The organism is Rhodococcus pseudokoreensis (genome assembly GCF_017068395.1).
Taxonomy (GTDB): Bacteria; Actinomycetota; Actinomycetes; order Mycobacteriales; family Mycobacteriaceae; genus Rhodococcus_F; species Rhodococcus_F pseudokoreensis.
This window is the reverse complement of the sequence record NZ_CP070619.1, coordinates 1,600,398-2,061,770: the sequence shown is the minus strand read 5'-3', so window position 1 is coordinate 2,061,770 and position 461,373 is coordinate 1,600,398. Positions and strand designations below refer to the sequence as shown.

The following is a 461,373-nucleotide window of genomic DNA, read 5'->3' as shown; positions in this document are numbered from 1 at the left end:
TCGGAGGTCTGGTGCGGCCACAGTGACCGGCCGATCGCGTTGTTCGCCTCGTGGAAGACGATGTCCGCGGTGTCCCCCATCACCAACGGCGCCTCCGGACGGCGAGCCGCGATGAACTCGCGCACCCGCCCCAGGAGCCGATCCATCGCGTCATTGCTCAGCCGCTGCCAGTGGGTATATCCGGGAGAGTCCGGTCCCGTCGGCAACATTCCCCCGAGCTGCGGAGCGAATGCCGACTGGCAGGGCAGGCACTGGCACACCCCCCGGTACCGTTTGGCGTAGTCGACTTCGTTGTAAGTCATCCAGTTGAAGAAGAACCCGTCGACGTCGTATGAGTCGAGGATCTCGCCGATGACCTCGAACAGTTTTTCCTGGTAGTAGGCGCCGCTCGGGCACACACTGGTCAGGCCGTTGTAGACCTGGCGGGAGCCGTCCGGGGCGATGTAGCTCCACTCGGGGTTCGCTTCGGCGATCGGCCGGGCCACTTTGGAGAAATCCATGCGAGCGAGGACGCGGACGCCGCGACGGTGCGCTGCGATCAGGGCATCTCCGAGGAGGTCGCCGGACTGTCGTTGGTCAAGAACAGGATTCGGGCTCTGGTGGTGAAGCTGCGTCGGATAGTTGGAGATGATGCCGCCGACACTGATCAGCCAGGCGTTTGCGCCGTATTCCTGGATCTGGTCGAGGGTCCGCTCGACGTCCAAGCTCGCATCGATCTCCCGGATGTTCGTCTGGAACATCTGGAATGGGTCCTTCCACCACAGGTTATGCCCGGTTGTGTCCGTCGATGCGGCCGCCTGGGCGCGTCGGGCAGAGGTGGAGACCAGTTCCGGCTCGGCGATATTCGTCATGTGTGGTGGCCTTTCTGTTGGTACGGCTGTGCGGATGGCGCGATCACAGGACCGCGATTGCGTTGGCTGGAGATCCGAATGCACCGCGAACGTTCAGGGGCACGCTGATCAGGGCGAACTCGTATCTGCCCGCGTCTCGGGCGCGTCTGACCAGTTCTTCGAGCGCCCACAGTTCACCCAGGTGAATGCCCAGATGCTTGAGGGCTACCGTGTGGAACCGCCCTTCCGGCATCGGGATCGGCTCGACCGACGGGTTGTCACTGACCAACGCGAAGACCTCGGTGTCGGCCCACAAGTCGAGTGTGTCGAGCGTGAAACCAGGTGCGATCGCCTGCCCAGCCTCCCGCAGGAAGGCGCCCGACCGTTGCCGCGCCTCGAAGCCGGTGAACAGCACGACGGCATCACCTGGTTCGGGGGTCAGTTGGTGATGGGCGAGATAGGCCTCGACGTCCCTGCGAGTCACGTCGCGGCCATCGGGCAGATAGTCGGCATCATCGCCGGCCAGGAAGGCGACCATGTCGAGGACGAGCCCGCGGGTAACCACTCCACCGGCGATCAGGTCGATTCCCAGTGTCTTGGCTCCGAATTCGGGGTGGGTCTCCGTCATCGTCCGGCCGCCAAAAAACACGTGATCGTCCGTGGGCTCGATCGCACCCCAGTGGGCTAATGCGTCCCAGTGGCTGGTTCCCTGCATCGCGACCGTGATGACGTCGTCGTTGACGACGACATGCGAGCCGTCCGATCGGGGCCGCACATTGTTATGCATGCGCGCGATGTGCTGCAGCGGAGGCCGCCCCACTGGCGGGTCAACCAGAGGTGGCTCGTCGAGGCTTCGATTCAGGGGAACGATTTCCCCGGTGCGGACCAACGACAACGCGCGCAGGGTAGTGGTCGGCCCGAGGTGGCGCAGCGGCGCGGGCTGGGTGAGCGGCTCGGTCACGGTTGCATCCGACTCTGCTGGAAGGACGGCATCTCTACGTCGGTCGGGATGCGTGCCGCAGGGGTGGTGAGCGGGAAGTGGCAGGCCACCCGTTGTCCCGGTATGACTTCGCGCAGCAGAGGTTCCTGTTGAGCACACACGTCCTGTGCAAGGGGGCAGCGTTTGCGGAACCGGCAGCCCGAAGGCGGGTTGGTCGCCGACGGTAGATCGCCGACGATCGCCTCGGCGGAGATCGTGCGATCCGGGTCGGCGACGGGAGCCGAGTCGAGTAGGGCACGCGTATACGGATGGGCGGGGGCTGAGTAGATCGTCGCGGCGGCACCGACCTCGACCAACTTGCCGAGGTACATGACCCCGATCGTGTGCGAAATGTACTGCACCACTGAAAGGTCATGCGAGACGAAGACGTAGCTGAGGCCGCGCTCGCGTTGCAGGTCCTTCATCAGGTTGAGGATCTGCGCTTGGATCGACACATCGAGCGCGGAGACGGGCTCGTCGGCAACGACCACCTTCGGTCCCAGCGCCAGCGCTCGGGCCAACGCGAGGCGCTGTCGTTGTCCTCCGGACAGTTCGTGCGGGTAGCGGTCCGCCATGGCGCGGGGAAGCCCGACCATGTCGAAGAGCTCGGCGATGGAGAGATTCTGGCTGCCACGTTCCCCGATTCCCTGCACGGCGAAGGGCTCCCGCAGCAGTTCCAGTCCGCGTCGGCGCCCGTTCATCGACCCGGACGGGTCCTGGAACATCAGGTGCACATCGCGGCGCCTGCGGCGCAGCTCTCGACCTCCCAGCGATGTCAGATCCGCGCCCGACACCAGGATTCGTCCGGACGTCGGTTCTTCGAGGGCGACCATCATCCGGGCGAGTGTGGACTTGCCGCAGCCCGATTCCCCGACGAGTCCGAATGTTTCGCCGGCGGGCACGGTCAGGGACACGTCTGCGACGGCGCTGACTCGGCCACGATGTTTGGTGAACAATCCGCCACCTGGCCCGAGGTAGTCCTTGACGACGTGCTCGAGCTGTAGTGCTGGTATCGCCGGGTGGTGGGTCGTGTTTGCCGCGGGTCGTCGCGAGGTCGCGGGGGAGTGGTGGGTCTGGTTCGTGACATCGGTTTCTACCGGGTGGATGCAGGCGTGCAGATGCAGTGGCGTCGTCTCGACGAGTGTCGAATGTGTTTGCGTGCAGTCCGCCGAGGCTTGCGGGCAACGTGGTGCGAAGCGGCAGCCAGGTGGTGGGTCGAGCAGGTTGGGGGGTGTCCCGGGGATGGATCGCAGTGGTTGATCGGCGCCGGTCACTCGGTCGGGCAGGGCTGCGAACAGCCCTTCGGTGTAGCGGTGCCGCGGGTTGCGGAAGAGTTCACTGGTCGGAGCGGTTTCAGCGACCCCGCCGGCGTACATGACCACGACCCGATCGGCATGCCCTGCGATCACGCCCAGGTCGTGGGTGATGAGGATGACCGACATCGACAGTTGGCGACGCAAACGGTCGATGAGGAGCAGAATTTGCCGCTGGATTGTCACGTCGAGCGCGGTTGTCGGTTCGTCGGCGATCAGAAGCTTCGGCCGACACACCAGCGCGATTCCGATCGCTACCCGCTGGCGCAGCCCGCCGGACAACTGATGGGGATAGCTGCGCAGCCGATTGGCAGGATCCGGAATTCCAACCAGTGTCATCGTGTCGATGACACGTTCACGGATCTCGCTGCGATTGAGATCGGTGTGCAACCGAAGCGGCTCGGCGACCTGGTCGAAGATGGTCATCGTCGGGTTCAGCGCGGTGAGGGGGTCTTGGAAGACGACCCCGATGTCCTTGCCGCGGATTCTTCGCAGTTCCCGCTCGTTCAGAGTCGTCAGGTCGCGTCCGTCGAATCGAATATGACCTTCCGATACCCGACCGTTCGGAGGCAGGAGCCCGGCGATCGAGAACGCGGTCATACTCTTTCCGCACCCCGATTCACCAACGATGCCGAGTGCTTCGCCCGGCCCGACAGTGAGGTCGACTCCGCTGACGGCGGTGACGACGCCGGCCTCGGTGTCGAGTTCGGTACGAAGACCGCGGACTTCGAGCAACGGTCCCGATGATGCGTCGGGGTCGGCTTCTGTGTGCTCGAGGACGGTCAGGTTCGATAGCGATGGTTCAAACAACGTCGTCGCCCTTCGTCAGGGAATCGGTGGCGGCTGCCATGGCAGGTACCGGCACCGCGGTGGCCCCTCGGCGGCGAGCCGACGGGCGGCGCTGTCCGACGAGCTTGGTGCGGATGCGGGGGTCGAGTGCATTGGTGAGGCCGGCGGCGAGCATGTTCACCGCGAGCACGAAGACCGTCAGGATCAGGCCGGGTGCGATCGCGAACACGGGTGCGACGGCCAGGTACGAACGACTTTCCTGGAGCATGTTTCCCCAGGACGGCGCCGGTGGTTGGGTGCCGAGTCCGAGGAAGTCCAGCGACGAGGCGATGACGACCGATACCGAGATTGCCGTGGCCATCTGAACCACCATCGAGGCTGCGATGTTGGGAAGGATCTGCCGGCCCACGATCCAGGAGGTGTTCGCGCCCATGCCTCGGGAGGCCTGAATGTAGTCGCGGGAGGTCTCTTCGAACGTCTCGGCGCGGGCCAGGCGGGCAAATAGCGGCATCGTACCGATTCCGACCGCGAGGCCGACGGAAAGCACCCCCGGACCGAGAATGACGACCGTGCACACACCGACCAAGACCAGAGGGAAGGCGAACACGATGTCGCACAATCGCATTACGGCTGCTTCGAACGTGCCGCGGTAGTAACCGGCGAGTACTCCGAGGATGATGCCGATCGAGCCGCCCACCAGAACCGCGACGGTGCCGACGATCAGCGCGGGACGCACGCCATACAACAGCCGACTGAGGACGTCGCGACCGAGATCGTCGGTGCCGAGCCAGTGAGCACCACTGGGACCGGCCAGTGCTTGAAAGGGATCGACCAGAAGCGGGGGGTGGGGTGCGAGCCAAGGTGCGAACAGGGCGATGACAACGAAGAACACGGTCAGCACAGCCCCGATTGCTCCGGCAGGCTGCCGGAGCAAAGCCTTCAGCGTCTCGCGGCCAACTCGCCGCCGCGGACCGAACGGACTTTCCGTGGGGGCTGTGCGCCGCGTCGGGATCGAACTGGTTGTCATCGGGAACCTCCGAGCCGGATGCGGGGGTCAATGAGGGTGTAGCTGAGGTCGACCAAGAAGTTGACGACCACGAAGACCACGACATAGATGAGGAGGACCGCCTGCACCGTCGGATAGTCGTTGGCGGTCACCGACCGCACCATCAGCGAGCCCAGACCGGGCCAGGAAAAGACCGACTCGACTACGACCGCACTACCGAGAAGGCCCGCGAAGCTGACCCCCAGCACCGTCACAATCGGCACCAGCGCGTTGCGGAACACGTGGTCCCGAACAATTCGCAGAGCCCCGGCGCCCTTGCTGCGAGCGAGCCGGATGTGATCACCCTCGAGTATCTCCAGGTAGGACGCTCTCACGAACTTCGACAGGGAACCGCCCACGCCGATAGCCAGCACGATCCACGGCAGTATCAGCGATTGCACACCGCCGATCGGGTCGTGGATCGGGTCGATGAAGCCCCCGACAGCGAGCCACTTCAACGAGACACCGAACACCAGAATCAACAGCAATCCGACCCAGAAACCCGGCATACCGTAGAGAAGTGAGGCGAATCCGGTGACGCCGGCATCGATGCCCCGACGTCGTGGCACCGCCGCTGCGATTCCCAATCCGAAACCGATGGCCACCGACAACACGGCCCCGCCGAGGACCAGCCAGAGGGTCGGTACGATCGTCGGCTCGATCAGGGAGAAGACTGAGGTCTGCGCCGTGAACGATTTGCCGAGATCGCCAGACAGTAAGTTCTGCAACCAGATTCCGTACTGCACCACCAGTGGACGGTCGAGGCCATATTGTTCCCGGACGGCGGCGATCGTGGCCGGAGAAGCGTCCGGGCCTGCCACCGAGACCGCCGGGTCTCCGGGGATCAGACGCAGGATCGCGAAGATGAGGATCGTCGCGGCGAAAATCGTGAGCAGGCCCTGGCCGGCCCGTTTACCGATCAAGTTCAGCATTGGGCGCACACCTCTTTTCGGGATGATTGGCGCGGTGTCATGCCGCGCTGGTGATGGATGTCGCGACGACCATCCCGAACGGATCCACGTCGAATGAGTCGATACCGGGACGCACCGCGTACAGGAAGGGCCTGGTAGCGATGGGGATCACGAAGGCCTGGTCGACGAGGTAACGGTTGATCTGCTGATAGGCGGCCAGCCTGTCATCCGGATCGAGTTCCGTCTGGGCGGCATCGACGATCCGGGCGTACTCGGGGTCGGCGAATTTCTCGAGTGTGGCGCCCGGGGTGAACGTGGCGGTGATGAAGATCAAGGCGGGATCGGCGTTACCCCAGGGGACCCAGTCCGCGGACAACTCGTACTGTCCACCGATGATGTTGGACGAAAACACCGTTCCCGAAACATTTTTCACCTTCAGGCGAACCCCGATTTCGGCGAGGTCCTGCTGCCAGAACTGAGCGAACCGGGTCTGTTCCGGCTGTCGGACCGAGCTCACGTCGATCGTGAGGTCGAGACCGTCGGGGTAGCCGGCTTGCACCAGTAGATCCCTGGCGTGCGCGAGGTCGTGCTCGCACCGCCCGACCTCGGGTGCAAACACCGGTGACGAGGGTGGGTAAATGCTGCGGTTGGGCTGAGTCGTACCGTCGCCGGTGAGCTGCGTGAACGCGTCGCGGTTGATCGACGCCGCCAGAGCTTGGCGAACCTTCTGGTTCGACAAGGGGCCCGACGATGTGTTCACGCGGATCATGAAATTGCCGGGTGCGTCGGTGGAGACAACACGATTTCCCTGCTTGCGGAGCGACGTCACCTGGTCGAACGGGGGAAATGCCAATGCCTGGATCTGACCGCTGCTCAGTGCCGCGGTGGCCGCCGAGACATCCGAGTACACCCGAACGTTGAACGTCGACATCGATGGCCGACGTGTGGCATCCCAGTAGTTCTCGTTGCGGACCAGGTTCAGGTGGTCATTGGGGACGAACTCGGCAACCTTGAAGGGGCCGGTCCCGACGGGTCGAGTCGCGAGATCGGACGTCAGGTCGATGATCGGAACCACGGCCAGGGTGGACAACAACTGCGGAACGGGTGCCGGGAAACGAATCTGAACCGTGTTCGGATCGAGCGCGATCGGTTGGCCGGGCCGGAGCACGGCATTGCCCGCCACCTTGTGCGCCGGATCGGCGGCCCACAGCAAATTGTCGACGACCACCTGGGCGGTCAACGGAGTGCCATTGGTGAAGGTGACGCCGGGGGTGAGATGAAAGGTGTAGGTTCGAGACCCCTCCGCCACCTCCCAGGTCCGGGCCAAACTCGGTTTCGGATCGGGATCGATCGTGACCAAGGTGTCGAACAACGCCTTCTCCCACACCTGAGTCGAGGAACTGAACGGGTGCGGCGACAGGTTGTTGATCGGAGATGTCTGTCCGATCGCGAACTGCCCGGTCGCTGCCCCTGTCAACCCCGTGGACTGTGGGCGACACCCGGAGAGGGCCAGAACGGCGATCAGCGCCGCGACCAGCGCGACGATCAGGGAACCCCTCGACCGAGGGAGGGGAGCTTTCACTGCCATTGCACTCCAGACGCGAAAATTGGTAACCAGGAGTAGGGAGCACACGTGCTTCCGCACCACCCTGCTGACAGCAGGCTGAAGACTCCGGTTTCAGTCGGTGATCTTCAAACCGTTGAGTTCGAGGGCGAGCCCATAGAGGGCCGCGTGGTCCAGACCGGCTCCACCACGTGCCTTGACCGAGGCAACGAGAGAGGACATCAGGCCCGTTGCCGGCAGGACGAGGCCACGACCGCGTACCGCTTCGGATACGATGCCAAGGTCTTTGTCGTGCAACGCAATCCGGAAACCCGGAGTGAAATCTCCGGTGAGCATTGCGGCGCGTTTACGTTCCAGGACTGTGCTGCCCGCGAGCCCGCCTCCGAGCACGTCGAGTGCATTGGGCAGATCAGCCCCATGTGCGCGGAGAAACACCAGTGCTTCGGCAAGCATCTGTAAGTGGCCCGCCACCATCAGCTGGTTGGCCGCCTTGACCACTTGACCTGATCCGGGATCGCCGACATGCACAACGGTGGCGCCCATGACCTCGAGCAGGGAGCGCACCTCATCTAACGTCTCCTGGTCACCGCCGACCATGATCGACAGGGCACCCTCGACCGCTCCCGCTTCGCCGCCGCTGACCGGCGCGTCGAGGCAGCGGAGGTCAGCTTCGGCTGCAGCCGCGTGTACCGCGAGCGATTCCGCTGGAGCAATCGTGCTGTGGTCCACCAGTACAGTGCCCGGGGTCATCGAGGCCACGACGCCGTCCTCGCCGGTCACTGCTTCGAGTACTGCCGGGCCGTCGGGAAGCATCGTGAAGACAACATCGGCGCCCGCACAGGCATCACGAATGCTGTCCACGACAGTTCCGCCCGTGGACTCGGCACGGGCGCGTGACCGGTCGGAGTGTCCGTAAACCCGGACATCGTGCCCAGCTGCGACCAGGTTGGCCGCCATGGGCCGTCCCATGACACCTGGACCTATGAAACCAATCACCGTCATCTGCAATCCATCTCTCATGCGAAGGGAAAAGTGGGGGTGCTCACACTCTGCTCTTTGCGATATTGTCTGTCAAGATTGCATGTCATACAGAAGTTCACGTCGGTCATGAGGAGGGCAATGGAATCCAACCTGCGCACCAGGTCGGTCGCAGATGCCGTCGAAGAGGCATTGCGCGAGCGAATCCTTACCGGAAGAGAAGAACCAGGAGGTGTGGTCACCGAAGTCGGAGTCGCAGAGCGGTTCGGAGTCGGCCGTCCGACAGCCAAAGCGGCAGTCGACCGCCTGGTCACAGACGGTTTGTTGATTCGAGACGGGCGTCGCGGGTGCATGGTGCCCGTCCTGAGCGCTGTCGACCTCGCTGATCTCTACGACAGCCGGCTGCTCGTCGAGCAATTCGTTCATGCCCGACTAGCCAGCCGCGCATCGGTCCCGACGGCGGCGACTGTCGCCAATGCAACCTTGCAGCACGCGGCAATAATCGGTGACGCGGCCTTGGTCGTCTCCGCGGATGTTGACTTCCACCTGGCTCTTGTCGAAGCAGACGGCAGCCCGCGACTACAACGGATGCACTCCACGCTGATGGCGGAGGCGCACTTCTGCATGGCGCGCGTGCAGGCCAACCAACTGCTCAGTGCTGACATCATCGCTGCAGAGCACTCGGAAATTTTGCGATTGATCGCAGCTGGGGACGTGCAAGGTGTCCAGGACGCAACCGCGGCTCATCTCAATAACGCACGCGACAAACTCTTGGCCTCCCGCGACCGATCAGCGAACACCATGATCCGAACGTGACCTGGCCATCCGCCACTCTCACCGACTCCCTACGGCCGTTCGTAGGACGAGGCTGCTGTTGCGCGCGAGCTGCGCGCGGAACTGTCGTTTAGGTATCGATACTCGGCACAACACACGTTCGCGCCGAAGACGCAACACGTAGTTGGGCAGTCAAGTTGCCGGAGCTACCAGAATCCAGTCCAAGGAGAGGTACATGGACTTACATGACCGGGCGATGTTGGATTTCACTAGAGCCTGGCACCCTTATGGTGGTGCCGATGAGCAGATCTTCCCCGAGTTCGGGATCTCTGCTCAGGTCTTCTATCGCCGAGCCCTCAGTCTTCTCAATCGCAAGTTGACCGGACCTGAGCTCGGCGAGACGGAGCGTACGTCGCTACAAACTTTCTGTGAGGAGAAGCTGAGCCAGTACGGCATTTCAGTGGCGAATGGCTGGTCCGGCAGACACGGACTGGCTGTAGGGGATCGGGTCGATGCGGCGCCACGATCGGGTGGTCGTGGACGGTGTGATAGTTCTGGCAATCGCGAAACCGATTGTCGAGTTGGCACGTTGAGTGCCTTCTCTGTCAAGTCCGATGCGTTCGACTGGGAATCGTAGCGAGTGGCTGCGGTGATTAGATGCTTCGAATCCGAGATACTCTGTGGGGTCACCGTTCCGGAGAAATGGTCAGGTGTCGGGCTACTTCTTCACCAGGGTATCGGTTGAGACTTCGTCGAGGGTTTGGCGAAGTTGCTGTACAACATCAATATCCGGCGTCAGCAGTGCTTGGAGCTGAAGTCCGTCAGCAACTGCGATCAGGCGTTGTGCCAGCGACGACGGAAGTACGCTGGAAGCGAGGTGTCCTGATCGCTGACGCTCCTTGATGGCGTCCGCCAGGCCGATTTGGATGCGCGAGAAGCGGGCGTGGAAGTATTCGTGAGCGGGGTGCTCCGGTTTAGCGGCTTCGATGGCGAAAGCGAGGTATAGCTGAACGATCCCCGGAATCTCCGCATTGCGACCGACTGCTTGAATGAACACCTCGATTCGGTCGCCGTCTGCCTTGTCCTCCGCATGCCGCCAGCAGTCCGCATCCCAACGCTCGAGAATTGACACAAGGGGACGCTCATGGGTCTCGAAGTAGTACAGGACATGCCACCTTGTGGAATCACCTGCCGACCGGGGCCGTGGCTTTGGATTCGACCGACATCTCGACCTGGGGGCGGGTGCGGTACCGCAAACCACTCGTCGACGCCGAGCCCGACTCGCCGCCGCCACCCGATTACCCGCTCGCGCCGCCGGACCCGGCGCACCCGCATGCCCGCCGCCGCGGTCATCACCGGCCGGACGCCCCGACCGGCGCCGACGGCCGCTGCCGGTACACCGTCGACCCGGACGCTCGAATGGGATTCGGACTCCGCCGCTACACCCTGCTCGCCGGCTTCACCTTCGCCGCGCTGAACATCCTCAATCTCCACGACTGGGCCACCCGGCGCGAGGTTCTCGGCTCGTGGGGTCGGTTCCTCGGCGAACCGGAACCCGAACGCCGACCCCGTCGGCGGCGTCGCAGCACCCACTCCGCCACGCGGCACGCAGCATCCCTGGCCGCCACGGGACCGGGCAGATAGCGCCCCCGCCCCGGCACCGGAATCCACGGATCCCGGTAGCCGACCTCGCCTGCCTGGCAAAAAGAGCCCATCATCAGGCACGGGTTCACCAGAATTGCTGCTCCCACAGCGTCGAACGTCTCGCAGGCTGACCGAAGATTCGTCGGAAACGGGCGTCACAGCGTCGAATGCGCCGAAATTAGCGTCCGGATCCGATCCCGGGCCAATAGGTGAACCCAACAGGCGCTATTGGGTGAACACCCCATGGAGCCGATGACGGGAATCGAACCCGCGTATTCAGCTTGGGAAGCTGATGTTCTGCCATTGAACTACATCGGCGCGCACGATATTGGGCGCCCGTAGGCAGGCCCAACACCTTGCGGCGGCAACATTATCAGATGGTGATCCGGACTACGCGCGCACACGCGTGGAGTGTCATACGAGGGGTTTGCCGGTCCGCATTCTGCGTCGGAGATCGCGCATGAGCAGGATGTAGGGGAGTTCGCGGATGGTGACGGGGATGCGTCGGCTGACGGCGCCGATGGTGCTCATGGTCCGGTCGAAGCGTCGCTGATCCTTGGCGGTCCAGGTGAGGTGCATCTGGTCGCGGAACAGCGGCGGCAGGAAGCCGGTGGTGAAGAACAGGTTGAGGCGGCCGAACAACCGTGACACGACGGCGGGCATGAATTCGACCTTGGCGAGGGCGACCAGGTATTCGCGGATGGTGTCGTCGATCGACACGTTGGCGAGCGCTTTCTCCCAGTACTCGTCGAAGGCGGCTCGGTCGTCGGGCCACATCTCCTTCGGCACCTGCAGGGTGGTGCCGAACGTGGCGCCCTGCTGGTAGAAGTATTCGCTCTCGGTGGGGGTGAATTCGCCGTGCATGGAGCGGTGGACGTCCTCGAACCCGCGGTAGATGCAGGCCGCGACCCACAGCTGCAGTTCGGGGTCGAACGCGTTGTACTGCACGGGGCTGTCGGGCCCCGACCGCACCTTGGCGTGGGCGCGGTTGACGCCGTTGCGGAACTGGGCCTTCTCTTCCTCGGTGCCGCGCGCGGCGACGACGAGGTAGGTGAGGGTGGTCCGGGTTCGTTTGATCGGGTGCCGGAAGATCTGTCCGCTTTCGACGCGGCTTTCCACGACGCCGTATCCGACGGCGGGGTGGGAGAGCTGCATGATCACGTTTGCTGCACCGGCGAGTAGGCCGGCGCCGTCCATGACCAGTTCGAGTCGGTCCGGCACCTCGAGAGATGTCGACATGTGCACTCCTGTCGCAAGCGGTGAATTCCTATCTGAATACGACCGTACTCACATATATGTGGCGAGTCCAGAGGCAAGTGCGAAGATGTTTCCATGGCAATCGCGTCGGACAGGGTGTACGGCGGCCAAGAGGGTGACCAGCGTCGATCGGAACGACGCGGCCAGCTCATCGAGGCCGGACTCGACCTGCTCGGCAGCGCGGACGGCGACCACGCCCTGACGGTGCGCGGAGTCTGCAAGCAGGCCGGACTCGCCACCCGTTACTTCTACGAGAGCTTCCCCGACCGCGACGCGCTGACCGTCGCCGTGTACGACCACGTCGTGGAGCGCATCGCGACCAGCACCCTGGACGCCGTGACGAACGCCGGGCCGGGGGAGCGCGAGATCGTCCGGGCCGGGGTCCGCAACATCGTGCGGGAGGTCGCCGAGGATCCGCGCCACGGCCGGCTGATGTTCTCGGTGGCGCAGTCGAGCGCGGTGCTGGCACAGCGTCGCCTCGACAGCTCGCGACTGTTCGCGGGCCTGGTCACGAAGCAGACGGTCGGGTACTACGAGGTGGCCGAGAGCCCGCGCCTCGACCTCGCCGCGCACTTCATGGTCGGCGGCCTCGCCCAGACCCTGACGGCATGGCTGAACGGGACCGTGACACTCCCCGAGGAGGAGCTGGTGGATACCTGCACCGAACTGCTGCTCTCGATGGCCATCCACACCCGTTAACCTCTACCTGTGCTCCTCTCCGATCGCGATCTCCGTGCCGCAATTTCCACTGGACGTCTGGGCATCGACCCGTTCGACGATTCGATGGTCCAGCCCTCGAGCGTGGACGTGCGCCTCGACAGCCTGTTCCGGGTGTTCAACAACACCCGCTACACGCACATCGACCCAGCTCAGCGGCAGGACGAGCTGACCACGCTGGTGGAGCCGGCGGAAGGGGAGCCGTTCGTTCTGCACCCGGGAGAGTTCGTCCTCGGTTCCACGCTGGAGGTGTGCTCGCTGCCTGATGACCTGGCCGGACGTCTGGAGGGCAAGTCCTCGCTCGGCCGCCTCGGACTGCTCACGCACTCGACGGCCGGGTTCATCGACCCCGGTTTCAACGGGCACATCACGCTGGAACTCTCCAACGTCGCGAACCTGCCCATCACCCTGTGGCCGGGGATGAAGATCGGCCAGCTGTGCCTGCTGCGGCTCTCCAGCGCGGCGGAGCACCCGTACGGCAGCTCGGCCGTCGGCTCCAAGTACCAGGGCCAGCGCGGCCCGACGCCGTCGAAGGCCTACCTCAACTTCGCGCAGCGCTGAGCGTCGGCGGCCCGCCGAAAAGTTGCAAACCGAGTGGTCCGCTACTCGTGTGTATTGCGGCGAGTAAGAGAAGACTGGGATTCGAAGCCGCCCTCTTATGGGCGTTCGATCCCGGAGGCCATGATGAAAGATGTCGTCGTGTTGTTGCCCGGTATCGGCGGATCGGTTCTCGCGCGTGACGGCAAGGACGTGTGGGCGCCGACACCGGGAGTCGCGCTGGCGAGCGTGCTGTCGCTGGGCAGGAACATCAAACGCCTGACACTCGACGGCGACGACCCGGACGCCGACGACCTCGGCGACGGCGTCGTGGCCACCCGGCTGGTACCGGACTTCCACTTCGTTCCCGGGCTGGACTGGAAGATCGACGGCTACACGAAGTTCCGCGACGACCTGGTCCGCCGATTCGGGGCCGTTCCCGGCGACAACTATTTCGAACTGCCCTACGACTGGCGGCGCGACAACCGGGTGGCGGCCCGCACGCTGGCCCGGCGATCCCACGACTGGCTGGGACGGTGGCGCGAGAAGTCGGGCAACGCGGACGCCAAGCTGGTGCTGGTGTGCCATTCCATGGGCGGCATCGTCGCCCGACTGTTCCTCGAACTGCTGGACGGCTGGCGTGACACCCGCACCCTCGTCACGTTCGGCACCCCGTACTCGGGTTCGGTCAATGCGCTCGACTTCCTCGTCAACGGATTCCGCAAGGGCTGGGGCCCGTTCACCGTGGACCTGGGTGCGCTGATCGGGTCGTTCACGTCCGCCTACCAGTTGCTGCCGTCGTATCGGTGCATGGCGGGCGACGACGGGTCGTGGCGGGCACTCGACGACAAGGCGCTCGACTGGTCGGGGACGGGTCTCGACGCCGGCCGGATGGGGGCGGCGGTGCGCCTGCACCGGGACCTGCGCGACACCGTCGACGCGCGGCTGAAGTCGGGACCCGAGGGCTACGACATCCGTCCGGTGATCGGCGACTTCCAGCCCACCAAGTGGGCCGCCCGGCTCGCCGGGACGAAGGTCGAGCCGATGACCGTCCGCGGGCCCGGGGAGATCGGCGGGGACGGCACCGTGCCGAAGCTGTCGGCCACCCCGCACGAGCTCATGACGGGATGGAAGAACGCAGCGTTCTTCAGCCAGCGGCACGGGTCCCTGCAGAACGACGACCCGGTGCTCGACCATGTGGGCGGGATCCTGACCACCGCAGTTCTCGCGCCCCCGAACGTGTTTCCGGCGGTGAACGAATCGGTGGCGCTGGAGGTCGACGACGTGACGACCGCCGAGCCGCTGGTGATCCGCGCGCGCACCGGTGCAGGGGGTGCTCGGCTGGTCGCGTCGGTCGAGCCCCTCGCAGGCGGTCCGAGCAGGCAGCACCCGTTGTCGCCGGCCGTCGACGGCTGGCAGCAGGCCGTCCTCGACGGATTACCCGCCCAGGACTACCGGATCACCGTGCGCGCGCCCGGGGTGCACCCGGTCACCGACGTCGCGAGTGTGGTCGACCTCGACGAGATCGCCCGGTCCGTGGACGTCTAGGAGCGCGGAAGCATGAGACCCGCAACCGGTTTCGAGGAACTGGAGATCAGCGTCCTCCGGGCGGGCGACCACGTCTGGCTGTCGGCGCAGTCCTGGATGGGCTCCGTGTTCGCGGTGCGGCGAGAGATCCCGGAATGGAAACTGCCGAACGACGTCACAGGAAAGACGATCGACGCGCCGTCCGGGTGGCTGACCGACACCGTCCGGCACGCGCGCACCGACGCCGCGGCCCACGCGCTCGACGTCGGGAAAGTGCTGACGGATCTGGTGTTCGGGATCCCCGAGGTCGAAACGCTGCTGCAACAGAGCCGGGGACTCGCCGGGCGGGCGGGAACTCAGCTGCTCGTGCGGATCCTCGCTGCGCCACAGGAAGTGTGCGCCTGGCCGTGGGAGTTGCTGCTGGATCCGCAACGCCCCGACCAGTTCCTCGCCATGGCGCGCGACGTCCACGTGGTGCGGTCCGGACGGTCGCGCACGTACCCGATCCGGCAGACGCCGATCGTGCCGCCGCTCAATCTCCTGCTGGTGATGTCGAGTCCGCTGCGGGAGGGCCCGGAAGATTCCGAGGCCCCGTTCGACCTGTATGCCGAGAAACGCAGCTTGCTGGCGGAACTGCGGCCCCTGGTCGATCGTGGTCTGCTCCGGGTGGTGGTCGAGGACCGCCCGTCCGTCGAACGTCTCCGCAGTCGAATGGGCATGCAGAGAAGAGGGTTTCACCTCTTCCACTATCTCGGGCACGCCAATCCGGACGGTCTGAAGGTGGAGCGGCGCAACGGGCGCGGGATGCTCCTGCCGAGCCAGGAGTTCGCGTTGCTGTTGCAGCAACTGCCGGACCTCCGGCTTGCGGTGTTCGCGGGCTGCGAGACCGCCCGCGCGCCGGACGGGGCCACCGACGACGACCCGTGGCCGGGGCCGCTGTCGTCGGCCGACATCTGTGTGCGTGATGCGTGCCCGATGGTGATCGGCATGCAGGCGGTGCTGCCGTTCCGGACGGAGCGCCTGCTGACGCGCTTCTTCTACGAGGCACTGACCGCCGGCCAGCCCGTCGCCGAGGCGTTGCGGCTGGCGCGGCTCGCCATCAACGGCGACGAGAACAGCGGCGACCCTCTGCTCGACTGGGCGGTGCCCTGCCTGTTCGTCGGCGGGAGCGAACCCGGCGCGATCATCGACCCGGACGCGAAGGCCCGGCCGGAACCGTCGCCCCGCCGGATCTCGCGGCGGATCGGGATCCGCCAGGGCGAACTCCGCTTCATCTCCCGCCTCGCGGAGTTGCGGGAGGGAGTGGACGTGCTGTCCGGGCGGACGTCCGCCCGGTTGCTCCACGTGGTGGGGATGCCCTCCACCGGAAAGACCGCCCTCCTGGACCGCGTGCTCGAAGAGCTCGAACCGCAGATCGCGAACCTGTTCGTCAGCACGAAACGGCTGCTCGCGAAACCTGACCCGCTCCACGAACTGTCCCGGCTCGTCGCCGAGCTGTTGGACGACGCCGGGGTGCGCACCGCCCGGCAGGGCAGGCTCAGCGCCGGTGACTGGTGGGAGCGACTACTCGACGACCTCACCGAAGTCCCCACGGCGATCGTCGTCGACGACGGAGACCTGCTTGTCGGCGACGCCCCCGGCGCCTCGGACCTCCTCGCCGCCCTGGTTCTGCTGACCCAACGTCGAGGCGACGCGCGGCTCGCCGTGGCGACCACCGGGGAACTCGCCGGACTGACCGACTCGCTCCGCGCCGCCGAAGTGCGCACGATCCGCCTCGACGCCCTGTCCTGGCCCGAAGTGTGGCAATGGATCCGGCGCAATCTGCCCACGCTGACGCGCTACCCGGAGCAGGACCTCTCCCGGCTCTACACCGACGTGCGGCACCTGGAACTGTGGGAGCAACTGGCGGATCTCGCCGCCCAGAACGGCACGTTCGAACCGCGGGACCTGCCGTTGCTCGTCCGGCAACTCGGTGTCGGCGCCGCGAAGCCGGCACCGCCGGTGACGAACGGGTCCGACTTCTTCGGCGCCGGCGCCGGGGCACCCGAGGCAGAGGCGGCCGCCGCGGCGCCGGTGCGGCGCGCACTGCGGTTGGCGGTAGCGGGACCGTTCACCGCCGGTCGCCGTGAGGAAATCGCGGTGGCCGTCACGCAGTGCGCCATCCGGCACGACGTTCCGGGCCGGGTGGTGGCCGGTGAGACGGGGCAGGGCGAATCGGCGCTGGCCGAACTCCTGCCTCAGGAGCTGGCGTTCGCGCACGGCGTCCCGTCCGAGCGCGACGTCTGCCGGTGGCTGGAGGACGCGGCCCGCGCCGACGCGGACATCCTGGTGTTCGACTACGGCAACGCGGTCCCGTCGGACGCGCAGAACACCGTCATCGCGCGCCTGGTCGGCGACGGAAAACTCGTGATCGTCTCGGGCGACCACTCGGACGAGCCGGCGTATCCCGCGTGGAGTGCGGACGCGTTCGCCGTCGGTGCCGTCGAGGACGACGGCACCCTCACCCACGAAACCCCGTACTTCCCCGACGCAGGCAAACCCGACGTCTACGCGCCGCGGACGATCACCGGGACGACGTGCGAGCGGCTCGTCGACCGACCGGAGATGGAGGGCACGACCTTCGCGGCGCTGTACGTGGCCGTCGCGGCGATGCTGGTGTGGGCGACCGACCGCGACCTGGCCGCGCGGGACGTCCGGGCGCTGCTGGTCGGGACGGCGACACCGATACCGACGGCGCGGGGTGACACCGCGAAGCAACTCGACGTCGAGGCGGCACTGGACAGCGCGCGGCGGAAGGTCATCGTCGGAGCCCTCGGGTCGGGCACGCTCGAACTCGGGCAGTTGCTCGCGGAAATCCCGATCCGCCCGGAACTGGCGGTTCCGTTGCTCGACGCCCTGGTGGCCGACGGCACCCGCATCCGGCGGGTCGTCCGGAACGGCGTCGAAAAATACGAACCCGCAGGCGCCGCGGCCGGACCGAGAAACGAGTAGTCGGCTACGCATGACCGGTCGGGCCGCGGCGAGAAGGCTGGCAAGCACACCGAGCCGCCGCCTACGTGAGGACCGAGCCATGACCACCATCGACACGCCCACGGGAACGTTCGAGGCGGAACGGCAACGACAACACGATGCGGCAGAACTACGTGCACGGGAACGGGCACCCCAGCGTGGCGAGCACGTGGACGCACTCAACGGTCCCGGCGGTGTTGCCGCGGCGGATACGCCCGAACGGATTGCGAAGCGGGTGGACCGGCTCGGTCGCTACTACGGCGAGAGTGACGGGGAGTCGGACACCAGGGTTCTCGAGAAGATCCTGGGCACAGCCGATTTCGTCGGCGCCCGCTACCTCGATGCCGGCGTCGCCGCCGCCCGGTCCATCGGACGGGTGAACATCCGCGACGCACGGGGAACCCTGCAGGGCTACGGCACCGGCTTCCTCGTCTCACCTGCCCTGCTGCTCACCAACCACCACGTGCTGCCGGACGCCGACACCGCCCGCAGCAGCGTGATCGAATTCGACTACCAGGACGGCGTCGACGGCAAACCGCGTCCCGTGCAGATGTTTCCGCTGGATCCGGGGCGGTTCTACCTCGCCGACCGGGACCGCGATTTCGCGCTGGTCGCGGTCGGGGCCGAGCCCGGGACGCTCGCGCAGTTCGGCTTCAGCCCGCTGATCCAGGCGGAGGGCAAGGCCGTCATCGGTGAGTTCGTGACCATCGTGCAGCATCCCCGCGGCGAGAAGAAGCAGATCGCGCTGCGGGAGAACCGCATCGTCGACATTCCCGAACGGTTCCTGCACTACTCCGCCGACACCGAACCCGGATCCTCGGGATCACCGGTGTTCAACGACCAGTGGGAGGTGGTCGCCCTGCATCACGCGAGTGTGCGGGCGCCGCAGCACACCGAGTTCGGCGGAGTCCTCAACGAGGGGGTGCGAATCAGCCGCATACTCGAATACGTGCGTGCGCAGAACCTGACCCCGCAGTCGCGGGACCTCGTCGACGAGGTCCTCGGCGCCGAGCGAACGGCACAGGCCGTGCGCCCGGTGCTCGAACACGAACGGGAGGTGACCGTCCGGGTTCCCCTCGAGATCACGGTGCGTCTCGGATCCGTCGAGTCACCGGCCGCCGCGCCGGAAGCGATCTCGATCGATCCGAACTACGGCACCCGGGGTGGGTACGACGAGAACTTCCTGCGGGTGCCGCTACCACTTCCGCGACCCGAGGTGCCTGCGGTGGCGTCGCCGGAATTGAAGTATCACCACTTCAGCGTCGTGATGCACCGCGAGCGGGCGCTGGCGCTGTTCACCGCCGTGAACATCGACGGACGGCAGTCGCAGAGCCCCCGGCGCGACAGCGACAGATGGATTCTCGACCCCCGGCTTCCCGCCGATCAGCAGACGGGAGAGGACGTGTACCGCGACAATCCGCTCGACCGCGGGCACCTCGTGCGACGACTCGACCCGGCCTGGGGACCGCTGGCGAAGGCGGCGAACGACGACACGTTCCACTTCACCAATTGCACTCCGCAACATCACAGTTTCAACGCGGGCCAGACGCTGTGGCTGGGACTCGAGGACTATGTCCTGAAGAACGCGGACAACGCCGATCTCGCCGTCACCGTCGTGACCGGACCCGTACTCGCCTCCGACGACCCGGAGTATCGCGGTGTGGCCCTGCCACGTCAGTTCTGGAAGGCGGTGGCCATGGTGAAGCCGGACGGCAGCCTCTCGGTCACCGGATACCTGCTCAGCCAGGCCGCCCTGCTCGACGAGTTCGCCGAGGGGGAGGAGGCGTTCTCCTACGGTGCGTACCGCACATTCCAGGTACCCGTCCGGCGGATCGCTCAGTTGACCGGTCTGGGCCTGGACCCCTACATCGCGGCCGACCCGCTCGAAGGGATCGAGGCGAGCAGCCTGCCCCGCGAACTGATCCGTCCCCAAGACCTGATCCTCTGAAACCGGAAGGGAACCCGACGTCATGAGCACCAACGAATCAGCGGTCGAACTGCCGGCCCGCCGCACGTGCGGGGCGATGGACGTGCACCGCCGGCTGTTGACCGAGTCGGAGTCGTACCGCATCGCCCGCTCGGAAATCGAAAACCAGAGCATCGAACTGGAACCGCTGCAGTCGATCGCCGCCCGCGGGCCCATACGGATTCCGGTGGTCGTGCACGTCGTGTCGAAGACCCGCGGCGCAGAACATCTCCGACGCGCAGATCGAGAGCCAGATCGCGGTGCTCAACAAGGACTTCCGGGCCGCCAACGACGACATCGACACCGTTCCGCCCGTGTTCGAGCCGCTGATCGGCGACGCCCGAGTCGAATTCTTCCTCGCCGACACCGACCCGGACGGCCGGCCGTCGAACGGAATCACCCGCACCACAACCGAAATCGACTCGTTCGACCAGAACGACGGCGTGAAATCCGCGGAGACCGGCGGCGCCGACCCGTGGCCGACGCAGAGATACCTCAACATCTGGGTCTGCGCGCTCGGCGGTGGTCTGCTCGGCTACGCGCAGTTCCCCGGCGGCCCCGTCGCCACCGACGGCGTCGTGATCACGTACACCGCGTTCGGCACGACGGGCACCGCGCGGGCCCCGTTCAACCTCGGGCGCACCGCGACCCACGAGATCGGGCACTACCTCAACCTCTTTCACATCTGGGGCGACGACGGCACCGGGTGCCGGGGCTCCGACGAGGTCGCCGACACCCCCAATCAGGGCGGGCAGAACGTCGGGATGCCGCGATTCCCGCACATCAGTTGCGGGAACGGCCCGCACGGCGACCTGTTCATGGATTACATGGACTACACGGACGACGCGGGGATGGTGATGTTCACCAAGGGCCAGGGCGCCCGGATGGGGGCGTGCCTGGACGGCGTCCGGAAGGCGCTGTGGACCGGGCAGGCAGCGAGTCCGGCCGTCTCCGCACTGGTCGCCCCGGGCGCCGCGGGACGCTGGCGGCATTCCTTCGAAGAGGACCACGACGGTGTTCGGGTGTACCGGCCCGCCGGATTCGACTTCCCGCGGGCGCGAGGGCGCGGCGGTATCGAATTCCGGCCGGACGGCTCGTTCGTCGACTGGGCGATCGGCCGGGGCGACGCCGACGAACCACGGGAGGGAACGTGGGTGTCCGCGGACGACGACGGGCGGCTCGAGATGACCACGGCGGCGGGCGGCACCCGCACCGTTCGAGTGGTCCGGTTCGACGAGGACCGCCTCGAATTGGACGTCGGTGACTAGCGGCCGGAGGTACCTGCGGAGATATAATTCTCGGACCTGGTATTCACACTCAGTGACGCGGTTCCGCCGTACTCGGGGAGACGGATTGGCGCGCCCCGAAAGGAATTCCGATGTCTACTCGAAAAGTGCTGGGTCGGCTGGGCGCAGTGATCGCCGTCGCGGGCGCACTGTCGTTCGCAGTGCCCGGTGCCGCCTCCGCCGCGCCGTTCGTCCCCGGCTCGATGTCGACGTGCGCCCCCGGAGCCTGGCTCACGTTCAATGCCGAACGGGTCGGACCCGACCGGATCCGGTACACCACCGCCGCGCCGTTCGCGCAGTGGAACGGCGCCGTCGTGCAGTTCACGAACCTCACCACCGGGTTCCGGGGTGTCGCGTTCGTCAACGACCCGGTACCGGCCGCCGTCGGGTTCGGGCCGGTGCTGAGTGAGATCGCCGGGCTGTTGCCGTGCTTCGTCAGCGCGGGCGTCACCATGTCGTAGCCCGCCTCAGCTGGGGTCTGAGCCCCGGATCGCCGCCAACCACACGGCGACGGCCGCGGCCACGCACGTCGCGCCGGCGAATGCCGGAAGTCCGCCGCCCGCGACGTACACCCACAGTGCCCCGGCGAACGGCGCCGCCACCGCGAACTGAGCGTCGAGGACGAGCCTGCGGGCGGGACGGACCGCCACTCGGGCGCGCACCGGACCGTCCGGATCCGGGCGCGACGGGTTGTCGATCAACCGGCCGGGCGGTTCCGAACGACGCGCCTGCCCGGACGGGAGCAGCCGACGGCCGTCCCACACCACCACGGTGCGGCGGCCCGCGTCGTGCACCATCGCCGCGGTCGGGGTCGGCAGGGTGATCAGGGCGGGATCGAAGAACACCGGAATCCACCGTGAACCCGGTTCCTCACGGACCTCGATCCAGGACCTGCTGGTCAGCCGGTGCTGCTGGCGAACTCGGTGCACCGTGGCCTGCCGTCCCGGCCCCGATGCCGCGCGGGTGGCCGCGAACCAGGTGTAGCCGGTGACCCCGAGCACCGCCGCCGCCACGACGACGAGTGCGCTGAGTTGATCGGCGTCGGCGACCACGGCGAACCCGCCGCATACCAGCAGTGCGCCCACGGCGACGGTCACCGGGTAGCGCACGGCCGCGAACCCGCTAATTCAGGAAGCCGATCTTGGTGTAGTCGTAGGACGCGAGACCGGCGGCGCCGAAGTTCGCCAGGTTGTCGCGCACGGCGACGTTGCCCGGCGCCTGCATCAGCGGCAGCGAGAACCCCTCCTCGAACACCTCGGTGTCGACCTCGTTGGCCAGTTCGATCGCCTTCTGCGGGTCGAGTTCCGAGATGGTCCGCTCGATCAGCGCGTTCAGTTCGGGCGAGCCGATCCGGCCGTAGTTGCCCTGCAGGTCGTCGGGGTTGTACGCGTAGATCTGCGGGAGGCCGCTGAGCGGGAACGGATCACCCACCCAGGAGAATTGGGCGAGGTCGAAGTCGCCGGGCTGGATGACGTCGGTGAAGAATCCGGTGCCGCCGCGGGTGTCGATGTTCAGTTTGGCGCCGATCTGCGCGAGGTTCTGCTGAACGATCTGCGCGATCTGGACCCAGGTGGTCGATTGGTACATCACGTCGCGGATCTCGAGTCGGCGCCCGTCCTTCTCCCGGAACTCGCCGTTGAGTTTCCAGCCCAGTTCGTCGAGCCGCCGCGCGGCCTCCTCCGGGTCGTAGGCGACGGCCGCGCTGTTGTCCTGGTAGCCCTGCTGACCGCTGAGGTAGACGTGGTTGTTCAGCGGCTTCGGGTCGTCGACCAGACCGTTCTGGATCGCGGTCGCGATGCCCTGCCGGTCGATGCCCTTGGACAGCGCCACCCGCAATTCCGGATCGGCGAGGATCGATCCGTCCGCGCCGTTGAACGTGATGTGCGAGAACTGGGTTCCCGGCGCCCGGCGGATCGCGATGCCGTCCGATCCCTCCGCCGTCTTCACCTCGTCGATAGTGCCCAGCCCGGACGCGTCGATCTCGTTGTTCTGCAGGGCGGGAATGCGCGCGGAGTCGTCGAGCACGCTGTACGTGATGGTGTCGAGTTTCGGGGTGTTACCCCACCACGCGGGGTTGCGGCCCAACGTGATCCGGTTCTGCGCCCGGTCGATCGACGCGATCTGGAACGGTCCCGACGTCACCGAGATCCCGTCGCGCAGGCTCGTATTGAACGCCGCGGGGGTCGCGGTGACCGATTTCGGGTAGAGCATCGAATTGCCCGCGAACTGGCCCCGCCATTCGGCGTACGGCTCGGCGAACGTGATCACCGCCTGACGGTCGTCGACCCCGCGCTCGACCCGATCCACCCGCTCGAACCCGGACGTGTTCGCGATCAGGAATTCCTTGTTCTTCCCGCTGAGCGCCGCTGCCTGAGACTGGATGTCCTCCCACGTGATCGGGGTGCCGTCCGACCACACCGCCTTCGGGTCGATCGTGTACGTGACCTGCTGCGGATCGGTGCCGGTGAGCGCGACGTCGACGAAGTAGTCGTGGTTCACCGACAGGGCCCCCGACGCGTCGGTGCCGAACGCGCGGGGCATCATCGGCTTCAACATGCCGCCGATCTCGGAATCGTTGCCGTCGTTGGACAGCGTGTTGAAGTTCGGGGGGAAACCCGACAACGCCAACCGCAGGTTTCCGCCGTCGCGCAGTTCGCTGGGGTCGTGCGGATTGATGTCGTTGGTGGTGCCGAGCGACCCGGATCCGGTCCCGGCGCCGGTGTCCGAACCCCCGCAGCCGGCGAGAACGAGGCCGACGGCCAGGAACGATACCGCGAGGCGGGTGCGCGCCGAACGAATCCTCATGGATGTGCCCTTCCTCGAAGTTCGCTGACCCTAGTGTGCCAAATCGGTCGGATCCGGAACGGGGATTGCCGCGAGCAGTGCCCGGGTGTACTCGTGCTGCGGATCCTCGAAAATCGTCTGCGCGGCCCCCGACTCGACGATCCTGCCCCGGTACATCACCGCGACGTCGTGCGCGATGTTGCGGACCACCGACAGGTCGTGGGAGACGAACAGGTACGACATGCCCCGCTGCTCCTGCAGGTCGCGCAGCAGGTTGAGCACCCCGGCCTGGATGGAGACGTCGAGCGAAGACACCGGTTCGTCCAGGAACAGCAGTTCCGGATCGAGGGCGAGCGCCCGGGCGATGCTGATCCGCTGCTTCTGGCCGCCCGAGAAGTCGGCCGGATACCGGTCGGCGTGCTCGTGTCGCAGCCCGACCAGGTCGAGCAGTTCCGGTACCCGGCGGCCGATCTCCTCGCGACCGCGCCCGTCCAGCCGGAGCGGCTCGGCGAGCACGTCGAACACCGGCAGCCGGGGGTCCAGGGACGCCGTCGGATCCTGGAAGACGACGGCCATCTTCCGCCGGAGGGCGCGCCTGCGATGGGCGCTCAGCGCCGCGACGTCGGCACCCAGCACCTCGATCGACCCGGATTCCGGCGCGGACAGGTCGAGGACCTGCGTCAACGTCGTCGATTTGCCGGAGCCGGATTCGCCCACCAGCGCCAGTGTGTGACCCGCCCGGATGTCGAACGTGATGCCGTCGACCGCCCGGATCTCACCGCGCTTGCGGCGGAACACCAGACCACTGGTGAACGGATACGTCTTCACCAGATCGGTCACCTGCAGCACCACCCGGTGCTCGGGTGCCGTCTGCGCAGTGGGGGCGGGGGCCGGCTGATCCTGCCGATACGCCGTGAACAGGTCGCGGGTGCCACTCTCGTCGACGCGGATGCACGCCGCCCGGTGGGCCGGCCCGGTCGCGACGAGTTCCGGTTCGGCGAGCAGGCAGGCGTCCACGGCGAGTGGGCATCGCGGTGCGAACGTGCAACCCGGTGGCAGCGAATGCAGGGCGGGCGGGGCGCCGGCGATCGAGACCAGGCGGCTGCGGATCGGCGCGTCCATCCGCGGAACGGACACAAGTAGTCCTGCGGTGTAGGGCATTCGGGGTTCGGCGAACAGTTCCCGCACCGGCGCGGACTCCACCACCCGGCCCGCGTACATCACCACCACGCGGTCGGCGAGGGTCGCCGCGATGCCCATGTCGTGGGTGATCATCGCGACGCCGGCGCCGGTGAGATCACGCGCCTTGCGCAGTAGATTCAGGATCTGCGCCTGCACGGTCACGTCGAGGGCGGTGGTCGGTTCGTCGCAGATGATCAGCGCGGGATCGTTCGCGATCGCGATGGCGATCACGACGCGCTGGCGCATGCCGCCGGAGAACTCGTGCGGAAAGGCCTTGGCGCGCACCGCCGGATCGGGGATCCCGACCAGGTCGAGCAGGTCGACGGCGCGCTGCTCGGCGTCCTTCTTGCTGCTTGCCCGGCCGTGGACGAGCAACGCCTCGGCGATCTGGTCGCCGACCCGGTACACCGGCGTCAGCGCGGACAGCGGGTCCTGAAACACCATGCTGACCGACTTCCCACGCAGCGCCGACAGTTCCTTGTCACCCATGCCCAGCAACTCGCGGCCCTGCAACCGGATGGATCCGGTGACACGCGCGTGTTCGGGCAGCAGGCCCATCACCGCGAGGGACGCCACCGATTTGCCCGAACCCGACTCACCGACGATGGCGAGCACCTCGCCGTCGGAGACGGTGTAGCTGATGTCGCGGACCGCCTCGATCCGGCCCTCCTCGCTGGGAAAGCTGACCCGCAGGTTCTCGATGTCGAGCAGCGGTTGCCCGGTCACCGCTTCGCCTTTTTCCTGCTCTTGCGGGAGCGGGCCCGCTTGGAGGTGGGGTCGACCGCGTCGCGGAGACCGTCGCCCACCAGATTCGCCGACAGCACGGTGATCACCAGCAGCCCGCCCGCGAACATGAACAGCCACGGATAGGTGAGGGCGGATTCGGTGCCGTCGGCGATCAGCGACCCGAGTGAGATGTCCGGTTTCTGCACGCCGAACCCGAGGAAGCTGAGCCCGGTCTCGGCGAGGATCGCGGCGCCGACATTCAGGGTCGCATCGATGATCAGGATCGACGCGATGTTCGGGACGATGTGACTGGTGATGATCTTGTGCGTCGGTGCCCCCATGTACCGGGCGGCCTGCACGAACTCCCGCTCGCGCAGGCTCAGCGTCATCCCGCGGACCATCCGGGCGGTGATCATCCAGCCGAACACCGCCAGCAGCAGGATCAGCAGGACGATCGAACTCGACGACTTCAGCCGGGGAGTGAACACGGCGATGATGATGAAGCTGGGAACGACGAGCAGCAGATCGACCAGCCACATGATCACCCGATCCGGCCAGCCGCCGACATACCCGGCCAGCGCACCGACGAGCGCGGCGATGGCGGTGGAGAAGAGCGCGACGCAGATGCCGATGATCAGCGACTTCTGCAGCCCGCGCAGCGTCTGCGCGAGCACGTCCTGCCCGATCTGGTTGGTGCCGAACGGATGTTCGGCACTGGGCGGCTGCAGCAGCGCGGTGTAGTCGAGTTGCTGGTAGTCGTAGGGGAGCAGGTACGGTCCGACGAAACTGGCGACGAACAGCAACAGCAGGACGCACACCCCGGCGATGGCGGGTTTGTTCCGGAGAAACCGCCGGAACAGCAGGGTCCGGCGACCGAGGGCCGACACCGCCGCGTCGGTGGACGCGATCTGGATCTCGGTCACCCGACACGCACCCTCGGGTCCAGCGCCGCGTACACGACGTCCGAGAGCAGCCCCGACAACAGCACGATCAGCCCGGTGAACGACGTGATCGCGACGACGATGTTGGTGTCCTGATTGTCGATACCGATCACGATCCACTCGCCGATGCCGTGCCAGCCGAAGATCTTCTCGGTGAACGTGGCCCCGACGACCAGCGCCCCGAACCCGTACGCGAACAGCGTCGCCATCGGGATCAGCGCCGTCCGCAGTCCGTGCTTGAGCAGTGCCGCCCGCCGGGTCAGCCCCTTCGCCCGCGCGGTCCGGATGAAGTCGCTACCCAGAACGTCGAGCATCGCGTTGCGTTGATACCGGCTGTAGCCGGCGATGCTGCCCAGCGCCAGCGCGATGGTCGGCAGCGCGAGATGCTGCACCCGGTCGACGAACTGCGGCCAGAACCCGGTGATCGTGCTGGCCGAGGATTCCCCGGTGTACAGGAAGATCTGACTGCCGGTGGCCGAGTTGATCTGGAGAGCACCGTATTTCAGCAGGGTCGCCACGAGGAACACGGGCGCACTGAGAATCAGCAGCGACACGACGGTGCTGAAGTAGTCGCTGAACTTGTACTGCCGGATCGCACCGGCGGCGCCGATCAGTACCCCCAGCACGGCCCCGATGACGGAACCGAGGATCAGCAATCGCATGCTCACCAGGATCCGGCGGCCCAACTCGTCCGACACCGGCTGACCCGTGATGGTGGTGCCGAAGTCGCCGTGCACCACGCCGCCCAGCCAGTTCACGTACCGCACCGGGATCGGGTCGTCCAGGTGCAGTTCGGCCGCCTTCGCGTCGATCACCGATTGCGGCGGCCGCGGGTTGCGCTGCTCCAGGCTGTCGAGCGGGCGGAAGGTGAGCGAGGTGAGGCTGAACGTCAGGAACGACGCCAGCAGCAACAGCACCACGTAATTGAGCGCACGTCGTAGCAGGAATCCGCTCATCGGTACCCCTCGCAACTAGGGCTCAACGCTACGAAGTATAGGAGCGCGCGCGTCGCGTCGTTGCTTGTTAGCGTGGCGGTGTGACAATTCGTGCCGGCGCCGTCGAACCGGTGACGCGGCGCACGGCACACCACACCGGGTACGACGAGCACACGGTGACGGTCCCGCGGTCCGGTGATCGTGCGCTGGTCGCGGTGCCGCGCGGGGCGACGCCGTCGGCGGTCGCGTACTACCTGCACGGGCGGACCGGGGACGAGAGGGCGATCGACGACCGCGCCGGACTGCGGGACGGTCTGCTCGACGCCGGCTACGTGGTCGCCAGCCCGTACCTGCACGGCGACCGGTGGGGGAACCGGTCGGCGCAGGACGCGGTGGTCGCGCTGGACGCGTGGGTGTCCCAGCGGTGGCCGGTGACGCGGCGGTTCCTGATCGGCGAGTCGATGGGCGGCAACGCCGCCGCCAACGCCGTACGCCTGCGTGAGGTGCCGTGGGACGGTGCGGTGTTCATCGCACCGTCCCTGTCGCTGCGCGCGGTGTGGGAACGAGGCGAGCACGGACGCGACACCGTGCGGGACGCGTTCGGCCTGTCCGCGGACGGGCACGACCTCGAATCGAGGACCGAGCACTGGGACGCCGTCCGGCACCGGCCGGGAGATTATGTGGGAGTACCCATTCGGGTGTACGCGTCGCGGGAGGACGAGGTCGCGAACATCGCCGGCGTCACGGGGCCGTGGGTCGAGATGATCCGCCGCGGCTCGGACTCCGTCGAATTCGTCGAGGTGAGCGGCCCGCACGTGTCGGAAGACCACTTCCGGGCCGCGGAGATCGTGGAGTTCTTCGGGACGATCCGGTGAACGCGGGGAGGCCTTCGCGGCGAAGGCCTCCCCGCCCGTTCACGCCTCGGTGCGGTGCGTGGTGTCGAGACGGAAGATGTTGGTGAAGAAGTCCTTGACGGCCTGGATCTTCTCGTTGGTCAGGTCGAGGGCGTGACGACGCGATTCTTCGAGCGCGGTGGGCATGGCGGCTTCCTTTCGTCGAGGGGGCACAGCATGGCGATCGATAGTCTGCCCCAACATGCTGACGCCCGCATGGCGAACAGGTGTCGCGCGTGCAACTCGAACAGCAAGCGGGGGAGCGTGTTCGGTTAACCTGGCACGATGACGACGAGCAGCGTAGACGGCCGGGTCGCGATCACCTACTGCACTCAGTGCCAATGGTTGTTGCGTGCAGCGTGGATGGCGCAGGAACTACTCGGCACGTTCGGGCAGGAACTCGGTGAGGTCGCACTCGTCCCCGGCACCGGAGGGATCTTCCGCATCACCGTCGACGACGACCTGATCTGGGACCGCAAAGAGCAGGGCGGCTTCCCCGACATCACCGTACTCAAGCAACTGGTCCGCGACCGGGTAGCGCCCGACCGCGATCTCGGGCATAGCGACCGGAAGAGCACCTGACGTCAGATCCCGACGGCACGCTCCAGTGCGCGCAGTTCGTGTCCGAGCCGGGCCGGGATCGACTTCAGGTCGGGCACGGCGCTGCGGCAGCCGGTGACACCGAACGAGATGATGTCGTCGTTGCTGGTGCACGTGATGTTCAGGCCCTGGCCGTCGACGGGCACCGACAGCGGGTAGATGGCGTCGAGCCGCGCACCGTTCCAGTACAGCGGTGAGCTGGGGCCCGGAACATTGGAGATGATGAGGTTGAACGGCGGGCGCACCCGCGAGTTGTGCCCGAACAGCATGCTCGCGCCGATCGGTGCCGCCCCGAGCGCGCTCATCGCGAGGATCTGCGTGGCGGTCATCGAGCCGTACGCTTCCTTGCCCTCGCGCATGGACGTCCGGATGGTCTCGAGCCGATCCGCCGGTTCGCGCAGGTGGGTGCCGAGGTTGCACATGAGCACCCCGATGTTGTTGCCGGTCGCCGCCTCGCGCTGACTCTTCAGCGACACCGGCACCATCGCGATCAACGGCTCGGCGGGCAGGGCGTTCTGATCCTCGAGGTAGCTGCGGAGCGCTCCCGAGGACATCGCGAGCACGACGTCGTTGATGGTGCTGTCGGACAGCTTGGCGACGAGGCGGAGACGTTCGAGCGGCCACGACTGCGCCGCGAACTGGCGGGCGCCGGTGATCGGCACGTTGAACGGAGTCTTGGGTGCGGACAGGGCGAGCGGGCCACCCTGGTCACGGAAGGCGCGGGACACGGTGCCGGCCAGCGCGGGCACGAGACCGGCGACCTCACCGACCGTCTCACGGGCGGTGCGGATGGTGGAACCGGCGAGACCTGACAGGCTGAAGCCCTTCGACGGCGTCCGCTGCGGGCGCGGGCCGCGCGGCTGCCACGGGGCGGGCACGTCCCGATCGTCCGAATTCTCGCTGAGCGCGTTGCGCAGCATCTTCATGGCGGTGACGCCGTCGGCGACCGCGTGGTGGATCTTGGTGTAGACCGCGAACCGTCCGTCGCTCAGTCCCTCGATCAGGTGCATCTCCCACAACGGGCGGCTGCGGTCGAGCAGCGATCCGTGCAGCCGTGAGCACAGGGCCATCAGCTCGGCCTCGCCGCCGGGGGCGGGCAGTGCGTCGTGCCGGATGTGGTGACCGAGGTCGATGTCGTCGACGGTCTCCCAGCTCCACTGGCCGAGCGAGGAGAAGGACCGGCGGGCCCGCTTGGCGAGCCGGGGGGTGACGATTCCGTCGCCCTCGGCGAGCGCGCGGTCGAGCATCGCGCGCATGTCGTACGTGTCGGCGCCGTCGGGGAGCTGGAAGATCTCCACGCCGCCGACATGCATCGGGTGCTCTCGGGACTCGCCGAGAAGGAACATCGAGTCGAGGGGGGACATGGGGAGCGGCATCTATTGCCCTTTCCATCCCGTAGACGACTTCCCGGATCGCAGGAGGGCTCGTCTGTGGTCTGAGGTAACGGGAGATGGTGACGTTCCGTTTGTCAGGGACCACCACCGGATAACTAATTGATATGGGACGGGTCACGAAAGCGTGACGCCGTATTTCTACAGGTTTTGGGTGAGCCATGCCACTAGACAAGCGTCCAGTTGGACGGCTGTCATTCGCCCGATGTACAGCCAAAGTGAACTCTGTGTGAACTGCCCAATTTTGTGCACTCAGTGCGGAATTCGAGTTTCCGAAACTGCCTAGGGCCGAAAGTCCCTACTCGGTAAGAATTGTGGCATGAACAAGCCGTGGGCAGTTGTAAAGCACGTGTCGTTCGAAGGGCCGGCGCTCGTCGGTACTTTGCTGGCGGAGTGGGGATTTCGCTACACCGAGTACCCGATGTACCGAGCGTCCGAACTGCCGGCCGCTCACGACATCGGTGGCCTCGTGGTGATGGGCGGTCCGATGGGCGCACTCGACGACGTTACCCACCCGCAACTTCCGCGAGAGCGAAACTTCATCAAAAAAATTGTGGACGCCGGTCTCCCGATGCTCGGGATCTGCCTCGGCGCGCAACTTCTCGCGGCCTCGTTCGGCAGTCCCATCCGCCGCGGGCCGAGCCCGGAGAACGGTGCCGGGACGGTGACGGTGTCCGACGACGGAACCCGCGATCCCGTGTTCGGTGCCGTCGGCGCCGAGGTGCCCGTCGTCCACTGGCACGGCGACACCTTCGACCTCCCGGACGGCGCGGTCCGGTTGGCGAGCAGTCGCCTCTACGAGAATCAGGCGTTCGCCATCGGCCGCCGCGCATACGGCTTGCAATTCCACGTCGAACTCACCCGCGAGCAACTGCCCGTGATGCAGGCCCACATGCCGCCCGGCACCGCGCCGTCGGGGGAACACATGGACGACGTGGAGGCGGCCGGACGGAACATGATCGGTTCCTTCCTCGACCTCGCCGAGAGCTGACAGAATCGGGCGCGCGGTCGCCGATGAGTTTCGCGCACCGCCGTGGTCTGTATCGATGACTTCCGCACTGGGCGGAACCCGAGAAGGAGAATCACATGTCCCGGATGCTCTTCGTGAACCTGCCGATCAAGAACCTCGACGCGACCAAGCAGTTCTTCGGCGGACTCGGATTCGAGTTCAACGCCACGTTCAGCGACGATTCCTGCACCGCCATGGTGATCAACGAGTCCACGTCCGTGATGCTCCTCGTCGAGTCCCGGTTCAAGGACTTCATCGAAGGCGGCATCTGCGACACCTCGAAGGCCGTCGAGGCGCTGCTGTGCATCTCGGCCGACAGCCGCGAGGAGGTCGACAGCCTGGTCGACCAGGCCATTGCCTCCGGTGGGTCGGCGTGGGGCAAGCTCCAGGACGAGGGCTTCATGTACGGTCGCGCGTTCCGTGACCTGGACGGCCACGTCTGGGAGGTCATGTGGATGGACCCGGCCGCCGTGCCGGCGTAGGGATCAGGCGGGCGGGGTCTCCGGCAGTCCGAACTTCTCGAACAGATCGATGTCGAAGAAGCAGACGACGTGGGAGACCCCGTCGGCCGTCACGTCCAGGACGTGCAGCTGAAACGGACGATGGACCCCGTCCTCCCCGCGCATGTACAGGCCGAGCGCCGGCTGTCCGTTCGACACCGTCGGCATCAGTCGCATGTCGCCCCGCGCCTTGGCCGGGCACTTTTCGCTGACCAGGGTGCCGATCGCGGTCCCGCCGCGGTACCAGCCCTCGAACGGCGGCATCTCCCAGACGGCGTCCTTGGTGAACAGTTCGACGATCCCGTCGATGTCGTAGTTCTCGAACGCGGCCACGTAGCGGTCGAGCAGTTCGCGTTCCTCGGGGGACTCCGGTTCGACGAGCGTGTCCGCCGACGGCGTGGCCAGTTCGAGTTGCGTCCGGGCACGCTGCAGCAGGCTGTTGACCGCCGTCGTGGTGGTGCCGAGGGCCGTCGCGACCTCCGACGCCTTCCACTGCAACACGTCGCGGAGGACGAGAACAGCGCGCTGACGTGCAGGAAGATACTGGAGGGCGGCGATGAACGCCAACCGCACCGACTCGCGCGACGTCACGACGGTGGCGGGATCACTCGCGTCGTCGTCGATGAGACGGTTGGGGAGCGGCCCGAGCCACGGCACCTCGTGCCGTTCGACGAGATCGGCGGTCGGGTCGGAGTCGGGAGCGCCCAGACCGCTCGGCAGCGGACGCTTCGATCTGTTCTGCAACGCCGTCAGGCAGGTGTTGGTGGCGATCTTGTACAGCCACGTCCGCAGCGACGCCTGCTGCTGGTAGTTGTCGTATCCGCGCCAGGCCCGGATGAACGTCTCCTGCATCTGGTCTTCGGCATCGTGAAGTGAGCCCATCATGCGATAACAATGGGCGAGCAACTCGCGCCGGTAAGGGTCGGCGAGTGCGAGGAAATCCCCGTCAAGCGACTGCGCAGCCGTCATGGTTGGAGCTTACTGCGGCCGTCCGACAGATGTCGGGCCCTCGCGCCCGCCGACCCGGAGTTCAGCCCCAGTTCACCATCGGCTGACCCGTCTCGAGCAGCGTCTTCATTCCGCTCAGCACCTCGTTCCAGCCACCGCCCGCGCCCTCGGGCTCGTGCCTGCCCGCGACCATCTGGGCCACGCCCGGTGCGTTGGTGAGGTCGTGTGTGACAGTCAGTTTCGCGACTCCGGGCCTGCTCGACTGCACGATCTCGTAGGTCAGCGTGGTGAAACCCTCCACGTTGTCGGCGTCCATCAGCATCCGCCACGTCTGGACCAGTTTCTTCGGCGGATCGGATTCGATCACCTCGCCGTCGACGATCACGTCCGGGACGCCGGGGTATTCCTTCATCGCGTCGTCCGCCCGCGTGCGGAACGCGCCGCCCGCGCGGAGGTCGTAGTCGACGAGGCCGCCGTACCCGTACTGCTGCGACCACTCGGGCTTCGTGATGGCCTCCCAGATGGCCTCCGGTGTCGCCTTGATGTAGACGGCGTAGATCTGGATTGCGTCGGCGGTAGTCATTTCTCTTCCTCCAGTTGGGATTTCAGCTGAGCGAGCGCCGAAGTGTGACGCTCGGTGTACTTGTCGATCCACCGGTTGTGGATCAGCTGTATCGGCACAGGATTGAGGTAGTGAAGTTTCTCCCGGCCGGAGCGGCGCGTGACGACGAGTCCCGCGTCTTCGAGCACACGCAGATGCTTCATGACCCCGAATCGCGTCATCTCGACCTGCGACTCGAGTTCGGTGAGCGTCTGACCGTCCTGGGCGAACAATCGGTCGAGTATCAGGCGGCGGGTCGGATCGGCCAGCGCCTTGAAGACGTGATCGTCGTCCATGCACCTGAGAATAGGTGACCATTTGGTCACATGTCAACGGTTGTGCGGCTTCGCCGCCCGTGAGTACTTATCAACCGCCGGCGGTTAACAAGTACTCACGGGTGAGAGTTCGCATCCGGTTCATCCGCCCGCCACGGTGCGTCCACGAAGGCGGGCACCGCGGTACCTACCGTCCTGAGGATCCGGTTCGTCACCATGGAGGTTTCACACAGTGTCCACTGCACCACTTAACCGCCGCCGATTCCTCGGTCGCACCGCGCTCACCGGCCTCGGTGTGGCACTCGCCGGAAGCGTCGACGCCCTCGTCCGCCCGGCGTTCGCGTCCGCGGCACCGGGACAGGCGATCGGCTACGGACCGCTCGTGCCGGACCCGAACCGCATTCTCTCGCTCCCGGTGGGCTTTTCGTACACCGTCGTCTCCCGCTCGGGTGAGACGCAGTTGGACGGTGGCGTGCCGGTGCCGAGCGACCCCGACGCGATCGGCGTGTTCGCGCGGCCCGGCGGTTCCACGCTCGTCACCAACCACGAGATCGGCAGCGACGAACCGTTCGGCGTGCCCGCGCTCGACGGACTGACGTACGACACGGGCGCGCGCGGCGGTACCACCACGACTGCGGTCGGTGCCGACGGCGCACGGCAGGGCCAGTACGTCAGCGTCGCGGGCACCGTGAACAATTGCGCCGGCGGCATCACGCCCTGGGGTACGTGGTTGACCTGCGAGGAGACGGAGGCGCGCGCGGGGGAGGGCGGGTTCCTGCTCGACCACGGCTACGTCTTCGAGGTGGACCCGGCGAGCCAGGACGCGAACAGGGGCAAAAGTCCTGTGCCGCTGAAGTTCCTGGGGCGGTACGCGCACGAGGCGGTGGCGGTGGATCCGGCGTCGAGCACCATCTACCTCACGGAGGATGCGTCCGGGCCGAACGGGCTGTACTACCGGTGGACGCCGCCGCAGGGCTTCCGGGGCGGGCCGAACGCGCTGCGTGAACTCGCCGAATCTCCGGGCGGCGACACCGCGGGCGCACTCCAGGCGATGGCCTGCTTCCAGGGGGGAACGCACGTCCCCGACCTGTCGCAGGCCACCGAGCCGGGCACCGTGTACTCCGTGCAGTGGGTCGGGGTGCCGGACCGTGACGCGACGAGCACGTCGGTGCGCAAGCAGTTCGGGAACGACGCCGTCACCCGGAGTCGCAAGCTGGAGGGGCAGTGGTGGGGCGACGGCGGCGCCTACTTCGTCGCGAGCTACGCACGGACCAGCGACGGCAGCGTCGCCGAGCACGACGGCCAGGTGTGGTTCTTCGACCCGGCCAAACAGACGATCACGTTGAAGACCCTGTTCGGTGTCAACCCCGATCCCGCCGTGGACACCGGCAACTACGACGGGCCCGACAACATCACGGTCTCGCCGTACGGCGGCGTGATTCTCGCGGAGGACGGCGAAGGTATCAGCCACCTCGTCGGCGTCACGGCGGAGGGCGAGCCGTTCGCGATGGCCCGGAACGAGTTGAACGACAGCGAATTCTGCGGTCCGGTATTCAGCGCGGACGGCAGGATCCTGTTCGCGAACATCCAGTCGCCGGGGCTGACGCTGGCGATCACCGGGCCGTGGCACCGACCCACGACCTCGATCTTCGGGTCCTGACCCGCCCCCAGCCGTGAGTACTTGTTAACAGCCCGTGGTTAACAAGTACTCACAGGCCGGAGGCAAAAACCCAGCCGCGGAGGGCGAGGAACCGCAGCCCGCCGACGACGGCGCTGACGGCGATGACGAGCGCGACCTGCGCGAGGCCGTCGGCGCCGGGGAAGAGCGTGTGCAGGAGGGCGAGCGCGAGGGAGCTGACGCCCAGCCCGATCAGGGCGAGGGTCCCGCCTTCCCACTGCGCGACGAACCAGCGGACGCGGTCGGTGGCCCGGAACGTGAGCCGCCGGTGGAGTTCGTTGGCCAACATCGAACTGGTCACCACGCCGACCAGGTTGGCGACGAACGACCCGTACACGTCGAGGGTGAAGAACGCGAGAGCGTAGAGCACGTTGCTCGCGCTGCCCACCAGGGTGAACCGGGTCAACTGAGCGAACACGCCGCCGGCCCGCCCACGTAGAGGGGGATACGTGGGCGAGCCGACGGCGTCGTGGAACTGAACGATCATCTCATTCAGCGGATGAGGGCACCGTTGCCGGTGTCCGTCACGTGGCCGCCACCGAGGACGCCGGCCACTTGGTCTTCACTCAGTCCCAGCTCGCGCAGGCGATCCCAGACCTCGTCGAATTCGACGAGCTTGGCGTTGAGATCGTTACGCAGGCGGTTGACCTCGTCGCGGATCTTCTCCGCTTCGTCGATCGCTTCCAGCGTCCGCTCCGGCTGGGGCAGGAGCATGGACAGGAGACGGTCCCGGGCGTCGGCGCTCAGCCCGGCGAAGGGCTGGTGCTGATCGGCGGGTGCCTCGTGCCTGCCGCTGCGGACGTCGGACGACGGGATCGGCGCCGTGTCGGATTCGAGTGCGTAGTCCGGCACGGGGGCGTACTCGGGTTCCTGGACGGGCTCCTGCTCGCTCGACAGGTCGATGGTGCGACGCAGCGGGCGGTTGGGGATCAGGATGACGGCGATCAGGGTGATGACGGCGACGACGGCGGCGATCAGGAAGATCCGCCCCGTTGCGTCTCCGTACGCGGCGCGGATGACTTCCCGGACGGGAGCGGGCATGGACGCCAGGTCCAGGCTTCCGCCGCCGCCGCTCGATCCGGTCGGGATGCGGAGCTTCGCGAACCCCTCGGCCGACAGGTCGGCGACGCGGGTGGCCAGCACCGAACCGAGAACCGAGACGCCGATCGCGCCGCCGAAGGTCCGGAAGAAGGCGACCGAGCTGGATGCCGCACCGATGTTCTGGACGCTGACGGTGTTCTGCACCGCGAGGACCAGGTTCTGCATCAGCATGCCCATGCCGAGACCGACGATCGCGATGTACGTGCCGACCAGGGTGAGGTTGGTTTCGTGATCGAGGGTGCCGAGCAATCCGAAGCCGACGATCATCAGGACGGCGCCGCCGACGACGAACGGCTTCCACTTGCCGAAGCGGGTGATGAGCTGTCCGGATCCGACCGTGCCGATGAGCATGCCGGCGACCATCGGGATGGTGAGCACTCCGGCCATGGTGGGGGTGTAGCCACGCGAGGTCTGGAAGTACTGGCCGAGGAACGTGGTGGAGCCGAACATTCCGACACCGACGGCGATGGACGCGATGATGGCGAGTCCGGTGGTCTTCTCGGTGACGATCTTGAGCGGGATGATCGGCGACTTTGCCCTGGCTTCGACGAGGATCGTCGCGGCCAGCAGGAGCACACCGGATCCGACGTACAGTGCCGTCTCGCGGGAGAACCACTCGTAGTAGCCCGCCTTGCCGGCGAACGAGACCCAGATCAGCAGGATGGACACACCGGCGGTCAGCAGGAGGGCGCCGAGCCAGTCGATGGAGACGTCGTCCTTCTTCTCGGTCGCGAGGTGCAGCGTGCGCTGCAGCAGGAACAGTGCGATGACGGCGAGCGGGACGCACACGAAGAAGCACCAGCGCCAGCCGAGGGGGCTGTCGACGATGACGCCGCCGAGGATCGGGCCACCCGACATGGACACGGCCATGACGGCGCCCATGTAGCCGGAGTACCGGCCGCGTTCACGGGGCGAGACGATGGTGCCGATGATGGCGACGACGAGTGCCGTCAGGCCACCCATGCCGATGCCCTGGATGACACGCGCGGTCAGCAGGATCGGCACGTTGTGCGCGAATCCTGCGATCACCGAGCCGATGACGAAGATGACGATCGCGCTCTGGACCAGGACCTTCTTGTTGAACAGGTCGGCGAGCTTGCCCCAGATGGGGGTGGAGGCGGCATTGGCGAGCAGTGCACTGGTGATGACCCAGGCGTACGCCGTCTGGGTGCCCTTCAGGTCGCCGATGATCGTCGGGAGTGCGGTGGCGACGATCGTGCTGCTCAGCAGTGCGGTGAACAGCGCTGCGAGCAGACCCGTGAGGGCTTCGAGGATTTGGCGGTGCGTCATGGCCGTCGTTTCTTCAACCGGCGGCCGAGTCTGTGTTTCGGTCATACGCTTTGTGTTCCAATCGGGTTCGAGCTCGTGGCGATCCGGTGTTCTGGGTCGACGAGTGTTTCCTTCAGGTGCCTGATCGAGTCGAGGGCGGTTGCTGCCTCGGTCTCGTTCCACCCCGTCAGCAATTTCTGCATTCGTGCGGCGCGCTGGGTTCTGAATTGTTTGACGTACGCCATTCCGCCTTCCGAGACACGTATTCGAAATGCGCGCCCGTCGGCGGGATCGGGATGGCGCGTGACGTAGCCGAACTCCACCAGATCGGTGATCTGGCGACTGAGTGACGACTGGCCGACGCACATCTCCGTGGCGAGTTCGTTCTGCCGGCATTCCCCGCGAGCCGCGAGGACGAGGAGGACCCCCGTCAGCGCGCGTGGCATGTGGTCGTCGGCTTCCGACATCAGGGCCTCCTTGAGCACTCGGCCGAAGAGGAAAACCTCGTCGATGAGCGCTTCGGTGGTGCCCAGCGATACGGAAGGCACGGACGTGACGGACATGGCAACCCCTGAAGGACGACTTACTTGATGCAAGCAACTATATACATCGTTAGTGCAAGCAAGTAAGTCTTTTCGGTGTCTGATGCATCACAACCCGAAGTGGCCTATTATCTGCGTATGAATGCAGATAAGCGCGTTTGCCGGCGCAGACTCGACGACGACCAGGTCGGGCTGGTGGTCGAGGTCTTCCGGATGCTGGCCGATGCCACCCGCGTGCAGGTGCTCTGGCAGCTGGTCGGCGGCGAACTGTCGGTGAACGAGCTGGCCGAACGGGTCGGGAAGCCGGCGCCGTCGGTCTCGCAGCACCTCGCGAAGCTCCGGATGGCCCGCCTCGTGCATACGCGGCGGGAGGGCACGTCCATCTACTACAGCGTCGCCAACGAGCACGTGCAGCAGCTGGTCACCGACGCCGTGTTCAACGCCGAGCACGCAGGCCCCGGCATCCCCGGGCACCATCGCGCGACCGGGGACCTGCAGGTCCTCCACGACGGTGCGGATCTCGCCGCAGAGGAAGGTGCCTCGTGAACGACCACGGCCACGGGCACGGCCACGGGCACGGCCATTCGGGCGGAGTCCGCGGGGCGATCCGCGAGATCTTCGCCCCGCACAGCCACGACTCCGCGGACAGCGTCGACGACGCTCTCGAGGCCAGCGAGATCGGCATCCGGGCGGTGAAGATCAGCCTGGTGGTGCTGGGTGTCACCGCGTTGGCCCAGGTGATCGTGGTGGTGCTGTCCGGTTCGGTCGCGCTCGCCGCCGACACGATCCACAACTTCTCGGACGCGTTGACGGCGGTCCCGCTGTGGATCGCGTTCGCCCTCGGACGGCGGGCGGCCACGCGGCGGTTCACGTACGGATACGGCCGCGCCGAGGACCTCGCCGGGTTGTTCGTCGTGGTGATGATCGCGTTGTCCGCGGTCATCGCGGGCGTGGAAGCGGTCCGGCGCCTGCTCGATCCGGTGCCCATCCAGCACCTCTGGTGGGTGGCGCTCGCCGGGGTCATCGGTTTCGCCGGCAACGAGTGGGTGGCGCTGTACCGCATCCGGATCGGCCGGCGGATCGGCTCCGCGGCACTCGTGGCCGACGGACTGCACGCGCGGACCGACGGATTCACCTCTCTCGCCGTGGTATTGGGCGCCGGCGGCGTCGCGGCCGGTTTTCCGCTCGCCGATCCCGTGGTGGGCCTGGTGATCACGGCCGCGATCCTGCTGGTGCTGCGGACCGCCGCCCGCGACGTGTTCCGGCGACTGATGGACGGTGTCGACCCCGGACTGGTCGACGCCGCCGAACAGGCCCTCGCAGCCGAACCGGGAGTGGTCGGGGTGCGAAGCGTGAAGATGCGCTGGATCGGGCACCGCCTGCACGCGGACGCCGAACTCGACGTCGATCCGTCGACCACCCTCAGCGACGCGCACCGCGTCGCGCACACCGCGGAACACACGCTCACCCACGCGGTCCCGAAGCTGAGCACCGCCTTCATCCACGCCTACCCGGCGCACGACGTGGAGGCGGCAGGCCGGGCGGGGTGACCCGCCGCTACCGCGGGTCGGGGCCGGTGGCGACCGGACGTGCGGGATCCGACGACCACTGCGACCACGACCCCGGGTACAGGGCGGCGTCGATGCCCGCGAGCGCGAGCGCCGCAACCTGGTGGGCCGCCGTCACACCCGATCCGCAGTAGACGCCTACCGGACGTCCGGACTCGGCGCCGACCGCGGCGAACCGTGCGCGCAGCGCCTCGGCGGGCACGAACCGCCCGTCGGGCCCGAGGTTCTCGGACGTCGGGGCGCTGTGGGCGCCGGGAATGTGGCCGGCGCGGGGGTCGACCGGTTCGGTCGCTCCCGAATACCGTTCGGCGGCACGGGCATCGAGAAGGTGTCCGCGGTCGGCGAATTCGGCGGCCTCGTCCGCGGTCAGCGTCGGCAGGTGGCCCGCGGTGAGCACGACGTCACCGGGGACTCGCGCCTGCTCGTCGCCGGATCGGACGGGCCGGCCCGCCGACGTCCACGCGCCGAGGCCGCCGTCGAGCATGCTCACGTCGGCGACGCCGGCCCAGCGCAGCAGCCACCATGCCCGCGCGGCGGCGAGGTTCCCCGTCGCGTCGTAGACCACGACAGTGCTGCCCGCCCGGATGCCCCACCGGCGCGCGGCGACCTGGAGGTCCGTCACCTCCGGCAGCGGATGCCGGCCGAGTTCCGGGCGTCCCGGGGCGGCGAGTTCGGTGTCGAGGTCCACGAACACGGCCCCGGGAATGTGCGCGTCGAGGTAATGCTGCCTGCCCTCGGTGTCGCCGAGGGCCCACCGCACGTCCAGGAGAACCGGGGGAGCGTCGCTGCGCAACAGCGCCGCCAACTCGTCGATCGTCACCACAGGGCTCATCGCACCACTGTCGCACACGGTGGATTCGGGGTGCCGTTGACGCGAGAACCTGGCACCCTGGCAGCAATGACGGGACGTCGCACGACGGCGCTGCTGCTTGCGGCCGCGCTGTTCGCGCTGGCCGGATGCGGAACGGCCGAACCGGCGAAGTCGCAGCCGCCGGTGCCGCGGGTGCAGGCGTCCGCGTCCGGGCTGACGCTCGACGGCCGGCCGTGGTGGCCCGCCGGGCTGAACGCCTATCAGCTGGCCACCGACTGGTCCGTCAACCGCGGGTGCGGTGCGGAGGTGGACCTGGACGGCTTCTTCGGCGGCCTGCCGGAGGGGTCACTCACCCGGTTCAACGCGTTCCAGTGGCTGGCGATCGACAAGACGACCGGGGCGCTGGACTTCACCGGCATCGACAACGTCTTCCGGGCGGCCGAGGCGCACCGCCAGCTGGTGATCCCGGTCCTCGCCGCGCAGGACGGATCGTGCGGCAACGAGATCTTCAAGTCGAGCGAATGGTACGACGGCGGTTGGCGCAGCGTCCCCCCCGGTGCGGTGCTCAGCTACGAGGACTGGGTCGCGACGGCGGTGAAACGGTGGCAGGGCTCCCCGTCGCTGGCGATGTGGGAGTTGATCGGTGAGCCCGAACCGCTGACCCCGTTCCACAGCTGCACGGACACCGCCGGCGAGACGCTGCGGACGTTCGTCGATCAGGCCGGTGGTCTCGTCCGGAGCCTCGACGACCGCCACCCGATCACACTCGGGATGATCGGTGGCGGTCAGTGCGGCACGGCGGGAACGGATTACGAGTTCGTGGGAGCTTCGCCCGCACTCGACGTCCTGCAGTACCACGACTACGGCGCCGACGGCGTTCCCCTGCCCGGCGACCAGTACAACGGTCTCGCCCTGCACATCGAGCAGGCCGAACACCTCCGCAAACCGATCCTCGTCGCGGAGATCGGACAGTATTCGGGGGCGGGATGCGTCTCCGTCGTCGAGCGGGCCCGGGAAGTGGCCGTGAAGATAGACGGCCAGCGTGCGGCCGGGACCGCGGGTGCGCTGCTGTGGGCGTTCGTGCCCGACCCGCGTCACGGCGAATGCACGTACGACATCGGTCCGGACGACCCGGTGCGGGGAGTGCTCCGCGAACGCAACGGCACCCGCTGACGGTCACAGCACCCGGTACAGCCGCCAGGTGGGTTGGTCCTGGCCGTCGTTCGGTATCTCGAGTTGCAGTGTCGCGATGTCCGCGCCGGTCTCGTACAGCGTCGGGTACCGCCGGTTGACGGCGTCGGACTCGCCACGACCGGTGTTGGGGACGGCGAGGACGTACTGGATGCCGTGCTCGGCGGGCCGGTTGACGATCGACGTGAAGTCCTGGTCGGAGGGGATGACGAACGTGCGCGGGTTGTCGGTCGCGGTGTACACGGCGAACCCGTAGACGGTGTCCATGAGCACCGATCCCTCGGGCAGTCTCATCCCGTCGATGTGGCGGGCCAGTTCCCGTTCGGTGCTGAACGAGGCGATGATCCGGCGCTCGGTGCGCCGCTTGTCGGAGGTGTCGTGCGGCGCGGGGAACACCACCGATTCCAGCGCGTACTGCTGATCCGACAGGGTCGGGGACACCATCAGCGCACCGGTGGCGACGGGCGTGAAGACGACCAGGGCCACCGCGAGGGCCGCCGGAACGGATCGGGAGCCGACGACGAGACGGCGGGTGAACCCGTGCGGGCCGTGCCGGCGCTCCACCAGCGCACCACCCGGCGGGACGAGCTGGAACGCGAGCACCGCCATCAGCGGAAGCGCGCAGATGTAGAACCGCAGGAACGGGAACGTCAGTCCACGCATGTAGCTGAGCGTGGCGAACGCGATCACCGAGGCCAGGACGACCACGGCTGCCACCACCTCGAGGTCGCGGCGACGCCAGGCCAGCACCGCGACGATCGGGACCAGCAGCGGGAGCACGGGCCCGAGCACGACGGTCTCCGCGACGGAGAAGATCAGGGCGTATCCGGCGTCGGTGGACCCGCCGCCGCTCTGCGCGAGGATGTTGGCGTTTCCGTAGGTGGACGAGAACTGCTGCAGGGCCTCACCCGTGATGAGCCAGCTGGTGGCCGCCCACGCCAGGAACGCCACCCCGGTGGGCAGCGCCACCAGCACGGCGTCGAGCGAAGCGGGAAACAGCAGTTCCCGCTTGTTCTTCCAGCCCTGCCGCAGCAGGGTCGTCGCGAAGACGAACACGGTCACGGCCAGCCCGGCGGCCAGCGCGTCGTACCGGGTCAGGTACGCGAGTCCGAGGGCGACCGCGACGGCGACGAGGTCGTGGATGTCGTCGGTGGTGCACCACCGGATCAGCCGGCGGGTGGCCCAGCACATCAGCAGCAGGAACGGCGCCTCGCTCATGCCGTTGCCGCCGTAGAACACGATCATCGGGTTGAGCGCGAACAGCGCGGTGACCGCCCAGATCAGCCACGGCGGGCAGCCGCGATCGGCGCCGATCTTGTAGATCTGCACCACCGCGCCCGCCATGAACGGCGCGGACATCACCACCCCCGTCACACCCCACGCGGTGAGGCCGGGCCACCAGTGGCTGAGCAGCACCGTCGGCAACTGCACCACCGCCGTCAGGGGCGTGAACACGAAACCGATCGCGGCGAGGTGCGGGTCGCGGCTGAACAGGACGCTACGTGCGGCGGAAATGCGACTGAGCGCGTCGCCCATCAGAAATCCGTGCCCGACAGTCAGATACAGGCCGATCACCGCGTACAGTGCGGTGCAGCCCCAGAACAGCCAGCGTGCCGGCCTCACGGCGCCGCCCCCGAATTCGATGACGCTGCATCCGTTTCGGTCGCGGTCGGGGTGCTCGCTCCGCTCAGGCCGTGGAACGTCTTCTCCCAGTACGACGGGTTGCGGATCAGCTGGTACGTGCCCTTGATCGCCGCGATGCTCATCATCACCCAGTACAGCGGGGTCGTCAGTCCCGCGATCAGCAGCGCCGAGTTCCGGGTCTCCCGGCACGCGATCAGATTCATGTAGAGCACGGCGACGTTGCCGAACAGCAGTGAGATGAGCGCCGGGAAGTACACGTACGCGGGAAACTCCTCCTGGATCACCTGCGGCTGGCCCAGGATCCAGGCCAGGCTGATCAGCCAGAACACCATGTTGAGGCACGCGATCAGCGGCGTCCCCGCCATGAGGGCCGTGAACCGGAAGAACCCGACGGCGCCGAGGCCCCGCCACAGACCCACGGGCCTGCGCATGTGCACCAGCCACGTCTGCAGGTACCCCTTGTACCAGCGGGACCGCTGCCGGATCCAGTTGATGGCGTCGCTGTTCGCTTCCTCCAGCGTCGTGGAGTCGAGGACCGCGGTGCGGTATCCCGATTCGGCGATGCGCACCCCCAGGTCGGCGTCCTCGGTGACGTTGAACGGATCCCAGGATCCGATCTCGTCGAGCACGCTGCGCCGCAGGTGATTCGACGTGCCGCCGAGCGGGATGGGTGAATCGCTGCGCATCAGTCCGGGCAGGATGAATCCGAACCACAGCGCGTAGTCGGCGGTGAACCACGCGGTGAGCAGATTCTGGGTCCCGTTGTGGAACGCCAACTTCGCCTGCACGCACGCGGTGTTGTCGGGGAGCCGGTCGAATGCCGCGACGACCCGCCGCAGTTGCAGCGGGTCCGGGTGGTCCTCGGCGTCGTAGATGGTGACGATCTCGCCGGTGGAGAAGTGCAGTCCGTAGTTGCAGGCCTTCGGCTTGGTCCGCGGATCGGCGGGCGGAACGAGGAGGATGGTGACCACGTCGCCGACTCCGGCGGCGTTCGCGGCGTCGATGGTGACGTCGTCGTCCTCCTCGAGGAGTAGCAGCACCTGCAGCTTCTCCTCCGGGTAGCTCAGCGCCCGCATCGCCGCGATGAGATCGGCCACCACTTCCGGTTCGTTGTAGGCGGGAACCAGGATCGTGTACGGCGGCAAGCTGTCGTCGGTCAGTGCGAGGGCGTCCTCGTCCGAGATGCTCACGATGGTGCTGCCGTCGAGGCCGCGGAAGAACAGGATCAGCCGGTCGGCCAGCGTCCAGACGTACGCGATGGTGCAGAAGAGGGTGACCGCCACCAGCGTCGGGATCGGGAAGAAGTACGCACACACGATCCCCACGGCCAGAAGGGCGAGCAGCAGGTTGCGCTGCCACGGGTAGAACGCGACCGAGGCGGACGACATCGGATGCTTCTCGCGGAGACCGTTGACGGCGTCGTGGAGGGCGGCGGCCTTGAACTCGGTGTCGTACGTGTCGTCTTCGCGGGTCACCACTGCTGCGCCTCCACGATCTCGCGTGCCAGGGTTTCGAGCATGTCCCGGTCCTTGTACTCCGGTTCCGTGTCGGAGACCGCGGTCTTGCCCCGCAGCAGGACGGCCAGCGAGTTGGCGCCGTTGGATGCCATCGACGGCGCCGGCTCGGGGAACAGCGCGTCGGGGTCGTGATTGTCGACGGTGATGAGGCTGACCCGCTGCGTGAGTCCCGGGCCCCGCACCCACACGAAGTTGAGGTTGCTCCAGGTGAGGAGAAGATCGTCGTCGACGACGGTGTACATCTCCGCGGTGACCCCGCGGCCGACGTCGACGAAGATCTTCGAGCTGACGCGGGCGTTCTGCAGTCGGTACTGGGTGTGACTGGGGTAGACCTCGAGCGTCGTGGGCCTGCGCACCGACAACGTGTCCACCTGCACGGTGCGGGGGCGGTTCTGCACGTCCCACGCCGGGTTGGGTTCGGTAGTGCGGATGGTCTGCCGGGTGAGCCGCGACGTGGAACCGAAGTACTTGCGAGGCCAGCTGTATTCGGTGAAGTCCAGTTCCTGCCAGCCGCCCGGCACGACGATCCCCGCATGAGCGGCGGGGGAGGGTCCGGGTGAAACGGGGGTCAGGTTCTGGTCGGGCAGCGGTGTCACGAACAGCGCCGCGGCCACCACGAACACCGCGACGAACGTGAATCCGCTGTTGATGGTGGTGGGGCGGCGCACGGGACGATCGAACGGCGCCAGGCTGCCGCCGCGCCGCTTGTGCACGTAGAAGCAGGCTCCGACGATGATCGAGGTCGCCAGGGCCGGACCGAGCTGGGTGGCGAACGTGGGCGCCGTCGGGAACATCCTGATCGTCACGTACAACGCGACGCTGCCCAGTGCCACCGAGCAGGCGAAACCGACGGCGGCGCGGCGGTTGCTCCGGCTCACGGCGATGGCGGTGGCGCCGGAAGCGAGGACGACCATGATCAGGCCGTAGTGGAAACGCTGGCCGCCGAGCAGAATCGCCAGCGAACGGTACGTCAGCGGACCGAGCCCAAGCGCGAGCACCCACACCGGCCAGAACCGGCACACCGGGCGGAGCCCGAAGACGAGGACCGCGGAACTGAACACGAACACCCACGCCGCGACGACGTCGATGTGCATCAACTGGTAGTCCTCTGCGAACCGCGGCAGGAGCAGCACCTGGACCGCCAGGGTGACCAGCAGGCCGATGCCGCCCACGATCTTGTCCGTCTGGCGGTCGTGGATGGGGAGTTCGCCCTCCCGCCGCAACGAGATGCCGATCGCCGCGCAGATGCACAGTGCCGGGACGACGAAGACGTAACCGATGGCGGTGCCCTCGGTGGTACTGCGCCACACGTCCTGCCACGTCTTCCAGAACGCGAAGACCGTGGCCGCCACGATGAGGATCCACCGGGCGGTGAGCCGGATCGCGGCGTCGATGGCGACGTTGCCGATGATCATGAGAGCCGCTCAGCGTGGCAGCGGACGGGTCCGGCGATGACGCATCACGACCGCCGCCGCGATCACGATGCCCACCAGCAGCAGGATGCCGGCGATACCGAGCACCCACCCGACCGTCGTGGAGACGCCGGACGAGCCCGCACTCCCCGCGGTGTCCGGTATCGACAGTTCGACGGGGTCGCGGTTCGCGGCGGTGAAGAGGATGTCACCGTTCAGACTCGCCCAGCGATCCGGTGTCGCGCGCAGCCATTCGAGCGTCCGGTCGAGTTCGCCGGGCACACCGGTGGATCCGGCGACCACCACCTGCCGGGTGCCGTCGAACGCGGTCTGCAGTGACGCGAAGTCGATCGGTGCGCCGAACGTGACGGTGGTGGAGCCGTCGGTCCCCGGATCGGTCAGTTCGAACGTGGAGTCCTCGGTGCTCGACAGGGGCAGCGGGACGCCGTCCGGCAGATTCCCGTCGGCCGCGATGAGGATGGCGGGCGACTCCGAACCGACGGCCTCGTCGATCGAGACCCAATGCGGGTCGAGTTCGACGGTGGTCAGCGACTGCAGTCCCGTCACCACGGCCACGGCGCGTGCGGTGTCGTCGAATCCGCCGACGGTTCCTGCGACGTCGACGCTCGGCAGCAACGACTGCGGCAGCGACTCGAAGCCACCCGGATGCGGGGTGCCCGACGGTTCGCTGGTGACCTCGCTGTCGGGGTCGATCGACAGGGTGACGGGTTGTTCGAGTCCGCACTGGTTGGTCGCGCCCGTGGTCTGCAGGGCGACGGTGAGGGTGGTGACCCGGCGCAGCGCGTCGTTCGGCACGTCGATCCACCGGTCGATCGCACCACTGGGTTCGGCTGCCCAGCTGGCCACCTGCCGGTCGCCGGCGGAGACGGAGATCAGGCCGTTCTGATTGCTCGGCAGCGGCGTGTACGTGCCCTGCAGGTTGACTCGCACGGTGTCCGAGGCCCGGCCGAGCCGGGTCTGGTCGAGTCCGAGCGCGACGTCGACGCGGCCGTGCGCGGTGGAGCTGAGGTTGGTCTGGCCGAGCCCGCGCAGCGTGGTCGACGTGGGGGCGAGGATCGGCGGGTTGTCCATCGAGCCGGCCGTCGCGCGGGCCTCCACCGCGATGCTCGCCACCTGGCTGGTGATCAGCCGGCTCTGGTTCAGCAGGGTGCGCTCGTCGCCGGTAAGCCGCAGAGCCGGGGGACCTGTGGGGGCCGGGATCAACTCGGTCCCGGCGGTGCCGCTCTCGCGGATCACCACGGAACGCTCGAACGGGCTGTCGGCGGCCGTCGGCGTCAACTGTCCGTCGGGAAGACGCCGCACGTCGACCCGCACCGGTTGCGCGCCGTAATAGGCGACGACGGCCGCGCCGAGGTCGACGGCCGCCGCACTCTCCGCCGAACTGGGATCGCCGGGAACGTAGAGGTGCAACTGCTGGAGGACCGGCGGCAGGAAGTCCGCGACGACCGTCGGGTTCGCGGGCGTCCCGCTGTACGCGGCGCGGACGTCGCGGAACGTCAGGCTGCGTCCCGTCCAGTCCTGCGGGCAGACGCCGTCCAGCGGCACCAGCGTCGTACGGAGGGTCACCGCGACCGCCTGATCGGTCAACTCCGCGCCCGCGAGGGGAATCGACACCGGCGCACTCTGGGCAGGTGCCCCCGGCAGATCCACCCGGCCGAGCGAACGACCCGCGGACTCGACATCGATCCACGCCCGCCCCACATTGCCCGGAAGATCTACCACCCCGTCGAGCGACGTCGGCGTCAGTCCCTGCGGGACCGGCACCGTGATGGTCACCTCGTCGTGATTGCCGCGGAACGGCACCGCCTCACCGAACCCGAGCGTCCGCGAATCCAGCGACACAGCCCCACTGGGCTGCGGTTCGATCTCCGCGGAAACTGGATCCTGCGCATGCGCCACCGGCAGCGACAACAACGTCAGCCCACACGCGGCGAACACGGCGAGCAGTCGGGAAGTGTGTGAGCGGACAGGTACTGCAACGGGCATCGGCGAATCTTTCGGTGCGGCGTGGCGGGCGAAGTCTCGAATAGGCACAAATGGGACGTTCGTGCATGACGCTACAAGGGAACATGGCCGTGCGTGTGACGAACGAGAGTTGTCCGGCAGCAACGTATCCGCGTGGGCAACTGGATTGGTATGCGGTGATATCGCGCGACGGTGGTACTGAAATGATCTGAAAACTGGATATGGGACCGGTTTTCCGCATGGGTTCGGAGCGCGAGGTCGGCTCGTTCATCGATTCACCGTGAGGGGGCCAGTGGATCAGAAGTTGTTGCTACTCGCCGGTATTCGCGTCGATGTGGTGAAGATTGCCACAGAGTGAGCAGGAGACCGTCCGGTCTGCAATCATCATCACGGCAATAACACCACATACAAGTTCCGAACCCCGAGAGCTTGATCCGGAGGCGAAGCAGAGAATGGCGTCCAGTTCGACCGTTCGTAGCGCGGTGGACGCACATGCCTCCAATCTCGGACCCCACGTGGTCGGGGATGTTCACGGCGTCGTTCGTCGCCGCTGGCAGACTACGTACATCCGGCGTCTCGCGGTCACCGACGCCCTGGTCGTGACGGCCGCGGTCGCCACGGCGCAGTGGTGGAGATTCGGAGGCTCCGACGCCCAGGTGCAGTCGCAGTCTCTCGACAACGTCAGCTACACACTCATTTCCGCAGCACTGGTCGCCATGTGGCTGGGAATGCTCACCGTGTTCCATGCCCGGTCGCCGCGAGTGATCGGTAGCGGACCGGAGGAGTACCGGCGGATCGCGACCGCCACGATGCGCTTGTTCGGGATCATCGCCATCGCAGCGTTGCTCGCCAGGCTCGACCTCGCCCGCCTCTATCTCGCGATCGCGCTTCCGGCCGGGCTGTTGGGACTGCTGGTCAGCCGGTGGATGTGGCGTCGTGTGGTGTCGTACAAGAGGGCACACGGACACTTCCGGACATCCGTTCTCGCCGTCGGTGCCCATCATTCGGTGCGTAGCCTCGCCGAGTCCTTCGATCGTGGCACCGCGGACGGCTTTCTCGTGGTGGGAGCATGTATTCCGGGTCATTCCCGACGAGTGGACGAGCACATCACGGTAGGCGGCCGGCCCATCCCGGTGCTGGGAAGCGAAAACGATGTGGTGGACGCGTTGCGCGAATCGGGTGCAGACACCGTCGCGGTCACGGCCACCGAACATCTCGGACACCACGGATTGCGGCAGATGGTGTGGGATCTCGAGAATCACGAGGTCGATCTCGTAGTAGCGCCGGGGATGATGGACGTGTCGGGGCCGCGCCTCGAGATTCGACCCGTGGCCGGTCTGCCACTGATCCACGTCGAGAAGCCGAGCTACCACGGCGCGAGCAAGTTCGGAAAGACTTCGTTCGACATCGCCTTCGCTCTGTTCGCGCTCGTCCTGGTCAGTCCGGTGATGTTCGCCGCCGCGGTGGCAGTCAAGCTGACCAGCAGGGGGCCGGTGTTATACCGGTCCGAACGGATGGGTCTCGACGGGAAGCCGTTCCAGATGTTGAAGTTTCGCTCGATGGTGCAGAACGCGGACACGCAGGTCGCGTCGCTCATGGAACGCAACGAGGGTGCCGGGATTCTGTTCAAATTACGTGAAGACCCCCGCGTGACGCGGGTCGGACGTGTGCTGCGCCGGTTCAGCATCGACGAACTGCCGCAGTTCGTCAACGTGCTGCGACGCGATATGAGTATCGTCGGACCGCGTCCGCCGCTGCACCGGGAAGTGGAGGCGTACGACGGAGACGTCCACCGCAGACTTCTCGTCAAACCCGGAGTCACCGGACTGTGGCAGGTGAGCGGGCGTTCGGACCTGTCGTGGGAGGAATCGGTGCGACTCGATTTGTCGTACGTGGAGAATTGGTCGATGGTTGGCGACATGCTGATCATCGCGAAGACTCTGAGGGCTGTGGTGGCGAGTGACGGCGCGTACTGACATGCGGGTGTTGCTCGACGGGTACTGGTGGGTCGACGGACCGCCCTCCGGCCGACTGGTCCTCAGGGAGGCCATCGGCCAATGGGCGCAATCCTATCCGGGAGACGAGTTGTTTCTGGCCGTTCCGGCCGGGCGGGCCGCATCGGCGAGAGCAACTGTCCCGGACGGCGTTCGCGTCGTTCCCACTCGTACGAGGGTTCATCCACTGATCAACAGCGTGGAATTGCCGTTCGTCGCGCGCAGGATCGGCGACGTCGATGCCGTGCTGGCGCAGAACTTTTCCCCGGTGGGATCGCCGTCCGTCGTGTACGTGCACGACGTGTTGTTCCAGTCGAACCCGGAGTGGTTCACGCGAGTCGAACGCGCATACCTGTCCCTCATTCCCCGGCTCGCGCGCCGCGCGGGTTCCGTGGTCACGTCCTCCGAGGCGGAGCGGGTGCGGATTCGCACCCACAACCCGGACCTCGGGCGGGTCGCGGCCTCCGGACTCGGCGTGGCACGCGGACTGTTGTCCGCCGAATCCGTGTCGCCGCCCGCAGTCCCGCGCACGGCCGAATTCGTGCTCACGGTGGGCCGGCTCAATGTGCGCAAGAACGTCCAGCGAATCATCGACGCGGGTGTGAACTCCGGGCTGATCACCCCGGAGTACCCGCTGGTCGTGGTCGGCGAAGCCTCCGGTAAGACTGCGCCTGTCGACCCGTCCTCCCGCGCCGCGGTCGACGACGGCAGCGTGATCTTCACCGGGCGCCTGTCCGACGGTGAACTGCGGTGGCTCTACGAGAATTGCGACTACTTCTGCTGCCTGTCTCTCGGCGAGGGGTTCGGGCTGCCGCCCGTGGAGGCTCGGGCGTTCGGCGCACGCGTGCTCGTCAGCGACCTGGAGGTCTTCCGCGAAACACTCGGAGCGGACGCCACCTACGTCGACCCGCTCGACGTGGGACGGATCGCCGCCGCCATGGCGGCACTAACGGAGGCCGGAACGGATGGTCCCCGACCGACTGCCCACCGGGAATCGGCACACGACGACTGGCCGGAAGTGATTCGAGTGCTCCGTGAAGAATTGCGTCACGTCTCCGGTTCGATCGTCGGTGCGACGCGGTGACGGTCAGCCTGCTCGGCAACGCGTACCTGCACCTGCGTGGACGGGAACTTCCCGCGGACGTACCCACGTCGGTGATGGCGGGATTCGCGGTACGCAAGGGAATCGAGGCCGCGCGCGGTCTGGTGCTCGGGGCCCGCTATGCGGGTGTGTCCACCCTGCACTTCCGCGGACGACGCGTGACGGTCACGGGCGGAGCGTTCCTCAGTATGGGCAGGGGCGTCTGCCTCGGTGACGACGTCCGGGTCGAGGCGTTTTCCCGGAACGGAATCGAACTGGGCGACAACGTCACGGTGGGGCGCGGCGCGACCATCGCGGCATCGGGGGTGATCGCGAACCCCGGGACCGGAGTGGTGATCGGCGACCGGACCGCCGTGGGTATGTACAACACCGTCTGGGGTCAGGGCGGCGTCGTGATCGGACGCGACTGCCTGCTGGGCCCGAATGTGGTGATCGTCAGTGAGAATCACATATACGACGATGAGGACATCCCCATCCGTCTCCAGGGTGAAGCGAGGCTGCCGGTAACCGTGGGCGACGACTGCTGGCTCGGAGCGGGGGTGGTCGTCGTCGCCGGGGTCACCATCGGCGCCGGGTCGGTTGTCGGCGCGGGGTCCGTGGTGACCGCTGATCTTCCGCCGGGAAGTGTGGCCGTCGGTTCACCCGCCCGGGTGGTCGGCAGCAGGCGCGAGATGGGTGGTGAGAGCGCATGAGCGAGGAACAGAGAATCCGCGTCTCGGTGCTGGTCGTCACGTTCAACAGCGCTGCCGTGATCGGCCCGTGCCTTCGGCCGCTGGCCGACGAGCCGGACATCGAGATCGTCGTCCTCGACAACGACTCGCACGACGGCACTCTCGACACGGTCGAGCGGGTCGCTCCCCGTGCGCGCATCGTCCGCAATTCCGCGAATCTGGGTTTCGCCCGGGGAGTCAACGCGGCCGCAGCGCAGGCGCGCGGCGAGCATCTGCTGCTGCTCAATCCCGACGCCCGCATCGCCCCAGCCGACGTGCGCGCGCTCAGCCGGGTTCTCGACGACGGCGCAGGCATCGCCGCCCCCGTCCTGGAGAAGCCGGGCAATCGCCTCACCATCCGCGAGGGTGGTCGCCGGCCGGGCCTGTGGCGCGTCGTCTGCCACTACTACGGCTTGTCGCGACTGTCGTCGACGGCGGGGGCAGTCGAGGGTCTCTACCTGCTGAAGCGGAACTCGTTCGTCAGCAGGGACGTCGACTGGGTTTCCGGGGCCTGTCTGATGACGCATGCCGACCTGTGGCGGGAACTGGGTGGGTTGACCACGCGCTGGTTCATGTATGCGGAGGATCTCGAGTACTGCCTGCGTGTCCAGGAGGCGGGCCACCGGATCGTCATGTCCGCCGAGGCGTCGGGTGTGCACACCATCGGCGAGAGTTCGGCGCCGTCGGGGGATAGCAGGCCGAACTCGGCATGGGTGGTCAATCTGTACGACCTGTACAAGTGGAGGCTCTCGCGTTCGCGCATCCAGAATCTGGCGTGGAAGTGCGCAGTCGGTGGCGGACTGCTCGCCCGTTCGGCGGCGTACCGCGTGAAAGCCGTGCAGGACCCGTCCCGCCGGCAGTCCTGGCGGGAGGAGTCCCGAAAGTTCTCCTGGTATGCGCGGGACCTCCTGCGGGTGCCGACGAGCGCGACGACGGACACCGCCAGGGAGGTGATCGATCGTGAGTCTGCCCGTACGTGACGCGGTGGACCGGCTGTCGCCGTCCATGTGCCTCGTCCCCGGGATCCTCGTCCTCGCGTTGCTCCTGCCGTCCCTGGTCGGCACCACGATCACACTCGCGGTGCTTGCGGGTATCGCGATCTCGGTTCTGTGCAGCCGCCAACCGAGGATCGCGCTGACGCTGTGGCTCCTGGTCGTGTGCTTCGTCCCGTTCTGGTTCGGCGCCACCGACCCGTTCTACCTGTCGCCGACCGCGCTGATGTCGGTGTTGGTTCTCGGGGCGATGCTGCTCTTCAATCGGTGGGAGCCGAACAAGATCGACGTGTGCATCCTCGTCTTCTTCGCGTGCTGCGCGATTCTCGTCGTGGTCGGGTGGGCGCGGCCCGGCGACGTGACGAGTGCGTTGTCGCAGTGGCTGCTGTCCTTCCTGGTCGGCAGGCTATTGGTTCAGCGCGTGGGCACCGAGTTCACCTATCGCGTCATCGCTGTTCTCTTCACCGTCGTCGCGGTGTGCGCGGTGGCCGAATTCGTCCTGCGCTGGAACCCGTATTACGACCTGGCGAATGCGACGGTGCAATACCGCCTGTGGGGGCATTCCCAGTTACGGGGCGGAATCGTCCGATCGGAGTGGGCGTTCGGGCACTCCATCGCACTGGCCAACTCGGTCGCACTCGCGATCCCGATCGTATTCGCCACGACGTTCCGGACACGTGTGAAGGTGGTGTGCATCGCGCTGATGCTCGCCGCCGCGGTGGTCTCGTTCAGCCGTTCGGGCATGATCAGCGCCGCGTTCGCCGTGGTCCTGACACTGTTCTTCATGAGGGGCCGTAGCGAATCGCGGAGCGGGATGCTCGTTCTCGCAGGCGGTGTCGTCGGCGCAGCGCTGGCCAGTCCCTGGATCGTCGGCATCTTCGAACAGGCCGGTTCGGAGGCCGAGGACAGCGCCCAGTACCGATCGAAACTGAACGGCCTGATCCCGACGATGAATCCGATGGGAATCGCGAACGGATACGTCGAATCGGACGGAGTTCCCTATTTCAGCGGCTTCAAATCGATCGACAGCACGTTCGTGCTGCTGGGTCTGAGTTTCGGCCTCTTCGTCGCCGCCGCGGCCATCCTCGGTACGGTGTGGCTTGCGGTCCGCGTGATCACCCGCACCGCGACGCCGCCGATGATCGGCGTGGCGGCCGTCGTGCCCGCTCTCTTCACGGTCGCACTGATCACTCAGTTCGGTGCGCTGCTGTGGTTCTTCATCGGGATGGTCTCCCTCACCGGAGCGACACGGCAGGAACAACCCGAACCGCGATTCCGCCACGATCGACAATCGCAACTGACAGGGGCGGACACATGACGAAGGTACTCGTACTCTGGGCGGACACCAGATCGGCCAATTTCGGTGTGCAGGTGCTGGCACGGGGTCTCGCCGAACTGGCGACCCGCGCCTGGGGACCCGAGACCGTCGTCGAGTTCCAGAACTACATGCCGGGAGACTCTCCCGTCTCGTTCACCACCCGATCGATCGCGCGCGATTTCGGTCGACGGAACGGGCCGATCAAGACGAAGCTCCGCGAGTACGACGTCATCCTCGATTCGGGCGCGGGAGACAGTTTCACCGACATCTACGGGCTGAAGCGCCACGCGTTCATGGTGTACGCCAGCAGGTCGGCCGCGAAACTCGGGATACCCGTCGCGATGGGACCGCAGACGATAGGTCCGTTCACCACGGCAGCGGGACGGCGGGGCGGGAAGTACTGCCTCGACAGAGCGTCGGTCGTGCAGTCCCGCGACGACGTCAGTGCCGAGTACTCGGCGACGCTCGGCAGACCCGTCGATGCGCGCGCGACCGACGTCGTGTTCGCACTGCCGCGCACCGAGGTCCCGAAGTCGCGGGACGTGGTGGTCAACGTGTCGGGCCTGCTGTGGTTCTCGGATCGGCACGGCGACTCCGCCGGCTACCGCAACTCCGTGCGCTCCCTGCTCGGCGAGTTGCGCTCGGCGGGACGGCAGGTGAGCCTGCTCGCGCACGTCGTGGATGCGGTCAGCGTCGACGACGACGTGGCGGCCGTCCGGGACCTCGACTCCGAGTTCCGTTCCGGGCTGGAGGTCGTGATTCCCCGCACGCTCGACGAAGTCAGGAACACGGTGGGCTCGGCGGAGTGGGTCGTCGGCGCGCGGATGCATGCGTGCCTCAACGCGCTGTCGATGGGCACACCCGCCATTCCGTGGGCGTACTCGCGAAAGTTCGCACCCCTGATGTCCGACCTCGGCTGGGATCTGAGTGTCGACCTCGCGCACGAGCAGAACCCGGGCGAGGTGACGGCGCAGGTCATCACGACTCGGAAGGCCGCGGATGTCGGCGACCAGGTGAAGGGGGTTCACGACCTCGCGGAGCAACGCCTGAGTGCCGCGGTCGCCTCCCTGCAGACGGTGGGGACGGCGTGACCCGCACCCTCGAGGATGCCGTCCGTCGGGTAGTAGTGAACGGAAATTGCACCGGTTGCGGTGGGTGCACGCTGGTGTCGTCCCGCATCGAGATGCAATTGGACGCGGCGGGATACATGCGCCCGTCCTTCACCGCCGTCGCGAGCGATCCCGGCACCGATCGCGAAGAGCGTGCGCTGTTCGACGCCACGTGTCCGGGAAAGCGGGTCCGCGCACCCGAACTGCCGGGCGGCACCGCCCATGCCGTCTTCGGCCGCCACGTCTCGGTGTGGAAGGCGTGGGCCACCGACGAGAACGTCCGTGAGTCGGGTAGCAGCGGCGGCGTTCTCACCGCCCTTGCCGGGTGGCTGGTGGAGACGGGACAGACGAAGTCGGTCATCGGCAGCAGCCCCGGGGGCGGTCCGACGCGCAGCGTGCCGATCCAGATCGTCTCGAAGGATCAGGCATTGCGGGCGGCGGGATCGCGCTATGCGCCGGTCAGCAATATCCCGTTGCTGGCGGCCGGGGCCGCCGATACTGCACTCATCGGCAAACCCTGCGAGGCGACAGCCGCCCGGCAATACTTCGACGCCACCGGCGCGTCGCAGGCGAACCATCCGATCCTGCTGTCGTTCTTCTGCGCCGGCACCCCCAGCCAGCAGGCGACCGACACTCTCGTCGAGGAACTGGGCTTCACGACGGAGGGGGTCACGGCGCTGCGCTACCGCGGCAACGGATGGCCCGGAACGTTTGCGGTCCACTCGGAATCGGACGTGCGGGAACTGTCGTACGACGAGTCGTGGGGGCAACATCTGGGCCGCAGACTCCAATGGCGGTGCAAGCTCTGCGTCGACGGAACCGGAGGACACGCGGACATCGCCGTCGGTGACTACTGGCGCTGCGACGAGCGCGGCTATCCGGTCTTCGACGATGCGGACGGCGTGTCCGTCGCCATCGCCCGCACCCGTCGCGGTCACGAGTTGCTGCTCGACGCTGAGCGCCGCGGGATACTGCACCTCGAAGAGATCGCCATCGACAGCGTTGTGCCGGTGCAACCGCTGCAGGTCGGCCGCAAGCTGACCCTGGCGGGCAGGTTGCTCGGCCGGCTGGCGGGTGGAAGGCGCGTTCCCCGGTACACGGGATACGGTCTGCTCGCACTCGCGGCCCGCACCCCCGTTGCTGCGCTGCGGTCGGCGGCAGGCACGTTCGTCCGTACCATTTCGGGTTGAGCGGACGGGGTTCGAGAAGATGGGTGGATCGACAGTGCCGACGGAGATGCAGCAGGGTTGGTGCGGACGGCTCGTGGCCCGGCATTTCGCGGCACTGCCGCTGAAACGACGATTTCTCGCACTGGTCGCGCGTAGTGAAGGCGGACAGTTCACGTCACTCTCACTCCGCGCAATCCTCGACCGGCACTACGGCGTGCGAGTCGGAAACTATTCCTACGGGTCACTGCTCGAACCCGGAATGGCAGACAGGGATACCGTCATCGGGTCCTACGTGTCCATCGGCCCCAACGTGCGCAGGCTCGGTGCGGCGCACCCGGTCGACTCCCTCAGCATGCACCCGTACTGGTACAACCCCGCGCTCGGACTCGTTCCGGCGGATGCCGACGTGGAGCGGACGGGGTGCGAGATCGGGCACGAGTCGTGGATCGGTGCCAATGTGACGATTCTGCCGGGATGCCGGCGAATCGGGATCGGTGCCGTCGTGGGAGCGGGTGCCGTGGTCACCAGGGACGTGCCCGACTTCGCGGTCGTGGTGGGCACTCCCGCGCGCCAGATCGCCGAGCGGCTCACGGACGATCAGCGCCGGGGGCTGCTCGATGCCCGTCCCTGGGAACTCGCGCCGGCGGACTGCCGCGCCACCCTGGACCGCCTCGGAGACGGTGTCCGATGACGGCGGCCGCACGGCTCCGCACGCTCGTGGTCGCGGACTCCCCGGTGCAACTGGTGGTGGGGAATCTCGGGGCCGCCGCGCTTTCGCTTCTCAGCGCACCCATCGTCGCGCGGGCGATCGGTCCGGACGGCAGGGGAGAGACGGCGGCGGCGATCGCTCTGTTCTTCATCGTGCCCATCGTTCTCGCGTTCGGGATTCCGCTCGAGGTGCGGAGAGTGGCGGCGACGACGGACGGTAAGGCAGTCCTGCGCAGCGCGCGGGTCTTCTGTGCTCTCAGCGTGTTGTTGTCGGTGCCGGTCGCGGTCGTTGCCGCGCTGACGTTGTTCGCGGATCTCGAGGACTCGGCGCGGGTCGTGGCCGCGGTGGGCCTAGCCGTCAGTCCGCTGGCGATGAGCTGGATGTGCGACAGCAGCGTTTTGATCGCACACCTCCGCTACAGGGCGGTTCTGGTCGTGCGACTTACCTACCCGGCGATCTACGTCTCCCTCGTGTCGGTGTGGTGGATCCTCGGACTCGCGACGACGGCAACCGTTCTGGCAGCGAACGTCGCGGGAACGGTGGGGACGTTCGCCGTGGCTCTGACGCTGACGAAGACGTCCGTCCGGGGCGAGTATCACCCGCTGGGCTCGCTACGGAGAGGTGCGGTGCGATACGCGGGAAGCGCGGTCGCAGAATCCGCGTCGAGCAGGCTCGACCAGGTTCTCGCCCTGCCGCTGCTCGGCGCCGCGCAGGCGGGTATGTATTCCGTCGCGGTGACCGTGGCGGCCGTTCCGCTCGCACTCGGGCAAGCGCTGGGGGCGTCGTTCTTTCCGCTCGTCGCCCGCACCGAGGGTGCGGAGCGGGCGAAGCTGAAGGCGGAGGCCGCGAGGGTCGGTGTCGCTCTTGCCCTGCTGAGTACGCCCGTTCTCGCGGCAGCGTCGTACGTAGGGATCCCGATCGTGTTCGGCGACGCCTTCGAACCGGCGGTCCGAGCGGCCGTGGTGGGCACGATCGGTGGCGGTGCGATGCTCGCCGCTTACGTGTGCTCGATGGCCCTCGCGGCCGAAGGGCGAGGCGTGCGCATGACGATCGCGCAGATCGTCGCCCTGGCTACGGGCATCGGACTTCTGTTCGTGCTGGGGCCGCCGTTCGGTGCGGTGGGCGCCGCGGCGGCATCGTCGGTGTCCTACCTGCTCCTGCTCGCGATCCTTCTGGTGTCGCTGAACGTGCCGCTCGGGAATCTGCGATTGCGGACTTCGGATTTCACGGAGTCGGTGGCGCGTCTGCTGCGCCGAGCCTGACCAATCCGCGGCCTCACCGGGCGAGGTCGAGCAAGGCTTCGTGGTATGCCGCGCACACCCCTTCCCACGTGTAGTCGGTGGCCTGTCGTGCGAGTGTTCTGGTGCTCAGCGTGTTCTGTAGTTCATGATCCGACAGGACCTCCGCCATCCCATGGGCGATGGCGTCGCTGTCCGGCTCGACGAATCGTGCGGCGGTGCCGAGCACCTCCCTGTTGAAGACGGTGTCGCGGGCCACTGTGGGTGCCCCGCACGCCATGGCCTGAACCAGCGCGGGATTGGTACCTCCCACACTGTGACCGTGGAAGTAGGCCCCGGCGTGCTGCCAGAGGGCGAACAATTTGTCGTCGTCACTCACGTGGCCCAGCCAGTGAATGCGCTCGTTGCCCGCCGCGAGTTCGGCCGCTCTGGCGTCGAATTCGCCCCCGTAACCCGAAGATCCGACGATGACCACGTCCCACTCGTCGCTCAAGTCCTGGGCGGCGGAGAAGAACTCGCCGACCGTGTTCTCGGGGACGAAGCGGGCGACCATCAGAGCGTACGACCGGGTATCGAAACCCTCGACCGGATCGAGTTGTGGCGGGACGGTGCCGCCGTAAGGGATGAACAGCCCGTCGCGCCGGAACTCGTCGGACCACCGGCGTTCGAGTTCCTTCGAGTCGTAGACGAGCCGGTCGCCCAGCCTGGCGGTGAGATGGGCGCCGCCTTTGAACACCGACTTCGCCAGCCCACCCCACTTGGCGCGTTCCCATTCGATGCCGTCCACGTTGATCAGGGTGGGAATCCCCCGTGCCTTCAGGAGCGGGAGCCAGTACCCGTTGGCCACGTTCATGATCAACGCGACGTCGGGTCGGCGCCGCGACGCGTGCGCTGCCGAGGTGAGGCCGTACGAGAGCGTGCTGAGTGACTTCGAATCCATGCCGCGGGTGACCACGGTGTCGATCCGCGGATCGGCGAGGGGGTCGTCCGTGCGGGTGGAGTCCTCTCTGCCGTAGACGGTCACCGACCACCCGTGCTCGGCGAGATACGGCGCCAATTGACGGACGAGTGTCTCGAAACCGCCGTAGTAGCTGGGGTAACCGCGAGTTCCGAGAATGGCGACCGACTTCTTCATGAATCCTCTTCGACTGTTGGAGGGAGGGACGGCAGTGCGAGTGTCAGCCGCCGCAGGCGGTGACGTTCACGCTGACCTTCGGGTCGTCCACGAGGGGCTGGACAGGTACGCGCGCCGCACCGGGCGCCGCAGGCTCCGTCAAGGCGTAGTGCAGTTCCACGGTCTCGCCCCGGGGCACGGTGGTCGGAATGCTGAACACGGGGTGCCCGAGTTCGTTGCCGCTGACGGTGAACGCGGGCTTGCCGTTGACCGTGGCCTTGTTCAGTTTCGCCCCTCGTGTTGCGAGCAGGGAGATCATCGCGACGTTGGTCCCGGGCGGGACCTGGCGGTTGTTGTAGGTGCCTGCAACATAGCGTGGATAGTCGCCTGCCGGGAGATTGTTGGTGAGACGCACCGTCACTTCCGAGGTGCGGGTGTCACCGGTGCAGGTCGATGCGGTGTAGTCGATTTCCCGGCTCAGGTAGTAGTCGAGCTTGTTGCCCGCGTTGTTGTTGACGACGACGCTCGCATACGGTGCATCGTCCTCGGGCACCGTGTGTCCTAACGGGGTGCCGGCGAGAATGGCTTGTTCCTCGGGGTGCGCGCTCCACACTGCGATCCGTCGCTCGTTCACCGCCTTGCCGACTGCGTCGAGGAGCAGTGCAGGCGACTCGATGTTGCCGGTCATTTTCTCGACCACCTTCGCTGCAATCGTCTGGAGGTAGGTCTTGCGGGCGACGTTGTTGGCGACGATCTCGGTATCGCTCGTCCCCGCGTACCGAATGTATGCGGTGGATTCGGTGAGCTCGACGACGTTCCCGGCGTCGACCACCTCGCCGTCCGGCATGGTGATCGGTCCCACCGCGCCGAGCACGTAGCTTAGTGCGACAGGGTCGGTGGCGATGGCCCCGTCGACCCTTTCCCCGGATTCCTGTTCCCACAGTGATTGCCAAATCTGCCCGGCGTAAGGAAAGTGGGTACTGAGATTGCTGTTTCGGATGTCGGTCGACGGGTTGTAACTCCCGTAAAGCCCGTTGAAATCAGACCCCAGGTTCAGTGGCTGGTGCTCGTAAGAAACTTCAGTGTTTTTTCCGAGCGTATCGACGTGTGCCTCACCATCGTTCGCGCGAATGATCCCGTATCCACCTACGAGACCGCCGGTTCCACGCGCCTCGGCGTTGGTTTGGAACGCCATGAAGTAGTTGCGTGGTCCGTCCGCACCCAGCATTGCGGGGAGGATGTCCGCCCCGATTGCCGTGTTCTTCAACAGTTTCGCGACATCATCGGTCTGGTTCTGCAGCTCCGAACGCGCGTCGTCGACGAGTCCGAGGTAGCCCGCGTCCGGCACCTGGTGTGCCTGATCGGCGAGCGCGCGTGCGGCGAGAGACGTCTGTTTCAAGGCCGGAGCGGCGTCCCGAAGTGGTTGCAGTTTCACCTTCCCGCCGTCCGAGATCAGGTCTCCCGGAGACAGTGCGGTCCCGGTCTCCACCGCGGGAGCGAGCACGTCCCGCGTGAGTCCGACTACGACGTCCGACATCTTCTGGATCGACCCGAAAGGGGCACCGACCCCGGGTATTCCGGCGAGCTGACGCCACGGCGCAGAATGCAGGCTGACCTGCGCATTCTCCGCCTGATCGGCGGCTTCGGCGGCCGCATTCCGGGCGCCTTCGGTGTCGCCGCTCAGTAGCGAATTCTTGGCAAGTTGGGCGTTGTTCCTGGCTCCGGTGAGGTTGTGCTGAACGTCCCAGGCCGAGTATCCGAACCAGCCGACGACGGCCAGTGCGAGGATTCCTGTACCCGCGAGTACGTATCGCCGACGGCGTCTCGCGGGCCCGGTGACGGGTGAATCTTCCTCGTGCGAAACGCTCTTGTCGTTCGTGCCCATGCAGTGCGGCTCCTATTCTGTCTGTGCGAAAGGATATCTGTGACATAAGTCGCGGCGTGCACCGAACGAATTGAACCAGGGCGGTATCCGAGTATGGTTTCCGATACGGACTCTTCGACACCCATAGGTGTAGTGCCGCTTGGATCGGGTTCTTCAAAACTGTGGCTGGGGGGAATGTAGTGCGTATGCGTGACGATGCCGGTGACCGCGACGCGCGAGCCTTTCCACTCTCGCATGCGCAGAAGGGGCTGTGGTTTGCACAGCAACTCGACCCGACCGTGCCGATCCTGGTGGCCCAATATGTCGAACTTCGGGGCCACGTCGACGTCGGCGCACTCAAATGGGCCTCCGAGCAGGGATCGTTCGATATCGAGTCGCCCGGCATCCGCCTCGTCGAATACGCGGGCGAGCCATATCAGTTGGCTGACGAAACGATCGAGGACGAACTCGGGTACGTCGATCTGCGACTGCACCAGGACCCGGTGGCCGAGGCCCACCGGCGAATGCACGAGCGGCGGCGCAGGCCCCTGGAGGTCTATCGCGACAGGTTGATCTCTGCGGAACTTCTGCACGTAGGCGACGATCACTACTTCCTCACCACGTTCGCGCACCATCTGATTCTCGACGGCTACGGCGCAATGGTTTTGATGAACCGCGTCGCGGAGCTCTACACGCACGCCGTCCGGCGCACCAAGGCGCCGCCGTCGAAAGCGCTTCACCTGCGTCAACTCTACGAAGCCGAGGACGAATACCCGGCCACCCGCAGATTCCAGCTCGATCGCGAGTACTGGGCCGAACGGACCGCAGGGCTTCCCGAACCGGCCCGGCTGACCGACGAGAAGGCGTATCCCGCGGCCGTGTCGCTCCTCGAGAGTGCGGTGATGAAAACCGAGCTTGCCGACAGCATCGGCGCACTCGCCCGCCGGTGGCACTCGTCGGAGGTGCCGGTCGTGGTGGCCGCGTTCGCGGCGTATCTCGCTCGAATGACCGGTAGCACCGACATCGTCCTGAGTCTGCCCGTTTCGGCACGGACGACGGCCGCGGCGCGGCGGTCGGGCGGCAGCGTGGCGAACGTCGTTCCGCTTCGGATCCGAATCGACCCGCGCAGCAGTATCGAGGACGTGGTCCGCCGAGTTCAGCTGGAACTGACCGGCGCTCTCCGTCATCAGCGGTACCGTTACGAGGACATCCTCCACGACATGCGGGTGAACTCGGACGGCCGCAGCAGTTTCGGCCCGATGGTGAACATCATGATGTTTCATCAGGAGACCTGGTGGGGTGATGTTCTCGGAGAGTTCACCGTCCTCACCGCCGGGCCCGTCGACGACCTCACACTCGCCATCTACCCGGCGGTGACCGGGCACAGCATTCGTGTCGACTTCGAAGCCAATCCGGCTCTGTACGAGCAGGACGAACTCGCGCGCCATCATGCACGCTTCATGTCCTTCCTCACCGAGTTCGTCGCCGCTGCGCCTGTGGGCGAGGTCGGCGACGCGGCGCTGCTCACCCGCGGCGAACACGACTCCCTCGTTCCCGCCAGCGGACCCGCCCCCGCCGCCGCGGTGACGTTGCCGGAGCTGTTGGACGCGACCGCCGACTCGAGTGGTGTCGCCGTTCGTGCCGCGGGAGTCGATACCGGTTACCAGGAGCTCCACGATCGGTCCAACCGGCTCGCGCGCCGACTGATCGATCGTGGGATCGGCCCGGAGGATGCGGTCGTAGTCCTCGTGCCCGCCTCGCTGGAACAGGTCGTCGCCGTGTGGGCGGTCGCACGATGCGGGGCCGCCGCCGTTCCGCTCGACCCTGACGTCGACCGTGAGCGGATCGAAGATCTGCTCACGGATTCCGGTGCGGTGGCCGTCCTCGCCGTGGATGAGTCCGACGTGCCGGCGGGCATCGACTGGGTCGACGTGACGGATCAGCCCGGTGATGCGACGCCGATCGCCGATTCCGATCGGGTTCGGACTCTGGCGCTCGATCACACCGCCTGCGTGGTGCACGGCTCCGTCGCCGGATCCCGTGGGGTGACGATCAGCCACCGGGCGCTGGCCGCTCGCGCCGCGGCGCTCGTCCGCGTGTATCGCGCCGACGAGCACTCCCGCATCCTGATGGCCGGTCACCGGTCGTGCGGTCAGGCCCTGCACGCGCTCGTCGCCGCGGTCTGCGGCGGAACCTTGGTGATCGCACCCGGCGATCTACGCGGCGGAGAAGAGCTGTCCCGCTTTCTGCGCCGCGAACGTGTGACGCACTGGGCCTCAGGGCCCTCGGCTCCGGCCGAGACGAACCCGACCGGACTCGACAGACTCGAGGTGCTGGCCCTCACCGGCCGCACCTACGCCGCAGAACTGGTGTCGCGCTGGGGCGCGGGGCGGACCGTGCTGAACCTGTACGGACCGGGGGACTCGGGACTGTGGGCGACGGCCACGGAGGAACGAACACCCGCCTCGCCCGAGTCTCTCGGACGACCGATCGCGGGAGTGTCCGCTGTGGTGCTGGACCGGACGCTGAAGCCGGTACCGGTCGGCGTCGTCGGCGATCTGTACCTGTCGGGGGCCGGCATCGGGCGTGGCTACGCGAGCCGTCCAGCCGACACCGCTGCCCGATTCGTGGCCAATCCTTTCGAGTCCGAACACGCACGGATGTATCGCACGGGCGACCTGGCCAGGTGGACGGACGACCACCTTCTCGAATACGTCTCGCCGCCCGAGGACTCCGCGGTGCACGACGGTATCGCGTGGTGGGCCGGGGCCCTTCGAAGTGTGGGTTCCGCCGCACCGCTGCCGACGGATCTCGCCGGACGCGGTGACGGCGGCCGGGACGTGTACACATTCTCCGTTCCGGCCGAAACCGGGAACGGCTGCAGAGACCTGGCCCGGGACCACGGGACTTCCCTGTTCGAAGTTCTCCACGGGGCGCTGGCGGTGCTGCTCGCGTCGTTCGGCGGCCACAGTGACATCGTCGTCGGTGGGCTGGTGAATCGAACGGGGCGCGCGCACGTCCTGCCCCTGCGCGCAAGCGTCGACCGGGACGTGACGTTTACGACGCTGCTCGGGCAGGTCCACGAGTTCGATTCCGCAGCCTTCGAATACGCCGATGTCCCGTTCGACCCCGAGGGCGAACTGTTCGGCGGTCGCAGGCCGCAGGTGGTCCTGTCCCTTCGGTCCGGTACGGACACGATCGACCGGACGTCGCCGTTCGACCTCGAGTTCGCGTTCGTCACTGCCGGGACAGACGGCGAACCGGAATCGCTGACCGGATCGATCACCTATTCGTCCGCTCTTTTCGACGGCGGGACCGTGCGGTCGCTAGCGGCGGCGTTCGTCCCGTTGCTCGGGGCGGTCGCCGGTGACCCGGACGCCACGATCGGCGAGGTCCCGTTGCCGGGCGCTGCCGACCTCGTCGGCGGAACAGCGATGGAGGCAAGGACTCTCGCGGACATGCTGTCCACGACCGCGGACGCGCACCCCGGCCTCCCTGCGCTCACGGACGGCACCGTGACGCTGTCGTACCGGGAGCTCGCACAGGTCTCCGATTCCCTCGCCCACGAGCTGGTTCGTCGCGGCGCGAGGGCCGGAACCGTTGTCGCGCTGGCTCTACCGCGGTCCGTCGACTACGTGATCGCGTTGTGGGCGGTCGCGAAGACGGGTGCTGCCTTCCTTCCCGTCGATCCGACGCACCCGGCGGAGCGGCTGTCGACAGTCTTGACCGAAGCGGCGGTCCACGTGGGAATTGCCAGGGAGACCGACGAATTCACATCCGCCGCGCCGGGGGTCTCGTGGCTGACCGTCGCCGACGGTGGGTTCGATTCGCCCCGCCCGGAAACTGCACCGGCGGGCCCTGACGACCTGGCGTACGTCATCTACACGTCCGGTTCGACCGGAGCCCCGAAGGGTGTGATGGTCACTCACCGCGGACTCTCCTCACTGATCGACGAGGCGGTGCGCAGGTACGACGTGACCACGGATTCTCGCGTCCTGCACGGGTACAACCCCACATTCGACGCTGCGATGCTGGAGATTCTCCTGGCGTTCGGCTCGGGCGCCTGCCTCGTGGTGGCACCGGCCGACGTCTATGCCGGGCCCGACCTGCAGCGAGTTCTGACCGGTCAGCGTGTCACGCACTACCTGTCGACGCCGGCGGTGCTCGGGTCCCTGGAGTCGTCGGAACTCGACGCACTCAGGGTCGTCGCAGTCGGAGGCGAGGCGCTGACCGCCGAACTCGCCGCCGAGTGGAGTCGCGAGCGAAAGATGCTCAACGCGTACGGGCCGACCGAGTCGACCGTCGTCGCAACCCTCGCGGAGGTCGACGAGCAGGTGACCATCGGTGGCCCCCTTCCCGGCACCACCGCGGTGGTCCTCGACGCACGCCTGCGGCCGGTCCCGGTCGGCGCCGTCGGAGAGTTGTATCTGCGCGGCGCGGGTCTTGCGCGGGGATACGTGGGGGCGTCGCAGCGGACGGCGTCCAGATTCGTGGCCTCCGCAGACGGCTCACGTATGTACCGAACCGGCGACCTGGTCCATCGGCGCGCCGACGGGCGACTGGTCTTCGTCGCGCGCGTCGACAGGCAGGTCAAGATTCGCGGGGTCCGCATCGAGCCGGGTGAGATCGACGTCGCGATCGCCCGCGTCGCGGACGTGGAAAGCGCCGTGACCGTGTCGCGTCCCAACGCAATCGGCGTCGACGCCCTCGTCTCCTATGTGGTGCCGCGCGGCTCCCTCGACGTCGACGTGGTTCGGGAATCACTCGCGCAGGTCCTCCCGTCCTACCTGGTTCCCACCACGATCGTGGTTCTCGACGCGTTCCCCCTCACTGCCTCGGGCAAGACCGATCTGGATGCACTCCCGGTGCCGGTACTGGAATCCCACGAATTCAGGGCGCCGAACTCGGTGGTGGAACAAGTGGTGGCAGGGGTCTTCGCCGAGGTACTCGGCGTGGAATCCGTCGGTCTGGACGACGACTTCTTCGCACTCGGCGGCAACTCGCTGATCGCTGCACAGGTGGCGGCCAGGCTGGGCGCCGCAGTCGACGCGCACATTCCGGTGCGCATGCTGTTCGAGTCGCCGCGGGTGGAGGCGCTGGCGACGAGGGTCGATGCCGAGGCCGGGACCGGCCGCAGGGTTCCCCTCGTCGCGGGAGACCGGCCCGACCGGATTCCGCTGTCGCCGGCACAGCAACGACTGTGGTTCCTGAATCGGGTCGATCCGGAATCGCCCGCCTACAATCTTCCGCTCGCCGTGCGGTTGACCGGTGCACTGGACGTCGACGCGCTGCGGAACGCGGCGCGGGACGTGCTCGGCCGTCACGAATCGTTGCGCACCGTCTTCCCCGCGTTCGACGGTGTTCCCGCCCAGTTGGTCCTGCCGGTCGGTGACGTATCGCTGGATTTCACGCCCGTGGAGGTCCCGCAGCGCTCCGTCGACGGAGAGGTGCTCTCGTTCCTGTCGGCGGGGTTCGATCTGACCGTGGACGCCCCGGTCCGCGGACGACTCCTGAAGGTGGACGATCGCGATCACGTTCTGGTGATGGCGGTTCACCACATCAGTGCGGACGGCTTCTCACTCGCGCCGCTGGCACGTGATGTCGCCACAGCGTACGACGCTCGTACTCGTGGAGCCGCGCCCACGTGGACTGCGCTTCCCGTCCAGTACGCCGATTTCGCGCTGTGGCAGCGTGACACACTCGGTTCCGGCGACGACCCACACTCCCGGGCAGCGTGGCAGCTGGACTACTGGACGCGCACCCTCGCCGGCGTTCCCGACGTTATCGACCTGCCCACCGACCGGCCGCGCCCGTCCGTCGCCTCGTACCGGGGTGCGAGCGTGCGACTGAATGTCGGCGCCGAGACCCACCGAAAGCTCACTCTGATTGCGCAACAGCACAATGCGACGCTCTTCATGGTGGTGCATTCCGCCCTGGCGGTTCTGCTCGCCCGTCTGTCGGGCTCTTCGGACGTCGTGCTGGGCACGGCGGTCGCCGGTCGAGGTGAGCGCGAACTCGACGAACTTGTCGGGATGTTCGTCAACACCCTCGTGCTGCGCACCGGGATCGACCCCGACGAGACGCTGTCCGACGTGCTCGAACACGTCCGGGAGACCGACCTCGGTGCGCTGGCGCATTCGGAGGTGCCGTTCGAGCAGCTCGTCGAACGGATGAACCCCCCGCGTTCGCAGTCCTTTTCGCCGCTCTTCCAGGTCATGCTCGCGTTTCAGAACCAGGTGGACGCGACCTGGGAGTTGCCCGGGCTGACACTGTCTCCGATGAACTTCGACGCTGCCGTCACCAAGTTCGATCTCGATTTCTCCCTGTCCGATCGATACGACGAAGTGGGGAGAGCCGCCGGCTTGTCGGGTCGGCTCACCTATGCGACTGATCTGTTCGACGCTGCGACAGCCGAACGCGTGGCACGGCTGCTCGAGCACGTGCTCGACGTCTTCGCGGCAGATCCCCGGGGCCGTGTCGGCGACATCGGTCTGCTCACGGACGCGGAAGCGCCCGGCATCCTCGTCACGCCGAACTGCACGGCCGTGGAGATCCGGCCGCAGACGGTGGTCGACCTGTTCGACGTCCAGGTTCGGCGTTCACCGGACGCGGTCGCTCTCGTCTTCGAGGGCGAGGTCGTGACGTACGCCGAACTGGACGAGCGCGCGAACCGGCTGGCGCGGCTTCTCATCTGCCACGGAATCGGACCGGACACGCTGGTGGCGCTGGCCGTCGAGCGGTCACTCGACCTGGTCGTCGCGATACTCGCGATCCTGAAGGCCGGTGCCGGATACGTGCCGGTGGATCCGGAGCATCCCGCCGAACGTATTGCCGCCGTGATCGAGGCGTCGACACCGAGGCTGGTGGTGACCCTGTCGACGGTCGAGTTGCCGTCGATGTCGGGCATCCCTCGCATCGAGATCGACACCGCAGACGTATCCGGTTACCGGCCGGACCGGGTCTCCGACGCGGACCGGGTGGCACCTCTGCGCCCGGACAACGTCGCGTACACGATATTCACGTCAGGCTCGACGGGTACGCCCAAGGGCGTGACGGTGAGTCACAACGCCATTGTGAACCAGCTGCACTGGCTCCGGAGCGAGTACCACGTCACCGCAGACGATCGAGGCATTCTGCGGGCACCGTCCACGTTCGACGTGTCCGTCTGGGAGTGCCTGCTCCCGCTGTGTGTGGGGGCCCGGCTCGTGGTGACCCGGCCCGGCGGACACCGCGACGTCGACTATCTCGCCTCGGTGATCCGGCATCAGCGAATCACGATGGTGCACTTCGTTCCCTCGGTCCTGGCGGCCTTCCTCGCGGACGGGCACGGTGACTGCCTCACCTCGGTGCGCCACGTGTTCGCCGGCGGCGAGGAACTCTCTCCCGCACTTGCGGCGAATGTTCTGGCGTTCGCGCCCGGGGCGTTCCACAACACGTACGGACCGACGGAGGCGGCCGTGACGACCACGGCCTGTGAAATCACCGGACGGCCGGAAGCCTCGGTTCCTATCGGGGGCCCGGTCTGGAACACACAGGTATTCGTGCTGGACACGCGTCTTCGGCCGGTACCAGCAGGTATCGCAGGTGAGTTGTACCTCGCGGGCGCCCAACTCGCCCGAGGATACGTCGGCCGTGGGGACCTCACGGCGGGTCGTTTCGTCGCGAATCCGTTCGGGCCCGCCGGAAGCAGGATGTACCGCACCGGAGACCTCGTGAAGTGGGACGGATCCGGGCGGTTGGTACATCTGGGGCGCACGGACTTCCAGATCAAACTGCGAGGACTGAGGATCGAGCTCGGGGAGATCGAGACGGTGCTCGAGCGCGCGGAGGGGGTGTCGCGAGCGGCGGTCGCATTGGTCGACGACGTGCGCGCGGGGGAGCACCTCGTGGGCTACGTGCGGGCCGACGGGAATCGGGCGCTGGATCCGGAGCTGCTCAGGACGGCGGCGAGGCACGCTCTGCCGTCGTACATGGTGCCGACACGAATCGTGGTGCTCGACGAATTTCCGCTGGGTCCCAATGGAAAGCTCGATCGCAAGGCGTTGCCTGCGCCGCAATTCGAAGCGCGCGGCTACCGGGCGCCGGAGACCGCCTCCGCGGTCGCCGTTGCGACCGCGTTCGGTGAGGCGCTCGGCATCGACCGGGTCGGTGCCGACGACAACTTCTTCGAACTGGGCGGCAACTCACTTCTTGCGGTGCGGGTACTGAACCGGCTGGCATCCGATACCGGGGTGGAGATCCCACTGCGGTCGCTGATGTCCGACCCGACACCCCACTCGATCGGACAGCGAATGGACTCGGGGGAGTCCGACGACGAGGAGGCGCTCGGCGTCGTCCTCCCGATCCGTACGGCTGGTACGCGGCCACCCCTGTTCTGTGTCCATCCCATCGTGGGCCTGTCATGGTGCTATTCGGGGCTTGCCCCGCATCTCCATCCGGAGCACCCGATCTACGGGCTCCAGTCGCCCGCCGTCACCGCCGACGGGCCGGCCCCCAAGTCGCTCGAGGAACTCGCGGCCCGGTACGTCGAGGAGATCCGCCGCATTCAGCCCGGCGGGCCGTATCACCTGCTGGGCTGGTCCCTCGGCGGAGTCCTGGCACACGCGATGGCCGTCCAACTCCAATCGGTCGGCGAAGAAGTCGCCATCCTGGTGATGCTCGACAGTCGAACGGAGCACGCCCCCGAAGCGCTCCCGGTCGGTGCCGAGGACCTGCTCGCCGGGCTGGGTTTCGAGGACTCCTTGCCATTCCCGGTGTCGGATCTCACCCCCGAGGCCGCGGTGAACCTCCTGGGCAGGCTGGGTGGCCCGTTGTCGGCGATCACGCCCGCGCATCTCCACCGAATGATCGGCGGGGCCGGGCGGCACCACGAGTTGACGAGGACTCACGAACCCCGTGTCTTCCGCGGTGACGTCGTGTTCTTCGCCGCGGGACGGGAAGAGTCGGGCGCTACTCGCGCGGCGGCGGGCTGGGAGCCCTACGTTGTAGGGAGTATCAGTGAGCACGTCATCGACAGCGGGCACTGGCACATGACGTCGCAGGCGGCGTTGAAAGTGGTCGGAACGGTACTGCGGGATCGTGAAGCGAAGCGGAAAGAGAGGGTGTAAGTGGACATCCAGGACTATGTGCGCATCGTCAAGGAGCGCTGGAAGCTCGTCGCGATCACCGTGGTAGTGGTGACGCTGGGCGCCTTCATTCCGACGTTGTTCACGAAGCCCGTGTATCAGACGTCGACATTGCTGTACGTCTCGTCCACGCAGCCCCGCCTCGCCACGTACGCCGAGTTGCTGACCGGGAAGAAGCTGGCGCAGCGGACGATCGACGAACTCGGTCTCGACATGACGCCGGCCGAACTCGTCGCGAACGTGAAGGCGACCCCGGTGCCCGAACTGCTGCTGCACGTGAAGGTGCAGGACACATCGCCGGAACGGGCGCGCGACATCGCCGACACGCTGTCGGCGCAGTTCGTGTCGATGATGGACGAACTGGCGGCGACCGACATCGAGGCCGCGGCGGCCAACAAGGATGCTCAGCCGCCACAGGTCCTGGCGAATCCCGGTACCGCGGAGTCGGGGTACTCGATCACGATGGAGGACCCGGACCCGAAGCCGGCCCGCGTGTCCATCGAACAGAACGCGACGGTTCCCACGGATCCGCTGCCCACGTCGGAGAACCGGAACGTGGTTCTCGGACTCGCGGTCGGTCTACTGCTCGGCATCGCACTCGCGGTGATCCGCGACTGGCTCGACGCGACGGTGAAGGACCGGCGCGCCGTCGAGGGGCAGATCGGTGCCCCCCTGACCGGCATCACACCGGACGACACCGAATTGTCCCGTGGCGTCGTGGACATGTCGGATGCCACGTCGCCGCTGGGGGCGGCGTACCGGCAGTTACGCACCAACCTGCAGTTCGCCGACGCGGCCAACCCTCCGCACGTCATCGTCGTCGCGAGTCCGTCGCCGGGTGAGGATTCGGATGTGACTGCGCTCAACCTCGGTGTCGCCCTGGCGGCCGCGGGACAGACCGTGTGCGTGGTGGAAGCGGACCTCAGGAAGCCGCTGGTGGCGTCGACCCTGGGAATTCAGGGCGCTACCGGTGCCGGACTGAGTTCGGTGCTGAGCGGCGACGCCGAGTTGGCGGACGCGATCCGGACCACGACGTTCGACCACCTGTCCCTGCTTCCGTCCGGTCCACTGCCGGCGAATCCCAGTGAGCTCCTCGGCTCGGCTACCGCGAGAACCGTTGTGGCGACGCTGCGAGACAGGTTCGACTACGTGGTGTTCGCCGGCGCCCCGCTGCTCCCGGTCACCGATTCCGCGGTCCTGTCCGCGATCTCGGACGGCGCGCTGATCGTCGCCCGGTACGGCAAGACGAAGCGTCAGCACCTCGCCGAGGGTGCCGTCATCCTGCGCGGCGTCGGCGCGACGATCGTCGGCGGAGTACTGGTCGGTGCCCGTGAGGGTACCCGCGGTCCGGACACCTTCCGGGAATACCTGCAACCGCAGTCGGCCTCGACTGTGTAACCGGTCCCGGCTCAGCCGCCGCGACGGGCGGGCGCCCGGCCGTACGGTTGCCGTACGGCCGTGGTGTTCGGCGGATCCGGGATCGGTCGTGTCACCGGGAAGGTGTCGAGAGTGAAAGGGTTCCCGTGGTGGGCGAGTTCGACCGGTTCGCCCGACAGCAGCCGATAGGTTGCGGTCTTCGCCCGGATGTCCACGTGGATCTGGCTGCCCCGCACCGTCATCCGGAACGACAGGTTGACCAGCTGGGGTGGTATCCGGGGTGCGAAGGAGATGTCGCCGTCGTGGTCGCGCATCCCGCCGAACCCTGCGACACACGCCATCCACGTCCCGGCGAGTGAGGCGATGTGCAAACCGTTCTCCACGTTGGAGTGGAGGTCGTGGAGATCGGTCAGCGCGGCCTCGGCGAGGTAGTCGTAGGCGAGTTGGAGTTGACCGACCTCGGCTGCCATCACCGACTGCACACACGCCGACAGCGACGAGTCCCGTACCGTCAGCGCCTCGTAATAGGCGAAATTGGCGATCTTCTGCTCGTCGGTGAAGGCGTCGCCGCGAAGATACATCGCCAGCACCAGGTCTGCCTGCTTCACCACCTGCTTGCGATACAGGTCGAAGTACGGGTAGTTGAGCAGCAGCGGATAGTGCTCGGGCGGGGTGCCTTCGAAGTCCCATTCGGCGTGATGGGTGAAGGCATCGGATTGCTGGTGCACACCGAGCGCGTCATCGAACGGGATGCGCATGTGCTCGGCGGCATCGCGCCACAGCGCCGATTCCTCGTCGTCGACGCCGAGTTCGCGCGCCAGCCCGGGGCGTCGCTCGCAGGCGGCCGCCGCGTCGTGCAGATTCTTCTGCGCCATGAGGTTGGTGAACACGTTGTTGTCGGCGACGGCGGTGTACTCGTCCGGACCGGTGACGCCGTCGATCCGGAACTCGCCCTGCGCATTGTGGTGACCGAGCGACGTCCACAGCCGGGCGGTTTCCACGAGCAGTTCGACGCCGCACTCGGCCTCGAATTCCTCGTCCCCGGTCGCGGCCAGGTACCGGGACGTCGCGGCGGCGACGTCGGCACCCACATGAAACGCCGCGGTGCCCGCCGGCCAATAGCCGGAGCACTCTTCGCCGTTGATCGAGCGCCACGGGAACACGGCGCCGGCCTGCCCCAGTTGCACCGCGCGGTTCTTCGCCTTGTCCAGCGTGGAATGGCGCCAGCGCAGTGCGTCGCGGGCCGAATCCGGCACCGTGTACGTGAGCAGGGGGAGCACGAACGTCTCGGTGTCCCAGAACGCGTGTCCGTCGTAGCCGGGGCCGGTCAGGCCCTTCGCGGGGATCGCGCGCGACTCACCGCGGGCACCCGCCTGCAGCACGTGGAATAGTGCGAACCGCACCGCCTGCTGAAGTTCCGCGTCGCCGTCGATCTCGACGTCCGCCGTCGCCCAGAAGATGTCGAGGTACTCCCGCTGCCGTTTCAGCAGGGTCTCCCAGCCGGTTTCGAGTGCCCCGGCGAGCGCTCCCTCGACCTGGCCGCGCAGCGCAGGCGTCGACCGCCTCGCCGACCACCCGTAGGCCAGGTACTTCGTCACCTTCAGGCGTTCACCCTGCGGAACGTCGACGGCCACGGTGAGCCGGGCCAGATCTTCTTCCGTCTCGATGCTGCACCGCCCGTTGGCGGGGTACTCGATCTCGTGGTCCATACCCGCGGCCATCCGCAGTCCCGAGGCCCTCGTGTGGTGGGCGAGCACCGCACGGTAGTCGTGGGCGGCGGCGAAATCGGGCACCAGCGGACGGTCCAGGGCGGCCGCCACTCTCGGATCGTCCGTGCGGGTGGGGATCTGTTCGTTGGCGAGCAGATCCGACTGCAGGACGAGTTCGATGTCGCCGTCGAGTGGCTCGACCTCGTAGTGGATGGCGGCGACCGCGCGGGAGGTGAAGGACACGAGCCGTTCCGAATGGATCCGGACCCGTCGTCCGGTCGGTGACGTCCATTCGGTGGTGCGGCGCAGGGTGCCCGAGCGGAAGTCGAGGACCCGCTCGTGTGCGGGTGCGCTGCCGTACCGCATGTCCATGGGCTCGTCTTCCACGAGCAGGCGGATGATGCTGCCGTCGGTCACGTTGACGACGGTCTGCCCGTCCTCGGGGTAGCCGTAGCCGGCCTCCGCATAGGGCAGGGGGCGTTGCTCGTAGAACCCGTTGAGGTAGGTGCCGGGGAGACCGCGCGGTTCACCCTCCTCGAACGTGCCACGAATCCCGATGTGCCCGTTGGACAGTGCGAAGGTGGATTCGGTGGCATGCAGTGCCTCCAGATCCAGTCCGCGCCATTTCAGCTGCCACGGCGAGATCTCGTAGCCCTTGTCGTCCATGCTCACCTCTCCAGGAGTTCGGCCAGGTCGTTCACCACCACGTCGGCGCCGTGCTCGCGAAGCGCGTCGGCCTGATCGTTTCGATTCACCCCGACGACGTAACCGAATTCGCCTGCGCGCCCCGATTCCACCCCGGACAGGGCGTCCTCGAACACGGCGGCCTGATCGGGGTGCACGTTCAGTGCGCGCGCGGCCGCGAGATACGAATCCGGTGCCGGTTTTCCGCGGAGACCCTGCTCCCGGATCACCACACCGTCGATGCGAACGTGGACATACCGACTGAGGTCGGCGGCGTCGAGTACGGCCTTCCCGTTCGCGGAGGACGTGACCACGGCGATCTTCAGGCCGGCGTCGTAGGCCGCGCTGATGTAGCGGACCGAGCCGGGGTAGGGGCTGGGGCCCTCCTCGTCGATGACCTTCAGCAGCAGCCGGTTCTTGGTGTTCCCGACGCCGTTCACGGTCTCGGCGCCGGGGGGATCGTCCGGCGTTCCCTCCGGCAACGTGATGTTGCGGGAGGTGAGGAAGGTCCGGACCCCGTCGGCGCGGGGGCGTCCGTCGACGTAGTCGTAGTAGTCCTGGTCGGTGAAGGGCTGGAAGTTCGCGCCCTCCCGGTGCTTCAGGAACTCGTCGAACGTGCGCTTCCACGCCTTCCGGTGCAGTACCGCCGTCGCCGTGAGCACACCGTCGAGATCGAACAAGCAGGCCGAGATCGCATCAGGCAGTCCCATCACCTCCCCGACGGTACCGCCGTCGACCGCCGTTGTGCTGAGGCGCGCGCAAATCCCGGGTCCGGTCGACCGGCACGGGATCGTTGACTTCGAGGCGACGGCGGTCGAATACTGAGAGTTCCAACCGACTGTTGCGGAGTGCACCGTGAACGTGGAGGAACCGGTCCCGTCGGACCACGTGAAATCCCTCGCTGTCCGGTCGATCGAGATCATGGCGAACGGAAGCCGCGCCGATTTCGACACCGTCGTCCACCCGGACGCATTCAACCGGGAGAGCGCGACCGAACCCCCGCGGACGCGAGGACGCGGACCCGACGCGTTCTACGCCACCGCCGAATGGCTTCGCACCGCCTTCTCCGAGCTGCGATTCGACATCGAGGACGTCGTGGTCGAGGGCGACCTCGCCGTCGTCTACACGATCATGAAGGGCAGGCACTCCGGCCCCTTCGTCGTGTACGACGAGCGCGGATCGATCGACCAGGTGTTCGCGCCCACCGGGCGAGTGCTCGCGGTCCGGCAGTCGCACTGGTTGCGCGTCGCAGACGGCCGCGTCGTCGAGCACTGGGCAACGCGGGACGACCTCGGCCAGGCAGTCCAGCTGGGCTGGGTGCCGCCGACCCCGCTGTCGCTGGTGCGCAACGCCTGGGCCAAGCGCACAGCGCGGAAGGCCGCGGGCATGTGAGTGCCGATGCGTGTCCGAGCACGCTTTCCCGCTCACGTTCCCACTGGCCTGGAGGCACCGCATGGCACGCATCCTGTTCGTCACCTGGGACGGCGGCGGAAACGTGCCACCCGCTCTCGGCATCGCGACGGAGGCACGCAACCGCGGTCACCAGGTCCGATTTCTCGGACACGCCCAGCAACGCCGGCGGATCGAAAGTCATGGCTTCCCGTTCACGCCCTACACCCACGCACGACCCTGGCAGTCGACCACCAAACATCCCGGTGTCACTGGCTTGTACCAATCGCTTGCTGTCTTCACCGACGCCGGGCCCGGAATCGATCTGCTCGACACCGTCGCGCGCGAGCCAACAGACGTGGTCGTGGTCGATTGCCTGCTGTATGGAGCCCTGCAGGCCGCCGCCGACGCGCACCTGACGCGTGTGACGCTGGTGCACACCTACTACGAGTTCATGTATCGAGGTGTGACACGTGGTACGACGCCGTGATGGCCCGTCTGAAGGGTCTGCGGCCATTGAGGCTGTGGACGTCATCGGACCTCGCGCTGGTGACGACCGAGAAGGACCTTGATCCGGCCTCCCGCCGAAGCCTGCCCGCCTCCGTCCACTACACCGGGGTGGTGCAACATCCGATACCGTCCACGTTGACACCCGTGTCCGAACGCGATCCGCTGATCCTGGTCAGCCTCAGCAGTCTCAACTTCGACGGGCAACAGCGGGCCTTACGGAACATCGTCGAGGCGGTAGGTGGAATGCCCGCCCATACCGTTGTCACCACCGGACCGTCCGTCGACCCGGCAACCTTCTCGGCGGGCCCGAACACCGAAGTGCACGGCTACGTTCCGCACGATCAGATCTTGCCCACCGCCACCCTCGTTATCGGACACGGCGGCCACGACACCACTATGCGCGCCCTCGCGCACGACTTACCCTTGGTCATTTTGCCGATTCACCCGGCGCTCGATCAGAAGATGATCGGCCGCAGTCTGGAGCAGCGCGGCGTCGCTCGTTGTCTCCGCAAGACAGCCGCGCCCGAGCGCATCCGGTCGGCGGTCGGCGAGCTGCTCGTAGCCGGACCGCACAGGGTGACCGCAGCAACGCTGGGAGCGCGGATCCGCGCTCATGACGGTGCCGTTCATGCCGCGGACCTCATCGATCACCTGCCGATCCGAGAATGACGGAGGGGAGTGCGATGACGACGCAGCCCTCCCACTCCGAAGTCCCTCGGTGCGCCCGGGTGTCAGTCCGAGAGGCTGCCGACGCGATCGGCGAGTAGCTCGCAGTAGGTGCGGTCGGTGCCCGGGGCGGTCCGCACCCAGTAACTGGTGTGGTCGCCCCGGAACAGGTAACCGTTCACGTCATCGATGGCCTCGGAGTACTGCTGCCACACCGTCCACGGTCGCCACCAGTTCAGGATCACCGCCTGCCACCTTCTCGTACGGAGCCGGTCGAGGAGGTCCGCCACCCATGCCGCCGGGTCGGCGAGTGAGAATGCCGCCGACTGGTCCGCGAACGTGCGCAGCGGTGAGTTGCCCGGACAGCAGCAGATGGCATCCAGCGGGTCGGCGATCTGCCACACGGGCATCCTCGTGATCGGGCGCTGGCCCGCAATGCCCCAGCCGGGAAGGTCCGGGGATGCCGGCCGCAGCGGATCGGCGATCAGTCCGACCCCGCGCACGTCCAGGGTGGGGTGCTGCCCCCGTCCGACCTCGGCCGCCACGTTGCCGGCCAGCGCAGCGCCTCCTGAGTAGCCGAGCAGAACAACGGGATTCGGGTCATCGGCGATCATCCGTAACAGGAGTGTGCGTCCTTCGGACAGCGCCTTGTCGAACGCTGATCCGCCCGGATCGGGCACCGGCCCGTAACTCGCCTCCCACGGAACCTGTTTGACGACGAATCGTGCGCGGTTCAGGAGTTGCGTGGTGTTGGTGAGCATGTTGACGTCGACATCCTCGCCGATGCCGCGGCAGCACAGAACAGTGATCATGCAACCTCCCATGTGAGTGCCGATGCGCGCCCGAGGACACTTTCCCACTCACGTGCGGGGGTGTCCTCCGATCGGGGGACTCGAGATTCATCCGGTGTGTGGCCTGATCGTGGGACAGACGTGGGCGCCGGGTCGGGAGAGAGTTGTTCCGTACCGGGATCAGCCGTTCACGTGGACAGGAACTTTCGTCATGTCACCCATCTCCAGCATCGAGGTCGCCCGAGCCCGCCGGTCTCGTCGCGTGTTGTTCGTCGGCAATCCGACCCGCTACAACGACGTGTCACAGTGGGCGATGGTCCGGCAATGGGTGGCACTCCACGGCCTGGAACCGATCCGCGAACTCGACGGTGACGTGCTGTGCGTCATCGTCACCGAGGACATTCTCGACGGGCGCTGTTCCGCGAAGGAATCGGCTGCCGTCCAACACGCCCGCACACTGGGTGTGCCGTGCATCAGCGTCCACGACACCACCCGGATCTGGCAGGTCACGGCCCGTGTGCGGTCGCGGATTCGTGAGTCGGCGGCAGGGGCGCCTGCGGGAGCTCATCGGGGCGGCGCGTAAGGATCCAGCGGGGCCGCGGACGAGGTGCCTCAGTACCGCCTGTTGAGGAGTCGCCGGCGACGCTTCGGGCTCGGCTTCCACGCGCCGGCTTCGCGGAACCCCCACATCGCGATTCCGAGTGCGAGTGCCGACAGTAGGTCGGACACGGTCAAGCCGTGCGCCGAGTTCAGTCGCCACAGGATGGCGCCCTCGAGGGGACCGTTGCCGAAGATCCAGACCACCGCGGCGACGACGGTGGCGCCGGCGGTCAGGTGGGAGGGGCGTGCAAGGCACAGGGTGGTCGCCGCGAAGAGGAAGTTCATGAACACGAGGGGATAGAAGAGCGGCGCCATCCCGCTATTCTTCCAAGCTGCGCCGGGTGTGCGCACGGCGCGGTCAGGCAACCGTGCGGTCGGGAGGGTCGTTCTTGCTCGTCGCGTTCTCGGTGGCGGGCAGTTCGTGCAGATCTTTCTGCCGAATCGCTCGCCCGATGAGGATCGCGAGGGGTACCGACAGTGCTATCCACGCGAGCGCGACCCAGGCAATCCACCACACACTTCGAGTATGCCCGCCCCTGGAGGCCTGCCCAAGGTCCGCTGATCGTCGCCGTTCGTGGGGACTGGTCGGTAGTCGGGAATTCGGAAAAATTACCTGGTCACCGTTGGTTTGCCGTACGAAGTTCGGGGCACCCCCTGGATAGGGAATGGTTCTCTTTTCTAGGAGGTGGGTGATGACGACACCAGGCATGTCGATCGAGAGACACCCTGATATCGCCGAGTTGCGGGCTCGCTACGACCGAGTCTCGGAACAACCGATGACGCAGGTCACCGAGGGCCTGATGTTCATGGCGGGCCTCTACATGGCGGCGTCGCCGTGGATTGTCGGGTTCGCAAGCCAGTCTGGCCTGGCGACGTGCAACCTGCTGTCGGGTCTTGCGGTGGCACTGCTCGCGGTCGGTTTCACGTCGGCCTACTCACGCACGCACGGCATGGCGTTCGTCGCGCCGCTGCTCGGACTGTGGATGATCGTCAGCCCGTGGCTGGTCGTCGGAGTAACCACCACGGCGGGAATGATCTGGTCGAACGTGGTCTGCGGCATCATCGTGTGTCTGCTGGGTCTCGGTCTCACCGCCATGGGAATGGCGGACGGCGGCATGAGGATGAGAAGGAGGTAGACACGCACGTGCCCGCATGGGGATGGGGCACGAGCCGAAGAAGCGCCCGCCGGTATCGGTGGGCGCTTCGACTGCGTTCAGCTGGTTCTGCGTTCGGCTAGTTCTGTTTGAGGAACGCGTCGTGCTCGCCGTGGGCGCGTTTGATGAGGTCCAGGAGTGCGGTTTCCTCGCGGACCATCTTCTTGAATTTCGGGTCGAGCTTCTTGAGTTGTTCTTCCTCGTTGATCAATCTGTCGTACATGCGTTCGCGCTCGGCGAGGTCGGCGGTGTAGTCGAGGTCGAGGTAGTTGACGGCGTGCCGGCGGGCGCCGGCGATGGTGGACTGCGCCCTGCCCTTCTTACTGGCGAGCGACGCGATGACGGTGATTACGAGGATGCCGATGATGACACCGAGGGACACGAACGTGCTGATCTCGATGACGTCGACCGGTTCGCCGCTGTTGACGAACGGCAGGTTGTTCTCGTGCAGTGCATGCAGGATCAGCTTGACGCCGATGAACGCGAGGATTGCGGCGAGCCCGTACGACAGGTAGATGAGGCGGTCGAGGAGACCGTCGAGCAGGAAGTACAGCTGCCGCAGGCCCATCAGCGAGAACACGGTGGCGGTGAATACGACGAAGACGTTCTGGGTGAGGCCGAAGATTGCGGGGATGGAGTCGAGGGCGAAGAGGAGGTCGGTGCCGCCGATCGCCACCATCACCAGCAGCATCGGCGTCATCATCCGCTTGCCGTTCTCGACGGTGAACAGCTTGTCGCCGTCGTACTGCTCGGTGGTGTGGATGAATTTCTTCGCGATGCGGATGATGAAGTTGTCGGCCGAGTGCGAGTCCTCGGTCTCGGGCCGCAGCAGGTTGCCTGCGGTGATCAGAAGGATGAGGCCGAAGAAGTAGAACACCCACGCGAACGAGTTGATGAGCGCGGCGCCGAGGAAGATGAACCCCGTCCGGGCGAAGATCGAGAACACGATGCCGAACAGCAGGACTTTCTGCTGGTCTTCGCGCGGCACCCGGAAGCTGGACATGATGATGAGGAAGACGAAGAGGTTGTCGACGGACAGGGCCTTCTCCGTGACGTAACCGGCGAAGTACTCCGTGCCCATGTCGACGCCGCCGAAGATCAGGACGGCGACACCGAAGAGCAGCGCGAGTCCGACATAGATCGACGACCAGATCGCCGCTTCCTTCAGCGTCGGGATGTGCGCGTGCCGGACGTGGAAGAAGTAGTCGAACGCCAGCAGAGCAACGATCACCACGATCGTCAGAATCCAGGCGAAGGGAGTTACATGCACCATGTCTGCCTCTCCGTCGAAGCGGAACGCTCTGCTCGTCAGCGTAGTCCCGCACACGGCGCGACTTGGCAGAACCGGCGCGGTCGCCGGGACGGCATACACGCTGCCGCCCCGGTGACCGGGCTCAGTGTCGGTCGCCGAACACCGTCCGGTGCCAGTCCTTCCTGGCGGTTCCGGTGATGTCGGACATGACGTGCTTGACGTTGGTGTACTCGTCGAGCGAGTACGTCGACATGTCCTTGCCGTAACCGGACGCCTTGTACCCGCCGTGGGGCATTTCGCTGATGATCGGGATGTGGTCGTTGATCCACACGCAGCCCGCCGCGATGTCGCGGGAAGCGGTCTGCGCCCGGTACAGGTCCCGCGTCCACGCCGACGCCGCCAGCCCGAAGTCGGTGTCGTTGGCCAGCGCGATGCCGTCCGCATCGTTCTCGAACGGCAGGACGACGAGCACGGGGCCGAAGATCTCGCGCTGCACGATCTCGCTCGACTGGTCCGCACCCACGACGAGCGTCGGCTCGTAGTAGAAGCCGGACGCGAGGTCGCCGCCGGGGACGGCACCGCCGCGGACGATCTTCGCCCCGGTGTCGCGGGCGCGGTCGACGAACCCGGCGACGTGCTGCTGCTGTCGCCGCGACACCAACGGACCCATGTCGGTGCCGGGATCGGACGGGTCGCCGAGGCGGACGGTGTCCATGAGCGCGGCGACGCCGGCGACGAAGTCGTCGAACAGCGGACGCTGCACGTAAGCGCGGGTGGCCGCGGTGCAGTCCTGGCCCGAGTTGATGAGGGCACCGGCGACGGCGCCGTTGATCGCTGCGTCGAGGTCGGCGTCGTCGAACACCACGAACGGGGCCTTGCCGCCCAGTTCCAGGTGCAGTCGTTTGCCGGCCGCGGCGGCCGCGATCTGCCGTCCCACGGGAGTCGATCCGGTGAAGCTGACCATGCTCACGTCCCGGTGCGACACCAGCGCCGCCCCGGTGGTCGCGCCGCGGCCGGTGATCACGTTGACGACGCCGTCCGGCATCCCGGCGCGGGTCGCCGCCTCGGCGAACAGCAGCGACGTCAGGGGAGTGATCTCCGCGGGCTTGAGCACGATGGTGTTGCCGGCGGCGACGGCGGGCAGGATCTTCCACGCCGCCATCTGCAGCGGATAGTTCCACGGCGAGATCGACCCGATCACCCCGACGGGCTCCCGGCGGATGCTGGACGTGTGGTCGGGCGAGTACTCACCCGACGCCTTCCCCTCCAGATTCCGGGCCGCGCCGGCGAAGAACGACACGTTGTCGATCGAGCCGGGGACGTCGAACTCGGTCGACAACTTGATCGGCTTGCCGGTCTGCCGGGTTTCGGTGGACGCGAGGTCGTCGGACATCTCGGTGAGTTCGGCGGCCCACCGGGTGAGGACGGCGGAACGCTCACCAGGGCTGGTCGTCGACCACTGCGCGTAGGCGGCTTTCGCGGTGGCGACCGCGTCGTCGACGTCGCCGACCGAGGCCTCGGTGCGGGACGAAACCACCTCACCGGTGGCCGGATCGAGCACCTCGTACCGATCGTCCGCCGCGCCGTCCCGGTAGCGGCCGCCGACGTACAGCCCGGGAAGGTCCTGGTGGTTCACAGCAGCGTCCACGCTTCGGTGAGGACGCTGCGCAGGATGTTTTCGATTTCGTCGAATTCGGTTTGCCCGCAGATCAGTGGGGGTGCGAGTTGGATGACCGGGTCGCCGCGGTCGTCGGCGCGGCAGTACAGGCCGGCGTCGAACAGGGCGGTGGAGAGGAACCCGTGCAGGATCCGCTCGGCCTCGTCATCGCTGAAGGACTCCTTGGTGGTCTTGTCCTTGACCAGTTCGATGCCGTAGAAGAAGCCCTCCCCGCGTACGTCTCCGACCATCGGCAGATCGGTGAGTTTGTCGAGGGTGGCCCGGAACGCCGGCGCCTGCTCGGCGACGTGCGCGTTGAGGCCTTCGCGTTCGAAGATGTCCAGGTTCGCCAATGCGACCGCGGCGGAGACGGGGTGGCCGCCGAAGGTGTAGCCGTGCGCGAACATCGACGTCCCGTCCGCGAACGGTTCGAACAACCGGTCGGAGGCGATCATCGCCCCGATCGGGGAGTACCCCGACGTCAGGCCCTTGGCGCAGGTGATGATGTCGGGGACGTACCCGAAGTCCTCGCACGCGAACATCGACCCGATCCGCCCGAACGCGCAGATCACCTCGTCCGAGACGAGCAGCACGTCGTAGTCGTCGCAGATCTGCCGGACCCGTTCGAAGTAGCCGGGCGGCGGTGGGAAGCAGCCGCCGGCGTTCTGCACCGGTTCGAGGAAGACGGCGGCGACGGTGTCGGGTCCCTCGAATTCGATGGCCTCGGCGATCCGGTCGGCGGCCCAGATCCCGAATGCCTTCGGGTCGGCGCCGAGGGGGTCGGGGGCGCGGTAGATGTTGGTGTTCGGGACCCGGAACGCGCCGGGGGTCAAGGGTTCGAACGGGGCCTTGAGGGCGGGGATGCCGGTGATCGCCAGCGCGCCCTGGGGGGTGCCGTGGTAGGCGATGGAGCGGGAGATGACCTTGTGTTTGCCGGGTTTGCCGACCCGTTTGAAGTACTGTTTGGCCAGTTTCCAGGCGCTTTCGACGGCCTCGCCGCCGCCGGTGGTGAAGAACACCCGGTTCAGATCGCCGGGGGCGTAGCCGGCGAGGCGTTCGGCGAGTTCGATGGCCGGTTCGGTGGCGTAGGACCAGAGCGGGAAGAACGCGAGTTGTTCGGCCTGTTTGGCGGCGGCCTCGGCGAGCTCTTGGCGGCCGTGCCCGGCCTGGACGACGAACAGCCCGGACAGCCCGTCGAGGTAACTCTTCCCGGTGGAGTCGTAGATCCGGGCGCCGTCGCCGCGGGTGATGATCGGCGGGGTGATGTTCTCTCCGTGCCGGGAGAAATGCCCCCACAGGTGGCGGCGGGCGGACGCTTCGAGGTCCGCTGTAGTGCGCGAGGAGGTGGTTTCCGTAGTCATCGGGTTCCCCAATCATATTGCTGCTTGACAAGTTTCAGGTACACCATCGTCTCGGTGCCGAGCACGCCGGGAATGGTGCGAATCTCTTTGTTGAGCACGGTCAGGAGGTGGTCGTCGTTCTCGCACACGATCTCGGCCAGAATGTCGTAGGCGCCTGCCGTCAGCACGACGTAGTCGATGGCGTCGACGTCGGCGAGCCGGGCGGCGATCTCGGTGACGTCACCCGAGCAGCGGATCCCGACCATGGCCTGGCGGGAGAATCCCACTTGCACGGGGTCGGTGACCGCGACGATCTGGGTGACGCCGGTGTCGATCAGCTTCTGCACGCGTTGGCGTACAGCCGCTTCCGACAATCCGACGACCTTGCCGATGGCCGCGTACGACCGTCGTCCATCCTCTTGAAGTTGCTCGATGATCTGCTTGGACACGGGATCGAGAGACGCGGGCTGCTCAGACATGGTCGAATCCTCCCTTGCTCACTGTGTCGAAGACAATCGGCTCGGACATTGTGGAAACTATCGCCTCTTCCCGGTGGCTTCGGCGCTCATTGCTCGGGCACCTTCACTTCCGTGTCGGCGGTGAGGGTGCGTCCGCGGAAGAAGTTCTTGGACCCGGTGGCGAAACACACCAACATCAGGGGGATTCCGACGACCAGCATGCCGACGCCGAGAACGAACACACCACCGAACGGGCCGAACGCGGTGAATCCGTAGTCGGGACGCAGCATGTCGACGGCACTCTGAATGAAGGCCCACGTCATGCAGAGGGCACCGAGCAGCGGGAAGATGCCGCGCATGAACAGATTCCGGGTCGAGTCGAACAGGGTCCGCCGGAAGTACCAGACGCAGGCGTAGGCGGTGATCCCGTAATAGAAGGCCACCGCGAGCCCGAGCGAGGCCACCGAATCCTGCAACGCGTTGGAACTGGCGAACGACAGCACCAGGTAGAACAGCAGCGCCGCCGCCCCCATGACGAGGGTTCCGAAGCCGGGTGTCATGTATCGGGGGTGCACGGACGCGAACCGTTTCGGCAGCGCCTCGTAGACCGCCATCGACAGCGTTCCGCGCGCCGTCGGCAGGATGGTGGTCTGGGTGGAGGAGAGCGCGGAGATCGACACCGTCAGCAGCAGCAACGACGCGGCCACCGGCCCCGCGACCGGCCCGCCCAGGGTGGTCAGCACGTCGTCGACGTTCTCGGGGTTGTTCAGTCCGATCCCGGTGTCGCCGAACCCGGCGAACGACTGGACCGCGTATCCGACCAGCACGTACGTGGCCACGAGGATGACCGTCGTCAACACCGCGGCGCGGCCCGGCGTCCGCTCGGAATCCTTCGTCTCCTCACCCACGGCGAGGCAGGCGTCCCACCCCCAGTAGATGAAGATGCACAGGATGATCGCCTGCGCGGCACTCGACATCGAGACGCCGGTCGGGATGATCCAGTCGAGTTGCGGGGTGACCGCCTGCGGGCCGGCGGTGCCGCCGAACACCTTCGCCAACGCGAGGACGCTGACACCGATGAGGACGGCGAACTGCACGGCGATGAGGACGTTCTGCAGCCGTTCGCTGATGAGGATGCCGCGGAAACTGACGTACGTCATGGCCGCGATGAAGAAGCATCCCAGCAGCACCTTCGCGGCCAGCGATTCGGCCGCCGCGTGCAACCCGAGCACCTCGAACAGGTAGATCGCGGCGATCTCCGCGGTGTTGGCGAGGACGATGATCGCGGATACGGCGAGCCCCCACCCCGCCATCCAGCCGACCCACGGACCGAACGCCTTGGTGCCCCAGGTGAACGAGGTCCCGCAGTCCGGGGTGTCCCGATTCAGCTCGCGGTAGGCGAACGCCGTGAGCAGCATCGGAATGAAGGCGACGAGGAACATCGACGGTGCCTTCTCGCCGACCGCCAGTACGACGTATCCCAGCGTCGCGGCGAGGCTGTAGGCCGGTGCGACGGAGGACAGCCCGATCACCGTGTTGCCGATCAATCCCAGTGCGCCGCTGTTGAGCCCCTTCGCGGGGCCGAGCGGATCGGGGGTCTGGGTCTTCAAGGGTGGAGGTTCGGCAATGCTCAATTCATACTCCCTCGAGGTGTGGCTGTGGGTCTGAGTGCCCGGGCAGGTGTGATTAAGGGGTGCAGCGGTTTTCGGGGCTAGGGGGTCGGCGCGGCGAGGAATACCTTCCGCAGGGTGTCGCGCACGATCCACCGGGTCTTCTGACCGGCCCGCACGCGAACGACACTGCCGGGACCGAGGTCGAGATCCGGGGTGCCGTCCTCGAACTGCACGGTCGCGTCGCCGCTGAGCACCACGAACACCTCGTCGATCTCGACGTCGCACGAGACGCTGGGCTCGATCTCCCACATGCCGACGGTGACGCCGGCGAAGTCGCCGAGCACTCGTTCGCCGACCAGCGGCGCTCCCTCGCCGACGACCTGGTCGGCGGGCAGGCGGTGATAGGTGAGATCGGCGGTCCGAGCCGCGGTGTGGGGTCCGGAAAGCCAGGACTCGTCGGTGTGGACGGCGGTCACGAATCGAATCCCAGGCCGACGGCGTCGAGGGCCTTGAGGAAGACGTTCCGTCGGCCTTCGTTGTGGTCGGCGCGATCGAGCGACCAGCGGGTGGCGTTGATGCCCGCTGCCGCCAGCGGCTCCGGCGGGAAGGGGAGCGGCATGTCCTTCACCAGGGCCAACTCGGTCAGGGCCGTCTTCTCGCCGGCGACCTTGTCGAGCATGACGTTCGCCGCGAACCGTGAGGCGCCGACGCCGAGACCGGTGAAGCCGGCGGCGTAGGCGATGCGGCCCTTCGCGGCGGACCCGAAGAACGAGCAGAAGCGCGTCGACGTGTCGATGACGCCGCCCCACCGGTGCGTGAACTCGAGACCCTCGAGCTGGGGAAACGTGGTGAAGAAGTGCCGCGCGAGCGTCGCATGGGACTCGGGTCGGTCTTCGAGGTCGTGGTTCAGGCCGCGCCCGAAGTGGTAGATGGCGTCGTAGCCGCCCCAGAGGATCCTGTTGTCCCGGGTGAGCCGGTAGTAGTGGAACTGGTTGGACATGTCGGCGATGCCCTGCCGGGCAGACCATCCCACGTCCGCGAGCTGGGCGTCGGACAGCGGCTCGGTCATCAGGACGTAGTCGTACACCGGAACCGTGTGCAGCCGGTACCGCTTCAGCAGGGACGGAAAGGCGTTGGTTGCCAGGATCACTCGGTCCGCCGACAGGGTCGCGCGGGCCGTCCGGACGCCGACCCGGGACGACGAGCGGGATCGGACGAGATCGAGAACCTTGGTGTGCTCGTGGATTTCGACGCCGTGCTCCGCGCAGACCCGGCCGAGTTCGGTGGCGAGCTTGGCCGGATGCACCAGCGCGGTGGACGTCTTGTCCCACACCCCGGCCAGGTACGTCGGCGAGTTCACCTGCGCGCGCATCGCGGGCCCGTCCAGCACCGTGGTCGTGGCGCTCGGCGGGGTGCCGAGCGCTTCCTCGGCCTGGTAGTCGGCGATGGCGACCGAGATGGCGCCGTTCCGTTCGAAATCGCAGTCCAGGCCGAGGGTGTGGACCGTCTTCTCGATGGCGTCGAGGTTCTCGAGCCCGAGCGATTCGAGGGTGTCGATCTCCTCCGGCCAGCGCCGGCGGCCGTTCTCGCTGCCGTGGGTCAGGCTGGCCTCGACGAATCCGCCGTTGCGGCCGGATGCGGCCCACCCGATGGTCTCGCCCTCCACGAGGGCGACGGACAGTTCGGGGTGGCGTTGCTTGGCGAGGAGCGCACTCCAGAGTCCGGTGTATCCGCCGCCGACGACCACCAGGTCGTATGCGGCGTCGGCCGTGGCGGCCGGGTAGGTGGGGGTGTCGGCGACGTCCTCGATCCAGAACGGTGCCAACCGGGTGCGCCGGAGCGCATGGTCGACGACCGTGGCGTTCGGTGGTTGCTTCTCGAACACTGTCTGCAGCATGTAGCACCTTTGTCGATGGACTGACCGAAGGTGACGTGTGAGGCACGTCACCGTGACCCATCCTGACGCGGCGGCGCCACTATTTCAATAGCCAGCGACGAAATTTGTTACCGATTTCGTTGTGTATGTCAGTTTTGGGAACCGAATCGGTTGTCGAGATCGGCCGAAGCGGAACAGCTGGCCGTCAGCGCGCGAGCTTGCCGAGGTGCAGCGACACCGAGCGGACCGGGCTGATCCTCGCCTCGTCGCCGGTCTTGACGGCGTGGATCGTGCCGAATTCGACGGTCTCGTCGGGGTAGCTGCCCGCGAAGGCGTAGGCGTAGTAGGTGCCCGCGACCGCATCACCCGGGACCGTGTAGGTGATGGCCTCCTCGAGGACCTCGCCGGGTTGCAGGTCGACGTCGATCGGCCCGAAGAACGGATCACTCGTCCGGTTGTCGGGCGACACGGCGCTTACCCACACCTGGCCGGTGTACGGGCGATCGTCGGGTGCCTCGACGAGCATGGTGGCGTCGACGGTCCCGCCGTCCCCGGGCAGCGTCGTGTCGGAGTCGGCGCGCAGCGTGACCCGCACCGGCAGATCCGTGTCGGGGTTTGCCGGCCCGGTCGATGCGGGTGAACCGTCGCCGACCTCGGGCCAGCCGTTCGCCCAGACGATCCGGTCGATCATCCCTTCGCGGCGCCGGGCCCCGCTGGGCAGATCGCGGTTGTCGCGCGGAATGGCGTGGTACACGATCCAATCCGCGCCCGCGTCGTCGGAGACCACCGTGTTGTGGCCCGGTCCGGCCCACGGTTCGCTGCCGGCGAGGATGAGGGCGCCGCCACCGTCGTTGAGGTCCTGCCCTTTCCGGTCGAGGTACGGTCCGGTGAGCGATTCGGACCGGCCGACGAGGACGCGGTAGGCGGTGTCGGCGCCGTTGCAGCAGTTGCCGGCCGAGAGGAACAGGTAGTAGTAGCCGTCGTGGAATTCGACGTAGGGGCCTTCGAAGCGTTCGTCGGCGACGCGCACGGGTTCGCCGGCCGCCGCGGTGCCGTCCGCGCTGAGCGGGATGGCGTGGACGCCCTGGAAGTTGCCGACGAACATCGTCTTCGTCGTTCCGTCGTCCCACACGAACGGGTCGATGGTGCCGCCGACCCCGACGTCGTGGGCGCAGAAGACAGGCCGGCCGAGGTCGTTCCACGGTCCGGTGGGCCGATCCGCGGTGGCGAGACCGATGCACGGATTCGCGTCGTCGTAGAGCGAGTAGTAGAGGCTGTAGTGGCCGTCGGTTTCGAGGACGTTCGGTGCCCACGCCAACTTGCCGTCCGGATGCCACGCGGGCCGGTCGGGGAAGACGTCGCCGAGGTACATCCAGTCCATGAGGTCGGCGGATTTGAAGATCGACATGTTGTGCATGCCCTGGCCGTCGCCCCAGTCGTCGGCGGTCGTGTACATGTAGAACATGCCGTCGGAGGCGCGGACGACGCTCGGGTCGGCGGCCACCGGTTGCACGATGGCTTCGGCCGTCGCCGACGGTGCCGGCGCAAGCATGAGGACGAGCAGCGTCAGGGCCGCGGTGATCCACCCGCGCCGCGGCAGGTGCCGGGTGCGGGACGAGTGCAGCCGGGATTTGTGCAGCGCAGCATCGTCAGTGTTCACGTCGTTCCCCAAACCTCGCCTGCCCGGAATGCGCAAATCTATAAGGGTGAGGTCGAGGTTAAGGGCGGATCCGGCTCACAGCGCCGGACTGCAACCGAACCGTGTTCTGCCGGCGGTGACCGGTGTCAGGCTGTGGGTTCGAGCAGAACCAGGGGGATCTCGCGGTCCGTGCGCTTCTGATATCCGGCGTATCCCTTGTAGGCGGCGGTCACCTGAGGCCACAACCGGGCCCGCTCCTCGGGGTTTGCCACGCGGGCGCGCATGGACTGCGCGGGCTGCCCCTGGACCGACAGTTGGACCACCGGATTGGCCTGCAGGTTCAGGAACCATGCGGGGTGGCGGTCGTCGCCGCCGCGTGACGCCACGACGACGTGGGTGTCGCCCTCCGTCACCGGCACGGTGAGCATGACGGTGTGCACCTTCCCGGACTTGCGGCCGACGGTCGTCAACTCCACCGCCGGCATCTTGCCGAAACTCCGCCCGACCCGCCCGCCCGTGACGCGCAGGAGGACGCGATGTGCGGCATTCATGAACTTGAGCGCGCGGTCGGAAGGCATGCAATTCAGCGTAACGGGATCGGCGGCTGTGCGCCGCTGCCCACGAGTTACTGCCTGTCGTGGACGAGTTCGCTCGGGCCGATGCCGGCCTCGCCGGCGATTCCGGCGAGTTCTGCGCCGACCGACTCGTGCGGCTCGTCGGCGGTGGCCTCCTTCTGCGGGCCGGTGAGCAGTGAGGCGATTCCGCCGATCACGCACGCGACGATCGCGAACGCGAATGCCATCGCCAGACCGTCGGCGAACGGCCCCGAGATCAGCTGAGGGAAGAAGTCCAGGCCGGTCAGGTGGGCCTGCTGCTGCTCGCTGAGTGCGGACAGGTTCGGTCCGAGCAGTTCCTGGATCGGGTTGACGCCGAGGAACGCGGCGAACAGGACGGCAACGGCGGGCAGGTTCGCGATCTGGGTGGCCTGCGCCGCGGGCACCCCGTTCGCCATCAGGCCGTCGCTCATCGCCGCCGGAAGGTTGGAGCTGAGGCCGGCGATCATCAGACTGAAGAAGAATCCGATCGACAGCACCATCGCCGCGTTCTGGAAGGTCGTCATCATGCCCGCACCGACACCGCGTGCGTCGGCGGGAAGGCTGTTCATCACCTCTGCCCGGTTCGGCGCGGAGAACATGCCCATTCCGATGCCGTTGATCAGCAGAATCGCGGCGAAGGCCCAGTACTCGAAATCGACGGGCAGGGCGATCAGCAATGCGAAGGTTCCCGCAGTGACGAACATGCCGACGCTGGTGAACCACTTGGTGCCGAACCTGTCGGAGATGACTCCGGACACCGGCGCCGACATCAGGAATCCGATGGTCATCGGCAGCATGTAGATGCCCGCCCACAGCGGGGTGCGGCTGTAGTCGTAGCCGTGCTGCGGCAGCCAGATGCCCTGCAGCCAGATGATCAGGATGAACTGCAGTCCGCCGCGGCCGAGCGACGCGACCAGATTGGCGATGTTGCCCCAGGTGAACGACTTGATCTGGAACAGGTGCAGGTTGAACAGGGGATTCGCGACCCTGGTCTCGATGACGCAGAACGCCGCGAGCACGGCGCCGCCGCCGATGAGGCACCAGAGCACCAGCGGGCTGGTCCAGCCCATCGACGAGGAACCGTACGGCTGGATGCCGTAGGTGATGCCGACCAGGACGGCGATCAGTCCGACGGCGAACGAGATGTTCCCCCACCAGTCGATGTCGGCGTGTCGGCGGACGCCGGTGTCGCGGAGTTTCAGGTACGCCCAGATCGTGCCGACCAGGCCGAACGGGACGGAGACGAGGAAGATCAGATTCCAGTGGATCGGCGCGAGAATGCCGCCGATGAGCAGTCCGAGGAACGATCCGGAGATCGCGGCGACGCCGTTGATGCCGAGCGCGAGGCCACGCTGATCGGCGGGGAAGGCGTCGGTGAGGATCGCCGACGAGTTCGCCATCAGGAAGGCCCCACCCACACCCTGGACGACGCGCCACCCGATGAGCCACAGTGCGGCCTCGGAGCCGTCGAACCACGTCACGGCCAGGAAGATCGAGGCGATCGTGAAGACGGCGAACCCCATGTTGTACATCCGGGCGCGGCCGAACATGTCGCCGAGGCGTCCGAAGCTGACCACGAGCACGGCCGTCACCACGAGGAAGCCCATCATCATCCACAGCAAGTAGCTCGTGTTGCCGGGCTCGAGCGGGTTGAGGTGAATGCCCTTGAAGATGTCGGGGAGCGCGATCAGCACGATCGACGAGTTGATCGTGGCCACCAGCATGCCGAGGGTGGTGTTCGACAACGCAATCCACTTGTAGTGCGGGCCGAGTTCGTCGAGCGTCGTGGCGCGTTCATCGTTCGGGACGGCAGGTTCCTGCGTCTGCGAGACCAAGGAATTTCACCTCTCGGGCTTTCATAGTTTTCAAAAGTAAGTAAATGGAAGCAAAGTGTTCTGTTGTCGTGTGTGCACTTCTGGATGACATTCGGCCGACCGCGACATCCCTCGATCGGAGATGCCCGGTTTGTCTGTTATGTCAGTGTCGCTCAATCGGTTCCACCGAGCGACGTGAATCAACTTTGGATGATACGACGTCTCGATCCACCCCGCAGCCCCAGGCGCTGTGACGTCACCGTCGGCCGATCAGGGGACAACAGAATCATCCGATTCTCGGCCCGATCGGGGGACAGCCGAGGGGTCCGATCCGCGACAGGATGATGTGCATCCGGGGGCCGGCAACAGGATGAGGAAGATGTCGACGATTGCGAGCACGACCCTGGCCGAATTGGCATCCGAGTGGTGCACCGAGGCGGAGATTCAGGTACACCCATCGCCCGCGTCGGGAGGACGGAACGCGACGCGGAGCGTCTTGTTCATCGGCAACCCGTCCACCGTCACCGAGGTGACGCACTGGGCCGCCGTGCGGCACTGGACGGTGGAGCAGGGGCTCAAACCCGTCCGCGACTTCCGTGGCGACGTGGTGTGCGCGATCGTCACCGAGGCCGTTGCCGAGGGCACGTGCCCGTCGGCGGATGAGGCGGTCGTGCAGCGGGTGCGCGCCCGCGGTCTGGACTGTATCCCCGTCTACGACATCGAGCCGTGGGGGACCGCCCGGTTGTCCTGCGTGCGGCCGCCTACGACGGCTCCGTGAGCGCCCGCTGGGCGGCGGGCCAGAACTCGAATCCCGCAGTCATCAGCCCGCCGAGGCCGATGATGACCACGGCGGCGTCGACGCTCGTCCGCCCCTCTTTCGCCCAGTAGACGTCTTCGAGGTCCAGCAGCAGAGCCAATTCGTCGACGATGAGCGCGGTGCCGACGCCGTACGAGATCGGGACCGTCGGATGGCGGCGCTGCTTCTCCGACCCCCGAACCGCCACGGTCCCGACCGCGGCCAGCGCGGCGATCCCCAGGTTGTAATGGTGGAAATGGCGGCCGTGGAGACTCATCCCACCACCCGCCGGCCCGTGTCCGCGCCTGATCCAGTGGGTCAACGCCCGCACCCCGGCAAACGTCGCCGTGAACGCTGCCCACGATACGACCGCCGACTGCTCACTCGGATCGAGCTTCCTCCGCCACGCCGCACGCAGGCGGCGCCAACGACTGCGATGGGGTGCATTGTCGAGCTGCCCAATGGTCACGGCGTCAATCGTGCCACTTATATATGTGGTCCACCTGCAGTTTCGTTGGCTATTCGCATTGGGCAGTCGCCCCGCTTCGGCGCTTCGAATTCGGGCTGAAGCTCGGTGGCGGGAGGTGCCCGCGAAAATTGACCCGCCAGCTTCCGCTCCTTGGACGCTCGTCGGCGGGCATGGCATCCCGGATGCTGACGCGACGGGGAGCCGGGCCGGCGTGTCGGTCGATCATCACATAGATTTCAGATTTCATATCTGACCGAAAAATCGATGATTTCGGCAATGACCCGGCGATTCGTGGTTGGGGTGATTCATCCCCAATGCGTTGAAACTATTTTGAGGTGGGCGCCCAAGAATGGGGTTCGGAACAGCCGCGAGTACAAGCTGGAATGTTGTAACACCCACTGACCGCCGGGTTGGCAACCGCTAATCTTGGATAACCCCAGTGAATTCTGCGCCCGTGGCTGGTATTGCATTTGGCCACACTTCCTCACGGATTCTACTGATGAGATGCTCACTGTCGGCGGGAAACTTTCTCGCAAAGAGCGCTGGGCCAGCTAGATACCCTCGGTTTTCCATCAGTAGGGCGCCTGGTAGAGATAATTGGTCCACGTGCTGAGAGTCGATAATGCTTGGGCGGGGACCGGTTGGTCGATACCAATCAGCGAAGATGAGATTGCGGCGGACTTCCCGCATCTCGGGGCACTGTCCCAAGAGCGTGTGGAAGTAGAACTCGTCGGGTACGAACATGTGCCTGCAGAACCGGGTGAGCTTTTCAGCTGCCACCTGTTCGGCCATTAGCCACTGAAACGCGGCCCCCGTTAGCGCCCACCATTGAGACCCGCAGAAGAGACTCCGGCCATCGACTGCTCTCTTATACGGACGAGGGATCTTCATTTTGTTAATTGCGCGCGGGATCACGTTTCGGCGTTCTGACCGAGGGTCGTACTCCACGTAGAGGCGAGAAAGTCTCGTCAACGGTTTCTCCGCGACGGGAGATGGGAAAGGGAGGGAGTTGATGTACTGGATGCCGTTCCGAGCGTCCGGCAGGAACTTGCTTATCGAAGCCTGGCTCTGAAGTGGGTAGCTGTCGCCGCTGAGAAGTATGACGTAGTCGTCTGGTTCAACGACAGAGGACGCCGCGTGCATCAGGTTGAGTGTCGCCTGGACCAGACTCCAACCACCCCAGCGTACGTTCTCGCGCTTAGCGGTGAAATTGATTCCATCGACGCGGAAGAGTGATTCGTCAGCCTTCGCGTCGACGTGAGCGAAAATCGGTGAGCCGCCCTCGCCAAGTGCCGCAGTGTTTCGTTTGAAATGCGGCGCGTTGTGATGTGCTAGGACGAGATACACGATTTTCACGAGCGCTATGGTGCCACAGTGGATGCAGGGCGGCTTGACCCGCCCGGAATTGTCTGTCATGCCCCTGTATTCACGTCCGAGGGCCGAAGCATTCGCTGAATGCCTGCTCGATGCTGCAGCAGTGGATTGCGTGCGTCAGTCCTGAGGTGGGCAAGGCGAACACTCTCGAGTCATCGTCGACCGCGCCGTCCCATGAGCACGTGTTCCGTTGGTCGTGAGTCTTGCGCAGCCCACCACAGGTCGGCTCATCGGCCTCCTAGTGGTCGAACGTCTCAATTCCATCGATGGCAAACGGGATGCCGGACGACAGAAGTCGGCCAGGCGTTGCGGTGCGCCAGAGGATCCAACCCCACAGGGAAAGGCGCGGGCACGCAATCTCTCGCGGAGGGTGGCCGTACGTGATGGCGTGCGCGCGGGGCCTGACCTCGCCAGCGGCATCCGCACTGTCCTCTAGGCAGGGAAGGCACCTTCATTGTGGCTCACGCGGTTCCATTCCATCGGACTGTCAGACGGTGCATCGATTGCTTAGCGCTTCTGGGAATCGCACGAAACGGAGTTGAACAATCCGGCAAGCCTCGACGATTTGAACTGGGAGTAGCGACCGCGCAAAATACCGAATTCTTGTTCAGCATGCCAGGACCTTCGACCCTATTCTTGGCCCCCTGTGTGGTGTAAACAGTGTCATTCATTCGACGTATAGGGCTATGACCTGCGCAGGAACCTGTTCTCGCGGTTCGGCTATCGCTGTTGTGACTCTCGCCACTCCAGGTGTAACAAAGAAGGTTGAAGATGCGATCATCATCCCGGCAGCAATACAGGGGGGCGGTCGTCATCAACCGCCACACAGTCGCGAGACAGCAGCGCATGCCGACTCAAATTGGTACTTAGGTGGAAGGCACTAAAGGTGACGGCATTCGATGTGCCGTTCGATCCTGCGTCGGGTACGCCGGATGGAACGGTGGTCTCCTCGGAGACGGAAAAACTCGGGAGTCGTCGAGAGTGGCAGGCGGCGTACATACGACGACTGCGAATCTCGGACACCTTGGTGGTTGTCGCTGCTGTCGCATTGGCGCAGTGGATTCGCTTTGGCGACAGCGGTGTTCTGACTACAGGCGAAGCTATGCACAACCTCAGCTACACACTGGTGTCGGCTCTATTGGTGGTCGCGTGGCTGGTGACGCTGGTGATCTTCCGCACCCGAACGATCCGGGTTATCGGTAGCGGACCTGACGAGTACCGTCGAATTTTCGTTTCGACGGTCCGCCTCTTCGGATTCATTGCGATCCTGGCGCTCCTTTTCAGGCTCGATCTGGCACGCCTCTACCTGGCCATCGCGTTTCCCGTGGGCTTAGTGGCGTTGATGGCGAACCGCTGGGTGTGGCGTCAGGTGATCGCGTGCAAGCGTGCGCGTGGAGAATTCCAGACATCTGTCTTGGTGGTCGGCGGGGAACGTTCGGTGCGGAATCTCGCCGAATCGTTTGCTCGCGGAACTGCGGACGGCTATCGGGTGGTTGGCGTTTGCATCCCCGGTCATTCGGGCAGGCCTGGCGACATGATCACCGTAGGCGGCCGCCACATTCCCGTGCTCGGTAGTGAGCGCGACGTTGTCGAGTCACTGGAGTTCTGTCAGGCAGACACCGTGGCAGTTACCGCCACCGAGCACCTCGGTCATGACGGCATGCGGGACCTGGCGTGGGCGCTGGAGCCGCACCATGTCGACCTTGTTGTCGCACCTGGAATGATGGATGTGTCGGGACCGAGATTGTCGATGCGTCCTGTTGCCGGCCTTCCGCTGATCCACGTGGAAAAGCCGCAGTACCACGGTGCGCAGAGGTTTTCGAAACTGTCGTTCGACCTCTTGTTCGCGACGTTGGCGTTGGTAATGATCAGCCCGGTTCTGTTAGTAGTTGCCGTGGCGATCAAGCTGACCAGCAAAGGGCCTGTTTTCTACGAGTCCGAGCGGATGGGTCTGGACGGCACGCCGTTTCCGATGCTCAAGTTCCGGAGCATGGTGGTGGGCGCCGACAAGCAGGTGGCCGCGCTGATGCAGGTCAACGAGGGCTCCGGCGTGTTATTCAAGATTCGTGAGGACCCTCGAGTCACGACGGTCGGCCGCTTCATGCGCAAATTCAGCATCGACGAACTACCACAGTTCATTAACGTCCTTCGTCGCGAAATGAGCGTTGTCGGCCCACGGCCACCACTCCGCCGCGAAGTCGAGGCCTACGACGGGACTGTACGGCGCAGGCTTCTCGTGAAGCCGGGAATCACAGGCCTGTGGCAGGTAAGCGGTCGATCGGACTTGCCGTGGGAAGAGACTGTGCGGCTGGACCTCTCGTACGTGGAGAACTGGTCGATGATGGGCGATTTGCTAATTATTGGCAAAACGATCAAAGCAGTGATTGCTGGCGACGGCGCGTACTGAAGACCTACGCTTTTCAGGAGTCCGATTTCCACGTCTGGTCCTCCGTACTGTGCACCCGTGTTTATTAACGAAGAAGACGAGAGAATATGCAAATTCCTAGGTACGCGTCGACATCAGAAATTCCGCGCGTCGCGGTGGCCGGAATACCATTTGCCGCAACGTCATGCCAGGAAGCGGTGGCTGTCGTCCTGTCTGAAATTCGCCAGCCGAATCGTCAACACTATCCAATTCGCTTCTCCAATGCGTATTGTGTCGCACTTGCAAGCCGCGATCTCGGCTATCGCAGACAATTGCAAGATGCTGGTGTCAATTTCCCCGATGGAGCTCCTATTGCGTTGTATATGCAGAGAAATGGAGGCTCGGAATTTGCGCAATCGCTACGAGTTCGGGGTCCCTCATTCTTTGAACTCGCACTCAGGCGTGGTGTCGACGAAGGGGTCCGTCACTTTTTTCTCGGATCTACCACGGAAACGATGAATCGCCTAGTTGCTGCAGCGCATCAGCGAAATCCAGGAATCAAAATTGTGGGTACGTACGCGCCCCCTTTTGGTCCGGTCAGCGCTGAACTGTTGAACGAAGCGACCAAACGGATCGCAGATTCCAAACCCGATATCGTATGGGTTGGAATGGGCACCCCAAAGCAGGACTGGGTAACCGCGGAACTTTCTCGAATGACCTCAACCACCTGCGCGGGCGTAGGTGCTGCCTTCGACTTTCTAGCTGGGACAGTGCGCGAGGCGCCGCTTTGGATCCAACAATCAGGATTGGAGTGGCTATTCCGGTTGGCCATGGAACCTCGACGTCTTTGGAAGAGGTACCTAATAGGAAATTTCACCTTTGTCTATCACGCGGAGCGATACCTGCATCATGGCCGACGCCGAAGTTCTCAACGGGCCGCCATTGAGGCCGGCGTCGATAAGGAGGCACGAAGGTGAAGAGTCGCCTTGTACACGAGAGTTTCGCTGGGCTTCCATCCGCTGACCTAGTCGTCGTTGAGCACATAGACCCGTTGAAGATCGATCCGGGCGGCATTGACAGTTGCATCGTCGGTCAGATCAAGTACGCCGGCAAAAAGAAGATTTCAATTATTGGCATCACTTCAAGCAGCTCAATTCCGCTCGGAATATGGGGAACATGCCAAATTGGTGGAGTTGAAACGGCGTTTCTTCCCGTTGCCCGGTTTGCTCGATCCGAGAAAGGGGGCGTGCTAAATAAGGTGCCCCACTCGGTAAGGTTTGCTAGGGGACTGATCAGATACAGGAAGGTCATACCCGACCAACTGTGCCAAGCCCATCGCATCGAGACGGGAATGGTTCTGTCTGCTTTGCAGAGAAGGTATGTCCAGTTCTTACACAACGATTCCACGAATCTGGTAGGGAATAATTCAGATTCGAGATGGAAGAATCTAGGACCCCTGTACGCGATTGCCGAGAAAGTAGCGGTCCGCAATGCAGAAGGACTTGCCGTATTTAATCGCACCTATGGACAGCGCCTCCTTCGCGTTCGGTCCGGAGTGATGATTGCGCAAACTTGGTTTGATCCCGAATTATTCTTTACTAACCCACAACGGCCTGAACCGGAGCAGGGTGACATTCTCAGAGTCTGTTGGGTGGGGCGCTTCGAGCAGCAGAAAGATCCGCTTTTGGCGGTACAGACGCTGTTTGAACTTCGACAAGAAATCCCTAACGCGCGTATGACAATGATCGGCTCGGGGAGCCTGTACGACCTAGCAATCGAGCTAGCGCGCAAAATCGGAATTTCTGACGCGTTGGACGCTCGCGGTGCTCAAGCGCGTCCTGAGGTCGCGAAGGAAATGCGATCGCACGATGTCTTCCTAATCACTTCGCATTACGAGGGCTCACCGACGGTAGTAGTCGAGGCACAAGCGGCAGGTCTGCCTGTCGTTGCCACATTCGAGTCTGACCCCGACGAACTTCTCGAAGAAGGGACGAATGGCATACGTGTCAAGTCAAGGGATCCCAAAGTGTTGGCGCGCAAGATTGTGGAATCGCAACGCTATGATTCGGCAGAATGCAGTCGCGCAGTTTTGCATCGATCGGCGGAGGTAATTGTGCCCAAACTCCTTAGAATTGGAATAGGATAGTGGCTCCGATACGCGTATCAGCGGTAATCCCCACGGTTGGCAGACCGACTATCGCCGACGCAGTGATGTCTGCCCTAGCACAGGCCACGCCCGAGTTACTAATGGAAGTCGTAGTGAGTGTCGATGGAACGGATTCTGTGGCATCTGAAATTCGGAAGTCGCTTCCTTCATGCGTAAAAGTAATTTGCTCAAATCGCAAATCGAACGGTAATTCTGCTCGGAACCGGGGAATTCAGGCAGCCACTGGAAGTATTATCGCGCTTCTCGACGATGACGACCTGTGGGTAAAAGACAAGATCAGAAAGCAACTCGCAGCTTCACCAACTGACCATGATTCATGGGTTACTACAAGCGCCGTCGAGACATTTGGAAATTCAGTAAGGGAGCTCTGGCCGGTTCGTCCACCGAATAAGGACGAAGATATTGCAGATTACATGATGGTTAGAGAGCATATCCGATCCTTGCCAAAGTGGCTACAATCTTCGACCTGGTTGGGCCCGCGAGAAGTCTTTCTCAGGAATCCATTCGACGAAACTCTTAATATTCATCAGGATATTGACTGGATTGTTCGCAATAGGAACAATGTCGAGATCTTCTACGTTCCAGAAGCACTAACCCTCTACCGCACCGGGGCCGGCGCCACGATGTCGTCCCAATCGCGGATAACTGACAGCCTGAAGTGGGTACTGCAAAGCGATCTTGAGCTGTCAGCCCGGGCGCGACACGATTTTGCATTGTGCGTGTCGACGGTTTTTTCCTCGCGAAAAGGTGAGGTGGCCAAAACTATTCGGGCGATTAGGGTGCTACGTCAGCATGGATCACCAAGCATCTGCGCGCTAACTGTGTACTCTTTTCGGATTCTTACTGCGCTACTCAATAAGATGCGACAAAAGTAATGCAATACGAACCGACGCGAGACGCTGTGTCTCTCTCACAGGCAGCCACGGTGTCTGGACGGGCGAGGGGACTCAACCGTGTGATGTGGTGTGCTATCGCAGTCACCGCATGTATTAGGATCCCGGGTTTCACATTTGGATTTGGGGCCATTTGGGCCGTACTTCTCGCCCCGGTCGTTATCGGAATTGCTCGATCGAATCGATTATATTTGTGGATTTCCGGAGTTGCCGCCTCGGGGATCATGTTCGGAATGGTCCTCGCTAGTTCTTCGGAATGGTATGACGCGGGCCGAGCGCTTTCGTACGAAGTAGCAGGAGTCCAGCTCACTATTTTAGTAGGATTCGTACTGACCCTCGGAACGGCCTTCTGCTCGATATCAACATTGGGCGTGCCGACAGCAGTTTTCTTTCTGGCAACCGGAATCGCAATTTCCTCATTGTTTCTCTCCTCTCCAGCGGAAGGAAACTATTGGAAATACGGTCTTGGCGTTGCTAGCATTCTTATGCTATTAGCGCTGATTCATTCGGCTCCAGTAGTTGTCCAGATATCCGCCGCAACAGGAGTGGCCGGAGTGAGTCTTGCATATGAGACACGAAGTCTCGCCTTGATTTCCTTGCTGTCTGCGGCTATCCCGGTCGTACACTTGATATTTCGCAAGTCACAATCGCGAGCGCTAAAGAGGGCGGGTGTCCTATTGTGCCTCCCCCTTTCCTATCTAGTGATCGATGAAATTCTGCGACAGATTGCTTCGGGGCGCTTCGGTGAGGTGCTCGCGGATAGGCAGTCCTCACAACTTAGTCGTGATGGTCTGCTTGGTGGTCGTCCAGAATATAGTGCCTTCGTCGAGTTGGTGAAGAGAAACCCGTTCGGGTTTGGTCTAGGTATCAGACCATCCTTCGAAGATATTACTGCCGGCAAAGTCGGTCTGATGAGGGTTGGAATGGATACATCTGGTTGGTATGTTAATCGAAGAATGTTTGGGACCGCCGTTGAACTGCATTCAGTTGCCTGGGACTTATGGGTGCAGATCAGCATCTTTGGGTTCGCACTGGCTGCGATTTTTCTTGTTTGTTACTTAAGAACTATGTTGGCCCTGTGGAACAGAACCTCAAGTCATGGTATTGCGTTGGGGCTATTCGTGGTATTTAACGGGCTTTGGGACTTGGCGTTTTCTCCTCTCTATGCAAATTACTACGTGCTCGCAGTCGGCGTTGCTACCTGTCTATATATAAATCAAGGCAGTGATCGTCGAAATTTGTTCAGGTCAAAATACCGGTTACCGCGATCCAATACCGATTCTCATTCGTTTCTTCAACCCGTGAATGGAGGCACCGATGGCTAACGCACTGAAAGTGACCATCGTGACGATTACCTTTGACGATGATCTCGGGTTGGAAAAGACTCTGTCGAGCGTGGCTGCTCAAACGGGGGCTGTACTGATCGAGCATATCGTCGTAGACGGTGCCGCGAGACAGGAAACGTTTGAGATCTGCTCTGATTTCGCGCACTCACTGGCCATTATTAGCGAAGCTGATCGCGGTCGTTACGACGCAATGAACAAAGGTATCCAGAGATCGTCTGGCGACCTTGTATGGTTCATGCATTCCGGTGATACTTTTGGTTCCCCTAATGCTCTGGAATTAGTCGCTAGTGCCGTGTCGAATCCAAGAACTGAGTGGGGATACGGCCTTGCTAGATTAGTCGATAAGGGCGGAAGCAGCGTTGGGATTATGGGGAGTATGAGATTTGAGTCAGGCCGATTCAGTCTCGGAGGAAGGCCAGTTCCCCACCAGGCAGCATTTTTCGGCAGAGATCTGATTAGTTCCGTGGGGCCTTACGACTTATCTCACGGCCTAGCGGCGGATCAACTCTGGATCTTGGCCTTTTCGCTCGTCTCCAATCCGATTGTTGTACCGGAATTTCTCTGCAATTTCGACACGTCAGGTGCTGGCTCCGTTCGCAGTCCGGTTCGTCACTTTCTTGACATGAGGCGTGCAAGATTGCTTCTAGGTGTGTCGTGCACCGGGTCGCGGTGGATCGATTCTGCGATAACCGCGGTGTTATGTGCTAAAGAGTTGGCTTTCAGAAGTGTCGGCAGAGCAATTCGGTCTTTATAGGTCCGGCTGATGGACTTTTTTTCAATTTTTTAGACAGTGTGCATATTCTGATGGGAGTAGTTGACAGTGCTACTTGCGAGGAAAAAGTTCGGTGAAGATATCACGCGGGTGACGGGTTCTTCACGTCCCACATTCGTTGGTGGACTATTGGCGTGCATGACGAATCCTGGCCTTTTAGCGCTTGCGGTCTACCGTCTACAGGAGGTGGTCCAGGATGCGGGAAGGATGCGGGTGGCGGGGTTCCTGAGAACCTTGAATGTGGTAATGACCGGGGCCGATTTCGTTGTCGGTTGCGAAGTGGGGGGAGGGCTGCTGATGCATCACCCCGTGGGAGTTGTGATAGGGCATGGCGCATCAGTTGGAAAAGGATGCACGATCCTACAGGGTGTGACAGTTGGTGAGAGATATGCCGACGGCAGTGGTGACCACGCTTATCCGGTCTTAAGAGACCGCGTGACGGTCGGCGCCGGGGCAAAGATTTTGGGTCGAGTCGAAGTTGGCGAGGGTGCTGTCATCGGTGCGAATTCGGTAGTACTCGATGATATCCCGGACGGATCCATTGCGGTTGGAGTTCCGGCGCGCATTATTGGAAGTGCCTGATGGCGGCGGCTAATCTATACTGGTTGGCGGACTACTGATGCGCAGTTCTCGAAGCCTTCAGCGGTATGCCGTTGGCAAGAGTGGCTCCGCTGCTACCGGGGCTACATTTCGAATGCTTGAATCTGCCGGCATTAGAGTTCTTCTACTTCCAATAACGGGGCTTTGTGTACTGTTGTCAACCCGCCTGCTTATCGGAGGTTACGGTACGGAGACATACGCTGTCTATACTCTCGTTGCTTCCCTGCCCCTCGTAATCCCTGTATCCGATTTCGGTGTGGGGGCGGCTGTAACCAACGCTTCCGCGCGATTGGCGGATGACGGAGCGGAATTTAGAGAAGTTATACGTCGTTCGCGACGTTTCCTCGTTATCGCTGCGGTTGCGATAGCTTCCCTGTGTGTACTTATCTCGACATTTTTTGGTTGGGGTAATTTGCTCGGCTTACCTCCTGGTCTAAGTGGCAACGTGTTCCCGTGCGTCGCGATGATGATTTTCGCGATTTCGCTCCCCTTTTCGGTCTGGATGCGCGTTCTTATTGGGCTTGGTCGAAATGCGATTGTTGTTGCTGTCCAGAGCTGTATCCCGGTCCTTAACCTTGTTTTAATTTTGATGTGCACGCTTTTTGACGCTAGCGCTACATTGCTTCTGTCGACGTCGACCGCGGGATTTTTGGTGACAAATCTAGTGTGTTTCGGCATTGCGAGGCGGGATAGCCGTGTTAAACGCTCGCTATGCCAAGCTGCCGCTAGTAGTTCGGCCGTGGTTGTTTCGATTGTTGGCACTGCCGTTCCGATGTTGATAATATCTGCTTCGATTCCTTTGACATTCCAAATGGACCGACTCGTCCTGACGCATGTAGCGAAAGTTTCTGACATAGCAGTATATTCCGTGGCAGCAACTGTGTTCCTGCCTGTCTTCTCTGTCGTTCAAGTCGCGGGCCGATCGCTATGGGGGGACTTCGCGTCGAATCGCGCGGATCCAGAAGCGTCGCTTGCCTTGTTGAGAAGATCATTGCTGTTCAGCATCATCCTTGGCGCTGTCGGGTCGGTTTCGCTCCTTCTTATTGGTCCGTTCGTTGCATCTTGGGCTGTTGATGGCTCCATTGATGTGCCCGTTGGACTCTTTCTTGTGTTCGGCGCATTGGTGTTGGTCCAGTCGGTGCATAATCCTTCGGGGAACTTCTTGACGGATGCGGCGGGCTTGAAGTTCCAAGCGATTTGCATGATTCTGATGGCGGTTGTTTCGTTGCCGCTGTCTGTTTTTCTTGGATTTTCTCTCGGCGCAATCGGGGTGGTCCTAGCGACCGTTTTAGCGGTCCTGGTCTTTGCGATGATCCCGTGTTTGGCTCGCAGCTTCTTGGTGCTAAGGGCACAAATTAATTATCTGGTCGAGGTGCGGCAGGATGCGTGATTGTTTCGTTGATTAGTGAGGCTGTTTAACCGGACCAATCTGGTCGCCCATATATCTGAGAATGGCTGAGTGCAAAATGGAAGGATCTACGATGAAGCGAGCTCTAATTACTGGTATCACGGGCCAGGACGGGTCGTACCTGGCGGAGCTACTATTGCGGAAGGGATATGAAGTTCACGGGCTGATTCGCAGGTCGTCGACTTTCAATACGTCTCGGATCGAGCATCTGTATGTAGACCCACATGACCCTAGTGCGAAGTTGTTTCTTCACTACGGTGATCTGAGCGATGGGGCCCGCCTAGTCACATTGCTTTCTCAGATTGAACCTGAGGAGGTTTACAACTTGGCTGCGCAGTCGCACGTTCGTGTGAGTTTCGACGAGCCTGAACACACTGGTAACACGACTGGTGTTGGTTCGGTGCGCTTGCTTGAGGCCGTGCGGCTCGCTGGGTTGAATTGCAAGTTCTATCAGGCATCGAGTTCTGAGATGTTCGGTGCGACACCGCCGCCGCAGAACGAGGAAACGCCGTTCTATCCGCGGTCCCCTTACGGCGCTGCGAAGGTCTACTCCTACTGGGTGACGAAGAACTACCGCGAGGCCTACGGAATCTTCGCGGTCAATGGAATCTTGTTCAACCACGAGTCACCCCGACGCGGTGAGACGTTCGTTACTCGAAAGATCACCCGCGCCGTAGCGCGGATCAAGGCAGGACTCGAGGAGAACCTCTACATGGGTAACCTCGACGCAATCCGCGACTGGGGCTATGCACCCGAGTACGTCGAAGGAATGTGGCGAATGCTGCAGGCTGACGAGCCTGATGACTACTGCCTGGCAACTGGTGGCAGATACTCCGTGCGCGACTTCCTCACAGTGGCATTCGAGCACGCCGGCCTGGACTGGGAAAAGCACGTCCGGTTCGATGAGCGCTACCTCCGGCCCACCGAGGTTGACGCATTGATCGGCGACGCAAGCAAGGCTGAAGAGAAGTTGGGCTGGAAAGCGGCGGTCCACACCCCCGAACTGGCGAAGATCATGGTCGATGCCGACATCAAGGCGCTCGAGCATGAGGGCCGGCCGTGGATTGATTCGCCGTCTCACCCGGACTGGGAAATCCTGTGATGCCCCAGACCTGTGAGGCTCTCGACCGGTCAGCGTCGTTCTTCGTCGCAGGACACCGCGGTCTCGTTGGCTCTGCCATCTGGCGAACGCTGGAGGCCGCTGGCTTCGAGCGTCTGATCGGGCGATCGTCGGGCGAGTTGGACCTGCGAGACCGGACTGCGGTTTTCGCGTTCTTCGCTGAAGCCAAGCCGAGGTACGTCGTGCTGGCGGCCGCCAAAGTAGGCGGGATCCTGGCGAACAGCACCTACCCGGTCGACTTCCTTTCCGAGAACCTGCGCATTCAGGTCAACGTGCTGGATGCAGCTTTGGAGCACGGGGTCGAACGGCTGCTGTTCCTCGGGTCGTCGTGCATCTACCCGAAGCTTGCTCCACAGCCGATCAAAGAGGAGTACCTCCTCACCGGTCATCTGGAGCCCACGAACGATGCGTACGCCATCGCGAAGATCGCGGGGATTGTTCAGATTCAAGCTGTGCGACGACAGCACGGGCTCCCGTGGATCTCTGCCATGCCGACAAATCTCTACGGACCTGGAGACAACTTCTCCCCACAGGGATCGCACGTGCTTCCGGCCCTCATTCGACGGTTCGACGAGGCACGTCGGAGCGGCGCCGAGTCGGTGACAAACTGGGGGACCGGATCGCCGCGTCGCGAGTTTCTGCACGTGGATGACATGGCTTCGGCCTGTCTCCATCTGCTCGAGAACTACGACGGCCCGGACCAAGTCAATGTCGGTACAGGAGAAGACTCCACGATCAGAGAGATCGCGGAGATTGTCGCCGACGAGGTCGGCTACGACGGTCGGATCGAGTGGGACACCACCAAGCCCGACGGCACACCGCGGAAGCTTCTCGATGTCACCAAACTGCGCCAGTCTGGGTGGGAGCCCACGATCGGACTCAGGGACGGAATAGCGTCGACCGTTCAGTGGTATCGCGAGCATGTGAATTCTGTCCGCACCTAGTCGACGATCGAACCCGACACGTCCGCTGTCTTTGATAGGTAACTCGAAATGACAACACGCATAGCAGTGTTCGGCACTGGTTATCTCGGTGCTACCCATGCCGCATGCATGGCTGAACTGGGCCACGAGGTGCTCGGCGTCGATGTCGACGCGGCTAAGCTCGCCAAACTCGAAGCCGGCGAGGTGCCCTTCTACGAACCTGGGCTCGAAGAAGTCCTGCGGCGAAACATCGCCGCCGGGCGCTTGCGGTTCACGTCCTCATACGAGGAAGCGGCCGAGTTCGCCGACATACATTTCCTCGGCGTCGGTACCCCGCAGAAGAAGGGGGAGTTCGCTGCCGATCTCAAGTTCGTCGACGCGGTTATCGAAACCCTCGCACCGCTTCTCACCGGTCCGGCGGTGATCTTCGGAAAGTCGACGGTCCCCGTCGGAACTGCCGAGCGATTGGGTGTGCGCGCTCGTGAATTGTCGCCGGCCGGAGATGCCGTCGAGGTAGCTTGGAATCCCGAGTTCCTGCGTGAGGGCTTCGCCGTTCAAGACACGTTGCACCCGGACCGTCTCGTGCTTGGAGTGGATCGTGATCGACCCGGGCAGGCTGAGTCGGTCGCCCGCGAGGTGTACGCGCAGCTTCTGGACGAGGGGATTCCGTTCCTGGTCTCGGATCTCGCTACGGCTGAGCTGGTGAAGGCCTCAGCGAACGCATTCCTTGCCACCAAGATCTCGTTCATCAACGCGATAGCGGAAGTGTGTGAGGCGTCCGGTGCCGATGTCACGGTACTGGCCGACGCGATCGGCCATGACGCTCGAATCGGTAGGCGCTTCCTCAACGCCGGTCTTGGCTTCGGGGGTGGCTGCCTGCCGAAAGACATCCGGGCATTCATGGCGCGGGCCGGAGAGTTGGGTGCCGACCAAGCGCTCACCTTCCTACGTGAAGTCGACAACATCAACATGCGCCGGCGAACCCGCATGGTCGAACTCGCGCGCGAAGCATGCGGTTCACTGTTGGGCGCCAGGGTCGCGGTGTTGGGTGCGGCATTCAAACCGGACTCCGATGATGTGCGTGATTCCCCAGCGTTGAATGTCGCCGGCCAGATTCAGCTTCAGGGCGCCGCGGTCAATGTGTACGACCCGAAGGCGATGGAGAACTCGCGGGCGTTGTTCCCCACACTCGGATACTCGGACACCGCTCTGGATGCGTGCGAAGGAGCCGATGTTGTCCTGGTGCTGACCGAATGGCCTGAGTTCCAGAAGCTTCAGCCCGCAGATCTGGACGCTGTAGTTCGCAAGAAGGTCCTCATCGACGGCCGTAACTGCCTCGATCCGCAACAATGGCGCGATGCTGGCTGGACCTACAGGGGACTCGGAAGGCCATAGCTGGACGTCGGGCAACCGCCACGCTGTCCGGTTCCGCAGCCTGTGGTGACGCCGTCTACGCTAGGAGCCGTGCAGCGACTGGCGATCCTTGCGGTGAGTGTTTTAGGGGCTGTGGCGGTCGGAATGGCCGGTTTGGGCGGGGTCGGCTATTTCCTCTACTCCAAGTCGCGCGTTGATCCAATGCGGCCTGTCGATGCCATCATCGTGCTTGGTGGTGATCGCGACGGTCGCGAGGAGTACGGCATCGAACTTGCGCGGGACGGACTCTCGACGAATGTGGTTCTGTCGAACCCATACTGGAAGCGCGATCCCAAGATGGCCGAGTTCTGCGCTATCCAGGACCCTCGATTTACCGTCACCTGCGTCCGACCGCAGCCGAGTACGACGCGAGGCGAGGCACTGTTCACGCGGGAGCTCGCGGCCCAGCACGGGTGGACAAGCGTTATGGTGATCAGCTGGCGGTACCACCTGCCGCGTGCGCGGTACATCTTCTCCCAGTGCTTCGACGGCGAGATCGTCATGCGGCCGGTCCCGCGTGACTACGCCTTCAGCGTCGCCCACTGGGAGTACATCTACCTCTATCAGACGTTCGGATTCGTCAAGGCGTTCTTCCAGGGGCGCAGCTGAATTCTCGCTCTCCGTGGTGAGGGGCGCGGACAGCCGCTCTACTCCACCTTCCGAACGTCCAGAGCGCGGTAGTGGTAGCCGTCCTGGGTTCCGCCGATTGTCGACTCGGGCTCGAACGTCACCCGGTGTCCCGGGGTCAAAAAACGAAACCCCGGGCCTTCGACGTAGCTATAGTGCGCCCACGCGCCACCGGGAGTGGCGACGGAATCGATCACACCCCAGCCCTCTTCGTCGCTCCAGGTGCGCACGATTCCGGTAGTGCGGTCTGCGTGAATCCGCGGGGGCGCGGGAGGTAGATCGGCTGCGGTGATCTCCCTCGCCGTGCCGTCGGGAAAGGTGATCCACAATCGGGACGAGTATGGGCTGTCCGGCGGTGGCGCAACGTACGGCTCGCTGCCCGCGGGCCACGCGCGAATCGTGGAGAAGTTGCACCCGCTCATTGGGCTGTCGAGCGCGTCCCACTCGAACTCCACCTGCTGGCCCTCGCGTAGCGCCGGGAAGCCCTCGACCGCGACGCTGTGGAACAACGTCCAGCACCCGCCCGGGGTTTCGTCGGAATCGATGATGCCCTGCATCTCCTCGATGCTCCAGCTACGGACGACCCCGGTAGTTGCCATGCAGTCATTGTCTCGCGACGAGTCGTGCTCACGGGCAAGGATTTACCGGCCATTGACTCGAACTGATGTTCGAACTAGAATTCGAACATGGGAATCGGGGAGGATATCCAGGGGGCGTTGTCGGACGAGATTCTGACAACCGCGGTGGGTGATGCATGGCGGCTGGCCGAAGCGGAGCTGCTCGAATCGGTCGTTCGTATCTCGGACGAGATTCGGCGGCTCGAAGCGCTGCGCGTCAAGCTCGTCGGCGCCGTCGACCACCGCTGCATGGTCGATGTTCTGGGATTTCCCAACGCCAAGATGTGGCTGGCCTCCAAGACGCTACTCGAGGTGGGAGCCGCCGGACGAATCGTGATGCTGGGCAGAGGTTTGCGCTTCCAACCGGAGATCGCGGAACAGTACTTCGGCACCAACATTTCAGCGGAGCACGCAGCGCTCATCATGAAGTTCTGCGAACGGCCGCCCAAAGGTATGCCCGATGAGGCGATGGATGACTGCCGAAATGCATTGCTGCTCGCAGCAACCGGCCCCACCGCCAACACCGACGCACTGCGCGCCGTCATCGCCAGACTGGAACGCATCTTCGAATCCGACGACCCGCCGCCCAGCGAAGACACCGAACTCAACGAATTCCACGCCTGCAAAACACTCAACGGGCGCATCGCCGTCAAAGGCGACCTCGACGCGGTCGCCGGCGAAATGCTGCTCTCCGCTCTCTCCGGACTATCCAAACCGCGGCCCGCACAAGACGGAACCAAAGACACCCGCACACCCGGACAGCGAAGGGCCGACGGGTTCACCGAACTGCTGCGCCGCTACCTCGACTCCGGGATCGCCGGCGAAGAAGGCGGAGAACGACCACACATCTCCCTCCACGTCAGCGCACGAGACCTGGCCGAACACACCGCGAACAGTGAACGAGTCCAGCAAGATGCCGCCGCAACGTCCGACGGCACACTTTTCGACGTGGACGGCGTGGCATGGACCGAGTGGATGGGGCCGCTGAGTCTCCGTACAGCCCGGCTCCTCAGTTGCGATTCGATCTACACACCGATCGTGCTCGACGAGAACGGAGCGCCACTCGACCTCGGCATGTCCACCCGAACCGTCACGAAACGACAGCGAAAAGCGCTGGTGGCGAGAGATCGAGGATGCGCATTCCCCGGATGCGGCGCGCCGCCATCGTGGTGCGAAGGACACCACATCATCCACTGGTCCGAGAGCGGACCCACCGACATGGGCAACCTGGTACTGCTCTGTGGATTCCACCACCGACTGCTCCATCACAGCGACTGGAAAATCGAAATGGGCGCCGACCGGCACCCCACCTTCATCCCACCGCAGCAAGTCGACTGGGAACGAAAGCCGATACCGGCGCACAACCGGACACGGCCCCTAATCGCCTGACCCCGGGCGCCGCACACATAGCCGACTCCGCAACAGGACGAATCCTGTTGCCGAGCCGGCATGTCGGCGTGCCCGGAGAACGGGCACGGCATCACCGCACCGTCGTCCCCATCGACTCCGCAAGCCCACTGCGATCAGCAACATCCAACTTCATACACGCACGGTAAATATGCCCCTCCACCGTCCGCACCGACACAACCAACCGATCCGCGATCTGCCGATTCGACAAACCAGCCGCAACCATCGACCCCACCTCCCGCTCACGACTCGTCAACGGAAGCGGATGAGCCGCCTCCACCAGAGCAGGGGAGGACATGTGGTCACAACGCGCCGACAACGCCTCCGCCGCGGCAGCACACTCGATCGAACGCCGCTTGTCACCGGCACGCGAAAAGGCAATCGCTGCGCGAGCGTAGGCATCGGCCGCATCCGGCAGAGCGCCGATACCCTCGAACTCGGCTGCTGCCGACGCCACCCCGCACCCGTCACTTGCCGCGACCGCCGCCGCATGTCTGGCCGCAATGTCGACGAGTCGGCCGTCGCAGATGCCGGCCAACTCGGCGAGGCGCGCAGCGGTCGTGGTGTCACCGAACCGGGTGGCGAGATGCAGCGCGACCGCCTCGATGCCGAACTGTCCGGTTGTGCACGCGGACTCTGCAGCCGACCGCGACAGAGCAACGGCCCGTGAGGTTTCCCCTCGCGCGGCAGCGAGCCATGCCTGCGACATCACGAGCTGGGGTCCGAACACGGCAACGTGCCTGCCGTTGCGGGCCTGCGCCTCGGTGATAATCCCGTCCGCCTCGTGAATGCGACCGAGTTCCGCATACGCCTGCCCGAGCGCGACATACGCCGGGAAACTCCAGGAGATGGCGTCGGCGGTATCACCGACATTGAGGGCGGCGATCGCCTGCTCGAGGCGACCTGCGGCGTCGGTGAACCGGCCGCGGGCAAGTTCCACCGTCCCGACGAGGATGTTCGCCAGCCCCCACGCAACGTACCGGCCGCTGGATGCCAAGGAGAGATACTCGTCGGCCCGCCGCTGAGCCGCATCGAAACTTCCGGTCAGCGTCAGTGCCAGGATTTCGCCGTGGCCAGCAGGGAAACGCAACAGCCCGTCGATCTGATCGGCCACCGCAGCGCTGCGTGCCGCCAGTTCCGGCACACACCCTCCGCGACCCATCAGCGCGAGGGACAGCCCGCCGCCGAAGAACGCCCACTCGACCGCCCACGGAAGCACCCGATCGGCCGCCAGAATCGCCGTCGCCGCGGCTGCCGCCTCCTCGGGCCGATTCTCGAACACCGCGCACACCGAGCCGATTCCCTCGATGATCGGCACGAGACTGGGGTGCGTGACTTTCTCCCGCAGAACGGCGAGCACCTCGTCGGCCTTCTCCGACTGGCCGCTCGCCCAGAACAGGTTCGCGATCCGCGATGTTCCCCAACGCACCAGCTGCACCTGGTCCAGGCTGTCGGGCGAGAACGACAGCAGCAGCGCTTCGGCCTCGGTGGCGTGTCCCTGCCACAGCAGCGCCCGGGCCAGGAGGTCCGCGGCCTCGAATCCGCCGGTCTCGTCGAGAGCGGCGCGCGCGAGTCGTTCCCCCAACGGGACATTCGCCAAACCGATTGCGTCCTCGGCGGCAGTGACCAGCAGTCCGGGGTCGACGGACCGGTCACTGTCGAGGGCCAACTCGGCTAGGCGAATTCGATTCGAGGGTCCGACCACCGCGCGGCTGCTCAGGGCTTCCACGAGCTGTCCCCGGAGCCGCCGGCCCGCCGCGCGCCCGACCCGTCGCCGGATCACCTCACCGAACAGTGGATGCGTGTAGCGGACGTCGAGCCGGTGCCCGTCCTCGACGATTCTGACGAGGCCGCGTCGCTCGGCTTCCTCCACCGCGCCCTCGCCGGCCAGCTGTCCGAGGGTGTCCAGATCGAGGGGTTCGCAGAAGGTGAGCAGCTGCAACGCCTGCAACACGTCTGCGGGAATTTGATCGATCCTGTGCTCCAACAGCGATGCGAGCTCGGACGAGATGGCGGCACGGCCCCGCAACTGCCAGACGCCGCCCGAACGGCGCAGCGTCCCCGCTTCCAGGGCGCCCTCGACCAGATGCCGGACGAACAACGCGTTCCCGCCGGACGCCTCCCAGATCATGTCGGCACTCAGCCCCTCCAACGGGCCGTCCAGCACGGACTCGATCAACTCGATGCTCTGCTCCCGGCTGAACGGTGCCAGCTCGAGCCGCAGGAGATGGCCGTCTTTCCACAACGACGTGATCGCGTCGGGCACCGTCTCACCGTTGCGGACGGTGGCGACGATGTGCACCGCCCTGTCGAGTGCGAGCTGATGAAGGAACGTCGCCGAAAGCTGATCGAGCAGGTGCGCGTCGTCCACGCCGACCACCAGGTCACGACTTCCGCCGTCGTCGAGGAGTGCCTGCCGCGCAGCGGACAGAAAGGCGACCGGATCTCGCGACGTGGACGCCCCGACCAGATGGGCGAACACACCGAGCGGGATGCTGCGCGCCGATTCGGTGCCTGCCACCCACTTCACTGCACCGGGCAGTGCCTCGGTGGCGAACCGGGCGAGAGTGGTCTTGCCGACGCCGGGATCGCCCGTGAGGACGACACCGCATCCTCCGGACAGAGCCGTGAGCGACGCGGTGATCGCGTCGAACTCGACTTGTCGCTGAACGAGAGGCCACACCGGACCCATAGGTCTGATTCTAGTTTCTCGCGCCCCCGGAAACAGCAGCGCGACGAGGATCGAGCGCGAGTTGCCCAGCGAAACAGCGCAATACGGCCTCGAAGTCGCTTTTCGTCGCAATACTCCTGAAGCATCGACGGGTTGAGCGGTCCGTCACGGGCACGAGTTCGGTTTCGTTCTCGACTGGAGGCGTGTTTCGCGCGTTCGAGTAGGGCGCTACTCGCGAGAGTAGCCGACGTCTCGGCCACGCTGAATACATATCGCGGATAGTTATTGCGTCGAACTACAGGAGAACGTCATGACCGCGCGGCCGGAGCCCTTCTTCAGTTGGACGGCGAGACGGGTCGAACTCCGCGAATCCGAATCCACCGATCTGGTGCTGGACGAACTCGTGCCACTGGGAACCGGCACGGCGCGTCTGATCGCCGCCCGCGACGAGGACGACGATGTCGACTACCTCGCGCTGGTCGTCGGGGATGTCGCGGACGGCCGGGACGTCGCGGTTCGCGTCGTCGAGGAGGAGACCCTCCTCATCGAGGGCGGCCGATCCTGCGCGTCTCCGGAAATCCTGATCGGGCTGACGGCCACGCCGAACATCTGTGGTTGCTCCAGCGCGCGGCACGTCGAGAGCCAATTGTGTGTCGACGGCCCCATCCGTACGATGATCGCATCGGTGGGAGTGCGGTCCGTCGTCGTCGACTGGTATCACCCCACCTCGACGGTGGCGTGAACCGAACTACTCTGCCCGCCGGTTCGGTGCATCCAATAGTCGGGTAGGGCGCCACTCGTGGAATTCGGGACGAATCGACGGAGCGTTGAGGTGTTCGAACACTGATCGCCCTCCTCCGAACACGCGGTCGACGATCGAACCGACCCGCAGCACTCACCCGAATGACTCACCCCGATCAAGGACGACATCGTGATATCACACGGAAATTCCTACGGCGACAACGACGGCGACAACACCCTCGCCGCACCCACCGAGCCCGAAGTCACGGGCAGTCACGTCGTCGTGTTCAGCGAGGGCGGCAACCGAACCGATGCCGCCCAGACCCTCCGCGCCATCGCCGGGCTGTCCGAAGTGGCACGGAGCACCGAATTCGAATCCAGCGCGGTGGATCTGTCCGAGACCCGGGAAGCCGACGCGATCGTGTTCGACGAACTGGGGATCGCGGTGGTCACCGCCGACGCCGACCAGCTTGCGGCATTGCAGGCGGCGGCCGCAGCCGACGACGTCCCCGTGCTCTCCGTCGAGCCCGAGTTGATGCACTACGCCCTCTCGGTCGGCACCGATCCACGGGTGCAGGCCGAAGCGGCGAACTTCACCGACACCGCGGAACTCACGTGGGGACTGCACGCCACGAATGTCAGCGCGTCGGCGTGCAGCGGGTTCGGCGTCAAGGTCGCTGTCCTCGACACCGGACTCGACCTGACGCACCCGGATTTCGAGAACCGCACCATCACCGCCCAGTCGTTCGTGCCGGGCGCCGGCCCGCAGGACGGTCACAGCCACGGCACGCACTGTGTCGGAACCGCGTGCGGACCCAAGTCGCCGAGCGGCACCCGCCGATACGGGGTAGCCCACAAGGCAGACATCTTCGTCGGCAAAGTGCTGTCCGATCAGGGACGCGGCGCCGACCGAGGCATTCTCGCCGGAATCGAATGGGCGATCACCAACGGCTGCCAGGTCATCTCGATGTCCCTCGGTGCGAACGTGGAGGCGGTGTCTGTTGCGTACGAGACGGTGGGCAGCCGGGCACTGGCATCGGGGTCGCTGATCGTCGCGGCCGCAGGCAACAACGCGAACCGCGCGGCAGGGAACATGGGATTCGTGGGTCCACCCGCGAACAGCCCGTCGATCATGGCCGTCGCAGCGATCGACTCGACGCTCGGACTGGCCGACTTCTCGGCCCGCAGCAACCCCGTCATCGGCGGTCAGATCGACGTGGCGGGGCCCGGGGTGGGCGTGTTCTCCACCGTCCCAGTGCCGGCGCGGTACGGCACGAAGAGTGGGACCAGCATGGCGACCCCACACGTCGCGGGCATCGCCGCACTGTGGTGCGAGGCCACCGGACGCACGGGCACCGAACTGTGGGCCGTCCTCACCCAGCAGGCGCGGAGACTTCTGCTGCCGTCCCTCGATGTCGGGTCGGGGCTGATCCAGGCACCGGCATGATCGGGATCATCGTCACCGTCGACGCCGACCACCTCGACACCATCGAGGCGGTCGGCGCCGCGCTGCGGTCGCACGGGATGCGTGTCGATCAGGTGCACGACACGATCGGAATCATCTCTGGTGCCGTCGACGAAGACGATCGCGCCGAACTCGAATCCGTAGCCGGCGTGCAGTCCGTCGAAACGGAGAACACCGTTCAGATACCGCCGCCCGACGCGTACCCGCAGTAGCGGCGGCACCCGAGGAGAATCAGCTACCGCAGTTCGGCACGTCCACCGTGACGTTCGGAGAATCCACCAACGGCTGCACCGGAACCCGTGCCTCACCCGGAGCGGTGGGCTCGGTGAGCTGGAACTTCACCTCGGCGGTCTTGCCCCGCTGCAGCATGGCTCGAATGTTGAACACGGGATGGCCGCGTTCGCTTCCGGTGAAGACGAACTGCTGAGCGCCGTTGATGGTCACCTTGTCGAGGGTCGCGCCCTGGGTGGCGAGCAGCGACAGGTCGACGGCGTTGGTGCCCTTCGGCACATTGCCGACCGTCTCGAACAGTCCCGCAACGTAGTCGGGGAATTCCCCCGCGGGGGTGTTGTTGGTCAGGCGCACCGTGACGGTCGACGAACGGGTGCCGTCGACGCAACTGTCCGCCACGTATTCGATCTCACGGGACAGGTAGTAGTCGAGCTTATTACCGCCCTGGTTGTTCACCACGACTCCCGCGTACGGCGCCGCGTCGTCCGGAACGACGTTGCCGACCTTCGTGCCCGAAAGCACCTGTTGCAGGGCGGGGTCCGCGCTCCACACCGCGATGCGACCTTCGCCGGCGGCCTTGCCCAGCGCGTCGAGCAGAGCCTGCGGGGACGACAGCTTGCCGGTCATCTTGTCGACCACTCGCGCGGCGACAGTCTGCAGGTACTGCTTACGGGCATTGTTGTCGTCGGCGAATCGCGTATACGCGGTCGATTCGGTGAGTTCCACGACGTTGTCCTCGTTGATCACCTCGCCGTCCGGCATCGTGACCGGGCCGATGGCGCCGAGCACGTAACTCAGGGCGACCGGATCGGTCGCAACCGCTCCGTCTACCTGTTCGCCGGATTCCTGCGCCCACAGCGATTTCCAGATCTGTGCGGCGTAGGGAAAGTGGGAGCTGAGGTTGCTGTTGCGGAAGTCGGTGGTGGGCCGGCTGGCGCCGTACCGTGCCTCGAACTCGGGACCGAGATCGAGGGGTTTTTCGGCCAGCGACAGCTCCGAGTTCGAGGCGAGAGTGTCGACCTTGGCCGATCCGTCGTTGGCGCGGACGATGCCGAATCCACCCAGCAGCCCACCGGTTCCACGCGCCTCGGCGTTGGTCTGGAATCCGAGGAAGTAGTTCCGCGGCCCGTCCCCGCCGAGCATCGCCGGCACCACCTTCGCGGCGATCGCGGTGTTGCTCAGTAGCTTCGACAGCTCTGCGGTCTGATCCTGCAACGCCGTGCGCGCCTCGTTCACCACGCCGAGGTAGGTGGCCTCGTCGATGGACTGCGCCTGATCCGACAGTGACTGCGCAGCAACGGATGTCTGATCCAGGACCGGGACGGCGTCACGCAAAGACTGCACGTTGACGCGGCCACCGCCTTCGATCAGCTGATCAGGGGCCAGCGTGCTTCCGGCGTCCACGGCGGGCGTCAAGACGTCGTGTGTGAGCCCCCGCACGACCTCGGAAATCTGCTGAGAAGTTGCTAGCGGGCTACCGAGAACCGGGACGGCAGCGGTGATGCTCCACGGAATCGAGTGCGTGTTGTCGTAGGCCCGCGACGCGTACTTGTCGGCGTCGGCCGCCGACCGCTGGGCAACTTCGGTGTCGCCGTCGAGCAGGGCGTCCTTGGCGATCTGCGCGTGACCACGAGCCTCCTCGAGATTCGCCTTCGCCTCGCGGGCAGTGAAGCCCAGCCACGCACCGAACGCGACGACAACCACCACGGCCACCGAGCCGCCGACGATCACGCGCCGCCGAAGCCGATGCGCCCGCACCTGAGGTTGGTGTGTCCGGCGTTTACGGACACGTCGAACCGGTGTTCCGTCCGCCGCCTGAGCCCGGCCGTCCGACCCGTGATTGTCCGGGCCAGACGTGCCGAAACCCGACGGGCCCGTGACGTTGTCGTCCATTACTGCCTGGCTCCTGTCTGGGGGTGTGCATAGATTATCGTGATGTACCGCTCACAGTCCCCCCTCGTGTGGAGCGGGGATGATTTGCCCAGTATTGTCTAGCCCACGTAACGAACCACGAGGCGCCCACGATGTAAGTCCCGTCGAGGCACTGCCTCATAACTTTCGAGGTACGGCTGAGTGGCGGGACAATTGTGTGTCAAGGCCCTGTGAGGGCGGGGTGGCGGAAGTGACACCATTTCCCCTTTCGCGTGCGCAACAAGCGCTGTGGTTCGCTCAGCAACTCGACCCGGCCGTGCCCCTCAACATCGCGCAGTACGTGGAGGTCCGCGGGCACCTCGATGTCGACGCCTTGGTCGAAGCCACTGATCGCGCCTGCCGCGAACTCGAGTCCGCGGTCGTTCGGCTGGTCGACGGGCCGGGGGAGCCCCGGCAGCTGGTAGACCAGAGCATCAATGACGCTCTGACTTACATCGATCTGCGTGAATCCGACGACGCGAGCGGTGATGCGCGCCACTGGATGACGGAGGCGTACAGCCGGCCACTCGACGTGCTCTCCGATCGAATGATCGAAGCCACGCTGCTACACCTAGGCGACGGCCACTATTACTGGTACTCGCATGTACATCATCTGGTGATGGACGGACACGGCGCGATGGTGCTGATGAACCGCGTCGCCGAGCTTTACACCCACCTGGTGAAGGGGACGGAACCACCGCGCTCCACTGCACTGGGCCTGCGCGAACTGTACGACGCGGAAGCCTCCTACCGGACCAGCAGCAGGTTCACCCGCGACCAGGAACACTGGAATGAGCGCGTAGCGGAGTTGCCGTCCCCACGGCGGCTGACCGAGGGGACAGCGCGCCCCGTATCGAAGGCTCGGCTCGTCACTCAGTTGATGGACTCGGCGATCGCGATGCGGGTCGGAGAACTGGCGAAACAGTGGAACTCTTCCGAGGTACCGGTAATCGTCGCTGCGTTCGCCGCATACGTGGGACGGATGACCGACTCCACTGACGTGGTGCTCACCCTCCCCGTCTCGGGCCGCACCACCGCAACGATGCGGCGCTCGGCAGGAATGGTGTCGAATATCGTGCCCCTGCGGGTGCAGGTCGACCCGGACGTGGATGCTCGCGAGTTGGTGCGCCGGGTGCAATTGGAACTGACCGGAGCGCTTCGGCACCAACGATTCCGGTACGAAGACATGCGGGCCGGAAGCGGTGATTCGGGTCAGCGTAGCTTCGGCCCCACCGTCAACATCATGAACTTCCACAACGAGATCGTTCTCGGCGACCTGGTGGGCGAGTTTGCTGTTCTCTCGACCGGGCCCGTCGACGATCTCTCGCTCAATCTCTACCCATCGGTGGCTGGACGCCTCGTCCGCATCGATTTCGAGGGGAACCCCGGCCTGTACAGCGCTGAGGTCCTCAGCGCTCACTACTCCCGTTTCCTGAGATTCCTCGACAGCTTCGTCAGATCGGGATGGGACGGCCCGGTCGAGGAGCTCCCGATCCTCAATGCCGACGAACAGTCGGATCTCGTCCCGTGCGTGGGGCCTTCGGCTGCAGAGCCCGCGACGTTGGCGTCCTTGCTGCGCTCATCTGATCCGTCGGCGTCGGCGCTGAGATATGCCGATGTGGAGATCACCTACGGGGAACTGGATGCCCGGTCGAACCGGCTGGCGCGCCGTCTGATCGCTCACGGCATCGGTCCAGAGGATGTGGTGGCCGTGCTGCTACCGCGCTCGGTCGAATCAGTGGTCGCGTTGTGGGCTGTGGCCCGTGCGGGCGCCGTCTACCTGCCCATCGATCCCGGATACCCGGCAGAACGGATCGCATTCATGCTCGCCGACTCCGGTGCCTCGACCGCCCTGGCGCTCGATGGCGATGCAGTTCCCCACGGTGTCTCGTGGATCGATATCGGTGACCTGACGGGATCGTCGGCTCCCATTTCGGATGTTGATCGCGTGCGTCCGCTGTCGATAGATCATCCGGCCTACCTGCTGTACACCTCTGGCTCGACCGGTACACCGAAAGGCGTGGTGGTTACTCACCGCGGCCTCGCAGATCTGGCCCGGGCACGCCATGACGTCTATCGAGTCGACGCCTCCTCCCGCGTGGCGCATTTCGCGTCGCCGTCCTTCGATATTTCGATCGAAGAGTTGCTGCTCGCGTTCACTGCCGGTGCCTCCGTGGTGATCGTGCCGCCCGATCTGTTTGCCGGCGACGAACTGGCCGAACTGCTGCGCCGCGAACATGTCACCCATGCCGTCCTCACTCCCGCGGTGGTCGCGTCGATGACGTCCGAGGGGCTGCCCGAGCTTGTGGTCCTCGACGTGGGTGGGGAGGCGCTTCCATCTGAACTGGTCCACCGTTGGGCCGCTGACCGAACGATGGTGAACAGTTACGGTCCGACGGAAGCCACAGTGACAACGCTGGTGAGCGCAGCACTCGGTGCCGACTCGGCAGTCACCATCGGTCGTCCCATTCCGGGCACCACTGCCGTGGTGCTGGACGGCAGATTGCGGCCGGTGCCTGTGGGTGTTGTGGGCGAGTTGTACCTTGCTGGATCTGCTTTGGCGCGCGGGTATGCCGGTGCTCCGGGGCTGACGGCGGAGCGTTTCGTGGCGAACGTGTCTGGTTCGGGGCGGATGTATCGCACTGGTGATTTGGTGCGGTGGAGTGTGTCGCATGAGCTCGAGTTCGTGGGTCGTGTCGATGATCAGGTGAAGGTTCGTGGGTTCCGGGTGGAGCTCGGGGAGATCGACGCGGTGTTGGGGTCGTGTGCTGGTGTGGATGCTGCGGTGACGGTGGTGCGTGGGGATGTGCTGGCGTCGTATGTGGTGGGGGAGCGGTTGGATGGGGTGTTGCTGCGGGAGTTCGTGAGCGAGCGTCTGCCGCGGTACATGGTGCCTGCTTCGGTGGCGGTGTTGGGTGAGTTGCCGTTGACTCGGAGCGGCAAGGTCGATCGTGGGGCGTTGCCGGAGCCGGTGATGCTGTCGGTGCGTGTGCCGCGTGGTCCGCTCGAGGAGTTGGTGGCGGGGGTGGTGGCCGAGGTGTTGGGTGTGGGGGAGGTGGATGCGGAGACCGACTTCTTCGCTCTCGGCGGCAACTCGCTGTCGGCGACGCGAGTGGTATCCACGTTGTCCGCCGCTACCGGCGTGCGCCTCGGAGTGCGGGAGCTGTTCGAGCAGCCGACCGTCGCCGGTCTGGCCTCCGTACTCGCCGAAGGCGGCGAGCGGCGCCCTCCGCTCGAGCATCGTCCTGCCGAGGGGCCTGTGCCACTCGCGCCCGCCCAGCAGCCGCTGTGGGTACTCGACCGGGTCCAGCCGGAATCGTCCGCATACGCGGAGCCGATTGTCGTGGACATCGACGGTCAACTCGACGTGGCTGCGATGACGCTCGCCCTGGACGACGTGCTCGACCACCATCCCCTGTTGCGAACGGTGTTTCCCGAAACCGAACACGGCCCGATTCAGGCGCTCGGAGCCCGGTCGGTCGAACTGGTCTCGTTGAGCGAGAACGAGATATCCGAGTTCACCGCACGCGGATTCGATCTGACTGCCGAGCCGCCCCTCCGGGTGGGCTTGTGCACGCACGAAGCTGGTCGGCACACGCTCGCGGTCGTGGTGCACCACATCGCTGTCGACGGGCTCTCACTTGCCCCACTCGTGCGCGACGTGACGTCGGCCTACGAGGCTCGGTCGAACGGCCGGAGCCCCGACTGGGCGCCGCTTCCGGTCGACTATGCCGATTACAGCCGGTGGCAGCGAGAGCTACTGGGCGATTTCGCAGATCCAGACAGCCTGGGGAGCAGGCAACTCGACTACTGGGCGAACAGTCTCGCAGATCTACCCACGTTGCTGCCGCTGCCGACCGATCGACCCCGGCTTGCCGGTGACGCGCCGAGCGCCGGGCAGGTGCGGTTCACGGTTTCCGCCGAGTTGCACCGCAAGCTGGAAATGCTGGCACGCGACAAGAACTCGACCACCTTCATGGTGCTGCACGCGGCCCTGGTCGTCCTGCTGTACAAGCTCACCGGTACCGACGACATTGTGGTGGGAACTCCCACGTCGGGTCGCACGGACCCCGCCCTGGACGATGTCGTCGGGATGTTCGTCGGCACTGTGCCCCTGCGTAGCCGGGTGAATCCGCGTTCGACGTTCACCGAACTGCTCGCATCGGTGCAGCGCACGGATCTCGCGGCATTCGCGAATTCGGACGTTCCGTTCGACATGATTGTCGATGCGGTGGCACCCGCCCGGTCCGGCGGTCACCATCCGCTGTTCCAGGTCATGCTCGCTTTCGAGAACTTCGCCGATGCCGTCGTCGAGCTGCCCGGGATGAACATTCGGGCCCGCGAACTCGATTCGCGCATCAGCCGATTCGACCTGGAAGTGTCGATAGCTGAACGGCGCTCCGGCGACGGTGCCGCCGATGGACTGGTGGGGTCGATGACCTTCCCCGAGGCGCTGTTCGACCAGAAGACGGTCACACAGTGGTCAGCGCGACTGCTGCGCGTGTTGACTGCATTGACGGATGCGCCGGACACCGCGGTCGGGGCCATCGACGTACTGAGCGCGGAGGAGCGCGCGTTGTCGCCGTCGGGTGGCGACGGTTTGGAATTCGACGCCGATTCGCTTACTGATCTTCTCGACGCGCAGGTGGCTCAGCGTCCGGACGCGGTAGCCGCGACCTTCGGCGACACCATCCTGACATACGCCGAATTGCATCACCGTTCGGAAGAACTCGCCTGCAGGCTGCGCGACGTCGGCGTAACGATGGAAGACGTCGTGGCCGTCGCGCTGTCACGGTCCATCGACGTGGTGATTGCCATCGTTGCCGTCGCGAAGGCGGGCGGCACCTACATGCCCGTCGACGTCGACTACCCGGCCGAACGCATCGGCTACCTGCTGAGCGACGGGTCGCCTGCGGCGCTGCTCACCGACGAGGCCGACGCCGAGCGTCTTCCCTCAGTCGAATGCCCCACCGTGATGGTGACGCCGCCGGTGACCGCTGATTTCTCGCGGAAGGTTGGCAGTCATGCACGGGGGCGCGGCGCCTACCTGATCTACACATCGGGTTCGACCGGACAGCCCAAGGGCGTGCTCGTCTCGCACGCGAATGTGCTGTCGTTGCTGGCCAACACTCGCGGGGAGTTCGGGTTCGGTCCACGAGATGTGTGGACGCTGTTCCACTCGTTGTCCTTCGACTTCTCGGTGTGGGAGATGTGGGGAGCGCTCACCACCGGCGGCCGGTTGGTCGTGGTCGATCACTTCGTGGCTCGCTCGCCGGGCGAATTCACGTCGCTGCTCGAGCGCGAAGGTGTCACGGTTCTCAATCAGACTCCCTCCGCGTTCGGTCAACTCGTCGACCGAGAGTTGCCGCAGAGTCTCCGACTGCTGATCTTCGGCGGGGAACCCCTCGACGCCGCCACCGTGGCGCCGCTGCTCGAGCGACGCCCGGACATTCGAGCCGTCAACATGTTCGGCATCACGGAGACGACCGTTCACGTCACCCGCCACGATCTGACGACCGCAGAAACGCGGCCCTCCGTCGGCCTGCCGCTGCCGGGACTCAGAACATACGTATTGGACGCGTCGCTGCAGTTGGTGCCGCCGGGGACCGTCGGCGAGTTGTACGTCGCGGGTACTCAGGTGTCCCGCGGATACCACCGTCGGCCTGCGCTGACAGCCACCCGCTTCGTCGCCGCGGCGGACGGTGGGCGTATGTACCGCACGGGCGACCGGGTCCGCCGGAGTATCGACGGAACCATCGACTACATCGGTCGCGCGGATTCGCAGGTGGAGATCCGTGGCTACCGAATCGAGCCCGGAGAGATCGAGGCGGCACTGCTGCGACACCCGTCTGTCGACGCGGCCGCGGTAGTGCTGCGGGACACCGCACTCGGCAAACAGTTGGTGGCGTATTCGGTCACGGTGTCCGACGTCGCCACCCTGAAGCGGCATCTCAGGGCAATTCTTCCGGAACACCTGATCCCTGCCGCTGTCATTCCCGTCCCGGAAATCCCGCTGACTGCCAACGGCAAGGTCGACCGCGATGCGCTGCCCGATCCGGGTGTCGTGACCGCGGACGGGCAGGGCACTCACACTCCCATCGAGGACGTGGTGGCGGGCGTGTTCGCCGAGGTGCTCGGCGGTGCCGAGGTGGGGACGCGGCACAATTTCTTCGACCTCGGCGGCAATTCGCTGCTCGCCACCCGGGTGTCCGCACGCGTCAGTGCGGTGTTCGACATCGACGTGACGGTGAAGGACGTCTTCGAGGCCCCCACTGTCGCCGAGTTGGCCGCCCGGATCGAGGAGCGGTCCGGTGCCGGGCGTCGACGTCTCCCGCTGCACCCGGCGTCGCAGAAAAGCCGCATTCCGCTGTCGCCGGCGCAACAGCGCATGTGGTTCGTCAACCAATTCGACACCGGTGCTTCGGGATACAACCTCCCACTCGTCGTGCACCTCGACGGCGAACTGGATGTGCACGCGCTGGAATCCGCCGCACACGACCTGATCGAGCGGCACCGCACGCTGCGCACCGTGTACCCGTCCGATGCCGACGGCGTGCACCAGGTCGTCCTCGACGCCGCGGACGTCGCGCTGGATCTGGCGCCCATCGCACTGCCCGAGGATGCCGTCGACCCGCACCTGCGCGCGTTCGTCGACAGCGGCTTCGACGTGTCCGTCGACGCACCGATCCGGTCGCGGCTGTATCGCGTCGGACCGGGCGCGCACGTGTTCGCCCTCGTGGTGCATCACATCGCCGCCGATGCGTGGTCGCTCACGCCGCTGATCCGCGACACGATGACGGCGTACCAGGCCCGCCTCGGGGGAGGCAGCCACGAGTGGCTGCCGCTGCCCGTGCAGTACAGCGACTACAGCGTGTGGCAACGGGCGGTTCTCGACGACGAGTCCGCCGAGACCCTGCAGCGGTACTGGCTCGACACCCTCACGGACCTGCCCGAGCAGGTCACCCTGCCCGCCGACCACCCGCGTCCGGCGGCGGCGTCCGGTCACGCCGGCACCGTCGGCGTCGAACTCGGCGAACAACTGCACGACGCGGTGCACACGCTGGCGCGGGGCGGCCGGGCGACCACGTTCATGGTGCTGCACGCCGCATTGGCCGCCGTTCTCTCGCGGTACAGCGGCAGTCGTGACGTGCCCATCGGCACCGCCGTCGCCGGGCGCACCGATCCGCAACTCGACGACATGGTGGGAATGTTCGCCGGCACGCTGGTGCTGCGCACCGCGGTCGATCCGTCGGCCACGTTCGCGGAACTGCTCGCTCACGTCCACGAACGTGACATCGCCGCCTACACGCACGCCGACATGCCGTTCGAGGCTCTGGTCGAGTTGCTGAACCCGGCGCGGTCGACGTCCCACCACCCGCTGTTCCAGGTCGCGCTGTCGATGCAGCGCAGCCGGCCGGGCCCGGTGGCCCTGCCCGGGCTGACGGTGACACCCGTCGGCGACGTCGTCGACCGGGCCAATTTCGACCTCCAACTGACCGTCACCGAGTCCGGTCCCGGCGGGCGCCTGCACCTCGACTTCGGTTACGACGCAGACCTGTACGAGCACTCGACGATCGAGCAGTTCGCGTCGCGGCTGGTGCGGTTCCTCGAGGCCGTCAGCGCCGACCCGCTGCTGCCGGTGGGCGACGTCGACCTGTTCGATGCCGCCGAGCGCGCCGCCCTGGTGCCCGCTGTCGGTCCGGCTGCGCCTCCGTCGTCGACGCTGCGGGAAATACTGACCCGCGGCGCCGCTCTCGCGCCGGACGCTGTCGCGGTGTCGGGTGGGGGCGTCGAACTCACCTACCGCGAATTGGATGCTCGTTCCGACGCTCTCGCCCGCGAACTCGCCGAGAGCGGTGTGGGCCGCGGGAGCCTGGTTCCGTGGGCCGAGCCGAGGTCGGTGGACGCGGTGGTGCGGCTGTGGGCCATCGCGAAGACCGGCGCGGCCCCCGTGCTGTTCGACCCCGCGCGCACACCGTTCACCCCACGTGAGTGGGAAAGTGTGCCGGGGCACGCTTTGCCGCTCACGTCGGAGGCGGCGTACGTCGTCTACACCTCGGGAACGACGGGCACACCCAAGGGCGTCGTGGTGACGCACGGCGGTCTGGCTGCCCTCGACGCCGACCTGCGCGAGCGGTATGCGGCCGGTCCCGGTTCCCGGATGCTGCACCGCGGTGCGCCCGGATTCGACATGACGCTGCTCGAGGTCCTGGTCGCGGGGGCGTCGGGGGCCACGCTGGTGATCGCGTCGGACGCCGAATACGCGGGCCCGCCGCTCGCCGACCTGATGGAACGCGACCGGATCACGCACGCCTGCATGACCCCGACGATCCTCGCGACCCTCGGCGAGCGGGACCTTCCGGACCTGCAGGTGCTGATGGTCGGCGGCGAGCGGCTCGGCGGCGAGTTGGTGAACCGCTGGGCCGTCGGGCGTCGCCTATTCAACGCGTACGGGCCCGCCGAGACCACCATGTACGCGTTCAGCACCGGGCCGCTCGTGGTGGGGGAGCCCGTCTCGATCGGCGCCCCCGTGCACGGTGTGTCCGCGCTGGTGCTCGACGCCCGGCTCCGCCCGGTGCCTTCCGGCGTGCCCGGCGAGCTGTATCTGGCCGGCGGCGCGCTCGCCCGCGGCTACGCGGACCAGCCGGGGCTGACGGCGGAGCGGTTCGTCGCGGCCGACGACGGCGCACGCCTGTACCGCACCGGCGACCTGGTGCGGTGGCGGAAGACCGCCGCCGCCCACGAGCTCGAGTACCTCGGGCGCACCGACTCCCAGATCAAGATGCGGGGAGTGCGCATCGAACCGGCCGAAATCGACACCGTCATCGTGCGACTCGCTGACGTCGTCTTCGCCGGCACCGTCGTGCGCACCACCGGCGCCGGCGGCGAGATGCTGGTGTCCTACGTGCTGCCGACCGGCCTCCTCGACACCCACGATCTGCGACGCCGCCTCGCCGAATCGCTGCCGGCATACCTGGTTCCGACGGCGGTGGTGGTGCTCGACGCCGCGCCGCCCACGGTGAACGGCAAACTCGATCTGCGGTCGCTGCCGATGCCGGAACTGGCGGTCGCCGAGAACGAACCGCCGCACACCGACACCGAGTGCGCCGTGGCCCGGGTGTTCGCCGACGTCCTCGGGCACGAGTCCGTGGGCCGCGGGACGCACTTCTTCGACGCGGGCGGCAACTCGCTCCTCGCCACCCAGCTGACGGCCCGCCTCACCGACTCCGTGGGACACGTGGTGCCGCTCCGAACCCTGTTCGCGCACCCCACCGTCGCCGAACTGGCCGAAGCCCTCGACGACGCGGTCCCCGAAACCGACCTGCGTCCCGCGCTCGTCGCACGCCCGCGACCGGAGCGCATTCCGTTGTCCCGCAGCCAGTACCGCATGTGGGTGCTGAACCGCACGGACCCCGGGTCGCCGACGTACAACCTGCCCGCCACCGTGCGGTTGGACGGCGAACTCGACGTCGACGCGCTGACCGCTGCCTTCGAGGACGTCATCCGGCGGCACGAGACGCTACGGACCCGGTACCCCGTCGACGGTCACCCCTGCCAGGAGATCCTCGACCCGGCGCCGCTCGACCTGACTCCGGTCGACGTGCGCGATCCCGACGAGTTCATGGAACAGTTCGCCGCCCGCGGATTCGACCTCACCGAGGACCGGCCCATCCGGGTCGCCTTGTTGCGCCTGCACCCGCAGTGCCACGTGCTGGCCGTGAACATCCACCATATCGCCGCCGACGGATGGTCGCTGACCCCGCTCGTCGCCGACGTGCTCGGCGCCTACGCCGCACACTCTGACGGGGTTGCCCCGCAGGAGAACCCGCTGCCGCTGCAGTACGCCGACTATGCCGTGTGGGAGCGGGAACTGCTGGACGGCGAATACGGGCAGCGCCGTGTCGAGCACTGGCGGCGGGCGCTGGACGGTGTCGACGGCACGGCGCCACTGGCTCCGGACCGGTCGGCGCCAGGTGCGACCCGCGCCGGCGTCGTCGAATTCGCCGTGTCGGCGGACGTGCAGCAGGCCGTGCACCAGTTGGCGGCGCAGCACCACGCGACACCGTTCATGGTCCTGCACGCGGCGCTGTCCGTGGTGCTGTCCAGGCTCGGCGCCCGGGCCGACGTCGTCGTCGCCACCGCCGTTGCGGGCCGCGGGGAACGCGTCCTCGACTCGCTGGTGGGCATGTTCGTGAACACCCTCGCCCTGCGGGCGCAGGTGCTGCCCGACATGCCGTTCACCGGGCTCCTCGCGCAGGTCCGGGACTTCGACGTCGACGCGTTCGAGCACGCGGACGTGCCGTTCGAGGTGGTGGCCGGGCTGCTCGGTGGGCGGACGCCGCAGGTGGCCCTGGCCCTGCAGAACCTGCAGATCCCCCCGCTCGAGGCGGCGGGCATGACGGTGATGGCGCAGGAATTCGACACCGGAACAGCGAAATTCGACCTCCACCTGACCCTCACCGAGACGTCCGACGGCGATGTACCCACGGGCATGCGTGGCACCGCCGTGTACTCGGCGGATGCCTTCGACCACACGACCGTCCACACCGTGGCGACCGAACTCGGACGGGTGCTCGAGGCGATCTGCGCCGACCCCGACCTGCCGGTGGGCGACGTCGCGCTGACCGCAGCGGAGTCCCTCGTCGGTACGCACCCCGGCGGTGAGCGCACCCTGGCCGAAATCCTGACGGCCACCGCCGCCGCGTACCCCGACAACGCCGCACTCACCGACGGCGACGTCACGCTGACGTACCGCGAACTGGACGAGCGTTCCGACGCTCGCGCGCGGAAACTCACGGCGTTGGGCGTCGGACCGGGCGAGGTGGTTCCGATCGACCTGCCGCGGTCGCCGGACTTCGTGATCGAACTCTGGGCCGTCGCCAAGACCGGTGCCGCCTTCAGCCCCGTGAGCGGTTTCGGTGGCCAGGGCTACCAGAAGTGCGCACGAGACGTGGCGTACGTGATCCACACGTCCGGTTCCACCGGCACACCCAAGGCCGTCGCGGTCACCCACCGCGGACTGGGCCCGCTCACCACCGAGGTGGTGCGGCGGTACCGGGTGGGCCCCGGCGACCGTGTGCTGCACGGCTACAACCCCGCCTTCGACGCGGCGCTGCTGGAGATGCTGCTCGCGTTCGGGTCGGGAGCCTGCCTGGTGGTCGCCCCCGCCGACGTCTTCGCCGGCGCCGAACTGCATCGGCTGCTGGTCGAGCAGCGGGTCACGCACTACCTGTCCACGCCGTCCGTCCTCGCCACGCTCGACCCACGCGGGCTCGAGTCGGTGCGCGTCGTGGGTGTCGGAGGCGAGGCCCTGAGCTCTGATCTGGCCGGAACGTGGAGTGCCGGAAGGCTTCTGCTCAATGCCTACGGTCCGACCGAGTCGACGGTGGTCGCGACGCTCACCGAGATCGAGCCCGGATCCGCGACCGGCACGGTGACGATCGGCGCCCCGATCCCCGGGACCACGGCGGTCGTGCTCGACCAGAGGCTGCGGGCAGTCCCCGTCGGCGGTGTCGGTGAGCTCTACCTCGCCGGACCCGGACTCGCCCACGGCTACCTCGGCGCCCCCGACCGGACGGCGGAACGCTTCGTCGCCGCCCCGGACGGCACTCGCCGGTACCGCACCGGCGACCTGGTGCACCGCCGCGCCGACGGCCACCTCACCTTCCTCGGCCGCGTCGACCGGCAGGTCAAGGTGCGCGGCATGCGCATCGAACCGGCACAGGTCGAGGCGGCGCTGCTGGAACTACACGGCGTCGAGCAGGCAGCCGTACTGGTGCAGCGAAACGACCTCGTGGCCTTCGTCGCCGGCACGGACCTCGACTCCCGGACGCTGCGGCAGCAGCTGACGGGCCGCCTGCCCTCGTACCTCGTGCCGCCCCGCATCGTCACGATGGACACGCTGCCGCTCACCGCCAACGGCAAGCTCGACGTCGCCGCGCTGGAGGCCCGGGACGACGACGACGCCGTCGCGGCACCCCCGCGCACCGCGGCCGAGGAGATGGTGGCCGGCGTGTTCGCCGACGTGCTCGGCTCCGCCCGGATCGGGGCCGGGCACAACTTCTTCGACGCGGGCGGCGATTCACTGTCCGCGACGGCGGTGACCGCCCGGCTGTCCGCGACGTTCGGCGTCGACGTGCCGGTGCGGGTGCTGTTCGAGAACCCGACCCCCGCGTCGCTCGCCCGTTGGCTGGACGCCCCCGCGTCGGGAGCCGTGCGGCCGGTGCTCGTTCCCCGCCCGTCCGGGGCGCGCGTTCCGCTGTCGCCCGCGCAGCAACGCCTGTGGCTGCTCAGCCGGGTCAACCCCGACACCGCCCTGCACAACATGGTGTTCGTCACCCGGGTCGGCGCTGACGTCGACGTCGACGCCCTCCGCCTCGCGCTGCGGGACGTGCTGGAGCGGCATTCGGTGCTGCGCACGGTCTTCCCCGTCGACGCCGACGGCCCGTATCAGCGGGTGCTGCCCGTCGAGTCCGTGGCCGAGGATGTCACCGCGGAAGCGGACTTCGCCGTCGACACCTGGAGCGCCCGGCCGTTCGACCTCACCACCGAGACCCCGGTGCGGGTGAAGCTGTGGCGCACCGAGGGCGGCGGCTTCATGCTCGGCGTCGTGGTCCATCACATCGCGCTGGACGGCGGTTCGATGGGACCGCTGCTCACCGACCTCGACACCGCCTACCGGTGCCGCGCCGAAGGTACGACCCCGCAGTGGGCGCCGCTGGTCGTGGACTACGCCGACTATTCGCTCTGGATGCGCGAACTGCTCGGGACCGCCTCCGAACCCGGCAGTGCGGCCCGCGCCCAACTCGAGCACTGGGCGCACGTGCTCTCCGGTGTCGGGGGACCACTCCCGCTGCCGACCGACCGCCCCCGACCGGAACTCCCCAGCCACATCGGGGCAAGCGTCGAATGGACGCTCGACGACGACCTGCGCGAGCGGGTGGTCGCACTGTCGCGCAGCCGCGGAACGACCGTGTTCATGGTGCTGCACGCCGCCCTCGCGGTGCTGCTGGCCCGCGTGAGCGGACAGTCCGACGTGGTGGTGGGCACGGCGGTCGGCGGCCGCCCCGATCCGGTGCTCGACGCCGTGGTCGGCATGTTCGTCGGCACCGTGGCACTGCGCACCGCGGTCTCGCCGGCGCAACCGTTCGAGGATTTCCTCGCGGACGTCCGCGCCGTCGACCTCGACGCGCTCGCGCACGCCGACGTCCCGTTCGACGACGTCGTGACGCACCTCGCCCCACCCCGATCCGCGGCATACAACCCGCTGTTCCAGGTGATGCTGACGTACCAGCGGGCCGTCGACTTCCCGGAACTCTTCCTCGGCACCGAGAAATACCGCCCCGAGACGCAGGCAACGGAGTTCGACCTCGTATGGGACGTGACCGACGCGGCCGAGACCACGACGGTGCGACTCGATTACGCCACCGACCTGTTCGACCGGCAGACCGCGCTCCTGCTGCTGCGCCGGTTCGCCGCCGTCCTCGACGCCGCCCTGACCACCCCGTCGGCGGCCGTCGGCGACCTCGACATCCTCGACGACACCGAACGCGCCCATCTTGTGCAGGGACCCCGCCCGGTGGCCACGCCGCGGACGCTCGGCGACATCCTCGCCACCCGTGTCCGCGCCACCCCGTCCGCCGTCGCGGTGATCGACGGCGACACCCGGTGGAGCTACCGCGAACTCGACGCAGAATCGGACCGCTGGGCCCGCGCACTCGCGTCCTGCGGCGTCGGCCCGGAGGACGTCGTCGCCGTGGCGACACCCCGCGGCCGGCACTGGCTCCTGGCGGTGTGGTCGGTGGCCAAGACCGGTGCGGCATGGATGTCGCTGGATCCCACCCATCCCGCGGAGCGGCTCGACTGGATGCTGACCGACTCGCGTGCGGTGCTCGGTTTGACCGTCGGCGGCGCCGGGGATCTGCCGCGATCCGTCGACTGGTTGTGTCTGGACGAACAGCCCTCCGGGGGCGCGGATTTGGTCGCACCCGACGTGGACAACGCGGCGTATGTGATCTACACGTCGGGTTCCACCGGCCGGCCCAAGGGCGTCGTCGTCACGCACCGCGGACTCACGACCCTCCTCTCCACCCCCGCCTACACGTCGGAGGTGGAGGGCGGCGACGCCGGGCGGGTGCTGCAGTCGACCTCCCCGACCTTCGACGTCGCGGTGTTCGAAATGCTCTGGGCGGTGTCGCTGGGCAGTGCCCTGGTGGCGGCACCTGCCTTCAGCTACGCCGGCGACGAACTGGTGCGGTTTCTGGTGGCGCAGAACATCACCCACTTCACGCTCACCCCGACCGTGCTGGCGTCCCTCGACCCGCGCAGCCTCGCACCGTCGACGGTCGTCGTCGGGGGAGAGGCGCTGCCCGCGGACCTCGCCGACCGGTGGTCGCGGCGGCACCGGCTGTTCAACGCCTACGGTCCGACCGAGTTCACCGTCGACGCGTCCGTTGCGGGTCCCCTCGAACCCGGCCTGCCGATCACCATCGGAAGCGCCCTGGACGGCAACGCCGCCTTTGTTCTCGACGCGCGTCTGCATCCCGTGCCCGACGGCGTGACGGGCGAACTGTATCTGGCCGGCAGCGGTATCGCCCGGGGCTATCTGGGCCGAAGTGACCTCACCGCAGGACAATTCGTGGCACATCCCTACGGCAAACCGGGGGAGCGGCTGTACCGCACCGGCGACGTGGTGCGGCGTGACCCGGTCGGGCGGCTGGAATACCTGGGCCGCAGCGATTCGCAGGTGAAGATCCGCGGAATCCGCGTCGAACCCGCCGAGGTCGACGCCGTGCTCGCCGGGCACCCCGACATCGACGTCGCCGTGACGATCGCGGTACCGACGCCGACGGACACCGTGCTGGCGTCCTACGTCGTCGGCGCCGCCGGTCTGGCGCCCCGGTCCGTCGTCGACTTCGCGCGCGGCCGGCTGCCGCGGCACCTGGTGCCCGCGTCGGTGACGGTCGTCGACACGTTGCCGCTGCTGCCGTCGGGCAAACTCGACCGCGCCGCACTGCCTGCGCCGACGATCCAGGTCGTCGAATCCGCGCTGCCGGCAGGCGAACTCGAAGAGGCGATCGCGGCGGTGTTCGCGGACGTGCTGGGCATTGCGGACGTTCCCGCCGACGAAGCCTTCTTCAGGCTCGGCGGCACGTCGATGGGAGCGGCGTCGGTGGCAACGGAATTGCGTCGCCGGCTGGACCGCGACGTGCCCATCGAATGGGTCTTCACCGACCCCACGGTGCAGCGCCTGGCCGCGCGGATCGACGACGGGGCGCGGTCCGAGAGTTTCTTCGACACCGTGGTGGAACTCCGCTCCGCCGAGACGGGAACGCCCCTGTTCTGTGTGCACCCGGTCAGCGGATTGTCCTGGTGCTTCAGCGGTCTCGCCGATCTCGTCGGCGACCGTCCGCTGTACGGCATCCAGGCGACCGGAATGCCGGACCTGCCCGAGACGCTGTCCGAGCTCGCCGCGCGGTACGTCGACGCGATCCGGGCCGTGCAACCTGAGGGCCCCTACCACCTGCTGGGGTGGTCGCTCGGCGGAACCATCGCCCACGAGATGGCCGTCCAGCTCCGCGACGCCGGCCACGCGGTGGCCGCGCCGGCGCTCCTCGACACGCTTCTGCCGCAGCATCAGCCACCCGAACCGGAAACCCTGAGCGAGGACGAGCTGATCACGCAGTTCGGCGCGTACGTGAGCGTCGACCGGCTACGGGAGATCCGGGCCGTGATCGAACGGCTCGAGCTGATCGCCTCGACCCACCGCCCCCGGCGGTTCGACGGCGACCTCGACCTGTTCGTCGCCGCCCGCGACCTGCACCGGCACCCCGACGTCGTCGACGCCTGGCGCGAGTACGCCGACGGCGCCGTCACCGCACACCACATCGACACCACCCACTCCGAGATGGCAGACCCGGGCCCGCTCGCCGAGATCGGCCGACTGCTTCGGAGATCGGGGGACCACGGCGGACCGTGATGCACGTGACGCCGACAGTGGACCTCATCACTACGATGTAGCGATTCCGTCGGGTCAGAACGATGTGAATGACAGCTCGATCGCGCCGCTGAGCGCGACGCAATTGGAAGAGACTCGATAATGGAAATTCAGGACTACCTGCGAATTCTGCAGTCACGTTGGAAAATCATCGCGATCACCACCGTGGTCGCGATTCTCGGTGCGCTCGGAGCGTCGTTGCTGACCACTCCGATCTACGAGGCGTCGACCCGGTTGTTCGTCTCGACGTCCGCCGGATCGTCGGTGAACGAGGTCTACCAGGGCAACCTGTTCTCGCAGCAGCGGGTGACGTCCTACACCAAACTGCTCACCGGCGAGACCCTCGCGCAGCGGACGATCGACAAGCTCGATCTGGGCGGCACGGCGGCGGCGCTCGCCTCACAGGTGAAGGCCAGCTCCGCACCGGACACCGTGCTCATCGATGTCAAGGTGCAGGATCCGTCGCCGGAACGCGCCCGCGACATCGCCAACGCCCTGTCCGACGAGTTCGTCGTCATGGCCCGAGAGCTCGAAACCCCGGAGAAGGGTGGCGCCCCCGCCGCCCGCGTCGTCGTCGAACAGCAGGCGCAGACGCCGTCGACGCCCGTCTCGCCCAAGACGCTCCGCAACCTCGCGCTGGGCGCGGCGGTCGGGCTGCTGCTCGGTATCGCCTTCGCCGTCCTGCGTGACCGCCTCGACAACACCGTCAAGGATCGGCGCACCGTCGAGGAACTGGCCGGTTCGGCACTGATCGGCACCATCCCGTTCGACAAGGAGCGGCAGACGCAGCAGGCCATCAACTTCGCCGAGGGCAATTCCTCGAGCGCGGAGGCCTACCGCGAACTCCGCACCAACCTGCAGTTCCTCGAGGTCGACAACCCGCCGCGCGTCATCGTGGTCACCAGTTCGCTGCCCACCGAGGGCAAGACCACCACCGCGATCAACATCGCGCTCGTGCTGGCGGAAGGCGGCCAGAACGTGTGCCTCGTCGAAGGTGACCTCCGCAAGCCGCGGGTGTCGAAGTACCTCGGTGTCGTCGGGTCCGTTGGGCTCAGCAGCGTCCTGGCAGGCAAGGCCGACCTCGACGCCGTGCTGCAGCCGACGCAGTACTCGGGTCTGACCGTCCTGGCGTCCGGGCCGATCCCGCCGAACCCCAGTGAGCTGCTCGGAACCGAGACGGCCCGCCAGGCGCTGGCCGAACTGCGCGGACGATTCGACTACGTGATCGTCGACGCGTCCCCGCTGCTGCCGGTCACCGACGCGACCGTGCTCACCGCGATGTCGGACGGCGCCCTGGTGATCGCCCGGCACGCCGAAACCAAGCGGGACCAGCTGTCGCGGGCGGTGGGCAACCTGCAGAGCGTCGGGGCGACCATCCTCGGAACGATCATCACGATGACGCCGAGCCGCGGCCGGGGGGTCTACGAGTACAAGTACTACTACGAGACCGACAAGTCGCTGCCGCAGATGCAGCAGGCCGTCCCCGCGCAGCCTGCCGTCCAGCAGCAGGCACCCCAGCAGCAGGCACCGCAACCGCCGGTGCAGCAGCAGGCCCAGTACGTGCGCGACGAGTACCCGCAGCAGCCGTACGGGGGAGATCCGCAGGAAGTCCCGGCCTACCAGGGTGCCCCCGCCTACCAGGGCGCCTACAACGGCGACCAGGGTCAGCAGTGGTACGGAGCGGCCGACCACTACGGCAACGAGCAGCAGTCGGGCGCACCGGTGCCTCCCACACCGAGGCGCACCCGCCGCTACCGTGACGACCAGGAACCCTGGTCAGAGACGGATGCTCCGCGAGATCACACCCAGTAGATCGGCGATCTCGGACCCGATGGTCAGGAACGTGTCCTCGTCCTGTCCCATCGGGTCCGGCACGTCTTCGGGGGTGTCGTCGGCCTTGTGTCTGGGACGCGCCGCAGCCAGGTCGGCCACCGACTTCGCATCCGCCGCCTCGGCGAGACGAGCGGCCTCCTTCAGCGTGAACGTCTTCTTCAACTGCTCGGGAGCCAGCGCCAGCACCTTCTCGCGCTGGCGCTCGGTCATCGTCAGCACCAGGTCGGCATCCACCGCGAGATCCGCGGTGAGCATCCGCGCGGTGAACTCGGTGGGGTTGCCACCGAGCCCTTCGAGGACTTGCGCGGCCGTCGGTTCCATCGGGCGTCCGACCGCAGCGCGTGTACCTGCGCTTTCGGCGGTCAGATCGGTGATCCCGAGCTCCTCGGCGTATGCCACTGCGAGGCGCTCGGCCGTTGGGGAGCGACAGACGTTTCCGGTGCAGACGAAGAGAACATGCATGGGCGAAGCATAGGGTCTCGCCCCGCACCGTCCGTACACGCACTGTTGGCTTCGAACATCTGCCGGGTAAATATCGCGCTCACCTGCACTGGTTATCAAGGGTGCATGCGCTGCACCGTGTTTGGAACCGGATACCTGGGAGCCACCCACGCCGCCTGCATGGCGGAGCTGGGTCACGACGTCCTGGGTGTCGACATCGACCCCGGAAAAGTGGCGAAGCTCTCCTCCGGAGAGGTCCCGTTCTACGAGCCCGGGCTCGCGGACGTCCTGCGCCGGAACATCGACGCCGGCCGACTGCACTTCACCACGTCGTACCGCGAGGCCGCGGAGTTCGCGGACCTCCACTTCCTCGGTGTCGGCACCCCGCAGAAGAAGGGGGAGTACGGCGCGGACCTGCGGCACGTGCACTCGGTGATCGACACCCTCGCGCCGCTGCTCGACCGTCCCGCCGTCATCGTCGGCAAGTCGACCGTTCCCGTCGGGACGGCGGCCGATCTGGGTGCGCGGGCCCGCGCGCTCGCGCCGGCGGGGGAGGCCGTGGAGGTGGCGTGGAACCCGGAGTTCCTCCGGGAGGGCTTCGCCGTCGAGGACACCCTGCACCCCGACCGGATGGTGCTGGGCGTGGACCGCCTGCGCCCCGGACGCGCGGAGGCCGAGTTGCGTGAGCTGTATGCCCGCCTGCTCGGCGAGGACATTCCGTTCCTGGTCACCGACCTCGCCACCGCGGAACTGGTCAAGGTCTCGGCCAACGCGTTCCTCGCCACGAAGATCTCCTTCATCAACGCCATCTCCGAGGTGTGCGAGGCCACCGGCGCCGACGTCACCCAACTCGCCGACGCCCTCGGCTACGACGCGCGGATCGGCAGGCGGTTCCTCAACGCCGGTCTCGGCTTCGGCGGCGGCTGCCTGCCCAAGGACATCCGCGCGTTCATGGCCCGGGCCGGTGAGCTGGGCGCGAACCAGGCACTGCACTTCCTGCGGGAGGTCGACAGCATCAACATGCGCCGTCGCACCCGGATGGTGGAGTTGGCGGCGCAGGCGTGCGGAGGGTCGCTGCTCGGCGCCAACGTGGCCGTCCTCGGCGCGGCGTTCAAACCGGAATCCGACGACGTCCGCGACTCCCCGGCACTCAACGTCGCGGGAATGATGCAGTTGCACGGGGCCGTCGTCAGCGTCTACGACCCGAAGGCCCTCGACAACTCCCGCAGGCTGTTCCCGACGCTGAACTACGCGACGTCGGCGGTCGAGGCGTGCGACAACGCGGACGCCGTCCTGCTGCTCACGGAGTGGGCGGAGTTCGCCGCCCTGAAACCGGAGGATCTGAACGGTGTCGTGCGTGCGCGGGTGATGGTCGACGGCCGCAACTGCCTCGACGCCGCGGACTGGCGCGACGCCGGGTGGGTCTACCGCGGTCTCGGGAGGGGATAGCTCGCGCAGAGTGCGGAACGCCCCGCGACAACGGGTTTGACGATCTCCACTGCCGGTGGCATCGGCGGACGGTAGCGTCAGCTCAAATCGCAACGGAGGGCTGGGCGATGTCGAAGGCACGTCACGGATCCCTGATCGCAGTCCTCGCTGCCCTGATCTGCGTGCTCGGCGCCGCGCCCGCTCACGCGGCGGAAGTCCCGACGCTGCCGGGGCCCCCGCAATCCGACGCCGGCAGCGCGATCGCGTACGCGAAGCAGCATCCGCATTCCGCGCCGCCCGGCGCCAACGACTTCTCGTGCCACCCCGACCCCGCGCACCCCCGCCCCGTGATCCTCGTGCACGGCAGCGACGGCAGTGCCTATTCGAACTGGGCCGCGCTGAGCCCGAAACTGAAAGCTGCCGGCTACTGCGTGTTCGCCCTCAACTACGGACGGAAACCGGGCACCGAACACTTCGGGATGCAGACCATGACCGAGGGGGCCGCCGAACTCGAGGTGTTCGTCGACGACGTGCTGTCCACGACCGGCGCGGACGAGGTCGACCTCATCGGGCACTCGCAGGGCGCGACGGTGGCCCGGTACTACGTCAACAGGCTCGGCGGAGCATCCAAGGTGCACCACTGGATCGGTCTGGCGTCGCCCACCTACGGGGGAACGTTCTTCGGGATCGCGACGGCGGTGACGTCCGTTCCCGGCGGCACCGAACTGATCGAAACGATCGGTTCGGAGGCGCTCGCCGAGCAGGTGCAGGGCTCGCCGTTCCTCACCGCCCTCAACGCGGGCGGTGACACCGTGCCCGGCGCCGAATACACCACGATCGGCACGCGCTACGACGAGGTGATCCAGCCGTACACGAACGTCGCGCTGCGCGACCCCGGCGCCACCAACATCCTCGTGCAGGACCTGTGCCCGATCGATCAGACCGGACATTTCAACCTGCCGTACGACCCGTTCTCCCAGCAACTGGTGCTCAACACGCTCGATCCCGCCCACGTGGTGGTGCCGCCGTGCACGTTCGTGCCGCTGGGGACGGGCATCGCGGGAGTGATCATCGCGAGCAACTTCTGAGTTGTCTGCCGCCGACCGGTTGCCCGGTTGCCGTGTCGGACCGCTTCGCTAGACTGCGGGCCATGGAGTGGGGGGATTCCGGATCGAACCCGTGCACAGTCGAGTTGGGCGGCCCATGAGTTCGGTTCTAGGTGTGTCGGTCGGTGCGAGCGCTGTGCGCTTGGCACGACCCGACTCCGTGAACCGTGACGACGCCGCAAGCAGGCACCTCCCCGATTTCCGGGCCCAGGTCGTCGCCGCAGGCCGGGATCTGCCGGAGGAACTGGCCGCCGAATCTATCGGCGTCGTTCTCGCCGGAGCACCCGACGCCGGGCAGGTGCATGCCACCGGCGTCGCCTACCGCGACGAAGCACAGGCAGGCGCCGTCCAGGCGGCGATGGCCCGGCAGCAACTCGTCAACTACCAACTCGTCACCGAGGCCTCGGCCGCGCTGAAATTCCTCGACGTCTCGGGAGCCCTGGGCGACCACGCGACGCTCGTGTTCTACGACCTGGGCAGTTCCGGGCTCACCGTGAGCGTCGTCGACCGGGCGACGGGTGAGGTGGTCGAGACGGTCCGCACCGACACGGTGAGCGGCGACGTCTTCGACCGGATGGTCCGGGCCAACCAGTTGGAGAACAACCGCATCGAGGCGCCCCACGACGCGGCCGCCAGCCTGGCGCTCGACCTCCGCTGTCGTGAGGCGAAGGAGCGGCTGTCCACCGGTGGCGCCGTCGCCGTCCCCGGCGACGGCGGCCTGCTGCTGTTGTCGCGTGACGTCTTCGACTCGCTCATCGGTGTCACCGTCGAATCGTCGGCGCGCCTCGCCCGCGACGTGATCACGCGGTCCGGACGAACCCCGGACGCCGTGGTGCTCACCGGTGGCGGTGCGCGCATTCCACTTGTGCGCACGGTGCTGGAGTCGTGGCTCGGATTGCCGGTCATCGTTCCCGATCATCCCGAACTCGTTGCGGCACAAGGTGCTGCGCTGCTCGCCCAGCAGGTGGTGCCGCCCGCCGCCGAAGTTGCCCGCGTCCTCCCGCCGCCGCAATACACGCCTCGCGCCGAGTTCGAGGCGGACGCCTACCGGCACGCCCCGACCGCAGTCGTCGCGCGCAGCGGTGCGCCGTCGAGTACCCCGTCGTGGCTGAGCGCCGCGGCGCCGCCGCCGAGCCAGCAGGTCGCCAAGATCCAGATCCGGGGCGCCGCGCTGGCGGGCACCGCGCTCGCCGTGGTGGCGGTGATCGGACTCGGTCTCGGATACGGCAAGAACCTGCTGTCGCGCACCGAGGGGTCGTCGCAGCCGGCGACCACGCAACTCACCGCCAATCCGCCGGTCGTCACCGAGATGGCCACACCGTCACCGACGACGCCCGCGCCGCCGCCGACGTCCGAGACCGTCGAGGCGCCCGTGCAGACGGCGTCGCAGATCCGGATTCCCGAGGCGGAACCCGCACCGCCGCCGCCTCCGCCCGCACCGATATTTCCCGGTCTGCCGCAGATCCAACTGCCGCCGTTCCAGCTGCCCGAACTCCCCGAACTGCCCAGGCTCCCCGGAACCTAGACGTCGCCGCGGCCCGGCTGCCGATTCGAGGTGCCGTGCCCCGCTCCGCGGGCCTACCATGGGAATGGTTCCGGCGTAGAGAGGATGTGTGCAGTGACTGCAAATCCCGCGGAGTTCCACAGCACTCCCAACGTTTCCCCGTCTTCGGCGGCCGCGCCGGCAGAGACACGTCGGCTCGTGGCGTACACGAAGCCGATCCTGAAGATGTTCCCGCCCACCAGCGAACATGCGGCCAAGGTGACGATGCTGACCGTCTACGCGCTGATGGTCATCGCCATCATCTTCATCGTGCTTCGGGAGGTCGGGCTCTTCAGCTAGCGGTCCGCCCGCTATTTGGAGTGACGGCCACCCCGTGACGGCCTGACCGCGGGCGCCGCGCCGCTGGGCCCTGCGCCGATCGGGCGCGCCAGCATCACGGCGATCGCGGTGGTCAGCGGCACCGACAGCGCCAACGCGATGCCGCCGACCGCCGACCGCACGATCTCGATGGCCACGGCGTCGCTGAGCAGCACGTCCTGGATCGACCGGCCCGCCACACTGAACAGCAACAGCAGCGGCAGCGCCCCGCCGGCATACGCCAGGACGAGGGTGTACACGGTGCTGGCGATGTGATCGCGGCCGACGCGCATCGCGGAACCGAAGATCTGCCGCCTCGATGCGTCCGGGTCGAGCGAGGCCAGTTCGAATGCCGACGCCGCCTGCGTGATGGTGACGTCGTTGAGCACACCCAGCGAGCCGATGATGAAACCGGCCAGCAGCAGCCCGGTGATGCTGACGTGCTGGATGTACGTCTGGACGTTGGTGTTCTGTTCCTCGGACAGCCCGGTCAGGCGGGTCATCTCGATGGTGGCCCAGGAGAGGACGGCCGCCAGGGCCATCGACGCGAGCGTGCCCAGCAACGCCGAACTGGTGCGCAGCGAGACGCCGTGCGCGAGATACAGCACGGCATACAGGATGACGGCGCCGGAGACGAGCGCCACCGGGATCGCCGGTTGCCCGTCCAGCAGGGCCGGGAGCGTGAACAGGACGAGCACGCCGAAAGAGACGACGATGCCGACGAGCGCCCGGAACCCGCGCCACCGCGCGACCGCGATCACGACGGCGGCGAACGCGAGTGCGATGAGCGTGACGGGCAGACCGCGGGCGTAGTCCTCGAACGAGTACTCCGTCGTGCCGTTCACGTCCGTCTGGCGGGAGAGCCGGATGTGCTCGCCCACCCGGAGGTCGGGCTGGCCGGGGCCCGGGATGATCTCGAGCAGCGTCTGGGTGCCGGAGTTGGGACCGGACTCGATGTCGACGATGCTGCGCTGGCACTCGTAGGCACCCGCGGGCGGGGGCAGCGGTGCGCCGGTGAACGCGCGCCCGGCCGACGGACTACCGCAGTCGCCGATGTTCTGCATCGTGACCGTGCCCGACTCCGTGACGACAGCACCGCCCTGGGCGCTCTGAAACGGCTGCTCGACGTCGACGCTCGGCTTGCCGGGCCACAACGCGATGGCGCCGATGAGTACCGCGACGCCGATGGCGACGAGGAGTCCGACGACCACCTTGGCGGCGACGGGTCCCATCGGGGCCGGTCCGTCGCTGTGGCCGTGTCCATGTCCGTGGCCGTGTCCGTGGAATTCGCTCATCGTCCGCTTCGCGTCGGCTGCTGGGGGGATTGTCTCCGCACGCACGACAGGGTAGCCGGAAGGGGACCGGGAACGCTGTGACGGAAGTGGCGTGCGGTGCCGGTGTTGCCGAGCTGTCCGATGCGTATTGCTCTCGTGTCGCTTATATGTCGCCGGTGTGATTAGATATCGGAACATGGCACGCAGCAGTTAATCTGCAGCGAACGCCGAGCTTCACGCAAGGTGGTCCGGAACTCCGAACGAGGGGTGTGTTCCGCGGGCGACAAGCCACTGCGTGGAGAGAAGTGCCGAGCTGGGTGGCGGGGTACAGGGGGGGTTGACCCCGCCACCAACCTGGCGCCCACAGGGGGGGAGGGGCGACAGGTGCTCGCGGCACTCGAGGTGCCGGTTGCCAATCTACCGACACATGAGGGGTATTCGTCAACCGGGTAGGTGAAATCGCCCACATGTCGTGACCTCGAACGCCGACGGCTTAGGATTATTGCCGTTCGGAGGTGTTCCAGTGCGAATCTCGCGGCCGTCGCGACGACCCAGCAACCATCTTCGCCGGATCGTGGCGGAGATGGGTATTCCCGTGCCCTGGAACAGGGATCAGCTGATCGGCAGCGTCGCAGCCCGCCGGGGCCGCCCGATCCACCTGGTCCCCGTCTCGCACGCCCTGGTCCAGGGCGGACATTCCGGACTCTGGCTCGCACGGGCCGACGACGACGTGATCCTCTACGCGACAGGGATGTCGGACGTCCACGCCACCCACATCATCTGCCACGAACTGGCGCACATGGAACTCGGCCACGACCGCGACGCCGTCGGAGACACGTCCGTCGACTCGACGGTGCTGTCGGCGGCCGCGCCGTCGGTCGACACGACAGGTGTGGTCAAGATGCTCGGCCGATCCAACTATTCGAACGATCAGGAATACGAGGCGGAACTGCTCGCCACCCTGATCATGGCCGGTCGCCGCGTGACGACGAGCGGCGTCACTGCCGGTGACGCCCGGGCGTCGCGGATGCTCGGAACGTTCTGACGCCGTGTACGAACCGCCCACCTACGTGAGCTGGCCGCTGCTCGCCGTCGTCTGGGGGACCACGCTCCTGCGCGTGGCCCTGGTCCGGTCGACCGTCGCCGAACGCCGGATGAACGCCGCCCTCGTCTTCGCCTCGCTCTCCCTGGTCCTCCAGCGGTCGCCGGCGCAGCACTGGCTCGACCTCTGGTTCGGGCACGGCTTCGCGAACACCCTCAGCAACGTCTGCATCATCCTCACCGCGGCGTCGCTGATCAGTCTCTTCTCCGCGTGGGCGCTCGGCCCGGCGCGTCTGCCATACATCCACGTCGTGTCGCTGTCGGTGTGCCTCGTCGCGGGGGCGACCCTCATCGCCCTGAGTGCCCCGGCGCGGTCGCGGGGCGTCGCCATCGCGGACGAGGGCGGCTGGCTCTTCGCGGCCTACTGCATCACGTACGCCGTCCCGATCCTCGCCGTCGCCGTGCTCAACCTGTGGATCTCACTGAAAGCTGTGCGCAGCGCGACACCGGGACGCGAGCGCCGGGTGTTTCTCGCCGTCATCGCGCTGTCGCTGTTCGAGGTGTTCGACATGGGTGTCGTCATGACGACCGGGGTGGTCAACGCCGTCAGCGAAGACAACGCCCTGACCGAATCGCACAGCGACTCGGGGGCGTTCATCCGCGTGCTCGTCGTGTCGGCGGGCGCCATCATCTCGGCGGGACCGGTGATCCGGGCGGTCGGTCACCGGTGGCGGTCGCGGCGGGTCATTCGCCGGCTGCAGCCGATGTGGCGGACCCTGACGGGCGCGGTCCCGGAAGTGGTCCTGGAACTGCGTCCGGCCGACCGCCGGGCGCTGTCCGTCCGCGGCCGCCTGGACCGGATGAGCGTCGAGATCCGCGACGCGATCATGATCCTCGACCGGCACGTCGTGTTCGAACTCGGCGACCACACCGGCATCGCACCGCCCGTGGTCACGGCGGCGCGACTGCACCTCGCCTGCCTGGCCCGCAGCGCCGGCCACCGGGCGCACGGCACCGGCGGGACGACGCACCGGTTCGCGACCGACGTCGGCGGCGAACCGTGGGAACTGGCGCGGCTCGCCGACCACTGGAAGGACGGCGAGCAGATGGCGGCCGCGCTGTGGGCGCGGCGCCTCCCGCAGTTCGGCGGGCCCGAGGACCCGTCGGCGCGCGTCCCCGCTCAGGTCTGACGGCGGTCCGGCGACGCGACCGGCAGCGGGCCGTGGCTCCGCCGTAGATTCTCCAGAAGTGGGATCAGCGATTCCATCTCGGCGGTGGTCGGCTCCGCGTTCGCGTCGAGGGATCGCATCGACAGGTGCTGCACCCCGGCGTCGCGGACCGCGATCTTGAACCGGACCAGGGTGTCGTAGTCGTGGTAGCCGTCGGCCGCGAGGTACTGCTCGGGGGCGTGGAAGTGCTGCGCGACCGCCCGCAGGACGTCGGGGTCGGGAGGCTCGTGATCGTTCGTGCGCAGCGACTCGATCTCGGACGGCGCGACGGGGCGCCCGAGGATCCGTGACACCCCCGCGGCGACCGTGTCCTCGTCCGGTTCGGGACCGTCGAGATCGTGGGCGAGGGAGAACAGGCGGTTGACCCGCACCGACAACGGCACCCCGTTCATGCGGTCACCTCCGCGTCTCCGCTGCGTTCAGGATCGTCGGTGGCGACGAGTTTCACCGCGTCCTCCCATCGACGCCAGAAACGCTCCCGGGTGGCCGCGTCGAGATCCTCCCCCCGGCCGTAGAGGAAGCGGCGATACCGCGCCTCCTCGAGTTCGCGGGGGTCGGTAACGGTCGACGGCTCCTCCAGCAGGTGACCGAACGCGAACTCCACCAGCGGCTGGCGGGGTCCGGCGGGGCCTCCGTTGACTTCCAGCAACCGTGTCACGTAGGCGCCGGTGATCTTCGAGACCACACGGCTCAGTTCACCCGCCGCCTCGACCAGCCCCGGGACCTCGGGGTGTGCCACGCTCAGCCTCGTGAGCTGGGTGTGCGGCCCCAGGATCTCGATGATCGTGTCCAGATCCAGCGGAATCTCCGACGGTCCGAGCGTCAGCGGACGTGACGACGGCGCCCGCTCGTCCCCGTCGAGCGCCTCGAGTGGGGTCGGGTGACCGCCGTCGAGGGTGCGGGCAGCGCTGCCCGGCGCCCACCGCAGCGCGACGTCCAGTTTGCGGAGCGTCTCGATGCTCGGATCCGGGCCGGTCCCGTTCTCGGCGCGCGTCTGAGCTGCGTCGGACGGGCCACCGGCGGCCGTGACCTGGTCCTGTGTGAGGTTCAGCAGACGCCGTCGCCGATGGACGAATTGTCCGAAACGCGCGCGGGTGCTGGTGACCATTATTTTCCCCCAGGAGACACGCAAGCGACGCGCGTGTCGCTTGCTGTGTCTCGATCCTACTGCTTGTAGCTGGTGAGGAAATTACCGAACCGCTCGATGGCGACAGCGAGATCCCGCGCCCACGGCAGCGTCACGATCCGGAGGTGGTCGTGGTCCGGCCAGTTGAAACCGGTGCCCTGCACCATCAGGATCTTCTCCTGCAGCAGCAGGTCCTGGACCAGCTTCTCGTCGTCGTAGATCTCGTAGACGTTCGGGTCCAGACGCGGGAACGCGTACAGCGCGCCCTTCGGCTTCACACACGAGACGCCGGGGATCATGTTGAGGCGTTCCCACGCGACGTCACGCTGCTCGAGCAGCCGGCCGCCCGGCAGGATCAGGTCCTCGATGCTCTGGTGCCCGCCGAGCGCCACCTGGATGGCGTGCTGACCGGGCACGTTCGGGCACAGACGCGTCGACGCCAGCAGATCGAGTCCCTCGAGGAAGCCGGCGGCGTGCTCCTTCGGGCCGGTGATGGCCACCCAGCCGGACCGGTAACCCGCGACGCGGTACGCCTTCGACAGGCCGTTGAACGTCAGGCACAGCAGATCCGGGGCCAGCGTCGCCAGCGAGATGTGCTTGGCGTCGTCGTAGAGGATCTTGTCGTAGATCTCGTCCGCGAGAAGCAGCAGCTGATGCTTGCGCGCCAGGTCGACGAGCTGCTGCAGCACCTCCATCGAGTACACCGCACCCGTCGGATTGTTCGGGTTGATGACGAGCAGGGCCTTGGTCTTGTCGGTGATCTTGGACTCGATGTCCGCGATGTCGGGGTTCCAGTCGTTGCCCTCGTCGCACAGGTAGTGCACCGGGGTGCCGCCGGCGAGGCTCGTCATCGCCGTCCACAGCGGGTAGTCCGGCGCCGGGATCAGCACCTCGTCGCCGTTGTCGAGGAGTGCCTGCATCGTCATCGTGATGAGCTCGGACACGCCGTTGCCCAGGTAGATGTCGTCGACGTCGAGTTCGGGGAACCCGGCGACCAGTTCGTAGCGGGTGACGATCGCGCGGCGCGCCGACAGGATGCCCTTGGACTCGGAGTACCCCTGCGCGTACGGGAGCGCGGCGATCATGTCGCGCATGATCACGTCGGGCGCGTCGAAACCGAACGGCGCGGGGTTGCCGATGTTGAGCTTGAGGATCCGGTGTCCCTCCGCCTCCAGCCGGGCGGCGTGGGCATGTACCGGTCCACGAATCTCGTAGAGCACGTTCTGGAGCTTGGTGGACTGCTCCAGCTTGCGATGCGGCATGCGGTGGTGGCCGTGGTCTGGGTTGCTCACGACGGTCATTCTCCCACTCCCGGGCAACCCGATTTCTACTGGTGGGTATCGGACCGTCGTCGTGTCGTCGAAACACGCCGCCCGCGCAGGCGCCCGTCGTACCCTCGAGAGGGGGTCGTGTTCACCGCGCCCGGAGGGATAGACCCACATGGCAGCACCGGTAACCCGCCGTCCCGGCCCCGTCGACATCGCGCACCACAGCCACCTCGTCGGAGTGTTCGAGCCGCAGCGGGAGGAGGTTGACGTCCGGGATCTCGAGGTGATCGGCGAACTGCCCGCCGATCTGCACGGCGCGTATCTGCGCAACGGTCCCAATCCGCGGTTCGACCCGATCGGAACCTACGTGTATCCGCTCGACGGCGACGGCATGGTCCACCGGGTCGAATTGGCCGACGGCGCCGCCCGGTACACCAACCGATTCGTCCGCACCCCCATGGTGAAGGCGGAAGAGAAGGCCGGACACGTCATCTGGGCCGGGGTCACCGACCTCTACACCCCGACCGAGGACGAGGTGGGGCCCGAACTGGCGGGAACGTCGCGGGAACTGCCCGACATCAACATCGTCCGGCACGGCGGGCGACTCCTCGCGATGGCCGAGACCACGCTGCCGTTCCGCCTCGACCCGGCCGACCTGAGCACGCTGGGGCGGGACAACTGCGACGGCGCCATGAGCGTGGGCAGCACCGCGCACCCCAAGATCGACCCGGTCACCGGGCAGATGGTCCTGTTCAACTACATGTTGGAGCCCCCGTATCTGACGTGGTCGGTGGTGAACCGGGACGGTTCGGTGGCGCGGACTCCGACGGCGGTCGAGGGCGTGGACACGCCGCTGATGATTCACGACATGGCGCTCACCGAGCGGTACATCGTGCTGATGCTGTGCCCGCTGGTGTTCGACATCGCCGCGGTGCTGACCGGCGGGTCCGTGCTGGACTGGCGGCCGGAGGACGGCACGCGGATCGCGCTGATTCCCCGCGACGGCGGTCCGGTGCGGTGGACGACGCACGACGCGTACTGGGTGTGGCACTTCGCGAACGCCTTCGATCTGCCCGACGGGAGGGTGAGCGTCGACTACGTGGAGTGGACCTATCCCGGTGGGTTCGCGAAGGCTCCGGCGCCGTCGCTGGGCTCACTGGTCCGCGCCGTCGTCGACCCCGGCAGTGGGCGGGTGGCGCGAGAAGTGGTGTGCGACCGCGACGTCGAGTTCCCACGGGTCGACGACCGGGAACTGACCCGAGGGCACCGCACCGTGGCGACGGTCGGCAAACTCGACCGCAGTCAGGGACGGCAGGAATCGCTGTGGTTCTTCGACACCGCCCGCGGCACCGAGACGCACTGGGACCCGGGCAGTGTGTCGGTGGGCGAACCGATCTTCATGCCCGGCGCCGAGCACGAGTACTGGGGGATGATCGGCACCGATCGCAGCGACCTGACGTCCTGGTTCTTCGTGCTGCCCGCCGACGACCCCGGGTCGGGTCCGATCGGGAAGGTGCGGCTGCCGATTCGGGTTCCGGCGGGCCTTCACGGCGCGTGGCTGCCTGCGGAGTAGCGGGCGGCGGAATATCCTCGGCGGATGACCTCTGCGCCCTACGGTTCCTGGCCCTCTCCGATCGCGGCGGCGGACCTCGCCTCCAGCGGCCACCCCGTCGAGGGTGGCCGGTACGTGGGCGACGACGTGTGGTGGTCGGAACTGCGACCCAGCGAAGGCGGGCGGGTCGCGGTGCGGCGCCTCGGCCTCGACGACGAACCGGAAGACATTCTGCCCGCGCCGTGGAACGCCCGCACCCGCGTCCACGAGTACGGCGGCGGCGGCTGGACCGTCACCGACGCCGGCCGCCTCGTGTTCGCCGAGTTCAGCGACCAGCGCCTGTACCTGCTGGAAGGCGGGACCCCGGTGCCGCTGACACCGGAGCCGCCGCAGCCCTGCTCGCTGCGCTACGGCGACCTGTCGGTGGTCGACGGCGAGGTGTGGGCGGTCCGCGAAACGCACGACACCGAGGGCGGCGTCTCCCGCGACATCTGCGTCGTTCCGCTGGACGGGTCGGCGGCGGACGACCCGCATCGGGTGCGGTCCGTCGTCGCCGGCTCGGATTTCCTGGCCAATCCGCGGCTGTCCCCGGACCGCAGGCACCTCGCGTGGATCGCCTGGGATCACCCCCAGATGCCGTGGGACGGCACCGAGCTCAGGGTCGTGCCCGTCGAGGGCGGCCGCGTCAACGGGAAGGTGCGGACACTGCTCGGCGGTACCGAGGAATCGGTGCTGCAACCGGAATGGGTCGGGCCCACCGAGCTGTACACGATCAGCGACCGCAGCGGCTGGTGGAATCTGTACCGGGTGGGCATCGACGACCCCGCGCCGGTGGCGTTGTGCCCGATGGACGCCGACTTCGGCGGTGCCCTGTGGATGCTCGGCGGCCGCTGGCACACCCGCCGCGACGACGGCACGCTGCTGACCGTGCGCACATTCGGCACCGACACCCTCGCCGTGCTCGATCCGGCCGGCGGTTCGCTGGTGGACATCCCGCTGGACGGGCTCACCAGCATCGGGCTCGGGGATCGCAACGGCAACCGGATCCTGCTGCTCACCGGCGGCGCCCAGACCCCGGCGGGCCTGCGCGAACTCGACCTCGACACCGGTGAACTCCGCACCGTCAGGCTGTCCGTCACCGAACTGCCCGAGGCGGCGTACCTCCCCGAAGCCCGGCAGTTGACGTTCCAGGGCGCCGAACGCGAAGTCCACGCGATCGCCTACCCGCCGCGGCACCCGCGGTACCGGGGCGAGGACGGCGAACTGCCGCCGTACGTGGCGTTCGTGCACGGGGGGCCGACGTCGCGGGTCGCGCCGTCGCTCAATCCCGTGTTCGCGTTCTTCACCAGCCGCGGCATCGGTGTCGTCGACGTGAATTACGGCGGATCCACCGGGTACGGACGCGAATACCGCAACCGGCTGCGGGGCCAGTGGGGGGTCGTCGACGTCGAGGACGTGGTGACCGCCGTGACCGGTCTGGCCGAGGCCGGGATGGCGGACCCCCGCCGGCTGGCGATCGAAGGCGGATCCGCCGGCGGCTGGACCGTGCTCGCCGCACTGACGACGTCGGACGTGTTCGCCTGCGGTGCCTCCTACTTCGGTGTCGCCGAACTCGACGGTTTCGTGAAGGAGACACACGACTTCGAGTCCCGGTACATCGACGGTCTGATCGGCCCGCTGCCGGAGGCCGCCGACCTCTACGCCGAGCGGGCGCCGCTGAACAACGTCGCCGGGCTGAACTGCCCGGTGCTGCTGCTGCAGGGGCTCGACGATCCGATCGTGCCGCCGTCGCAGGCGGAACGGTTCCGGGATGCGCTCGTGGAGAAGGGCATCCCGCACGCCTACCTCGAATACGAGGGGGAGTCGCACGGATTCCGGAAGCTGGCCACCCTGATCAGCTCCCGTAACGCCGAACTCTCCTTCTACGGGCAGGTTCTGGGATTCGAGCCGCCGGACATTCCACGGCTCGAACTGTGGCAGCCCGAGGGGTAGACGGGCTCGTCATCGGGCGAGCAGGGCCTCGCAGGACCGCGCCGCACACGCACACGCCTGCACCGTCGCCGTGTCGATGGTCGGGCGTCCCGCCTGGGACCGCCAGAACCGCATGGCCGTCAGCGCGACGCGTGAGATCTGCTCCGGGGCGGCGTCGGCGGGCAAGCCGAGGCGGGTGTGCGGCGACATGCCCTCACCGCCGAGCACCCGCTCGAGCAGGACGACGTCCGAGTCCCGCAGTTGCAGACCGGTCGAGCGCAGGCCCGACAGCACCCGCAGTTCCCGGAACACGTGGGTGTCCGCGAGCAGGCGATCCGCCGCCCGGCTCAGGCTGCGGCTCGCCGACGACGGGGTCCGGGCCAGCACGGCCTTCAGCGTGCGGAGCGCGGAGTGCGCCTTCAGTTCGGTGCTGCGCTGACCGAACTGCAGGTGCAGCGTGCGGCGCAGATCCTCGAGGCCGCTGTGCGCCGTCAACTCCCGGGCCAGCGCCGGCGCGTCGGTCGCGCCCGAGCGGATCAGCATGACCGCGAACCGGATACCGAACAGGCCGAAACTCTCGAGGAGGTCGCGGCGCTGCCCGGCCGACAGCACGAGGTCGGCGTCCTCCGCCGTGAACCGGGTGATCGAACGCAGCGCGGACTCGAGCACGCTGTCCGGAACGGTGGCGAGCACCGCCAGGTCGTCGAACTCGGTCTGACGCAGAGTGCGGCCGCGCAGCGCGAGGAGACCCGACACGGGCAGCAGGCTGCGTTGCACCCGGCGACCCGCATCGTCCGCGGCGGCCCGGGCCGCGTCGAGGGTGCGTTCGCGGCCGCCCTTCACCTCGTCGGCCCGCGACAGCACCCCGACGATGCCGAGCGGACCGGCGGCCGTACCGACCCGGGTCTGCAGCTGGTCGAGCAACCGCACGTCCGCTCCGTCGGTGCCCCGGGTCAGGTAGACGACGGCGTCGACGTCGCACGGCCCGTCCTCGGGGAGGAGCAGCGCCCGGGTCCGCGCCGACACGTCCCGCGAATTCGACGACGTTCCCGGTGTGTCGACGAGCGTGAACTCGCCGAGCAACGCCGACGGCCACCCCACCTGCAGTCGCTCCACCCGATCCGCGGTCACCGTGCCCAGGTCCAGCGAGAGCCGGCCCTCGTCCCGGTGCACGGGCAGTCGTGTCCGGCGTCCGGCGTCGTGGGTGAGGTCGATGCGTGGCGTAGCGGACTGCTCGAACCAGGTGACCACCCGGGTGCACTCGGTGGCGTCGGTGGGTGCGATCTCCTCGCCGACGAGGGCGTTGAGCAGCGTCGACTTGCCGGCCTTCAGCGTGCCGGTGAGCGCGACCCGGAGCGGCTCCTCGAGGCGGGCGCCGCAGTGCCGGAGTTCGTCGACGGTGGCGGGGTCGCTGCGCAGTTCGTGCCGGGCGGCGTCGATCAGCTGGCGGGTCTGGGAGCCCAGACGGGTGACGCTCATGCCGCCACCTGCCCCGCGAATCCTGCGGCCTGCATTCGGATCTGCCGCAACGTGTCGAGTTCGGTGCGGATCTGCGCCGACCGCGTCGCACGGTGATCGTCGTGCATCTTCGACGCCTCGGTCGCCGCGCGCAGCGAATCGTCGACGGAACGGAGCATCTCGTTCGCCAGGTCGGTGAAGTGGTCGCGCAGGACGCGTTGCACCTCTCGCAGTCGCTGCTTCGATTCCTTCCCCACCTGGAAGATCACGTCGTCCATCAGTCGCGACACCGCCACCTTCGCCTCCGCCTGCCTGCGGGCGGTGCGCGCCTTGCGGTCCTCGCGATACGTGTTGGCGCCGAGCAGTACTCCCGCGCCGATCGAGAAGGGGTTCACCAGGGCCAGGCCGGCCAGGCTCGTGACGAGACCGACCATCAGCACACCGCCGTACGACCCGCGCATGCTGGACAGGACGCGCTGCGTGAAACCCTGTGCACTCTCCAGGGATTCGAGCGTGTTCACGGGTTCGAGCACGTGATCCACATTGTCGATGCGCAGCGCGGGAACCGGGACCTTGCCGTCCTCCGCGAAGCGCCCCGCGACCGACAGCGCCAGGTCCTGCGAACGGGTGTGCGCCATCACGAAGTTCTCCCGCACACACGACGCGATCTCGCCGTCGAGCCAGGAACCGAACTCCTCCCACCGTGGTGCCGGGTCGGACTTGCCGATGTCCTCCTCCGCCGCGCGGATGACGGTGCGCAGCCGATGTCGCAGGTCGTGCTCGATGTCCGTCATCAATTCGATCGCGCCGTCGGCCAGCGTGTACTGCCAGTTCGCGGATCGCTGCCGGAGCTGATCCGCCGCCGCGCGGGCCCGGGTCATCTGTTCGACGAGTGCGGCGCCGCGCTGCGGATCACGCAACGTGTCCAGTTCGGCGCTCAGCGACAGCGACAGGTGGTCGGTGACGGTGCGAACGTCGGCGATCACCGAATTGCGGAGCACGACATCCGCTTTCGCGACCACCTGGGTGCGAAGATAGTCGACCAGCTGAGGAATGCCGGATTCGACGTCGAGCGCGTCGTCGCCCGCCTCGAGAGCGTCCGCGTGCATCAGCGCGGACACCGGCAGCAACGGCAGCGCGAGATCCGCATTCTGCAAGTGCGTGCGGTTGGCCTTCTGGATGTCTGCCCACCGCGGATAGAAATCGATCTTGTTGACGACGCAGATCACCATCGGGCACAGCTTGTGCACCTGCGTGAGCAGGGCGACCTCGGGTTCGGTGTATTCCTGACTCGCATCGGAGACGAACAGCACCGCATCCGCCGTGGGGACCAGTGCCAGCGTGTCCGCCGCGCGCGCCGGGGCGTGACCGGAGAAGCCGGGCGCGTCGACCAGCACCAGACCCTCCGCGAGCAGGTCGTGGGGGAGGGTGACCGTCGAATCCGGATCCGGCGCGACCGGTCCGTACTCGACCACCACCGGTTCGTGCCGCGACCGTGCCGTCGCCGACACGTCCGCGTCGACGAGCGCGCCCGCCACGGAACTGACACCCTTGTCGGTCAGACCGAGCACCACGACCCGCGTCCGCGGATCGGCGAGGCGAGACTCGGTGTGCGACAGCCGGGTCAGGAGATCGCCGCGACCCGCCGTCCGGGTCAGCGCCGCCAACTGCGACAGCAGCGCCGTCATCGACGCAGTGGTCTCGGCGGGAAGATTCGGGCGCACAGGTGCGGTGGCGGCTGAGGATTCGAGGGTGGCGTTCATGATCTCCGCAAGAGTCGGTGACGGGCATTCGAGAGAGGGGAGTGGCGGGCCCGCTGCAGGGGAGTGGGCGGGCCCGCCACGTCGAGGTCAGAACACGTGCTGGTCGACAGTCGTCGTCGCAGTCAGGCTCTGATCGTGGGTGTCGAGAGTGCTGCCGGAATCGGCCGTCAACCCCGACGAGAGGCTCGTCGCGCTCGTCGCGTCGAGTGATGTGCTGGTGTCGAGCGCGGTGCCCGAGTCGTATGCGGTGCTCGAGTCGTATGCGGTGCTCGAGTCGTACGAGGTGGTGGTGTCGAACGTCGTCGCGGTATCGGTGGTGGCGTTGTCAGTCGTTGCGGTGTCGGTGGCTGCGGTGTCATGGCTGAGGCCGGTGTCCGACGTCGTGTCCGTGAGCGTGCTGACCGCCGAACTGTGGTCCGTCGACGAGACGTCATTGCTCGCCGCCGTCGTGGTGGTCGGGGTGGACTGGGTGGCCGCCTGGGTCTGGCCGAGATCGGCGGCGGGTGCTGTGGCCGTGGTTGTCGCCTCTTGTGCCGTTGTCGTTGGGGTTGCCGTTGTGGTCGCCTCCGGTGTTTGGGTCGAGGTCGTTGACGCATGGTTGTCGGTGGTGCCGGTCGTTGCCGTTGCCGTTGCCGCGGTCGCCTCGGTTCGGCCGAGATCCGCGGTGGGTGCCGTCGCGCTCTGGGTGGTGGCGTCGGTCTGGGTGGAGTTGTTCGGGGTGGTGTCCGTCGACGCTGCCCGCGTTCCCTCGTCGCCGGTGACCGAGGCAGTCTCCGCGCTCCGCGTATTCTGCTGGTCCGCAACCTGATTCTGATTCCGGTCTGTGTCGGATGTCGTCGCCGAGGCAGGTTCGGTGTTCGTCTGCCGAATCGTCGTGTCGAGAGGCTGCGACGTCACCGCCGAATCGGAATGGGTCGACACCGGGGTCGCCGTGATCGGCTGGGCCGCGGACGCCGCCGTTGCCGGCGCCGCACTCGTCGCCTGACCGGCCGCGGCAGGCTGCACGGCCGACGACGTCTGCGCGGACACCGACGTGGGCGCCAGCGTCGACGGCTGCGTCGCAACCGCGTTTCCCTGGCCGAACACGGGCTGGGACGCGGACGCGCCGCCCGAGTTCACGGCCGACTCACCGCGGCCCGGGTTGCCGAACGACGTCGATGAGTTCGAGGAGGCGTTCTGATGGCTCGCGACGTTGTTGCCGTCGGTGCGTCCGTCGTGGTTGATCGTGCCGTTGTTCTCGTGGGCCTGGTTGCCGGGGGCGGTGGTGTGGCGGCCTGCGTCGTCCTGGTGGTTGGCCTCGTTGCGGCCGTTGTTCTGCTGGGCGGTGTTCTGATGATTGTCGGCGCGCGAGGCGTCGGCGGCGCTGTTCTGTCGGTCGCCCTCGGTGTGGTTGTCGTGGCCGGGGTTGGCGGTGTTGTTCTCGCGGACCTGGTTGCCGGTGTCGTGGGGGTCCTGGATTCCGGGGGAGGTGTGGCCGGTGTTCTCGAACCCACGACTGTCGTTGTCTCGGGGGACGTCGTGCGAATTCTGGTGCTGCTCATTGTGCTGAGTAGGACGCTCGCCGGTCGAGTTCGCTGGGCGGAGGTCGCGCAGGAGACCGTCGAGTCCGTCGCGCAGTAGGTCCGCCGCATGGGGCGCGCCGCCCAGGTCGGGCTGCGGTGCCCGTGCGCCGGTCGCGGCGTGCAGGGCGGGGACGTCGTGTTCGAGGACGGCCGACGGGTGGATTTCGCTTCTCGTCATGAGTGCTCCTTCATCTCGGTTAGCCCCTTCGAGGCGACTGCCGACGACGTTATGGACCATTCCTGGGAAGACCATGGGAGGACGCTGCACCTTCGCTAGGGGCGTTCGCCGCCATGCACACAGGAACATCGCAGGAAGCGCACAGCGGTCGGTACAGGAAGGCGGTCTAGCGTTTCGACCGGCAGGAAATCCGCCTGCCGTACCACGGAATGGAGATCACGACATGCGGACATCGATGGGGATCAGTATGGGTTCCGACTCGTTCGTGTCCGCACAGATGCACGGTGAATCGCAGGGGCACCACGAGCACGACGGATTCACGGTGGTGCGGCGCTCCGCCGAACTCGCGCTGTCGTCCAGCAGCGCTCCCACCCTCGGGCCGCACCGTGCGGGGCTGCTTCCGCAGGGCAGCATCGTCTTTCGTGACTTCATCGACAGAGTCGGTGACCCCGTTCCGGTGATCGGCGACGACGGGACCCGCACCCCGGCCGTGCAGTTGGTGACCACCGCGCTCGACTGTTTGATCCGGGGCCGCACCCCGGCGCCCGACCATGTGGTGGTCGCGGCTCCGGCGGGTTGGTCGGGGTATGCGGTGGAGGAACTCGAGGACGAGATCCGTCGCTGGGGCCTGCTGCAGAACCGCACCGTCACCGTGATGTCCGAAACCATTGCGGCACTCACGTGGGTCGCCCGAGTCGAGAAACTCGACGACTACGACACAGTGCTGCTGTGCGACGTCGGAGCCCACTCCCTCGACCTGACCGTGGCCACCAGGCAGGGCGCCGAATTCGCTGTGCGCCCATCGACGCGGAGCACCGACTTCAGCGGAGACCACGCCGACCGGCTGCTGATGGGGCATGTGGTCGCGCTGGTACAGAACGCGAACCCGGACTTCGACGTCGACGAACCCGCGCACCGCGCAGCGCTCGCCGAACTCGCGGCCCGCTGCCGGATTGCGAAGGAGCGGTTGTCGCAGGACACCTCCGCCGTGGTTACCGTCGAACTTCCCGGCGTCCGCCGCCAGATACGTGTCATGCGTTCCGAATTCGAGGACGTCATCCGTGGCTCACTCACCGACGCCGCGAACGCGGTGGCACGTGAACTCGAACGTCTCGCCGAGACGGGAACTCCCGTCGACGCGGTCGTGCTCCTCGGCGGCGGAGCGGCGGTACCGCTCGTGACGGAACTGATGTCGACGGCCGTGGACGTCCCCCTCGTCGTCTCGCCCGAGCCGGCGACGGCGTCCGCCCGCGGCGCGGCGGTGATCGCCGAGCGGGCATCGCTCCGGCAGTCGGGTTCCCGGGTGATGTCGGCGCCGGGGCCGCGGGTGAAGCCACTGGCGGCGCCGCGACCGATCGCGGCGGCAACGTCGCGTGTACTGCCTCCCTCCGCATCCGCCGGAGTGCCGACCAGGCCCGTTTCCCCGCCCACACCGGCTGTCACACAAACCGTCGCCCCGGCCGCGAAGACACCGAAGTCGGGTATCCGGGGCTGGATGGTCGCGGCGAGTGTCGCCGCCCTCGTCCTCCTGGGCGGCGGCGCGGCAGCGACCCAGCTGATCGGCCAGGACGACACGCCCTCGGCAACGACAACCACCACCACTTCGTCCGTCGAACAGGCATCGTCCGCCGACCAGACCGCGCAGGACGACACCGCGGGTAATGACACGGTGCAGGAATACACAGTGCAGAACCCGGCGCCCGCTCAGCCGATGGGCGGCGGAGCGGGCGGACGCGGCGGCGCCGGACCGCGGTAGAAAACAGCAACGCCCCCACCGATCACGGTGGGGGCGTTGCTGTTCACTGCTGTCGGCTAGCTCTTCCGGCCCGGTGCCTTCGCGCCGGCCTTGAAACCGAGCCCACCGGGTTTGGCCTGCGGCGGGGCCTGCGCCGTCTCCGGTGCCTTGCCGTTGGACCCGTCGCCGTTCGACTCCTCTACCTTCGGAGCCTCGGCCGCGGGTGCTTCGGCTTTCGGTGTCTCGGCCTGGGGTGCTTCAGCCGGGGAAGCCTCGGGTGCCTCGGCCTTCGGTGCTGCGGCCTTGGGAGCCGCAGACTTGCGGGCCCCGGGAGCCTTGGCACCGCTCTTGAAACCGAGTCCACCGGCCTTCGCCACCGGAGGAGCCTTCGGAGCCTCGGCCGCGGGAGCTTCCGAGGCGGAGGAGGTGTCGACGACCTCCGGTTCGGCAGCCGGGGGTGCGACAGCCTGGGATTCGGCGACCGCCGGCTCGGCCGGAGCGGCGGCCTTCGCGCCGGGAGCCTTCGCCTTGCCCTTCATCTGCAGGCCCTTGCCCGGTGCCTTGGCGCCGGACGCGAGTCCGAGCCCCTTCGGCTTCGCTGCCGGCGCGTCCTGAGCGGGCGTTTCGGCGGCGGGAGCCTCAGCGGCCGGTGCGTCGGCGGCCGGAGCGGCGGCCTTCGCGCCGGGAGCCTTGGCGGCACCCTTCATCTGCAGACCCTTGCCGCCCGGTGCTTTCGCACCACCGGCGAGCCCGAGGCCCTTCGGCTTGGGAGTCTCCGCTGCCGGAGCCTCGGAGCCTGCGTCAGCCGCCGCGGCGGGAGCAGCCTTCTTGGCGCCGGGAGCCTTCGCCCCACCGGCCATGCCGAGACCCTTGCCGGGCGCCTTGGCGCCGGGAGCCTTCGCTCCGGGTGCCTTGGCCAGGCCCTTCATCGCCAGGCCCTTGCCCGCGGGAGCTTCCGTGGCGGCCGGAGTTGCGGCGGCCTCCTCGACCTCTTCGACGCGTTCCTTCTCGACCACCGCTGCCTTGGCCTCGGCTGCCACCGGTTCGGCCGGCTTCTCGCGGGGGACGACCTTGATGTTCTCGGTCAGCTTCTCCGGCTCGAGACGCGTGATGGACGAGAGCATCAGCTGGGCGACGTCGACGACCTCGACACCCTCACCCTGGCCGGACTCCTGGCGAGCCGTGACACCGTCGGTGAGCATGACGCGGCAGAACGGGCAGCCGGTCGCGATCTTCTTCGGATCGGTGCTGAGCGCCTCGTCGACCCGGTCGATGTTGATGCGCTTGCCGATGTTCTCTTCCATCCACATGCGGGCACCACCGGCACCACAGCACATGGACCGTTCGCCGTGCCTCGGCATTTCCTTCAGCTTCGCGCCGGAGGCTTCCATCAGCTCGCGGGGAGCGTCGTAGACCTTGTTGTGGCGGCCGAGGAAGCAGGGGTCGTGGTAGGTGATGTCCTCACCGACGGACGCGACCGGAATCAGCTTCTTCTGGCGGACCAGGCGGTTGAGCAGCTGAGTGTGGTGCACCACCTCGTAGTCGCCGCCGACCTCCGGGTACTCGTTGCCGAGCGCGTTGAAGCAGTGGGCGCAGGTGACGACGATCTTGCGCTTGCGCTGCTCGACGCCGTCGAAGACCGAGTTCAGCAACTCGATGTTCTGCATGGCGAGCTGCTGGAACAGGAATTCGTTACCTGCGCGGCGAGCAGAGTCGCCGGTGCACGTCTCGTCGGCGCCGAGCACCATGAACTTCACGCCTGCGGTGGCGAGGAGTTCGGCGACGGCCTTCGTGGTCTTCTTGGCGCGGTCCTCGTAGGCGCCGGCGCAGCCGACCCAGAAGAGGTACTCGTAGTCCTCGAAGCTGTCGGCGTCCTGGCCGAACACGGGGATCTCGAAGTCCATCTCACTGATCCAGTTGAGACGGTCCTTGGAGTTCTGACCCCACGGGTTGCCCTTGTTCTCGAGGTTCTTGAACAGGCCGGCCAGCTCGGACGGGAACTCCGACTCGATCAGCACCTGGTAACGGCGCATGTCGATGATGTGGTCGACATGCTCGATGTCGACGGGGCACTGCTCGACGCACGCGCCACAGTTGGTGCAGCTCCACAGCGTCTCGGCGTCGATGACCGGGGCCAGCTCGCCTTCGACGGTCTCGCCGACCAGCTTGCGCTCGGCCTCCTGGCGGGCTGCCTCGGGGATCGCCGCCAGCTTGGCGTCGTCGACGGCGCCTTCGCCGTTCACCAGGCCGACCTCGTCGCCGCCCATGTCCTTGCGGCCACCGGCGAGCAGGTACGGAGCCTTCGCGTAACCGTGGTCGCGCAGCGACGTGATGAGCAGCTTCGGGGACAGCGGCTTGCCGGTGTTCCACGCGGGGCACTGCGACTGGCACCGCCCGCACTCGGTGCAGGTGGTGAAGTCCAGCCAGCCCTTCCAGGAGAAGTCCTCGATGTTGCCGGCACCGAACGTGTCGGTGTCGGGATCGGCGTCCTCCATGTTGATGGGCTTGCCACCGGACATCATCGGCTTGGCGGCGCCGAGTGCGACGTCGCCGTCGTCCTCACGCTTGAAGTAGATGTTCGCGAACGCCGCGAACCGGTGCCAGGCGACACCCCAGGTGATGTTGCGGCCGACGACGTAGAGCCAGATCATGCCCGACATCAGCTTGACGAAGGCGAAGAACGCGACCATGTTCGGGCTCGCGGGCAGCAGCTTCGCGAGGTTCATCGTGAAGAAGTCGGTCCACGGGTTCGAGTGGCCGTAGGTGGCGATCTTCCCGGCCTTCACGAAGATCATGCCGAGACCCTCGATGAGGACGACGGCCTCGACGAAGTACGCGGCCTTGAAGTCGGAGCCACCGAAACGGGACAGCCGCGCGGGCACGCGGGGGTGGTTCAGCTGGCGGATCACGATCAGCGTGGTGATACCGATGACCGTGCCGAGGCCGAGGATCTCGTCGACGAAGTGGTAGACGGCGGTGTTACCGACCAGCGGCCAGTGGAACTCCGGGTTGAACGTCTGGCCGTACGCCTCGAACCACACGACGGCTCCGAGCATGAAGCCGACCATGACCAGCCAGTGGGCCCAGCCGACGGTGCGGAACTTGCTCATGCGCGTGTGGGCGATGAACTCGACACACATCTGCTTGAAGCGCGGGAAGAAGGGGTGCCATCGATCCGGGGCCGACTGGCCGATCCGGACGACGTTGACCATCTTCAATGCGCCAGTGATGAAGGAGAACCAACATACGAGGCTCAGCAGCACGCCGATGGTGCCCAACGTGATCGTCAGGGCATTCATGTCGCGGCCTTTCGTTTCAGGGCGGCAGGGCGGCCACCTCGGGACTGCTCGTGATCCTAACGCTTGCTAAGTTACCCGCTGGTAACTTATTAAGGCTACCTGCGGGTAACTTACCGGGCTAGAGCGGGATATCTGCAGCTGGGGCGCCGATGGAGCATGTGGTGCATGCCACAATCGGACTTTCTGTTCGCCACGTTAAAGGTTCGAATTTGCGGCGTTCACCCAAGGTCGCCCTAACTTCTGCGGACGGGCCGCGCGGGGCGTCCCAGGAGTCTCTCGCGTGTGCTCCGGCCGCCATTTCGGTCACGAATGCAGCGCGGTTGCATTGCGGTGGGATAACGGCGGGCAAATATTCCGTGCGTCGATGTCGGCCGTGCCGAAAATCCGCCCGGCGGGCCTAATTCACGCCATGTAATTCGTGCGAATTATGTTGCAATCGACCAACTTGCGACCGGGGCCTTGTCGCTGCGATGAATTTTTCGTCAATGGACATTTCCGCCGTGATTCCGCTGTTACTCTGAGCGTGTTTTCCGGCCCTGGTCAGCGGTCGCAACGGGGGTCGTGCAGTGCACTTCGATCACATCAGTACTTCGTCGCGTCGGTCCTGAAATGAGGCATCAATGATCGTGAGAAGAGCTGCAGTAACGGCAGGCATGGCGGTCGCCGCCATGGGTCTCGCTGCCGGGGTTTCCCACGCGGGGCCGGCGGCGGCGCCCGCCCCCGTCGCGCCCGCGCCGACAGTGGCGGCACCCGCCGTACTCCCGCTGCCGTTCCACGACGTCGCGTCCCGCGAGGAGAACGACAGGGCGTTCGGCCAGTTCGGCGCGCAGGTAGGCATCGCCGTCACGGTCGGCAGTCTCGTCGGAACCATTGCCGGAGCCGGAATCGGTTGTATCGCAACACTTCCTGCCGGGTGTGTGCCCGGTCTCGTCACGGGAGCGGGTATCGGCGGGGTTGTCGGAACCATCGTCGCCGGCGGTCCCACGCTCGGCGTCAGCGCCTACCAGTTGTGGGAGACGTACAACGCCGCCCCGGGGACCTCGATCTACGCCGACAGGGACGAGTAGAACCCTCGCCTCGGTCACCCGGCCCCGTCGTGTCACGCACGGCGGGGCCGGGTCGTGTGCGGGCGGCCTCCGCGAAGAAACCGACCGGTTCCCCGCTTTCGATGGGAATTACTGCATGAAGGACTGGTGCAATTCTTGGAATTCGGTCCCGGCGCCGTTCCTGATGCGAACTTCCATAGCCCTTCGTCGACTATTGGTGACGAGCCTTTTCTCGAGTCGAAACTCAATTGGGATCTGTCGGAGCAGCAAGTTACTGTTTAGCGGCGGATGGGGTTGAAACCTTAAGGGGATGGAATGAAGTTGCGTCGTTTCGTTACGACTTCGGCACTTTTGGTGGGTGCCCTCGCGGCCGGATCCGGGGTGGCGGTCGCGGAACCGGCGGCCGAGCCCGGAGCCGACATCGCATACGAGACTCGCGTGGAGGATCGGGCAGTCGTCACGAAGATCGATGCGGGCGCGTTCGTTGTGTCGTCGGATCGCAAATCGGTGTCACTTGAAGACGGCGCCGGAAACGCAGTCCTCTCGCTGCCCCTCGCGTACCGCTTCGACGATCTGCAGTTTCCCTTCGAGGAGAAGGTCAGCGAGGACGGCAAGACTCTCACGTTGACTCCCGTCGTCGATCGCGCGAAAGCGACGCCGATCGCAGACACCGATCTTCCGCTGAGCGATGTTGCTTCGGTCGAGGAGAACACGCGCGCGCAGGCCAATTTCGGTCAGCAACTCGCACTGGCCTCGGCGGTCGGTGGACTGGCCGGCACCGTCGTCGGTGGCGCGATCGGGTTGGTCGGCCTGATTGCGGGGCCGGTCGCCCTGGCGACCGTCCCGGTGTTCGCGGCGGTCGGGGCAATTGCCGGAACCGTCATCGTCGGTGGGCCGACCCTGGTCATCGCAGGTATTCAGCTTGCGCAGACTCTGACGGCGCCCGATGGCACCACGATCTGGGCGAAGAACGACAAGGGCGCGAAGTAGCCAGTTTCAGAGGCGCGTGCGCCCAAGGGAAGGTGTGAATATTCATGGCGGAATTGTTCGGAATCCTGGCCGACATCTTCGGCTACGTGATCACGATCGTGACTGTCGGTCCCAAGCTGCTCTGATGTCGGTCCGAAAGATGTGCGACACCACGACATGGGTGATCTAGCCGCACGGCTGCAAGACCACTGATCCGCCCGTCTCCTCCCGGAGGCGGGCGGTTCGTCGTCGTATGGACTTTCCGAAAGTGAACCTCGTCACAGCGGCGGAGCTGACGTCCCGGGTTTGCCAATGCTTAGGCTAACCTTCGTCCGTCACAGCGCTGCTCTTGAAACGGGTCTCGATGAACCTCCGACGGTTTACTGCCACATCCATGCTTGTCGTCGCGGCGATGGGAGTCGGGGCTGCCACGTCATACGCCGATCCGGCCCCCGCACCCCAGCCGGCAGTGGAACACGGCATCCCGAATATCAACTACCTGACCGCGCGTGACGGTGACGCCGCTGTGGCCACCCTCGACGCCGGCGCCTTCGCGATCAACGCCGCGAACGACACCGTCGACGTGGTCGACGACAGTGGCCGTGTCGTCGCGTCCATTCCCACTTTCTTCCGGGTCGACGACCTGCAGCATCCGTTCTCCGTGGCGGTCGACGAGTCCGCGCGCGTCCTGCGACTCGTCCCGAACATGGATCCGTCCGCAGCGACCCCCGTCCCGGTGTCGGAGCGGATCACCCTCGACGACGTGGCCGCACCGCAGGACAAACAGGAACGCGACGACCGCGCGCTCGACGACTTCCAGCAGCAACTCGGCATCACGAGTGCGATCACCGCGATCGTCGCCGCCATCATCGGCGGGGCCATCGGCTGTGCGATCGGCATCATCCCCGGCACCGCTGCCCTGGTGATTCCGTTCCTCGGCCTCGCCGGGCCGGTGGCAGGGTGCATCGGGGGTGCGCTGATCGTCGCGCCCGTCGTCGCGCTCGCGGGCACCATCGTGGTCGGCGGCGGCGCCCTGGTCGTCCTGGGCATCCAGTACCTGAACACGATCAACAGCCCGTTCGTCGCGCCGGAACCCACGGCATGAGCGGCCGGTTCGCGCGGAATCTGCGGGCTCTCACCGGAGCAGCGGTCCTCGTCGTCGCGGCGCTCGGCATCTCTGCCGGAACCGCACACGCGGCCCCGATGGCACAGCAGGAATCGTCCGACATCGGCTACGAGGCCCACGCCGAGGGCGAGTCCGTGATCACGTCGATCGACGCGGGCGCCTTCCGGGTCACCGACATCGGTGACGCGATCGAGGTGGTCGACGACAGCGGCAAGGTGGTGGCCGCACTGCCTCTCACGATTCGTGTCGGCGACGCCGTCTACCCGATCGACGCCGACCTCGACGGGCGAACGGTGACGCTCACCCCGCACGTCCCCGAGGACGTCGCGTCTTCGCTGAAGTCGGTGGCGCAGGACGGATTCGACACCCAGAAGGAGCGCGACGATTCGGCGCTGGCCGACTTCAACAGCTACCTCGGGTACGCGACGCTGATCGGCGGCCTGATCTTCGGTGTGATCTTCGGTGTCGTCGGTCTCGTGGTCGGGTGCGGACTGCTCGCCGTGACCGTGGTCGGCGCTCCGGTCGGCTGCCTCGGCGGACTGCTGGCGGGATTCGCCGCAGGCGGGCTGGCCGGAACCATCTTCGTCGGCGGCGCCGCACTGGTGATCCTCGGAATCCAGTACCTCGTCACCGTCAACACCCCATTCGTTCCGCCCGCGCCCGAACCCACCTCCTGATCGGTTTCGCGCACACGGTAGTCAGCGCGAAATGGTGTGCGGCCCTGCAGGGGTCGCCGATGTCGCACTGACGCAAAGCTCGTCGTGATCCGTCACAGACGACTACGGCCCGCCTCCCCGAAGGGAAGCGGGCCGTCGTCGTCGGTGGGTGCGTTACGAGGTGCGCACGCGCAGACCCGGGTTCTCCGCCAGCACCTCGTTGATCGGCGTCGCGAACAACTCGGGGCTCTCGCCGAGGACGAACGTGACGACGTCCGCGACCTGGCAGATCGGGTACTGCCCGACGTTGGAGGCGCTCGAGATGCCGAGGGCCAGCGTGCCGGTCACGATGGTGCCGCCGCTGTCGCCCTGCAGGGCACACATGCTCGTCGAGAAGCTGTCGGCCAGCGTGCGCTCACCGACCGCGACGGTCTGCGCGACGGACGTGACACGACCGCAGGTGAAGCCGGTCGTCAGACCCGACTTGCACACCGGGGCGCCGACGACGGGGTCGGCGGTTCCGGTGATCGCGACCGGCGCCGCACCGGGCACCCGGACGCCGTTGTTCTCGAACCGTCGGGCGGCGTCGTCGTCGGCCCGGATGATCGAGTAGTCGTGGATGTCCAGGCTGGTCTTGGCGAACGTGCCGATCCGCGGACCGGTGCCACCCTGGACCAGGGAGAATGCCTCCGAGGCCTCCGAGGTGCCTGCAGCGCCCCGGTTGGGGTCGCAGTGCCCTGCCGTGATGTTCACGGGCCGGCCCGACCCGTCGGTGCCGTTGAACCCGAGCGAGCAGCGCAGCCCCACTCCGCCGCCGAGCGAGCCGTACGCGTCGCCGCCCAGCAGGGCGTCGGCGGGCAGCGGTTCGGCGATGGGGGTGAGGTCGGTGGAGGGCAGCGGAGCGGCCGTCGCAGGCGACTGCACGACGCGGGCGCCCTTCAGGAAGTCCGGAAGCTGCAACCCACCCACGTTGTCGGCGCGGAGCACGAGATCGTTGTTGACGATGTCGATGGCGACGCCGCGAACGAGATCGGCGACCGCGGGCGGTTGGGTGTCCAGCCAACCGTCGAGCGATTTCACCTGCGCCTGCAGGCTGCTCTCGCTCTGTGCCACATCCTTCACCTGGAAGCCGGCCTTGTCGGCCGCGGCGACCGCGGCCTCCTTGTCGGCGCCGTCGGCGAGCCCCACGATCGGGGTGCCTGCGTTGTCGAGCCACGTTCCGGCGAACGCGTCCGGGAACTGGGTGCGGGCGATCTTCGCGAACTCGGCCAGCTTCTGGCCCAGCTCGGCGTGCTCCAGGTACTGATCCGGGCTCAGCGACAGATCACGCGAAATTGCGTCGATCAGTTCCGCGGGAAGCTTGGCGGCCTGGCCGGACACTCCCGGCTCGACCGGATCGGCCTGAGCAGAGGCGGTGACCGGACCGAGGAGCAGCAGCGCGGCGGAGCCGAACACGGCGGCACGACGTGCGATGGAGCTTCGCATGGGGGCCTTTCTATGTTGTTTGTTCGCAGTTGCCTCGCGGGCGCACGCGAATACGACCCCCCTGACGGGTAAGGCCGTACACAGTCGGAGTCGACTATATGGGTTCGCCCCGTCTATTCCCACCTGTAACACTCTCGGCGGGCGACGCAGCTGGACAAAGCGGACACCGGACCGTCGCGGCACCCTGCCGTACACACACCTGCGCCCGGTGTCCGTGACGAAACGGGCACCGGGCGCAGGGTGAAAGCGGTGGCGAACTAGTCGGAGATGGTGCGCACGTGCATCCCGGATCCGACCGTGTCCACGATGTCCGCGACCGGGATGCCGAGGCTGGCCGTGCCGCCCTCCGGTGCCAGCACCAGGTTCGCCTCCGTGCAGTTGGGGGCGCCGGCGGCGTTGGAACCACTGGTGATGCCCAGCGCGAGGGTGCCGGTGACGATGGCGCCGCCGCTGTCACCCGCGAGAGTGCAGGCGGTGCCCGCGAAACCGTTGATCACGCGGCTCGAACCGTCGGCCACGAACAACTGCGTCTCGACGTGATCGGCGGCGACCACACCACACGTGAACGACGACGTCTGACCCGACTTGCAGATCGGGGCGCCGACGACGGGACGGGCGGTGCCGGTGATCTCCAGGGTGGTGCCGTTCGCGCCGCGCACCGCGGGACGGTCCAGACCGGCCTTGACGCCCGCGTCGTTCAGCTTGATCACCGAGTAGTCGAGCTTGTCGGCCGGGTTACCCACCGACGACTTCGAGAACGCGCCGATCTGCTGGCTGTCGTCGACGTTCTGATGGTTGGGGAGGAACACCGGCGACGGCTGGCCCTCGACGGGGTTGCAGTGCCCGGCGCTGATGTTGACGGCCTGGCCGCTGTCGTCGACGGCGTTGAAGCCGAGCGAGCAGACGGAGATCTCCGAGATCGGCGTCTTCGGCAGTTCACCCGCGGTGGTGATGTACGTGTCGCCGGCGAGGGGACCCCGCTCCACCGGACCGCCGCCGCCGGGGCTCAGCATCACCTTGACGTTGGCGAGCAGCGTCGGCAGGTTCAGCGCCTGGCCGACGGGGCTGTTGACGACATCGATGACGACGCGGTTGTCGAGAACGTCGATCGACGCGGAGTTGACCTGGGAAGCCACGTCCTTCGGCAGTCCCGCGATCCAGCCGTTCACGTCGGAGAGGGTCTTCTCCAGGCCGTTCGCGGACACCGGCGCAATGCGGGTGTCGTACCCGGCCTTGGCTGCGGCGTCGGCGGCCTCGTTCGTGGTGACCGCGACGACGGGGTTGCCGTCGAGGCCGATCCACGCCCCGGCGAAGTCGTCCGGATGCTCCTCCCGGAAGTCCGCGGCGTAACTACCCAGCTCCTGTGCCTTCGCGGCGCGGTCGAGGTATTCCTGCGGGCTGATCTTCAGGTCGCGGGTAATGGCCTCGACGAGTTCGGCCGGCAACTTGTCGGCGCTCAGCTGCGTGGTGTCGGGCTGCGTAACAGGGTCGGCCTGGGCGGCAGTGGAAAACGGAAAGAGAAGAAGCATTGCCGAGGCGCCTACAACAGCGGCGCGGTGCGCCAGCACGTTACGCATGAAATCCCTTCTGCACGGAATCCGTTCACTGAGGATTCCTTCTGGGGTGGGTATCAGCGCCCCACCTTAAGCTACGGACGGGTCGACCTGTCCGGGAGGTGTGATCGAAGCCTCACTGACCTGGCGTTTTCAGCGCGGGCCGCACCGGAGTCGTCGTGGTGGTGGTCGCGGCCAGCGGTTGCGTCGTCGTGGTGGTGGTCGTCTCCGACGAAGTCGTCGTGGTCGTTGCGGCAGTCGTCGTCGTGGTGGTCTGCGGGACCGTGGTGATCGAGGGAAGGGTGATCACCGGCGTCGTCGTCGTCGTGGTCGTCGTCGTCGGCGGGGGCGGGGGCGGGAACACGGATGTCGTCACGACCGGCGCGGGCGGGGGAGCGACCGGGATCGGGGCCTCCACCTCCGTCGTCACGGCCACCTCCTGCGTGCTCGCCGTCGGGAACACCGCAGGCGCGACCGGTGTGGGTCGCGTGGTCGTCGTCGTCACCGCCGCGGTCTGGGCGTCCTGGATCGACGGGACCGCGGTGCTGCCGTTGCCGGTGAGCGCGAACGCGACCGCCCCACCGGCCACCACCAGTGCGGCCGCGGCGACGCCGGCGATGATCAGCGGCCGACGGTCGGGGCGCTTGGCGGGTGCGGTCGGCGTGCTCGCCGGAGTGGACGCCTCGGTCTCGGCCGACGGAAACGCGTCCGCGGATGCAGCAGCAGCGGCCGCCGGCACCGCCGTCACGGCGGAATACGCGGTGTGCAGCGGGGCCTCGACGACGGGAATCGACTCCGTGTCGGCGCTCGTGTCCTCGTCGGTCAACGCCAACCCGGCCGCCAGCAGCGCCGCGCCGTGGGCCGGGGACTCGGGCGACGCGGCGAGCGCCACCGACTCCGGGATGAGCGTCGCCTCGCCCAGACCCATGTAATCGAGCGATTCACGCAGCTTGGTGACGATCTCCGGCGCCCAGTCCGACGGATGGGTCGCGGTGACCTTCACCGTCCCGGACAGTCCGTCCGACGCCTCCCGGAACAGGCAGAACATCGCCGTCGCGACGAGGTCCTCGGCGCGGGTCAGGGAACCCGCGTACTCGATGCCCGCGGGCTCGCCCACGCGTGCGAGGAAGTCGCGGACGGCGCCCGTCGACTCCGTGCCGGGGTCGCCGAGCTGCACGGTGCCGTCTGGGGCCGTGAACAGGACGGACGGGTGTTCGATCGTCCTCACGTCGGTTCCGGAAGCGGTCACCACCGCCGTGGAAACCGAATCGCCGACGGTGAGTCCGACTCCGGTGGTCATGGAAGATCCTTACTGGCACGGTTCAGAGGGGTGCATCATCGCACCATGTGCACAGTGTGTCGCCTCCCGCGGTCGAATGGTTACATCCGGCACCCGTGAGTACTTGTTAACCGCCGGCGGTTAAGAAGTACTCACGGGTGGCGAAGCCGCAGACCCGTGGCCCATCGCACGCAGCATCGACAACAGTTCCGAGCGCGACCCGGCGCCCAGTCGCCGCCGGATCCGGGCGACGTGATGCTCGATCGTCTTCGCGGAGATGTAGAGGCGCGACCCGATCTCCCGGTACGTCAGCCCCTGGACGAGCAGGTCGGCGACCTCCGCCTCGCGGTCGGTGAGCGACCCCGGGGTGTTCGGGCTCGGCACGACCGCGGAGTCGGCGCCGTTGCCGGCGGACGTCGGCTGGCGCAGGGCCCGCGCGACCTGCAGCAGGGTGGTCGCCACCCTGGTGTCGGAGGCGCGCAGCGCGGCCTCACCGGCGAGGCGCGCGCCGTCCCACGGCAGGCCGATCCGGTCGAGGGTGCGGGCGGCGTCCTCGACGGAGGCGGCGTCGATGTCGCCCTGCAGCACGCGCAGCCAGGCGCGACCGGCGGTGGCGAGCCCGGACGCGTACGGGCTGACCTTGGCGGCCTCACCGAGTGCGCGGGCGTGCGGCATCAGATCGGCGGGGCATTCGGCGAGGATCGAGGCCTGCACGCCGTACCAGTGCAGGGCCGATCCCCACATCGCCGGTTCGCCGAGGGTCCGCAGCAACGACCGGGCGTCCTCGACGAGGTGGGTGATCCGGCCGGGTTCGCCGACGCGGATCGCGGTGAGCCACAGTTCGCCGAGCGGCAGCAGGCTCAGCAGGTCCACCGAGTATTCGGCGAGCACCCCCTGCGCGCCCGCCCACGCCTGGAGCAGCGCCGCGTTGTCGCCGGTGCGCCGCGCCAGCCCAACCCGCAGGCCGTGGACGAACAGCAGATCGCGCTGGTGCATCGTCGCGGCGTCGAGACCGTCGAGCCGGGACTGCGCCGACGTGAGGTCGCCGCGGACCATCGACGTCCACGCGGTGAGCAGTTGGTGCCGGTTCGCGGTGACACTGCCGGGGCGCTCAGCGTCCCGGGCGCGGATGAGGACGGCGTCCGCGTGGGCGAGTTCGCCGCAGTGGAGTGCGGCGAGGGCGGTGATCGCGGCGGGGGAGTCGGGCAGCATCCGCGGCCGCGACGCGCGGCCGGGCAGCGACAGGGCGCGGGTCAGTGAGTTCAGTGCCGCATTCGCGGACGCGGACACCGACTGCACGAGTCCGGTCGCGACGAGGGCCGCGCCGGCGGTGGCGGCGGTGGGGGGTGCGCCAGCGCTCGTCGCGAGGACGGCTTCGGCGTCGTCGAGCCGGCCCGCGACCACGAGGACGGAGGCGGCGACGGAGGCGTCGGCGCCCGCCCGGTCCGCACCGAGCCAGGCATACAGTTCGGCGCTGCGGTCGATCATGCCGCAGAACGCGGCGCCCGCTGCCGAAATGCGCACGGCCGCAGCGAGTTCCGGACCGTCGACGGTCGCGGATCGTTCGAGGACGGAATCGGCCAGGCCGACGGCGGTGTCGAGGTCACCGTTCAGGGCGCTCGCCTCGGCATGCGCGACGACGGCGCCGTCGCGGAGCCTGCCGACCCGTCCGGCTTCGGCGTACAACGCGACGGCGACGGCCGGTTCGGCGAGTTCGGCCTGGGCGCAAAGGAATTGGCTCAGCTCGTCGCTGGGTGTGCCGGTCGCGGCCACCGCGCGGGCGACGGGCAGCGTGAGCGTTCCGCCGTCGACGTGATGGGCGAGCAGGCGGCGGGCCAGCGTGTGCAGGCGGTTCTCGCCGAGCGTCGTCGTGAGATGCGTGCGATCGAGAACCAGCGTGTCCCGTTCGTCGACCCAGCCGTCCGAACGGAGCGCGTCGACTGCGGCGCGGGCGCGGTCGGGTTCGACATCGAGTACCCGGGCGACCACGGTCTCGTCGAGGTCGCTGCCGAGCAGAACCAGTGCGAGAGCGGAGAGTTGCGGGCCGTCGAGGTCCGCGAGTTCGGTGGGAGGAAGCGGTGAGGGCAGCGAGGACACCGGCGCTCTATCCGCCGTTGCCGAGGACGCCGGGCACCAGTCCGGTGACTCCGCCGACGACGCCGCCGACCGTGTCGCCCACCCCGGTGACCGTGTCGCCGACCGCGCCGGCACCACCGACGATGGTGTTGGCGATCGCGGCGCCGCCGTCGGACGGAACGCTCGGTGCCGGAGCGGGCGCAGGTGCCGGTGCGGGAGCAGCGGGTGCCGGTGCCGGTGCAGGCGCCGCGGCGGCGGGGGCCGGGGCGGTGCCGGGCGCCGCGGCAACCGGTGGGGCCGCGGCAGGTGCGACGGTGCCGGGTGGGACGGTGCCGGGTGCGGCGACCGGAGTCGCGACGCCGGCCGCGGTGCCGGGAACCCCGGTCGCGGCGGCGACACCCGCGGCCTCGGTGCCGGGTGCGACGGCGCCCGTCGCGGCGGCCTCCGCCGGAACACCGGACGTGGCGGCCGCACCCGCCGACGTGCCCGACGACTGCGAGGTGGTCGAACCCGAACTGGACGCCGGTGCGACGTCGAAGGCCGTGCCGAGCGACAGCCCGCCCGCGGCGAGCAGGGCGATGGCGGCGACGGACGCGGAGATGATCCCGGCCTTCTTCTTGCGCGACATCCCGGTGGGGGCGGGGTCGACGGGTCTCGGTGCGGGCGGCCGGGCGGGGAGGACGACGGTGTCGGCGTCCGACTCGACAGCCGGGGCGGCGGCGGGCGCTGCCGACGCGGGCGCGGCGGTGGGAACGACGACCGGCATCCGCGCGACGGTCGGGGCGGCGGCGCGTCCCGCATCCCGGTCGGCGGCGAGCAGCGCCGCACCCAGGGCGGCGGTGTGGCCCGGACGTTCGGCCGCGACGACGGGAACCCGCAGCTCCGCGGACAGGAGTTCGGCGACGAGCGGGATGGCGGCGCTGCCACCGGTGAGCACCACCTGGGTGACGTCGCTGGATTCGAGACCGGCGGCGTGGATGCTCTCGCGGACCAGGGTCACCGAGTCCTGCAGGGGTTCGCGGATGAGGTCTTCGAGTTCCGAGCGGACGAGGCGCACATCGGTGGAGATGCCGGGCAGTTCGATGCCGATGGTGGCCTCGGTGTCGGAGGACAGTGCCTCCTTCGCCGCGGTGCACCGGGTCCGCAGGCGGGTCAGCGCGGCGACGGTGTCGGGGGCGAACGGGTCGATGTCGCCGAACTCCTCGGCGACGTTGCCGAGGACGTACTGCATGGTGGCGTGGTCGAAGTGGGCGCCGCCGAAGTCCTCGGACCGCACCGGCTTGCCGAGGACGCCGGTCTCCGTGCCGTGTGCGTCCGAACGGAACAGGGTGATGTCGAGTGAGGTGCCGCCGAGGTCGTAGATGACGGTCAGCGCGTCGCCGAGGGTGCCGCGGGTCCGTTCGAGCCACGTCATCACCGCCTGCGCCTCCGACACGAGGGTGGCGTCCGCGACGCCGGCCTCCTCGAGCGCGTCGGCGAGGACCCCGACGGTGTACGGCGGCCAGACGGTCGGGTGGGCGACGACGGTGGCCGGGAGACCGTGCCTGCCGGATGCCGCCTCGTGCACGATGCAGCTCACGGCGGTGGCGACGAGGTCTTCGCCGGAGTAGGTCGAGCCGTCGTCGGTGAGGATCCCGACCGGGTCGCCCACGCGGTTCGCGAAGTCGGACACCGTCACGGCGTCCGGTTCGCCGCCGTCGCCGCCGAGGAGGGGTGCGCGGTCGGGGGAGAGGTGCAGAACGCTTGCGCGGGACAGGACGGTGAGGTCGGCGGCATCCGTCACGCTCGCCCCGTCCGTGTCGACGGCGGCCACCGTGTTGACCGATCCGACACCGATGCCGAGCGCTGCAGCCATGTTCCACTCCTGTGGTCCGGGCGGGCGTCACGCCGCCTGTGTCAGACGGACGGTGCCGCCGTCGTATGTGACGGCCGGGGCCGTCGTGGTCACTCGAATTGTCGCGTGCGGCGGCCGTTTCGTTACGCCGATGCGCAGGTCGACGGCAGTTACGGGGCCGATCCCCTAATGCCCCCCTACCCCCTAACGGCGGGGGCCCGACCCCCGATGGGAGATCCCCGATACCGGGGCCGGTGAGTAGGGGGCGCCGCCCCGTTGGGAAGGGGGCCGCCGATCCATAACGTGTATTTCACTCGCCGTCACAGCAGTTGTGGTGGCCACCCGAACTCCCCGAACCTCGACCACAGGAGAGATTGCCATGGCTACCAACGCCGTCCTCGACTTCATCCTCGGCCTTCTTCGCGACGAGCAGGCTGCGGCGGCCTACTGCGCCAACCCGACCGACGCGCTGTGCGCTGCCGGCCTGCAGGGTGTGAGCCACGCGGACATCGTCTCCGTCGCTCCCCTGGTCGCGGAGTCGGGTCTGTTCGCGGGCAGTGGAGCCGATCTGGCGGCGATCGTCAACGCCGGTGCCGGCGTCGTCGGTGACGTCGCAGGCGGTCTCGGCGCGGGTGTCGGCGGCGGACTCGGTGGCGGCCTGGGCGCCGGCCTCGGTCTCGGTGGCGGCCTCGGCGGTGCGGTCGGTATCGGTGCCGGCGCAGGCCTCGGTCTGGGCGCCGGCCTGGGCGGCGACTTCGACTTCGCCGCGGAACTCGCGGCCGGTCTGAGCGCCGCGCTCGGTGCCGCACTGGAGATCGGCGGCGAGATCGGTGCGCAGCTCGGTGCCGCGCTGGGTGCGGCTCTTGACGCGGCACTCTCCCTCACCGGTGGCCTCGACCTCGGCAGCGCACTCGACCTCGGCGCCGTGATCAGCGGAGCCCTCGGCGGAGTGCTCGGTCTGGGCACCGACCTGACGGCCCAGCTCGGCACCACCCTCACCGCGGCGATCACGGCCCTGCCGGTGGTCGACGTGGCAGGTGGTCTCACCGGGATCCTCGCGCCGGCACTGTCCATCGGCGGCGACCTCGGCGCCGAGCTGGGTGCGGCTCTCGGTGCCGCCCTCGGAAGCGTCGTCGACCTCGGTGGCAGCGTGGACGGTGACATCCTCGCCGGACTCGGTGCCGGCCTCGACCTCGGTGGCGTGCTCGGAACGACCCTCGGCAGCGTGCTCGGTGTCGACGCCGGTCTCGGTGGCTCGCTGGGCGGTGCCCTCGACGCGGCAATCGGCGCCGGCGGCGGACTGGGCGCGACCCTCGACGGCCTGCTCGGCGGTGACCTGCTCGGCGACGTCGCCGGTTCGCTCGGCGGAGTCCTCGGCACCGACCTCAGCGGGGTCCTCGGTGGCGCGCTCGGCGGTGTCCTCGGTGCGGGCGGCGACCTCGGCGCAGACCTCGGCGGCGCGCTCGGCGCGACGCTCGGTTCGATCGCGGACCTGGGCGGCGGACTGGACCTCGACGCGATCCTCGGTGCGGGCGGCAGCCTCGGCGGTGCCCTGAGCGGTCTGCTCGGCGGCGAACTCGGAGTCGGCGGCGACCTCACGGCCGGTCTCGGCACCGCGCTGGACGCCGTGCTCGGTGCCGGCGGCGGACTCGACCTCGGTGCCGTGCTCGGAGCCGACGGCGGCCTCGGTGGCGCGCTGAGCGGCATCCTCGGCGGCGTCCTCGGCGCCGGCGGCGACGTCAGTGGTGACCTGGGTGGAGCCCTGGGCGGTCTGCTCGGCGGCGCCCTCGACCTGGACGGCGGCCTCGGCGGCGCACTGTCCGGTGCACTCGACAGCGGTCTGGGACTGGACGCCGCACTCGGCACGGTCCTCGGCGGCGCCCTCGGGCTGGACGGTGGCCTGGCCACGCAACTGGGCAGCACCCTCGACGCCGCACTCGGCGCCGGCGGCGTGACGGGCATCGACCTCGGCGGTCTGCTGGACGGCGGACTGGACCTCGGTCTGGGCGGCGACCTCGGCCTCGGCGGCGAACTGACGTCGGAACTGACCACGGCGCTGAGCGGTGCCCTCGGTCTGGGCGGCGACGCAGGCGCGAACCTGGGAACGGTCCTGGGCGGCGCGCTGGAGAGCGGCCTCGGGCTGGGCGGTGTCCTCGACACCGGTGCCGATCTGGGAACCACGATCAGCAGCGCGCTGGGTGGAGTGCTCGGAGTCGACGGTGACGCCACCGCAGGCCTGGGTGCGGCGCTCGACGCGGTGCTCGGCGCGGACGGCGGAGTCGACCTCGGCGGGGCGACCGATCTGGGTGGTCTGCTCGGCGGCGCGTTCGGTGCCGGTGGCGCTGCGGGCGCCGATCTCGGCGCGGCCCTCGGCGGAGTGCTCGGCGGTGCGCTGGAGACCGGCGGCGCCCTCGACCTCGACAGCGTCCTCGGCGCGGAGGGAAGCATCGGCAGCACGCTGGGCACCGCTCTCGGCGGCGTCCTCGGCGCGGACGGCGACCTCAGCGCGACCCTCGGTTCCGCACTGGAAACGGCACTGGAGGCCGGTGGCGGCCTCGATCTCGACTCCGCTCTGGACGCCGACCTCGGACTCGACGCCGCAGCCGGCGTGGGCGGCGCCCTCGACGGTGCGCTCGACGCGGGCACCGGTCTCGCGGGTGGCCTGACCAGCGGCATCGACGGCGCGCTGGGCGGGCTGCTCGACGTCGGCACTGACGTCACGGGCAACGTGGGCGGCGCCGTCGGCGGCGGTGTGGCGGGCGGCGCGGACGCTGCGGCCGGCATCGGTGCCGGTGTCGCGGCGGGTGTCGGCGCGGTTGCCGACGCCGGAGCGGACCTGGGCGGCAGCCTCGGAACCAACCTGGTCGGCGGACTGGACACGGCCGGTGGCCTGGGCGCCGGTCTGACCAGCGGCCTCACCGGTGGTCTCGGCGGAATCTTCGAAACCGGTGCGGGCCTCGGCTCGGCACTGACCGGCAGCGTCGGCGGTGCCGTGGACGCGGTCGGCGAGGCAGGCGCCTCGGTCGGCGCGGTCGCCGACGCCGGTGCGAGCCTGGACGCGAACCTCGGCGGTGCCCTGGACACGGCCGCCAACCTGGGCGGCACGGTCGGTGGCGCCCTGGATACGGCCGCCAACCTGGGCGGCACGGTCGGTGGCGCTCTGGACACGGCCGCGAACGTCGGCGGAAGTCTGGGCGGCACCGTGGACGCCGCTGCCGGAATCGGCGGCGACGTGGCAGGCGGACTCGAAGGCAGCGTGGACAGCGCCGTCGACGCCACCGCCGGTCTTACCGGTGGCCTGGACGCCACCACCGACGCGGCCGCCGACCTCGGCGCCGGACTGTCCGGTGGCGTGGGCGGTCTCGGATCCCTCGGCACCTCGGTCGGCGGCGCCCTCGACGGTGCCGTCGGTGGAGCGGTCGACGGCGGAGCCGCAGTGGGCGGTGCCCTCGACGGCGCAGCGTCCGCCGGTGGCTCGGTCGCGGGTGGCGGATCTGCCGGCGCGGATGCCGGTGCGGACGCCGGCGCGGACGGTTCCGCGGACCTCGGAGCGGTCGGCGGCGCAGTCGCCGACACCACCGGTTCGATCGCCGGCGGCCTGGGATCCACCCTGGGCGGTGCCGTCGACACCGGCGCCGACACCTGGTCGTCGATCGACGCGGACAACGCGTTCGGCGCCGACTCGGGCCTGCACGCAGACACCGACGGTTCGCTGTTCGGCGACACCGACTCCTCGGTGGACCTCTCGCACGACGTCACGGGCGTGGTCGATCACCTCGAGCCGTGATGAAACGGCGGTTCCGGCATCCCCCAGACGGGGCGGCCGGGACCGCCGTACGATGTAACGAAATCAGCCCCGGACGCGTTATGCGTGCGGGGCTGTTTCACACAGTCGGGTGTCGGGGCACCGAGCAGGTGCCCGCACGAGGTCGGAAGAATTGCGGGTCAACGAAGCTCATGGACAGTGCAGCCGCCGAGAAGAGTCCAGCCCGGTCGCAGTCGATGACGGCACTGCTCGAGCAGGCCCTGGACGTGGCGAAGCGGTTCGGTCGCGGCGACCTGGCGCAGCGCCTCGATTCGGCCCGCAGCCGGGTGCAGGACCCGCGGATGCGGATCGTGGTGGTCGGGCCGCTCAAGCAGGGGAAGAGCCAGTTCGTGAATTCCCTTCTCAATCTCACCGTGTGCTCGGTGGGCGACGACGAGACCACGGCGATCCCCACCGTCGTCCAGAACGCGGAGACCGCGTCGGCGGAACTGGTCCTCGCCGATCCGGGGGCCGACCCGATCCGGGTGCCGCTGCCGCTCGACGAGCTGAACGGCATCACCCCGGCCTCGCCCCGAGCCGGAGGCCGGGAGGTGCTGCGGGTGGAGGTCAACGTCCCGAGCCCGCTGCTCGCCGACGGGCTGGTCCTGGTCGACACCCCCGGGGTCGGCGGCGCGGGCAACCCGCACGCCGCGAGCACGCTCGGTCTGATTCCGGCGTCGGACGCCGTGTTCGTCCTCTCCGACGCCAGCCAGGAATTCACCGAGCCGGAACTCGGTTTCATCCGCCAGGTCACGAGCCTGTGCCCGTCGGTGGCCTGCCTGATCAGCAAGACCGACCTGTACCCGCACTGGCGCGAGATCGTCGAGGCCGATCGCGGGCACCTCGCACGCGCCGGTCTGGATGTTCCCCTGATCCCGATCTCCTCGGTGTTGCGTTCGCATGCGCTGCGACTGCAGGACGAGGAACTCAACACCGAATCCGGTTTCGTCGAGCTGTACGCATTTCTGCGCGACCGGGTGGTGGCGCGTGCGGAGGCGAACACCCGCCGGGCCGTGTCGCTGGACGTGTCGTCGGCTGCTGAGCATCTGACCCTGGGGATCGGCAGTGAGCTTGCCGCCCTGCGTGATCCGGCGAAGGGCGTCGCAGCGGTCGCGGAACTGCAGAAGGCGAAGGCCGCCGCGGAGGAACTGCACAAGAAGACGTCGCTGTGGCAGCAGACGCTCGGCGACGGCATCGCCGACCTGGCCGCGGACATCGACCACGACCTGCGGGACCGGTTGCGCCGCGTCACCCGGGAGGCGGAGGAGACCGTCGACGAGGGCGATCCCGGCAAGGACTGGGACGCGCTGGGGCAGTGGCTCGAGCAGGAGTTCGCCACCGCGATCGGCGACAACTTCGTGTGGGCCCACGACCGGGCGCTGTGGCTGGCCGAGGTGGTGGCGCAGCACTTCGCGGAGACGGGTTCCGTCGAGTTGCCGCACCTGGACGTCGCGGACGTGGACGGGGTCCTCGAACCCGTGGCCTCGCTCGCCGACCTCGAGGCGGGGCGCATCGGGATCACGCAGAAGGTCCTCGTCGGGATGCGCGGGTCCTACGGTGGCGTCCTCATGTTCGGTCTGATCACCACCATGATGGGGATGGCCCTGGTCAATCCGATCTCGATCGGCGCCGGAGTCCTGCTGGGGACCAAGGCGTACCGGGAAGACCGGGAGAGCCGGATCCTGAAGCGGCGGGCCGAGGCGAAGACCGCGATCCGCCGGTTCGCGGACGACGCCAGCTTCCAGGTGGGCAAGGAGTCGAAGGATCGGCTCCGGTCGATCCAGCGGTTGCTGCGTGATCATTTCACCGCGATCGCCGAGCAGGCGCTGCGGTCGATCAACGAGTCGCTGCGGGCCGCGCAGGAGGCGGCGAACCTCGAGTCCACCGAGCGGACCCGCCGCATCGCGCAACTCGAGAAGGATCTGCACGTCGCCTCCGAGCTGAAGCAGCAGGCCGCGCAACTCGTCGCAGGCGACGCGGGAGCGGTCACGGCATGACCGCCGCTCCGCTCCACGAGGCCCGGGCACTCATCGCGTCCGCCCGGCAGTTGTACGCGGGCCGCCCCGAGATCCGGGATCAGCTGACCGAATGCGCCCGGCGACTCGAACAACCGCTGCGGGTGGCGCTGGCGGGTTCGCTGAAGGCCGGCAAGTCCACGCTGCTCAATTCCCTGGTGGGGCAGGACATCGCCCCCACCGACGCCACCGAGTGCACCCGCGTCGTCACCTGGTACCGGAGCGGGTCGACGCCCACCGTGACGGCCTGGTACCAGCCCGACCCGGGCACCGGCGGCCAGCGTTCGGCGAACGTCCCGGTGCTGCGCCGCGACGGACATCTCACATTCGACCTCGGTCACCTCACCGCCGACCAGGTGGACCGCCTCGACGTGGAGTGGCCGTCGTCCGCGCTGGCGCACACGACGATCATCGACACCCCGGGCACGTCCTCGCTGTCCCGGGACGTCTCGGCCCGCACCCTCGAGATGCTCACCCCGGACAACGAGGCGTCCGGCGCCGACGCCGTGGTCTACCTGCTGCGCACGCTCAACGCGACCGACGTCCAGTTCCTCGGTCAGATCGGCGACCACGTCGGCGACGAATCGGGACCGCTCGGTGTGGTCGGGGTCGTGTCCCGGGCCGACGAGGTGGGTGCCGGACGCCTGGACGCCATGATGTCGGCGAAGGAGGTGGCGTCCCGGTTTGCCGGCGAACTCGAGCGCACCGGGCTGTGCCAGGCCGTCGTCCCCGTCGCGGGTCTGCTGGCGCTCGGGGCCCGCACGATGCGCCAGGCCGAGTTCACGGCGTTCCAGCATCTCGCCGAGGTGCCGGTGGACGATCTGAACCTGGCGATGCTCTCGGCCGACCGGTTCGCACGGGAGGACAGCCCGCTTCCCGTGGACGCCCGGATGCGGGCCCAGCTGGCAGACCGCTTCGGGCTCTTCGGGATCCGGATGGCCGTCACCCTGATCCGGCTGGGCACCAAGGACTCGCCGACGCTGGCGGCCGAACTGGTGGAACGCAGCGGGCTCGACGAACTGCGTCAGGTGATCGACATCCAGTTCGGGCAGCGGGCCGATCAGTTGAAGACCCACTCGGCGCTCGTCGCACTCAAGCGGGTCCTCACGGCGCATCCGGTGCCGGGGGCGGGCGAGATCCTGATGTCGGCCGAACGACTGCTGTCCGACGTGCACGGCTTCCAGGAACTGCGACTGCTCGGGCGGCTGCGGTCCACCGAGGTGGGGCTGCCCGCCGACGACGTCGCCGAACTGCAACGCCTGATCGGCGGTTTCGGAATCCAGATCCCGGAACGACTGGGCACCGACGGCGACGACTCCGTGGAGTTGCAGCGGATGCGGGCGCTCGCCGCGGTGCGGAAGTGGCGTGAACGCGCACGGCACCCGTTGCTCGACCAGTTCACGGCGCGGGCCTGCACCGTCGCGGCCCGCAGCGCGGAAGGTGTTCTGGAGGAACTGAACACCGTCCGCCTGTAGCCGGGTCAGGTCGCGGACACGCCCGCGATCTCGCCCTCCCGGAACGCGTCGACGAACAGCTGGTGGTCCTTGCGGCTGACCTCGGCGTAGGCGATGCCGAAGTCGACGATCTCGCCGACGAACTCGTCCAGCCTGCCGTCGACGACGTTCCGGATCGCGTCCTCGGTCTGGAACGTCACGAGGGTCTGGTCGCTGTCCTCGTCCGAGACGCAGTGCACCTTCGCCGTCGCCCGGCCGAGGTCCTCGAGCAGCGGCGCGATGTCCTCGGGTTCGGTGAGGTCGGACCAGTCGAGGTCCAGTTCGTACGGGGAGAGTTCGGCGACGACGAAGCCGGTGCCGTCGATCTCCGTGTAACCGAGCAGCGGATCCGTGTGGACCTGCAGGGCGCGCTGACTCACCGCGGTGCGGTGACCCTCGTGCTCGAAGTACTCCCGGACACCGGGTTCGTCGACGATCCGGCTCGGAGCGGCGACGTTGCCCTGTTTGAGGGACAGCACGATGTCGTTCTCGAGCGCCTGGGACGCCCCTTCGATGAGCACGTTGTACGCGGGCAGGCCTGCGCTGCCGATCCCGAAGCCCTTCCGGCCCACCACGTCCTTGATCCGATAGAACACCGGGCGGGTGGACCGCTTGCTGCGGGGGACCCGCTCGACGTACTTCTCCACCGCCTCGCGGACCGTGGCGCGTTCGGCCTCCTCCAGTTCGCGGACCCCGCGCCCGCGGCGGAAGTGCCGGTCGTAGTCCTCGAGCACCGTGACGGATTCGAGCAGGCTCACCCGGGTGGCGAGGCGCGCGCTCAGAAGGAGGTCGTGAATGGCGCCGCGCGAGTTGTCCAGGCGCAGCGCATACGCCTCGTCCTCCTCCTCCCGCGCGTACTGCAGGACCTGCTCGACGTAACTGCGCAGGTACGTCTCGGCGAGTTCCCGGACATCGCTCTCGGGGAGCGCCTTCTGCCAGCCCATCAACGCCAGACTCGCGACGAAGCGCCGCAGATCCCAGCTGAAGTGCCCCACGTACGCCTCGTCGAAATCGTTGACGTCGAAGACGAGCGTGCCCTCCGAGTTCATGTACGTGCCGAAATTCTCCAGATGCAGATCGCCGTGGATCCACACGCGGCCGGTGCGCTCGTCCGCCCACGGGTCGTCGAAGTCACGCAGATCGTCGTAGAACAGGCACGCGCTGCCCCGGTAGAACGCGAACGGGTTGGCGGCCATCTTCCGGAACTTGGTGCGGAACGCGCTCGGGTCCGCTTCCATCAGGTCGGCGAAGGTCTCGACGAGGACCTCCACGATCCGCCTCCGCCTCGTGGAATCGGCGTCGTCCACAGCAGCCTCCTTCTCGCGGCAGAACCGTCACGACCGCACCGCACCACGGTAACGCTGCCGTCCGGCCGGCGACTGCAGATACGCCCACGCATCGGCCACGATCTCGTCGAGGTCGGTGTGCCGTGGCTGCCAGCCCAGTTCGGCCTGCACCCGGGCGCCGGACGCGACGAGGACCGCCGGATCCCCGGCGCGGCGCGGGGCGTCCCGGGTGGCGACGGACCGCCCGGTGACGCGTTCGCAGGACGCGATCACCTCCCGCACGCTGAACCCGGTGCCGGTGCCGAGGTTGTAGATCCGGTGAGTTCCGGGCCGGGCGGACTCGAGCGCGAGGACGTGCGCCTCGGCCAGGTCGCGGATGTGGATGTAGTCGCGGACGGCGGTGCCGTCGGGGGTGGGCCAGTCGGTGCCGAACACCGAGATCTCGTCGCGGTGCCCGGCCGCGACCTGCAGCACCAGCGGGATCAGGTGGGTCTCCACCGCCCGGTTCTCGCCGAGCCCGGCGTACGCTCCCGCGACGTTGAAGTAGCGGAGGCTGCACGCCGCCAGCCCGTGGGCGTGCGCGTACGACGTGATCGCGTGGTCGATCGCCAGTTTGGTGGCGCCGTACGGGTTGGTCGGCCGGGTGGGTGCGTCCTCGGTGATCGGCACGGAATCCGGGGAACCGTACGTCGCCGCGGTGGAGGAGAACACCAGCCGGGGGGTACCGGACGAGCGCATCGCCTCCAGCAGGGTCAGGGTCGTGACGACGTTGGCCTGCCAGTACGTTTCCGGTGTCTCCACCGACTCGCCGACGAGGGAGCGGGCGGCGAAATGCAGCACGCCGTCGACATCCCCGGCCCCGAGCACCCGGTGGGCTGCTTTCGCGACGTCGTCCTCGTCGAATTCCGCTCCCGCGGGCACCGCGTCGGCGTTGCCGGTCGAGAGGTCGTCGACGATGACGACCGTGTGGCCGCACTCGAGCAGTCGCTGCGCGCAGACGCTGCCGACGTAGCCGGCGCCGCCGGTGACGAGAAGTTTCACTGTCCGCCTTCCCGTTTCAGTCGCCGAGCCGGGCGCCGGTGGTGGGCGAGAAGAAGTGCAGGCGGGCCGGGTCCGGTGCCAGCCGGATCACGTCGCCCTTGGCCGGGGTGGCGGAGTCGCTGACGCGGGCGACGATGTCGTGGCCGCCGAGGTCGCCGTCGCGGACGAGGCGTCCGTAGATGTAGGCGTCGGCGCCGAGTTCCTCGACCACGTCGACCTTCACCGCGGTGCCCTGATCGGACACGGTCCACGCCTCCGGGCGGACACCGACGACGACCCGGCCGGTGTCCAGGGCGCCCAGCACCGACCGCTCGATCGGCGTCGACAGCGAACCGATCCGGGCGGCGCCGTGCACGACGTCCACCTCGAACAGGTTCATTGCCGGTGATCCGATGAACCCGGCGACGAAACTGTTGACCGGCTTCTCGTACAGCGTCTTCGGGCTGGCGCACTGCTGCAGGACGCCGGCCTTCATGACGGCGACGCGGTCGCCCATCGTCATGGCCTCCACCTGGTCGTGGGTGACGTAGACGGTGGTGGTGGCCAGTCGGCGCTGCAGCAGCGAGATCTGGGTGCGGGTCTGCACCCGGAGTTTCGCGTCGAGGTTGCTCAGCGGTTCGTCCATGAGGAACACCTGCGGGTTGCGGACGATCGCCCGGCCCATCGCGACCCGCTGGCGCTGCCCGCCGGAGAGTGCCTTCGGTTTACGGTTCAGGTAGTCGCCGAGGTCGAGGATCTTCGCGGCCTCCTCGACGCGGCGCCCGATCTCGCTCTTGTCCATGCCGGCGATCGCGAGGGCGAAGCCCATGTTCTTCGCGACCGTCATGTGCGGGTACAGCGCGTAGTTCTGGAACACCATCGCGATGTCCCGTTCCTTCGGGGCGAGCGCGGTGACGTCGCGTTCGCCGATGCGGATGGCGCCGTAGTCGACGTCTTCGAGACCGGCGAGCATCCGCAGCGACGTCGACTTGCCGCAGCCGGACGGGCCGACGAGGACGAGGAATTCGCCGTCCTCGATGTCGAGGTTCAACGAATCCACTGCCGGCACGTCCGAGCCGGGGTACATCTTGGTCGCCGCGTCATACGTGACTCGTGCCATGGTCTTCTCCTCGTTGTTCGAGAAATCAGTTGTTCGAGAATCGGTAGGGAAATTCAGAGTCGGTGGGCCGAGCCCGACGGCTCGGCGGACAGGAACTGCGGTGTGGGCAGGGACGCGGATTCGGCCCGGCGGACGATGTTTTCGGTGACGGCGTCGACCCGGTCGAGGGGGACGAGCGCGATCGCGGAACCGCCGAAGCCGCCGCCGGTCATCCGGGCTCCCCAGGCGCCTGCCTCGACCGCGGCGTCGACGGCGGAGTCGAGTTCGACGGAACTGACCTCGTAGTCGTCGCGCAGGGAGGCGTGCGAGCGGTTCAGGGCGTCGCCGAGGTCCGCGATCCGGCCTCGGTCGAGCAGGTCGGCGACCTCCCGGACGCGGCCGATCTCGCCGAGCACGTGCCGGGCCCGCTGCGCTGCCGGGGAACTCAGCGCCGCGACGGCAGCGTCGGCGTCGGCGACGTCGCGGAGGGTGGCGACACCGAGGTCGGCGCAGGCCTTCTCGACGGCGGCGCGCCGGTTGCCGTACTGGCCGTCGACCAGCCGGTGCGGGGCGTTGGTGTCGACGACCACCAGCCGGGCGCCCGCGGAGCGGAAGTCGAGCGGGACGTGCCTGCTCGCGCCGTCCCGGCAGTCGAGGAGCAGTGCGTGGCCGGGGCGGGCGAGCATCGCGACCGACTGGTCCATGCCGCCGGTGGACGCCCCGGCGATCTCGTTCTCCGCGCGGATGGACGCGTCGATCAGCGGCCGGCGGCCGGACTCGTCCGTGGGTAGCCCGGCCAGGTCGGCGACGGCGAGAGCGAATGCGCACTCGAGCGCGGCCGAACTCGACAGCCCCGAGCCGACCGGGACGGTCGAATGCACTGCCACCTCGAAACCTGTTCCGGCCGTGAGAAGTCCGGACCGGCGCAGCGCCCACGCCACCCCGGCGACATACGCGGCCCAGCCGGACGGGTGGCCCGGGGCGACGTCGGCGAGCGCACCCCGCCAGGATTCGCCGGTATGGGTGGACACGGCGTGCAGGATCCCGTCGTCCCGCACGCGGACGGCGACGACGGTGACGTAGGGGAGGGCGAACGGCAGGACCAGCCCGCCGGCGTAGTCGACGTGCTCGCCGATGAGGTTGACCCGGCCGGGCGCCGCCCAGACACCGTCCGCGGCGCCACCGAACGTGCTGCGGAACAACGCCTCCGCGGTGTCGGCGACCGTGCGCTCTTCGGCAGGGACCACCCACCGTGCGGCAGTCACGACGCCACCTCCCGCAAGCGGTCGGCGATGCGCTCGGGTGTGGTGTCGTTGACCCACGCACCCATCCCGGATTCCGAGCCGGCCAGGTACTTCATCCGGCCGGGCGACCGCATCATCGAGAACAGTTGCAGGTGGAGCCGTCCGAGCGGGCGGTCCTCACCGACGGGCGCCTGGTGCCACGCGGCGATGTACGGCACGGCGTCGACGCCGTCGAAGAAGCGGTCGACCCGCCGCAGCAGTTCGAGATACACCTGCGCGAGTTCGTCGCGTTCGGCGTCGGTCAGTTCGGCGAGGTCGCGGACGTCGCGGTGCGGTGCGAGGTGCACCTCCAGCGGCCAGCGCGAGGCGGCGGGAACGTACGCGGTCCAGTGTTCGCCTGCCAGGACCACCCTTCTGCCGGAGCGTGTTTCGGCGTCGAGGACGTCGGCGAGCAGCAACCGCCCGGTGCTTTCGAAGTGCTCGCGGGAACGCCGGATCAGCGCGTCCGTGCGCGGCGGCAGATACGGGTAGGCGTAGATCTGCCCGTGCGGATGAGTGAGGGTGACACCGATTTCCTTGCCCCGGTTCTCGAAGCAGAACACCTGCCGCACCCCGGGCAGCGCCGACAGTTCGGCGGTGCGGTCGGCCCAGACGTCGACGACGGTGCGGACCCGGTCGACGCTCAGGGTGGCGAACGCGGCATCCGGGTTGCTGGTGAAGCACACTACCTCGCACCTGCCCGCTCCCGGTGCCAGCGGCCACAGCGCTTCACCGTCGACGCAGTCCGGGAGGTCCTGCTCCGCGGCGGCCGTGGCCAGCGAGGGGAAGCGGTTCTCGAACACCACCACGTCGTAGTCGTCGGCCGGAATCTCGGTGGGCGCCTTGCCCGGCCGGCTCGGCGCGAGCGGCGACGCGTCCGGCGGCGGCAGGAACGTGCGGTCCATCCGCTGCGCGGCGATGACCACCCACTCCCCGGTGAGCACGTCGAAACGCATCTGCGACTGCGACACCGCGGGCGGCAGCGGACGCGAATCCACCAGTTCCCGGGTGGCGCCGCCCGACACGTACGGCTCGGAGTCGTCGAAGTAGAGGAGTTCGCGGCCGTCCGCGAGCGTCGTCCGGGTCTTGCGCATCCGGACCCGCGCGGGGGCCTCCCGCGCCTCCTGTTCGTCACGCACGGTCATCGTCAAGTCCTTCCGCGTTCTCCCGTGTCACCACGAGATCGCCGACGTGATCGGCGAGGGCTTCCTGGGCGGCGCGCTCGAGGCCGGCGTCGGTGATGAGGATGTCGACGTCCGACAGCGGGATCGTGTTCGCCAGCGCGGTCACCCCCCACTTCGTGTGGTCGGCGAGCACCACGACGCGACGCGACGACGCGACGAGCGCCTGATTGGTCTGGGCTTCCATCAGATTGGGGCAGGTCAGCCCCGAGTCGATCCCCATGCCGTGCGTACCGAGGAACAGCATGTCCACGTGGATGCCGCGCAGGGCGGCGACCGTGAGCGGTCCGACGAGGGCGAACGACGGGGTGCGCTGACCTCCGGTGAGGAGGATGGTCTGGTCGTCGCGGCCGCCCTCGTGGAAGGCGTCGGCGACCGGCAGTGAATTGGTGACGACGGTGATGTCGGGGACGTCGAGGAGTTCGCGGGCGAGGGCATGCGTGGTGGTGCCGCCGGAGATACCCACCGACGTGCCCGGCCGCACCAGCCTGGCCGCGGCGCGGGCGATGGCACGCTTGGCCTCCCGGTCGAGTTCGGACTTCGCCGAGAACCCCGGTTCGTGGACGCTCGCCGAGCGTGGCAGTGTCACCCCGCCGTGCACCCGCTCGACGAGACCCTGCTCGACGAGTTCGTTGATGTCACGCCGGATGGTCATGTCGGAGACCCCGAGCGTCGCACCGAGGTCGACGACTTTCACCGCACCGTGCGCGGTGACCTCGTCGAGGATCACCTGCTGGCGCTGACGAGCGAGCATCATGCGTCCGCCTTTCGTGTCGGGGCGCCGGTGCCGGCGCTGTCTTCGCGAATCACAGCACAGTTGCCCGGTTCCAGCGTGAGCGGTCCGTCCACCACCCGTTCGGTCACGAGGTCGGTGCCGGACACGTCGATGGTCACCTTCTCGTTCGTGTGATTGAGGACGAACAGCCACGACCCGTTCTCGCCCCGCCTCCGTACGATCTCGACGTCGGAGTGCCGTCCCAGGTGCTGGCCGAGACCGGCTGCGGCGCAGATTGTCTCGGCGAGCCGCTCCAGGCCCCGTGCGTCGGGGACGGTGGCGAGATACCAGGCGGCGCCGTCGCCGACCGGGCGCCGGGTGACGGAGGGCACGCCCTGCAGGTGTCCCGCGGTGTGGCGGGCGAGAACGTCCACGTCCTCGGAGACCGTGAGGTATTCGGTCCAGACGCGGGCCGACGTGCCGTCGTCGAGGGCGACCGTCTCGTCGGCGCCGAGCGGGAAGAACTCCTCGGTCCGGACGCCGAGCAGGTCTCCGAACGCTCCCGGGTAGCCGCCGAGCCGGACGTGGTCGTCGCGGTCCGCGATCCCGGAGAACGCCGTCACCAGAACGTGCGCGCCTGCGCGGGCCGCCGCCGAGATGCGGTCCGCCTCCTCGTCGCTGCACAGATACATCGCGGGCACGACCAGAACCGAGTACCGGCCGAGGTCGGCGTCCGGGGGGACGACGTCGCAGGTCACCCCGGCGAACGCGCGGTGCATCTGCTCGGCGATCGTCATCGGCTGCATCAACCGCGACGGGTGCCCGTCCTGCTCGCACGCCCACTGCGACTCCCAGTCGAACAGAATGCCGACCGGGGCCTCGACGCGGCTGCCGAGGACCGGCTGCAGCCGGCGCAGGACCGCCCCGAGTTGGACGACTTCGCGCCACCGGGCGGAGTCGGTGCCCGCGTGCGGCACCAGCGCGGAGTGGAACTTCTCGGCGCCGGCCTGCGAGGCGCGGAACTGGAAGAACGCGACACCGTCCGCGCCGCGCGCCACGTGGGCGAGGGAGTTGCGCAGCATCTCGCCGGGCGCCTTCGCCCGGTTGACCGGCTGCCAGTTGACGGCGCTCGTCGAGTGTTCCATCAGCAGCCACGGCTGTGAGCCGGCGATGCCGCGGGTGAGGTCGGCGGAGAACGACAGCCGGTGGTGGGCGGCGCCGTCACCGGTCGCGGGTCCGACCAGATAGTGGTCGGTGGAGACGAGGTCCTGTTCCGGCGCCCACTGCGCGTAGTTCATGTCGCCGGCGAGGGACTGCGGCGAGCCCATGCCCACCATGAAGTTCGTCGTCACCGGGACGTCGGGAGTGATGCGCCGCAACACCTCCCGCTCCGCGAGGTACTGGTCGAGGAGCGCGTCGGAGCAGAAGCGGCGCCAGTCCAGCAGATGGGTGGGGTTGCCGAACGTCGTGCTCGCGGCGGGCGGCACCACCTCGTCCCAGGCGCTGTAGTGCTGGCTCCAGAACGTCGTGCCCCACGCCCGGTTGAGTTCGGTGAGGTCGCTGTACCGCCGCTGCAGCCACCGCCGGAACGCCCGCGCGCTGTCGGGGGAGTAGCAGCGCGAGTTGTGGCAGCCGAGTTCGTTGGACACGTGCCAGAGGGCGAGTGCCGGGTGGTCGCCGTAGCGGACGGCCATCTTCTCGACGAGGGCGAGGGAGTGGTCCCGGTAGATCGGGGAACTCGGGCTCCACGTCTGCCTGCTGCCGATCTCGTACCGGTAGCCGCGTTCGTCGACGGGCCGGATCTCGGGATGCGCGGCCGTGAGCCAGGGGGGTGGGGACGCGGTCGCGGTGGCCAGGTCGACGCGGACGCCGCCGTCGTGCAGGAGGTCGAGGACGCGGTCGAGCCAGCCGAAGTCCCAGGTGGAGGGGGTGGGCTGGAGTCGCGCCCAGGAGAAGACGCCGACGGTCGCGAAGTCGACGCCCGCCTCGCGCATGAGTTCGACGTCGTGCTGCCAGACCTCTTCCGGCCACTGCTCGGGGTTGTAGTCACCGCCGAAGGAAATGCCCCGGGTCGGCCACCGCCGGTGCCGCCCGCCGGAATCGCTCGCTGTGTGCATGCTCACAATCTGTCCGATCGCTGCTCAAAAGTCAACACGAATGAACATTTCTGCACTTGTGCAGGTAAACGCACTATGTTGCGGTTGACAATGCGCAACGCAGCGTGGTTTTGTAACCTGCATCACGTAACGGCGTGAGGCGTCACCACTGAATTGTGATCGAAGTTGTTCGATTTCGATCGGATGGTGAGCGACTCCGCCCCACCCCGCTACTCGAGCGAAAAGGGCACCATGAACCGAAACGAGCTGCCGCACCCGTGGCAACCCTCCCGGCGGACCTTTCTCAAGGCCGCGCTCGGCGCCGCGGGCGCCCTGTCGACGGCGGGCCTGCTGTCCGGGTGTACCGGCGGCGTCGACCCCCACGTGATCACCCTCGGATCGCGGCTGTCGGACAAGAACGCCAAACTCGGCGTGCAGGACGTCGTCGGGATGTTCCAGCAGCAGACCGGCGGCGCGGTGCGCATCAACTCCGTCGACTCCACCTCGTTCCAGGAGAACGTCAACAACTACCTGCAGGGCACCCCGGACGACGTCTTCACCTGGATGTCGGGATACCGGATGAGGTACTTCGCCGACAAGGGACTCGTCGACGACGTCAGCCCGGTGTGGCAATCGCACGGCAGCGGCTTCAGCGACAGCTTCCGCGAGGCGTCCACCGGAACCGACGGAAGGCAGTACCTGATCCCGTTCTTCTACTACCCGTGGGCCGTGTTCTACCGCCCCAGCCTCTGGCAGCAGCGTGGTTACGTGCCGCCGAAGACGTTCGACGAATGGGTGGCCCTGTCGAAACGCATGCAGTCGGACGGGCTCACTCCGATCGGTTTCGGGGTCCGGGACGGCTGGTCGCCGTTCGGCACGTTCGACTATCTCGATCTGCGCCTCAACGGCGTCGACTTCCACCGCTCCCTCCTCGCGGGCGACGTGAGCTGGACCGACAACCGCGTCCGGTCGGTGTTCGATACCTGGCGCGAGATCCTCCCGTTCCACCAGCCGCAACCGCTGGGCCGCAAGATGTCCGAGGCGCAGCAGGCGCTCCTCAACAAGGAGGCCGGGATGCTGGTGGCCGGCATGTTCGTCGCGCAGAGCTTCCCGGCGGGCCCCGACCGCGAGGATCTGGACTTCTTCGCGTTCCCCGAACTCGACTCCGCGGTCGGCACGTCGGCGGTCGAGGCGCCGATGGACGGATTCATGATGCGCAAGGACCCGCGGAATCTCGAAGGGGCGCAGCAGTTCCTCTCCTTCCTCACGAACGCCGACGCCGCCGTCGCGTACGCGAAGCAGGACCCCCAGGCGATCCCGGCGCACCGCGACGCCGACCTGTCGAGTTTCCCTCCGCTCGTGCAGAAGTCGGCCGCCCTCGTCCAGGGTGCGGGGTCCATCACCCAGTTCCTCGACCGGGATACCCGCCCCGATTTCGCGTCCGTCGTGATGATCCCGGCGATGCAGCAGTTCCTCGGCAACCCGAACGACGTGGACGGCCTGGTCCGGAGCATCGAGCGGCAGAAGGCGGCGGTGTTCGGGCAATGAGCGCACACGAGAAGACAACGACCATCATCGCGGTCCCGACAGGTCAGGTGAATTCATGACCAGCACAGTTCCTTCCCAGGCCGGAACCGAACCCAGGGTCCCGGCGCCGAAGATCCGACGCAGTCGCGGCGACCGGTGGACCATCGCCGTCATGCTCGGGCTGCCCGCCGCGATCGTGATCGGGCTGGTGTGGATTCCCACCGTCTTCACGGTGATCCTGTCGTTCGCCCGCTGGGACGGGATCGGCGGCACATCGTCCATCGAGTGGATCGGCCCGCAGAACTACGTCGACGCCGTCCAGGCGTACCCGCCGTTCCAGCAGGCGCTCCACAACAACGTCCTGTGGCTGGCGTTCCTCTTCGTCTTCCCGACGATCCTCGGCATCTTCCTCGCCGTGCTGCTCGACCGGGGCCTGAAGGGAAGCCGGCTGTACCAGAGCATCTTCTACATCCCCGTGGTGCTGTCGATGGCCCTCGTCGGGTTCGTGTGGCAGCTCATCTATTCCACCGACGGCGGCGTGCTCAACACCATCCTCGGCACGGACGTCGACTGGCTCGGCAATCCGGACGTCAACATCTGGGCGGTCATGGTCGCCGCGAGCTGGCGGCACACCGGCTACATCATGCTGTTGTACTTGGCCGGTCTCAAGGCCATCGACCCGTCGGTGCGCGAAGCCGCCCTGATGGACGGTGCCGGGCCGATCCGCACGTTCTTCCGGATCGTGTTCCCCCTGATGAAACCCACCAACCTGCTGATCATCGTCATCACCGTCATCGAGGCCCTGCGCGCCTTCGACCTCGTGTGGGTGATCAACAAGGGCCGCAACGGACTCGAACTGATCTCCGCCCTCGTCACCGCGAACGTCGTGGGTGAAGCGGGCCGCGTCGGATTCGGTTCGGCCCTGGCGACGATCATGCTCGTGATCTCGCTGGTGTTCATTGCCCTCTATCTCTGGATCGTGATGCGGAGCGACGACTGATGACCATGACGACACCCCTCGCCGACCGCAGTGCGCCCGCCGATCGGACCGGGCCCCGCAACAGGTCCGCGGTGGCCAACCGGCGCCGGCTCAGTGCCGCGCACGCGGCGATGTACCTCCTGCTCACCGCGCTCGCGCTGTTGTGGATCTTCCCGCTGCTGTGGGCGCTCTACAACTCGTTCCGCGACTACGACTACGTCCTCACCCACGGCTACCTGTCCGTCGGCGGCTTCACGCTGAGCAATTACACCGAGTCGTGGGAGGTCGGCGGGATCCCGCACTACTTCCTCAACTCGATGATCATCACCATCCCGGCGGTGCTGCTGATCCTGTTCATCGGGTCGATGGCGGCGTTCGTGCTCGCCCGGTTCCCGTGGAAGTTCAACGTGATCATGCTGGCGGTGTTCATCGCAGGTAACCTGCTGCCGCAGCAGACGCTGCTGACCCCGTTGTTCCGTCTGTACAACGCGATTCCGCTGCCGTACTGGATGAGTTCGTCGGGCTCGCTCTACGACAGCTACTGGGGACTGATCCTGGTGCACGTCGCCTTTCAGACCGGCTTCTGCGTGTTCGTGCTGAGCAACTACATGAAGACCGTTCCCCCCGAACTGCTCGAGGCCGCCACGGTCGACGGCGCCGGACTGTTCCGCCAGTACTGGCAGGTGGTGCTGCCGCTGTGCCGACCGGCGCTGGCCGCGCTCGCGACGCTCATGATCACCTGGATTTACAACGATTTCTTCTGGGCCCTCGCGTTGATGGTCAGCGGCGACAAGCTGCCGGTCACCACCGCGCTGCAGAATCTGCAGGGCAGCTTCTTCACCGACACCAACCTGCTCGCCGCCGGATCGGTGCTCGTCGCGCTGCCGACGGTGCTCGTATTCGTCGCGCTGCAGCGACATTTCGTTTCCGGACTCACGATGGGAGCCAACAAGTGAGCGCCACCGTCTCACCGCACGCGTACGTTCACCTCACCGCCGGCGGCGTGTCCGTCGTGCTCGACGTCACCGGGGGCCGGTTGCCGGCGATCGTGCACTGGGGTGCGGCGCTCGGCGACCTGAGTGTCACCGACACGCAGGCCCTGGCGCAGGCGAACGTCGAGCCCCCTGCGGGCAATGTCGTCGACCTCCCGGTGAGGCTGTCGATCCTCCCGGAACACCACACCGGGTGGGTGGGCAAACCCGGGATCGCGGGCCACCGGGACGGCACCGACTGGTCGCCGCTGTTCACGACCACCACGCTGATCGTCGACGGGGCCGAGCACCGGCCGTCGCCGGACCCGGAACTCGTCTCCGTCGGTGCGGGCACCGTCCAGGTCACAGCGCACGACGCCGTCGCCGAACTCGGGCTGACCCTCGACATCGAGTTGCTGCCGAGTGGTCTCCTGCGGGCGCGCGCCGAGGTCACCAACACCGGCAGCTCCTTCTACGTCCTCGACGACCTCCAGCTCGCGTTCCCGGTCCCGCCGCAGGCCCGGGAGATCCTCGACTTCGCAGGCCGGTGGGGGAAGGAACGGACCCCGCAGCGCCGCGAACTCACCGTCGGGATCCACGAACGCGAAGGGCGGAAGGGGCGCACCGGCCCGGACGCGGCGACGGTGCTGTCCGTCGGCGTGCCCGGTTTCGGGTTCGGCCGCGGTGAGGTGTGGGGCACCCACGTCGGGTTCAGCGGCAACCATCGCCACTACGCCGAGCGGCTCTTCACCGGCTTCCAGGTGGTCGGCGGCGGAGAACTGCTGCTGCCGGGCGAGATTCGGCTGTCCGACGGCGAAAGCTACGAAACCCCCTGGATCTACGGCGCCTACGGCGACGGGCTCGACGCCCAGGCGCACCGCTTCCATGGCCATCTCCGGTCGCGGCCCACTCACCCGCGGCGCGCGCGCCCGGTCACGATCAACGTGTGGGAGGCCGTCTACTTCGATCACGACCTCGCCCGGCTGAAAGACCTGGCGGATCGGGCGGCGAAGCTCGGCGTCGAGCGTTATGTGCTCGACGACGGCTGGTTCCGGTACCGGCGCAACGATCTGGCGGGGCTGGGGGACTGGCACGTCGACGAGACGGTGTGGCCGGACGGACTGCACCCGATCATCGATCACGTGCGCTCGCTCGGCATGGAGTTCGGCCTGTGGTTCGAACCGGAGATGATCAACCTCGATTCCGATCTCGCGCGGGAACATCCCGAATGGGTCATGGCGACCGGCGGGCGCACGCCGGTGCCGTCCCGGAACCAGCAGGTGCTCAATCTGGGGATCCCGGAGGCGTACGACCACATCCTCGAGCGGATGTCCGCGATTCTCGCCGAGTACGACATCGCCTACATCAAGTGGGACCACAACCGCGACCTGATCGACGCGGGCACCGCCCCGCACGGGCGTGCCGGGGTCCACGACCAGACGCTCGCGACGTACCGGCTGATGGACGAGCTGAAGCGCCGGTTCCCCGGACTGGAGATCGAATCCTGCTCCTCGGGTGGCGCGCGGGTCGACCTCGGCATCCTCGAACGCACCGACCGCGTCTGGGTGTCGGACTGCATCGATCCGCTCGAACGCCAGCAGATGAACCGGTGGACGATGCAACTGCTTCCCCCCGAACTGCTCGGCTCGCACATCGCGTCGGGAATCTCCCACACGACCGGCCGGTACCACCGGCTGTCGTTCCGGGCGGGGACGGCGCTGTACGGGCACCTCGGGATCGAGTGGGATCTCGCGACCGCCACCGACGACGAGAACGCACAGCTCGCCGTGTGGATCGACCTGTACAAGCGGCACCGGGAACTGCTGCACACGGGGACGATGGTGCGCGCCGACGAGATCGACCCCACCCTGCTGGTCTACGGTGCCGTCGCCGGCGACCGGGCGGAGGCCCTGTTCTTCCTCGCGTACGTGGGGCGGTCCGACGTGTCGCCGCGCGGCCGGTTCACGCTGCCCGGGCTCGACCCGGACCGGCGGTACCGCGTGCGACCCGTCTTCGCCGGTGAACCGGACGAGGGCCTGAAACCACCCGCGTGGTTCAACGTGCCACCGCAGCCTCAGCCGACCGTCACCACCCCGCCCGGCGGCGGACGGACCGACGGACTGTCCGCGGGCAGCGAGGTTCCCGGCGTCTCGATGACGGGACGAGCCCTCGCCGTCGTGGGTCTGCAGACGCCCGCGTCCTTCCCCGACGACGTGGTGGTGCTGTCCGTGACCGAGGAGGCGTAGCCACACACCGAGACGAGAAACACCTCACCGGAACCCGAAGCCGGTGAGGTGTTTTCGTCTGTGCCGACAGGCGGGTCAGAACTCCATGCCCGCGTCGGCGCCCATCTGCCTGGTGGTGTTTCCGCCGTCGAGGGATTCCCGGATGATGTCGGCGTGACCGGCGTGGTGGCTGGTCTCCCGGATGATGTGCAGCAGGGTGCGGCGGACGGTCCACCACTGCCGCTCGGGCGCCCAGGGGGCCGTGGGCAGCGGAACGAGCACGTCCAGGTCGTCGAGTCCGGCCACCGCGGCCTCCGTTGCGCGGGCCACCTCGGCGTACTCGGCCAGCAGTCCCTCGAGGGTTTCGTCGTCGCGCATGTAGTACTGCTGCATCGACCACTCCATGTCGAACTCGGCGTTCTCGTCGGGTTCGAGAATGGTTTCGATCCAGTGCTTTTCCGTCTGGGACACGTGCTTGATCAGACCCCCGAGCGTCAGGTCGCTGACGGTCGAGCGCTTCCGTGCCTGTTCGTCGTCGATGCCGCGGATCGTGATCAGCAGGGTGGCTCGCTGCTCCTGCAGGATCTGGAGGAGGTCGGCGCGTTCGCCGGTGGCCGGGGACTTCTGCGAAGTGGTCATGAGAAGAACGATAGAAGCGATTGAGGTCAGAAACGGTCCTCATTAGGAAGGGCTTCTCAGGGTTTTTCCCGGGGACCGAGTTGGGTGCCTTCCTGGATGTGCGGAAAGCGCTCGCCGAGAAGGATTCTCGGTATGAACTTTCCCTCGCAGGCACCGGCAACTCGTTCTCTCGAGGAGGTGCCCGGAACACTTTTCACGCGCCTCGATCTGGGTACCCCCTCGGTGACGCGCCACGAAGTCGTGGAGCGCGGCGCTGCAGAGACGAGGGAAGTTTCCTTCTCCGTCCACTCAGCCCACCGATGAAAGGACTCACCATGATCCGCACGACGATGACCGCACTGGCAGCAGTGGCTCTCGTGTTCGGCGCCGCGTCCGTGACCCAGACCGCTGCGGCCCACCCGGCGTGCAACTCCTCCTACGAGGGCACCACCAACGACGAGTACGACCCGGACCCCGACTTCACCGGGACGACCAACGACGAATACGACCCCGACCCCGAGTACCACGGCACGTCGAACCGCGAGTACGACCCGGATCCGGAATTCCACGGCAGCACCGCTCCGTGTCAGGTGTGACTCCGGTCGGTGAGTCCGGTCAGCGACTCGGGCGCAGCCACGGCGACACGCCGGGAGCGAACAGCGCGAGCACTCCCACCACGACGAGGGCGCTGTAGGCGAGCGGCGCCCACTGCAGCACTCCCGCGGTCGCGTCGCCGGCGTCGGACAGCAGCATCCACAGGCCCACCCCGCCTGCGGCGCTGAGGGCGCCGACGACGGCGAGGGTGATCCGCCCCGCCGTCTTCCGGGCGCGCAGCAGTTGAATCCCCAGCAGTCCGAGCAGGATCAGTACGACCGCGATTGCGCCGCTGCCGATCAGCGTCAGGTTCACAGTGTCGGTGATGTCCGTCGCCGAGTCGCCGGGATTGTCCGCGGCCACCGACGCCTCGAGGGCGTCGCGGACCGCGCCGAGGTCGAGGGCGATGGCCCCCGCGATGCCGGCGAGAACGACGAACGAACCCACCCAGGCGGACAGCGACACCGCGACGGCCTTCGGGGTGGCGTCGGTGGGGGTGGCGCGCAGCGGGGTGACCGCGAACTCCGGACGCGGCGGTACGGGTCGCGGCGGTGCCGGCCGGCGTGGCGGCTGTTCGGGTGTCGTCACGCTGCGATCCTATCGACCGGTCGCGTGTAGGTTGGCCGACGCGCACGGGACCGCGCCGGCGGCGGCGAAAGAAAATTTGGGCGGCCGGGAACAAATCTCCTCACCACTCCGTTGAGCCCTACGACAAGATTGAGCGTGCTCGACTCAAGTTCGAATTGACTCCCGACGGTGTCGGAGTGCAAACTTGAGCGGAGGGCGCTCACTAAGCGCCAACATCGCAGTTCAGTACTGAACAACCTGCCCACAGGACTGCAAAACGGAAGTGAGGAACACTATGGCTCGTGCCGTCGGTATCGACCTCGGTACAACGAACTCGGTCGTGTCTGTGCTGGAAGGCGGCGAGCCCGTAGTGGTCGCCAACGCCGAAGGTTCACGCACCACCCCGTCGATCGTCGCCTTCGCCAAGAACGGTGAGGTGCTGGTCGGCCAGCCCGCCAAGAACCAGGCCGTCACCAACGTCGACCGCACCATCCGCTCCGTCAAGCGCCACATCGGCACCGACTGGAACGTGGAGATCGACGGCAAGAAGTACACGCCGCAGGAGATCAGCGCGCGCACGCTCATGAAGTTGAAGCGCGACGCCGAGGCCTACCTGGGTGAGGACATCACGGACGCCGTGATCACCGTCCCCGCGTACTTCGAGGACGCCCAGCGTCAGGCCACGAAGGAAGCCGGCCAGATCGCCGGCCTCAACGTCCTGCGCATCGTCAACGAGCCCACCGCGGCCGCACTGGCCTACGGCCTCGACAAGGGCGACAAGGAACAGACCATCCTGGTCTTCGACCTCGGTGGCGGCACGTTCGACGTCTCGCTGCTCGAAATCGGCGACGGCGTCGTCGAGGTCCGCGCCACGTCCGGCGACAACCACCTCGGTGGTGACGACTGGGACGAGCGCATCGTCACGTGGCTCGTCGACAAGTTCAAGGCTCAGAACGGCATCGATCTGACCAAGGACAAGATGGCCCTGCAGCGTCTCCGTGAGGCTGCCGAGAAGGCGAAGATCGAACTGAGCTCGTCGCAGAGCACGTCGATCAACCTGCCCTACATCACCGTCGACGCGGACAAGAACCCGCTGTTCCTCGACGAGCAGTTGTCCCGCAGCGAGTTCCAGAAGATCACGTCCGATCTCCTCGACCGCACCCGCGCGCCGTTCCAGGCCGTGATCAAGGACAGCGGCATCGCCGTCAAGGACATCGACCACGTCGTGCTCGTCGGTGGTTCCACCCGTATGCCCGCCGTCTCCGACCTGGTGCGCGAGCTGACCGGTGGCCGTGAGCCCAACAAGGGCGTCAACCCGGACGAGGTCGTCGCCGTCGGCGCCGCGCTGCAGGCCGGCGTGCTCAAGGGCGAGGTCAAGGACGTGCTGCTCCTCGACGTCACCCCGCTGTCCCTCGGCATCGAGACCAAGGGTGGCGTGATGACCAAGCTCATCGAGCGCAACACCACCATCCCGACCAAGCGGTCCGAGACCTTCACCACGGCTGACGACAACCAGCCCTCGGTGCAGATCCAGGTGTTCCAGGGTGAGCGCGAAATCGCGTCGCACAACAAGCTGCTCGGCTCGTTCGAGCTGGCCGACCTGCCGCCCGCCCCGCGTGGCGTGCCGCAGATCGAGGTCACCTTCGACATCGACGCCAACGGCATCGTGCACGTGACCGCCAAGGACAAGGGCACGGGCAAGGAAAACACGATCAAGATCCAGGACGGCTCCGGTCTGTCCAAGGAAGAGATCGAGCGGATGGTCAAGGACGCCGAGGCGCACGCCGAGGAAGACAAGGCCCGCCGCGAGGAGGCCGAGGTGCGCAACCAGGCCGAGTCGCTGGTGCACCAGACCGAGAAGTTCATCAAGGACAACGAGGACAAGGTGCCCGCCGACGTCAAGGAGAAGGTCGAGGCTGCCATCAAGGAAGCCAACGACGCTCTCGCAGGCACCGACATCGCGGCCGTCAAGACCGCGGTCGAGAAGCTGGCCACCGAGTCGCAGGCCCTCGGCCAGGCGATCTACGAGGCCAGTGCCGCCGAGGAGGCCGCCAACACCGACGGCTCCGGCGCGAATGGTGCCGACGACGTCGTCGACGCCGAGGTCGTGGACGAGCCGTCCGACGCGGAGAAGAAGTGACGTCCGACAACACCGAGCAGGAACCGGTCACTTTCGTGGACAAGCGGAAGATCGACCCCGAGACCGGTCTCACACGGGACTCGGAGCCGGTAGTGGAGCCCCTCGCGGGCACCGCTGCCGCTCCGCAGCCCGGCTCGGTGGACGAAGGGGCCCTGTCGGAGACGGCGGCACCGGAGACGGACGAGTTGGCGGAGCGCACCGCCGACCTGCAGCGACTGCAGGCGGAGTACGCGAACTACCGTCGGCGCGTCCAGCGCGACAAGCAGTCCGACATCGCGAACGCGAAAGCGTCCGTCGTCGGTGAGCTCATCGCGGTGCTGGACGACCTCGACCGTGCCCGCAGCCACGGCGACCTCGACTCGGGGCCGCTGAAGGGTGTGGCGGACAAGCTCACCGGCACCCTCACCTCGCTCGGCCTGAGCGAGTTCGGTGCCGAGGGCGACGCATTCGATCCGGCGCTGCACGAGGCAGTGCAGCACGAGGGCGAGGGTCACGACCCCGTTCTCGGCACGGTGATGCGAAAGGGCTACAAATTCGGTGATCGCGTCCTGCGGCATGCGATGGTAGCTGTGATCGACCGCGCCGGCGATGCCGACGCGAACACCCCCGACGGGGCAGCGAAGCCCGCCGCGTCGGAACAAGAGTAAGAGCGAGAGGAGGAGACGCCCAGTGAGTCAGCGGGAGTGGATCGAAAAGGACTTCTACAAGGAGCTGGGCGTCTCGTCCAACGCATCCGCGGACGAGATCAAGAAGGCGTACCGCAAGCTCGCCCGCGACCTGCACCCCGACGCGAACCCCGGCGACACGAAGGCCGAGGAGCGTTTCAAGTCCGTCAGCGAAGCACACGCCGTGCTGTCCGATCCGGCCAAGCGCAAGGAATACGACGAGGCGCGGCGGCTGTTCGCGAGCGGCGGATTCGGTCAGGGCGGCGGCGGATTCAACCCCGGAGCCGGCGGTTTCGGCCAGGGCGGATTCGACATCAACGACCTGTTCGGTGGCGGCGGCGCGGCGGCCGGTGACGGCGGCCTCGGCGACATCTTCGGCGGCTTGTTCAACCGGGGTGCCGGCGCCGGTGGCGGCGGCGCGACCCGCACCACGAACCGGCCCCGCCGGGGCAGCGACGTCGAGACGGAGACGACCCTCGAATTCCGCGAGGCCACGCTGGGCGTCACGGTTCCGCTGCGACTGACCAGCCCGTCGCCATGCACCACCTGCCACGGCAGCGGCGCCAAGCCGGGCACCAGCCCGCGAGTCTGCCCGCGCTGCAACGGGACCGGGATCGTCAGCCGCAACCAGGGCGCGTTCGGGTTCAGTGAACCGTGCGACGACTGCCGCGGCACCGGATCCATCATCGACTCGCCGTGCGAGGTCTGCCACGGCAACGGCGTCACCAACCGGACCCGCACGATCACCGTCCGCGTCCCCGCGGGTGTCAGTGACGGACAAAAGATCCGGCTGGCAGGCCAGGGCGAGGCGGGCCTGCGCGGCGCGCCGTCCGGCGACCTGTTCGTGACGGTCCGGGTGCGTCCCGACAAGGTGTTCGGCCGCAACGGCGACGACCTCACCCTCGTCGTCCCCGTCAGTTACGGCGAGCTCGTGCTCGGAACCACCGTCTCCGTCCCCACCCTGGAGGGCCGGGTCGGTGTGAAGATTCCGGCGGGCACGGCCGACGGCCGGATCCTGCGTGTACGCGGCCGGGGAGTCCCCAAGCGTGCCGGTGGCGCCGGTGACCTGCTGGTCACGGTCAAGGTCGCGGTTCCGCAGAAGCTCGACGACCCGGCCACCGAAGCACTGAAGACCTATCTGGAAGCAGAGAAGGCCAGCGGATTCGATCCGAGGGCCGGGTGGGCTGGTGCCTGATGAGCGACACGACCGGGGATCCACGCGAAACCGCCGTTGATCCGGATGCCCAGATCTTCGTGATCTCGGTGGCCGCGGAACTCGCGGGCATGCACGCCCAGACGTTGCGCAATTACGACCGGCTCGGGCTCGTCACCCCGCACCGTACGTCCGGTGGTGGGCGACGCTACTCGCCGCGGGATGTGGCGTTGCTCCGCGAGGTGCAGCGCCTCTCCCAGGACGAGGGTGTCAATCTCGCCGGGATCAAGCGGATCATCGAACTCACCAACCAGGTGGAGGCTCTGCAACACCGGGTTCGCGAGCTGGCGGAGGAGATCTCGAAGGTCCACGCCGGTTACCGTCGCGACCTGGTGCCGATCCCGCGGAGCAACGCGCTCGTCGTCTGGAAGCCGCGGCACCAGCGCTGACCGACCTTCCCGCCGTGTGAACCGGAACCGGTGTCGCACTGATCCTGTCGGAGTGAATCAGTGCGACACCGCGTCCCCAGCCCCCCGGCTTATCGGTCGCGGCTGCCCCAGCGGGGCCCGCGGCGGGTGTGTGAGCGTGGAATGTCCATCTGCTCGAGTCGTGCCTTGATCTCCTCGGTGCTCCACAGTGCCTTGGAGACGGTGGGAGTAGGCGTGGGGGTGACGTGCATGATCATGGTCTCGGTCTTTCGGGGAGTGTTCGGTGGAAGGTTGTGGTCGTCGATCAGGGCTGTCCGTACAGGTGGTAGCCGGCGTTCATGTTCGGGTAGCCCGAGTCGATCCAGCTGCTGATGCCGTAGCCGTGGCCGAAGTTGCCGTCGATGCGGGTCCCGTCGACGTCGGTCATGTTGTTGTAGTTGTCGGCGCGGAACACGGCCTGGGCGCCGCCGGGCAGTGCGTAGGTGGCATCCACCTCGACGCCGTTCGGGTCGTTGGAGTATGCCTTCACGATCTGGCTGCTGTGCGGGGCGAGGTAGTCCGACGGCGCCTGCATCCACTGCCCGTAGGGGTTCGACGATCCCGCGAGGACCATCGGCAGGTCGGTGTCGTTGCTGATCGTCATCGCGATCGTCGGTCCCGACGTCGGCATCGTGCCCGCGGTGGCGACTCCGGCGGCCGCGACGGCGAATCCGGTGACGGCCAAGGCGGTGGCGGGCAGTGCGATGAATAGGGCGATGCGGCGGCGGGCGTTGGTGCGCATGATGGCTTCTCCTGAGTTGTGACTCTTGGGGGGAACGTCTGGGGCCGTGGGGTTTTCGTTTTCCGATCTCCCCGTTTTCCGGTGTGCACCAACTATGTCGCGAATGTGCGCCGCAGTCTGTCCACCGACAGGACCGAGGGCGGGATGAATCCGGTGTCCCCCGATCGGGGGACACCGGCGCCGCGAAGTGCTCCGCGCGGGCCCGGTCTCGTGAGAAAGTGAGCAATGGACTTCGCCGGAGCCGACCCGGATCGGACCGCGCCGTGACCGCCGTGCGGGTCGTGGTGGGCGACGATCACCCGATCTTCCGGGACGGCGTCGTGCGGGCCCTCCTCGCGAGCGGCGACATCGAGGTCGTCGGCGAGGCGGACGACGGTGCGGCGGCGCTCGCCCTGATCCGTGAACTCGCCCCCGACGTCGCGCTCCTCGACTACCGGATGCCGGAACTGGACGGTTCGCAGGTGGCGGCGGCCGTGCGGCGTGCCGAACTCGCCACCCGGGTGCTGCTGCTGTCGGCGCACGACGAGTCCGCGATCGTCTACCACGCGCTGCAGGAGGGGGCGGCGGGATTCCTGCCGAAGGAGTCGACCAGGGCGGAGATCGTGAAGGCAGTCCTCGACTGCGCTCAGGGCCGCGACGTCCTGCCCGCCTCCCTCGCCGTCGGGCTGGCCGGCGAGGTGCGGCGCCGCAGCGAACCGGTCGGGCCGGTGCTGAGCGGCCGGGAGAAGGAAGTGCTGGCGCTCATCGCACGCGGCCAGAGCATCCCCACGATCGCCGGGGAGCTGTACCTGGCGCCGTCGACGGTCAAGACCCACGTCCAGCGCCTCTACGAGAAGCTCGGGGTGAGCGACCGCGCGGCCGCCGTGGCCGAGGCGATGCGACGCGGTTTGCTGGAGTGACGTGCGCGAGACGTCGCAGAGTCGCGTAGTCCGGCGCTACACCACCGAGGCGGTCCGGGTGACCGCCATTCTCCGGCTACCGCTGATCGGGCTGATGGCGCTCCTCGGGCCGGTGATCAGCGTGACGCACTGGCAGCCCGACGTGTTCGCCGGGCTCCTGATCGGATATGCGCTGCTCGCGGCCGGCTGGCTGATCTTCGTCCTCGTCCGGGACGTCGGTCCGTGGGCGGGCTGGGTGTCCACCGCCGCGGACGTCTCCGCCGTGGTGGCGTTGTGCATCGCGTCGGGCGGCGCGACGTCGGTGCTGCTGCCGGTGTTCTTCCTGCTGCCGATCTCGGTGGCGTTCCAGTACCGGCCGCGGCTGACGGCGATCGTCGGGGTCTGCACCGCCGTCGGGTACCAGGTGGTGTGGATCGTGTACTCGAAACGCGACGACCTCGTGGGTTTCCCCGACGAGGTGTACCTCTACTTCGGATTCCTGTTGTGGCTCGCGGCCGCGACGACGGCGTTGTCGTACGTGCTGGTGCGACGTTCCGCGACGGTCATCTCGCTGATGGACGTGCGCAGGCAGCTGATCGCGGAATCGATGGGCGCCGAGGAACGCGAGCGGCGGCAACTCGCCGAGCACCTCCACGACGGGCCCCTGCAGAATGTCCTCGCAGCGCGGCTGGATGTGGAGGAGGCGCTGGAGCGGCACCCGGACGCGCAACTCGACGCCGCCGAAACCGCTCTCCGCGAGACCGCGGCGCAACTGCGCTCCACCGTCACCACCCTGCACCCGCAGGTACTCGCGCAGCTGGGTCTGACCGCGGCGCTGCGGGAACTCGCGGACCACTTCGCCCGGCGCGGTGAGATCGAGATGTCGGTGAGCCTCGACGACGTCGGTCACCCCGACTGCCAGGAACTGCTGTACCGGGTGGCCCGGGAACTGCTCACCAACGTCACCAAGCACGCGCGAGCCACGACGGTCGAACTCGCGCTCACCCGCGCCGGTGGGCTGACCACGTTGACGGTCGCCGACGACGGCACCGGATTCGATCCCGCCGTCGTCCCGGAACGGGTGGCGCAGGGGCACATCGGGTTGGCGTCGCACATCGTGCGGGTCGAGAGCCTCGGCGGCACCTTCGACGTGACCTCCTCGCCCGGATCGGGCACCCGGGTGGTGGTGACGGTCCCCGATGCCGGATGACGACACCCGGTTAAATCACCGCGGGTAGCGACCCTCGGCGAATTCCTCGACGATCTTCGCGCAGAACGCGGGGAGGTCGCCGGGATTGCGGCTGGAGACCAATCCGTTGTCGACCACCACTTCCTCGTCGACGACGGTCCCGCCCGCGTTGCGGATGTCGGTGCGCACGCTCGGATACGACGTGAGCGTGCGGCCGCGGACGACATCGGCCTCGACGAGGGTCCACGGTCCGTGGCAGATCACGCCCACCGGTTTGCCCGAATTGACGAAGTCGCGGACGAATCCGACGGCCGACTCCATCCGGAGGTGGTCGGGGTTCGTGGTGCCGCCCGGCAGGATCAGTGCGTCGAAGTCGGCGGCGGACACGTCGCCGACGACGGCGTCGACGGCATAGGTGCCTGTCGCGTTCACATCCGAGCTCATCGCCTGGATCTTGCCGGGGGACAGCGAGATCAGGCGCACCTGCGCACCGGCCTTCTCGACGGCGGCACGGGGTTCGACGAGTTCGACTTCCTCGACGCCGTCGGTGGCGAGGATCGCGACCTTCCGGCCGCGCAGTGTGTCTGCCGATGTCATGGGCAATTCCTTTCGACGGGAGAGTGTTACGGCTTCAGGAGGATCTTCACCGCGCCGTCCTGCTTCTTCTGGAAGATCTCGTACGCGTGCGGTGCGTGGTCCAGGGGCAGCTCGTGAGTGGCGAACGTGTCGACGCCGAGGGGGTCGTCGTCAGTGAGCAGCGGCAGGATGTCCGGGGCCCACCGCTTGACGTTGGCCTGGCCCATGTGCAGCTGAATCTGCTTGTCGAACAACGTGAGCATCGGGATCGGGTCGGCCATCCCGCCGTACACCCCGCTGAGTGAGATGGTGCCGCCGCGCCGCACGATGTCGATGGCCGAGTACAGGGCGTGCAGGCGATCGATTCCCACCGTCGACATCAGCGGGGCCGCGACGGCGTCGGGAAGAAACGACGTGACCTGCTGCAGGAGTTTCGCGGTGGGGGAGCCGTGCGCCTCCATACCGACGGCGTCGATGACGGAATCGGGACCGCGGCCGTGGGTCATGTCCCGGATGAGGCCGCCGAGTTCGCTCCCGGCGTCGTTCAGGTCGACCGTCTCGATCTGCCGCGCCTTCGCGCGGGCGAGACGCTCGGGCACGAGATCCACACCGATGACCCGAAAACCCTTGTGCGCGGCGATGCGTGCCGCCATGTCGCCGATCGGACCGAGCCCGAGAACGACGACGGAGCCACCGTCGGGCACGTTCGCGTATTCGACGGCCTGCCATGCCGTCGGCAGCACGTCGGACAGGTACACGAACCGCGAATCCGGTGGGCCCTCCGGGACCTTGATGTGGGTGTTTTTCACATGCGGCACCCGGAGATACTCGGCCTGACCGCCGGGGACGCTGCCGTACAACTTCGAGTAGCCGAACAGTGCCGCGCCCATGCCCTCGTCCCGGATCTGCGTGACCTCGCACTGGGTGAACAGCTTCCGGTCGCACATGTGGCAACTGCCGCAGGATATCTGGAACGGGATGACCACCCGGTCACCGACCTTCACGTCGGTCACCTCGGACCCCACCTCGCGGACGATGCCCATCGGCTCGTGCCCGAGGATGTCGCCCTCGCTCATGAACGCGCCGAGTACCTCGTACAGGTGCAGGTCGGAACCGCAGATGTTGGTGGTGGTGATCTCGACGATCGCGTCCGTCTTCTGTTCGATCACCGGGTCGGGCACGGTGTCGACGCTGACCTTCTGCCTGCCCTGCCAGGTGACGGCTCTCATCGTGCTCTCCGGTTGGCCTTGACGAGGGCCTCGACGAGTTCGTCCTTGGTCATGGTCGATCGGCCGTGGATGTCGAGTCGCTGCGCGAGGTGCATCAGGTGCTCCTTGCTCGCGTTGGCGTCGACGCCCTCGGCGGTCTCACCGGACGGGTTCGGGCCGCCGCTCTCCGCCCGCTCGTCGGAAGGGCCCTTCTCGGCCTTGGCCTCCCAGTGGTCGCCGACCTTCTCGTAGCTGTGTTTGAGGGCGTCGAACGCGACGCGGTGCGCTCGTTCCTCGTCCCCGTACTGGTCCATAGCGGAGTCGTACACCTTGGCGAACGTGCGCTGCGCCTTCTCGGGCGACTTCTTCAGGGTCTCGGGGAGTTCGCTCTTCTTCGGCTTGCCGCTCTCGGTGGTCTTCGGCACGGAAATCCTCCTCGGGTGTGGCGGTGCCCTCGCGGACGATTACCCGGCTCCCGGAGATTTACGCGACGGGTGGAGGCACGCGGCCCGGCACCGAGGTCAGCGCCTGCTCGAGCAGGACCAGTGCGTGTGCGGTCGTGGCCGTCACGACGTCCTGCGGTTCGCCGTCGAAGCGGTGCATCTCCGTGTCGATGCGGCCGTGGGCGAAGAGTCCGAACCAGACGGTGCCCGGGGGTTGCCCGTCCTGGGGGTCGGGCCCGCCCGCCCCGGTCACCGCGACGGCGATGTCGGCTCCGAGCAGTTCCGCGACCGCCCCCGCCATCGCGCGGGCACTGGCCTCGCTGACGACGGGACCGTCGGGCACCTTCAGCACCCGATGTTTCACCTCGCTGGAATAGGCGACCACGCTGCCCCGGTACCAGTCGGAGGACGCCGGTGCCGCGCCGAGAAGGCACGAGATCTGCCCGCCGGTGAGGGATTCCGCCGTCGCGAGGAAGACGTGCGCGTTCCGGGCCGCTGTCGAGATCCGTTCGGCAACCCGATCTTGCGGAGTCATGGATCTCACGTTATCGGACGTGACCCGGCCGGGAGCGGTGATCGCCACCCGCGACGTGAGTGGAACAGGTTTCAGTTTTGCCGGTTTCCGGTTAGGGTGTCGGTGACCCAGGACACAGAAAATCCAGACCGCCGGACGACGCACCCCGGCCTCGCGGGAGTAGAAGGATCACAGATGACCGACGAGTTCGCAGATCTGCATCGACCCGCCTTCGCTGCAGACCTCCTCATCACTGCACTGGACCGCAATTCCGACAAGCCGGCGCTCTACCTCGGCGACGTCGTTCTCACCGGCGGTGAGATGCGCGATCAGATCAGTTGCTTTGCGCAGGCACTGGCTTCGCTCGGGATCGGCAAGGGGACGAGCACCGCCATGCTGTCCAAGAACCGGCCCGAAGTGCTCATCAGCATGGGCGCCACCATGATCTCCGGATGCCGCGCCAGCGCACTGAACCCGATGGGCTCGCTCGACGACCACCTCTACATCGTCGGCGACGCCGAGATCCGGACCCTGATCTTCGATCCCACCGCCTTCGAGGGGCGCGCCGCCGAACTGGTGGCGCAGTCGCCGTCGATCGAGAACGTGTTGTCGTTGGGACCGTCCGAGGTGGGCACCGACATCCTGGCCCTCGCCGAGACGTTCACCCCGCAACGCCTGCGGGCGGCGGACGTGGCCGCCGACGACAACAGCAGCATGGTCTACACCGGCGGCACCACCGGCAAGCCGAAGGGCGTCGTCGGCTCCTACCAGTCCGGCGCCACCCTCAATCAGATCCAGATGGCCGAATGGCAGTGGCCCGACGAACCGCGTTTCCTCATCTGCACGCCGCTGTCGCACGCCGGCGCGGCGTTCTTCATCCCCACCCTGCTGCGCGGCGGCGCGCTGATCGTGCTGCCCGCGTTCGAACCCGGCGCCGTGCTCGAGGCGATCGAGAAGCACAAGATCTCCGCGACGATGCTCGTCCCCACCATGATCTACCTGCTGATGGATCATCCCGACCTGCCGAAGCGGGACGTGTCCAGCCTGCAGACGCTGTTCTACGGAGCGTCGGCGATGTCGCCGGCCCGGCTGAAGGAGGGCATCGAGAAGTTCGGCCAGATCTTCTTCCAGTTCTACGGCCAGACCGAATGCGGAATGACCATCGCGGTGCTGCGGAAGGAGGAGCATCTGCCGGACGATCCCAGCCGCCTCGCGACGTGCGGACGTCCCGTGCCCTGGCTGAACGTGGCACTGCTCGACGACGACCTGAACGAGGTCCCGCAGGGCGAACTCGGCGAGATCTGCGTCCGCGGCCCCCTCGTCATGAAGGGGTACTGGAACAAACCCGACGAGACCGCCGAGGCGTTCCGCGGTGGGTGGCTGCACACGGGCGACGTCGCGCGCAAGGACAAGGACGGTTTCATGACGATCGTCGACCGCAAGAAGGACATGATCGTCACCGGCGGATTCAACGTGTTCCCCCGCGAGATCGAGGACGTCATCTCGGCGCACCCCGCCGTCGGCTCGGTCGCGGTGGTCGGCGTCCCGGACGAGAAGTGGGGCGAGGCCGTCAAGGCGTGCGTGGTGCTGCGGGCGGGGCAGACGGTGGAGGCCGCCGAACTCGTCGAACGGGTCCGGGCCGCGAAGGGGTCGGTGCACGCCCCCAAGTCGATCGATTTCGTCGACACCCTGCCCCTGACCCCGCTGGGCAAACTGGACAAGAAGGCGTTGCGCTCCCGGTACTGGGAAAGTGCAGACCGAGCGGTCGGATAGCACGACTGGGGCGAGAAACAAGGGACCTGGTCTGCGGCGTGGCGCCCACGCCTATAGTCTGCCCAAGTACTTCGCGGCGGGGCCGCGTTCGGTCGGTGACGAGGATGCGCGGTGGATTCACAGGCAATATCGCTGGTCCGGTCGAGTTTCAAGGCTATCGCGGCAGTGCCGGACGGGCCTCAGACTCTGTCGCGGTCCTTCTATGCCCTGCTGTTCGCCCGGTATCCCGAAGCCCGTGACTTCTTCCCCGCCGCCATGGACGAGCAACGCGACCGGCTGATCGCCGCCGTCCAGTACGTGATCGAGCGGCTCGAGGAGGACTCCGGGCAGATCCTCGCCTACCTCGCCCAACTCGGCCGGGACCACCGCAAGTACGGGATCGAGGACGCGCACTACGTCGCCGTCGGCAACTCCCTGATCGCCGCCGTCGAGCAATTCCCGTCCACCGAGCCGTGGACCGACGAACTCGAGCAGGCGTGGCGCGACGTCCTCGCCGTCGTCGCCGCCACCATGATGGACGCGGCCAACGCCGAGAGCGGCCCGCCGGCCTGGGGTGCGACCGTGATCGAGCACCTGCAGGTCCGCAAGGACGTCTCGATCATCCGACTGCAACTCGACGAGCCGATGATGTACACCGCAGGTCAGTTCGTGAGCGTGCAGGTGCCGTCCCGGCCCCGGATGTGGCGGTACCTGTCGCCGGCGAACCCCGCCAACGACCAGGGCATCATCGAGTTCCACGTCCGCCGGGTGTCGGGCGGCTGGGTGAGCCCCGCCATCGTCACCCAGACACTCGTGGGCGAGCGGTGGGTGGTCGGATCCCCGCTCGGCGACCTCGGAATCCGCTACGAGAACGGTCGCGACATTCTCATGATCGGATCGGGGACCGGCATCGCCCCGCTGCGCGCACAGATCCTCCAGATGTCGCAGCGCGGCCAGGACCGGCGCGTCCACCTCTTCTTCGCGGGCCGGTACCCCTGCGACCTCTACGACCTGGGCACCCTGTGGGCGCTCGCGGAGCAGAATCCGTGGCTGACCGTCGTCCCGGTCACCGAGGAAGACGAGGACCCGTGGTGGTACACGGGCCCCGGCAGTGCCGGGATGCCCGGCATGCACCGCAGGCTGACCGGCAAGGTCGGACAGGTCGTCGCCGACTTCGGGACGTGGGCCGAACGCGACATCCAGCTCGTCGGCTCCGAGGCCATGATCAACACCACCAAGTTCCGGCTGCACGCGGCAGGCACGCCGCCGGAGAACATCCGGCACGACCCGTCCTACTGATCGGACCGCTCAGTACGGGTCGAACTGAATGTTCTCGGTAGGGGTCCCGGTGTCGCGGAGCCGGTCGAGGGTGGCGCGGACCATCGCCGCCGAACCGCACACCAGCACCTGGTGCTCGGTGAACGCGCCGTAGGACGTGACGACGTCGGGCAGCGAGCCCTCGATGAGGTCGTCCTCGGTGAACCCCACATCCACTCTGGTGCGCTCGTACCATTCGTCGGTCCAGTCCGGATTCGCGACGTTCTCCACCACCGGAATGACGGTGAGCCACGGCAGATTCTGCAGCAGCAGGTACAGCATGTCGGACGCGTAGAGATCGCGCGGTGTCCGATCACCCGTGAACAGGAACACCCGCGGCGGATTCGGCCTGCGCGACAGGTCCAGCAGGATCGACCGGAACGGGGCGAGGCCGGTGCCGCCGGCGATCATGATGACGTCCGGTCCGTCCTCGTCGACGGACATCGTGCCGCGCGGTTCGAGGATCTGCCACTGGTCGCCCGGCGAGGTCCCCGTGACGATGTCGCCGCTGACCCAGCCACCCGGCACCGTGCGGACGTGGAATTCGAGTTTGCCGTCCAGCGACGGCGGAAGGGCGGGGGAGAGCCTGCGCAGCAGCCGCGGATTCTGGGGCACGCTCACGTCCACGTACTGCCCCGGCTCGAACGGGACGAAGTCACCGACGAGGCGGACGACGGCGAGGTCGTGCCGCAGTCGGTGATGTTCGACGACGGTGCTGGTCCAGGTGGTCTGCGTGGCTTGCATGGCGTGATGCTCTCCCGACGGTCGAACCGGATGGCGGATGGGCAGGGGCTGGCTGCGCGACTAGATCAGGGGGTCGTGGCGGATCAGTTCGGGCGGGGTGCCGCCGCCCTGCAGGGCGTACACGGTGGTCTTGATCATCGCCGGTGAACCGGAGATCTGGATCTGCCGGTCCGCCCACGACCCGAACCGCGCGACCACCCGGCCCAGCTGGCCCTGGAGTCGCTGATGCAACCCCGGCGGCGCCTCGGGGGCGGGACTCGTGTGCCACCACGGGTCCTCGTCCTCCTCGGAGACGGGAACCACGGTCAGCCACGGATTGCTCAGCGACAGGTGCCACAGTGTCTCGATGTCGTACAGGTCGCACGGGTACTTGCCGCCCACGAACATGTGGACGCGCGGGTTGTTCGACCGCATCGCCATTTCCATCACCTGCGCGCGCAGCGGCGCAATGCCCGTCCCCGAACCGATCATCAGGACGTCCTGACCGCTCTCGCGGTCCACCTCCAGCCCGCCGAGCGGCGAGCTGAGCAGCCAGCGGTCGCCGACCTGCGTCTCGTTCACGATGGCCGGACTGACCCACCCGCCCGACACCCGGCGGACGTGGAATTCGAGCTGTCCGTGCGGGTTGGCGGGGATGGCCGCCGACAGGTACCGCCACATCCGGGGGCGCTGCGGGATCTGGACGCTGAGGTACTGGCCCGCGCCGTAGGGGATGGGGGAGTCGGTCTCGAGCCGGACGATCGCGAGATCGTCGAGGCGGCGTTCGTGATCGACGACGGTGGCGCCCCAGGCGGCGGGCAGGTCGTCGTTGTCCGCGGCGTCGGCCATCGTGTTCAGGAGTAGGTCGAGCAGTTCCGTCCACGCCGCGGTCAGTGACGGCGTCCAGATGGCCTGGGTGAAGGAGCTCTGCACGGCGACCAGCAGCGCATGGCCCGACGCGAAGTAGTGCCTGCCCTCGACGCCGTACTTGCGGTGGTCGCGGCCGAGCTGGCTCAGGAAACCGAGGATCCGGTCTGCGTCCTCGAGGTTGTCGATGACGTACTGCAGCGCCTGGAACAGGCGATGACTCTGCTGATCCATCGCCGCCGGGAAGAGCGCGCGGAATTCGGGGTGTTCGGCGAACAGGGTGGCGTAGAACGTGGTGGTGAGCCGGTTGTGGCCGTGTTCGGTGGACACGATCGACGAAAAGCTGGCGCGCAGACGCGAAATCACGAGTGGGTCGAGGCAATCTCGTGTCAAGCCGTCCCCTGCCTCCGTGCCTGCTGATTCGAACACCCGCATTCTAGCCGTCCTCCGCGCAGTACCCCGGGTTACGGCGCCGGCCGGTTCGGCCTCCGACCCCGGCATTTCGGCGGGTCGCTATTGAGCCGTGACCACCGGCAGGGCACGATGTGCATCGATAATCGGACCGGGTTACCGAGGGGGGCTCCATGCGAGTTGGTGTTGCGCGGAATCGGGGTCGGTTTCGCCAGGGGATGCGCAGCGCCGGCTCGGTTCGACGCGTGGGCGCCGTCGTGCTGGCGGTCGGCGGCCTGATGGCGTCGAGCATCGGAACGATCGCCTCCGCGGAACCCCGGGCGACGGTCGAGTCGATCACGGCCGACGAGGCGCCCGACGGTTCGCGGTTGGTCGAGGTCACCCCGGTCGGCGAATCGCAGATGAACTTCACGGTTCACTCGACGGCCATGGACAAGGACGTCACCGTCCGGGTCATCCGCGCCGCGTCCGGGAAACGTCCCACCGTCTACATGCTCGGCGGCGTCGAGGGAAACTCCGAACAGTTCGGCTGGGAGCAGAAGGCGGACGTCGAGAAGTTCTTCTCCGACAAGGACGTCAACGTGGTCATCCCGTTCGGTGGCCAGTCCAGTTACTACGCCGACTGGCAGCGCGACGATCCCGAACTCGGGCGGAACAAGTGGCAGACGTTCCTGACGAAGGAACTGCCGCCCATCGTCGACTCGGCGCTCGACACGACCGGCAGGAACGCGATCGCCGGGCTGTCCATGTCGGCCACCAGCGTGCTCAACCTCGCGATCTCCAAGCCCGGGCTGTATCAGAGCGTCGGCGCCTACAGCGGGTGCGCGATGACGAGCGACCCGGTGGCCCGCCGATTCGTCGAGATCACGGTCGCGGACTTCGGCGGCAACCCGGAGAACATGTGGGGTGCTGCCAACGATCCGCTGTGGGCCGCGAACGATCCGTACGTCAACGCCGAGAAACTCCGGGGGACCACCCTCTACATCTCCAACGGCAGCGGACTGCCGGGGCCGTACGACACCCTCGACGCCCGGACCGTCGGCGGCGACCGCCGCGCCCTCGCGACGCAGGTGGTGGTCGGCGGTGTCATCGAGGCCGTGACCAACGACTGCACGATGCGGCTCGCGGAGAAACTCCGGGCCCTCGACATTCCCGCCACCGTCGACCTCCGGCCGGTGGGCACCCACTCGTGGGGATATTGGCGTGACGACCTCACCACGTCCTGGCCGATGATGGGTGCCGCGATCGGGGCGTGATTTACCGCCCCGCGGAGTCTCGGGGGGCGAGATGATGGGGGTAGCCAAAAAAATTCAAAGTTGAGCGGAACAGACTCAACTCTTCGTGCGTTAAGAAGATGACAGCGTCGCCACGTGCCACCCGGCCCCGGCGGCGAACCGCTCTACAACGCCAGAAGAGGTGACCAGTGGACTCGTTCAATCCGACCACCAAGACCCAGGCCGCGATGACCGCTGCGCTCCAGTCGGCGTCGTCGGCCGGTAATCCCGACATCAGGCCCGCGCATCTGCTCGTGGCCCTGCTCGACCAGACCGACGGCATCGCCGCCCCGCTGCTCAAGGCGGTCGGCGTCGACCCCGCCGCGGTCCACCGCGAAGCGCAGAATCTCGTCGACCGGCTGCCCAAGACGACGGGCGCCACCACCACACCGCAGCTCGGCCGGGAGGCCCTCGCCGCACTCACCGCAGCACAGCGCCTCGCCACCGAACTCGACGACGAGTACGTGTCGACGGAACACCTGATGGTCGGGCTCGCATCGGGTGAGTCGGACGTGGCCGGGCTGCTCGGCAGGCACGGCGCCACCCCCGAGGCGCTGCGCGACGCGTTCACCACCGTCCGCGGCAGTGCTCGTGTCACCAGCCCGGATCCCGAGGGCACGTACCAGGCGCTCGAGAAGTACTCCACCGACCTCACGGCCCTGGCCCGCAACGGCAAGCTGGACCCGGTGATCGGCCGCGACAACGAGATCCGCCGCGTCGTGCAGGTCCTCAGCCGCCGCACCAAGAACAACCCGGTGCTGATCGGTGAGCCCGGCGTCGGCAAGACCGCCATCGTCGAGGGGCTGGCGCAGCGCATCGTGCAGGGCGACGTCCCCGAATCGCTGCGCGGCAAGTCGGTGATCTCCCTCGACCTCGGATCGATGGTCGCCGGAGCCAAGTACCGCGGCGAGTTCGAGGAGCGGCTCAAGGCCGTCCTCGACGACATCAAGAACTCGGCCGGTCAGGTCATCACGTTCATCGACGAACTCCACACCATCGTCGGTGCGGGTGCCACCGGTGAGTCGGCGATGGACGCCGGCAACATGATCAAGCCGATGCTCGCCCGCGGTGAGCTGCGGCTCGTCGGCGCGACCACCCTCGAGGAATACCGCAAGTACATCGAGAAGGACGCCGCCCTCGAACGCCGCTTCCAGCAGGTGCTCGTCGGCGAACCGTCCGTCGAGGACACCGTCGGCATCCTGCGCGGGCTCAAGGAGCGGTACGAGGTGCACCACGGGGTGCGCATCACCGACTCCGCGCTCGTCGCCGCCGCCACGCTCAGCGACCGCTACATCACGTCCCGGTTCCTGCCGGACAAGGCGATCGACCTCGTGGACGAGGCCGCGTCCCGGCTGCGGATGGAGATCGACTCGCGACCCGAGGAGATCGACACCGTCGAACGCATCGTCCGCCGCCTCGAGATCGAGGAGATGGCGCTGCAGAAGGAATCCGACGCGGCGTCCAAGGACCGGCTGGAGAAGCTGCGTCAGGAACTGGCCGACGAACGGGAGAAGCTCAATCAGCTGACCACCCGCTGGCAGAACGAGAAGCAGGCCATCGACTCCGTCCGCGGAGTCAAGGTGCAGCTCGAGACGCTGCGCGGTGAGGAGGAACGCGCCGAACGCGACGGCGACCTCGGCCGGGCCGCGGAACTGCGCTATGGGCGGATCCCGCAGCTCGAGAAGGAACTCGAGCAGGCTGCCCGCGAGTCCGGTGCCGCCGCCGACGGCGACGTCATGCTCAAGGAGGAAGTGGGGCCCGACGACGTCGCCGACGTGGTCGCAGCATGGACCGGCATCCCCGCCGGCCGCATGATGGAGGGCGAGACCGCCAAGCTGCTGCGGATGGAATCCGAACTGGGCAAGCGGGTCGTCGGACAGGAAGAGGCCGTCGTCGCCGTGTCGGACGCCGTCCGCCGCGCCCGCGCCGGCGTCGCCGATCCCAACCGGCCCACCGGATCGTTCCTGTTCCTCGGACCGACCGGTGTCGGTAAGACGGAGCTCGCGAAGTCCCTCGCGGACTTCCTGTTCGACGACGAACGCGCCATGGTCCGCATCGACATGTCCGAGTACAGCGAGAAGCATTCGGTGGCCCGGCTCGTCGGCGCGCCGCCCGGCTACGTCGGGTACGAGGCGGGCGGGCAGCTCACCGAGGCAGTGCGACGGCGCCCGTACACGGTGGTGCTGTTCGACGAGGTGGAGAAGGCGCACCCCGACGTCTTCGACATCCTGCTCGCCGTCCTCGACGAAGGCCGGCTGACGGACGGTCAGGGGCGGACGGTCGACTTCCGCAACACCATCCTGATCCTCACGTCCAACCTCGGTGCGGGCGGATCGCGGGAGCAGGTGATGGATGCGGTGCGGCACGCGTTCAAGCCGGAGTTCATCAACCGGCTCGACGACGTCGTGATCTTCGAACCGCTCACCGAGGAGCAGCTCGAGTCGATCGTCGACATCCAGCTCGACCAGTTGTCCCGCCGGCTCGCGGCGCGGCGGCTGACGCTGGACGTGTCCGACTCGGCCCGCTTCTGGCTGGCCGTCCGCGGCTACGACCCCATGTACGGGGCCAGGCCGCTCCGCAGGCTGATCCAGCAGGCGATCGGCGACCAGCTCGCGAAGCTGCTGCTGGCCGGCGACGTCAAGGACGGTGACACCGTCCCTGTGAAGGTGTCCGAGACCGGGGACGCGCTCGTCCTCGGCTGATCCCCCAGGTGAGTGGCACGGTGTGCTCCCGCACGCCGCGCCACTCACCTGTGTTTTCACAGGGGAGTCTTAAGTTTCGCCGTTACCCTGGATCGTCCGTAACCGCAGGACACCGGCCACACGAACCCGAGGGAGGGGCCGATCATGACGAACCCCGACGATCCGCGCACCCCGCAGGAGCGCGCGTACGACGGCACGGAGTCGTGGACGACCGACGATTCGGAGTCGTGGACGACCGACGATTCGGCGTCGCGGGCGCATGACGATTCGGCGTCGCGGGCTCGTGACGAGGACCCGACGCAGGCGTGGTCGCGGCAGGACCAGCCTACCGAGCACTTCGGCTCGTCGGACCAGGACCACCGCACCCAGTACCTGGGCTCCGCCGGCGGACCGACCGAGCAGTTCTACACGTCCGACCCGACCGCGGCGTACGGGCAGAACCAGCCCAATCCGACGCAGGCGTATCCGACCTACGACCCGCGGTTCGACCAGCAGGCTCCGCCGCCGAACGCCACGCAGCCGTATCCGCCGTACGAGGCCCAGCAGTACCAGGGCGGGTATCCGACGGGGCAGTACCCGAACGCCCAGTACCCGGGATCGCAGTACCCGCCGGGCAAGTACCCGGGATCGCAGTACCAGGCGCCGGTCGCGGAGGCCACCGAGGACAAGAAGCCGCGCCGGATCGGCACGTGGATCGCGGCCGCCGCTGCCGCGCTGCTGCTGATCGCGGTCATCGGCTTCGGCGTCGCCCTGTTCACGACGGCGCCGAACAACTCGTCGAGCACCACCGCGGCGGGTCCCACCACGTCCCGCCCGCCGGCCACCACCGCGCCGCCGAAGACGACCACGCCGCCGCCGTCGAGCACCACCGAGTCGCCGCTCGATCAACTTCCCGGCGGAATCGGCGAGGCCATCGGGGCTGCGGGCGCCGCGTTCGGAACGATCAGCGCCAACGACGGTTCCACGCTCACCCTCGACGCCCTCGGTGGTTCGAAACTGACGGTCCAGACCAACGCGCAGACCAACGTGATCGCACTCGACGGCACCACGGTCGCCGATCTGAAACCCGGATTCACCGTCATGGTGCAGGGGACGAAGGTCGAGAACGGCACGATGATGGCCGAGACGATCATCAGCACCGAGCTGCCCAAGCTCGGTGGCAACTGAGCCCACCCGTGCCGGCGGACACGGCCGCCGGGCCGGTTCGGGCAAAACCGACACGGGGTGTCCCGGCACCGCCTACCCTCGTTACGCCCTCGACTCGCTAGGCTGATCATCGATGACCGGAATGTGGTTCGTACTGGCGTTGATCGCACTCGCAGGCGCGTGCGCGTTGCTCTATTTCGATCGCTCGCGTCGTGATCAGACGGGTCGTGTGCGGCAGATCTGGGCCAAGGCCCAGGGCTACACGTACGACAACGTCGAAGAGCGGCTGCCCGCCCAGTTCCATCGGGCCGCGCTGGCCAAGCAGGAGTACCTCAGCGCCATCGACGTGGTGAAGGGCGAACGCCGCGGCGAGTCGTTCATCCTGTTCGACCTCGAGGAGACCGCGACCATCGTCGCGGTGCGCCGCCGGGTGGGTTCGGACGTCGACATCGACCTCCGCCTCAAGTCGACCCCGCCGCCGAAGGATTCGGACCTCGACCTCCTCGGCGCCATCGGACCGCGCGTCGTATTCGCCACCGACCTCGAGATCGCCCGCAGGGTCTGCGATCAGCGGATGGTCGCGTTCACCGAGTCGGTGCCGCCGCACGTGAACATGCTGTGGAGCGAGGGCGAGTGGACCCTCGGTTCGCTGCCCATCGGCAGCAGCGGCCGGGAGTGGGATTCGGCCATCGAGGCCGTCGCCCGGCTGTCCGGCATCCTGCACGTCCTGCCCCCGGTCACCGAGCCGAGCGGACTCGACCGTGGCCATCACGACCCGAGCAGGCCGCGTCTGCGTGACGGCGCCCCCGTCGAATCGCGCCCCGCACCGGAGAAACGCCCCGCACCGGAGAAACGCCCCGCACCGCAGGGACGCCCCGCACCGCAGGCGCGTCCCGCATCCCAGGGACGTCCCACCCAGCAGGGTCGTCCCGCACCGCAGGCGCGTCCCGCATCCCCGGGACGTCCGGCCCCGGAAACGCGCCCGGCCACACCGCCGCGTCCCGCGCCCCAGGACCGTCCCGCACCGCCGCCGGGCGCTCCGCGCTCGTGAGTGCCTGACGAGTCCCTGGACTCGTTAACCGCGCACAGGCGCGCAGCGCCTTGCTACCGTCACCGGTATGTCGACGCCCCCCAGCTCAGCCCGACCCGTTGCCCTCGTCACCGGCCCGACGTCGGGGCTCGGTGCCGGTTTCGCGAGGAAGTTCGCGTCCCTCGGTTACGACCTCGTGCTCGTCGCGCGTGACGACACCCGCCTGCACGCCCTCGCCGACGAGATGAAGGCGCTGTTCGACACCGAGTCCGAGATCCTGCAGGCCGATCTGGCGACGGCGTCCGGGCGCGAGGAGGTGGCGCAACGCCTCGGGAAGGGTGTCGAGGTACTGGTCAACAACGCCGGATTCGGCACGTCGGGCGAATTCTGGACCGCGACGCCGGAGCTGTTGCAGTCCCAGCTGGACGTGAACGTGACCGCCGTCATGCAGCTGACCCGCGCGGCGTTGCCCGGCATGATCGCGGCGGCGAACGGCACCGTCATCAACGTGGCGAGCGTCGCGGGACTGCTGTCCGGGCGGGGGTCGACGTATTCGGCGAGCAAGGCGTACGTGATCTCGTTCTCCGAGGGATTGGCGAACGGGCTGGGCGGCACGGGTGTGCGGATCCAGGCGCTGTGCCCGGGATTCATCCGCACCGAGTTCCACGAGCGCGCGGGCATCGAGATGAGTTCGATTCCGAATGCGATGTGGCTGAGCGTCGACCAGGTCGTCGCGGCGTCGCTGTCCGATCTCGAGGACGGCAAGGTCGTGAGCATCCCCGGCCTCCAGTACAAGGTGCTGACGACCGCCGGGCGTCTCGTCCCGAAGAGTCTGGTCCGGCGGCTGACCAACGTGTTCGGCCGGGGGCGTGCCCGCACGTAGAGGTGGGTAGGGTTTCGGGCATGAGTGATCGCGAGGATCTGGCCGCGTTGGTGCGCGAGCTGGCTGTTGTGCACGGCAAGGTGACGTTGTCTTCGGGCAAGGAAGCCGACTACTACGTGGACCTTCGCCGCGCCACGCTGCATCACGAGGCGGGCCCGCTGATCGGGAAGTTGCTGCGTGAACTGGTGGCGGACTGGGATTTCGACGCAGTCGGCGGGCTGACGATGGGCGCCGACCCGGTGGCGATGGCCGTCATGCACGCGCCGGGCAGGCCGATCGACTCGTTCGTGGTGCGCAAGGCCGCGAAGGCGCACGGGATGCAGCGGCAGATCGAGGGACCGGACGTCGTCGGTAAGCGTGTCCTCGTGGTCGAGGACACCACCACCACGGGCAACTCGCCGCTCACCGCGGTGAAGGCACTGCGCGACGTCGGGGCGATCGTCGTGGGTGTCGCGACCGTCGTCGACCGGGCGACCGGGGCCGGCGACGTGATCGCGGCCGAGGGTCTCGAGTACCGTTCGCTCCTCGGACTTCCCGACCTGAACCTCTGACAGGTGAGTGGCAAAGTGTGCTCGCGCACGCTTTGCCACTCACGTCGGGGAGTCAGTCGGCGTCGCCGGCCGTGACGGCCAGTGCCTCGTCGACGCTGTGCGGTTCGGGATCGTGCTCGTCGACGTGGGCGAGGACCTTGCGGCCGGTCGCGAGGACGAGGATCGCGGCGGCGGTGCACACCGCGCCGACCCAGAACGGCAGGTGAATGTTGCTCTCACCGAGCTTGCCCGCGACCCACGGTGCCGCGGCCCCACCGACGAAGCGGACGAAGCTGTAGGCCGCGGACGCCGTCGACCGCTCGACGGGGGCGGAGATCATCACGGTCTCGGTGATGAGGGTGTTGTTGACACCGAGGAACAGCCCGGCGAGGACGACGCCGACGATGAGCACGGTCTTGTTCTCGGTGAACGCGGCCATCATGGCGAGGTCGAGGGCGAACAGCGCGAGGGCCACCATCATCATCGGCAGCGTGCCGAAGCGCCGCTGCAGGCGCGGGGCGAGGAACACCGACGCGACGGCCAGTGCGAGACCCCAGCCGAAGAAGATGAACCCGATCGAGTACGTGCCCATGTCCAGCGGGAACGGCGTGTACGCGAGCAGGGTGAAGAAGCCGTAGTTGTAGAGCAGCGCGGTGATCGCGACGGTGAGCAGGCCGCGGTGGCGCAGGGCGAGGAACGGCGCGGCGATCGACGTGCGGTGCTCCGGCTTGGGAGCGGACGGCAGCATCACGACGATCAGGATGAACGCCACGGCCATCAGGGCTGCGACGCCGAAGAACGGTGCGCGCCAGCTGATGTTGCCGAGGACACCGCCGACCAGCGGGCCGACGGCGATGCCGATGCCCAGCGCGGCCTCGTAGAGGATGATGGCCCGCGCGACGCCGCCACTGGCCGCGCCGACGATGGCGGCGAGTGCGGTCGCGATGAACAGGGCGTTGCCCAGTCCCCAGCCGGCGCGGAAGCCGACGATCTGGGCGATGGTGCCGGAGCTTCCGGCCAGCGCCGCGAACACGACGATGACAGCGAGACCGGTCAGGAGCGTCTTCTTGGCGCCGATCCGGCTCGACACCACACCGGTGATGAGCATCGCGACCCCGGTGACCAGCATGTAACTGGTGAACAGCAGCGACACCTGGGAGGGGGTCGCGTCCAGCTGTTCGCCGATCGGCTTGAGGATGGGGTCGACGAGGCCGATGCCCATGAACGCGATGACGCTGGCGAAGGCGACGGCCCACACCGACTTAGGCTGGTGGAGGAGGCTCGGTGGCGCCTCGCTGCTGTTCGTGACGGTTGCGGTCGTGGTGCTCACGGCCACCTCCTTCGATGTGTTTTCGGGGTGGATGGGTCGTCAGGCGCGGGCCGACGACTTGACGATCGAACGCAGTTCCGACAGGCCCTGCGCCAGTCGTTCGAGCTGCTCGGGTTCGAGGTCCGCGAAGTGCGGGGCGAGGGCGCCCGCGATCTCGCCCCGGGCCACGGTCAGCCAGTTGCGTCCGGGATCGGTGATGGACACCCGGACTGCCCGGGCGTCGTCCGGATCGGGCCGGCGGGCCACGTATCCGCGATCGGCGAGCTTCTGGAGCAGGGCGGTCGCGGACGGTTGCGAGCAGCGGTCGATGCGGGCGAATTCGCTGATGCGGAGTTCGCCGTGGTCATCGAGCAGGGCGAGGGCACGTACCCATGGCCGGGGATGGTCCTCGGATCCGAAGGAGCTCGCGAGCCTGGTGAATCGGTGAGAATTCGTGACCAGGTCGACGAGCAGGCTCTGCAGCCGCGTGTCGTCGTCCATGCAAAACATATTACATAGGCTAACTAACTATGTACACAGCGCCGGCTGTTCCATCTGTCACACGAGGGTGAACGGCGGGCGCGCAGTGAGTCAGGCCGACCGGCGCGCGACTTCCTCCACCTGACGCCGCAGCGTGGCGTCGGTGTGGCGGATCGCCTGGGCGACGAAGGGCTCGATGATCCTGCCGAGCGCCTTGCCCGCGAGCCCACCGGGCAGGTCGTAGCGGAAATCGACCGTCAGGCGGGTCTCGGTCTCGCCGACGGCCTCGAACTGCCACCGCGAGTGCGTGTACAGGCCGTCGATCGATTCGAGCTCGATCAGCGAATTCCGTTCCCACCCGGTGACCTTCACGACCGAACCGAGGGTCTTGGGGCCGATCTTCATCGCGGCGTCGTAGACGGCTCCGAGCCCGCGATCCTGTTCGCCGATCGGGTCGAACTTCGTGATCCCGAACATCCAGGACGGGACGTGGCGATAGTCGTCGACGTAGTCGAACGCGCCCGCGACGGGTGCGCCGGCGACAGCAGTGTGATGGATCTCGATCATCGTGACTTTCCTGACGGGTGAGGGGAGGGGGACGGCTGTGTCCGGTACGGCCGGACGGCGTAGTTCTCGAGGTCGAAACGGGCGAGGCGGCGGCGCAGGGACCCGGTGGACCACGGCCACGCGGCGAAGTTCCTGCCGTCGGCGTCGAGGTAGTAGCTGCTGCACCCGCCGTTGTTGAACACGGTCGGCTCCAGGCCCTTCTGCACCGCGTCGTTGAACCGGCGGAACGGCTGGTCGCGGACCTCGAGCACTTCGATGCCCTGCCGCTCCGCCTTGGTGATTCCGTCGATCACGTAGTCGAGCTGGGTCTCGGCCAGGCCGAGGAACGAGTTGTACACCAGGATGTTCGGTCCGAGCATGATGTACGCGTTCGGTGCGCCGGGTGTCGTGGTGGCCAGATAGGCCTCGGGGCTCTTCGACCATTTTTCGGACAGCAGTGCCCCGTCGCGTCCGCGGATCCGGCTCGCGATCGGCGGATGGCTCACGTCGAAACCGGTGCCGAAGATGATGACGTCGACCTCGCGCCGGGTGCCGTCGGCTCCCACGACGACGCGTCCGTCGACCTCGGTGAGGGCGTGCGGGATCAACTCGACGTTGCTCTTCGTCAGGGCCGGGAGATACGTGTTGGACAGCAGGAGTCGCTTGCATCCGAGCGTGAAGTTCGGGGTCAGCGCCGAACGGAGCGCCGGGTCCGGCACCTGCCGGGCGAGCCAGCGGGTGCCGAGGGGGTTGAGGAGCCGGGCGGTGCGTTCGCGGCGCATCGCCCACGAGAGGGTCCGCAGGACGACGTCGAGGATCTGTCGCAACGCGCGCTGCACCGCGGGGACCCGCGAGAACACCGACTGCGCGAGCCGCGGGAACGGGAAGTCCAGGCGGGGCACCACCCAGGCCGGCGTGCGCTGGAACACGTACAGCGCCTCGACGTCCGGCTGGATCTCGGGGATGAACTGCACCGCGGACGCGCCCGTGCCGACGACCGCGACACGCTTTCCCGTGAGATCGACGTCGTGGTTCCAGCGGGCCGAGTGGAAGATGTCGCCGCCGAAACCGTCGATGCCGGGTACCGCGGGAGTGCTGGGTTCGGTGATGGGTCCCGCCGCGAAGATCACGTGCTGGGCGACGATCGTGCCGCGACTGGTGTCGAGAATCCAGCGTCGGCGCTCGTCGGACCACACTGCTTCGTGGAGTTCGGTCTGCATCGAGATCCTGGACTGCACGTCGAACTCGGCGACGGTGTCCTCGATGTAGGACAGAAGTTCCGGCTGGAGTGCGAAGTTGCTGCGCCATCCCGGGTTGGGGTTGAACGAGAACGAGTACACCGGTGCGGGAATGTCGACACCGCACCCGGGGTACGTGTTCTCGCGCCACACGCCGCCGACACGATCGGACTTCTCCAGGACGGCGAAGTCCGTGATGCCCGCGCGTTCGAGTTTGACCGCGGCCGCGATCCCCGACAGGCCGGCGCCGACCACGACGACGCGCACGTGCCGCTCGTCTCCGCTGCTCTCGTGCGCTGCGGCGTGCTCGGAGGTGGTCGCTGTCATGGTCGCTTCCCTGAATGGATACGGAACCTTCGCCGTCAGTCCATTTAACTGAGACGTGATGTCACAGTAAAAGGAGTGGAGCGCCTTGGCAAGTGATGGGCAATCATTTGCGTCTTGACTTATATAAGCGAAGGATGAAATATGATCGACATGCACGCCTTCGACGTACTCGGCGATCCGGTCCGACGCCGGATCCTCGAGCTGATCGCGGACGACGAGAAGACGTCCGGTGCGGTCAGCGACGTCATCCGTGCCGAGTTCGGCATCTCGCAACCCGCCGTGTCGCAACATCTGAAGGTTCTGCGGGAGAACGGTTTCGCCACCGTCCGGAGCGACGGACCGCGAAGGCTGTATGCGGTGGAGACCGAACCGCTCCGCGACATCGACGCGTGGCTCGGCCAGTTCCGGCGGTTCTGGACGCCGCGGCTCGACGCGCTGGCCACGGAGATCGCGCGCGGGCGACGCGAGCAACGACTGTCGGGCGAGGACGGCACAGACCCGAAGCAAGGGAGCGATCGATGATCGAAGTGACGGAACAGATCAACGCGGTACGCCGGTCGGTGGGCAGCCGGACGCTCGAGGCGGGCGAGGCCCGCATCGTGACGATCGGACGCACCTACGACGCCACGGTGGAGGAAATGTGGGAGGCCTGCACCACCGCCGAGCGGATCCCGCGGTGGTTCATGCCGGTGACGGGCGACCTGCGGCTGCACGGTCGCTACCAGCTGGAAGGCAACGCCGGCGGCGAGATCCTCACGTGTGATCCGCCGAACGGATTCACCGCGACCTGGGAGTACGGCGGCGACGTCAGCTGGATCGACGTGTCCGTCACCGCGGATCCGGCCGGGGGCACCCGCTTCGAGCTTCGGCACACGGCGCACGTCGACGACAAGTTCTGGGACGAATACGGGCCCGGCGCGACCGGCGTCGGCTGGGAACTCGGGGTTCTGGGGCTGTTCCTGTATCTGGGGACGGGGAAGTCGATGGACCCGAAGGAGAGCGAGGCCTGGTCGGCGAGCGAGGAAGGCAAGGAGTTCATCACCGCGAGCAGCGAGCGGTGGCGGGACGCGAGCATCGCGTTCGGGACTCCGGAAGCCGCGGCGACCGCGGCAGGCGATCGGACCACCGCGTTCTACACGGGAGCCGAGCCCCCGGCAGGCTGAAGCAGGTTTTGGAACAATGGCGTGCGTGACCGAGCGCAAACCTCCCGGGGTGAGCTTCGAGAGCTGGATCGACAAGCAGATCCGGCTCGCTCAGGAGCGCGGCGACTTCGACGATCTCCCCGGCGCGGGCAAACCGATTCCGGCGGGCGACGTCGACGACGAACTGTGGTGGGTGAAGAACTACCTGCGGCGCGAGAATTTGCCCACCGACTCGTTGCTCCCCACGCCGCTGCAGCTGCGCAAGGAGATCGAGCGGCTGCCCGACACGATCCGTGGAATCCCGTCCGAGCAGGCAGTGCGGGACGTGGTGGCGCAGCTCAACCTGCAGATCGTCGAGTGGTTGCGGGCGCCGTCCGGTCCGAGGATTCCGGTGAGCCCGGTCGACGCGGACGAGGTCGTCGCGACGTGGCGGCAGCAGAAGCAGTACGTGCGGAAGCCTCAGCAGACAGCGCCCCCGAAATCACAACCGGAGCCGGTACCGGACCCGCCCCCGGCGGTCAGGCGGTGGTGGCGGCGGGGACGGTGACCGGTCATCCCTTCCGGAAATCACCCGGTTCCATCACCCGGGACACGAGCAGTCCGGCGATCAGTCCCCAGAAGGCCGCGCCGATGTTGAGGAACTGCACGTTCGAGACGGTCACGAGAAACGTCACGAGCGCACCGAGCGTGTATCGGGAGCCGAACGCCGCGACGAACGACCCCTGCAGGGCCCGGAGCATCGCCAGGCCGCCGAGCGTCGCGACGAACGCGGCCGGGGTGGCCAGCATCAGCTGAACGAACAGCGGGGCGAACAGGCCGACGACCACGGCGAGCAGTCCGCAGACGACGGCCGCCGTGTACTGGCGGGTGCGCTGCCCCGACGCCACCAGCAGGGCGTTGGTCGGCCCCGTCAGGCACGTCGACACGGCACCGACGGCGGCGGTGGCAAGCGACCAGATCCCGCACAGCACGGTGCCGACGTTCATGGGCGGCTTGTGGCCTGCGGACGTCAGCACGGCCGCACCCTGGCCGTTCTGCACGACGATGACCGTGATCGCCAGCGGGACGACCAGTTCGGTGATCGCCTGCCAGGTGAACTGCGGGGCCTGGAACATCGGCGCCGCGATCCACGGTGTGCCCGCGCCGGTGGGGTGGAAGCGGCCCGTCACCGCGACCGCGGTCGCCCCGACGAGCAGCGCGCCGAGGATAGGGGGCATCCACCGGCCGAGCGCGGCGCGGGACGCGAGGAGGACGAAGGCGACGACCATCGGAACGGCCACGGCCGCATCGGTTCCCACGGCGTGAACGAGGTCGGTCCCGAACTTCAGGAAGACGCCGGCGACCATGGCCATGACGATCGGCATCGGGAGCATCGCCATGACCTGGCGCACCCGCCCGGTCAGGCCGAGGGCGAGGATCAGGAGTCCGGTCACGAGGAACGCCCCGAGCACCTCCGGCCACGACAGGTGGGTGAGCGAGCCGCCGACGATGATCGTCCCGGGGATCGTCCAGAAGAACGCGAGCGGCTGACGGTACAGCCAGCTGGCGAGGACGGTGAGGATGCCGTTGAGGAAGAAGACGCCGAAGATCCACGACGCCATCTGCCCGGGCGACAGTCCGCCCGCGGAACCGGCGGCCAGGATGACGGCCACGGGACCGGTCGCGGAGAAGATCAGCCCGATCAGCCCGTTGGCGGCGTAGGCGCCACCGAGGTCGCGGAGCAGGCGGCGGGGGCCGGCGGGCGGCCACGGCGGTCGTTCGAAGCGAGGGGGGCGCGTCTGCGCGTCTTCGCTGCGGGTCGGTTCCTCGGTGGTCGTCATGAGGCCTTCCTGCTCGGGCGATGCTCACGATGTACGCATAGCGGACATAATCTCCGCTCTGCGTACACATGGTGTGGTCCGGATCATAACCACTCGCGCCGGGCCGTCCAACCCTGGGTGGAGTGCATTCCATCCCTGGGGGAAGCGACACCCGGCCGCCGCCGCGACAGACTCGTAAGCGTCGACCCGACACCATCCGCACGACCGATCATGCGAAGAAGGGCCACATGGTGGAACTCAGCCGAAATCCCCGAGAACGAAGGGCCGTGTACGCGCGGCGCACCACGATGGCACTGGAGGGCGAACCACGATCAGCTGTCGAACGAACGTCGACGTTCCTGGCCTACGGCCTGCTGGCATTGTTCGGCGGCCTCGGCATCTTCGGAACCATCTGCTCCGTCGACGCGATTCCGGACGGCGCCCGCATCGCCGTCGTCCAGCCGGCGCCGACGCAATCGCATCCGCTCGACCTGCCGCAACCGGCGCCGGACGGTCCCGAGGAACCCGCCCACACCGGCGTCTGAGTCAGGACGCGACGTCGTCGCGCAGCGCCGCGAGTTCGAGCAGGCGCGGCAGTATGTCCGGCGACGCGATCGAGGGCAGCAGCAGCCCCCACATCTCGGCCAGCCGCTCGTACAGGTCGGCACGCCCGGTCAGCGCCTCGGACACCAACTGCATGCCCGTGAACGAACTGACCAGGAAACGGGCCAGTGCCGCGGGATCGACGGTCGCGCGCAGTTCCCCCGCCTCCCGCGCCTTGCCCGCGAGTGCGACGAGGGTGTCGGTCCAGTCGATGTAGGGATCGGTGGCCGGGCCGCGGGACGTCCCGAGTTCCAGGGTCAGTCGCACACCCGCCCGCACTATCGGCTCGGTCAGCAGCTGGCGCGCCATCTCCTTGGCGCACAACAGGATCGCCTCCGTCGGTGACTGGGCCGTCGCGAGCACGCGCTGCGCCGCCAGCATCGCCATCGCGTGCTGTTCCTTGATCACCGCCCAGGCCAGCGCCTCCTTGGACTCGAAGTGAAAGTACAAGGCGCCCTTCGTCACGTCGGCGTAGGAGAGGATGCCGCTCAGGCTCGCGCCGCCGTACCCGAGCTTCTCGAAGCTCAGTGCCGCACCCTCGAGTACTTGATGGCGGGTGGCCGCCGCGCGCGCCTGTTTTGCCATCAGCTGTGCCTCACAATCGCGGATTCTCCGTCGCATCCACTCTCCAGTCAACCACTGTTCGGACCGGTAACCTCGGCACATCCGAAAGCGTGGGAGGAAGACGTGAAGTCGAAGAACAACTGGGGTGTCGAGCACGCGGTATTCGCCGGTGCGACGCTGGCCACCGTGGTCGGAGCCGTCACCGGTCGGGAACGGTTGCAGCGGGTGGCGAAACCACTGATCGCGCCCGCGCTCGCCGCCCGGGTGCTGCGGCGGCGCGCGGACACCGACCCCGCCGACGTCGCGCTCCTCCTCGCCGGTCTCACCGCCGCGACCGTGGGCGACGTCTTCATGATCGACCCCGACGACGATGCCCGTCTCGTGCGCGGCGCGTCCTCGTTCGCCGTCATGCAGGTCGGCTACTCGGCGCTGCTGCTGCGCCGCGGCGCCCGGCCCACCGTCCCCGCGTTGCTGCCCCGGCTCGCGGGATGGGCGGGCGCGGCAGCGCTTCTCCGCGGTCGCGCGAAGGAGGTCGCCGGACCGTTGACCGCGTACGGCGCGCTGCTCGGCACCACGTCGACCCTCTCGGCCGACCCGTCTCTTGCGCCCGGCGCCGACGTTGTCGCGAATGTGGCCGTGCCGGGAACCGACCGGCGCAGCTGGCTCGGCGTGGGCGGGATGCTGTTCACCGCCTCCGACGGTCTGATCGTGGTGCGGCGCTTGTTCATCCGGGGAGAACGGGCGAGGGCCGCGGCCGAAGGAGCGATCCTCGCCAGCTACGCGGCAGCCCAGCTGCTGCTCGTCGAGGGGATGCTCGCGCTCGGGCGCCGCCGGATCACGGGCAGAGCATGATGTGGTCCCGGTCCTCCGGGTCCACCAGGATGGTGATCGTCTCGCCGGGCACGAATCGTGTCGCGTTCTCCCGCCGCACCTCGTAGACGACCCGTCCGGCGTAACTCTCCGATCCGGGCACGGTCAGCCGGAGGTCCAGTTCGGTGAGCTCTCCGTCGTCCGGGGTGCGCCGAAGCGGGGTGACGTGCTCGATGCGGGCCCAGCCCTCGAGGCCGTGGCGTTCGAGTTTGCGGTCGGCGCGGCTGGGCCGCCCGGCCGCCATCATCCCGAATCCCAGCGCCGAGCCGAAGGCCGCGACCAATCCCATGATCTGGTAGGGGATGGTGGCCGGCGGGGTGTGCTGGATCAGCCATCCCAGCCAGACGGCGAGGACGACGACGTAGCCGACCGTGACGAAGCAGACCGTCCGCACGATGCGCTGATGATTCATCGAATGCCTCCACCTCCAGGTTAACCCGTCCCGGCCTCGCCGAAGGGGCCCCGCCGCCGCACTGCCGTTAGAGTGCAGTGTCGGCAGCAGGTAAGTATGTGTGGAGGTGGCCGTATGGCGTGGCGTCGGGTGTCGTTGGTGTGTCTGAGCATTGGCTCGGCCATGATGCTCGCAGGGTGTGGTGGGTCCTCGGACGCGGTGGCTCCGCCGGCGTCGACGACGACGGCCGCGGCCCCTGTGACCACCACCACGACGACGGTTCCGCCGACCACCACGACCACGACCGTTGCGCCGCCGCCGCCGACGACGACGGAAGCGCCGACCACGACGCTCGTCGACGTCCCGTACGAGCACAACGAGTCGTACTTCTTCACGTCCCCGGACGGCGGGTTCCAGTGCGGCATCATCAAGCTGCCGAACCGCACCGAGGCCGGTTGCCAGGGGTCGACGAGCCCGGTGCCGCCGCGCCCCGACGACTGCATGGTCGACTGGGGTCACGGCATCCGCGTCGAGAACGACGGCGAGGCGTCGTTCATGTGCGCCGGCGGCCTCGTGTACACCTCGGGCGGCGACGAACCGGACGCGGCACTGCCCGCCGGGTCGAAACTGACCAAGCTCGGCTACACCTGCGGCACCACCGCCACGGCCGTCACGTGCACCAACGACGAGACGTCGCACGGGTTCACCGTCGCCCCCGATTCGAACAAGACGTTCTGACGTCGTGAGCGGAGTCGAGACGGGCGCGGTGGAGGTCGAGGTCGAGGTGGCCGAGACGGGCCCCACCGAATGGGGGGAGAACCCGAACGGCGTCGGCCCGTGGACCGAGGAGCACGGCACTCCGGCCCCCACCGACCCGCGGTACGACCCCGACCTGCTGGCCGGCGGCGATCGCCGCAACGTGGTCGACGCCTACCGGTACTGGACGCGGGAAGCGATCGTCGCGGACATCGACAGCCGTCGCCACCCGCTCCACGTGGCCATCGAGAACTTCGGGCACGACGCGAACATCGGGACGGTGGTCCGCACCGCCAACGCGTTCGCCGCCGCGGCGGTCCACATCGTGGGACGTCGACGCTGGAACCGGCGCGGCGCCATGGTCACCGACCGGTACCAGCACGTCCTTCACCACACGGACGTCGACGGCCTCGTCGACTTCGCACGTGAGAGAGGTCTCACCATCGTGGCCGTCGACAACACGCCCGGGTCGGTGCCGCTCGAGACGGCGAACCTGCCGCGCGACTGCGTGCTCCTGTTCGGCCAGGAGGGGCCGGGAGTCACCGACCAGGCGAAAGAGGTTGCAGCGATGACGGTGTCGATCGCGCAGTTCGGTTCCACCCGCAGCATCAACGCGGGTGTCGCCGCGGGAATCGCGATGCATGCGTGGGTTCGTCAGCACGCCGACCTCGGTCGTGCGTGGTAGCGGAACCCCCGGCGAATAGGCAAGATCAACTCTTATGCAGGACTCGTGGTCGGCGCGCGCGGACGCCGCTGAAGAAGCGGTGGTGAGCAGGCACCTTCGCCGGCTGTGGGCGCTCCCGGGCACCACCCTGGGCGTCGTCGCCTGGCCTGCGGTGCGGCGCGAGCGGCTGTTCTTCAGCTGGCACTACTGGTGGCAGGCCCACCTGCTCGACTGCGCCGTCGACGCCCTCGAACGCGACCCCACGCCGCGCCGTCGTCGCCGCATCGTGAAACTGGCGCGCAGCCACCGTTTGCGGAACATCTCGGGCTGGACCAACAACTATTACGACGACATGGCCTGGCTGGGGATCGCCCTCGAGCGTGCCCAGCGAATGCACTTCATAGACAACAGAAGTGCGGTGCAGGCGCTCGAATCCCAGTTGTTCGACGCCTGGGCGCCCGAGGCGGGGGGTGGAATCCCGTGGCGGAAGGGCTCGAATTTCTACAACGCGCCCGCCAACGGGCCCGCCGGGATCATGCTGGCCCGCACCGGAAAGCTGTGGCGCGCCCAGGCCACGGCCGACTGGATCGACGACACGCTGCGGGACGTGCACACCAACCTGATCGCCGACGGCATCCACCCGGGCGGCGAGATCGAGAAGAACATCTACTCCTACTGTCAGGGCGTCGTGCTCGGGCTCGAAACCGAACTCGCCGTGCGCCTCGGCTCGCCCCGGCACCGCAACCGGACGCACCGGCTCGTCGACGCCATCGACGAGCACCTCGCACCCCACGGCGTCATCGACGGTGGCGGTGGGGGAGACGGCGGCCTGTTCAACGGGATCCTTGCGCGGTATCTGGCGCTGACCGCGGTGATGCTGCCGTGGGAGTCGCCCGCCGACATCCGGGCCCGGGAGATCGCCGCCCAGCTCGTGCTGACCTCCGCGGAATCGGCGTGGGAGAACCGGCTGCAGATCGAGGGGCAGCCGCTGTTCGGCCACGACTGGACCCGGCAGGCGCAGCTGCCGGGGATGGGCGGGGGAATCGCCACCTTCACCGGGGGCACCGTCCGCTCGTCCGGGATCCCGGAACGGGACATGTCCGTCCAGCTCGGTGGCTGGATGCTGATGGAGGCCGCCCACATGGTCTCCGCGGCGGGGTATCCGCGACGCTAGGCGACGGTTCGAATCACGCGAAAATTAACCGTATCGCCCCGGATTCGGCGCTGTTAGACAGTTCGTTATGTCAGATCAACAGCGGCAGCTGAGTCTCAATGCGTTCATCTACCCGGCCGGGCACCACGAGTCGGCGTGGCGGCACCCGCTCACGACGCCCGAGCGGCTGTACGACGTCTCCTACTTCCAGGAGATCGCGCGGACAGCGGAAGCCGCGAAGTTGGACGCGATCTTCTTCGCCGACGGCCCCGCACTGCGCAGCGACGTCGAGCACGGCGCCGCAGGAGCACTCGAGCCCATCACGCTGCTGACGGCCATCGCGACGGCCACCGAGCGGATCGGGCTGATCGCGACCGCGTCCACGACGTACTTCGAGCCGTACAACCTCGCGCGGCTGTTCGCGTCCCTCGACCACATCTCCCGCGGCCGGGCCGGCTGGAACATCGTGACCACCGGAACCGACGTGGCGGCCGCCAACTTCGGACTGTCCAGCCATCCGGACCACGCCGACCGCTACGCGCGGGCGCGGGAATTCGTCGACGCGACCGTCAAGCTGTGGGACAGCTGGGAGGACGACGCCATCCTGATCGACAAGGCCGCGGGCATCTACGCGGACCCGTCGAAGATCCACGAGATCAACTACGTCGGACGCCACCTGCGGGTGCGGGGACCGTTCAACGCGCCGCGCTCCCCGCAGGGGCACCCGGTGCTGGTGCAGGCGGGTGCGTCCAACGAGGGCCGTGCGTTCGCCGGACAGTACGCCGAGGCCATCTTCACCGCGCACCAGCGGCTGTCGGACGGGCAGGCGTTCTACGCGGACGTCAAGCAGCGCGCGGTGCAGTTCGGCCGCAACCCGGAACACGTGAAGATCCTTCCCGGCATCAGCCCGTTCCTCGGCGACACCGAGGCCGAGGCCCGGGACCTGGAGCGGGAATTCAACGAACTGACCTCGCCCGAGTACGGGATCGCCCAGCTCGAGGCGCTCACGGGATCGAGCGTGCGGCACCTCGATCTCGACGCCCCCGTGCCTGCCGGACTGTTCGGGGACGCCGGCGACGTCACGGACAACAAGCAGAGCCGTCTGCAGGTGATCGCCGGCATCGTCGAGCGGGAGAACCCGACGCTGCGCGGACTGCTGCACCGTCTCGCCGGGGCGCGCGGGCACCGGGTCGTCGTCGGGACGCCGGTGCAGGTGGCCGACACCATCGAGGAATGGTTCACGCAGGGCGCCGCGGACGGTTTCAACGTCATGCCGCCGTACTACCCGGGCGGTCTCGAGGTGTTCGCGCAGAAGGTGGTCCCGATCCTGCAGGAGCGCGGGCTGTTCCGCACCGAGTACTCGGGCACCACGCTGCGCGACCACTTCGGGTTGCCGCGCCCCGAGAGTCAGTACGCAGACGCGCCGGGCACCGTCGCGCTGTAGTCGCAGGGGCGGGGAAGACTTGAGGTTAATGGAAACAGTTATCATTTTCGTATGACTGTCCTCCGGCCCCTCCCCGTCACCGTCCTGTCCGGCTTCCTCGGCGCGGGCAAGACCACCCTGCTCAACCATCTGCTCGCGAACCGGGACGGCAGGCGCGTCGCTGTCATCGTCAACGACATGAGCGACGTCAACATCGATGCCGCTCTCGTGGCCGGGCAGGGGCACCTGGACCGGACGGAGGAGAAACTCGTCGAGCTCACCAACGGCTGCATCTGCTGCACCCTGCGGGAAGACCTCGTCGAGGCGGTCGCGCGGCTGGCCCGGGAGAGCCGGTTCGACCATCTCGTCATCGAATCGACCGGCATATCCGAGCCGATGCCCGTGGCCGCCACGTTCGACTGGGAGTTCGAGGACGGGTTCAGTCTCGGTTCGGTCGCCGCCCTCGACACGATGGTGACGGTCGTGGATGCGTCGACGTTCCTCGGCGAACTGGCCAGGGGCGAGCGCCTCGACGACCGGAACCTCGAGGCCGGGGACGGCGACGAGCGCAGCATCTCCGACCTCCTCGTCGATCAGGTGGAATTCGCCGACGTCATCCTGCTCAACAAGACGGATCTGGTGAGCGAGAGTGCCGCCGGCGCCGTCGAGGCGACGCTGCGCAGACTCAACCCCACCGCGACACTGCTACGCACCACCCGCGGCGTCGTCGATCCCGGCGAGGTACTCGGAACCGGCCTGTACGACCCGGAGGCGTCGGCCGAGCTGCCCGGGTGGGCGGAGGAACTGGCCGGGAGGCACACGCCTGAGACCGAGGAATACGGGATCCGCAGCGTCACCTACCGGGCGTCGCGCCCGTTCCACCCGGCCCGGCTCGAGCGGGCGCTGGGAACGTTCACGGGACTGCTCCGGAGCAAGGGCTTCTGCTGGATCGCGAGCCGCCCCGACCTCGCCGCCGTGTGGTCGCAGGCCGGACCGAATCTCGTGATCGAACCCGCCCAGCTGTGGGCGTCCACGGACGAACGTCCGGGGCAGGAGATCGTGTTCATCGGCGTCCGACTCGACCCCGACGGCCCGCGGCGGATCCTGGACCCGGCGCTGCTCACCGACGAGGAACTGGGGTCAGGACCGGCGGCGTGGATTCGGTTCGACGACCCGCTGCCTGCGTGGGACGCGGTGCACTCGCACTAGTCCAGTACTTCCTCGACGGCCACATCTTCGGGCGGCCGCGCCATCTCCTGCCGGTAGTGCCACACCCCGAGGGCCGTGCCGATCACCAGCAGTGTGACCATCCCGGCGAGCACCGCCGGCATCAGCCACGACACCCGGTCGAGGAACGAGCCGAAGTAGAAACCGATGAGCAGCAGGACGGGCGCCCAGAAGATGGCGCCGATGGTGCTGGCGATCGTGTACTTGGTGTGATTCATCTTGGCGGCACCGGCGACCAGCGGGCACAGAGTGCGGATCCACGGAATCCAGCGCGCGACGAGAACCGCCCAGAAGCCGTGCTTCTCCAGCAGAAGGTTGACCTTGTGGAGGTTGGCGTAGTTGAGATACTTCCCGCCCTTGCGGGCGTGGATGCGGTTGCCGGTGCGGTGACCGATGACGTACCCCACCTGGTTTCCGCAGATGGCGGCGATCATTGCGCCGACCGACAACGCCCACACGTGGCCGGTGCCCGACGCATGGTTGGCCAGCACGATGCCCGCGGTGATCAGCATCGAGTCGCCGGGCAGGAACAGGCCCAGGATCACCGCGCACTCGATGAACACGAATGTGAGCACGACGACCCAGACCAGCGCTGGGCCGGCCGAGACGAGAGGCCCGAAGCTGCCTGCTGCCGTGGTGACCATCGTCAGTGCGCTACCCCGATCGGATTCAGGAGGTGGGATCGGTGGGGGTGGTGACCGGTTGCGGGTCCTCGGTCGCGGCGCCCGCGCTCTGGCGGGACTTCACGATGCGCTTGCCCACCTCCACGATGATCGGCAGCACGGACACGAAGACGATCAGCAGGAAGATCACGTCGACGTTGTCGCGGATGAACTCGATCTGCCCGAGCAGGTAGCCGAGCAGCGTGACGCCGGCGCCCCAGAGGATGCCGCCCACGATGTTGTACGTCAGGAACAGGGGGTACTTCATCCGCGACGCACCCGCGACGACCGGCGCGAACGTGCGCACGATCGGAACGAACCGGGCCAGGATGATGGTGATGGGGCCGTGCTTCTCGAAGAAGGCGTGCGACTCGTCGATGTACTTCTTCTTGAAGAACCGCGCGTCGTCACTCTTGAACAGGGCGGTGCCACCCTTGCTGCCGATGAAGAAGCCGACCTGGTCGCCGAGGATCGCGGCGATCGGGATCAGAACCAGCAGCACCCACAGGGGGGCGAACGGTTCGATCTCCGTGGACTTCGACGCCGCGATGAGTCCCGCGGTGAAGAGAAGAGAGTCGCCGGGGAGAAGGGGGAACAGCAAACCCGACTCGATGAAGACGACCAGGAGGAGTCCGACGAGCACCCACGTGCCGAAGGAGTTGAGGAGGTTCACCGGGTCGAGGAATCCCGGCAACAACGCGAGGTTGGTCACGGAATCCGATGCTGCCTGCACAATCACGGCCCTCAGCGTACCGGCGTTCTGGTCGACTGTCGGAATACTGCAGGTCATGGAGTTTCGGCCCGGTCGTGGACCGGCTCAAACCCAGGTCGCGGACCGGCCCGAACGAGGTGCCACGACAGCCACCGGGAGACGTACGCTAACGGTATTGCCATACTGCTAGGACCACATCGCGCGCTGCGCTGATCGCGCGCGCCGAAATCGACTCTTTATGGAGGACTGCCGCCGTGCCAATCGCGACTCCCGAGGTCTACGCCGAGATGCTTGGTCGAGCCAAGGAGCACTCCTTTGCCTTCCCCGCCATCAACTGCACTTCTTCCGAAACGATCAACGCCGCCATCAAGGGCTTCGCGGACGCCGGCAGTGACGGCATCATCCAGTTCTCGACCGGTGGCGCCGAGTTCGGTTCGGGCCTGGGCGTCAAGGACATGGTGACCGGCGCGGTCGCACTCGCCGAGTTCGCTCACGTGATCGCTGCGAAGTACGACGTCACGATCGCCCTGCACACCGACCACTGCCCCAAGGACAAGCTGGACACGTTCGTCCGCCCGCTGCTCGAGATCTCGCGCCAGCGCGTCGAGGCCGGCCGCAACCCGCTGTTCCAGTCCCACATGTGGGACGGTTCGGCCGTTCCGATCGACGAGAACCTGGAGATCGCCCAGGAACTCCTCGCGAAGGCGAAGGCAGCCAACATCATCCTCGAGGTCGAGATCGGCGTCGTCGGTGGTGAAGAGGACGGCGTGGAAGCCGAGATCAACGACAAGCTGTACACCTCGCCCGAGGACTTCGAGAAGACCGTCGACGCGCTCGGCACCGGCGAGAACGGAAAGTACCTGCTGGCTGCCACGTTCGGCAACGTGCACGGCGTCTACAAGCCGGGCAACGTGAAGTTGCGTCCCGAGGTGCTCGAGACCGGCCAGAAGGTCGCCGCCGCCAAGCTCGGCCTGTCCGACGGCTCGCAGCCGTTCGACTTCGTCTTCCACGGCGGATCGGGCTCGCTGAAGTCGGAGATCGAGGCCGCGCTGAACTACGGCGTCGTCAAGATGAACGTCGACACCGACACCCAGTACGCGTTCACCCGTCCGCTCGTGGGCCACATGTTCGCCAACTACGACGGCGTGTTGAAGGTCGACGGCGAGGTCGGCAACAAGAAGGTCTACGACCCCCGCAGCTATCTGAAGAAGGCCGAGGCCGGCATGACGGCCCGCGTCATCGAGGCCTGCAACGACCTCAAGTCCGCGGGACGCTCCGTCTCCGGATAGGCCCTTCGGGCTCGTGCGCCTTTCCGGTAGCTACCGCTACCGGAAAGGCGCACAGTCGTTTACCGGGGGTCGCAGATCTTCCAGGTGCCGTCGACCTTCTCGAGGTTGAACGTGCGCCACGACTGCTCGCCCGGGTTGGCGGCCGTGTGGGCCTTCACCTGGGCGATGGCCGTGTCACCGGTGATCTGCACCGCGTCGACGCCGCCGACCACCGGAATGTTCTGCTGCGTCACGGCGACCTGGTGGACCTCCGCGAAATCCTGATCGGAAATGCCCTGGTAGTACTCGGCGAGGCTGCCGCACGTGCTGGTGCGCAGCGTCGCGAGGTCGCCCTGGGTGAGTGCCGCGACGAACGTGTCGATCGTTCCCTGCACCTGAGCTTCGGGTGAGTTCTCGGCCTGGTTGTTGTTGTAGACCACGATCCCGGCGACCGCGATGGCGGCGACGACGATGACGCCTGCGGCGATCGCGGCGAACAGCCACGCCTTCCCGTGCTTCTTCGAGGGCTTCTCGGCTGCGGCGACGCGCTGCGGCGCGCTCTGCTGCGGCGGCAGCACCCGCTGCGGTGCGGCCTTCGGCGGTGCGGGCGCCGGGCGCGGGGGAGCGGGCGGCGGCGGAACCGGCCGCCCGTTCTGCGGCTGCTGAGGCCGGTTCGCCTGGGGTGCGGGCCGGGGTGGCGGCGGTGTCGACGGGACGGCGGGCCTCGTCACCGGGATCGCGACCGTCTCGTCGCCGGACGGCGCCTTCGCCTGACCCTGCGGGTTCGGCGTCTTCGGGTTCTGCGTGTTCGGGGTGCGGCGCATCTGCACCGTCGCGGCCTCGGGTGCGGCCGGTGTGCCCGTCTGCGTCGGGATCGCGGTGGTGGCCGCCTCGGACGCCTTCTCCTCCGGCTTCGCTCCGGGAGCCGCGCCGCCCTGAGGTGCCTCCGCCCGCGGGCGGGGCGCCGGGGGCTTGGGCAGTTCGGACTGCGGCTCGACGGGCTTCTCCGCCGCCTTCTCGGGGGCCTTCTTCTGCGGGGGCTTCGGCTCGGGCGATTTCGGCGCGGTGGGCTCGGCCTCCGCAGGCTTCGCGGTCGCGTCGGCCTTGCCGGCGGCGGTGCCCTTGCCGGCGGTGGTGTCGGCCGCAGCCGGGCCGGACGGTGTGTCCGTGGCCTGCTTCTGAGTCGGATCGTCTTTCTTCGGGTCCTGCACGCGCTGCCCCTCGGTCTGCAGAGAAATGAACGTTGGAGGCAGCCTAACGACATCGCGAGTCATCGGAGACCACGACAGGGCGCGTCGCGGACGCGGGCCGACGCAGTGACGGCTCCGCGGCGGGGGCACAATAGGCGCATGACGTCTTTCGGTGACCTTCTCGGACCACAGCCCACGCTGCTTCCCGGGGACGACGAGGCCGAGTCGGCCCTGTTGAACCACGAGGATCCGGCTTCCGTGGCAGCCGCCCATCCCACCGCATCCATCGCATGGGCCTACCTGGCCGAGGCCGCCCTCGACGCAGACCAGACCATCACGGCCTACGCGTACGCACGCACCGGGTACCACCGTGGCCTGGACCAGTTGCGTCGCAACGGCTGGAAGGGTTTCGGCCCGGTTCCCTACGCCCACGAACCCAACCGCGGTTTCCTCCGCTGCGTCGCCGTCCTGGCGAAGGCGGCGAAGGCGATCGGCGAAACGGACGAGTACGCGCGGTGCCTCGACCTGCTCGAGGACTGCGATCCCCGAGCCGCCGAAGCGCTTGGCGTCGGTTAACGCCCTCAGCACGGCGAAAGTCCGTGGCCGGGACGGGCTGAACACCTCGGTCCACCGGCTGCGGGTGTCGGCGCTGCCCATCCTGCAGTGCGCGATCGCGGCCGGTGCCGCGTGGTGGGTGGCGACGGTGGTGATCGGTCATCCGACGCCGTTCTTCGCTCCCATCGCCGCAGTGGTGTCGCTGGGGTTGTCTCTCGGCGCCCGCCTGCGTCGTTCCGTCGAGTTGGTGGCCGGTGTCACGATCGGGATCGGGGTCGGCGACCTCATCGTCTCCGTCATCGGGAGCGGCGCCTGGCAGATCACGCTCGTCGTCATACTGGCGATGTCCGCGGCGGTGCTGCTGAACAGCGGCCCGATCTTCTCGATGCAGGCAGGCAACTCCGCGGTGCTCGTGGCGACGCTGCTGCCTCCCGGCGGTGCCGCGGGAATCAACCGCATGGTGGACGCCCTGACCGGTGGTCTGGTGGGGATCGCCGTCGTCGCGCTGATTCCCACGCATCCGGTGGGACGGGCGCGCAAATACGCCGCGAACGTCCTCGGGACGGCGTCCGAGGTCATGCAGTTGGTGGCCGACGGATTGGTGGCCAACGACGACAAGCCCATCGAGGAGGCGCTGCAGAAGGCGCGGGCGACGCAGGCGTCCATCGACACGCTGCGGACGCACCTCGCGGGCGGCCGCGAGATCAGCCGCATCTCGCCGCTGTACTGGAACACCCGCGGCAGACTCGAGCGGCTCACCGCAGCCGCGGACCCACTCGACAACGCGCTGCGCAACATCCGGGTTCTCGCGCGGCGGTCGCTCACGCTGGTGCGGGACGACGAGATCCTCAACCCGCGGCTCGTCGACCAGGTGGAGAAGCTCTCCCACGCGTTGGAAACCCTTCGGCAGATGGCGCTCGCGGACCCCGGTCAGCAACCCGACCAGGCCGAGGCGGCGCGGGTGCTGCGGTCGGTGGCGTCCGGCTTGAAACCGGAACTGGTGGAGAACGCGGGCCTGTCGGCGACCGTCGTCTTCGCGCAGATCCGGTCTCTGACCGTCGACCTTCTGCAGGTCGCAGGGCTGAAACGCATCTCGGCCATCGCGACGCTGCCGCCGACGGTGGAGAAGCCGGCGTATCGTCCCGAACTCTGACCGCCCGAGCACGCTGTTGAACATATGCGCATGTACGCATATGATCGGCACAACTCGGGAGGAGGCTCGCGCATGGGAGTCGGTCACGGACATTCGCACGGCCACACACAGGGTGCCGGCGAGGTAGGCCCGTCGCGGGGGCGGATCCGCCGAATGGTGATCGCTCTCGTCATCCTCCTCGCGTTCCTGGTCCTCGAGGTCGTCGTCGGTCTGACCGTCAACTCGCTGTCGCTGCTCGCCGACGCCGGGCACATGCTGACCGACGTCGTCGGAATGTCGATGGGACTCGTCGCCCTCCTCCTCGCTCGCAAGGGCAGCGCCACCGCCGCCCGGACCTTCGGCTGGCACCGCGCCGAAGTCCTCACGGCCATGGCCAACGCCGCGATGCTGCTCGCCGTCGCGATCTGGGTGTTCTACGAGGCCATCTCCCGGATCGGCGACGTCCCCGAACTTCCCGGCATGGCGCTGATCCTCACCGCATCGGTCGGTCTCGCCGCGAACCTCGTGGTGATGCTGATGCTGCGCGCCGATTCCAGGGACAGCCTGGCCGTCCGCGGCGCCTACCTCGAAGTGCTCGCGGACGCCGTCGGCAGTGTCGGCGTACTCATCGCCGGCGCCGTCGTGCTGGTGTTCGACTGGCCCTACGCCGACATCATCGTCGGTGTCCTCATCTCGCTGTGGGTGGTGCCGCGGGCGATGAAACTGGCCGCCGCGTCGCTGCGCATCCTCACCCAGGCCTCACCCGAGGACGTCGACGTCGAATCGGTGCAAGCCGACCTCGAAGCGCTACCCGGGGTCACCGGCGTGCACGACCTGCACGTGTGGACGCTCACCACGGGAATGGACGTGGCCACCGTCCACCTCACCACCGAGGCCGACTCGTCCGCCGTCCTCGAAGCGGCGCGGACCGTCCTGGAGAGCCACCACCTCTCGCACGCGACCGTGCAGGTCGAGTCCACCGCCAACGGACGCCACTGCGCCGAGAACGTCACCTGGTAGACCCTGTCTGTTTCGTCCGGTATCGCGGCGGGAAATCGTTGTGCGACGACTCACGGAAGGGAACACCATGTCCACTCTCGCAGCGTTCGCACGACCCGCCGCCGTTGCCGCACTCGGTGCGGCCGCTCTCTTCGCAGCACCCGCCGCCGCCTCCGCGGCGCCGTTCATGCCCGACCCGCTCGCGAACTGTAAGCCGGCCGCCACTTTGGGTGTCGAGAAGGATGGCAACCAGGTCGAGTGGGAGTTCGAGGGACCAAAGGATGCCACGACCGACGCTCAGGTGACCTATCTCAACTTCGGTGGCCAGGCGCCGACGATCGGCACGTCGGGCCCGCTGACGAACGGTGAGGGCGTCGAACGGGATCTGCCCGGGCTCACCGCCCATCTGATCCCGGGCGGCAGCTATGACGCCGATGGTGCGAAGGGGCCGCTGGAGCCCTGCGCGCTCGGCTTCGGGTTTGGCGTCACGCAGTGACCGTCACTTGGTGAACCGGGTGACACCCGCGCCCGGCCGCCACAGATCGACGTACAGGTGCTCGCCGTCGACGGTGGTGTGCACCACCTCGTCGAGGTCGAGTTCGAAGACGTCCGCCTCGGGGATCTCGTCGGGGTAGCGATCGACGATCTGCTGCTTCCGCTCCCCGAGGATTTCCCGGGCGCGGCCGCTGATCTTGGCGTCGCCGCCCTCCATCGTGTGGTGACCGGGGTTGCTGTGGAGGGAGTACCGCGGATCGCGTTGCAGGTCCTGCACTTTGCGTGCGCCGACCATCGAGCCGAGCAGCAACGCGCCGTCGTGGAACTCGACCTCGGTGCCGCTCACCCGCGGGGAACCGTCCTTGCGGAGCGTCGCCAGCACGTGGTGCTTGTGCGCCTCGAAGCGCGCGGCGACGGCCTTGGCGAGGTCGGGTGCTTCTGTCTCGAACTGTGCCCAGTTGGTCATGCCGACCAGTGTGCGCCCCTATCCCTGACATCTACTGTCAGGGATTCTCTCTAGACTCGGAGGATGCGTTCGAGTCGGCTCGTCGAGGTGATGCTCCGTCTGGAGGGCAGTCGCGGGGCCACCGCACAGCAACTCGCGGACGAACTGGGCGTCTCGGTTCGCACCGTGTACCGCGACGTCACGGCGTTGTCGGCGGCCGGGGTCCCGTTGTGGACGGAGAGCGGACCCGGGGGCGGGATCCGGTTGCTCGACGGCTGGCAGTCGAAACTCGGCGGCATGACAGGGGAGGAGACGTCCGCGTTGATGTTGCTCGGGGTCCCGTCGATCGCCGAGGACCTCGGTCTTCGCGACGTCACCGCGGCGGCGCAGTCGAAGTTGCTGGGGGCGTTGCCGGTTCCGCTGCGGGCCGGGGCGCAGCTGTGGCGGGACCGGCTGTACGTCGACGCCCCCGGCTGGTTCGACGGGCCACGCGACAACGGCGATCTTCCCGTCGTCGCGTCCGCGGTGCTCGAGGGGCGGCGTCTGGGCATCCGGTACCGCAGGGGGAACCGTTCGGCGGCAAGAACACTCGACCCCCTGGGTTTGGTGGCGAAGGCCGGCGTCTGGTATCTCGTCGCGCAGCACCGGGCGCGGACGCTGTCGTACCGCGTGTCACGGATCAGTGATGCGACCGTGCTGAGTCAGCCGGCGGTGCGGCCCGGCGATTTCGATCTCGGCGCGTGGTGGATTGCGTCGGTGGCCGAATTCGACCGTGCCCTCCTGCGATTCCGGTGCCGGGTGCGGCTCTCGCCCGCGGCGTGGCGCCGACTGCCCCGGGTGGTCGGGGTGGAGGCCGCTCGCGTCGAACCCGGCCCGTCCGACGACGACGGCTGGGTCACCGTCGACCTGCTGCTCGAGGCCGAGGACGTGGCTCTCGACCAACTGACCGTTCTCGGCGGGGGAGTCGAAGTGCTCGAGCCGCAGTCGCTGCGGGACTCGCTGCGCGCGGTCGGTGAGGCGATCACCCGCCGGAACGGCTGAGGGTCACCCGAGTCGTTCGAGCACCGTGGCGTTGGCGAGTCCGCCCGCCTCGCACATCGTCTGCAGGCCGAACCGTGCCCCGCGCTGCTCCATCGCGTTCACCAGTGTGGTCATGAGCCGGGCGCCGCTGGCCCCCAGCGGATGTCCGAGCGCGATCGCGCCGCCGTGCACGTTGACGCGGTCCAGATCGGCTCCGGTCTCCGCCGCCCAGGCCAGAACCACCGGCGCGAAGGCCTCGTTGACCTCGAACAGGTCGATGTCGGAGATGTCGAGGCCGCTGCGCTGCAGCACCTTGCGCGTCGCGGGAATGACGGCGGTGAGCATCATCAGCGGGTCGTCGCCGACGACGGCGAAGCTGTGGAGCCGGGCCAGCGGGCGCAGTCCGAGGCGTCCCGCGATCTCGCTCGTGGTGATCATGAGCGCCGCGCTGCCGTCCGACAGGGGACTGCTGTTGCCGGCGGTGATCGACCAGTCGATCTGCGGGAACCGCTCGCCGTAGACGTCGCTGCGGAAGGCGGGCCGCAGGCCGGCCAGTGCGGCCGCCGTCGTGTCCGGCCGGATGGCCTCGTCGACGCCCAGTTCCGGGAGGACGGCCAGTTCCTTCGTGAAGTTCCCGGCAGTCGTTGCCGCGGCGGCATTGTGGTGGCTGCGCAGCGCGAACTCGTCCAGTTGGGTACGCGAGAGTCCCCACCGGGCGGCGATGAGTTCGGCGCTGATGCCCTGCGGGACGAGGCCGTCGGGGTAGCGGCGTTCGAAGCCCACGCCCATCGACTCGCGGCCGATGCTGCTGGACCCCATCGGGACTCGGCTCATCGATTCGACACCGGCGGCGACGACGATCTCGTAGGCGCCGGACAGCACGCCCTGCGCGGCGAAGTGGACGGCCTGCTGGCTGCTGCCGCACTGCCGGTCGACGGTCGTGCCGGGGACGGACTCGGGGAACCCGGCGGCGAGAAGCGCACTGCGGGTGATGTTCTGGCTCTGGTCGCCGACCTGGGTGACGGTGCCGCCGATCACGTCGTCGATCAGGGTGGGATCGATTCCCGTGCGCTCGATGAGGGCCGACAGGCTGTGGGCGAGAAGGTCGACGGGATGCACTCCGTGCAGGGCGCCGGAGGGCTTACCCTTGCCGATCGGTGTGCGGACGGCCTCGACGATGACGGCGTCTCTCATGGCTCTTCCTTTCGCTGCCCGTGAGTACTTGTTAACCGCGGGCGGTTAACAAGTACTCACAGGTGGTGGACCTGGCTTTTGATTGCCATAGTCAGCAATGTACACCTGGCTATGGTTATCGCAAGTCAGGTGTGACCAATGCCTCGGATCGACGGTTTGCGCTGCGAAGATCCGGCGGCGGTCCTAACGTGGGGCATGGCTGTTCTGACCCCCGGCTTCCGCGGCAGACCGCGCAGCGAGCACGCCCTCCCGCCCGGTCAGTACGAGGTCACCGATTTTCCGGTCCTCTCCGCAGGGCCGACGCCCCGCGTCCCGACCGACACGTGGACCCTGACCGTCACCGACGAGACCGGCCGGCGCCGCGAGTGGTCGTGGGCCGAATTCACGGCGCTGCCGCAGGAGCGCCCGACGGTCGACCTCCACTGCGTCACGCGATGGTCGAAGTTCGGCACCTCCTGGAAGGGCGTCTCCCTCGACACCCTGTTCGCGGACGTCGAGACGTCCGCGGGATTCGTCCTCGTCGGGTGCGACGGCGGCTACACCACCAACCTCCCCGTCTCCGACCTCCTCGGAGGCAAGGCGTGGATCGCGCACACCTACGAGGGCTCGCCACTCGCACCGGTGCACGGGGGTCCGGCCCGCCTGCTCGTGCCGCACCTCTACCTGTGGAAGTCCGCGAAATGGGTTCGGTCGATCCAGCTCGTCACCCAGGACGTGCCCGGCTTCTGGGAACAACTCGGGTATCACGATCGCGGCGACCCGTGGCGGGAGCAGAGGTATCAGGGTGACCAGTGAGCTCGTGGGCCGCGCGGTGCTCGGCTGGCGGGTGGCCGAACTCGTCGAGTCGTGGCCGGAGACGGCGAGTGCGCGTGCCCTGGTCCTCGGGGTACCCGACTGGCCGGGCCATCGCGCCGGGCAGCATGTCGATCTCCGTCTGACCGGACCCGACGGGTACACCACCGAGCGAAGCTACTCGCTGGCGTCGCCTGCCGCGCGCTCGCCCGGCGGGTGGCGACTGCAGTTGGTCGTCCAGCGGGTGCAGGACGGTGAGGTGTCTCCGTATCTGACCGACGTGTTCGCCGCGGGCAATCTGATCGAGGTGCGCGGACCGATCGGTGGCTGGTTCGTGTGGTCACCGCGCGAGGGTGGCGGCGCGCCTGTGCTTCTCGTCGCGGGTGGGTCAGGCATCGTGCCGCTGATGTCGATGATTCGGGAGCGCCGGTTCCGCCGCGATCGCACACCGTTCCGGCTCGTGTACTCGCTGCGGACGCAGGCCGACGAGTTGTTCGCGGACGAGCTGAACAGACCCGGGATCGGCGACGGGGGAGTCGAGACGTTCGTCGTCCGCACCCGTGAGGACTCGCCCCGGTCCGGGCGTCCGGCGGGTCGGATCAGCGCTGCCGATCTCGCGGCGTGGGGATGGCCCGCGGACTTCGCTCCGCGCTGCTTCGTCTGCGGGCCTACCGGTTTCGTCGAGGAGGTGGCTCGTCTGCTGCTCTCGCTCGGGCACTCGCCGGACGACATCAAGACCGAGCGGTTCGGTCCCTCCGGGCCGTGACCGGAGGAAGGGGCTTTCGATGAGTACGTTGCAGGGCAACGATTTCGAGGACGGAAACGTTCTCGGTGGGCCGTTCGCGGAGATCTTCGTCCACGACCTCACCGCGGCGACCGGCCGGTGCCGATTCTGCGGTCTCGACGGCCCGATGGCCGCCGTCCACGTCTATGCGCGTGCGCCCGGTGTCGTCGTGCGATGCCCGGGGTGTCAGGAGGTGCTAATGCGGCTCGTGTCGACTCCGCGTGGCCTCGAACTCGACGCCAGCGGTCTCGCGCACCTGTCCTGGAGGCTGTAGCCGCTGACTATGGAATTTGCAAGTCAGCTAGGCTGAGGTGCATGGATGCGGCACGGTTGGACGGCTTTCTCGCGGATCGCGACACGTGGCGGGCCACGCACTGCTCGATCGGCAAGGCGATGGACGTGATCGGTACGCGCTCGGCCGTCCTGATCCTGCGCGAGGCCTACTACGGCACCACGCGATTCGACGACTTCGCGAAGCGGGTCGGCATCACCGAGGCCGTGGCGGCGTCCCGGCTGCGGGAACTGACGGCCGAGGGCCTGTTCGAGCGGCAGCCCTACAAGGAGCCCGGGCAGCGCACCCGCTACGAATACGTGCTCACCGAGAAGGGCCGCGACCTCTTGCCTGCCGTGCTCGCGCTGATGCAGTGGGGCGACAAATACCTTCAGGGCGAGTACGGACCGCCGATCGGGCTGCGGGACGACACCACCGGCGAACCCGTCCGCGTCGAGGTCCGCAGTGCGGGCCGGGAGGTGCCGCTGGCGGAACTGCGGCTGACCCCCAACTTTGCGGAGGAGGACGCCCGCCCGTGAGTACTTGTCAACCGCCGGCGGTTAACAAGTACTCACGGGTCAGAGCCAGAAACGCATCAGATAGTTGCCGAACTGCGCGTAGGTCTCCGGCACCCCGGACAGTTCGAACAGCCGGTAGATGACGTCGAAGAACACCACGTTGATCGACGGCACGAACAGCAGCGCCACGAGGATCAGCAGTCCGTACGGTTTGAACTGGTCGACGGACCTGCGGGTGCGGGGCGGCAGGAACGGCTCCAGTGCGGCGTACCCGTCGAGTCCCGGGACCGGGAGGAGGTTGAGGACGGTCGCCATCACCTGCAGGAAGGCGAGAAAGCTCAGGCCCGTCCAGAACACCAGGTGGTCGCCGCCGAGCCCGAACCAGCGGATCACCGCGAGGAGAACGACCGCCGACAGCAGATTCACAGCGGGCCCGGCGAGGGACACCCGTGCCTGCACTTTCGGCGGGAACAGTCCGGTGCGCAGGTACACGGCGCCGCCGGGCAAGCCGATCCCGCCGAGCGCGATGAACAGCACCGGCAGGCCGATCGACAGCAGTGGGTGGCTGTACTTCAACGGGTTGAGCGTGAGGTAGCCGCGCACCTCGACGTCGGTGTCGCCGTGCCGCCACGCCGTGTACGCGTGCGCGAACTCGTGCAGGCAGAGCGTCACCACCCATCCCGCGACCACCAGCAGGAACACCCCGACGTGCCCGAGGGCCGATCCCCGCTCGGCGCGCCAGGCGAGGACACCGCCGGCGACCGCGACCGCGACGACGAGCAGGAAGACCGGACTGGGACGGACCGCGGTGGTCCGCGCCCTGGGCAGGTTCATCGGACCAGCAGCCACTCTTGGTCGTGGCGGTAGAACGTCGAACGCTTGACGTCGCGCGGGTTCGGCACCCCGTCGCGGGTGAGGGCCGCGGCGGGCGACCCCAACTGCACCGCGCGACCCTCGACCCAGCGGCGCGGCAGCCAGCGCCTGCGGGGTTCGACCGACGCGCGCAGGCCGGGCATCCGCGGCGTCGGGGTGATGTTCATGTTCGTCGTCGTCCCCGAGAACAACCGGGTGTCGTCGACGTACGCCTCGCCGACGAGCGGGCCACCGTCCGGGCCCGTGACAGCGGCGCATCCGACGAGCGCGATCCCCGCGTCGTCGCGGATGAGGGGGACCGGTCTGGCCGTGCCCTTCAGCGCGGTGCGGGCGCCACGCGCGCCGGCGGACAGGTGGTAGGCCTCCGTCGCCTCCGAACGGTGCTCCGCGACGTAGGCGAGTTCGATGTGCAGCCGTTCGGTGCGCATCAGCCGGGTCAGGGTGGCGGCGAGGGCGGCGTCGCTGCCCACCACGATCAGTCGCGGATCCGCGACCACCTGCAGTTTGGAGAAGACCTCGTCGAACTCGTCCTTGTCCGGAACAGTGGGTGCACTCGAGGCCGAAATGGAGCCCAGAGGTAGGGGAAGCGGCGCGTCGCCGCAAATGAGCACTACGGGGGTCAACGCCACTCCTCGCCCGGATGTCCCGCCGCGATTTCCGCAGCTTCCCTTTCGGATCATCCTAGTGGCACGCCCGAGTTGGCCTCCTCAGCCGTACTGTGGGGTCTGTTCTCCGTGCCCTCGGCTAGACTGTTCCCCCGGCCACTGCCTACGAACGGCAGGACCACGCAGTCGGATACGACTGTACGTCGACCGTAGGAGACAACGTCATGCCGGCAATCGTCCTGATCGGCGCCCAGTGGGGCGACGAGGGCAAGGGCAAAGCGACCGATCTACTGGGCGGACGCCTGCAGTGGGTGGTGCGCTACCAGGGCGGTAACAACGCCGGACACACAGTGGTACTTCCGAACGGCGACAAGTTCGCACTGCATCTCATCCCGTCCGGAATCCTCACTCCGGGAGTCACGAACGTCATCGGAAACGGTGTCGTGGTGGACCCGGGAGTGCTGCTCACCGAACTCGCCGGACTCGAACAGCGGAGCGTGGACACCAGCCGCCTGCTGCTCTCGGCCGATGCGCACCTGATCATGCCGTACCACGTTGCCATCGACAAGGTCACCGAACGCTTCCTCGGGGCCAAGAAGATCGGCACCACCGGCCGCGGCATCGGGCCCTGCTACCAGGACAAACTCGCGCGTGTCGGCGTCCGCGTGCAGGACGTGCTGGACGAAAAGATCCTCACCCAGAAGGTCGAGGCGGCACTCGAGTTCAAGAACCAGGTGCTCGTCAAGATCTACAACCGCAAGGCCCTCGACCCGCAGCAGGTCGTCGACGAGGTGCTCGAGCAGGCCGACGGTTTCAAGCACCGCATCGCGGACACGCGTCTGCAGCTCAACGAGGCGCTCGAACGCGGCGAGACGGTGCTGCTGGAGGGTTCGCAGGGCACGCTCCTCGACGTCGACCACGGCACCTACCCGTACGTGACGTCGTCCAACCCGACGTCCGGTGGCGCAGCGGTCGGTTCGGGCATCGGCCCCACCAAGATCACGACGGTGCTGGGCATCCTCAAGGCGTACACCACCCGCGTCGGTTCGGGCCCGTTCCCGACCGAACTGTTCGACCAGAACGGCGAATACCTCGCCAAGACCGGCGGCGAGGTGGGTGTCACCACCGGCCGTGCCCGGCGCACCGGATGGTTCGACGCCGTGATCGCCCGCTACGCAACGCGTGTCAACGGCATCACCGATTACTTCCTCACCAAGCTCGACGTGCTCAGCAGCCTCGACACCATCCCGATCTGCGTCGGCTACGACGTCGACGGTGTGCGGCACGACGAGATGCCCATGTCGCAGACCGACGTTCACCATGCGAAGCCGATCTACGAAGAAATGCCCGGCTGGTGGGAAGACATCTCCCACGCCCGGACGTTCGAGGAGCTTCCGAAGAACGCGCAGAACTACGTCCTGCGTCTCGAGGAACTGTCGGGTGCGTACATCTCCTGCATCGGCGTCGGCCCCGGCCGCGACGAGACCATCGTCCGCCGCGACGTGGTGCGGTAGTCCGTTTCCTCGCGCCGAATGTGGCATCGGTCCAGTTGAATTCAACCGATGCGACATTCGGCGATCCGCGATACATTCGAGCCGATGATCAGAACTGTCGCAGCGAGCACCCGGACAACGGCCGACCGGTGGTACGACAGCTTCCACGCAGCGGCCACCGTCCTGGAGTCGTTCGGTTCCGGGCACGATCCGGTGGACGCCTGCCGGTGCGTGGCGGTGGTGTCGACGGATCTCGGTGCCTGGGTCTTCGAGGGCGATCCGAGGTCGACGGTGGATGCATTCATCCATGCCGTGGAGCGGGCGATCGTCGCCGGCGGGCAGGCGTTCGTGCTGGGATGTGCCGTTGTGAACGCGGATCAGCGGGTCGTGCGGACCCTCCGGGTTCCCGGCGGCGACAGGATGGCCGCGGCCGCCGCGATGGCGCGCGAACTCGTCGCCGATACGCAGGAGCCGATCAGAACAGCACCGGGTCGTCGAAACCGGGAGTGTGCTCGAGGGCCAGCAATTCGCGTTTGGTGAGGGTGCCGCCACCGGCGGAGAAGCCGCCCACCTGCCCGCCCGCGGCGAGGACGCGATGGCACGGGATCACGACCGGCAGCGGGTTGCGGCCCAGCGCCTGACCGACGGCCTGCGCGGCGCCCGGCTTGCCCAGTTCCGCCGCGCGATGTCGCCGTAGGTGAGGGTGGTACCCGGGTCGATCGCGCGCGTGATGTCGTATACGTGGCAGTCGAATTCGGGGACACCCTCGAAGTCGAGGTCGATCCACCGCAGATCGTCGAGTGCGCCGCCCAGATGTTCGCGTATTCCGTCGACGGCCTGCTGGACCGGCGTGGGCGGCTGGTGCTCCACCGCGTCCGGGAAACAGTGTTCGAGCCGCTGCCGGGTGGACTCGGGTGAACCCTCGGGCAATTGCACACCCACGATCCCCGCGGCCCGCCACGCGATGGCGCAGGTGCCGAGGGCGGTGTCGAACAGGGCGATTCCTGTGGTCACCAACCCAGTATGCCTCCGACCTCCGACACATACCGTCCGTGAACCGTGGTCGGCGGAAGGTCGATCAGCTGCTGCGGCCGTCGGGGCGCCGAGGTCCCGGATCATGCCAGTCCGGATCTTCTGGACTGCTCGACCGGTCGGGGAAGATGCCGCCGAGAGGGGCTCCGATCCGGAACTGCTCCAGGCGAAACATGCCCTTACCTCCCTCTTTGGGGCCGTAATGCGCGACCGCGGCGGCCAGGAGGGCCATGCACAGGAGCGTGATCAGTGTCGTCATGGATCCGAGCTTCGCGAGAACTGGCTTGGAGTTGAATAGCCAAGAGGGTGATACTGGACTGCATGATGACTCGTGTACTCGGAGCACGCTCCCTGGCCAGGGACCTCGGCAACTGGCAGGACGACAGCGGCCGCCGCTCGGCGGCGCGACCGGCCTACCGGGCACTGGCCGAGAGCATCCGCCTGCTCGTGCACGACGGACGCATCCCGTTGGGTGTCGCGTTGCCGAGCGAACGCGAACTGGCGTCGGTGCTGGAGTTGAGCCGGACCACGATCACGTCGTCGTACTCGGTGCTCCGGGACGAGGGGTATCTCATCAGCAGGCAGGGGTCGCGCAGCACGGTCGCGTTGCCGCTCGGGGCGCGGCAGAACGGGCTGATGTTCCGGGCGCACCAGCCCGGGTCCGACGGCGCGGTGGTCGATCTCAGTTACGCCGCGATGGCCGCGCCCGCCGAAGCGGTCGAACAGGCCTACGCCTATGCGCTGCAATCACTTCCGCAGTTCCTGCCGACGCACGGGATGGAGCCGGTGGGGATCGGCGCGTTGCGGGACGTGATCGCGGCCCGCTACCGGGCGCGGGGACTGGAGACGTCGCCCGAGCAGATCATGGTCACGTCCGGTGCCCAGCACGCGCTGCGGCTGCTCCTCAACGTGCTGACGGCGCCGGGGGAGCGGGTGCTGGTCGATCACCCCACGTACCCCAACGCGCTGGAGGCGATCCGCAGGGTCGGCGCGCGTCCGGTCCCGGTTCCCGTGCGGCCGGAGGGCGGTGCGTCGGGGGCGTGGGATCTCGACGGAATCCGCAGCGCGGCCCGGCAGACCGCGGCCCGGATGGCGTATCTGATTCCGGACTTCCACAACCCCACCGGACTGTGCCTGGACGCGTCCGGGCGGGCCGAGCTGGCGCGGATCGCGCGCGACACCCGCATGACGCTGGTGGTGGACGAGACGATGGTCGACCTGTGGCTGGACGAGCCGTCACCGGGGCCGGTCGCGGCGTACGCCAAGGGGGCCGCGAAGTCGGAAGTCGTGACGATCGGGTCGGCGGCCAAGTCGTTCTGGGGTGGGCTCCGCGTCGGCTGGATTCGCGCGGATCCGGCGCTGATCACCCGGCTCGCCGGGGCGCGGGCGGCGGTCGATCTGGGGACCCCGGTGATGGACCAGCTCGCGGCGGCGCATCTGCTCACCGACGACGAACTCGTCCTCGCGCGTCGCCGGGCGGAGCTGCGGGAACAGCGGAGCGCGATGCTCGACGCGCTCGCCGACCGCCTCCCGGACTGGGTCCCGACCATCGGCTCGGGAGGGATGTCGCTGTGGCTGCGCATGCCTGCGCCGGTCTCGACGGCGCTGGCCGCGACGGCCCCCAACTTCGGGGTGCTGCTGGCGGCGGGACCGCGGTTCGGGGTGGAGGGTGCGTTCGAGCGGTTCGTGCGGCTCCCGTACGCGCGGACGTCGGACGAGTTGCGCCGCGGCGTCGACGGCATCGCGGCGGCGTACGAGACGCTGGCCGTCGACCGTGAGCTCGCGGAGCCGTCGCTCGTCGTCTGAGCACGTGAGTGGCAAAGCGTACTCGAGCACGCTTTGCCACTCACCTGCCGTCAGGTCCAGACGGTGTCGATGTCGACGCCCCGCCGGGCCGGCGGGGTGGGAGCACCGGCGGGGGTGCGGGAGAACCGGGGTGCCGGGGCGTGCTGGGTGACGCCGTCGAGGTCGATCAGCGACCCGCGGGCGGCGATGTGCTCGTTGGACGGCGCCTCCGAGAACGTCAGCACCGGCGACACGCAGGCGTCGGTGCCGAGGAAAATCGCAGCCCACTCGTCGCGCGTCTTCGACAGGAACTTCTCGGCGAAGACCTTCTTCATCTGCGGCCACGCGGACACGTCCATCTGCTGCGGCAGTTCGGCGGGGTCGAGTTCGAGGCCCTGCAGCAGCAGGGCGTAGAACTGCGGCTCGATCGAGCCCACGGCCATGTACTTGCCGTCGGACGTCTCGTACGTGTCGTAGAACGGCGCACCGGTGTCGAGCAGGTTGACGCCCCGCTCGTCGGACCAGACGCCGCGGCCGCGGAACGCCCACATCATGTGCGACAGCGCCAGCGCGCCGTCGACCATCGCCGCATCCACGACCTGCCCCTTGCCGGACGACTGGCGTTCCACCAGCGCGGACAGGATCCCGAAGATCAGGAACATCGAACCGCCGCCGAAGTCGCCGACCATGTTCAGCGGCGGCACGGGACGCTCACCCTTGCGGCCGATGGCGTGCAGTACGCCGGTCAGCGAGATGTAGTTGATGTCGTGGCCGGCGGCGCTGGCCAGTGGACCTTCCTGGCCCCAGCCCGTCATCCGTCCGTACACGAGTCGCTCGTTGCGCTCCAGACAGACGTCCGGGCCCAGGCCCATGCGCTCGGTGACACCGGGCCGGAAGCCCTCGATCACGACGTCGGCGCGCTCGATCAGCCCGAGCACCTTCTCGACCTGTGCGGGGTCCTTCAGGTTGGCCTCGACGACGCGGCGGCCGCGCTGGATCTGGTCGTACGGACCGTCCGACGGGATCACTCCGGGGCGCTGGACGCAGACCACGTCGGCGCCCAGATCGGCCAGGAGGGCGGCGGCGTGCGGGCCGGGTCCGAGGCCTGCGAATTCGACGACGCGAATGCCCGCGAGGGGGCCCTTCTTCTCTGAAACTGGAGCAGACACGCGAGTTCCTCATTCCGGTGCGAGACGACCTGTCGAATCGACGTTAACTTGCGGTCCCCGGGCCGTGTGCCCCGGGTCACGGGATGCCGCCGCGGGTGACCCCGCACTCTTGCCTGTCCACGGGTGCGCGGGGCACAGTTGATTCATGAGTCTTCAGGGTGAGCTCGTGAGTTTCGTGGCCAGCACCGACCTGGACGTCTCGGAGATGTTCTACGTGGAGACCCTGGGGCTGACGCGCGTCTCGCGGGACGAGTTCGCGTTGGCCGTCGACTGCAACGGTGCCCTGCTCCGGGTCACGCTGGTGCAGGCGAAATCAGACACCGGGTACACGGTGCTGGGGTGGAAGGTCGCCGATCTGAACGGGGTCGTCGATTCGCTGCGCAGCAAGGGCATCGAGTTCACCGAGTATCCGGGGATGGATCAGGACGAGCACGCGGCCTGGCTCGCACCGGACGGCATCCGGGTCGCGTGGTTCCGGGATCCGCACGGCAATGTGCTGTCGCTGTTCGAGGATCCGAACTGACGAGCGTCAACCGCGGCCGGCGAGCAGTGCCTCGGTAGCGTCCCACAGCCGCGCGGCGAGCGCCGCGTCCCGTGCGTCCTTGCCGGGCTGAACGACCTTGCAGCCCTTGACGTATTGGCCGGTGAATTTGCCGCTCTCCGTCGCGGTGGCGGTCCACACCGCGGTCTCCGCTGCCTTGGCGACCTCGGCCATGAACGGTGTCAGGAGTGTGCCCACCACCTGGTGGCCGAACGGCAGACCCCGGCCGAGGGCGGTGCCGCGGACGAATCCGGGGTCGGCGCAATTGACGACGAGCCTCGCGGGATCGGACCGGCGCGCCAACTCTCGGGTGAACAGGGTCAGGGCGAGCTTGGAGTTGTTGTACGCGCGCTGGCCGTGGAACGTGTCCTTCGCGCCGTCGAGGTCGTCGAAGTCGAGGCTGCCGCCGCGATGTCCCGACGAAGTGATGTCGACGATCCGCGACGGACGCCGGTAACCGGCGGCGTCGGCAGTCGACGCCCGCGCCATCGCCGGAGCCAGTGTCGTCGCCAGGACGAACGGCGCGAGGTAGTTGACGGCGAACGTCTCTTCGATTCCGTCCACCGTCAGCCGGCGCTGCCCCACGTCGACGCCCGCGTTGTTCACCAGCACGTCGATTCGCGGGAACCGATGCAGCAGTTCCCCGGACAGCTTGCGGACCCGGTCGAGCGAGGACAGATCCGCCAGCGCCGAGTTCAGCCTGTCGCGGTCCGCGCTCTCGGACAGGTCGGCGATCGCCGCGTCGATCCTGTCCTGGTTCCGGCCGACCAGGACGACGGTGGCGCCGCGCTGTGCGAATTGGCGGCAGGTCTCCAGGCCGAGGCCCGAGGTGGCGCCGGTGACCACCATGGTGCGGCCTGCGAGGTCGTTCGACTCGGTCATTCTCGCCTCCCGAATGCAGGTCTCTACGAGAGTAGGGCAACCGGGAGGGGCGCAACGGGGAACGAGCCGACGGTCCCGCTATCGCCGGTGCTCGTAGCCCAGCCAGGCCCGCCGGCGCTCACCGAGCGGATCGTTCTCCACCCTGCTGGTGTCATCGATGACCAGCGTCTCCCGGCGCTCCGGCGAGTACCGCGGCCAACCGGATGCGGGCGTCCCGTGGCGGGCGAAATGCAGCCAGTGCGACTGGACGGTGTCGGTGACGGCCCGCAACCCGCGGCGTCCCCCGAGCGCGGTGAGCAACCGCGACCACGGCCCGGTCAACCCGAACACCGCGTACAACTCCGTGGCGTGGGTGGCGCCCAACCCGAGGACGTGGAGCAACCGGGGTGCGAAGTCGTACCGGTAGCTGTACGTCGGGGCGACGGTCGTGTGGCCCTGCGCGCACAGGACGGACGGTTCCCAGAACGTCACGTCGCCGCCGAGGTCCGCGGCCGCCCGCCGGCGTGGATAGCCGGGGTAGGCCGCGATGGCCCGCTCCTTCACCGACGCGTCCACGTGCGAGAACATCTTGTCGATCCGGGTGGGATCGGTGGGCAGGATGTTCAGGAACCGGGGAAAGACCCTGCCCTCGTGGCGGTTCGTGCCGATGATCAGCGGAACGGGATGCCCGGATCCGGTCGCGAAACTGTCGAGCGGGTGGGTGGGAAGGAAGAAGCCGTCGACGACGGGCGCGAACGCGCGGGTTCCGGGTTCCTCGTCGGCGCCCCGGTGCGCCAGCGTCGTCCCCGCCGCGACGAAATCGGCCGGGTCGGCGGTCTCGAGCCACGTTGCGGCCTCGGACAGCGGGACCCCGGCGATCTCGAGGAATTCGCGCGACCACCGGGCCGCCCGGTCGGGGTGGTAGGCGGAGGCCACCGGCGGGCTCTCGGCAATGGCCCGCGCGAACAGGCCTTTCGCGGCGGGTGTGGTCATCAGGGTGGTGACGGCGTTGGCGCCCGCGGATTCGCCGAAGACGGTGACGTTGCCGGGGTCGCCGCCGAATTCGGCGATGTTGCGCTGCACCCATTCGAGTGCGGCCACCTGGTCGCGGAGGCCGAGGTTGGAGTCGAAAGGTCTTTCGGGGGTGGAGAACTGGGTGAAGTCGAGGTATCCGAGGGATCCGAGTCGGTAGTTGATCGACACGTACACGATGTCGCCGCGGCGGACCAGCGACTGTCCGCCGTACAGCGACGAGGACGAGGTTCCGCCGGAGTAGGCGCCGCCGTGGATGAACACCATCACCGGTCGCGGCGTGGCGGATGGGGAACCGGGGGCGAGCACGTTGAGGGTGAGACAGTCCTCGTCGGTCCCGCTGCCCTGCGGTGCGGGGGACCCGAAATGGAAGGCCCGCCGGACTCCTGACCACGGTTCGACCGGGTGCGGGGCCCGCAACCGCAGCGGCCCGACCGGGGGCGCGGCGTAGGGGATTCCCCGCCACGCCGCCAGGTCGTCGATCCGGCGCCCTCCGACGGCGCCGGCATCGGTGTGGACTTCCAGAGCGGTCACAGGCCCTGCCCGTGGTAACCCGCGTACCCCTCCCATGCCAGCCTGCGCTCCCGGCGCGGGTCGTCCTGGACGGTGGAGACGGTGTCGAACACGAGTGTTGCCCTCCGGTCGGTGTCGTACTTCGGCCACGACACCAACGGTGTTCCCCGCGAGGCGAAGTGCAGCCAGTGTCGCTGCACATTATCCGTCACGTCCTTCAGGCCACGTCGTCCGCCCGGCAGGGTGAGGCCGCGGCCGATCAGCGTGTCGGCGACGTCGAACACGGCGAACAGTTCGAACCCGTGCGTGGCGTCCAGGCCGAGCCACTTCATCGCACGCGGCGCGAAATCGAAGCGGTAACTGAAGGTGGGGGCGTACGCGGAATGGGCCTCGGCCAGTTCGATCGACGGCCTCCAGAACGTCAGGTCGCCGCCCAGGGCGACGGCGGCGTCCGGTGCCGGGTAGCCCGGATACGCCGCGGTGACGCGGGCCTCGGCGGCGGGGTCGGTGAGTGCGAACATCCGCCCGATCCGGTCGGGGTCCGTCGGCAGTGCGTCGAGGAATTTCGGGAACAGGGTGCCCTCGCTGGCGTTGGTGCCGATGATCAGCGGAACCCGGTGCGCCGAGCCGTCGGCGAACGCGTCGAGCGGCGGCTTCGGCAGGAAGTCGCCGTCGATCACGGGTCCGAACGGGTGCAGTCCCGGCGTCTCCGAGAGCACCTTCGCACCGAGACGGTTCCCGGCCCGGCCCAGCGCGCCGACGGGTGACGACGCGAGTGCCTCTGCGGCAGTGCCGGGTTCGGCTCCGAGCAGCATCACGTAGTCGGATGCCCATCGGGCGGCCCGGTCCGCTGTGGTGACGAGGCCGGGCGCGGAACTCTCCGAGATCGCCCGCGCGAAGAGGCCTTTCGCGGCGGGTGTGGTCATCAGGGTGGTGACGGCGTTGGCGCCCGCGGATTCGCCGAAGACGGTGACGTTGTCGGGGTCGCCGCCGAATTCGGCGATGTTGCGTTGCACCCATTCGAGTGCGGCCACCTGGTCGCGGAGGCCGAGGTTGGAGTCGAAAGGTCGTTCGGGGGTGGAGAACTGGGTGAAGTCGAGGTATCCGAGGGATCCGAGTCGGTAGTTGATCGACACGTACACGATGTCGCCGCGGTGGACCAGCGACTGGCCGCCGTAGAGCGCGGTGGCCGACATGCCCAGCGTGTACGCGCCGCCGTGGATGAACACCATCACCGGGCGCGCGCCGGACGTGCCGGGCCTGGCGAGCACGTTGAGCGTCAGGCAGTTCTCGCTGCTCGGCTGATATTTGCCCGGCCGCAGCGCGGTGAACTTCTTGTGTTGCACGGCGGCGTCGCCGAACTCGGTGGCGTCGAGCTCACCGGACCACGGCGTGACCGGCCGGGGTGCGCGCAACCGCAGCGGACCCACCGGGGGAGCGGCGTAGGGAATTCCCCGCCACGCGACCAGGTCGCCGACGCGCCGGCCCCGGACCACCCCCGCGGTCGTCCTCACCAGCGTGTCGGTCGTGAGAGTGTCAGACGCCATGCCGGCGACTATACGGAGACCGCCTGAGGAGACGCTGTCATCCGCCGGGGTGTTCCGGTCCCGGGTCAGCGCCGCGCCTCCAGCAGTCGCAGCCACACCTCGCTCACGGTCGGGTACGACGGGACCGCGTGCCACAGCGTGTCGAGCGGCACCTTCCCGACCAGCGCGACGGTGGCGGCGTGGACGAGGTCGGCGACATCGGTGCCCGCGAACGTCGCCCCGACCAGGGTGTCGGTGGCCCGATCGACCACGAGTTTGGCGTGACCGCTGAAATCGTCGCGGGACAGGGACGAGCCGGCGACGGCGATGTCGACCTCCACGGTCTCGACGTCCACGCCGGCGTCGCGCGCCTCCTGCTCGGTGATCCCGACGGCCGAGACCTCCGGATCGGCGAACACCACCTGGGGGACCTGCCCGTGGTCGGCGGTGGCCCGGAATCGGGAGCCGTTAAGCGGCCTGCCCTCGGCGCGGGCGGCGATCACGTCTCCGCACACGCGGCCCTGGTACTTGCCCATGTGGGTGAGCAGCGCGCGACCGTTGGCGTCGCCGACGGCGTACAACCACTCGTCGGCCGTCGTCAGATGGTCGTCGGTGGTGAGGTATCCGCGGGAGTTCAGCAGCCGCGCGTCGAGGCCGAGCGACGACGTTGCCGGCGTGCGTCCGGTCGCGACGACGATCTCGTCGACGACGAGCGGGTCCTGCCCCGCCACGTCCAGGGTGACCGGACCGCCGTGGATGCGGCCGATCCCGGTGTCGCGGGCGTCGGCCCGTTCGACGCCGCGAAGGTCCGCGCCGAACAGGATCCGCGCACCCTTCTTCTCCAGGTTGCGGGCCACCCGTTCGCCGGCGAACGGCTCGTTCTTCGGGAGCAGCGCCCGGCCGCGGACCACCATCGTCAGTTCCTGGGCGCCGAGGTCCAGCAGCCACGTCGCGCTCTCACAGGCCACGACGCCGCCGCCGATCACGGCGACCCGGCGCGGAATCTCCCTCAGGTTGGTGGCGTCCCGCGAGATCCACGGCAACGCCGCCCGCAGGCCGGGGGTGTCCGGGACGGTAGCGGTCGTCCCGGTGGCGACGACGACGGCGTGCCGGGCGCGCAGCTCGCGGGAATCGCCGACCGTCACCGTGCGGTCCCCGGTGATGCGTGCCGATCCCCGGATGACGTCGATCCCCGCCGCGTCGGCCCACATCACCTGCGACGAGTCGTCGTGGTTGTTGGTGAACGAGTCGCGGCGTGCCAGCACGGCGTCCACGTCGAGCGGACCGGCCGACACCCCGGGCATGTTGCGGGCCGCGCCGAGGACCTCCCCGGGACGCAGCAGCGCCTTGCTGGGCATGCAGGCCCAGTAGGAGCATTCGCCGCCGACGAGTTCGTGCTCGATCAGCGCCGCGGTGCGGTCGCTGCCGGCGATGGCGTAACTCGCCGCGTTCTCACCCGCGGGACCGCCGCCGATCACGATGACATCGAACTCTTCCGCGCCGCTACCGGAGTCAGTCATACCTGTAACCGTAAGCCGGTCGGTGTGCGATGTCAGAGGTTCCGGCGGGCCTCCCGCGTAGTTACCGCCGAGTAGATACTGTGTCGGGATGACACGGCAGAAGATTTTGATCACGGGTGCGAGCTCCGGGCTCGGCGAGGAGATGGCCCGCCGGTTCGCGGCGCAGGGCCGGGACCTCGCACTGTGCGCGCGCCGCGTCGAACGACTCGAGGCCATCCGCGACGAATTGCGGGCGTCGCATCCCGAGATCGCCGTCGCCGTCCGCGAACTCGACGTCACCGACCACGACGCCGTCGTGCGGGTCTTCGGCGAACTGCGCGACGAACTCGGCGGGCTCGACCGCGTCGTCGTCAACGCCGGTCTCGGCAGGGGCGCCAGGATCGGAACGGGCCGGGCCGACGCCAATCTCGCCACCGCCCGCACCAACTTCGTCGGCGCCCTGTCGCAGTGTGAGGCGGCGCTCGGCATCTTCCGCAAGCAGAACTCCGGGCACCTGGTGCTCGTGTCCTCGGTCAGCGCGGACCGGGGTCTGCCCGGCCCGAAGGCGGCGTACTCGGCGAGCAAGGCCGGGGTGTCGGCCCTCGGCGAGGCGCTGACCGCGGAACTGGCGAAGAGCCCGATCGTGGTCACCACGCTGCTTCCCGGGTACATCGCCACCGACATGTCGAGCAAGGCCGGCGACAGTTCCGCGCTGACGGCAACCCTCGGCGACGGCGTCGACGCGATGGTGTCGGCCATCGAGAAGGAGACGAACCGTGCTGCGCTGCCGGGCATCAAGTGGCGGGGAATCGACGTCGCGTTGCGGTTCCTTCCTCATGCGTGGACATCCCGGTTCGTGTAGGACTGACCTATGACGACCGCCCAGGAATCCTCGTCCCTCGGCCTGCAGCGTTCGCGACCGCGGGTCGTCATCGTCGGGGGAGGGTTCGGCGGCATCTACGCGGCCCGCCGGCTCCGCGGCGTCGACGTGGACGTCACCCTGCTCGACCGCGGAACCAGCCACGTCTTCCAGCCGCTGCTGTACCAGTGCGCGACTGGCCTGCTGTCCGAGGGCGAGATCAGCAGCCCGCTGCGCCACCTGCTGCGCGGGGTCCGCAACGTGCACGTCGCCCTCGGCGAGGCGCAGGGCATCGACGCGGTCGGCCGGGTCCTGACCGCCAGCCGATTCGACGGCTCCACGTTCGAACTTCCCTACGACTACCTGATCGTCGCGGCGGGCATGCGGCAGGCGTACCACGGGCACGACGAGTACATCCAGTGGGCGCCGGGGATGAAGACCCTCGACGACGCACTCGCCATTCGCCGAAAACTGATCTGCGCCTTCGAGATGGCCGAATCGCTGCCCACCGCGGAGGAACGCAGGCCGTGGCTGACGTTCGCCGTCGCGGGCGGGGGACCCACCGGCGTCGAACTGGCAGGCCAGATCCGGGAACTCGCAATGCACGCCCTCGCCAACGAGTTCCAGTCCATCGATCCCTGCGAGGCCCGGGTGCTGCTGTTCCACGGCGGCGACCGCGTTCTGCAGTCGTTCAACCGGAAACTGTCCGCGGCGGCGCAGCGGACCCTGGACAAGGTCGGCGTCGAAACGCACCTCGGCGTGCACGTCACCGACGTCTGCGAGACCAGCATCGAGACCACCGCCAAGAACGCGGCCCGCACCAAGAAGCGCTACGGGGCCCGCACGGTCCTGTGGACCGCGGGCGTCGAGGCCGTGCCGTTCGCCGCCGCTCTCGCGAATGCGCTCGGCGTCAAGCAGATTCAGGGCGGGCGCATCGCCGTCGAACCCGACCTCACGGTGCCCGGACATCCGAACGTCTGGGTGATCGGCGACCTGATGTCGCTGAACGACCTCCCCGGTGTGGCCGAGGTCGCGATGCAGGGCGGCAGGCACGTCGGAGGGTGCATCGCCCGCACGATCGAGGGCGGAACACCCGACCGCAAACCCTTCAAGTACCGCGACCTCGGCAGCGCCGCGTACATCGCCCGCAGGCATGCACTGCTCCAGGCCGGCCCGATCCGGATGTCCGGGTTCCTGGGCTGGGTGTCCTGGGGTGCCATCCACATCGCGTTCCTCGCCGGGTACCGCAACCGGTTCGGCACCCTGCTCAACTGGGCGGTCACGCTGGCGTCGCGGACGCGACGGGAGCGGGCGATCACATACGGCGATCCGGAGTCGGCGCGGCAGCCGTACACCGATCTCACGACCGAGTCCATAGCCGTTACCAGGCCCGAGCGGTGAGCCCGTGCCGGGCGAGGACCTCGCCCGCCCGCTCGCGGAGGGCCGCGCGGTCCGGGCTGTCCAGCGACTCGAGCGCGAGGGAGTAGCTGCCGCCGAAGCGGCTGAGATAGGCGGACAGCCGGGTGCGGCTGGTCACGACACCCGGGTGCACGGCGCGGGTCGCGATGCCGGTGGTCCGGTGACCACCGATCGTGACGAGCGCGTCGGGCAGCGGTCCGATGTTGGAACACAGCACGTCGCGCTCGCCGGGGTTGCCGGTGAGGGCGTGCGCCACCCGGTCGGGCACCAGTTGCAGCATTTCCTCCGGGAAACCGGCCGGGCTCGTCATCGCGGGTGCGGAGAACGCCGCACGGCTTTTCGCCCGCACGTCCCCGACGGTGTCCTTCGGGGACATGTCCACCTCGACCAGGGCGACGGAGTTCGCGGTGCCCGTCGGGTCGCCTTGGCCGCGCAGATCCATCGGAACGCTGATCGTCAGCGGCCGGGTCTCGCCGTCCCGCCGCGCCAACTCGGCCACCACTGCCAGGAAGAGGCTGTTCGGGGTGCCGCCCGCCTGCTCCGCGACGGCGTCCCACCGCTCGGCGTCCACGTCCAGCACCACCCCCACAGGTGAGTGGCAAAGAGTGCCGGGGGACGCTTTGCCACTCACGTGCAGGAAGCGGCGCAGTTCCGCGCGACGGGACCCGCTGACCACCAGACCGGCGACCGCACGGGCCGTCCCCTCCGTCACGCGGCGCGCGAGCCGGGTGGCGTCCCACATGTCCGCGACCGCGCCGTCCGCGCCACTCGCGTCCGACGTCGGCACGCCCTGCAGGGCCGCCGCGATCGCGGCCGCCAGTCCGCGTGCGTCCGCGATCACGTGGGAACACACCAGCGACAGCACCGTGCCCCCGCCGGCCGGACGTGCGCAGGCCAGCCGCCAGCCCGGACCGCGCTCGGGGTCCACCGGCAACGAGGCCTGCTCGTCTGCCCAGGCCAGGACCGCGCCTGCCTCGATCTCCGCGTATTCGACGGGAAAGGCGTCCGCGCTCGGCTCGAACCGGGGCCGCGCGCCGGGGACCCGCGGGCGCACCACCCGCCTGCCCAGCGGTCCCCGCGTGAGGTCGGCGATCAGGGAATCGAGAGTCGCGGCGTCCACCCTGCCGTCGGTGCGCCACAGTCCCTGCATCACGATCGGCGTTCCCCACCCCCGGTGGGTGCGCAGGAACATCTCGTCGACGACGCTCAATCGGGCGCTCACCAGCGAAGTGTACGACCGGTTGCGTCGGTCGCCGGAGGTCGGCCTCTGGACAACCGGCGCATACTGGAAGTGCAGCGCTGTACGGGACCGCACACGGAGAACACCATGGTTAGCGTCGAGAAATGGAAGGTGTGGGGTTCCGTCGTGGAGGTCGACGTCACCGAGGGCGCTGCCCTTCCGGAGGCCGCAGCGCTGATCGCGGCCGTCATCGACGAGGCCGAATCGGTCTGCGACATCCACCGCGGCGACGCGGAGATCCACGCCGTGAACCTGTCCCAGGGTGCGCCGGTCAAGGTCAGCAGGCGGATGTCCGCACTGCTGCGTTCTGCGCTCTGGGCGGCCCGGATGACCGACGGGGTGGTGAACCCGCTCGCCACCGAATCCCCCGACGAGGACCTGATCCCCACCGTGCACCCGGAACCCAGTTTCCTCGACGTCCAGATCGACGACGACGTCGTGTTCGCGCCGTGGGGCGCGTCGTTCGACATCACCGACACCGCCAAGGCCGACACGGTGGATCGGGCGGCGGAACTGGTCGCCCGGCAGCTAGAGTGCGGGGCCGCCGTGCGTATCGGCGACGTCATCGCGACGGCCGGGCACTGTCCCGCCGGCGGGTGGCAGATCCCGGTGCCCGGCGACGGCGAGGTCGAACTGGTGAACGGGACGGCGATGGCGACGGCGGTCGCGCCGCCGGTCACCGAACCACCCACCGCCACCGAATGGGAGACGGTGACGGTGATCGCTGACGACGCACTCTGGGCGTATGCGGCCAGCGTCGCCGCCCTCGCCCGCGGCATCGGCGCGATCCGGTGGATCGAACAGCACGAACTGCGCGCCCGGCTGGTGGACCGCTCCGGCCGGGTCTACACCACCGAGAGCTGGTGAGTCAGGCCCGTCCGCGCTGACGGCGGTACCAGCGCACCAGGCTGTCCGTCGACGAATCGCTCTGCGCGGCGGGCTCTTCCGCGGCGGTGAGCACCGGCTGCAGCTCCACGGCCTGGGTTTTGCCGAGTTCGACACCCCACTGGTCGAACGAGTCGATGCCCCACACGACACCCTCGACGAACACCTGGTGCTCGTACAGGGCGATCAGCTGCCCGATCACCGACGGCGTGAGCTTCGGCGCGAGGATCGTCGTGGACGGCCGGTTGCCGGGCATGACCTTGTGTGGCACCAGCTCTTCCGGGGTGCCTTCGGCCGCGATCTCCTCGGCCGTCTTGCCGAACGCCAGGACCTTCGTCTGCGCGAAGAAGTTGCTCATCAGCAGGTCGTGCATGCTGCCCGTGCCGTCGGCGGTGGGCAGGTCGTCGGTGGGCTCGCCGAAACCGATGAAATCGGCAGGCACGAGCCGCGTGCCCTGGTGCAGGAGCTGGTAGAAGGCGTGCTGACCGTTGGTTCCGGGTTCGCCCCAGAAGATCTCGCCGGTGGACGCGGGGACGGGGGAGCCGTCGGCGCGGACCGACTTGCCGTTCGATTCCATCGTCAACTGCTGCAGATAGGCCGCGAACCGCACGAGGTCGTTGGAATACGGCAGCACGGCACGGGATTCGGCGCCGAAGAAGTTCGAGTACCAGAGTCCGATCAGGCCGAGCAGGACCGGCGCGTTCTCCTCGAGCGGCGCCGTCCGGAAATGCTCGTCCACGGCGTGGAATCCGGCAAGGAACTCTGCGAACCGTTCCTTGCCGATCGCCGCCATCACCGACAGTCCGATGGCGGAATCGACCGAGTACCGGCCGCCGACCCAATCCCAGAATCCGAACATGTTGGCCGTGTCGATGCCGAACTCCGCCACCCGGTCCGCGTGGGTCGAGACTGCGACGAAATGCTTTGCGACCGCTTCGTTTCCGAGGCCCAGGCCGCCGAGCAGCCACCGCCGGGCGGCCGTGGCGTTGGTGAGCGTCTCGAGGGTCGAGAACGTCTTGGACGCCACGATGAACAGGGTGGTGGCCGGGTCGAGGCCGTTCAGGCTGCGCACCAGGTCGGCGGGATCGACGTTGGAGATGAACCGGACGCTGATGCCGGCGTCGGCGTAGTGCCGCAGCGCGCGGTACACCATCACCGGACCCAGATCCGATCCGCCGATGCCGATGTTGACGACGGTCTTGATTCGCTCGCCCGTCGCGCCGCGCCATTCGCCGGAGCGCACCCGATCGGTGAAATCGCCCATGCGATCGAGGACGTCGTGGACGTCGGCAACGACGTCCTGACCGTCGACGACGAGAGACGCGTCGGCAGGCAGCCTCAGCGCGGTGTGGAGGACGGCGCGGTCCTCGGACGTATTGATGTGCTCGCCCGCGAACATCGCGTCACGGCGGGCCTCCAGGTCGACGCTGCGCGCCAACTCGAGCAGCAACCCGATCGTGTCGCGGTCGATGCGGTGCTTGCTGTAGTCGATGTACAGGTCGCCGGCCGAGACGGTGAGTTCCTGTCCGCGTGCCGGGTCCTTCTCGAAGAGCTCTCGAAGATGGACGGTCTGAATCTGGGCGTGATGATCACGCAATTTCTGCCAGGCCGCGGTTCCGGTGATGTCTGAGCTCACGAGATTCGAGCTTAATGCCCGCGCGTCGAAACTTCCGTGCGAACTTCGGTGCGGCGCATGATGGACGTCATGGATGCTGTCGAACTCATGCGAACCGTTCCCACGACCCTCTTCCTCGGTGGCGAGAAGCGCGACGCCGAGAACGGTGCCACGTTCACCGTTTTCGACCCGGCCACCGGCGACGCCCTCACCGAGGTGGCGGATGCCAGTCCGGGCGACGCGATGAAGGCGCTCGACGCCGCGGTGGCGGTGCAGCGGGAGTGGGCGGCCACCCCGGCACGGGAGCGCGGGGAACTGCTGCGCGCGGTGTTCGAGAAGATCACCGCCCGGGCCGACGACTTCGCGCTGCTGATGACGCTGGAGATGGGCAAGGCGCTGCCGGAGAGCGCGGCGGAGGTCAAGTACGGCGCCGAGTTCTTCCGGTGGTTCAGCGAGGAAGCGGTGCGCATCGCCGGCCGCTACACCCCGGCCCCAGCGGGCAACGGGCGCATCCTGGTGACCAAGCAGCCCGTCGGGCCGTGTCTGGCGATCACGCCGTGGAACTTCCCGCTCGCGATGGGCACCCGCAAGATCGGGCCCGCCCTGGCCGCCGGCTGCACGATGATCGTCAAACCTGCCTCCGAGACGCCGCTGACGATGCTGCTGCTCGCCGAGGTCATGGCCGACGCGGGACTGCCGAAGGGCGTCCTGTCCGTGCTGCCGACGTCGAAGTCGGGCGAGGTGACCGGTCCGCTGATCGACGACCCGCGACTGCGGAAGCTCACGTTCACGGGCTCGACCGGGGTGGGGCGGATGCTCGTCGAGAAGTCGGCGAAGGGGCTGCTGCGCACCTCGATGGAACTCGGCGGGAACGCGCCCTTCGTGGTATTCGACGACGCGGACGTCGACAAGGCGGTGGCGGGCGCCCTCCTCGCCAAGATGCGCAACGGTGGCGAGGCCTGCACCGCGGCCAATCGGTTCCACGTCGCGAACAGTGTGCGGGAGGAATTCACCGCCAAACTCGTCGACAAGCTGTCCTCGTACAAGCTGGGCCCCGGCACGGACAGCGACACGACGCTCGGCCCGCTGATCAACGCGGACCAGCTCGAGAAGGTCGGGGAACTGGTACAGGACGCCGTCGGCGCGGGTGCCCGGGTGCGGCTCGGTGGCGTCGCCCCGGAAGGTCCCGGCTACTTCTACCCGGCGACGGTGCTGGACGAGATTCCCGCCCAGGCGCGGATCCTGAAGGAGGAGGTGTTCGGGCCGGTGGCCGCGATCGCCGGGTTCGACACAGAGGAGGAGGGGATCGCCGCCGCCAACGACACGGAGTTCGGGCTGGCGGCGTACATCTTCACCCGCGACCTGGATCGTGCGCTCCGGGTGGCCGACGCCATAGAATCGGGCATGGTCGGCGTCAACCGCGGGGTCATCTCGGACACCGCTGCCCCCTTCGGCGGCGTCAAAGCGTCAGGCTTCGGGCGCGAAGGGGGCAGTGAAGGCATCGAGGAGTACCTGGAGACCAAGTACGTGGCACTCGAACCGTGACGACCGCCATCGGGGGACGGGCAGCCGTTTCGGGAAACTCAGTGACCGAGGCGGCCGCGCCCGAGGCGCAGCAGCAGCATGGCGAGCGTGTGGCCTTCCTGGCCCAGCTCGTTGAACCGCTCGAGCACCTTCATCTCACGGCTGTGGACGAGGCGGGGACCGCCGGACGCCATCCGGGTGCGCCCGATGAGCTGCGAGACCTCGGCACGGCGCTTGATCGCGGCGAGAATCTCGGCGTCGAGCTTGTCGATCTCCTGGCGGAGAACCTCGATCTCGGCCTCGCTGGTGGGCACAGCGGTTTCCTTGGCGGCTGAAGCGACGGTCTGAGTGCTCATTGGTTCGTCTCCCTCTTGTCAGAACTTGGATCGTTGTTTTGGCTCGAGTCGTTACCGATCCAGGCTCATTTGACGAAAAAAGCCCCGGATCCGGTGCGGACCTCGGGGCTCGTGAGCTGTTCAGTTCACGGGCACCGGAGGCCGGTACCCGTAAAAAAATCGCCACAGGGGGCGCGACGGCGGACTGAACATACGTACCAGTTTGCCATGGCGGCACCGCGCAGGCCAAGCCGCTGTGACGCTGTCGGTACACGCCGGTAAGTTGGATACCTGATGAACACTATCTCCGGCACCGCTTCTCCCCTGAGCGCCGAGTCGACTCCGCCCGCCGCCGCGCCGGCGCGCACGGGGTCCGACGCGCTCCTCCAGGGCCTCAACCCACCGCAACGGGAAGCGGTCGTGCACGCCGGATCTCCGCTGCTGATCGTCGCCGGCGCGGGCTCGGGCAAGACGGCTGTGCTCACCCGCCGCATCGCCTATCTGCTGGCCGAGCGGGGGGTGATGCCCGGGCAGATCCTGGCCATCACGTTCACCAACAAGGCCGCCGCCGAGATGCGGGAGCGGGTCGCCCACCTCGTCGGCCCCCGGGCGAACAGCATGTGGGTGTCCACGTTCCACGCGAGCTGTGTGCGGATCCTCCGGGCCCAGGCGGCGCTGCTTCCGGGCCTCAACTCGAACTTCTCCATCTACGACGCGGACGATTCGCGGCGACTGCTGACGATGATCGCCAAGGATCTGAACATCGACACCAAGCGCTACTCGGCGCGGCTGCTCGCCACCCACATCTCGAATCTCAAGAACGAGTTGATCGACCCGGAGCAGGCGAGCGCCGACGCCGACAAGGAGCCGGCGGAACTGCCGCGGCTGATCGCCAAGGTGTACGGCCACTACCAGCAGCGGTTGCGGTCGGCGAACGCACTGGACTTCGACGACCTGATCGGCGAGACGGTCGCGATGCTGCAGGCGTTCCCCCAGGTGGCCGAGTACTACCGCCGACGGTTCCGGCACGTGCTGGTCGACGAGTACCAGGACACGAACCACGCCCAGTACATGCTGGTGCGGGAACTGGTCGGCGGCATCGCGGACGGCGAGGACGCGGACCATCGGGTCACCCCGGCCGAGCTGTGTGTGGTGGGCGACGCGGATCAGTCGATCTACGCGTTCCGCGGCGCCACGATCCGCAACATCGAGGAGTTCGAGCGCGACTACCCGGACGCCCGCACCATCCTGCTGGAGCAGAACTACCGCTCCACCCAGAACATCCTGTCGGCGGCCAACTCGGTGATCTCGAAGAACACCGGCCGGCGCGAGAAGCGGCTGTGGACGGATTCGGGCGAGGGTGAGCTCATCACCGGGTACGTCGCGGACAACGAGCACGACGAGGCGTCGTTCGTGGCGTCCGAGATCGACAAACTCGTCGATTCGGGCGATGCCAAGTTCGGTGACGTCGCCGTCTTCTACCGCACCAACAACTCGTCCCGCGCGCTCGAAGAGATCTTCATCCGGCTCGGCGTTCCGTACAAGGTCGTCGGCGGGGTGCGGTTCTACGAGCGCAAGGAGGTGCGCGACATCGTCGCGTATCTGCGGGTTCTCGCCAACGAGGACGACACCGTCAGCCTGCGCCGGATCCTCAACACCCCGCGCCGCGGCATCGGCGACCGCGCGGAGGCGTGTGTGGCCGTCCACTCCGAACAGCGGGGCATAAGCTTCGCCGAGGCGCTGCGGGACGGTGGGGAGGGCCGGGTGCGGCTGCTCAACACCCGCTCCCAGAAGGCCATCGCGTCGTTCCTCGAGCTGATGGACGGACTGCGGGTGCTGATGCCGCCCGAGACCACGGCCGACGACATCGTCCCCGACCAGCTCGGCGACATCGGCGACGTCGTGGAGGCGGTTTTGGAGCGGACGGGCTACCGCGCCGAACTCGCGGCGAGCAGCGACCCGCAGGACGGGGCGCGCCTCGACAACCTCAACGAACTCGTCAGCGTGGCGCGGGAGTTCAGCTCCGACGCGCGGAACGCCGCAGGGCTGGTGGAGCCGACGGAGGACGGCGACGTCGACGCCAGGGACGGCGAACCCGACCCCGGTTCCCTCGCCGCGTTCCTCGAGCGGGTGTCCCTCGTCGCGGACTCCGACCAGCTGCCCGACAACGACGAGGGCGTCGTCACGCTGATGACCCTGCACACCGCGAAGGGGCTCGAGTTCCCCGTCGTCTTCGTCACCGGGTGGGAAGACGGCCAGTTCCCGCACATGCGGGCGCTCGGCGACCCCGCGGAACTGTCGGAGGAGCGGCGGCTCGCCTATGTGGGCATCACCCGGGCCCGGCAGCGGCTGTACCTGACGCGGGCCGTCATGCGATCGGCGTGGGGTCAGCCCATCCAGAACCCGGAGTCGCGGTTCCTGCAGGAGATCCCGTCGGATCTCGTGCACTGGCGCCGCGAGGACCCGGGCCCCCGCATGGGTTCCGGTGGTGCGATCGGCGGTGGCCGCGCGCGCGGATCGGGATACGGGCAGGGGTTCGGCGGCGGTTCCGGTTACGGCGGCGGGTCGGCGAGCACCCCGAGCTTCGGCGCCGCGCGCTCCCGCAACAACAACCTGGTCCTCGCGGTCGGCGACCGGGTCAGTCACGACAAGTACGGCCTCGGCACGGTCCTCGAGACCAAGGGAGCCGGGCCGACCGCGACGGTCACCATCGACTTCGGCAGCGCGGGCAAGGTCCGGCTGATGCTGATCGGTGGCGTCCCGATGATCAAGCTGTAGAGACACGAAACACGACTGCGGCGCATGCAATGCATGCGCCGCAGTCGTGTTGTGTTCGGGGGTGGTGCCGAGATCAGTCCATTTCGGGGCCGAGGCTGATGCCGCGGGAGGCCAGCCAGGGCAGGGGATCGATCTTGTTCTCGCCGGCGAGGTGCACCTCGAAGTGCAGGTGCGGGCCGGTGGAGAAGCCGCGGTTGCCGACGGTCGCGATCTGGTCGCCCGCCATGACCTTCTGGCCGACGGTGACGGTGGAGGTGTTGATGTGGCCGTAGACGGTGATGGTGCCGTCGGCGTGCTTGAGGCGGACCCACATGCCGAACCCGGAAGCCGGACCCGAGTCGATGACCTCGCCGTCGGCGACGGCCACGATGGGGGTCCCGATAGGGGCGGCGATGTCGACGCCCGCGTGCAGGGTGCCCCAGCGGGTTCCGAAGTTGGAGGTGAAGGTTCCCACGGCGGGGAGGAGGAACAGGGGGCGGCGGGCAGCGGCTTCGCGGGCGGCGCGCTCTTCGCTGAAACGCTGTCCCTTGGCGAGCAGGTTGCTGAACTGCGACAGGTCGGTCGGGTTCGCGATGTTGAGGACCTGCGGGGCGCTCGAATCGGCGGCGGCGGTGTCGGCGACCGTGGAGTACTGCGCGGCCTGCGGCTCTGCGGTGGTTCCGATGGCGCTCGACTCGTCACTGGCGAGGGCGACCTCGGAGTGATCGGAGGAGCTGGACGATCCGCTGGTGACTGCGGCCTGGCCTGCGGCGACTACGGCGCCCGCTGCGACTGCGAGGACAGCGGCGCGGCCTTTGAGAGCTGAGGGGGGAGTCGGGATGCGGTGGGCTCCGCGGCGGGAATGGGAGGGTGCGCCCTCGAAGGACTCGGAACCGCTGCGGGGGATGAAGCCGGGGATCTCGGACTCGGTGTCGACGGTCTCGATGCCGTTGCCGGTGTCGACGCTGTCGTGGGTGGAGCGTGTGGACTGCGAATTGCGGAAGAACATGCTGGAAATCTCAGAACTAGCGGTCTCGGGATAATGCTCGACCGACTGTGGGGGATACGTGGGCTCGACTTCGTCGTTGTGACCCCGCAACTCGTCATCGTGGTGACTCACAAAACGGCTGGCCGTGAACTGGCTGCGATGGTGCATACGCCCGTCCGTCCTCCTGCTCGTGACCTGCCTGTGACTAAGACCTTGGCGACGGTAACGAAACGGTTGCGATGCGCGCAACCTGTAACGCAGAGGAACGGCTACATGTGACCGGCATCACAAACTGAGCTGGGGAAACGTCGAACGCGCCTTTCGTCTCGGTTCAATCTCGCCCGTGCGCACGCGTGTCACAACCCGGGGGAAGTGGTGGGTAAGGGCTAGCGTCGGCCTGTGGCGTCATCAACTCGATCCCCGGACGGGCGCAGGGCCGAGCCCGAACGCATTCCTTCGTCCGGCGGCACCGGCTTGACGGCCGTCGACGAGCCCGATCCCGTCCGCGCGCGCCGGGGGACCGTGCTCGCGGTCGTGCTGGGCATCGTCGGCGGTTTGGGAGTGGCGTCGGCGCCCGTCCTGCAGGCCGTCCGCGCGGTCGACGGGGCGGCAGCGCCGTCCGCGATCGGCGCGGCAGCGGTGTGGGCCGCCGTCTTCGCCGTCGCGGCACCGGTTCTGGCCGTTCCCGCGGTTCTCGCCCGCCGCACCGCGGTGGCCGGGGCATTGCTGGCCGGTGCAGGCGCCGTGTCCGTCGGCGCCGCCGTCCTCGACACGCAGCTGTGGTCGGATGCCATCGACGCCAACCGGCTCGAACTGTTCCGGCCCGACACGGCAGCCGAATTGGCCGCCGGGACCGGCGCCTACGCCGCCCTCGCCGGGCACACGTTGATCGCCTTCGCGGGCCTGCTCGGCATGGTCGCCGTGCACCGGGCTTCCCTGATGGACGGGTACGGCGACGCTCGCAGCGCCGAACAGGTCGGGCGCGCGACGGGCGCCCGCATCGGCTTCCTGCCGTCCGCCGTCGCGGTGGCCGCCGCCGTCGTCCTCGTCGGCGCGCTGTTTGCTCCCGCCTTCGTGTCCGAGGACCCCGTCATCCTCGTCCCGACCGTCGTCGAGTCGGACCTCGCCGCGTCCGCGGGCGCCGGGATCCTGGCGGCGTCCGTCCTGATCGTCGTCGCCTCGGCGCTGGCCTCGATTTCGCCCCCCGTCGCGTCGGGTGCGCTCGTCGGGGCAGGCCTGGCCGCGCTCGGCGTGGTCGGGACGCGTCTGGTCGCGGGACTCGCCGCCGGCGAACGGATCCAGCCCGGTCCCGGCGCGGTGTGGGGGACCGTCGGCGCCGGGCTCCTGGTGCTCGTCGGCGTCTGCATCCCGATGATCGACCGGACCCGCGACGGCAGGATCCTGAAGACGCTCGCCGCCTCGCCGTCCGCGCCGGCGCAGGGCGGCCCGGCCAAGCCGGGGGCGGTCACCCCGTCCGCGAAGGGCGTCGCCAAGGCGGCGCTGCGAGCCGAGGCCGCCGCGGCGCGCGCCCGGATCGCGCGATGGCACGTCGCCGCCGGGGTCACCGGAATCGTCACCGCCCTACTGGCCGCCGCCGGGGCGCTGCTCCCCGTCCTCGACATCCCCGGCGACACGGCACGCCCCGACGTCTACGCCACCCGGGTCGTGCTCGTCGCGGCCCTCGTCCTCGTCGTCGGCTGCGTCTGGCTGCTGCTGTCGGAGTTCGCGTCGGCCGTCCGGCCGGCGGTCGGTGTGCTGTGGGTGACGATCCCCTACTCCGTCGCCGCCGTGTCGCAGTCCGTGGTGCTCGCCACCGACGTGCCGGGCATCGGCGCCGGAATCGGTGCCGTGCTGCTGTGGTGCGCAGCCGTCACCGCGGGTGTCACCGGGGTGCTGACGTGGTTCGCGGGCTCGGCGGAACGCGAGGAGATCGACACGTCCGAGGAGCCGTCCACCTCGATCGCGGTCCTCGCGGTCGGCGGCCTCGGTGCCGTCGCCGCGTTCGCCGGACTGGGACTGCCCCTCTTCCACGGGACCGACGCACGCGGCGACGAGTACGCGCCGGCGTCGTTCGCGGAGGTCCCGTGGAACCTCGACGTGTGGGGGCGGGTGCTGCTCGGCGTCGCGGTCGTCCTCGCAGTGATAGTTGCCTCACGTGCCCGGCCCGCCAGGGCGGTCGCGTTGTTGCTCGGTTCGGCCGTTGCCGTGGGCGTATACCTCGTGTCGTGGCCGCTGACCGTCGCCCGGGTCACCGACCCCGAAATGGGGGCCGGTGTCGTCCCGGCAACGGTGGGCATAGTGTTGATTGCGGCTGCCGCGGCCCTCACTGCACGCCGCAGAAATCGGTGAGGTCCGCCCCGTTTGCAGCGGTGAGGCCCGCCTCAGTGCGTGATATCGCGTGATGTGGACCACATAGCAGACACGCGGGCGCAGAGCGGGCCCGGCAACTGGTTAAAGTCCAAAACAGACCCGCTCCTACCCCTCGAGCGGGTGTCAACGCAGACGAGACGGTGAGCAGATGGATCTCTTCGAATACCAGGCGAAGGAACTCTTCGCCAAGCACGAGGTGCCGACTTCGGCTGGGCGTGTTACCGACACGGTGGCCGGCGCACGCGAGATTGCCGAAGAAATCGGCAAGCCCGTGATGGTCAAGGCGCAGGTCAAGGTCGGCGGCCGCGGCAAGGCGGGTGGCGTCAAGTACTCCGCCGACGTCGATGCAGCGCAGGCCAACGCCGAGGCGATCCTGGGCCTCGACATCAAGGGTCACGTCGTCAAGAAGCTGCTGGTCGCAGAGGCGAGTGACATCGCCGAGGAGTACTACATCTCCTTCCTGCTCGACCGCACCAACCGCACCTACCTGGCCATGTGCTCGGTGGAGGGTGGCGTCGAGATCGAGGTCACCGCCGAGGAGAACCCCGACGCACTCGCGAAGATCCCCGTGGACGCCGTCAAGGGCGTCGACCTCGCGTTCGCGCGCAGCATCGCCGAGGCAGGAAAGCTGCCCGCCGAGGTGCTCGACGCTGCGGCCGTGACGATCCAGAAGCTGTGGGAGGTCTTCATCAACGAAGACGCTCTCCTCGTCGAGGTCAACCCGCTCGTCCGCACGCCCGGTGACGAGATCCTCGCGCTCGACGGCAAGGTCACGCTGGACGAGAACGCCTCGTTCCGTCAGCCCGGCCACGAGGCGTTCGAGGACCGGGACGCCACCGACCCGCTCGAGCTCAAGGCCAAGGAAAACGACCTCAACTACGTCAAGCTCGACGGCGAGGTCGGCATCATCGGTAACGGCGCCGGCCTGGTCATGTCGACCCTGGACGTCGTCGCCTACGCAGGTGAGAAGCACGGTGGCGTGAAGCCCGCCAACTTCCTCGACATCGGTGGCGGCGCCTCCGCAGAGGTCATGGCGAACGGCCTGGACGTCATCCTGAACGACGCGCAGGTCAAGAGCGTGTTCGTGAACGTTTTCGGTGGCATCACCGCGTGTGACGCGGTCGCCAACGGCATCGTCGGCGCCCTGAAGACGCTGGGTGACGAGGCCAACAAGCCGCTGGTCGTCCGCCTGGACGGCAACAACGTCGAAGAGGGTCGTCGTATCCTCGCCGAGGCCGCCCACCCGCTGGTCACGGTCGTCGGAACCATGGACGAGGCTGCCGACAAGGCCGCCGAGCTGGCCTTCGCCGCAAAGTAAAGGGACTTAAATCACATGGCTATCTTCCTGACCAAGGACTCCAAGGTCATCGTCCAGGGCATCACCGGTGGCGAGGGCACGAAGCACACCGCGCTGATGCTCAAGGCCGGCACCCAGGTCGTCGGCGGTGTCAACGCCCGTAAGGCCGGCACCACCGTGACCCACGACGGCGGCGTCGAGCTGCCCGTCTTCGGCACCGTTGCCGAGGCCATCGAGAAGACCGGCGCGGACGTCTCCATCGCGTTCGTTCCCCCGGCCTTCGCGAAGGACGCCATCGTCGAGGCCATCGACGCGGAGATCCCGCTGCTCGTGGTCATCACCGAGGGCATCCCCGTGCAGGACTCGGCGTACGCCTGGGCGTACAACGTCTCCAAGGGCAACAAGACCCGGATCATCGGACCCAACTGCCCCGGCATCATCACCCCCGGCGAGTCGCTGGTCGGCATCACCCCGGCCAACATCGCAGGCACCGGCCCGATCGGCCTCGTGTCGAAGTCGGGCACGCTGACCTACCAGATGATGTTCGAACTGCGTGACTTCGGCTTCTCCACCGCCATCGGCATCGGCGGCGACCCGGTCATCGGCACCACCCACATCGACGCCATCGAGGCGTTCGAGAAGGACCCCGAGACCAAGGTCATCGTGATGATCGGTGAGATCGGCGGCGACGCCGAGGAGCGTGCCGCCGACTACATCAAGGCGAACGTCACCAAGCCGGTCGTCGGCTACGTCGCGGGCTTCACCGCCCCCGAGGGCAAGACCATGGGCCACGCAGGCGCCATCGTCTCCGGTTCCTCGGGCACCGCGCAGGCCAAGAAGGACGCCCTCGAGGCTGCCGGCGTGAAGGTCGGCAAGACGCCGTCCGAGACCGCTGCGCTCGCTCGCGAGATCCTGCAGAGCCTGACCGTCCAGGCCTAGGCCCTCCGGGCCCCGTGCGCCTTTCTGGTTGCTCCGGCTACCAGAAAGGCGCACGGGTCGTTCAGGCGTCGACCCACATCTCCCCGGCCGGATCGAGCGTCCCCGTCCCCGACGTGATGGCAGCGACCAGATCGGCCAGCTCCGCAGAGTCCCGCGCCGCGAGGGTGAGGACCGCGGATTCCGCGTACGTCGTGTCCACCACGACGACGCCCCGCCCCCGTAGTTCCGACTCGACCCGTCCCGCCTCGGCATGACCGACGGCGAGAGTGTGCAGATGGCGGCGTTCCCTCCGCACGAGCGGTGCGGCATCGACTGCGGCCGCCACCGCGCCCGAGTAGGCGCGCACCAGTCCGCCCGCCCCCAGCTTGATTCCCCCGAAATACCGGGTCACGACGACCGCGACGTCGACGAGGTCGCGGGCCTTGAGCACCTGCAGCATCGGAATGCCCGCGGTGCCACCGGGTTCGCCGTCGTCGTTCGCGCGCTCGACCCGGTCGGACGGCCCGTTGCCGACGATGAACGCCGAACAGTGATGTCGCGCATCGGGATACGCGCCGCGTCGGTCCTGGACGAAAGCCTGCGCCGCCTCGGCGTCCTCGACGCGCCGCAGCGCCGCGATGAAGCGCGAGTGCTTCACCTCCGTCTCGAGGGTGAGATCGGCGGCGCGGGGAGCGAGGGTGTACGGCACCGGACCATTGTCTCCTGCGCAGTTTCCGGCCCCGCACACGTGACCGACAGCGGTGACCGACGGGTATCCGTAGGCTAGCGTCGGAAGAGCGCACGCAGACGACCACTTGTCGACTAGGAGAAGTCATGACGTTCACGCCCGGCGGGCCGAATTACGGTCCGCCCGCGCAACCGACTGCAGGGGGAGAATCGAAAGGCCTGGGCTTCTTCCTTCTGATCGGTGTCGCGGTTCTCGGTGTCCTCAACCTGCTGCTCGGATTCGCGCCGTACGCCACGCTGGCGCGCGAATCCGTGAACTCGTTCGAAGCCAACACGGACGGGCTCGGACTGCTGTTCCTCGGTGGTCTGCTCGCCGCGGCGTCCCTCCTGCCGAAGCAGTCCTACGCGGGTGCGGCCGCGGCGGCGTCCGTCGCGGGCTGGGTCGTCGCGTTGTTCGTCTTCCTGAACGTCGACGCGGATTCCGGTTGGGGCGCAATCCTCATCCTCGTTCTCGGTTTCATCCAGTCGGCCGTCGCCGTCGCGGCCGTGCTGTTCGACATCGGCCTCCTCAAGCAACCGGCGCCCCGGCCCGCCGCGGCCGCGGGCTTCGGTCAGCCCGGCCAGACGCCGCAGGGGTACGGCCAGAGCGCACCGCAGGGATACGCGCAGGGTCCGCAGCAGTCCTACGGACAGCAGCAGCCGCAGGGCTACGGCCAGAGCGCCTCGCAGGGCTACGGGCAGCAGAGCCAGTCGCAGCCCGGCTACGGGCAGCAGAACCAGCCCGGTTACGGCCAGCAGGGTTACGGCCAGCAGGGCCAGCCCTCGCAGAGTCAGCCCGGCTACTCCCAGGGCTACGGGCAGCCCCAGCAGCCGGGCTACGGAGCGGCGGGTGCGGGTGCCGGCTCCGCGTCGTTCGACGCCCCGACCACCGCCTACCAGCAGCCGCAGTACCAGGGGTACTCGCAGCCGTCGACGCCGTCGCAGCCCACCGGAACGCCCAGCTCGCAGTACCCGGCCGGGACCAGCTACGGATCGGCGCAGCACGCGGCGCCGGCGTACGGGTCGCAGCCCGAATCCTCGCCCGTGGAGCGCACGCTGGAGTACGGCGAGCAGCCCTCTACCGAGGCGAAGCCGGCCGAGTCGGCCGAGAAGTCCGAATCGGAGGGGTACAGCGCGCCCACGCAGGCGTTCGACACGCGCGCCGACAGGGACGACAAGTAGCGGTCCATCCAGCAGGTGGCCTCTGACCGAACCTGGTCGGAGGCCACTTCTGTGCGGCGCGCCTGACCGCTGTCGCGGCGTCGGAGTGCCACTCTCGAGGGGATGAGTTCTTTGGTTGATCGTGCTCAGCGCGTCGCACAGGGTGCACGACGGCGAGCCGTCCGTGATGACGAGCGGCGAGCCGTCCGCGATGACGAGCGGCGAGCCGTCCGCGACGACGGGCGGCGAACCGTACGTGATGATGCGCGGCGCGCCCCGCGACAGCGTCCGGTGCCCGACGCCGACGAGATGCGGGCGCTGCTCGGGGTCGCGTTCCGGCCCGCGGGGGTCACGGTCGTCCTGCTGTCCGCGCTCATCGTCGTCACGCTGGTGGCGGCGAACAGCGACCTCACGGGAACGTTCGGTGCCATCGCGGCGTCGTGGCTGGCGATTCACCAGGTGCCGTTGACGATCGACGGCACGACACTCGGTGTGCTCCCGCTGATCCCGACGGCAGGGATGATGTGGGTGGTCGCCCGCGGGTGCGCGGCGGTGGTGCATCCGGCGTCCTCGCGGCGGCACGCTCTGCAGGTGATCGGCGCTGCGGTGGCCGGACCGCTGGTCGTGACGGCTATCGCCCTCGCGGTCATCGCGGACGCGTCGGCGGTCATCCCGCTGTCCTCCCCGAATGCGCTCGCCGCGTTCGGGTGGGTGCTGGTGGTGCACCTGCTCGCGGCGGGGATCGGGGTGACGGTCGCGATGTGGCCGACGCTCGGTGCGCAGGTGCCGTCGTGGGTCCGGGACGCGGTGCGGCCGGGACTGCGCGCGTTGGCGGCGATCGTCGGTGCCGGTGCGGTGCTGGTCACGATCTCGCTGCTGCTGGAGTGGTCCACGGTCGGGGCGCTGCTCGAACGCGGCGACGGCGTCGTCGGGCTGCTCGGACTGACGATCCTGTCCGTGCTGTACCTGCCGAACGTGGTGGTGGGCGCGGCGGCCGCCGTCGTGGGCGGGACCGCGCAGATCGGGGACGTCTCGGTCAGCGTGTTCGGGAACGTCGGTGGTTCGCTGCCGCCGTTGCCGCTGCTCGGCGCGGTTCCCGACGGGGTGTCGGGCGGCGCCTGGCCGGCGTTGCTGGTGGTTCCGCTGCTGATCGGTGTGATGCTCGGACGCGACTGCGGACGTCGCGTCGCCGGGCAGGAAGCGCTGTTCACCGTGCTGACCGCCGCCGCGGGCGTCGGTGTGGTGACGGCGGTACTCGGACTCGTGTCGGGAGGCAGGCTCGGCGCGTTCGGAACGGTCGAGCTGAACTGGTGGGCGTTCGGGCTGCTCACGTTCGCGTGGCTCGGACTCGCGGGCGCGGTGACGGCGGTGGTCGTCGCCTGGCACCGGAGCCGGGGCGAAGACGACGAGGCCGACACGGAGGACGAGGAACCGCACCTTCCCGGCGCTGAGGAGGTTCCCGCGATCGCCGCCCCGATCACGGAGGAGCCGGAGGTCCCGGCAGCCGCTTCCGGCCGGGTGATCGAGGCCGAACTCGTCGACGACACCGAAGCGCCCGCGGCCCCCGTCGCACCGCAGGACACCGACGCCGAGGCCGAGGTCGTGGTGGATGCCGAGGTCGAGGAGGACGCGGCGACGGCAGAACCCGAGGGGTCCGGGAAGGCGGGCGAGGCCCCGGAAGCCGACCTGCCCCGCGGGCCCGCAACGCCCAGCGACTAGGCTCTTGGTCGGTCGACGATGCGACCGCCCCCTTTCGATTCGATTGTTCAGGAGTAGAGCGCTGACTTCCTCGCGTGACCACCTGGGGCCCACGACCACTTCGCCGGTCGCGTCCGCGCCGGCGCGGATCGTCGTACTCGCCTCCGGTGCGGGAACCCTCCTGAGATCGTTGATCGACGCGACCCACACCGACGGGTATCCCGCCGAGATCGTCGCCGTCGGCGTCGACCGCGACTGCGACGCCATCCGGCACGCCGAGTCCGCGGGCATCACCCATTTCCGGGTCGGGCTCCGCGACCACGCCGACCGGTCCGCCTGGGATGTCGCGCTGACGGAGGCCGTCGCGTCGCACCAGCCGTCGCTCGTGGTGTCGGCCGGATTCATGAAGATCCTCGGCCCCGCCTTCCTGGACCGCTTCGGCGGTCGCATCATCAACACGCACCCCGCGTTGCTGCCCGCATTTCCCGGCGCGCACGCGGTCCCGGATGCGCTGGCCTACGGCGTCAAGGTGTCGGGATCGACGGTCCACCTCGTGGACGCGGGCGTCGACACCGGACCGATCCTGGCGCAGGAGCCCGTGCCGGTGCTCGACGGCGACGACGAGTCGACCCTGCACGAGCGCATCAAGACTGTGGAGCGACGGTTGTTGGCGGACGTCATCGCCGCTGTCGCCACCCGTGGAGTTGTTTCCGATGGACGAAAGGCCGTGATCCCCAGTGAGTGAACGCAAGGCAGTACGCCGAGCGCTCGTCAGCGTCTACGACAAGACCGGTCTGGTCGAACTGGCTACGGGCCTGCACAAGGCAGGCGTCGAGCTGGTGTCGACAGGGTCGACCGCAGCGAAGATCGCCGACGCCGGCATCCCGGTCACCCCCGTGGAGGCGCTGACGGGCTTCCCCGAATGCCTCGAGGGCCGGGTCAAGACCCTGCACCCGCGGGTGCACGCCGGCGTCCTCGCAGACACCCGGAAGCCGGAGCACTTGGCGCAGCTCGAGGAACTCGGCATCGAGGCGTTCCAGCTGGTGGTCGTGAACCTGTACCCGTTCACCCAGACCGTCGCCTCCGGTGCGACCCCCGACGAATGCGTCGAGCAGATCGACATCGGCGGTCCGTCCATGGTGCGCGCCGCCGCGAAGAACCACCCGTCGGTGGCCGTCGTGGTCGATCCCGCCCGCTACGACGACGTGCTCACCGCGATCGCGGACGGCGGTTTCACGCTGCCCGAGCGCACCGCCCTCGCCGCGCAGGCGTTCCAGCACACCGCGTCGTACGACGTCGCGGTCGCGAGCTGGATGACGTCCACGCTGGTGGACAGCGGCGACTCGCAGTTCCCCGAGTGGGCAGGCGCCACCTGGGACCGCTCGGCGGTCCTGCGGTACGGCGAGAACCCGCACCAGGCCGCGGCACTCTACGTGAACTCCGCCGCCCCGGCCGGTCTGGCGCAGGCCGAGCAGTTGCACGGCAAGGAAATGTCGTACAACAACTACACCGACGGCGACGCGGCGTGGCGTGCGGCGTTCGACTTCAGTGAACCGGCCGTCGCGATCATCAAGCACGCGAACCCCTGCGGCATCGCGGTCGGCGCCGACATCGCCGAGGCGCACCGCAAGGCACACGCCTGCGACCCGGTCAGCGCGTACGGCGGAGTCATCGCCGCGAACCGCGAGGTCACCGTCGAGATGGCCGAGCAGGTCGCCGAGATCTTCACCGAGGTGATCATCGCCCCGTCCTACGCGGACGGCGCGCTCGGTGTGCTGCAGCGCAAGAAGAACGTCCGCGTCCTCCTCGCGAAGGCGCCCACCGCGACGGGAATCGAACTGCGTCCCGTGTCCGGTGGGGCACTCCTCCAGGAGCGCGACGTGCTCGACGCCGAGGGCGACGACCCCGCCAACTGGACCCTGGCCGTCGGCGACGCCGCCGACGAGCAGACCCTGAAGGATCTCGAGTTCGCGTGGCGCGCGTGCCGTTCGGTGAAGTCCAACGCCATCCTGCTCGCCTCCGACGGTGCGTCGGTCGGCGTCGGCATGGGCCAGGTCAACCGCGTCGACTCCGCGCACCTCGCGGTGCAGCGGGCCGGTGACCGGGTGGTCGGGTCGGTGGGCGCGTCGGACGCGTTCTTCCCGTTCCCCGACGGACTGCAGGTGCTCGCGAACGCCGGCGTCAAGGCCGTCGTGCAGCCGGGTGGTTCCGTCCGCGACAACGAGGTGATCGATGCGGCCAAGGAAGCCGGCATCACCATGTACCTGACGGGTGCGCGACACTTCGCGCACTAGCGTTCGGCTTTATCTCGAACGGGTCTCGGCATCGCGCCGGGGCCCGTTCTGCGTTGTCAGGCGGCTGCGGCCCCGTGCACGCGGCCGGTGCCCTCGAGTTCACGCGGCGAACCGGTGATGACCACACGGGCGGCACCGCGACTGCGGACCTCGCTGATCAGTTCGCCCAGGCCGGCCTCGTGGGCGGCGTCGCAGTGCGACAGGTCGAGGGTCACGGCGTAACCGGTGAGGTCGTCCGGCAGGTCCAGATACGGGGGAGAGGTGGACAGTTGGTTGATGCGAAGTTTCATGTGGTGCTCCTGAAGGTGAAAGGTAAAAGAAAAGGCACCCGAGGGGTTTGCCCTGGGTGCCCGAGAACGACTTGGTTGAGTCTCAACGTTCTCGGGGTGCGCCGTACTTGGTGATGTGCTTGTCGGCGGAGCATCGACGCCATGCGGGTACGGACGCGAAGAGCGCGTGAAGCTGCATCATGGCCGTACCTTTCTGCGTGTCGTTGCTGGTTGGTAGATGACCGTACAGCACCGGTTGAGGGTTTGCACCTCCATTATCCGGCCACCGGGCAGGAATGTACGGTTGAGCAGCGAGTCTTCGCCCAGAGTTGCCGTCCCGTTCACATCCGCACCTCGTCCGTCGAATCCCACCACTTTGGTTACAGGTTGCTTTCGATCCGGACTCGAGCAGCACGAACGTGCGGTGCAGCTGATTCACTCGGGGCTGATGTGACTCGAGTGGCACCTGTGGAAGGAGAGTGGCGCCCGGACTGCGACGGTGCGCCCATCCCCGTTATGAACCGTTTTGCGATCAAGGCCGGTCTCGGCGCCTGCGTCCTGGGTGCGTCCGTGCTCATCCCTGCTCAGGTGTCGGCGGAACCCGCGGCGACGGCGACGGGCACCGAACTGTCCGGGATGACGGTGTTCCTCGACCCCGGACATCAGGGTTCCAGCGAGGGCCACGACCTCGCGCAGCAGGTGAACGACGGCCGCGGCAACACCAAGGACTGCCAGACGAGCGGCATGACGTCGCTGGGCGGGGTGCCCGAGCACACCATCAACTGGAACGTCACCCAGCTGGTGAAGAGCAGCCTCGAGAGCCTCGGCGCGAAGGTCGTCCTGAGTCGTCAGGACGACACCGGCTGGGGCGGGTGCATCGACGAAAGGGCTCGTGCGGCAAGCGAATCGAACGCCGATCTGGCGGTGAGCATTCACGCGGACTCGACGGCGCAGGGTGAGGACGCGGGCAAGCACGGGTTCCATATGATCATCCCGTCGCTGCCCATCCCCGACGAGAAGGCGGACGCGGCGCAGTCCGGCGGCGGGCTCGAGGCGTCGAAGATGATGCGCGACGCCTACAAGTCCGACGGCTTCGTTCCCGCCAACTACGCCGGCGTGAACGACGGCCTCCAGACCCGCGCCGACGTGGCCGGCCCGGCACTGACCCAGGTCCCGCTGGTGTTCGTCGAGATGGGCAACGGGTCCAACAAAGAGGACTCCGCGCAGCTGGAGAGCTCCGACGGCCAGTTGAAGCACGCCATCACCATCACGACGGGCATCGTCACCTACCTGTTGACGGGGTCGGAGACGGCGCCTGCCCAGGAGCTGGCGGCCGCTCCGGCCGCGACCACGGAACCCGAGGCGAGCAAGGACAGCGCGTCGTCGACGACCACCACGACCCCGAAGGCGACCACCCCGAAATCCACGAACCCGAAGTCGACGGCGCCGGACTCGACGCAGCTGTCCGAGCTGATGGACATGCTCGCGCCGCTGCTCGAAGTCCAGGGGCTGGACGGGCTGCAGGACCTCGTCAACGACAAGAACCTCGGGCTCGTGTCCGACCTGGCGAGCACGTTGCTGGCCGTGATCACCGGGGCCGGTGGGGGCAACTGATCACAGCGACGCGATCCACCTGCCGAACGGTTCGGTGAACTCCGCCGAGTAGGGCAGCGGTTCCACGTAATCCGGTCCGGTGGACGGACGGTCGCCGACGTCCTTGAGGACGTGATTGGCGTTCGTCATCCGCACCGGCGTCAGCGCGGTGTGCGCGAGGGCGTCGTTCAGGCCGTCGACGTCCGCGAGTTGCACCTGAATGTCCTTCGCGGAGCAGCTCGTGAGGACCGGGAAACCGGCGGGCAGCCGGCCGGCCAGTGCGCGGGGGTCGAGGGCGTCCTCCTCCGCGAGCGCCTTGGCGTTGGCATGGACCAGCCCGGCGTTCTGCAGGGGCTCCGGCAGGTCGTCGGGGATCGTGCCCGACGTGCGGAGCGATTCGACAGTGTCCGCGAGCGCGAGCCGCAGTTCGTCGGCCAGTTCCACCGGCAGCTGCCCGGCGCCGACGACGGCGTCGAGCTGTCCGTGGATCTGCGTGGTGAGCAGGTCGAGGAGCCGGACGCTGAGCGGTTCGAGCAGTCCGACGGCGCGGACCCGCGACTCGTTCTCCGCGGTGGCGAGCGCGAGGGCGACGAGTCCGCCGTCGCTGTGCCCGATGACGATCAGCTGCGACGGGTCGACCCCGGGCTGGGCGGCCAGGAAGTCGAGGCCGGCGGACGCGGCGTCGACGAAGGTGGTGAAGCCGAGACCGCCGACCTCTTCCACCTCGTACGGACCGAGGGCGGTTTCGCCGCTGCCGATCTTGTCGTAGCGCAGGCTCGCAATGCCGTGCTGTTCGAGCACGTCGGCGAGGTGGCGCAGGGTTCCGATGTCACCGGGGAGCAGGGCGCTGTCGCCGTTGCGATCGGTCGGACCGCTGCCGGCGAGCAGCAGTGCGGCGGGCGCCGACCCGTTCACGTCGGCGGGGATGCGGAGGCTGCCGTAGTAGGTGACGGCACCGCTGGCGAAGGTGATCTCGGTGTCAGGCATGGGGACTGTCTACCAGTTCCCGTCGCGCGCAGTCGCCTGGTCATGGCACGCGGGCATCGCGGCCGAGATCTCAGAGAAGCATCACAGAACTCACAAATTCGGCGATTAGCGTCAGCATCACCAGTTGTTCCAACGGATTACGTCCGAGAAGAGCTCCCGACTCCAGGAAGGTGCCGCATCATGAACGTCGTACAGCTGACCACCGGTGATTTCGTCGCCGCCATGTTCTCCCTCGACTTCGTCGACGGCGGGTTCCTCCGGGAGGCCGTCGAGCGGATCCACCGGGGCGCGATCGACGAGTGGGTGACTGCGGTCACCGGGTCGGGTCTGTTCTCCAACCGCGCGGTCGCGAACGTGGTCCGGGCGTGGCGAGCCGATCCGCGACTCCTGCTGGACTCGCTTCTGACGGCGGCCGACCCGGTGACGGTCGAGCAGTACCGCGCCGCGTGGAGCGAGTTGGACGCCGTGTCGTCGTACGCGGTTGCGGCGTAGGCGCGCAGTGCTCAGGCGGGTCGGCGCGCATTAACCGCGTGCCGATTCGCCCGAACCCTCGTAGCGTGGAGTGGTGACGTCATCGGAACACAGACCTTCCACCGTCGGCGAGCTCCGCGAGTCGGGCCACGTTCAACGCACCGTGAAGGAAGAGATCCGCGAGAATCTGCTCGCGGCCCTACGCGACGGTCGTGATCCGTGGCCCGGCATCGTCGGTTTCGAGGAGACGGTGGAACCGCAACTCGAACGGGCACTCATCGCAGGTCACGACGTGGTGTTGCTCGGCGAACGAGGTCAGGGCAAGACCCGCCTCCTCCGCACCCTCAATCTGCTCCTCGACGAATGGACCCCGGTGATCGCCGGTTCCGAACTCGGGGAGCATCCCTATGAGCCCATCACCCCGGCGTCGATCCGCCGGGCGCAGGAACTGGGCGACAGCCTCCCCGTCGCGTGGCGGCACCGCAGTGAGCGGTACTCGGAGAAGCTCGCGACCCCCGACACGTCGGTGGCGGACCTCGTCGGCGACGTGGATCCGGTGAAGGTTGCGGAGGGTCGCAGTCTCGGCGACCCGGAGACCATCCACTTCGGTCTCGTTCCCCGCGCGCACCGGGGCATCGTCGCCATCAACGAGCTGCCCGACCTCGCCGAACGCATCCAGGTGTCGCTGCTCAACGTCATGGAGGAACGCGACATCCAGGTCCGCGGGTACACCCTCCGGTTGCCGCTGGACGTCCTCATGGTGGCGAGTGCGAACCCGGAGGACTACACGAACCGCGGTCGCATCATCACCCCGCTGAAGGACCGGTTCGGCGCCGAGATCCGGACGCACTACCCGACCCGTCTCGACGACGAGGTCGCGGTCATCCTCCAGGAAGCGCACCTCACCGCCGAGGTGCCCGAGTACCTTCTCGAGATCCTGGCCCGGTTCACCCGTCTGCTCCGCGAGTCGACGTCGGTCGATCAGCGGTCGGGGGTGTCCGCCCGCTTCGCGGTGGCGGGCGCCGAAACCGTCAGCGCGGCCGCGGTGCATCGCGGCGCCGTCCTCGGTGAGGCCGACCCGGTCGCGCGGCCCGTCGACCTCGAGACCGTCGTCGACGTGCTGCGGGGCAAGGTGGAATTCGAATCCGGTGAGGAGGGGCGCGAAATCGAGGTCCTCGAGCACCTGCTCCGGCGGGCGACGGCCGACACGGTCCGCACCCGGCTCGGCGGCATCGACCTCGCCGAACTCGTGGACGCCGTCGAACAGGGCGACCCGGTGGTCACCGGCGAACGGATCACGGCGAAGGCGCTGCTGAACGAGCTGCCCGAACTCGAGGTCCTCGACGTGCTCGCGGAGCGGCTGGGCGCGGAATCCGACGGCGAGCGGGCCGCGGCGGCCGAGTTCGCCCTCGAAGGGCTGTACCTGGCGCGGCGGATCTCCAAGAACCCGGACATCAACGGGCAGACGGTGTATTCGTAATGTCCCGCAAGGCGGAACGCGGGCCGCACAATGCGCGGTACGGGCCGTACGAGGGCGGTGATCCGCTGGCGGCGCCGGTGGACCTGCGCGAGGCCCTCGCCGCGATCGGCGACGACGTGTTCGCGGGTAGTTCGCCGCGGCAGGCGTTGCGCGAGATGCTGCGGCGCGGCAACCGGGACATGCGCGGGCTGGACGAGCTTGCGGCCGAGGCCAATCGGCGCCGCCGCGAGCTGCTGAAGCGGAACAACCTGAACGGCACCCTCGAAGAGGTCCGGGAACTCCTCGACCGCGCGGTCCTCGAGGAACGCAAGACGCTGGCCCGCGCGCTCGACGACGACGCCCGCTTCTCCGAGATGCGTCTCGAGGAACTGTCGCCGTCCACCGCGCAGGCCGTGCAGGAACTCGCCGACTACGACTGGCGTAGTTCCGAAGCCCGCGCCGACTACGAGAAGATCCGCGACCTGCTGGGCCGCGAGGTGCTGGACCAGCGGTTCGCCGGCATGAAGCAGGCGCTCGAGGGCGCCACGGAAGAAGACCGCGAACGCATCCGGGAGATGCTCGCCGATCTCAACGACCTGCTCGACAAGCATTCCCGCGGCGAGGACACGCAGGAACAGTTCGACGAGTTCATGGACAAACACGGGGAGTACTTCCCCGAGAACCCGCGCAACGTCGAGGAACTGCTCGACTCGCTGGCCCAGCGCGCAGCGGCGGCGCAGCGGCTGCGGAACTCGCTGTCGCAGGAGCAGCGCGACGAACTCGACGCGCTGGCGCAACAGGCGTTCGGCGATCCGTCGCTGATCGGACAGCTGGACCGCCTGGACCAGCACCTACAGGCCGCGCGCCCGGGCGAGGACTGGCAGGGCGCGCAGCGGTTCCGCGGCGACGACGGCATGGGCCTCGGCGAGGGCACCGGCGCGTTGCAGGACATCGCGGAACTCGAGTCGCTCGCCGAGCAACTGTCGCAGCAGTACGCGGGCGCGCAACTCGACGACATCGACGCCGAAGCCCTGGCCCGGCAACTGGGCGACGAGGCGGCGGCGGATGCGCAGACCCTCGCCGAACTCGAGAAGGCCCTGCGGGACCAGGGATTCTTCGACCGCGGGGCGGACGGTCAGTGGCGGCTGTCGCCGAAGGCGATGCGCCAACTCGGTCAGACGGCCCTGCGGGACGTCGCGCAGCAACTGTCTTCGCGTGGCGGGCAACGGGAGACGCGGCGCGCCGGGTCGATGGGCGAGCCGACGGGGGCGTCCCGCGAGTGGGCGTTCGGCGACACCGAGCCGTGGGACGTCACGCGCACCATCACCAACGCGGTGCTGCGGGCGGCGTCCGATCCGGTCGAACGCGGTCGCGTCCCGGTCCGGTTGTCCGTCGCGGACGTAGAGGTGATGGAGACCGAGCAGCGGTCGCAGGCGGCGGTCGCTTTGCTGGTCGACACGTCGTTCTCGATGGTGATGGAGGGGCGGTGGGTGCCGATGAAACGCACCGCCCTCGCGCTGAACCACTTGGTGAGCACCCGGTTCCGCAGCGACGAACTGCAGCTCATCTCGTTCGGCAGGCACGCGCAGGTGCTGACGCCGTCGGAGCTGGCAGGCCTGGACGGCGCCTGGGACCAGGGCACCAACCTGCACCACGCGCTGCTGCTGGCCGCCCGGCATCTGCGCAGGCACCCCAACGCGCAGCCGGTGGTCCTGATCGTCACCGACGGGGAGCCGACGGCGCATCTGGAGCCGGACGGCTTCGCGTATTTCGACTACCCGCCGAGCGCCCGGACCCTCGGTCTGACGGTCCGGGAACTCGACACGCTCGCCCGGCTCGGCGCCCATGTCACGTTCTTCCGGCTCGGTGAGGATCCCGGTCTCGCGCGGGTGGTGGACCGGATGGCCGAACGGGTCGGCGGACGCGTCGTGGCGCCCGGTCTGGACGGTCTCGGCGCGGCCGTCGTCAGCGATTACATGCGTCGCAGGCGCTGACCCGTGAGTACTTCTTAACCGCCGGCGGTTAACAAGTACTCACGGGCGCGTCAGCGCACGGCGGCGGGCTGGTGCTGGGTGATGCAGTGGATGCCGCCGCCGCGCGCGAAGAGCGGGCGGGCGTCGACCGGCACGACGGTGCGTCCGGGGTAGGCGGCCGACAGGATCGCGACCGCTTCCTCGTCCGCGGGATCGTCGAAGCTGCACGCGATGACGCCGCCGTTGACGACGAAATGGTTGATGTAGCTGTAGTCGACGAAGCCCTCCTCGTCGCGCAGGACCTGCGGCGCGGGGACGGTGATGATCTCCCAGGATTCACCGCGAGCGTCCGTGGTCTGCTTCAGTACGTCGATGACGGCCTTGCTGACCTCGAAGTCGGGGTGCTCGGGATTGCGCTGATCGTGCACGAGGACGACGCCGGGCGACGGGATGGCGGCGACGATGTCGACGTGCCCGCGGGTGCCGTACGTGTCGGAGTCACGGGTCAGCCCCCGCGGCAGCCAGATCACCTTGGTGGCACCGATCGTGCGGGCGAGTTCCGCCTCGATGTCGGCCTTCGACAGGTCCGGGTTGCGGCCGGGGTCGAGTTGCACGGTCTCGGTCACCAGCACGGTGCCGAGGCCGTCGACCTGGATGCCGCCGCCCTCGTTGACGATCGGCGAGTCGACGAGTTCGGCACCGGACCGCTCGACCACCAGGGCGCCGATCTTCGAGTCCTTGTCCCACTGGGCCCAGTCCTGGCCGCCCCAGCCGTTGAAGATCCAGTCGACGCCGCCGAGGCGTCCGTCCTCGGACAGCACGAACGTGGGTCCGATGTCGCGCATCCAGGCGTCGTTCAGCGGTGCCTCGACGATGTCGATGTCGGCGGACAGGTACTCCTTGGCCGCGGGCACCTCACCGGGGTCGACGACGACGGTGACGGGTTCGAATCGGGCGACGGCGTGCGCCACCTCGGCCCACGTGGTGCGCGCCTCGTGCTGCTCCTCGGGGGTGTCGCCCAGGGAGTAGCCCGCACTGGGGTAGGCCATCCAGGTACGTTCGTGCAGTTCGCCTTCCGCGGGCATGCGCCAGGTCATCAGTTCCTCCCGAACGGGGACGCGTGATCGACGGGCTCGGTGAGGACGCCGTACGTGTCGGGGCGCCGGGTGGCCAGGAACGGGAACAGCGCCAGCCAGTCCTCGCGCTGCTGAAGGTCGAGGTCGGCGACCAGCACCGCGGATTCGTCGCGCGGGGCCTGCGCGAGGATGCGGCCGTAGGGGTCGGAGATGAACGACGAGCCGTAGAACGTGATGAGGCCTTCGCCGCCGTGGCGGTTGGGCACCACCATGAACGTGCCGTTCGCGATGCCGTTGCCGACGATCACCTGCTGCCACAGCGGCTGGGTGTCGAACTGCGGGTGGTCGGGCTCGGAGCCGATCGCGGTGGGGTACACCAGGATTTCGGCGCCGCCGAGCGAATAGGCGCGGGCGACCTCGGGGAACCATTCGTCCCAGCAGGTGGGGAGTCCGAGCTTGACGCCGCCCAGTGCCTCGGCGGTATGGACGGGGTACGGGTTCTCGGCGGGACCGCCGCGGAAGTAGGTGTCCTCGTAGTAGCCGGCGGTGACGGGGATGTGCAGCTTGCGGGTGCGCGCGAGCAGTTCTCCGGACGGTGCGACGAGGATGGCGGTATTGAACCCGAGTCCGTCCTCGTACTGGACGCCGTTCTCGGAGTCGTTGCGCTCGTACAGGGACGCATGGACGAGGACGCCGTGTTCGGCGGCGGCCTTGGCGGCGAATGTGAATGTGGGTCCCGTGAGGAGGTCCTCGGCCTGGCGGCCGGGGTTGTCACCGCCCTCGACGAAGGCGGGGTACCGGCTGAGGGTGAGTTCGGGGAGGAACACCACGCGCGCCCCGAGCTTGGCTGCCGCGGCGATGCCCTCGTCGAGTTCGGCCCGCAGATCCTGCTCGTTCTCGTGCCAGCGGTGCTGGACGAGGCCGACGCGGAGCGGGGTGCGTCCGGTCTCGCGCGTCCTCGACAGGGACTCGGGAGGGGTGAGGGCGGTGATCGTCAACATTGTGATTCCTCGGATGTTCGGTTCGGCGAGCGCCTAAAACGAATTGAATTCGTTAAGTATGGTGGGTAAACGCTCGGCGATCAAGGGGCGGGGAGCGAAGATTTCGATTCCTTCGGTATCTGCCCTGGTCGCCGCTACGGCGGCGCCGAGGCGCGCGTCGCCGGTGACACACCGACCAGGAGGGCACCCATGCCACGGCCATCACAGCGACTGCTGTCGCCGGAGATCATCACCGAAGCCGCGATGCGCATGGTGGACCTCACGGGTGATTTCACGATGCCGGGTCTCGCCGAACGGCTGAAGGTCCGGCCCTCCTCGCTGTACAACCACGTGTCCGGGAGGGCGGAGATCATCGAACTGATGCGTGCCCGAATGATGGCGGGCATCGTGGTGGCGGACCCCGACGGCAAGTGGAGCGAGACGGTGGCCGGCCTGGCGCGCGAATATCGGCGCAACTACGCCGAGCATCCTCGGCTGATTCCTCTGTTCACCGCGCACACAGTGCAGTCCGGTGTGGCATTCGCTCTGTACAACGCTCTGGCGCAGGCGTTCTCGGACGGTGGCTTCACGCCCGAGGAGACTCTGCACGCCATCACGACGGTCGACAGTTTCGTGCTGGGGTCGGCGCTGGACCTCGCCGCACCCGAGGTGGTCTGGGCGACCGCCCCGGAGGCGAACGAGTCCATGCGGGCCGCCCTGGCCACGTCCGGGCCGAACCCCGGACGGGCGGATGCAGCATTCGAGTTCGGGCTGCGGACGCTTATCGCTGGCTTGGTGGCGCAGGCTCCGAACGAGCCGTGAGATCGCCCTCGTCCCGCAACGCCGAGGTGTCGCGGTTCAGCGTCTTGCCCTCGAAGAACGCGGGGCTGCGGAAGCGCATGATCATCATCAGCACGGCGCCGAGCAGGAGGATGCCGAAGCCGAGGAAGAAGACGAGCCCGATGCCGCCGATGGAGGCGCCGCTCGCGTTGTCCGGGTTCATGCTCTCCTCGATCGAGATCACGAACACCGCGAGCAGCATGAGGCCGCCGAGGAGCGGGAACGCGAACCGGAAGACGATGTTGCGGAAACTCGTGAACAGGCTGTCCCGGAAATACCAGACGCACGCGAACGCCGTGATGCCGTAGTACCAGCAGATCATGATTCCCAGAGCGGCGATCGTGTCGAGCAGCGTGCGCTCGGACAGGAATGTGACCACCGTGTAGAACACCGCGGTGACGACACCGGCGACGACCGTGGCATACGACGGGACCAGGAACCGGGGACTCACGTCGGCGAGCTTCTTGGGGAAGGCGCCGTAGGCGCCCATGGCGAGCATGGTCCGCGCGGCCGGCAGGAACGTGGTCTGCAGGCTCGCGACCGAGGAGACGAACACCGCGAGGAACAGCAGCATGCCGCCCCAGTTGCCGAGCACCGGATCGGCGAGGGCGCCGAAGACGTTCTCCGAGTTGTCCGGGTTGCCCAGTCCGAGACCGTCCTCGCCGACGCCGGCGTACATCATCGCGGCGACCGACACGAGCAGGTAGGTCAGCAGAATCGTGATCACGCACAGCAGTCCGGCGCGACCGGGGGTCTTCTTCGGGTTCTTCGACTCCTCGCCCAGTGTCAGGCACGTGTCCCAGCCCCAGAACGCGAAGATCGAACCCGTCAGGCCGATCACGAACGCGCCGACGGCCAGTCCCGTGAACGGGTTGAACCAGCTCAGATCGAACGACAGACCGGCGGGGGCGTCCCCGTTGCCGACGTGGACCAGTGCCACCACCGCGAACGCGATGAGCAGGACCATCTGGAAGCCGACGAGCGCAAACTGCAGCTTCTCGCTGGTGGTGATGCCGCGACTGGCGATCCACGTGGCGAGTGCGATGAAGAGCAGGGTGGTGCCCACATTCACGAATTTGTTGCCGGGCAGGTCTGCGATGCTGGGGGCGTCGAACAATTTCGCGATGAACAGATAGAAGAACTGCACGGCGATCGCCGCGAGGTTCGAGAGCACGATGATTGTGGCGATCACCATGCCCCAGCCGCACATCCAGCCGACGTACGGTCCGAACGCCTTCGTCGACCACGTGAACGACGCACCGCAGTCGGGTGATTCGGAATTGAGCTCGCGGTAGGCGTACGCCGTGAGGAACATGGGGATGAAGCCGGCGATGAAGATGGCGGGCATCTTCAACCCGACCGCCGCGACGATCAGCCCGATGCTGGCCGTCAGCGTGTAACCCGGTGCCACGGAAGAGATCCCGAGGATCGCCCCGGCAAAGGTCCCGACCGCACCGGTGGCCAGCCCTTTGGTGCTCACGGCAACGCCGGCCGACGCCGGTGCGCCTTCGCTTTTCGTCATGTCTGAACCTCCGGTCGGGAACGATCGTGGATCCGGGGCGGGTGTCGCGGACGGTTTACTCACTGTTGGGGAACTCCTGCTTGGGGACGACGACCATGGGCACCGGCAGGACGCGGAGCATCTTGGCCGCGGTGGATCCCAGGAACAGTCGACGAGGTTGGGCGAGACGGCTGGAGCCGACCATGACGAGGTCGCCGTCCTGCCAGTCGAGTTTGCGGACGGCCGATTCGACGGCGTCTCCGTCGGCGATCGTCACGGAGACGGGGAAGTCCTCGGGTAGTGCGGACTTCGCCTCGTCCAGGGTGGACTGCGCATGGGCGACCGCACGCTCGCGGACGCTCTCGGAGGTGTCCCGATGATCGCGAAGGTGGTGGTGCGGGTCCAGTTCGACGAGGGACACCAGTCGGAGCGGGGTCTCCATCCGCTTGCTGGTCCGCACGGCAGTTCGCAGCAGTACGTCCGCGCCGACGCGCGTCCCGAGTGCGCACGTGACCTCGCGGATCTTCTTGGCGGAGGAATGCCGATGGCCGCGAGGCGCGAGGCAGATGGGCACGTGCGCGGAGTGCAGCAATTCCGTCGACACGGATCCGACCGAGTGCCTGCCGAGCAGGCCGTCACCCGCGGCGCCGACGACGATCGCGTGCGCGCCGAGGCGGGTGACCTCGTCGAGGAGGCCCTGCGCGAACGAGTCGTGGAAACTCAGGTGCACGTCCACGTCGATGTCGCTCGGCACCGACGACTTCGCCTCGTCCAGCCAGCGCTGCGCGCGGGACGCGAGGATGTCGTCGTAGCCGGTCTCTGCCGGAACTCTCGCCGGGACCGTGCGGTCCGGCGGGAGAACCATGCAGATGTCGAGCTGTGCCCCGAGACTACGGGCGAGCTGCGCCCCGAGGGCCAGACCGTCCTCCCCGCTGGGAGTGGCGAGATATCCAACGACCAATCGCATGGTGACGGTTCCGTTCTGTCTCGGGGCGGGGGGTTTACGCGAAGCCGACGTACTTGGTCTCGAGGTACTCCTCGATGCCTTCGGTGCCGCCTTCGCTGCCGAGTCCGGACTGCTTGACTCCACCGAACGGCGCGGCGACGTCGGAGATCACTCCGCGGTTGACGCCGACCATGCCGCTTTCGAGCTTGTCGGCGACGCGGAATGCGCGGTCGACGTTCTGCGTGTAGATGTATGCGGCGAGACCGTATTCGGTGTCGTTCGCGGCGGCGACGCCCTCGGCCTCGGTGTCGAACCCGGTGATCGCGGCGACGGGTCCGAAGATCTCCTCGCGGACGATGCGCGCGTTGGCGGGCACCTCGTCGAGGACGGTGGGCTGGAAGAAGTAGCCGGGACCGTCGACGGACTTGCCGCCGGTGCGGACCCGGGCGCCCGCGGCGACGGCGTCGTCGACGAGGGACGCCACGTTGCGGCGTTGCTTCTCGTTGACGAGGGGACCGACGTTGGTGCCGTCCTCGCTGCCCGGTCCGACGGTGAGCGCGGCGATCCGGCCGGTGAGCTTGGTGGTGAACTCCTCGCGCACCGAGTTCGCGACGATCAGGCGGTTGGCGGCGGTGCACGCCTCGCCGCCGTTGCGCATCTTCGCGGCCATCGCGCCCTCGACCGCGGCGTCGATGTCCGCGTCGTCGAACACCACGAACGGCGCGTTGCCGCCGAGTTCCATCGATGTGCGCAGAACCTGCTGGGCGGACTGCTCGATGAGGATCTTGCCGACGCGGGTGGATCCGGTGAACGTCACCTTCCGCAGCCGCGGGTCGGCGAGCAGCGGTTCGGTGACGGCGGCGGCGTTCGACGCAGGCAGCACCGACAGCACACCGGCGGGCAGCCCTGCCTCGGCGAAGATCTCGGCGAGCAGCAGCATGGTGAGCGGGGTGTCCTCGGCGGGCTTGACGATGATCGTGCAGCCTGCGGCGAGTGCGGGGCCGATCTTGCGGGTGCCCATCGCGAGCGGGAAGTTCCACGGCGTGACGGCCAGGGTGGGTCCGACGGGCACCTTGGTGACCATGATCCGTCCGCTGCCCGACGGCGACGTGGTGTAGCGACCCTGGATGCGGACGGCTTCCTCGCTGAACCAGCGCAGGAACTCGGCGCCGTAATTCACCTCGCCGCGGCTCTCCGGCAGGGCCTTGCCCATTTCCATCGTCATGAGCAGCGCGAGGTCGTCGGTGCGCTCGATGACCTTCTCCCACGCCGACCGCAGGATGATCGACCGCTGCCGGGGTGCGGTCGCCGCCCATTCCTCCTGGACCGCCGCGGCGGAGTCCAGTGCGCGCATCGCGTCCTTGCCACCCGCATCCGCGACGTCGGCGATGAGGGTGCCCGTTGCCGGGTCGTACACCGGGAAGGTGCCGCCGTCGATCGGGTCGGTCTGGGCGCCGTCGATCCACAGACCGGTGGGCAGGGTGGCGCGGAGCCGTTCGAAATCAGTCATCGGAGTCCTCGTGGTGGGGATGGTGGTGATCGCACGCCTCCGGGGTGGGGGCGACGTCGAGGGCGGGGTTGCGGTCGAAGAATCCGGCCGGCTTCAGCCAGAAGGACACGGTGTCCGCAGGCATGATCGGCCAGTCCTCCGGCCGCGGAATGTGGTGGATCCCGAACGTGTACCAGAGCACCACGTCGGTGTTCTCGATCGGGCGGTCGGCCGCGGTCCAGGCGGGGAGTCCGTGATCGACCTTGCTCTGGTTCACGAATTCCCCGGCGGGCCAGCGTTCGTCGGGGGAGTTGGGCGTCACCCAGACGGTGTGGCCGATCGCGCCGGTGCGCTGGAAGATCGGGGACGCCGGGTCGAACATCGACGGGATCGCACCGCCGGGAACGAGTTTGTAGGCGGGGGCGGTGCCGAGTCCGGTGGTCGTGTTGTCGTTGACGACCTTCCACGCCCGTTGGCTCTGCCAGTCGAAGTCCTGCCTGCCCTCGAGTTCGGTGCGCAGCGGGGTGTTCTTCTGGCGCAGTGCCAGACCCAGGGGATTGTCCGGGCCCATCGGCACGATCTCGGTCTCGGTCGCGTACACCGTGTTCTCGGTGCCGTCGACGTCGAGGTCGAGCCGCGCGACCAGGAAATGCTGGTGGAACGGCGCGTACGTGCGGGTGTCGACCAGCGTGCCGCTCGGATGCTCACCGCCTTCGGGGAAATGGCTGACCACCATGATCCCGGTGGCGCGGACCTCGCACTCGATGTTGCCGTCCTGGTAGAACCGCCAGTAGACGAGGTACTCGTAATTCGCGACCGTCACGTGCGTCGACACCGTCAGCCGCCGCATGCGGCGCACCTCGGCGCCGTCGTGGTCGACGTGCTTCCAGAGGACGGCGTTGTCCTCCTCGTGGATACAGATCGCGTTCTCGATCGTGAACGGCACACCGTGGCTGTCGTGGAGGACGGCGTCGAGGTACCGGATCTCGCCGAGGCAGTCGCAGCCCAGGGTGAGTGAGGTGGTCATGAACCCGATGCCCCACTCACCGATGTCGAAGGCGGTGCGGCGGTAGTGATCGGTGCTGGTGTCGCGGTACGGCACCGCCATCTCCGCGAACGACATCCGGTTCGCGATCGAACGCACCCGGCCGTTGTCGTTGTACGTCACCGCGTGCAGGGTCATGCCCTCGCGGTAGTTGAATCCCACCCGCAGCGACCAGTTCTGCCATTCGAGTTTGTTGCCCTCGAGGGTGAACGACGGTCCCTCCGGCTGGACGATGTCCAACGGCTTCAACGGCGGCCGGGTGCTCGCGTTCCGGATCCGCTCCGGGATGTGCCGGGGCACGTACTCGCCCATGACCTCGGGACGTTCGACGCTGAACGTGTCCTCGATCTCGAGCAGTTCCATCTTGTTGACGTCGATCACGCAGTGGAAACCGTTGACCGGGCCCGCATACGGGTTGGCGCCCTCGGCCGACCGCACCCAGGTGTCCGACCACCCGAGCCGGCGGCCCCTGTACTTCTCCGGGGTCACCGCGTCGCCGTACGTCCACACGTCCATGAACACCAGGCTCATGTCCGTGATCCCGCGCTTCGCGAGCGCCGCGATCACGTCGGGGTGTCCGCGGAGGAAGGCGTCGGCCTCTTCCCATTCGTCGACCGTGAAATTGGCCTGGACGTCCGGGATGTGCTGCCAGGAGACCACGTTGTCTCCGGTCAGCGAGACGAGCGCCTTGTAGGTGTCTCCGCTGCCGCGGTCGAAGCACACGACGATCGCCCGGCGGTCCGGGACGGTGCCCGACGTGTCGAACGCCGACACCGCGGCCTTGTCCGGTTCGGCGAGTTCGATCGACGCGAACCGCCAGCCGTCCCCGACCCCGTGTTCCCGGGCGAGGACGGCCGCGGCCTTCGCGAATTCGTCCGCCCCCAACGGGTCCAGAGGATGGAACGTGCCGGTGGTCGTCCGGGTCATGATGTCTCCTCTGGTCGATGGGTGGGCGGGTTCGTGCTCGTGCGCCTTTCCGGTAGTGGTGGCTACCGGAAAGGCGCACGGGTCAGACGAGCGAGCGCACGATCTGCTCGATCACGGTCAGGGCGTCGTCGAGCAGGTCGTCGCCGATGACCAGCGGCGGAAGCAGCCGGATGACGTTGCCGTACGTACCGCATGTCAGCAGAATGACACCTTGTTCGAGCGCACGGGCGGCAATGGCCTTCGTCAGTTCCGCATCCGGCTCGGTCGTGCCGGGCTTGACGAACTCCATCGCGAGCATCGCGCCGCGTCCACGCACGTCACCGATGACCCCGACCTCGGCGGCGAGGGCCTGCAGCCGCGGCAGGGCCAGGTCGCTGATGTGCTGTGCACGAGCGGGCAGGTCGAACTTCCGCATGCTGTCGATCGCGGCGAGCGCGGCGGCACACGCGACGGGGTTGCCGCCGTACGTGCCACCCAGTCCGCCCGGGTGCACCTTGTCGAGGAGTTCGGCGCGGCCCGTGATCGCGGACAGCGGCATTCCGCCCGCCATGCCCTTGGCCATCGTGATGATGTCCGGGACGATCTCCTCGTGCTCGCACGCGAACCAGGCGCCGGTGCGGGAGAAGCCGGTCTGCACCTCGTCGGCGATGAACACGACGCCGTTGGCGCGGGCCCAGTTCACCAGGGTGGGGAGGAATCCCTCGGCGGGAACGATGAATCCGCCCTCGCCCTGGATCGGCTCGATGATGATCGCCGCGAGCGAATCGGCGCCGATCTGCTTCTCCATCTGGCTGATGGCGCGCTGAGCGGCCTGCTCGCCGGTCAGTCCGTCCTGGTCCCGGTACGGGTAGGACATCGGGAGCCGGTACACCTCGGGCGCGAACGGGCCGAAGTGGGCCTTGTAGGGCATCGACTTGGCGGTGAGGGCCATCGTCAGGTTCGTGCGACCGTGGTAGGCGTGGTCGAATGCGACGACGGCGTCGCGGCCGGTGGCGAGGCGGGCAACCTTGATCGCGTTCTCCACCGCCTCGGCGCCCGAGTTGAACAGGACGGTGCGCTTCTCGTGGTCGCCGGGGGTGAGGGCGGCGAGTTCCTCCGCCACCCGGACGTAGCCCTCGTACGGGGTGACCATGAAGCAGGTGTGGGTGAAGTGCCCGACCTGCTCCCGGACCGCCTCGGCGACGGCCGGATCGGACGCGCCCACACTGGTGACGGCAATGCCCGAGCCGAGGTCGATCAGGGAGTTGCCGTCGACGTCGACGACCACACCACCGTCGGCATCCGCCGCGTACACGGGGACGCTGGAGCCGACGCCCGCGGCCACGGTGGCGCGGCGACGTGCGGTGAGGGCCGCCGACTTCGGGCCGGGGAGCTCGGTGACCAGGGCGCGCTTCTGCGGCAGCCGGTACTGGATGTCGTTCATGATGGTGCAGTCCTCAAAGGTCGTGACGTGGATGGGATGGGGGGGAGCGACGTCAGTCGTTGGAGCTCATGACGTGCTTGATGCGGGTGTAGTCCTCGACGCCGTAGCCGGAGAGGTCCTTGCCGTATCCGGAGTACTTGAATCCGCCGTGCGGCATCTCGGCGACCAGCGGGATGTGGCAGTTGATCCAGACGGCACCGAAATCGAGTGCGGCCGAGAGTCGTTGCGTGACGCCGTGATCGTTGGTCCACACGCTCGACGCCAGACCGTACCGGACGTCGTTGGCGAGGGTCACGGCCTCCTTCTCGTCGGAGAAGCTCTGCACGGTGAGGATGGGACCGAACGTCTCCTCCTGCACGATGTCGTCGCGCTGGTCGACTCCGGTGATCACGGTCGGTTCGAAGAAGAAACCCTGCTCTCCCGAACGCTTTCCGCCGGTGACGATCTTCGCCGACGCGGGGAGCTCGGCGATCTTGGAGCTGACCGCGTTGAAGTGGTTGACGTTGTTGAGCGGGCCGTAGAACGTGTCCGGGTCGTCGGGCAGGCCCGGCTCGAGCGTCTCGGCCTTGCGGACGAGGGCGTCGACGAGCTGGTCGTGGATGGACTCGTGGACGAGGACGCGGGTGGCGGCGGTGCAGTCCTGACCGCCGTTGAAGAAGGCGGCCTCGGCGATGCCGCTCGCGGTCTTCTCGATGTCGACGTCGCCGAAGACGATCGCGGGCGCCTTGCCGCCGAGCTCGAGGTGGGCGCGCTTGAGCTGGCGTGCGGCGGAGACGGCGACGGCGATGCCCGCCCGCACGGAGCCGGTGATCGACACCAGTCCGAGGGCGGGGTTCTCCACGAGGGTGGCGCCGGTCTCGCCGTTGCCGAGGACGACGTTGAAGACACCGTCCGGGAGGATCCCCTTGGTCAGCCGGGCGAGGACGAGCGTGCTGTTCGGGGTGGTGTCGCTGGGCTTGAGGACGATCGTGTTGCCCGCCGCGAGCGCGGGGCCGATCTTCCACAGGGCCATCATGAACGGGTAGTTCCACGGGGTGACCTGACCGACGACGCCGATCGGCTCGCGGCGCACGTAGGACGTGAAGCCGTCCATGTATTCGCCGGCCGCCTTGCCTTCGAGCATGCGGGCTGCGCCCGCGAAGAAGCGGAGCTGGTCGGCGCCCACCTTGATCTCTTCGTCGGCGATGACCTGCTTGGGCTGTCCGGTGTTGCGGCACTCGGCCTCGACGAGTTCGTCGCTGTGCGCCTCGATCGCGTCGGCGAGCTTCAGCAACGCGGTCTGCCGCACGCTCGGAGTGGTCTTGCCCCACGTGACGAACGCCCGCTCGGCAGCCTCGACGGCCGCGTCCACATCGGCCTTGGTGGAGACGGGCGCCCGCCCGACGACGTTCTCGTCCACAGGGTTGATCAAGTCCAGCGTCTCCGTCGCGGATGAGGCGACGAACTCACCGTTGATGTAGTTCTCGAGTACGTCGATCGACATCGGTACCGGTTCCTCTCGTGGGGTCGAAACTCGTGGTCCGCAGCGGTCCGTCGGTGGAACGGTCCGACCGGGGCCCGGAGTTGCAGAACATCTGAAAACAAGTGTGCGCTGTCTCACAAGCCAGAGGCAGCTGACAAAATGGTGAAAGACGCGCCCCCCGCCGCGCCGAGTTGTCCACTCCGGCGTCACCCGTGCGAGCAGGTGTGCCCGTCCGCCCCGGAACCGGCGAACGGAACGTCCGCGGGGACGCTCGCGACGGCGGCGTCGTGCACGACCTCGCCGCCGACGAGGGTGAGGTCGGCCCGCTGGTCCAGCAGATCGCCGGGTTCGAGCGTGTACAGGTCCGCCGACCAGACGACCAGGTCGGCGTGGGCGCCGGGACGGATCACCCCGAGGTCGTCCTCCGCGTGCCAGGCCCACGCGCCGCCGCGGGTGTACGCCCGCAACGCCGAATCCAGATCCATCCGTTCGCGCGGAGTCCAGTCGGTGCGGCCGTCCAGACCCGAGCGGGTCAGGGCGGAGTAGAGGCCGACGAGCGGATCCATCTCCCCGACCTGCCAGTCGCTGGAGAACGCCAGCGCCGCCCCCGACTCGGCGAGCGAACGGAAACGCCACGCCCGGTCCCACCGGTCCTCGCCGACGTTCTCCATCCACGTTCCCGCAACGAGGTCGGGCGAGCAGTGCCGCGGCTGCATCGCCGCGACGACCCCGAGGTCCCGGAACCGGGGAAGGTCCTCGGGATGCAGGCACTCGACGTGGACGATGCCGTGCCGCCGGTCGGTGGTGCCGTTGACGCGGGCGGCGTGCTCGATCGAGTCGAGCGCCAGCCGGATGCCCCAGTCGCCCGTCGCGTGCGTGTGCGTCTGGAAGCCGAGGCGGTCGAGTTCGGTGAGCATCGCGGTGAACTCCTGCGGCGGCAGGCTCGGCGCCCCGCGGTGGCCCGGCCGGTTCGCGTAGTCGGCGAGCATGGCGGCGGTGTGCGGCTCGATCACGTCGTCGGCGTACAGCTTGACCGGCCCGAGCCGGAGCATGTCGTCGACCGGCGCGCCGTCGACGGCCTCCCGCAGGTCCCGGCGGAACGCGGCGTCGGCGCCGACCGGGTGGAACAGGGCGGTGATCACCCGCGACTGCATCCGCCCCTCGGCGCGCGCACGGTACATCAGGTCGAGTTCGGCCAGCGGGACCTGCGGTTCGACGACGGTGGTGATGCCGCACGCGGTCGCCATCTCCAGGCTGGAGGTGATGCGGCGGTACCGGCGGTCGGGGGAGTACATCGGGATGTCGCGCTGCAGACCGGCCAGGCCGGCCCGCGTCATCGCGCTGGTGTAGAAGTCTGTGACCCAGCCGGTCGGCGCGCCGTGGTCGTCGAATTCCGGACGTCCCCAGGGGATCCTGGTGCCGCGGTCGATGCCGAGCTTCCGCAGCGCGGCGTCGTTCAGCCACACCGAGTGCTGGTCGTAGGTGGTGATGAAGACCGGGCGGTCCGTGAGGCCGCGGAGGTCGTCGGCGTTCGGTCTGCGCCCGGTCACCACGGAGTAGACGGCGTTCTCGGCGCAGATCCAGTCGAGGTCGGGGCGGGCGGCCGCGTGCGCGCCGATCCGCCGCCGGACCTCCGTGAGGTCCTGTGCGCCTTCGAGACTCACCGCGTCGGGGTCGAATCCGAGAAGCAGGTGGTTGTGGCTGTCGATGATGCCGGGGGTCACCAGCCGGCCGCGCAGGTCGATGGTCCGCCGGGCCGCCGGAGCGTCCTCGGTGGTCCCGACGTACCGGATCCGGCCGTCCGCGATGCCGACGGCCTCGGCCCGGCCGGGCGCGTCGAACGTGCGGACGACGCCGTTGTTCAGCAGCAGATCGAGCATCAGCGGGTCTCCTCGGGGGCGGCGTCGAGCAGCAGCAGGTGGGTGTTCCTGCGCGGTCGCAGGTACAGGGCGAAGTAGACGAAGCCGGCGGCGACGAGTCCGAGGGAGATGCCGAGGCTGAGCCACTGCGCCGGGTCGAGCAGGGTGACGACGAAGACGAGACCGAGTGCGGCGATGCAGATTCCCGGGGCGAGCGGCCACAGCGGCATGCGGTAGCCGGATCGGGTGGTTCCGCCGCGGCGGTGGTTGATCGCGGCCAGCGCGATGAACAGGTACGTGAACGTCAGGGTCGACCCGGTGGCGGTGAGCAGGACGTCCAGCGGGACGAAGCACGAGGCGAACGCGATGGCGCCCATCACGACGGTGGCGAGCACGGGGACGCGGCCCTTGGTGCTGACGGCCTGCAGCGGCGCCGCGACGGTCTCAGGGAGGGCGCGATCGCGCGCGGCGGCGTAGAGCAGCCGGCCGGCCTGCAGCGTGATGGCGATGATCGCGTTGATCACGGCGAGGGCGATCGAGAGCATGACCACCATGGCGACGGCGTGACCGGCGCGTTCGGTGAGGAAGGCCTCGACGGGGAGGTCGGATCCGAAAAGTTCGGTCTGCGAGCGGGCGCCGACCATGATGGCGATCAGCGGGACGAGTTCGGTGGCGACGGTGATGACGGCGCTCCAGATCACGGCCTTCGCGATCGAGCGGGCGGCGTTCCTGGTCTCCTCGGCGAAGTACACGGCGCCGCCGTACCCGTTGTACGCGAAGATCCCCTGGGTGACGGCGAGCATCAGTCCGGAGATCGCGAGGGGTGCGAGCTGGCCGGTGGACGGGTCGAGGACCTCCGGGCTGAGCAGGCTCGACAGCGGCCGTTCCATGTGGACGAAACCGAGGACGGTGAGCAGGGCCAGCGCCGCCATCTCGACGCCCAGGAAGACGCCGGTGAGCCACGCGTTCGTCCGGATGTCGAAACATGCGGTCACGGTGGTGATCACGACCACGACCAGTGCGGTCTGCTGCGGCGACAGTCCGTGGATCGCGACGCCCAGGTAGTCGGCGACCCCGAGGGCGAAGACCGCGATGATCAGCGGCAGCGAGATGAGACTGATGAAGAACGTGGCGACGCCGAAGGCCGGTCCGAGTGCCCGCGACACCAGCGAGTAGTCGCCGCCGGCAACGGGATACGCGGAGGCGAGTTCGGCGTAGCAGAAGGCGATGAGGATGCTCACGATGCCGGCGATGAGGAATGCCCAGAAGACGCCGGTGCCGAACAGAGCGAGGGCGGAGCCGCCGAGGATGAAGACGCTCGACGCCGGTGAGATCGACGACAGGGTGATCAGGATGTTCCCGCCGACGCCGATGCTCCGCGAGAGCGAGGCCTCGTAGGCGCCCGGGGCGGCGGGGGGAGTGGCCGTGGGCGGCCGGGCGGTCTGGTCCATGAGCTGTCCGTTCGGGGAGGGTGAGGGGGTGAAATAGTTTTTTGACGGATCCGTCAAACAACTGGGCCGAGTGTCACAGATCACGTCGGCTACTGTCAACGCCATGGCACGACCGAACACTCAGAAGCAGCGGCGTTCCGAACTCGTCGAGGCCACGCTGCAGGCGGGATCCGCGCACGGACTGCGGTCCTTGTCCCTGACCGACGTGGCGAAGCGGGCGGGTCTGACACGCGGTGCGCTGCTCTACTATTTCGACGACCTGGATGCGCTTCTCGTCGAGGCCCATCGGGCGGGCACCGAGCGCTACTGCGATCAGCGAGACGAGGCGGTGGCCGTCCAGACGTCGTACGCCGCCAAGCTGAGGACGGCCATCGATGCGGGCCTGCCGAGCGGGCCCGACGACACCCTGATGCGGCTGCTCTACGAATTCGACTTCATGTCGGGCACTTCGGAACTGCACGACGAACTGGTCCGGAAGATGTATCTGCGCCAGCTCGCGACGTACCGCGCGATCCTCGGCGACGGGCACGCGTCGGGGGAGTTCGCCGTGCGCGGCGACCTCGACCAGGCGGCCATGAACCTGGTGGCCCTCGAGGACGCGTACGGTCTGCACATCGTCGGGGGAAACAGCCTCATCACCGTCGACGCCGCGCGCACGGCCATGCTGGGATTCTGCGAACAGATCGGCTGCGGCGTCGCGAAAGACGCCGCAGCCGAACGGGACTGACCGGAGCGGCTACGCCGGGACGCTGCCGGCCACCTCTGCTTCGTGGCGCACCGCACCGGCCACCACGGTCAGCTGCACCCGTGCGGTGAGCAGGGAATCTGCGCCCGCGGTGAACGGATCCCCGTCGAGGACCACGAAATCGGCGGCCTTGCCCTCGACGAGCTGACCGGTGAGGTCGTCCCAGCGGCACGAGTAGGCGGCGTCGCGGGTGGCGTGCGCGAGCGCGTCCGCCATCGGCAGCGCGTACTCCGGCAGGTTCGGCGCGAGCGCCGGATCGATCGCGGACTTGCGGGTCGTCGCGATGTACATGTTGGGCAGCGGGGGATGCGGTGCGGTGGGGGCGTCGGACCCCAGCGCGAGGACGGCGCCCGCCGCCGTCATCTCGGGCCACGGGAACGCCCGCTCGACCCGATGGTCGCCCAGCATCGCCCGCCAGTTCTCCTGGATCGCCGGATCGGCGTGCACCGGCTGCATCGAGGCGACGACGCCGAGCCGCGCGAGCCGCTGCACGTTGTCCTCCGTGATCGTCTCGAGGTGCTCCATCCGGTGCCTGCGCGGGCGAATCCCGTTGGCGGCGACCGCGTGTTCGAGCGCGTCGAGCGCGATCTCCGACGCCTCGTCGCCGATGGCGTGCATCGCCACCTGCAGTCCGGCGGCGTCCGCCGCGGCGACCACCGGTGCCAGCGAGGCGAGGTCCCAGATCGGTTCGGCGTTCGTGCCGTCCGAGTAGGGTTCCTTCATGGCGGCGGTGCAGCTGTCGATGACGCCGTCGATGATGACCTTGATCCCGGCCATCCGCAGCCAGGGGCCCTGCAGGCGCTGCTGGAATTGCGCCGCCTCGTGCACCTGGCGGACGTTGTCCTCTTCCGAATCGGTTCGTTCGATCAGCCAGTGCCCGGCCACGCGGAGCGGCAGGGTGCCGTCGCCCGCGGCCAGTGCGCGTTCGAGCGCCGCGACCTCGTCCGCGCCGAGCGCCATGTCGACCGCCCCGGTGACGCCGTCGGCGAGATACTGCTCGAATGCGGCCGCGAGGGCGGTGTCCCGTTCGTCGTTGCTGATCACCTTCGCGAGGGCGGGCCACACGATCTGGGTCACCGCCGTCTCGAACAGCATGCCGGTGGCCTCGCCGGTGACGGGATCGCGCTCGATGCGGCCGCCGATCGGGTCGGGGGTGTTCGCGTCGATGCCGAGTTCGCGCAGCGCGGCGGTGTTCACCCACGCCGAGTGCACGTCGTTGGAGTCGAGGTAGACGGGTCGGTCGGCTTCGGCCGCGTCGATCATCTGCCGCGTCGGCGGGTGCCCGTCGAGTGCGGAGAACAGCCAGCTGCGGCCGAGGAGCCGGGGCGCGTCCGGGTTCTCGGCGGCGAACCGGCGGATGCGGTCCTGGATGTCGGTCAGGTCGGCGGCGCTCTGCAGGTCCACCTTCTGCAGGGCCTGTCCCATCATCAGCAGGTGGGTGTGGGCGTCGATGAAGCCGGGCAGGACGAACGCCCCGCCGAGGTCGACGACGCGGGCGTCGCCGGACAGCGTGTCGGCGGTCGCGGTGTCGCCGACGTACGTCAGGCGGTCGCCCCGGACGATCATCGACTCGGCCCAGGCCGGTTCGGCGGCGGTGAAGATCCGGCCGCCGCGGTAGTGGGTCGTGTCCGTGTTCATGGTGTTCTCTCTTTCCGTCAGACGACGACCGAGGTGGTGTACCGGTCGGTGTGATCCTGTCCGGGTAACGCGGAGGCCTGCTCGGTGCGCGTCGACAGGCGGGCGATCCAGACGATCGGCACGAGCAGGACGAGGCTGATGCCCGCCAGGACGAAGCCGAACGCGACGTACCCGACGGCGCCGGTCACGAGCGTGCCGAAGAGCGGGGCGAACGCCGACCCCACCAGATAGGTGCCGAGGAGTGGGGCCGACCAGCGGCCGGACGGGTCCAGCGCCGCGGCGATGGCCACCACGTAGATGAAGGCCGCGGCGTACACCGTGTTCCAGGCGATGATGAGCACCAGGTACGTCGTCGAATCGGTGGCCAGACACGAGCCCAGTTTGAGGGCGGCGCCGAGTCCGAGGAGGACGGCGGTGGGGACGGTGCGGCCGAGGCGCGAACCGAGCGCCGTGAGGACGAGGGCGGCGCCGATGCCACCCGCGGTGGACAGGCTGAGGGCCAGGCCCATCTGCTGTTCGGTCAGCGACGCGTGTTCGGCGCCCATGATGCCGGACACCGCCCACAGCGAGTCCTCGCCGATCGCCCAGATCGCGAAGAGCACGAGGAGGGAGAAGCCGGCGACGGCCAGTTTCTTCTCGGTGACGCCCTCGGGCAACGGGGTTCGGGTGTGCGCCGCGCTCGGCTCGTCGTCGTCCTCGTTGACGGCGTCGGGAGCGGACGGCAGCCACGTGATCGTGAACACCGTCGCCAGCGCCAGCACCGCGACGATCCCGAAGGCGTTGGTCATGTGCAGGCCGAGGATCGGGATCAGCGCGAGGACTCCCGTGACCGCGGTGCGGTTGACGAGCCCGTTGATCCCGGACACCCGGTTCGGATTGTTCAGCGCGGCCAGGGCGGCGCCGCCGACCGCGACCGCGCCGCCGGCGCCGATCCCGCCGACGATGATGGCGGCGCACGCGATCGGCGCGGAGTGGATCAGGGCGGCGACGCCGAAACCGGCGGCCATCACGACGAGGCTGACGCGGCCGAGCAGGTGGCGCGAGCGGCCGGCCGCCCACCGGGTGGTCGCGAGGCAGACGAGCGCGGTGGCCAGCAGCGAACCGGTGAGGACGGCGCCGGCGACGGTCTGGGTGACGCCGAGGTCGTCGACCATCGCGATGATCATGAGCGGGATGAGATTGGCCGTGATGTAGCCGACGACGAAGACGCTGAAGGTGGCGATACCGCGGCCGAGGGTCAGGGGGACGCGGACGGCGGCGGTCACGTGGGATTCCTGGGGTGGGACAACGACAACTCCGGGTCTCGGGTGGCGGCCCGCGTGAGACGTGGGTCACTTAGCGAATGAGATTCGTTAAGTATGCGGAGGGTGCGCCGCGGGCGCAAGGGGGCAAACGAACTTGATTCGTTAATGTTGCGTTTCGGCGTTGTTCGAGGTCGGCGTCTGACACAATGGAGTAGTCGTCCGTGCTCAGCTGGCCAACTTGTCCAGCGCCATCCCGATTCCGACAGGTCAGGGTGGCACGGACCCGACCGCACACTGCGCAGGAGCCGACATGACCGTTCCCGTTCGCTGGATGTTGTCCCAGCCGGACCTGGCTCTCGAACTGAAGGGTGGCGCCGCCGGTCTCGGCAACGAGATCACCTTCGCCCACACCACCGAACTGCAGGACCCCTTCCGCTGGCTCTCCGGCGGTGAACTGCTCCTCACCACCGGTATCCGGCTGCCGCTGACGGCCGCCGACCGGGGGCGGTACCTGCGCGGACTCGGCGAAGCCGGGGTGGCGGCCGTCGGGTTCGGCACCGGACTCTCCCATCCGGAGGTGCCCGAGGATCTGGTGATCGTCGCCGACGAGATCGGGCTGCCGCTGCTCGAGATTCCGCTGCCCACCCCGTTCGCGGCTGTGGTCAAGAGGGTCATGAACCGTCTCGCGGAGCAGGAGTACGAGGCGGTGCTGCGCGCGTCCCGGGCGCAACCGCGGATGACCCGCGCCGTCATCCAGGGCGGCACCGGCGCCACCGTCCGCGAACTCGCCGTCGCCACGGCGTCCACGGTCCTGCTCCTCGACCTGTCCGGCCGGGTGCTGGAGGCGCATCCGGCGCAGCCCGCGGAGGACGTCCTCGGGGAACTGCGGGACGTGCTCGAGGCGGGCACCGGCGGAGCGTCGAGCAGTGTGTCGCTCGCGCGGTCGGGCGCGTCGATCACGGTGCAGCAGATCAGCGTCGGCAGCACCCCGCACGGCCACCTCGCCGTGATCAGTCCCACCGCGCTCAGCCATGTGGACCAGATCCTGCTCGGTCACGCGAACTCGTTGCTCGCGTTGGATTTCGAGAAACCGGTGCGGCTCCGGACGGCACAGAACCGGCTCAATTCGCACGCCCTCGGCCTGCTGCTCACCGAGGACCGCGACCTCGCGCCCGCGTGGTCGCAGATCCGGCACGCCGCGGACGCGGACGGGATGATCCGCGGACTCACGGTCGTGGCCGAGACGCCCGCGCTCGCGGAACGGGCCGAGTCGGCGGTCGCGGTGGCCATGAACAAGGCCGGACGGCAACTGTTCTCGCGCAGGCACGACGCGCGGGTCACGGTTCTGCTGCGGGGAACCGACGACGTCGACTTCGCGCGGTCGATGCTGCGCAGTCTGTCCGCCCCGGAGCGGAAGGCGATCCGGGCCGGGCTGAGCGGGCGGCGGGAGGTCGCCGGACTCGTCGCGGCCATCGAACAGTCCCAGCTGGCCGCGTCGGCCGCCGAGGCGGGCGCGGATCCGCTGGAGTTCGCGGCGCTGACCGGCAGCGCGCTGCTCGCGTTCAGTTCGACGCGGGAGGTGCTGAACTCGCTGGCGGACACGATGATCTCGCCGATCGACGACTACGACCGCACCAACGGCACCGAACTGCTGGGGTCGCTGCGGGCGTTCCTCGAGGCGAACGGGCACTGGGAGTCGGCGGCGGCGGCGATGGGCGTGCACCGGCACACGCTGCGCAGTCGCATGGCGCGGATCGAATCGCTGATCGACTGCAGGCTGGATGTGGCGCGCGTGCGCGCCGAACTGCTGCTCGCGATCATCGCCCGGCAGTCGTGACTGCCGGGCGATGACCGGACGGGATTACTTTCCGAGGCGGGCGACGATGTCCGCGGCGGTGCGCTGACCCATCCGGACGGCGCCGTCCACGTGCTGGTAGCCCTCGGCGGCGATGTCCGAGCACGAGAAGTGGAACGGTCCGACCGGTGTCCGCGTGTCCTTGCCGTACCGGTGCAGGCCGCCGAGATCGAAGCTCGCGGCGTACGCGCCCCGGGTCCATTCCTCGGAGCCCCAGTCGGACTCGTAGTACACGACCGGTTCGGCGGCCTTCGGTCCGAGGTAGCGGGCGAGGGAACCGACGATGGTGGCGCGGCGCTCCTCCTCGCTCAGTGCGAACATCGCGTCGGCCTTCTCGTCCGACACGAACGCGACGAGGGTGCCGCGGGTGTCCTCGTGGTTCGTGTTGTCGTACACCTCCTGCACGACCTCGGAGGCGCCGAATCCGGTGCCGGACAGGCCGTCCGCGCGCCAGAACGGGGTCTCGTACACGGCGTGCACCTTGATGACCAGTCCCAGCGACTGATGCTGGTGCATCTGGTGCTGGCGGCGCGGCAGCGGCGGGTCGTAGGAGATGCGGGAGTACAGGTTCGGCGGGACGGCGAGGATCACGCGGGAGGCCTCCACGCGAATGTCCCCGTCCGCCAGCACCACCGCGCCGTCCTCGCTCCACCGGACGGTGCGCACGGGGGCGTTGAGGAAGACGTCGTCGCCGAGGGCGGCCGCCATCCGGATCGACACCTGCTGCATGCCGCCGATGACCCGCTTGTCGAGGATGAAGTCCTCGTCCACCAGGTGCGAGAACGATCCGGCGGACGCGGCCATCAGCACCGCCTGCAGCGCGGAGAACGCGTGCGCGGGCTTGGTCAGCATGCCGCCGGCGATGAACAGGCCGATGTTGTCGCGGGCCTCGGCGTCGTCGGACTGCTCGATCAGCCAGTGCTTGAACGAGATCGTGTCCAGTTCGCGGGCCAGCGGATGCGCCCACGGCTCCTCGGCCCCGATCTGCGCGGCGAGGTCGTCGAGGATCTGAACCAGGCGGTCCATCTCCTTGCGGGTGGTCTCGTCGACAGGGAACGACTCCCCGGTGTAGCGGGTGCGGTCGCCTGCGGCCGAGATGTAGACGGATTCGCCCTCGCGGTACCGGTCGAACGTCTCGAGTCCGAGTTCGTCGAGCAGCGAGATCAGCGCCGTCTGGTCGGGGGACACCCACTGGCCGCCGATCTCCAGCATCGCGCCGTCGATGGTGTCGGTCCAGGTGCGGCCTCCGACGCGGTCGCGCGCCTCCAGGACGGCGACGGACAACCCCGCCTTACGCAGCGCCGTCGCTGCGGCCAGGCCGGACGGGCCCGCGCCGACGATGGCGACATCACGTTGGAGAGTAGGCACTTTCGAGCTCCTTTGGTTGAAGTGCTGATCGGTTCTTGAAAGGTGGTTCGGTAGGGCATGTCTCCCAATCCCCGTTTCGGCGCCCCTGGCGCCCAACCGCCGCCCCGCTGCGTTGTCGTCGGCGCCGATACAACAGCGGTATCGGCTTCTCCTCCGCCTTGCCGGACGACGATTGTTTCGCCAGGTGCATCCGAGAGGGATTGGGAGACACGCCCTAGCAGCGGGTGAGCGCGAGCGACAGTTCGGCGTCGATGACGCAGATGCTCGAGTTGTCCACGCGGTCGAGGCTGCGCAGTTCGCCGAGCATCTGTGCCAGGCGGTCCGCGGCGGTGGTGTGTTCGGTGAGCCAGTGGGCGACGGCGTCGGCGGCGGTCGTCGCGGGCGAGGCGCCGCGCAGGACGAGCCCGATCAGGCCGTGCCAGTGCTCCTGGAGGTTGTCGACGAGGACGGCTCCCGCCATCGCCTCCCAGTAGGCGGTGCCGGTCTCGCCGACGGAGAACCGTTCCGACAGCCAGTCGAGGCCCACCACGCGGCCGAATTCGCGGTACGTCTCGGCCACCTGGGTGATCGGCACGTCCAGCGACTGCGCGGTGGTCTCCAGCGCGAAGGCCTGCGCCAGGATCCGCAGCGTGCCCAGGTCCTGCGCGGGCGCACCGGTGAGGCGGGGCAGCGCGGCCGCGAGTTCCTGGACCGGCTTCGCGAAACGCTCGATCAGCTCCTGCGCATCCGTGCCACGGTGCCGCAGCAGCCACGACGTGGTGCGCTCGATCAGGTCCTGGATGCCGAAGTGCAGGTTCAGCCGGGTCCGGTGCGACGCGCCGGGCAGCGTGAGGACCTCGTTCCACAGGCGGTCGATGTCGAATACCTGCCGGACGACGGCGTACGCGACGGTGATCTCGGGGGTGCCGACGCCGAGTCGCTCCTCCAGCCGGTGGATCAGGCCCGGTCCGACACGGTCGATCATGTCGCCCGCCACGATGACGGCCACGATCTCCCGGGCGAGCCGGTGCCCGCTGATCTGGCGGGGGACGCGTTCGCGGATGGGTGCCGGGAAGTAGTCGGCGAGCACACCGTCGAACACCGCGAAGTCGAGCACGGGGGAGGCGAGCAGTTCGGTGACGACGAGGTTCTTCGACTGCGCGAGCAGGACGGCGATCTCCGGCCGGACCAGTCCGTTGCCTGCGCGGTGCCGCGCCGACAGTTCCGCCGCGGACGGCAGGACCTCCGCGGCCCGGCTGATGCCGGCGTCCCGCTCGAGGTTCTCGATCAGCCGCTCGTGGCGTCCGAGCAGGAACGGGGCGTGGACCTCGGCGAGGCTGATGGCGAGGGTCTGGGAGGCGGCGTCGGCGAGCACCGATTCGCCGATCTCGTCCTGGACCCGGGCGAGCAGCGTGTTCCGTTCCGCCGCGGGGAGTTCGCCGACCGCGACGGCGGCATCCAGCGCGACCTTCAGGTTCACCTCCCGATCCGACGTGGCGACGCCGGTGGCGTTGTCGATGAAGTCGGCGTTGATCCGGCCGCCGTTCAGCGCGTACTCGATCCGGGCGCGCTGGGTGAGACCGAGGTTGCCGCCCTCGCCGATCACCGCGGCGCGCACATCGCTCGCCTCCACGCGGACGGCGTCGTTGGCCGGGTCGGCCGCGTCCGCTTGCCCCTCGGTGGACGCCTTCACGTACGTGCCGATTCCGCCGTTCCACAACAGGTCCACGTCCGCGGTGAGCAGCGCCTTCACCACCTCGTGCGGGGGGAGTTCGGTCGCGGTCACGCCGAGCCGTTCCCGCACCTGCGGCGACAGCGGGACCTTCTTCGCGGTCCGCGGCCACACACCGCCGCCCGCCGAGACGAGGCTGCGGTCGTAGTCGTCCCAGCTGCTGCCGGGCATCGCTGCGAGGCGCTCGCGCTCGCGGTAGGACGCCTCGGAATCCGGTTCCGGATCGAGGAAGATGTGCCGGTGGTCGAATGCGCCGACCAACCGGATGGCGCGGCTGAGCAGCATGCCGTTGCCGAACACGTCCCCGGACATGTCGCCGATGCCGACCACGGTGAACGCGTCCGTGTCGACGTTCTTGCCCATCTCCGCGAAATGCCTGCGCACCGAAACCCATCCGCCGCGCGCCGTGATGCCCATCGCCTTGTGGTCGTAGCCGGCGGACCCGCCGGACGCGAACGCGTCACCCAGCCAGAACCCGCGTCGCGTCGCGATGCTGTTGGCCAGATCGGAGAACCGGGCCGTGCCCTTGTCGGCCGCCACCACCAGATACGGGTCGGACTCGTCGTAGATCACCGTGTCGCGGGGGTGCACGACCTCGCCGTCGACGATGTCGTCGGTGACGTCGAGCAGTCCGTCGATGAAACTCGTGTACGCCGCTCGGACCGCGTCCGGGGTCGTCTCGGTGCGCACCACGAACGCGCCCTTCGCACCCATCGGGACGATCAGTGAGTTCTTCACGTGCTGCGTCTTCATCAGACCCAGCACTTCGGTGCGGAAGTCGTCCTTGCGGTCCGACCAGCGCAGGCCGCCGCGGGACACCGGACCGCTACGGACGTGGCTGCCCTCGACGATCGGCGAGTGCACGAAGATCTCACGGTACGGCGTCACGGCCGCGGACAGCGACAGCATCGACGGGTCGATCTTGAAGGCCGCGGGGGCGGCGCTGATCGTGCGGTCGTGGCGGAACCAGTTGGTGCGCAACACCGCCGAGGTGAACGACAGCAGTCCGCGGAGCAGCCGGTCCTCGTCCATTGTCGCGGTGCGGTCGATCGCGGCGAGCAGCACCCGCTCGGCGTCCGCCGCGGCGCTCGCACGGTCGGAGGCGGAAACCGCGGGATCGAATCGGGCGGTGAACAGGTCGCGGAATCCGCGCACGAAATCGGTGTGCCGCAACAGGATCGCGACGATGTTGGGTTCCGACAGTCCCAGCCCCACCTGCCGGAGGTACCGGCACGCCGCCCGGACCAGGACGGCGTCCGTCCACGTCAGGTTCGCCGCGGCGACGAGGCGGGTGAACCCGTCGACCTCCAGATGTCCGGCGGCCGCGGCCTCGAACGCGTCGGAGAGCAGACCGGGAGTTGCGGCGTCCCAGGCGAAGTCGCCGGTGCTGAAGTCGAACCGGTGGACCAGCGGGCTGCCGGGCTCGCCGTCGGGCAGCTGCTCGTGGGACGCCACCCGCAACCCGAGGTCGGCGAACAACGCGACCAGCTCCGCGAGCAGCGGGGTGCCCTGCGGCCACACCATGACGGCGGCCGGCTCGGGCCGTGCATCCGCGGTGTCGACGAAACGCAGCCGCGGGGTGGTACCTCCGGACGCCAGGACCGCGCTCGACACGGCGGCCTCGTCCCGGCGTGGACCGGGTGTGTCGGTCGTGCTCGGAATGACACCGGTATAGCTCATCGTGTGGCTCCTGACCCCTGATCCGACAAACGCGTGACTGGGAACCAGTGTGTCGACGAGAGACGCACGCCACATCCGACGAAGTGGAGCGTCGTGTGTCGGTGGGCGCGACGTTTCGGCACCCGTGAGTACTTGTTAACCGCCGGCGGTTAAGAAGTACTCACGGCTCGCCACGTCGACACCGCGGCGGTGCCGAGCAGGCCGCCGGTGATCACGAAGATCGACGACGTGCCCGCGACCCCTGCTGCGGCGCCCGCGGCCAGCGGGATCAGGACCTGCCCGAGCCGGTTGCCGGTCAGCCGCAGCGACAGCGCGGCGGCTCGGTTGGCGGCGGTGACGAGCCCGGCCACCCACGTCATGGTCAGGGGTTGGCCGATGCCCCAGAAGAATCCGGCGACGACGAGCAGCAGTGCCATCACGGCCGGGTCGGGGACGAACGGCAGCAGGGCGGTGGGCAGCGCCGAGCACAGCGTCGCGGAGACCAGCAGCCTCGACCGCGGTACCCGGGTGAGCAGCCACGGCAGGAACGCGCGCGACACGATCGACGCCGCGGTGCGCGCGGTCAGCAGCAACGTCACCAACAGCACGCTGAAACCGAACTCGTGCCCGAGGACGGGGAGGTAGGCGACGACGACGTCGACGGACGCCAGCACGATCAGGCTGCTGAACACGGCCGGCCGCATCCCCGTCGTCGAGATCATGCTGAACACGGACTGCCGGTCGCCGGGCGACGGTGGTCCCGCCGGCTGTGGGCGTTCGCGAATCGGCCAGGCGAACGGGACTGCGGAAAGCGCCACCACACCCATCACCGTCAACGCCAGGGTGGTCTCGACGACGCCGTCGCCCGAGCTTCCCGCCGCGATCACACCGACCAGCGGTACCCCGACGGCCTGGCCGACCGAGACGCCGAGCGTCAGTCCGGCGAAACCGCGGTCCAGTTCACCCGGTGGGGAGAGGAGCGTGATGAATCCCTGCCCGGCGACGGTCACGAGGATCTGCCCGAACCCGAGGATCACGTTCCCGAGCCCGAGGACGATCAGGTCGCCGCTGACGGCGATCACCAGGACACCGAGGGAGGTCAGCAGCACACCGGTCCGCAGGACCGCGGCCGCGTGCCGCCGGTCCACGGCGCGTCCGATCCGGACGGCCACGAGCAGCGGCGCCAGCGAGAACAGGGCGGTGACGACGCCGATCGTGACGGCGTCGCCGCCGAGAGCGAGGACGCGGTAGGAGACGAGGACGCGGACGGCGTGATAGACGGCCTGGAGGAGAGCAGTGGCAACGCAGACGTTGACGAACCAGTGCTTCACCAGGTCATCCGTTGATCACCCGACGATTGCCGAGCGGCGCCTGCAACTGGACCTCGAGGGTGCCGAACACGGCGACGAGGATGCACATCTTGTCGGCCGCCTCCGGGAGGGTGCCGGTGCGCAGCGAGATCGTGACGGTGGTGTCGGTCTCCGTGACTGCCGCGTCGGCGCCGTAACACTCCGGGGTTCCGGTGACGAAGTGGATCGCCACCTTGTTGCCGTCCGCGCGGGACCACGACTCGAACGGGGTCGGATTCGCGCGGACGATGTCGGGCCGCGGTTCGAAGACGGTGCCGAAGTCCTCGCCGGGCACTTCGGAGGGAATGGGCATCCCCGACGACGGATTGGTCGGGCTGGGATCCACTGCGGACGCGATCTCCGGGGGAATCGTCGGTTCGTCGGTGCTCGAACCGGACCCGCATCCGGCGACGGCGAGGCAGGCCAGCACTGCGAGGGCGATTACGCGCATAAGCCACGGTAACCTCATCCCGCAAGCAGGCCGGAGACCAGCGCAATCCCCGGAATCGCAGCCAGTGTCGTGACGAACGCGGTGTCCCGGGCCAGGACCGTTCCCACCCCGTACCGGCTGGCGTAGACGAAGACGTTCTGCGCCGTCGGCAGCGTCGCCACCACCACGATGGCGAACAGTTCGTGGCCGTCCAGCCCGAGCAGATAGCGCGCCATCACGTAGGCCAGCACCGGTTGCACGACAATCTTGAGCACCGACGCCAGCGCGACGTCGCGACGCGGACTCGTCCCCTTCTCCAGCACCCGCACCCCGTACAGCGAAATGCCGAACGCGAGCAGCGCACCCGGCACCGACGCGCCACCCATGAGCCGGAACGGCTGCATCAGCGCCTCCGGCGGGGTCCAGCCGAGCAGTGCGATCAGCAGTCCCGCCGCGCCCGCCACGACGATCGGGTTCTTGAACGGCGCGGTGATCGTGTCGAGTCGCGACGCGCCCCGCCGGAGCGTGGTGACGTCGAGGATGGTGAGGGCGATGGGGGAGTACGCGATGATCTGGAACAGCAGCAGCGGCGCCACGAACGAGGCGTCCCCGAGGACGAACACCGCGATGGGAATGCCCAGATTCGCGGAGTTCACATACGAGGACGACAACGCGCCGATGGTGAGTTCGGGAAGGGACCTGCGTAGCCACACCCTCGCGACGACCATGTACAGTGCGCCGACCGTCAATGCCGTGACAGCCGCGACGGCCAGTGTGGGCGAGAAGATCACGGAGAGGTCGGACGATGCGAGCGATTCGAACAGCAGCGCCGGTGTGGCAACGAAGAACACCAGCCTGCCCAGGACGGATTCGCCCTCCGCGCCCAGCGTCCCGCGCCGGCCGAGAATGTAGCCGATCGCGATGATCACGAATATGACGGTGAATCCCGCAACAACTCCCGACACGCTGCGGGGCACCTCCTCGACAGGGATGCCTCCTGTCGGCAAACCTTCCGAAGTCTAGTGCCAGGGGTTCGGGTGAGTGACAATAGCGTCCGGTCGGGGACATCGTCTGTGTGCGCGTTCCGTCGCGCTCGAGGAGTCGCAATGCTGCGTCGTACGACCGTTCTCTGCGCGCTGTTCTGCGCGTGGACCCTCGCGTGGGGTGCCGCTCCCGTGGCGTCGGCGCTGGCCCCGCCGTCGAGCGGGGATCCGGCGCTGATCGCGCTCGCCGGGCAGGTCCTCGGGCGCAGTTACCGCGAGAACGCGAGCGTCGCGTACATCGACGCCTCCGGCACCCGGTTCGCGAACTTCGGGGCAACCGAGGACACCGACTATGAGATCGGTTCCGTCACCAAGACGTTCACCGCGGCGCTGTTCGTCGACGCCGTCGCCCGGGGTGAGGTGCGGGAGGACACGAAGGTCGCGGACGTGCTGCCGCTGCAGGGCGCGCCGGTCGGCGACGTGACACTGCTCGAACTGGCGTCCCACACGTCCGGGCTGGCGCAGTTCCCGATGAGCACCGACACCGTGGTCGCCGTCGGCAACTGGGTGGTCGCGTCCAACCCGTTCACGTACGACCCGGACACGCTGCTGGAGCAACTGCGGTCGGCGCCGCTCACCACCCGCGGCAGCTACTCCTACTCGACCGTCGGCTTCGCGCTGCTCGGCCAGGCGCTGGCCGCGGCCGCGCACACCGACTACCCGTCGCTCCTCCGCGAGCGCATGCTCGTCCCGCTCGGACTGTCGCAGTCGTGGATGCCGCTCACCGCCGCCGACCTGCCCGTGGACGTCACCCGCGGATTCGACGTCCTGCACCGGTCGCAGGACCCGTGGCCGCTGGACGCGTACGCCCCGGCCGGCGGGTTGCGGTCCACGGCGAACGACATGTCGACGTATGTCCGGGCTCTGCTCGACGGCACGGTCCCGGGCGGCACCGCCATGGACCCGCGCTGGGTCGGCGACAGCTACCGGGCGCTGACGTGGTCGATCGTCCCGTTCGAAGGTCGGGACTACACCCTGCACGGCGGCGCGACAGGCGGTTTCCAGTGCACCGTCGTACTCGACAGGGCGAACGACCGCGGGCTCGTCATCTTGACCAATACGATCGGCGGCCTCGAGCAGCAGGGTCTGGAGATTCTCGCGCACACCCCCATGTGAGTGCGAAAGCGTCCCCCGGCACACTTTGTCACTCACCTGCCCGACGTCCCCCCACGTGAGTGACAAAGTGTCCTTGGGCACGCATTGCCACTCACGTGCGCAAGTACCCCCGCCGGGTATGTCCGGTTACAGCGGGGCCGTGGAGACGGCGACCGGACGGAGGCGCACAGTCGTGGCGCGTGCCGCGCTGCTGATCGCCGTCGTTGACGTCGGCGATGCTGCTGTGGTGGGCACCGAATTCGACCGGCAATGGCGTGAATGACGAAAGGCCCCGTAATCCGAGGATTACGGGGCCTTTTCGGTGCCTTGCGAGTTACCGGCTCGTGAAGGGCAGCAGAGCCATCTCGCGAGCGTTCTTCACGGCGACGGCAACCTGACGCTGCTGCTGCGGGGTCAGGCCCGTGACGCGGCGGCTGCGGATCTTGCCGCGGTCCGAGATGAACGTGCGGAGGAGGTTGATGTCCTTGTAATCGACGTACTCGATCTTGGCCGCGAACAACGGGTTCTTCTTGGGCTTGCGGCCCTCGACGGGACGCGGCTTCTTCGACGGTGCTCTCTTGACTGCCATCTTCTTCCTTTACCAGCTCGACTTGTGGACGCCTGGCAGCTCCCCGCGGTGCGCCATCTCGCGAACACGCACGCGAGAGAGCCCGAACTTCCTCAGGTGGCCGCGCGGACGTCCATCCGCAGCGTCTCGATTGCGCAATCGTACCGGACTCGCGTCGCGGGGCAGACGCTGCAGTGCCGCCCGGGCTTCCGCGCGCTCGTCTGCGCTGCTCGACGGACGGCGGATGGTCTCCTTCAGCTCCGCGCGGCGCTCGGCCCAGCGCGCCACGACGATCTTGCGTTGCTCGTTCTTCGCGATCTTCGACTTCTTTGCCATGGGCGGTGTCTTCTACTTCTCTTCTCGGAAATCGACGTGCTTCCGCACAACCGGGTCGTACTTCTTCATCACCAGACGGTCCGGGTCGTTGCGGCGGTTCTTGCGGGTCACGTACGTGTATCCGGTGCCCGCCGTCGACTTCAGTTTCACGATCGGGCGGATCTCGTTGCGGGCGGCCATCAGACCTTCTCCCCGCGGGCCCGGATCCGGGCGACGACGGCTTCGATGCCGTCCCGGTCGACGGTCTTGATGCCCTTCGCGGAGAGCGTGAGGGTGATCCGCCTGCCCTCGCTGGGCAGGAGATACGTCTTCTTCTGGATGTTCGGATCCCAGCGCCGGTTGGTGCGCTTGTGGGAGTGGGACACGGACTTGCCGAATCCTGGCTGGCGTCCGGTCACCTGGCAGTGCGCCGACATGGGCGTTCCTCTCTGCCCTCTGCGATAACTACGCGAGAAGGTTATGACAATCATTTTCGACAACGACGAGATTCCAATGTAGCGTTCGGGCCACATAATGACAATCGTTATCGAAAGGGTGCTCGTGAACGAGATACTCGACGGCCGGACGCCGCTGATCCTGGTATCCGGCTGGAACGGCCCCACCGAGGACGCGGCGCGCTCGCTGCTCCGCGACGGCACCGTCGTCGTGCATCACGACCTCGACCTCGTGCACGAGGGCGTCGTGCGCCGCACCGTCACCACGATGGAGTCGGGGGCGCCACGCGAGCGACTCCGCATCCTCGAACTGGCACACGGCTGCATCTCCTGCACGCTGCGCGAGGATCTCCTCCCGCTGATCCGCCGCCTGCACACCCGCAGTTCGGTGCAGCGCATCGTGTTGCACCTCGACCGCAGGCTCGGACCCGAGGCCGTCTGCTGGGCGGTCGAGCACGTGTCGGTGTCCGGTGTGGTCGGGCAGATCGACGGTCCGGCGTCGCGGGACGTGCGCGTCGACGGCGTCATCACCTGCCTCGACGCGGGGTCGTGGCTGGCCGACGCCACCGGCGACGACGCGCTCGACGACGACCGCACCGTGGCGCAGGTCGCGGTCGGGCAGGTGGATTTCGCCGACGCCCTCGTCGTCTCGGGCAGCGCGGGCGACGGCTGGCAGCAGGCAAGGCTCCACGCCGTCCTGGCCCGGCTCGCACCGGGCGCACCGATCAGCTGGGGCGGGGACACCCCCGACGTCGAGCGACTGCTCCTCGACATTCCGGCCGGCGCGCGACGCGGTGAGCCGTCCCATGCCCACTCACCGCTGCTGCGCGGGCAGCCGCCGCTGTCCCACGACTGCGGCGTGATGCTCGTCGAGTTCACCGCCACCCGGCCGTTCCACCCGGAGCGACTGCACGAGGCCGTCGACGTCCTCCTCGACGGCGTCGTCACCGCGCGCGGACGCGTGTGGGTCGCGACTCAGCCGGACGAGGCGCTGTGGCTCGAGTCGGCCGGTGGGGGACTGCGGGTGGCGGCCGCCGACCGCTGGCTGGCCGCCATGACCCCGGAGGAACAGGAACAGGTCGGGGTCGCGCGTCGTGCGATGGCCGCGCTGTGCTGGGACGAACGCTTCGGCGACCGGCACACGTCGATGGTGGTGCTGGTGCATGCCGCCGACCCCACCGAGATCGACCGCACGCTGCAGTGGGCGCTCGTCACCGACGACGAACTCGCGGACGAGGCCGGATGGCAGTCGTGGCCCGACCCGTTCGGGCACTTCCACGAAGACCCCTGCGAGAGCAGCGAATCACCCTATGCAGAACCCGAATCGAGAGAGGGACACGAATGAAACCAGGAATCCATCCCGACTACCACCCCGTTGTGTTCCAGGACGCGAGCACCGGAACCACGTTCCTCACGCGGTCGACGCTGACCAGCGACCGCACTGCCGTGTGGGAGGACGGCAACACCTATCCGCTGGTGGTCGTGGACGTGACCAGCGAATCGCACCCGTTCTGGACTGGGGCGCAGCGTGTGATGGACACCGCGGGTCGCGTCGAGAAGTTCGAGCGCCGGTACGGAGTGCGCCAGCGCCCGTGAGTACTTGTTAACCGCCCCACGTTAATAAGTACTCACGGGCCGAAGGCACGCCGTGCGAACCTTGGCGGGTGCTGCTGTACATCCTGGAACTGGTGGGCATCGCGGTGTTCGCGGCGTCGGGCGCCCTGGTGGGGGTGACGAAGCGCCTCGACATCTTCGGTGTGTGCGTGGTCGGTGTCTTCACCGCCCTGGGTGGCGGCATCGTCCGCGACGTCCTGCTGGGCATCCACCCGCCGACGTCGCTGGGTAGCTGGCCGAACCTCGGCACGTCGTTCGGCCTGTCGTTGCTGGTGTTCTTCCTGCATTCGACTGTCGGAAAACTCCGCCGGGAGATTCTGGTGCTGGACGCCCTGGGGATGGGCCTGTTCGCGAGCACGGGCGCGGTGATCGCGCTCGACCACGGGGCCAGTCCGCTGGCGTCGTGCCTCATCGGCGGCACGGCGGCGATCGGCGGCGGCATCCTGCGCGACGTGCTGGTGAACGAGGTCCCGTTGCTGCTGCAGCGGGACTTCTACGCGGTGCCGGCGCTGCTTGGTTCGGCGCTGGTCGTCGCGGTGAGCGAGTGGGGTTCGGGGACCGATGTGGCGCTGGTGGTGGGGACGGTGTTCGCGTCCGCGCTGCGACTGGTGGCGCTGTGGCGGAACTGGGGTCTGCCGGGTCCGCGCGTCGTCGAGTGACCGGCGACATCCCCATTAGAGGTCCCTTCTCAGACATATCTCAGTTGATCGGGCCAAACTGTCGGGTATGCGCATTTTGGTGGTCGACGACGATCGCGCCGTGAGGGAGTCCTTACGGCGGTCTCTCAGCTTCAACGGGTACTCGGTGGAACTGGCCGTCGACGGTATCGATGCTCTCGAGAAGGTCGCGAACGCGCGCCCCGACGCGCTGGTGCTCGATGTGATGATGCCGCGACTGGACGGTCTCGAGGTGTGCCGCCGGTTGCGGAGCACCGGCGACGACCTGCCGATTCTCGTCCTGACGGCGCGCGACTCCGTGTCGGAGCGGGTGTCGGGCCTGGACGCCGGAGCCGACGATTACCTGCCGAAACCGTTCGCCCTCGAGGAGCTGCTGGCCCGGTTGCGTGCGCTGCTGCGCCGCGCCGCCCCGGAGCCGGGCATCGATTCGGAGAAGATGACGTTCGAGGACCTCACGCTCGACCCGGTCACCCGCGAGGTGACGCGCGGCGAGCGGTCCATCAGCCTCACCCGCACCGAGTTCTCGCTCCTCGAGATGCTGATGGCCAACCCGCGCCGGGTGCTGACCCGCGGCCGCATCCTCGAGGAGGTGTGGGGTTACGACTTCCCGACGTCCGGCAACGCGCTCGAGGTGTACATCGGGTATCTGCGCCGCAAGACGGAGGCGGACGGCGAGACCCGCCTGTTGCATACCGTCCGCGGGGTCGGCTACGTGCTGCGGGAGACTCCTCCGTGATGGCTGTTCCGTTCCACAGAACTGCCCCCAAGTCGGGGGCGGCGAAGCACGACACGCACCACATTTCCCGGCACCCCACAGGACCGATCCCGTTACCGCCCGAGATGCGGCCGCCGATGCCGTTGACCCGGTCGGTCTCGTTGCGGTGGCGGGTGACGCTGCTCGCGGCGTCCGTGGTGGCCATCGCGGTGGCGGTGATGGCGATCGCGGCGTACGCCGTGGTGTCGCGGGCCCTGTACGCCGATGTCGACAACCAGCTGCGGAACCGCGCGTCCGCGCTGATCGACAGCAACCTCGTGACGTTCGATCCGCGCTACATCGCGGGCGCGACGCTGTACACGACGGACATCAGTGTGGCGCTGGTCTTTCCGGACCTCGACACGTACACGCCCCCGGGTTCCAATGTGCCGATCGGCGAGCCGGAGCTGTCGGTGGCGCGCGGCGAGCAGGAGACGTCCCTGCGCACCGCCGACAATCAGCGGGTGCTGGCCGAGCGGACCCAGGACGGCAGCACGCTGGTGATCGCCCAGCGGCTCGCGCCGACGGGGGCGGTGCTCGACCGGCTGGCCTGGGTGCTGTTCATCGTCGGCGGGTGCGGGGTGGTCCTCGCGGCCGCCGCCGGAACGACGGTGGGACGCACCGGTCTGCGTCCGATCGCCCGGCTCACCGCCGCCACGGAACGGGTGGCCCGCACCGACGACCTGACACCGATGCCGGTGACGGGCAACGACGAACTCGCACGGCTCACCGAAAGTTTCAACACCATGCTGAGGGCGCTCGCGGAATCGCGGGAGCGGCAGAGCAGGCTCGTTGCCGACGCGGGACACGAACTGCGGACGCCGCTCACGTCGCTGCGCACCAACATGGAGTTGCTGATCGCATCGAGTCGTCCTGGTGCGCCGCACATTCCGGACGAGGACATGGCCGAACTGCGCACCGACGTGGTGGCGCAGATCGAGGAACTCTCGCAGCTGGTGGGCGACCTCGTCGACCTGGCCCGCGAGGATGCACCGGAAACCGTCTTCGAGAGAGTCGATCTCAGTGAAGTGGTGGACCGCAGCCTCGAGCGCGCGCGACGCAGGCGCAACGAGATCGACTTCACCGCCGTCACCGTTCCCTGGTTCGTCTACGGCGACCACGCGGGATTGTCGCGGGCGGTGCTGAACGTCCTCGACAACGCGGCCAAGTGGAGTCCGACCGGCGAGCAGGTGCGGGTGGCCATGAGACCGGCAGGCGACGGACTTCTCGAGCTGACGGTCGACGACGCGGGCCCGGGCATTCCGGAGGAGGACCGGGAGCTGGTGTTCGACCGCTTCTACCGGTCCACGGCGTCACGCTCGATGCCCGGCTCCGGGCTGGGCCTGGCGATCGTCCGGCAGGTGGTGGTCAAGCACGGCGGCACGATCGCGGTGGACGTCTCCGAACGGGGCGGTGCGCTCATCCGCATCGTCCTTCCGGGGGAACCCGAAGCGGAATAGGCTCGAAGCTCGAGGTCTCGGCTAACTCAAAGGCCGGTCTCAGGACCCTCTCAGTCCCACCGGGCACTCTCGTAGACAGAGACGGTGCGACTGCCCCTGCGGGTGGTCGCGGGAGATGGAAGTGATGCGATGACCGAGGATCGAAACAGCCACGACGGCGACAGCCGCGAGAACGCCGGTGGCGACCGGGGCGGGCGCCCCGACCAGCCGGCCAACCCACAGCCGCAGCCGCCGACACAGGGGTACCACCCGACCGAGCAGTTCCCGACCACTCCGCACAACCCGGCGGGCGGTCCGGCGGGGCAGCAGGCCTACGGCGCCGGGTATCCCCAGGGCAATCCGTACGGTCCGCCGCCCCAGCCCACCCAGCAGTTCGGGCACCCCCAGCACGGGGCTCAGGGACATCCGGGTGCCCAGCATGCGGCCGGGCAGCCCGGGACGCCTCAGGGCCCGTTCCCCGGCCTGCAGGGGCCCGGACAGGCCGGAGCGGGATCGACCGTGACCGCGACGAAGCGTCCCGCGCGCACGGCGATCGTGGTGGGCGCCGTGGCGCTCGCCCTCGTGAGCGGCGGCATCGGCGGCGTCGTCGGTTCCCTGGCGACGGATCGCAACGGCAGCGGCGCCGCGGTGACCAACTCCCTCGACGCCCCCAAGAACAACACCGCGACCCCGGCCGCGAATGCACCGGCGGGGTCGGTGCAGGCGGTCGCGAACAAGGTGGTCCCGAGCGTCGTCCAGATCGAGGTTGCGACGGCAGGCGGTTCCGGCGGCGAGGGATCCGGCATCGTCATCTCGTCCGACGGCATGATCCTCACCAACAATCACGTCGCGGGCGCGGCCGCCAAGGGCGGCAAGCTGACGGTCGCGTTCTCGGACGGCAGCACGGCCGACGCCAAGCTGGTCGGCGCCGACCCGGTATCCGACCTCGCGGTCATCAAGGTGGACGGCAAGACGAACCTCACTCCGATCGAGCTGGGCACTTCGGGCAACGTGCAGGTCGGACAGCAGGTCGTCGCGATCGGTTCGCCTCTCGGGCTCGCCGGGACCGTCACCGAGGGCATCATCTCGGCGCTCAACCGCCCGGTGTCCACCAGCGGTGAGTCCGGCAACCAGAACACCGTCATCGATGCCCTGCAGACGGATGCGGCGATCAACCCGGGCAACTCCGGCGGCGCCCTCGTCAACATGGACGGTCAGCTGATCGGCATCAACACCGCCATCGCGAGCATCGGCGGTTCCGGCGCGGGCGAGCAGAGCGGTTCCATCGGTCTCGGCTTCGCGATCCCGGTCGACCAGGCGCGGCGCATTGCGGACGAGTTGGTCAAGACGGGCAAGGCCACCCAGGCCGTCATCGGGATCCAGGTCCCGTCGCAGGACGCCGCCAACGGTGCCACCGTCGTCGAGGTCACGTCGGGCAGCCCGGCGGAGAAGGCGGGAATTCCGAAGGGCTCGGTGATCACCAAGGTCGACGACCGGGTCATCACCAGCGGCGACGCGCTGATCGCCGCCATTCGATCGCACGCACCGGGAGACAACGTGTCCATCACCTACACCGACGGGAACGGGTCGAATTCCAAGACCGTCGACGTCACGCTCGGAACCGCCGAACAGGGCGGCCGCTGATGAACACGGGGATTCTCGGGCAGGTCGAGTCCGTTCTGAACGGGGCCACTACGGTAGGGACCATGGACATCGAAGCCTCGCTGGCCGGCCGCGCGCTGGTGGTAATCGTCGACGACCGCACCGCTCACGGTGACGGCAAGGACTCCATCGGGCCTCTGGTGACGGAACTGCTGAACGAGGCCGGCTTCATCGTCGACGCCATCGTCGCGGTGGCGGCCGACGAGGTGGAGATCCGTAACGCGCTCAACACCGCCGTCATCGGCGGCGTCGACCTCGTCGTCTCCGTCGGCGGCACCGGCGTGTCGCCCCGCGACGTCGCCCCCGACGTCACCGCCGAGGTCCTCGACCGCGAGATTCCGGGAATCTCGGAGGCCCTCCGGTCGTCGGGTCTCGCCGCCGGTTCGCTGGACGCCGGCCTCTCCCGCGGGCTCGCCGGTGTGTCCGGCAGCACACTCGTGGTAAACCTCGCGTCCTCGCGCGCCGCGGTCCGGGACGGCATGGCCACCCTGACGCCGCTCGCGGCACACGTGATTTCCGAATTGTCCGGTCTGGAAGGCTGAGACGATTTCTCGTTCCGACGAGCCGGGTTCGCGCAGCGAGCCCGACGAGCAGGCAGTTCCGAGCCGGGCCCCGATCGACAGGGCCCGGCTCGAGCGCATCTTCGGGGACGTCTTCCCCGACACCACCGCGGACGAACGCGAACCCGGCGAAGGGTCCTCCTCCGGCACCGCCGGCGACGAGTGGCTGCGCCGCCAGCGCCCCCCACATCACGGGTAGTTATCTTCGAAACCCTCACCTTAAGCAAATCGTGATCTGCGGTCGTGGGTTGCGATCAGCGTGAGTTTTTGTGCTATGACCCAGTGGAATTTTTCTGGGCGAGGAGCCGTTCCCAGCGTTCTTTCAGGTGTCACATTTCGGTCAGAACAGACATCCTTCGAGCTCGTGAACCGAATGTAAACGTTACCGAACTTAACGTGAACGGCCAGTGAACCTGCTGGTCACAGAGTTGTCGAGTGGTCGGAATTCTCTCTCAAATCCCACACGTTGGACACGTTTCGGGGTGTGGCATACATCACGATTCTGTTTCGGCAGGAATTAATTGCATAGGCAACCACCCGCCGGTTACTGTCCTCGGCGAGTCAGTACTGGAGATGGAGGGCAGGGTCGATGTGCCGTTGCCCAGTCGGAACTCTGACGTTTCGTCAGTGATTTCGTCTTCAGCGCGGTTATCGAGCTGTGATCATCCGTAGTTCACTCTGCGGACATCACAGCTCTGGATACTGCGCTGGGCCCGACATGGACCACTCCTCAGTCTCGAAGGTCGTGACTGGGAACCAGCAGAATCCTGATGAGGGGAACGAATGAGCGAGAACCGAAAGACCGGCCTGCGCCGTGGAGCCCGCATTGCCGGCCTTGGTGCCGCTGCGGCTGTAGTCCTCGGCCTGATGTCCACGGGTGCGGCCAACGCCGACACCTTCGTGCCGCTGCCGGGTGGCGAAAAGGTCGTCAACGCGGGAAGCGTCACGGCCAAGATCGCCCGCAACGCGGAGAGCGCTCTGGTTTCGCCGTCGCTGGCCGCCAACGGCGCGGGCCGCGTTGCGTGGGTTTCGGGTGACGTGTTCGCCGAGCTCGGTGGCGAGATCCCGGAGGAAGGCGCCACGCTGACCACCGGTTACATCGTGGGTTGCCAGCTCGACATCACCGGTCTCGAGGGTGGCATCAGCGGCAGTATGTCGCTTGACGGTCCGAGTGCCAGCGGTTCGCTGAGCCTGCCGATCGCGCCGGGTGAGGTCAAGTTCGCGAAGATCAAGTCCAAGACGGACCTGAAGCCGGGTGTGTCGGCGATCCAGTACCGCGATCAGCAGATCGAGGTCCAGGGCTGCGGCGGTTACGCCCAGGCCCGCGCGTACACGATCGTGGAGGTTCCGGGGAACCACTACGTCAAGACCACCCTCTACGGGCAGCCCTTCAGCATCGGCTGATCGCTCGTAAGCAGATCTCACTTCACGACTTCTCGCATAAGCGACATTCACCCTAGAGGGGAACAATGAACAGCAAGACCCTGCGCCACGGCGCCAAGGCTGCCGGTGTGGTTGCCGCGGCCACCGTCGCGATCGGCCTTCTCTCCACCGGTGCGGCCAACGCCGACACCTTCGTCCCGTTGCAGGACGGCACGATCACCCAGACGCTGCTCGACGGCTCCGTGGTGACTGTGCGTACGACCGGCAACTCCGCGAACATCAGCCCGTCGATGGGTTCGACTCCGCTGCACCGCAACGTGTGGGCGTCCGGCACGATCGACGTGTCCATCGAGGGTGGTACCGCCAAGGGTGGCACCATCGACGCCGGTTACATCGTGGCCTGCCAGCTCGACTTCGGCGGTAGCGCAAGCGGTGGCGCCTCTGCCAGCGCCGGGTGGGACGACATCCAGGCCGGTACGGTCGGCGATCCCGTCAGCCAGACCGGCACCAAGGTCGGCGGTGGAATCTCTATCGCTCCGGGCCAGGCCACCAACGTGCCGATCCTCGACATCGAGTACACCGACGACTACGGCGCCGAGGCTCACAAGAGCAGCTTCAAGTTCACCGGCAAGAGCGGTGGCTTCACGTACTCGGACGAGACGTTCGGTGTGTCCGGTTGCGCCGGTTACGCGCAGGCTCGCTCCTACGCGAAGGTTGCGGTCTCGACCGAGTCGGTCGACGGCACCGTCACCCTGTGGGGACAGCCCTTCAGCCTCGGCTGACGCATGACGCCGAAAAAAAATTGAACAATGTAGTACCTCGGGATTGGGGGCGTACGGCACTTCCGTACGCCCCCAACCTCGCTCTATGCACTGTTACGCATGTCACAGTTCGGACACGGAGCCGGGACCGGAGGCCGATTCGGACACGTAGCTATAACATTTGGACGTTGTTTCAGCTAACTTTATCCCGTCAATAGGTAAAGACTGCCTACTCGAACGCCGGGTAGGTGGTACCTGATGAGGGGAAAGAATGAGCGAGATCCGTAAGTCAGGCCTGCGCCGTGGGGCCCGCGTTGCCGGCCTTGGTGCCGCTGCGGCTGTAGTCCTCGGCTTGATGTCCACCGGCGCTGCCAATGCCGACACGTTCGTGCCGCTGCCGGGTGGCGAAAAGGTCGTCAACGCGGGAAGCGTCACGGCCAAGATCGCCCGCAACGCGGAGAGCGCTCTGGTTTCGCCGTCGCTGGCCGCCAACGGCGCGGGCCGCGTCGCGTGGGTTTCGGGTGACGTGTTCGCCGAGCTCGGTGGCGAGGTGCCCGAGGAGGGCGCCACCATCACCACGGGTTACATCGTGGGCTGCCAGCTCGACATCACCGGTCTCGAGGGTGGCATCAGCGGCAGTATGTCGCTCGACGGCCCGAGTGCGAGCGGCGCGCTGAGCCTGCCGATCGCTCCGGGTGAGGTCAAGTTCGCGAAGATCAAGTCCAAGACGGACCTGAAGCCGGGTGTGTCCGCGATCCAGTACCGCGACCAGCAGATCGAGGTCCAGGGTTGCGGTGGCTACGCCCAGGCCCGCGCGTACACCATCCTCGAGATCCCGGGGAATCACTACGTCAAGTCGACCCTCTACGGGCAGCCGTTCAGCATCGGCTGATTGCCGCACCCGAACAACCAACCTTTTCGATCCTGTGGGCCGCCCCGGGTGGGCCCGCAGTAAGCAACCCTAGAGGGGAACAATGAACAGCAAGACCCTGCGCCACGGCGCCAAGGCTGCCGGTGTGGTTGCCGCGGCCACCGTCGCGATCGGCCTTCTCTCCACCGGTGCGGCCAACGCCGACACCTTCGTCCCGTTGCAGGACGGCACCATCACCCAGACGCTGCTCGACGGCTCCGTGGTGACTGTGCGTACGACCGGCAACTCCGCGAACATCAGCCCGTCGATTGGTTCGACTCCGCTGCACCGCAACGTGTGGGCGTCGGGCACGATCGACGTGTCCATCGAGGGTGGAACCGCCAAGGGTGGCACCATCGACGCCGGTTACATCGTGGCCTGCCAGCTCGACTTCGGCGGCGAGGCCAGTGGTGGCTCCGCCGGTGGAGCGTCGTGGGACGACATTCAGGCCGGTACGGTCGGCAACGCGATCAGCACCGGCGACACGTCCGTCGGCGGTGGAATCTCTATCGCTCCGGGCCAGGCCACCAACGTGCCGATCCTCGACATCGAGTACACCGACGACTACGGCGCCGAGGCTCACAAGAGCAGCTTCAAGTTCACCGGCAAGAGCGGTGGCTTCACGTACTCGGACGAGACGTTCGGTGTGTCCGGTTGCGCCGGTTACGCGCAGGCTCGCTCCTACGCGAAGGTCTCGGTCTCGACGGCTTCGGTCGACGGCACCGTCACCCTGTGGGGACAGCCCTTCAGCCTCGGCTGATATTCGTTCCAGACAAGACTCCGGGCCCGTGCAAGCAGCTGCTGCACGGGCCCGGAGTCGTCGCAGCGCTATTCGCGGGTCTGCTCGAGCTTCGCGGCCTTCTCTGCCGGCATGGCGTGCGCTCCGTCGGAACTCGCTGCGGCCCCGTCGGTTTGGAGGCTCGCTTCGAGGATGTCGCGGATCTGGATCAGCAGGTCGGCCTCGCTGGCCTTCTTGTCTGCGGGTTCGGTGATGAACCGCTTCTTCGCGGCGTTGGCCGGGACGATGAGAATGAAGTACACGACCGCGGCGATGATCACGAAGTTGATCACGGCCGTGATGACGGCACCGATGTTGATGAAGGTGGCCGGGTTGTCGGCGATGATCTGATAACCCCAACCCAGGTCGTTGGCGCCGCCGGCAACGGCGATCAACGGATTGATCACGTTGTTGGTGAACGATGTGACGATGGCGGTGAACGCGGCTCCGACTACGACCGCGACGGCTAGGTCGAGGACGTTCCCCCGGAGCAGGAAGTCCTTGAATCCCTTGAGCATGTCGGCGTCTCCTCGAGTGGGTGGCAAGTCATCCAGCACTGTCTCCCGGAAAAGCCTAGATCAGCCCGGCTCAGCGTGGCGGGTCACTGAAAGGTCACGGTGATCGCGCTCGTGAGGGATGCCGCGGCCACCGTCGTGGCGTCCGAGGCCGGAAGCGCCAGCATCACCACCCGTTCGCGCTGGTCACGTCCGTTCTCGGACGGAGTCACCAGCACGACGACCGCGCGGGACGCCAGGACGGTGGCGCCGGACCGCCGGTCCGGATTCGCTGGTGTGTCGGGATCGACTGTCAGCACGTCGACGCGATCGCCCTCACGGAGGAGTTCCGTGACGGCGGGGTCGGCGAGCCGGACGGGGACGATCCGGGCGTCGTCCATGCCCGCTGCGGCAGCGGCCAGACGGGGGCCCAGTACCCGGATGTCGGTGAGGGCTTCTCCGGCGCGGGTCGGTCCGGCGAGGGTGCGTCCGTTTACGTCCGCCAGAGCGGTGACAGCCCCGTCGGGGAGGCTCCCGGCCTCGAATTCGACCAGGTCCACGTCGGCGTCCGTGAGGACGACTCCGGGTTGCAGATCACGTGCGGCCACCACGACCGCGGAGCGGGCAGAGCCGGGATCCCCGCGGGCGAGGAGGGCCAGTGCGAGGCAGACGAGCGCGGCGGCCAGGATGCGTCTGGCGGCGAGGGTGCGGGCCCAGCCGGGGTGGGTGAGATCCGACAGCCGGTCGGCCCATGACGGGCTCAGGCTTCGGTGTGCGCGGTTCGACCGGTGGTGACCGGTCTGGGCAGGGTCGAACGACATGGTTCGACGCTAGGAGACCGGGAGGCCCGTAGGTACGCCGAACGGGCCCGCCTGTGGATGGACGAGAAGTTGTGGATAACTCGCGGAAGCGCGAGAACTAGCTGGCAGCAGCCTTGGCGGGTGCGGCGGTCGCGGTGCTCGTGGAGCTGGACGAGGCCGTCGACGAACTTTCCGACTTGGCAGCGGGAGCAGAGTCGGTCTTGGCCGGCTCGCTGGCCGCTCCGGACGTGCCGCGGCTGTCGGTGCGGTAGAAACCGCTGCCCTTGAAGACGATGCCGACGGAGTTGAACAGCTTGCGCAGCTTGCCCGAGCATGCGGGGCAGACGGTCAGGGAGTTATCGCTGAACGACTGGACGATGTCGAAACGGTTGTCGCATTCCGTGCACGCATATGAATAAGTGGGCACTGGGTTCCTCCGCACTGTGTAGTCAAACCGCAGGTTTTAGCACTCTACAGTCGACAGTGCCAACAACGCTAATCAGGGAACTATTCCGGGCCCCGTGTGCCCTCGCTATTCGCCGAGCGCGACGAGTCCCGAGCCGGGCGTGAGGGCCCATCCCATACGCACGTCGTGGGGATCCTCCGGCAGTTCGGGCACCAGTTCCTCGTCGCGGACCATCGTGATCAGCCGCGCGCCGGGGGCGGCGAGTCCGAGGGTCCGGTCGTAGAAGCCCGCGCCGCGGCCGAGTCGCACGCCCCGCCGATCGACGGCCAGGGCCGGAACGAAAATGGTATCGGCCGAACGGATCTCGCCGGGTTCGTGTACCGGTCCGGTGGGTTCGCGCAGGCCGTAACTCGCGTCGGCGAGATTGTCCGCGCCTGTGAACTCGGACCAGTAAAGCGGGCCGGGACCGCGGGTGACGGGCACGAGGACGCGTCCAGAGACCCGCCGGAGCGCGTCGAGGAAGTCCAGCGACCCCGGCTCGAGCGCGGTGGGAACATAGGCGCAGACGGTCGATCCGCCGGCGACTTCCTGTGTGACGAGCGCGACGATCGCCTGGTCCTCGGCTTCGCGGAGTTCGGGGGTCAGCGCACGCCGCCCTGTGAGCACCAGTTGCCGCCACTCGTCCTTCGTTCGTGCGTGCATGCCCCAACCTTAGAGCCGGCCGGAGAGCGTCTCCGACGGGTTCCGGGAGGTAGCTGACAGGATCTTGGTGACTGACTGGTAGGTCCGCACAGTTAAGGTGTGGGCATGACAGACGCCGCCCCGCACACCGCCACTGCCTTTCGCACGGCTGTCGTGCCCGCAGCGGGAATGGGGACGCGATTCCTCCCCGCGACCAAGACCGTGCCGAAAGAGCTGCTCCCGGTCGTGGATACCCCAGGTATCGAACTCGTGGCCGGAGAAGCCGCCGATTCGGGTGCCGGCCGGCTCGTGATCGTCACGTCGCCCGGTAAGGACGGAGTGGTCGCCCACTTCGTCGAGGACCTCGTCCTCGAGAGCAAGCTCGAGGCCAGCGGCAAGTACCACCTGCTCGAAAAGGTGCGTAAGGCTCCCGGCCTGCTCGAGGTGGAGTCCGTCGTCCAGGACCAGCCCCTCGGCCTCGGCCACGCGGTCGGCTGCGCGGAGTCGGTCCTCGACGACGACGAGGACGCCATTGCCGTGCTCCTCCCGGACGACCTGGTGATGCCGCGCGGTGTGCTCGAGACGATGTCCCGGGTCCGCCGCAAGCGCGGCGGCACCGTCCTCTGCGCCATCGACGTCCCCAAGGACCAGGTGAGCGCGTACGGCGTCTTCGAAGTCGAAACGGTGCCCGACGCCACGAACCCGGACGTCCTCAAGGTCACCGGCATGGTCGAGAAGCCGGCCATCGAGGACGCACCGTCCACGTTCGCGGCCGCCGGTCGCTACCTCCTCGACCGGGCGATCTTCGACGCGCTCCGGCGGATCGAACCCGGCGCCGGCGGCGAACTCCAGCTCACCGACGCCATCGCCCTCCTCATCAAGGAAGGCCATCCCGTTCACGTCGTCGTGCACCGAGGCACGAGACACGATCTCGGAAATCCCGGCGGCTACCTCCGTGCTGCGGTTGACTTTGCGTTGGACATGGAAGAGTACGGCCCGTCGTTGCGCGAATGGCTGATCGACCGATTGAAGCGGACGGAATCCTAGAAGCTCGGGAGGCAAGAACTTGCGGTCGGTCGAGGAGCAACAGACGATCGTGACCGCGGCCGCGGTGGCGCCGCGGCCGGTCCGTGTGGCGATCTCCGAAGCCCAGGGGCTGCTGTGTGCCGAAGAAGTGGTCACCGAGCGGCCGCTTCCCGGGTTCGACCAGGCCGCCATCGACGGTTACGCCGTCCGTAGCGTCGACGTCCAGGCTGCCGGAACCGACATCCGGGACGACGAGGGCGCGCCCGTGGAATTGTCCCTTCCCGTGGTCGGCGAGGTCACGGCCGGTTCACGGCAGCCGATCCGGCTGCAGCCCCGTCAGGCTGTCAAGGTCGACACGGGCGCTCCGCTCCCGACGCTCGCCGACGCCGTCCTCCCGCTCGACCGCACCGACGGCGGCCGGGCCCGCGTCAAGATCTACAAACCGGTCCGCTCCGGCGACTACGTGCGCCGCGCAGGCGACGACGTGCAGCCCGGCGACGTCGCCGTCCGGGCAGGCACGATCATCGGCGCCGCTCAGGTCGGGTTGCTGGCCGCGGTGGGACGCGACAAGGTGCTCGTCCATCCTCGTCCCCGGCTGTCCGTCATCTCGGTCGGTGGCGAACTCGTCGACGTCGACCGCACCCCGGGGCCCGGTCAGGTCTACGACGTCAACTCCTACGCGCTGGCCGCCGCCGCCCGCGACGCCGGCGCCGACGTCAACCGGGTCGGTATCGCGAACGCCGACGCGCGCCGTCTGCGCGAGGTGGTGGAGGGTCAGCTGATCCGGTCGGAGATCGTCGTCATCGCGGGTGCGGTCGGCGGCGGCGCCTCCGAGGACGTGCGGGATGCGCTCGCCGATCTCGGCAACCTCGAGGTCGACCGGGTCGCGATGCATCCGGGATCGGTCCAGGGATTCGGCCAGCTCGGCCGGGACGAGGTTCCGACGTTCCTGCTCCCGTCCAATCCGGTGAGCGCCCTGGTCGTGTTCGAGGTGATGGTGCGCCCGCTGATCCGCATCGCACTGGGTCGCAGGCAGCCGATGCGCCGCGTCGTCACCGCCCGCACCGTCGCTCCCATCACGTCGATCGAGAACCGCAAGGGTTTTCTCCGTGGTCAGCTCATGCGCGACGAGGCCACGGGGGAGTACCTCGTCCAAGCTCTCGGCGGGGCGCCGGGCGCGTCCTCGCACCTGCTCGCCACGCTGGCCGAGGCCAACTGCCTCGTCCTCATCGAACCCGAGATCACCGAGGTGCGGACGGGTGACCAGGTCGATGTGGCGTTCCTGGCGCAGCGTGGCTGATGACACTGCGGCAGTGTGAGACGAAATGACACAGCATCCGGGTTGGCCTCCGCATCTCGGGCCCCTGCGGGTGAAGGGTGGCGTCGTCACGGTGCGCGCCATCAGGTTGCGTGACGCGGCCGCATGGAGCCGTCTGCGCACCCGCGACCGCGCGCACCTCGAACCGTGGGAGCCGACGGGGGAGGCGCCCTGGGAAGCGCGCCATCATATTTCGGGATGGCCCGGACTGTGCAGCAGTCTGCGTTCGGAGGCGCGGAAGGGCCGGATGCTGCCGATGGCCATCGAACTCGACGGCAATTTCTGCGGCCAGATCACGATCGGCAACGTGGTGCGGGGTGCGCTGCGCTCCGCGTGGATCGGGTACTGGGTGGCCAGCGACGTCAATGGGCTCGGCGTGGCCACCGGTGCGCTCGCGCTCGGGCTCGATCACGCCTTCGGCCCCGTGGGTCTGCACCGCGTGGAGGCCACCGTGCGTCCGGAGAACCTGGCGAGCCAGGCGGTACTCCGCAACGTCGGCTTCCGTGAGGAAGGTCTGCTCGCGCGTTATCTGGACGTCGACGGGCAGTGGCGCGACCACATTCTGGTCGGCATGACCGTCGAGGACGTGCCCGGCACCGTCGCGGATTCGCTCGTGCGGAGTGGCAAAGCCACCTGGGCGTGACCGCCGGCGCCGTCTGGGCGTGACCGGTGAACCACCCGGATATGTCCGCCGAATCGGACATGGACAAACGTCCAGCTACGTGGCAGTTATTTCACGGTATCAAAGCTCCCCGACCGGGACTCCGCTTTCGGCGAGTCTTTGCCCGATCGTTTCCTTCGTCTGTCCGGGGCATGCCGAGCGCCACATTTTCGCGTTACGCATGTGACACCTGAGTATGGTGAGATCGGCGCGTCTGCGAAGATGTGCGTGTTCATGCGGTTAGCCTGGATGGGTCAACAGCGGTATCCATGCTGGTAGACGATTGGGAGGAGGTCGCCGAATGCCGAACTCGTTTCTCTGGATCGGGCTCGTCGTCGTGTGGCTCTTCGTCCTGGTCCCAATGCTGGTGAACAACCGCCCCCGAATTCGGCAAACCAGTGACGCAGCACTCGCGACGCGCGTGCTGCACCGCGGCGACGAACGTCCCGTGCAGCGTGGACCCGCGGCAGGGCACCGCAGCGACCCGTACTGGCAACCGGAACCGGACCACTACGGCTACGACGCGGAGGACCTTGTGGACACTCACGCAGAGGAAGACGATTTCGACGGTGAGCGGGCCCCGGTCGGCGAGTACGTGCCGGTACGCCGGGGACGCGGCGGCTTCGATCCCGAGGCCGACGCGATCGCGCGCGAGGCACGCTACGGGTTTCGGCAGCGATCGCTTCTCGGGCTGGTGTTCGCGACGATCATGTCGGCGGCGCTCGGCCTGATCATCTCCCCGCTGATGTGGTGGGCGTTCGCGGCCGGCGTGGCCGGTCTCGTCGCCTACATGGCGTACCTGCGCCGGCAGGTCCAGATCGAGCAGGAGATCCGTCGGCGGCGGACCGCGCGTCTCAATCGCTCGCGGCTGGGTGTCGAGTCCCGGAGCGACGACGAACTCCGGCTCATCCCTGCCCGGTTGCGGCGTCCGGGCGCCGTCGTCCTCGAGGTGGACGACGAGGATCCAGAATTCGATCATCTCGAGCACTTCGACGACGAGCCGATGCAGCAGGCGACGATGCGCCGGGCTGCCGGTGAGTAGCCCTCGGATCCGGGCCGAAAGCCACGTCGGTGCAGGCGATTCGCTCCCTCCGCGGGTTGCCTGCTAGAGTTTGCCGAGCGGATCGCAGGATCCGCGCGGGGCTGTGGCGCAGTTGGTAGCGCGCTTCGTTCGCATCGAAGAGGTCAGGGGTTCGATTCCCCTCAGCTCCACCACAGAAGAGGCACTCACTCCATCCGGAGAGGGTGCCTCTTCTGCGTTCCGGCCCAGGTAAGTGCCGTCGTCGGGCGGTCGGGGCTCCTGGCATTCCGGTCCAAATTTGCCAAAAGGTAACTGAATGCTGTGTACTGTCCGTAGGTCATCAAGGGGTCGATCGCACGGGGTGGAAATACATGCAGGCAATGCGCAAGATCTCGAAGTTTCTCGAGCCGGCGACAGTGGTCGCGACCATCACCGCGACGATGTTGCTGGTGAACGTTCTGTGAACTCCCGCCGGCTTGACGGCGTCGCGAAGACCCTGACCGATCAGCACCTCCAGGCGGTAACGCCGAGCCCGTAGGGGTTCACCGAAGCTGCTCGAGTCCCACCTGACTCGGGCATCGCTGGTGGTGCCGGTTCCCCGACACCGGCACCACCAGCACCTCCGCTCGATTCGCTCGTTACCATGACAGCGGCGATGTCGCCGTGAACGTGGTGTCGTGTCGTGAATACGAGGGGGGTGCATGGTGAGCGCGCGTCGTGTCTTGCGAAGGCTGACCGTGGTCGGGTTGGCTGTGGCCTTCTTGTCCGGGCTCGCCTGGATCACTGTGTCGGCGTTCCCGTCCGACGCCGTCGCGGGCCCCCAGTACCACGAATGCGACGGCGGCCGCTGCGAAGGCGGTTCCACCGGGTCTCCCGGCGGCGGCAAGCCCGATCATCCCCATCCACCGTGCGAGAGCCGGCGCGGATGCGGTGGCGGAGAGCCCAGCGAGACACAGGAACCCAGCGAGACGGCCGAGCCCACCAAGCCATCCGAGACGGCCGAGCCCACCAAGCCGTCCGAGACCGGGGAGCCGTCCGGGACCACGGAACCGTCCGAGACCGTCGAACCCACGGAAACGTCGAGCCCTTCGACGTCCCGCGCCGTGGTCGCTCCGCCCCGTCCGATCCAGTTGCCGCCCCCGGCCGAACCGAAGGTCCTGCGCCCGGACACGTCCGGAGGCGACGATTCCGGTGACGTGGGTTCCGGAGACGTAGGTTCCGACGCTGCTGCCGCCCCGGGCGCGGAGAGTCCGGCCGCGCCCCCGGCGTCCGGGGGAGCCTCGGCAGGAGGGTCCGGTCCCGGCGCCGCGGCAGGCCCGGGTGCGAGCGATTCCACGGATTCCGCGCCACAGGACCGGCCCGCGGGGGAGACGCCCGGTAGCGACGCTCGGGCGCCCGGCGCGCAGGCGCCTGCCCAGGGCGATCCGGATGCCGCGCCGCCGGGAATGGTTCCGGTGGTCCACAGTGAGCCGTTGCCCGCGATCACCGTTCTCGGTGGGGTCGGCGTGCTGCTGTGCTGCGCCGGCGGAGCGGGTGCGCTGACCTTCAAGGGTGCTCGCGCACAACAGGCGCGCATCGCGGCCGCTCGGGCGGAATTCTTCCCGCCCGCTTCGAATGGAGGGGTGTAGTCGTGGGGGCGAACAGATCTCATCGTCGGGTGGCGGCGGCCGTGGACGCGGTGTGTGACGCGGCGGCCAGAGCCGAGGCAGTGACGCTCCGGCACGTGGTGGACGCGGTGGCCCGTGAACGGCAGCGTTCCATCGAACTCGATTTCACGAAGCCGATGGCACCCGGGGTCTGCGGCCAGCGACGTGCCTACCCGGACCGGGACGTGATCGTGCTGGCGCCGGGCCTCCCGGACCTCGACCGCACGCTCGCGCACGAGTTGGGTCACATCGTGTTTCGGCACGAAGGCGCAGAGATCGTGGCCGCGACCCTCGAGGCCGGCGACGATCTGATCGCCTACATGCTCAGCCAGCGGTCGCGACGGCGGGGAGAAGAACAGCCGTCCGACGAGGTGGCCGAGTGGGAGGCCGAGACGTTCGCGTCGATGCTGCTCATCCGCTTGAAGACGATGCAGGGGCGCGGTACTCCCGTGTCCGTGCTCCGGTACGACGAGGCGATCGGCTGATGGGCTGGCTGATTGCGCTGGTCGTGTGGACGGCGGCGGGTGCCCGGATCGGCCGGGTCGCCGCGCGTCAGCCGACGCCGCTGCGGGTGGCGATGGTGGTGGCTGTGTCCAGCGCGGCAATCGCGTCGACGCTGGCCGTTCCGGACGTCGCCGGTCGACTCGACACCCTGGCCCCGACGGCCGGCCTGTCGGAGATCGTCCTCGAACTGGCATGGACGCTGTTCGCCGCCGCGAGCGCGGTCGGCGCGGTCTCCGTGTGGCCGATACTCCCGCGTCCGGCGCTGCGTGCGGTTGCCGTGATCGTCTACACCGTCGCCCTCGTGCTCGGAATCGGGCTTGCCGGTGGAGTTCCCGTTCCCGCGCTCGTGTTCATCGTGATCGCGCTGACCGCGGTGGTCGTGACCGGCGGCAGGCACGTCGCGTGGACCCCGCTCGGCCGGGGAATCTCGCTGATCGTCGTCGGATCCGCGACGGTCCTCGTGGCAGCCGTCGTGGGACTGGTGCGTGAGCTGTCGGGGCAGAGGTGGATCGTCGGCTCCTCGCCTGCGTACACCGTCGCGGCCGTGATCGTGTCGGTCGGCACCGTCTGGGTGCTCGTCGAAACCTGGCTGCGCGCACGGCAGGACCTGCGCCGCACGGACACTCTGCATTCGGTGCTCGTCACCCGGTTCCCCGAAGTGGTCGAGGGCGACGGCAAGGGCAGCACGACCGTCCTCCGCGCCTCCGACGCCGTCGCCCATGTCATGGACGCGCTGTACCTGCAGGCGGGCGCCGGCATGCTCGACGCGGACGAACCGAAACTTCCGGAATCGACGGCCGAGCGCGCCCAGATTCTCGCGCGCTGGATCCACGACCCGGTCGCCTCGGACGTCCTCGACACCGAATGGATCGCGCCGCCTCAGGGCATGTCGCCGCGCCGATGGGTCCTCGAACTCGCGGATGCGTACACCGAGTTCGGCACGTCGGCCCCGGCTCCCGCGCGGGCGGACACCGCGGATTCGGCCGCGGACTAGGCGGAGCGGCCCGTGACGCCGGTCAGTCCGGCGAACCGGTGACGAGCCACCCGCAGGGCGCGGCGAGGTCCTCGGCCTCGGGCGGTCCCATGGATCCGGCGGGGTACGGCTTGGCCGTGGGAGGGTCACGCAGGAGCGCGTCGGCGACGGTCCAGACGTGGGCCAGGCCGTCGGGGCGCGTGAAAAGCGACCGGTCGCCGTGCAGGACGTCGAGGATGAGCCGCGAATAGGGTGCGAGGGCGTGGCCGAGTGGCACCGTGTCGAGGGGCAGCCCCAGGTGGCCCACCGACAGGCTGTCGTCGGGGCCGGGTTCCTTGACGACCATGGCGATGTCGATCTCGCCGTCGCCCTTCAGATCGAAGGTCAGGACTGCGCCGTCCGGTGGAATGTCGGTGAGTGGGCCCTGCGGACTGCGGAAGACCAGGCTGACCCGCTGCTTGCTGACGCCCAGCATCTTTCCGGTGCGGAGGAGGAAGGGCACTCCCCGCCAGCGGTCCGTGTCGACCCACAACCGGGCGGCGACGAACGTCTCCGTCGTGGAATCGTCCGCGACGCCCTCGACGTCGCGGTACCCCTCGTATTGGCCGAGCACCACGTCGGCGGTATCGAGGGGACGGAACGTCCCGATCACGGATTCCCGGGCCGATTGGAGATCGTCGGCGTCCAACGTCTCCGGCGGTTCCATCGCGATCTCGGCGGCGACCTGGAACAGATGCGTCACCAGCATGTCCAGGACGGCGCCGGTGGCGTCGTAGAACCGGGCGCGGTCGTCGATGTCGAGTGTCTCGGGCACGTCGATCTGTATCTGCTCGACGTGTTCCCGGTTCCAGACGCCCTCGATCATCCCGTTGGCGAAGCGCAGGATGTGCAGGTTCTGGGTGCTCTCCTTGCCGAGGAAGTGGTCGATCCGATAGATCTGCTTCTCGTCGAGGACGTGGTGCACGGCTTGGTCGAGTTCGGTGAACGCCTCCTGGGAAGTCCCGAACGGCTTCTCGTACACGACGCGTGCGCCGCGGGCCAGATCGTGAGCGCCGAGCGCACGGGTGGTCTCGGCGAACGTGCTCGGCGGCAGCGCCAGGTAGTGCACCAACTGTGCATCGGCCGCGCCGAGGTCCTGCCGCGCCTGCTGCACGGCCGTGGGGAGTGATCCCGGGTTGTCGGGAGTGAACCCGCCGCCGGCGAATCTCAGCCGCCGGGCGAACGGTTCCCAGTCGGCGTCGTCGTGCGGCACTCCGAACTGGTTCACGACGTCGTGCACGTGGTCGCGGAACTGATCGTCGGAGACGTTGCCGCGCCCGGTGCCGATCAGCATCCACTCGGAGTTCAGAAGCCCCGACAGGGCGAGCTGGAAGAAGGCGGGGAGGACCATGCGTTTGGACAGATCTCCGGTGGCACCGAAGAGGACGAAGATCGTGGGACCGAGCTGCGGTCTGTCAACCATTGCTCCATCATGCGCCACCGAGGCACGCCGGGCAGGGCAATCCGGCGGTGTCGTCGGGCCCGCGTCCGTGAGTCCTACATGGATCTCCGAAGCGATCTCCCGCGAACTCGTTGCCGCCCAACGGCTCTCGTCGTCAGCGGGACGCGTCCGGCGGAACCTCCGGCAACCCCTCGCTGGCGCGGAGTTTCTCGGCCATCGTCGTGAGCAGATTCTGCGATTCTTCGGAGAGGTCGAACGCGCGGCTGGAGAGCTTGCGGAGTCCGTATCCCTGGAGTTGCGAGAGAAGCTCGAGATCGTGGTCGATCTTCGCGGCGTAGATGTCGTTGAAGAAGTAGTCGGGCTTCACCTTGAAGAAGCGGGCGAATGCCGCGACCGTCTCGTCGGAGGGATTGGTGCGTTGTCCCGATCGGAGCTGGGAGATGTAGGGCTTCGAGATCTGATGCCCGTCCTCGATCAGCGCCGCCGCGACCTCGGCGTTGGTATGCGGTTTACGTCCCGGAGGGTGGACCGTGTCGAAAAGCTTGTTCAACCGCGCAGCAAAATCTGCCATTGTGAGCCGCCGGGTCCTCTCTCGTGCGCGCGTCAGTCGTGTGAACGACACCGTACCACGATGATAACCGATTGATAACTCACGGACATAGAGGCAAAACCTCGTTCGTTCGAGCGAGGTTTATCTCATATATGTTTCAATCATCGCGCGCCGCCCGCTCGGGAATCGTCGGCTTTTCGGGCGCTCTCTGTGCTCGTCACGCACGTTCTACCGTTGAAAGTTCAAGGGTGGCGTCGGTGCGGGCTGGGATGTGCTCACGTCGGCATCCGCGGTCGAGGGTGTGGCCGCATGGTTGCCGTTTCAATCACTGAGAGTTTGCTGGCACTGTCGCAGGGGTGTGCGCCGTGAGGCGGAAGTGCCCATCGCCCCTGTTCAGGGCCGAAGTGTTGCGTTGCGCATCGCAACGACCAGAGGTCGCTCGCGGCCCGCGGGGCTTGGTGAACACTACTGTGAACCGGTGCCTTCTGCACGGGCGGCGGGCCGCGCGCCGTCGATCCGGCTCTCGGCCGCCGCGAATGACTGGCGGCCCCACCTCGGCAATCTGGACGATAGTCCAGATCAGGTGGGGTTCTGCAGCCGCGGCAGACCTCCGAGTCTGGTCAAATCCGAAGCCGTCAGGGATGATTGTGATATGGAACACAGAATGAGTGACGCCGAGCTTCGGAAGGCGATTCGAGTTCTGCGCGAGCGCGCCGACGACGCCCGGCACCGAGGAAACGACGACGACGCCAATGGGATCGAGAGGACGATTCGTACTTATCAGGAAGAAATGACCCAGCGGTTGTGAACCGTCACGAACCGGCCCGCCGCGGGCCGGTTCGCGTCTCTTCCGGGCAATTGCGCCGCCGCAGTTGCGTGCGCGCAATCAGATTGCGTGCGTAGACTTCCAGCCGACACGGATCGGTGACGACGGGGGCGCACACGGCTATGGCGATCAAGACGCTGGACGGCAAGAAGTGCCTGATCACGGGTGCAGGTAGCGGAATCGGGCAGGCAACCGCCCTGGCTGCCGCGGCGGAGGGCGCCGAACTGTTCCTCACCGACATCAACGAAATCGGCCTGGCGCAGACGGTCGAGCAGGTCGGCAGCGGTGGGGGCACCGTGAGTTTCTCGCGTGCGCTCGACGTGTCCGACTACGACGCGGTTACCGCATTCGCCGCCGACGTCCACGAACAGTTCGGCAGCCTCGACGTCGTGATGAACGTCGCCGGCATCTCCGCGTGGGGGACGGTCGAGAATCTCGAACACCGTCACTGGAAGTCCATGGTGGACGTCAATCTGATGGGTCCGATCCACATCATCGAGAGTTTCGTGCCTCGGATGGTGCGGGCGGGACGCGGCGGTCACCTGGTCAACGTCTCTTCTGCCGCCGGTCTCCTGGCGCTTCCGTGGCATGCGGCGTACAGCGCAAGCAAATTCGGGCTCCGCGGAGTCTCGGAGGTTCTGCGGTTCGACCTCAAACGGCACGGCATCGGCGTGAGCCTCGTGGTTCCCGGCGCGGTCAAGACACCGCTGGTGGGCACCGTCGAGATCGCAGGTGTCGACCGCGACGATCCGCGCATCCGGAAGGCGATCCACCGCTTCGAGAAGCGGGCCGTCACGCCCGAAAAGGTGGCGTCCTGCATCATCGCCGGCGTCAAGAAGGACCGGTACCTGGTGTACACGTCGCCGGACATCCGGTTCGGCTACTGGTGGGCCCGCAAGTTCTCGCCGCCGTACGACTTCGTGATGCAGCGGGCGAACGACCAGTTCAGCAAATTCCTGTAGCGGCTACGCCTCGCCGGCGCGGAGCACGGTGCCGTCGGTGAATCGGACGCCGTCCGTGCACCGGCACTCGACCTGCCCGGCGCCGAACTGCTCGGCGTGGAGGCGCGCGTACAACCCTTGCCGCGCAAGGAGTTCGGTGTGCGTGCCGCGCTCGATCAACGTTCCTTCGTCGATCACGAAGATCACGTCGGCGTGCTGAATCGTGGACAGCCGGTGGGCGATCGCGAGGGTGGTGCGTCCGCGCATCACCTCGCCGAGGGCGCGCTGGACGAGTCGCTCGGAGACCGTGTCGAGCGCGGACGTCGCCTCGTCGAGGATCAGCACGCGAGGATTCTTCAGCAGCACCCGGGCGATGGCCAGGCGTTGCTTCTCGCCGCCGGAGAGGCGGAATCCTCTTTCCCCGACCAGGGTGTCGTAGCCGTCGTCGAATCCGAGGATGCGGTCGTGGATGTTGGCGGCCGCGGCGGCCGCCTGCAATTCGGTATCCGCCGCGTCCGGTTTGGCGTACCGAAGGTTGTCGGCGATCGAGGCGTGGAACAGGTACGGGTCCTGGGTGACCATTCCGACCGCCTCGGCGAGTGAACTCATGGTCAAATCGCGCACGTCGTGGCCGTCGACGAGGACGGCGCCGCTATCCACCTCGTACAGGCGCGGCACGAGGTAGCAGAGCGTGGTCTTGCCTGCGCCGGACGGTCCGACGAACGCGGCGAGCTGACCGGGTTCGATCTCCAGTGACGTGCCCGCGACCGCCCAGCGCCTGCTGCGACGTTCCGCCGGTGCGGTGTCGGGTGCCGCCGCGGCCGGGAACCGAGACGCGACGGTCGTGACGCCGCGCATGCCGCCGCCCCCACCGCCGCGGCCCAGGCTGCGCAGAGCCACCGGGTCGGGATCCGCGGTGGCCAGGCGCACGGGCGCGGGGTACGCGAAATACACGTCGTCCAGTTCCACCCGCCCGGGGGAGTCCGCGGGCAGTTCGACGGCGTCCGGCCGGTTCACGATCGCGGGTTGCAGGTCGAGGTACTCGAAGATGCGGCGGAACAACGCCATCGACGTCTGGACGTCGAGGGTGACCCGCATCAGCGAGACCAACGGTTGCAGCAACCTGGCCTGCAGCGTCGAGAACGCGACGAGCGTGCCCGCCGAGAGCGCCGCGGACCCGCCGCTGACGAGATACCCGGCCAGCAGGTAGACGAGGGCGGGCGTGATCGCCATGAACGAGCTCACGACGGCGAAGAAGCCCTGCCCCGTCATGGCTTGGCGCACCTGAAGTTCCGTCTGCCGGGCGTTCTCGGTCCGATACCGGTCGAGTTCGGTGTCGGCCTGGTTGAACACCTTCGTCAGCAGCACACCCGACACGCTCAGCGCTTCCTCGGTGATCGCGGTCATGTCCGACAACGACTCCTGAGTCTTGCGCGCCAGAACCCGCCGCCGGGCGCCGACCCGCCGCTGCAGGTAGACGAAACCGGGGAGCAACGCCACCGCGAGCAGCGTCAACTGCCACGACAGCAGCAGCATCGCGACGAGCGACGCCGTGACGGTGACGACGTTCGAGAGGATGCTCGACGCCGTGGATGTGAGGACGGACCGCACCCCTCCGACGTCGTTGGCCAGACGCGATTGGATCGAGCCGGTCTTGGTGGAGGTGAAGAAGGCCAGTTCCATCTTTTCGAGATGGGCGAACAGGCGTTCCCGCAGATCCGCCATCGACAGGTTGCCGACCTTGGTGGTGAGGTAACTCTGACCGACGCCGATCACCGAACCCGCCAGCGTCACCACGATCATGGCCACCACCAGCCACAGCAGCAGCGTCAGATGCACGCCGCTGCCGTCGGTGGGGAACAGTGCGCGGTCGAACACGGCTTTCGTGAGGAAGGGATTCACGATGCCGAGCAGCGAAGAGACGACGATCGCGGCCGCGACGAGTGCCAGCCACCCGCGGTAGGGGCGCAGGAGCGCCCAGATGCGGGGGAGCAGCGAAGGCTCGGGCGCCTGCTGTGTGGATACGGGACCGGTCGCGGACATCTCCCCATCGTGCCCACCGAGCGGAGCCCTGGCGAGCCGATTCGGTCCGGTTACGGCCGGTCACCGTGCCCGGGGATGCCGAGCTCGCCCCGCACTGCGGCGAGGAAGTCTTCCTGGGCACTCTTCCCGGACTGGAAGTGGTCGGCGAACTGCTGCTGGCGCGTGGACAGGGCGTCCGCCGACACGACATCATCTGCCGCGAAGTCGTTGCTCAGCCAGCCGATCGTCTCGGCGCCGGCCAGATACTCGACCACCATTCGCCGTGCCGATTCCACTACCGCCTCGGATCCGATCAACTCCACCGCCGCGAACTTCGAGCCGAGCACGATATTTTGCCGCGGTAGTGGCCCGAGGATTTCGAGCATCACGCCCGAGAGGTCGGGGCCGTCGAAGTTGTCGAACGCCACCGACACGGAACTCGCGGTGGTGCACACCTCGTTGGCCGCGGTGAGGAACTCCGAATAGATCTGCTGCCGCTGCGTTCGCAGGAACTCGTTCGAGGACTGGTTCACCGTTGCCTCCACCTGATTCGACGTGTTCAGCAGCGTGAACACCCCTCCGGCCACGGAACCGATCAGGGTACCGGCGACGGCCATCGTGGCGACGAGCATGCTGAGCCGAAATTGGTGACGCCGCACAGCTATTCGGTCGAGAGGTTCGGCGCTCTTGGTCTCGCTCATCGTCCCGCTCCAATCGACGCTCCACCGGTGTACCTCGACTCTCCCGCACGGCCCGCGACCCGTCGCGCGTAGTCGACTACGCAGGTTGTGAAACTTTTCGAGGGGGTCGGAACGATATGCGTAGTAGGTCGGGACTCTCCGAAGGTGAAGGTCGGGGACTCTGTGAATCGAAGGTGAGCACAATGAACAAGATCGCACTCCGCACCGCAATCGCTTCGGCCGTCATAGCCCCGGTGATGCTCGTCGGAGCAGGAACGGCGACGGCAGCACCCACGCTCAGCACGGGCGTCACTGGTGGGATCGTCGTCAATGTACCGAGCGGGGAAAGCTGGAACTGCTTCGGGCTGGATTCGAACTTCGGACTCAAAGCCGGTGTGGGACCAATCGGTGGTTTCACCAAGGGATCCAACGTGACCGTGTTCTGCTTCGGCACGTCCGCGCCGTTCTTCTTCACCGGCAGTGTGAGGGCCGGAACGTAGAACTTTCTTCGAAGAATTTCTCAGCGGTGCCCGCCGTGCAGGCAGTCCTCGAACAGCGTGCGCACCTCGTCGACGTGCCGGTCGAGATCCGCGAGGTCCCAATCGTCGGTCGGCACGGGCGTGAGGACGTCGACGTCGACGGTGCCGGGGTGCGCGACGAGCGAGTTCCGCCACATCCGTTCGCCGGCGTTGTGGATGACGATCGGCACGATCGGCACCCCCGCCTGCATGGCCAGGTGGAATCCGCCCTTCTTGAACTTGCCGAGACGCGGGGTCGGTGATCGGGTGCCCTCGGGGGCGATCGCGATCGAGATGCCGGACTGCAGTTTGTCCACGGCCGGGCGGAGGGCCGCCCGCGCCTTGGTGCTGTCCGACCGGTCGATGTAGGCGACGTCGAGGAGGGCACCCACGGGAATGAACCGGGGGTCGCGCGCGGCCTCCTTCTTCGCGACGCCGGTGACGTCGCGCCGGATGACGCTGCCGATCACCAGCATGTCGAGCGAACTCTGGTGGTTGAACATGAAGACCGCGGGCCTCGCCGACCACGCGTTCTCCCTGCCCTTGATGCGCACGTTGATGCCGCAGATCGCGAGCGCGAGATCCGGTCCGAAGCTGCCGACCAGGTTGGCGCCGGTCTGCCGGTTCTGGGTGAGCAGGCCCGCGGAGACGCCGAACGCCGCGGCGCCCATCAGCGCGCCTATCGCGGTGGTGGTGCGGGCGATGGACATCGGGTCGGCGCCGCTCTCGGGAGGTCGCAGATTCACCGACGGCCACCCGTTCTGCCGCGCGGTGGCCGCCAGCTTGCGGTCGGGGTTCAGCGCCACCGGATGTCCCACCGACTTCAGCATCGGAATATCCTCCGCGCCGTTGGAGTACGCGAAGCTGTCACCCAGATCGGCGTCGTGCTTGACGGCGTACTCGCGCAGTGCCTCGGCTTTCGCCGGTCCCCACAGTGGTGCCGATTCGAGCTTCCCGGTGAGCATCCCGTCCAGGATCGCGGGCCGGGTGCACAGCACGTCCTCGGGTTCGATGTCGAGGTCGGCGGCCACCGACAACGCCTGATACGGGGTGGCGGACGTGGCCATCACCACCCGGTGGCCGGCGTGCCGGTGCGCGGCGAGCAGGCCGCGGACCTCCGAGAAGATCATCCTCGCGATCTCCTGCCGGAACAGCCGCTGCCCCCACTCCTGCATCTCGTCCTCCATGCGTCCGGCCAGGCTCTCCACCCCGATGCGCATCAGGTTGCCGACGTCGGCGCCCCGGAAGCGGGTCTCCACCGCGGCGTTGGTGGTGCGGAGAAGTTCGGCCACACTGATGTCGAAGCGCCGCAGGCGGTCCCGGTAGACGACGCTCGCGGAGTACCCGCTGATCAACGTGCCGTCCAGGTCGAACGCCGCGAGGGTAGCCGGACCGGGGACGGCGGCCGCGATGTCGTCGTGGAGACTGCGGAGATCGCTCATCTACTCACCTACCACCCATCTGGTCGAGATTCTCGTGTGCGATGGCCCGGATGCGGAGCACCTGGTCGATCAGGGTTTGGAGTTCGGCCTCGAACTCGACCCGCCGGGCCGCCATGTTCTCGGCGTTCGGTTCGACCAGGCCCCGGTTCCGCGCCAGCTTGAGTGCAGTCGTGAAGAGTTCGGCCGAAATTGACTCGCTGCTCCCGATCTGCTGCCGGAGTCGTCGCTGCTCGGCGAGCGCGAGGCACGCCGTCATGAATGCCTTCTCGTCGAACTTCCGGTCCACGGGGGTGCGCAGCAACTGAGCCGCGACCACCGCGTACGCCTCCAGGAACGGCTGCAGAACCCGGTGCGCCAGGTGAATGCGCATCCCGGACAACAGGTTCGCCGCATGCTGGGGGTCACCGAGGTTCGACTCCCAGGCCGGGTCGATCAGGTCCAGTTCGGCGCGCAGTTCCTTCCGGAAACTGTCTTTTTCGCTGAAGAAGAATTCGAACTTGAGGAGGTCGCGGATGCGGAGCGCCGCATTCCATCCGTCCTCGAGTGGGTCGGTGAACTGCTGATCGACGGCGGCGCGCAGCACCATCTCCGCGATCGCCCGCATCACCAGGAAGTGAATGGTGTTGTTGCGGTAGAACGCTGCCACGAGATGCTGATCGCGCCCGAGGTAGAACACCCGCTCGCTGCCCTGGTCGAAACTCTTCAGGACCCCGGAGTCGAGATGGGTGCGCACGGCCTTGCGGATCACCTTCGGATCCGTCAGATCCACGTCGCCCGCGGTGGGCAGCGAGCGCGCCGTGATGTAGTCGACGAGCGGTCCGAGGATGCCGCCGACCTCGGCGACGGTGAGCGCCCGGTCCTCGATGCCGAGGAACGCGAGCATGACGAGTGACGACGCCGTGACGGGGGTGACCTCGTTGATGCGGTGACACACCTCGAACGCCGTCTTCTGCACAGCGAGCCGCAGGTCGTCCTCCTGGCCGAGGTAGTCCGCCAGCGACATCGGCCTGCCGACGTTGACGTGCGCGACGCCGTGCCGTTGACCTTGCGCCCGAACGTATCCGAAGAGCCAGCGCAGACTCTCCTTGCTCTTCGCCTGGCCGTGCGCCTCCGCCGCCATCGCGCCGACCTCGTACAACTGGTCGTAGGTCAGCGACACCGGGACGAGGTACACGTCGGACATCCCGCTGTCCCGGAACGCTTTCGCGAGATAGTTCAGCAGGCCGAACCGCGGCGGCCGCAGTTTGCCTGTCCGGCTCCGCCCGCCCTCGATGTACCACTCGAGGTTGAACCGCTTCGTGAGCAGGTAGCGCATGTACTCGCGGAGCGTCCACTTGTAGATCTCGTCGCCCTCGATCTTCCGGCGGATGAACACGGTGCCGCTGCGCTTGCCGATCGGCCCGATCGGCCAGAAGTTGATGTTCAGCCCGCCCATCACGTGGTTGAGCGGAAGGTCGTTCGCGATCAGCGCCGGCCGCAGCACCAGCGGGTCGAGGTACGAGCGGTGGCTGGGCAGGAACACCAGGGAATGTTCCTTGTTCAGCTCCCGCAGTTGGTCGAGCCGGGTGGTGTCGACGTCGAGACGGTACGCGCGGGAGAAGTAGCGGCCCAACTGATCCCACAGCGCGATGGCTCGCCGGCTCTGAGCGGCGACCATCTCGTCCAGCGCCCCGCGGGCACGGCGATCCACCTCGGCGACGGGGAGATTCAACTGGGCCGACAGTTCGTGGGTGCCGTCGTGGTACCGACTGGCGTCGGTGATCTCGTCGACGACGAACCTCGACACCTTGTACTGCGTGCCCAGCACCGTGCGCTCGGCCCGCTCCAGGGTCAGTGCCGCCTGGCGGCGGATGAAATCCGGAAGCGACCCGCCGCCGTTCTCGGCGAGCCGCCGTTCGAGGTCGCTGAGCGGGGCCGGGTCGCCCTCCAGGACCTGGCACCGGGCCGGGTCGTCGCGCATCACCCGGCGCTGCATGTTCTGGCCCGGGTGCAGCGGATCGCGCAGCGACAGCGTCTCCCGGAATCGCTGCGCGCCGTCCGGATGGGTCTCCTTCGGCAGCCACACCACCCGGAGCGGGGTGAGCAGCGGGTCGTCCTTCCGGCGTGCCAGATCGGCGAGGGCCTGATCGGTGACGCGGACGGTGGGCGGCGGCTGACCCGAGTCGTTCGCCTGCCGCTCCAGCCACGTGCGGAGAACGTCGTCCTCCATCTCGCTCATCGTCTCGATGAGATATACCCGTGGCCGTGTCGTCTGCTCGTCCATCGCGCCAGCCTTTCCTTTCACCCGCGGCCGAGTTCGACGATCTCGTCGAGACTCTCCTGCAGGCACGACATGAACCGCGCCGGTTCGGTCACGGCGGCGGTGTCGAGATTGACACCGATGCAACACGTGCCGACGTGGGAGACCAGAGTTGCCATGACCGCGCAGCCGGGGGCGGGGCCGAACGGAAACATCCGCTCGATCCGGGCACCCGCCAGATACACGGGCACGGGCACGCCCGCGACGTTGCTGGCCTGCAGGTCGAGGCCCGTCGACTGCGAGAGATACCAGTTGGCCAGCACCACCGTCGGGATCCGGACCAGGATCGGGGCGGCGGAGTCGAGCAGGCCGAGTGCCGGTTCCTGGCGCAACCCGAGAATGATTGTGCGTACCTTCTTGATCCGCGCGATCGGGTCGCGCTCACCGACCGGTCCGGCGAATCGGGCCGCCGCGAACCGGTTGCCGCCGGTCGGATCCGACGCCGAACGCATGCTCACCGGCATCCCCACCGGAATCGTCTCCAGGTCGTGGCCGAACGATTCGTGATAGCGGCGGAACCCGCCCAGCAGCGCCGCCACGTACGCGTCGTTCAACGACCCGCCCGCGACGTGGGCGGCGGAACGCAGTTCGTCGACACTCACCTCGAGCACCCCGAACCAGCGTCCGAGCCCCCGGTCGCGCAGTAGGTCCGAACCCGTGGTCGGGGGAGGGGTCACCACCCTGCGGATCGAGTTCGCGTAACCGGCGACCTCCGTGACACTGCCCACCGGGTCGCCGACGACGGTCATCGCCGTCCGCACCGCGCCGCGGATCAGGCCGCCGAGACGGCCGGGGGCGCTGCGCACGTTGTCGAGCGCCTGCTCGAACAGGGCGCCGCCACCCGACATCTGCTCCGGCAACGGCGCAGGCCGATCCGGTTTGTCCGGTGTCGGTTCGGGGCGCCTGCTGTGCAGCAGCGTCATCAACTGGATGCCGCCGAGACCGTCTGTGATGCTGTGGTGCGTCTTCACGACGTAGACGGCGCGGCCGTCGTCGAGCCCCTCGATGAGCATCGCGCTCCACGGCGGCCGGGCGCGGTCGAACGGCTCCGTTGCCATGTGCCTGCACATCCGCAGCGCGTGGTCGAACGTCGCGGGCTCCGGCAGCCGCACCCGCGACAGGTGATAGTCGAGATCGAACTCGGGGTCGACCGACCACATCGGGTTGCCCAGCCGCAGCGTCGGCTCCACCACCCGCATCCGGATGCGCGGCACCATGTGCGACGCCCATTCGTGGGCGCGCACGAGCCGCTCCCAGTCCGGCGGCTTGTCGAGGACGTCGACCGCGACGATCGGTGAGCGCAGCTTCGGCTGCACCTCCTCCATCCGCCACATCCCGGTCTCGAAGTCGGACATCGTGCGGTCCGCTCCCCAGGCGACGTCGGAGAAATCCACGTCGACGGCACTCGGTGGTATCAGAGGTTCGCCGTCGGCCATGCCCACCCTCATTCGGTTGCTCGAGTTGCCCTCAGCTGCTGCTTTTCCAGTGTGGACCCGCCCCGCAGATCGCGTCCCTGGTTCCGGCGGATTCGCGCTCCGCGCCCGTGCGCGGCTGGCGAGTCCCTGGACTCCTTCGCCACGCACGGGGTTGTCGTAGGCTGCCGTCATGGCGAAAAGCTTCGACTACTCCGAACAGATCGCGTACCCGATCGACCGCGTGCACGGGACGGTGACGGACCGGGCGTTCTGGCAGCACCGGTTCGAGGAGGCGCCGGAGAAGCTCACCCTCGACGACAGCCGCGGCCCCGGCACGCTGACGGCGACGATGCGCGACACCATCGGCGCATCCTCCCTCCCCGGGCTGGTGCGCAAGGTCGTCTCCGGTGAACTGAAGGTCGAGCGGGCCGACGAATGGGGCGCACTCGACGGCGACCGTGCCGACGGCAGGATCAGCGGCAGCTCCACCGGGATCCCCGTCAAGATCGACTGCACGTCGGTGCTCCGCGCGTCGGGCGACGTCACCGTCCTCGACGTCTCCGGAACGGTGCAGGTCAAGATCCCGCTCGTCGGGGGACAGATCGAATCCCTCGTCAGGAAGCTGATCGGCGACATGATCGGGCAGGACCGCGACGCGATCGAGAAGTGGCTCGGCGACAGCTGACGCTCACGCCCCGGGCGCGGGGCCGTCCAGTTCGACGTCCAGCGTGCGGGCACCCGGTCCCGCCGTGCCCAGCCGGTCGTGGCTGTTGACGATCGCGCAACTCCCCAGCGACAGGCACCCGCAGCCGATGCAGCCGGTCAGGTTGTCGCGGAGCCGGATCAACTGCTCGATCCGCTGATCCAGATCCGCGTGCCACCGCGTCGACAGCTTCTCCCAGTCCTTCCGGTTCGGGGTGCGGCCCTCGGGGAGGGTCGCGAGGGCGTCCCGGATCTCGGCCAGCGGAATCCCGACCCGCTGGGCGATGCGGATGAACGCGACCCGCCGCAGCGTGTCCCGGCGATACCGACGCTGATTGCCGGACGTCCGCCTGCTGGTGATCAGCCCCTCGCGCTCGTAGAAATGCAACGCCGACACCGCGACGCCACTGCGCTCCGACAGCTGTCCCGGCGTCAGTTCCTTCGCTCTCCACTCGGGCATCTCCACGACAGGCAACCTTTCACCGGGTTACCTGAACAATACTCGAGGTCAGTCGCGGCGGAGATGACCGTGGAGGTGGTGCGTGAGCGGAGTCAGGTCGTGCGCCATCCACAGGTCGTAGGTGAGGTCGCCGCCGCGCACCGACAACTGCCGCCGGATGCTGTGCACCGGTTTGGCGTCCGGGGACGCGCTCAGCGCCACCATCGACAACTCGATGATGCCCTCCCGGATCTGACCGCGGTGGATCTCGGTGAACCCGGTCGGCTGGGCGACGAGCAATTCCGCCTCGTCCTCGGCGACGAGCCGCAGAAACCCGGACTCCGAGTGCAACGGCCGCCCGGTGCCCGCCTCCCACGTCCGAGACCGGTACGCCAGGAACGGTTTACCACTGGGAGCGAATTCGATCTCCTCCGTGTACGCGAAGTCGTCGATCGTCGGATACGCGCCCTCGCCCTCGCCGCGCCACAGACCGGCGAACGGCGCCAGGGCGGGCGGGACGGACCGAACCGGTGGTGCGGTCGCAGACGAACTCGCCGTCGCATCCGTGTGCGCCGGCGAGAGAGTCGAGTTCTCGTCCATGAGATACCTCCGCCGCTTCACGGTACTCGCCTGCGGGGCCGAGGGACACGGTCGGCGGCGGAGCGTTTGAGCGTGCCTGCCGGGCCCGCCGGCATTACCGTCTAGACATGAACGCGTCGGGTTCTGCACCGCTGGGGGCCAACTCCGAAGTCGGGCAGCTGCGTGCCGTCCTCCTGCACCGGCCCGGGGACGAACTGAAGCGGCTGACACCCCGCAACAACGACCAACTGCTGTTCGACGGACTGCCCTGGGTCGACCGCGCGCAGGAGGAGCACGACGCGTTCGCGGACCTCCTGCGCAGCCGCGGCGTCGAGGTCCTGCTGCTGTCCGACCTGCTCAGCGAGACACTCGGCGCCAGCGGGGCCGCCCGCATCCAGGGCATCGGCGCGGCCGTCGACCCCCGCAAACTCGGCCACACGCTGGCGCAGGAACTCGCCGCGCACCTCCGCCGCGTCCCGGCCCCCGAACTCTCCACCATCCTCACCGCAGGCATGACGTTCGACGAACTGCCCGTCGCCGCGAACACGGCGTCGCTGGTCCGTCGCATGCACCACGGCGGCGACTTCGTCATCGACCCGCTGCCCAACCTGCTGTTCACCCGGGACTCGTCGTTCTGGATCGGACCGCGTGTCGCGATCACGTCGCTGGCACTGCCCGCCCGCGTCCGCGAAACATCCCTCACCGACATCATCTACGCCCACCACCCGCGTTTCCGCGGCGCCCGGCGCGCCTACGAATCCCACACGGCCCCCGTCGAAGGCGGCGACGTCCTGCTCCTGGCACCGGGTGTCGTCGCTGTCGGAGTGGGGGAGCGCACCACACCGGCCGGTGCCGAGGCGTTGGCGCGCAGCGTCTTCGAGGACGAACTGGCGCACACCGTGCTGGTGGTGCCCATCGCGCAGGCCCGGGCGTCGATGCACCTCGACACCGTGTGCACGATGGTCGACCACGACGCCGTCGTGATGTACCCGGTCATCCAGGACACGCTGTCGGCGTTCACCATTCACCGCGAGGACAAGGGCGTGTCGATCCGCGGCGCCGACCCGTTCCTCGCCGCCGCCGCAGAGGCCATGGGCATCGGCAAGCTGCGCGTCATCGATACCGGACTCGACAATGTCACCGCCGAACGCGAACAGTGGGACGACGGAAACAACACGCTCGCACTCGCACCCGGCGTCGTCGTCGCCTACGAGCGGAACGTCGAGACCAACGCCCGGCTCGAGGCGTCGGGCATCGAGGTACTGCGGATCGCCGGTTCCGAACTCGGTTCGGGCCGCGGCGGTCCTCGCTGCATGTCCTGCCCGGTGGCCCGCGACCCGCTGTAGGCGGCTCCGCCGCCCGTGCGTGGTTGACGAGTCTCTGGACTCCCTAACCACGCACGGGCGCGAAGCGCCTACAGGATGTCGCTGACCTTCGCGGCCGGGCGGGCGAGGACGGTGCCCTTGTCCGTCACGACGATCGGTCGCTCGATGAGGATGGGGTTGTCCACCATCGCTTCCAGCAGTTCGTCCTCGGACGCCTCGGCGAGCCCGAGTTCCTTGAACACGGCCTCCTTCTTGCGGATCGCCTCGCTCGGCTTCAGGCCTGCGTCGTCGAGAAGTTTGCGCAATCCGTCCCGCGAGGGCGGGGTCTCGAGGTACTTCACGACGGTCGGCTCGATGCCCGCGTCCCGGATCAGTCCGAGGACGGTGCGGGACGTGCTGCAGCGCTGGTTGTGGTAGATGGTCGCGGTGTTCGCCATATCCGACATTCTGCACCCGGGGAACAAATGCGCCCGCACCGAGCGCTGAACCGGGGGTAGTAACTCGTGACTAGTCGACGAAAGAGGGAGAGATCGATCATGGTCGAGCACAGGGACGCGACTCCGCAGCGCATCGTCATCGCGGGTGGACACGGGAAGATCGCCCGTCACCTCATCAAGATTCTCACCGCCCGCGGTGACCGTGCGGTCGCGTTGATCCGCAACCCCGACCACGAGCACGAGGTGGCGGCGCTCGGCGCCGAACCGGTGGTGATCGATCTGGAGACGGCGACCGCGGACGAAGTCGCGAAGACCCTCGCCGGTGCGGACGCCGCGGTGTTCGCGGCCGGTGCCGGCCCGGGCAGCGGAATCGCGCGGAAGGACACCGTCGACCGCGGGGCCGCGGTCCTGCTCGCCGATGCCGCCGAGAAGGCGGGGACGAAGAGATTCGTTCAGATCGGTTCGTTCGGGGCGGGTGAGCCGATCCCCGAGGGCACCGACGACGTGTTCGCCGCCTACCTGGTCGCGAAGACGGCCGCCGAGGAAGATCTGCGCGCCCGCACCCACCTCGACTGGACGATTCTCCGTCCGGGCGGTCTCCTCGACGACGACCCGACCGGCCACATCACGCTCACCGCGCCGCCCCTCGAACGCGGCACCGTCACGCGCGCCGACGTCGCAGCGGTGGTCGCGGCACTCCTGGACCACCCGAACACGGCGAAGAAGACGCTGATGCTGACGTCCGGTCCGACGCCGATCGAGGACGCCGTCGCCGCGCTGTAACCGTTGCGGCGCCGCAACCGCGCAACTACGGTCTGATACAACGCGTGGAACAACGGAGGTGGCGCCGGCCGTGGACATCGACATCGACCCCGATTCGTCGACCGCCCCGTTCGACCAGTTGCGATTACAGATCATCGAGCAGGTCCGCAGCGGGCAGTTGATCGCGGGAACGAAGATCCCCACGGTCCGCGCACTCGCCGTCGAGGTCGGCCTCGCACCGAACACGGTCGCCAAGGCGTACCGGGAACTCGGCGAGCAGGGTGTCATCGAAACCCGGGGCAAGCAGGGCACGTTCATCGCGAGCGGCGGTGACCCCATACGCGCCGGAGCCGAGAAGGCCGCAACAGGGTATGTGCAGGAACTGCGGAAGCTGGGGGTGTCCGACGAGGAGATCCTCGGCTTCGTGCAGTCCGCTCTCCGCGGCGCCGAATGAGGACGGCGCCGCATCCAGAAGGTGTGACCCCAGACGGTGTGACCCCAGACGGTGTGACCCCAGACGGTGTGACCCCAGACGGTGTGACCCCAGACGGTGTGACCCCAGAAAGGTAGACGCTCGGTATGGCTTCTGCACTCTTCCGTGACTTCGCACTACTGATCGCCCGGATCGGGCTCGGCGTGATCTTCGTCGCGCACGGCTGGCAGAAGTTCTTCGACTACGGAGTGAAGGCCACCCAGGCGTCGTTCGCCGACATGGGCGTCCCGCGGCCCGACATCTCGGCTGTTGCGGCCGCCACTGTCGAACTCGCGGGTGGATTTGCTCTCATCGTGGGCGTCGCCACACCGATCGCCGGAATCCTGCTGTTTTTCGACATGCTCGGGGCGCTGATTCTGGTGCACGCGGACAAGGGCGTCTTCGTCGCGAACGGCGGGTACGAACTCGTCGTCGCACTCGGCGCCGGGTCGCTGCTTCTCGCTGTGATCGGTGCCGGACGCCTCAGCATCGACGGGCTCCTCGGAAGAGGCTCGGGATGGGGCAAAACCGCAGCGTAACGATACCGTTCGGTGGGTCTCGATTCGGTGTGAAGCGGTGGGCTAGCTTGCTTTTACCATCGAAAATGACCAACGTAGTTGTTCATGGCAATGAATACTGATCTGCCTGATCAAGGTTCCGACACCGCTGACGCGGCCGTCGGCGGAGGGCTCAAACGGGTCGGTGTTCGCACCGATCACGTCGTGTTCTCGGCCGCCGCCGCCGCGGTGTCGGCAATCGTCGTCTGGGGGCTCGTGGCCCCCGACAATCTCGACACCACGACGGGTAAGGCGCTCGACTGGCTGGTCACCGACATGGGCTGGTTGTTCGTCCTGTCGGCGTCCGGGTTCGTCCTCTTCTCACTGTGGCTCGCGTTCAGCAAGTTCGGGCACATTCCGCTCGGCAAGGACGGCGAGAAGCCCGAGTTCCGGACCGTCAGCTGGATCGCGATGATGTTCAGTGCCGGAATGGGCATCGGACTGATGTTCTTCGGTGTCGCCGAACCGCTCGCGCACTACGTGACACCCCCTCCGGGTTCCAGCGGTGGCATCGGAACTGCGATGGCCACCACCATGTTCCACTGGAGCCTGCACCCCTGGGCGATGTACGCGGTGGTCGGACTGTCGATCGCGTACGGCTCGTACCGCAAGGGTCGCAAGCAGTTGTTCAGCTCCGCGTTCATCCCGCTGCTCGGCCGTCGCGCCGAGGGGCCGATCGGCAAGTTCATCGACGTCCTCGCGATCTTCGCGACACTGTTCGGCACTGCCGCTTCGCTGGGTCTCGGCGCACTGCAGATCGGTTCCGGATTCCAGGTCGTCGGGTGGATGTCGGAGGTCAGCACGTTCCTGCTGGTCGCGATCGTCGCCCTGCTGACCCTCGCGTTCGTGGCCTCCGCCGTGTCGGGTGTCGCCAAGGGAATCCAGTGGCTCTCCAACACCAACATGGTGCTCGCCGTCGTCCTGGCGCTGTTCGTGTTCGTCGTCGGACCGACGGTCCTGATCCTCAACCTGCTGCCCACGACGATCGGCGCCTACGCCGCGCAGCTCGCGCAGATGTCGGCCCGCACCGGCGCGTCGTCCGATCCGGCGACCGGCGAATGGTTGTCGTCGTGGACCATCTTCTACTGGGCGTGGTGGATCTCCTGGACCCCGTTCGTCGGCATGTTCCTGGCCCGCATCAGCCGCGGCCGCACCATCCGGCAGTTCGTGGTCGGCGTGATCGTGGTGCCGAGCGCCGTGAGCCTCGTGTGGTTCGCGATCTTCGGCGGTGCGGGAATCAACGAGCAGCGTGACGGAATCGACCTCGCCGGGCAGGACACCCAGGAGGGGCAGCTGTTCGGGATGCTCAACCACCTGCCGCTCACCGGCATCACGACCGTCCTGGTGATGGTCCTCGTCGGGATCTTCTTCGTCTCCGGCGCAGACGCCGCCTCGATGGTGATGGGCACCCTGTCGCAGCGCGGTTCGCTGGAACCGCAGCGCTGGGTGGTCGTGTTCTGGGGTGTGCTCACCGGTGGCGTGGCCGCGCTGATCCTGTGGACCGGCGGCGACACCGCACTGGACGGACTGCAGACGATGACGATCATCGCCGCGGCTCCGTTCGTCATCGTGATGATCGGGTTGTGCTTCTCGCTGTACAAGGATCTGTCCCGGGACCAGATGATCGTCGACGGCCGGGAAATGCGGAGGGAGATGCGGAGAGTGGCGGCGAAGCGTCGTCGCGACCGGATCTCGTCCCGCTAGAGGAACAGTCTGCGAGCCGTCCGGGTCCCACGGGACCCGGACGGCTCGACTCGTCTACGGCGTCAGCGCCAGCTGGGCAGCCACAGCTGGTGCTGCCACGTCTCCGGGGTGATCGGGACGGCGGTGAGGATCGGCCACAACCAGATGAAGTTGGCGACCACGAGCCCCACATACAGGCAGACGGCGAGCAGGCCGGTGGTGCGGCGCTCGAACGACGCCCGCGCGCTTCCCAGGACGTCACCCAGCACCAGCGCGAAACCCATCACCATGAACGGCGCCAGCGCCACCGCGTAGAAGTAGTACATCTGGCGGTCCAGGGTGGTGAGCCACGGCAGGAACGCGGCGCCGTAGCCGGTGAGGACGGTGGCGTACCGCCAGTCCTTCCGCACCACGGACTGCCACAGGGCCCACGCGAGCATCGGCAGTGCCAGCCACCACATGGCGGGCGTCCCGATGAGCATGACGGCCTTGACGCAACTCGACGCCCCGCAGCCGGTGACGTGATCGCCCTCGGCGAAGTAGTACAGCATCGGACGCAGACCCATCGGCCACGTCCACGGCTTCGACTCCCACGGGTGATGATTGCCCGCCGAATTGGTGAGGCCCGCGTGAAACTGGAGGACGTTGCCGCTGTAGTACCACAGCGACCGCAGCGCTGCCGGCACGAACGACCACGTGCCGCCGGTCCCGATCTCGTTGCCCACGGCATGCCGGTCCACACCGGTCTCGCTGGCGAACCACGCCCAGTAGCTGGCGAGGTACACGAACAGCGGCACGACGACGAGCGCGTACAGCGCGGGGCCGACGTCGCGGACGCCGGCGCCGAACCACGGGCGGCGCACCCCGTAGGCGCGCCGGGCCGCCACATCGAAGGCGACGCTGAGCAGCCCGAAGAACACGATGAAGTAGACGCCCGACCATTTGGTGCCGCACGCCAGACCCAGCATGATCCCGGCGCCGAACCGCCACCAGCGCGCACCGAGCCGCGGACCCCACTCGCTGTCGCCGATCCGGCCCTCGGCGTACACCCGGGCCATCCGCTCGCGGACCTGGTCGCGGTCCACGATCAGGCAGCCGAGCGCCGCCACCGCGAACAGCGCCAGGAAGATGTCGAGCATGCCGAGCCGGGACGAGACGAACGTCACCCCGTCCGCGACCAGCAGGATCCCGGCGAGACCGCCGATCAGAGTGGACCGCGTGAGCCGGCGGACGATCCGGATCACCAGCAGAACCAGAATCGTGCCCGCCATGGCCGAGGCGAACCGCCAGCCCCAGCCGTTGTAGCCGAAGATGGCCTCGCCCATCGCGATCAGCTGTTTCCCGATCGGCGGATGCACCACCAGCCCGTAGCCGGGGTTGTCCTCGAGCCAGCCGCCGGTGAGCACCTGCCAGCCCTGCGGCGCGTAGTGCTTCTCGTCGAACACGGGAGTGCCCGCGTCGGTCGGGTAACCGAGCATCGTGAACCGGGTGATCGCCGCGATCGCCGCGACGAACAGGGTCACCACCCAGCCGCGCGCGCGGTCGACGGGACCGAAGTCGGGGGGCGGCACGAGGGGCGCCGGTCCGACCAGGGACGGCTGTCGTGCGGAGGGCGTCGGTCGCTCGTCCGTCAGCATCGTCACGCCGCAATCGTAGGCTGTGGGTCATGACTGGTCGCCTAGTGCTCGCCGCAACACCGATGGGGGACGTGGGTGACGCCTCGCCGAGGCTGCGTACGGCGCTCGGGACGGCCGACGTCGTCGCCGCCGAGGACACCCGCCGCACCAAGGCCCTCGCCTCCGCGCTCGACGTGACGATCACCGGCAAGGTCGTCAGCTTCTACGACCAGGTCGAGACGGCCCGGCTGCCCGCCCTCGTCGCCGACGTCGCGTCCGGCAAGACCGTCCTCCTCGTCACCGACGCCGGCATGCCGTCGGTCAGCGACCCCGGGTACCGGCTGGTGTCGGCGTGCGTGGCCGAGGATCTGGCGGTGACGTGCCTGCCCGGACCGTCGGCGGTGACGACGGCGCTCGCGCTGTCCGGGCTGCCCGTCGAACGGTTCTGCTTCGACGGCTTCCCGCCCCGCAAACAGGGTCAGCGCAAGACGTGGTTGCAGGCCCTGGTCACCGAGCAACGCGCCTGCGTGTTCTTCGAGGCCCCGCACCGGCTCGCCGACTGCCTCGCGGACGCCGCCGACGTGCTCGGCGGCACCCGCCGCGCCGCCGTCTGCCGGGAGCTGACCAAGACGTACGAGGAGGTGCGCCGCGGCACCCTCGCCGAACTCGCCGAGTGGGCCGCCGAGGGGGTCCGCGGCGAGATCACCGTCGTGGTGGAGGGCGCCACCCTCGTCGCGTCCGACCCCGCCGACCTCGTCGACGAGGTGGAGCGACTGGTCGCCGACGGCACCCGGCTCAAGGACGCGTGCGCGCTCGTCGCCACCACCGGCGTCTCGAAGCGGGAACTGTACGAAACGGTGCTGGCGTCCCGGAAGGACTAGACGGGCGCTACCGCCGGAGGGCACGCTCCCCGGGCGCCAGCGACGCGTCGTCGGCGGCCGCCTGCCCGGCGTACCAGCCGTTGGCGTCGACGGCCCGGCCGCGAGCCTTCTTGGTTCGCGGAAACAGGCGGTCGAACTCGGCGTCGACGGCCTCGGACTTGGTGGCCAGGATCGGCAGCAGGTCGGCGACCGGGATCGACGCCTCGTCGGCGGCGTCGGCCGTGGCCCGGCTGTCGGCGTCGCGTAACCGCTGCCCGATGCGGCTGGCGAAGCCCGCCAGGAATCCCTTCCGGAAGGACGTGGTGCGCGCACCGCTGCGACTGTCGGCGTCCGCGAATTGCATTGCGCGCGTGGCCTGCACCAGCAGTGAGGTGAAGAGCATGTCGACCTGCTGGAGGTCGAGGGGGGTGCCGACCACGGTCGCGATGGCCAGGGAGCTGAACCACACGGTGCGCACCCGGTTGGAGTCGCCGATCTCGGTGAGAAGGTGCACCTTCTCCTTGACGTACGGATTCTCCAGGTGGATGCGGCGACTGTGCACCGCGGTGTTGCCCACCCCGTTCTGGGTGTGGAGGAGGGCGGCGTTGATCGCGTAGCGCGTCATCAACTCCTGCGCCTTCGCGGTGAAGATCTCCGCCTCCTCCGCGAAATCGGTGGCCTCGGCCTTGGCGAGGAGCCCGCGAATCCGGTTGAGCACCTTCGCGTCGGCCTCCGCCTCGCCCGGCATCGCCGTGGACAGGTCGGCGACCCGCACGACCGGCCACGTCGACGGCGGGGGAGTGAGCACCGTCCAGCCGGGCAGATTCGTCCACGACAGCGACAGGTCGGTCAGCTGGTAGACGGAGTGGTACGGGTCCTCGAACAGCAGTCCGGCGGCCAGCGCCCGAACGTCGGGACCGTCGACCGGAATTCGCGCCGCCAGGTGGGACGCGCCCGGGTACTGCTCGCCGATGGTGCGCAGTTGCTCCACCCAGTCCCGCGGCGCCCGGTGCGCGGCGCGGGTGCGCTCCGCCTCGTGCAGCACCAGGGCCGCCGCCAGCGCCGCGTCGGACGGCTCCTTCGATCTCCGCGCCAGATGTACGACGTCGGCGGGCTGCCACCCGCGCTCGTACGCGCCCGACAACTCACCCATCAGGGTGTGGACTGCCGCGGCGGCCTGGGGGCTCACTTCGTCGTCGAACACGCGCGCTCCGTTCCCGAATCCACGGTGATGAGATCGAATGTATGTTCTAGTCGGCGTCATGGGGAGAGTGTGCCTGCGGGGTCCGACAAGAACGGACCCCGCTCGTGTCAGTCCTCCACGTAGCGAGGGAACACGCCCGACGGAGCAGGCAGCGGTGTGCCCGCCACGATGCGCGTCGGAAGGTCGCTGAACTGCCGTGCGTCGCTCTTCTGACCCAGTAGATCCAGGATCTTCTCGGCGGCGCCCGGCATCACCGGCTGCACGAGCACGCCCACGATCCGGACCACCTCGAGCGTCACGTACAGCACCGTCTCCATCCGCGCCGGATCCGTCTTCCGCAGCACCCAGGGCTCCTGCTTGGAGAAGTACCGGTTGGTCTCGCCGAGCACCGACCAGATCGCCTCCAGTGCGAGATGCAGTGCCTGGACGTCGTATTCGGCGCGCACCCGCTCCAACAGCGCGTCGGCCTGCGCGAGCATCGCCGTATCGTCCTCGGTCAGCTCGCCCGGCGTCGGGACCTGCGCGTCGCAGTTCTTCGCGACCATCGACAGCGAACGCTGGGCGAGGTTGCCGAGTTCGTTCGCCAGGTCGGCGTTGATCCGGGTCACGATGGCCTCGTGGCTGTAGCTGCCGTCCTGGCCGTAGGAGATCTCGCGGAGCAGGAAGAAGCGCACGGCGTCGAGGCCGTACTGCTCCACCATGGCGACGGGGTCGACGACGTTGCCGACCGACTTCGACATCTTCTCGCCCTTGTTGTAGAGGAACCCGTGCACGAAGACCCGCTTCGGCAACTCGATTCCCGCCGACATCAGGAACGCCGGCCAGTACACGGTGTGGAACCGGGTGATGTCCTTACCGATGATGTGCAGGTTCGCCGGCCAGAACTTGCCGAACTGTTCGGAATCCGTGTCCGGGTATCCGGCGCCGGTGAGGTAGTTGGTGAGCGCGTCCACCCACACGTACATGACGTGCTCGGGATGGTCGGGCACCGGAACGCCCCAGTCGAACGTCGTCCGTGAGATCGACAGGTCCTTGAGGCCGCCCTTGACGAAGCTGACGATCTCGTTGCGGCGCGTCGCGGGCGCGATGAAGTCGGGGTTCTCGTCGTAGAGGGCCAGCAGCTTGTCCTGGTACTCGGACAGCTTGAAGAAGTAGGTGGACTCCTCCGTCCACTCGACCGGGGTGCCCGTCTCGGTGGACAGTCGCGAACCGTCCTCCTGCAGCGTGGTCTCGGCCTCGGTGTAGAACGCCTCGTCGCGGACCGAATACCAGCCCGAGTACGTGTCGAGATAGATGTCGCCGTTGTCGAGCATCTTCTGCCAGATCGCCTTGCTGGCCTCTTCGTGGTCGGCGTCCGTGGTGCGGATGAACCGGTCGAAGGAGATGTTCAGCGTCTTGTCCATCGCCTCGAACACATCCGAGTTCCGCGCGGCGAGTTCACGGACGTCGATGCCTTCCTTGACCGCGGTCTGCTGCATCTTCAGACCGTGCTCGTCGGTTCCCGTCATGAAGAAGACGTCGAACCCGTCCAGGCGCTTGAACCGTGCGAGGGCGTCGGAGGAGATGTACTCGTAGGCGTGACCGATGTGCGGGACGCCGTTCGGGTACGCGATCGCCGTCGTCAGATAGAAAGGTGGCCGCGAGGCGGTGGAATCAGCAGCATTCATGGTGCGACCACTCTATCTGCGCGCCGCCGTTTCGTGACGCGCAGATTCGGGATCTAGCCCGGGCCGGCGCCGTCCTCGCCGGTGACGGTGCGCGACTCGTACGCCGCGCGGGCCGACTTGTCCGTGGACCGCACCTGGTCGGGAACCATCCGCCGGACCGCGAAGTCGCGGGCGAACTGCGGAAACACGGTGACCAACCGGAACAGCGGGCCGATGTACCGGGGGATGGTCACTTCGAACCGGGGACGCCGGATCACCGCGACCACCGCCTTCGCGACGTCGGCCGGCGCCAGCAGCTTGGCCGCGCCCGTCGCCGTCCCGGCCGCGAGTTCGGTGTCCACGACCCCGGGCATGATCACCGAGATCTGCACACCCGACCCACGCAGTTCCTCGCGGACGCCGGTCAGGTAGCCGAGGACGCCGTGCTTCGTGGCGGCGTACGTCGACTCGCCGGGCGGTGCGACCTTCGACGCCGCCGACGCCACCGTGACGATCTGGCCGCGGCCCCGCTCACGCATCGCCGGGGCCGCCAGCCGCACTCCCCGGATGACCCCGTGCAGGTTCACCGCGAGCTGCCGGTCCGTCGCGGACTCGGGCTCCTCGTCGAAGCGCCCGACCCACATGACGCCCGCATTGTTGACGAGCACGTCGAGCGGGCCCCAGTGATCCTCCACGGCCGCGAGGAACGCCGAGAACGACCCGGTGTCGGTGACGTCCAGTGCGAGGCCCTCGACCGTCCCGCCCGCCCGCCCGAGTTCGTCCGCGGTCCGGCGGGCCGCGGCGCCGTCGACGTCACCGATCGCGACCCGTGCGCCTGCGACCGCCAGCTGTCGGGCGATTTCCCTCCCGATTCCCCTCGCACCGCCGGTCACCGCGATCACGCGGCCGTTCATCGAGCTCGAAGTCATGGACACGGCTCCCTCCCCGTCGGGGTGAAAGTACCGCATGTGACACGTGCGGCGGCGGCGTCGACAATGTCCGCATGAGCAAAGACCGTCCCGCCCCGGAAGCCCCTGCGCCGCTGTTCCCGCTCGTCGACTCGCACACCCACCTCGACGCGTGTGGAGCGTCGGACGCCGCGAGTGTCACGGCGATCGTCGACCGGGCGGCCGCGGTGGGGGTCGAGCGGGTGGTCACGGTGGCCGACGACCTGGCGGCCGCGCGGTTCGCCGTCGATGCGGCCCACTGGGATCCCCGCGTCTACGCGGCCGTCGCCATCCACCCGACCCGGGCGAACGTGCTCGACGACGCGACCAGGGCGGAGATCGAGCGGCTCGCCGGTGATCCCCGGGTGGTCGCGGTGGGGGAGACGGGACTCGACTTCTACTGGCCGGGGAAACTCGACGGCTGCGCCACGGTCCCCGAACAGACTGCGGGCTTCCGCTGGCACATCGACCTCGCGAAGCGCCTCGGCAAGACGCTGATGATCCACAACCGGGAGGCCGACCAGGCGCTGCTGCAGGTGCTGCGCGAGGAGGGGGCGCCGGAGACGGTGATCTTCCACTGCTTCTCCTCGGACGCCGAGATGGCCCGCGAATGTATCGACGCCGGTTACGTCCTCAGCTTCTCCGGCACCGTCAGCTTCAAGAACGCGAAGGCCCTGCGGGAGGCGGCGCCGCTCGTGCCATCGGATCAGCTGATCGTCGAGACGGATGCGCCGTTCCTCACGCCGCATCCGTTCCGGGGTGCGCCCAACGAGCCGTACTGCCTGCCGTACACGGTCCGGGCGCTCGCCGAGATCCGCGGCGAGGACCCGGACGATCTGGCGAAGGCGTCCACCGCGACCGCCGAGCGTGTGTACGGCCTCCGGCCCGTGAGTGGGTAGCGAGTCCCTGGACTCGTCGGGCGCGCACAGGGCCGCAGGCCTTAAGTTGAAGTTTCAACTTAGAGAACTTAGGATCGTTGCCTGTTCAACCAATGGTCGTCCCGGTCGCGCGGGGACACCTCGATGAAAGGCGCATCCATGAACAACCCCGCAGTTCGGAACCTGGGAATTCTCGTCGCCCGCCTGGGCATCGGCGTCATCTTCCTCGCCCACGGCTGGCAGAAGGCGTTCACCAACGGCCACGCAGGCCAGACCGCAGGCTTCGAGGCCATGGGGGTGCCGCTCCCCGGCGTCTCCGCATTCGTCGTGACCTGGCTCGAGGTCATCGGCGGCCTCGCGCTCATCGTCGGCGCCGCAGTCCCGGTCTTCGGAATCCTGCTGTTCCTCGACATGGTCGGCGCCTTCTTCATCGCGCACATCGACAAGGGCATCTTCGCGAGCGACGGCGGCTACGAACTGGTGCTGGCGCTCGGCGTCGGATCGCTGCTGCTCGCCGTCGTCGGATCGGGCCGCTTCGGTGTCGACGGACTGCTCGGTGGCAAGCTGCCGTGGGCCGCGAAGGAACCCGCCACCGTCTGACCCCCAGGTGAGTGGCGAAGCGTGCCCCGGCACGCTTCGCCACTCACCTGTCAGAGGACCTTGTTCAGGAAGTCCTGGGTGCGGGACTGCTGCGGGTCGCCGAAGATCTGCTCCGGAGTTCCCTCCTCCACCACGTACCCGTCGGCCATGAAGATCACCCGGTCGGACACCTCGCGGGCGAAGCCCATCTCGTGGGTGACCACGACCATCGTCATGCCGCCCTTCGCGAGGTCGCGCAGAACCTGCAGCACCTCGCCCACCATCTCCGGGTCCAGCGCGCTGGTGGCCTCGTCGAACAGCATGATGTCCGGGCTCATCGCCAGGGCCCGCGCGATCGCGACACGCTGCTTCTGCCCACCGGACAGATTCGCCGGCTTCGCGTCCGCCTTCTCCGCCAGCCCGACCTGCTCGAGCAACCGCACGGCCGTCGCCCGCGCCTCCTCCTTGGAGGCCCGCTTGGTCTGCACGGGCGCGAGCATCACGTTCTCGATCGCCGTCATGTGCGGGAACAGGTTGAAGTGCTGGAACACCATCCCGATGTGCTGGCGCACCCGGTCGATGTCGATCTTGGGATTGCTCACGTCGAAGCCGTCGACGACGACGTTGCCGCCGGTGATGTCCTCGAGCCGGTTGAGGCAGCGCAGGAACGTGCTCTTGCCGGAGCCCGACGGCCCGATCACGCACACCACCTCGCCGCTCGCGATGTCGACGTCGATGCCCTTGAGCACCTCGTTGTCGCCGAACGACTTCTTCAGGCCCTTCACCCGGATCTTCGGGTCGGCGGCCTCGGCCTTGTTGTCCGTCGCCGGTGTCTCGGTCACTTGTTGATCCTCTTTTCGAGCCGGTTCGACAGCTTCGTCAACGCCATGATGATGATGAAGTACATCGCGCCGATGATCAGCCACATATTGAAGGACTGGAAGTTGCGGGCGATGATGATCCGCCCGGTCTGAGTGAGCTCGGCGAGCCCGATCACGGACAGGATCGACGTGTCCTTCAGTGTGATCACGAACTGGTTGATGTACGACGGGATCATCGTCCGCACGGCCTGCGGCATCACGACCTTCTGCATCGACTTCAGGTAGCTGATGCCGAGGCTCCGGGACGCTTCCATCTGGCCCTTGTCGACGGACAGGATGCCGCCGCGCACGATCTCGGCCATGTAGGCGCCTGCGTTGAGGCTCAGCGTGATGATGCCTGCGGTGAACGCCGACATCTGGAAGTCGAGCGCCGCCGGGATGCCGAAGTAGATGAAGAAGGCCTGCACCAGCAGCGGAGTCCCCCGGAACACGTCCACGTAGGTGGTGCCGATGCCGCGCAGGACGATGTTGGTCGATACCCGGAACAGGCCGAAGATCGCGCCGAGCACGAGCGCGATGGCGATCGAGACCACGGTGAGGACGATCGTCAGCCACAGGCCCTCGAGCAGCAGCGGGTAGGTGCTCTTGATCAGGCCGAGGATCGAGTTGTCGTCGTCGGAGGCGTCGGCGTTGAGGTAGGTGTCGAGGATCTCGTCGTACTGGCCGCTCGCCTTCACGTTGGCGAGACCGGCGTTGAACTCCTGGAGGAGCTGCGCGTTCTGGCCCTTCGCGACGGCGAACCCGTAGCTGGCGCCGGGGACCTTGTCGGTGACGGTCTTGAACCCGTTGCCCTGCTTGATGCCGTAGGCGAGGACGGGGTAGTCCTCGAACACGGCCACCGAGTTACCCGTGCGGACCTCGTCGAACATGCTCGACGAGTCGGCGAAGTACTTGGTGGTGAATCCGTACTGGTCCTTGATGGACTCCGCGTACGTGGCGCCCTCGGTGCCGTTCTTGACGGCGACGGACTTGCCGCGCAGGTCCTCGTACGAGGTGATCGAATCGTTGGATTCGAGCACGCCCATCTGCACACCCGATTCGAAGTACGGGTCGGAGAAGTCGAACGTCGCCTTGCGGGCGTCGGTGATCGACATGCCGGCGATCATGCCGTTGGCCTGGCCGCTCGTGACCGCCTGCAGTGCGGCGTCGAATCCGACGGCGTTGACCCGGTAGGTGAAGCCCTGGTCCTCGGCGATGGCGGCGAGGAGGTCCATGTCTATGCCGACGAGCTTGCCGCTCTCGTCCTGGAACTCGAACGGGGCGAACGTGATGTCGGTGGCGATGGTGTAGTCGTTGCCCGGAGCGGGCTGCTGCGCGCCGGCGATCCCGGGCGCGACGAGTGTGACGAGCAGCGTCAGCGCGGCGATCACCGCGGGCACTCTCGGACGTCTGACGAGTCTCAGAAGTCGATCGGATCTGCTGCGCACGGAACCCCAGCTTTCTTGTCAGTAGTGCCCGGTCGCTTCCGGGCTTCTTGGTGCATGTCGCAAGATACTGCGTTTCGAGGGTGGTCCGGACCAGAAGCGATTGATGCGGTAAAGCGAAAACCGTCCCCGATCTCAACCTTTTCGTGATCTAGGACGCAGGTCGTAGCGGCAAAGTTGCCAGACCATCGCCTATTCGTTACCGTACCGTGATCAAACGTCCGCCAGCCTTGGGAATTCATGTGTCGCCTCTAGCCAGAATCAACAACGCCAAATCGCCCCTTCTCTACGTAGTCGTCGCGGCACTGCTCGCGACGCTCGTCGTGGGCGGTGCGTTGGCGGTGGCACGGCACAAGACCGTCACGCTCGACGTCGACGGCGAGACCATCTCTCTCGGCACGATGGCGTCCGACGTCAGCGGCGCGCTCGACGACGCCGGATACACCGTCGGCGAGCGTGATGCGGTCGCTCCCGCGGCCGACGCGTCCCTCTCCGACGGCGACACCGTGGTGTTGCGGCGTGCCCGCGAGATCGACCTCACCGTCGACGGCCAGCCCAAGACCGTGTGGACCACCGCGCTCACCGTCGACGACGCGCTGAAGCAGTTCGAACTCGCCGACGACGTCCACGTCTCGGCGTCCCGCTCCGAGCGCCTGCCGCTCGAGGGCACCTCGCTCGAGGTCGTCAACGCCAAGCTCGTCAAGGTCGCCGACGGCGGCGCCCCGCTCACCGACGTCCGCCTCGCCGCACCCACCGTCGGCGAACTCCTCGCCGCCAACGGCGCCCCGCTCGAGCAGGCCGACACCGTCGTGCCCCCGGCCGACGCCCCCGTCGTCGAGGGCGCCGAGATCCACGTGACCCGCGACCGCACCGAGACCCGCACCGAGACGTTGCCGATCGCGCCGCCCGAGAACCGCGTCGACGATCCGGCGCTGGACAAGGGCAAGACCGTCGTCGAGAACCCCGGCGTTCCCGGCGAGCGCACCGTCACCGCCTCCGTGAAGACGGTCAACGGTGTTGAGGCCGGACGCCAGGAGCTCAGCTCGCAGGTGCTCCGCGAGCCCGCGCCCGCGCTCGTCAAGGTCGGGGTGAAGGAACTCGCCATCTCCAACGCCTCCACCTGGGATTCCATCGCGCACTGCGAGGCCACCGGCAACTGGGCCATCAACACCGGCAACGGATTCTTCGGCGGACTGCAGTTCACCCAGAGCACCTGGGAGGCGTTCGGCGGAACCCAGTACGCCTCCCGCGCCGACCTCGCCTCCCGCGAACAGCAGATCTCCGTCGCCGAGAAGGTCCAGGCGGCGCAGGGCTGGGGCGCCTGGCCCGCCTGCACCAGCAAGCTCGGACTCCGCTGACGATCTGAAGTAAAGGAACCCGATGTCACCCTTCGCGAAGATCAACTCGGCTCGCTCGCCACTGCTGTACACCGTGGTGGCCCTGCTTCTCGCCACGCTGATCGCCGGCGGAGTGATGGCCGTGGTCCGGCACAAGAACGTCACTCTCGACGTGGACGGCGAGACGATCTCGCTGAGCACCATGACCACGAGCGTCGACGCCGCCCTGGCCGACGCCGGGTACTCGGTCACCGACCGCGACGTGGTGGCGCCGGAACGCGACGCGACCCTGTCCGACGGGGACACCGTGGTCTTGCGCCGCGCGCGCGAGGTGTCGCTGACGGTGGACGGGCAGCCCAAGACCGTGTGGACCACCGCGCTCACCGTCGAGGACGCACTGAAGCAGTTCGATCTCGGCGAGGACGTGCACGTGTCGGCGTCCCGTTCGCAGCGACTGCCGCTCGACGGCGCCGCACTCGACGTGCTCAACCCGCTCGTCGTCAAGCTCGCCGACGGTGCCCTCCCGGTCGCCGACGTGCGCATGGCCGCGCCGACGGTCGGGGACTTCCTCGCCGCGCACGGCGCGCCGCTCGAGCAGGCCGACACCGTCGTCCCGGCAGCGGACACTCCGCTGACCGAGGGGATGGACGTCACGGTCACCCGCGACCGCACCGAGACGAAGGTCGAGACGCTGCCGCTGGCTCCGGAGGAACAGCGCATCGAGGACCCGACGATGAACAAGAGCCGCACCGTGGTCGAGAGTCCCGGACTGCCCGGCGTCCAGGACGTCACGTTCGCGGTCAACACCGTCAACGGCGAGGAAGTCGGACGCAACCAGGTGTCCGCGACGGTCACGACGCCGGCGCAGCCGAAGGTGATCCGTGTCGGCGCGAAGCCGGGTACCGAAGTGCCGCCCGTCGAGAACGGTTCGGTCTGGGACGCTCTCGCGCAGTGCGAGGCCACCGGCAACTGGGCCATCAACACCGGCAACGGATTCTTCGGCGGCGTCCAGTTCGACCAGAACACGTGGGAGCGGCAGGGCGGTCTCAAGTACGCACCGCGCGCAGACCTCGCGTCCCGCGAGGAGCAGATCGCCATCGCGTCGCAGACGCAGAGGACACAGGGCTGGGGAGCGTGGCCGACGTGCTCGGGCAGGCTCGGCGTGCGTTAAAGTTCGGTTGGTGTCCGACGCCGAAGTACCCCCCGCCGCTCGAGGTCAGGCCGCACTGCTCGGCCCCGCCGAAGTGCGTGCGTTAGCCGAGGAATTCGGCGTGCGCCCCACCAAACAGTTGGGGCAGAACTTCGTGCACGACGCCAACACGGTCCGGCGCATTGTCGCGACCGCCGGAGTGGGACGCGACGACACGGTCCTCGAGGTCGGCCCCGGGCTCGGTTCGCTGACGCTGGCGCTGCTCGACGTCGTCGACAAGGTGATCGCCGTCGAGATCGACCCCAACCTCGCCGCCCGGCTCCCGGTCACGGTCGCCGACCGTGCCCCGGAACTCGCCAACCGGCTGACCGTCGTCGGCGCGGATGCGATGCGGGTCGCGCCGTCCGAGATCCCCGGCGAACCCACCGCGCTCGTCGCGAATCTGCCGTACAACGTGGCGGTGCCCGTGCTGCTGCACCTGTTCTCCGAACTGCCCAGCCTGCGGACCGCGCTGGTGATGGTGCAGGCCGAGGTCGCCGACCGCCTGGCGGCGTCCCCGGGCAGCAAGATCTACGGCGTGCCGAGTGTGAAGGCCAACTTCTTCGGTGCCGTCCGCCGCGCCGGCGCCGTCGGCCGGGCGGTGTTCTGGCCCGTACCGAAGGTCGAGTCGGGTCTCGTTCGCATCGACCGCTACGCCGAACCGCCGTGGCCCGTCGACGACGAGCACCGCCGCCGCGTGTTCGCCGTCGTCGATGCGGCTTTCGCTCAGCGCCGCAAGACTTTACGGGCCGCGCTCGGTGGCTGGGCGGGATCACCCGCCGAGGCGGAGCGACGGCTGCTCGAGGCCGGCATCCCACCGTCCGCCCGCGGGGAGACCCTCGACGCCGCGGCGTTCGTGCGTCTCGCCGCCACCCACCCGTGAGTACTTCTCAACCGCCGGCCGTTAACAAGTACTCACGGGCCGGGGGAGACAACCGACCGGATGTGTGGTTCACTATTGGAGGTCGTAAGTTTTGTGTTTGTGTTTCCCACGCTCGCAAATCGATGGTTGCGAGCGTTTGGACGTCCTCCACAGGAATTGTCGTAGACGGTCGTGTCAATGACCCTGGTAACCGAGCCGGTTACCTGAAGAAGTTACTGTGTTAGAGGAGATTTACATGGCAGAGGGCATCGTGAAGTGGTTCAACTCCGAGAAGGGGTTCGGCTTCATCGCCCCCGAGGACGGCAGCGCTGACGTGTTCGTCCATTACTCGGAGATCCAGAGCGGCGGCTTCCGCACGCTCGAGGAGAATCAGCGTGTTTCGTTCGAGATCGGCCAGGGCAACAAGGGCCCGCAGGCCACCGGCGTCACCCTGATCTGAGAACGGCCATGACTTCCCGGTTCGCCGGGACATGACGTTCGAGCAAGGCCCCACTCGTCACGGAGTGGGGCCTTGTCTCGTCTTCACACGCTGTCGCGGCTAGGTCGATCTGAGGTGCGCGGCCTGGTACCCGAGATTCATGGCGCAGACCAGCCAGAGTTGCAGCGCCGAACTCTCGGACGGCCCGAACAACCCGATCACCGCAGCGGCGCCGAGGGCCGCGGCGACGAAGAACGTGGCCGTTCCGAGTGCCCGCCGGGGTCTCGACGAGAAGATCACGGTTCCCGTCACGAAGAGCGCCCACAGCGTGGTGGAGACGATGGCGGCGGCGACGAACCAGGCCGCAGAATACCTGCCCGGCCACGTCCACGGCTGCGTTCCGTTGTCCAGTGTGCACACGAACGCCAACGAGAACGCCATGATCACGACGGTGGCGCCCCCGAGTGCCAGATGGCCCCCGACGAGCACCTTCCCGATTGGTCCCGCCCCCGCAGGCGCCCGCGCGCGCCCCTCCTCGACAATCGTGTGCTGCATCCCCGACTACCCCGACCTTTCGTTGTCGTCACCTGGTTGGACGCCGCGCAGGACCGTTCGGTTCCACGGGCTTTTCGGTCCGCGGTGACGGCTGAACGGCGTCTCGGTCAGGCGTTACCGTAGCGGTCGGCGAAGAGACGGTGACGCTCACCCACCCGTCGGCACTCTTCGCGCAGCTCAGGGGGGTCGAGGACGGTGAAGTCGACGCCGAATGCGCTGAGCCAGTTGGCTATCGACGGCACGGAGTCGCCGCCGAGCGCCACCGCGCACTGTCCGTCGGGCATTTCTTCGAGAGTTCCCCAGTCTTCGTGCACCAGGACGGCCATGTCGTCGATCGACGCGTGCAGCAGCACCCGTGCGCGGATCCGGGTGACGGCCCGGTTGATTCCGCGCGCGACGAACTCGGCGGCGCCGCCGGGCGGCAGTTCGCGGGGTGCGAACCGCGGTCCTGTCGGGATCTTGGGTGTCAGGCGGTCCACCCGGAACGATCGCCAGTCGGCGCGGGCGAGGTCCCAGGCGACGAGGTACCAGCGCAGTCCGGAGCGCACCAGCCGGTACGGTTCCACTTCGCGGCGGCTCTCGGTGCCGTCGTGGGTGCGGTAGTCGAACCGGAGTCGTTCGTGGTTGTGGCACACCGATGCGACGGCCGACAGGACCTGGGCGTCGACGGCGCTCTTGGCGGGCTCGCGGTGGACGACGTCGACCTGCAGTGCCTCGAGGCGGTGCCGCAGGCGGGACGGCATCACCTGCCGGAGTTTGGTGAGTGCCCGCATCGACGCCTCGCCGATGCCGACCACGGATCCGGTCGCGCCGGATTGGAGGCCGAGCGCGACGGCGAGTACCTCCTCGTCGTCGAGCAGCAGGGGCGGCATTTCCACGCCGGCGCCGAGTTGGTACCCGCCGCCGACCCCGACCGTCGCGTCGACCGGGTAGCCGAGGTCGCGGAGTTTCTCCACATCGCGCCGGACGGTGCGCGCGGTGATGCCGAGCCGGTCGGCGAGTTCTGCCCCGGACCAGTCCTTTCGGGTCTGGAGCAGGGAGAGCAGCCGGAGGAGTCGTGCCGAAGTTTCCCGCATGCACCTCAGGATGCCATCGATAGAGGACATCTTCTGTCCTCTATCGGCAGGAGATAACGGTAAGTAACGATTTTCCCACCAGCCCCACGAGTGTCACTACACTGGCGCCGACGCTCCACGGACCATCGCATATGTACTTCGTGAAAATCCGACGGAAAGGTCTCAGCGTGACGCACTTCCGTGCTCGACCCATCTCTTCGGCGGTCAGGGCGCTGCTCGCCGCAGTCATGACCACCGCTTTCTGCCTGACGCTGGCGGTCTCGACCACCGCCACGGCATCAGCCTCGGCGGCCGACCTCTTCAACAGCGCGCAGGGCAGATTCGCCGCGGGGGACACCCGTGGTGCCCTCGCGGACATCGGCGGCGCCGTCGCCGGCGAGCCCGGCGACACGAACGCGCTGGCGTTGCAGGCCATCTACGCCGACGCCGCCGGTGATCTGATCACCCGTGAGGCCGCGCTCGCCCGGCTGGGCGCGGCGGACGGCGGCATGCGCGCCGGCGTCGACGGGATGCTGAACGCGATCAGAATTGCCTCGTTCACGCCCCCGAACCCGCTCCCGGCAATCCAGGGTCCGTCCACCGCGATCATCGTCCTCGGGTTCGGTCTGCTCCCCGACGGCACGATGCGTCCGGAATTGGTCAACCGCCTGCAGGCCGCGATGGTGCAGTCGTGGGTCTCGCCGATGTCGCCGATCATCGTCACCGGCGGCAACCCGCAGAACGGCGTCACGGAGGCGGCCGCGATGCAGGGTTGGTTGCAGGCACACGGTGTGCCTGCGCAGCGCATCCACCCCGAGCATCGTGCCGGATCGACGGTGGGCAACGCGCTCAACTCGGTTCCGCTCGCCCGCTCGCTCGGTGCGGGCGGCGCGATCATCGTGACGTCGGCCAACCACATCCGCAGGGCAACGGTCGATTTCAACGTCGCCGGACTGCCGGTGGTCGGGGCGATGAGCGCGGTCACCGGTGCCGGTCAGCTGATCGCCGAATTCATGCCCCTGACCAAGGACCAGCAACTCGGCATGTACCGCGACGCGATCAGGGTGTTCGGCATCCCCGCCGGCTATTGATGCGACCACCCGTCGCGGTCGGGCGGCGGGGGAGTCGGTCATGGGGAGACGCTAGAAGGGCGCTGTGACGGGTTCGTGTCACGCGTGTTTCCGCGGTGAGAACGGTGGCCGTTCCGGGCGTGGGCGGTGGCACGGTGCAGTTCGTGGCAGTATTGCGACGCACCGACCGCAGGAGGACACATGCGCTTGTCGCCCCACGAACAGGAGCGTCTGCTCCTGAGCTACGCCGCGGAACTCGCGCGCAGGCGCCGGCAACGCGGACTCGTGCTGAACCACCCGGAGGCCGTGGCCCTCATCACGGATCACATCCTCGAGGGGGCCCGCGACGGCCGGTCGGTGGCGGAGTTGATGGTGTCCGGCCGGGAGGTGCTCACCCGCGCCGACGTGATGGAGGGTGTCCCGGAGATGCTGCACGACGTGCAGGTGGAGGCCACGTTCCCGGACGGCACGAAGCTCGTCACCGTCCATGATCCGATCGCGTAGGAGTGACCGTGATTCCAGGTGAAGTCTTCTGCGCCGAGGGTGTGATCGAGCTCAACGAGGGTTCTCCCCGCACGGAACTCGAGGTGGTCAACACCGGTGACCGGCCGGTGCAGGTCGGCAGTCACGTTCATTTTCCGCAGGCCAACCACGCCCTGCGGTTCGACCGTTCCGCCGCCCACGGGCTGCGGCTGGACATTCCCGCGGGCACCGCGGTGCGTTTCGAACCTGGTATCGCGCAGACGGTTTCACTCGTACCGCTGCGCGGAACCCGGGAAGTGCACGGGCTGAGCCTCACTCCTCCCGGAAAGCTGGACGCGTCATGACCGATCTCAGCCGCGCACGGTACGCGGAGCTGTTCGGTCCCACGACCGGCGACCGCATCCGGCTCGCCGACACCGACCTTCTGATCGAGATCACCGAGGACCGCAGCGGCGGGCCGGGAATGGCCGGCGACGAAGCGGTGTTCGGTGGCGGAAAAGTGTTGCGCGAGTCCATGGGGCAGGGCCGCGCGACCCGCGCCGAGGGCGCACCCGACACGGTGATCACCGGCGTGGTGGTGGTCGACCACTGGGGAATCATCAAGGCGGACGTCGGTATTCGGGACGGACGCATCGTCGCGCTCGGCAAGGCGGGCAACCCCGACACGATGTCGGGCGTGCACCCCGATCTCGTGGTAGGACCGTCCACCGAGATCATCGCCGGGAACGGCAAGATCCTCACCGCCGGCGGTATCGACTGCCACGTGCATTTCATCTGCCCGCAGATCATGGACGAGGCGCTGGGCGGCGGCATCACGACGATGATCGGCGGCGGCACCGGCCCTGCCGAGGGCAGCAAGGCCACCACCGTCACGCCCGGTTCCTGGCACACCGCCCGGATGCTGGAGGCGCTCGACGGCTGGCCGATGAACATCGCCCTGCTCGGCAAGGGCAACACGGTCAACTCCGAGTCGATGTGGGAGCAGTTGCGCGGCGGTGTCTCCGGGTTCAAACTGCACGAGGACTGGGGTTCGACTCCGGCGGCCATCGACGCGTGCCTCACCGTCGCGGACGCCGCGGGAGTGCAGGTGGCGCTGCACTCGGACACGTTGAACGAGGCGGGATTCGTCGAGGACACGCTCGCGGCGATCGCCGGACGTGCGATCCACGCCTATCACACGGAGGGGGCGGGCGGCGGCCACGCGCCGGACATCATCACGGTGGCCGCGCACCCGAACGTCCTGCCCAGCTCGACCAATCCGACCCGGCCGCACACCGTGAACACCCTCGACGAGCATCTCGACATGCTCATGGTGTGCCACCATCTGAGCCCCAAGATCCTGGAGGACCTGGCGTTCGCGGAGAGCCGCATCCGGCCGTCCACCATCGCTGCGGAGGACCTGCTGCACGACCTCGGCGCCATCTCCATGATCGGCAGCGACTCGCAGGCGATGGGACGGATCGGTGAGGTCGTGCTGCGCACCTGGCAGACGGCGCATGTGATGAAGCGCCGGCGGGGTTTCCTGCCCGGCGACGCCGGTGCCGACAACCAGCGCGTCCAGCGCTACGTCGCGAAGTACACGATCTGCCCCGCCGTCGCGCACGGGCTCGAGGACGAGATCGGATCGATCGAAGTCGGCAAACTCGCCGATCTGGTGCTGTGGGATCCGGCGTTCTTCGGTGTCCGGCCGCACGCGGTGATCAAGGGCGGGATGATCGCGTGGGCCGCGATGGGAGATGCCAACGCGTCCATACCGACTCCGCAACCGGTGCTGCCGCGCCCGATGTTCGGGGCGGCCCCCAAGGCGGCGGCGGCCACGTCCGTGCACTTCGTCGCACCGCACGCCCTCGAGGACGGACTGGCGGATCGGCTGGACCTGAACCGGCGACTGGTGCCGGTCGCGAACGTGCGGTCGCGGGGCAAGGCCGACATGCCGCGCAACGACGCGCAGCCGCGGATCGAGGTGGACCCGGACACGTTCACGGTCCGCATCGACGGCGAGGTGTGGGAAGAGCAACCGGCGACGGAACTGCCCATGGCCCAGCGATACTTCCTGTTCTGATGCGCCTCGCTCACCTGATGTCGCTCGCCGACTCGAGGCTGCCCACGGGCGGCCACGTGCATTCGGGCGGCATCGAGGAGGCCGTCGCCGGCGGTGTGGTTCGCGACGTCGCCACGACGGAAGCGTTCCTGCGGCGGCGGATCCGGACCGCCGGGCTCGTCGGGGGATCGGTCACCGCGGCGGTGTGCGCGGGCGGGCTCACCGCCGAACGGGCCGACGCCGAGATGGACGCGCGCACCCCGTCCCCGGCGGCGCGGTCGTCTTCGCGGGCGCAGGGGCGAGGGCTGCTGCGGCTGGCCCGCACCACGTGGGCCGGGCACGACTGGTCGCCGCTCGGACCGCGTCCGCACCTGCCGGTGGTGTCGGGGATGGTCGGAGCCGTCACCGGGGTCGGACCGCGGGAGGCGGCGCTGGTCTTCGTGTACACCACCATGACCGGGTCCGCGATCGCCGCGCAGCGTCTGCTCGCTCTCGATCCCGCGCAGGTCGCCGCGTGCACGTTCGCGCTGGCCGACCTGTGCGACGACATCGCCGACCGTTGCGTGACCGGACTCGCGAGCGTGTCCGACCCGTTCCTGGACGTCGTCGCCGAACGGCATGTTCTGCGGGACCGCCCCCTGTTCGTGTCGTGACAGCGTTGTACCCAGTGTCGTGACAGCCGCTGCACCCAGTAAGGAGAAATCAACCATGCCACCACATTTCATCGACGGAGAACCGCACGACCACCACCACGACCGTCCCCGCCGGGTCCGGGTGGCGGGGGAACCGGTCCGCATCGGGATCGGCGGCCCGGTCGGGTCGGGCAAGACGGCGCTCGTCGCCGCGCTCTGTAGGCAACTGCGCGAGGAGTTGTCGCTGGCGGTGCTGACCAACGACATCTACACCACCGAGGATGCGGACTTCCTGCGCCGCCACGCCGTGCTGCCGGACGAACGCATCGCCGCCGTGCAGACCGGTGGCTGCCCCCACACGGCGATCCGCGACGACATCACCGCCAACCTCGACGCCATCGACGACCTGATCGCGGCCAACCCGCCGCTCGACCTGATCCTGGTGGAGTCGGGCGGCGACAATCTCACCGCGACGTTCTCGTCGGGCCTCATCGACGTGCAGATCTTCGTCGTCGACGTCGCCGGCGGTGACAAGGTTCCCCGCAAGGGCGGTCCCGGTGTGACGTTCTCGGATCTGCTCGTGATCAACAAGACCGACCTCGCACCGATGGTCGGGGCCGATCTCGGGGTGATGCGCCGCGACGCCGAGCGGGTTCGCGAGGGCAGGCCCACCGCACTGATCTCGTTGACGGAGGACCCGTCGTCCGGACCGGCGCTGGAGTGGGTGCGGGAGCAGGTGCGCACGCTCGCCGCCGTGCACCAGTAGTGCGCACCGAACTGACGATTCTCGCGTCCCCCGATCGCAGTCCGCGAATCTCCGCGGCCGGGGGACTGGCGGCGCGGATCACCGGCCGCGACACGGTCCACGTGATCGGCACCGCCGCGACCCCGCTCGGCGGCGACCACTGGGACATCACCGTCCGGGTGCTGCCGGGTGCCCGGTTGACGCTGCGCAGCGTCGCGGCGTCGCTGGCCCTGCCCGGCCGCGGTGAGGTGCAGTCCACCGCGCAGTGGTCGGTGGAGGTCGGGGACGACGCCGTGCTCGACTGCGCACTGGAACCCACGGTGGTCGCGGGTGGCGCGGAGCATCGCGTCGAGACGACGGTGTCTCTCATGGAGTCGGCGACGTTTCTGCTGCGTGAGCGGGTGCAGATCGGGCGGGCGGGGGAGAGCGCGGGACGCTGGGTCGGGGTCACCAACGCCGATCTCGGCGACCTGCCGCTGCTCCGGCACCAGTTGGAACTCGGCGTCGGCACCGTCTCGCACGACATGCTGGACGGTCCGGCGGCCGTCACCAGCGAACTGCGGTACCCGGACGACCGGCCGGCGGAAGTCGCAGGTGACATCCGGTCGGCGCGGACGCGTCTGCCCCTCGCCCGCGGCGGCAGCCTCACCACCCGGCTCGGCCCGCGCCTGTGACGCAGGTGAGCGGCAAAGTGCGTGATGGTGCGCATTTCCGCACCCGTACCGGGAGCGCCTAAGCTCTACCCTTGTGCTTTCCGTCGTTCCTCGCCCCGTCGTCGTCAGGGCCCCGTCCAAGGTCAATCTGCATCTGGCCGTCGGGGACCTGCGGGACGACGGCTATCACGAGCTGAAGACGGTGTTCCAGGCGCTCTCACTCGGCGACACGGTGTCCGTGGTCCCGGCGGAGACGCTGTCGGTGAAGGTCCGCGGTGAGGACGCCCGCGTCGTGCCCACCGACAGCGGCAACCTCGTGTGGCAGGCCGCCGAGATGCTCGCCGCCGAAGCGGGGCGGCGTCCCGACGTGGAGATCGCCATCGACAAGGGCATCCCGGTGGCCGGCGGAATGGCCGGCGGCAGCGCCGACGCCGCCGCGACGCTGGTCGGTCTGAACGCGCTGTGGCAGCTCGACCTGTCGCGGGAGGAACTCGACGGGTTCGCCGCGAAACTGGGCAGCGACGTGCCGTTCTCCCTCCACGGCGGCACCGCGGTCGGGACCGGACGCGGCGAGCGACTGCTGCCGGTGCTCTCCCGCAGCACGTTCCACTGGGTGCTCGCGCTCGCGAAGGGCGGCCTGAGCACCCCGACCGTGTTCCGGGAACTGGACCGGCTGCGTGCCGACGGGAATCCGCCACGACTCGGCGGACCCGAAGACCTGATGCACGCCCTCACGACGGGCGACGCCGCCACGCTGGCCCCGTTGCTGGGCAACGACCTGCAGTCGGCCGCCCTGTCGCTGAATCCGGGACTGCGGCGGACGCTGCGTGCCGGGGTCGCGGCGGGCGCCCTGGCCGGCATCGTCTCCGGGTCCGGCCCGACCTGTGCCTTTCTATGTGCTGAAGCGGATGCCGCGGTCCGTGTCAGCGCAGAACTCGCAGGTGCGGGGGTGTGTCGCACGGTGCGAGTCGCCAGCGGACCCGTACCGGGCGCCCGAATAATCAACGACGCGGCGGAGGGATCGCACTGATGGCGAATCTGATCAATCTCGAGCAGGTATCGAAGTCCTTCGGCATCAAGCCGCTGCTCGATTCGGTATCCCTCGGAGTGCAGGAAGGCGAACGCATCGGCGTCGTCGGCCTCAACGGCGGTGGCAAGACCACCATGCTCGAGGTGCTCGCAGGGGTGGAGGCTCCCGATTCGGGGCGTGTCAGCCGGGTCGGCGGCCTCCGGATGGCGGTCGTGACCCAGCGAGGCGTCCTGCCGCCCGGGTCGAGCGTCGGCGACGTGGTGCTCGGACCGCTCGGGGTCGCCGACCACGAGTGGGCGGGCGACGCCCGCATCCGGTCGATCCTGGCAGGCATCGGCATCGACAACCTCGGTCTCGAGGTGTCGGTCGACGGACTGTCGGGTGGTGAGCGGCGACGCGTTGCGCTGGCGGCCGCGCTCGTCCAGGACCTCGATCTGCTGGTGCTCGACGAGCCGACCAACCACCTCGACGTCGAGGGTGTGCAGTGGCTGGCGGAACATCTCGTCACCCGTCGCAGCGCGCTGGTGGTCGTGACCCACGACCGGTGGTTCCTCGACACGGTGGCCAACCGCACGTGGGAAGTGGTGGGCGGCAGGGTCGAAAGCTACGAGGGCGGATACAACGACTGGATCTTCGCCCGGGCGGAACGCTCCCGGCAGGCCGACGCGTCCGAGGAACGCCGCCGCAACCTCGCCCGTAAGGAACTGGCCTGGCTGCGGCGCGGCGCACCTGCCCGCACGTCCAAGCCCAAGTACCGGATCGAGGCCGCCGAGGCGTTGATCGCGGATGTCCCGCCGCCCCGCGACAACGTGGCGCTGGCGTCGTTCGCGCAGCGCAGGCTCGGCAAGGTCGTCATCGAACTCGAGGACGCGCGCCTGGAGACGCCGGACGGCCGGGTCCTCGTCGACGACCTCACGTGGCGGCTGGCGCCCGGCGAGCGTGTCGGTCTGGTCGGCGTCAACGGCTCCGGCAAGACGACGCTCCTGCGCACGCTCGCCGGGGAGATCTCGCCGGCGTCCGGCAAACGCATCCAGGGGCAGACGGTGCACATCGGCTGGCTCCGTCAGGAACTCGACGACCTGCCGACGAACATGCGGGTGCTCGAGGCCGTCAAGGACGTCGCCGAGCGGATCACGTTGGGCGACAAGGAGGTGTCGGCCGGGCAGCTCGCCGAACGGCTGGGCTTCACCCCCGCCCGGCAGCGCACACCGGTCGGTGACCTGTCCGGTGGCGAGCGTCGCCGGCTGCAGCTGACGCGGGTGCTGATGTCGGAGCCGAACGTCCTGCTGCTCGACGAGCCGACCAACGACCTCGACATCGACACCCTGCAGCAACTCGAGGACATCCTCGACGGCTGGGCGGGCACGATGGTCGTGATCAGCCACGACCGGTACCTGATCGAACGCATCTGTGACACCACCTGGGCGTTGTTCGGCGACGGCAAGCTGACCAACCTGCCCGGCGGCATCGAGGACTACCTGCGTCGGCGCGCGAAAATGGTCGACACCGGCGCGCCGTCGGTGGCGTCGACGGCGACCGGTGCGTCCGCGCCCAAGCAGGTGCGGGACGGGGCGGCCGAACGCGCCGCGCGCAAGGAACTGTCGCGGCTCGAGCGTGCGGTCGCGAAGCTGGACGACCGGGAACGGACGCTGCACGAGAAGCTGGCGGAGGCCGCCACCGATCCGGACAAGCTGCAGAAGCTCGACGCCGAGCTCAAGCAGGTCGTCGCGGACAAGGAAGCCACCGAGGAACAGTGGATGGAGCTGGCCGCCGACCTGGATTAGCCGACCTGGACCAGCTCCGTCAGAATCGCAGGGACAGGACGCCGTCGCGATCGGTGACGTGCACGGACCGCCCGATCGCCGACCGCGCCGGGGTCTGCGCGAAGGCGGACAGTGCGGCCGCCACCTCGGCGCCCGTGTGGCCGGCGAGACGCCGGCCGTCGGGGGTGTGCGCGACGACGAACCCGGTCGCCGGGGCGCCGTCGCGGCCGTATTCCACCGTGGAGGTGACGATGTCGGCTCGGCCTTCGTATCCGGCGACGAGTTCCGGTGCCTGCGCTGTGAGGTGTGCCGGCTCCGGATCGCCGACGTATCCGCCCGGATGCGGGGCGCCGGCCAGCAACACGACGTGCTGGTACGTCAGATATCCGCCGTTGCCGTGGACCAGGGCTGTTCCCCCGTCCTCCCGGAGCCTGCGGGTGACCTCGGCGATCGAATGCAGCGTGTAGCTGTTGAGGGGGCCGCCGAAGAAGGAGTGGCCGCCCGTCACGCTCGGCACGAGGTCCCCGCGGCCGAGCGTGCGGGTCAGGAGCTTCGGCACCACCGGGAAGCAGCTGTAGGCGTCGACGATGTCCAGTGCCGCAGTGTCGACCGAGGCCCGCGACAGCGCCCGCTGCACCGCGTCCGTCATCGCCGCCGAGGTGCCGAAACCGTTGCGGCTCAGTACGTCCACGGGATCGGTGGCACCTGCGCCGCCCCACAGGTACACCGTGCGTCCCTCGGGGACACCGTGGTCGCGGGCGACGGCGAGGGAGCACACCAGCACCGCGGCGGCCTGATCGACGAACGGCATGGCGTTGAGCATCAGCGGATACGGTTCGCACACCATCCGGTTGCCCGGACCCACCGCGGCGATGTCCTCGGCGGAATGCACCTCGGACGTCCACGACGCCGGGTTCTTCGCCGCCAGTTCGGAGAACGCCGCATACATCCGCGCCGATTCCGTCAGGGATTCGCCGGGGCCGAGACCCGATTCGTGCGCCACGCGGTTCTCGAACAACGGGTACACCCGGGTCGGCACGATCAGGCCGGCGCGCTGCATCGCCCGGCTCCCGAGATCCGCCGGGTCGAACGCTGGCGGGCCGCCCGGCGCCGACTCCCAGCCCAGCGACGCCGGATCGGTGCCCGACTTCCGGAGCGCCGTCATGGTCGCCTGCGATTCGCCGCCGACGAGGAGCGCCGCCGACGACCGGCCCGCGGCGATGTCGTCGCCGATGCGGTCGAGGAGTGCCGCGGGCCAGTGTCCGCCGATCGGGGACGTGCTCGACCGCGGTGACGGCAGCGTCAACCGGGCGGCCAGCAGTCCGGGGAGGTCGTCGTACGACCAGCTGACGGTCTTCACCGCGTGGATCGCGTCGATCCGGGAACCGAGGGCGGGGGATCCGCTGTCGGCGAGTGCGGCGCGCGCGGCGTCGGTGATCAGGTCGAGCGGTTCCCGTGGGCCTGCCGGTTCGCCCGCGCGGCCGGAGCCGACGTCGCCGACACCGACGATCACCGGTATACGGGCCGGATCCATGGAGTCCCCTCTCGTGTGACCTCTCGGCGTCACGGTAGCGCGGGGCGAGGTATCTGTGGAGGCGGGGTCACAGCAATCGTGTCCGGCGTTCGGTGTGGTCGCCTCTTCCCGTATGACCCGATACGATAATGATCACTGAAAATCTTGTGCGGCAAAGAGATTCGGGCATCGCAGTTCCGGGAACGCCCGCCAGACCGCGCTACTGTCAGGTGAGGGTTGCCTAAGGTAGTGTGGAGTGTGTGCTGGAGCGCAGGCCATGCAGTCATTTCGTAACCTTTTCGTGTCCCGGATCACGGCCTGAATATGCATGATCCGGGCAAAACGGGGGAATCCAACGCGAACCTGCAGATTCTCGGACTAATCTGCAGTCCAGGGTTTGCATGTCGCTGCACAGGAGGCGGGGGTCATGGATCTCGAAGCGATCAAACAGATCGAGCAGCTCAAGCACCGTTACTCACGTGCACTCGACACGAAGTCGTGGGTGGAGTTCGCCGACACGATGGTCCCGGACGTCACCGCGACGTACAGCGAATACCTCACGTTCGACTCCCGTGACTCGTTCGTGTCCTTCCTCGAGAACACCCTCGGGACACACGTCATCACCGAGCATCAGTGCGGCCAACCCGAAATCACCGTCACCGGCGACACCGCCGTCGGCGTGTGGTTCCTCGCGGACACCACGCTGATTCCCGAGGACGGCATGCTGCTGCGCGGGTCTGCCTATTACCACGATCGTTACCTTCGGTGCGCCGACGGCAACTGGCGGATCACGCACACCGGATACGAACGCACCTGGGAATCGGTTGCGGCGCTGTCCGATTTCCCGAGTTTCCGGCTCACTTCCAACAAATGGGCGATGTTGCAACCTCCGGCGTCCGCCTGAGAGGGCAGACTGGGACTCGACGCATCACGGACACTGGGAGGTGACGACGTTGCCGGAAGTCCCCGTTCCCGGCGCGCTGCCGTACCTGACGGTGCGGCGCGGTGTCGAGGCGATCGAGTGGTATTCCAAGGTGTTCGGCGCCCGGGTGGTGGGTGAGCCGATCGTCATGGACGACGGCCGGGTCGGTCATGCGGAACTGCGGTTGCCGACCGGCATGATCTATCTCGCGGAGGAATTCCCCGAGATGGGTCTGACCGCGCCGGAGTCCGGTTCGACGTCCGTGAGCCTGATGTTGTCCGTCGACGACCCCGATGCCGTGCTGGTGGGTGCCCGCGACGCCGGCGGCACCGTCGAACGCTGGATCTCGGAGGGCCACGGACACCGCAACGCCACCCTCATCGATCCGTTCGGTCATCGCTGGATGCTGGTGGGGCCTGCCGATCCGGCCGTGTCCGACTGAACGATCCGGCCGCGGCTAGTGTCGGCTCATGCCGAACATGCCGACTGCACCCGACCGCTCGTCGTTTCCGGACACCCGCGCCTGGATCCGCGCCCTCCCGGCGCTCGGCGGCGCGACACCTGCGCCCGCCGACACGCTGCCGGATTCACCGACGGCGCTGTTCCTCGACTGGATCGAGGAGGCCGCGGACGCCGGTGTTCCGGAACCGCACGCCGCTGCGTTGTCGACGGTCGACGCCGACGGGAATCCGGACGCGCGTTTCCTGCTCCTCAAGGACGTCACGGAGCAGGGCTTCTGGTTCTCGGGTGACACTCGCTCGCCGAAGGGTCGCGACCTGGCCGCGAATCCCGTTGCGGCACTGTCGTTCTACTGGCGCGAACAGGGCAGGCAGGTGCGGGTGCGCGGCACCGTGGTCGAGGGGGAGCCGGCACTGTCGGCACGCGACTTCCGCGAACGGTCGGTCACCGCGCGGGCCGTGGCGGCCGCCAGCAGGCAGAGCGAGGTGCTGGACGATCCCGCCGAATACGAACGCACGGTCGCGGCGGCGGTGGCCCGCATCGAGGCCGACCCCGACTTCGTGTCGGAGAACTGGCGGGCATGGTGCATCGTCCCCGACAGTGTCGAATTCTGGCAGGCGGACCCCGGACGCAGGCACGTGCGCCGGCTCTACCGCCGGGAGGCGGACCGGTGGATCCGTGAGGTGCTGTGGCCCTGACCGCACCCGGCGGCAGGGGTCAGCGCGCGGTCGAGGGCGAACGCAGGTCGACGACGATCGACTGGCCGTTCAGTTTCGCGTGGATCTCGGGGCGTTCGAACCCGGCCGCGACGAGGTACTCGCCGAGCAGCGCCAGCAGTTCGTCGGCGTCCACGGTCGGATCGGCGGAGTGACTGCTCGCCGACGCGAGGTGCTCCTCGAGGAGTTCGGTGTGTGCAAGACGGCCCGCGACTCGCACGGCTGCCACTCCCATCGCGTTGCGGCGCATGACGGTGCGTCCACGAGATTCCAACGACGCCGTCGTGTCGGAGGCCTCGGCCGGCTCCTCGGTGCTGTGCGAACCCGAGCTGCGCGTGGGCAGCGGGAAGGTGAACGTCTCGGCGGAGCTGGTCGTGGACTTGCCGTTGCCGTTGCTGCTGCCGGTCAGTCCGCCCGTGCCCGGTTCGGCGAAAGGGGACCCCGTCGCCGGGCTCGTGCCCGCGGAGCCATTGCCGCCCGATCCGTTCGTGGAAATGCCGTTCTCCATCGTTTCGCTTCCTGCTCGTGGCCAAACGGGTACCGCGCAAAGCCCGTCAGTGTGCTCGATTCGATCTGAAAGCTACCAGCAGCGTCCGGCGGGCCGCACACCTCGACGGCGCACGACACGGCCCTGTCGCCGCCGGACTCTCGGAACGCCGCGTCAGCGGACCCCCTCCGCCCTCAATTCCCGGGCCCATGCGGACGCGTGCCTCGTCAGCACACCGGCGATCCGCTCCAGCTCACCCGGGTACGACGCGACCTCGGCGGGCATGGACACGCTCAGGGCGTCAGTGGCGGGGATCCGGTAGGGCACAACAGTGGCGATGCACACCACGCCGACCGTGCCCTGTTCCCGTTCGAGGGCCCACCCCCGGTTGCGGACCTCGCCGAGTTCGGTGACGAGGTCGTCGAGATCGACGATGGTGTTGTCGGTGAACCGTTCGAGTTTGGCGGGAAGCAACTCCCGGACCTCGCCGGTGGTGAGTTCGGCGAGAAGCGCCTGCCCGAGTGCGGTGACGTGGCACGGCAGTTTGCGGCCGACGCGATGCATCCGCCGAACCTCGACCTTCGATCCGCGGCTGGCGAGGTAGATGACGCTTTCCTCGTCGCGCCGCGCGAAGTGCACGGTGTGGCTGACTTCCGACCGGAGCGCCTCGAGCACCGCCGCCGCCCTCGACACGACCGAATCCTTGTCGAGATACGACGTGCCGGTGAGCAGCGCGTGGGTGCCGATGCCGTAGCGGGAACCCGACTCGTCCGCCTCGATCCACCGCAGATCCTTGAGCGTACGCAGGAGCGCGTGCAGACTCGAGCGCGGATATTTGCACGCTTCCTGCAGCTCGCCGAGGCTCATGCGGGTCGGCGACGCGGCGAGCGTCTCGAGGATGTGGATGGTGCGTTCGGCGGATTTGACCGGTTGGGATTCCGGGGCCGCCCCACGCGTGTCTTCTGTCACCATGAAGACACTATCTCTCATTCTGAACGCGATATCACCTACTGACCCGTGCCCGGTGGCGGCGAGGGGTCGCACTCAGTACTCCGCGACGAGGTTGGCCGCGATGTACTCGAGATCGATGTCCTCGCCGAGACCCGGTCGCTGTGGCATCGCCACCATGCCGTTCTCATCGACGGGGTCGACGATGGACTTCAGGTGCGGCGGCACCCAGTCGTAGTCGACGTGCGGGTGCAGAAGACCGCGCTCGTACCACTGGACGTTGTTGGCGGCGCCGACGAGCGCGAGGTTGGGGGCGCCGTTGCCGTGGATCTCGCACTCGAGGCCGAAGCCCTCGGCCATGTGCATCGTCTTCAGGGCCGGGGTGATGCCACCGCCGTTCATGGCCCCGACGCGCAGGATGTCGCACGCGTCGTTCGCGATCCAGTCGGCACGGGACCGGTGCCTGCCCGGCGTCGTCTCGGGGCCGATCACCGGGGTGTCGATCTGGTCGGCGAGCCACTTGTACGAGCGCAGCGAGAACTCGTCCATCGGCTCCTCGAACCAATCGAACTTCAGCCGGTCCAGTTCGCGCCCGAGTTTCAGGGCGTCGGTGCGTGAATACCAGTGGTACCCGTCGAGCATCAGCGAAAAGTCCTCGCCGACGGCGTCGCGGACCGCGGCGCACGCGTCGATGTCACGGCTCAGGCTGGGGGCGTCCGGAAGCGGCGGCATCCAGGTGTGCAGTTTGATGCCCTGGTAGCCACGCTTTTTCAGGTCGACGGCGAAGTTCGCGTAGTCCTCCGGCGTGGCGAGGCCGCCGTCGATGTCGTCACCGCACATGGTGCTGGCATACGCCTTGACCTCGGTGCGCGCGCCGCCGAGCAGTTTCCACACGGGTGTGTCGAACTTGTTGCCCGCGAGGTCCCACAGCGCCTGGTCCAGATAACTGCACGTGTGTTCGGGCAGCTCGACCGCCCGCGTCCGCTGCCGGATCGCCCACTTCTTGTCCGCCGCTTCCCGCGCCAGCGGGTCGGAGCCGAGCAGGACGGGCCGGAAATGCTGCTCCACCTGGTCCTGCCGAAGGTAGTTCGGCTTGCCCAGGACGTACCCGCTGACGCCGTCGGAGTCGGTGATCCGCAGGAGCGCCCCGGTCGTCGGCACGGACGGGCCGGGATGGCGATGACCGTACGAGTCGACCGAGGTGCGTGCCTCCGTCTTGAAAACCTGCACGGCGACTTCTGTGATCACGCTGGACATGATGATTCGCTTCCTCTTCGAAATGTCTTATTTGCCCTGGCGGGCGACGTACTTGGCCATGGAGCGGTCGAGTTTCTCGGCGAAGTCGTCGGCGAAGTCCTGCGCGCTGAGCTGCCCGATGAGCACCTTCTGCCACTGGCCGAGCATCTGCACCTGAACGATCTTGCCGAAGTCGGGCAGGTAGTCCGGCGGCGTGACCAGCACCGTTTTCGGGTCGTCCAGTGCCGCGAGCGCGGCCTGCACCGACGGCATGCTCGCGAACTCCGGTGCGGAGCGGGCAGCCTTGTTGACCGGGATCTGCCCGACCCGCTCGTTCCAGTACGCCTGCGATTCCTGGGACGTCATGAACTCGAGGAACTTCCACGCCGCGGCCTGGTGCTTGCTGCTCTTGAAGACGGTGTACGACGGGAACGGGTCGGTCATGACGGTACGCTTTCCGTCCTCGTTGCGCGGCAGGGCCACGGCGCCGGCCTTGTCGCCGAGTGCCTTCTCGTGGTTGCTCAGCGAGCCGAGGTTGTGCTGCATCATCGCCACCGATCCGCCGCCGAAGCTCGCGACCATCTGCGGGAAGCCGTTGTTGACGTCGGCGGTCGGGGTGGCGACGTCGTAGAGCGCGGCGAAGCGTTCGATGGCGTCGACCATCTCGGGACGGTTCAGCGTCGACTCGCCGTCCTCGAAGAAACTCTCGATTCCGGTGCTGGCGAACATGTACTGCAGCAGCGGGTAGATCGATCCGGCGCCGCCGCGAATGGTGAATCCGTAACGGCCGTCGTCCTTGTCGGTCAGATCCTTCGCGGCCTCGAAGAATTCGTCGTAGGTGTCCGGCGGTTCGATCCCGGCCTCGGCGAACCAGTCGGCGCGATACCAGAGGGTGGCGTTGTTGCTGGTGTACGGGAGCCCGAACAAATGCTCGCCGCCGCCGGATTCGCGTGCCGACTCGAGAATTCCGGCGTCGTACTCGTCGCGCTGCGGTGACGCCGCCATGAAGTCGTCGAGTGAGATGACGGCGTCCTGGGCGACGAGCGGCGCGAGGTAGGCGGTGGACACGATACCGAGGTCCGGTGCCGAGCCGCCGGCGAGCGCGGTCTGGTACTTCTGCTGGGCGCTGTCCGACGGAAGGCCCACGTATTGGATGTCGATGCCGGGATTGGCGGCCTCGAACCGGCGGATCAGCTCCTCGTACAGCGGAGTGCGGTCCGGTCCGGCGTTGTTGTCCCAGAACGTGAGCTGGGCGTTGTTCGGATCGCCGAGGGCGCCGTCGGGCAGCGACGTCTCGGAACTGCAGGAGGCGAGCACGAGCGTGGCCGCCGCCCCGACCAGGGTGGAGCGCAGGAGCGTTCGCCGGTTCATGTGGATCCTCTTTTCGAAAGTCATGATCAGCCCTTGACGGCGCCGGCGCTCAGGCCCTGGACGAGGTACTTCTGGATGACGGCGAAGACGGCGACCACCGGCACGGCGGCGATGAGACCGCCCGCGGCGAGAACTCCGAAGTCGACGTTGTAGGAGCCGATGGTGTAGCTGAGGCCGACCGGCAGCGTGAATTTGTCCTGGCTACTGATGAACATCAGGCCGAACAGGAAGTTGTTCCAGCTGCCGATGAAGGCGAACGATCCGACGGCGATCAGGCCGGGCCGCAGCAGCGGCAGCATGATGATGCGGAACGCGCGCAGGCGTGAGCAGCCGTCGACCATCGCGGCTTCCTCCAGTTCGACCGGGATCTGCGCGATGAAACCTGCCATGAGCATGGCGGCCAGCGGAAGCTGGAAAACGGTGTCGGCGACGATGAGTCCCGTCAGGTTGTTGACGAGGTTCATCTCGCGGAACACCTGGAACAGCGGGATGAGCAGCATGGCGCCGGGCACGAACTGACTGCACAGCAGGGCCATCACCAACGGGATCTTGGCGCGGAACTTGAAGCGGGCCAACGCGTATCCGGTGGCCAGCGCGACGAAGGTGGTCAGGACGAGCGACAATGCGGCAACGATGAGGCTGTTCTTGAAGAAGAAGCTGAAGCCGAGGGTGTTCCACACGGTGTCGAAGTGCTCGAATGTGAGGGGCCAGGGGAGCATCGAGTTCGATCCGGCGGGCCGGAACGCGAACACGATCATCCAGTAGAACGGCACGAGTGTGAACAGCAGGTACAGGGCGAGCGGCAGTCCGACGCTGAACAGGCGCGGCTTCTTCGTGCGCACCCGCGGCGTCCCGGTGGTGTCCGGCTCGGGCAGCACAACGGTGGGGCGATCGGTGGTGGTGGTCACGGCGGTCAGACCTTCTCACTGTTGAACTTGCTCAGGCGCAAGTAGAGGATCGAGCAGAACAGCAGGATCACGAATGCGACCGTGGTGAGTGCCGAGCCGTATCCGAAGTCCTGGGCGGTGGTCGCGAGTTGTGAGACGTACAGCGGGAGCGTCGTGGTGACGTCGGCGGGGCCGCCCGCCGTGAGGGTGTAGAGCAGATCGACGTTGTTGAACTCCCACACACCGCGCAGCAGCGTCGACAGGATGATGACGGCCTTCAGGTGCGGGAGGGTGACGAAGCGGAACCGCTGCCAGCGGTTGGCGCCGTCCACGTTGGCCGCCTCGTACAGGTCCTTGGGGGCGCTCTGCAGTTCAGCCAGGATGAGAATGGCGAAGAACGGAACACCGCGCCACAGTTCCGCGACGCCCGTCGCCCAGAACGCGGTGTCCGGGTCGGCGATCGGTGCGGCGGTGCCGTCTCCGATGCCCATGTTTCCGAGAAGTTTGAACAGGCCCGTGGACGGGTTGTAGATCAGCAGCCAGATGCCGGTGGTGAGGACGCCGGAGACCGCCCAGGGGGAGAACACCAGGGCGCGTGCCAGGCCGCGGCCCCGGAACACCTCGTTGACCAGCAGGGCCAGCCCGAGGCCGAGGATCAGCTGGAACACGACCTGAAATCCCACCCACTTCGCGGTCGTGACCAGGCTCGTCCAGAAGAGGGAGTCGGCGAACATCAGCCGGAAGTTGTCGAGGCCGGCGAAACCGTTGTCCCACGGCGTCGTCGGGTTGTAGTACTGCAGGCTGTAGTAGAAGACGCTGCCGACCGGGTAGAAGATGAAGACGGCCAGCAGGATGACGACCGGCGCGATCAGGATGTAGGGCGCTGCAGCCCTGCGCCAGGCCGGTCTGCGGCGAATGCGACCGGGAGAGGCCGGCGGCGCGGCCGCGGACTGCCCTCCTGGCCTGTGGGAGGTGGTGGTGACCATGGTGCACGCTCCGAAGTTCGGTGCCGGTCGCGCCGGCGGGTCAGGGGATTGTGGCTACTGCTGCTGTCGCGAGATCACGGAGGTGGCTCGTCAGCGGGGAAGGTGAGGGGAACGACTACGGCCTCCGGCCTTCCCGTAGAGCCCGGTGTGCTCGGGGGCTCCGGTGGCGGCGCGTCCGTGTCGTTCATGTATGTGAACTCACGTTCTCTATGTGAATTGTCGAACTCACTATGACGGCAGTCACAAGGTCCTGTCAAGCGTGATCGGTTAGACGGTGCAGAGGAGCCAGTCGGCGGCATCGACCTGCATTTCGGCCGAAAACCGATGTCCGCCTGCGAACCACTGCGTGGTCAGCGCATCGGACCCGTCGTACGCGCGCCGCAGCAGGCTCTCGGAGTCCCGCATCCCCTGCAGGCCGAAGTGCGAATCGTTCCGCGCGAACTGGACCAGCAGCGGCCGCGGCGCAGCGCATGCGGCGACCTCCGGCCAGTCGCACACCGCCGGCAGGCCCGGCGTGATCATCAGCCACGTCGTATCGTCTGCCCTGCCGTCCGCGACATCGGCAAAAGTGCTCATCATCGCGGTGATCACCCCTGCTCGCGGGCGCGTCGAACACGCCAGCAGGTGCGCGACGCGAGCCCCGCCGCCCGAGAATCCCGCCGCGGCCACCCTGTTCGGGTCGACGCCGTCGGTCGCGAGGAGAACGTTCAGCGCCCGCAGGTCCTCGGCGACGATCCGGGCGGCGAGCGAGGTGCCGGTCAGGGTCGCTGCCTTCGCGAGGCCGTTCTCGTGCTCACGGGCCGCCGCCTCGTATCGGCACCGGCGAACATCGGGGGTGTCGGGCCCGGGTGGGTATGCGGTGAAACCCGCCGACCTGGCGCGGCCCGGTAGTTCGGGCCAGGGCACGCGCCGGCTGCCCCAGGGGAAGACGTCGTGCACGAGTACGACGAAACCTGCCTGCACCAGCCCTGTTGCGACGGCCAAGCCGTCGTACCCCCGTGTCCGGAGTTCGGCGACGCCCGGTGGGACTCCGTCGGGGCCGTCGGCGACCTTCTCCCTGCCGTAGAACTTGACGCCGTCATGGGCGTGCATCAGCAGAACCGCGGGACGCGCCGCGGACTCGGCCGGCCGGTCGGGGCGCAAGAGCCAGGCCGCGGTACTCGGACCGTCGTCACCGGCCGCCCAGGAGAGTTCGCGACCGGCGACGCCGTCTCGGTTCCACGACCTGCCGTGTCGCACGTCGGGTGTGATCGCCGCCTGTTCATCGTCCACCCCGAGGACGTCGCGAACGGCGTCGCGGCGCCGATCGGCAGGGGTCGATCGTGGACAGTGGGGTGAATCGTGTGTTCCCATGTGTGAACTCCGTCTTGTCTACCGAATTCTGTTGCCAAATTGTCGAGGGGTTTCACATGTCCGAAAGAACCGTCGATCGCATCGTCGCCCACGCCTATCCGTGGGACGTGCTCGGTGATCCGCACTTCGTCGACCGTGCGCGCGCCCTCGGGGTCGCCGAGATCTCGCTCGCCGCCAGCTATCACTCGACCCGCGCCGCGACGCCGCTGCATCCGGCGCACAAGGTGGTCGACGCCCACCACGCCGCGCTGTACCGCCCGATCCGGCCCGCTGCGTGGGACGGTCACGCGGTCACGGCCAGGGCGGCGACCTGGGCCGGATCCGAGGATGCGTTCGCGGATGCGGCTCAAATCCTGATCGACGCCGGCATCGAGGTGAACGCGTGGATCGTGCTGTCCCACAGCACTGTTCTCGGACATGCGCATCCGGCCGCCACCGTCGTCAACTGCTTCGGGGACCGCTACCCCTACGCGCTTGCGCCCGGGCACCCGGACATCGTCCGGTATGCCCGCACCCTCACCGCGGAGGCGGTGCGCGGCGTCGCCCTGCACGGTGTGTCGATCGAGGCGTGCGGACAACTGGGTATCGCGCACGTCGGTCCACACGAGAAGACCGATGGTGCCTATCCGGGTATCGGCGACACGTTGATGTCGATCAGCTGCACCGAACGGGAACGGGCGCTGTGGGCGGATCGGGGCGTCGATCCGGACAAGCTGGCGGCCAAGCTGCGTGCCGGCGTGGACGCGCTGACCCGGAGCATGCTCGCTCCGGACGCCGTGATCACCGACGTCCTCGACGAGGCGGAGGCCGAGGCCGTGCTGTCCGTGCGCCATGCGGAGGCCGACGCCCTCCGGGGTGCGGTGCTCGGCGCCGTGCGGGCCGAGATTCCGTCGGCCCGCGTCACGCTGCACGGTCATCCGAACCCCTGGAAGACCGGGCCTTCGCCTGCGCTGACGTCCGCCGCTGCGGGAGGCGTCGATGCCGTGCTCGTCTCGGCCTGGCCGGGGACCGCGGAGACCGTCGCCGTCACGAAACAAACCCGGGCGATCGTCGGTGATGCCGCCGACGTCGGGGCCTACGTGTCGGTGCTGCCGCCGAAGAACCTCGACGACGTGAGCGGCCACGTCGCGGCCACGGTCGCGGCCGGAGCCAACGAGCTGCACCTCTATCACCTCGGGTTGGTCAACGCGGTGCAACTCGACGCGCTGGGCCGCATCATCCGCGACTTCTCGGTCTGACGCATTCGAGGTGGGCGCCCACGGCGCCCACCTCGGGACGTCACCGCATCCGCTGCCCGAGCGGGTGGTCGCAGAACGCCCCGCCGACCCGCTGGAGGATCGGGTCGTCGAAGGACCACTCGTGGTCGGCGAGGAACTCGTCCGCGAACACCTCCGCGTCGTCCTGGGGTTCGTAGCCGATGGCGGCGCCCTCCGCTGCGGACCACCAGCTGCGGGTGTTCCGCGAAATGCCCCACACGGTGTGAAATCCCTTGGCGGAGTCGGACAGTGCGGCCTCGATCAGGCGTGCGGTGTCGGCAGGCGACATCCAGGACGCGAGCCCGCGGTAGTTGGGCGGCCGGTCGAAGCTCGAGCCGATGCGCAGGTTGACGACGTCGATGCCGAAACGGTCGTGGTACAGCCGGCCCAGTGCCTCGACCGCGGCCTTGCTCCAGCCGTAGAACCCGTCCGGGCGCGGCGGAACGTCGCCGGGCAGCGGGTCACCGCCGGCCTCCGCGTGCGTCCAGAAGCCCACGGCGTGGTTGCTCGACGCTGCGATCACGCGCGTCACGCCATGCGCGACGGCGGCCTCGAACACCGCCTGGGTGCCGTCGACGTTGACGGACAGAATGTTCTCCCACGAGTCCTCGGTGCTGAGTCCGCCCAGGTGGAGCACGGCGTCGACGCCCTCGACCGCGGCGGCCACGGCGGCGCGGTCGGTGACCGAACCCTGTACGTACTCCTCGTGTCCGGGGTCGATGTCGGTGATGTCGGCGATGTCGAACAGGCGGAGGGTGCGGCCGGGTTTGCGGAGTAGCGGCCGCAGCATCTTGCCCATGTTTCCTGCGGCGCCGGTGATCAGCAGACGCGAGGTGGTGTCGGTCATGTCTTCTCGTACCTCTCTGGGAGTAACTCTTGTAATGCACATCACGGTAGTACATACTTCGAAACGAAGTCACTACCTTGGCGCAGATTCACGTATGTGAACAAGATATGGGGATCGGCCGTCTACTTCACACTCCCACTCGGATCGTCCGGCACGTTCCTGCCGGTGAAGGGACCTCCCACCATCATGGCAACAGTCGCATTCCACGGCGTCACCAAGTTGTTCCCCGGCGGCGACAAGGCCGCCGTCGACCACCTGGACCTCCACATCGACGACGGCGAGTTCCTCGTCCTCGTCGGACCGTCCGGATGCGGGAAGTCGACGTCCCTGCGCATGCTCGCGGGACTCGAGGACGTGGACAAGGGCACGATCGCCATCGGCGGCAACGACGTCACCGAATTCCAGCCGAAGGACCGTGACATCGCCATGGTCTTCCAGAACTACGCCCTCTACCCCCACATGACGGTGGGGGAGAACATGGGCTTCGGCCTCCGGATCGCCGGCGAGGACAAAGCGGAGATCAAGCGGCGCGTCCAGGACGCCGCCAGGATCCTCGACCTCACCAAGTTCCTCGACCGCAAGCCCAAGGCCCTCTCCGGTGGTCAGCGGCAGCGAGTGGCCATGGGGCGCGCCATCGTTCGCAAGCCGCAGGTGTTCCTGATGGACGAACCGCTGTCCAACCTCGATGCCAAGCTCCGCGTGCAGACCCGTGCGCAGATCTCGGCGCTGCAGCGCAGGCTCGCCACCACCACCGTCTACGTGACGCACGATCAGGTCGAGGCCATGACGATGGGTGACCGCGTCGCCGTCCTCAAGGATGGAGTGCTCCAGCAGTGCGACACTCCGCGCCGCATGTACGAGCACCCGAACAATGTGTTCGTCGCCGGGTTCATCGGCTCGCCCGCGATGAACCTGCTCGAACTTCCCCTCGTCGACGGCGGTGTCAGCTTCGGCGGCTCCGTGGTCCCCGTTCCCCGGGCCGCGATTGCCGGGATCGGGGAACACTCGGTCACGCTCGGTGTGCGTCCCGAGGATCTCGCGATCACCACGGGCAGCGGGCTCGACGTCACCATCGATGTCGTCGAGGAACTCGGCGCCGACGCATACGTCTACGGCCAGGCGGACATTCACGGGCGCAGACAGCCCATCGTCGTCCGCGCCGACGGTCGTATCCCGCCGAAGCGCGGAGAGGTGATCACGCTGTCGTACGCTGCCGAGCGCACCCACCTGTTCTCCACCGTCACCGGTGAACGACTCGTCGACTAGCGGCGACCCCGCCCTCCCCGACGGACATCCGACCACATCGATCAAGGAGCAAGACCATGCTTGACGGAGTTCTCTTCTTCCCTGTCACCCCGTTCGACGACAACGGCGACGTCGATCTGCCCGCGCTGGCACAGCACATCGAATCCGGTGTCGCGGCCGGACCGGGCGGAGTGTTCGCCGCGTGCGGCACCGGCGAATTCCACGCACTGTCCGCGGCCGAGTTCCGGACCGTCGTGGAAACGGTGGTCACGGCAACCGGCGGCCGAGTCCCCGTCTTCGCCGGCGCCGGAGGAGCGCTGCCCGTCGCGAAAGAGTTCGTGGCCGCCGCCGCGGACGCCGGAGCCGACGGCATCCTGCTCCTGCCGCCCTACCTCGTCGGAGCGCCTGCCGACGGCCTCGTGGAGTACGTGAGGCAGGTGTCGGAGGCGAGTGACCTCCCGGTCATCGTGTATCACCGCGCGAACGGCCAGTTCACCGAGCAGAGCGCTCTCGCGGTCGCGCGACTGCCGAAGGTCGTCGGATTCAAGGACGGCGTCGGCGACCTCGACCTGACGTCGCGCATCGTGCGCACACTGCGTGATTCTCTCGGCGACAAAGAATTTCAGTTCTTCAACGGCCTCCCGACGGCCGAGGTCTCGCAGCAGGCCTACCGGAGCATCGGCGTCACCCTCTACTCGTCGGCGACGTTCGCGTTCGCCCCGGACGTGTCGCTCGCCTACTACCGGGCGCTCGAGGAAGACGACACCGAACTGGTCGACTCGCTCAACCGGGAGTTCTTCCATCCGCTGGTCCGGCTCCGCGACACCACCCCCGGATACGCGGTCGCGCTGGTGAAGGCGGGCGTGACGTTCACCGGCCTCGACGCCGGTTCGGTGCGGGCGCCGCTCGTCGACGCCAGCGCCGAGGACCGGTACGCATTGGAGCAGATTCTGGCAGCGGGGCGGAAGGTGCTGGCGCAGTAGCCTCTTCGATCATCGGCGGGTCGGAGAACCCGCCGATGACCGAAGCGCGTCGGCACTAGCCTCGGGCTTTCACGCTGGTCATGCCCCGGCCGCGTGTTGATCATGAAGAAAGGTGCTCTGAACTGCAAGAATATGGCTTGCTGAGGGCCGATATTCACTTCGTTCGAGGAGCACCTTTCTGGTGGGCAAGTCTACTTCGTGGTACCCGTCGCTGTCCGTTGACCCCGCCGGAACCGGTGTCGTGTCGCACGCCGGGGCGGTGTTGTTGCTACGCACCGCAGAGAAAACTGGTCTGACGACCGCGTTGTCGAGTGCGCTCGAGCCGTGGCGTAAACCGACGACCTCCCACGATCCGGGCAAGATCATCGCCGATCTGACGATGGCACTCGCCCTGGGCGGCGACTGCCTGGCCGATATCGCGCTGCTGCGGGAAGAACCCGCAGTCTTCGGCCGGGTGGCGTCCGATCCCACCGTCTCGAGACTGATTGCCGCATTGGCCGCTGACGCTCCGAAAGCGTTGGCGGCAATCAACTCCGCCCGTTCGACAGCCCGACGGATCGCCTGGAACGCCGCCCGTGAACAGGCTCCCGACCATGCCATCGACGCCGGACATCCGCTGATCATCGACCTCGACGCCACACTGGTCACCGCCCACTCGGAAAAGGAAAACGCTGCCGCCACCTACAAGAGAGGGTTCGGTTTCCACCCGCTGTGCGCGTTCGTCGACCACGGACCGGACGGCACGGGCGAGCCGTTGGCAATGATGCTGCGCCCCGGCAACGCCGGCTCCAACACCGCCGCAGACCACATCGAACTGATACGGCAAGCATTGCGGCAGTTGCCGTTCACCGCCAAGGGCGGCCGGGTCGGCCGCAAGGTACTGATCCGCACCGACGCGGCCGGCGGCACCCATGCCCTCATCGACTACCTGACCACACAGAAGTTGTCGTACTCGATCGGATTCGGTCTGACCGACACCATCGTCGCCGCTATCGAAACCCTTCCCGAGCAGGCCTGGATCCCCGCCGTGGACGCGGACGGGCAACCACGCGACGGCGCCTGGGTCGCCGAAGTAACCGGACTACTCGAGTTGCCGGGCTGGCCCGACGGGATGCGGGTTATCGTCCGCAAAGAACGCCCACACCCCGGTGCACAACTGCGCTTCACCGACCGTGACGGGCTGCGGTTGACTGCGTTCGTCACCAACACCGAAGGTGGACAATTGCCCGATCTGGAACTGCGGCACCGGCGCCGGGCACGCTGCGAAGACCGGATCCGCATCCTGAAAGACACCGGCCTCGAGAACCTTCCGCTGCACGGCTTCGATCAGAATCGGATCTGGCTCGCCCTCGTCGCCCTCGCCGTCGAGGTCACCGCATGGATGCAGATGCTCGCGCTCACCGACGACCCAGCCAGTCGGTGGGAGCCGAAACGGCTACGACTACGCCTATTCGCGACCGCCGGTCGCATCGCCCGTCACGCACGGAAGGTGCATCTGCGGCTGTCCGCTCACGCACCCTGGATCGACTTGCTGATCACCGCATTGGCCCGTCTCAACGCAATCCCCGACCCCCTCTGACCAGCGCCAATCCGGCGATCGAGACGAAAGGGAATCAACTTCGGGGCCCTGGACCCCGACGACCACCCGACCGCGTCGGGCGTACGCGCGTTGCCGGGCACCGAATCCACGCCCGAAATACCCAACCTGAAACTGATCAGAGCGACACATCAGACGCATGCAAGATCGAGGCTATTCGGCGGCGGCGACGAGGGGTTCGAGCGTGAGGTCGGGCAGTTCCTTCTGGATGTACTGCAGCCGCCACTTGTCGCTGACGAGGGCCAGCATCACCCCGTCCGAGCGGGTGAACACCTCGACACCGCGCTGACGGTTCAGTTCGTCGGCGGACTCGGCGTCGGTGCGCCGCGCCAACGCGTAGCCCAGCGGTTCCATCCGGGCCTCGACGTTGAACTCGGCCTTCATCCGCGCCGCGACCACCTCGAACTGCATGGGGCCGACGGCGGCCATGACGGGGGAGGCGTCGCCGCGGAGGTCGTTGCGGAGGATCTGCACGACACCCTCGGAATCGAGCTGATCGACGGCCCGCCGGAACTGCTTGTACTTGCCCGCGCTCTCGGCCCGCAGGATGGAGAAGTGTTCCGGCGCGAACGACGGGATCGGCGGGAACTCCACCTTCTTCTCGAAGAACAGGGTGTGCCCGGGGGCGAGCGCGGTGGCGTTGACGAGTCCGACCACGTCGCCGGGGTACGCCGATTCGACGGTCGAACGCTCACGGCCGAACACGGTCTGCGCGTACTTCGTCGTGAACGGCTTACCGGTCTGGGCGTGGGTGACCACCATGCCGCGCTCGAAGACGCCCGACACGATGCGCATGAACGCCAGCCGGTCGCGGTGCGCGGTGTCCATGCCTGCCTGGACCTTGAAGACGACCGCGCTGAACGGGTCGGCGACGTCGCGGGGGGTGCCGTCGACGTCGTCCCGCGCGCGCGGCGGCGGCGCCAGCTCGACGAGCGTGTCGAGGATCTGGCGGACCCCGAAGTTGAGCATCGCCGACGCGAAGATCACGGGCGACGTCTGGCCGCCGAGGAACAGTTCCTGGTCGTGGTCCTGACCGGTGGCCGACAGCAGTTCGCTCTCCTCCGCGGCGGTCTCCCACTCGGAGCCCTCCTTCGCGAGGGCGGCGTCGGCGTCCATGACCTCTTCGGGGGCGATCTTCGCGCCACCGGCGGTGCGCGTGAACCGGATGTACTCCCGCGGGGCACCGTCCTCGCCGCGCCGGAGCAGTCCCCGGAAATCGCCGGCGATCCCGACGGGCCAGTACAGGGGAGTGGGGGTGAGCCCGATGCGTTCCTGGATTTCGTCGAGAAGCTCCAGCGGCGTCTGGCCCGGCCGGTCCCACTTGTTGATGACGGTGATCACCGGAATTCCGCGATGACGGCACACCTGGAACAGCTTCAGCGTCTGCGGTTCGAGACCCTTCGCGGCGTCGATCAGCATGACGGCGGCGTCGACCGCGGTCAGGACGCGGTACGTGTCCTCCGAGAAGTCGGAGTGGCCGGGCGTGTCCACCAGGTTGATCACGTTGTCGACGGGCTCGTCCGCCGACGCCTCGGTGGAGCGGTAGTTGAACTGCAGGGCGGTGGAGCTGACCGAGATGCCGCGGGCCTTCTCCATCTCCATCCAGTCGGACACCGTCGACTTGCGGCCCGCCTTGCCGTGGACGGCGCCCGCCTCGGAAATGACCTTCGCGTGCAGCGCGAGCGCCTCCGTCAGCGTCGACTTACCGGCGTCGGGATGCGAGATCACGGCGAACGTGCGGCGACGCGACGCCTCGGCCCGGACACCCTTCTCGGATTTCCCCTCCGGTGAGGCGGATGCCTCGGATTTCTCCACCGATGAGCCGGACGCGGCGGCAGGCGCCGCCTCGGCTGGAATGGTGTCGGCCGAGTCGGACGGGGTAGTCAACGAAGAACCTCTCGGGGGACGGGATGCGTGCGGGAAGGCCGTATGGCCGCATACCAGGTTACTCGGGTGCCGAAGACGAACTCGCAGCACAGTCATATCCACGGGCGCACAGCCAGGGACGAGTAACGATCGACGGCCGGTCACGTATTAATCAGTGAGTCGTCGGGGCGCTCCGGAGTTCACCGTTTCTGCTTTCGGACACCCGTATGTGCAGGAGGAAGACAGTGAGCAAGTTCACCGACGAGATGTACGCGACCGCGGCGAGCAGCACCCGTGGTCTCAACACGGGTGAGCCCGACGCGCCACTGCGACAGCCGTGGGGTGAGATCCACAAGGCGGCGCGCCGCATGGCGGGCGCGCTGGCCGACGCCGGCATCGGCCACGGCGACGCCATCGGCATCCTCGCCGGTCAGCCCGTCGACATCGCACCGTCCTGCCAGGGCGCCTGGATGCGCGGCGCGTCCGTCACCATGCTGCATCAGCCGACCCCGCGGACCGACCTGGCCGTGTGGGCGAAGGACACCGAAACCGTCATCACCATGATCGAGGCCAAGGCCGTCATCCTCGGTGCGCCGTTCGACGCCGCCAAGCCGCTCCTGGAGGAGCGCGGCATCACCGTCGTGACGGTGGCCGAGCTGAACGAGGGCACGCCCATCGACCCGGTCGAGACGTTCGAGAGCGACATCGCCCTGCAGCAGCTCACGTCGGGTTCCACCGGTTCGCCCAAGGCCGTGCAGATCACGCACGAGAACTTCTACACCAACGCCTACGCCATGATCGACCGCATCAAGTTCTCCATCGAGGACGACGTGATGATCAGCTGGCTGCCGCTGTTCCACGACATGGGGATGGTCGGATTCCTCAGCGTGCCCATGCAGGTCGGCGCGGAGGTCGTGAGCATCACCCCGATGGACTTCCTCCGCACGCCGCTGCTGTGGGCGGAACTGATGGGCAAGTACAAGGGCACCGTCACGGCCGCCCCCAATTTCGCGTACTCCCTGCTGGCCCGCCGCCTCAAGCAGGCGGAGGACGGCGCCGTCGACCTCAGCACCGTCCGGTACATGTGGAACGGCGCCGAACCCGTGGACCCCGACACCATGAACGCTCTCGCCGAGGCAGGCGCCCGGTTCGGGCTGAACCCGTCCGCACTCGCCCCCGTCTACGGGATGGCGGAGACCACGCTCGCCGTCTCCATCCCCGACCCGGACCAGGGGCAGGTCCTCGACCACGTCGACCCGGATCTGCTCGAGGCGATGCAGCGTGCCGTCCCGTCGCACAAGCCGAACGCGCGCGCCCTCGCCACCCTCGGGAAGATGGTGCCGAACCTCGAGGGACGCGTCGTCGACAACGAGGGGGAACTGCTCCCCACCCGCGGTGTCGGCATCATCGAGGTCCGCGGCAAGGCGGTCACCCCCGGATACATCACCCTCGACGGGCACAAGCCCGCGCAGGACGCGGACGGCTGGCTGAACACCGGCGACGTCGGCTACTTCACCGAAGAGGGCCTCGTCGTCGTGTGCGGTCGCGTCAAGGACGTCATCATCATGGGCGGCCGCAACATCTACCCGACCGACATCGAGCGGGCCGCGGGCACCGTCGCCGGAGTGCGCCCCGGCAATGCGGTGGCCGTGCGCCTCGACGCCGGGCAGAAGCGGGAAAGCTTCGCCGTCGCGGTCGAGACCAACGACTACCAGGATCCCGAAACGGTCAAGCGCATCGAGCACGAGGTCGTGCACGCCGTGTTCTCCGAGGTCGGTGTGCGACCCCGCACCGTCGCCGTCCTCGGCCCTGGCAGCATCCCCAAGACGTCGTCGGGCAAACTCCGCCGCGCCACGTCCGCGAACCTGGTCGGGTAGGCGCTCCGCGCCCGTGCGTGCTCGAGGAGTCTCTGGACTCGTTAACCACTCACGGGCGCGGAGCGCCTAATGCAGGCGGTTCTGCGCGGCCTCGAGCCCCACGCGCAGGACCAGTTCGACGGCGTCCGCGGATTCCTCGCAGACGAGGTCGAGTTCCTTGCGTTCCACCGACGAGAACGGCTTGAGCACGTACGACGCCGGATCCATCCGCCCGGGGGGACGGCCGATCCCGACGCGGGTGCGCAGATAGTCCTTGGTGCCGAGCGACTGCGAGATGGACCGCAGTCCGTTGTGCCCGCCCTCGCCGCCGCCCTGCTTGAGGCGGATGGTCCCGAAGTCGAGGTCGAGTTCGTCGTGGATGACGACGATGTTGCCCGGGTCGACGGAGAAGAAGCGGGCCAGCCCGGCGACGGCGGAACCGGACAGGTTCATGAACGACCGCGGTTTGGCGAGGATCGTCGGACGGCCCTCGAGCCGGCCCTGGACGATCTCGGCGCCGCTCTTCTTGTGCACGCTGAACTTGCCACCCATGCGCGCGGACAGCACGCCGGCCACCATGAAGCCGACGTTGTGCCGGGTCTTCTCGTACTGCGGTCCGGGGTTGCCCAGACCCACCACCAGGGCGGTGTCTTCACTCACCGACAGGGTCCTTCCGTGCGTGAGGGGGTCGTGTCAGACGACAGCGGCGCGTCACCCCGGGACAATCCGGGACGACGCGCCGCCGACATCAGTGCGGTTGCGAGAGGATCAGCTCTCGGAGCCCTCTTCGGCCGGAGCCTCGGCGGTCTCGGCCGCGGCTTCGCCGGTCTCCTCTTCGAGGTCGGCAGCGGTCGGGGCCGCGACGACGTTCACGATGAGCAGTTCCTCGTCGGCCTGCAGAGTCGAACCCTTGGGCAGCTCGAGCTGGTTGGCCAGGATCTGGGTGCCGACCTCGAGGCCCTCGACCGAAACCTCGATCTGCTCGGGGATGTGCAGCGCGTCCGCTTCGAGGGAGACGGTGGCGGCGTCCTGCGCGACCAGGGTGCCGGAAGCGGCCTCACCGGTGACGACGACGGGGACGTCGACGGTGACCTTCTCGCCCTTCTTGATGACGAGGAGGTCGGCGTGCTCGATGTAGTTGCGGATCGGGTGAACCACGACCGACTTGGTGAGCGCGACCTGCTCCTTGCCCTCGATGTCGAGGGTCAGGATGGCGTTGGTGCCGTGCGCGCGCAGGATGGCGGCGAAGTCGCGGGAGGGCACGTTCAGGTGGCGGGGATCCTCACCGTGGCCGTACAGGACTGCGGGGACCTGGCCGTCGCGGCGTGCGCGGCGGGCGGCGCCCTTACCGAACTCGGTGCGCACGGCGGCTACGAGGCGATTTTCGTCAGACATGGTGAAACGGCTCCTACAACTCACGGTGGTAACTGGCGGGCGGTTCGAGTCGACGAGGGACGAACGCGCGACGGCCAGGAGCGAAACGCTCGAGCAGAGCCGTAGCCGCGTCGATCACGGTGAGCCAGCCAATTGGAACTTCTGGTTCACCCTCGCCGAGACAACTTATGGAACTCTACCGGATGGGCCGCTGACCTGCTAATCGGGTGTCCTCGGGCGGGTGGTGCGGCCACCGCGGTCCGGCGGCGGGCAGTGGTGTGGCTCACAACGCTGCGGGTAGCCTCGGCGGTGTGAGCGCTGAACGCCCGACCGCCGACCGGCTGACCGCAGTGGCAACCGGTGTGGATCTGCCGCGGCATGCGCGGCTGCTCAGCCAGGTGCACGACGCCGTGCTCTCCGGGCAGCAGCCGCCGGCGCTTCCGCGGGGCGTGGTGGCGCGGTCGTGGTCCCGTCTGCAGGCGGGCGGTGTGAGCCCGGACCACTGCGCCGACGTGGAGCCCGCCGATTTCTCCGAGATCGAGGCGCGGCGCACCCGGACGGCGCTGCGCACCGTGCTCCCGGAGTTGCGCAGCACGCTGACGCAGGTCGCGGAGGACGCGAATTTCATCGTCGTCATCGCCGACGCCGACGGTGTCCTGTTGTGGCGGGAGGGTTCTCGCGGGGTGCGGAAGGCGGCCGACGCGCTCGGGTTCACGGAGGGCGCGCGCTGGGCCGAACAGGCCGTCGGCACCAACGCGATCGGCACAGCTCTGATCGAAGATGCTGCGGTGCAACTGTTCTCGGCAGAGCATTACGCGCCCACGCACCACGGCTGGTCCTGCACCGGGTCGCCGGTGCACGACCCGCGCACCGGCGAGATCCTCGGCGTGGTCGACATCAGCGGGTCGGCGATGTCCGTCCACCCGACCACCGTCGCGCTGGTCCGCACCGCCGTGCGACTGGCCGAGGCGACACTGTGGCGTGAGCACACGGCGCAACTGGACAGGCTGCGCGGCCGGGCGGCACCGCTGCTCGCGTCGGCGGGAGGTCCGGCGCTGGTCGTCGACAAGCACGGGTGGGTCGCGGAGGCGAGTGGCATCGCGGCGCCGGAGCGGGTCGCGCCGCCGAGCCTCGACAAGCCGCTGCTCGTTCCGGGGCTCGGGCTGTGCGTGCCCGAACCGCTCGGCGACGGCTGGCTGGTGCGCCGACGCGTCGACGGCGCGGCCATCGAACTGGAACTCGACCTCGGCGATGCGCCGCAGGTGACGGTCCGGGGCGACGTCAACTGGACGCGGGCGCTCTCGCCGCGGCACGCCCAGATCCTGCGGGTGCTGTCGGCGGCCGGAACGGCGGGCGTCGACGCCGCCTCGCTCAGCGCAGCGCTGTTCGGCGACCGCGACCACGTGGTGGCGGTCCGCGCCGAGGTCTCGCGTCTGCGCAAGAGTCTCGGCGCGGTCCTGAGCACCCAGCCGTACCGGTTCGCGGCCGGTGTGACGGTCCGGCGCGTCGGGTAGGTCCGGTCAGGGGGTGGCTCCGGTCAGGCCTGCTTCGCCGCGCTGATTCCGGCGCGGCGGCCGTAGAAGCTGCCGTCGCCGAGGGAGGTGCCGCTGGCGTAGCCGCCGGCGCACACCCCGGACGTGCACCGTCCCGCCGCGAACAGGCCGGGAATGGGTTCGCCGGAGACGTGCAGGACCTCGGAGTTCACGGTGGTCCGCAGGCCGCCGAGGGTGAAGCCGAGCGTGAACCCGCGCAGGTCGAGGGCGGCGACGGGGGAGCCGATCGGCTTCACCCATTCGGGCTTCTTGTGCAGCAACGGGTCCGACCCTTCGACGGCGTGCTTGTTGTACACCTCGACGGTCGACTGGAGTGCGCCGGCGGGCAGGCCCATGTCGGATTCGAGTTCCTCGACGGTCTCCGCAGCCCACTTCGGCTGGGCGCGCAGGAATGGCGTTGCCGTGGTCGCGGCCGCGCCCTCCTCGTACGACGCCTCGTCGATGACGAGGAACGCCTGGTTGTCCTGGTGGAACAGGGTCATCTGGCCGATCCGACCGGAGTAGGTGTCCTCCGGGACGTAGCGCTGCCCCCGGCCGTTGACGAGGATGCCGCGGACGACCAACTGGGGGTCGCAGAGGAACGCGACCTCGGTGGCGTCCATGTGGGCGAGATCGGCGCCGAGGGCCTGCGCCATGAGGATCGAGCGCCCGTCGTGCTCCTCGATGGCGGCGCCGGGGCGGCCGATGAGCCGCGGCGCGTGGGCCTCGATCATCTTGTCGTTGTACGCGAAGCTGCCGGTCGCGAGGACGACGCCGCGACGCGCCCGCACGGCCACCTCCTTGCCGTACTGTTTGGCGACGATCCCGACGACGCGTCCGGTGTCGTCGGTGACGAGCGTCTGGACGCGCATGTCGTATTCGGCTCGGACCCCGAGCTTTTCGGCGGTCTCGACGAGCGGCTTCATCAGCATGTAGCCGCCGCCCTTCTCGCCGGTCCGCTTGCCGTCCATCTGCGGAACGTGCCCGCGTGGTGCGGGGGTGGCGATCTCGTTGAACGGTGCCGCGTTCTCGCCGCCGGAGTACATGAGCCCGTCGTCGAACGGCGGCTCCCAGCCGGGTTCGCCCCAGAAGCTCTCCTTGAACGGGACCCCGCAGTCGACGAGCCAGTTGTAATGCGCGACGCTGCCCTCGCAGTAGTCGGTGATCTTCTCCTCGTCGGCGCCCGGTCCGAGCGCCGCCATCATGAACGTCTTCATGTTCTCGGGGGAGTCGTCGAACCCGCACGCCTTCTGCAGCGGCGTCCCGCCGCCGAGGTAGATGAAGCCGCCGGCGAGTGCGGCGGCACCGCCCCATCCGCTGGTGCGCTCGAGGACCAGGACGTCGGCGCCGGCCCGTGCCGCCTCGATGGCGGCGGACACCCCGGCGATGCCGTAACCCGCGACCACGACGTCGGCCTCGTAGTCCCACTCGGTGACCGTTGCTGCGGACCGGGGGCGGATCGGTGTGGCGTCGACCATGGGTGGAAGTCCTCTCGGGCGGTCACGGGAGAATGTGACGTGGGTTACCCCCAAACTGTAACCTGTTACAAAACCCGATTCGGTGGATCTCCCGGTGAGTGGGACGCGGTGCCGGGAGGCTGTTGCCCGGCTATTCGGGCAGGTCCGTGACGCCGGACAGCTCGTAGTGCAGGGTCGGCGTCCGCGCGAGACGGTGCGCGAGATGAACCCCGATCCGCTGCACCACGGGATACTTCTTGTCGATCAGCGCAGCCGCGGCCCGCGCCTCCTCACCGGACAGCAGTCGCGCCGTCGCCTGCGCCGGCGGGCCCGTCGGCTTCCCGGACCACGTGCACGGGCGGATCTGGACGTCCGGGAAATTGCGCAGCCGCTTGTTCTTCGACGCCCGGCCCGGGGTGCGGAAGTACGCCCGATCGCCCTTCACGGCGATATTGACCGGGGTGTCCACCCACGACCCGTCGCGTTTGCGCGTCTGTAATTGCACGACCTTCTCCGCGGCGAAGCGGTGCAGCGCCGGTGATCCCTGGTCAGTCATCACGAAGTCCTGAATCTCGGGTGCATTCCAGCGTACTGCGCTACTTCGCGAGTGTCCGGACCTCGGCGAGGAACCGGTCGAGATCGTCGGGGGAGCAGAAATAGTGGGGCGACGCGCGCACCACGGCGTCCAGTCCGCGGGCGCTCATGTCCAGCAGCGTCGAACCGCGGAGGCTGGCCGTGACGGTGACGTCGCGGGCGGCCAGCAGTTTCCGGACGTCGCCGGGATCGAACCCGTCGACGGTGAACGAGACGATTCCGCAGCGGCGGGCGCCGAGGTCGCGCACGGTGACGCCGGGGATCGCCGCGAGCCCCGTCCGGAGATGCTCGGCCCCGGCCGCGACGGCCGCCTCGACCTCGTCCATTCCGAGGGCGAGGAGATAGTCGGCCGCCACCCCGAGTCCGAGGCGGGCGGCGACGTCGCACTCCCAGAACTCGAACCGGCTGGCATCGGTCGCCAGCCGGTACGCGTCCGCCGCGGTCCACTCCGCGCTGTGCAGGTCGAGGGCGGCCGGCTCGAGTGTCGCGGCCAGATTGGGCCGGACGTACAGGAACCCGGTGCCCCGCGGCGCGCGCAGCCATTTGCGTCCCGTGGCGGAGAGCGCGTCGACGCCCAGTTCGCCCACGTCGAGGGCGATCTGGCCGACGGACTGGCACGCGTCGAGCAGCACGAGCGCGCCGTGCGCGTGCGCCAGTTCCGTCACCTCGCGGACGGGGTTGACCAGGCCGCCGTTGGTGGGCACGTGCACGAGGGACACGAGACGGACCCGGTCGTCGAGGAGCGTCCCGAGGGCGGCGACGTCGATCTGGCCGGTGGGGTCGCTGGGAATGACGTCGACCGTCGCGCCGACGGAGCGGGCCCGCTGCAGGACGGCGATGGCGTTGCTGGCGTACTCGACCTCCGAGATCAGCACCCGGTCGCCGGCCTCGAGCGGGACGGCGTGGAAGAAGTCGTTCCAGGCGGTGGTGGCGCTGTCCACCAGTGCGATGCTGTCGGCGCTCGCCCCGATCAGGCGGCCCAGTGACGACTTCACGGCCGCGAGATCATCGGCTCGTTCCGCCGCCGCGACGTAGCCGCCGACGTCGGCCTCCCGGCGCAGGTGCGCGAACACCGCGTCCAGGACCGGGGCCGGAGGAAGCGAGGAGCCCGCGCTGTCCAGGAACACCTTGTCGAGGCACCCGGGGGTGTCCCGTCGCGCCTGCTCGAGGTCGAGCATGTCCGATACCTCCCGTTTTGTGGTAATTGGACTCGAACGTACCCGTGAGGTTCCTCGAAAAGTATGCCGATGGGGCGTGCATCGACGGCCGAGGCGCTCTAATGTCGATAGCGACGTTCAGGCGGCGCCCGAAGGGGAGGGTCGAATGGCTACTGCAGTTCAGTCCGTCGAAGCAACGTGTCTCACGTCGCGACCGGCGGCAGAGGCGTATCTGGGTGGTGTGTGCTTCAAACTCGGGCCACCACAGTTGATCGGCGCGGAATTGGAGTGGCTGACCGCGCAACTGCCGGAACACGTGCGTCCCGACCTCGCCGCTCTCGCCGAAGCTCTCGGGCCGCACACCCCCAGAACCATCGATCCTTCTTCTCCTGCCCAGCCCCTTCCCGGTGGCAGCGCCGTCACGGTCGAACCTGGCGGACAGATCGAACTGTCCAGCGCCCCCTATCACTCCGCACGGGAATTGTGCGACTACCTTGCCGCCGATCAGGCGGTACTCGCCGATCTTTTGTCGGCGCGGTCGATTCGGATGTCGCCCGAGGCCGCGGACACCCGCAGACCCGCCCAGCGTCTCCTCCAGTCACCGCGGTACTGCGCCATGGAATCCCGCTTCACGGGCATCGGGCCCTTCGGCAAACTGATGATGTGCAATACCGCCGCGACCCAGATCAGCGTGGATGCCGGAGTCGATCCGGTTGCGGTGGAGAAGCGGTGGCACCTGCTGCATGCGGTCGGACCCGCGTTGATCGCGGCCTTCGCGTGTTCACCGCGGCTCTACGGGGTACCCGACGGGCAGTGGGCGTCGCAGCGGATGCGGACGTGGCTCGAACTCGATTCGCCGCGGACCACCGGAACCCCGCACAGCGCGGACTACGCGGCGTGGGTGCTGGACGTGCCGTTGCTGTGCATCCGCAACGACGGACCTGACTGGACGGCGCCCGAAGGCGCAACTTTCGCGGACTGGGTGGAGGGGGCGCTGGACGACGTGATCGGCCGCCCGACGTCCGCCGACCTCGACTATCACCTCACCACCCTGTTCCCACCGGTTCGCGCTGCCGGACATCTGGAGGTGCGTTACCTCGACGCTCAACCAGGCGATCAGTGGCGGGTTCCGATCGCGGCGATCGACGCACTGCTGTCGGGGCCGGGAGCCATGGCCGAGGCGCTCGCCGCGGCACTGCCCACCGCCGAACGCTGGCGGGACGCCGCCGAGTTCGGCCTAGCCGACCTCGAACTGCGTGCTGCGGCAACAGCTCTGCTGTCGCTTGCGGCGGCGTACTCGCCCGACCCCGAATTCGTCAGACTGCTCGACACCGCCGCCGAACGATGTTGCCGGGGCCAGGCCCCGAGCGAGGAACGCTGATGGGTACCCGCGAAAAGATCGAGACCGTGCTGACCCGGGCGCGGGAGCGTACCGCCGGATTGACGGACTGTGTCGACGGGGAAGACCTCGTCGCGCAGCATTCCCCGCTGATGAGCCCACTCGTGTGGGATCTCGCGCACATCGGCAACCAGGAAGAATTGTGGCTCGTGCGGGACGTCGGCGGCCGCGAACCCGTCCGCCGCGACATCGACGAGTTGTACGACGCATTCAAACATTCCAGGAACTCCCGGCCCTCCCTTCCGCTGTTGAACCCGGACGAGGCCAGGGAATACCTCCGTACCGTTCGCGACAAGGCGTGGGACGTCCTCGACGGCAGCACGTTCCGGGGCCGCCCGCTCGAGGAGGGCGGATTCGCGTTCGGCATGATCGCGCAACACGAGCAGCAGCACGCCGAAACGATGCTCGCCACCCACCAACTACGTTCCGGTGCAGCGGTGTTGACCGCGGAGAGTGCGCCGCGTGTCGGAGGGGCGATCGCCGAGGACGAAGTGGTCGTTCCCGCCGGCGAATTCACGATGGGAACGTCGGACGATCCGTGGGCGCTCGACAACGAGAGGTCCGCACATCCGGTGCACGTTCCGGCGTTCGTGATCGACGCCGTCCCCGTCACCAACGGCCGCTACCTCGAGTTCGTCGACGACGGCGGGTACGCGCGCCCCGAGTTGTGGAGCGAGCGGGGATGGGCCCATCGCTTCGACGCGGGGCTGGAAGCACCCCAGTTCTGGGAGAACGACGGCTGCGGAACGTGGTGGCGCCGCAGGTTCGGGGTCTCCGAGCCGATCCATCTCCAGGAACCGGTGGTGCACGTCTGCTTCTTCGAAGCCGAGGCGTTCGCGCGCTGGGACGGCAAGAGGCTGCCGACGGAGGCCGAATGGGAGAAGGCGGCGCGATGGGATCCGTTCAGCGGCCGTTCGCGCCGATTCCCCTGGGGCGACGGCGAACCCGACGCGTCGCTGGCCAACCTCGGGCAGCGCCACCTCGGACCCGCGGTGGTCGGCGCATATCCGTCGGGGGCGTCCCCGCTCGGCGTGCATCAGCTGATCGGCGACGTGTGGGAGTGGACGTCGTCGCCCTTCGAGCCCTATCCCGGTTTCGCGGCGTTCCCGTACCGCGAATACTCGGAAGTGTTCTACGGCGGCGACTACCGCGTGCTGCGCGGCGGTTCATTCGGCACCGATCCGGTGGCGTGCCGCGGGACGTTCCGCAACTGGGACCACCCGATCCGCAGGCAGATCTTCTCCGGATTCCGCTGTGCCCGGGACCTTCCGGGAGACGACTGCTGAGATGTGCCGACACCTGGGCTATCTGGGACCGGAACGATCAGTGGGCGACCTCGTCGGTTACGGCGAGAACTCGCTGCTGCACCAGTCCTACGCGCCACGCGACATGAGGGGCGGCGGAACCGTCAACGCCGACGGGTTCGGCGTCGGATGGTGGGGTGCGGACGGATTCTCCCGCTACCGCAGTGCCGCGCCGCTGTGGTCGGATCCCGTCGTGCGAGAGACGTTGCCGAACATCCGCTCCCGCGCCGTGGTGGCTGCTGCGCGGTCGGCGACGGTCGGAATGCCCGTGCAGCACACGGCCTGCGCACCGTTCTCCGACGACACCTGGGCGTTCAGTCACAACGGGGTGGTGCGCGGCTGGCCGGAGTCGCTCACCGGGCTCGCCGCGGAACTGCCCGTGGCCGAGCTGCTGCAACTCGAGGCGCCGACCGATTCGGCCGCGCTGTGGCTGCTGCTGCGCCGGGCGCTCGGCGAGCAGGACCCCGAGAAGGCCATGTGTGCACTCGTCCAGTCCGTCGTCGCTGCCGCCCCGGACTCGCGACTGAATCTGCTGCTGGGCAACGGCACAGAACTGTGGGCCACCACCTGGCATCACTCGCTGTCGGCGCTGGTCGACGACGAACGGGCCATCGTGATGTCCGAACCCTACGACGACGACCCCGCATGGCAATCGATTCCGGACCGTCATTTCGTCAGCGCACGTCCCGGACACCTGATCGTCACCCCGCTCGAGATGGGAGCACGATGACCACCACGCCGACCCTCGAGGTGTACCTGCAGCCCGAACAGCTGAAGGCCGCACTCCGTAAGGACGCCACCGTCGGGCTCACGTCGAGCCCGAAGTGGCTGCCGCCCAAATACTTCTACGACGCCCGCGGCAGCGAACTGTTCGAGCAGATCACCGCGTTGCCCGAATACTTCCCGACGCGCACGGAACGGGAACTGCTCAGGCGATATTCGGGGGAGATCGCCGCGGTCGCGGCGCCGGAGATTCTCGTGGAACTCGGATCGGGGTCCTCGGAGAAGACCCGGCTGCTGCTCGACGCCGGCACCCGGCACGGAACCCTCCACACGTATGTGCCGCAGGACGTGTCGGTGTCCGCACTCGAGGGGGCCGCGGAGCAGATCGGCACGGAGTTCCCGAACCTCACCGTGCGCGGTGTCGTCAGCGACTTCACCGAGTCGTTGCACCACCTTCCGCGCGGCGGTCGCCGCACGATCGCGTTCCTCGGGGGCACCCTCGGAAACATGGTGCCCGCCGAGCGCGCGGAGTTCCTCTCCGGGATCGCCGACGTCCTCGAACCCGGGGAGCACCTCCTCCTCGGTGTCGGACTGGTCGTCGATCCCGCCGTTCTCGTCCCGGCATACGACGACGCCGCCGGGGTGACGGCACAGTTCAACCGCAATGTGCTGCAGGTACTCAACTCGCAGCTCGACGCGGACTTCCCGGTCGACGAGTTCCGGCACGTCGCGCTGTGGGACGCCGGCAACGAGTGGATCGAGATGCGGCTCGAGGCCGAGCGTGCGATGTCGATTCGCATCGCCGAGCTTGATCTGGACGTCGAGTTCGCCGCGGGTGAGCAGCTGCGGACGGAGATCTCCGCCAAGTTCACCCTCGACGGCATTCGACTGGAGTTGGCGGAGGCGGGATTCGGCATCGACCGTGTCTGGACCGACCCGGACGAGCGTTTCGCGCTGGTGTGCGCCGCGCGGACGTGACCGACAAGATCAACTTCGGGCGTCGGCGCGCTTATAGTTGCCGCGTAGCGCGTCAACGACCCGAGGAGAACTTGTGCGTCAACCGAAGCTCGCTGCCCTTGCTCTCGCCACCACGGCCGTGATCGGCCTCCCCGCCGCACAGGCATCCGCTCAGCCGCTGCCCATTCCGTTCGACACGGGAAGTCTCGGCTCGAGCAGCGACGACCCGGGAATTCCGACGGAAGACACCCTTCCGGCTCTGACGGTCACGCCGGTCCTCGACGGGCTCGACCATCCGTGGGATGCGGTGCAGGCTCCGGACGGTGCGGTTCTCACGGGCCAGCGGTCGGGCGGGTTCTTCGTCCGGCGTGCCGACGGAAGCACCGGACCGGTCACCGCCGACCTCTCCGACCTCTACGCACAGTCCGAGACCGGGCTGATGGGGATCGCACTCGCGAGCAACTTCGCGCAGTCCCGCACCCTGTACACCTGCCAGGGCTTCCAGGGCGGCGGTGTCACCGACATCCGAATCCAGTCGTGGACCGTCGACGCCGGCTGGACGGCGCTGACCCGTGGCGACGCGATCCTGACCGGGATCCCCGTCAACGAGGGACGCCACGGCGGCTGCCGGATCCTGGTGGCCGCCGACGGCACCCTGTTCGTCGGCACCGGCGACACGGCGCAGCCGACCGTGTCGCAGGACCCGAACTCTTTGGGCGGCAAGACCCTCCACATCAACGCCGACGGCACGCCCGCCGCCGGAAATCCGGACCCGGCGAGCCCTGTGTACACCCTGGGACACCGGAACGCGCAGGGTCTCGCGCAACAGCCGGGAACGGGTCGCGTCTACGCCGTCGATCAGGGAACATCCCGGGACGACGAGGTGAACCTCCTGGTCGCCGGCGGCAACTACGGGTACAAGCCCGACCGGATTCCCGGCATCTACGACGAAACCGTGCCGATGACGGACCCGGTGCGCGTGCCCGGCGCCGTTGCCGCGGCGTGGAGTTCGGGCAGCAGCACTCTGGCTACCGGAAGCGGCGCGTTCGTAACCGGCACCGGATGGGGTCCGTGGGACGGCGCCCTCGTCATGGGCGGACTCAAGTCGCAGCAACTGATCTTCCTGCGCTTGGCCGCGGACGGGCAGACGGTGACCGCTCAGACATTCGGTCTGCAGAATCAGCACGGCCGCCTCCGGTCCGTCACCCCGATCGCCGACGGCTCGTTGCTCGTCACCACGGACAACGGTTCCACCGACCAGGTGCTGCGGGTCACGCCCCAGGGCTGACCCGTCAGAACCAGGCGAGGATTCGGCACGGTCCGCCGGATCCTCCCGCGTGGGTGGGGGCGCCGACCATCACGGTTGCCCCGGACGTCGGCACGCTCGACAGGTTCGCCAGTACCTCGACCGCGTACTTCCCGGCACCGAGCGCCGCGAGATGCGCGCCGTACGTGGTGCTCCGTCCCGCGTCGATGCTGAGAGTGTCCGATCCCAGCGCGACGATGTCGCGTTCGCGGACGAGGAATTCGACGGCGTCCGGATCGAATCCGGGAGTGTGCTGCACACCCGCGTCGTCCTGGTTGGTGAACGTCGCGGGCTGTGCGGCGCGGACGTCCCATCCGGAGTTCATCGCCACCAGGCAGCGGTCGGGGAGCGGCCCGTGATCGGACTCCCAGTCGAGGATGTCCTGCCGGGTCAGCAGTGTGTCGCTGTCGTCGCGCGCCCGGCCCGAGATGTCCACGACGGCGAGCGGTACCACCAGGTCGTGGGGTGGAATCTGCTCGACGGTCAGGCCGTTCACGCTCGCGTGTGCCGGGGCGTCGACGTGAGTGCCGGTGTGCTCGTCGTACCGGAGTTCGTTCTTGTAGAACACGCTGGGAGCGCCGATCCCGACGGACCCGAACGGGGTCGGGGCGTCACCGATGCGCGCCACCGGTCGCATCGCGAACTGCTGGGCGCCTGGCCACACCGGAAAGTTCGGTGTGAGCACGTGGGTGAGATCGACGATCGACGCCCCCATCGCCGGGGCGGCGGTCGCCTTCGCCGGCGCGACCGTCGCCGCCAGCGCTGCCGCCCCGACCGCGCCGAACAGCGACCGTCGACCGATCGGGGCGCCGCGACTTTCGATGGTTCCGTAGACGTGAGTCATGATGCGGGGTGAGCACATACGAGGCTCCTTCGCCAGCCGGTCGCGGTTCGCTACATCCTAGGGTCCGGCGCGCTGGTTTCCGGGAATGCTCCCTGCCCCGGAAGAACGGGACGCTCATTGCGTCAGATCGAACGAGCGTCCCGTTCGTTCAGCGTGGCAGCTGCTTCCGGATCTCCTCGGCGGCACGCGCTCCGGAGGAGATTGCTCCGTCGATGTAGCCGTTCCAGACGCTCGCGGTTTCCGAGCCCGCCCAGTGGATGCGGTCCGCGGGAGCACGCCAGCCGGCGTGCCCGTGCGCGAACCAGGTGCCGGGGGTGGGACTGGCCGCGTAGCTGCCGCCCTCGACACCCTCGCCGAGCACAACGACGTCGGGTGGCTCGGCTACGTGATCGACATCGGTGTCGCCGTCAGCTTCTTCGGATCCACAATGGGCGTCATGGCAGGTACTAGCCGAACCGTGTACACCCTGTCCCGCGACGGTCTGCTGCCCGCTCGCCTCGGCAACGTCAGCGCCCGCCACGGCACCCCCGTCGGCGCGGTCGCGACCCTCGGCGTCATCTATCTCGTGGCCGGGCTGCTCGGCGTGATGGTGACCGCGGCCGAGACGTCCTACGGTCTGCTCGGGACGTACGCCGGCTACATGTTGATCGCCGCATACGGTCTCACCGCCTTGGCGGCCGGCTATTGCGCGGTCCGGTCGCGGTCGCTGCGGCTGGGCATCGGGCTCGCGACCGTGCTCGCCGCGATCGGATCCGCGCTCGTGTACTGGTACAGCTTCAACCCGTTCCCGTCCGGAGCGCGGGGAGTCGTCGCGTGGATCTTCTTCGCGACCGTCCTCGGCTACATCGCGCTGTACTGCTACCTGCGGCTTCGCAAGCCGCTCGTCTTCGCGCGGATCGGTGAATCCGACCGGAAGACGACGCTCGAGGTCGACGCGGACGAGCGGGCCGGCGCGACGCGCTGACCCCCACGTGAGTGGCGCGGTGTGCCGCCACACGCTTTGCCGCTCACCTGCCCGGGCGAACGGGACGCTCATTGCGTCAGATCGAACGGGTGTCCCGTTCGGCCAGTGCAGGTGCGACGAACTGCTCGAGCATCGTGCGTTCGTCGGTGTCGTCGATGCCCGGGACGGTCAGCAGGGAGACGATGATCCGCACGATCCACCGAGCCTTCCGTGATGTCTCCTCTCCGGAGAACCCCGCCTGCCCCAGGAAGGCGGTGCCCAGCGACTCGATGACAGCCGACGAGTGCGCGAGCTGCGCGGCCAGGCCCGAGTCGCCGAGCTGAAACCAGGCGGCAAGGGCCGGGTCGGCGCGCACCAGCCGGATCGCCGCCAGCATCGCGTCCACGATCGCGTCCTTCGGGTCGGCGGTCCCGGACACCTCCTCCGCGACCAGCGCGCCGATGCGCCGGGCCTCGCGGTGGACGAACGCCAGCTGCAACGCCTGCCTGCTGTCGAAGTAGCGGTACAGCGTGGCGCGGGAACACCCGGCCGCGCGGGCGACGTCGGCCATGCCGACAGCGGTGATGCCGTTCTCGACGTACAGCTGCGCGGCGACGTCGAGGATTCGCTCGGCGGCGAGGCGGGGGCGCTCGTCGCGCATCCAGTCGGCGTTCATTCGCGCACCCGGAACGGGATGCTCGTCGGGCGGCGCACGTAATTGCCCTCGGCGTAGACGACGGCGTCGACGTCGACGGTGAAGTCGGGGCAGCGGGCCAGCAGTTCTTCGAGCGCGACCCGGGCCTGCATCCGGGCAGCGGCCGCGCCCAGGCAGTGGTGGGCCCCGTGACTGAACGTGAGGATCTGCGTCGGTCTGCGGCGCACGTCCAGCTCCTCCGAATCCGGGCCGAACCGGCGCGGGTCGCGGTTCGCGGAGCCGTACAGCAGGAACACTTTCCGGCCCTCGGGGATGACGGTGCCCTCGATCTCGACGTCGCGGGTCACCGTGCGGGCGAGGCCCTGGACGGGGGCCGTGAGCCGCAGCAATTCCTCGACGGCGTCGCCGAGTAGCTCCGGTTGGTCGATCAGATCGCGGCGCTGATCCCGGTGTTCGGTGAGCAACTGGACTGCGCCGCCGAGCATTCCGGTGGTCGTGTCGTTGCCGCCGGTGACCATCGTGAACGCGAAACCGAGGATAGAGAGCAGGCCGGTGAGATCGCCGTCGGCCCCCATCCCGCTCGCGACGAGATGTGAGACGGTGTCGTCTCCGGGGTCCGTGCGCCGCCGCTCGATCAGTCCGCCGAAGTAGCCCATCAGGTCGGTGACCGCACTCGTCGCCTGCAGCGTGTCGCCCAGTGCGTTGGCCGCGACGATGGCGTCGGTCCAGCCGTCGAATTGCGCCCGGTCCTCCTCGGGGACGCCGAGGTAGTGGGCGACGACCATGCTCGGCAGCGGCTTGAACAGCTCCTTCACGACATCGCCCTCGCCGGCCTCCCGTAGTCGTTCGAGGCGCTCCACCACGAACGCCCGGACCTCCGGTTCGACGGCCGTGACCTGCCGCGGGGTGAATCCCTTCGACACGAGACGGCGGAACGCGGTGTGGTCGGGCGGGTCGAGCATCACCAGCGGTGGATTGTCCTGCAGGCCGATCTTCTCCAGCTCGCCGTACGTCGTGGTGAGGCCGGCGGCGGACGAGAACGTCTCGGCGTCGCGGGCGGCGGCGTAGACGTCGGCGTGCCGGGACAACACCCAGTAGTCGTTCCCGGGTGCGTCCTCGGGGACGACGTGATGGACGGGGTCGTGGTCGCGCAGCGCGGCGTACATCTGCCACGGGGCGCGCCACGTAGGTCCGGACCTCGGCACGAACGAGACGCTCGACACATGTGCGGTCATGTATCGATGGTGAGACACATCGGAAGAAGTGTCAATGGTGCGACGCCGGTATCTAGCCGAACAGGGCGAACGCCACCACGGCGAGGATCACGACGAGCACCGGGGTGAGAATGAGCAGCAGCCCGAGCAGGCCGGGATTCTTCACCGGCCGATGATCGATGGCGCCCTTGCTGAAACTGCTGAACGGCGACGCGTAATACACCGGGGGAGCCGGATGATACCGGTTGTCGACGGTGATCTGCGCCTTGCCCTGCTCCCAGATCCACGGGACCGCGATCTCGATGTGGTGCACACCGGGAGGCGCCGGAATGACGTTGTGACCCCACCGAAGCGGCACGGGAAAACCGTTGATCCGGGCGTTGGGCGTCACCAGCATCGGGCCCATCGGCGGTTTCTTCGCGTCGATGACCAGCGCGGTGGAAGAGGAGACGGGCTGCACGAAGGGCGACGGTATCACCCTGCGGCAGTCCGGGCAGTGTGGCCTACTGGCCGGCCGCGATCCGGGCCTTCTCCAGTGCCGCGAGGGTGCGGAGCACAGTCGCGCGCTGCTTCTCGAGGTCGCTGATCCGGGCGCGTGCGGCGAGGCCGGCGGGCTCACCGATCAGATTCATCTGCGCGTCGATGGTCGAGAGCTGATCGAGCAGGCCGGTGACGCGCGATTCGAGCGCGGCGACGTCGACGGCGTCGGTGCGCACCGGTGCCACCGGTGGCGTGGCGGACGTGCGGGACGCGCTCGGGCGAGACGCCGCGGTGGCCGACGACGTTCCGGCATGGGCGCTGCTGCGCGGCTCCGACACCACGCTGGCAGCCCGGGGGCGGAGCGCCTTGCGCACGGCGGCCGGGTCCGGGAGTTCGGAGAGTTTCGTGTCGTTGAGGTCGCGGCGCGCGTCGCGGGCGTTGACCCGGTGCTCGCGCTCCTCGTCGTCGTCGGACTGCAACGTGCCGCCGAGCGGACGCAGACCGTACATGCCCAGGAAGCGGCGGGCCTCGTCGATGACCGTTTCCTTCTCGCGGCAAGTGCCACACCGAGGTTCGTTACGGAACATCTCGACTGCGTTGTCGTCTCCGCACCATACGCACGCTCCCGGCGACCAACGCCGGACGTTTCGAATTGCAGCGATATCGATAGGGCCGGAGAGAGTCTGCGCGTCGATCACGACGAGCCACAGTAGGGGAATTCGCGCGTGCGAGTCACATCGCCGTAAGTACGACCTGCGGTTCTGCGGGCAAGCGTGACGAAGATCATGCCAACGCCCGGAAAATGCCGAGGAAACGCTGTGTGCCACACATGTTTTCCCGACCGGTAAGTTTCATTCTCCGGCGCCGATCACGGTGGTCAGCCAGTCGACGAGCGGACGCATCGAACGCCAGGCAGTGCGCACTTCGTCAGCGGCGCGGGGTGTTTCGATCCAGTCGGGGGAGAGGTAGCTCCGGCTGGCGGTGAGCGATTTGTGCCGCATCAGGTCGAGGCGCGGGTGGTCCTCGGCGACACCGCGGGGACGCGTCTTCAGCGTGTCGCCGCCGATCTCGAAACCGGACGACCGGACCTTCTTCACGAGCCGGACGAGTTCGCGGCCCCTGCGGTCGTCGTCGACGGCGTCACGGAAGCGCCCGACCTGCAGCGGGGTGTGCGAGTAGAAGCCGCCTGCGACGAACAGCCCGGCAGCATCGATCTGCACGTAGAAGCCCACGCCGGGGCGGGTCTCGACGAACCCGCCCTGGTGGGTCTTGTAGGGCGTCTTGTCCTTCGAGAACCGGACGTCGCGGTAGGGGCGAAACACCTTGCCCGCGCCGAACTCCGATTCGAGTTCCGCGAGCAGGGCGGTCATGGGTGCGCGCACCGAGTCGTCGTAGACGGATTTGTGCGCGGTCCAGAAACTCTTGCTGTTGTCTGCCTCGAGGTCCTCGTAGAAGTCGAGAGCAGCGGTGGGGATCCCGGTGAACACACCGGCAAGGCTACGCCTGTGAGTGGTTGACGAGTCCCTGGACTCGTCAACCACTCACAGGCGCGAAGCGCCTAGGCGTTGCCGTTGAACAGCGACGTGACCGAGCCGTTCTCGAAAACTTCCTTGATGGTGCGAGCCAGCAGCGGCGCGATGGACAGCACCGTGAGGGTCGGGAACTTCTTCGACTCGTCGATCGGGAGCGTGTTGGTGACGATGACTTCCCGCGCACCACACGCGGCGAGGCGCTCGGCCGCCGGGTCGGACAGGACACCGTGGGTGGCGGCGATGATCACGTCGCCCGCGCCGGCCTCCTTGAGGATCTTCACGGCGCCGGCGATGGTTCCACCGGTGTCGATCATGTCGTCGATGAGGATGCAGGTGCGGCCTTCGACGTCACCGACGACGCGGTTGGACTTCACCTGGTTGGGCACCAGCGGGTCGCGCGTCTTGTGGATGAACGCCAGCGGCGCGCCGCCGAGGGTGTCGGCCCACTTCTCGGCGACCCGGACGCGGCCGGAGTCGGGGGAGACGACGGCGATGTTGTCGGTGCCGTAGTTGCCGCGGATGTACTCGGCGAGCTGACCCTGTGCGTGCATGTGGTCGACGGGGCCGTCGAAGAAGCCCTGGATCTGGTCGGTGTGGAGGTCGACCGTGATGATGCGGTCGGCGCCGGCCGTCTTGAGGAGGTCGGCGATCAGGCGAGCCGAGATCGGCTCACGGCCGCGGTGCTTCTTGTCCTGGCGGGCGTACGGGTAGAACGGCAGCACCGCGGTGATGCGCTTGGCCGATCCGCGCTTGAGTGCGTCGATCATGATCAGCTGTTCCATCACCCACGTGTTCAGCGGGGCCGGGTGGCTCTGCAGCACGAAGGCGTCGGAGCCGCGGACCGACTCCTCGAAACGGACGAAGATCTCGCCGTTCGCGAAGTCACGGGCAGTCTGCGGGGTGACCCGCACGTCGAGTTCCTTCGCGACCTGTTCGGCCAGCTCCGGATGCGCGCGACCAGAAAAAAGCATGAGGTTCTTCTGGTTGTCGATCCAATTCGCGGTCACTGCTCTATGCCATCCTTTAAATCTTGCTTCTCGGTTTCGTGCAGATCTGAACTGTGATGCGGTCCCGCGGCGGACGCCGCCTCGGCGGCGGCGGTACCGGGCCGATTTCGTTGCACCCAGCCGTCAATATTGCGCTGCTTCCCTCCGGAGACCGCGAGTGCCCCCGGTGGTACGTCGAAACGCAGCACCGTGCCGGCACCGGTGTAAGCACCGTCACCGACCTGTACCGGAGCGACGAACATGGTGTCCGATCCGGTCCGGACGTGTGACCCCACCACCGTACGGCTCTTGGCGACGCCGTCGTAATTGACGAACACGCTCGACGCACCGATGTTGCTGTACTCGCCGATCGTGGCGTCGCCCACGTAGGTCAGGTGAGGAACCTTGGAGTGCGCCCCGATGTCGGCGTTCTTCGTCTCGACGAACGCGCCGAGCTTGCCGGACGCACCGAGGACGGTGCCGGGACGCAGGTAGGTGAACGGACCGACGGTGGCGCGTGCGCCGATCGTCGATTCGGAGCCGTGGGTACGCACCACGCTGGCGCCTTCGCCCACCGACACGTCGGTGAGGGTGGTGTCGGGACCGATGACGGCGTCCTCACCCACGGAGGTGGTGCCGAGCAATTGCACACCTGGGTGGATGGTGACATCGCGGGCCAGCGTGACGCCCACGTCGATCCAGGTGGTCGACGGGTCGACGACGGCGACCCCGGCCCGCATCCAGTTCTCGACGGTGCGGCGGTTGAGCTCGGCGGCGAGCCTCGACAGCTGGACGCGGTCGTTGGCGCCTGCGACCTTCGCGGAGTCGGCCAGGTGGGCCGCGAAGACGGGGGCGCCGGCCTCGCGGGCGATCTTGACGACGTCGGTCAGGTACAGCTCGCCCTGCGCGTTGTTCGCGTTGAGCTGCCCGAGTGCCGAGCGCAGGAACTCGGCGTCGAACGCGTACACACCGGCGTTGACCTCGGTGATGGCCGCCTGCTCCTCGGTGGCGTCGGCCTCCTCCACGATCTCGGCGATCTCACCGTCGTGGGGGAGACGGACGATCCGCCCGTAGCCCCGGGGCTCGGGGGCGGTGAACGTCAGCACCGTGACCGCCGCGGGGGTGGGTTCGCTGCGGTGCTCGTCGACGAGAGCGTGCAGGGTGCGGCCGTCGAGAAGGGGGACGTCGGCGGCGGTGACCAGCACGGTCCCGCGGAAGTCGGCGGGCAGGGCGGCCAGGCCGCATTCGACGGCGTGCCCGGTGCCGTTCTGCTCTTCCTGGACGGCGATCGCGATCGGGCGGCCCAGTTCCGTCTCGAGAACGCCGACGGCATCGCCGACGCGTTCCTTGTCGTGACCGACGACGGTGACGAGGTGTGTCGGATCGACCTCGGCGGCGGCGTGCAGCGAATGCGCCAGCATCGTGCGTCCGCCCAGGGTGTGCAACACCTTGGGGGTCTTCGACCGCATCCGAGTTCCCGCGCCGGCGGCGAGGACGACCACGGCGGTCTGCACTGGCATGAAGCTCCCTCTGGGTCGTTCCGCTCTTGCTGTTCTCGACAGCTCCACCTGCAGGAATTCTCTCCGCAGGCTTCTGCTCCGCCGCCAGGACTCGAACCTGAACTATCTGAACCAAAATCAGAGGTGCTGCCATTACACTACGGCGGATTGCCACACACACGGGGTGTCACGCCCGTTTGCGCGAGAGAATCCTCGCATGCCGACCCGCCGCCCGTCGAACCGCTCCGGAAATTTGTCTCGGTCGTCCCGATAGAGTGGGTGCTACCTGCAGTGTTTCCGCGCTGCCCGCGGCACTTCGTCGTCGCGAGTGTCAGGAAAGGATGGTGCCTCGGTGCCCCGACCCACGGACGTGGACGCGACCCCCGAGCGGGCGGTCCGCACCCGGATGACCGGTACGCAACGCCGGGAACAGTTGATCGAGATCGGTCGTGCCCTGTTCGCCGAGCGCGGTTACGAGGCGACGTCGATCGAGGAGATCGCGCAGCGGGCCCACGTCTCCAAGCCGGTCGTATACGAGCATTTCGGGGGCAAGGAAGGCCTCTACGCCGTGGTCGTGGATCGGGAGATGTCGCGCCTGCTGGAGATGGTGACGTCGTCGCTGAAGCAGAACCGCTCCCGGATCCGGGTCGAGCGGGTGGCGCTGGCGCTGCTCACCTACGTGGAGGAACACACCGACGGATTCCGCATCCTCGTCCGCGACTCGCCGGTGGCGGCGCCGGACGGAACGTATTCGAGCCTGCTCAACGAGGCCATCGGTCAGGTCGGGCACATCCTCGCCGGCGACTTCTCGCGACGTGGCTTCAATCCGGATCTGGCCCTGCTGTACGCGCAGGCGCTGGTCGGAATGGTCTCCACCACCGCTACCTGGTGGCTGGACGCGCGGACGCCGCCGAAGGAGGTCGTCGCCGCGCATCTCGTCAACCTGTGCTGGAACGGGCTGACCAATCTCGAGGCGGATCCGCAGCTGGGCACCGATCTGCCCCGCACGACCCCCCGGTGAACGTGTTCTCGTTTTCCGACTCGCGGTTCAACTTCCGGAGGGCGGAGCCTGTCAAGTGCTAGATGATTGATTCCTTGAAGCGTGTCGCGGAGGAGGAGTAGGCGGAGGGTTTCCAAGATCAAAGCGTGACCAAAGAACTGGAAACCCTCCTGACCGAACTGTATGTGCTCATCGACGATCATGTCGTCGAACCCCGCTCCGGTCGGGGTCGGCGGCCCGTGCTCAGCGATGCCGAACTGCTCACCCTGGCCGTGGCACAGATGCTGCTCGGGTTCGATTGTGAACGCCGGTGGATCCGGCACGCCCACCACAGCGTCGAGTTGCGTGCCCTGTTTCCCTACATTCCCGGACAGTCGGACTACAACAAACGTGTCAGGGCGGCACGAGGGTTGCTGTGCAAGGCAATTCAGACGCTGGCGCGGATCTCACCATCCTGGTTCGACGACCTGTGGATCACCGACGCCACCCCGGTGCCCTGCGGGATGTCTCGTGAAACGGTGAAGCGATCGGACCTGGCCGGGCACGCCGGGTACGGCTATTGCGCTTCCCATTCGCGCTTCTACTGGGGGCTGAAGCTGTATCTGGTCTGTGCGGGCGACGGGATGCCGATCATGTGGTGCCTGGCGAATCCGAAGCTCGGTGAGCGTGAGGTGGTGACCGCGCTGCTCGAACGCGATCATCACCTGATTCGGTCGGGGCAGATCTTGCTCGCCGACAAAGGCTTTTCCGGCGCACAGTTCGCCGATACCACCGCCGCGATGGGTCTGCAGCTGCTGCGACCGGACCGTAAGGACGAAACGTACAAGAACGGCAATCTCGGCGGGGTGCGGCAGTGGATCGAATCGGTCAACCACACGTTGAAAGGGCAGCTTGGCCTGGAGGAACACGGTGGCCGTACCACGCACGGGGTGTTCGCCCGCGTCGCCCAGCGTGTGCTGGCGATGGCCGCCGGCATCTGGCACAACTGGAACATCGGCGCCACTGCCAAGCGATCACTGATCGCCTACGACCACTGATCCGTTCAAGGAATCAATCATCTAGGGTTCGCTGGAGTTTGCGCGCCCCGTCGGGGGGGTTGTTCGGGAGGCAGTCGATGGCGAGACAGGTTCGAGCAGAGGTAACTCGGGCTTCGGTCCTCATGGCGGCGGCCGACGTGTTCTTGAGGCTCGGCTACGCCAATGCGGGTCTCAACGAGATCATCGAGCAGTCCGGTGTGACCAAAGGTGCGTTGTACTTCCACTTCAGTTCCAAGGAAGATCTCGCCCGCGGTGTCATCGACGAGGGGCAGATCCGTCTCACAGCAGGCATGACGTCCGTGAGCGACGGGCCGACGCCGGCGATGGAGGCGCTCGTCGCCCTGTCCTATGTGGCGATCGAGGCGGCAAGTTCCGATCCGATCGTCGCGGCAATGTTGCGGCTGCAGCACGAGATCGGCGACTACCAGGGAACGCACGGCAACGTCGTGGCGTCGTGGCAGCAGGGTTTCGAACGACTCGTCGCCCGCGCGGTCGAGGAGGGCGACATCCTCGCGGAGGACGACGTCTCGACGACCACGCTGTCCACGTTCCTGCTCGGATCGCTACTCGGGGCCCACGTGGTGGCGAGCGCGACCGGTGCGTTCGACGAACTTCCGCGCCGCATGGAACGGGTCTGGTACTTCATCCTTCCGGGTCTGGTCGAGCCGTCGAAGCTCGTGTACTTCCGGCAGTTCGCTTCGCGCCGTCTGCTGCGCTGAGCGAATTCGCCTCTCGGGGGAAGAGGCTCGTCGATCGACCCGCATTGTCGAGTGCTTCAAGGGAGGGATTCGGGCATCCGGGTCAAACACACCTCAAAACTAATAAAATCCTCAAAAAGAGACTTCGGGTATGTACTTTGCGAGACAAAACGGTTTCGGAACCCTTGTTGAAAGGAATGCGTGGGTACCGCAATGGTTTGCCCGGTTGGGCGCGGGGCATTACGGGACCAATGACGCGGTCTCCCGATACCAGAAGATGTATTGTGAAATCTCGCCCCCCGAATTCCCGGGCGGTCGAAAGATAACTGCCATTGCAAGCCCAATGAACCGATGACATCGGAGGGTGCCCGATGCCGTTCGTCATTGTCGAACGCGAAGAGACGCTGGTCGCTGGACTGGCCGTCCGCAGCCCCAAGAGGGCGCTTGGGAAAGCGCGCGACAAGGATCTCGAGAAGACGTGGTCCACCCTGCTCGCGCAGAACGTGGACAAACCTTTGGCGTCTGCCTATGTCGACCACGCTCCCGAGATCAATTCGTACTACACGCAAATCGTGGGCTACGAGTGCACGTCGCTCGATCAGGTCGCGCGCGGGCACCTGGTCTCCCGGATTCCTGCGGGAACCTATGCGAAGTTCTCCTCGGTCGGCACCTTTCCTGACCTCTTCGATGCGCTTTGGGGGCAGATTCGTGACGCGGAGGAATCGCGGCAGATTCAACGGTCGTACACTGGCGACTTCGAGTTCTATCCGCACGCTTTCGGGATCGATTTGTATGTGGCGATAGTGCCACCCGCCACGATGCAGGGGCCGCAATGAGTTTCGAGATCGTCAAGCGTGAGTCCGCCGACTTCGGGGGGCTCGTTCTGCCGCGCACGGAGCTCAGTTCGACGGCGCATTCGACCGATCTGATGAAGTTCACTCGCGAGCGCATCCAGCAGCGCGGCACCGCGGAGCTGATCACCGTATATGTTGCGGTCCCGGATCTGGGATGGACCGCCGTGATCGGATATCGGTGTACCGACCTCGGTCAGCTCGCGGTCGGTGACGTGCTGGTGCGTGTCCCGGCCGGCTACTTCGCCAAGTTCACGCCCGACGGGCGGTCGTCCGACCCGATCGAGGACGTGTGGATTCAGGCCGAGCTGGCGGAGAAGGAAGGGCGCATCGAGCGCGCCTACGCGGAGGAGATCGAGGTCTTCCTCGCTCCGAGCAACGTCGAGCTGTTCATTTCCCTCGCTTAATTCCAGGTCGGCAATTACAGACCTGAAGTTTGTTTTCGAGCGCATTTGTGGCATCTCAGGTGACAAATCCGGTGTAAACGCGGAAAATAAGTAGCCGCGGGGCTGTGACCGGGTTCGTGTGTCCAGTTCTTGGGGTCTTTACATAACCCGTGAGTCCCCGGAATTGCCGCACCGACTCCGATGGGAAAGCCAATGCCAGTTGAACAGCTGTCGCGTCCGCAGGTCGACACGCAGTCGACAGATACCCTACTCGACCGAACTCTGAGCGTGTGGGATCCACGGTCGGAGTGTCGCTTCGTCGTGGCCAGGCCCTCCGAGGAGCCTGAGCTGTGGGAAGCATATCTCGAGGGGGCGGTAGCGGGCTATCGCAAGTACGGCGCCGAGAAGGCGCTCGAGTACCGCCGGATTCAGGACGGTGACAGCACCGCGATCTTCTTCGTCGCGATCGAGTCGAACGGCTCCGTCGCAGCCGGTGTTCGCGTGCAGGGACCGTACCTTTCTGCTGGTCAGGCACATGCGATCACGGAATGGGCAGACGATCCCGGAGCGCCCGCCGTCCGCCGGATGATCGAGGACCGGCTGCCGTTCGGTGTCGTGGAAGCGAAGGGCGCATGGGTGTCGGGCACCGCCGCCCGGCGCGGTGAACTCGTCGGCGCACTGGGCCGCTTCGCCACCTTCTCGATGGATCTGCTCGACGTCCAGTTCATGCTCGCGACCGCCGCATCCCACGTCCTGGACACGTGGCGAACCACCGGTGGGGTGGTGGCCGACCATATTGCTCCCGTGCCCTATCCGGATGACCGGTACGAGACGCGGCTGATGTGGTGGGATCGGAGTATGCGCAGGGGCCGCGCCGAAGCCATGCAACTGGCCCAACTGTTACTCACGGCGTCCCGACCGACACCGTCGGCAGCCACCGCGACGGGGACGGGAGGAGACGTCGTCCGGCCGATGCGGAGCGTCTCGTGAATGAAGCCCACGGTGAGTACACCGCGATGCTGCTCGATGAGGGCCACTCCGGGGACGCGGCGGTACTCGACCGCCTCCGCCGCGACCCCGCGGTAGTCTTCGTCGATCGACTCGACCATCAGCGGGACGCTCTGCGTTCCCTCGTTCCCACGCCGGGCCCAGATGTACTGGACGAGGCTCCGGTGTGGGCGTACTACTCGTGGCGACGGACCGCGGTGCGTCTGCTCGGGCCCACGTCGTTCCGGCTGTTGCGGCTGGACCGGAATCGGAACAAGATCACCGCGCAGGAGCAGGAACGCCTCAGGGACGTCACCGTCGGGATCGTCGGTCTCAGCGTCGGTCACGCCGTCGCGTTGGCTCTCACGCTGGAAGGTGCGTGCGGTGGCCTGCGGCTTGCGGACTTCGACACCCTCGACCTGTCCAACCTGAACCGGGTTCCCGGCACCGTTCTGGACCTCGGCGTGAACAAGGCCGTGGTCGCCGCCCGCCGTGTCGCCGAGATCGATCCCTACGTCACTGTGACGTTATGGAAGGACGGTGTCGACGTCGACTCGGTCGCCGAATTCCTGGACGGCACGGACGTGGTGATCGACGAATGCGACTCCCTCGACGTCAAGGTGTCCCTGCGGCGGGAGGCCCGGCGCAGGGGATTGCCGGTGCTGATGGCGACCAGCGACCGGGGTCTGCTGGACGTCGAGCGTTTCGACGTCGAACCCGGTCGACCCGCTTTCCACGGCGTGATCGGTGACGTCGACGTGGAATCGCTGGCGGGTCTCGGCTCGCGGGACAAGATTCCGCTCGTATTGCAGATTCTCGACGCCGGACAGTTGTCGGCGACGATGGCGGCGTCATTGGTCGAGGTCGACGAAACCATCTCCACGTGGCCCCAGCTCGGGGGCGAGGTGCTGCTCGGTGGGGCGGAGGTCGCGGCGGCGGTGCGGCGCATCGGGCTCGGGCAGCCGCTCGCGTCGGGTCGTTTCCGGATGGATCTCGACGAGCATCTCGATGCCCTCGCCGATCCACCGCTGCCGCAACACCTGCCGGAGCAACCTGTGAACCGGGCCGCGGCCCCGCCGCAGGACGCTGTCGACGCCGTCGCCGATGCCGCGGCCCGCGCGCCTTCCGGTGGCAACGTCCAGCCGTGGACGATCGCGGCGGACGACGCGGGACTGACCATCACCCTGGCTCCGGAGCACACGACGGCCATGGACGTCGGGTACCGCGGCAGTTGTGTCGCGGTCGGCGCTGCGCTGCACAACGCCCGGATCGCCGCGTCCGCCGCCGGGCTTCTCGGCGCCGTGACGGTCCACGACGGCGATCCAGGGCTTCCCGTCGCCACGATGACGTTCGGCAGCGGGAACGACCGGGAACTCAGCGACCGCTACCAGCAGATGCTCGACCGGACCACCAACCGCAGGCTGGGCGTCCCCCGGCCGTTGGACGACGCGCAGGCCGGCCTTCTCGCGGAGGCCGCGGCTCGCGAAGGCGCCCGACTCTGCCTGGTTACCGACCGAGACGACATCGCGGCGGTCGGCGCCATCCTGGCGGAGTCGGACCGCATCCGTTTTCTCACGCCCACCCTGCACCGCGAGATGATCGGCGAGTTGCGGTGGCCACCCCGGGATTCGGTCGACACCGGCATCGACGTGCGCGCGCTGGAACTCGACTCGGCGGAACTGTCGACGCTCGCGCTGCTGCGCAGACCCGAGGTCATGGAACGACTCGGCGCACAGGATGCGGGCCGGGCGCTGGGCAAGTCCACCGCGGACCGCATCGCCTCGAGCTCGGCTGTCGCGGTCGTCGCGATTCCGGGCAGCACCGCTCGGGACTATGTGCGCGGCGGTGAGGCGACCGAAAGCGTGTGGATCCACGCGCAGGCGCTCGGCCTCGCCGTCCAGCCGATTTCGCCGGTGTTTCTCTACGGTGTGGAAAGTGCCGAACTCGAACAACTCTCACCGCGGTATGCGGCACCATTGGAGAGGCTGCGGGAAGAATTGTTCGACGTCGTCGGAGCGAAGGCAGGTGAGGCGCTCGCCATGGTGTTACGGCTCAGTCATGCGCCGGGCCCGTCGGTTCGGAGCGAGCGCCGCGCCGACCGGGTGCGAAGGCGGATATCGTAACGACAGGAGGGCCCGTGAACACCGAGAAGCAAACCGAAAAGCTCGACACCCTGGTGACAACCGTGGCGTCCCGGCTCACGCCTGTCGACGCGGTCTCGTTCAAGGCCGTGGCCACCCGCGTGCTGCAGGATCTCGTCGAACACTTCGAGGTCGACACCAGCTTTCTCCGGTTCACCGACCATGAGATCGCGGCGACGGTCCTGGTCGCGGAATACCCCCTTCGGCCCTTCATCCCCGACCCCGACCCACTGGGCGTCGTCTACTTCAAGGATGCCGATCCGACATTCGCCCAGATCGAGCACCAGAAGGAAGTCGCGATCTTCCGGCCGGAGGTGTCCGGTCCGGATTACAACGAACGGGTCCGCGAGGCGTCGGGGGTGCCGCAGGTGTCACTCGCCGCCGTTCCGCTGCTGTCCGGTGAGACGACGACGGGCACGCTCGGATTCATCAAGTTCGGCGACCGCGACTGGACGCCGCCGGAGCTCGACGTCCTGAAGGCGATTGCCGCCCTGCTCGCCCAGGTTCAGGCCCGCATCGTCGTAGAGGAGCAGTTGCGCTACTCGGCCGATCACGATTCCCTCACCGGACTCAGCAACCGGCGCGCCCTCTACCACCACCTGGATACCCGCCTGGCGTCGACCGAGCCCGGGCCGGTTGCCATTCTGTTCCTGGACCTCGACCGCTTGAAACCCCTCAACGACTTCTTCGGTCACGGGGCGGGCGACGGGTTCATCTCGACCATTGCGGACCGGCTCAGATCGACCAGCCAGGCCGACGATCTCGTCTCGAGGCTGGGCGGCGACGAGTTCGTTCTCGTGCTCGGAGGATCGGTGGGTCTCGAGGAGGCGGAGAGGCGGGCGCAGCACATCCGCGACGTCGTGACGGAACGGGTGCGTCTCGGCCGTGAGGTGGTCAGCCGCAGTGTCAGCATCGGCGTCGCCGCGGGGCGTCCGGGCAAGGCCACCACGAGTTCGCTCCTCAGTCAGGCCGACCAGGCCGTCATGGTTGCGAAGACCAAGGGCGGAAACGCTATCAGCGTTTTCACCGACGAGATGCAGGAGGAGAGCGAGAAGCGCAACATGATCGAGCTCAGTCTGCGTGCGGCCATCGCGGACGAGTCGCTGTTTCTCGAGTACCAGCCCGAGGTCGACCTGCGGACCGGCCGGATCGTCGGGGTGGAGGCACTGGTGCGGTGGAATCATCCGTTGCTCGGGCTGCTGCAGCCCGGCTCGTTCATCGACGTCGCGGAGGCGACGAACGTCGCGGGCGAACTCGGGCGCTGGGTCATCCGGAAGGCCTGCGGGCAGTGGGCCGACTGGCGGTCGCAGGCGCCCGAGCTGGATCTGGATCTCAGCGTCAATGTCTCACCCGGCCAGCTGGCCGGTCTGGACTTTCTCGACGTCGTCGCGAACGCGTTGACGGAGTTCGACCTTCGCAAGGGCGCACTGTGCCTGGAGATTACGGAGAACGCAGTGCTCAGTGACCTCACGTGGACGCGTGAAGCGCTCGAGGGACTGCACGCGATGGACGTGGAGGTCGCGATCGACGACTTCGGCACCGGATACAGCTCTCTCAGTCACCTCAAGGCACTGCCGGTGGGGACATTGAAGATCGACAAGGGGTTCGTGATGAACTTGGATACCAATCCCGAGGACCGGGCGATTGTGAAGTCGATCATCGGCCTCGCGGAGTCGTTCGGCCTGGAGTTGGTGGCGGAGGGGGTCGAGAACGTGGAGTCGGCCCGGCAACTTCTGGACATGGGATGTCATCGGGCGCAGGGATTTCTGTTCAGCCGTCCCGTCTCGGCGGAGAAGATCGGCAAGTTGCTGGCGGCCGGAGCTATCGAGGTCGGGCTGTAGGTCGTCGCGGCCCGGCACCCCAGTAGTCGTTCGTACGTGGATTTGCTGCTTCAGTGCGTCGAGAAGACAGCGTTACAGACTCGGGGTATGTTTATGCCCACACTGAAGAACCTCTTGTCTTTAATTGGCAAAGTACGGTAACTTCTCGAAGGGTTTGCTGGAGAGTCGCTGAGAGTGGCTTTCCGCACGGAACGTGGGACTGTCGAAGACTGGAGCAGGGGGATCGATGTCTGGTGGTTCGGTCTCGTCGATTCCCGAGTCTCGCATCGGGTGCGACGTGATGACGGTCGGGCACGTGCGAAGCAGCGTCGAGCGGTTCGGCGACCGCTATCTGAGCAGAATCTTCACACCCCACGAATTGGAAACCTGCGCAGGACCTGCGCGGGTCCAACGGCTGGCCGCCCGATTCGCGGCCAAGGAGGCCGTGGTCAAGGTGTTGCGCCCCGGCGACGTCGCCTTGCCGTGGCAGTCCATCGAGATCCGGCGCGAGAGCTGGGGCGGATGCGGAGTGCGACTGTCCGGCAATGCTTCGGCACTCGCCGAGCGTCAGGGACTCGGCGGGTTCGACGTCTCGATCTCGCACGAGGCCGACGTCGCGATCGCGATGGTCACCGCATCCCGGCTGGGCACGCCCCCCGATCACGAAGGAGAACGCCACCCATGAGCGAGCACACCATCCGCAAGGTTCTCGGCGACCATGCCCGGCTGTCCGTCGACGCCGGGAGCATCGCCGTCGGCGCCGATCTCTACGAACTCGGTCTGACGTCCCACGCGAGCGTCAACGTCATGCTGGCGCTGGAGGATTCGTTCGACATCGAATTCCCCGACGAGTTGCTGCGCAAGAGCACATTCGCGAGCGTCGACTCCATCCGGGGTGCGCTCGTCGAACTCGGCGTGGCATGAGCACCGCCCTCGCGGGCGACACGGGGATCGGGTCCGCCCCGGTTTCCGGGCCGTCGGCAAGGGCCGCGAGTGTGGCCGAGGTGGCCGCCCGGTGGGCCGTGGACGTCGACCGTGACGCACGCTTTCCGCGGGAGGCCGTGGACGCTCTCCGGGACCAGCGTCTGCTCTCGTGCGCCGTACCCGCGGAACTGGGTGGTGAAGGCGCGACACTGTGGGAACTGTGCACGATCGCCCGGACCCTGGGCCGCGAGTGCGCCGCGACCGCGATGGTCTTCGCGATGCACCAGACCCAGATCCTCTCGCTGGTACGGCATCCGGGTGGCGACGGAGTCTCCGGCTTCCTGCGCGACGCGGTCGCCGGTCAGTACCTGCTGGCGTCGGCGACGACGGAACTGGGCATCGGCGGCGACGTCCGGCGCAGCACCTGCGCGGTGGAGCGGTCCGGTGGCGTGGTGTCGCTGGTCAAGAACGCCCCGGTCATCTCGTACGGCGAGTACGCCGATGCGATCCTGGCGACTGCGCGGCGCACCCCCGACAGCCCGCCCAGCGACCAGGTGCTCGTCATCTGCCGGCGTGCCGACGTGACGCTCGAGCGGACCGGTGACTGGAACACGCTGGGGCTGCGCGGAACCTGCAGTCCCGGGTTCGTGCTGCGGGCCACCACGACCTCGGATCTCGTCGTCGCAGACCCCTACTCGGAGATCTCGGCGGCGACCATGCTCCCCGTGTCGCACTCGGTGTGGTCGGCGGTGTGGCTCGGCATCGCCGACGCCGCGGTGGAAAAGGCACGCCGGTACGTGCGTGCGGGCGCGCGTAAACAGCCGGGTGTGGCCTCGCCCGCCGCCCTGCGCCTCGCCGAGGCTGCCGCTGTGCACCAGCAGTTCGCGGATGTCGTGTTCGCGGCGGCCCGCCGGTTCGACGACGCCGACGCGGCTCCGGCCGGTTCGCCGGAGGCCGAAGTCGCGTGCGGCGTCGGTTATTCGCTGGCGATGAACAACCTCAAGGTCACGGCGTCGACCCTGGCCGTCGATCTCGTCGGCAGGGCCCTCCTGATCTGTGGGATTGCCGGCTACCGGGAAGACACGGAGTACTCGCTCGGCCGGCACCTGCGTGACGCGCACGGTGCGGCCATCATGGTCAACAACGATCGAATCATGGCCAACTCGGCGCAGATGGCCACGGCATACCGGGGGACGATATGAGCACGGACATCGCAGTGGAGCAGGAAGAGACGAGCGAACTCGAGCGCGCCCGGCGCGCGTTCCGGGCGGAACTGCTGGGGGCCGGGCTCCTGGTGGACACGTCCGTCGCCGGCCTCTACGGACGGTCGGGGTTGTTCGAGGACATCGTCGACGGCATCGACGCGGTCGTGCGGGCAGCGGGCCCGGGCGCGTCCGCGGCCCGATTCCGGTTTCCGCCGGTGTTCCCGCGCACCAGTTTCGAGCGCACCGACTACATAGCGTCGTTCCCGAATCTGACCGGTGCCGTCAACACGTTCACCGGCACCAACGCCGAGCACGCGCAACTGCTGGCGGCGCGGGCCGAGGGGGAGAGCTGGGACCGGTGGCTCGAGCCCACCGACACGATGCTGGTGTCGGCGGCCTGCCACCCCGCGTACCCGATGTTCACGGGAGTGCTGCCGGACGGCGGTGCGCTGCTCGACGTGTACGGCTACTGCTTCCGGCACGAGCCCGCGTTCGATCCCGCCCGGATGCAGGCGTTCCGGATGCACGAGTTCGTGCGGATCGGCACCGCGGACCAGGCTGCGGACCACCGTGACTCGTGGATCGAGCGCGGGCTGGAGGTGTTGTCCGACCTGTGGCTGGACGCGACACCGGTGATCGCCAACGATCCGTTCTTCGGCAGGGCCGGACGCATGCTCGCCGCGAACCAGCGCGACGAGAATCTCAAGACCGAGCTGACGGTGCGCCTGTACGGCGACCTCGACGACGGGACCGCGGTTGTGTCGTGCAACTGCCATCAGGACCATTTCGGTGTCACGTTCGACATCGCCACCGCGGACGGCGGTGTCGCGCACAGTGCGTGTGTGGGGTTCGGGATGGAACGTATCGCGCTCGCGATGCTGCGGACCCACGGCATGGACCCGTCGCGCTGGCCGAGCGCGGTGAAATCCCGGATGTCGCTGTGACGTCCCGGCTGATCGACATCTCGCCGGACGGCTACGAACCGCACCCCATCCACTCGGACGGACGGACCTGGACCGAGACCAACTGCTACCTCGACCTGTGGGTGGAGGTACTGCACTCGCTCGGGCTCGATCCGGTGCCCGCCGCCGCGTGCGCGTTCGGTGCCCGGTTCGACGGATCGCAGTGGACGTTCCTGAAGTTCAAGCCCGAGGATCTGTTCGCCCTGTACGGGATCGACGTGGGGGAGATGAACGTCTGGCGCGGTGTCCTCGACCATGTGGAGGACAATCTCGCGGTCGGGATGTTGTCGACCGTCGAGGTGGATGCGCACTGGCTCCCGGACACGGCAGGCACCGGCTACCGCGAGAGCCACACCAAGACCACGATCGTCGCGAACTTCGTCGACCGCGAGTCCGGTGTGCTCGAGTACTTCCACAACAGTGGGTATCACCGGCTGGCCGGGGACGACTTCCGCGGGCTGTTCGGACTCGGCCTCGCCGGATCGGCGACGTTCACGCCGTACGTCGAGCAGGTCCGGTTCGACGGGGACCCGGAGTACCGACCGGGCCGCTTCGACGCGGTGCTGCGGCATCATCTCGCGACGCGGCCCGACGGAAATCCGGTGCGCGCTCTCGGTGACCGGGTGGTCGCCGACGTGCCCTGGATCCGCGGCGCGGGCATCGACACGTTTCATCTCTGGACGTTCGGGGTGTTGCGGCAGTGTGGCGCCACCGCGGAACTCGCCGCCGACGTCTGCGAGTACCTCGAACGCAACGGGTTCGCGGGGGCCGCGGCGTTCGCGCCGGGCTTCCGGGAGGTGGCGCAGGGCGCGAAGAGCGTGCAGTTCCAGATGGCGCGCGCCGCTCGCGGACGCAGCGTCGACCCGTCGGCGCAACTCGACGGCATGGCCGAGGCGTGGGAACGATCGGTGGACGGCGTGGTGCGCGTGGTCGGACGCGCGTAGTGGATCTTCTCGACGGCGCCCGGTGGCGTTGCGTGGCAACGGAACCGGGTTCGGTTACCGATCCGCCGGGGTTGGCTTGTGTGCCGGGCCCGTGGTATTCCGCGCAGGTTCCGGGAACCGCGGCCGGCGCGATCCGGGCGGCCGACGGCGTCGCGGCGGCGCGCACGGTGCAGACCGATGCGGTGGACTGGTGGTTCGTCACCGAAGTGTCCGGCGGCGGCCCCGGTCCGTGGCGGCTCGAGCTCGACGGCCTCGCGACGCACGCGGAGGTGTGGGTAGGTGACGACGTCGTCCTGTCCTCGGAGTCGATGTTCGTGCCTGCCTCGGTCGAAGTGGACTCTCGCCCCGGCACGGTCACGCTGGCGATCCGATTCCCGTCGCTCGACGCGGCGCTGCGCCGACGGCGGCCCCGCGGACGCTGGCGTTCGTCGCTGGTGAGTGCGCAGGGGCTGCGCTGGATGCGGACGAGCCTGCTCGGTCGCGCTCCGGTCTTCGGCGGCGTGCCCGCCCCGGTCGGGCCGTGGCGGCCGGTGCGACTGCACGACCGCGCGGCGCCGGTGCTGTCGGACCGTCACGTGGTCACCACCGTGCAGGACGGGGCGGGCGTGCTGGATCTGGCCGTGCGCGTGCACGGCTCGGCAGGCCCACCCCCCGTCGTCCGGCTCGGGGACGTCGCCGCGGAGGCGACCGTCGTCGACACCGGCACCGGCGCGCAGGACGTGCGAGCTCACCTGCGCATTCCCGACGTCCGGTTGTGGTGGCCCCACACCCACGGCGTCCCGGTGACGTATCCGCTGAGCATCACCTTCGGCGAGCACGTCGTCGACCTGGGCGCCGTCGGATTCCGCACCGTGAGCGTGGCGCGCGGTGACGGCGGGTTCCGGCTGGCGGTCAACGGGGTCGACGTGTACTGCCGCGGGGCCGTCTGGACCCCGGTCGATCCGATCGGGCTGGGCGGCCGGTCGCAGACGCGGGAGACGCTCGAGCGGGTGGTCGAGGCCGGGCTTAACATGGTCCGGGTGCCGGGCACGATGCTGTACGAGGATTCCGCATTCTGGGACGACTGTGCCGAACTCGGCGTCCTGGTGTGGCAGGACGCCATGCTGTCGACGTTCGACCCGCCCGACGACCAGCCGTTCCTGGAACTGCTGACCGCGGAGATCGAGTCGGTGCTGCGACCTCTGTCGGGCAACCCCGCGCTCGCCGTGTTCAGCGGCGGCAGCGAAACGGAACAGCAACCCACGATGCTCGGACTGCCTGCGCCGCACATCCCGGCGGTGCACGACGTGATCCCGGCGGTGGTCGCGCGGACCGCGCCGGGGGTGGTGTCGGTCTCATCGTCGCCGTCCCCGCCGCCGAGCGGCGACGCACTCGCAACCCACGTCGGGACGGGTGTCGCGCACTACTTCGGCGTCGGCGGCTATCGGCTTCCGCCGTCCGACGTCCGCCAGGCCGGGGTGCGGTTCGCCGCCGAATGCCTGGCGTTCTCGATCCCCCCGTCGGACGCGACGATCGAGACCGAGTTCGGCAGCCTCGCCGCCGCAGGCCACCACCCGCGGTGGAAGGCCGCCGTGCCCCGCGACAACGGGGCGTCCTGGGACTTCGAGGACGTCCGCGATCACTACGTGCGGACGCTGTTCGGTGAGGAGCCGTCGTCGGTCCGCTGGACCGACCCCGAGCGGTACCTCGCGCTCGGTCGCGCCGCCATCTGCGAGGCCTTCGCGGCGGCCCTCGGATACTGGCGACGGCCCGATTCGGGTTGCGACGGCGCGCTGGTGCTCGCGCTCCGCGACCTCGAACCCGGCGCCGGGTGGGGCCTGCTCGACTCCGACGGAAGGCCGAAGGCGCCGTGGTTCGTGATGCGGCGGCTGTCCCGGCCGGTCGCGGTGCTCCTCGGCGAGGACGGAATGGACGGACTGCGCATCGACGCGGTCAACGACTCCGCCCGCGCGATCGCGGGGGAGTTGCGGGTCCAGGTGCACACCCGCACGGGTACGCGGGCGTTCGACGTCACCGAACCGGTGACCGTCGCCGCGCACGCGGCCCGCCGGTGGTCGCTCGACACGCTGCTCGGGCGTTTCACCGACGCCACACACGTCCACCGTTTCGGGGTCCGCGGCTACGAGAGCGTGACCGTCACGCTGTCGGGCGAGGACGGTGTCGTCGCCGAGGCCGTGCACCTCTTCGGCGGTCCGGCGCGCGCCCTCGAACGCACCGTCGGCCTGACGGCGGCAGCGCGGGAGGCGGCACCCGGCGACTGGGTGGTCGACGTCGCCACCGACGGCGCCGCGCAGTACGTCCACCTCGAACTCGGCGGATTCGAACCGGCCGACTCCTGGTTCCATCTGCCGCCCGGCGGCACCCGGATCGTGCCGGTGCGCAGGACCGGGACGGCCGAGTCGGTGACCGGGCAGGTGCGGGCGCTGAACTCGGTGAGCGTCGCCCCGGTGGTGCGGGCCACCACCTGATCCGGACCCCGGTTCGTCGATGTGCGATATCGACTAGGCTTGCTCAGTCCGCAACTGGCCGCTCGTCCCGGCCCGAGCTGTTCGCCGGCAGTTCGTCATCACTGCTCAGGAGTGCGTCGTTGTCTTCCCCGCTCATCGCTGCCGAGCCCTCGTCCGACACCCCGCTCGCCGGGCTGGCGAAGATCGCGCTGGGCGACGCCGTCGTCGCGCGGGTGACCGAGGCCCTCGGGCGGCATCACCTCGACATCGTCGCGCCCGCACCCGTCCGGCCGTTCGTGGCCGCGGCCCTCGCCGAGCGCACCCATCTGCTTCTGGTCACCGCGACCGGTCGCGAGGCCGACGACCTCACCGCCGAACTGCAGGAGATGATCGGCGACGCGGTGGCGCAGTTCCCGTCGTGGGAGACGTTGCCGCACGAACGGCTGTCGCCGAGCGCCGACACGGTCGGTCGCCGGGTGGAGGTGCTCCGCAGGCTCGCGCGGCCCGACGACCGCTCGTACGGGGCGCCGCTCCAGGTCGTCGTCACCACCGTCCGTTCACTGGTGCAGCCCATGGCGCCCGGTCTCGGTGAGATCGAGCCCGTCACGCTGCGGGTGGGGGTGGAGCACGACTTCGACGGGCTGATCCAGCGGCTCGTCGAAATGGCGTACACGCGCGTCGACATGGTCGGCAAGCGCGGCGAGTTCGCCGTCCGCGGCGGCATCCTGGACCTGTTCTCGCCCACCGCGGATCATCCGGTACGCGTCGAGTTCTGGGGCGACGAGGTCACCGAGTTGCGCGCGTTCTCCGTCGCCGACCAGAGGTCGCTGGCCGAACTCGACATCGACGCCGTGATCGCCCCGCCGTGCCGCGAACTGCTCCTCACCGAGGACGTCCGCGACCGGGCCGCGCAGCTCGCGGTCGACAACCAGGCCGACGCCGCGCTCGTCGAGATGCTCGACAAGATGTCCGCAGGCATCCCGGTGGAGGGCATGGAGGCACTGCTGCCCGTGCTGCGGCCGGGGCAGCTGCAACTGCTCACCGACGTGCTGCCCGAGAGCGCGCACGTGCTGCTGTGCGATCCGGAGAAGATCCGGACACGCGCCACGGACCTGGTGCGCACCGGTCAGGAGTTCCTCGAGGCGTCGTGGACGGCGGCCTCGATCGGCGGCGCCGCCCCCCTCGACACGTCGGTACTGAAAGGCGACGGCATCGACCTCGGCGCCTCCGCCTACCGCTCGCTCAGCCAGGTCCGCGAATCCGCGGAGACCGCCGGTCTGCCGTGGTGGACGCTGAGCCCGCTCGCGTCCGGCAACGGCGAGGAACTGGAGCTGGCGGTCACCTCGGCACCGCAGGTCCGCGGTTCCGACGAACTGCTGTCCGAACTGTTCGTGAGCCTGCGCGCCCACGTCAGCACGGGCGGGCGCGCGGTCATCGTGGTCGCAGGCGCCGGTACCGCGCATCGTGTGCTCGAGCGTCTCCGCGAGGCCGAGGTGCCCGCGGCGGAACTCGCGCCCGGTGCGGAGCCCGCCCGCGGTCAGGTCGGGGTGCTGCGCGGTTCGCTGCACGACGGCCTGGTCTTCCCCGGCGGCGACACCACCCCCGGGCTCGTCGTCGTCACGGAGTCCGATCTCACCGGCAACCGGGTGGCCGCGGTCGGCGACGGCAAGCGGCTGCCGGCCAAGCGCCGCAACCAGGTGGACCCGCTGGCCCTGACGGCCGGCGACATGGTGGTGCACGACCAGCACGGCATCGGACGCTTCGTCGAGATGGTCGAGCGGACCATCGGCGGCGCGCGGCGCGAATACCTCGTGATCGAGTACGCCGCCAGCAAGCGCGGCCACCCGGGCGACCGGCTGTTCGTCCCGATGGAGTCGCTCGACCAGCTGTCGCGGTACGTCGGCGGCGAACTGCCCGCACTGAGCAAGCTCGGCGGCTCCGACTGGGCCAACACCAAACGCAAGGCGCGCAAGGCGGTTCGGGAGATCGCCGGTGAGCTCGTCCAGCTGTACGCGGCGCGGCAGGCCGCGCCCGGTCACGCGTTCGGCCCGGACACCCCGTGGCAGAAGGAGATGGAGGACGCGTTCGCGTTCACCGAGACCCACGACCAGCTGACGGTCATCAGCGAGGTCAAGGCCGACATGGAGAAGGCGGTGCCGATGGACCGCGTCGTCATCGGCGACGTCGGCTACGGCAAGACGGAGATCGCGGTGCGGGCCGCGTTCAAGGCCGTGCAGGACGGCAAGCAGGTGGCGGTCCTGGTGCCGACGACGCTTCTCGCCCAGCAGCACCTGCAGACGTTCACCGAGCGGATGGCGGCGTTCCCGGTCAAGGTGCGCGGGCTGTCCCGTTTCACGGATACCGGCGAGTCCAAGGAGATCGTCGCCGGGATGGCCGAAGGCGAGATCGACGTCGTCGTCGGCACGCACCGGCTGCTGCAGACCGGGATCCGGTGGAAGGACCTGGGCCTCGTCGTTGTGGACGAGGAACAGCGCTTCGGTGTGGAGCACAAGGAACACATCAAGGCGCTGCGCACCCACGTGGACGTTCTCACCATGTCGGCGACGCCGATCCCGCGAACGCTCGAGATGAGCATGGCGGGCATCCGTGAGATGTCCACGATTCTCACGCCGCCGGAGGAGCGGCACCCCATCCTCACGTATGTCGGCGCGTACGCCGACAAGCAGGTCGCCGCGGCCATCCGACGGGAGCTGCTCCGCGACGGGCAGGTGTTCTACGTCCACAACCGGGTCAGCTCGATCGACAAGGCCGCCCAGAGGATCCGCGAACTCGTCCCCGAGGCGCGTGTCGTCGTCGCGCACGGCCAGATGAACGAGGACACGCTCGAGCGGACCGTGCAGGGCTTCTGGGAACGGGACTACGACGTGCTGGTGTGCACCACCATCATCGAGACCGGCCTCGACATCTCCAACGCCAACACGCTCATCGTCGAACGTGCCGATTCGCTGGGCCTGTCGCAGCTGCACCAGTTGCGTGGTCGTGTCGGGCGCAGCCGTGAACGCGGCTACGCGTACTTCCTGTACCCGCCGGAGAAGCCGCTCACCGAGACGGCCTACGACCGCCTGGCGACCATTTCGCAGAACTCCGACCTCGGCGCGGGCATGGCGGTCGCGATGAAGGACCTCGAGATCCGTGGCGCCGGAAACGTGCTGGGCGCCGAACAGTCCGGTCACGTGGCGGGGGTCGGGTTCGACCTGTACGTGCGGCTGGTGGGGGAGGCGGTCGAGGCCTTCCGGGCGGCGGCCGACGGCAAACCGATCACCACGGAGGACGCCCCGAAGGAAGTGCGGATCGACCTTCCCGTCGACGCGCACATCCCCCCGGACTACGTCACCAGCGACCGTCTCCGGCTCGAGGGGTACCGCAAGCTCGCGGCCGCCACCGAACTCGACGGCATCACCGCCGTCGTGGACGAACTCGTCGACCGGTACGGCCCGCTCCCCGAGGAGGTCCGCCGGCTGGTGTCGGTGGCCAAACTGCGCCTGCTGGCGCGCGAATACGGCCTCGAGGAAATCGCCGTCGTCGGGACGCAGCTGAAGATCGCGCCGATGGCCCTGCCCGACTCGAAGCAGCTGCGCCTCAAGCGGATCTACCCGAGTGCGCAGTACCGCGCCACCACCGGCATGGTCCAGCTGCCGCTGCCCCGGGCAGGTTCGGGCGGGATCGGAGCCGAGCGGGTGCGCGACGTGGAGTTGCTGCAGTACATCGCGGACTTCGTGCTCGCGCTGGACGGCAAGGCCGCCGGGTCCGTGGTGATGGAGGCCTGACCCGATGACGGTGGTCCTGCTCGACCCGTTGCGGCCCACGACGTTCCCGATGGAAGCCGTCGGGGTGGTCGGCGGCGGAGTGGAGTTCACCGACGAGGTACCGGAGGCCGTGCGGACGCTGCTGTCCGCAGCACCTGGCGCCGCCGTCCTGATCAGTACCGATCCCGACCATCCCACCGTGCGCGAATGGGTCGCGTCGGGGTCCCGCGTCATTGCGGCACCGAAGGTCCCGGGCGACAACCTCGTCGAGGCCGCCGAGGTGATGGACCGGTTGTGGAGCTACGGCGGCTGGGAAGTGACGCAGACACACCGCACGTTGTCGCACTACCTCGTCGAGGAAACGTACGAGGTCCTGGACGCGATCGAATCCGCCGAGCCCGCAGACCTGCGCGAAGAGCTCGGAGATCTGCTGCTGCAGGTCCTGTTCCATTCGCGCATCGCCTCGGCGTCGGGCAATTTCGACGTCGACGACGTGGCCGCGACACTGGTCGCCAAGCTCGTGCACCGCAGCCCCCACCTCGGTGAGGACGTCGTCGGCCCGATCGACATCGCGGAGCAGGAACGGGCCTGGGAGGTCCGGAAGGCAGCTGAGAAGGCCCGGAGCTCCTGCCTCGACGGTGTCGCGATGAGCCAGCCCGCGGCATCCCTCGCCGCGAAGGTCATCGCCCGCGCGAGCAAGGCAGGCCTCCCGCCCGAGCTGGTGCCCGCGGAGATCACGGCGGACAGCGCGGCGGTCGTCGCCGCCGAGTCGAGGTTGCAGGCGGCGACGGCCGATCTGATCGCCCGTGTCCGCGCGGCCGAGGATGCTGCGCGCGCGGCGGGGAAGACCGAACTCGCCCCCGCGGACTGGCTCGGGTACTGGACGTCCTGATACCGGGCGATCGGCGCTATCGTTCGGGTTTGCCAAAATGTAACTGAGGGATGAATCACTCCCGTGTCCGTAGTGCGAGAAAAACAAACCTGAGGTAGTTTAAAGCGCGCATAGAAGACCAGTTGGTTGAAAACACGCGTTTCGAAGTACTGCGAAGTCCTTCGCTTCGGGTGTTTATGGGCTTCGCGCACTGCACGTGGTGGGTATCCGAGCTCCCGGTCGGGCGAGGGCCGGTACCCACAGGGGACCACACATAGTGATGCTTCCGGGCCGAGTCGATTGCCCGACGATGAGAGACGGACACATGAGCCTGTACACGCCTGACCGCCTGGAACCTTCCGACGAGACAGACGCGCACGACATCGACGAGACCGGTGCCGTGGACCGCGCGCCCGGCCGCCCGACGGTCACCGTCGTCGTGCCCGCGATGAACGAAGCCAAGAACCTTCCTCATGTCGCCGCGCGCATGCCGGCAGACATCGACGAAATCGTCTTCGTGGACGGCCATTCCGTCGACGACACGGTCGCGGTGGCGCGGAGCCTGTGGCCGGACGCGAAGTTCGTGACGCAGAGCCGCAAGGGCAAGGGCAACGCCCTCGCCTGCGGTTTCCGTGTCGCGACCAGCGACATCGTCGTGATGATCGACGCCGACGGCTCCACCGACCCGGCGGAGATCCCGTTGTTCGTCGGTGCGCTCGTGGCCGGCGCGGACTTCGCGAAGGGAACCCGTTTCGCCGACGGCGGCGGCAGCTCGGACATCACCTTCAGCCGGAAGCTCGGAAACAAGGCGTTGAACGCCATCGTCAACCTCAAGTTCGGGGCCGCGTTCAGCGACTTGTGCTACGGCTACAACGCATTCTGGCGCCACCACGTCCAGGTAATGGCACTGCCCGCGGTGGAGGCGACCGAGGCGCAGTGGGGCGACGGGTTCGAGATCGAGACTCTCATCAACGTGCGGGTCGCGAACGCGGGCCTGAAGATCACCGAGGTGCCGAGTTTCGAGCAGGATCGCATCCACGGCGAAAGCAACCTGAACGCGGTGCGGGACGGACTTCGTGTGTTGCGCACCATCAGGAGCGAACAGCGCACGACCGCAACGCACCTGTCCCCGGCGCCTGTCCCGCAGGGCTGAGCGGCCATGACAGTATCCACGCTCGTCTCCTGCTCCGTCGTCATCTGCGCCTACACCACCGAACGGTGGAGCGACCTGTGCGCCGCGGTCGATTCGGTGCTCACCCAGAGCGTGCCGGTCCTCGAGGTGCTGCTGGTGATCGATCATTCGGAAGAGTTGTTCTCCCGTGCCGAACGGCACTTCGCAGCGGAATCTCGTGTGACCGTGCTCCGCAACTCCGAGTCGAGGGGCCTGTCCGGCGCCCGTAACACCGGCGTCCGCGCGTCGAGGGGCGACATGATCGCGTTCCTCGACGACGACGCCCGCGCCGAACCCGACTGGTATCGCGTGTCCGCCGCCCACTACTCCGATCCCGACGTGCTCGGTGTCGGCGGATTCGCGAGCCCGGCGTGGCCCGCCGACCGCCCCGTGTGGATGCCCGCCGAGTTCGACTGGGTGGTCGGCTGCAGCTACGTCGGCCAGCCGACGCGCATCGAACCTGTGCGGAACTTCATCGGCTGCAACATGTCTCTGCGGCGCACGGTCTTCGACGCAGTCGACGGGTTCAGCGACGGAATCGGCAGGGTCGGGAAGACTCCGGTCGGGTGCGAGGAGACCGAACTCTGCATCCGGATCCGAACTCACCAGCCCACCGCACGGTTGCTGTTCGACCCCGCGATGAAGGTGGTGCACCGCGTCAGCGACGACCGCACCACGTTCCGCTACTTCCTCTCGCGCTGCTTCCACGAGGGCGTGTCGAAGGCGCTGGTGTCCGATCTCGTCGGGGCCGGCGACGCGCTGAGCAGCGAACGGGCGTACACGGCCCGTGTCCTGCCACGAGCCGTCGTCACGGGGATCACGTCCCCGCGGCACGGCGGACTGTCCCGAGCGGGTGCCGTGATCGCGGGGTTCACGGTGACCGCAGCCGGATACGCCCGAGGTCTCGTCGGTCTGCGATCCAAGCGGGTGACGGCATGACCGGGACACTCGATCGCAGGATCGACCTGGTGCCGGCTCTCGAAAGCGATCACGCGCCGACGTGGGACGGCGCCGTCTGGGTCGGCGAACTTCGTGGACCTGTCCGGGAGGACACCGAATACCGGCTGGACCGAGCCGAGGGCTATCGGCGCGCCCGGCTGCTCGTGCGAGAGGATCGCACCCTACTGGGATTCGTCGAGGTGGACGTCGAGGACGGCAGGCTCGAGACCGCCGCACTGCGGCACGCACTGGACGGGCTCGTGCCGGCGACGGTGGCCGACAGCGCCGTCGAGGCCGACGCCGACGCATCCGGCCCGTCCGTCACCGTCGTGGTGTGTACCCGCGACCGGGTCGACAGTCTGAAGATCGCACTCGACTCGATCCTGTCGCTCGACCATCCCGGCTACGAGGTGATCGTGGTCGACAACGCATCCCGCACGGATGCCACCCGGCGCTACGTCGCCGACCTCGGTGACCCCCGGGTGCGCATCGTGACCGAGCCCCGGCCCGGACTGTCCCGGGCGCGTAATGCGGGCGTTCGCGCGGCGACCACCGGGATCGTCGCGTTCACCGATGACGACGTCGTCGTCGACCGGCACTGGCTCACCGAACTGGTTGCCGGCTTCGGCGCAGGGAATGCGGTGGCGTGCGTGTGCGGGATCGTCCCGAGCGGTGAGATCCGCACACCCGCGCAGGCGTACTTCGATCAGCGGGTGGGGTGGGCGAGTTCCTGCGTCCCGCGGTTGTTCGACCTCGCGCACCCACCGGCCGATGTGCCGCTCTTCCCCTTCCAGGTCGGGATCTACGGCACCGGCGCGAATTTCGCCGTCGATCGGCAGGCCGTGTTCGCGCTCGGCGGTTTCGACGAGGCACTCGGAGCGGGAGCCCCCACCGACGGCGGTGAGGACCTCGACATGTTCTTCCGCGTACTGCACTCCGGGCGGCAGCTGGCGTACCGGCCGGGGGCCGTCGTGTGGCATCGGCACCGCGCGGACAACGAGGCGCTCGCCGTTCAGGCTCGCGGCTACGGACTCGGGCTCGGCGCGTGGCTGGCCAAGATCGCGGCCAACCCGCGCACCGCGTGGCTCGCGGTGCGGATCGCCGTGCGGCAGGCGCCGACGTTTCTCCACCTGTCGCGGAAGATGTCCCACGTCGCCACCCCTCCGGACGGCCTCGCAGGTCACCTGCCCACGGGGATCGGCGCCACCGAGCTGCGCTCCATCGCACGCGGACCGTTCGCCTATCTGAAGGCCCGCATGGAAGGCCGGGATCCGGCGCCGATGAGAGGGGTGACCCATGACGGCCCGTCCTGATCTCGTAGGTACCGAGTCCGGCGCGGGTCGCGCCGACGGTACCCGGTTCGCCAGCTGGTTCGGACCGGACGACGCACCGCTGTTCGGTGTCGTCGACCTACCGGCCGACGGCCGGTGCCGCGGTGCCGTCGTGCTCTGCCCGCCGATCGGCAAGGAACAGGTCGACTCGTACCGAGCAATGGTGTATCTCGCACAGCAATTGCGCGCCCGAGGGTTGCTGGTGTTGCGGTTCGACTACCGCGGCACCGGTGATTCGCCGGGCGCCCAAGACGATTCCGACGCGGTCGCCGGATGGCTCGACAGCATCCGGCGAGCGGTCGAGTACGTCCGCAGCTGCGGCATCACGGACATCGGGTTGGTCGGCCTCCGGGTCGGTGCCCTGCTCGCCGCGCAGGTTGCCGCGGCGTGCGGTCCGGTGCGGGCCGTGACCTTGTGGGATCCGGTGGTTCGTGGCCGCACCTACCTGCGCAAGCAGACCGCGCTGCACCAGATGGTGGTCGGTCCCGAGGGCACGGACGATCCGCGGGTCACGCTCATCGGTGCCGTGCTCGCACCGGCCGCGGCGTCGGCCCTGTCGGCGATGAGCCTGCGCGCGGCGACCCCGCCGCCCGGTGCGAAGGTCCTGATGGCATTGCGCGAGGGCGAGGTCGATTCCGTCGGGACACGTGAAACTGTCGCCGCCTGGAACGCCGAGACGTTCACTGTCCACGACTACGAATCGTTCCTCGAGCCGGCGGACTTCGTGGTCCGGCTTCCGTTCGGCGACGCCGACCGGATCGCCGCATGGATGTCCGCATCCTTCGGCGACCACCACACCGGTGCCGCACTCGATCTCCGACCCACTGCCGTGGTGGATCGCACCGTCGACGGCAGGCAGGTCGTCGAGACGCTGGAGTTCGCCGGAGCGTCCGAACTCTTCACGATCCGCACGTCCATCGCGCCCGCGCGGGGTGCGAGGCCCGACGCTGCGGTACCGACGGTGATCTTCCACGGCACCGCCAACGAGCACCGTGTGGGACCGGTCCGGCTGTGGGCCGAGACCGCGCGCGAGCTGGCGGCCCACGGGATCGTCAGCGTCCGCTTCGATCGTCGCGGCACCGGCGACACCGGCCTGGTGCAGCACGGCGAAAGCACGACCCTCTACACGGACGAATCACGGAACGACGCCGTCGATATCATCTCCGCCAGTGGTGCGCAGCCCGAATCGGTTGTGCTCGCCGGGATGTGCTCGGGGGCGTGGAATTCGAGCTACGCCGCCATCCGGCGTCCCGTCCGGGCAGTGGTCCTGGTCAACATGGCGGATTGGACCATCACGCGGAAAGCGTTCGTGAAGCAGTCCACGATGGACGCGGACAGGAAGTCCCTGAAGGGTGCAGCGCTCGCGCTGCTGCACCGGCACGCGGCGACGGCGAAGAAATACCTGCGGGTGTGGTTGCCCTACCGCGGCTGGTTGTGGCTGGGCCGGGCAGGCCTGCTGCAGGTGCCGGAAGTCATGCTCGCTCCGCTCAACGGGCGCGGCGTGCACACCACCGTCCTCCTCTCACCGGTCGACTACGCCGCGTTCGTCGAGAACCACGGCGAGCGCAGCCTTCGCCGGCTGCGACGTGCCGGCTGGAACGGACGCCTGGTCACGTATCCGACCGGCGACCACTCGCTGTACAGCACCGCCTTGCGGGACAAGGTTCTCCGGGACGTCCTCGCCACTGCGCTCGGTGAACTGACCGTGGACCGTGTCGACGGCGCCCGCGACGATTCCCGGCCGGTGTTGGTCGGATAACCATGGGAGCCCCGACAGCGACGCAGTCGCAACTACATGCCAGACATCGCGCCGAGCAGCCCACGCGCTCCGCCGGGCGGAATCTGCAGCTCAACTCGATGGCACTGATGCTGTCGAGTGTGGTCACCGGTGTCCTCGGCCTCGCCTTCTGGGGCGCGTCGGCGCGGTTGTTCCCCGCCGACCAGGTGGGGGTGGCGTCGGCGCTCATCTCGACGGCGATCATGCTGTCGACGCTGTCGAATCTCAGTCTCGGCTCGATGTTCGAGCGCTTCCTGCCGGTGGCCGGTCATCGTGCGGGACCGTTGCTGATCAAGGGTTTCGCCGCCGTGGCGACACTGGCCTTCGTGTCGGCTGTGGGGCTCATCGTCCTCGGCCCGCGGGACACGCTGTTCGAGAACAAACTGGAAATTGCGATCTATCCGCTGTTCGTCGTAGTCCTCGCGCTCTTCGCGCTACAGGACCAGACCGTTTCCGGTCTGGGCGTCGCCCGCTGGGCGGCGTCGAAGAACGTCTTCCACGCGCTGGCCAAATTGCTGGCGGTCGTGGTGCTCGCGGCATCGGGTTCGGCGCTCGCCATCGTCGCCTCCTGGGGAGTCACCGCGGCGATCGCCGTGGTGGTCCTGCTGACGTCGATGGGGCTGCGCATCCGGTCCGACCCGCGATACCGGCAGGCACCGGCGCTGCCCTCGAACAAGGAGCTCGGGGTGTACTTCGGTTCCTCGTACGGCATTTCGGCGCTGGGGGCCATTGCCCCGCTCGTCGTCCCGCTGATCGTCGTCACCCGGGTCGGTACCGCGGCGAATGCGTACTTCGCGGTGACGTGGTCGATCGTCAGCGCCCTCTACATCATGGTGAACCTCATGGTGGGCCCGTTCGTGGCCGAGGCCGCCGCGCATCCGGATAAGATCGTCAGCCTGTCCCGCCGGTTCGTCCGCACCATCGCCGTGATCGCGGTGGTGGGCGGGTTCGGTCTGGCCTTCGTCGCGCCGTTGGCGCTCGGATTCATCGGTGCGGAATACCGGGCGGAGGGAACACCTCTGCTGCATCTCGCCGCGGTGTTCGTGCCCCTTGCCGTCATCGGCGCCGTCTACGACGGTCTCGCGCGGGTGTACCGCCGACTGACCCTCGCCGTCGTCACCCAGTGCCTGGCCACGGTGGTGATCATCGTCGGCAGCCTGGTCTTCAGCGCGTCTGTCGGCGTCGCGGGGGTGGGCTGGGCGTATCTCGCCGCCGAGACACTCACCGCCGTGATCCTCGCCGGTCCGCTCATCTCCTGGCTCCGCCGACTCCAGAACCGCGCCAAGTGGGAGCGGTGGCTGGCGAAGAAGAGCGCGAACCAGAATCCGATGTGGCAGGTATCCGATGTCGATGCATAGAGCGAGTTCCCGCGACCTGATGCGCAGCGGCAGTCGCATGATCACCGCGATCGGTCCCGTCCGCCTGCCGAGCGTCGGCGAGATCCGGGACACGCTGACCGTGCTCGCGCACGCCGGTGGACATCACACCCCGATCGGGCTCGTCCCGACCACCGAGTCACGCAGGTGGGAGCACCGACCGCAGGACTTCCTCGGGAACGTCCGGCAATTCGGGCCGTGCACCCGGGAGGAGGTGCCTCGGCTGCTGACTCGGCTGGCACGCGCCGGTGCATCCGCGCACCCGCTGAACGTCGCGGTCGCGGGTGACTTTCTCCTCCTCGACATCTCGCACGGACTCGGTGACGGACGGCTCGCACTGGCACTCGTCCGTGCTGTCGCCGGCGGACGCACCGGGACGCCGGTCCCCGAATGGGCCCGGACACGCGACAGCGCACTGCCGCTCGCACGCGCCCTGACCCGGGCCTTCGCGACGTCCCCCGCCCGTGTCGCTCAGCTCCTCGAACGCCGGCCCCCCGTCACACTCGACGCCGGTCCCGTCGAGACCGTGCCCTGGCGCAGGTCACCCACGGCGGTGGTGGAGTCCGCCGTGTCCGGCACCACCGCGGAACTCCGTCGCTGGCGGGATCGGGAACTGCCCGGTGCGTCGGTGTCGTCGTTGCTGTTCACGGCAGTCGCGCGGGCGATGCGCAGTCGTGGTCTGACGGTCGACGACAAGGTCGACGTCCTCTTCGACTGTCGCCGTTATCTCCCGGACGGTGCGACGGTGAACGGAAATTTCGCGGCCGGAGTGCGGTTCGCACTGTCCGACCCGGGTGATGCCGCCGAGATGAGTGCGGCGATCGCGCAGGCCACCGCGTCGGGCAGGCCGCTCGCCTCGCTCGCACTCAGCATCGCCAAGTTCCGTAGGCGCATGCGTGCCGGCACGGCGCACACCGAGGCCGCGCACGTCGCGGCGACGCCCCGGGCGAGGCTCGTGTACTCCGACATGGGGGAGGCCGCGCTGCTGGCCGATCTCGACTGGACCGACGAGCCCGGCCGGCGGGTTGTCACCGCACTGAGCGAGCCGGCCGATCCGGCGTCGATCGTCTTCACCTCGGTGCGCCGCGGTCCCGAACTCGACGTGTCGGCGTCCCTGCACGACAACGTGTTCGACCCCGAACTCGTCCGCGATGCACTCGCGGACGCCCTGTGCGACCCACTGTCTCTCCTGTCTCGAAGGATTGTCTAGCCATGCCCTCACACGTCCTGGAGACATCGAAGCGAACGCCGCTGTACCTCACCGTCGCCGCGCTGCAGTTCTTCGTCGTCGAATTCCTCGTCGCCGGAACCTGGCGCGGTCACTACAGCTACTCGACCAACTTCATCAGCGACCTCGGTGTCCCGTTCTGCGGCACCGACGGCACCGCGCCGTGCAGCAGGACGTCGCTGTTGATGGACGCGGCCTTCGTCGTGGTCGGTGTCGCGTATGTGGTTGCCGCCGTTCTCTGGTACCGAGTCGAGCGGGTGCTCCCACTCGTTCCGGTGGTCTTCCTCGTGGTGGCCGGAATCGGCGGAGCGGTCGTCGGTCTCGCGCCGTCGAACACGCACTGGGAAATTCATTCGCTCGGCGCGACGCTGTTCCTCATCTTCGGCAGTCTCTTCACGCTGACGACGGCACTCACCGTGTGGCCGCAGATGTCGGGGCCGGCCACGTACGTCGCCATCGTGCTGGGGGTGCTCGGACTGGTCGGATACTTCTGTTTCACGTACTCCTGGGACCTCGGTCTCGGTGTCGGCGGCATCGAACGGGTCGCGGCGTACTCGGCGATTCTCGGCTTCGTCGTGTGCGTCCACCTCGTGACACAGCTACAGGCCGTTCGACGTTCGGTCGCCGTCCGGGTCGGAGACAAAGCCGGTGCATAGACCGCTGAACCGTCCACGCAGAGCCCGTGCCGTGTCGTCGGCCGCGGTGTTCCTCGCGCTCGCCTGCGTCGGCGCCACCGGGTGGTACGCGTCGAACGATGTCGCGCAGGCATCCGGGAAGGGCGAGAACGTGCTCATGTTCGACGATTTCGTCGGGGCCGCCGGAACGTCGCCCGACTCCCGCTACTGGGGGCACGCAGTCGGGGGAGGAGGCTGGGGAAACGACGAGGCGCAGGTCTACACGGACGATCCCGCCAATTCCCGGCTCGACGGCGAGGGCAACCTCGTCATCGAAGCCCGCCGCGACGGATCCGGCTACACGTCGGCACGGCTGGTCACCCTCGACCGCTTCGCCTTCCAGTACGGACGTGCCGAGGCCCGCATCAAGCTGCCGAAGGGGCAGGGCCTGCACCCGGCGTTCTGGTTGCTGGGCACGGACGTCAACCGGGTGGGCTGGCCGCAGTCGGGGGAGATCGACGTGATCGAGACGATCAACGACGCGTCGTTCTACCACAGCGCGCTGCACGGACCGTCCGCCGACGGCACACCCTGGGCTCTGAATGCCGAAGGCAGCGAGGACGTGTCGGACGATTTTCACGACTACTGGGTGGAGCGGTCGCCGGACCGGATCACGTTCGGCATCGACGACGCCGTGACGGGCGAGTTCTCACGCACGGACCTGGATCCGGGGCAGGAATGGGTGTTCGGCAAGCCGTTCTCCCTGTTGCTGAACGTCGCGGTCGGCGGACGGTGGCCCGGTGAAGTCGGAGCCGGCACGACGTTTCCGGCCACGATGTTCGTCGACTGGGTGAGGGTGACCGATGAGTGATCTCCTCACGGCGGAGCGCCTCGACACGCGAACTCCGGAGCTGCCCCGGTACTACGACGTCGCCGCCCTGGCGTCGGCGGTCGCGGGACTGACATCCCTTGCCCCGCTTCCGTCACCGGTCAGCGCCGTGCTGCTGACGGTGTTCGTGCTGAGCGGCCCGGGTCTCGCGATCGTGACGTGGTTGCGGATACCGGTCGCCGCGTCGGTCGCGGCCGTCCCCGTCCTCGGACTGTCCGTGGTCACTGCCGCCACCACAGTCCTGGCCTGGTTCTACCGCTGGCCCGCCACCGGTCTGCTGCTGGTGATGGTCCTGGCCGTCGTCGCGTCCGCGCTACGGCATCGGTGGCACGACACCGGCGCCGGCCCGGTTCGCGTGGTCACCCTGCGGCAGGCGCGGTTTCGCCTGGCGCAGTGGGCGCACGACGCCCGCCGTAATCGACCCCTGATCCTCGTCGCAGCGACACTGGCTCTGTGGGTGGCCGTACTCTTCGGGCTCGGCACCACCGAGTACTCACAGTTCGGTCTGCTGTTCGTCGGAAGCGGGCCCGGGCTGGTGGTGTGCGCGCTGATGCTGCTCGGCGCGTTCGTCTGGGCTGTCCGCACAAAGGCAGTCGGAACAGCGGCCACGGCTGTGCTCGGTGTGATCGTGGTGGAGCGGCTCACCCCGACACTCGTCACCGACGTGCCCATCTACGGCTGGACGTACAAGCACCTCGGCGTGGTCGACTACATCCAGCAGTTCCAGACACTGCCGCCCAAGGGCGTCGACATCTACGGTGAGTGGCCGGGCTTCTTCACCGCGTTCGCGTGGTTCGGTGACATCACGTCGGCGGACATGATGTCCATCGCCCACTGGTTCGCGCCGGTGATCCACGTGTTGCTGGCGGTCGTGATCGCCGCGATCGCCCGGCTCCTCGGGTTCGACATGCGGGTGGCACTGACAGCTGCGATGGTGGCGGAACTCGCCAACTGGGTCGGGCAGGACTACTTCTCGCCGCAGGCCATCGCACTCGTCATGGCGCTGGGTGTGGTGGCGCTGCTCGTCGTGTCAACAGAGCACCGATCCGCGGCATACCTGTCGATCCTCGTCTTCGCTGCCCTGGTACCCACCCACCAGCTGACCCCCTACTGGCTGTTTGGAGTGACGGCGGCCCTGACGGTGACGCGGAAGATCCGACCGTGGTGGCTTCCCGTGCCCTACTTCGCGATCCTCGTCGCCTATCTCGTGCCGCGGCTCGACATCGTGGCACCGTACGGGCTGTTGTCCGGTTTCAACCCGGTCGACAACGCCGCCAGCAACGTGACTGCGGTCGGCACGTTCGGGAAGATCTTCACCTCCGCCGTGTGCCGTTCCCTGTCCGCGGGCATCATCCTGCTCGCCGTGGTCTGCGCGATCCTCCTCTGGCGGAGCAAGCGTCCCGCCTGGATCGCGACCGTCATGGCGTTCAGTTCGTTCGCGCTGCTGGCGGGCCAGAGCTACGGCGGTGAGGCGATCTTCCGGGTCTACCTCTACGCCGTGCCCGGCTGCGCGATCCTCATCGCTCCGATTCTCGTGGACGCGCTCACGTTCAGGTTCCGGTCCGGATTGCTCCGCCGAGTCGTCCCCGTCGGACTCGCGAGTGGACTGGCGTACGTGACATTCGCGGGCCTGCAGGGCTATTACGGGCTGTGGTCGCTGGTCGTCGGCTATCAGTCCCAGGTGACGTTCGCGGAGGACATCCTCGCGAACGAACAGCCACCGGCGATGATCATGTCCATCTATCCCGCGGGTCTTCCCACTCGGGTCAGCGCCGACTACATCAAGTTCGCCGTCGTCGACAAGGATTTCGATCAACCCCTACTGGCCTTGCCACCCGCCTTGCTGGAGGGTTTCCCGCACGGCGGCCAGATCGAGATGCTCACCGCGGATGCGGCGAAACGCGAAGGCGACACGTATCTCGTGTTCAACACTCAGGGCACTGCCGCCATCCGCTACTACGGTTATCTACCGGACGGATCCGTCGACAACTTCGAAGACCAATTGCGTTCCAGCCCCGACTGGTCCGTGTCGGCGCAGGACGTCGACAGCACCATTTTCCGGTACACGGGCCCGAGGAGGTAACGGCTACCTGGCGTATTCGGTCACGAACGGTCGCGGCGGGCGCTTAGCATCGGCACATGCAGCGGATGCGCTCGGCCATGTTCGACATGGCGTTGACGTGCTCGGTGGCGCTCTGCGCGCTGTCCCTCACCCCAGCTGTGGCCGTCGCCGTTCCCGTCGCCGGAGGTGCCCGGACCGCCTACCCCGGGTACACCGTGATCGGCAGCGACGAATTCGACGGACCCGCAAATGCTGCACCCAATCCACAGTTCTGGGGGTACGACCTCGGCGGCGGCGGGTGGGGCAACAACGAGAAACAGGTGTACACCGATTCCAGGCAGAATTCGCGACTCGACGGCAGCGGCCGCCTCGTGGTCGAGGCGCGCAGAAACGGTGGCGGGTTCACCTCGGCTCGGCTCGTGACCCGCGGAAAGTTCGACTTCACGTACGGCGTGATCGAGGCACGGATACAGGTGCCGGCCGGCCCGGGAATCCATTCGGCGTTCTGGACGCTCGGGACCAACATCAACAGTGTCGGGTGGCCCGCCTGCGGCGAGATCGACATCCTCGAAGTGATCGGGGATGGTTCGCGGTACCACGCGGGAGTACACGGCCCCACCGTCAGCGGCGGCCACTGGGAGCGCTCGACGGACGGCTCGATCGGCGCGAACCTCAGCGCAGGTTTCCACGACTACGCGCTGATCAAGGCACCCGGACGCATCTCGGTGGGGATCGACGGGAACATCGTCGGCACCGTCACCACCGCGGACCTCCGACCCGAGGAACGCTGGGTGTTCGACGCCCCCGCGTACCTGCTGCTCGATGTGGCCGTCGGCGGAAACTGGCCCGGTCCGGTCACTCCGTCCACACGCTTTCCCGCCACCATGCTGGTGGACTGGGTGAGGTTCTCCCAGTGACGCCGGAGACCGGCTGATTTCAAGTGTGAATAGAATCAACTTCATGGCCGTGTCGAACTCCGAGTGCCGTTGCGGCCACACATTCGCCGCTCACGAGCACTACCGCAAGGGCACGTCCTGTGCGATGTGCGACTGTCCGAAGTTCCGGCGGCCGTTCCCGCGGTTGATCGGGAAACTCGTCGGCCGCTGACCGCGCACACAATTCGTCCGGATGGTTCCACATCCCTCGGGCGATTGCCGGGATAGATGTACCGTGCGACGCACTGAACGCGTTGAAAGCTCCATTCGCGCTGCCGTCTCACCGTGCGACGGCATAACATACTTCAAGTATGTATAGGGCTGTATTACAGTACATGCAGCGTGTAAAAATAGTGTTATCAAAACTTTGAATTCACATACGCATGAACGGTGTATGCGCAGTTGCGGCAGACGGCAGTTCGGGTGGTGACGATGGAACGTCGGACAGCCGAACGCGTGGAGACGTCGTCGGGTGTAACGGCGGTCCGGCTGCGCGATGCCCTGTGGCTGATCCTGGTGATGATTACCGTACCGGCGTTGCTGTTTGCGCCGGCTCTGTGGCGAGGGTGGGATCGGCCGTTCGCGACCACGGTGGTCGTCGACGTGGGCTTGCTGGTGTTCGCTCTTCTCGCAACCGGGTGCGCCGGGTGGGCGGCCTGGAGAGGACGGGGCGGAAGCCGTCGCAGTTGGCTGGCGCTGGCGGGTGGGCTGGCGGCCTGGTCGGTGGGCGAAGCCATCTGGTGCTACTACGAGGTGTGGCAAGGGCTCGAGGAGGTCCCGTTCCCCTCGCCGGCGGACGCGGCTTTCCTGCTGTTTCCGGTCGGTGCAGGCGCGGCGCTGTTGCTGTTCCCGGCGGGTGACGGCGGACAGTCCCGTACCCGGTTGATTCTGGACGGAATCATCGTGGCCGGTTCACTGTTCGTGGTGTCGTGGGTCAGCGTGCTGGGCAGCGTGTACCGCGCGGGAAGCGACACACCGCTCGCCCTCGTGTTGTCCCTCGCCTACCCTGTCGCGGACGTGGTGACCGCGACGATGGCGATCGTGGTGCTGGCCCGGGCGCGGTCCGGGCAACGTCTGACCCTCGGGTTGCTGTGTATCGGGATCATCCTGATGGCGCTGTCCGCCAGCGCATTCACGTACATGACCGCAATGGGCACGTATCACTCCGGAAGTGTGATCGACCTGGGCTGGGTCGTCGCCTTCGCCGCATTCGGGCTGGCTGCGCTGTCGAGTACGCGCGAGCCGTCGCGCGAACCGGTTCCGGTGCAGATTCCGTCTCGGACACGGTTGTGGTTGCCGTACCTCCCGTTGGTGCTCGCTGCTGCGGTCGGCCTGCAGCGGGAGCTGCCCGGTCTGGGATCCGGCCCGATACCCGCGGTGATCATCGTCCTGGTGGTCGCGCTGCTTGCGCGGCAGTTCATCGTGCTGGCCGAGAACCGACGGCTCTTGCTCACCGTGGCCAGGCAAGCCTTTCGCGACCGGCTGACCGGATTGGCGAACCGCGCGTTGTTTCTCGACCGGCTCGAGCAGGCCGTACAGCGCCGGCGCCGGGAAAAGACACCGATCGTCGTGCTGTGTGTGGATCTCGACGACTTCAAGACTGTCAACGACAGCCTCGGCCACCCCGCCGGGGACGAATTGTTGATTCGCGTCGCCGAACGGCTCACCGGCTGCATGCGGAGCACCGACACCGTGGCCCGGCTCGGAGGTGACGAGTTCGCGGCACTGGTAGAGGGCAGCGTCGAGGATGCACTGTCTGCCGCGGATCGGGTACTCGAGGCATTCACCCCGCCGTTCATCATCGACGGTGTCGTCCTTTCCATCCGTCCCAGCATCGGGCTCACCATCGCCACGTCGGAGGTCCCCGACGCGACGACCGAGAGCCTGCTCAAACAGGCCGACCTCGCGATGTATGCGGCGAAGCGCTGTGGTGGCGGCTGCCTGCGCAGTTACATCCCGGACCGAGCCGACGTCGAAGAGATCGAGGCGCTGACCGACGTCGACCGCCCGACCCACAGCCCCGTCGTCACCAGACCCGGAGAAGCCGCACACACACCGCGGCACGCGCGTCCACTGGCGGTATCCGACAGCGTGCCGGGGTCGACGACGTCGCACCACCTGCCACGGCAGGCCCGGACGAACTGGGTGGCACCGTCCGACCCGTTGCGGTGCGGTGTCACCGTCAGGCTCGGGATTCTGCTGATCGGTGTGGCCCTGTTGGGGATCTCGATCGGGTCGGAGGATCAAGCAGGTTGGATGGTGCTGCTCGAGGTGCTCTACGACGCACTGGCTCTGTCTGCCGCGCTTCTCGTCTCTGCTCGTGCATGGTGGGTGCCGGCCGAGAAGAGGGCGTGGGCGCTGATCGCGCTGGGGATGACGAGCTGGGGTGTGGGTGATGTCCTGGCGACGTCGTGGGTGCCTGACGGCCAGTCGCCCTCGGTGGCCGATCCACTGAAGTTGGCGTTCTACCCACTCGTGTATGCCGGGTTGGTGGTGCTGCTGCGCACACGGGTGCGGCGGGTGCCGACCGAGATCTGGTTGGACGCGGTCACCGCAGCGTTGACGCTGGCGGCACTGGCGGCCGCCCTCGCATTCGGCCCGGTCGACTCGGTGGCCGACGGATCGCCCGCCACGGTGATCGTCGGGTTGGCCTATCCGGTGGGAGATGTGCTGCTGCTGGCACTCACAGTCGGGGCGCTCGCGGTGCTGGGGTGGCGCGCCGAGCAGCGGTGGGTGCTGCTGGCCGCGGGGTTCGTGCTGTTCGCGGTGGCCGACACCGTGTACCTGCTCCGAAGTGCCGCCGGTCATGACGTGGACATGTGGGTCGATGCGATCCCGCACGTCGCGGTGATGCTCGTAGCCGTGGCGAGCTGGCGGGCTCCGGGCCGACGGAAAACGGGTCAGCGACCGGGACCGGTCATCTGGGTTCCCCCGCTGGTGTGCACCGCCGCTGCAGTCGGGCTGCTGGTGATCGACCACGATGCGCGCCTGCCGAGGCTCGCGGTCATGCTGGCGGCGCTCAGCCTGGTCGCGGTTGCCACCCGATTCGCGGTGACGTTCCGGGAAGTCGTCGTCCTGGCCGACAGTCACCGCGAGGCGATCACCGACGACCTCACGAACCTGGCCAACCGGCGGGCGATCGTGGCCGCGCTGACGGCGGCGTACGACGACCGGGCGGCAGAGCCGGCCGGGTACCACAACCGTCCGGGTCCGGGTCTGCTGCTGATGGATGTGGTCCGCTTCAAGGAGATCAACGACTCGTTCGGACGTTACGTGGGCGATCAATTGCTGTGCCAGGTGGCGGACCGGTTGTCACGGTCGGTGGGACCGGGCGATCTTCCGGCACGCCTCGACGGAGACACGTTCGCGGTCCTGCTGCCTGCAGGGACCGATCTCGCAGGAGCCCGGGCGTTGGCGGGCCGTCTTCTCGAGGCATTTCGTGAGCCGTTCGACCTCGACGAGGTCACGGTGCGTATCGAGGCGTGCATCGGGATCGCCCTCTGCCCACAGCACTGCACCAATCCCCAGGACCTGCTGCAATGCGCGGGAGTGGCGGTGTATCGCGCGAAGGGCTCCCGCCGCACGATCGCCGTGTACGACGCCACCGAATACCAGCGCAGCATCGAGGAGCGGCAGACCGTGGAGGAGTTGCGCACGGCGATCACCGGTGGTGAGCTCACGTGCTACTACCAACCCAAGGTCAGCGCCTCCGACGGCCGAGTGCACGGCGTCGAGGCGCTCGTCCGGTGGGAGCATCCGCTCCGCGGCCTACTCCTGCCCGACGAGTTCCTTCCTCAGGCCGAACAGTCCGGACTGATGCGGCCACTGACGACGAGGGTGCTCGAGCTTGCGCTGGGTCAGGCGCGGAGCTGGCTCGATCGCGGGATATCACTGACCGTCGCAGTGAATCTGTCGGTCACCAATCTCCTCGACGTCGACCTGGTCGCCGAGATCAACCGACTCCTGGACGACCTTCGGTTACCCGCCGACACGCTGATCCTCGAGATCACCGAAAGCGTCCTGATGACCGATTACATCCGCGCCAGGAGGGTGGTCGAAGCGCTGCAGGGACTGGGAATCGGACTGTCGATCGACGACTACGGCACCGGCTGGTCTTCCCTGGCGTACCTGCAGGACCTGACCGTAGACGAGCTCAAACTCGACCGGGTCTTCGTCGCGCGCCTCGCGAGCGACCCCCGGTCGGTCGCGATCGTGCGTTCGACGGTGGAGCTCGCGCACAGCCTGGGTGCGTCGCTGGTGGCGGAAGGTGTCGAGGACGAGGACACCCTGCGGGCGCTGCGCCGGTACGGCTGCGACGTCACCCAGGGCCACTACCACGGCCGGCCGTTGCCCCCCGACCAACTCGACCTTCGGTTGATCGGCGGGCACCGGTGACGCGAAGCGCCGTGCGGGCTACGTGAACAGACCCTGACCCCAGTACTGCCCCTCGGCGAGGCCGGGCGGGCAGACGAAGAGTGCGGAACCGACGTGCTGGATGTACTCGTTCATCGCGTCGTTTCGCGACAGGTTCAGCTGCATCGGCACGAACTGTTCCTGCGGGTTGCGACAGTAGGCGATGAAGAACAGTCCGGCGTCGAGGTGGCCGAAACCGTCGGAGCCGTCCGTGAAGTTGTATCCGCGACGCAGGATCTGGATGCCGCCGAGTTCCTGCGCGGACGCCAGGCGCACGTGCGCGTCGACGTCGATCACCGGGTCGTGCCCCTTCTTGGAATCGAGGTCGAGTTCGTCGAACTCGGCCTTGCCGCTCAGGGGGGCGCCGCTGCCCTTGGACCGCCCGATCACGCGTTCCTGCTCGCCGAGCACGGTGCGGTCCCACTGCTCGATGAGCATGCGGATCCGCCGAGCCACGAGGTACGTGCCGCCGGCCATCCACGGCTGGTCGTCGCCGTAGGCCACCCAGACGTTCTCGTCGACGACGTCGGTCTCCTCCGCCTTGATGTTGTTGGTCCCGTCCTTGAACCCGAACAGGTTCCGCGGGGTGTCCTGAGTGGTGGACGTGGACGACGTGCGGCCGAAGCCGAGCTGCGACCAGCGGACCGAGGCCGTCCCGAACGCGACGCGCGCCAGGTTGCGGATGGCGTGGACGGCGACCTGCGGGTCGTTGGCGCACGCCTGGATCGCGATGTCGCCGCCGCTGCGCGCCGGATCCAGATTGTCCGCCCGGAAGTGCGGAAGTTCTTCGAGCGCCGCGGGTTTCTTGGATGCGAACCCGAAACGGTCGTCGAACAGGGAGGGTCCGAACCCGATGGTCAGGGTCAGCTGGGACGCCGCCAGGCCGAGCGCCTCCCCGGTGTCGCTGGGCGGAACGTAGAGCCCGTCGCCGATGGCCCCGTCCGGGGTGGCCTCCTCGCCGGCGGTCATCCGCTCGGCCATCACGGTCCACTTCTTCAGCAGCGCTTCGAGTTCTTCCCGGGACTTCGTGGTGACGTCGAACGCCACGAAGTGCATCCGGTCCTGGGCAGGCGTTACGACCCCCGCCTGGTGCTCGCCCCGGAAGGCGACGACGTCGGCATGCGAGAACGGCGGTTCGGCGGCGGTGGCGCGCCCGACCAGTGCACCGGCGCCTGCCAGGGCGGCTCCCGCCCCGACGGCGCCGAACAGACGTCGCCGGGACACGCCTTTGCGCTCGTCCACCGTGGTGGTCGTGTCGGTCGTACCGGTCGGATCAGTCATGATTATGCGCCTGCTACCACGCCTTGAACCTGGCTGACCTCGGCCGAGAGGGCGTCGATCTTACGCGACAGTTCCTGGCGCTGTTGTTCGTTGACAGTGTCGTAGAAGACGAACCCGTCACCCTGGCGGTACTGGGCGAGTTCGGCATCGAGGTCCGCGAAACGCTGGGTGATGTTCGCGGCCAGTTCGGGATTGCGTTCTTCGATGATCGGCTGCAGTGCGGCGACCGCGGCCTGCGAGCCGTCGACGTTGGCCTGGAAGTCCCACAGGTCGGTGTGCGAGAAGATGTCTTCCTCCCCGGTGATCTTCGACGTCGAGATCTCGTCGAGCAGCCCCTGTGCGTCGCCGGCGATCTTGGTGGGGTCGATCGTGTAGTCCTCGGCGTTCACCTGGTCGGCGAGGTACTGGACGTCGACGACGAGTTGGTCGGCGATCGCGTTGGTGTCGGGCTGGGGACCGGTCACCCACAGGTCCTTCTCCAGCCGGTGGAAACCGGTCCATTCCTGCCCGGGCTCGAGGTCGGCCTCCCGCAGATCGAGTTTGGGGTCGAGTTCGCCGAAGCTCTCCGCCTCGGGCTCGATGCGCTCGTAGTAGGTGCGGGCGACGGGGAACAGGGCCTTGGCCTGATCGATGTTGCCGGCCTTCACGGCGTCGACGAACTGCTGCGTGGTGTCCTGCAGGGCGACGACCTGACTGCGGATGTAGCGGCGGTAGCCGTCGGCTGCCTCGGCGAGCTGTCCGCTCTCGTCGGAGGCGCTCGTCGAGTCGCCGGTGACGGTGAACTCCTGGCGGATGCCGTTGCCGACCATGCCGGGCTTGCACGCGAGCTGGTAGGTGCCTGCGTCGGGCAGCGACACGATCAGCTGGCGGGTGAGCCCGGGACCGATGTTCTCGACCTCACCCATCGCCCGGTCGCCCTCGGCGTACACGTAGAACTCGGTGACCTTGCTGCCGTTGTTCGTGACCTGGAACGTGCTGGTACCGGTGGCCCCGGACTCGGCGCTGACGTCGCAGGTCTCGTCGCTCGCGGTGACGGTGATGTCGTCGGTGCTCGCCGTCGACTTCTCGGTACAGCCTGCGAGGGCCAGTGGCAGCACGGCGACCGAGGCGAGGGCGAAGGTGGATCGGCGCATGGTCTTCATGGGCGGAAATTGCCTTTCACGAAACTGTTTCGTCGGGTGAGGGGGAGGCAGTGCGCTCGGGGGCCGCGGAGGCCGTCGGGGATGCGGAGGGCTCGGGTGCGCGTTTGGGTGCGGAGACGGGCCGGAGAAACAGGAACAGGACCACGACGAGGTACCCGGCCCAGGCGACCGCCTGCAGGACGGTCGGGTCGGGCCGGAAGTTGAAGACGCCGGCCAGGACGGTGCCGTACCAGCTGGAGGCGTCGTATCCGCCGGAGATGTCGAACGCGAGTGCGGAACCGCCGGGCAGGACACCACCGACCTGCAGTGCATGGACGCCGTACCCGAGGATTCCGGCGGCGACGATGATCAGGAAGATGCCGGTGTACTTGAAGAATTTCGCGAAGTCGAGCCGGACGGCGCCGATGTACAGCAGGACGGTGAGGACCGCGGCCGCGACGATGCCGAGTAGGAGGCCGACGAGGGGCCACGCACTGCCCGCGGTGTTCTCGGCGTACCCGACCATGAGGAGCGCGGTCTCGACACCTTCTCGGCCGACGGCGAAGAACGCGAGTGTGAGCACCGCGATCGGACCGGCGACCAGTGCCTTCTCCATGCCGGCCTTGAGGTCGTGGGAGATGGTCCGCGCGGCCTTCCGCATCCACAGCACCATGGTGGTGACGATCGCGACCGCGACGAGTGATGCGACGCCGGCGATGATCTCGGCGGTCAGTCCGGTGACGGTCGACGTTCCGTAGTGGATGACGAGGAAGATCGCCGCCACCATCGCCACGGCGATTCCGACGCCGAGCCAGACCCATTTGAGTGCGTCCCTGCGTTCGGCTTTCACGAGGAACGCGGCGAGGATCATGACGACGATGCCCGCCTCGAGGCCCTCTCGCAGACCGATCAATCCACTGCCGAACAGCTGGGTGGCGATCGACGGCGCGGTCCCTGCGGCGAGGACGGACATGCACACTCCTGGTCGAGACGACGTCGAGCTGACTGATCAGCAAGGTTGGGTAGGCAACCTTGCTGTAGGCAAGGCGAACCTTAGCCCTGTGGAAAAACATACACCGGGTGAACGCGTCCGAAGAACCCCTCACCAGCACTTTTATAACTCTTTACCTTCGGTCTGTTGCGGTGTCGTGACCCGTGTTCGGTGTGGACGCCGTCTCGCCTGGCCGGGATCGACGAGTTCGGTGTGGATGATGGAGACGTGAACCGATATCCCGCGCGGCCGAAACGTCGTTCCCGATGGCCCGGACCGCTGTTCGCCCTCCTCGCGGCGACGGTGGTCGTGGTTCTCGCCTACGGCGCGTGCTCGCGGGAGCAGCAACCGAGGATCGCGATCCCGGAGGGCATCCCGCCCGGTCCCGGCGCGGCGACCCCGCCGATCGACATCAACGCACCCGGACGATCCGCGGATCAACTGCACGAGTGGTCCGCCGGACTGGCCGACTCGATCGGCATCGGAAATACCGCGCTCGAGGCGTACGGCTACGCGTCGGCGGTGATGGCCGAGACGAAACCCGAATGCGGGATCGGGTGGACCACCCTCGCCGGAATCGCCAGCGTCGAGAGCAGGCACGGCACGCACGCCGGTTCGACGGTCGGGCCCACCGGGCAGGTGACGCCCGAGATCCGGGGCATCCCCCTCGACGGCGGACCCGGCGTCGCCGAGATCCCCGACACCGACGGCGGCGCGATGGACGGCGACCCGGTGCACGACCGCGCCATGGGTCCCCTGCAGTTCATTCCCGAGACGTGGAAGAGGTGGGGTGTCGACGCGAACGGTGACGGCGTGGCCGACGCCGACAACATCGACGACGCGGCGTTGACCGCCGCCCGCTACCTGTGCGACCGGGGCGGCGACCTCACCACGCCGGACGGCTGGCAGTCGGCGCTGATGGCCTACAACCTGTCGGGGGAGTACCTCACCCTGGTGCGCGACCGGGCGTCCGCCTACTCCGTCGGGGTGCGCCCGTAATCCTTCCACCACCGCTTCGTGACGTGATCGACGCTGCATCGACAGGTGTCGCGCGGGCGGATCGCCGTCGGCGGGGCGCGCCATCCCGCGCGGGTTTCGGTGTGCCGTTACGCTGTGTCCTGGCACGATCTGGTGTCCTGGCACGATCGGACCGGTCGCT

395 protein-coding genes, 3 tRNA genes and 1 pseudogene (1 of these 399 cut by a window edge) are annotated in these 461,373 nt (G+C 67.8%); 219 read left to right on the top strand and 180 right to left on the bottom strand.

All coding sequences use genetic code 11. The annotated features are described in order from the left end of the window. From JWS13_RS14815 to JWS13_RS14785, 7 genes are all read right to left on the bottom strand, one after another. Nucleotides 1-851, bottom strand: partial view of an alpha-amylase family protein gene (locus tag JWS13_RS14815; protein ID WP_206006291.1) — the beginning only. Its footprint begins 1,237 nt before the window's first position; 851 of the gene's 2,088 nt are visible here — the first part of the coding sequence; the start codon lies at nucleotides 849-851; the stop codon falls past the left edge of the window. Between the two features lie 43 nt (nucleotides 852-894). Then, nucleotides 895-1,791: a cyclase family protein gene (locus JWS13_RS14810; RefSeq protein WP_206006289.1), complete on the bottom strand. Its 897-nt coding sequence runs from the start codon at nucleotides 1,789-1,791 to the stop codon at nucleotides 895-897. Further along, a complete protein-coding gene (locus JWS13_RS14805; protein WP_206006287.1) occupies nucleotides 1,788-3,932 on the bottom strand; it encodes a dipeptide ABC transporter ATP-binding protein in 2,145 nt (714 codons plus the stop codon). The genes JWS13_RS14810 and JWS13_RS14805 overlap by 4 nt, the downstream gene beginning before the upstream one ends. After that, nucleotides 3,925-4,938: an ABC transporter permease gene (locus JWS13_RS14800; protein ID WP_206006285.1), complete on the bottom strand. Its 1,014-nt coding sequence runs from the start codon at nucleotides 4,936-4,938 to the stop codon at nucleotides 3,925-3,927. Before JWS13_RS14800 ends, JWS13_RS14805 begins: the two co-directional genes overlap by 8 nt. Beyond that, nucleotides 4,935-5,888, bottom strand: a complete 954-nt coding sequence (locus JWS13_RS14795) for an ABC transporter permease (protein ID WP_206006283.1) — start codon at nucleotides 5,886-5,888, stop codon at nucleotides 4,935-4,937. Before JWS13_RS14795 ends, JWS13_RS14800 begins: the two co-directional genes overlap by 4 nt. 37 nt (nucleotides 5,889-5,925) lie before the next feature. Continuing rightward, the gene (locus tag JWS13_RS14790) at nucleotides 5,926-7,455 is read right to left on the bottom strand and encodes an ABC transporter substrate-binding protein (protein WP_206006281.1); all 1,530 of its coding nucleotides are present in this window, start codon (nucleotides 7,453-7,455) and stop codon (nucleotides 5,926-5,928) included. A gap of 90 nt (nucleotides 7,456-7,545) precedes the next feature. Then, a complete protein-coding gene (locus tag JWS13_RS14785) occupies nucleotides 7,546-8,433 on the bottom strand; it encodes an NAD(P)-dependent oxidoreductase (protein WP_206006279.1) in 888 nt (295 codons plus the stop codon). Between the two features lie 117 nt (nucleotides 8,434-8,550). Between JWS13_RS14785 and JWS13_RS14780 the strand changes: the two genes are divergently transcribed. After that, on the top strand, nucleotides 8,551-9,225 hold the full coding sequence (locus JWS13_RS14780) for a GntR family transcriptional regulator (RefSeq protein ID WP_206006277.1): 675 nt from the start codon (nucleotides 8,551-8,553) through the stop codon (nucleotides 9,223-9,225). Nucleotides 9,226-9,418: 193 nt separating this feature from the next. Beyond that, on the top strand, nucleotides 9,419-9,820 hold the full coding sequence (locus JWS13_RS14775) for a hypothetical protein (protein ID WP_206006275.1): 402 nt from the start codon (nucleotides 9,419-9,421) through the stop codon (nucleotides 9,818-9,820). 81 nt (nucleotides 9,821-9,901) lie between these two features. Here the strand turns inward: JWS13_RS14775 and JWS13_RS14770 are convergent, their stop codons facing one another. Next, complete coding sequence (locus tag JWS13_RS14770; RefSeq protein WP_206006273.1) at nucleotides 9,902-10,315, bottom strand: TetR family transcriptional regulator C-terminal domain-containing protein; 414 nt, start codon at nucleotides 10,313-10,315, stop codon at nucleotides 9,902-9,904. A gap of 71 nt (nucleotides 10,316-10,386) precedes the next feature. Here JWS13_RS14770 and JWS13_RS45510 point away from each other — a divergent pair, with 71 nt between their 5' ends. Further along, entirely contained in the window at nucleotides 10,387-10,827 is a 441-nt protein-coding gene (locus JWS13_RS45510; RefSeq protein ID WP_241032197.1) for a hypothetical protein, read from the top strand. 244 nt (nucleotides 10,828-11,071) lie between these two features. Here the strand turns inward: JWS13_RS45510 and JWS13_RS14760 are convergent. Together JWS13_RS14760 and JWS13_RS14755 are read right to left on the bottom strand one after the other, a co-directional pair. After that, nucleotides 11,072-11,145, bottom strand: a tRNA-Gly gene (locus JWS13_RS14760). A gap of 96 nt (nucleotides 11,146-11,241) precedes the next feature. Further along, nucleotides 11,242-12,066, bottom strand: a complete 825-nt coding sequence (locus JWS13_RS14755) for an oxygenase MpaB family protein (protein ID WP_206006272.1) — start codon at nucleotides 12,064-12,066, stop codon at nucleotides 11,242-11,244. 93 nt (nucleotides 12,067-12,159) lie between these two features. Here JWS13_RS14755 and JWS13_RS14750 point away from each other — a divergent pair, with 93 nt between their 5' ends. The 7 genes from JWS13_RS14750 (at nucleotide 12,160) to JWS13_RS14720 (ending at nucleotide 21,587) form a co-directional block, all read left to right on the top strand. Beyond that, nucleotides 12,160-12,783 (top strand): TetR/AcrR family transcriptional regulator, encoded by a 624-nt coding sequence (locus tag JWS13_RS14750; RefSeq protein ID WP_015889189.1) that lies wholly within the window; start codon nucleotides 12,160-12,162, stop codon nucleotides 12,781-12,783. Between the two features lie 9 nt (nucleotides 12,784-12,792). Beyond that, nucleotides 12,793-13,362 (top strand): dCTP deaminase, encoded by a 570-nt coding sequence (gene dcd, locus JWS13_RS14745; protein WP_087555169.1) that lies wholly within the window; start codon nucleotides 12,793-12,795, stop codon nucleotides 13,360-13,362. Between the two features lie 120 nt (nucleotides 13,363-13,482). Continuing rightward, complete coding sequence (locus tag JWS13_RS14740) at nucleotides 13,483-14,886, top strand: lipase/acyltransferase domain-containing protein (RefSeq protein ID WP_241032196.1); 1,404 nt, start codon at nucleotides 13,483-13,485, stop codon at nucleotides 14,884-14,886. A 12-nt stretch (nucleotides 14,887-14,898) separates the two neighbouring features. Further along, entirely contained in the window at nucleotides 14,899-17,856 is a 2,958-nt protein-coding gene (locus JWS13_RS14735; protein WP_206006270.1) for a CHAT domain-containing protein, read from the top strand. A 79-nt stretch (nucleotides 17,857-17,935) separates the two neighbouring features. Next, nucleotides 17,936-19,822 carry a DNA/RNA non-specific endonuclease gene (locus tag JWS13_RS14730; RefSeq protein WP_206006268.1) on the top strand — a complete coding sequence of 629 codons (1,887 nt, stop codon included), beginning with the start codon at nucleotides 17,936-17,938 and terminating at the stop codon, nucleotides 19,820-19,822. Nucleotides 19,823-20,100: 278 nt separating this feature from the next. Then, nucleotides 20,101-21,108 carry a zinc metalloprotease gene (locus JWS13_RS14725; protein WP_241032195.1) on the top strand — a complete coding sequence of 336 codons (1,008 nt, stop codon included), beginning with the start codon at nucleotides 20,101-20,103 and terminating at the stop codon, nucleotides 21,106-21,108. Between the two features lie 110 nt (nucleotides 21,109-21,218). Beyond that, nucleotides 21,219-21,587 carry a hypothetical protein gene (locus JWS13_RS14720; RefSeq protein WP_206006266.1) on the top strand — a complete coding sequence of 123 codons (369 nt, stop codon included), beginning with the start codon at nucleotides 21,219-21,221 and terminating at the stop codon, nucleotides 21,585-21,587. Nucleotides 21,588-21,593: 6 nt separating this feature from the next. Here the strand turns inward: JWS13_RS14720 and JWS13_RS14715 are convergent, their stop codons facing one another. From JWS13_RS14715 to JWS13_RS14695, 5 genes are read right to left on the bottom strand one after another with little or no spacing between them, the layout of a single operon-like run. After that, nucleotides 21,594-22,199, bottom strand: coding sequence for a hypothetical protein (locus JWS13_RS14715; protein ID WP_206011600.1), 606 nt, complete (start codon nucleotides 22,197-22,199; stop codon nucleotides 21,594-21,596). A gap of 49 nt (nucleotides 22,200-22,248) precedes the next feature. Beyond that, nucleotides 22,249-23,931 (bottom strand): ABC transporter family substrate-binding protein, encoded by a 1,683-nt coding sequence (locus JWS13_RS14710; protein ID WP_206006264.1) that lies wholly within the window; start codon nucleotides 23,929-23,931, stop codon nucleotides 22,249-22,251. A gap of 30 nt (nucleotides 23,932-23,961) precedes the next feature. Next, nucleotides 23,962-25,818, bottom strand: a complete 1,857-nt coding sequence (locus JWS13_RS14705) for a dipeptide ABC transporter ATP-binding protein (RefSeq protein ID WP_206006262.1) — start codon at nucleotides 25,816-25,818, stop codon at nucleotides 23,962-23,964. Next, a complete protein-coding gene (locus JWS13_RS14700; protein WP_206006260.1) occupies nucleotides 25,815-26,741 on the bottom strand; it encodes an ABC transporter permease in 927 nt (308 codons plus the stop codon). The genes JWS13_RS14705 and JWS13_RS14700 overlap by 4 nt, the downstream gene beginning before the upstream one ends. Continuing rightward, nucleotides 26,738-27,715: an ABC transporter permease gene (locus JWS13_RS14695; RefSeq protein ID WP_206006259.1), complete on the bottom strand. Its 978-nt coding sequence runs from the start codon at nucleotides 27,713-27,715 to the stop codon at nucleotides 26,738-26,740. The genes JWS13_RS14700 and JWS13_RS14695 overlap by 4 nt, the downstream gene beginning before the upstream one ends. Before the next feature lie 80 nt (nucleotides 27,716-27,795). Between JWS13_RS14695 and JWS13_RS14690 the strand changes: the two genes are divergently transcribed. Further along, nucleotides 27,796-28,569 carry an alpha/beta hydrolase family protein gene (locus JWS13_RS14690; protein ID WP_206006257.1) on the top strand — a complete coding sequence of 258 codons (774 nt, stop codon included), beginning with the start codon at nucleotides 27,796-27,798 and terminating at the stop codon, nucleotides 28,567-28,569. 39 nt (nucleotides 28,570-28,608) lie between these two features. Here the strand turns inward: JWS13_RS14690 and JWS13_RS45985 are convergent, their stop codons facing one another. Then, on the bottom strand, nucleotides 28,609-28,734 hold the full coding sequence (locus JWS13_RS45985; protein ID WP_256974091.1) for a hypothetical protein: 126 nt from the start codon (nucleotides 28,732-28,734) through the stop codon (nucleotides 28,609-28,611). Nucleotides 28,735-28,872: 138 nt separating this feature from the next. Here JWS13_RS45985 and JWS13_RS14685 point away from each other — a divergent pair, with 138 nt between their 5' ends. Next, complete coding sequence (locus JWS13_RS14685; RefSeq protein WP_206006255.1) at nucleotides 28,873-29,169, top strand: Rdx family protein; 297 nt, start codon at nucleotides 28,873-28,875, stop codon at nucleotides 29,167-29,169. A gap of 2 nt (nucleotides 29,170-29,171) precedes the next feature. Here JWS13_RS14685 and JWS13_RS14680 read toward each other — a convergent pair whose 3' ends face one another. Continuing rightward, complete coding sequence (locus JWS13_RS14680) at nucleotides 29,172-30,563, bottom strand: WS/DGAT/MGAT family O-acyltransferase (RefSeq protein WP_124390438.1); 1,392 nt, start codon at nucleotides 30,561-30,563, stop codon at nucleotides 29,172-29,174. A gap of 334 nt (nucleotides 30,564-30,897) precedes the next feature. Between JWS13_RS14680 and JWS13_RS14675 the strand changes: the two genes are divergently transcribed. After that, nucleotides 30,898-31,569 carry a type 1 glutamine amidotransferase gene (locus JWS13_RS14675; RefSeq protein WP_206006253.1) on the top strand — a complete coding sequence of 224 codons (672 nt, stop codon included), beginning with the start codon at nucleotides 30,898-30,900 and terminating at the stop codon, nucleotides 31,567-31,569. 95 nt (nucleotides 31,570-31,664) lie between these two features. Then, on the top strand, nucleotides 31,665-32,069 hold the full coding sequence (locus tag JWS13_RS14670; RefSeq protein WP_206006251.1) for a VOC family protein: 405 nt from the start codon (nucleotides 31,665-31,667) through the stop codon (nucleotides 32,067-32,069). Nucleotides 32,070-32,072: 3 nt separating this feature from the next. Here JWS13_RS14670 and JWS13_RS14665 read toward each other — a convergent pair whose 3' ends face one another. The 3 genes from JWS13_RS14665 to JWS13_RS14655 all read right to left on the bottom strand — a co-directional run bounded on the left by JWS13_RS14665 (nucleotide 32,073) and on the right by JWS13_RS14655 (nucleotide 33,932). After that, nucleotides 32,073-33,056: a sigma-70 family RNA polymerase sigma factor gene (locus tag JWS13_RS14665; RefSeq protein ID WP_206006249.1), complete on the bottom strand. Its 984-nt coding sequence runs from the start codon at nucleotides 33,054-33,056 to the stop codon at nucleotides 32,073-32,075. Between the two features lie 61 nt (nucleotides 33,057-33,117). Beyond that, nucleotides 33,118-33,618 carry an SRPBCC family protein gene (locus JWS13_RS14660; protein ID WP_206006248.1) on the bottom strand — a complete coding sequence of 167 codons (501 nt, stop codon included), beginning with the start codon at nucleotides 33,616-33,618 and terminating at the stop codon, nucleotides 33,118-33,120. Beyond that, the gene (locus JWS13_RS14655) at nucleotides 33,615-33,932 is read right to left on the bottom strand and encodes an ArsR/SmtB family transcription factor (protein ID WP_160101218.1); all 318 of its coding nucleotides are present in this window, start codon (nucleotides 33,930-33,932) and stop codon (nucleotides 33,615-33,617) included. The genes JWS13_RS14660 and JWS13_RS14655 overlap by 4 nt, the downstream gene beginning before the upstream one ends. A gap of 211 nt (nucleotides 33,933-34,143) precedes the next feature. Here JWS13_RS14655 and JWS13_RS14650 point away from each other — a divergent pair, with 211 nt between their 5' ends. Continuing rightward, nucleotides 34,144-35,571: an alkaline phosphatase PhoX gene (locus JWS13_RS14650; RefSeq protein ID WP_206006246.1), complete on the top strand. Its 1,428-nt coding sequence runs from the start codon at nucleotides 34,144-34,146 to the stop codon at nucleotides 35,569-35,571. 49 nt (nucleotides 35,572-35,620) lie between these two features. On the opposite strand, the gene JWS13_RS14645 is transcribed toward JWS13_RS14650, so the two are convergent. From JWS13_RS14645 to JWS13_RS14635, 3 genes are read right to left on the bottom strand one after another with little or no spacing between them, the layout of a single operon-like run. Next, entirely contained in the window at nucleotides 35,621-36,076 is a 456-nt protein-coding gene (locus tag JWS13_RS14645) for a GtrA family protein (protein WP_206006244.1), read from the bottom strand. Nucleotides 36,077-36,081: 5 nt separating this feature from the next. Next, nucleotides 36,082-38,025: an MFS transporter gene (locus tag JWS13_RS14640; protein WP_206006241.1), complete on the bottom strand. Its 1,944-nt coding sequence runs from the start codon at nucleotides 38,023-38,025 to the stop codon at nucleotides 36,082-36,084. Further along, entirely contained in the window at nucleotides 38,022-38,522 is a 501-nt protein-coding gene (locus tag JWS13_RS14635) for a MarR family winged helix-turn-helix transcriptional regulator (protein ID WP_206006239.1), read from the bottom strand. Before JWS13_RS14635 ends, JWS13_RS14640 begins: the two co-directional genes overlap by 4 nt. Nucleotides 38,523-38,639: 117 nt before the next feature. Here JWS13_RS14635 and JWS13_RS14630 point away from each other — a divergent pair, with 117 nt between their 5' ends. Together JWS13_RS14630 and JWS13_RS14625 are read left to right on the top strand one after the other, a co-directional pair. Continuing rightward, nucleotides 38,640-39,047: an ArsR/SmtB family transcription factor gene (locus JWS13_RS14630; protein WP_206006238.1), complete on the top strand. Its 408-nt coding sequence runs from the start codon at nucleotides 38,640-38,642 to the stop codon at nucleotides 39,045-39,047. Continuing rightward, the gene (locus tag JWS13_RS14625; RefSeq protein ID WP_206006236.1) at nucleotides 39,044-40,051 is read left to right on the top strand and encodes a cation diffusion facilitator family transporter; all 1,008 of its coding nucleotides are present in this window, start codon (nucleotides 39,044-39,046) and stop codon (nucleotides 40,049-40,051) included. The genes JWS13_RS14630 and JWS13_RS14625 overlap by 4 nt, the downstream gene beginning before the upstream one ends. Before the next feature lie 7 nt (nucleotides 40,052-40,058). Here the strand turns inward: JWS13_RS14625 and JWS13_RS14620 are convergent, their stop codons facing one another. Further along, nucleotides 40,059-40,892, bottom strand: a complete 834-nt coding sequence (locus tag JWS13_RS14620) for a sulfurtransferase (RefSeq protein ID WP_206011599.1) — start codon at nucleotides 40,890-40,892, stop codon at nucleotides 40,059-40,061. Nucleotides 40,893-40,967: 75 nt separating this feature from the next. On the opposite strand from JWS13_RS14620, the gene JWS13_RS14615 reads away from it, so the two are divergent. After that, nucleotides 40,968-42,053: a beta-mannosidase gene (locus tag JWS13_RS14615; protein WP_206006234.1), complete on the top strand. Its 1,086-nt coding sequence runs from the start codon at nucleotides 40,968-40,970 to the stop codon at nucleotides 42,051-42,053. A 3-nt stretch (nucleotides 42,054-42,056) separates the two neighbouring features. Here JWS13_RS14615 and JWS13_RS14610 read toward each other — a convergent pair whose 3' ends face one another. Genes JWS13_RS14610 through JWS13_RS14595 form a run of 4 tightly spaced genes read right to left on the bottom strand, consistent with a single transcriptional unit; the run spans nucleotide 42,057 to nucleotide 48,651 of the window. After that, a complete protein-coding gene (locus JWS13_RS14610; RefSeq protein ID WP_206006232.1) occupies nucleotides 42,057-43,694 on the bottom strand; it encodes a glycosyltransferase family 39 protein in 1,638 nt (545 codons plus the stop codon). Next, nucleotides 43,691-45,190, bottom strand: coding sequence for a glycosyltransferase (locus tag JWS13_RS14605; RefSeq protein WP_206011598.1), 1,500 nt, complete (start codon nucleotides 45,188-45,190; stop codon nucleotides 43,691-43,693). The genes JWS13_RS14610 and JWS13_RS14605 overlap by 4 nt, the downstream gene beginning before the upstream one ends. After that, nucleotides 45,187-46,647: a hypothetical protein gene (locus JWS13_RS14600; RefSeq protein WP_206006230.1), complete on the bottom strand. Its 1,461-nt coding sequence runs from the start codon at nucleotides 46,645-46,647 to the stop codon at nucleotides 45,187-45,189. Before JWS13_RS14600 ends, JWS13_RS14605 begins: the two co-directional genes overlap by 4 nt. A gap of 9 nt (nucleotides 46,648-46,656) precedes the next feature. Further along, complete coding sequence (locus JWS13_RS14595) at nucleotides 46,657-48,651, bottom strand: hypothetical protein (protein ID WP_206006228.1); 1,995 nt, start codon at nucleotides 48,649-48,651, stop codon at nucleotides 46,657-46,659. A 431-nt stretch (nucleotides 48,652-49,082) separates the two neighbouring features. On the opposite strand from JWS13_RS14595, the gene JWS13_RS14590 reads away from it, so the two are divergent. The 9 genes from JWS13_RS14590 to JWS13_RS14550 are packed head-to-tail and all read left to right on the top strand — an operon-like array spanning nucleotide 49,083 to nucleotide 58,995. Next, nucleotides 49,083-50,606 (top strand): sugar transferase, encoded by a 1,524-nt coding sequence (locus JWS13_RS14590; RefSeq protein WP_206006226.1) that lies wholly within the window; start codon nucleotides 49,083-49,085, stop codon nucleotides 50,604-50,606. After that, the gene (locus JWS13_RS14585) at nucleotides 50,590-51,708 is read left to right on the top strand and encodes a glycosyltransferase family 4 protein (RefSeq protein WP_241032194.1); all 1,119 of its coding nucleotides are present in this window, start codon (nucleotides 50,590-50,592) and stop codon (nucleotides 51,706-51,708) included. Before JWS13_RS14590 ends, JWS13_RS14585 begins: the two co-directional genes overlap by 17 nt. Beyond that, nucleotides 51,705-52,418, top strand: coding sequence for an acyltransferase (locus tag JWS13_RS14580; protein ID WP_206006224.1), 714 nt, complete (start codon nucleotides 51,705-51,707; stop codon nucleotides 52,416-52,418). Before JWS13_RS14585 ends, JWS13_RS14580 begins: the two co-directional genes overlap by 4 nt. Beyond that, the gene (locus tag JWS13_RS14575) at nucleotides 52,415-53,416 is read left to right on the top strand and encodes a glycosyltransferase family 2 protein (RefSeq protein WP_206006222.1); all 1,002 of its coding nucleotides are present in this window, start codon (nucleotides 52,415-52,417) and stop codon (nucleotides 53,414-53,416) included. The genes JWS13_RS14580 and JWS13_RS14575 overlap by 4 nt, the downstream gene beginning before the upstream one ends. Further along, nucleotides 53,397-54,746 carry a hypothetical protein gene (locus JWS13_RS14570; protein WP_206006221.1) on the top strand — a complete coding sequence of 450 codons (1,350 nt, stop codon included), beginning with the start codon at nucleotides 53,397-53,399 and terminating at the stop codon, nucleotides 54,744-54,746. The genes JWS13_RS14575 and JWS13_RS14570 overlap by 20 nt, the downstream gene beginning before the upstream one ends. Beyond that, nucleotides 54,743-55,837: a polysaccharide pyruvyl transferase family protein gene (locus JWS13_RS14565; protein WP_206006219.1), complete on the top strand. Its 1,095-nt coding sequence runs from the start codon at nucleotides 54,743-54,745 to the stop codon at nucleotides 55,835-55,837. The genes JWS13_RS14570 and JWS13_RS14565 overlap by 4 nt, the downstream gene beginning before the upstream one ends. Next, nucleotides 55,834-57,045: a Coenzyme F420 hydrogenase/dehydrogenase, beta subunit C-terminal domain gene (locus JWS13_RS14560; RefSeq protein WP_206006217.1), complete on the top strand. Its 1,212-nt coding sequence runs from the start codon at nucleotides 55,834-55,836 to the stop codon at nucleotides 57,043-57,045. The genes JWS13_RS14565 and JWS13_RS14560 overlap by 4 nt, the downstream gene beginning before the upstream one ends. 19 nt (nucleotides 57,046-57,064) lie before the next feature. Continuing rightward, nucleotides 57,065-57,715, top strand: a complete 651-nt coding sequence (locus tag JWS13_RS14555; RefSeq protein ID WP_241032193.1) for an LbetaH domain-containing protein — start codon at nucleotides 57,065-57,067, stop codon at nucleotides 57,713-57,715. Next, complete coding sequence (locus JWS13_RS14550; protein ID WP_206006215.1) at nucleotides 57,712-58,995, top strand: oligosaccharide flippase family protein; 1,284 nt, start codon at nucleotides 57,712-57,714, stop codon at nucleotides 58,993-58,995. Before JWS13_RS14555 ends, JWS13_RS14550 begins: the two co-directional genes overlap by 4 nt. 13 nt (nucleotides 58,996-59,008) lie before the next feature. Here the strand turns inward: JWS13_RS14550 and JWS13_RS14545 are convergent, their stop codons facing one another. Together JWS13_RS14545 and JWS13_RS14540 are read right to left on the bottom strand one after the other, a co-directional pair. Beyond that, on the bottom strand, nucleotides 59,009-60,106 hold the full coding sequence (locus JWS13_RS14545) for a glycosyltransferase (RefSeq protein ID WP_206006213.1): 1,098 nt from the start codon (nucleotides 60,104-60,106) through the stop codon (nucleotides 59,009-59,011). Nucleotides 60,107-60,149: 43 nt separating this feature from the next. Beyond that, nucleotides 60,150-61,970: a DUF4012 domain-containing protein gene (locus JWS13_RS14540; RefSeq protein WP_206006212.1), complete on the bottom strand. Its 1,821-nt coding sequence runs from the start codon at nucleotides 61,968-61,970 to the stop codon at nucleotides 60,150-60,152. Nucleotides 61,971-62,155: 185 nt separating this feature from the next. On the opposite strand from JWS13_RS14540, the gene JWS13_RS14535 reads away from it, so the two are divergent. Then, nucleotides 62,156-71,056, top strand: a complete 8,901-nt coding sequence (locus JWS13_RS14535; protein WP_206006210.1) for a non-ribosomal peptide synthetase — start codon at nucleotides 62,156-62,158, stop codon at nucleotides 71,054-71,056. Continuing rightward, nucleotides 71,057-72,472, top strand: coding sequence for a tyrosine-protein kinase domain-containing protein (locus JWS13_RS14530; protein WP_206006208.1), 1,416 nt, complete (start codon nucleotides 71,057-71,059; stop codon nucleotides 72,470-72,472). Nucleotides 72,473-72,483: 11 nt separating this feature from the next. On the opposite strand, the gene JWS13_RS14525 is transcribed toward JWS13_RS14530, so the two are convergent. Together JWS13_RS14525 and JWS13_RS14520 are read right to left on the bottom strand one after the other, a co-directional pair. Continuing rightward, complete coding sequence (locus tag JWS13_RS14525) at nucleotides 72,484-74,826, bottom strand: glycoside hydrolase family 65 protein (RefSeq protein WP_206006207.1); 2,343 nt, start codon at nucleotides 74,824-74,826, stop codon at nucleotides 72,484-72,486. Between the two features lie 2 nt (nucleotides 74,827-74,828). Further along, complete coding sequence (locus JWS13_RS14520) at nucleotides 74,829-75,554, bottom strand: HAD family hydrolase (protein WP_124391964.1); 726 nt, start codon at nucleotides 75,552-75,554, stop codon at nucleotides 74,829-74,831. 145 nt (nucleotides 75,555-75,699) lie between these two features. Between JWS13_RS14520 and JWS13_RS14515 the strand changes: the two genes are divergently transcribed. From JWS13_RS14515 to JWS13_RS45500, 3 genes are all read left to right on the top strand, one after another. Further along, nucleotides 75,700-76,236 (top strand): ester cyclase, encoded by a 537-nt coding sequence (locus JWS13_RS14515; protein WP_241032192.1) that lies wholly within the window; start codon nucleotides 75,700-75,702, stop codon nucleotides 76,234-76,236. Nucleotides 76,237-76,297: 61 nt separating this feature from the next. Continuing rightward, a complete protein-coding gene (locus JWS13_RS45505) occupies nucleotides 76,298-76,723 on the top strand; it encodes a glycosyltransferase (protein WP_241032191.1) in 426 nt (141 codons plus the stop codon). After that, a complete protein-coding gene (locus JWS13_RS45500; protein WP_241032190.1) occupies nucleotides 76,723-77,412 on the top strand; it encodes a glycosyltransferase in 690 nt (229 codons plus the stop codon). Before JWS13_RS45505 ends, JWS13_RS45500 begins: the two co-directional genes overlap by 1 nt. A gap of 62 nt (nucleotides 77,413-77,474) precedes the next feature. On the opposite strand, the gene JWS13_RS14505 is transcribed toward JWS13_RS45500, so the two are convergent. After that, a complete protein-coding gene (locus tag JWS13_RS14505) occupies nucleotides 77,475-78,221 on the bottom strand; it encodes an alpha/beta hydrolase family protein (RefSeq protein WP_206006205.1) in 747 nt (248 codons plus the stop codon). A 190-nt stretch (nucleotides 78,222-78,411) separates the two neighbouring features. On the opposite strand from JWS13_RS14505, the gene JWS13_RS14500 reads away from it, so the two are divergent. Then, complete coding sequence (locus tag JWS13_RS14500; RefSeq protein ID WP_206006203.1) at nucleotides 78,412-78,783, top strand: hypothetical protein; 372 nt, start codon at nucleotides 78,412-78,414, stop codon at nucleotides 78,781-78,783. 29 nt (nucleotides 78,784-78,812) lie between these two features. On the opposite strand, the gene JWS13_RS14495 is transcribed toward JWS13_RS14500, so the two are convergent. After that, a complete protein-coding gene (locus JWS13_RS14495; RefSeq protein WP_206006201.1) occupies nucleotides 78,813-79,115 on the bottom strand; it encodes a hypothetical protein in 303 nt (100 codons plus the stop codon). 43 nt (nucleotides 79,116-79,158) lie between these two features. Next, entirely contained in the window at nucleotides 79,159-79,317 is a 159-nt protein-coding gene (locus JWS13_RS14490) for a hypothetical protein (protein ID WP_206006199.1), read from the bottom strand. Nucleotides 79,318-79,492: 175 nt separating this feature from the next. On the opposite strand from JWS13_RS14490, the gene JWS13_RS14485 reads away from it, so the two are divergent. Beyond that, a complete protein-coding gene (locus JWS13_RS14485; protein ID WP_087559713.1) occupies nucleotides 79,493-79,936 on the top strand; it encodes an SPW repeat protein in 444 nt (147 codons plus the stop codon). Nucleotides 79,937-80,033: 97 nt separating this feature from the next. Here JWS13_RS14485 and JWS13_RS14480 read toward each other — a convergent pair whose 3' ends face one another. The 10 genes from JWS13_RS14480 to JWS13_RS14435 all read right to left on the bottom strand — a co-directional run bounded on the left by JWS13_RS14480 (nucleotide 80,034) and on the right by JWS13_RS14435 (nucleotide 92,220). Then, nucleotides 80,034-81,224 carry a TerC family protein gene (locus JWS13_RS14480; protein WP_124392013.1) on the bottom strand — a complete coding sequence of 397 codons (1,191 nt, stop codon included), beginning with the start codon at nucleotides 81,222-81,224 and terminating at the stop codon, nucleotides 80,034-80,036. Between the two features lie 124 nt (nucleotides 81,225-81,348). Beyond that, a complete protein-coding gene (locus tag JWS13_RS14475; protein WP_206011594.1) occupies nucleotides 81,349-82,842 on the bottom strand; it encodes a gamma-aminobutyraldehyde dehydrogenase in 1,494 nt (497 codons plus the stop codon). After that, nucleotides 82,839-84,224, bottom strand: a complete 1,386-nt coding sequence (locus tag JWS13_RS14470; RefSeq protein WP_206006197.1) for an aspartate aminotransferase family protein — start codon at nucleotides 84,222-84,224, stop codon at nucleotides 82,839-82,841. The genes JWS13_RS14475 and JWS13_RS14470 overlap by 4 nt, the downstream gene beginning before the upstream one ends. Continuing rightward, the gene (locus JWS13_RS14465) at nucleotides 84,221-84,682 is read right to left on the bottom strand and encodes an Lrp/AsnC family transcriptional regulator (RefSeq protein ID WP_124391986.1); all 462 of its coding nucleotides are present in this window, start codon (nucleotides 84,680-84,682) and stop codon (nucleotides 84,221-84,223) included. Before JWS13_RS14465 ends, JWS13_RS14470 begins: the two co-directional genes overlap by 4 nt. An 86-nt stretch (nucleotides 84,683-84,768) precedes the next feature. Further along, a complete protein-coding gene (locus JWS13_RS14460; protein ID WP_206006195.1) occupies nucleotides 84,769-86,295 on the bottom strand; it encodes an APC family permease in 1,527 nt (508 codons plus the stop codon). Between the two features lie 77 nt (nucleotides 86,296-86,372). Then, on the bottom strand, nucleotides 86,373-86,750 hold the full coding sequence (locus tag JWS13_RS14455) for a cupin domain-containing protein (protein ID WP_206006193.1): 378 nt from the start codon (nucleotides 86,748-86,750) through the stop codon (nucleotides 86,373-86,375). After that, on the bottom strand, nucleotides 86,747-88,171 hold the full coding sequence (locus tag JWS13_RS14450) for an NAD(P)/FAD-dependent oxidoreductase (RefSeq protein WP_206006191.1): 1,425 nt from the start codon (nucleotides 88,169-88,171) through the stop codon (nucleotides 86,747-86,749). Before JWS13_RS14450 ends, JWS13_RS14455 begins: the two co-directional genes overlap by 4 nt. Nucleotides 88,172-88,355: 184 nt before the next feature. Next, the gene (locus JWS13_RS14445) at nucleotides 88,356-89,810 is read right to left on the bottom strand and encodes a family 43 glycosylhydrolase (protein ID WP_206006189.1); all 1,455 of its coding nucleotides are present in this window, start codon (nucleotides 89,808-89,810) and stop codon (nucleotides 88,356-88,358) included. A 125-nt stretch (nucleotides 89,811-89,935) separates the two neighbouring features. After that, the gene (locus tag JWS13_RS14440) at nucleotides 89,936-90,367 is read right to left on the bottom strand and encodes a nitroreductase/quinone reductase family protein (RefSeq protein ID WP_206006187.1); all 432 of its coding nucleotides are present in this window, start codon (nucleotides 90,365-90,367) and stop codon (nucleotides 89,936-89,938) included. Nucleotides 90,368-90,414: 47 nt separating this feature from the next. Further along, entirely contained in the window at nucleotides 90,415-92,220 is a 1,806-nt protein-coding gene (locus JWS13_RS14435) for an MFS transporter (RefSeq protein ID WP_206006185.1), read from the bottom strand. A 358-nt stretch (nucleotides 92,221-92,578) separates the two neighbouring features. On the opposite strand from JWS13_RS14435, the gene JWS13_RS14430 reads away from it, so the two are divergent. Beyond that, complete coding sequence (locus JWS13_RS14430; protein ID WP_206006183.1) at nucleotides 92,579-92,977, top strand: hypothetical protein; 399 nt, start codon at nucleotides 92,579-92,581, stop codon at nucleotides 92,975-92,977. Here the strand turns inward: JWS13_RS14430 and JWS13_RS14425 are convergent. Both JWS13_RS14425 and JWS13_RS14420 read right to left on the bottom strand, forming a co-directional pair. Beyond that, nucleotides 92,961-93,464 carry a hypothetical protein gene (locus JWS13_RS14425; RefSeq protein WP_206006182.1) on the bottom strand — a complete coding sequence of 168 codons (504 nt, stop codon included), beginning with the start codon at nucleotides 93,462-93,464 and terminating at the stop codon, nucleotides 92,961-92,963. The genes JWS13_RS14430 and JWS13_RS14425 overlap by 17 nt on opposite strands. A 420-nt stretch (nucleotides 93,465-93,884) precedes the next feature. Continuing rightward, on the bottom strand, nucleotides 93,885-94,880 hold the full coding sequence (locus tag JWS13_RS14420) for a beta-1,6-N-acetylglucosaminyltransferase (RefSeq protein WP_206006180.1): 996 nt from the start codon (nucleotides 94,878-94,880) through the stop codon (nucleotides 93,885-93,887). A gap of 844 nt (nucleotides 94,881-95,724) precedes the next feature. Here JWS13_RS14420 and JWS13_RS14415 point away from each other — a divergent pair. The 12 genes from JWS13_RS14415 (at nucleotide 95,725) to JWS13_RS14360 (ending at nucleotide 108,454) form a co-directional block, all read left to right on the top strand. Further along, on the top strand, nucleotides 95,725-97,245 hold the full coding sequence (locus JWS13_RS14415) for a sugar transferase (protein WP_206006178.1): 1,521 nt from the start codon (nucleotides 95,725-95,727) through the stop codon (nucleotides 97,243-97,245). Nucleotides 97,246-97,421: 176 nt separating this feature from the next. After that, nucleotides 97,422-98,180, top strand: a complete 759-nt coding sequence (locus tag JWS13_RS14410; RefSeq protein ID WP_241032189.1) for a WecB/TagA/CpsF family glycosyltransferase — start codon at nucleotides 97,422-97,424, stop codon at nucleotides 98,178-98,180. 74 nt (nucleotides 98,181-98,254) lie between these two features. Beyond that, nucleotides 98,255-99,349 (top strand): glycosyltransferase family 4 protein, encoded by a 1,095-nt coding sequence (locus JWS13_RS14405; protein ID WP_206006174.1) that lies wholly within the window; start codon nucleotides 98,255-98,257, stop codon nucleotides 99,347-99,349. After that, nucleotides 99,349-100,245, top strand: coding sequence for a glycosyltransferase family 2 protein (locus JWS13_RS14400; RefSeq protein WP_206006172.1), 897 nt, complete (start codon nucleotides 99,349-99,351; stop codon nucleotides 100,243-100,245). The genes JWS13_RS14405 and JWS13_RS14400 overlap by 1 nt, the downstream gene beginning before the upstream one ends. A gap of 389 nt (nucleotides 100,246-100,634) precedes the next feature. Then, nucleotides 100,635-101,588: a hypothetical protein gene (locus tag JWS13_RS14395; RefSeq protein WP_206006170.1), complete on the top strand. Its 954-nt coding sequence runs from the start codon at nucleotides 100,635-100,637 to the stop codon at nucleotides 101,586-101,588. Next, nucleotides 101,581-102,363 carry a glycosyltransferase gene (locus tag JWS13_RS14390; protein ID WP_206006168.1) on the top strand — a complete coding sequence of 261 codons (783 nt, stop codon included), beginning with the start codon at nucleotides 101,581-101,583 and terminating at the stop codon, nucleotides 102,361-102,363. The genes JWS13_RS14395 and JWS13_RS14390 overlap by 8 nt, the downstream gene beginning before the upstream one ends. Before the next feature lie 156 nt (nucleotides 102,364-102,519). Continuing rightward, the gene (locus tag JWS13_RS14385; RefSeq protein WP_206006167.1) at nucleotides 102,520-102,963 is read left to right on the top strand and encodes a serine O-acetyltransferase; all 444 of its coding nucleotides are present in this window, start codon (nucleotides 102,520-102,522) and stop codon (nucleotides 102,961-102,963) included. A gap of 481 nt (nucleotides 102,964-103,444) precedes the next feature. Then, the gene (locus tag JWS13_RS14380) at nucleotides 103,445-104,371 is read left to right on the top strand and encodes a polysaccharide biosynthesis protein (RefSeq protein WP_206006165.1); all 927 of its coding nucleotides are present in this window, start codon (nucleotides 103,445-103,447) and stop codon (nucleotides 104,369-104,371) included. A 91-nt stretch (nucleotides 104,372-104,462) separates the two neighbouring features. Continuing rightward, nucleotides 104,463-105,491, top strand: a complete 1,029-nt coding sequence (gene gmd / locus JWS13_RS14375; RefSeq protein WP_206006164.1) for a GDP-mannose 4,6-dehydratase — start codon at nucleotides 104,463-104,465, stop codon at nucleotides 105,489-105,491. Continuing rightward, on the top strand, nucleotides 105,491-106,453 hold the full coding sequence (locus JWS13_RS14370; RefSeq protein ID WP_206011593.1) for a GDP-L-fucose synthase family protein: 963 nt from the start codon (nucleotides 105,491-105,493) through the stop codon (nucleotides 106,451-106,453). Before gmd ends, JWS13_RS14370 begins: the two co-directional genes overlap by 1 nt. Nucleotides 106,454-106,501: 48 nt before the next feature. Then, nucleotides 106,502-107,827, top strand: a complete 1,326-nt coding sequence (locus tag JWS13_RS14365) for a UDP-glucose dehydrogenase family protein (RefSeq protein WP_206006162.1) — start codon at nucleotides 106,502-106,504, stop codon at nucleotides 107,825-107,827. A gap of 69 nt (nucleotides 107,828-107,896) precedes the next feature. After that, nucleotides 107,897-108,454 carry a YdcF family protein gene (locus JWS13_RS14360; protein ID WP_241032188.1) on the top strand — a complete coding sequence of 186 codons (558 nt, stop codon included), beginning with the start codon at nucleotides 107,897-107,899 and terminating at the stop codon, nucleotides 108,452-108,454. A 38-nt stretch (nucleotides 108,455-108,492) separates the two neighbouring features. Here the strand turns inward: JWS13_RS14360 and JWS13_RS14355 are convergent, their stop codons facing one another. Beyond that, on the bottom strand, nucleotides 108,493-109,071 hold the full coding sequence (locus tag JWS13_RS14355) for a cold-shock protein (protein ID WP_241032187.1): 579 nt from the start codon (nucleotides 109,069-109,071) through the stop codon (nucleotides 108,493-108,495). Between the two features lie 87 nt (nucleotides 109,072-109,158). On the opposite strand from JWS13_RS14355, the gene JWS13_RS14350 reads away from it, so the two are divergent. Next, the gene (locus tag JWS13_RS14350) at nucleotides 109,159-110,478 is read left to right on the top strand and encodes an HNH endonuclease signature motif containing protein (protein ID WP_206006160.1); all 1,320 of its coding nucleotides are present in this window, start codon (nucleotides 109,159-109,161) and stop codon (nucleotides 110,476-110,478) included. A 91-nt stretch (nucleotides 110,479-110,569) separates the two neighbouring features. Here JWS13_RS14350 and JWS13_RS14345 read toward each other — a convergent pair whose 3' ends face one another. Further along, nucleotides 110,570-113,188: a helix-turn-helix transcriptional regulator gene (locus tag JWS13_RS14345; protein WP_206006158.1), complete on the bottom strand. Its 2,619-nt coding sequence runs from the start codon at nucleotides 113,186-113,188 to the stop codon at nucleotides 110,570-110,572. A 289-nt stretch (nucleotides 113,189-113,477) separates the two neighbouring features. Here JWS13_RS14345 and JWS13_RS14340 point away from each other — a divergent pair, with 289 nt between their 5' ends. The 3 genes from JWS13_RS14340 (at nucleotide 113,478) to JWS13_RS14330 (ending at nucleotide 115,585) form a co-directional block, all read left to right on the top strand. Further along, entirely contained in the window at nucleotides 113,478-113,909 is a 432-nt protein-coding gene (locus tag JWS13_RS14340; RefSeq protein ID WP_206006157.1) for a GTP cyclohydrolase II, read from the top strand. Nucleotides 113,910-114,098: 189 nt separating this feature from the next. Further along, on the top strand, nucleotides 114,099-115,355 hold the full coding sequence (locus JWS13_RS14335) for a S8 family serine peptidase (protein WP_206006155.1): 1,257 nt from the start codon (nucleotides 114,099-114,101) through the stop codon (nucleotides 115,353-115,355). Next, entirely contained in the window at nucleotides 115,352-115,585 is a 234-nt protein-coding gene (locus JWS13_RS14330; protein WP_206006153.1) for a hypothetical protein, read from the top strand. Before JWS13_RS14335 ends, JWS13_RS14330 begins: the two co-directional genes overlap by 4 nt. Nucleotides 115,586-115,604: 19 nt before the next feature. On the opposite strand, the gene JWS13_RS14325 is transcribed toward JWS13_RS14330, so the two are convergent. After that, the gene (locus tag JWS13_RS14325) at nucleotides 115,605-117,497 is read right to left on the bottom strand and encodes a DUF4012 domain-containing protein (protein WP_241032186.1); all 1,893 of its coding nucleotides are present in this window, start codon (nucleotides 117,495-117,497) and stop codon (nucleotides 115,605-115,607) included. A gap of 79 nt (nucleotides 117,498-117,576) precedes the next feature. On the opposite strand from JWS13_RS14325, the gene JWS13_RS14320 reads away from it, so the two are divergent. Both JWS13_RS14320 and JWS13_RS14315 read left to right on the top strand, forming a co-directional pair. Next, on the top strand, nucleotides 117,577-133,494 hold the full coding sequence (locus JWS13_RS14320) for a non-ribosomal peptide synthetase (RefSeq protein ID WP_206006150.1): 15,918 nt from the start codon (nucleotides 117,577-117,579) through the stop codon (nucleotides 133,492-133,494). Nucleotides 133,495-133,614: 120 nt separating this feature from the next. Beyond that, nucleotides 133,615-135,324, top strand: a complete 1,710-nt coding sequence (locus tag JWS13_RS14315) for a tyrosine-protein kinase domain-containing protein (protein WP_206006149.1) — start codon at nucleotides 133,615-133,617, stop codon at nucleotides 135,322-135,324. Here the strand turns inward: JWS13_RS14315 and JWS13_RS14310 are convergent. Beyond that, nucleotides 135,289-135,807 (bottom strand): arsenate reductase/protein-tyrosine-phosphatase family protein, encoded by a 519-nt coding sequence (locus tag JWS13_RS14310; RefSeq protein WP_206006147.1) that lies wholly within the window; start codon nucleotides 135,805-135,807, stop codon nucleotides 135,289-135,291. The genes JWS13_RS14315 and JWS13_RS14310 overlap by 36 nt on opposite strands. 105 nt (nucleotides 135,808-135,912) lie before the next feature. Between JWS13_RS14310 and JWS13_RS14305 the strand changes: the two genes are divergently transcribed. From JWS13_RS14305 to JWS13_RS14290, 4 genes are all read left to right on the top strand, one after another. Beyond that, entirely contained in the window at nucleotides 135,913-137,235 is a 1,323-nt protein-coding gene (locus JWS13_RS14305; protein WP_206006145.1) for a UDP-glucose dehydrogenase family protein, read from the top strand. A 107-nt stretch (nucleotides 137,236-137,342) separates the two neighbouring features. After that, nucleotides 137,343-138,302 carry an esterase/lipase family protein gene (locus tag JWS13_RS14300; protein WP_206006143.1) on the top strand — a complete coding sequence of 320 codons (960 nt, stop codon included), beginning with the start codon at nucleotides 137,343-137,345 and terminating at the stop codon, nucleotides 138,300-138,302. Between the two features lie 115 nt (nucleotides 138,303-138,417). Further along, nucleotides 138,418-139,845 carry a DUF7159 family protein gene (locus JWS13_RS14295; protein WP_206006141.1) on the top strand — a complete coding sequence of 476 codons (1,428 nt, stop codon included), beginning with the start codon at nucleotides 138,418-138,420 and terminating at the stop codon, nucleotides 139,843-139,845. A 93-nt stretch (nucleotides 139,846-139,938) separates the two neighbouring features. Then, nucleotides 139,939-140,163 carry a hypothetical protein gene (locus tag JWS13_RS14290; RefSeq protein WP_206006139.1) on the top strand — a complete coding sequence of 75 codons (225 nt, stop codon included), beginning with the start codon at nucleotides 139,939-139,941 and terminating at the stop codon, nucleotides 140,161-140,163. 11 nt (nucleotides 140,164-140,174) lie between these two features. Here JWS13_RS14290 and JWS13_RS14285 read toward each other — a convergent pair whose 3' ends face one another. Continuing rightward, nucleotides 140,175-141,476, bottom strand: a complete 1,302-nt coding sequence (locus JWS13_RS14285) for a YibE/F family protein (RefSeq protein ID WP_206006137.1) — start codon at nucleotides 141,474-141,476, stop codon at nucleotides 140,175-140,177. A gap of 562 nt (nucleotides 141,477-142,038) precedes the next feature. On the opposite strand from JWS13_RS14285, the gene JWS13_RS14280 reads away from it, so the two are divergent. Further along, nucleotides 142,039-142,500 (top strand): hypothetical protein, encoded by a 462-nt coding sequence (locus tag JWS13_RS14280; protein WP_241032184.1) that lies wholly within the window; start codon nucleotides 142,039-142,041, stop codon nucleotides 142,498-142,500. 4 nt (nucleotides 142,501-142,504) lie between these two features. After that, entirely contained in the window at nucleotides 142,505-143,686 is a 1,182-nt protein-coding gene (locus JWS13_RS14275; RefSeq protein ID WP_206006133.1) for an MAB_1171c family putative transporter, read from the top strand. Here JWS13_RS14275 and JWS13_RS14270 read toward each other — a convergent pair. From JWS13_RS14270 to JWS13_RS14260, 3 genes are read right to left on the bottom strand one after another with little or no spacing between them, the layout of a single operon-like run. Next, nucleotides 143,677-144,117, bottom strand: a complete 441-nt coding sequence (locus JWS13_RS14270; protein WP_206006131.1) for a hypothetical protein — start codon at nucleotides 144,115-144,117, stop codon at nucleotides 143,677-143,679. The two genes, JWS13_RS14275 and JWS13_RS14270, sit on opposite strands and share 10 nt — an antisense overlap. After that, nucleotides 144,114-144,833, bottom strand: coding sequence for a helix-turn-helix domain-containing protein (locus JWS13_RS14265; RefSeq protein ID WP_124395729.1), 720 nt, complete (start codon nucleotides 144,831-144,833; stop codon nucleotides 144,114-144,116). Before JWS13_RS14265 ends, JWS13_RS14270 begins: the two co-directional genes overlap by 4 nt. Nucleotides 144,834-144,889: 56 nt before the next feature. Next, entirely contained in the window at nucleotides 144,890-146,152 is a 1,263-nt protein-coding gene (locus tag JWS13_RS14260) for a pyridoxal phosphate-dependent aminotransferase (RefSeq protein WP_005253480.1), read from the bottom strand. A 139-nt stretch (nucleotides 146,153-146,291) separates the two neighbouring features. Here JWS13_RS14260 and JWS13_RS14255 point away from each other — a divergent pair, with 139 nt between their 5' ends. Together JWS13_RS14255 and JWS13_RS14250 are read left to right on the top strand one after the other, a co-directional pair. After that, on the top strand, nucleotides 146,292-147,692 hold the full coding sequence (locus JWS13_RS14255; protein WP_206006129.1) for a carotenoid oxygenase family protein: 1,401 nt from the start codon (nucleotides 146,292-146,294) through the stop codon (nucleotides 147,690-147,692). 24 nt (nucleotides 147,693-147,716) lie between these two features. After that, the gene (locus JWS13_RS14250) at nucleotides 147,717-149,663 is read left to right on the top strand and encodes a S9 family peptidase (RefSeq protein WP_206006127.1); all 1,947 of its coding nucleotides are present in this window, start codon (nucleotides 147,717-147,719) and stop codon (nucleotides 149,661-149,663) included. Between the two features lie 9 nt (nucleotides 149,664-149,672). Here JWS13_RS14250 and JWS13_RS14245 read toward each other — a convergent pair whose 3' ends face one another. The 3 genes from JWS13_RS14245 to JWS13_RS14235 all read right to left on the bottom strand — a co-directional run bounded on the left by JWS13_RS14245 (nucleotide 149,673) and on the right by JWS13_RS14235 (nucleotide 154,603). Further along, nucleotides 149,673-151,121 (bottom strand): dynamin family protein, encoded by a 1,449-nt coding sequence (locus JWS13_RS14245; protein WP_206006126.1) that lies wholly within the window; start codon nucleotides 151,119-151,121, stop codon nucleotides 149,673-149,675. Further along, nucleotides 151,118-152,863, bottom strand: a complete 1,746-nt coding sequence (locus tag JWS13_RS14240) for a P-loop NTPase family protein (protein WP_206006124.1) — start codon at nucleotides 152,861-152,863, stop codon at nucleotides 151,118-151,120. Before JWS13_RS14240 ends, JWS13_RS14245 begins: the two co-directional genes overlap by 4 nt. A gap of 87 nt (nucleotides 152,864-152,950) precedes the next feature. Next, the gene (locus tag JWS13_RS14235) at nucleotides 152,951-154,603 is read right to left on the bottom strand and encodes a hypothetical protein (protein ID WP_206006122.1); all 1,653 of its coding nucleotides are present in this window, start codon (nucleotides 154,601-154,603) and stop codon (nucleotides 152,951-152,953) included. 223 nt (nucleotides 154,604-154,826) lie between these two features. Between JWS13_RS14235 and JWS13_RS14230 the strand changes: the two genes are divergently transcribed. After that, the gene (locus JWS13_RS14230; RefSeq protein WP_241032183.1) at nucleotides 154,827-156,359 is read left to right on the top strand and encodes an Hsp70 family protein; all 1,533 of its coding nucleotides are present in this window, start codon (nucleotides 154,827-154,829) and stop codon (nucleotides 156,357-156,359) included. A 56-nt stretch (nucleotides 156,360-156,415) separates the two neighbouring features. Here JWS13_RS14230 and JWS13_RS14225 read toward each other — a convergent pair whose 3' ends face one another. Then, entirely contained in the window at nucleotides 156,416-159,637 is a 3,222-nt protein-coding gene (locus JWS13_RS14225; protein WP_206006120.1) for a (Fe-S)-binding protein, read from the bottom strand. 620 nt (nucleotides 159,638-160,257) lie between these two features. On the opposite strand from JWS13_RS14225, the gene JWS13_RS14220 reads away from it, so the two are divergent. From JWS13_RS14220 to JWS13_RS14205, 4 genes are all read left to right on the top strand, one after another. Continuing rightward, nucleotides 160,258-160,704, top strand: coding sequence for a hypothetical protein (locus tag JWS13_RS14220; protein WP_206006118.1), 447 nt, complete (start codon nucleotides 160,258-160,260; stop codon nucleotides 160,702-160,704). A 294-nt stretch (nucleotides 160,705-160,998) separates the two neighbouring features. Next, on the top strand, nucleotides 160,999-161,673 hold the full coding sequence (locus JWS13_RS14215; protein ID WP_206006116.1) for a DUF8020 domain-containing protein: 675 nt from the start codon (nucleotides 160,999-161,001) through the stop codon (nucleotides 161,671-161,673). 373 nt (nucleotides 161,674-162,046) lie between these two features. Beyond that, nucleotides 162,047-162,757, top strand: a complete 711-nt coding sequence (locus tag JWS13_RS14210) for a DUF8020 domain-containing protein (RefSeq protein ID WP_241032182.1) — start codon at nucleotides 162,047-162,049, stop codon at nucleotides 162,755-162,757. Further along, nucleotides 162,754-163,455: a DUF8020 domain-containing protein gene (locus tag JWS13_RS14205; protein WP_206006112.1), complete on the top strand. Its 702-nt coding sequence runs from the start codon at nucleotides 162,754-162,756 to the stop codon at nucleotides 163,453-163,455. Before JWS13_RS14210 ends, JWS13_RS14205 begins: the two co-directional genes overlap by 4 nt. Nucleotides 163,456-163,608: 153 nt before the next feature. Here JWS13_RS14205 and JWS13_RS14200 read toward each other — a convergent pair whose 3' ends face one another. The 5 genes from JWS13_RS14200 to JWS13_RS14180 all read right to left on the bottom strand — a co-directional run bounded on the left by JWS13_RS14200 (nucleotide 163,609) and on the right by JWS13_RS14180 (nucleotide 171,682). Then, nucleotides 163,609-164,919, bottom strand: coding sequence for a S1 family peptidase (locus tag JWS13_RS14200; RefSeq protein WP_206006110.1), 1,311 nt, complete (start codon nucleotides 164,917-164,919; stop codon nucleotides 163,609-163,611). 257 nt (nucleotides 164,920-165,176) lie between these two features. Then, nucleotides 165,177-166,496 (bottom strand): S1 family peptidase, encoded by a 1,320-nt coding sequence (locus JWS13_RS14195; RefSeq protein ID WP_206006109.1) that lies wholly within the window; start codon nucleotides 166,494-166,496, stop codon nucleotides 165,177-165,179. Between the two features lie 112 nt (nucleotides 166,497-166,608). After that, nucleotides 166,609-167,772 (bottom strand): hypothetical protein, encoded by a 1,164-nt coding sequence (locus JWS13_RS14190; protein ID WP_206006107.1) that lies wholly within the window; start codon nucleotides 167,770-167,772, stop codon nucleotides 166,609-166,611. Nucleotides 167,773-167,892: 120 nt separating this feature from the next. Then, nucleotides 167,893-169,848, bottom strand: coding sequence for a LuxR C-terminal-related transcriptional regulator (locus JWS13_RS14185; RefSeq protein WP_206006105.1), 1,956 nt, complete (start codon nucleotides 169,846-169,848; stop codon nucleotides 167,893-167,895). A 7-nt stretch (nucleotides 169,849-169,855) separates the two neighbouring features. After that, on the bottom strand, nucleotides 169,856-171,682 hold the full coding sequence (locus JWS13_RS14180; RefSeq protein WP_206006103.1) for an Hsp70 family protein: 1,827 nt from the start codon (nucleotides 171,680-171,682) through the stop codon (nucleotides 169,856-169,858). Nucleotides 171,683-172,040: 358 nt separating this feature from the next. Between JWS13_RS14180 and JWS13_RS46080 the strand changes: the two genes are divergently transcribed. The 3 genes from JWS13_RS46080 (at nucleotide 172,041) to JWS13_RS14165 (ending at nucleotide 178,956) form a co-directional block, all read left to right on the top strand. Then, nucleotides 172,041-175,448, top strand: a complete 3,408-nt coding sequence (locus JWS13_RS46080; protein ID WP_206006101.1) for an IniB N-terminal domain-containing protein — start codon at nucleotides 172,041-172,043, stop codon at nucleotides 175,446-175,448. Between the two features lie 170 nt (nucleotides 175,449-175,618). Then, nucleotides 175,619-177,463, top strand: a complete 1,845-nt coding sequence (locus JWS13_RS14170; protein WP_206006099.1) for a dynamin family protein — start codon at nucleotides 175,619-175,621, stop codon at nucleotides 177,461-177,463. Then, a complete protein-coding gene (locus JWS13_RS14165) occupies nucleotides 177,460-178,956 on the top strand; it encodes a dynamin family protein (protein ID WP_206006097.1) in 1,497 nt (498 codons plus the stop codon). The genes JWS13_RS14170 and JWS13_RS14165 overlap by 4 nt, the downstream gene beginning before the upstream one ends. A 5-nt stretch (nucleotides 178,957-178,961) precedes the next feature. On the opposite strand, the gene JWS13_RS14160 is transcribed toward JWS13_RS14165, so the two are convergent. The 7 genes from JWS13_RS14160 to JWS13_RS14130 are packed head-to-tail and all read right to left on the bottom strand — an operon-like array spanning nucleotide 178,962 to nucleotide 187,675. Continuing rightward, nucleotides 178,962-180,281: a DUF2252 domain-containing protein gene (locus JWS13_RS14160; protein ID WP_206006095.1), complete on the bottom strand. Its 1,320-nt coding sequence runs from the start codon at nucleotides 180,279-180,281 to the stop codon at nucleotides 178,962-178,964. A gap of 27 nt (nucleotides 180,282-180,308) precedes the next feature. Continuing rightward, entirely contained in the window at nucleotides 180,309-181,301 is a 993-nt protein-coding gene (gene galE / locus JWS13_RS14155) for a UDP-glucose 4-epimerase GalE (protein ID WP_206006094.1), read from the bottom strand. 16 nt (nucleotides 181,302-181,317) lie between these two features. Beyond that, entirely contained in the window at nucleotides 181,318-182,400 is a 1,083-nt protein-coding gene (locus JWS13_RS14150; protein WP_206006092.1) for an ABC transporter ATP-binding protein, read from the bottom strand. Between the two features lie 53 nt (nucleotides 182,401-182,453). Continuing rightward, the gene (gene galK, locus JWS13_RS14145) at nucleotides 182,454-183,644 is read right to left on the bottom strand and encodes a galactokinase (protein ID WP_206006091.1); all 1,191 of its coding nucleotides are present in this window, start codon (nucleotides 183,642-183,644) and stop codon (nucleotides 182,454-182,456) included. Beyond that, complete coding sequence (galT, locus tag JWS13_RS14140; RefSeq protein WP_206006089.1) at nucleotides 183,641-184,807, bottom strand: galactose-1-phosphate uridylyltransferase; 1,167 nt, start codon at nucleotides 184,805-184,807, stop codon at nucleotides 183,641-183,643. The genes galK and galT overlap by 4 nt, the downstream gene beginning before the upstream one ends. Next, on the bottom strand, nucleotides 184,794-185,600 hold the full coding sequence (locus JWS13_RS14135; protein ID WP_124389128.1) for a DeoR/GlpR family DNA-binding transcription regulator: 807 nt from the start codon (nucleotides 185,598-185,600) through the stop codon (nucleotides 184,794-184,796). The genes galT and JWS13_RS14135 overlap by 14 nt, the downstream gene beginning before the upstream one ends. Continuing rightward, nucleotides 185,597-187,675: a beta-galactosidase gene (locus tag JWS13_RS14130; protein ID WP_206006087.1), complete on the bottom strand. Its 2,079-nt coding sequence runs from the start codon at nucleotides 187,673-187,675 to the stop codon at nucleotides 185,597-185,599. The genes JWS13_RS14135 and JWS13_RS14130 overlap by 4 nt, the downstream gene beginning before the upstream one ends. A gap of 231 nt (nucleotides 187,676-187,906) precedes the next feature. On the opposite strand from JWS13_RS14130, the gene JWS13_RS14125 reads away from it, so the two are divergent. Genes JWS13_RS14125 through JWS13_RS14110 form a run of 4 tightly spaced genes read left to right on the top strand, consistent with a single transcriptional unit; the run spans nucleotide 187,907 to nucleotide 193,377 of the window. Beyond that, nucleotides 187,907-189,202, top strand: coding sequence for an ABC transporter substrate-binding protein (locus tag JWS13_RS14125; RefSeq protein WP_206006085.1), 1,296 nt, complete (start codon nucleotides 187,907-187,909; stop codon nucleotides 189,200-189,202). A gap of 55 nt (nucleotides 189,203-189,257) precedes the next feature. Then, nucleotides 189,258-190,181, top strand: coding sequence for a carbohydrate ABC transporter permease (locus JWS13_RS14120; RefSeq protein ID WP_206006083.1), 924 nt, complete (start codon nucleotides 189,258-189,260; stop codon nucleotides 190,179-190,181). Further along, the gene (locus JWS13_RS14115; RefSeq protein WP_206006081.1) at nucleotides 190,181-191,116 is read left to right on the top strand and encodes a carbohydrate ABC transporter permease; all 936 of its coding nucleotides are present in this window, start codon (nucleotides 190,181-190,183) and stop codon (nucleotides 191,114-191,116) included. Before JWS13_RS14120 ends, JWS13_RS14115 begins: the two co-directional genes overlap by 1 nt. Beyond that, complete coding sequence (locus JWS13_RS14110) at nucleotides 191,113-193,377, top strand: alpha-galactosidase (protein ID WP_206006079.1); 2,265 nt, start codon at nucleotides 191,113-191,115, stop codon at nucleotides 193,375-193,377. Before JWS13_RS14115 ends, JWS13_RS14110 begins: the two co-directional genes overlap by 4 nt. Before the next feature lie 75 nt (nucleotides 193,378-193,452). On the opposite strand, the gene JWS13_RS14105 is transcribed toward JWS13_RS14110, so the two are convergent. Continuing rightward, nucleotides 193,453-193,995 carry a DinB family protein gene (locus JWS13_RS14105; RefSeq protein WP_206006077.1) on the bottom strand — a complete coding sequence of 181 codons (543 nt, stop codon included), beginning with the start codon at nucleotides 193,993-193,995 and terminating at the stop codon, nucleotides 193,453-193,455. 314 nt (nucleotides 193,996-194,309) lie between these two features. Here JWS13_RS14105 and JWS13_RS14100 point away from each other — a divergent pair, with 314 nt between their 5' ends. Next, a complete protein-coding gene (locus JWS13_RS14100) occupies nucleotides 194,310-194,570 on the top strand; it encodes a hypothetical protein (protein WP_225857859.1) in 261 nt (86 codons plus the stop codon). 19 nt (nucleotides 194,571-194,589) lie between these two features. Here the strand turns inward: JWS13_RS14100 and JWS13_RS14095 are convergent, their stop codons facing one another. Then, the gene (locus JWS13_RS14095; protein ID WP_206006073.1) at nucleotides 194,590-195,156 is read right to left on the bottom strand and encodes a hypothetical protein; all 567 of its coding nucleotides are present in this window, start codon (nucleotides 195,154-195,156) and stop codon (nucleotides 194,590-194,592) included. Nucleotides 195,157-195,430: 274 nt separating this feature from the next. Here JWS13_RS14095 and dnaK point away from each other — a divergent pair, with 274 nt between their 5' ends. The 4 genes from dnaK to JWS13_RS14075 are packed head-to-tail and all read left to right on the top strand — an operon-like array spanning nucleotide 195,431 to nucleotide 199,542. Next, nucleotides 195,431-197,275 carry a molecular chaperone DnaK gene (gene dnaK / locus JWS13_RS14090; protein WP_124389138.1) on the top strand — a complete coding sequence of 615 codons (1,845 nt, stop codon included), beginning with the start codon at nucleotides 195,431-195,433 and terminating at the stop codon, nucleotides 197,273-197,275. Then, the gene (gene grpE / locus JWS13_RS14085) at nucleotides 197,272-197,922 is read left to right on the top strand and encodes a nucleotide exchange factor GrpE (protein WP_206006071.1); all 651 of its coding nucleotides are present in this window, start codon (nucleotides 197,272-197,274) and stop codon (nucleotides 197,920-197,922) included. The genes dnaK and grpE overlap by 4 nt, the downstream gene beginning before the upstream one ends. A gap of 22 nt (nucleotides 197,923-197,944) precedes the next feature. Further along, nucleotides 197,945-199,135, top strand: coding sequence for a molecular chaperone DnaJ (gene dnaJ, locus JWS13_RS14080; protein WP_206006070.1), 1,191 nt, complete (start codon nucleotides 197,945-197,947; stop codon nucleotides 199,133-199,135). Further along, the gene (locus tag JWS13_RS14075) at nucleotides 199,135-199,542 is read left to right on the top strand and encodes a heat shock protein transcriptional repressor HspR (protein ID WP_072937428.1); all 408 of its coding nucleotides are present in this window, start codon (nucleotides 199,135-199,137) and stop codon (nucleotides 199,540-199,542) included. Before dnaJ ends, JWS13_RS14075 begins: the two co-directional genes overlap by 1 nt. An 89-nt stretch (nucleotides 199,543-199,631) precedes the next feature. On the opposite strand, the gene JWS13_RS14070 is transcribed toward JWS13_RS14075, so the two are convergent. Next, entirely contained in the window at nucleotides 199,632-199,778 is a 147-nt protein-coding gene (locus JWS13_RS14070; RefSeq protein ID WP_167372165.1) for a hypothetical protein, read from the bottom strand. A gap of 47 nt (nucleotides 199,779-199,825) precedes the next feature. Continuing rightward, nucleotides 199,826-200,302, bottom strand: a complete 477-nt coding sequence (locus JWS13_RS14065) for a hypothetical protein (RefSeq protein WP_206006068.1) — start codon at nucleotides 200,300-200,302, stop codon at nucleotides 199,826-199,828. A 263-nt stretch (nucleotides 200,303-200,565) separates the two neighbouring features. Here JWS13_RS14065 and JWS13_RS14060 point away from each other — a divergent pair, with 263 nt between their 5' ends. Next, on the top strand, nucleotides 200,566-201,201 hold the full coding sequence (locus JWS13_RS14060; RefSeq protein ID WP_072937397.1) for a response regulator: 636 nt from the start codon (nucleotides 200,566-200,568) through the stop codon (nucleotides 201,199-201,201). A gap of 1 nt (nucleotide 201,202) precedes the next feature. Further along, a complete protein-coding gene (locus tag JWS13_RS14055; protein ID WP_206006066.1) occupies nucleotides 201,203-202,390 on the top strand; it encodes a sensor histidine kinase in 1,188 nt (395 codons plus the stop codon). A gap of 15 nt (nucleotides 202,391-202,405) precedes the next feature. On the opposite strand, the gene JWS13_RS14050 is transcribed toward JWS13_RS14055, so the two are convergent. Genes JWS13_RS14050 through JWS13_RS14035 form a run of 4 tightly spaced genes read right to left on the bottom strand, consistent with a single transcriptional unit; the run spans nucleotide 202,406 to nucleotide 205,131 of the window. Next, complete coding sequence (locus JWS13_RS14050; protein WP_206006064.1) at nucleotides 202,406-202,966, bottom strand: type 1 glutamine amidotransferase domain-containing protein; 561 nt, start codon at nucleotides 202,964-202,966, stop codon at nucleotides 202,406-202,408. A gap of 26 nt (nucleotides 202,967-202,992) precedes the next feature. Beyond that, nucleotides 202,993-204,174, bottom strand: a complete 1,182-nt coding sequence (locus JWS13_RS14045) for a zinc-dependent alcohol dehydrogenase (RefSeq protein WP_206006062.1) — start codon at nucleotides 204,172-204,174, stop codon at nucleotides 202,993-202,995. Beyond that, nucleotides 204,171-204,578, bottom strand: coding sequence for a ChaB family protein (locus JWS13_RS14040; RefSeq protein WP_206006060.1), 408 nt, complete (start codon nucleotides 204,576-204,578; stop codon nucleotides 204,171-204,173). The genes JWS13_RS14045 and JWS13_RS14040 overlap by 4 nt, the downstream gene beginning before the upstream one ends. Nucleotides 204,579-204,636: 58 nt before the next feature. Further along, on the bottom strand, nucleotides 204,637-205,131 hold the full coding sequence (locus tag JWS13_RS14035; protein ID WP_206006058.1) for a CinA family protein: 495 nt from the start codon (nucleotides 205,129-205,131) through the stop codon (nucleotides 204,637-204,639). A 174-nt stretch (nucleotides 205,132-205,305) separates the two neighbouring features. Between JWS13_RS14035 and JWS13_RS14030 the strand changes: the two genes are divergently transcribed. Further along, nucleotides 205,306-206,883 (top strand): AMP-binding protein, encoded by a 1,578-nt coding sequence (locus JWS13_RS14030; protein ID WP_206006056.1) that lies wholly within the window; start codon nucleotides 205,306-205,308, stop codon nucleotides 206,881-206,883. A 111-nt stretch (nucleotides 206,884-206,994) separates the two neighbouring features. Further along, the gene (locus tag JWS13_RS14025; RefSeq protein WP_206006054.1) at nucleotides 206,995-208,161 is read left to right on the top strand and encodes an FAD-binding oxidoreductase; all 1,167 of its coding nucleotides are present in this window, start codon (nucleotides 206,995-206,997) and stop codon (nucleotides 208,159-208,161) included. 9 nt (nucleotides 208,162-208,170) lie between these two features. On the opposite strand, the gene JWS13_RS14020 is transcribed toward JWS13_RS14025, so the two are convergent. Both JWS13_RS14020 and JWS13_RS14015 read right to left on the bottom strand, forming a co-directional pair. After that, a complete protein-coding gene (locus JWS13_RS14020; protein WP_206006052.1) occupies nucleotides 208,171-208,923 on the bottom strand; it encodes an FAD-binding oxidoreductase in 753 nt (250 codons plus the stop codon). Between the two features lie 60 nt (nucleotides 208,924-208,983). Then, nucleotides 208,984-210,204 (bottom strand): globin domain-containing protein, encoded by a 1,221-nt coding sequence (locus JWS13_RS14015; protein ID WP_206006050.1) that lies wholly within the window; start codon nucleotides 210,202-210,204, stop codon nucleotides 208,984-208,986. Between the two features lie 194 nt (nucleotides 210,205-210,398). Here JWS13_RS14015 and JWS13_RS14010 point away from each other — a divergent pair, with 194 nt between their 5' ends. From JWS13_RS14010 to pyrE, 6 genes are all read left to right on the top strand, one after another. Beyond that, on the top strand, nucleotides 210,399-211,436 hold the full coding sequence (locus JWS13_RS14010) for an alpha/beta hydrolase (protein ID WP_206006048.1): 1,038 nt from the start codon (nucleotides 210,399-210,401) through the stop codon (nucleotides 211,434-211,436). 167 nt (nucleotides 211,437-211,603) lie between these two features. Further along, on the top strand, nucleotides 211,604-214,156 hold the full coding sequence (clpB, locus tag JWS13_RS14005) for an ATP-dependent chaperone ClpB (RefSeq protein ID WP_206006046.1): 2,553 nt from the start codon (nucleotides 211,604-211,606) through the stop codon (nucleotides 214,154-214,156). A gap of 144 nt (nucleotides 214,157-214,300) precedes the next feature. Next, nucleotides 214,301-215,323: a DUF5666 domain-containing protein gene (locus tag JWS13_RS14000; RefSeq protein ID WP_206006044.1), complete on the top strand. Its 1,023-nt coding sequence runs from the start codon at nucleotides 214,301-214,303 to the stop codon at nucleotides 215,321-215,323. A 121-nt stretch (nucleotides 215,324-215,444) separates the two neighbouring features. Then, complete coding sequence (locus tag JWS13_RS13995) at nucleotides 215,445-216,353, top strand: type III secretion system chaperone family protein (RefSeq protein ID WP_241032583.1); 909 nt, start codon at nucleotides 215,445-215,447, stop codon at nucleotides 216,351-216,353. A 67-nt stretch (nucleotides 216,354-216,420) separates the two neighbouring features. After that, a complete protein-coding gene (locus tag JWS13_RS13990) occupies nucleotides 216,421-217,215 on the top strand; it encodes an SDR family NAD(P)-dependent oxidoreductase (protein WP_206006040.1) in 795 nt (264 codons plus the stop codon). Between the two features lie 20 nt (nucleotides 217,216-217,235). Beyond that, entirely contained in the window at nucleotides 217,236-217,766 is a 531-nt protein-coding gene (pyrE, locus tag JWS13_RS13985) for an orotate phosphoribosyltransferase (protein WP_015889338.1), read from the top strand. Between the two features lie 52 nt (nucleotides 217,767-217,818). On the opposite strand, the gene JWS13_RS13980 is transcribed toward pyrE, so the two are convergent. From JWS13_RS13980 to JWS13_RS13965, 4 genes are all read right to left on the bottom strand, one after another. Beyond that, nucleotides 217,819-219,081, bottom strand: coding sequence for an MFS transporter (locus JWS13_RS13980; protein ID WP_095861285.1), 1,263 nt, complete (start codon nucleotides 219,079-219,081; stop codon nucleotides 217,819-217,821). 33 nt (nucleotides 219,082-219,114) lie between these two features. Beyond that, complete coding sequence (locus tag JWS13_RS13975; RefSeq protein ID WP_206006038.1) at nucleotides 219,115-219,555, bottom strand: MarR family winged helix-turn-helix transcriptional regulator; 441 nt, start codon at nucleotides 219,553-219,555, stop codon at nucleotides 219,115-219,117. A 90-nt stretch (nucleotides 219,556-219,645) separates the two neighbouring features. Then, on the bottom strand, nucleotides 219,646-220,101 hold the full coding sequence (locus tag JWS13_RS13970; RefSeq protein ID WP_087561395.1) for an SRPBCC family protein: 456 nt from the start codon (nucleotides 220,099-220,101) through the stop codon (nucleotides 219,646-219,648). Next, nucleotides 220,098-221,645 (bottom strand): flavin-containing monooxygenase, encoded by a 1,548-nt coding sequence (locus JWS13_RS13965; protein ID WP_206006033.1) that lies wholly within the window; start codon nucleotides 221,643-221,645, stop codon nucleotides 220,098-220,100. The genes JWS13_RS13970 and JWS13_RS13965 overlap by 4 nt, the downstream gene beginning before the upstream one ends. Before the next feature lie 150 nt (nucleotides 221,646-221,795). On the opposite strand from JWS13_RS13965, the gene JWS13_RS13960 reads away from it, so the two are divergent. From JWS13_RS13960 to JWS13_RS13950, 3 genes are read left to right on the top strand one after another with little or no spacing between them, the layout of a single operon-like run. Then, the gene (locus JWS13_RS13960; RefSeq protein WP_206011588.1) at nucleotides 221,796-222,167 is read left to right on the top strand and encodes an ArsR/SmtB family transcription factor; all 372 of its coding nucleotides are present in this window, start codon (nucleotides 221,796-221,798) and stop codon (nucleotides 222,165-222,167) included. Beyond that, a complete protein-coding gene (locus JWS13_RS13955) occupies nucleotides 222,164-222,808 on the top strand; it encodes an SRPBCC family protein (RefSeq protein WP_206006031.1) in 645 nt (214 codons plus the stop codon). The genes JWS13_RS13960 and JWS13_RS13955 overlap by 4 nt, the downstream gene beginning before the upstream one ends. Nucleotides 222,809-222,824: 16 nt before the next feature. Continuing rightward, entirely contained in the window at nucleotides 222,825-223,334 is a 510-nt protein-coding gene (locus JWS13_RS13950; RefSeq protein WP_206006029.1) for a DnaJ family domain-containing protein, read from the top strand. A 4-nt stretch (nucleotides 223,335-223,338) separates the two neighbouring features. Here the strand turns inward: JWS13_RS13950 and JWS13_RS13945 are convergent, their stop codons facing one another. Beyond that, nucleotides 223,339-224,607 (bottom strand): benzoate/H(+) symporter BenE family transporter, encoded by a 1,269-nt coding sequence (locus tag JWS13_RS13945; protein ID WP_206006027.1) that lies wholly within the window; start codon nucleotides 224,605-224,607, stop codon nucleotides 223,339-223,341. 227 nt (nucleotides 224,608-224,834) lie between these two features. Between JWS13_RS13945 and JWS13_RS13940 the strand changes: the two genes are divergently transcribed. After that, a complete protein-coding gene (locus tag JWS13_RS13940) occupies nucleotides 224,835-225,131 on the top strand; it encodes a hypothetical protein (protein WP_087561401.1) in 297 nt (98 codons plus the stop codon). A 1-nt stretch (nucleotide 225,132) separates the two neighbouring features. On the opposite strand, the gene JWS13_RS13935 is transcribed toward JWS13_RS13940, so the two are convergent. Then, complete coding sequence (locus tag JWS13_RS13935; protein WP_206006025.1) at nucleotides 225,133-225,774, bottom strand: ScbR family autoregulator-binding transcription factor; 642 nt, start codon at nucleotides 225,772-225,774, stop codon at nucleotides 225,133-225,135. 102 nt (nucleotides 225,775-225,876) lie between these two features. Here JWS13_RS13935 and JWS13_RS13930 point away from each other — a divergent pair, with 102 nt between their 5' ends. After that, nucleotides 225,877-226,605 (top strand): lysoplasmalogenase family protein, encoded by a 729-nt coding sequence (locus JWS13_RS13930; RefSeq protein WP_206006023.1) that lies wholly within the window; start codon nucleotides 225,877-225,879, stop codon nucleotides 226,603-226,605. Here the strand turns inward: JWS13_RS13930 and JWS13_RS13925 are convergent. Beyond that, complete coding sequence (locus JWS13_RS13925; RefSeq protein ID WP_087561404.1) at nucleotides 226,589-227,035, bottom strand: hypothetical protein; 447 nt, start codon at nucleotides 227,033-227,035, stop codon at nucleotides 226,589-226,591. The two genes, JWS13_RS13930 and JWS13_RS13925, sit on opposite strands and share 17 nt — an antisense overlap. A 114-nt stretch (nucleotides 227,036-227,149) precedes the next feature. Here JWS13_RS13925 and JWS13_RS13920 point away from each other — a divergent pair, with 114 nt between their 5' ends. The 5 genes from JWS13_RS13920 (at nucleotide 227,150) to JWS13_RS13900 (ending at nucleotide 232,219) form a co-directional block, all read left to right on the top strand. Continuing rightward, a complete protein-coding gene (locus tag JWS13_RS13920; protein WP_124389160.1) occupies nucleotides 227,150-227,752 on the top strand; it encodes a hypothetical protein in 603 nt (200 codons plus the stop codon). A 4-nt stretch (nucleotides 227,753-227,756) separates the two neighbouring features. Next, entirely contained in the window at nucleotides 227,757-228,455 is a 699-nt protein-coding gene (locus tag JWS13_RS13915; RefSeq protein ID WP_206006021.1) for a TrmH family RNA methyltransferase, read from the top strand. Between the two features lie 34 nt (nucleotides 228,456-228,489). Then, complete coding sequence (locus tag JWS13_RS13910; RefSeq protein WP_206006019.1) at nucleotides 228,490-229,608, top strand: glycoside hydrolase family 76 protein; 1,119 nt, start codon at nucleotides 228,490-228,492, stop codon at nucleotides 229,606-229,608. 67 nt (nucleotides 229,609-229,675) lie between these two features. Further along, a complete protein-coding gene (locus JWS13_RS13905) occupies nucleotides 229,676-231,031 on the top strand; it encodes an LLM class flavin-dependent oxidoreductase (RefSeq protein WP_124389163.1) in 1,356 nt (451 codons plus the stop codon). A 51-nt stretch (nucleotides 231,032-231,082) separates the two neighbouring features. Then, entirely contained in the window at nucleotides 231,083-232,219 is a 1,137-nt protein-coding gene (locus tag JWS13_RS13900; RefSeq protein WP_206006017.1) for a GTP-binding protein, read from the top strand. Here JWS13_RS13900 and JWS13_RS13895 read toward each other — a convergent pair. After that, on the bottom strand, nucleotides 232,216-232,881 hold the full coding sequence (locus JWS13_RS13895) for a DedA family protein (RefSeq protein WP_206006015.1): 666 nt from the start codon (nucleotides 232,879-232,881) through the stop codon (nucleotides 232,216-232,218). The genes JWS13_RS13900 and JWS13_RS13895 overlap by 4 nt on opposite strands. A gap of 25 nt (nucleotides 232,882-232,906) precedes the next feature. Further along, the gene (locus JWS13_RS13890) at nucleotides 232,907-233,638 is read right to left on the bottom strand and encodes a VTT domain-containing protein (RefSeq protein ID WP_275957302.1); all 732 of its coding nucleotides are present in this window, start codon (nucleotides 233,636-233,638) and stop codon (nucleotides 232,907-232,909) included. A 227-nt stretch (nucleotides 233,639-233,865) separates the two neighbouring features. Between JWS13_RS13890 and fbaA the strand changes: the two genes are divergently transcribed. Then, nucleotides 233,866-234,900 (top strand): class II fructose-bisphosphate aldolase, encoded by a 1,035-nt coding sequence (gene fbaA, locus JWS13_RS13885; protein WP_206006010.1) that lies wholly within the window; start codon nucleotides 233,866-233,868, stop codon nucleotides 234,898-234,900. 59 nt (nucleotides 234,901-234,959) lie between these two features. On the opposite strand, the gene JWS13_RS13880 is transcribed toward fbaA, so the two are convergent. After that, complete coding sequence (locus JWS13_RS13880; RefSeq protein WP_206006008.1) at nucleotides 234,960-236,090, bottom strand: Rv0361 family membrane protein; 1,131 nt, start codon at nucleotides 236,088-236,090, stop codon at nucleotides 234,960-234,962. 138 nt (nucleotides 236,091-236,228) lie between these two features. Between JWS13_RS13880 and JWS13_RS13875 the strand changes: the two genes are divergently transcribed. The 4 genes from JWS13_RS13875 to JWS13_RS13860 all read left to right on the top strand — a co-directional run bounded on the left by JWS13_RS13875 (nucleotide 236,229) and on the right by JWS13_RS13860 (nucleotide 239,251). Continuing rightward, on the top strand, nucleotides 236,229-236,645 hold the full coding sequence (locus JWS13_RS13875; RefSeq protein ID WP_124389168.1) for a DUF3151 domain-containing protein: 417 nt from the start codon (nucleotides 236,229-236,231) through the stop codon (nucleotides 236,643-236,645). A 64-nt stretch (nucleotides 236,646-236,709) separates the two neighbouring features. Continuing rightward, nucleotides 236,710-237,777 carry an FUSC family protein gene (locus JWS13_RS13870; RefSeq protein WP_124389499.1) on the top strand — a complete coding sequence of 356 codons (1,068 nt, stop codon included), beginning with the start codon at nucleotides 236,710-236,712 and terminating at the stop codon, nucleotides 237,775-237,777. Between the two features lie 72 nt (nucleotides 237,778-237,849). After that, nucleotides 237,850-238,776, top strand: a complete 927-nt coding sequence (locus tag JWS13_RS13865) for a cation diffusion facilitator family transporter (RefSeq protein ID WP_206006006.1) — start codon at nucleotides 237,850-237,852, stop codon at nucleotides 238,774-238,776. A 67-nt stretch (nucleotides 238,777-238,843) separates the two neighbouring features. Continuing rightward, a complete protein-coding gene (locus tag JWS13_RS13860; protein ID WP_206006005.1) occupies nucleotides 238,844-239,251 on the top strand; it encodes a hypothetical protein in 408 nt (135 codons plus the stop codon). Nucleotides 239,252-239,254: 3 nt separating this feature from the next. Here JWS13_RS13860 and JWS13_RS13855 read toward each other — a convergent pair whose 3' ends face one another. After that, a complete protein-coding gene (locus JWS13_RS13855) occupies nucleotides 239,255-239,716 on the bottom strand; it encodes a pyridoxamine 5'-phosphate oxidase family protein (protein ID WP_206006004.1) in 462 nt (153 codons plus the stop codon). A 63-nt stretch (nucleotides 239,717-239,779) separates the two neighbouring features. Here JWS13_RS13855 and JWS13_RS13850 point away from each other — a divergent pair, with 63 nt between their 5' ends. Then, nucleotides 239,780-240,736, top strand: a complete 957-nt coding sequence (locus JWS13_RS13850; RefSeq protein WP_206006002.1) for a helix-turn-helix transcriptional regulator — start codon at nucleotides 239,780-239,782, stop codon at nucleotides 240,734-240,736. A gap of 3 nt (nucleotides 240,737-240,739) precedes the next feature. Here the strand turns inward: JWS13_RS13850 and JWS13_RS13845 are convergent, their stop codons facing one another. Continuing rightward, nucleotides 240,740-241,909, bottom strand: coding sequence for a thiolase family protein (locus JWS13_RS13845; RefSeq protein WP_206006001.1), 1,170 nt, complete (start codon nucleotides 241,907-241,909; stop codon nucleotides 240,740-240,742). A 195-nt stretch (nucleotides 241,910-242,104) separates the two neighbouring features. Here JWS13_RS13845 and JWS13_RS13840 point away from each other — a divergent pair, with 195 nt between their 5' ends. Genes JWS13_RS13840 through JWS13_RS13825 form a run of 4 tightly spaced genes read left to right on the top strand, consistent with a single transcriptional unit; the run spans nucleotide 242,105 to nucleotide 244,295 of the window. Continuing rightward, nucleotides 242,105-242,704 carry a sulfite oxidase-like oxidoreductase gene (locus JWS13_RS13840; protein WP_206005999.1) on the top strand — a complete coding sequence of 200 codons (600 nt, stop codon included), beginning with the start codon at nucleotides 242,105-242,107 and terminating at the stop codon, nucleotides 242,702-242,704. Then, nucleotides 242,694-243,467, top strand: a complete 774-nt coding sequence (locus JWS13_RS13835; protein ID WP_206005997.1) for a ferredoxin reductase — start codon at nucleotides 242,694-242,696, stop codon at nucleotides 243,465-243,467. Before JWS13_RS13840 ends, JWS13_RS13835 begins: the two co-directional genes overlap by 11 nt. Nucleotides 243,468-243,486: 19 nt before the next feature. Continuing rightward, entirely contained in the window at nucleotides 243,487-243,759 is a 273-nt protein-coding gene (locus JWS13_RS13830) for a DUF6510 family protein (RefSeq protein WP_206005995.1), read from the top strand. Between the two features lie 41 nt (nucleotides 243,760-243,800). Further along, nucleotides 243,801-244,295 carry a winged helix-turn-helix transcriptional regulator gene (locus JWS13_RS13825; protein WP_206005993.1) on the top strand — a complete coding sequence of 165 codons (495 nt, stop codon included), beginning with the start codon at nucleotides 243,801-243,803 and terminating at the stop codon, nucleotides 244,293-244,295. 39 nt (nucleotides 244,296-244,334) lie between these two features. On the opposite strand, the gene JWS13_RS13820 is transcribed toward JWS13_RS13825, so the two are convergent. Next, nucleotides 244,335-245,108 (bottom strand): site-2 protease family protein, encoded by a 774-nt coding sequence (locus JWS13_RS13820; RefSeq protein ID WP_206005991.1) that lies wholly within the window; start codon nucleotides 245,106-245,108, stop codon nucleotides 244,335-244,337. Continuing rightward, entirely contained in the window at nucleotides 245,105-245,758 is a 654-nt protein-coding gene (locus JWS13_RS13815) for a hypothetical protein (RefSeq protein ID WP_241032582.1), read from the bottom strand. Before JWS13_RS13815 ends, JWS13_RS13820 begins: the two co-directional genes overlap by 4 nt. A 218-nt stretch (nucleotides 245,759-245,976) precedes the next feature. Between JWS13_RS13815 and JWS13_RS13810 the strand changes: the two genes are divergently transcribed. Together JWS13_RS13810 and JWS13_RS13805 are read left to right on the top strand one after the other, a co-directional pair. After that, nucleotides 245,977-247,266: an adenylosuccinate synthase gene (locus JWS13_RS13810; RefSeq protein ID WP_206005987.1), complete on the top strand. Its 1,290-nt coding sequence runs from the start codon at nucleotides 245,977-245,979 to the stop codon at nucleotides 247,264-247,266. An 84-nt stretch (nucleotides 247,267-247,350) separates the two neighbouring features. Further along, nucleotides 247,351-247,785 (top strand): racemase, encoded by a 435-nt coding sequence (locus JWS13_RS13805; protein ID WP_206005985.1) that lies wholly within the window; start codon nucleotides 247,351-247,353, stop codon nucleotides 247,783-247,785. Here the strand turns inward: JWS13_RS13805 and JWS13_RS13800 are convergent. Further along, a pseudogene (locus tag JWS13_RS13800) lies at nucleotides 247,721-248,259 on the bottom strand (methylated-DNA--[protein]-cysteine S-methyltransferase). The gene JWS13_RS13805 and the pseudogene JWS13_RS13800 sit on opposite strands and share 65 nt — an antisense overlap. 64 nt (nucleotides 248,260-248,323) lie before the next feature. Beyond that, a complete protein-coding gene (locus JWS13_RS13795) occupies nucleotides 248,324-248,536 on the bottom strand; it encodes a hypothetical protein (RefSeq protein ID WP_241032181.1) in 213 nt (70 codons plus the stop codon). Nucleotides 248,537-248,598: 62 nt separating this feature from the next. Here JWS13_RS13795 and yczR point away from each other — a divergent pair, with 62 nt between their 5' ends. Beyond that, nucleotides 248,599-250,083 (top strand): MocR-like transcription factor YczR, encoded by a 1,485-nt coding sequence (gene yczR / locus JWS13_RS13790; protein ID WP_206005983.1) that lies wholly within the window; start codon nucleotides 248,599-248,601, stop codon nucleotides 250,081-250,083. A 50-nt stretch (nucleotides 250,084-250,133) separates the two neighbouring features. Here yczR and JWS13_RS13785 read toward each other — a convergent pair whose 3' ends face one another. After that, nucleotides 250,134-251,231 (bottom strand): CaiB/BaiF CoA transferase family protein, encoded by a 1,098-nt coding sequence (locus JWS13_RS13785; RefSeq protein WP_206005982.1) that lies wholly within the window; start codon nucleotides 251,229-251,231, stop codon nucleotides 250,134-250,136. Between the two features lie 145 nt (nucleotides 251,232-251,376). On the opposite strand from JWS13_RS13785, the gene JWS13_RS13780 reads away from it, so the two are divergent. Further along, nucleotides 251,377-251,754, top strand: coding sequence for a VOC family protein (locus tag JWS13_RS13780; RefSeq protein ID WP_087558718.1), 378 nt, complete (start codon nucleotides 251,377-251,379; stop codon nucleotides 251,752-251,754). Nucleotides 251,755-251,760: 6 nt separating this feature from the next. Here JWS13_RS13780 and JWS13_RS13775 read toward each other — a convergent pair whose 3' ends face one another. The 4 genes from JWS13_RS13775 to JWS13_RS13760 all read right to left on the bottom strand — a co-directional run bounded on the left by JWS13_RS13775 (nucleotide 251,761) and on the right by JWS13_RS13760 (nucleotide 257,224). Continuing rightward, nucleotides 251,761-252,654: an SDR family NAD(P)-dependent oxidoreductase gene (locus tag JWS13_RS13775; protein ID WP_206005981.1), complete on the bottom strand. Its 894-nt coding sequence runs from the start codon at nucleotides 252,652-252,654 to the stop codon at nucleotides 251,761-251,763. A gap of 78 nt (nucleotides 252,655-252,732) precedes the next feature. Continuing rightward, nucleotides 252,733-254,235, bottom strand: a complete 1,503-nt coding sequence (locus tag JWS13_RS13770) for a carboxylesterase/lipase family protein (protein WP_241032180.1) — start codon at nucleotides 254,233-254,235, stop codon at nucleotides 252,733-252,735. Beyond that, nucleotides 254,196-255,725 (bottom strand): carboxylesterase/lipase family protein, encoded by a 1,530-nt coding sequence (locus tag JWS13_RS13765; RefSeq protein ID WP_206005979.1) that lies wholly within the window; start codon nucleotides 255,723-255,725, stop codon nucleotides 254,196-254,198. Before JWS13_RS13765 ends, JWS13_RS13770 begins: the two co-directional genes overlap by 40 nt. Before the next feature lie 65 nt (nucleotides 255,726-255,790). After that, nucleotides 255,791-257,224, bottom strand: a complete 1,434-nt coding sequence (locus tag JWS13_RS13760; protein ID WP_206005978.1) for a dihydrolipoyl dehydrogenase family protein — start codon at nucleotides 257,222-257,224, stop codon at nucleotides 255,791-255,793. An 88-nt stretch (nucleotides 257,225-257,312) separates the two neighbouring features. Between JWS13_RS13760 and JWS13_RS13755 the strand changes: the two genes are divergently transcribed. Both JWS13_RS13755 and JWS13_RS13750 read left to right on the top strand, forming a co-directional pair. Beyond that, a complete protein-coding gene (locus JWS13_RS13755) occupies nucleotides 257,313-258,065 on the top strand; it encodes an SDR family oxidoreductase (RefSeq protein ID WP_206005977.1) in 753 nt (250 codons plus the stop codon). Between the two features lie 9 nt (nucleotides 258,066-258,074). Beyond that, nucleotides 258,075-259,463, top strand: coding sequence for an NAD(P)/FAD-dependent oxidoreductase (locus JWS13_RS13750; RefSeq protein ID WP_124389192.1), 1,389 nt, complete (start codon nucleotides 258,075-258,077; stop codon nucleotides 259,461-259,463). Here the strand turns inward: JWS13_RS13750 and JWS13_RS13745 are convergent. Continuing rightward, complete coding sequence (locus JWS13_RS13745; protein WP_206005976.1) at nucleotides 259,444-260,703, bottom strand: hypothetical protein; 1,260 nt, start codon at nucleotides 260,701-260,703, stop codon at nucleotides 259,444-259,446. The genes JWS13_RS13750 and JWS13_RS13745 overlap by 20 nt on opposite strands. Before the next feature lie 105 nt (nucleotides 260,704-260,808). On the opposite strand from JWS13_RS13745, the gene JWS13_RS13740 reads away from it, so the two are divergent. Next, nucleotides 260,809-261,588, top strand: coding sequence for an FAD:protein FMN transferase (locus JWS13_RS13740; RefSeq protein ID WP_206005975.1), 780 nt, complete (start codon nucleotides 260,809-260,811; stop codon nucleotides 261,586-261,588). Between the two features lies 1 nt (nucleotide 261,589). Here the strand turns inward: JWS13_RS13740 and pgi are convergent, their stop codons facing one another. Beyond that, complete coding sequence (pgi, locus tag JWS13_RS13735) at nucleotides 261,590-263,242, bottom strand: glucose-6-phosphate isomerase (RefSeq protein ID WP_124389194.1); 1,653 nt, start codon at nucleotides 263,240-263,242, stop codon at nucleotides 261,590-261,592. A gap of 69 nt (nucleotides 263,243-263,311) precedes the next feature. Between pgi and JWS13_RS13730 the strand changes: the two genes are divergently transcribed. After that, nucleotides 263,312-264,766, top strand: a complete 1,455-nt coding sequence (locus JWS13_RS13730) for an NAD-dependent succinate-semialdehyde dehydrogenase (protein WP_206005974.1) — start codon at nucleotides 263,312-263,314, stop codon at nucleotides 264,764-264,766. Between the two features lie 38 nt (nucleotides 264,767-264,804). Here JWS13_RS13730 and JWS13_RS13725 read toward each other — a convergent pair whose 3' ends face one another. Next, a complete protein-coding gene (locus tag JWS13_RS13725) occupies nucleotides 264,805-265,101 on the bottom strand; it encodes a chorismate mutase (protein WP_005238528.1) in 297 nt (98 codons plus the stop codon). Between the two features lie 273 nt (nucleotides 265,102-265,374). On the opposite strand from JWS13_RS13725, the gene pcrA reads away from it, so the two are divergent. Then, the gene (gene pcrA / locus JWS13_RS13720; protein WP_206005973.1) at nucleotides 265,375-267,858 is read left to right on the top strand and encodes a DNA helicase PcrA; all 2,484 of its coding nucleotides are present in this window, start codon (nucleotides 265,375-265,377) and stop codon (nucleotides 267,856-267,858) included. Nucleotides 267,859-267,931: 73 nt separating this feature from the next. Here the strand turns inward: pcrA and JWS13_RS13715 are convergent, their stop codons facing one another. Further along, the gene (locus JWS13_RS13715) at nucleotides 267,932-268,993 is read right to left on the bottom strand and encodes a M23 family metallopeptidase (RefSeq protein ID WP_206005972.1); all 1,062 of its coding nucleotides are present in this window, start codon (nucleotides 268,991-268,993) and stop codon (nucleotides 267,932-267,934) included. A 231-nt stretch (nucleotides 268,994-269,224) separates the two neighbouring features. On the opposite strand from JWS13_RS13715, the gene JWS13_RS13710 reads away from it, so the two are divergent. From JWS13_RS13710 to sucD, 3 genes are all read left to right on the top strand, one after another. After that, complete coding sequence (locus JWS13_RS13710; RefSeq protein ID WP_206005971.1) at nucleotides 269,225-271,174, top strand: hypothetical protein; 1,950 nt, start codon at nucleotides 269,225-269,227, stop codon at nucleotides 271,172-271,174. 169 nt (nucleotides 271,175-271,343) lie between these two features. Then, nucleotides 271,344-272,513, top strand: coding sequence for an ADP-forming succinate--CoA ligase subunit beta (sucC, locus tag JWS13_RS13705; protein WP_124389199.1), 1,170 nt, complete (start codon nucleotides 271,344-271,346; stop codon nucleotides 272,511-272,513). 15 nt (nucleotides 272,514-272,528) lie between these two features. Beyond that, nucleotides 272,529-273,431 (top strand): succinate--CoA ligase subunit alpha, encoded by a 903-nt coding sequence (gene sucD, locus JWS13_RS13700; RefSeq protein ID WP_005238543.1) that lies wholly within the window; start codon nucleotides 272,529-272,531, stop codon nucleotides 273,429-273,431. A 61-nt stretch (nucleotides 273,432-273,492) separates the two neighbouring features. On the opposite strand, the gene JWS13_RS13695 is transcribed toward sucD, so the two are convergent. Continuing rightward, nucleotides 273,493-274,119, bottom strand: a complete 627-nt coding sequence (locus tag JWS13_RS13695; protein ID WP_206005970.1) for an IMPACT family protein — start codon at nucleotides 274,117-274,119, stop codon at nucleotides 273,493-273,495. Between the two features lie 125 nt (nucleotides 274,120-274,244). Here JWS13_RS13695 and JWS13_RS13690 point away from each other — a divergent pair, with 125 nt between their 5' ends. From JWS13_RS13690 to purH, 4 genes are all read left to right on the top strand, one after another. Beyond that, entirely contained in the window at nucleotides 274,245-275,318 is a 1,074-nt protein-coding gene (locus JWS13_RS13690; RefSeq protein WP_206005969.1) for a DUF5336 domain-containing protein, read from the top strand. A gap of 111 nt (nucleotides 275,319-275,429) precedes the next feature. Continuing rightward, the gene (locus JWS13_RS13685; RefSeq protein ID WP_206011587.1) at nucleotides 275,430-277,016 is read left to right on the top strand and encodes a cell division protein PerM; all 1,587 of its coding nucleotides are present in this window, start codon (nucleotides 275,430-275,432) and stop codon (nucleotides 277,014-277,016) included. 43 nt (nucleotides 277,017-277,059) lie between these two features. After that, nucleotides 277,060-277,740 (top strand): phosphoribosylglycinamide formyltransferase, encoded by a 681-nt coding sequence (purN, locus tag JWS13_RS13680; RefSeq protein WP_083395586.1) that lies wholly within the window; start codon nucleotides 277,060-277,062, stop codon nucleotides 277,738-277,740. Continuing rightward, nucleotides 277,733-279,289, top strand: a complete 1,557-nt coding sequence (purH, locus tag JWS13_RS13675) for a bifunctional phosphoribosylaminoimidazolecarboxamide formyltransferase/IMP cyclohydrolase (RefSeq protein ID WP_206005968.1) — start codon at nucleotides 277,733-277,735, stop codon at nucleotides 279,287-279,289. The genes purN and purH overlap by 8 nt, the downstream gene beginning before the upstream one ends. 56 nt (nucleotides 279,290-279,345) lie before the next feature. On the opposite strand, the gene JWS13_RS13670 is transcribed toward purH, so the two are convergent. After that, on the bottom strand, nucleotides 279,346-279,579 hold the full coding sequence (locus JWS13_RS13670; protein WP_087558699.1) for a hypothetical protein: 234 nt from the start codon (nucleotides 279,577-279,579) through the stop codon (nucleotides 279,346-279,348). Between the two features lie 495 nt (nucleotides 279,580-280,074). On the opposite strand from JWS13_RS13670, the gene JWS13_RS13665 reads away from it, so the two are divergent. Beyond that, a complete protein-coding gene (locus JWS13_RS13665) occupies nucleotides 280,075-281,172 on the top strand; it encodes an N-acetylmuramoyl-L-alanine amidase (protein ID WP_206005967.1) in 1,098 nt (365 codons plus the stop codon). On the opposite strand, the gene JWS13_RS13660 is transcribed toward JWS13_RS13665, so the two are convergent. After that, on the bottom strand, nucleotides 281,173-282,138 hold the full coding sequence (locus JWS13_RS13660) for an alpha/beta hydrolase family protein (protein WP_206005966.1): 966 nt from the start codon (nucleotides 282,136-282,138) through the stop codon (nucleotides 281,173-281,175). Nucleotides 282,139-282,318: 180 nt separating this feature from the next. On the opposite strand from JWS13_RS13660, the gene JWS13_RS13655 reads away from it, so the two are divergent. The 3 genes from JWS13_RS13655 to JWS13_RS13645 all read left to right on the top strand — a co-directional run bounded on the left by JWS13_RS13655 (nucleotide 282,319) and on the right by JWS13_RS13645 (nucleotide 286,062). Next, complete coding sequence (locus JWS13_RS13655) at nucleotides 282,319-282,630, top strand: hypothetical protein (RefSeq protein ID WP_206005965.1); 312 nt, start codon at nucleotides 282,319-282,321, stop codon at nucleotides 282,628-282,630. 73 nt (nucleotides 282,631-282,703) lie between these two features. Then, the gene (locus JWS13_RS13650) at nucleotides 282,704-284,089 is read left to right on the top strand and encodes an ATP-binding protein (protein WP_015889399.1); all 1,386 of its coding nucleotides are present in this window, start codon (nucleotides 282,704-282,706) and stop codon (nucleotides 284,087-284,089) included. Continuing rightward, a complete protein-coding gene (locus JWS13_RS13645) occupies nucleotides 284,089-286,062 on the top strand; it encodes a vWA domain-containing protein (RefSeq protein ID WP_206005964.1) in 1,974 nt (657 codons plus the stop codon). The genes JWS13_RS13650 and JWS13_RS13645 overlap by 1 nt, the downstream gene beginning before the upstream one ends. Before the next feature lie 50 nt (nucleotides 286,063-286,112). Here JWS13_RS13645 and JWS13_RS13640 read toward each other — a convergent pair whose 3' ends face one another. Both JWS13_RS13640 and JWS13_RS13635 read right to left on the bottom strand, forming a co-directional pair. Beyond that, complete coding sequence (locus JWS13_RS13640; RefSeq protein ID WP_206005963.1) at nucleotides 286,113-287,138, bottom strand: agmatine deiminase family protein; 1,026 nt, start codon at nucleotides 287,136-287,138, stop codon at nucleotides 286,113-286,115. Beyond that, a complete protein-coding gene (locus tag JWS13_RS13635) occupies nucleotides 287,138-288,118 on the bottom strand; it encodes a nitrilase-related carbon-nitrogen hydrolase (protein ID WP_124389207.1) in 981 nt (326 codons plus the stop codon). The genes JWS13_RS13640 and JWS13_RS13635 overlap by 1 nt, the downstream gene beginning before the upstream one ends. A 189-nt stretch (nucleotides 288,119-288,307) precedes the next feature. Here JWS13_RS13635 and JWS13_RS13630 point away from each other — a divergent pair, with 189 nt between their 5' ends. Continuing rightward, nucleotides 288,308-288,919 carry a TetR/AcrR family transcriptional regulator gene (locus JWS13_RS13630; RefSeq protein ID WP_206005962.1) on the top strand — a complete coding sequence of 204 codons (612 nt, stop codon included), beginning with the start codon at nucleotides 288,308-288,310 and terminating at the stop codon, nucleotides 288,917-288,919. Here JWS13_RS13630 and JWS13_RS13625 read toward each other — a convergent pair. From JWS13_RS13625 to JWS13_RS13590, 8 genes are all read right to left on the bottom strand, one after another. Next, on the bottom strand, nucleotides 288,879-290,459 hold the full coding sequence (locus JWS13_RS13625) for an APC family permease (protein ID WP_206005961.1): 1,581 nt from the start codon (nucleotides 290,457-290,459) through the stop codon (nucleotides 288,879-288,881). The genes JWS13_RS13630 and JWS13_RS13625 overlap by 41 nt on opposite strands. Nucleotides 290,460-290,514: 55 nt before the next feature. Next, nucleotides 290,515-291,405 (bottom strand): universal stress protein, encoded by an 891-nt coding sequence (locus JWS13_RS13620; RefSeq protein ID WP_206005960.1) that lies wholly within the window; start codon nucleotides 291,403-291,405, stop codon nucleotides 290,515-290,517. A 34-nt stretch (nucleotides 291,406-291,439) separates the two neighbouring features. Next, nucleotides 291,440-292,894, bottom strand: coding sequence for an NAD-dependent succinate-semialdehyde dehydrogenase (locus JWS13_RS13615; protein WP_206005959.1), 1,455 nt, complete (start codon nucleotides 292,892-292,894; stop codon nucleotides 291,440-291,442). Next, a complete protein-coding gene (locus JWS13_RS13610) occupies nucleotides 292,887-294,845 on the bottom strand; it encodes a primary-amine oxidase (RefSeq protein WP_206005958.1) in 1,959 nt (652 codons plus the stop codon). Before JWS13_RS13610 ends, JWS13_RS13615 begins: the two co-directional genes overlap by 8 nt. Nucleotides 294,846-294,927: 82 nt before the next feature. Continuing rightward, a complete protein-coding gene (gene gabT, locus JWS13_RS13605) occupies nucleotides 294,928-296,268 on the bottom strand; it encodes a 4-aminobutyrate--2-oxoglutarate transaminase (RefSeq protein WP_206005957.1) in 1,341 nt (446 codons plus the stop codon). Between the two features lie 52 nt (nucleotides 296,269-296,320). Continuing rightward, a complete protein-coding gene (locus tag JWS13_RS13600) occupies nucleotides 296,321-297,751 on the bottom strand; it encodes a gamma-aminobutyraldehyde dehydrogenase (RefSeq protein WP_206005956.1) in 1,431 nt (476 codons plus the stop codon). A 185-nt stretch (nucleotides 297,752-297,936) separates the two neighbouring features. Beyond that, entirely contained in the window at nucleotides 297,937-299,610 is a 1,674-nt protein-coding gene (locus tag JWS13_RS13595; protein ID WP_206005955.1) for an amidohydrolase, read from the bottom strand. Continuing rightward, nucleotides 299,610-301,040, bottom strand: a complete 1,431-nt coding sequence (locus tag JWS13_RS13590) for an APC family permease (RefSeq protein WP_206005954.1) — start codon at nucleotides 301,038-301,040, stop codon at nucleotides 299,610-299,612. The genes JWS13_RS13595 and JWS13_RS13590 overlap by 1 nt, the downstream gene beginning before the upstream one ends. 103 nt (nucleotides 301,041-301,143) lie before the next feature. Between JWS13_RS13590 and JWS13_RS13585 the strand changes: the two genes are divergently transcribed. Continuing rightward, nucleotides 301,144-301,767: a TetR/AcrR family transcriptional regulator gene (locus JWS13_RS13585; RefSeq protein WP_241032178.1), complete on the top strand. Its 624-nt coding sequence runs from the start codon at nucleotides 301,144-301,146 to the stop codon at nucleotides 301,765-301,767. A 9-nt stretch (nucleotides 301,768-301,776) separates the two neighbouring features. Here the strand turns inward: JWS13_RS13585 and JWS13_RS13580 are convergent, their stop codons facing one another. Both JWS13_RS13580 and JWS13_RS13575 read right to left on the bottom strand, forming a co-directional pair. Beyond that, on the bottom strand, nucleotides 301,777-303,423 hold the full coding sequence (locus JWS13_RS13580) for an amidohydrolase (protein WP_206005952.1): 1,647 nt from the start codon (nucleotides 303,421-303,423) through the stop codon (nucleotides 301,777-301,779). 17 nt (nucleotides 303,424-303,440) lie between these two features. Then, the gene (locus tag JWS13_RS13575) at nucleotides 303,441-304,688 is read right to left on the bottom strand and encodes an MFS transporter (protein WP_206005951.1); all 1,248 of its coding nucleotides are present in this window, start codon (nucleotides 304,686-304,688) and stop codon (nucleotides 303,441-303,443) included. A 289-nt stretch (nucleotides 304,689-304,977) separates the two neighbouring features. Between JWS13_RS13575 and JWS13_RS13570 the strand changes: the two genes are divergently transcribed. After that, nucleotides 304,978-306,504 (top strand): PucR family transcriptional regulator, encoded by a 1,527-nt coding sequence (locus JWS13_RS13570; protein ID WP_206005950.1) that lies wholly within the window; start codon nucleotides 304,978-304,980, stop codon nucleotides 306,502-306,504. A gap of 24 nt (nucleotides 306,505-306,528) precedes the next feature. Here the strand turns inward: JWS13_RS13570 and JWS13_RS13565 are convergent, their stop codons facing one another. The 5 genes from JWS13_RS13565 to JWS13_RS13545 all read right to left on the bottom strand — a co-directional run bounded on the left by JWS13_RS13565 (nucleotide 306,529) and on the right by JWS13_RS13545 (nucleotide 314,004). Further along, on the bottom strand, nucleotides 306,529-307,890 hold the full coding sequence (locus JWS13_RS13565) for a flavin monoamine oxidase family protein (RefSeq protein ID WP_160094059.1): 1,362 nt from the start codon (nucleotides 307,888-307,890) through the stop codon (nucleotides 306,529-306,531). Nucleotides 307,891-308,104: 214 nt separating this feature from the next. Continuing rightward, complete coding sequence (locus tag JWS13_RS13560; RefSeq protein ID WP_206005949.1) at nucleotides 308,105-311,281, bottom strand: NAD-glutamate dehydrogenase domain-containing protein; 3,177 nt, start codon at nucleotides 311,279-311,281, stop codon at nucleotides 308,105-308,107. A gap of 149 nt (nucleotides 311,282-311,430) precedes the next feature. Then, nucleotides 311,431-312,594, bottom strand: a complete 1,164-nt coding sequence (locus JWS13_RS13555; protein WP_206011586.1) for an MFS transporter — start codon at nucleotides 312,592-312,594, stop codon at nucleotides 311,431-311,433. Nucleotide 312,595: 1 nt separating this feature from the next. Then, a complete protein-coding gene (locus JWS13_RS13550; RefSeq protein WP_206005948.1) occupies nucleotides 312,596-313,060 on the bottom strand; it encodes a hypothetical protein in 465 nt (154 codons plus the stop codon). Nucleotides 313,061-313,074: 14 nt separating this feature from the next. Further along, the gene (locus tag JWS13_RS13545) at nucleotides 313,075-314,004 is read right to left on the bottom strand and encodes an AEC family transporter (protein WP_124389223.1); all 930 of its coding nucleotides are present in this window, start codon (nucleotides 314,002-314,004) and stop codon (nucleotides 313,075-313,077) included. A 141-nt stretch (nucleotides 314,005-314,145) separates the two neighbouring features. Between JWS13_RS13545 and JWS13_RS13540 the strand changes: the two genes are divergently transcribed. Continuing rightward, a complete protein-coding gene (locus JWS13_RS13540; protein ID WP_206005947.1) occupies nucleotides 314,146-315,198 on the top strand; it encodes a serine hydrolase domain-containing protein in 1,053 nt (350 codons plus the stop codon). A gap of 313 nt (nucleotides 315,199-315,511) precedes the next feature. Here JWS13_RS13540 and rpsR read toward each other — a convergent pair whose 3' ends face one another. Genes rpsR through rpmB form a run of 4 tightly spaced genes read right to left on the bottom strand, consistent with a single transcriptional unit; the run spans nucleotide 315,512 to nucleotide 316,497 of the window. Beyond that, complete coding sequence (gene rpsR / locus JWS13_RS13535; protein ID WP_005238639.1) at nucleotides 315,512-315,766, bottom strand: 30S ribosomal protein S18; 255 nt, start codon at nucleotides 315,764-315,766, stop codon at nucleotides 315,512-315,514. Nucleotides 315,767-315,775: 9 nt separating this feature from the next. Then, nucleotides 315,776-316,081, bottom strand: coding sequence for a 30S ribosomal protein S14 (gene rpsN, locus JWS13_RS13530; RefSeq protein ID WP_087558673.1), 306 nt, complete (start codon nucleotides 316,079-316,081; stop codon nucleotides 315,776-315,778). 12 nt (nucleotides 316,082-316,093) lie between these two features. Further along, complete coding sequence (gene rpmG / locus JWS13_RS13525) at nucleotides 316,094-316,261, bottom strand: 50S ribosomal protein L33 (RefSeq protein WP_005238642.1); 168 nt, start codon at nucleotides 316,259-316,261, stop codon at nucleotides 316,094-316,096. Continuing rightward, a complete protein-coding gene (gene rpmB / locus JWS13_RS13520; protein WP_124389227.1) occupies nucleotides 316,261-316,497 on the bottom strand; it encodes a 50S ribosomal protein L28 in 237 nt (78 codons plus the stop codon). Before rpmB ends, rpmG begins: the two co-directional genes overlap by 1 nt. 97 nt (nucleotides 316,498-316,594) lie before the next feature. Between rpmB and mrf the strand changes: the two genes are divergently transcribed. The 11 genes from mrf to JWS13_RS13465 all read left to right on the top strand — a co-directional run bounded on the left by mrf (nucleotide 316,595) and on the right by JWS13_RS13465 (nucleotide 327,035). Beyond that, on the top strand, nucleotides 316,595-317,860 hold the full coding sequence (mrf, locus tag JWS13_RS13515; RefSeq protein ID WP_206005946.1) for a ribosome hibernation factor-recruiting GTPase MRF: 1,266 nt from the start codon (nucleotides 316,595-316,597) through the stop codon (nucleotides 317,858-317,860). Continuing rightward, nucleotides 317,857-318,111, top strand: coding sequence for a type B 50S ribosomal protein L31 (locus JWS13_RS13510; RefSeq protein ID WP_124389229.1), 255 nt, complete (start codon nucleotides 317,857-317,859; stop codon nucleotides 318,109-318,111). The genes mrf and JWS13_RS13510 overlap by 4 nt, the downstream gene beginning before the upstream one ends. Before the next feature lie 68 nt (nucleotides 318,112-318,179). Further along, complete coding sequence (locus JWS13_RS13505) at nucleotides 318,180-318,788, top strand: trimeric intracellular cation channel family protein (RefSeq protein WP_206005945.1); 609 nt, start codon at nucleotides 318,180-318,182, stop codon at nucleotides 318,786-318,788. 67 nt (nucleotides 318,789-318,855) lie between these two features. Continuing rightward, nucleotides 318,856-319,542 carry a response regulator transcription factor gene (locus JWS13_RS13500; RefSeq protein ID WP_087562455.1) on the top strand — a complete coding sequence of 229 codons (687 nt, stop codon included), beginning with the start codon at nucleotides 318,856-318,858 and terminating at the stop codon, nucleotides 319,540-319,542. Beyond that, the gene (locus JWS13_RS13495; RefSeq protein ID WP_087562454.1) at nucleotides 319,542-321,020 is read left to right on the top strand and encodes a sensor histidine kinase; all 1,479 of its coding nucleotides are present in this window, start codon (nucleotides 319,542-319,544) and stop codon (nucleotides 321,018-321,020) included. Before JWS13_RS13500 ends, JWS13_RS13495 begins: the two co-directional genes overlap by 1 nt. A 129-nt stretch (nucleotides 321,021-321,149) precedes the next feature. Then, a complete protein-coding gene (locus JWS13_RS13490; RefSeq protein WP_206005944.1) occupies nucleotides 321,150-322,643 on the top strand; it encodes a S1C family serine protease in 1,494 nt (497 codons plus the stop codon). Beyond that, a complete protein-coding gene (locus tag JWS13_RS13485; RefSeq protein ID WP_005567398.1) occupies nucleotides 322,643-323,203 on the top strand; it encodes a MogA/MoaB family molybdenum cofactor biosynthesis protein in 561 nt (186 codons plus the stop codon). Before JWS13_RS13490 ends, JWS13_RS13485 begins: the two co-directional genes overlap by 1 nt. A gap of 801 nt (nucleotides 323,204-324,004) precedes the next feature. Then, nucleotides 324,005-324,625, top strand: coding sequence for an MspA family porin (locus JWS13_RS13480; RefSeq protein ID WP_206005943.1), 621 nt, complete (start codon nucleotides 324,005-324,007; stop codon nucleotides 324,623-324,625). Nucleotides 324,626-324,690: 65 nt separating this feature from the next. Continuing rightward, complete coding sequence (locus tag JWS13_RS13475) at nucleotides 324,691-325,386, top strand: MspA family porin (protein ID WP_206005942.1); 696 nt, start codon at nucleotides 324,691-324,693, stop codon at nucleotides 325,384-325,386. A gap of 250 nt (nucleotides 325,387-325,636) precedes the next feature. Next, the gene (locus tag JWS13_RS13470) at nucleotides 325,637-326,257 is read left to right on the top strand and encodes an MspA family porin (protein ID WP_206005941.1); all 621 of its coding nucleotides are present in this window, start codon (nucleotides 325,637-325,639) and stop codon (nucleotides 326,255-326,257) included. Between the two features lie 82 nt (nucleotides 326,258-326,339). Further along, nucleotides 326,340-327,035: an MspA family porin gene (locus JWS13_RS13465; protein WP_206005940.1), complete on the top strand. Its 696-nt coding sequence runs from the start codon at nucleotides 326,340-326,342 to the stop codon at nucleotides 327,033-327,035. 68 nt (nucleotides 327,036-327,103) lie between these two features. On the opposite strand, the gene mscL is transcribed toward JWS13_RS13465, so the two are convergent. The 4 genes from mscL to JWS13_RS13445 form a co-directional block, all read right to left on the bottom strand. Further along, nucleotides 327,104-327,571, bottom strand: coding sequence for a large conductance mechanosensitive channel protein MscL (mscL, locus tag JWS13_RS13460; RefSeq protein ID WP_087559978.1), 468 nt, complete (start codon nucleotides 327,569-327,571; stop codon nucleotides 327,104-327,106). 83 nt (nucleotides 327,572-327,654) lie between these two features. Beyond that, complete coding sequence (locus JWS13_RS13455) at nucleotides 327,655-328,368, bottom strand: SAF domain-containing protein (protein WP_206005939.1); 714 nt, start codon at nucleotides 328,366-328,368, stop codon at nucleotides 327,655-327,657. A 97-nt stretch (nucleotides 328,369-328,465) separates the two neighbouring features. Then, entirely contained in the window at nucleotides 328,466-328,774 is a 309-nt protein-coding gene (locus JWS13_RS13450) for an FmdB family zinc ribbon protein (protein ID WP_015889437.1), read from the bottom strand. 105 nt (nucleotides 328,775-328,879) lie between these two features. After that, nucleotides 328,880-329,455 (bottom strand): 5-formyltetrahydrofolate cyclo-ligase, encoded by a 576-nt coding sequence (locus JWS13_RS13445; protein ID WP_206005938.1) that lies wholly within the window; start codon nucleotides 329,453-329,455, stop codon nucleotides 328,880-328,882. A gap of 105 nt (nucleotides 329,456-329,560) precedes the next feature. On the opposite strand from JWS13_RS13445, the gene JWS13_RS13440 reads away from it, so the two are divergent. The 8 genes from JWS13_RS13440 (at nucleotide 329,561) to JWS13_RS13405 (ending at nucleotide 336,604) form a co-directional block, all read left to right on the top strand. Beyond that, nucleotides 329,561-330,481, top strand: a complete 921-nt coding sequence (locus JWS13_RS13440; RefSeq protein ID WP_124389238.1) for a UTP--glucose-1-phosphate uridylyltransferase — start codon at nucleotides 329,561-329,563, stop codon at nucleotides 330,479-330,481. Nucleotides 330,482-330,500: 19 nt separating this feature from the next. Continuing rightward, entirely contained in the window at nucleotides 330,501-331,760 is a 1,260-nt protein-coding gene (gene glp, locus JWS13_RS13435) for a molybdotransferase-like divisome protein Glp (RefSeq protein ID WP_015889440.1), read from the top strand. 25 nt (nucleotides 331,761-331,785) lie between these two features. Continuing rightward, nucleotides 331,786-332,421, top strand: coding sequence for a GNAT family N-acetyltransferase (locus tag JWS13_RS13430; RefSeq protein WP_015889441.1), 636 nt, complete (start codon nucleotides 331,786-331,788; stop codon nucleotides 332,419-332,421). A 319-nt stretch (nucleotides 332,422-332,740) separates the two neighbouring features. After that, nucleotides 332,741-333,481, top strand: coding sequence for a divisome protein SepX/GlpR (gene sepX / locus JWS13_RS13425; RefSeq protein ID WP_095861226.1), 741 nt, complete (start codon nucleotides 332,741-332,743; stop codon nucleotides 333,479-333,481). Between the two features lie 97 nt (nucleotides 333,482-333,578). After that, nucleotides 333,579-333,654 (top strand) — tRNA-Ala (locus JWS13_RS13420). Between the two features lie 558 nt (nucleotides 333,655-334,212). Continuing rightward, entirely contained in the window at nucleotides 334,213-335,088 is an 876-nt protein-coding gene (locus tag JWS13_RS13415) for a cell surface protein (protein WP_241032581.1), read from the top strand. 2 nt (nucleotides 335,089-335,090) lie between these two features. Next, a complete protein-coding gene (locus tag JWS13_RS13410) occupies nucleotides 335,091-335,591 on the top strand; it encodes an ImmA/IrrE family metallo-endopeptidase (RefSeq protein ID WP_206005936.1) in 501 nt (166 codons plus the stop codon). Continuing rightward, complete coding sequence (locus JWS13_RS13405) at nucleotides 335,591-336,604, top strand: hypothetical protein (protein WP_206005935.1); 1,014 nt, start codon at nucleotides 335,591-335,593, stop codon at nucleotides 336,602-336,604. Before JWS13_RS13410 ends, JWS13_RS13405 begins: the two co-directional genes overlap by 1 nt. 22 nt (nucleotides 336,605-336,626) lie before the next feature. On the opposite strand, the gene JWS13_RS13400 is transcribed toward JWS13_RS13405, so the two are convergent. Continuing rightward, a complete protein-coding gene (locus JWS13_RS13400; RefSeq protein ID WP_206005934.1) occupies nucleotides 336,627-338,045 on the bottom strand; it encodes a glucose-6-phosphate dehydrogenase in 1,419 nt (472 codons plus the stop codon). Nucleotides 338,046-338,178: 133 nt separating this feature from the next. Next, on the bottom strand, nucleotides 338,179-338,595 hold the full coding sequence (locus JWS13_RS13395; protein WP_087559989.1) for a helix-turn-helix domain-containing protein: 417 nt from the start codon (nucleotides 338,593-338,595) through the stop codon (nucleotides 338,179-338,181). A gap of 643 nt (nucleotides 338,596-339,238) precedes the next feature. Between JWS13_RS13395 and JWS13_RS13390 the strand changes: the two genes are divergently transcribed. Together JWS13_RS13390 and JWS13_RS13385 are read left to right on the top strand one after the other, a co-directional pair. Beyond that, nucleotides 339,239-339,382, top strand: a complete 144-nt coding sequence (locus JWS13_RS13390; protein WP_005561362.1) for a hypothetical protein — start codon at nucleotides 339,239-339,241, stop codon at nucleotides 339,380-339,382. A 140-nt stretch (nucleotides 339,383-339,522) separates the two neighbouring features. Next, a complete protein-coding gene (locus tag JWS13_RS13385) occupies nucleotides 339,523-340,362 on the top strand; it encodes an SDR family oxidoreductase (protein WP_206005933.1) in 840 nt (279 codons plus the stop codon). Between the two features lie 3 nt (nucleotides 340,363-340,365). Here JWS13_RS13385 and JWS13_RS13380 read toward each other — a convergent pair whose 3' ends face one another. Continuing rightward, the gene (locus JWS13_RS13380) at nucleotides 340,366-342,384 is read right to left on the bottom strand and encodes an ABC transporter ATP-binding protein (protein WP_206005932.1); all 2,019 of its coding nucleotides are present in this window, start codon (nucleotides 342,382-342,384) and stop codon (nucleotides 340,366-340,368) included. Between the two features lie 50 nt (nucleotides 342,385-342,434). Further along, complete coding sequence (locus JWS13_RS13375; protein WP_206005931.1) at nucleotides 342,435-343,064, bottom strand: hypothetical protein; 630 nt, start codon at nucleotides 343,062-343,064, stop codon at nucleotides 342,435-342,437. Between the two features lie 182 nt (nucleotides 343,065-343,246). Here JWS13_RS13375 and JWS13_RS13370 point away from each other — a divergent pair, with 182 nt between their 5' ends. After that, complete coding sequence (locus JWS13_RS13370) at nucleotides 343,247-343,543, top strand: hypothetical protein (RefSeq protein ID WP_206005930.1); 297 nt, start codon at nucleotides 343,247-343,249, stop codon at nucleotides 343,541-343,543. A gap of 20 nt (nucleotides 343,544-343,563) precedes the next feature. On the opposite strand, the gene JWS13_RS13365 is transcribed toward JWS13_RS13370, so the two are convergent. Genes JWS13_RS13365 through JWS13_RS13355 form a run of 3 tightly spaced genes read right to left on the bottom strand, consistent with a single transcriptional unit; the run spans nucleotide 343,564 to nucleotide 348,738 of the window. After that, the gene (locus JWS13_RS13365) at nucleotides 343,564-345,003 is read right to left on the bottom strand and encodes an HAD-IB family hydrolase (protein WP_206005929.1); all 1,440 of its coding nucleotides are present in this window, start codon (nucleotides 345,001-345,003) and stop codon (nucleotides 343,564-343,566) included. A 4-nt stretch (nucleotides 345,004-345,007) separates the two neighbouring features. Beyond that, nucleotides 345,008-347,266, bottom strand: coding sequence for a glycerol-3-phosphate 1-O-acyltransferase (locus JWS13_RS13360; RefSeq protein WP_206005928.1), 2,259 nt, complete (start codon nucleotides 347,264-347,266; stop codon nucleotides 345,008-345,010). A 17-nt stretch (nucleotides 347,267-347,283) separates the two neighbouring features. Continuing rightward, nucleotides 347,284-348,738, bottom strand: coding sequence for a wax ester/triacylglycerol synthase domain-containing protein (locus tag JWS13_RS13355; RefSeq protein WP_206005927.1), 1,455 nt, complete (start codon nucleotides 348,736-348,738; stop codon nucleotides 347,284-347,286). 169 nt (nucleotides 348,739-348,907) lie between these two features. On the opposite strand from JWS13_RS13355, the gene JWS13_RS13350 reads away from it, so the two are divergent. Beyond that, on the top strand, nucleotides 348,908-349,402 hold the full coding sequence (locus JWS13_RS13350; protein WP_206005926.1) for a DUF2505 domain-containing protein: 495 nt from the start codon (nucleotides 348,908-348,910) through the stop codon (nucleotides 349,400-349,402). 3 nt (nucleotides 349,403-349,405) lie between these two features. Here the strand turns inward: JWS13_RS13350 and soxR are convergent, their stop codons facing one another. After that, entirely contained in the window at nucleotides 349,406-349,885 is a 480-nt protein-coding gene (soxR, locus tag JWS13_RS13345) for a redox-sensitive transcriptional activator SoxR (RefSeq protein ID WP_072941138.1), read from the bottom strand. Nucleotides 349,886-349,927: 42 nt separating this feature from the next. Then, complete coding sequence (locus tag JWS13_RS13340) at nucleotides 349,928-350,458, bottom strand: nitrobindin family protein (RefSeq protein ID WP_206005925.1); 531 nt, start codon at nucleotides 350,456-350,458, stop codon at nucleotides 349,928-349,930. 107 nt (nucleotides 350,459-350,565) lie between these two features. Between JWS13_RS13340 and arcA the strand changes: the two genes are divergently transcribed. Continuing rightward, nucleotides 350,566-351,783 carry an arginine deiminase gene (gene arcA / locus JWS13_RS13335; RefSeq protein WP_206005924.1) on the top strand — a complete coding sequence of 406 codons (1,218 nt, stop codon included), beginning with the start codon at nucleotides 350,566-350,568 and terminating at the stop codon, nucleotides 351,781-351,783. A gap of 68 nt (nucleotides 351,784-351,851) precedes the next feature. On the opposite strand, the gene arsC is transcribed toward arcA, so the two are convergent. Continuing rightward, nucleotides 351,852-352,199 (bottom strand): arsenate reductase (glutaredoxin), encoded by a 348-nt coding sequence (gene arsC, locus JWS13_RS13330; RefSeq protein ID WP_338050663.1) that lies wholly within the window; start codon nucleotides 352,197-352,199, stop codon nucleotides 351,852-351,854. A gap of 99 nt (nucleotides 352,200-352,298) precedes the next feature. Between arsC and JWS13_RS13325 the strand changes: the two genes are divergently transcribed. From JWS13_RS13325 to JWS13_RS13310, 4 genes are all read left to right on the top strand, one after another. Further along, nucleotides 352,299-352,982, top strand: coding sequence for an NAD(P)H-binding protein (locus JWS13_RS13325; RefSeq protein WP_206005923.1), 684 nt, complete (start codon nucleotides 352,299-352,301; stop codon nucleotides 352,980-352,982). Nucleotides 352,983-353,040: 58 nt separating this feature from the next. Further along, the gene (locus JWS13_RS13320) at nucleotides 353,041-353,415 is read left to right on the top strand and encodes a GntR family transcriptional regulator (RefSeq protein ID WP_005238723.1); all 375 of its coding nucleotides are present in this window, start codon (nucleotides 353,041-353,043) and stop codon (nucleotides 353,413-353,415) included. 125 nt (nucleotides 353,416-353,540) lie between these two features. Further along, nucleotides 353,541-353,972 (top strand): DoxX family protein, encoded by a 432-nt coding sequence (locus tag JWS13_RS13315; RefSeq protein WP_206005922.1) that lies wholly within the window; start codon nucleotides 353,541-353,543, stop codon nucleotides 353,970-353,972. A gap of 90 nt (nucleotides 353,973-354,062) precedes the next feature. After that, nucleotides 354,063-355,694 carry a BCCT family transporter gene (locus JWS13_RS13310; RefSeq protein WP_374710851.1) on the top strand — a complete coding sequence of 544 codons (1,632 nt, stop codon included), beginning with the start codon at nucleotides 354,063-354,065 and terminating at the stop codon, nucleotides 355,692-355,694. Between the two features lie 62 nt (nucleotides 355,695-355,756). On the opposite strand, the gene JWS13_RS13305 is transcribed toward JWS13_RS13310, so the two are convergent. Next, nucleotides 355,757-357,310 (bottom strand): dolichyl-phosphate-mannose--protein mannosyltransferase, encoded by a 1,554-nt coding sequence (locus tag JWS13_RS13305; RefSeq protein ID WP_206011585.1) that lies wholly within the window; start codon nucleotides 357,308-357,310, stop codon nucleotides 355,757-355,759. A gap of 29 nt (nucleotides 357,311-357,339) precedes the next feature. On the opposite strand from JWS13_RS13305, the gene rsmI reads away from it, so the two are divergent. Beyond that, complete coding sequence (rsmI, locus tag JWS13_RS13300) at nucleotides 357,340-358,170, top strand: 16S rRNA (cytidine(1402)-2'-O)-methyltransferase (RefSeq protein ID WP_124389261.1); 831 nt, start codon at nucleotides 357,340-357,342, stop codon at nucleotides 358,168-358,170. 7 nt (nucleotides 358,171-358,177) lie between these two features. Here the strand turns inward: rsmI and JWS13_RS13295 are convergent, their stop codons facing one another. The 3 genes from JWS13_RS13295 to JWS13_RS13285 form a co-directional block, all read right to left on the bottom strand. Beyond that, nucleotides 358,178-359,353: a DUF2786 domain-containing protein gene (locus JWS13_RS13295; protein WP_241032177.1), complete on the bottom strand. Its 1,176-nt coding sequence runs from the start codon at nucleotides 359,351-359,353 to the stop codon at nucleotides 358,178-358,180. A gap of 107 nt (nucleotides 359,354-359,460) precedes the next feature. Then, nucleotides 359,461-361,020: a methionine--tRNA ligase gene (gene metG / locus JWS13_RS13290; protein ID WP_206005920.1), complete on the bottom strand. Its 1,560-nt coding sequence runs from the start codon at nucleotides 361,018-361,020 to the stop codon at nucleotides 359,461-359,463. Between the two features lie 53 nt (nucleotides 361,021-361,073). Continuing rightward, nucleotides 361,074-361,928, bottom strand: a complete 855-nt coding sequence (locus JWS13_RS13285; RefSeq protein ID WP_374229712.1) for an SDR family oxidoreductase — start codon at nucleotides 361,926-361,928, stop codon at nucleotides 361,074-361,076. A gap of 74 nt (nucleotides 361,929-362,002) precedes the next feature. Here JWS13_RS13285 and JWS13_RS13280 point away from each other — a divergent pair, with 74 nt between their 5' ends. Then, the gene (locus tag JWS13_RS13280) at nucleotides 362,003-362,845 is read left to right on the top strand and encodes a TatD family hydrolase (RefSeq protein WP_206005918.1); all 843 of its coding nucleotides are present in this window, start codon (nucleotides 362,003-362,005) and stop codon (nucleotides 362,843-362,845) included. 138 nt (nucleotides 362,846-362,983) lie between these two features. After that, nucleotides 362,984-363,424, top strand: coding sequence for a DoxX family protein (locus tag JWS13_RS13275; RefSeq protein WP_206005917.1), 441 nt, complete (start codon nucleotides 362,984-362,986; stop codon nucleotides 363,422-363,424). A gap of 50 nt (nucleotides 363,425-363,474) precedes the next feature. On the opposite strand, the gene JWS13_RS13270 is transcribed toward JWS13_RS13275, so the two are convergent. Together JWS13_RS13270 and JWS13_RS13265 are read right to left on the bottom strand one after the other, a co-directional pair. Continuing rightward, nucleotides 363,475-364,245 (bottom strand): amino acid ABC transporter ATP-binding protein, encoded by a 771-nt coding sequence (locus tag JWS13_RS13270; protein ID WP_124389267.1) that lies wholly within the window; start codon nucleotides 364,243-364,245, stop codon nucleotides 363,475-363,477. After that, a complete protein-coding gene (locus tag JWS13_RS13265; protein WP_420855004.1) occupies nucleotides 364,242-365,711 on the bottom strand; it encodes an amino acid ABC transporter substrate-binding protein/permease in 1,470 nt (489 codons plus the stop codon). The genes JWS13_RS13270 and JWS13_RS13265 overlap by 4 nt, the downstream gene beginning before the upstream one ends. Before the next feature lie 239 nt (nucleotides 365,712-365,950). Between JWS13_RS13265 and JWS13_RS13260 the strand changes: the two genes are divergently transcribed. The 4 genes from JWS13_RS13260 (at nucleotide 365,951) to JWS13_RS13245 (ending at nucleotide 369,556) form a co-directional block, all read left to right on the top strand. Beyond that, nucleotides 365,951-367,066: a resuscitation-promoting factor gene (locus JWS13_RS13260; protein WP_124389269.1), complete on the top strand. Its 1,116-nt coding sequence runs from the start codon at nucleotides 365,951-365,953 to the stop codon at nucleotides 367,064-367,066. Nucleotides 367,067-367,088: 22 nt separating this feature from the next. Beyond that, nucleotides 367,089-368,216 (top strand): resuscitation-promoting factor, encoded by a 1,128-nt coding sequence (locus JWS13_RS13255; protein ID WP_206005915.1) that lies wholly within the window; start codon nucleotides 367,089-367,091, stop codon nucleotides 368,214-368,216. Between the two features lie 10 nt (nucleotides 368,217-368,226). Next, nucleotides 368,227-369,117 (top strand): 16S rRNA (adenine(1518)-N(6)/adenine(1519)-N(6))-dimethyltransferase RsmA, encoded by an 891-nt coding sequence (gene rsmA, locus JWS13_RS13250; protein ID WP_206005914.1) that lies wholly within the window; start codon nucleotides 368,227-368,229, stop codon nucleotides 369,115-369,117. 235 nt (nucleotides 369,118-369,352) lie between these two features. Then, complete coding sequence (locus tag JWS13_RS13245) at nucleotides 369,353-369,556, top strand: cold-shock protein (protein ID WP_005255446.1); 204 nt, start codon at nucleotides 369,353-369,355, stop codon at nucleotides 369,554-369,556. 99 nt (nucleotides 369,557-369,655) lie between these two features. Here JWS13_RS13245 and JWS13_RS13240 read toward each other — a convergent pair whose 3' ends face one another. Further along, a complete protein-coding gene (locus JWS13_RS13240) occupies nucleotides 369,656-370,090 on the bottom strand; it encodes a hypothetical protein (protein WP_206005913.1) in 435 nt (144 codons plus the stop codon). Nucleotides 370,091-370,197: 107 nt separating this feature from the next. Continuing rightward, nucleotides 370,198-371,166: a helix-turn-helix transcriptional regulator gene (locus JWS13_RS13235; protein ID WP_206011584.1), complete on the bottom strand. Its 969-nt coding sequence runs from the start codon at nucleotides 371,164-371,166 to the stop codon at nucleotides 370,198-370,200. A gap of 227 nt (nucleotides 371,167-371,393) precedes the next feature. Between JWS13_RS13235 and JWS13_RS13230 the strand changes: the two genes are divergently transcribed. From JWS13_RS13230 to JWS13_RS13190, 9 genes are all read left to right on the top strand, one after another. Continuing rightward, a complete protein-coding gene (locus JWS13_RS13230; RefSeq protein WP_206011583.1) occupies nucleotides 371,394-372,236 on the top strand; it encodes a YdcF family protein in 843 nt (280 codons plus the stop codon). A gap of 180 nt (nucleotides 372,237-372,416) precedes the next feature. Further along, complete coding sequence (locus tag JWS13_RS13225) at nucleotides 372,417-372,719, top strand: urease subunit gamma (RefSeq protein ID WP_005255454.1); 303 nt, start codon at nucleotides 372,417-372,419, stop codon at nucleotides 372,717-372,719. A gap of 8 nt (nucleotides 372,720-372,727) precedes the next feature. Further along, nucleotides 372,728-373,042, top strand: coding sequence for an urease subunit beta (locus tag JWS13_RS13220; RefSeq protein WP_124389274.1), 315 nt, complete (start codon nucleotides 372,728-372,730; stop codon nucleotides 373,040-373,042). After that, entirely contained in the window at nucleotides 373,039-374,760 is a 1,722-nt protein-coding gene (locus tag JWS13_RS13215) for an urease subunit alpha (protein WP_206005912.1), read from the top strand. Before JWS13_RS13220 ends, JWS13_RS13215 begins: the two co-directional genes overlap by 4 nt. Continuing rightward, nucleotides 374,757-375,392: an urease accessory protein UreF gene (locus JWS13_RS13210; RefSeq protein ID WP_420855047.1), complete on the top strand. Its 636-nt coding sequence runs from the start codon at nucleotides 374,757-374,759 to the stop codon at nucleotides 375,390-375,392. The genes JWS13_RS13215 and JWS13_RS13210 overlap by 4 nt, the downstream gene beginning before the upstream one ends. A gap of 55 nt (nucleotides 375,393-375,447) precedes the next feature. Continuing rightward, on the top strand, nucleotides 375,448-376,137 hold the full coding sequence (ureG, locus tag JWS13_RS13205; protein WP_206005910.1) for an urease accessory protein UreG: 690 nt from the start codon (nucleotides 375,448-375,450) through the stop codon (nucleotides 376,135-376,137). Then, the gene (locus JWS13_RS13200) at nucleotides 376,137-376,790 is read left to right on the top strand and encodes an urease accessory protein UreD (protein WP_206005909.1); all 654 of its coding nucleotides are present in this window, start codon (nucleotides 376,137-376,139) and stop codon (nucleotides 376,788-376,790) included. Before ureG ends, JWS13_RS13200 begins: the two co-directional genes overlap by 1 nt. 73 nt (nucleotides 376,791-376,863) lie before the next feature. Beyond that, complete coding sequence (locus JWS13_RS13195) at nucleotides 376,864-377,799, top strand: 4-(cytidine 5'-diphospho)-2-C-methyl-D-erythritol kinase (RefSeq protein WP_072941090.1); 936 nt, start codon at nucleotides 376,864-376,866, stop codon at nucleotides 377,797-377,799. Continuing rightward, entirely contained in the window at nucleotides 377,799-379,583 is a 1,785-nt protein-coding gene (locus tag JWS13_RS13190) for an ABC-F family ATP-binding cassette domain-containing protein (protein WP_206005908.1), read from the top strand. The genes JWS13_RS13195 and JWS13_RS13190 overlap by 1 nt, the downstream gene beginning before the upstream one ends. Before the next feature lie 19 nt (nucleotides 379,584-379,602). On the opposite strand, the gene JWS13_RS13185 is transcribed toward JWS13_RS13190, so the two are convergent. Next, nucleotides 379,603-381,096 carry an acetyl-CoA acetyltransferase gene (locus JWS13_RS13185; protein ID WP_206005907.1) on the bottom strand — a complete coding sequence of 498 codons (1,494 nt, stop codon included), beginning with the start codon at nucleotides 381,094-381,096 and terminating at the stop codon, nucleotides 379,603-379,605. Between the two features lie 406 nt (nucleotides 381,097-381,502). On the opposite strand from JWS13_RS13185, the gene JWS13_RS13180 reads away from it, so the two are divergent. From JWS13_RS13180 to JWS13_RS13170, 3 genes are read left to right on the top strand one after another with little or no spacing between them, the layout of a single operon-like run. Next, entirely contained in the window at nucleotides 381,503-381,979 is a 477-nt protein-coding gene (locus JWS13_RS13180) for a nuclear transport factor 2 family protein (RefSeq protein WP_015889488.1), read from the top strand. 40 nt (nucleotides 381,980-382,019) lie between these two features. Then, nucleotides 382,020-382,439 (top strand): VOC family protein, encoded by a 420-nt coding sequence (locus JWS13_RS13175; RefSeq protein WP_192581684.1) that lies wholly within the window; start codon nucleotides 382,020-382,022, stop codon nucleotides 382,437-382,439. A gap of 37 nt (nucleotides 382,440-382,476) precedes the next feature. Beyond that, nucleotides 382,477-383,154 carry a pyridoxine/pyridoxamine 5'-phosphate oxidase gene (locus JWS13_RS13170; protein ID WP_206011582.1) on the top strand — a complete coding sequence of 226 codons (678 nt, stop codon included), beginning with the start codon at nucleotides 382,477-382,479 and terminating at the stop codon, nucleotides 383,152-383,154. Between the two features lie 19 nt (nucleotides 383,155-383,173). Here JWS13_RS13170 and JWS13_RS13165 read toward each other — a convergent pair whose 3' ends face one another. The 7 genes from JWS13_RS13165 to JWS13_RS13135 all read right to left on the bottom strand — a co-directional run bounded on the left by JWS13_RS13165 (nucleotide 383,174) and on the right by JWS13_RS13135 (nucleotide 390,440). Then, nucleotides 383,174-383,680, bottom strand: a complete 507-nt coding sequence (locus JWS13_RS13165) for a metal-sensitive transcriptional regulator (protein WP_206005906.1) — start codon at nucleotides 383,678-383,680, stop codon at nucleotides 383,174-383,176. Nucleotides 383,681-383,833: 153 nt separating this feature from the next. Continuing rightward, a complete protein-coding gene (locus JWS13_RS13160; protein ID WP_087560026.1) occupies nucleotides 383,834-384,631 on the bottom strand; it encodes an IclR family transcriptional regulator in 798 nt (265 codons plus the stop codon). A gap of 72 nt (nucleotides 384,632-384,703) precedes the next feature. After that, nucleotides 384,704-385,864 carry an enolase C-terminal domain-like protein gene (locus tag JWS13_RS13155; RefSeq protein WP_206005905.1) on the bottom strand — a complete coding sequence of 387 codons (1,161 nt, stop codon included), beginning with the start codon at nucleotides 385,862-385,864 and terminating at the stop codon, nucleotides 384,704-384,706. A 27-nt stretch (nucleotides 385,865-385,891) separates the two neighbouring features. After that, nucleotides 385,892-387,214 carry an ABC transporter substrate-binding protein gene (locus tag JWS13_RS13150; protein ID WP_225928283.1) on the bottom strand — a complete coding sequence of 441 codons (1,323 nt, stop codon included), beginning with the start codon at nucleotides 387,212-387,214 and terminating at the stop codon, nucleotides 385,892-385,894. Nucleotides 387,215-387,240: 26 nt separating this feature from the next. Continuing rightward, nucleotides 387,241-388,122 (bottom strand): carbohydrate ABC transporter permease, encoded by an 882-nt coding sequence (locus tag JWS13_RS13145; RefSeq protein ID WP_206005903.1) that lies wholly within the window; start codon nucleotides 388,120-388,122, stop codon nucleotides 387,241-387,243. 5 nt (nucleotides 388,123-388,127) lie between these two features. Further along, nucleotides 388,128-389,087 (bottom strand): carbohydrate ABC transporter permease, encoded by a 960-nt coding sequence (locus JWS13_RS13140; protein WP_206005902.1) that lies wholly within the window; start codon nucleotides 389,085-389,087, stop codon nucleotides 388,128-388,130. Between the two features lie 267 nt (nucleotides 389,088-389,354). Next, the gene (locus JWS13_RS13135) at nucleotides 389,355-390,440 is read right to left on the bottom strand and encodes a hypothetical protein (protein ID WP_206005901.1); all 1,086 of its coding nucleotides are present in this window, start codon (nucleotides 390,438-390,440) and stop codon (nucleotides 389,355-389,357) included. A 56-nt stretch (nucleotides 390,441-390,496) separates the two neighbouring features. Here JWS13_RS13135 and JWS13_RS13130 point away from each other — a divergent pair, with 56 nt between their 5' ends. Then, nucleotides 390,497-391,678, top strand: coding sequence for a hypothetical protein (locus JWS13_RS13130; RefSeq protein ID WP_206005900.1), 1,182 nt, complete (start codon nucleotides 390,497-390,499; stop codon nucleotides 391,676-391,678). A gap of 40 nt (nucleotides 391,679-391,718) precedes the next feature. On the opposite strand, the gene JWS13_RS13125 is transcribed toward JWS13_RS13130, so the two are convergent. Then, nucleotides 391,719-392,543, bottom strand: coding sequence for an NAD-dependent epimerase/dehydratase family protein (locus JWS13_RS13125; protein WP_206005899.1), 825 nt, complete (start codon nucleotides 392,541-392,543; stop codon nucleotides 391,719-391,721). 186 nt (nucleotides 392,544-392,729) lie between these two features. Between JWS13_RS13125 and JWS13_RS13120 the strand changes: the two genes are divergently transcribed. The 3 genes from JWS13_RS13120 (at nucleotide 392,730) to JWS13_RS13110 (ending at nucleotide 396,350) form a co-directional block, all read left to right on the top strand. After that, nucleotides 392,730-393,809: an ABC transporter ATP-binding protein gene (locus tag JWS13_RS13120; RefSeq protein ID WP_206005898.1), complete on the top strand. Its 1,080-nt coding sequence runs from the start codon at nucleotides 392,730-392,732 to the stop codon at nucleotides 393,807-393,809. A gap of 56 nt (nucleotides 393,810-393,865) precedes the next feature. Then, nucleotides 393,866-394,771 carry a 5-dehydro-4-deoxyglucarate dehydratase gene (locus JWS13_RS13115; RefSeq protein ID WP_206005897.1) on the top strand — a complete coding sequence of 302 codons (906 nt, stop codon included), beginning with the start codon at nucleotides 393,866-393,868 and terminating at the stop codon, nucleotides 394,769-394,771. Between the two features lie 181 nt (nucleotides 394,772-394,952). Beyond that, nucleotides 394,953-396,350: an IS1380 family transposase gene (locus JWS13_RS13110; protein WP_206005896.1), complete on the top strand. Its 1,398-nt coding sequence runs from the start codon at nucleotides 394,953-394,955 to the stop codon at nucleotides 396,348-396,350. Nucleotides 396,351-396,521: 171 nt separating this feature from the next. On the opposite strand, the gene JWS13_RS13105 is transcribed toward JWS13_RS13110, so the two are convergent. Beyond that, the gene (locus tag JWS13_RS13105) at nucleotides 396,522-398,255 is read right to left on the bottom strand and encodes a peptide chain release factor 3 (RefSeq protein ID WP_206005895.1); all 1,734 of its coding nucleotides are present in this window, start codon (nucleotides 398,253-398,255) and stop codon (nucleotides 396,522-396,524) included. A 224-nt stretch (nucleotides 398,256-398,479) separates the two neighbouring features. Here JWS13_RS13105 and JWS13_RS13100 point away from each other — a divergent pair, with 224 nt between their 5' ends. Continuing rightward, nucleotides 398,480-400,111, top strand: a complete 1,632-nt coding sequence (locus JWS13_RS13100; RefSeq protein WP_206005894.1) for a fatty acyl-AMP ligase — start codon at nucleotides 398,480-398,482, stop codon at nucleotides 400,109-400,111. Nucleotides 400,112-400,177: 66 nt separating this feature from the next. Here the strand turns inward: JWS13_RS13100 and pth are convergent, their stop codons facing one another. After that, nucleotides 400,178-400,750 (bottom strand): aminoacyl-tRNA hydrolase, encoded by a 573-nt coding sequence (pth, locus tag JWS13_RS13095; RefSeq protein WP_206005893.1) that lies wholly within the window; start codon nucleotides 400,748-400,750, stop codon nucleotides 400,178-400,180. Nucleotides 400,751-400,858: 108 nt separating this feature from the next. Beyond that, complete coding sequence (locus JWS13_RS13090; RefSeq protein ID WP_124389293.1) at nucleotides 400,859-401,485, bottom strand: 50S ribosomal protein L25/general stress protein Ctc; 627 nt, start codon at nucleotides 401,483-401,485, stop codon at nucleotides 400,859-400,861. A gap of 290 nt (nucleotides 401,486-401,775) precedes the next feature. On the opposite strand from JWS13_RS13090, the gene JWS13_RS13085 reads away from it, so the two are divergent. Next, nucleotides 401,776-402,978 carry a GAF domain-containing protein gene (locus JWS13_RS13085; protein ID WP_206005892.1) on the top strand — a complete coding sequence of 401 codons (1,203 nt, stop codon included), beginning with the start codon at nucleotides 401,776-401,778 and terminating at the stop codon, nucleotides 402,976-402,978. Between the two features lie 23 nt (nucleotides 402,979-403,001). Here JWS13_RS13085 and JWS13_RS13080 read toward each other — a convergent pair whose 3' ends face one another. The 3 genes from JWS13_RS13080 to JWS13_RS13070 all read right to left on the bottom strand — a co-directional run bounded on the left by JWS13_RS13080 (nucleotide 403,002) and on the right by JWS13_RS13070 (nucleotide 406,225). Further along, complete coding sequence (locus tag JWS13_RS13080; protein ID WP_206005891.1) at nucleotides 403,002-404,474, bottom strand: FAD-dependent oxidoreductase; 1,473 nt, start codon at nucleotides 404,472-404,474, stop codon at nucleotides 403,002-403,004. A gap of 130 nt (nucleotides 404,475-404,604) precedes the next feature. Next, nucleotides 404,605-405,009 carry a PPOX class F420-dependent oxidoreductase gene (locus tag JWS13_RS13075; RefSeq protein WP_206005890.1) on the bottom strand — a complete coding sequence of 135 codons (405 nt, stop codon included), beginning with the start codon at nucleotides 405,007-405,009 and terminating at the stop codon, nucleotides 404,605-404,607. Nucleotides 405,010-405,049: 40 nt separating this feature from the next. Beyond that, nucleotides 405,050-406,225, bottom strand: coding sequence for an aminotransferase class V-fold PLP-dependent enzyme (locus tag JWS13_RS13070; RefSeq protein ID WP_206005889.1), 1,176 nt, complete (start codon nucleotides 406,223-406,225; stop codon nucleotides 405,050-405,052). Nucleotides 406,226-406,370: 145 nt separating this feature from the next. On the opposite strand from JWS13_RS13070, the gene egtA reads away from it, so the two are divergent. From egtA to JWS13_RS13045, 5 genes are all read left to right on the top strand, one after another. Continuing rightward, nucleotides 406,371-407,585: an ergothioneine biosynthesis glutamate--cysteine ligase EgtA gene (egtA, locus tag JWS13_RS13065; protein WP_206005888.1), complete on the top strand. Its 1,215-nt coding sequence runs from the start codon at nucleotides 406,371-406,373 to the stop codon at nucleotides 407,583-407,585. Further along, the gene (egtB, locus tag JWS13_RS13060; protein ID WP_206005887.1) at nucleotides 407,585-408,889 is read left to right on the top strand and encodes an ergothioneine biosynthesis protein EgtB; all 1,305 of its coding nucleotides are present in this window, start codon (nucleotides 407,585-407,587) and stop codon (nucleotides 408,887-408,889) included. The genes egtA and egtB overlap by 1 nt, the downstream gene beginning before the upstream one ends. 1 nt (nucleotide 408,890) lies before the next feature. After that, the gene (gene egtC, locus JWS13_RS13055) at nucleotides 408,891-409,637 is read left to right on the top strand and encodes an ergothioneine biosynthesis protein EgtC (protein WP_206005886.1); all 747 of its coding nucleotides are present in this window, start codon (nucleotides 408,891-408,893) and stop codon (nucleotides 409,635-409,637) included. Further along, complete coding sequence (gene egtD / locus JWS13_RS13050) at nucleotides 409,634-410,608, top strand: L-histidine N(alpha)-methyltransferase (RefSeq protein WP_206005885.1); 975 nt, start codon at nucleotides 409,634-409,636, stop codon at nucleotides 410,606-410,608. The genes egtC and egtD overlap by 4 nt, the downstream gene beginning before the upstream one ends. Before the next feature lie 73 nt (nucleotides 410,609-410,681). Next, nucleotides 410,682-411,875: a PQQ-dependent sugar dehydrogenase gene (locus tag JWS13_RS13045; RefSeq protein ID WP_206005884.1), complete on the top strand. Its 1,194-nt coding sequence runs from the start codon at nucleotides 410,682-410,684 to the stop codon at nucleotides 411,873-411,875. Between the two features lie 4 nt (nucleotides 411,876-411,879). On the opposite strand, the gene JWS13_RS13040 is transcribed toward JWS13_RS13045, so the two are convergent. Then, the gene (locus tag JWS13_RS13040; RefSeq protein WP_206005883.1) at nucleotides 411,880-412,755 is read right to left on the bottom strand and encodes a cyclase family protein; all 876 of its coding nucleotides are present in this window, start codon (nucleotides 412,753-412,755) and stop codon (nucleotides 411,880-411,882) included. Nucleotides 412,756-412,885: 130 nt separating this feature from the next. After that, on the bottom strand, nucleotides 412,886-413,098 hold the full coding sequence (locus tag JWS13_RS13035) for an FAD-dependent oxidoreductase (RefSeq protein WP_241032175.1): 213 nt from the start codon (nucleotides 413,096-413,098) through the stop codon (nucleotides 412,886-412,888). Here JWS13_RS13035 and JWS13_RS13030 point away from each other — a divergent pair. Next, nucleotides 413,030-413,701 (top strand): amino acid permease, encoded by a 672-nt coding sequence (locus JWS13_RS13030; RefSeq protein WP_241032174.1) that lies wholly within the window; start codon nucleotides 413,030-413,032, stop codon nucleotides 413,699-413,701. The genes JWS13_RS13035 and JWS13_RS13030 overlap by 69 nt on opposite strands. A 76-nt stretch (nucleotides 413,702-413,777) precedes the next feature. Here the strand turns inward: JWS13_RS13030 and JWS13_RS13025 are convergent, their stop codons facing one another. The 8 genes from JWS13_RS13025 to JWS13_RS12990 all read right to left on the bottom strand — a co-directional run bounded on the left by JWS13_RS13025 (nucleotide 413,778) and on the right by JWS13_RS12990 (nucleotide 420,214). Further along, a complete protein-coding gene (locus JWS13_RS13025) occupies nucleotides 413,778-414,356 on the bottom strand; it encodes a TetR/AcrR family transcriptional regulator (RefSeq protein ID WP_206005882.1) in 579 nt (192 codons plus the stop codon). After that, nucleotides 414,353-415,570: a cytochrome P450 gene (locus JWS13_RS13020; RefSeq protein WP_206005881.1), complete on the bottom strand. Its 1,218-nt coding sequence runs from the start codon at nucleotides 415,568-415,570 to the stop codon at nucleotides 414,353-414,355. The genes JWS13_RS13025 and JWS13_RS13020 overlap by 4 nt, the downstream gene beginning before the upstream one ends. Before the next feature lie 52 nt (nucleotides 415,571-415,622). Beyond that, nucleotides 415,623-416,009 (bottom strand): hypothetical protein, encoded by a 387-nt coding sequence (locus JWS13_RS13015; protein ID WP_206005880.1) that lies wholly within the window; start codon nucleotides 416,007-416,009, stop codon nucleotides 415,623-415,625. Between the two features lie 43 nt (nucleotides 416,010-416,052). Beyond that, nucleotides 416,053-416,616: a hypothetical protein gene (locus tag JWS13_RS13010; protein ID WP_241032173.1), complete on the bottom strand. Its 564-nt coding sequence runs from the start codon at nucleotides 416,614-416,616 to the stop codon at nucleotides 416,053-416,055. 264 nt (nucleotides 416,617-416,880) lie between these two features. Continuing rightward, nucleotides 416,881-417,516 carry a DUF2461 domain-containing protein gene (locus tag JWS13_RS13005; protein ID WP_124389307.1) on the bottom strand — a complete coding sequence of 212 codons (636 nt, stop codon included), beginning with the start codon at nucleotides 417,514-417,516 and terminating at the stop codon, nucleotides 416,881-416,883. Between the two features lie 71 nt (nucleotides 417,517-417,587). After that, a complete protein-coding gene (locus JWS13_RS13000) occupies nucleotides 417,588-418,568 on the bottom strand; it encodes a ribose-phosphate diphosphokinase (RefSeq protein WP_124389308.1) in 981 nt (326 codons plus the stop codon). Then, entirely contained in the window at nucleotides 418,565-420,067 is a 1,503-nt protein-coding gene (gene glmU / locus JWS13_RS12995; protein WP_206005878.1) for a bifunctional UDP-N-acetylglucosamine diphosphorylase/glucosamine-1-phosphate N-acetyltransferase GlmU, read from the bottom strand. The genes JWS13_RS13000 and glmU overlap by 4 nt, the downstream gene beginning before the upstream one ends. 76 nt (nucleotides 420,068-420,143) lie before the next feature. Next, nucleotides 420,144-420,214: transfer RNA gene (locus JWS13_RS12990), tRNA-Gln, on the bottom strand. A gap of 238 nt (nucleotides 420,215-420,452) precedes the next feature. Here JWS13_RS12990 and JWS13_RS12985 point away from each other — a divergent pair. From JWS13_RS12985 to JWS13_RS12855, 27 genes are all read left to right on the top strand, one after another. Continuing rightward, nucleotides 420,453-421,067, top strand: coding sequence for a TetR/AcrR family transcriptional regulator (locus tag JWS13_RS12985; protein WP_225857879.1), 615 nt, complete (start codon nucleotides 420,453-420,455; stop codon nucleotides 421,065-421,067). 125 nt (nucleotides 421,068-421,192) lie between these two features. Then, nucleotides 421,193-422,083 (top strand): IS982 family transposase, encoded by an 891-nt coding sequence (locus JWS13_RS12980; RefSeq protein ID WP_206004736.1) that lies wholly within the window; start codon nucleotides 421,193-421,195, stop codon nucleotides 422,081-422,083. Nucleotides 422,084-422,160: 77 nt separating this feature from the next. Then, nucleotides 422,161-422,802 (top strand): ScbR family autoregulator-binding transcription factor, encoded by a 642-nt coding sequence (locus JWS13_RS12975; RefSeq protein WP_206005877.1) that lies wholly within the window; start codon nucleotides 422,161-422,163, stop codon nucleotides 422,800-422,802. A 350-nt stretch (nucleotides 422,803-423,152) separates the two neighbouring features. Further along, nucleotides 423,153-423,617, top strand: coding sequence for a GyrI-like domain-containing protein (locus JWS13_RS12970; protein WP_206005876.1), 465 nt, complete (start codon nucleotides 423,153-423,155; stop codon nucleotides 423,615-423,617). Then, nucleotides 423,614-424,039, top strand: coding sequence for a hypothetical protein (locus JWS13_RS12965; protein WP_206005875.1), 426 nt, complete (start codon nucleotides 423,614-423,616; stop codon nucleotides 424,037-424,039). The genes JWS13_RS12970 and JWS13_RS12965 overlap by 4 nt, the downstream gene beginning before the upstream one ends. A 192-nt stretch (nucleotides 424,040-424,231) precedes the next feature. Beyond that, complete coding sequence (locus JWS13_RS12960; protein ID WP_206005874.1) at nucleotides 424,232-425,008, top strand: hypothetical protein; 777 nt, start codon at nucleotides 424,232-424,234, stop codon at nucleotides 425,006-425,008. Further along, nucleotides 425,005-427,128, top strand: coding sequence for an Rv1355c family protein (locus JWS13_RS12955; protein WP_206005873.1), 2,124 nt, complete (start codon nucleotides 425,005-425,007; stop codon nucleotides 427,126-427,128). Before JWS13_RS12960 ends, JWS13_RS12955 begins: the two co-directional genes overlap by 4 nt. Before the next feature lie 14 nt (nucleotides 427,129-427,142). Beyond that, on the top strand, nucleotides 427,143-428,987 hold the full coding sequence (locus tag JWS13_RS12950; RefSeq protein ID WP_206005872.1) for a putative bifunctional diguanylate cyclase/phosphodiesterase: 1,845 nt from the start codon (nucleotides 427,143-427,145) through the stop codon (nucleotides 428,985-428,987). A gap of 226 nt (nucleotides 428,988-429,213) precedes the next feature. Beyond that, a complete protein-coding gene (acpS, locus tag JWS13_RS12945) occupies nucleotides 429,214-429,651 on the top strand; it encodes a holo-ACP synthase (RefSeq protein ID WP_206005871.1) in 438 nt (145 codons plus the stop codon). Then, nucleotides 429,648-429,890: an acyl carrier protein gene (locus tag JWS13_RS12940; RefSeq protein WP_124389331.1), complete on the top strand. Its 243-nt coding sequence runs from the start codon at nucleotides 429,648-429,650 to the stop codon at nucleotides 429,888-429,890. Before acpS ends, JWS13_RS12940 begins: the two co-directional genes overlap by 4 nt. Then, nucleotides 429,887-431,092 carry an acyl-CoA dehydrogenase family protein gene (locus tag JWS13_RS12935; RefSeq protein WP_206005870.1) on the top strand — a complete coding sequence of 402 codons (1,206 nt, stop codon included), beginning with the start codon at nucleotides 429,887-429,889 and terminating at the stop codon, nucleotides 431,090-431,092. Before JWS13_RS12940 ends, JWS13_RS12935 begins: the two co-directional genes overlap by 4 nt. Beyond that, entirely contained in the window at nucleotides 431,089-432,039 is a 951-nt protein-coding gene (locus JWS13_RS12930) for an amino acid--[acyl-carrier-protein] ligase (RefSeq protein ID WP_206005869.1), read from the top strand. The genes JWS13_RS12935 and JWS13_RS12930 overlap by 4 nt, the downstream gene beginning before the upstream one ends. Continuing rightward, nucleotides 432,036-433,001 carry a DUF1839 family protein gene (locus JWS13_RS12925; protein WP_206005868.1) on the top strand — a complete coding sequence of 322 codons (966 nt, stop codon included), beginning with the start codon at nucleotides 432,036-432,038 and terminating at the stop codon, nucleotides 432,999-433,001. The genes JWS13_RS12930 and JWS13_RS12925 overlap by 4 nt, the downstream gene beginning before the upstream one ends. A 32-nt stretch (nucleotides 433,002-433,033) precedes the next feature. Continuing rightward, nucleotides 433,034-435,469, top strand: a complete 2,436-nt coding sequence (locus tag JWS13_RS12920; RefSeq protein ID WP_241032171.1) for a glycosyl hydrolase 2 galactose-binding domain-containing protein — start codon at nucleotides 433,034-433,036, stop codon at nucleotides 435,467-435,469. Between the two features lie 119 nt (nucleotides 435,470-435,588). Beyond that, the gene (mfd, locus tag JWS13_RS12915; RefSeq protein WP_206005866.1) at nucleotides 435,589-439,236 is read left to right on the top strand and encodes a transcription-repair coupling factor; all 3,648 of its coding nucleotides are present in this window, start codon (nucleotides 435,589-435,591) and stop codon (nucleotides 439,234-439,236) included. 4 nt (nucleotides 439,237-439,240) lie between these two features. Next, nucleotides 439,241-440,107, top strand: a complete 867-nt coding sequence (locus JWS13_RS12910) for a nucleoside triphosphate pyrophosphohydrolase (RefSeq protein WP_206005865.1) — start codon at nucleotides 439,241-439,243, stop codon at nucleotides 440,105-440,107. A 304-nt stretch (nucleotides 440,108-440,411) separates the two neighbouring features. Further along, entirely contained in the window at nucleotides 440,412-441,239 is an 828-nt protein-coding gene (locus tag JWS13_RS12905; RefSeq protein ID WP_206005864.1) for a glycosyltransferase family 2 protein, read from the top strand. Between the two features lie 6 nt (nucleotides 441,240-441,245). Continuing rightward, nucleotides 441,246-442,196, top strand: coding sequence for a glycosyltransferase family 2 protein (locus tag JWS13_RS12900; RefSeq protein ID WP_206005863.1), 951 nt, complete (start codon nucleotides 441,246-441,248; stop codon nucleotides 442,194-442,196). Continuing rightward, nucleotides 442,193-443,509 carry a glycosyltransferase gene (locus JWS13_RS12895; protein WP_206005862.1) on the top strand — a complete coding sequence of 439 codons (1,317 nt, stop codon included), beginning with the start codon at nucleotides 442,193-442,195 and terminating at the stop codon, nucleotides 443,507-443,509. Before JWS13_RS12900 ends, JWS13_RS12895 begins: the two co-directional genes overlap by 4 nt. Next, the gene (locus JWS13_RS12890; RefSeq protein ID WP_206005861.1) at nucleotides 443,493-445,286 is read left to right on the top strand and encodes a serine aminopeptidase domain-containing protein; all 1,794 of its coding nucleotides are present in this window, start codon (nucleotides 443,493-443,495) and stop codon (nucleotides 445,284-445,286) included. Before JWS13_RS12895 ends, JWS13_RS12890 begins: the two co-directional genes overlap by 17 nt. Nucleotides 445,287-445,288: 2 nt before the next feature. Further along, nucleotides 445,289-446,662 carry a lipopolysaccharide biosynthesis protein gene (locus tag JWS13_RS12885; protein ID WP_206005860.1) on the top strand — a complete coding sequence of 458 codons (1,374 nt, stop codon included), beginning with the start codon at nucleotides 445,289-445,291 and terminating at the stop codon, nucleotides 446,660-446,662. Next, nucleotides 446,649-447,890 (top strand): hypothetical protein, encoded by a 1,242-nt coding sequence (locus JWS13_RS12880; RefSeq protein WP_206005859.1) that lies wholly within the window; start codon nucleotides 446,649-446,651, stop codon nucleotides 447,888-447,890. Before JWS13_RS12885 ends, JWS13_RS12880 begins: the two co-directional genes overlap by 14 nt. Nucleotides 447,891-447,892: 2 nt before the next feature. Continuing rightward, a complete protein-coding gene (locus JWS13_RS12875) occupies nucleotides 447,893-448,564 on the top strand; it encodes a DUF998 domain-containing protein (RefSeq protein WP_206005858.1) in 672 nt (223 codons plus the stop codon). Between the two features lie 31 nt (nucleotides 448,565-448,595). After that, nucleotides 448,596-449,393, top strand: coding sequence for a glycoside hydrolase family 16 protein (locus JWS13_RS12870; protein WP_206005857.1), 798 nt, complete (start codon nucleotides 448,596-448,598; stop codon nucleotides 449,391-449,393). Beyond that, entirely contained in the window at nucleotides 449,386-451,494 is a 2,109-nt protein-coding gene (locus JWS13_RS12865; RefSeq protein ID WP_206005856.1) for a hypothetical protein, read from the top strand. Before JWS13_RS12870 ends, JWS13_RS12865 begins: the two co-directional genes overlap by 8 nt. 56 nt (nucleotides 451,495-451,550) lie before the next feature. Further along, nucleotides 451,551-452,390: a glycoside hydrolase family 16 protein gene (locus tag JWS13_RS12860; RefSeq protein ID WP_206005855.1), complete on the top strand. Its 840-nt coding sequence runs from the start codon at nucleotides 451,551-451,553 to the stop codon at nucleotides 452,388-452,390. Between the two features lie 450 nt (nucleotides 452,391-452,840). Next, nucleotides 452,841-456,803 (top strand): bifunctional diguanylate cyclase/phosphodiesterase, encoded by a 3,963-nt coding sequence (locus JWS13_RS12855; RefSeq protein ID WP_206005854.1) that lies wholly within the window; start codon nucleotides 452,841-452,843, stop codon nucleotides 456,801-456,803. Between the two features lie 18 nt (nucleotides 456,804-456,821). On the opposite strand, the gene efeB is transcribed toward JWS13_RS12855, so the two are convergent. From efeB to efeU, 3 genes are read right to left on the bottom strand one after another with little or no spacing between them, the layout of a single operon-like run. Next, a complete protein-coding gene (efeB, locus tag JWS13_RS12850; RefSeq protein ID WP_206005853.1) occupies nucleotides 456,822-458,102 on the bottom strand; it encodes an iron uptake transporter deferrochelatase/peroxidase subunit in 1,281 nt (426 codons plus the stop codon). 2 nt (nucleotides 458,103-458,104) lie between these two features. Continuing rightward, nucleotides 458,105-459,244: an iron uptake system protein EfeO gene (efeO, locus tag JWS13_RS12845; protein ID WP_206005852.1), complete on the bottom strand. Its 1,140-nt coding sequence runs from the start codon at nucleotides 459,242-459,244 to the stop codon at nucleotides 458,105-458,107. Between the two features lie 16 nt (nucleotides 459,245-459,260). Further along, nucleotides 459,261-460,196, bottom strand: a complete 936-nt coding sequence (gene efeU / locus JWS13_RS12840) for an iron uptake transporter permease EfeU (protein ID WP_206005851.1) — start codon at nucleotides 460,194-460,196, stop codon at nucleotides 459,261-459,263. Between the two features lie 246 nt (nucleotides 460,197-460,442). Here efeU and JWS13_RS12835 point away from each other — a divergent pair, with 246 nt between their 5' ends. Further along, on the top strand, nucleotides 460,443-461,213 hold the full coding sequence (locus JWS13_RS12835) for a lytic transglycosylase domain-containing protein (RefSeq protein ID WP_206005850.1): 771 nt from the start codon (nucleotides 460,443-460,445) through the stop codon (nucleotides 461,211-461,213). The last annotated feature ends 160 nt before the right edge of the window (nucleotides 461,214-461,373 follow it).

What these genes read in the sequence shown, in the direction of transcription:
- JWS13_RS14800 (WP_206006285.1), bottom strand. Translation starts at nt 4,938, where the DNA reads ATGACAACCAGTTCGATCCCGACGCGGCGCACAGCCCCCACGGAAAGT.
- JWS13_RS14795 (WP_206006283.1), bottom strand. Translation starts at nt 5,888, where the DNA reads ATGCTGAACTTGATCGGTAAACGGGCCGGCCAGGGCCTGCTCACGATT.
- JWS13_RS14790 (WP_206006281.1), bottom strand. Translation starts at nt 7,455, where the DNA reads ATGGCAGTGAAAGCTCCCCTCCCTCGGTCGAGGGGTTCCCTGATCGTC.
- JWS13_RS14785 (WP_206006279.1), bottom strand. Translation starts at nt 8,433, where the DNA reads ATGACGGTGATTGGTTTCATAGGTCCAGGTGTCATGGGACGGCCCATG.
- JWS13_RS14780 (WP_206006277.1), top strand. Translation starts at nt 8,551, where the DNA reads ATGGAATCCAACCTGCGCACCAGGTCGGTCGCAGATGCCGTCGAAGAG.
- JWS13_RS14775 (WP_206006275.1), top strand. Translation starts at nt 9,419, where the DNA reads ATGGACTTACATGACCGGGCGATGTTGGATTTCACTAGAGCCTGGCAC.
- JWS13_RS14755 (WP_206006272.1), bottom strand. Translation starts at nt 12,066, where the DNA reads ATGTCGACATCTCTCGAGGTGCCGGACCGACTCGAACTGGTCATGGAC.
- JWS13_RS14750 (WP_015889189.1), top strand. Translation starts at nt 12,160, where the DNA reads ATGGCAATCGCGTCGGACAGGGTGTACGGCGGCCAAGAGGGTGACCAG.
- JWS13_RS14740 (WP_241032196.1), top strand. Translation starts at nt 13,483, where the DNA reads ATGATGAAAGATGTCGTCGTGTTGTTGCCCGGTATCGGCGGATCGGTT.
- JWS13_RS14735 (WP_206006270.1), top strand. Translation starts at nt 14,899, where the DNA reads ATGAGACCCGCAACCGGTTTCGAGGAACTGGAGATCAGCGTCCTCCGG.
- JWS13_RS14730 (WP_206006268.1), top strand. Translation starts at nt 17,936, where the DNA reads ATGACCACCATCGACACGCCCACGGGAACGTTCGAGGCGGAACGGCAA.
- JWS13_RS14720 (WP_206006266.1), top strand. Translation starts at nt 21,219, where the DNA reads ATGTCTACTCGAAAAGTGCTGGGTCGGCTGGGCGCAGTGATCGCCGTC.
- JWS13_RS14710 (WP_206006264.1), bottom strand. Translation starts at nt 23,931, where the DNA reads ATGAGGATTCGTTCGGCGCGCACCCGCCTCGCGGTATCGTTCCTGGCC.
- JWS13_RS14695 (WP_206006259.1), bottom strand. Translation starts at nt 27,715, where the DNA reads ATGAGCGGATTCCTGCTACGACGTGCGCTCAATTACGTGGTGCTGTTG.
- JWS13_RS45985 (WP_256974091.1), bottom strand. Translation starts at nt 28,734, where the DNA reads ATGCCCACCGCGCTCGAAGAATCGCGTCGTCACGCCCTCGACCTGACC.
- JWS13_RS14685 (WP_206006255.1), top strand. Translation starts at nt 28,873, where the DNA reads ATGACGACGAGCAGCGTAGACGGCCGGGTCGCGATCACCTACTGCACT.
- JWS13_RS14680 (WP_124390438.1), bottom strand. Translation starts at nt 30,563, where the DNA reads ATGCCGCTCCCCATGTCCCCCCTCGACTCGATGTTCCTTCTCGGCGAG.
- JWS13_RS14675 (WP_206006253.1), top strand. Translation starts at nt 30,898, where the DNA reads ATGAACAAGCCGTGGGCAGTTGTAAAGCACGTGTCGTTCGAAGGGCCG.
- JWS13_RS14670 (WP_206006251.1), top strand. Translation starts at nt 31,665, where the DNA reads ATGTCCCGGATGCTCTTCGTGAACCTGCCGATCAAGAACCTCGACGCG.
- JWS13_RS14665 (WP_206006249.1), bottom strand. Translation starts at nt 33,056, where the DNA reads ATGACGGCTGCGCAGTCGCTTGACGGGGATTTCCTCGCACTCGCCGAC.
- JWS13_RS14660 (WP_206006248.1), bottom strand. Translation starts at nt 33,618, where the DNA reads ATGACTACCGCCGACGCAATCCAGATCTACGCCGTCTACATCAAGGCG.
- JWS13_RS14655 (WP_160101218.1), bottom strand. Translation starts at nt 33,932, where the DNA reads ATGGACGACGATCACGTCTTCAAGGCGCTGGCCGATCCGACCCGCCGC.
- JWS13_RS14645 (WP_206006244.1), bottom strand. Translation starts at nt 36,076, where the DNA reads ATGATCGTTCAGTTCCACGACGCCGTCGGCTCGCCCACGTATCCCCCT.
- JWS13_RS14640 (WP_206006241.1), bottom strand. Translation starts at nt 38,025, where the DNA reads ATGACCGAAACACAGACTCGGCCGCCGGTTGAAGAAACGACGGCCATG.
- JWS13_RS14635 (WP_206006239.1), bottom strand. Translation starts at nt 38,522, where the DNA reads ATGTCCGTCACGTCCGTGCCTTCCGTATCGCTGGGCACCACCGAAGCG.
- JWS13_RS14630 (WP_206006238.1), top strand. Translation starts at nt 38,640, where the DNA reads ATGAATGCAGATAAGCGCGTTTGCCGGCGCAGACTCGACGACGACCAG.
- JWS13_RS14615 (WP_206006234.1), top strand. Translation starts at nt 40,968, where the DNA reads ATGACGGGACGTCGCACGACGGCGCTGCTGCTTGCGGCCGCGCTGTTC.
- JWS13_RS14600 (WP_206006230.1), bottom strand. Translation starts at nt 46,647, where the DNA reads ATGATCATCGGCAACGTCGCCATCGACGCCGCGATCCGGCTCACCGCC.
- JWS13_RS14595 (WP_206006228.1), bottom strand. Translation starts at nt 48,651, where the DNA reads ATGCCCGTTGCAGTACCTGTCCGCTCACACACTTCCCGACTGCTCGCC.
- JWS13_RS14590 (WP_206006226.1), top strand. Translation starts at nt 49,083, where the DNA reads ATGGCGTCCAGTTCGACCGTTCGTAGCGCGGTGGACGCACATGCCTCC.
- JWS13_RS14575 (WP_206006222.1), top strand. Translation starts at nt 52,415, where the DNA reads ATGAGCGAGGAACAGAGAATCCGCGTCTCGGTGCTGGTCGTCACGTTC.
- JWS13_RS14565 (WP_206006219.1), top strand. Translation starts at nt 54,743, where the DNA reads ATGACGAAGGTACTCGTACTCTGGGCGGACACCAGATCGGCCAATTTC.
- JWS13_RS14555 (WP_241032193.1), top strand. Translation starts at nt 57,065, where the DNA reads ATGGGTGGATCGACAGTGCCGACGGAGATGCAGCAGGGTTGGTGCGGA.
- JWS13_RS14550 (WP_206006215.1), top strand. Translation starts at nt 57,712, where the DNA reads ATGACGGCGGCCGCACGGCTCCGCACGCTCGTGGTCGCGGACTCCCCG.
- JWS13_RS14545 (WP_206006213.1), bottom strand. Translation starts at nt 60,106, where the DNA reads ATGAAGAAGTCGGTCGCCATTCTCGGAACTCGCGGTTACCCCAGCTAC.
- JWS13_RS14540 (WP_206006212.1), bottom strand. Translation starts at nt 61,970, where the DNA reads ATGGGCACGAACGACAAGAGCGTTTCGCACGAGGAAGATTCACCCGTC.
- JWS13_RS14535 (WP_206006210.1), top strand. Translation starts at nt 62,156, where the DNA reads ATGCGTGACGATGCCGGTGACCGCGACGCGCGAGCCTTTCCACTCTCG.
- JWS13_RS14525 (WP_206006207.1), bottom strand. Translation starts at nt 74,826, where the DNA reads ATGGACGACAAGGGCTACGAGATCTCGCCGTGGCAGCTGAAATGGCGC.
- JWS13_RS14520 (WP_124391964.1), bottom strand. Translation starts at nt 75,554, where the DNA reads ATGGGACTGCCTGATGCGATCTCGGCCTGCTTGTTCGATCTCGACGGT.
- JWS13_RS45505 (WP_241032191.1), top strand. Translation starts at nt 76,298, where the DNA reads ATGGCACGCATCCTGTTCGTCACCTGGGACGGCGGCGGAAACGTGCCA.
- JWS13_RS45500 (WP_241032190.1), top strand. Translation starts at nt 76,723, where the DNA reads ATGGCCCGTCTGAAGGGTCTGCGGCCATTGAGGCTGTGGACGTCATCG.
- JWS13_RS14505 (WP_206006205.1), bottom strand. Translation starts at nt 78,221, where the DNA reads ATGATCACTGTTCTGTGCTGCCGCGGCATCGGCGAGGATGTCGACGTC.
- JWS13_RS14500 (WP_206006203.1), top strand. Translation starts at nt 78,412, where the DNA reads ATGTCACCCATCTCCAGCATCGAGGTCGCCCGAGCCCGCCGGTCTCGT.
- JWS13_RS14495 (WP_206006201.1), bottom strand. Translation starts at nt 79,115, where the DNA reads ATGGCGCCGCTCTTCTATCCCCTCGTGTTCATGAACTTCCTCTTCGCG.
- JWS13_RS14485 (WP_087559713.1), top strand. Translation starts at nt 79,493, where the DNA reads ATGACGACACCAGGCATGTCGATCGAGAGACACCCTGATATCGCCGAG.
- JWS13_RS14470 (WP_206006197.1), bottom strand. Translation starts at nt 84,224, where the DNA reads ATGACTACGGAAACCACCTCCTCGCGCACTACAGCGGACCTCGAAGCG.
- JWS13_RS14465 (WP_124391986.1), bottom strand. Translation starts at nt 84,682, where the DNA reads ATGTCTGAGCAGCCCGCGTCTCTCGATCCCGTGTCCAAGCAGATCATC.
- JWS13_RS14450 (WP_206006191.1), bottom strand. Translation starts at nt 88,171, where the DNA reads ATGCTGCAGACAGTGTTCGAGAAGCAACCACCGAACGCCACGGTCGTC.
- JWS13_RS14440 (WP_206006187.1), bottom strand. Translation starts at nt 90,367, where the DNA reads ATGCCTTCCGACCGCGCGCTCAAGTTCATGAATGCCGCACATCGCGTC.
- JWS13_RS14430 (WP_206006183.1), top strand. Translation starts at nt 92,579, where the DNA reads ATGTCGACGATTGCGAGCACGACCCTGGCCGAATTGGCATCCGAGTGG.
- JWS13_RS14420 (WP_206006180.1), bottom strand. Translation starts at nt 94,880, where the DNA reads ATGACAGACAATTCCGGGCGGGTCAAGCCGCCCTGCATCCACTGTGGC.
- JWS13_RS14390 (WP_206006168.1), top strand. Translation starts at nt 101,581, where the DNA reads ATGGCTAACGCACTGAAAGTGACCATCGTGACGATTACCTTTGACGAT.
- JWS13_RS14385 (WP_206006167.1), top strand. Translation starts at nt 102,520, where the DNA reads ATGACGAATCCTGGCCTTTTAGCGCTTGCGGTCTACCGTCTACAGGAG.
- JWS13_RS14380 (WP_206006165.1), top strand. Translation starts at nt 103,445, where the DNA reads ATGATGATTTTCGCGATTTCGCTCCCCTTTTCGGTCTGGATGCGCGTT.
- gmd (WP_206006164.1), top strand. Translation starts at nt 104,463, where the DNA reads ATGAAGCGAGCTCTAATTACTGGTATCACGGGCCAGGACGGGTCGTAC.
- JWS13_RS14370 (WP_206011593.1), top strand. Translation starts at nt 105,491, where the DNA reads ATGCCCCAGACCTGTGAGGCTCTCGACCGGTCAGCGTCGTTCTTCGTC.
- JWS13_RS14365 (WP_206006162.1), top strand. Translation starts at nt 106,502, where the DNA reads ATGACAACACGCATAGCAGTGTTCGGCACTGGTTATCTCGGTGCTACC.
- JWS13_RS14355 (WP_241032187.1), bottom strand. Translation starts at nt 109,071, where the DNA reads ATGGCAACTACCGGGGTCGTCCGTAGCTGGAGCATCGAGGAGATGCAG.
- JWS13_RS14350 (WP_206006160.1), top strand. Translation starts at nt 109,159, where the DNA reads ATGGGAATCGGGGAGGATATCCAGGGGGCGTTGTCGGACGAGATTCTG.
- JWS13_RS14345 (WP_206006158.1), bottom strand. Translation starts at nt 113,188, where the DNA reads ATGGGTCCGGTGTGGCCTCTCGTTCAGCGACAAGTCGAGTTCGACGCG.
- JWS13_RS14340 (WP_206006157.1), top strand. Translation starts at nt 113,478, where the DNA reads ATGACCGCGCGGCCGGAGCCCTTCTTCAGTTGGACGGCGAGACGGGTC.
- JWS13_RS14330 (WP_206006153.1), top strand. Translation starts at nt 115,352, where the DNA reads ATGATCGGGATCATCGTCACCGTCGACGCCGACCACCTCGACACCATC.
- JWS13_RS14325 (WP_241032186.1), bottom strand. Translation starts at nt 117,497, where the DNA reads ATGGACGACAACGTCACGGGCCCGTCGGGTTTCGGCACGTCTGGCCCG.
- JWS13_RS14320 (WP_206006150.1), top strand. Translation starts at nt 117,577, where the DNA reads ATGATTTGCCCAGTATTGTCTAGCCCACGTAACGAACCACGAGGCGCC.
- JWS13_RS14315 (WP_206006149.1), top strand. Translation starts at nt 133,615, where the DNA reads ATGGAAATTCAGGACTACCTGCGAATTCTGCAGTCACGTTGGAAAATC.
- JWS13_RS14310 (WP_206006147.1), bottom strand. Translation starts at nt 135,807, where the DNA reads ATGCATGTTCTCTTCGTCTGCACCGGAAACGTCTGTCGCTCCCCAACG.
- JWS13_RS14305 (WP_206006145.1), top strand. Translation starts at nt 135,913, where the DNA reads ATGCGCTGCACCGTGTTTGGAACCGGATACCTGGGAGCCACCCACGCC.
- JWS13_RS14300 (WP_206006143.1), top strand. Translation starts at nt 137,343, where the DNA reads ATGTCGAAGGCACGTCACGGATCCCTGATCGCAGTCCTCGCTGCCCTG.
- JWS13_RS14295 (WP_206006141.1), top strand. Translation starts at nt 138,418, where the DNA reads ATGAGTTCGGTTCTAGGTGTGTCGGTCGGTGCGAGCGCTGTGCGCTTG.
- JWS13_RS14285 (WP_206006137.1), bottom strand. Translation starts at nt 141,476, where the DNA reads ATGAGCGAATTCCACGGACACGGCCACGGACATGGACACGGCCACAGC.
- JWS13_RS14280 (WP_241032184.1), top strand. Translation starts at nt 142,039, where the DNA reads ATGGGTATTCCCGTGCCCTGGAACAGGGATCAGCTGATCGGCAGCGTC.
- JWS13_RS14270 (WP_206006131.1), bottom strand. Translation starts at nt 144,117, where the DNA reads ATGAACGGGGTGCCGTTGTCGGTGCGGGTCAACCGCCTGTTCTCCCTC.
- JWS13_RS14265 (WP_124395729.1), bottom strand. Translation starts at nt 144,833, where the DNA reads ATGGTCACCAGCACCCGCGCGCGTTTCGGACAATTCGTCCATCGGCGA.
- JWS13_RS14260 (WP_005253480.1), bottom strand. Translation starts at nt 146,152, where the DNA reads ATGACCGTCGTGAGCAACCCAGACCACGGCCACCACCGCATGCCGCAT.
- JWS13_RS14255 (WP_206006129.1), top strand. Translation starts at nt 146,292, where the DNA reads ATGGCAGCACCGGTAACCCGCCGTCCCGGCCCCGTCGACATCGCGCAC.
- JWS13_RS14250 (WP_206006127.1), top strand. Translation starts at nt 147,717, where the DNA reads ATGACCTCTGCGCCCTACGGTTCCTGGCCCTCTCCGATCGCGGCGGCG.
- JWS13_RS14245 (WP_206006126.1), bottom strand. Translation starts at nt 151,121, where the DNA reads ATGAGCGTCACCCGTCTGGGCTCCCAGACCCGCCAGCTGATCGACGCC.
- JWS13_RS14240 (WP_206006124.1), bottom strand. Translation starts at nt 152,863, where the DNA reads ATGAACGCCACCCTCGAATCCTCAGCCGCCACCGCACCTGTGCGCCCG.
- JWS13_RS14235 (WP_206006122.1), bottom strand. Translation starts at nt 154,603, where the DNA reads ATGACGAGAAGCGAAATCCACCCGTCGGCCGTCCTCGAACACGACGTC.
- JWS13_RS14230 (WP_241032183.1), top strand. Translation starts at nt 154,827, where the DNA reads ATGCGGACATCGATGGGGATCAGTATGGGTTCCGACTCGTTCGTGTCC.
- JWS13_RS14225 (WP_206006120.1), bottom strand. Translation starts at nt 159,637, where the DNA reads ATGAATGCCCTGACGATCACGTTGGGCACCATCGGCGTGCTGCTGAGC.
- JWS13_RS14220 (WP_206006118.1), top strand. Translation starts at nt 160,258, where the DNA reads ATGATCGTGAGAAGAGCTGCAGTAACGGCAGGCATGGCGGTCGCCGCC.
- JWS13_RS14215 (WP_206006116.1), top strand. Translation starts at nt 160,999, where the DNA reads ATGAAGTTGCGTCGTTTCGTTACGACTTCGGCACTTTTGGTGGGTGCC.
- JWS13_RS14210 (WP_241032182.1), top strand. Translation starts at nt 162,047, where the DNA reads ATGCTTGTCGTCGCGGCGATGGGAGTCGGGGCTGCCACGTCATACGCC.
- JWS13_RS14205 (WP_206006112.1), top strand. Translation starts at nt 162,754, where the DNA reads ATGAGCGGCCGGTTCGCGCGGAATCTGCGGGCTCTCACCGGAGCAGCG.
- JWS13_RS14200 (WP_206006110.1), bottom strand. Translation starts at nt 164,919, where the DNA reads ATGCGAAGCTCCATCGCACGTCGTGCCGCCGTGTTCGGCTCCGCCGCG.
- JWS13_RS14195 (WP_206006109.1), bottom strand. Translation starts at nt 166,496, where the DNA reads ATGCGTAACGTGCTGGCGCACCGCGCCGCTGTTGTAGGCGCCTCGGCA.
- JWS13_RS14190 (WP_206006107.1), bottom strand. Translation starts at nt 167,772, where the DNA reads ATGACCACCGGAGTCGGACTCACCGTCGGCGATTCGGTTTCCACGGCG.
- JWS13_RS14180 (WP_206006103.1), bottom strand. Translation starts at nt 171,682, where the DNA reads ATGGCTGCAGCGCTCGGCATCGGTGTCGGATCGGTCAACACGGTGGCC.
- JWS13_RS46080 (WP_206006101.1), top strand. Translation starts at nt 172,041, where the DNA reads ATGGCTACCAACGCCGTCCTCGACTTCATCCTCGGCCTTCTTCGCGAC.
- JWS13_RS14170 (WP_206006099.1), top strand. Translation starts at nt 175,619, where the DNA reads ATGGACAGTGCAGCCGCCGAGAAGAGTCCAGCCCGGTCGCAGTCGATG.
- JWS13_RS14165 (WP_206006097.1), top strand. Translation starts at nt 177,460, where the DNA reads ATGACCGCCGCTCCGCTCCACGAGGCCCGGGCACTCATCGCGTCCGCC.
- JWS13_RS14150 (WP_206006092.1), bottom strand. Translation starts at nt 182,400, where the DNA reads ATGGCACGAGTCACGTATGACGCGGCGACCAAGATGTACCCCGGCTCG.
- galT (WP_206006089.1), bottom strand. Translation starts at nt 184,807, where the DNA reads ATGACCGTGCGTGACGAACAGGAGGCGCGGGAGGCCCCCGCGCGGGTC.
- JWS13_RS14135 (WP_124389128.1), bottom strand. Translation starts at nt 185,600, where the DNA reads ATGATGCTCGCTCGTCAGCGCCAGCAGGTGATCCTCGACGAGGTCACC.
- JWS13_RS14130 (WP_206006087.1), bottom strand. Translation starts at nt 187,675, where the DNA reads ATGCACACAGCGAGCGATTCCGGCGGGCGGCACCGGCGGTGGCCGACC.
- JWS13_RS14125 (WP_206006085.1), top strand. Translation starts at nt 187,907, where the DNA reads ATGAACCGAAACGAGCTGCCGCACCCGTGGCAACCCTCCCGGCGGACC.
- JWS13_RS14120 (WP_206006083.1), top strand. Translation starts at nt 189,258, where the DNA reads ATGACCAGCACAGTTCCTTCCCAGGCCGGAACCGAACCCAGGGTCCCG.
- JWS13_RS14115 (WP_206006081.1), top strand. Translation starts at nt 190,181, where the DNA reads ATGACCATGACGACACCCCTCGCCGACCGCAGTGCGCCCGCCGATCGG.
- JWS13_RS14105 (WP_206006077.1), bottom strand. Translation starts at nt 193,995, where the DNA reads ATGACCACTTCGCAGAAGTCCCCGGCCACCGGCGAACGCGCCGACCTC.
- JWS13_RS14100 (WP_225857859.1), top strand. Translation starts at nt 194,310, where the DNA reads ATGATCCGCACGACGATGACCGCACTGGCAGCAGTGGCTCTCGTGTTC.
- dnaK (WP_124389138.1), top strand. Translation starts at nt 195,431, where the DNA reads ATGGCTCGTGCCGTCGGTATCGACCTCGGTACAACGAACTCGGTCGTG.
- JWS13_RS14075 (WP_072937428.1), top strand. Translation starts at nt 199,135, where the DNA reads ATGAGCGACACGACCGGGGATCCACGCGAAACCGCCGTTGATCCGGAT.
- JWS13_RS14070 (WP_167372165.1), bottom strand. Translation starts at nt 199,778, where the DNA reads ATGATCATGCACGTCACCCCCACGCCTACTCCCACCGTCTCCAAGGCA.
- JWS13_RS14065 (WP_206006068.1), bottom strand. Translation starts at nt 200,302, where the DNA reads ATGCGCACCAACGCCCGCCGCCGCATCGCCCTATTCATCGCACTGCCC.
- JWS13_RS14050 (WP_206006064.1), bottom strand. Translation starts at nt 202,966, where the DNA reads ATGACATCGGCAGACACACTGCGCGGCCGGAAGGTCGCGATCCTCGCC.
- JWS13_RS14045 (WP_206006062.1), bottom strand. Translation starts at nt 204,174, where the DNA reads ATGAGAGCCGTCACCTGGCAGGGCAGGCAGAAGGTCAGCGTCGACACC.
- JWS13_RS14035 (WP_206006058.1), bottom strand. Translation starts at nt 205,131, where the DNA reads ATGACTCCGCAAGATCGGGTTGCCGAACGGATCTCGACAGCGGCCCGG.
- JWS13_RS14030 (WP_206006056.1), top strand. Translation starts at nt 205,306, where the DNA reads ATGACCGACGAGTTCGCAGATCTGCATCGACCCGCCTTCGCTGCAGAC.
- JWS13_RS14020 (WP_206006052.1), bottom strand. Translation starts at nt 208,923, where the DNA reads ATGCAAGCCACGCAGACCACCTGGACCAGCACCGTCGTCGAACATCAC.
- JWS13_RS14015 (WP_206006050.1), bottom strand. Translation starts at nt 210,204, where the DNA reads ATGCGGGTGTTCGAATCAGCAGGCACGGAGGCAGGGGACGGCTTGACA.
- JWS13_RS14010 (WP_206006048.1), top strand. Translation starts at nt 210,399, where the DNA reads ATGCGCAGCGCCGGCTCGGTTCGACGCGTGGGCGCCGTCGTGCTGGCG.
- JWS13_RS14000 (WP_206006044.1), top strand. Translation starts at nt 214,301, where the DNA reads ATGACGAACCCCGACGATCCGCGCACCCCGCAGGAGCGCGCGTACGAC.
- JWS13_RS13995 (WP_241032583.1), top strand. Translation starts at nt 215,445, where the DNA reads ATGTGGTTCGTACTGGCGTTGATCGCACTCGCAGGCGCGTGCGCGTTG.
- JWS13_RS13990 (WP_206006040.1), top strand. Translation starts at nt 216,421, where the DNA reads ATGTCGACGCCCCCCAGCTCAGCCCGACCCGTTGCCCTCGTCACCGGC.
- pyrE (WP_015889338.1), top strand. Translation starts at nt 217,236, where the DNA reads ATGAGTGATCGCGAGGATCTGGCCGCGTTGGTGCGCGAGCTGGCTGTT.
- JWS13_RS13975 (WP_206006038.1), bottom strand. Translation starts at nt 219,555, where the DNA reads ATGGACGACGACACGCGGCTGCAGAGCCTGCTCGTCGACCTGGTCACG.
- JWS13_RS13970 (WP_087561395.1), bottom strand. Translation starts at nt 220,101, where the DNA reads ATGATCGAGATCCATCACACTGCTGTCGCCGGCGCACCCGTCGCGGGC.
- JWS13_RS13965 (WP_206006033.1), bottom strand. Translation starts at nt 221,645, where the DNA reads ATGACAGCGACCACCTCCGAGCACGCCGCAGCGCACGAGAGCAGCGGA.
- JWS13_RS13960 (WP_206011588.1), top strand. Translation starts at nt 221,796, where the DNA reads ATGCACGCCTTCGACGTACTCGGCGATCCGGTCCGACGCCGGATCCTC.
- JWS13_RS13955 (WP_206006031.1), top strand. Translation starts at nt 222,164, where the DNA reads ATGATCGAAGTGACGGAACAGATCAACGCGGTACGCCGGTCGGTGGGC.
- JWS13_RS13950 (WP_206006029.1), top strand. Translation starts at nt 222,825, where the DNA reads ATGGCGTGCGTGACCGAGCGCAAACCTCCCGGGGTGAGCTTCGAGAGC.
- JWS13_RS13945 (WP_206006027.1), bottom strand. Translation starts at nt 224,607, where the DNA reads ATGACGACCACCGAGGAACCGACCCGCAGCGAAGACGCGCAGACGCGC.
- JWS13_RS13940 (WP_087561401.1), top strand. Translation starts at nt 224,835, where the DNA reads ATGGTGGAACTCAGCCGAAATCCCCGAGAACGAAGGGCCGTGTACGCG.
- JWS13_RS13935 (WP_206006025.1), bottom strand. Translation starts at nt 225,774, where the DNA reads ATGGCAAAACAGGCGCGCGCGGCGGCCACCCGCCATCAAGTACTCGAG.
- JWS13_RS13925 (WP_087561404.1), bottom strand. Translation starts at nt 227,035, where the DNA reads ATGAATCATCAGCGCATCGTGCGGACGGTCTGCTTCGTCACGGTCGGC.
- JWS13_RS13920 (WP_124389160.1), top strand. Translation starts at nt 227,150, where the DNA reads ATGGCGTGGCGTCGGGTGTCGTTGGTGTGTCTGAGCATTGGCTCGGCC.
- JWS13_RS13910 (WP_206006019.1), top strand. Translation starts at nt 228,490, where the DNA reads ATGCAGGACTCGTGGTCGGCGCGCGCGGACGCCGCTGAAGAAGCGGTG.
- JWS13_RS13905 (WP_124389163.1), top strand. Translation starts at nt 229,676, where the DNA reads ATGTCAGATCAACAGCGGCAGCTGAGTCTCAATGCGTTCATCTACCCG.
- JWS13_RS13900 (WP_206006017.1), top strand. Translation starts at nt 231,083, where the DNA reads ATGACTGTCCTCCGGCCCCTCCCCGTCACCGTCCTGTCCGGCTTCCTC.
- JWS13_RS13895 (WP_206006015.1), bottom strand. Translation starts at nt 232,881, where the DNA reads ATGGTCACCACGGCAGCAGGCAGCTTCGGGCCTCTCGTCTCGGCCGGC.
- JWS13_RS13875 (WP_124389168.1), top strand. Translation starts at nt 236,229, where the DNA reads ATGACGTCTTTCGGTGACCTTCTCGGACCACAGCCCACGCTGCTTCCC.
- JWS13_RS13865 (WP_206006006.1), top strand. Translation starts at nt 237,850, where the DNA reads ATGGGAGTCGGTCACGGACATTCGCACGGCCACACACAGGGTGCCGGC.
- JWS13_RS13860 (WP_206006005.1), top strand. Translation starts at nt 238,844, where the DNA reads ATGTCCACTCTCGCAGCGTTCGCACGACCCGCCGCCGTTGCCGCACTC.
- JWS13_RS13855 (WP_206006004.1), bottom strand. Translation starts at nt 239,716, where the DNA reads ATGACCAACTGGGCACAGTTCGAGACAGAAGCACCCGACCTCGCCAAG.
- JWS13_RS13850 (WP_206006002.1), top strand. Translation starts at nt 239,780, where the DNA reads ATGCGTTCGAGTCGGCTCGTCGAGGTGATGCTCCGTCTGGAGGGCAGT.
- JWS13_RS13845 (WP_206006001.1), bottom strand. Translation starts at nt 241,909, where the DNA reads ATGAGAGACGCCGTCATCGTCGAGGCCGTCCGCACACCGATCGGCAAG.
- JWS13_RS13840 (WP_206005999.1), top strand. Translation starts at nt 242,105, where the DNA reads ATGGCTGTTCTGACCCCCGGCTTCCGCGGCAGACCGCGCAGCGAGCAC.
- JWS13_RS13830 (WP_206005995.1), top strand. Translation starts at nt 243,487, where the DNA reads ATGAGTACGTTGCAGGGCAACGATTTCGAGGACGGAAACGTTCTCGGT.
- JWS13_RS13825 (WP_206005993.1), top strand. Translation starts at nt 243,801, where the DNA reads ATGGATGCGGCACGGTTGGACGGCTTTCTCGCGGATCGCGACACGTGG.
- JWS13_RS13820 (WP_206005991.1), bottom strand. Translation starts at nt 245,108, where the DNA reads ATGAACCTGCCCAGGGCGCGGACCACCGCGGTCCGTCCCAGTCCGGTC.
- JWS13_RS13810 (WP_206005987.1), top strand. Translation starts at nt 245,977, where the DNA reads ATGCCGGCAATCGTCCTGATCGGCGCCCAGTGGGGCGACGAGGGCAAG.
- JWS13_RS13805 (WP_206005985.1), top strand. Translation starts at nt 247,351, where the DNA reads ATGATCAGAACTGTCGCAGCGAGCACCCGGACAACGGCCGACCGGTGG.
- JWS13_RS13795 (WP_241032181.1), bottom strand. Translation starts at nt 248,536, where the DNA reads ATGACGACACTGATCACGCTCCTGTGCATGGCCCTCCTGGCCGCCGCG.
- yczR (WP_206005983.1), top strand. Translation starts at nt 248,599, where the DNA reads ATGATGACTCGTGTACTCGGAGCACGCTCCCTGGCCAGGGACCTCGGC.
- JWS13_RS13780 (WP_087558718.1), top strand. Translation starts at nt 251,377, where the DNA reads ATGAGTCTTCAGGGTGAGCTCGTGAGTTTCGTGGCCAGCACCGACCTG.
- JWS13_RS13775 (WP_206005981.1), bottom strand. Translation starts at nt 252,654, where the DNA reads ATGACCGAGTCGAACGACCTCGCAGGCCGCACCATGGTGGTCACCGGC.
- JWS13_RS13770 (WP_241032180.1), bottom strand. Translation starts at nt 254,235, where the DNA reads ATGGGAGGGGTACGCGGGTTACCACGGGCAGGGCCTGTGACCGCTCTG.
- JWS13_RS13765 (WP_206005979.1), bottom strand. Translation starts at nt 255,725, where the DNA reads ATGGCGTCTGACACTCTCACGACCGACACGCTGGTGAGGACGACCGCG.
- JWS13_RS13760 (WP_206005978.1), bottom strand. Translation starts at nt 257,224, where the DNA reads ATGACTGACTCCGGTAGCGGCGCGGAAGAGTTCGATGTCATCGTGATC.
- JWS13_RS13755 (WP_206005977.1), top strand. Translation starts at nt 257,313, where the DNA reads ATGACACGGCAGAAGATTTTGATCACGGGTGCGAGCTCCGGGCTCGGC.
- JWS13_RS13750 (WP_124389192.1), top strand. Translation starts at nt 258,075, where the DNA reads ATGACGACCGCCCAGGAATCCTCGTCCCTCGGCCTGCAGCGTTCGCGA.
- JWS13_RS13740 (WP_206005975.1), top strand. Translation starts at nt 260,809, where the DNA reads ATGGTTAGCGTCGAGAAATGGAAGGTGTGGGGTTCCGTCGTGGAGGTC.
- JWS13_RS13730 (WP_206005974.1), top strand. Translation starts at nt 263,312, where the DNA reads ATGGATGCTGTCGAACTCATGCGAACCGTTCCCACGACCCTCTTCCTC.
- JWS13_RS13725 (WP_005238528.1), bottom strand. Translation starts at nt 265,101, where the DNA reads ATGAGCACTCAGACCGTCGCTTCAGCCGCCAAGGAAACCGCTGTGCCC.
- pcrA (WP_206005973.1), top strand. Translation starts at nt 265,375, where the DNA reads ATGAACACTATCTCCGGCACCGCTTCTCCCCTGAGCGCCGAGTCGACT.
- JWS13_RS13715 (WP_206005972.1), bottom strand. Translation starts at nt 268,993, where the DNA reads ATGCACCATCGCAGCCAGTTCACGGCCAGCCGTTTTGTGAGTCACCAC.
- sucC (WP_124389199.1), top strand. Translation starts at nt 271,344, where the DNA reads ATGGATCTCTTCGAATACCAGGCGAAGGAACTCTTCGCCAAGCACGAG.
- sucD (WP_005238543.1), top strand. Translation starts at nt 272,529, where the DNA reads ATGGCTATCTTCCTGACCAAGGACTCCAAGGTCATCGTCCAGGGCATC.
- JWS13_RS13690 (WP_206005969.1), top strand. Translation starts at nt 274,245, where the DNA reads ATGACGTTCACGCCCGGCGGGCCGAATTACGGTCCGCCCGCGCAACCG.
- JWS13_RS13670 (WP_087558699.1), bottom strand. Translation starts at nt 279,579, where the DNA reads ATGAAACTTCGCATCAACCAACTGTCCACCTCTCCCCCGTATCTGGAC.
- JWS13_RS13665 (WP_206005967.1), top strand. Translation starts at nt 280,075, where the DNA reads ATGAACCGTTTTGCGATCAAGGCCGGTCTCGGCGCCTGCGTCCTGGGT.
- JWS13_RS13660 (WP_206005966.1), bottom strand. Translation starts at nt 282,138, where the DNA reads ATGCCTGACACCGAGATCACCTTCGCCAGCGGTGCCGTCACCTACTAC.
- JWS13_RS13655 (WP_206005965.1), top strand. Translation starts at nt 282,319, where the DNA reads ATGAACGTCGTACAGCTGACCACCGGTGATTTCGTCGCCGCCATGTTC.
- JWS13_RS13645 (WP_206005964.1), top strand. Translation starts at nt 284,089, where the DNA reads ATGTCCCGCAAGGCGGAACGCGGGCCGCACAATGCGCGGTACGGGCCG.
- JWS13_RS13640 (WP_206005963.1), bottom strand. Translation starts at nt 287,138, where the DNA reads ATGACCTGGCGCATGCCCGCGGAAGGCGAACTGCACGAACGTACCTGG.
- JWS13_RS13635 (WP_124389207.1), bottom strand. Translation starts at nt 288,118, where the DNA reads ATGTTGACGATCACCGCCCTCACCCCTCCCGAGTCCCTGTCGAGGACG.
- JWS13_RS13630 (WP_206005962.1), top strand. Translation starts at nt 288,308, where the DNA reads ATGCCACGGCCATCACAGCGACTGCTGTCGCCGGAGATCATCACCGAA.
- JWS13_RS13625 (WP_206005961.1), bottom strand. Translation starts at nt 290,459, where the DNA reads ATGACGAAAAGCGAAGGCGCACCGGCGTCGGCCGGCGTTGCCGTGAGC.
- JWS13_RS13620 (WP_206005960.1), bottom strand. Translation starts at nt 291,405, where the DNA reads ATGCGATTGGTCGTTGGATATCTCGCCACTCCCAGCGGGGAGGACGGT.
- JWS13_RS13615 (WP_206005959.1), bottom strand. Translation starts at nt 292,894, where the DNA reads ATGACTGATTTCGAACGGCTCCGCGCCACCCTGCCCACCGGTCTGTGG.
- JWS13_RS13610 (WP_206005958.1), bottom strand. Translation starts at nt 294,845, where the DNA reads ATGACCCGGACGACCACCGGCACGTTCCATCCTCTGGACCCGTTGGGG.
- gabT (WP_206005957.1), bottom strand. Translation starts at nt 296,268, where the DNA reads ATGAACGACATCCAGTACCGGCTGCCGCAGAAGCGCGCCCTGGTCACC.
- JWS13_RS13600 (WP_206005956.1), bottom strand. Translation starts at nt 297,751, where the DNA reads ATGTCGATCGACGTACTCGAGAACTACATCAACGGTGAGTTCGTCGCC.
- JWS13_RS13595 (WP_206005955.1), bottom strand. Translation starts at nt 299,610, where the DNA reads ATGCTCGATCTGCTGCTGAACAACGGCGTCGTCCGCACGTTCGACGCG.
- JWS13_RS13590 (WP_206005954.1), bottom strand. Translation starts at nt 301,040, where the DNA reads ATGGACCAGACCGCCCGGCCGCCCACGGCCACTCCCCCCGCCGCCCCG.
- JWS13_RS13585 (WP_241032178.1), top strand. Translation starts at nt 301,144, where the DNA reads ATGGCACGACCGAACACTCAGAAGCAGCGGCGTTCCGAACTCGTCGAG.
- JWS13_RS13580 (WP_206005952.1), bottom strand. Translation starts at nt 303,423, where the DNA reads ATGAACACGGACACGACCCACTACCGCGGCGGCCGGATCTTCACCGCC.
- JWS13_RS13570 (WP_206005950.1), top strand. Translation starts at nt 304,978, where the DNA reads ATGACCGTTCCCGTTCGCTGGATGTTGTCCCAGCCGGACCTGGCTCTC.
- JWS13_RS13560 (WP_206005949.1), bottom strand. Translation starts at nt 311,281, where the DNA reads ATGAGCTATACCGGTGTCATTCCGAGCACGACCGACACACCCGGTCCA.
- JWS13_RS13550 (WP_206005948.1), bottom strand. Translation starts at nt 313,060, where the DNA reads ATGCGCGTAATCGCCCTCGCAGTGCTGGCCTGCCTCGCCGTCGCCGGA.
- JWS13_RS13540 (WP_206005947.1), top strand. Translation starts at nt 314,146, where the DNA reads ATGCTGCGTCGTACGACCGTTCTCTGCGCGCTGTTCTGCGCGTGGACC.
- rpsR (WP_005238639.1), bottom strand. Translation starts at nt 315,766, where the DNA reads ATGGCAGTCAAGAGAGCACCGTCGAAGAAGCCGCGTCCCGTCGAGGGC.
- rpsN (WP_087558673.1), bottom strand. Translation starts at nt 316,081, where the DNA reads ATGGCAAAGAAGTCGAAGATCGCGAAGAACGAGCAACGCAAGATCGTC.
- rpmG (WP_005238642.1), bottom strand. Translation starts at nt 316,261, where the DNA reads ATGGCCGCCCGCAACGAGATCCGCCCGATCGTGAAACTGAAGTCGACG.
- rpmB (WP_124389227.1), bottom strand. Translation starts at nt 316,497, where the DNA reads ATGTCGGCGCACTGCCAGGTGACCGGACGCCAGCCAGGATTCGGCAAG.
- mrf (WP_206005946.1), top strand. Translation starts at nt 316,595, where the DNA reads ATGACAATCGTTATCGAAAGGGTGCTCGTGAACGAGATACTCGACGGC.
- JWS13_RS13510 (WP_124389229.1), top strand. Translation starts at nt 317,857, where the DNA reads ATGAAACCAGGAATCCATCCCGACTACCACCCCGTTGTGTTCCAGGAC.
- JWS13_RS13500 (WP_087562455.1), top strand. Translation starts at nt 318,856, where the DNA reads ATGCGCATTTTGGTGGTCGACGACGATCGCGCCGTGAGGGAGTCCTTA.
- JWS13_RS13495 (WP_087562454.1), top strand. Translation starts at nt 319,542, where the DNA reads ATGGCTGTTCCGTTCCACAGAACTGCCCCCAAGTCGGGGGCGGCGAAG.
- JWS13_RS13490 (WP_206005944.1), top strand. Translation starts at nt 321,150, where the DNA reads ATGACCGAGGATCGAAACAGCCACGACGGCGACAGCCGCGAGAACGCC.
- JWS13_RS13485 (WP_005567398.1), top strand. Translation starts at nt 322,643, where the DNA reads ATGAACACGGGGATTCTCGGGCAGGTCGAGTCCGTTCTGAACGGGGCC.
- JWS13_RS13480 (WP_206005943.1), top strand. Translation starts at nt 324,005, where the DNA reads ATGAGCGAGAACCGAAAGACCGGCCTGCGCCGTGGAGCCCGCATTGCC.
- JWS13_RS13475 (WP_206005942.1), top strand. Translation starts at nt 324,691, where the DNA reads ATGAACAGCAAGACCCTGCGCCACGGCGCCAAGGCTGCCGGTGTGGTT.
- JWS13_RS13470 (WP_206005941.1), top strand. Translation starts at nt 325,637, where the DNA reads ATGAGCGAGATCCGTAAGTCAGGCCTGCGCCGTGGGGCCCGCGTTGCC.
- JWS13_RS13465 (WP_206005940.1), top strand. Translation starts at nt 326,340, where the DNA reads ATGAACAGCAAGACCCTGCGCCACGGCGCCAAGGCTGCCGGTGTGGTT.
- mscL (WP_087559978.1), bottom strand. Translation starts at nt 327,571, where the DNA reads ATGCTCAAGGGATTCAAGGACTTCCTGCTCCGGGGGAACGTCCTCGAC.
- JWS13_RS13455 (WP_206005939.1), bottom strand. Translation starts at nt 328,368, where the DNA reads ATGTCGTTCGACCCTGCCCAGACCGGTCACCACCGGTCGAACCGCGCA.
- JWS13_RS13445 (WP_206005938.1), bottom strand. Translation starts at nt 329,455, where the DNA reads ATGCACGCACGAACGAAGGACGAGTGGCGGCAACTGGTGCTCACAGGG.
- JWS13_RS13440 (WP_124389238.1), top strand. Translation starts at nt 329,561, where the DNA reads ATGACAGACGCCGCCCCGCACACCGCCACTGCCTTTCGCACGGCTGTC.
- JWS13_RS13430 (WP_015889441.1), top strand. Translation starts at nt 331,786, where the DNA reads ATGACACAGCATCCGGGTTGGCCTCCGCATCTCGGGCCCCTGCGGGTG.
- sepX (WP_095861226.1), top strand. Translation starts at nt 332,741, where the DNA reads ATGCCGAACTCGTTTCTCTGGATCGGGCTCGTCGTCGTGTGGCTCTTC.
- JWS13_RS13405 (WP_206005935.1), top strand. Translation starts at nt 335,591, where the DNA reads ATGGGCTGGCTGATTGCGCTGGTCGTGTGGACGGCGGCGGGTGCCCGG.
- JWS13_RS13400 (WP_206005934.1), bottom strand. Translation starts at nt 338,045, where the DNA reads ATGGTTGACAGACCGCAGCTCGGTCCCACGATCTTCGTCCTCTTCGGT.
- JWS13_RS13395 (WP_087559989.1), bottom strand. Translation starts at nt 338,595, where the DNA reads ATGGCAGATTTTGCTGCGCGGTTGAACAAGCTTTTCGACACGGTCCAC.
- JWS13_RS13390 (WP_005561362.1), top strand. Translation starts at nt 339,239, where the DNA reads ATGAGTGACGCCGAGCTTCGGAAGGCGATTCGAGTTCTGCGCGAGCGC.
- JWS13_RS13385 (WP_206005933.1), top strand. Translation starts at nt 339,523, where the DNA reads ATGGCGATCAAGACGCTGGACGGCAAGAAGTGCCTGATCACGGGTGCA.
- JWS13_RS13380 (WP_206005932.1), bottom strand. Translation starts at nt 342,384, where the DNA reads ATGTCCGCGACCGGTCCCGTATCCACACAGCAGGCGCCCGAGCCTTCG.
- JWS13_RS13375 (WP_206005931.1), bottom strand. Translation starts at nt 343,064, where the DNA reads ATGAGCGAGACCAAGAGCGCCGAACCTCTCGACCGAATAGCTGTGCGG.
- JWS13_RS13370 (WP_206005930.1), top strand. Translation starts at nt 343,247, where the DNA reads ATGAACAAGATCGCACTCCGCACCGCAATCGCTTCGGCCGTCATAGCC.
- JWS13_RS13365 (WP_206005929.1), bottom strand. Translation starts at nt 345,003, where the DNA reads ATGAGCGATCTCCGCAGTCTCCACGACGACATCGCGGCCGCCGTCCCC.
- JWS13_RS13360 (WP_206005928.1), bottom strand. Translation starts at nt 347,266, where the DNA reads ATGGACGAGCAGACGACACGGCCACGGGTATATCTCATCGAGACGATG.
- JWS13_RS13355 (WP_206005927.1), bottom strand. Translation starts at nt 348,738, where the DNA reads ATGGCCGACGGCGAACCTCTGATACCACCGAGTGCCGTCGACGTGGAT.
- JWS13_RS13350 (WP_206005926.1), top strand. Translation starts at nt 348,908, where the DNA reads ATGGCGAAAAGCTTCGACTACTCCGAACAGATCGCGTACCCGATCGAC.
- JWS13_RS13340 (WP_206005925.1), bottom strand. Translation starts at nt 350,458, where the DNA reads ATGGACGAGAACTCGACTCTCTCGCCGGCGCACACGGATGCGACGGCG.
- arcA (WP_206005924.1), top strand. Translation starts at nt 350,566, where the DNA reads ATGAACGCGTCGGGTTCTGCACCGCTGGGGGCCAACTCCGAAGTCGGG.
- arsC (WP_338050663.1), bottom strand. Translation starts at nt 352,199, where the DNA reads ATGGCGAACACCGCGACCATCTACCACAACCAGCGCTGCAGCACGTCC.
- JWS13_RS13325 (WP_206005923.1), top strand. Translation starts at nt 352,299, where the DNA reads ATGGTCGAGCACAGGGACGCGACTCCGCAGCGCATCGTCATCGCGGGT.
- JWS13_RS13315 (WP_206005922.1), top strand. Translation starts at nt 353,541, where the DNA reads ATGGCTTCTGCACTCTTCCGTGACTTCGCACTACTGATCGCCCGGATC.
- JWS13_RS13310 (WP_374710851.1), top strand. Translation starts at nt 354,063, where the DNA reads ATGAATACTGATCTGCCTGATCAAGGTTCCGACACCGCTGACGCGGCC.
- JWS13_RS13305 (WP_206011585.1), bottom strand. Translation starts at nt 357,310, where the DNA reads ATGCTGACGGACGAGCGACCGACGCCCTCCGCACGACAGCCGTCCCTG.
- rsmI (WP_124389261.1), top strand. Translation starts at nt 357,340, where the DNA reads ATGACTGGTCGCCTAGTGCTCGCCGCAACACCGATGGGGGACGTGGGT.
- metG (WP_206005920.1), bottom strand. Translation starts at nt 361,020, where the DNA reads ATGAATGCTGCTGATTCCACCGCCTCGCGGCCACCTTTCTATCTGACG.
- JWS13_RS13285 (WP_374229712.1), bottom strand. Translation starts at nt 361,928, where the DNA reads ATGACTTCGAGCTCGATGAACGGCCGCGTGATCGCGGTGACCGGCGGT.
- JWS13_RS13280 (WP_206005918.1), top strand. Translation starts at nt 362,003, where the DNA reads ATGAGCAAAGACCGTCCCGCCCCGGAAGCCCCTGCGCCGCTGTTCCCG.
- JWS13_RS13275 (WP_206005917.1), top strand. Translation starts at nt 362,984, where the DNA reads ATGAACAACCCCGCAGTTCGGAACCTGGGAATTCTCGTCGCCCGCCTG.
- JWS13_RS13255 (WP_206005915.1), top strand. Translation starts at nt 367,089, where the DNA reads ATGTCACCCTTCGCGAAGATCAACTCGGCTCGCTCGCCACTGCTGTAC.
- JWS13_RS13245 (WP_005255446.1), top strand. Translation starts at nt 369,353, where the DNA reads ATGGCAGAGGGCATCGTGAAGTGGTTCAACTCCGAGAAGGGGTTCGGC.
- JWS13_RS13240 (WP_206005913.1), bottom strand. Translation starts at nt 370,090, where the DNA reads ATGCAGCACACGATTGTCGAGGAGGGGCGCGCGCGGGCGCCTGCGGGG.
- JWS13_RS13235 (WP_206011584.1), bottom strand. Translation starts at nt 371,166, where the DNA reads ATGCGGGAAACTTCGGCACGACTCCTCCGGCTGCTCTCCCTGCTCCAG.
- JWS13_RS13230 (WP_206011583.1), top strand. Translation starts at nt 371,394, where the DNA reads ATGACCACCGCTTTCTGCCTGACGCTGGCGGTCTCGACCACCGCCACG.
- JWS13_RS13225 (WP_005255454.1), top strand. Translation starts at nt 372,417, where the DNA reads ATGCGCTTGTCGCCCCACGAACAGGAGCGTCTGCTCCTGAGCTACGCC.
- JWS13_RS13215 (WP_206005912.1), top strand. Translation starts at nt 373,039, where the DNA reads ATGACCGATCTCAGCCGCGCACGGTACGCGGAGCTGTTCGGTCCCACG.
- ureG (WP_206005910.1), top strand. Translation starts at nt 375,448, where the DNA reads ATGCCACCACATTTCATCGACGGAGAACCGCACGACCACCACCACGAC.
- JWS13_RS13190 (WP_206005908.1), top strand. Translation starts at nt 377,799, where the DNA reads ATGGCGAATCTGATCAATCTCGAGCAGGTATCGAAGTCCTTCGGCATC.
- JWS13_RS13185 (WP_206005907.1), bottom strand. Translation starts at nt 381,096, where the DNA reads ATGGATCCGGCCCGTATACCGGTGATCGTCGGTGTCGGCGACGTCGGC.
- JWS13_RS13180 (WP_015889488.1), top strand. Translation starts at nt 381,503, where the DNA reads ATGGATCTCGAAGCGATCAAACAGATCGAGCAGCTCAAGCACCGTTAC.
- JWS13_RS13170 (WP_206011582.1), top strand. Translation starts at nt 382,477, where the DNA reads ATGCCGACTGCACCCGACCGCTCGTCGTTTCCGGACACCCGCGCCTGG.
- JWS13_RS13165 (WP_206005906.1), bottom strand. Translation starts at nt 383,680, where the DNA reads ATGGAGAACGGCATTTCCACGAACGGATCGGGCGGCAATGGCTCCGCG.
- JWS13_RS13160 (WP_087560026.1), bottom strand. Translation starts at nt 384,631, where the DNA reads ATGGTGACAGAAGACACGCGTGGGGCGGCCCCGGAATCCCAACCGGTC.
- JWS13_RS13155 (WP_206005905.1), bottom strand. Translation starts at nt 385,864, where the DNA reads ATGTCCAGCGTGATCACAGAAGTCGCCGTGCAGGTTTTCAAGACGGAG.
- JWS13_RS13150 (WP_225928283.1), bottom strand. Translation starts at nt 387,214, where the DNA reads ATGAACCGGCGAACGCTCCTGCGCTCCACCCTGGTCGGGGCGGCGGCC.
- JWS13_RS13140 (WP_206005902.1), bottom strand. Translation starts at nt 389,087, where the DNA reads ATGGTCACCACCACCTCCCACAGGCCAGGAGGGCAGTCCGCGGCCGCG.
- JWS13_RS13135 (WP_206005901.1), bottom strand. Translation starts at nt 390,440, where the DNA reads ATGGGAACACACGATTCACCCCACTGTCCACGATCGACCCCTGCCGAT.
- JWS13_RS13130 (WP_206005900.1), top strand. Translation starts at nt 390,497, where the DNA reads ATGTCCGAAAGAACCGTCGATCGCATCGTCGCCCACGCCTATCCGTGG.
- JWS13_RS13125 (WP_206005899.1), bottom strand. Translation starts at nt 392,543, where the DNA reads ATGACCGACACCACCTCGCGTCTGCTGATCACCGGCGCCGCAGGAAAC.
- JWS13_RS13120 (WP_206005898.1), top strand. Translation starts at nt 392,730, where the DNA reads ATGGCAACAGTCGCATTCCACGGCGTCACCAAGTTGTTCCCCGGCGGC.
- JWS13_RS13115 (WP_206005897.1), top strand. Translation starts at nt 393,866, where the DNA reads ATGCTTGACGGAGTTCTCTTCTTCCCTGTCACCCCGTTCGACGACAAC.
- JWS13_RS13090 (WP_124389293.1), bottom strand. Translation starts at nt 401,485, where the DNA reads ATGTCTGACGAAAATCGCCTCGTAGCCGCCGTGCGCACCGAGTTCGGT.
- JWS13_RS13080 (WP_206005891.1), bottom strand. Translation starts at nt 404,474, where the DNA reads ATGGTCGACGCCACACCGATCCGCCCCCGGTCCGCAGCAACGGTCACC.
- JWS13_RS13075 (WP_206005890.1), bottom strand. Translation starts at nt 405,009, where the DNA reads ATGACTGACCAGGGATCACCGGCGCTGCACCGCTTCGCCGCGGAGAAG.
- JWS13_RS13070 (WP_206005889.1), bottom strand. Translation starts at nt 406,225, where the DNA reads ATGCTCGACCTCGAGCAGGCGCGACGGGACACCCCCGGGTGCCTCGAC.
- egtA (WP_206005888.1), top strand. Translation starts at nt 406,371, where the DNA reads ATGGCTACTGCAGTTCAGTCCGTCGAAGCAACGTGTCTCACGTCGCGA.
- egtB (WP_206005887.1), top strand. Translation starts at nt 407,585, where the DNA reads ATGGGTACCCGCGAAAAGATCGAGACCGTGCTGACCCGGGCGCGGGAG.
- egtC (WP_206005886.1), top strand. Translation starts at nt 408,891, where the DNA reads ATGTGCCGACACCTGGGCTATCTGGGACCGGAACGATCAGTGGGCGAC.
- egtD (WP_206005885.1), top strand. Translation starts at nt 409,634, where the DNA reads ATGACCACCACGCCGACCCTCGAGGTGTACCTGCAGCCCGAACAGCTG.
- JWS13_RS13040 (WP_206005883.1), bottom strand. Translation starts at nt 412,755, where the DNA reads ATGTGCTCACCCCGCATCATGACTCACGTCTACGGAACCATCGAAAGT.
- JWS13_RS13025 (WP_206005882.1), bottom strand. Translation starts at nt 414,356, where the DNA reads ATGAACGCCGACTGGATGCGCGACGAGCGCCCCCGCCTCGCCGCCGAG.
- JWS13_RS13020 (WP_206005881.1), bottom strand. Translation starts at nt 415,570, where the DNA reads ATGACCGCACATGTGTCGAGCGTCTCGTTCGTGCCGAGGTCCGGACCT.
- JWS13_RS13010 (WP_241032173.1), bottom strand. Translation starts at nt 416,616, where the DNA reads ATGTTCCGTAACGAACCTCGGTGTGGCACTTGCCGCGAGAAGGAAACG.
- glmU (WP_206005878.1), bottom strand. Translation starts at nt 420,067, where the DNA reads ATGCCAGTGCAGACCGCCGTGGTCGTCCTCGCCGCCGGCGCGGGAACT.
- JWS13_RS12985 (WP_225857879.1), top strand. Translation starts at nt 420,453, where the DNA reads ATGACCGGTACGCAACGCCGGGAACAGTTGATCGAGATCGGTCGTGCC.
- JWS13_RS12975 (WP_206005877.1), top strand. Translation starts at nt 422,161, where the DNA reads ATGGCGAGACAGGTTCGAGCAGAGGTAACTCGGGCTTCGGTCCTCATG.
- JWS13_RS12970 (WP_206005876.1), top strand. Translation starts at nt 423,153, where the DNA reads ATGCCGTTCGTCATTGTCGAACGCGAAGAGACGCTGGTCGCTGGACTG.
- JWS13_RS12965 (WP_206005875.1), top strand. Translation starts at nt 423,614, where the DNA reads ATGAGTTTCGAGATCGTCAAGCGTGAGTCCGCCGACTTCGGGGGGCTC.
- JWS13_RS12960 (WP_206005874.1), top strand. Translation starts at nt 424,232, where the DNA reads ATGCCAGTTGAACAGCTGTCGCGTCCGCAGGTCGACACGCAGTCGACA.
- acpS (WP_206005871.1), top strand. Translation starts at nt 429,214, where the DNA reads ATGTCTGGTGGTTCGGTCTCGTCGATTCCCGAGTCTCGCATCGGGTGC.
- JWS13_RS12940 (WP_124389331.1), top strand. Translation starts at nt 429,648, where the DNA reads ATGAGCGAGCACACCATCCGCAAGGTTCTCGGCGACCATGCCCGGCTG.
- JWS13_RS12935 (WP_206005870.1), top strand. Translation starts at nt 429,887, where the DNA reads ATGAGCACCGCCCTCGCGGGCGACACGGGGATCGGGTCCGCCCCGGTT.
- JWS13_RS12930 (WP_206005869.1), top strand. Translation starts at nt 431,089, where the DNA reads ATGAGCACGGACATCGCAGTGGAGCAGGAAGAGACGAGCGAACTCGAG.
- JWS13_RS12910 (WP_206005865.1), top strand. Translation starts at nt 439,241, where the DNA reads ATGACGGTGGTCCTGCTCGACCCGTTGCGGCCCACGACGTTCCCGATG.
- JWS13_RS12905 (WP_206005864.1), top strand. Translation starts at nt 440,412, where the DNA reads ATGAGCCTGTACACGCCTGACCGCCTGGAACCTTCCGACGAGACAGAC.
- JWS13_RS12900 (WP_206005863.1), top strand. Translation starts at nt 441,246, where the DNA reads ATGACAGTATCCACGCTCGTCTCCTGCTCCGTCGTCATCTGCGCCTAC.
- JWS13_RS12895 (WP_206005862.1), top strand. Translation starts at nt 442,193, where the DNA reads ATGACCGGGACACTCGATCGCAGGATCGACCTGGTGCCGGCTCTCGAA.
- JWS13_RS12890 (WP_206005861.1), top strand. Translation starts at nt 443,493, where the DNA reads ATGACGGCCCGTCCTGATCTCGTAGGTACCGAGTCCGGCGCGGGTCGC.
- JWS13_RS12885 (WP_206005860.1), top strand. Translation starts at nt 445,289, where the DNA reads ATGGGAGCCCCGACAGCGACGCAGTCGCAACTACATGCCAGACATCGC.
- JWS13_RS12880 (WP_206005859.1), top strand. Translation starts at nt 446,649, where the DNA reads ATGTCGATGCATAGAGCGAGTTCCCGCGACCTGATGCGCAGCGGCAGT.
- JWS13_RS12875 (WP_206005858.1), top strand. Translation starts at nt 447,893, where the DNA reads ATGCCCTCACACGTCCTGGAGACATCGAAGCGAACGCCGCTGTACCTC.
- JWS13_RS12865 (WP_206005856.1), top strand. Translation starts at nt 449,386, where the DNA reads ATGAGTGATCTCCTCACGGCGGAGCGCCTCGACACGCGAACTCCGGAG.
- JWS13_RS12860 (WP_206005855.1), top strand. Translation starts at nt 451,551, where the DNA reads ATGCAGCGGATGCGCTCGGCCATGTTCGACATGGCGTTGACGTGCTCG.
- JWS13_RS12855 (WP_206005854.1), top strand. Translation starts at nt 452,841, where the DNA reads ATGGAACGTCGGACAGCCGAACGCGTGGAGACGTCGTCGGGTGTAACG.
- efeB (WP_206005853.1), bottom strand. Translation starts at nt 458,102, where the DNA reads ATGACTGATCCGACCGGTACGACCGACACGACCACCACGGTGGACGAG.
- efeO (WP_206005852.1), bottom strand. Translation starts at nt 459,244, where the DNA reads ATGAAGACCATGCGCCGATCCACCTTCGCCCTCGCCTCGGTCGCCGTG.
- efeU (WP_206005851.1), bottom strand. Translation starts at nt 460,196, where the DNA reads ATGTCCGTCCTCGCCGCAGGGACCGCGCCGTCGATCGCCACCCAGCTG.